This is a genomic window from Candidatus Edwardsbacteria bacterium RifOxyA12_full_54_48 (assembly GCA_001777915.1).
GTDB lineage: Bacteria > Edwardsbacteria > AC1 > AC1 > EtOH8 > UBA2226.
Genome location: MFFN01000004.1, coordinates 285,303 through 746,675 on the forward strand (window position 1 = coordinate 285,303; position 461,373 = coordinate 746,675).

Consider the following 461,373-nt stretch of genomic DNA (forward strand, 5'->3'; position numbering starts at 1 on the left):
ATTATATCGTTCAAGTTTATAATCCGCCCTTCCCTGCAACCTATACGAATTAGATCCGCTGTGCGGCAGGTATGGCTGGTCCCATTCCTTCCAGCCGTACATCCGGCCGTGGGCCAGCCGGTCCTGTTTTTCCAATTCCCACATCTGCTGGCCGCTGACATCCGATCCCCCGGCGGCGTAAAGGCTGTCGTAGTGCCTGATGGTATCGGCCCAGTCGCCCACCCAGCCGTAACTTCCGCCGCTGCCGGGGACGGTATCCCACACGGAGTGGCTGTAGTACAGGGTATCGGCCCAGATATAATCCTGGGAATGATCGGGCACGTAGATTTTTTCCGGCATATTAAAGGCTATTATGCCTTTGCGGTCTGCAACCTCGGCATTGAACGAAAAACGCAGGTCATTAACCTTGGGAATGGCCGAATTCCAAAAGCCCTCGAATTTGTTATATCCGCTGTTGGTTGATCCTTGGATCATATCCGAAGTCCATTTTATCCCTTTATCGGCCGACGATTCCGACCGTTCGGTAATGATATCAACCGCGCCCGACATGCTTTGCCCGATGGAAACGGGGAACCCCGCCCCGGTGATCTCGATCCCGGCAATGGCCCGGGAGGGGAGGTGCTCGCTGAATACCCCGAAATGCCGGTCGCTGACATCGAAGCCATCCACGAAATACGCTAGCTCGTCATGGTCACCGCCCCGCAGGTGCATCTGCCCGGCATGGATCACCGTACCTGGAGTTTGCCTGATAATATAGCCCAGCCCGGGCTCAGGCATGTTTATTGTTCGTCCGGCCGCTATGGCAAGCTGGCCCGTTCCGTCGGATTCGTTCTCTTCTGCCTGTTTTTTTTGACTGGCCGGCCAAAGCTTCAAAAAAAGTATCGCACCTTTTTCCGGGTAATACAGCACCTCCTTGACCACCGCCGGACTGGATCCTTTCTTCTCCGCCCGGAGGGTATAACTGCCAGCCCCCAGGCTGTCCATAACAAAATAACCGTTGATGTCCGTCCTGGACTCAACGGTCGTTCCATCTATGGTGATCCTGGCCTTTTCCAGTTTCTGCCCGGTTGCGCCGTCGATCACCAAGCCCTCGAGTTTGTTGGCCTTTTCTCCGGCCAGGGAAAGGGCCGCAGACCATAACAGGATGGCAGAGCAGATGATCCTGCGCATATTCGCCTCGCATATAGGGTTGTTTGACGAAGGGCTTCTTTTAAATGTAGTATAACAAAAGACTCTGGATATGTAAATATAAATCTATCTTGTTTTCCCATCCAGCCACTTGCAACCATTGTAAAGCTCCCGGCGGTCCTTGGACCGGTGCCGGCCCTTGGTCACTATCAGGGTGTCCTCAATGCCGTGGGACATAAATTCCCAATGCATTTTTTTGTTGGCCTCCAGGTTCCAGTCCTTCTCCCGGGATATCAGATAAAAATAATGTCCTTTTAACGATTCCCACTTGGCCAGCCCCATGGCCCCGTCATGGGCGCAGATGCAGACCGCCCCTTTGAATTTGTCGGGATGCAGGAAGACCTCCATCATGGCCTGCACCGCCTGCCCGGAAAAGCCGCAGATGAAGACCTTGGTAGTATCCACCGGATAATCGGCAATAAGCTTTTTATAAGTGACCATGATATCGGCATCGTTCTGCCAGGCACTGCGGTGATTTTTTGTTTTGGCCGAGGTGCCGATCACCCAGCCCAGCCTGTCGGCGATGGCCCGGTTGGAATCCAGATCCTTTTGGGTGGCGCCGGTGCAGGAAGTGATGATCAGGGCCGGGGCGGGCTTTTTTATGTCCTGGGGAGCATAGAATAAATCCTGCTGGGCAAACAATGTAGCTCCATTAAACAACAAAATTATGACACACAACTTTTGCCAGTTATTTCGCAATAATATTTTAACCACCCTCATCCCCTCCTTGATCAAGTAGAAGATCCGCCGTAGCGGAGAGGGGATTAAGGGGTGGTCAATGCCAGAGGCATATAACCACGATAGCTGTGCTATTCTCTTTGAAGCCGTCATCGTTTCAACAGACTTTTGATGTTCCTGCCGTATTTTGCCGGATAAGTTTTGATCAGCAGAACTTCCTGGCATTTATTGAAGGCGGCAAATTCTTTCAGAGCCGTACCCAGGACCGGAAAGAATTCTTCAAGATCGTCAATTTTCTTTTCGATATGCAGTGAATTGACGATCAATAATTTATTCTTACGGTCGGCCTTGGGGTCCAGCCGGCCAACCAGCTCGCCGTTCCACAATATCGGCAGGCTGAAATATCCGTATTTCCGTTTGGCGGCCGGGACATAGCATTCCAGGGTATATTCGAAATCGAATATCTCTCTGGTGCGGTTCCTCAGGATGATCAGGTTGTCGAAGGGCGATAGCAGATGGACCTGGTGCTTGGCGCATTCTGATGTGTCGTCGATCCCGGCCAGGTCTTCCTTCAGAATATAATACTTCTTGGGCAGGCCCTCGATGGATATCTGGACTATCTCTCCGCTTTCCTCCAACTCCTTAAGCCATTTGCTCAGCCGGCCGGTGACATGCATGTATTTGTCTATGTCGCCCTCGCTGGCCGGGCCCATGGAGCCCAGGGCCCGTTTGATGAAAAAGTGCTTCTCCTCCCGCTCGCCGGGCAGGGAGATATCCAGGCCCGGGGGCAGCACCCGTTCGGTCAGGTCGTAGATACGCTGGAAATTCCTTCTCTCGCTGACCATCAATTCGCCGCGTAAAAAGAGTACCTCCAGGGCCATCTTCTCCGGCTTCCAGTCCCACCAGACCCCTTTCCGTTTGTTGCGGCCCTCGAAATCGCCGCCGGAAAGCGGGCCCTCTTCGGCCACCCGTTTCTTCACCCGGTCTATGATGTGTTTCTTTCCTTTTATCCAGGATGAAATGTACTTGCTGCGCCGGCCCTGCATGTGAGAAATATAGTAGCGATAGTCTTTGATCGGCAAATAACTGGCGGCATGGGCCCAGTATTCGAATATCTTCCGATCGTCTTTTTGCAATTGATGCAAGTGCTGCTGGCGGTATCCGCTGACCCTGGCATTGAGAGCCAAATGATGCGCCCTCTCGATGATATTGATGGTGTCTATCTGAACATAACCAAGATGGTCGATGGCCTGATATGTGCCTTCCTTGCCCTGCAGGGATGCGGGATCGTCCAGCAATTGCTTGTGCAGGTTGAGAGCTTTGGCCTGATGTAATGATATTTTAGGCATCTATATTATAACCATTCCCCGTCTTGGTATTTTTATCACTGCTTTTTATAATTTGACCTCCCCTGTCCCCTCTCCGCCACGGCGGATCTTCTACTTGATCAAGCAGGGGATTTAAGGGTGGTCATTCGATAAACATTATAACAAAAGGCCGACCCCGTTGGGGATCGGCCTTTTTATACCGTCTGCGGCCTCCTGCCTGGTTGTTAAACTTGACCTCTCCCTGTCTAACGACATCCCTCTCCTGATTAATCAGGAGAGGGATTAAGAGTGAGGCCTATTCCTGCTTGATCTCCTCTATGATGTAGGTCTCCACCACGTCGCCCACCTTGATGTCGTTGAACTGGTCCAGCCCCAGGCCGCACTCGAAGCCGGTCTGCACCTCGCGGACGTCGTCCTTGAAGCGTTTGAGCGAGGCGAATTTTCCGTTGTACACCTCCACGTTGTCCCTTATAAGACGGACCTTGTGGGAGCGGGCGATGGTCCCGGACAGTACCTGGCAGCCGGCGATGGTGCCCACCCCGGATATCTTGTAGGTCTCCCGCACCTCCACCCGGCCCTGCACCACCTCCTTGAACACCGGGGCCAGCATCCCCTTCTGGGCCTTCTGCAGGTCCTCCAGGGCATCGTAGATGATGTTGTACATGCGGATCTCCACCCCCTCGTTCTCAGCCAGCTCCCGGGCCCGCTCCTCGGGCCGAACATGGAAGCCGATGATGATGGCATTGGAGGCCTGGGCCAGCCGGACATCGGACTCGTTGATGGCGCCCACCCCCTTGTGGATGACCACCAGTTTGACCTTCTCGTTGGACATTTTGAACACCGAATCGCCGATGGCCTCGATGGAGCCGGCCATGTCGCCCTTGATCACCAGCTTCAGCTCCTGGATGGCGCCCTCCTGGATCTGGTCGTAGATGCCCTCCAGGGTGATCTTCTTGGCCGGACGGAACTCATGTTCCCGCTTCAGCTGCTGGCGGCGGTTGGCCATCTCCCTGGCGTCCGATTCAATCTGGTAAACCTGGAATGAATCGCCGGCCATGGGGGCCCCCTCAAAGCCCTGCACCAGCACCGCACTGGACGGCCCGGCTTTAAGGATCTGCTTGCCGTGCTCGTCATACATGGCCCTCACCCGGCCGCTGTACAATCCAGCTACAAAGGACTGGCCCTTCTCCAGGGTGCCCTGCTGAACCAGAACCGTGGCCAGGATCCCCTTGCCCTTGTCCAGCCGGGACTCTATCACCGTGCCCTTGGCCGGGCAGTCGGGGTTGGCTTGCAGTTCCAGCAGGTCGGCCTGCAACAGCACCATCTCCAGCAGTTTTTCCACGTTGAGGCCGGTCTTGGCCGAAACCTCCACGGCGATGGTCTTGCCTCCCCAGTCCTCCACCAATAAACCGACCTTGGAGAGATCCTGCTTGACCCGGTTGGAGTCTGCCCCGGGCAGGTCTATTTTGTTGATGGCCACTATGATCGGCACCTTGGCCGCCTGGGCATGGTCTATGGCCTCCCTGGTCTGGGGCATCAGCCCCTCGGTGGCGGCCACCACCAAAATTACGATATCGGTCACCTGGGCCCCCCTGGCCCGCATGGCGGTAAAGGCCTCGTGGCCCGGGGTGTCCAGAAAAGTTATCGAACCGTTGCTTATTTTCACCTCATAAGCCCCGATATGCTGGGTGATGCTGCCGTGCTCCCCTCCGGCCACATCGGTCTTGCGGATGGTGTCCAGCAGGGTGGTCTTGCCGTGATCCACGTGGCCCATCACCGTCACCACCGGAGGCCGCGGCTTCAGGTTTTCCGGGGAAAGCTTTTCCTCCTCCTTCTCCTCCGGCTGGTTGAATTCATCCTGCTCCTCCAGCGCATAGCCGAATTCATCGGCGATGGTGGCCAGGGTATCCAGGTCCAGACGCTGGTTGATGGTGACCATCAAGCCCAGCCCCAAGGCCTTGGCGATCACCTCTCCCGGCTTGGCCCCTATGGCCTGGGCCAGATCGGCCACCGAAGAATACTCCGGCATTTTAACGACCTTTTCGTCAACCGCCTCTGCCGACAGATCCCCCCGCTCCTTGTCTTTATAGGACCTGCGGGCTTTGCCCCTTTCGATGGCGGCCATGGTCTGCCTGACCGTTGCGGCAATGGCCACATGGTCAACCGGCAGCTTTTTATCCTTATGTTTTTTCCGCTTGCGTTTTCTTTTCCGTTTTCCCAGCGCGTCCTCTTCCGCCAGCGGCTTGGGATAGGGGGTGGTCATCTCCTTGGGATAATCTATGGGAGTGGGCACGATCTTGGTGATCACCGGTTTGTGCACCACCGGCCTGGGTGGTACCGGCCTTCTTATCACCGGCTTAGCGCCCGAAACCGCCGCAACCCTTGATACGATAACCGGGGGAGCTTCCTCCACCGCCACCTTGGCCTCGGCTTTGACCGTGGCTTCTTTTTTCTCCTGGATCTTCTTCTTCTGCTGTTGTTCCTGCTTGACCGCTTGCTTCTCCTCCTCGAACTTCAGCTTGACAGACTCCAGCATATCATTGGTGACCAGGCTCATCCGGCTCTTGATATTGAAATTAAGCTCATTGAGCATGGACAGCAGGGCATCGGCCGATATCTTCAGATCCTTGGCCGCCTCAAAAACCTTCACCTCCTTGGCCGGTTTGGCGGCCTCGGCTTTCTTTTTGGCAACGGGCTTCTTCTGGGCCACTTCCGCTTTCTTGGCCACTTCTGTCTTTTTGACCACTTCTGTCTTCTTGACCGCTTCTTTCACCCCGGCTGCCTTGGCTGTCTTCTTGGCGGGCTTGGTGGTTTTCTTAGTCTCTGCCATAATATCTCCTATTCCTGCCGTTCCGATGGTTCTCCGGCCTGGTGCTGCTCATCGTCATTGTCAGATCCTTTTTCTCCGTCGCTGCCGGATTCTTCGGCCGGATTCTCCTCGGCTTTGGCCGGGGTTCCCTCGGCGCCGGGCTCTGCCGGGGTCGATTCTTCCCCGCCGGCAGGCTGGTCGGGAGCCGGCCTATCGGCCGGCTTGGCCGGGGAGTTCTTCTCGTCAAAATGCATCAACTGGGCATCCTTGGCCTCCTTGGCGGCGGACAGCACCTTCTCGGCCGTCTTGGCGCCTATGCCATCGATGCTGGTCAGGCCCTCCTCGCCCGATTCTATCACCTTTTCCACCGTATCCAGCCCGGCATCCTTGAGCTTGGCTTTGATCTTGTCGGAGATGATCAGTTCCTCCATCGGTATCTGCACCTGGGCCAGGGCCTCGAACCTCTCCTGGTACTGGCTGTCGGTCATCACATCTATCCGCCAGCCGGTAAGCTTGGCCGCCAGGCGGACATTCTGCCCCCTCTTGCCGATGGCCAGCGAATACTGGTCGTCGGGGCAGATCACTATCACCCGCCTCTCCTCGGGCTCGGGGAAGGCCTCCAGCCCCTTGGCCGGAGAAAGAGCCCGGGCCACGAACAGCGCCGGATCCGAAGACCAGGATACGATATCTATCTTCTCGCCCGACAGCTCCCGGACCACCGTCTGGACCCTGGCGCCCTTGAGCCCCACAAAAGCCCCCACCGCGTCCACCTTGGCTTCATTGGAGTGCACCGCAACTTTGGCCCGATCGCCCGCCTCGCGGGCAACAGCCTTTATCTCCACCAGGCCCTCTTTTGTCTCCGGCACCTCCTGCATGAACAGGCGCTTGACAAAATCGGGATGGCTGCGCGACAATATCACCTGCGGCCCTTTGATGGTCTTGGCCACATCCAGGACCACCGCCCTGACGGTGCGCCCCTGCTGATATCTCTCCGAACGGATCTGCTCGGAATACGGCAGAACGGCCTCGGTGCGGTCCAGGCTGACCAGGATGTCGTCCCGGCTGATCTGCTGGACCGTCCCGGTGACGATGTCCCCCACCTTGCCGGAGAAATCCTTGAACACCTGCTCCCGCTCGGCCTCCCGCACCTTCTGGAAAAGTATCTGCTTGGTGGCCTGGATGGCCATCCGCCCGAACTCTTCGAACGGCAGGATCACCTCCACCTCATCGCCCGGCTGGGGGTCGTCGATATATTCCGCGGCATCGGCGGCGGAGATCTCCAGGACCGGATTGAGGACCTCCTCGGCCACCAGCTTCTTGGCAAAGATGCCTATCTCTCCGGTATCGTCCTCCAGCTCTACGAAGATGTTCTCCGATGTGCCGAACCGCTTTTTGCAGGCCTGCAGCAGGCCCATCTTAAGGGTTTCGATGACAAATTCCTTGCTCAGGTTTTTGCGCCTGGCGATCTCGCTCAGGGCTTCAATTACGTCTAGGTTGGACACGCTTTACTCCTTGTATGTATGTGATCCTGGTGTTATTTTTCTTACCCCCTCCCGCAGCCCACTTCGCCGAAGTATGCTATAACAGACGCCTATCTTCGGTTACGAAGGCTGAATCGGCAAGGGTTTGGGGTCAGGTCTTTTTCAATTCCACTTCCAGCCGGGCTTTTTTTATCTGGGCCAGCGGCAGCCAGACCGATGCCTGATCCTTCAGGACGATCTTGACCATTCCGTTCTGGACATCACCGATGTGCCCGATGAAGGTGTTCTGGCCGTTCAGGGGCTGGCTGATGACCACCTTGACCGGCCGGCCGGCATAGCGAAGGAAATCCTCCGCCCTCTTCAGCGGCCGGTCCAGGCCGGGGGAGGATACCTCCAGATTATAGGGCTGCGGGATGGGATCGCTGGCATCCAGCTCGGCCGAGATCCGGCGCGACAGTCCGCTGCAATCCTCCATGGAGACCCCCTGCCCGGGGCGGTCTATGAACACTCTTAGAAAATCCCCGCCGGCCTTGTATTCCACGTCCACCAGCTCCAGCCCCATCTCGCCGGCCAGGGGCCGGGCCAGTTCCTTTATTTTGGCGATGATCTCTTCGGCGGTAGGGTTAAGTTCCATTCGGTGCTCTGCTTTTAAGATTAGAAACTCGAGTGCCGGCCATTCTCGCACTTCATTGCATTCAGCATAAACTCCAGCGGGAAGCCCGTCCGGGTTGTCAGTTTTCGCGCTTGTGCGCTGAAGCGCTATGGCGCGCAAGCACGAACCTGATAAAAAATCTCTGCGCCTCCATGATTGAGTTTCCGGCTGGTTTTTCGGATAGCAAAAGAGAGCGGGCTTTGTACCCGCTCTCCTAAAAATCAAGTCTGGAGGTATTATAGCCTAAAAGGAGATATAATGCAAGGATTTTTTTGCCCGCTCCCAGTCCTCCACCGGGCCTTTGATAACCTTGAAAAGGGTATGGGTCTGGATATTTTTATCGCTAAGTATTGAAATATGCCTCTGGACATCCCGCTTCTTCAGTTTCTTCAACAGATGGCGGAGTTCGTATTCCACCTGGCCCGCAGCCACCTTTATTTTTGGCGCTTTCTTTTTCGAGGATATTTTTTTGCCGTCGAAGCTGTATCCTCTGGCCGCCGATTCTTCATGAACCCCGAGCAGATAAGCACCGATGGCCGCCAACGGGTCCTTTTGTCCCTTGAACCTCTGCAGCTGGGGATGGCTCCTGTAGCCCTTGGTCCCTCCCTGGAGGACCTTCTGGGCCAGCAATCCCTCGCGCCACACGGCTAAAAGACCCTGGCGGTCCAAATATTTTGGATGTAATGACCAGAGGCGCATTGGGCTATTTCGATTTGTTTATCATCTCGGCCGCGATCCGTCCCGATTGGTAGATGGTGGGCAGGCCCGAGCCGGGGTGGGTTCCTCCGCCCACCAGGTAGCAGTTGCCGAATTCCTCGAATTTGTTATGGGGGCGGAAGGACAGCATCTGGCTGATCTTGTGGCTCAGGTTGAAGGTGGCCCCGTTGTATATCCCGTACTCCTGCTCCCAGTCAGCCGGGGTGATGATCTTCTCGACCTCGATGTGCTGGTCCAGATCCTTAAGCTCGGTCTTCTGCTTGATTATCCCGATAACCCGGTCCCTGAAGGCCTTGCGCTCCTTCTGCCAGTCAATGCCAGAGGTCTGGTTGGTCACCGGCACCAGCACGTAGATGGCAGATTTGCCTTTCGGCGCCAGGGTGGGATCGGTGATGCTGGCATTCTGGATATAGACCGATGGGTCTTTTGACAGCATCTTGCGACGGGCGATGTCCTCCACATTGTCCCGGTAATCTTCGGCGAAGATCACATTGTGGTGCGGGATGTCGTACAGCTTGTCCAGGCCCAGGTAGAGCATGAAGGTGGAACAGGAGTATTCCATCTTTCTGAGCTTTTGATCGGTGTATTTCCTGCGGTCCTGAGGTGCTATAAGATGGCTCATGGCCCAGGCGAAATCGGGGTTGATGATCACCGCATCGCCCCGCACCTCCTGTCCGTTCTCCAGAAGTATTCCCACGGCCTTCCTGTTCTCTATAATGATCCGCCTGACCGGAGTGCTTAGGTGGATCTTGCCCCCGTCTTCGATAACGACCTTGGCCATGGCCTGGGATATCCGGGTCAGCCCTCCGATGGGGTGATAGATGCCGAAGCGGTGCTCGATGATGGAAAGAATGGTAAAGGTGGCCGGGCACTGCCAGGGCGACATGCCCAGGTACTTGGCCTGGAAGGTCATGGCTATCCGCAGGTGCTCGTGCTTGAAGTATGCCGCCAGCCGGTGGTAGACCGAAGCAAAGGGGTCCAGCCGGGGAATGGCCTTTATAAAACGGGGCCTTAAGTATGAGAGCAGGCTGCCATAAGGCACCTTGAGGCAGGGATAGACCCGATCGAACTTCTTGCCCTCCTCCTTTTTGAACCTTAGATAATTCCGCCCGTCCCCGGGGAATCTTTTTTCGATCTCCTGGGCCATCTTATCCTGGTCACCGGATGGGAAAAAATCATCCTTGCCGTCAAATCGCAGGCGGTACAATGGCTCCAGCGGCTTCAGTTCCAGATGATCCTCCATCTTTCGGCCGGTCTCCTTGAAGATCTCGTCCAGCACTTCCAGCAGCATCAAAAAGGTTGGCCCGGTGTCGAAAGTGAATTCGCCCAACTTGATGGGGGCGTTGCGCCCGCCCACCACCTCCTTCTTTTCGTATATCTCCACCTGGTGTCCGCTGTGGGCCAGCAGCATCCCGGCGATCAGCCCGCCCGGCCCGGCCCCGATGATGATGACTTTCTTCTTAGACATAAATTTTATCAATTGTTATTAAAATATCGGGTTCAACCTATTTTTTACGTCCAAATTTCTTGGTACTTTGGTGCCTTTGTGGCAAGAATTCATATCAGGTTCTTCTCGGCAAAGCTGTAATGCCCCAGCCTTCCCACTATGATATGATCCAGCAGCCGGATATCCATGGTCTTGGCCACGCTGATGATGGAGTCGGTCAGGGCCTTGTCCTCCGGCGACGGCTGGCAATGCCCGCTGGGGTGGTTGTGCATCAGGATCAGTCCGGCGGCATGGCAGTCCAAAGCTTCCTTGATGATCCGTCGGGGATAGACCGCGGCCTTGTCCACCGTCCCCTGGTTTATGATGCTGTGTTTCAGCACTTCGTTCTTGGTGTTGAGGTAGATGCACAAAAAAACTTCATTCGGCTGGCCAGCCAATTTGGACTTGGCAAAATTAAGCACCGTCTGGGGAGATGAGAGCACGTCCCTTGATGACATCTCGTTGGTCATATAATACTCGGTCAGCGCCTTGTTCAATTTTATCAGGATGCCGGATCCCGGGCTCAACCCCTTGACCCGGCCCAGTTCCTCGGAGGAAGCATCCAGCACTCCGGAAAGCCCGTTGAATCTCTTTATCAGTTCCTTGGCCAGGGGTTTGATGTCACGCCGGGGCAGGGCATAGGTCAGCAACAGCTCCAGCAGTTCATAGTCGTGCAGGCTGTCCCCTCCGGTTTTTAGGAACCTGTCTTTCAATCGTTGCCGGTGTCCGGCATTAAGCTCCCTGTTATCCATTTCCCACCTGCTAAATTTTCATGACCAGATTGTTGTTGGAAATACTCTCCGATGATGGAAATCGGCTTGCATATTTGCCGGGTTTGTTATACAATACTTTTGAACCATCTTTTCCGAGGAGGTCTATGGAAAACTATACCATTCTGGTGGTCGAGGATGAGGCCAACATGGCCCGGCTGCTGGAATTTCAACTGCGGAAGGCCGGCTATCAGGTGATCCAGGCCCGCGACGGCCAGGACGGCCTTCAGGTGGCCCGGGAGAAACAGGTGGATCTGATCCTGACCGACATCATGATGCCCATGATGGACGGCTACGAACTGTGCCGGGCCGTCAAGAAAAGCCCCGATCTGAAGCACCTCCCGGTGCTGATGCTCTCGGCCAAGATAGACCGGGCCAGCATCATCCATGGTTATGCGGTGGGCGCCGCCCGTTATCTGACCAAGCCCCTCAAGCGGGAGGAGCTCTACAAGGGCATCGACCTGCGGCTGAAATACGCCTCCAAGGCCCGGTCCATGCTGGCCCGCAAAGCCAAGGAGTGGTCCGGCAAACTGTCGGTGGTCAATATATTCAAACTGCTGGAATTGTTCTCCGTCGGAGGCTGGACCGGCCGCATAGAAATAATCAATATCGAAGGACAGCACGGCTGCCTGCACCTGAACCAGGGGGCCATCGAGCACTGCAGCCTGGAGGGGCAGATCAATATGTTCAACATATTCGTGGTGCTGTCGTGGGAGCAGGGCTCCTTTGAGGCCACCCGCTATTGATCCCCTCCCGGGGCGCCGCTGTCCGCTCTGGGTGAAGTTACCTTGCCAGGGCTTTCTGTCTTAAGCCCTCGGGAAATTTTTCTATGGCACACCTCAATGCCGTCCGCGGCATTTCCTTTTTATTCTCGATCACGTAGTCAAAGACCTCGCGTTGGTGATTATCCCCGGCCACCTTCAGCATCCAGCCGTAGCCCTTCTGCACCAGATCCTCTTTATCCGACAAAAGGATGTCAGCCGTCTTGAAGGCCTCTTTAAGGAAAAACCCCCGGCGCAAACCGTAGATCAGGGCCACGCCCGAGGCCCGGCGCATCCACCACTTGGGCGATCCGGCCCACTTTAGGACCCGGGGGGCATACTCCGGATGATGATATAGAAAACATCCCAAGGCATGGGTACAGAGATCGTCCACCCCGCCCCAGTCCGGGGCGAATTTTTTTAGCCATTTTTCGAACCGGGAGAAATCGCCGGGCTGGTATCTCTTTCTTGATCGGTAAGCCCAGTCGAAGGCAATGGTCCGCTCCTCGCTGAGGCCGGATCCCAGCAGGTGGCCGCATAGTTTGAAAATATCGTCCCTGGGCCGGTCCTTGATGGCGGCATAATATTTTTGGGAGATCTTTCGGACCGCCGGGGTCCTGACCCCGTAAAGTTTTATCCCCTCCTTGAAAAAGACCTGGATCGCCCGGCGGTATCCTTCATCGCTGCCGGCTTTCAGGTCCTTTCGTATCTCTATTACCAGCCTTTTCAATTCGCATCCCCCGCACCGATCACCCGGCGGATCATTTTACCATCGCTATTGTACAGATCGGTGGACACCAGATTGGTGCCCGGGTCAAGGTAATTCACCCTGCGGGAATAGCCCTTCCGGGCGGCGAATTCCGGCCGGTAAAAGTGCTCCACCCGGCTGGTGCTGCCGCCGGAGTATGGCAGGTTGTAATAGTTGATTATCTTGTAGCAGCCGGTCCTGCGGCTGTAGGGTTCGGTAAGGAATATCCGGGTCTCCTTGATCTTTTTCTTCAAATCGAAGAGATCGTTTATGTAGAGACATTTGTCCCCGTGCGTCGGGTCGCCCCGATAGGAGATGCTGATGGTCCTTCCGCCGTAGATGTTGTTCCGGTCTATGACCCTGATCCGGTTGTTGGGCAGGCGGCTTCCGGCCAGCATCAGGAAGGATATGAAAACCAGCCCCAGCAAAAAATGCAGGTAAAAGAAAGGCTGGCGTTTTTTATTTTTAATGATCCTCATTTTTCCACCGATAAATGTCCAGGTCTATCGTTCCGGCCAGGCTGAACTCCACCCCCTCGCTCTCCAGCATGACCCGCTGTTCCTCGTAGCCCTGGCTTGGTTTCAGGGATATCTGTCCCTTGCCGTTTATCACCCGGTGCCAGGGAAGTTTTTCCTTGCCCGAGCTGGAATGCAATATCCAGATGACGGCCCGGGCACCCCTGGGATTGCCGGCCAGGGCCGCGATCTGCCCATAAGACGCCACCTTGCCGTGCGGGATGCGTTTGATGACGGAGATTATGTTGGAGGAGAAGGTCATGCTCTTTGGCTGTCCTAAGCTAGTTTATCTAAAGCCTCTTTCACCGCACCAGGATGCCTGACCATAATATATTTCCATTGTCCGTAACTGCCATCCCGGTTGACCGCCGCCACCCATCTTTGGGCAGCGGCTTTTTTTTCATTTTCGTGCTCGTCGAAGCCTTTTGTTTCCAGAATGAGAAAATAAGGTGTTTGACTGTCTGGCGCACTTTTCAGGTGGATAATAAAGTCGGGCACATAATCGTGGGGTTGCCCATTATAGGTATATGGTATAGAATATCCAAGGCCAGCATTCTTAACAAATGAATCAACCATAGGATGGGTGTCTATATAGTAAGCGGCTGATTGTTCCCAGCGCAAGGTGTCGGCGACCACATAATTCAGATGGCTTTTTGTTACTTCTCTTACATCCTTAGATGACCAGTAATCCACCTCATGGGTTGACCCCGGTCCCCGATGCTGCTCATAACGCGGGATTTCCAAGGTCTCTCCTGTATCATCAACCGGTTTGATGGCTTTGCCAATGTTATCTATCGCCCAACCATAGTAAGGAGAGAGAAATAAATCAACCTTTTCAGACGGCGGCAGTGCTTTTACATGGTTGTCTATATAGCTGCGGACAAAACCAAGCAACTGTGGGAAAAGGATATGGGTTGGTAAATCGTTTTTTGATGTTCTATTTCGCAAATCGCGCACCAAGTCCTTGGTTAATTCAAAAGCCAGCTCCTGCAATCTGTGGCCTTGACGAAAATGCTCAAGTGTTAACATATCGGCTCGGCCGGGGCCTAATAGCGATGGCCGGCCTTGATTGCTGGGCAATGCGGCTTTTAATTCAACTTCCGGTGGGATTTTGGCTGGGTCTAGAGTGACTGGTGTAACCTGATCCCAGTCAATTTTTATTTTATTGCTGACAGCCTGCGTATACCCTTCCACCCTGGGAAACGAAATAGCGAAATATTCCTTTTCCGGAATGGCATGAACATGGTGTTTTATTTTAGGCGGGGGAGGTGTTCCACCGGGATTGGCCTTATAGGGAATAACCTCAAAAGGCACGCCCAGCACCTGGGCCAATTCTTCGGGGTAGCGGCCGTTATCATCCAGATCGCTATAGTTGCTGCGGCGCAGACCCCGGCCCACCACCTGCTCGCACAACAATTGTGACATGAAGGGCCTAATGCCGATGATATGGGTGACCGTGGTGCAATCCCATCCTTCGGTCAGCATGCCGACGCTGACGATGCAACGTATATCCCGGCCCGGCGGGGTTAATGGGCGTTTTAATTTCTTGGCCAGTTCCTCAAAGCCTGGCGGGTATATCGGATTGCCCTGCAGATCAAGCGGCCAATATTTCTTGCCAATAGTATCCAGGGTGCGTCTCAGCCACTGCATTTCATCCGATTTGCCATTGTCGCCGTCCGTTTCATCAACCACTTTTGAATCTATCCGGATAGTGTTAACGGTTTTTTCTGAGTTGCGAAGGCTGGCTATGTTTAGCGAAGGGATCCCTGACGGGCAAGTATCCTGGGCGATCCACTCATAAATGACTTTGGCTATTTTGGTATTTTTGCAGACTATTATAAACACCGGCGGCCGGTCATCATCCTGGTTCTTCTCCCATTGTTTGCGCAGGTTTTCCCACTCACCGGACAGCATGATAATGGGAGCATTGGCATATTTTAGGATGGCCTCAGGTTTTGGGGCTGCCTTGGAAGCCCCTTTTTCAGCCGGTGTCAGCTGACCGGTCACCCATTTCCAAAGGTTAAAATATTTGGGCCTCTCTTCTCCTGAAGTGTCGCGCAGAGGGAATTGGGGGATTTTTACCAGGCCGGACTCTATGGCATCGGTAAGGGGGAAGTCGCTCACCACCCAGGGAAAAGGTTTGTTGGTATCCTGGCCCACCCGGCTTAGGAAATACGGGGTAGCCGAGAGGTCAATGCAGAAATTTATGCCCCGGTGTTTATGGATGCGATCCAAGCCGTTGATCCAAATGGTGGCCTCCTGAAAGAATTCCTCGGCCTCTTCGTCCTCTCCAAACAGGTCGGTTTCTAGATCATCTTTTAAGTCGGGCCTGATGCGATAGGCGTGGTGAGCCTCATCGTTGAATACCAGGATATTCTCCTTTTTGCCGACATCTCGGCCCAATACTCGTTGCAGCCACGAAGCATCGCTTTCCAGATACCGGGTGGATTCCACTTTTGCCTTGATAAGATTGCCCTGCTTGTCCGTCTCCTCTCTTATCACCCTCAACAAACCCGCGGATACCTGTTTTTTGTAATCTTCCAGGGAAAGATAGCGCTTGCCCCGGGCCGTGGTCGACTTGTCGGAGATGTGGACTGTCTCGGTATCGGTTTGCTGAACGCCGGAACGTATGACCTTGGCTCCATTGTTAAGCGAGGTCGTTTCCTTGACCTCAAAGTCATGCCAATTCTTTACCAGCACCTTGCCTTTAAGCAGTTGCGGCATCAGATGGGGGGGCACCAAATCGCGGGTACGATAAACGCTGGCTTCTCCAACATTGGGGTCAAGCTCGGCTAAACGGTAGCGTATTGTCACAGTAGGGCACATTACCAGAGCCACGTCCGAGTATTGGGAATTAGAACGGTCGCTGGCCTTATTCAAAATGCTCCAGGCGATCAGCATGCCCATCACGGTAGTTTTGCCGGTGCCGGTGGCCATCTTGGTGGCATAACGCTGAAAGGCCTTGATCCCCTCAGCGATTTGAGACTCGTTGGGATGATCCTGGGGGATATCCAGACCCTGCCGCAGGTCGGCCCGGGCCTCGCGCAGGAATATTACCGTCTCGGCCGCCTCCAGCTGGGCATAGAATAAACGCCACTTGCGCCCGTCCCGCCGCCACCATTCCATCAACTCGCGGGATATCTTGGTGGCTCCGGGGTATCCCTGCTCCCGCCATTTTTTTACCCGTAGGCGGATGTCGTTGACCAATACCATTTCATAGCCGGGCGAATAATCGCGAGAAGGCGCCAACACCCCTTCCAGTTCCCATTTGACGTCGGTGTCACTGGGGGGATAGACAATGGAAGGACGCCGGCCGGACTTGCGCTGGGCCATCTCGCCTTCCTTGATGAACCAGAATTCCTTGGGTTCCTCAAAGGGCGAATTGAGAATTGGTTCAGAAACTTCGAAATTATTCATTGCATATCCAGTAAAATAATTGCATTATCTACCAATTTGGTTTCAGACCTATTCCATTGGTTATCAAGATACTGTTTTGGGTTGGCTATCTCAGTGAGTATGTCCCAAGCAAATTGGTGTACTTCAATGAATTTGTTTCTTGATTCTCCGGTGTTTCCGTAAAGCTTATTCAGCGTGTTTGTTCCATCTATTGGCAGGCATGCTTTTGGGAAAATGAAATGCAGGCATTTCGAATTGGAAATTAATTTACTATTAGTTTCCATCAATATTAAAGAGTTATAAAGTTCTTTTAAGTATGGAATAATATCCTTATTTTGTGACCATGAAAACAATTCAAGTGCCTTCTCTGTCTCGGTGAATAAATCCCTATTTTGTTGGATATTTTTCTTAAAGTCAGAGTAATCTTTCATTTTAGCCCCACGGCTATTCATATCCCAAGAAACAAGAGTGGCGTATAACATCTCCACACAAGGGTCAGAACCTATAAAGTCTAAAACCGACGGTTTCTGTTGCCGCAACTGTATTACACGATGATAGAAATGTAAACTTGGTCCGCCACGGTAATTAGTATTAATGCCGGAGATACGGGTTGTAATAATATTTCTAACCCGTTCTATTTTATTCTGTCGTTTTTTTATCATGTCATTATATAACCTATTCCATCTTCTTGGTCACGATCAACTCATTCCCCCTGTCGTCGATAACCTTCACCGCAATGGTCTTATGCTCGCCCAAACTGAACGGCGCGCTGACAGTTCCGGCCAGATGGTCCCACACCCCCTCGTCGTAGGCCCCGCGCAAAGCCTTTTTAAGGCTCTCCCAGGCTCCGGTACGGGGGAAGAAGGCCTGGGTTACATGGAAACAAAGCCCATTGTAATCGGAATCCAAGAACCAGGCTGGCACCTCGTCGCCCTTGATGTGATCGTTGTTCATGGTGGCCGGGTCAAAAGTATCCAATCCCAGAAGTTCCACCTGATAGCTGTCGTCCTTGCTTTTATTTACCTTGATGTCCGGCAGGCCGCAGACCGAGAATATCTGGCTGGTGCGCATGTTCTTCAGCAGATCACCCATCATGATGTCCGGGGTCATCTGGACGTAGGTGGCCGGGATGCCCACAGTCTGCTCGCAATTATCCACCAACTGGCGGGCATTGGGTTGGATGGCAAAGCCGATGACGTACAAATGGACATAGCCTCCCTTGGCGTGGGCCTCGCGGGCCGCCTCGTAGACTAATTTCTCGCTGACCGCGCCGTTCTCCGGGCCAAAGACAAAGGCCACGGCCTTGTCGTTCTCCACCGCCTCGGCCGAAAGGGAAAGGGATTTGATAGGAGGCCGGATATTCTTAAAGGCCAGGGTCCTGTTACCAGGCAGTTGGATCACCGGGCTGAGGCGCAGCACTTCCAGCATCCGTTCGATAAATTTATTGCGCTCCTCGGGGCTGGTGCCGGAATCTTCAACCCCGTCGCCTTCCCAATCCACCGGGGTGGGAATAGTGGCCTCAAAGCTGAACGGCCCGGCCACCCTGATGATCTTGTTTTCTTCCTCTTTTTCCGGCCGGTCCACCAGCACCTCTTCCTTGGGAGGCTGGTTGTTGGCGATAGACTCAAGTGTAATATGCGGCACAATGCCGCCCACTTCCTCGCCTTTGCGGTTTTGCCTGCGCAGATACTCAAACCCTCCGGCCGGCCCTCGTTTTGGGTCTTTTAGTTTGAAATATGGGAATGTGGCCGTAAGCAGACGCTGTTTGGCCAGGGCCAAGGGCACGCGCGAAACATCGCAGGTGATCCACCGCCGGCCCCATTGCTCGGCCACATAGGCCGTGGTGCCGCTGCCGCAGGTGGGGTCAAGTACGAGATCGCCGGGTGACGTAGTCATAAGCATACAACGCTCAATAACCTTAGTATTAGTCTGAACAACATAAAATTTTTCGCCCGATAAACCAGCCATTGCTGTATCTGTCCAAACAGCATCTATAGGATCCCCAGGCGATTCATCTACATATAATTTATACATAAGAGAATTACCGACAGCCACCAATCTGTTTAACTGTGCAGCTCTATCTAAACCTTCTGGAGAAACGGACCAATGTCTATTTTTACCAGGGTAGTAATCTACACCATCAAATTTATATGAACCAGAGCGAGTATTACTATAATCTTGCGAGTTGCATGGAACAAGTCTAAATCTTCTCGTACCTTCTGGTATTATATTATCATCCGTAATTTCATCGTTAGTTAAACGTCTATATTGGCCGTTTACTAAGTCGATAAAACAGTAATCCCTGTTAAAATTTTTATTGCCTTTTTTACTAATGAAATATTTATAATATTTAAGCGCCGTATCATCTTTTGAATACCATAGAATAAAATCAAATGTTTGCTCAAGCCTTTTTGTCGCAGCACCTCCTGATTTTTGAAAAGCAATAAGTGCTTGGAAATTCTCTAAACCAAATATTTCATCCATCAATTCCCTTACATGATGCACATTTTCGTCGCTTATCTGCACGAAAATGCTGCCAGTATCTTTTAGCAGTTCACGCGAAAGCAGCAATCGGTCGCGCATATAGGTAAGATAGCTGTGCAGGCCCAGTTCCCAGGTATCCCGATAGGCCTTTACCATCTCGGGCTCGCGGGTCATGTTGTCGTCATCGTTGTGCTTCACGTCCCGCCGCCGCACGAACGGCTGGAAATTGCTGCCGAACTTCACCCCGTAGGGCGGATCCATGTAGATCATCTGCACCTGGCCGCCCAGGTTCTCGTAATGCAGCAGCGAGTTCATGCACACCAGCGAGTCGCCCAGCATCACCCGGTTGGTCCACTTATCCTGGTATTCATAGGCCTTCAACAATTGGTCGGTAATACTATGGTGAGGGTCGCCGATCATCTCATAGATATCTAATTGGGCTGCATCCTTACGATGGCTTTTCAAGGTTTCAATAATGGTCTTAGTTGAGAGCCGTTCGTGCACGAACAGGGGAAGGGTGGGCACCTCGAACGACAAGCGCTCGGCCTTGCCCGCCCAATTAAGGAACGGCTGGCTGAGCGTTTTCAGCTCCTGTGCGGCCTGCTTGGCTTTTTTTAGGTCATCGGATTCCAAAATTTGGGTGATGAGGGCTTCACCCTGCTCCCGGGCCGGGTTCTGGCCGTCCCAAACAAGTTCCGGGGCGAGCGAGGAATCGTATTTATAAACTTTAGGCGGCTTTTTCTTTTTGAACTGGGCCTGGGTGCCGGCATCCGGCCGCAGTGGCACGGTGGCCTCGGGGTGGTCGTAGTCCTTGGTCTGTTTGTTGGCCCCGGCGGTGATTGTCTTTGCCAAACGCGCAGTTACCATGGCTTCTGCTTTCGTGTTATCATCGCTGCCGATGATGCGGTCGATAATTGCTTTTTTCTCGCGGCCGCTATCGTCCAACCCCAGGTCTGTGCTTATCTTCTTCAGTTCATCACGGGTAAGTTTGGAAAGGATTTCGGCAATCCCGGCTTTCTTGGCCAGCTCGTTGGCAATAAAATCCTTGGTCGCGCCGGTCAGACCGGAAATATTGTATTCCCGGGCCAGATCCAGCAGGCGAGCGCGGGAGATGAGATTCAGTATTTCAACGGAAGAACGCATCAATTATTTCCTTTCGGTTGGTTCAACAGTTCCAGAAGCTCGGGGACGTAGTTTTTTGCGTTTTTAATAACTTTTGTTTTCCAGCCTTTAGAGAAATCATTATATAAAGCGATAAAGCTGCCCACCAAATCAGGGACGGTTTTTACGAAGTCAATTAATGATTGCAGAATTCGTATGTCTTTTTCACGTTTCTCGGCACTTCTCTCTTTAAGCACCAGCATCTTTTGCAATATAAAGGCTTCAATTTTGGGAAGGACTATGGTTTTGCCTTTATAAGTTAAATTAATGGTGTTGGCCTGCAATAGGTTCATAAAATCAAGACCTTGGGCGTTGATCGAGATATCCGAAAAACGATTGCTTTTAGGCCGTCCCGCACCCGCCTGATGGGTTAAAAATTCTATTTCCAATTCAGCTTTGGCATATTTTTCGCCATAACCCGACCGGGCGCCGATATATTGATATCCCATCTCCAACAGCATTTTGCTTAAGTCTATTTTAGGCGATACCCGCAAGGGTTTTGGCAGCAAAACATCAACGTCGTTTGTCCTTAAAGCCATTAATTCTTTACCGTCAAAGTATACGTTTTTATAAAAATAGACGCACCAACTGCCGACGATAATGATCCGTTCCAATACTCCGTTATCATGAAGCAGTTGTAAAAAATTTTCAAGGTCTTGTAATTGACTTGAGGGCGAGGATTCGCTTGATGTCTCGGATGTCATTTCTCACCGATTTTAAATTTATAATATATTCCCGGCATTTTGCCAGTTTTTGCCGCAGTTCTTTGACTTTGTCCGAATCGTATGGCCCTAGGTATTTGAATATTATCCGGTCCTTATCCCGGTAGGCCAAATAGGCATAAGCAGCATTACTCCTTTTTTTTACGGCAATGCTGCCCTTGGGGCACTGGTTAATATACTCTATGTATTTTTTTTCAAGTACCCGTAACCGCGCCAGTTCCTCTTTAAGCATGTTGCTTAAAATGTAATAAGCCATATAATATGCCTAACAAATGTTTGTTTTCATTATATAATGTTAGGCAAGAAATGTCAACATTTAATTTTTCCCCGTTGCCTAACATTATAATACACATTTGATAATGTGTTAGGCATATTCAATACGTAACTCGTTGATTATTAAGTATATATAAAATATTTAAAATAACAATAATGAATTTAAATAACACTTGACAAACAGTTAAATATTTATTATATTTAATGCAGACCTATAGCTCAACTGGATAGAGCGTTCCCCTGCTAAGGGAAGGGTTGCGGGTTCAAATCCCGCTAGGTAGATGGTTTATAAAGGAATCATCTACAAGGCGAGGACACCCAAGTCAAAGCGGCGGCCAGTAATGGCCGCCGCTTCTGTTTTCCCTTTACGCCTTCTTCTCGTTCTTGTCAATTATCTGGGTAAAGTACTTCATGAACTCTATCGGTAACGGGAAGATGATGGTGGAATTCTTCTCCACCGCGATCTCGGTCAGGGTCTGCAGGTAGCGCAGCTGGACGGTCACAGGCTCCTGGGCCATCACCGAGGCCGCATCCCGCAGTTTGGACGAGGCCTGGAACTCGCCGTCGGCGTGGATCACCTTGGCCCGGCGTTCGCGCTCGGCCTCGGCCTGCTTGGCCATGGCCCGGCGCATGCCCTCCGGCAGGTCCACATCCTTGACCTCCACCGCCTGCACCTTGATGCCCCAGGGATCGGTGCGTTCGTCGATCACCTTCTGCAGGGTCTGGTTGATCTTCTCCCGGTTGGAGAGCAGTTCGTCCAGTTCGTGCTCGCCCAGGATGGAACGCAGGGTGGTCTGGCCCATCTGGCTGGTGGCATACATGTAATCCTCCACCGCGATGATGGCCTTGTCGGGCTGGAACACCTGGAAGTACATCACGGCGTTGACCTTCACCGAGACGTTGTCCTTGGTGATCACCTCCTGGGCCGGCACGTCCAGGGCGATGGTGCGCAGGGTCACCTTGACCATCTTTTCGAACATGGGGATCAGGATGATCAGCCCCGGGCCCCGGGTGCCCACATAGCGGCCCAGCCGGAATACCACGCCCCGCTCGTACTCCCGCAGGATCTTGATGGTATTGACCAGGATGAACAGCACGAAGATAATTAGAACAATGTAACCTGTCATGGTTTTTCTCCTTTATGAATGTTGATTATTTAAGCGTTTAGCGTAAAGCGCTTAGCGTTAAGGTTCTTTTTGTCTCAAGCCAACTATCATTTTCCAGAGCATTCTGCCGATTTCCTGCGATAGGGAATATAAGCTTGTAAAATCATTTTCCTTTAAATAGCCAATATCTTTCGAAAGCATCAATTGCGTCTGCAGTTCTGCCAATGAACCATTTGCCGTATATAAAAATTGAATATATTCCTTGCGATTTTTGCGTGCATAGCCCTCGGCAATATTTGAGGGAATTGAGACCGAACACCTCCTGATCTGGGAGGTCAGACCGAAATTTTCCTGGCTGGGAAACGCCTTGGTTATTTTATATATCTCAATACACAATTTATATGATTTTTGCCAAACGATAAGGTCGGCAAAACTTTTAGTGCTATACATGCATTTCTCCGTTCCCTATCCGCTTTACGCTTTCCGCTACTCGCTCTTTATGACTTTCAGCCTCATTCCCTTCACTTCCACCACCCTGACCTTGGCTCCCTCGGGTATCTCAGCATCCGACCAGGCGTTCCAATGGGTGCCCTCCACGAATACGCTGCCGCCGTCCTTGTTGACAACCGTCCGGGCGTCGCCCTCCCGTCCCAGCAGGCCCTTGTCGCCGGAGACCGGCCTGGTCCTCAATGTCTTTATGGACAGCCAGACCCCGATGATGAAGAAGGCCGCGGTCACCAGCACCACCGGAATGATCACCTGCAACGAGACTCTCATGGCCGGGTCCGGCGTCTGAAAAAGCATCACCGATCCTAAAAACATGGCAACTATACCTCCTATGCTAAGTATTCCGTGCGAGGCTATCTTTACATCTAAGATGAACAACACAATGGCCAGAATTATCAGCAGCATCCCGGCATAATTGACCGGCAGGGTCTGGAACGAGAAGAAGGCCAGAATCAGCGATATGGCTCCCACCACCCCGGGAAAGATGGCCCCAGGATTGGAGAACTCAAAATACAGCCCCAGCAGTCCGGCCATGAACAGAATGTAGGCGATATTGGGATTGGAGATAATGGACAGGATCCTGTCCCGCCAGTTCATCTCCACCTGGACCTTTTCCGCCCCCTTGGTATGCAACACCACCGTATCCTGGCCCATCACCACCTGCCTGCCTTCCAGAAAAACCAGCAGGGCTTCGGTATCGTCGGCGATCAGGTCTATCACTTTCCGCTTGAGCGCTTCGGTCTCGGATAAGGAAACGCTGCTACGCACCGCAGAATCGGCCCAGGCGATGTTGCGCCCCCGCTTCTCGGCGATGGATCGGATGTAGGCCGCGGCGTCGTTGGTCACCTTGCCGGACATGGTGCTGTCCATCTGCCCGGTGCCGACGGATACCGGATGGGCCGCCCCGATGCTGCTGCCCGGCGACATGGCCGCCACGTGTGAGGCCATCGTGATGAACGCCCCGGCCGAGGCCGCCCGCGATCCCTGCGGGGCCACGAACACCACCACCGGAACCTTGGAGGCCATGATGGCCTTGATCACCTGGCGCATGGACTGATCCAGCCCGCCGGGTGTGTCCATCTCTATGATCAGGCATTCCGCCTTCTGATCCCGGGCCTTTTCTATTGACTGGACCATAAAGCGGGCCGAGGCCGGACTGATGGCGTCCTCCACCCGGATGATCATCACCTGGGAGGCCGTTGATAGTGAAACCAGCCCCGATAAAATGATGCTCGTGAAAAGTAAAACCTTTTTCATTCTTATACCTGCTGTAAAATATCCGTCTGAATCCAATTAAATCAGCGTGATCTGCGTTCCATTAAACCTAGTACTGGAAATGCTTGATCTTCTCGCCCTTCTGGCCGATGTCGGTCATGCTTTCGATTCCGATCTCCAGATGTATCTTGCTGAATCTTTTGGTCACCTCCCGGTCGCTCTTCTCGGTCTTGATCCCGTGGGGCACCATGGGAATGTCCGACACCATCAGCAGGGCGCCCCGGGCGATCTGGTTGGCGTGGCCCACGATGAACAGGGTGGCGGTCTCCATGTCTATGCCGATGGCGGTCAGCTTCCGCAAATACCTCTTGAATTCGGCGTCCCATTCCCACACCCGGCGGTTGGTGGTGTAGATCACCCCGGTGCGGTAGTCCAGCTTCCGCTGTTTGAGCTTGTCGGAGACGAATTTGTGCAGTTTGAAAGACGGCAGGGCCGGCACCTCATGCGGCAGGTAATCGTTGCTGGTCCCCTCGCCCCGGATGGCCCCGATGGGCAGGATGAAATGCCCCAGCTCGGTGGTCTTTTTAAGCCCGCCGCACTTGCCCAGGAACAGCACCCCTTTGGGATGGCGGGCCACCAGCAGGTCCATCACCGTGGCGATGTTGGGGCTGCCCATGCCGAAATTCACTATCGACAGCCCGGCCGGGTTGGTGGCGGCCTGCATGGGGCGCCCCAGCCCCTTAATCTCGCAGTTGAACCGCTCGGCGAAGCTCTGAATGTAATCGTCGAAATTGGTGAGCAGGATATAGTCGCCGAATTCGTTCAGCTCCATACCGGTGTAGCGGGGCAGCCAGTTCTTGGCAATGTCCAGTTTTGTTTTCATAAATTCACGCCTTTCGTTGTAAATATATTACTGTAAAACATATCCAATATCAAGTGTAAAGTTACAAATAAAATCAGTCCTGGCCAACAGAAAGCCCCATATCATAACTGATACGGGGCCTTGACGGTCCGGAAGGCTCTATTTGGTTATTCCCCGGGCCGAGCTTTCGATGAACTCCACGATGTGCCTGATCTCCGGGGACATCGGCAGGCTTTCTTTGATGCGGCTCAGGGCCTGGGTGGTGTTCAGGTTGGAGCGGAAGATAAGGCGGTAGGCTTTCTCTATCAGGTCCCGTTGCTCCTGGCTGAAGCCGCGGCGGGCCAGGCCGACCGAGTTAAGCCCGTACATGCCCAAGGGATTGCCGAAGGCCTTGGTGTAGGGCAGCACGTCCTTCTGGACGGCGGAGGAACCCCCGATCATGCAGTAGCATCCCACCCGGGAGAACTGGTGCACGGGGGTCAGTCCGCCGATAATGGCGTAATCCTCCACCGTCACATGGCCGGCCAGGGTGGCGGAGTTGGCCAGGATGACATTTTTTCCCACCGTGCATTCGTGGGCGATATGGCAGTAGGCCATCAGGAAACAGTTGTCGCCCACCAGGGTGACATCCCCCTCGTCGGTGGAGAGATTGATGGTGGCATATTCGCGGATCACGGTATTCCTGCCTATTTTGACCGTGGTCCGGCCCCCCTTGAACTTGAGGTCCTGGGGGTCGCCTCCCAAAGAGGCCCCGTGCCACACCCGGCAGCCTTCTCCCAGCTCGGTCCAGCGGTGGATGGCCACCGAGGAGCCGACCTGGCAGTTGTCGCCGATGACGCACTCCGGTCCGATGATGCTGTAGGGACCGATCTCCACATCGTTGCCTAACTTGGCTGACGGGTCTATGATTGCAGTGGGATGGATTTTGATGGACATGTTCTAAATGATTTAAAGGTTGGAAATGATTATAATCTTCAAACCGAAATGACAGGGAACCGCCGGAAATCCGCCCGGCTTTTCTTGTAAACCAAGGGGCATTTTTGGCCGCGATGCTGTTAGCTGCCGTGCGCCAATCACACTGTTTCCGCTTCTTCCGCTAACCGCTTCCATAGTGATTCAACCTCTAATATTTTTGCCCACTGTTCCAAATAACCCAGGTTTAATTTACCATACTGCACTTCATAAACCCGCAGGGCGTCGGTAAATTGTTTTTCACTTCCACCGGAAAGTTTAGACCATCTCAATTTGGCTAAAATTGTATCCTCCGGGGTTGAAACTTGCATTTTTACGCCCATAAACTCTTCGCTGATCTTGCGTAAAAAACGCGACCGGTCAAAAGGTTCGTCGGTCAATATCCAAAAATCAACTTTATCTCCGGTGGTTACATCAATTAAATTAAACATGCCCTGCCTGGCAATCGCCTCGAGAATGCTCTTTTCATCCAAATAAAAATCGGGCGGCGGGAAAGCTTCGGACAATTTCTTTGCGGCTGATCTTTGAATGGCAATGACCAGATCTATGTCATGGGTCAAGCGCGGTTCGCCTTGCAAGCTTGATACAACAGAGCCTGTTATCATATATTGGATCCCAGCTTGATCCAGCGATTTAATGACCCTCTTTAATAATTCCTGTTGTGACATTTATCCAGACGCTCCAAAAGTATTTTTTTTAATTCCTTGTCGCCCAGATTTGGAAATCTCTTGCGTAATCCATGAATAAAAAGTTGCCCGGCAAATTCAGACAGCTCAAATGCCTTTAGCAGCCTTTTTTCGGGCGACATGTTCCGGAGCGCCTGAATGTATATCTTATGATTTGGACGGTTTTTAATATTCATCGTGATTTGTTATTGAACGTGTTATATACATGAGCATGGCAGTTGTCGCCGATGACGCATTCCGGCCCGATGATGCTGTAGGGGCCGATCTTGGCTGACGGGTCTATGATTGCAGTGGGATGGATTTTGATGGACATGTCCCAAATGATATAAAAGTTGTAATTATTGTAACGGGTGAAAAGGTAAAAGATAAAATAATTATATGTCAGGTTTGTTTGTGGCTCAGCTTACATATCGATAATAAATTTGCGGCAGGCCTGACACATATTTGCCCCAACTTTGGGTCTTCCGAACCCTGCAAATTCGCCCAATTTAATGCTGCCTATGGCCCAAAGCCCAAGCAACAAACTTTTTTCTTCCGGCAGCCATTTCAACTTATATCTGTCTCCATATATATAACCCCTGACCATTTCTGCCGTGCAATAAGGGCATTTCATTTCGATCTAGTCCCTCAAATAATCATTTAAAAGAAGCACAATATTAAGTGTTCGCTGTGGGAAGTATCTTGTTTGGCATGTTAGCAAATATGGCTTTAAAAGGTTTTATTTGTTTGAACGTTTCAAACGTCGCTACCTGTCGACGATCGCCGCGGTCATTTCGGCCTCGCACACCACCTGGCCGTCCACCATGGCCTGGCCCTCCATCTTGCAGATCCCCCGCTTGAACGACACCATTTTAAGCTCGAACCTCAGCTGGTCGCCCGGCACCACCGGCTTGCGGAAGCGCACCTTGTCGATGGCGGCGAAGTACAGCAGTTTCTGGTGGTAGTTCTCCACCGAATGCAGGATCATGAACGCCCCGGTCTGGGCCAGGGCCTCGACGATCAACACTCCCGGGAATACTGGCCGGTCGGGGAAATGGCCGGGGAAGAACGGCTCGTTGATGGTGACGTTCTTGATCCCCACCACCCGTTTGCCCTCCTCCAGGTCTATGATCCGATCCACCATCAGGAAGGGATAGCGGTGCGGCAGCATCCCGGCGATGGCGTTGATGTCGAACACCGGGCCCTTTTTCTGGCGCTCCATCTCGTCGTAGACCTTCTTGATCTCCCGGACCAGTTTGACGTTGGAGCGGTGCCCGGACTTGATGGAGATCACATGCCCCTTGATGGGCATGCCCAGCAGGGTCAGATCGCCCAACAGGTCCAGTATCTTGTGCCGCACGAATTCGTCGGGGTAGCGCAGCGGCTCCTTGTTCTCTATGCCCTGCTCGCCGATCACCACCGCCGAATCCAGGCTGCCGCCCTTGATCAGCCCCTGGGACCTGAGCATCTCCACGTCCCGGGCCAGGCAGAAGGTCCGGGCGTCGGCCAGCTCCTTGTCGAACACTTCCCCGTCGATGGCGAAGGAGGCGTACTGGCTGCGTAGCAGGTGGTGGTCGAAATCTATGGTGAAGCTTATCCGGAAATCCTTGGCCGGATTGGCCACCAGCTGGACCTCATCGTCGGCGATGGACACCATCCGGGGCAGTTCGAAATATTTTCGGGGGGCGTCCTGCTCCACCGTCCCGGCCTTTTTAAGGATGTCCAGGAAGGGACGGGAGGAACCGTCCCCGATGGGCGGCTCATTGTTGTCCATCTCCACCCGGAGGTTGTCTATCTCCAGCGAGGCCACCGCCGCCAGGACATGCTCCACGGTGTGGACCTTGACCAGTTGGCCGTCCACGTCCCGCCCCAGGGTGGTGCCCCGGGCGGTCTCCACCACGTAGTCGATCAGGGCCGGGATCTCCGGAGCCTGGGGCAGGTCGCTTCGGATGAACTTGATCCCGCTGTCCGCCGGGGCCGGCTTGAAGGTTATCTTGGTGACGTTCCCGGTATGGACCCCCACCCCGGAAAAACTGACCTCGCCCACTATGGTCTTCTGCAGTTTGGCCATGGTATATTTCCTTATAACGATAAAAATGCTATGGTGTTATCGGGTAATGATACCTTAAAAAAAAAATATTGTCAAATGGTTTTAGGGAAGCTATGGGACGCTGATCAACGCTGATTTAAATGATCTTATCATCGCGGGCAAACTTTCGCCAATGCCTGCGAAGCGATCCAGGACCCATTGACCACTCCGCCATAGGCGGATCCGCCCATTTGGATTTACTTACGGTGACGGAAAAGAGCACAAAGAGATTTTTCATTACCGTACTTGCCCAGCCTTCATCTTCTTTAATTTCGAGGAGAAAAAGAGGGGTGTCTGTGGATTTGTGTTGAATGCAGACTTGACAAACCGGGCCCAGGATATTATAATGAATGCGAATAATTCGCATTATAAGACCGATGAAAAACCGAACCAGAACCAGCAAGGCCCAGCGCAGCATCCTGGATATCCTGGAACGGGCCAAGGGGAAGCACCTGCGGGCCGAGGAGATCTGGCAGACCCTGCGGTCGCAGGGCCGCAACATCCACCTCTCTACCGTCTACCGCTCCCTGCAGGCCCTGACCGCCTCGGGGCTGGTCAAGCGCAATTACCTGCAGGAGAACCACGCCCATTACGAACTGGCCGGCACCCCGGGCATCCATCTGGTCTGCAGCCAATGCGGGCAGGTCCAGGAGATCGGAACGGCAAAGGAGGACAACATCCTGGGGGCCTTGGAAAAGGAGCTGAAGGACAAGTTCATGGTGATCGACTGGCAGATGCAGCTTACCGGGCGCTGCGCCAAATGCCTCGACAAGGTCCGGAACGGAGCCGCCCATGGTCGTTGATAATAAAATTACCTCAAATAAATCCTGCGGATATTGCTGCACCAAGCTGGTGAAGCTGGGCGTGGCCTTCGGCCAGAACAGAATACTGGAGGATGTCAACCTGCACGTCCACTGCGGCCAGTTCACCGCCGTGATCGGCCCCAACGGGGCCGGCAAGACCACCCTGCTCAAGGCCATCCTGGGCGAGGTGCCGCACACCGGCCACCTGCATTTCATCGATTCTGCCGGACAGCGCCCCGACCGGCCGCTGGTGGGTTATGTTCCCCAGAAGCTGGAATTCGATGCCACCGCCCCGGTCAGCGTCAGGGACCTTTTTGCCGGGGCCGCCGGCCGCCGGCCGGTATGGCTGGGCATCGGGCACAGCCAGTCATCCCGGGCCAAAGAGGCTCTGGACACGGTCCAGGCCGGGCATCTGCTGGACCGCAAGCTGGGACAGCTCTCCGGCGGGGAACTGCAGCGGGTGCTGCTGGCCATGGCCATCACCCCGGTGCCCAACCTGCTGCTGCTGGACGAGCCGGTTTCGGGGGTGGACCTGTCCGGCATCGAGCTGTTCTACCAGATGGTCTCCCAACTGCGGCGGGACTATCACCTGTCCATCATCCTGGTATCCCACGACCTGGCCACAGTGGCCCAGTTCGCCGACCGGATAGTCTTTTTGAACCGGACCGTCATCGCCGACGGCACGCCCCGGGAGGTCCTTTCCAACCGGGCGGTCCGCCAGGCCTTTGCCCTGCCTCCGGAAATGGCCCTGAGCTTTCCCGAGATAGGCCCGGAGCATACGAACGGCCGGGGATGCATCAGCTGCAACCTGGAGAAAAGCCCATGAACCTGTGGTACTGGTTGACCGGCCTGCTGCCATTCGACTGGCTGAGCTTCGCCTTCATGAAGCAGGCCCTGCTGGCGGTGATCCTGGTATCGTACCTGTTCGGCCTGCTGGGCTCCCAGGTCATCAACCAGCAGATGGCCTTCTTCTCCGACGCCATCGGCCATGCCGCCCTGACCGGCATCGCCCTGGGCGCCATCATGGGCCTGGCCGACCCCACCTGGGCCATGGTGATCTTCTCCGGCCTGCTGGCTTTGGCCATCTCCTGGCTGAGGCGCTTCAGCCTGACCTCGACCGATACCGTCATCGGACTGTTCATGGCCTTTGCCGTGGCCCTGGGGATAGTGATCCTGTCGCGGGGCGGCGGGTTCGCCAGGTACTCCGGCTACCTGGTGGGCGACATCCTAAGCATCACCCCGGCTGAGATAAGGAACCTGCTGGTATTGATACTGGCGGTGACGGTCCTCTGGGTCCTATATTTCAACCAGCTGATGCTGATCAGCCTGAACCCCTCGCTGGCCCGCAGCCGGGGCATAAAGGTATGGCTGATAGAGGCCATGTTCTCTCTGGTGGTGGCGGTGGTGGTCACCGTCTCCATCAAGTGGGTGGGCCTGCTGGTGATAAACTCTATGCTGATACTGCCGGCCGCCGCCGCCCGCAACATCTCGGGCAACACCCGGCAATATGTCTGGTGGTCCATCGCCATCAGCCTGGCCTCGGGGATATCGGGGTTGATCGCCTCCTATTACCTGTCCACCGCCACCGGGGCCACCATCGTGCTGATATCCATGGGGATCTTTGTGATCACCCTGGGGCTAAAAAAACTGATCCGCTAAACATAAATTTAACAATCAAACGGAGACGCCGAATGCGAAGGATTGTTCTGTTTTCATTAACTCTTGTTTTTTCGATCCTCATGTCCGCCGCTTTGCTGGCCCAAATCAGGACCTGCGCCACCTGTGGCAAGACCATCACCAAGGATTTTCTGGAATACAACGGCCAGCCCTACTGCTCCCAGAAATGCTTCGAGGCGGCCCTGCCCAAATGCTCGGTCTGCGGCAAGTCGGTGGGCGAAGGGACCAAGCAGGGAGAATTTCTCAGGGTCAACGGCAAGATATTCTGCTCGGAGAGATGTTTTGAGCGATCCCTGCCCAGATGCGCCGCCTGCGGCAGACCCGCCAAAAAACAGCTTCGCTCTGCCGATGATGCCTCGAAAGTGTACTGCTCGCAGGAGTGCTATCAGACCAGCCTACCCAAGTGCGAGTTGTGCCAAAAACCATTGAACAACTGGAAGGCGATCAACAGCCATATTTATTGCAATGACTGCGCCACCCTGCCCCAATGCCTCAATTGCCGGCTGCCTGGGGCCGAAATAAAATTGGCCGACGGTAGATATCTTTGTAAAAAATGCCAGCCGGAGGCAATCGTCTCTTTTGAGAAAGGGCAAAAATATTTTAACCAGGTCCGGCAGGATATCAAAAAATATTTGATTCTATCAACCGATCATAGGATAACTTTCCAACTGGTGGATGCGCAGGAACTGGGCAGGATCACCGGAGTAGCGGTTTTTTCCGAACAGGGCCTGTACAGTCACAAATGGAAGACCTATCAGACAGCCAAAACCAAGGTGCCGGGCAGTGATACCTTCGTGATCTACATTCTTTCCCATCTGACCCTCAAGTACTTCTACAATATAGCCGCCCACGAACTGGCCCACGACATTCACGACGCCTATTATCCCAACGCCAAGGGCAAGGAGCTGGAGGAAGGCTTTGCCGAATACATCTCCTCGCTGATGAACGCTTACTGGGGCAACGACAGCTTGAATCTTGAGAAGCTGCAGAACCAGGAGAAGATCTACGCCCAGGGATATCAGAGATTTTTAAAGATAGCCGAGAAGAACGGCCTGACCGATGTTCTGGCCTACCTGGAGAAACTGAACCAAGCGCCCCAACCCAAAACGACCAGGAAAAAACCCAGTGAAACAAAACCTTAAGATATCTCTGCCGGTCTTGATATTCGGCATGGTTTCATTGACCCTTACTTCGGGTTGCAACCCTGAGCCGCCCAAGACCCGGCGGTTGCCGCATGACTATTCAAGATACAAGCTGTCCAAATACGATTCGCTGGAATATTTCAATATCTCCCCCGACGGCAACCGGTTCATGGCCCTGTATAAGATCAAGGACCAGTGGTTCGCCCAGGTCAACGAAAGGGTCTTTGAGGATTTTCAGGGAACCTTGCTGGACAGCTTTTCCAGCAAGCCTAAATACAGTCTCAGCCCCGAGGGCTCCAGGGTGGGGCTGGTCTATCAAAAGGAGAATCCCTATCTCTTCCGGGTGGCCAGTGGTGATCCCGGCCGGGCAAATATACCGCCGGCGGACACTTTGCCCCGCTGGTTCGTCCAGATAAACCAGAATGTCTACGGCGGATTTGACGGCGACCATATGCCGGTGGTAAAATATTCGCCGGACGGCTCGGTGTTCGGCTTCGTTTACAAGAACCGCGGCTGGTATTACATCCGGCTGAACGACGAGATCTTCGGTCCTTACCAGAAGGCCGATCTGGGCATCACCAGCGACGGGCGGATCACCATCGCCCGTATTGACAAAGGCTACGCCTACCTGGAGGAGATAGAAAAAACCCCCAATCCCAAACAAAGATGATATTATGCTGCTTACCTTGACGGAATTGAAGAACGGCGAGGCCGCCCGGATCGAATCCATCTCCGGCGGACACGGTCTCCAGGCCAGGCTGGAGAGGCTGGGGCTTCGCCCCGGACTTAGGGTGACCAAGGTCTCCGACTTCGGCCCGGTGGTGGTATCCTCATCCAACGGGCAGGTGGCCATCGGCAAGGGCCTGGCCCGGCACGTGAACGTGAAGGTCGATGATTTCAAGGTCCTGCTGTTCGGCAACCCCAATGTGGGAAAGAGCGTGGTCTTCTCCCGGCTGACCGGCCTGGGGACAGTCTCATCCAATTACGCCGGGACCACGGTGGAGTTCTCCAAGGGGGCCATCTGGGCCGAGGGCAAAAGAATGGAGCTGATCGACGTGCCGGGGGCCTACACCCTGGAGGCCACCTGCAGCGCCGAGGAGGTGGCCAGCGATTTCTGCACCCGGGACCAGGCCGACCTGATAATCAATGTGGTGGACGCCACCAATCTGGAACGCAACCTGTATCTGACCCTCCAGCTGCTGGAGAAGAAGATCCCATTGATCGTGGTGCTCAACAAGTGGGATATCGCCCGCCACAAGGGCATCAACATCAACTGCCAGGAGCTGGCCCAACGTCTGGGGGTCAGGGTCATCCCGGTGGTGGCGGTGACCGGCGAAGGCTTGAAGCAGGTGATGTCGGCGGTGGCCGGAGCAGGACGGGGGGAGGTAAGACCTTCGGAATTCAAACCCATCGACCACCAGGAGCGCTGGCATATCATCGGGCACATCAGCCAGGAGGTGCAGCGGATAACCCACAAGCATCCCAGCCTGCTGGAGAAACTGGAGGACGCCAGCGTCCGGCCGCTCTCCGGGGTGCTGATCGCCCTGGGGCTGATGGTGCTCTCCTTTACGGTCATCAGATTGCTGGGAGAGGGGCTGATAAAATATCTGCTGGATCCCTTCTTTATAAACATTTACGGCCCGCTGGTGCAAAAGCTGGTGGCCTTTATTCCCTGGCCGGTGATCCGCCAGCTGCTGGCCGGACAGACCCCGGAGTTCATGCAATCCTTCGGGGCGCTGACCACCGGGGTCTACATCCCCCTGGCCATAGTTCTGCCCTACATCGTCTCCTTCTATCTGGTGCTGGGAGTGCTGGAGGACATCGGCTACCTGCCCCGCCTGGCGGTGCTGCTGGACCGGACCATGCACCGCCTGGGCCTGCACGGCTACGCCGCCCTGCCGCTGGTGCTAAGCTGCGGCTGCAAGGTGCCGGGGGTGCTGGCTTTAAGAGTGCTGGAATCGCGGCGGGAGAAGATCCTGGCCTTGACCCTGTTATTGATGGCCGCCCCCTGCCTGCCGCAGTCGGCCATGATGGTCTCCCTGCTGTCGGGCTTCGGGATCGGGTATGTGCTCCTGGCCTTCGGGGTGCTGATCGCAGTGGCGGTGATCAACAGCCTGTTCTTGAACCGCATTTTGAAGGGCCAATCCCCCGAGATCATCATGGAGATCCCCTCCTACCAGATGCCCCACGCCGGAACCCTTCTCCGGAAGACCTGGCTGAGGATCAAGAGCTTTTTGCTGGAGGCCACTCCGCTGATAGTGCTGGGGGTGCTGGCGGTGAATATTCTGGAGATGCTGGGGGCGATAAGATTGCTGGGCCGCCTGGCCAGACCCCTGGTGGTGAACGTTCTGGGTCTGCCCCGGGAGGCGGTCAGCGTCATCCTGTTCGGATTTTTGCGCAAGGACATCTCCATCGCCCTGCTGGCGCCTCTTAACCTTTCGCCCAAGCAGGCGGTGATCGCCTCGGTGTTCCTGGTGCTGTACCTGCCTTGCATAGCCACATTCTTCGTGGCTTTCAGGGAGATCGGTTGGAGGGGGATCGCCCGGGTGCTGGCATTGACCCTGAGCTGGGCCCTGGTGGTGGGGTTTTTGATGAATCTGATCTGGGTGTAAAATTAACGACCTCACTTTCCCCTCCCTAATGGCCTACTTCGCCGCAGTGAGCCTTGACCCAAAAAAGTATGCTGCGGCTACCAAGGCTGAACTTCCGGAAAGAACCTGCACTGAGATAGGCACGTTGTTGTAACAAACGAAGTGGGGAGGTGAGAGATCCGTCCAAAACAAAAAAAGCCGTGGCTCTTAAGCCACGGCTTTTTGCATGCCTGAACTAGATGTTTTCGGCGAAGAATATCTCCGACATCTCCTTCAGCAGTTTCTTCTTGATGTTCACCTTATCACGGGCCCTCAGCTTGCTGGTGCTCCGGCCGAAGATGTAATCGTCTATGTTGAAATCCCGCAACAGCATCTTGGTGTGAAAGATGTTCTCGTGGTAGACATTTGTGTCTATCAGCTGGTAGTCCTTGTTGACCTCCTTGTAGAGGTAATTCTGGATGGAATTTATCTTGTGGTCTATGAAATATTTCCGTCCGCTGAGGTCCCTGGTGAATCCCCGCACCCGGTAATCGATCACGGCGATATCTGAATAAAATGCGTCCAGCAGGTAATTCAGCGCCTTCAGCGGCGAGATCACCCCGCAGGTGGAGACGTCGATGTCGGCCCGGAAGGTGCTGATGCCGTTGTAGGGGTGGCTCTCAGGGTAGGTATGGACGGTGATGTGGCTCTTGTCCAAGTGGCCCGCCACCGCTTCCGACTGGATATTCTCGGCCGGGGCATCGGGAAAATCGGGGTGGTCCAGCTGCATGTGCTGTTCCGAGATCAGCATGGTGACGCTGGCGCCCTGCGGATCGTAGTCCTGCTGGGCGATGTTCAGCACCTTGGCCCCGATGATGGAGGCCACCTCCTTGAGGATCTTGGTCAGCCGGGCGGCGTTGTATTCCTCGTCGATGTACTTGATGTAGTCCTCGCTGTATTTGAGCCCCTTGGCATGGCAGATATCGTACATGTTGAAACTGAGGGTCTTGGTCAGGTTGTTGAACCCGTAAAGCTTCAGTTTTTTGATGGGCTTGACCTCGATCCTGGCATTCTTGGCCCGGAAGATATTTCTTTCCTTGTATTTTACCATCTCTTTGACCCCTGATAAAAGAATGAATTAATAAACGGGTCTATTATAGAACTAATCTGCCTTAATATCAATAGATAAAATCAAATAACGGGATTTATTTCGCCAGCGCTAAAATAAAAAGCCCCGCCGATTCATCTGTCATTCAACTGGAAACAGAGGATTGGTATTCACAAATTGACCACCTACCACCCCACGGCCAGCCCCAATTCCAGCGGAGTCTCCATCACCATCCGGTCGAAGGTCATCAAAAACCCGTAATCCAGGGTTATCCCAAAGCGGCGGGTCACCGGAACCTTTATCCCCAGGCTGGCCTGGCCGAACGGCCGGTAAGTTGTCTCTCCGGTTCCGGGCATGGGGGTTAACACCGTCAATTCGGAAAAAGGTGTTAAATATGAATCAGTATCTCCAAACCCTGTGTAAAATTTTCCGACATGCGAGGCCATCACACCCAGTCCCAATTTTAGGTTGGTGCCCATGATGGCTCGCGGTCTGATCAGCTTAATGTACAGACTCACCGGAACCTGCCAAGAGGCCTGGCCGGTCCAGATCAAGGTTTGTCCGCCTACCCCAGTAATCTCCGCGCTTCCAGCAGGCTGCTTGCTAAATGTCTGGTAGGAGCCGGTGCCGCCAAATGCCAGCCAGTCCTTGGTACGGTATTCCAGTCCGCCACCGGCCTGCCAGCCGCTCTCCCATAGCGAGAAGGGTTTGTCGTCAAACCCGTTCTCCGCCCAGTCAGGGCTGGCATTGTCCACCCAGCCAAAATTTATATTGGTGCTCCACTGGGCCGCCGCCGGCAAGGCAGCCAATAAAATGACCAGTGAAAATGTTTTTTTCATCGCCTTCTTTTCAAACTTCATACTTTCAACCCTTAACTTCTATCTTCCCCACCGGCGCCACGTAGACCACGAACTCGTCCTTGCCGTCCAGTTGGCACAGTTTGTCGAACAATTTCTGGTTATAGGCCCCGATGGCGCATGTCCCGCAGCCGATGGACTCGCAGGCCAGATACAGGTTCTGGCAGAGGTGCCCCGAGTCCTGCAGGATGATCTTCTTGGCCTCCAACGAATAGCGCCATTCCGTCTTGTACGGCACCGCGCTCCAGATGAAGGTCACCGCGCTCCAGATGAAGGTCACCGCGCAGTTGCCCACGTATGTCTGTCCCAGGGACGCCTTGGTCAGTTTCCTGGGCATCGACGGTACGGTGAAAAGTTTCACCAGCTTGTGATCCACCGGCTGGTAGCGGTACATTCCCTTTTTCAAACCTTTGACATTGTTGACGGCCAGGTATGTCTCAAACGGGTGCATGCATCCGCCGGAGGGAACTGTGCGAAGGCCGACCTTGCCGTTGGCCATCAGCTTTTTTATCCCCTGGGTGGCCCATAAAAGATAGGACAGCTCCTCCAAGGTCAGCGGATCGTCGGTGTACTTGCGGCGGCTCTGGCGGTCGCCTATGCAGTCGAAGATGTCTGATTTCTTTAAAACGGATTTGTCCGGCTTGGGCAGTTCTATGACCTCGGCATCCTTGGGGCATTCCTTCTGCAGCGACCCGCGCTCCAGCCCCTTGGTCTGGTCCGAGATCACCTTCTCCAGCTTTATGAACCCGGCCTTCATGGTCTCGCGGAACTTCAGGGTCTGCTTTTTGGCTTTGACGGTGTTCATTTCCAGCTTGGCCATCATGTTCCCAATCTCCGCCAGCCCTTTCTCGATCTCCTCCAGGGCCTTGGCCTCCTTTTGGGGGCTCATCTCCCCGACGTCCTTGGCCTGCTCCCTGATGAAATCCTCCCAGCCGGCCGGCAGGTTCTTGAAGAACTCTTGCTGCAGCTGGTCCCCGGTCTTGTTCAGGACCTTGAGGAAGGCCTCCTTGAGTCCCTTCTCGCTTTCCATGATGTCGCCCACCAGCATCTTGCGCTCGATATCATTGAGGGCGATGATTTTTTTGATGATGTCGGACATGCTTTACTCCTTCTTACCGATTTTCACATTATCCAGTGCTGGTTTCCACTGGGTCTGGCTCCAGGCCAAAGGGCGAATCTTACGATCCGCCCTTTTTATATTCTCAGATATCTATCTGACCTCGCTGCCGGGTTCAGTCTTCCGTTGCGGGTTAAGTATCACCACCCCGTCCTGGTCCTGGGCCGCCAACAGCATGCCGTGTGACTCCAGCCCCCGGATCTTGGCCGGCTTCAGGTTGGCCACTATCACCACCTGTTGTCCCACCAGCGATTCCGGGGTGTACCATTGGGCGATGCCGGCCAGCACCTGCCGGGTCTCCTGGCCCAGTTTGACCTGCAGTCGCAGCAGCTTGTCGGCGTTGGGCACCTTCTCGGCCGAGATGATCTCGGCGGTGCGCAGTTTTATCTTTTTGAATTGATCGATATCTATTAGCTCTTCGACCGGCTGGACGCTGGGTGCTGTCCACTGTCCGCTTTCAACGGTTGCCTGCTTTTTTCCCTGTTCCACTTTTTTATCCTTCTTGTCGTTATTTTTTTCTATCCTGGGAAACAACGGTTCGCCAGCCGATATCTTCTGGCCGGGCTTTGCCAGTCCCCACTTCTGGGTATTGGCCAAAGTAATGTCCTTTTCTTCGACGCCCAGCTTGGCCAGCAGCTCCCGGCACTTGCCGGGCATCACCGGAAACAACAGGATGCTGGCAATCCGCAGGGCCTCGGCCGCGTTATACAGCACGGTATCAATGCGTTCCTGGTTGCCCTCCTTGAACAGCTTCCAGGGGGCGTTGGATTCAACGTAGCGGTTGGTATGCTTGACCATCTCTAAAACCGAGACCAGGGCCTGGTTAAGGTCGAACTGTTCGACCTGTGATTTTACTTTTTCGCCCAGTCCCACGGCGGTGGATTTAAGCTCATCGTCTGAACCTTCCTTCTTTCCGGCCTGGGGTATCGCCCCCTGACAGTATGATTCCACCATCTTGAACACCCGGCTGGCCAGGTTGCCGTAATCGTTGGCCAGATCGGAATTGATCCTCTGTTCCATCCGGGCATAGCTGAAATCCCCGTCGCCGGTGGTGGAGATCTCGGACAGCAGAAAATAGCGGGTGGGATCGGTGCCGTAGCGGGCGGCGATGGCCTCGGGGTCTATCACGTTGCCCAGCGACTTGGACATCTTCTGGCCGTCGGCCGTGATATATCCATGGACCAGCAATTTATGGGGCAGGGCCACCTGGGCCGACAGCAGCATGGCCGGCCAGTATACCGCGTGAAAACGGATGATCCCCTTGCCGACCACATGGATCCGTTCCGGACAGTCGGTCCAGTATTTTTGGAACAATTCCCCATCATCGGCATAGTCCAACGCGTTGATATAGTTGGCCAGGGCGTCGAACCAGACATAGACCACCTGGGCGGGGTCGCCGGGAACCGGAATCCCCCAACCCTTGGCCCTTTCTTTGGAACGGGAGACCGAAAAATCCTCCAGTCCGCCTCTGACAAAGGACAGCACCTCGTTCTTGCGGGTCTTGGGAACAATCAGATATTGGTCTGATTCTATTATCTTCTCCAGCTGCTGCTGGTACCTGGAGAGCCGGAAGAAATAATTTTCCTCCTCGATGCGCTCCGGGGCGGTTTCGTGCTCCGGGCACTTGCCGTCGGTCAGTTCGTCCGGGGTGTAGTACTGTTCGCAGCCCACGCAGTACAGTCCCTGGTAGCGCTTTTTATATATATCTCCGCTGGCCAGACAGGCCTGCCATAATTTCTCCACCCCTTTTTTGTGCCGTTCCTCGGAGCTGGTGCGGATGAAATCGTCGTTCGACAGGTTGAGATAGTTTTTAAGCTCGGCAAAATATTTGGCGTTCCGGGCCACCAGCTCGGCGGTGCCTATCCCCTCGCTCTCGGCGGTCTGGACGTTCTTCAGGCTGTTCTCATCCGAGCCGGTCAGAAAACGGACCTGTCGCCCGAAAAGTCTCTGATAGCGGGCGATGGCATCGGTCTGAACTATTTCCAGGGCGAAGCCGATATGAGGCTTGGCATTGACGAACGGAATGGCGGTGGTTATATAAAAGCGTTTCATTTCTGTTTGATCTCCGAAAAGGCGAACCCGGCGTGGCCCTCCTCGAACTTGACGTATATCCTCTGCTTGAAGATGTCCACCTTGTAGACGGTGCCGTCGCCCTGCGGGGTGCCCACCACCGAGCCCACCTTGGGCAGATGGCTGTAGGATTCCTCGTAGAAGGCGTCCTCGTACATCAGGCAGCACATCAGGCGGCCGCACAGGCCCAGCATCTTGCTGGAGGTCATCGACATGTTCTGCTCCTTGGCCATCTTCAGGGTGACCGGCTCGAAGTTGTTCAGCCAGGCCACACAGCACAGCTGGCGGCCGCACTGGCCGTAGCCGCCCACCCGCCGGGCCTCGTCCCGAACCCCTATCTGGCGCATCTCGATCCGGCCCTTGAACATGGTGGCCAGGTCCCGCACCAGACTCCGGAAGTCCACCCGCTTCTCGGCGGTGAAGTAGAAGATCAGTTTGCTGCCGTCGAAGCGCGACTCCACGTCCACCAGACTCATATGCAGCTCGTGCTTGGCCACCAGGTTCTGGCAGGCCAGATAGGCCTCCTCTTCGCGCTTGTGGTTGGTCTGCAGTTTGGCCAGATCCTCTTCGGTGGCCTTGCGCAGTATCTCCCCGGAGCGTTTCATCTTGTCGCGGAACTGAACGTTGTTGCGGATCACCGTTCCGATCTCCTCGGAGCTGTCGTAAGTGACCACCACCAATTCCTGGGGCATCAGGCTCAGCTCCTGGGGATTGTTATAGTATGTTCCCCGGGCCTGTTTAAAATGAACCTCAATCAGAGGTGCTGGCATCTTCCTCTCCTTGCGTTGTATTGCAGGCTGACAGCAGGCACAGCCTGGGGTTTACGTTCCGCTCCAGCGCGATCCTGGCCTTTTCAATGGCCCGGACCATCTCCGAAAGCTTCTGCTGGCCTGTTTTTTTTCCGAGGTCCGACAGCTCGGCCTGCCGGTCGGCGTTCAGTATCCTTCCCGTTACTTTTAGATGCACCAGGTCGGCGACCACCGCCGACAGCATCTCCAGGATCCTGGCCGGGCGCCCCCGGTCCCGGGCTATCTGGTCTATGGCCTCCACCATCTCCCATTGCCGGCCGTCCACCGCCGCCTTCAGCAGCTTGACGGCCAGGTCTCTTTCGGACAGCAGGTCCTGATCGGTCATCTGCAGGGCCCTTCCCAGGCTGTTGCCGGCCAGCTCGGCCAGCAGGCCGGCGGCCATGGGGTCCTGTCCGTGATCCTTTATCAGGGATTTGATCACCGCCTCCCGGGGCAGGGGTTCGAACCGCACCTTCTGGCAGCGCGACAGAATGGTTGGCAGCAGGGCATTGGGCCGGTCGGTGGTCAGGATGAAATTGGTGGTGGGCGATGGTTCCTCCAGGATCTTCAAAAAAGCGTTGGCCGCCTCGGTGGTCATGGCCTCGACCCCGGTTATCAGCACCGCTTTGCGTTTCCCCTCGTAGGGCAAAAACCCCAGCCTCTCCTGCAGCTCGCGGATGTCGTCGATGGAGATGGCGATCGGCCGGCTGCCGAAATCGAAAGTCTGGAAAGGGCGGGCCTCCTTATCCTTGAGCATCTCGGCGATCTCCTCGGTCAGTTTCCGCTTGTCGCTGTCCGACGAGGGATGGGGCCGGGGGAACAGGTAATGGAAATCGGGGTGGATATAGGCCGCGGTCTTATGGCAGGAGTTGCACTGCCGGCAGGGCTGGTCGCTCTCGGACCGGCAGTTGAGGGCCAGGATCAGTTCCATGGCGGCCAGCTCCTTGCCCACCCCGTCCGGCCCGTAGAACAGATAGCTCTGGGCCAGCCGGTCCTCGGCCCAGGCCTGCCGCAATATTTTCTTGGCCACGCTCTGGCCGATGAGATTTTCAAAAAGCATTAATCGTCGATTACCCAAGTTTTTGTCTCGGAGCTATATGTTGCAAGCATCCACGCAGGTATTGAAAAGGTTAGAGAGTATTCTTTATTATTATCATTTTTGTGATATTGATACTTACGATCTAAAAAAATTCCCATTTTAGTGTTCAGGTCTTTTCCGGTAACATTTTCAAGATCATCAATCATATTTGGATAAAAGCCCTTTCCCTCTTTATAATGATCCAATGCTTCAATAATAACTTTCGCCTTTTTCATGCTTGCTTCTGTTTTTCTATTGATAGCAAAACCGCTGATAAAACCAATTACAACAAGTGACCCAATAATACAGAAGCCGTTATAAAAAAATATTTTTCTTTTGTTGAAGTTCGAAAATAATATAAAACCAAGTCCTATGAAGCATAAAACTATTTGTGTTAAACCCAATACTGCGGCAAAAATGAAACCATTTGATAGTTCGATATTTATATAAACTACAATTAAAATGGCAAATAAATATAATGGTATGTATTTGAAAAAATTCATTTTTGAAATAAATAAATTGGATTTTTATAACTATTCTTTACAAACTATTGGCCTCATCCAATGTTACCCTGTCATCCCTGATCCATAAACTGTTATCGGCGTCTATTCCAGTTCCTTGACCTGCTTGTTGCGGATGGTCATCAGTTTGGACTTGGGCATCGCCCCTTGCCGGCCGAAAGCGTACTGCCCCGAGGCTCCCTCGCTGGAGTTCTCGGCCAGGTCCAGGGCCTTCTGCAGGTCCTCCCGGGTCGAGGCCCCCTTCTGCAGGGCGGCCAGCATCACCCTGGCCCCGTCGTAAGCCTGGGCCGACAGCTTGGACGGCGCCTTGCCGTAAGCTTTCTTGTAGCTCTCCTCGAACCTGGCCGCGGCCAGGGCCAGGTTGGATCCGGAGGACAGAGTGGCAAAGATAGCCCCTTCCACGTAGGTCCCGCCCTTGGAGGTGACCTTGGGATCGCCCCAGCCATCGGAGCCCAGCAGCTGCACCTTAAGCTGATTATAGACCAACTGCGGCGCGATCATGATTATATCATTGGGCATGGCCGGTATGAACACCGCCTGCACCTTGCCGGCCTTCAGGGTCTCGGCCTGGGCCTTGAAGTCGGTGGTGCCCGGTTCGTAGCAAACCGAGACCGCCACCCTGACCCCCAGGTTCCTGGCCTGTTGAACGAAAGCCTCGGCCACCGCCGCCCAGCCAGGATCGTTGGGATACAGCACCCCCAGCGTTTTCATGCCCAGCTTATTCACCGCGCAATCGGCCAGGGCCGCCCCCTGCCAGCTGATGCTCTGGCTCAGCTGGAATATATACGGCCCCAGGGTGGAGATCCTCTCCTCCGAGGCGGTGGGCGACAGGAACGGCACGGCCTTGAGATTGGCCACCCCGGCCGCCGCGCTGGTGGGCCCGGACAGCACCTCGCCGATGATCCCGATCACCTGGCTGGTGTCGCTAAGCCGGATGGTGGCCTTGATGGCGTCAATGATGTCTCCCTTGGTGTCCTCGGTGAGCAGCTTGACCTTGTTGGTGGTGGTTTTGTTGTATTCGGTGAAGGCCAGGCTCACCCCTTCTTTGACCGCGGTGCCGTATTCGCCGTACCGTCCGCTTAAGGGGACTATCAGGCCCACCTTGCGCCCCACATCGCCCACCGGCATCATCGGCTTGTTGTCCTTGAGAGATGCCAGCACCGGCTTGGCCAGCCCGGCCTCCTGGCTGGCGGGGTATTTTTTTACGATCTCCTGCAGCAGCTTGATGGCCTCGCTGTTATTCCTGGCATCCAGTTCCTTCTGGGCCAGCTTCAGCCCCAGAGCCGGTGCCATCTCGGATTCGGGATATTTGCGGAACAGTATCCGCAGCTGCCCATCGGTAAGCCTCTCCTCTATCATGGCGGAAAGCGGCAGCAGCAGTGCCTCGCGCTCGTCACCGGTCCTGGCGGCCTCCAGCCCCTCGATATACTGCTGTCCGGCCTTCAGGTGGTCCTGGCTGGTGAAATAGCAGTCGCCCAGCAGTTTCTTGGTCAGGGGATATTCCTTGGATTGGGGATATTTCTCCGCCAGCATCCAGCCGTTCTTCAGGGCCAGGTCCAGCTCGTTAAGGTCGTAGCGGCTCTTGGCCGAAAGGTATATGGCCTCGGGGACATAATTGGAGCCGGGATATTTGGCCAGCATCTCCTGGGCGGCCGCAATGGTCTCCTTGGGTTTGTGCTCCTGGTAAAGATTGCGGGCCTTTTTTATGAAGGCCTCGGCTCCGGCGTCCTGATCGTTGACCTGGGCAGTTTTGACATCATCCTTTTTGGCCGGAGTTTTTTTGTCCACCGCCGGCTGCAGGGTGGCGCAGGATACGGCAAAGGCAGCCAGCATCAATAAGTAAAGGCTCTTCATTTTATCTCCGTAAAAACAAATATTAGGTTATTACACTGAATGATCTGTAGAAATCCGAAGGCGCAAATTCATAACCTCGATCTTTCCAGTCGACCTGGAAAGATCGAGGAAGCGGGGTTTGGGGTGCAGTTGCGGTCTAGTGCAAGGCCGAAAGCGGCAGCGTAGGCCATACTCATGGAAAAATAATTATAGGTTGATACAGCGATTATTTAGAGTTAATGTTTTATGTCAGCCCTGCACCCCAAGAGCTCTTTTGACCTCTCCCTGCCTAACGGCTTCCCTCCCCGCTGCGGGGAGGGAGTGAGGGTGAGGTCTGTCGAAACAGAAAAGTAAGCCGCCGCTTTGTATGGTAATTAACAAAAGGGTTATTACCAGCAATTGTAAGTATAACAGCCCTTTATTTTTATGTCAACATCAAAAGACCGCTGCAAATTCTACCTTTTCCTGCCGATGGCCCAATGCACCGGCATCATCATCCATCTGCCGTCAGTCATTATTTCCATTGACTCCATGGCCTCCCTGGGATATCCCAGTTTATGCAACAAATCCCACTCCTGCCGGAACAATTCAGGGTTCTGATCGAATGTTGTCTTATCGCCTAACGATCCCGCGGTTGTTTTAAACCCGGCTTTGGTAAAGATGTTCTCCAGCTTCCTGCCCCTGGCGGGATCGGCCCCCTTATCCGTCAGGTCATTGACCAGGAATTCTTTGATGTTCGGTCGGGCTTCGGGATGATCCTGACGTGAAGAATAATCAGGTTCGGCCAAAGCAGCCAATGCCCCTCCTTTTTTTAGCACCCGTCGGCATTCGGTGGTTACCTTTTCAGGACAGCCTGCCCACAGCCAAAAATAATGGGTGACTATCAGGTCAACTGATTCATCGCCCAGGGGAAGTTTTTCGGCATTGCCAGACAGCCAGAGCAGCCTTTTATTTGATGTTCGCTCCCCGGCAAACATCAGGGCCGGTTCATCATTATCCAACCCGAAGACATCCGAATCGGTGCGTTCCACCAGTTCATTGGCGATCGCCCCGGTGCCGCAGCCGATCTCCAGAATGTTCTTACACCGGACGATCTCAAGCCGGCGGTAAAGATGGGATCTTAAGGCCCGGGTCCATTCCGCCTGCCGGGCGTAGCGCTGGTGCCACCAGGCCAGATCTTGGGGGTTTAAATTTCTTGACAAACCAATATCCATATAATATCATGTTTTAGTAATAGCAGGACTCTGAACCTTACCGCCAGGCTGACTTGATTTTTTAACCGGTGAAGCGATCCCGGCCTGTCACCCTGAGTTGGCCCTTTGCCTCACTGGCTGAATGGGCGACAGATCGTCATCCTTCAACTTGCCGGATAAACCGAATATCTCGGGATGACATTGAAAGAAGACCCGATTGACGAATATCCCACGATCGTATTATACCAAAAAACGGGCGAACAATAAACCGAAAGAGCGATTTATCATGAAGATCAAAATAACGATATTTCTGCTGGCCATTATTCTGGCTGCCGGGCTGGCCCAGGCCCAGGATTACGGCTTCACCCTTCCGCGCAATACCTCCTGGCTGGTGATAACCCCCGCCGGCCAGGCCGACCTTTATTACGAGCTGACCTTCGTCTGCGATCCCGGCGCCCACCCCATCGACATCGTGGACATCGGGATGCCCAACGGCAGCTATCAGCTGGGCGGGGCCATGGCCCGCATCGGACAGGCAGAGCTGGAGGACATCCGGGTCTCGGAATACGTCAAGCCTTACGGAGTGGAGGTCCACCTGGGCCCCAGGACCATCCGGCCGGGCGACTCCGCCACGCTGTTCTTCAACATCCATCTGGAAAAACTGCTGTATCGGGACTCACAGGACCCGGATTACGTCTCCTTTGAATTCTCCCCCACCTGGTACGGCTCCAAATATGTCAGCGGCTCCACCCGGTTGGAATGCAATTTTTCTTTCCCGCCCGGCATGAGCCCGGATGAGCCCCGCTATCACCAAAAACAGTTCACCGAAGCCTGGCTGGACACCGTTGAGAACGCCGTGATCTACCGCTGGGTGCTGGATGGCGCCGATCCCGACCGGCAGTACGCCTTCGGGGCCTCGTTCCCGGCCAAGTATGTGCCCAAGGAGGCCATCGAACAGCCGACCCCCTTCTGGCAGAAGATGATCGGCGGCATTGCTGGATTCATCTTCGGAATCTTCAAATTCTTCTTCAGCACCATCGTCTTCTGGATATTCGGAATAGCGATATTCTTCGGTATCCGCCAGCAGAAAACCCGCCGTATGAAATATCTGCCGCCGGAGGTTTCCATCGAGGGGGTGGGCATCAAGCGGGGGCTGACCGCTCCCGAGGCCGGCATCATCCTGGAGATGCCCCTGGACAAGGTGCTGAGCATGGTGCTGTTCGGATTGATCAAAAAAGAAGCGGTGGAGGTCACCGACCGCGAACCCAAATTAAGAATAAAAATCCTGAAACCGGAACTGGCCGCCCTGCCCTATGAAAAGAGCTTTTTGGAGGCCTTGGATAAATACGGCCTGCCGGACGAGAAAAAATTGCGGGAGGTGGCCGTCAAGCTGATAAAGGGTGCCAACGACAAGATGAAGGGCTTCTCCCGCAAGGACACCGCCGCCTATTACCGCGGCATCATCAACCAGGCGTGGAAGCAGGTGCAGGACGCCCAGACCCCGGAACTGAAGAGCCAGCCCCTGGAGGATCAGTTCGACTGGATGATGATGGACGGCGATTACCAGAACCGGATGACCCAGCACTACGGCACCGGCGATGTCTTTTTGCCGCGCTGGTGGGGCCGGTCGGGCTACGGCACTCGCACCGGAGGCGGAGGGACCACGACCTCCGGCGGGCCGGGAGTGCAGATGCCCAAACTGCCCGGAGCGGACTTTGCCAACAAGGTGACCACCGGCGCCGAAAGCATGGCCGCCGGCCTGGTAGGCAAACTGGACAGCTTCACCGGAGGCGTGACCAACAAGACCAACCCCGTCCCGGTCTCCTCCGGCGGACGAAGTTCCGGAGGCGGGGGCTGCGCCTGTGCCTGCGCCTGTGCCGGATGCGCCTGCGCCTGCGCCGGCGGGGGGAGATAGAAAAAGAGCGGCTTGTCACCCTGAAGAAGGCACCTTGCCTGACAAGCTGAACGGGTGAACATTGTCATCCTACGCCCAGCCACGTATAGAAGGATTCTCAGGATGACAAAAAAATAATGCGCGAATCGAAAAACCTGGGGGCCCCTTGGCGGTTAAAATAATTTGAATGACATTTATGAAAAGACCCAACAAACCCATCGTCGTGGTCAGCAAGTGCCTGACCTTTGCCGCCTGCCGTTACAACGGCCTGATGGTGGGCTCCGAAACGGTCGAAGCCCTCAAGAAGCACCTGGACTTCATCCCGGTCTGCCCCGAGGTGGAGATCGGACTGGGCATTCCCCGCCAGCCCATTCGGGTGATCGATGGCAAGGGCGAAACCCGGCTGGTCCAGCCGTCCAGCGGCCTGGATGTCACCAAAAAGATGCTGGACTTCAGCCGAGAATATTTGACAAACCTGAAAGAGGTTGACGGCTTCCTGCTTAAGAGCCGCTCGCCCTCCTGCGGGATCAAGGACGTCAAATTCTACGCCGGGCCGGGACATCCGGCCCCGCTGGGCAAGGCCCAGGGCTTCTTCGGCAAGGCGGTGCTGGACAGATTTCCCGAAGCCGCCGTCGAAGACGAGGCCCGGCTGGAAAATTTTTCCATCCGGGAGCATTTCTTCACCAAGCTGTTCGCCCTGGCCGATCTTCGGCGGACTGCCGCCTCGGGCGAGATGAAGGAGCTGGTGGGTTTCCATTCCCGCAATAAATATCTGCTGATGGCATACAGCCAGGCCAAACTGAAGGTGCTGGGCCGCATAGTGGCCAATCATGACCACGAAAGCTTTTCGGAATTGGTGGAAAATTACCGGGCTGAATTCTCGGCCGCTTTATCGCACGCCCCCAAGCACACCTCGCACATCAACGCTTTGATGCACACCCTGGGTTATTTTTCGGACAAGATATCTTCGGGAGAAAAACAATATTTTTTGGAAAGCCTGCAAAGCTACCGCAACGGAAAGCTGCCATTGAGCGTGCCCCAGAGCCTGATCCGGTCGTGGATAGTACGATTCAACGAGGAATATCTCAAAGAGCAGACCTTTTTCCGGCCCTTCCCCGAGGACCTGGTGGAGATAACCGATTCCGGCAAGGGAAGAAAATATTAGCGGTTCTTTCGTTATCTTTGGGGTCCGGGGGAATTTGACGAAATCGCTGCAAGAACAAACAAACAGCAAATAGATTATTTAAAAAAGCTATTACAGATTCTGATCCTCACATGTTAGTTCCAAATTCCCCCGGCACTTCTTTGGTTCTTTCTTGGTGACAAGAAAGAACAGAAAACGTTCTCCTCTGCTACAGGTCAAGCCCCTTTCATAATGCAACAACAAACAATAATTCTAAAATTAATAATTGGTAGATTATCATGCATCAAACCCAGCCGCCGCAAAAACAGAATAACCTGTACATTGTCTACTGGGCCATGGCCGCCGAGCCGGTGATCCTGGCCCTGATCGCGGTATTACTGAAGTCCCGCAATGCCGTGGAAAATTTTCTCTCCCCGGCCTCGGAGGAACCGGTAATGGTGGCTTTCATTGCAATATCCATGATCTTCGTCTGGCTCAGCTTCAGGTTTGCCTCCGGCCGGAACCTGCTGCCCCAAGCCCTGACCGCCCAAGCCAACCCTCAGGGGTTTCGCCTGGTGGCTTTGGGTCTGGCCATTGCCCCGGGGATCTTGGGGTTCGTCCATTACCTGTTCTTCGGAAAACTGCTGGCCCTGCTGATCCTGAACGGTGGAGCGGTGGCCCTGACCATAAAGCACATCACCCAATTCAACGAAGGGAATTCTTAGGCCTCTCCCGTCCCCTCCTTGATCAAGGAGGGGATTTAGGGGTGGTTAAAACCATTATGCTCATCAACCTCAAAATAATCCCCAATGCCAAGCAGGCCAAGATCGTCCCCGAGAACGACGGCTACAAGGTGTATATTCCCGCCCCGGCGGTGGATGGCAAGGCCAACGCCTGCCTGATAAAATTTTTGGCCGAACATTTCAAGGTGCGCAAGAGCGCCGTTAGCCTGGTGCGCGGGGAGACCAGCCGCCACAAGGTGGTGGAGATAACGGGACTATGAATAATGAAAATATATTAAAAGCATCCCGCTGGCTGTGGGTAGTGTTTTTTCTGCTCGATCTTTTGGCGATACTGGCGCTGTCGTTTCTCATTACCTTGAAAATATTGTCTCTGACCGTCTTGGGATCGGTGCTTTTGTTGTTTTCCGCTTTCGTCCTGGCCATGTTGTTCCGCCAGATCATTGTTCCTTCCTGGCTGGAAAAAAACGGAGACATGATCATCGTTCGCTGGAACAACTGGAAGTTTTCGGGCAGGCTCCTCTCGGCCGGCTTTCAGGGAAAACACAAACTGCTGCTGGAGGTCAGCGATGCCGATCTGATGCTGACCCCGGTCGGACCAATGATGGGCCTGGCCGGTCTGGCCCTGAAGCCACTATTGGGTCTGTTTCTTCCGGATTTCCTGGCCCAGAGCTATTACTTTAAAAAAGAATCCCTGCTGAAAAAGGTACGCTCCGGCGAAAACCGTTATAAGCTTGTTTTCCCAACATTCCTGCTGGGAAAAAGAAAGGTGAAGAAATGGCTTGTCTGAAAGATCTCTTTTCCCGGGAAAAACCGCTTCATCCCGGCCTGTTCCAATACCGGGGACAGGAGGGCGATAAAAGCTTCCGGCTGCACCTGCGCATCGAGCCGGATAGCAGGGGCGTATTGGTTATCAACGCCTCCCGGATATTGCATTTGAACCAGACCGCCGCCGAGATGGCCAAGCATATCATCGAAGGCGATGAGACGACGGTAGCGGTCAAACAGATGCTCAAAAGATACCACGGGGTCAAAGCCGAGCGGCTGGAGCAGGATTATGATTCGCTGAAGGAAAAGATATTCACCCTGGCCCGGACCGATGACATCTGCCCGGTGACCTATATGGACATCAACCGCATCGAACCCTTCGAGACCCCGGTCTCGGCGCCCTACCGGATGGACCTGGCCCTGACTTACAAGTGCAACAACGCCTGCGGCCACTGCTACCTGCCCAAGGACCGCCAGCCGGCCGAGTTAAACACCGGCCAGTGGAAGCAGGTCATAAAGAAGATCTGGGAGATCGGCATCCCCCATGTCTGCTTCACCGGCGGCGAGGCCACGCTAAGGCCCGATCTGACGGACCTGATCGCCTACGCCGAGGAGACCGGCCTGGTCACCGGTTTATTGACCAACGGCCGCAATCTGAAGAACAATGATCTGGTTAACAGGATGGTGGAATCAGGGCTGGACCATTTCCAGATAACGCTGGAATCGCACGATGCCAAGGTCCACGACCAGATGGTGGGCGCCAAGGGGGCCTGGAAGGAGACGGTTCAGGGAATAAAGAACGCCGTGGCCACCCCGGTCTACACCATCACCAACACCACCCTGACCAGGCTTAACGCCGATAATATCGAAGCCACCCTGGAGTTCATCAAATCGCTGGGGGTGGCGGCCATGGCCTGCAACGGGCTGATCTACGCCGGGCAGGGCGCCACCTGCGGCATAGGATTCAAGGAAGAGGAGCTGAAACCATTGATGGAGCGCATCCGCCAAAAGGCGCAGGAGCTGGAATTGCGGCTCATCTGGTACACCCCCACCCAGTATTGCCAGCTGGACCCGGTCAACCTGGAGCTGGGGGTCAAGACCTGCACCGCCGCCAAATACAACATGTGCCTGGAGCCGGACGGCTCGGTGATCCCCTGCCAGAGCTATTTCGCCGCTTTGGGGAATATTCTGGCCGACCCCTGGGAAAAGATATGGAACGCCAAACCGGCGGTGGACCTGCGCAATAAGGCTTATCTGCAGGAGAAGTGTAAGGACTGCGATAAACTGCCGCTGTGCGGCGGCGGCTGCCCCATTTACAACCAACAGCAGGAAGTGTTGTGTTTGGACAGCAAATCAAACGGATAAAATTAATCATCTTTTAAGAGATAAAATGAGAAAAGCTATAAAAGCCGTTATTTATATTTCCTTTCTAGTTTCCATTATTTCTTGTTCAAACAAATGGAAAACTGTTTATACCACAGAGTTTGATTGGAAACAATGATGGGGGAAAAGATAAAATAACACTTGAAATCCCTAAAGGATGGAATGATGCAGGTGATTTCCATAAAGTATGTATAAAAATAAGTGGACATCCTGAATTTGCCTTTGAAAACATGGACGGATGGATAAAAAACGAAAAGGAATTTATTTTAAAAGAAGGAATTAAAAATATTATTGATAATAATTATTTCCTTCTATACCCTATCACTAAAAATGAAAATGCTTTATTATTGATCGGCTACGGTTATGCCAGCAATCCTTCACGATTGAATGTAATAGTCCTAAACAATGATTACCCTGAAGTAATTTTTTCTGAAGATATGGTGATTAGAAAATATATGGATTTAAACTGTGATTCCATCCCTGATTTTGTATTATTACCATGGCTTAGTGAAACTTATGGTCCAGACTTTCGATTTAAATCGTATGTCCCATATCTGGTTTATACAATGATTAGACAAAGTGGCCAATGGAAAATGATTTATGACGAGAAATTGTCCATTCAATATACAAACGATAATTCATATGGCTGGGCAGGACGAAACTTTTCTGATAGCCTGGTTGTATTTAAACCTAAAAACGAAAATAAACCTCGCGTAATGAAATTGAAAGAAGCCGAAAAGCTATATAAGATGGAGAAATAAAATGAAACTCAAAAACAGCTCCCTTTACTACTGGTTGGCCAATATCCTGTGCCTGATCAGCGCCGCATACTTCTTTTGGAAGGTCCTGCCGTGTATAACCACCGCCAAGGAGATCGTCTTCGCCACGGTTTGCATATTGACCATGGTAGCCAGTTGCATATGCTTTGTGCTGTATGTGGATGCCAAGAGGAATGAAAAAGAAAAAATCGGTTAGTATTGTCATTCCGGACTTGATCCGGGATCCAGGAAGATTTTTAACCCAACCTCTCCCCTACCCCTCTCCTAATGCTTTAGGAGAGGGAAGGGTGAGGTCCAAATTCACCACCGTTCTCTTGGTTCAGCAGCCGAGCTGATGCGACTGACCTCTCCCTGCCTGACGGCTTCCCTCCCCGCAACGGGGAGGGAGTGTGGGTGGGGTCCGCCTGCAGCAATTTTGCCTTGCCAAACCCAAGCCGATTATTTTGCCCGCCAAAATGATCGGCCGGGGCGGGGGGCGCTTCGCGGCTGAGGACATCGGACAAACTGACACCAGTAAAATAAAAGATACTGGCATTACATATTCAAATTGATCAGCATTAGCTGGAACGCCCCCGGAACTTCTCTTTGTTACTTTCTCTTGGTTACAAGAGAAAGTAAGATCTGGTACCAAAGCTGCCCTTTCCCCACTTTCTCTTTGAAGAGAAAGTGGCAAAGAGAACCTGTCTCTGCACCTCTGCCCGGATGCCCCAGGCCGAAGGCCTGAATTTGACAAACTCGCTGCGCTCGAACACTGCCAAATTCTTTACGGCCTCCTTGAGTTCAGCGGCAGAGCTGATGCGACAAACGACAGTTTAAAGAATAAAAAGCTTCCATATTTTCTTTGTGCTCTTTGTGCCCTTTGTGGTTCAATTAGCCTGGATTGCTTCGTCTGTTTAGTTTTATTGCTTCCCTCGCAATGACGATTTGTATCAAAACAATCGCTTTAGGAGAAACCAAAATGAAAACTTATTTCGCTTTTCTTTTGTCGTTTTTCCTGCTGCCATTGACCGCCTCCCACGCCCAGCAGATATTTGAAACCGATACCTTCACCGTGGGCCAAAAGAAGCTGGTCATTCACTTCATCGGCCACGGCACTATAATGATGGACTACGACGGCCTGATCATCCATGTGGACCCGGTAGGCCGCTATGCCGATTATACCAAACTGGCCAAAGCCGACATCATCCTGGTCACCCACCAGCATCAGGATCATTTGGACAAGGAGGCCATCGCCAGGATCCTATCGGATAAAACGCGCATTATTTTAAACCGGGCTTCTTACGACATCTTGGGCTTCGGTAAAACTATGGCTAATGGCGACACCCTCATAATAGAAGACATTAAGATAACCGCCGTTCCAGCCTATAACACCACCAAGGGGCGGGACAAGTTTCACCCCAAGGGCAGGGATAACGGCTATGTTCTTGATTTTGGTGGGAAAAAGATCTATATAGCCGGCGATACCGAGGACATCCCTGAAATGAAACATCTGAAGAATATAGACATCGCCTTCCTGCCCATGAACCAGCCCTACACCATGACCGCCAAACAGCTGGTAAAGGCAATTAAGATGATAAATCCGCTGATCGTCTATCCCTACCACTACGGGGACAGCGATCTCTCGCCACTGCCCAAACTGCTGAAAGGCGCCAAGGCGACGAAGCTCCGCATCCGCCGGATGAACTGAGACTTATTCTTAATGTACAAACCCGCAGGTCCCCTCCTTGATCAAGGAGGGGTACCGGGGTGGTTTGATTCTGATCATATTAATGGCTATAAAAATATTTTAAATTATTTAAAAATAACACTTGACAAACCACCGGCATTGTGATACACTGCTCAATAGTAAAACAACCCAAGCGTCCGGAAAACCAATTCCCCGTGTCAGTTGTTAATTGACCAGGGGACTTTTTTTCGGGCAAAAAACACAAAATCCAAGGAGAAACATGAGTTTCACGGACAAGACCCTATCCTGCAAAGAGTGCGGGAAACCATTCACTTTCACTGCCGGCGAGCAGGAATTCTATCAACAGAAGGGCTTCCAGAATGAGCCCCAGCGCTGCCCCGACTGCCGCTCAGCCAAAAAGAGCGAAAGACGCGGACCCCGCCAGATGTTCAAAGTGACCTGCGCCGACTGCGGCCAGGACACCGAAGTTCCCTTCAAGCCCACAGGCGATCGTCCCGTCTATTGTTCGGACTGCTTTGCCAAGAACCGCGCCTAAGCTTCTAACATTGTCATTCTAAATTTGCCAGATATAGATGATAGGACAAAACCTCCCGGGAAACCGGGAGGTTTCTTTTTGCCCAAAACGGCGGCCCGGGTCAAAAAGCCCGCCCCCTGGCTGAAACAGGCCACAATATCTGATCGGGGCCGCCGGGCGGTCCCATACTTTGCCTCTTGCTAAAATATCTGCTCTAGGGTAAAATAACACCTGAGATATGACTAGAAACCGAAAGAAAAAAAGGTCCAATCTATGGATCGTGCCGGCGGCGGTGCTGGTCCTTCTGGCGGCCTTCGGGCTGCGCCATTTTGCCGGCCGGCCCCCAAAGCCGGCCCTGCCGGATATTTCCCGGAGCCAGCCCTCCCATCCCGCCCCCCGGGATATTCGGAGCCTGCAGGAAACCCTGGCGGACCAGGGCTTTGCCGTCCGGGCCCTGAGCCCGGGCGACGACAGCTCCCGGAATTTCCTGATCTACATCCCGCCGGGATATCCCCTGGTTCAGGCCAATTTAATTATAAACCGCCTGGCCCGGGCCGAAAATTACACCCCGGCCAGATCGCTGGAGAACAGAAAGAAGCAGCGGCTGGACCTGGCCTTTCTTTCCAGGGATTCCCTGGCCCTCAATATAACCGTTCTCAAGAAAAAAGCTCCGGCCGAAAAAGTCTCCAACCTGCCAAAGGTCGCCCTGGTCCTGTATTTTTGGCCTCCGGAGATATCCTCCCTTTCCGGGCAATTCGATAAGATAGCCGCCATCAAAACTTTGATCGTAAAGGACAATTGCCGGCCAAAGAATCGGGAGATCATTGGCACAGCAATCTTGGAGCCGAAGGGCTACCCCGGGAACGATCCCGGACCCAACACCATTTTGGTGGACGATCCCACGGGAAAAATAAAAAATAAGCTGGACGCTGCCGCCAATGCGGCCGATGAGCCGGTTGGCCTGTACCTCTGGCAGGGATCCCGGGCCGTGGAGGACGGCAGGATCACGGATCTGATCACCTCCTATTGCAGCCGCAATCAGCTCATCCTTCTCGAGCCCTATCCCACGGCCCAGTCCCTGGTAAAAAGATCCGCTGGAGCCAATTCCTGCTCTTATTTAAAACCGGATCTGATAATTGACCCCCAGACATCCGCCAATAGCTGCCTATCCCAGCTGAAAAACCAGCTGGCCAAAACAAAATCCCGGTCGCTTATCCTGATCCCGGCCACCGAGAACTCCCTAAAAGCCCTCAATAAGGTCCTCACCACGGAAACCGCCGCCCATTACGAGTTTGTGGCCGTTTCCGGGATATTGCAATGAAAATTATTTTCGTGCCCTGGCTGTGGCTTTTCTTGCTGTGGCCGACAAGCATAACGGCAGCGGATGCCCAGCCCAAAAGGTGGGAGATCATAGCCGTCGGAGATATCATGCTGGGGCGGGGGGTATCAAAAACGGTTGAGAGGCACGGCCCCGGATACCCATTGGCAAAGGTTCTGCTGGTCACCGACTCCTGTCAGGTGCTGTGCGGTAATCTGGAATCCGTCATGAGTACAGCGGAGTTTAAAAGCCAAAGCCCCTATCGCTTTAAAGCCGATCCGGTTGCGGCTGCCAATATTTTGAAGCAGAACGGCTTCGGCTTTTTATCGGTGGCCAACAACCATGCCTATGACTGCGGGCCAAGCGGCCTGGAGGAATCGCTGGGAATTTTGGACTCCCTAATGATCCCCTATAGCGGAATACTTAAGATACCTGAAAACCCCAGTGGCGACAGCAGCACTGATTCATCGGCGGTGAAAACAACCTGCCGGCCGGCTTATCTGAAAATAGGAGATATTAGGATATGTTTTCTGGCCTTCTGTCAGCCCTACTTGCTGAATCCAAATTACGAGAACAATCTTATCGCCCCGGCTGATTCGGCAACGATTTGTAATTCAATACAGGCAGTCAAAGATTCCTGCCAGGTGATCATCACCTCCTTCCATTGGGGTTTTGAGTATCATCAGCAGCCATCCAAAGCCCAGAAGTATTTGGGCCGGCTGGCCATCAGGGCCGGAGCCGGAATAGTATTGGGGCACCATCCTCATGTTCTGCAGGGGGTTGAGCTTTATAGGGGAGGTGTGATCGCTTATAGCCTGGGAAATTTTATATTTGACCAAAGGGATTCCTTGGCCAATCAGAGCGCTGTCCTGCATATGATAATGAAAGGCTCCAGGGTTGACTCTTTATGGTTGGAGCCAATTGAAATAACGGCCAAAAGGCCGACAATCTCGAATAAAGCCAAACTCAATCAATTCAAGGGGTTGATCGATGAATTGGATCTGAAATTAAAAACCATGTCTCGAATAATAGAGGATAGGCTCTACCTTTTCTGATATTAACTTAAAGGCATTTTAAAGGCTGGAAATATTTTTCCAGCCTTTTTCTTTTGATTGGTCAATATTTAGGTTCCACTGTCAAAAATATATGACTGTTATCAAAGCATTTGCGCCGCTGCATTTCTTTTATATCCTATTGTCATTCTTTCTATTATAAATATATCATCAACTTGGCATGACAAGTGCGTGTATATAATACCTGAACGCAAACAAACAAAATAAATAAACTAAAAAAAATCCAAGGAGAACTAAAATGAAAAAAGTAACCATCTTCGCAGCCCTGTGCGGAATCATCTTCGCCGGGGTCGCCACCACCTGCAACGCCGCCCCCAACTGGGGAAGATTTTTGCCCAGGCCGATAGTCATTCCGGTTGACTCTTCTTCAAGCAGTAATGTCATAATTGCCGCCATCGATTTACGGAAATATCTTCCCCGGCCCATTGTCAACCCAACCGATTCTATCGGATTTTCCGCCCCCATCGAGCTGACCTCCTCAAATCAGAACGGGATCAACATCTGCAAAAAGACGATAACGGGGCCTTCGGTTCCTCCGACGCCCATCGACAGAAAGAAATTAACCAATCATCAGAACGAGATAATCATCTCCGCTGCTCCGGTCGCCAAGGATCCGCCGCCGCACCCCTGGATCAGAAAGACCCTGACTGCTTGAAGCTCTTTACCGCCAAACATAAAAAGCCGCAGCTAAGCTGCGGCTTTTTTATATTTCCCTTGACAAAACAACTTCTGATACTTATATTTATCAAAGAACTTTTAGATAAATTGTAAACTCATAAGGATCACTATGCGCTTGGATAAATTCACCGTTAAGTCCCAGGAGGCCCTGGAGGCCGCCGCCGGACTAGCCGGGCAAAAGAACCATCAGGAGATAACCCCGGAGCACCTGCTTTTATCATTGCTGGTCCAGGATGACGGGGTGGTGGTCCCCATAATTCAAAAGCTGGGGGCCAGGCCGGAAATGATCCGGGACCGGCTGACACAGGATATCGACGCCATACCGAAGGTCTATGGAGGAACCGGGCAGGCCTATATGTCGCCCGGGCTCAACCGGGTGCTGCAGGAGGCCATGATTGAGGCCGACCGGATGAAGGACGACTACGTTTCGGCCGAGCACCTGCTTTTGGCTATCTCCGAGGGATCCGGGAAAGCAGCCCAGACCCTAAAAAGTGCCGGCATCACCAGGGATGCGGTGCTGAAGGCCCTGGTGGACATCCGGGGCAATCAAAGAATAACCGACCAGAACCCCGAGGGAAAATACCAGGCCCTGGCCCGCTACAGCCGCGACCTGACCGATCTGGCCCGCAAAGGAAAGCTGGACCCGGTGATCGGCCGGGACGACGAGATCCGCCGAGTGATCCAGGTGCTGTCCCGCCGCACCAAGAACAACCCGGTGCTGATCGGAGAGCCCGGGGTCGGTAAGACCGCCATCGTGGAGGGTCTGGCTCAGCGGATTAATTCCGGCGATGTGCCGGAGACCCTCAAGAACAAAAAGGTGGTGGCCCTGGACATGGGGTCCCTGATCGCCGGGGCCAAGTTCCGGGGCGAGTTCGAGGAGCGCCTGAAGGCGGTGCTCAAGGAGATCGAGACCGCCGCCGGGGAGATCATACTTTTCATAGACGAATTGCACACCCTGGTGGGGGCCGGCAAGGCCGAGGGCGCCATGGACGCCTCCAACATGCTGAAGCCCGCTTTGGCCAGGGGCGAACTGCGGATGGTGGGCGCCACCACCCTGGATGAATACCGCAAGAACATCGAGAAGGACCCGGCCCTGGAGCGCCGGCTGGCGCCCATCGTGGTCCAGGAGCCGTCGGTGGAGGACACCATCGCCATCCTGAGGGGCCTGAAGGAGCGCTACGAATTGCATCACAGGGTGCGGATCAAGGACAGCGCCCTGGTGGCGGCAGCGGTGCTGTCGCAGCGCTACATCTCCGACCGCTTCCTGCCGGACAAGGCGGTGGACCTGATCGACGAGGCCTCCTCACGCCTCCGGATCGAGATCGACAGCATGCCCACCGAGATAGATGAAGTGGAGCGCCGCATCATGCAGCTGGAGATCGAGCGGACCGCCCTGAAAAAAGAGAAGGATCACGCCTCCCAGGAGCGCCTGGCCAAACTGGATGCCGAGCTGGCCGAGTTGAAGGAAAAATCCTCGGCCATGAAGGCCCACTGGCAGAACGAGAAGGCCGCCATCAAAAAGATCGGCGACATCAAGCAGCGCATCGAGGACGCCAAACTGCAGGAACAGCAGGCCGAAAAGCAGGGCGACCTCAACAAGGTGGCCGAACTGCGCTACGGCACCATCACCTCATTGCAGAAGGACCTGGAGCAGGAGAATAAGCAGCTGGCCGAGGTGCAGAAGGACATCAAGATGCTGAAGGAAGAGGTGGACGAAGAGGACATCGCCGAGGTGGTGGCAAAATGGACCGGGATCCCGGTGGCCCGGATGCTGGAGGGCGAGACCGCTAAGTTAGTGAAGATGGAGGATAGACTTAAGCTGCGGGTGGTGGGGCAGGACGATGCGCTGGTGGCGGTATCCAACGCGGTCCGCCGGGCCCGGGCAGGATTGTCGGACCCCAACCGCCCCATTGGGTCCTTTATCTTCCTGGGACCCACCGGGGTGGGCAAGACCGAGCTGGCCAGGGCTTTGGCCGAGTTTCTGTTCGACGACGAGCGGGCCATGATCCGGCTGGATATGTCGGAATACATGGAGAAGCATACCGTGGCCCGGCTGATAGGGGCCCCTCCGGGGTATGTGGGCTACGACGAGGGCGGCCAGCTGACCGAGGCCGTGCGCCGACGCTCCTACTCGGTGATCCTGTTCGATGAGATCGAGAAGGCCCACCATGACGTCTTCAATGTTCTGCTGCAGATACTGGACGACGGCCGGCTGACCGACGGCCAGGGCCGGACGGTGGACTTTAAGAACACGGTGATCATCATGACCTCCAACATCGGTTCCCAGTTCATCGGCGAGCTGGATGACGAGGCCCAGATCAGGACAAAGGTGCTGGAGGCCCTGCGGACCAACTTCCGTCCGGAATTTTTGAACCGGGTGGACGAGACCGTGATATTTCACCAGTTGGACAAGGAGCAGATCACGGCTATCGTGGACATTCAGCTGAAGCACCTGCACAAAAGGCTGGCCGACCGGAAGATAAGGCTGGAGGTGACGGAGAAGGCCAAGGGGCTGCTGGCCGACGAGGGCTTTGACCCGGCCTTCGGGGCCCGGCCGCTGAAGCGTACCATCCAGCGGCTGTTGCAGGATCCGCTGTCAATGAGGATTTTGGAGGGAGAATTTAAGGAGGGGGACAAAATAAGCGTTGACGCCAAAAAGGGTGAAATAGCTTTTGTTAAGAATTGATATTTTCCCTAACGGCTGAGTTCAGGCGCGTTGCCCGCCTGAACTCAGTTTGGGACTACGAAAGATCGTCGCGGCGAACACCGTCGCCCGCAACGACTGGTTCGGCAATTAACATTTGCCCTTTTTACCGCCCTTTTTCGGACCAGCGGGTTTATTTGTTCCTTTCCCCTTTCCTCCGCCGTGCCCATCCTTCGGTCCTTGGCCCTTTGGGCCTTTTCCATCTTTATTTGGCATAGGTATCACCCCCCTTTTTTGTGTTATTGCGGTTTACTACCGCAGCCCAACATGCATTGGGCTGAATTTATGCTGTTTTGTTATTTTGGCATTGTACATAATTCAATCTATGGTGTCAAGAATAATAAAATGACACATATCTTTAACCAGTTCATAAAAACACCGGATCTTTTGACCCGGGGTTTTCATCATGCCGTCATCAATGCAGTTTGGGGCCGAAGGAAGTGCTGCTGTAATGCTTGCCCCACTCCCTCTTGACGCTGGCCATGATGATCAGATTACCGTCGGCCATGCCTTCAACCTGCGAGATCACCGTGCCCACACTGATCTTCCAATCCGGGGCGTTGCGGAAAAGCCGCAGGTCGATGTCCATGCCGTAGTCGAACCGGGTGGTGGAATAGGTGGAGTCCTCCGGGATGCCCGGCATCAAAATATAATACGGCGGAGCAGGCAGAATAATATAATACGGTATAATGGTGGTCACCGTGGTGCTGCCGAAGGCCAAGCGGCCGAACGGCACCAGCGATACATAGTAATTCAGGGGAATGTCGGCCACCAAACCCATCGGCAGGCTACCCTCCATGGTGCTGACCGAGAAATCCTCGTCCTCAATGAAATTTTCCATCTCGAAATCGGTCCCTGTGAAGTCGAACCCTATGAACGCGGCCACGGTGGTCTTCTTGTCCACAATCTCCCCGGCGATGTCCCTCTTTTCCCCTTTTTTAATATCCAGCACCATGGTAGCGCCCATGGCCATGGCCGAGGCGGGGTAGTCCTCGTCCAGGTTGGTCATGGGATCCTTCAGGGGAATGTTCAGCCCCAGAAACATGAAATGGGACATCAGCCCGAAACCATCGGCAAAGCCGCGGGACATCTCGAAGTTGAAACCCTTGCCGGTGGGCGACTCGTCCATTTGGGAATCCTCCGGCAGGCCCAGCTTCATATAGATCCCGGTGAAGGTGAATTGGCTGGTCCCCTTGAAAAAATCCAGGCAGGATATCGGAGGAGGCGTGGGCTTGAGGCTTATCCCTCCTTCATCCTGGGCTTTGGCCGATGCCGCCAGCAGCAGCGATCCCGCCAGCATCAGTAGCGCTGTTCTTTTCATTTATTCTCCTTTTTATTCATCTGATTGTTTTCCACGTTAAGGGCGAATTTGGTCACCACCTGATTGACCGCTTTCCGGGTGGCGATGCCGATGGTGGTCTCGTCAAATCCGGCCGTTCCGAACTCGAAGGTCAGGGCCACTCCCCTGGTCTGGGTGCTGCTGGTGCCGATGCCGGTCTCCCCGGAGATGATGCCGGCGGTCTCGGTATCCACCAGCCGGGCGTCTATCACCACCCTGGTGGTGATGGTCTTGGTGCCGCCCACCCCCACGAAGGCGCTGGTCTTGCGGATGCCGAACTCGCTGACCTCGCCCACCACCACCGTTCTGGCCCCCAGCATCTTGCCCACCTGGGCGGCGGTCTGGGAGGTCACCGCTCCGGTCTGACCCAGCTTCTGCTCGGCAAATATCTTCTCCAGGGCCTGATCGTTGCGCTCCACCACGATGAAACGCCCGGAATTTACCAGGGCGGTGATCAGCATGTTGGACACCCCCCGCCCGATGCGGGGATCGTCGAACTCCGACTGGTTGCGCAGATCGATCACCGCCACCGTGGTTTTTTTGCCGCTATAGGGCGGCAGTTCCAGCCGGAGGTCGGCGGTGGTCTCCGGCGGGGGCGCCGTGGTGGTAGCGGCACAGCCCATAAAAAAAGAAGCCATTACAGCCAGAAGGACTCCTGACCTATACATATAGCTCCCCAAGTAAATATTCAGTTATTTTAGACTTGAGGTATTCTAATTCAAATTAGTCTCAGTGTCAACAAGTATTATCGTTCTTATCGCTGTTAAATTATGGTTGACTTTACCTGGGTCGCTCTGATAGTATTCAAAAAAATGCCTTGCCTTTCGAATTTTACATGGGGAGCTGATCAATGAAAAACAAGAATGTCCTGATAGTCCTGGGCAGTCCCAGAAAGAACGGAAACAGCACAGCCCTGGCCAAACGGGCCGCCGAGGGTGCCAAATCCTCCGGGGCCCTATGTGAGACCATCTGCCTGCATGAGATGCACATCAAGCCCTGCAATGCCTGCGACCACTGCCTGACCCGGCCCGGGCATGTCTGCATCCTCAAGGATGACATGCAGAAGCTTTATCCCAAGCTGGTCAAGGCCGACGCCATAGTCATGGCCGGGCCGGTGTACTGGTTCACAGTATCGGCCCAGATCAAGCTGTTCATGGACCGCTGGTATGCCCTGATCGGCAAACAAGGCCACGCCCTGAAGGGCAAGAGAATCGGCATAATATTGACCTACGGCGACGTGGATCCCTTCGCCTCCGGTGCGGTGAACGCCATCCGGGCCTACCAGGACGCCTTCCGCTTCATCGGCGCCCCGATCGCAGGCATGGTCTATGGAACGGGAAACAAGCCCGGGGAGATCAAGAAGGATAAAAAGCTGATGCAGCAGGCCTTTGAGCTGGGCAAAAAGCTTGGAAAATAATGCTTTTTAATAAAAGAAGCCCGGCGTTGCCGGGCTTCTTTTATTTGTCACACTGAAACTGACAGCCTGCTTTGCAAGTTGAATGTGTGACCCGTCATTCTTCAACCTGCGCTGCGCTGGTGTTATCCCAGGATGACAAGAAATAATGATATTACTTCTCAAAGAACGGATTCTTCAGGAATGGCGGCTGGCTGCCCACCTCGGACGGCCCGCTGGCCTCTATCTGGTCCAGCAAAATATCCGGGGTTATCACCGCAAAGGACTCGCTTTGGATCCCGCTGCCGATCCGGCTGTTGTAGACCATAGGCTTCTCTCCCGTCCGGTAGATGTCGCGTAGGGTCCGCCGGGAGACATCCCTCAGCACCAGATTCCTCACCAGGGTCAACTGCCTGGTCCTGAGATCATACCGGTAAGCCTCCAGGGCCTTAAGGGCGGCATCCAGATATCCCAGGGAATATTTTTTGGGCTCCAGCCTCTTGATGATTATCCCGTAATCATTGCCCTTTTCCCGGCACAGCTTTTCCATGGTCTTCAGCAGCTTCTTCTGCGACAGCCCCTTTGAAGACGAAAGGAACAGGTTGCCCGGCATCAGCTGTCCCCCGCGCAGGTGGCCGTTGCTGCCGTACAGTTTTTCTATTGGCGAGCGGGACATGTAAAAGGTCTTCAGGATCCCGTCCTCGATCAGGGCGATCCTTCTCCCCGGCACCCCCTCGTCGTCCACCGCATAATGCCCGGCCAGTGAATCTTTTTCATATACTGCCGCCGAGGGATCGTCCATCAGGGTGATGTGCGGAGCGGTGATCCTTTTATTGAGCCATTTTTTCAGGTCGCTGGAGGTGTTGTCGGCATATTCATAGTCCGAGACCGGATCGCGCTCGGCCTGCATCAAGGGCACCACCGCCTGCACAATGAATTCGGCTGCTGCCTGCCCCTCCAGCAGCACCGGCCCGAAGTAGTCCTCCATGGGTTGGGCTTCGAGTTGTTCGCAAAATTTCTCTATCTCTATCCTGGCTTTTTTAAGAATGGCCTTCAGATCCTGGTCCGAAGAATAATCCACCGAAAAACCGTCCTTAAGCATCAATCCGTTGTCGGTCAATCCGGACATTTCCACATTGATGGACCCGTTGGACCCAAAGGTCCGATTGGCCGTTCCCTCGCTGTTGACAAAATAATGTTTCCTGAACTGCACCAGCGCTTCGGCCTGCGATCTGTCTATCCGGGGATATTCCCGGAACAGCCGGGAGACATCCTTTAAAATATCCTTTATTTTATCCCATTCCAGTTTTTCGTCGGGAGGCTGCTGAAAATAGCGATACGGTTTCTCCCGGGACAGGTCATCCAACGGTTCCTTGCGTTTCTTGGTCTTCATCAGCATCTTTTTGCGGGAGTACTGCTCGATGGCCCGCTTGAAGGCCACATCGCTCTGCCACCACAGTGACTTGCGCAGGCCCCAGTAATCTGCCTCCGCCGGGACGTTGGACTGGTATCCCCCGGACCGGTGGCGCCAGCGCCCTTCCGGGGTGTTGTCCAGCGAATAGTCCCCTATCCTCAGGTCCACCTCGCCCCGGGAAAAACTGGAAGAGCCCTCGCCCACCAGTTTCCCGAAAATGGCCGCAGCCTGGTGGGTCTTATATAATTCTATGGTATAGGATATGAAGTAGGGATGGTTGGCCGGACCGCCCGGCATGGTGGCCGGATCGCTCGGCGCCCGGTGGGCGGCATTCGGGTCCTCCCGGAACTTGTCGGAACCGGTGCCCGGCTGGGATAAAAGTCCAAAACTTTCGGAATAGGGGATCCTCAGGTTCTCCGGGATCTTTAAGCCGTCATAATTCCTCTGCAGTTCGTCCTCCATGGCCTTCAGCACCGGATCATCCGGAAAAGCCGCCAGGGGCTGGGCGGAAACATTAAAAGCAAAGAGAACCGACAGTGTCAGCAAAAATAAGAATATTTTATTTTTCATTTTTGTGGCCTCCTTTCCGCAGCTCCATGGGCTGGGGCAGAATGGGCGGCTTGTCCTGCTCCATCATCCGTTTCTCCACCTCCATCTCCCTTATCAGGATGCTGGGCGAGACGCAGGACACCGGCAGGTAGCCGGACTCGGCCCCGCAGAAACCGCTGAAGACGTCATAATCGTCGGCGGTGGCGGTGATCTTGGAGAATACCGTCAGCGGCGTGCCGGAGATGTCTATCCCCCGCACCAGTTCTTCGCGCCCGTCGGGATATATCTTGAAGACCATCACCGGCAGAACCTTGAACGACTGCGGCATGTAGGTGCTGGTCATGGTGAAGCCGCCGGAGATGTCGGTGAACATCAGGCCGTAGGGTTTCTTCTGTCTTTTGACCTCGGCGATCAGCAGTTTCTTCAGGGCGGCAAAGGACATGGTCTGCTGCGAGGTGATGATGGTGTTGCCCATCCGCGACACCGGAGCCTGCCCGATATCCCCCCGTCCGTGTCCGTTGGAATATTTGAACCCGGCGATGGGCGAGCGGCTCATCAGAAAATTCTTCAGCACCCCGTTTTCTATTATGCTTATCCGCTGGGAGGCCACCCCCTCGTCATCATAGGGATAGTCGCCCATCAGGTTGAGACCCCTGAAGGAGGAAAGGGAGGGGTCGTCGAACACCGAGATGAAAGCCGGCAATACTTTCTCCCCCACCTTCTTCTTGAAGGTCTGGCCCTCGGTGACGTCCTTCTGCCGGTGGCCCTCCACCCGGTGCCCCAGTATCTCATGGAAGAAGACCGCCGAGGCCCGGTTGCACATGATGGCCGGGCCGACATGGGGCTCGGCCAGCGGAGCCTGGCGCAGGGCGGCCAGCTCTTTGATCATCCTTCGGGCGGTTGAATTAAGAATCGAATCGTCGGGAAGTTCCTCCGGCGACCTGGCGTCGAAGGCTTCGTAGCGGTAAAGCTCCATGCCGTCCTCGGCCACGGTGGAGATGTACAGATGCAGGCGGCAGCGCACCCGGCCGTGCGAGATCTTCGTTCCCTCGCTGTTGACTATATAATTGTTCTCGGCGGCCGCGGCAAAGGCCACTTCGGATTTGTAGATGTCGGGATGTCCGTCAAACTCCTTGGATATCCCGGACACTTTTTGCTTCCAAAAACTTTTGTCAAGCTCCAACCGGGCCGGAGCCGACAGGCTGACCACCACCGGGGCCGGCGAGAAATCGTCGGACTGGTCCTCCTCCTCCACCTTGACCGCCAGGTTGGCCTTGACCGCGTCAAATCCCTTCTGGGCCTGCTTGAAGGTCCTGTCGGTGTACCACCATAGCACCGACTCCAGGGCCGCCTGGTCGTCCTCGGCCGGCAGGTCGAACTTGCCGCTGCCCCAGTAGCCCCAGCCCTCGCGGATATTGTGGGTGTTGTCCAATTTCATGGAGCCCACCCGGACATCCACCATCCCGGCCCGCTCCTTGAGGTACCGCTCCTCGGTCACCGCCCCGAACGAACCGTTGACAGCGTATTTCTCCTCCTCCGCCACCCGGTAGCCGATGAAATAGGGCTGGTCGCCCGGGGCTTTTTTTAGGATGGGCAGGTTTACCTCGATCTGGTGCGACAGGGCGTCAATCACCGCCGAGGGCCTGTCCGATGCATATGTCGCGCCAAAATAAAATGAGAGAAGAAAAATGGATGCAACTATTTTCCTCATAAATTATGTCTTTCTTATTGTATTGCTGGTACTTTAATTATTTGATCAAACCCTGTGCTCTTTTCAAAACAAGATCACATTTATCAATAACCCCTTGATTTGAAAAACGTAGCCCTTTTATTCCGTATTGATTTATTATAAAATTCCGCAATTTATCACAATTCTTTTGGTCTCCAATATCTATTTAAGCATAATATTGCTTATGATTCAACCAAAATATTTTTGACGGGCATATGCCCGTCCCATAAAGAGACCCCCGCTTACTGCGGGGGTCTCTCCCTTTAAAAAAACCAGGCTATTCCTGAACCACCGGGCTCATTAAACTGGCTTTGATCTTGGCGGCCAGGTTCTGCATCTCGGTCCCGATGTTGACCGCACCCAAAAGGTCTCCGGACTTAAACGCCTCGGTGGCTTTGGCCAGAGATGCTTCCATCCCTTTGACTTCGTCCTTGGCTGACGCGATGACCGCCTGGTCCGCGCTGCGGGCCGAAGCAATGGCGGCCTTGGTCTCGGTGATCAGTTTCGGCAGGCTGGCGGCCATGCCCTCCCATATCCTGGGCAGTTCGGCCTTGCGGGATTCGACGGCAACGGCCAGGTCCTTGACCTTGAGGGGCAGATCCCTGGCTCCGGCCAGGGCGGCCTTGTAATCGCCCTTCTCGAACTGGTCCCTGGCGTCGCTCAGGGCTGCTTCCACAGAAGCCAGCTGGTCCGGCACATATTTCTGGGCCTCAACACTGACGGCCTTTAGTGCCCCCTCGGCGGTTTTGATGGCCACCTGGGCCGGGGTCTTGCTAAGACTGCAGGCTGCGAACAACAAAGCGACACAGCAGAGGACGGGAAGGATCTTCTTCATGGTCTTTTCCTTTGTTATTGGTTTATGGTGATGGTTGTTTGCCGGAATAAACAGTCTATACCCGCCGGAACAGTAAATCAAGAGATATTTTAAAAATTATTTCCCTTGTCGCAGTCCTGGACTATTCTTAGAAGATATGGGGCTGAGTTGGAAAGTATGTATTGTGTTTTTGCGTTGGTCTGGTAAAAGCACAAAAGCCCCGCGTCAACGAGGCTTTTATGTTTTCTACTTGTGAAACTTCTTTATGAACTCCTCCACCTCGGGAACCCCGCCCTGGTATATCAGATACCCGTTATACGGCTCGCGCGGGGTGGTCTCGTCGCTGACCGGCGCCAGCATCATCCTGTTGACCTCCTCCCGATCCTGGGTCTGCCCCAGCACCCAGCCCAGTTTGATGTAGGCGGCTTCGGGAAGCATGTTCTCCAGAGGCACCACTCCCTTGGCCATCAGGTCGCGTCCGGTGTCGTAGACGAACATGTGGACGTAGCCCCACAGGGTCTGCACCGTCATGAAGATGTGAACCCCCTTGGCCACCGCCCGTTCGATGGCCGGGTACAGCGGCTTGTTGACGTGCCCCAGGCCGGTGCCGATGATGATGATCCCCTTGTAGCCGGCATCCACCATCGAGTCTATCATGTCCGGCTGCATGTTGGTGTAATAGTAGATCATTCCTATCTTCTCTTCGAAGTAGGGCTTGATGGTGACCTGGCGGTCCTTGCGCCGGGGATGGTAATCCGGCTTGATGGGCCTGACCCCCTGGCGGGTGACGGTGGCCAGCGGAGTGTCCCCGATGGTGCGGAAGGTGGAACGGTAGGAGGAGTGCATCTTGCGCACCCGGGTGCCCCGGTGCAGAAAGCCGTATTCATCGGAGGTGGGGCCGAACATGCAGACCATCACCTCGGCGATGTCCCCGTGGCCGGCGGCGGTGGTGGCGTGCATCAGGTTCAGGGCGGCGTCGGAGCTGGGGCGGTCGGAGGACCGCTGGGAGCCCACCAGCACGATGGGCACCGGCGGGTTCTGGACCATGAAGGTCAGGGCGGCCGCGGTGTAGTGCAGGGTGTCGGTGCCGTGGCCGATCACGATGCCGTCGATGCCGTTCTCGATCTCCTTGCCTATGGCCACCGCCAGGGTCTTGTACTGCTCCGGCCCCATGTTCTCGGAGAAGACCGCGAACAGCTTATCGGTGGTCAGGTTGCAGATGTCGGCCAGCTCCGGCACCGCGCCGTACAGCTCGCCCGGGGTGAAGGCCGGGATCACCGCGCCGGTGCGGTAATCCAGCCGGCTGGCGATGGTGCCGCCGGTGCCCAGCAGTTTGACCCGGGGCAGACCGGGGGTGATGGGAAATTCCTTCTCCGGGATCTTGTAGTTGGCTTTCTTGTAGCCGGTCTCGGTCATCCCGGTGATGGTGGCGATGTCGATGCCGATATTGTAGCCGGTGGCAATCTTCAGCACGATGTGCTGGTCGTCGTCGTTCTCCGACCTCGGCAACACCGTGCCCTTGAAATCGCCCCGGCTGGTAACCACCTCGGCCTGTCCCCACACCCGGACGTTGAATTTCTTGAGGACCTCCAGCCCGGCGCCCTTGTAACCTTGGAATATGTCTTCGGTCATAGTTTGCCTTTTTTAAATGGAACACGGATCAGGCTGATTGAGCAGATCCGCGCTGATTATTCTTTTGGGTGTATATTTTGCGCTTGAATTGGGGCTTCTTGCCAAAATTCATCAATAAACCAACATTAATGCCTGTGGCCTTCAAGTAATTGACAAGTTGCAGCTCATGCTCAACCGCTATTGTTTCCGCAGCCTTTAGTTCAATGATTATCTTGTCATCAACAATTATGTCGGCAAAATACTCACCAACTCTTTCATTTTTAAAGTAAACGTTTATCGGCACTTGCTTCTTGCATTTTAAACCCAAATTGGTAAAGCATCTATAATCTCCGCGTAAATCTGCCTGATCCGTATTATCCGTGTTCCATTTTTTATCAGATGCTTTTCATTAATTCCGGTAGTCCCACATTCCCCACCGCCATCTTTCTCAGCTGTCCCATGACCCAATGCTTTTCAGCCTCAGGCAGTTTCGAGGTCTTTATGTTTTTGTACTTGTCTTTCAGGAACGGGATCTTTGAAACTATCTCCTCCTTGGAGAACTGCTTGAAATCCAGGTTCACCAGCACCGAGCCAAAATCCATCTTGGGATACTGGTAGACCACCGGCAGCATGGTTTTAACTATCTCGGCATCCAGCTTGCTGGCGGTCACGTATTTGTACAGATCATAGATACGGTCGTATGAGAAATCCGGAGACCTTTGATAATGCCCCTCGATATATTTTAAATAATGCCCGAACAGGGCTCCCGTCCTTTTGGGGTCCTGGCCCAGTTCTTTTATTATTCTTTCGATGACCGGGTACAGGTTGTGGGTGAACAGATAGTGATGGGAATCCTCCGGCACCCCCCAGGTTTTCAGCTGGCGGTATCTTTCGATGATATCGGTGGGCAGGTCCTGGCCCAGTTTTTTGATATGGCTGTCCTCCAGCGGGATGGGCTTGGAGTCGGTGTCCGGATACATCCGGTCGGCGCCGGGCAGCACCCGCTCGAAGATGGTGGTGCCGTCAGGCAGAGATTTGCGGGTCTCGTTGGGAACCCCGGAGAAGGCCATTAAGCATCGTTCTTCGATGGTCTCCAGCGCCGTCTTGATGTCTTCCCCCGGCCCCCAGAAGACCAGCTGGGCGTCATCGGGCGAGGACTTCAGCAGGCTGCGGACCTGGTCCCAGTCGTTATCGGCCAGCATCGGATCCAGGTCCTCGGAACAGGCCATGTTGGGCCGTTCCAGACAGGCGATAACTTTGAGCCGGTCGGCGATCTCGCTGGCAAAGCATTTTCCCGGCTGGGTGAAGTGGGAAAGGATGCCGCCGAAGCCCGGCAGGTTGACCGCCATCACCTGGCTGCCGTTGTTTGACAGTTCCTTAAAGCGCCTGCTCTCCAGCTTGCTGATGATGGGTTTCAGCGGTTCGGACCTTGTCTTCCATTCTTTCTGCTGTTTCACTTGGTCCTTGAGCAGGTCGCGGATCTTCAGCAGGGCCCACTGGCGGAAGCACTCGTTATGGGTCAGTTCCGGGATCAGCTTGGTGCGCGAGACGCCCTTGATCTCCACCCGGGTTCCGCCCTTGCAGGAGACGTTGACATCCTCCCGGCCCGCCCCGATCCCGGTTCGCACCATCCCGGTGCTGCGGTTCAGAAAGCGGATGTAGTCGCAGGCCTCCATCACCTCGTCCGGGTTCTTCATGTCGGGATAGGTGACGGTCTCGATCAGCGGCATGCCCAAACGGTCGGTGCGGTAGACCCTCAGGTGGCCGATATCCGACACTTCGCGGCAGGAATCCTCCTCCAGGGAAAGCTGTATCAGGCGCACCTTCTTGTGCTTCAGGGGGATCTCCCCCTCCACCCCGATGATGGCGGTGCGCTGGAACCCGGTGGGGATGCTGCCGTCCAGGTACTGCTTGCGGGTGATGTGCACCTCGCCCACGATGTTCAGCTTGGACAGCAGGGCGATGCGGATGGCGATGTCCAGGGCCTCCCGGTTCAGGGGGAAGGGCGGGGTGTCGTCCACCTCGTAGGTGCAGGCGGTCCGGCTGTTGATGTGATAGACGATGTTCTTGCGGGTCTTGAACTCCATCAGGGCGGTGCCGTCGTACTCCCCCAGCTCCGATAGGGTGGGCCGCATGTGGCGGATCAGCTCGGCGTGGTATTCCTCCGGCTTCTGGAATATTCCGGCCGGACAGCGGCAGAACAATTTTTGTTCGGTCAGCAGCTGCTGGTGCACCTCCAACCCGGACATGAACCCGATAGCCTCATAGGTCTGCTGGGTGGCCTGCTGGCGCGGCAGGTAACCCACTGACTGTTTGGTCTGGCCGTAATTTGCCCTGGGATCGAATCGGTTGTTCATATTAAAAAATTTAAGATTTTGAGTGCATAAACAGTTAAGAATATTACAAAATCGCCTATAAGTCAATAAAAAATGCTGCCGCCCAATTTCGAGCGGCAGCATTAAATCAAGGTCAGGTCCGGCTTTACTTAGCAATCGCTGGAGCCGCGGGCTTCTTTTTTAAATTAAGAAAAACTATCAGCCCGGCTATCAGGGCCAGCACTATCAGCAGAACGATTATATTGTGGGCGATCATGGAGACGATGATGGTGGCGGCCGACAGCACCAATGCGATGGGAAAGGCTGCCAGGCCGATCACGAACCGGCTGGCCGAGCCCAGGAATGGCAGAACATCAAGAATGGTGTGCAGCGGGCCGGTCAGCATCAGCAGCCCGATCCACATCATCAGGAATCCGATGATGCGGCCGAGCCATCCGGCCGCCTTGTATTCGCCCTTCAGAATGGCGATGGCCTCGTCCCTGGCCCCCAGAAAAGCCCGGTAGAATTTTTTCTCACCTTTATAAAAATACGGATCAAGCATCCCTCCGGACAGCTTGCCGAATACCGTGGCCCTCCGGCCGGATGACAGGGCATAAAACGACAGCCGGGTATCGCCGATCTGCGGATCGGCCAAAGAACCCTGCCCCTGGAACAGATATTCTTCGGTGGCGCTGTATCCTTTGGTCTTTTCCAACAGGATCTTTCCGCCTCCCAGGTCCAAGGGCTCGGTCGGCGGCAGGTTCAGGCGCCCCATATCCAATTCATAAACCCCGGCCCGGGCCTGTCTGGCCGTGAAGGTCCGGGAGGAAATTTCCGGCGGGGGGTTGGCATGGCCCTCCGGCTGCTTGAAATCCCCCGAGTTCTCCGGGTTTTCGGTCCATCCCTTTTCGTAGCTGTAGGTCTTGGTGGTGGTCTCGCTGCCTCCGGTGTTCTTCTGGGTCTTGGTGCTTACCCGTTCCCTCCAGGCGAACATCTCGGCCCGGCGGGTCAGGATCAGATAATTTCCCGGGGTGATGAAATCGGGATCGCCCACCAGATCGACGGTCTCCAGCGGCCCGGTGACCGATGCCAGCTGTCCCTGGGCCTTCTGATCTATCGACGATGGCGATGCAATGACGGCCTTCTGCGCCAGCTTGGCGAAATCGGTCCGGCCCTCTGTTTTCCACAGCACTATAAAGGAGATGATGAACAGGGCCAGCCCCACCAGCACCCCGACAAACGAGTTCAGGATCCTCTTGCCCCAGCCGGTGGTGGTAACTTCGGTCAATTGATCGGTCATTTTTTCCTCCTATACGTATAATGGGATATGGATACCCGGGCGATCCGTCTGAAGTTATTATCCGATAGCTTGATGGAGATGTCAAGCGGTTTTATGCCCTGGCCAAAAGTTGTGTTATCTTTTTCTATATTTTTCTCTTGCAATCATAAATCTGTATGGTAAAATGTTGAATTGTATTAGGAGGCTGACTTTATGCATTTTAAACGTTCCTCTCAGGTGGCCGAGGTGATAAAACGCGAGATGTCCGACATCATCTCCAACCACATCAAGGACCCCCGCCTGGGGTTCATCACCGTTACCGGGGTAGACCTCACCGATGACCTGCGCTATGCCAAGGTGTTCGTCAGCATCTTCGGGGAGGAGGACAAGCGGCAGGAATCCCTGAAAGGCCTGGAAAGCGCCAAGGGCTTCATCCGCCGGGAGATGGGCAGCCGTCTGCGCCTGCGCTATTGCCCCGATCTCTCCTTCAGGCTGGACGAGTCCATAGCCTACGGCGACAAGATAGACCGCCTGCTTAACCAGATCTCCCCGAAAGAGAAGCCCGATGACAGCCAGTGAGATCGCCCAGGCCCTGGAAAAGCACCGCCGGATAATGGTCACCAGCCATGTCAACCCTGACGGAGACAGCATCTCCAGCCAGCTGGCCCTGGCCTCGGTGCTTAAAACCCTGGGCAAGCGGGTGAGCATAATAAACCAGGACCCGGTGCCGGAGAGGTACCGTTTCCTGCCCGGCTGGGAGTCGATCTCCAGCCAGATGGGGGCCCCCGACGTCACCGCGGTCTGCGTGGTTGACTGCGCCAACCCCCAGCGCCTGGGCCAGGCGGCCGAGCTGATCACCCCGGCCACCATGGAGCTGATCGTGATAGACCATCACGTCTCCAACGACGGCTTCGGGCATATCCAATACATAGACCCCGAAGCATCCTCCACCTGCGAGCTGGTCTACCGCATCTCCCAGAAACTGGGAGTCAAGTTGACCGCCGAACAGGCCACTATCCTGCTATCGGGAATTATGACCGACTCCGGCGGCTTCCGCTATTCCAATACCTCTCCGGCCACCCTGCGAAGCGCCGCCCTGCTGATGGAGTCCGGGGCCGAGCTGGCCTGGATATCGGAACAGCTTTATTTCCAGCAGCCACTGAGACACCTTAAGGTGCTGGGGCAGCTGTTCTCCGACCTGAAGACCGCCGCCAACGGCAAGGTTTCCTGGGTGGCCCTGACCCAGGAGATAGCCCGAAGGCACGGATTTGACATCAACGACAGCGAGGAATTCGTCAGCCATGTGCTTTCGGTCAAAGGGGCCGAAGTGGGCCTGCTGTTCAAGGAGCAGGGCAACGGGATCGTGCGGGTCTCCTTCCGCTCCAAGGGCCGGGTGGACGTAAATAGGCTGGCAGCCATCTTCGGGGGCGGCGGACACCTCCAGGCCGCCGGGGCCAGGGTCAGGGGGTCGATTGACGAAGTGACCAGAAAGGTGGTCCAGACGGTGGAGAGGGAGCTTTGACATGGAGTTCAAATATAAATGCGACTGCGGCGGCCGGGATTTTCTGATGGTCTCCGAAAAAAGCTATAACGCCCGGGTGGACGCCGAGGGCACCCTGGTCTGCCTGCCCCAGACCGAGCATATTGTTTCCATCACCTGCACCGGGTGCAGCAAGGCCTATAAACAGGAAGATTTCAAGCAGATAGAATATTAACACCTGCTCCCTCTCCAAAAGCTTTTGGAGAGGGGCGGGGTGAGGTCAAAAGGAAGATAGCATGAAAACCTACGGTCTGATCTACAACCGGAACCGGCCCGGGGCCGAGCGCATTGTGCGGGAGCTGGCAGCCTGGCTCAAGGACCACGGCATAGCGGCCCTGGCCGAAAAGGGTTTTGATATCAGCCAGGCCGAGATGGCCGATGAGGCCCAGGTGGCCGCCCGCTGCGATATGATGCTGGTGCTGGGCGGCGACGGCACCCTGCTGAGGGCGGTAAGGCTGATGGGTGACGCCCAGAAGCCGGTGCTGGGCATCAACCTGGGGTCGCTGGGATTTTTGACCGAGATCTCACAGGACAATATCCAGCAGAGCATGGAACAGGTGATCCGGGGCCAGTATCAGATAGAGGAGCGGGCCATCATCAAGGCCCGATGCGGCGATGCGGATTTTTTTGCCCTGAACGACTTCGACATCCGGGTGCCCACCCGCCTGGTGGAGCTGTCGGTATCCATCGGCGATGAACTGGTCAGCCGCTATTTTGCCGACGGCATGCTGATCGCCACCCCCACCGGCTCCACCGCCTACTCCCTGTCGGCCGGGGGGCCGATAGTGGAGCCCGACATGGATGCTTTCGTGCTTACCCCCATCTGCCCCCATACCCTGAGCCTGCGGCCCATGATAGTCTCCATGAAGAAGACCATCACGGTGGTGGTCCACGGCAAGAACGAGGAGGCGGTGCTGGTGGCCGACGGCCAGACCGTGGCCCGTTTGAAGGACGACCAAAAACTGACCATCACCAAGGCTGAAAGAAAAGCGCTTTTAGCAAGACCCGCGGCTTCTTCGTTCTACAATATCCTGAGGACCAAGTTAAAGTGGGGCGCCCGGGGCGAGAATTCCTGAAATTGGCGCTTCTTGACTGTTATCCGGGGCAAGTTATTATCCCCTCCTTGAACAAGGAGGGGACCACATAAATAGTTATAAGGATAAACGCGATGAAAAAACTTATTAGCCTGGCTTTATTGGTAGTCGTGGCAACGGTTATTGTCCAGGGCTGCGGAAAAAAGAGCGACCCGGTGGCCCCGCCGCCGACCCCCCCCACTCCGCCGACGGTGATCGCCGTATATCCGCCGGCCAGCAGCACGGATAATTTCAGGAACAGCCTGATATATCTGACCTTCAGCGCCGACATGAAGCAGACCGAGACCCAGAACGCCCTGGCCATAACCGGCATGACCGGCCAGAAGACCTGGTGGAACCGGATACTGATATTCCGGCCGGATTCGCTTTATACCCCCGGTGATACCATTCTGATAACGGTGTCCACCATCGCCCAGAACACCGCCGGCACCGCCCTGGCCGCGGTCTACACTTCTTCATTTATCTGCGGGGCCAACGCTGACAGCCTTCGTCCCACGGTGGTCTCCACCAATCCGGCCGGCGGCCAGACCGGGGTCAGCGCCACAGCCAGCATTTCGGCGACCCTTTCCGAGAGGCTGGCCCCCTGGTCGGTCTCGGCTTTTTCCCTGACCGCCGTTACCGGCATCTTGGGCAATGCCGCCCTGCAGAGCGACTCCATAATAAACTTTTCCCCCTCTTCGCTTCTTTGCTATGACATGACCTTCACCGCCATACTCGACACCAGCGTCACCGACCTGTGCGGAAACCATCTATCGCCCCAGTATTCCTGGACCTTCCGAACCATCGCCGACACCGTCAAGCCCAAGGTTTTGTCGCTTGACCCGGCCAATAACGATACTTTGACCTCGGTGAATAAGCCAATAATCGTCAGATTCTCCGAGGTGATGGATACCGCCTCGGCCCGGGCCGCCTTTTCCATCACTCCTTCCGTTTCCGGAAATTTCACCTGGAGCGGGGATTCCATCATGACCTTCGCCCCGGCCGAGACCCTGGCCTTTCGCCGCCAATTCCAGGTGGCCATCGGCTCCGCCGCCCAGGACCTGGCCGGAAATCCCCTGGCCTCGGCCTGGAATTCCAGCTTCACCACCGTCCGGGGGATCTACGTCTGCTGTAACACCTCCAATGAGATATATATGTTCCAGCAGAACGACCTAAAGCCCGAGGGCTATCTGACGTTTTATTCCAAGGCCAGCCAGATAAGAATTTCCTCCGATGACAGCATGGCCTATGTCCTTACGCAAAGCGGGTTGGAATTCATCCAGCTCAAGAACCACAACAATCATTTTGCCACCGTCACCCTGCCGGCCACCTGTTACGGGCTGGCCCTGTCCCCCAACGGCAGCCGCCTGGCGGTGACCGACACCCTTAACAAATGGCTGTATCTGATCGACGCTGTCACGGCCCAAAAGACGGATTCGGTCCAGACCGGGGCCGCCTTCCCCAAGGGGGTCTGGTTCAACCAGGGCAGCAGCCAGATCTGCGTCCTGTGCTGGGGACAGGTGGAGATATTCAGCGTCAGCAATCTGCACACCGCCCCCTCCACTGTCGTCATTCCCAACAACGGCGAGGAGGCCGTCAGGGGGATCTCCGGCGATACGCTTTATGTCTCTTCCGGCACCGGGTTCACCGCCATCAAGATATCCGACAACTCCGTGCCCTTCCAGATAACCGGCATCAGCAACCATCCCTTCGGACTGGCGGTCTCGCCGGATCAGGCTCATGTGGCCCTGGCCTGTTATGAGGAGCATGCGGTGAAGATATACACCACTTCCGGAGCCTACGTCACCACCGTTTCGGTCGGCACCGGGCCCAAGGGCCTGGCCTACAGCCCGGACGGGAAATATCTGTATGTCTCCAACTCCGGCAGCAGCTCTATTTCGGTCATCAGCCGGAACGACAATACCTACACCGCCCAGACACCAAAGACCGTTGGCAGCGGGCCGTGGGGGATCGCAGTCACGCCGTAAGATAAAATTCAATGACAAGGAGACCTATGTCCAAGAAGATTCTTCTGGGCATGATCATTCTTTTTGCCGCCCTTTCAGCCCGGGCCAATGACAGCCTTAATGTGCGATCTGTCGGTAGTTGGCCGTTCTACCGCTGCTTGAGCGTAGCGCTGGATACTACCACCGCTCAGAAACTAGCCATTATGGGCACCGGCGGGGGGCTTTTTATTGCCGACATAACCGATCCTTTGCGCCCAAACAAAATCGGCGAAATAAACCTGAACGGCTCCTATAGCTACATAATCAAAACCAGGGATCATTATGCGTATTGCCTTTCAGATAGTTTAGGTCTTTTAATTGTAGACTATTCCAATCCATACTCACCCGTACTGGCCGGACATTGTGCCTATAAAGAAGGAAAGAATCAAGCATTGGCCATCAGCGGAAACTATGCTTTCATTTGCATAAACTATTATGGCATAAAAATAATAGACATCACGGACCCAACCAAACCAGTTGATAAAAATTATTACCCCTGCAACGATTTTAATATAGATATTCTAATAAAAGACTCTTTAGCCTATTTTGCGACATATGAGTTCAAAGTATTGAATATCAGCGATCCTGAAAACCCCGTTCAAATCTGGAATGATGATACACAATCCGGGCAGTTTGCGATATCCGATACTTTTTTGTATCTCGGTAGTGGAAGTATATATACATACAACATTTCTGAACCAGCTAATCCGGTTAAGGGCGGATCGGGAGGTACGGCCTACTTCGGTTTTTCGATATATGACACTCTGATCTTCGGCGGAGGAACTGGATTCAATGAAGGATTTTACATAAACAGCCTTTCCGATCCCAACAGCCCCGTAACAATAGGGCAATGTTCAACCAATTATTTCAGAGGGTTAGCCGCTTATAACGGCTATGCCTATGTGGCTGACGACAGCAAAGGCTTGAAGGTTGTTGATATCAGCGATCCCGCACACCCCGTGATAGTCGGTCATTGCCCCACACCAAGAAACGAAGATAACGGCATACTTTACCAAAATAATTATATTTACCTTCCGGCAATGGAAGGTGGCTTAAGGATGATAGATGTCTCCGATCCTTCCTCGCCGATCGAAACCGGCTGCTCATTTTACCCCAACAGAGAGAATCAAGCCCTTGCTGTGGTTGTCAGAGATACCATCGCCTATGTATCAGACCGATCGAACGGGCTGAGGGTGATAAATATTACCGACAAAGCCAATCCTGCCGAGATCTGTTCTCTTTCCTTAAAAGGATATACTTATGCAATGGCTGACAAGGATACACTTCTGTTTATAGCCTTATGGCCGGAGTTTTTTAGCGGGGATTCTTCCAGCATCAGGGTGATAAATATTGCCGATCCGAAAAATCCCAGCGACATAGGTCATGTTTGCTTGCCGCGTGATGCCATGGATATTACGATAAAAGATAATAGTATGTTCGTTTCAACATTTAATACCACCCTGTCAACCATTGATATATCCGATCCTGCCAATCCGGTGATAACCTACAGTAACGACACATTGGGGTTGGGTTGGAACCAATCTTTAAAAGACACTATTTTATATTTGGCTAATGATAATAAAGGGTTAAGCATAATCAACGTTGCCGATCCCATAAACCCCGTAAAGATCTCCTCAGTTCCTCCTTTTAGCCGCACTACCGGAGTATTCGTTGATTCCGGCTTTGCTTACATGGTGGATGATACCCTGGGGCTTAAAGTGGTCAATATCACAGATCCTTCAAATCCTATTGTTACCGGCTATTACCTTTTCGATTACGATCCAATTTATGCTGTTATTTTTTTCCCCTATGTTGATGTGACAGCCAAAAATAATAATATATTCATCACCCACCCGGCCAATATTCTCCAAGCTTTGGAATACTACGGCCCGGAGGCCGGTGTTTCTTCAGATAATATTGATAACGAAAAGAGACCCCTTATCTTCCTGCTAAAAGACGCCTACCCCAATCCGGCCCGGAGCAGGGCGACCATCAGCTATCAACTGCCGGCCAAATCTACGGTCAGCCTGAATGTATATAATGTAGCCGGACAGCTGGTCCAATCAACAGATATGGGCGCCCAGCAGCCGGGATATTATAATATTCCCTTTAAGACCGACAAACTTTCCTCCGGGGTATATTTTTATAAGCTGACGGCCGGAAGCAACAGCCGGACCAGGAAACTGGTGATTTTAAAATAAGGATAAGCTATGTTTAAAAAGATATATCTACTTTTGCTCCTTGGATTGGCCGTCTCTTCTGTCGCACATGCCGCCGACAGTCTTAACGTACGGACCGTTGGCAGCTGGCCGTTTGGCTATACATACTCTGCGGCCACCTGCAGTATAGGCGGCCACCATATTGCAATAGTCGATAACGACGGCGGCATTATGACTGTTAACATTGACACCCCAACTAATCCATACTGGCTGGGCGAAGCAAGGATAACTGGCCAAAGAACAACCGACCTATTGGGCCATCACCGAAAGGCAAGAATATATGGAAATCACGCTTTTCTAGCTTTAGCCGAACTTGGTCTATGTATTATTGATATCAGCGATCCTGCAAACCCAAACATCTGCAATCAAATGTCGACGCCGGGTTATATCGTTGATATCGCTGTGCGTGGAAGCTACGCATATGCAGCCGACGATTCCTTTGGCCTTCGTGTCGTGGACGTATCTGATCCTTTCAACCCCGATACAGTAGCATTGGTGCCATCAACGGAAGGGTGCTATAGCCTGGCCATAAATGACACCTTGCTATATATAATCAAACAAAACTGGCCAGATTTCATTCCAACAGTCCTGTCCTTTAATATTACCACGCCCAATAATCCAATATTTATTGATAGCCTGCAGTATTTATGCGGTGGTTCTTTGGCAATCAAAGACACCTTGCTCCTCACTGGCGCGATGGATGTTTTGAATATAAGCAACCCAGCAGATATTTTTCTTATTACTTCCTTTATGCTTTCCGGCAACGGAGAAATAGCCATTCACGATACCCTAGCCTTTTGCCCCAATGTGGGCGGATTTGCTGGTTTATATATTACTTCCTTTTCCGATCCGGCCAACCCCTACATTATTACTTCTTATGATACTCCTGGTTATACTCGTGATATTTATTCTGATAACAATCTATTATACGTGTCGGACGACATAGGTGGGCTAAGGGTCATTGATATATCTTCACCTAACACTCCCATTGAAATAGGCGCTTTTAATTCGCCATCACCCGTATATGGCAATAACGTTATGTTGGCAAAGGATGACATACTTTACTACCCTACCGGTGATTTATATTCACTGGATGTTTCCGATCCCGCGGAGCCACACACCACCAAATGGGGAAAAGCTTTGGGTAATGCCCACGCCGTCGCTTTAAAAGATTCAATTATATTAACCATTGATGATGCATATGGATTTAAAGCAATGCAGGATGTTGGAAACAAATATTTATCGGTTGTTGACTCACTCCCCATGTCCAGTAGTAATTGTTGGGATATTTATTGTATGGATACCTTAGCTTTGGTTGCTTCTTCAGAAAGCCTTTTCGTAATCAATGTATCAGACGCTGGAAACATTCATATAATTGGCCAGTGTGGCATACCGAACGCAACCTCTTATGCTGCGGCAGTTACCGCAACCAGCCAATATGCCTATGTGGCTGCAGGCACCTCAGGTTTTTATATTGTGGATCTCTCAAATTTAACAAACCCAGAGATAGTTGACACTATCAATATTGGTATGGTCTGGGACCTAACCATCGATAAAGATATTTTATGCTTGGCTAACGATTTAAATGGATTATTGCTGATGAATATAGACATACCCGACAGCCCCAAGGTGTTAAGCGTCTTTGATACATCAGGAAAAGCTATGGCTATTACCGTGGATTCACTTTTTGCATATTTGGCCGATGACTCGGCCGGATTGAGGATCATTGACATCAGCGAACCTACCAATCCGTTTGAAACAGGTTACTATGCAATGGAAACCGTCTCCTTTCCTTTAAACAATAGGGCTGTTGGCGTGGCAGTTGGAAATGGTAATATCTTCGTATCGCACTATGCCGCTGGTTTAAAAGTTTACCAATACTATGGCCCGGACGCAGGGATCTCAACCGATGATCATGACAAAGACATAAACAGGCCCCTCACCTTCCTGCTGAAAGACGCCTACCCCAACCCTGTTCGGAGCAAGGCCACCATCAGCTATCAACTGCCAGCCAAGGCCGAGGTCAAATTGAACCTTTACAATATAACCGGACAGCTGGTCCGATCAACAGATCTGGGCACACAGCCGCCGGGATATTACAATGTGCCTTTGAAGACTGACAAATTATCTTCGGGCGTTTATTTTTACAAGCTGACGGCCGGAAATGACAGCCAGACCAGGAAACTGGTGATTTTAAAATAAGGATACGCTATGTTTAAAAAGATATATCTATCTTTCCTACTGGTCGCATCCTTTTCGGGCCTGGCCTATGCCTCGGCCGACAGCTTAAGGATGCGGACCGTCAGTTCATGGCCGTACAGCATTAACGCCGCAACTGCGGCGGCGACCATCAATGGTCATGATTACCTGCTGGCCGGCATGGGCGGCGGCATATTCATTTTCAACATCGATTCTCTGGACGCACCATATAAGGTATCCGAGGCCGCCACGCAAGCCAGTTATATAAAAGACATCGCCGTAGCCGGAGATTATGCATACCTGGCAGCGTCAGATTGCGGTTTATGGATTTTGGATATCAGCGACCCATTAAATCCCTACGTGACCGGCAATGTCGATCTTCCTGGTTATGCGGTTCAGGTCAGAATAAATAACAACCACGCTTTTGTCGCTTCCTGTTTTTCCGGCGTCCGAATCGCAAACATATCCGATCCCTACAATCCTTACGAAGCTGGCTATCTTGACAATGGTGACTATTTTTACGGCTTAGATGTCAACGATACCCTGCTTTACACCGCAGGAATGACAAACGGATTAAAGATTTACAACATATCTTCTCCTGCCATGCCAGTTGAAATAGGATACAATGACAGCACCAGCGATCTTCGCTGTGTTTATTATAAAGGGGGCTATCTTTATGGCGGCAATACTGCGGAAACGGTAATATTTGATGTGTCTGACCCGACAAATCCGGTTATTACCGGCACTGGCGGCTATGGCGCTTATAGAATGGCCATCTTGGACACTATTATTTATGGGACTATCAATAGTTACTTTTATTCCACGATCAACATCAGTGATCCTTCCTCCCCAGTTCTGGTTGAAACCAATCCCACCGATTGGTTCGCTACATTTGTAACAATATTTAAGAACCGATTGATTGTCACCACCGAAAAATATTTTTCCCTTCAGGATATCACCGATCCAGTAAACCCCGTAGAAACCTATCGCTTTGACTGCCCTGTTATCTACGGTACAGGCGCAGTCAAAGACAGCTTTGCTTACATGCCTTCGGATTACATTCATATCATCAAAACAACAGAAACCCAGTACCTCCAAGAAGTGAGTTCTGTTAAAAGTATTGCCAGCGGTTTTTCCAGTATTTGTATAAAAGATTCCTTAGCATACTTGCCTGATTTCATTTATGGCTTGCAGGTGATCAACATAGCCGATCCCTATAATCCTATCGTTCTGGATTCGGTATATTGCGCGGGTTTTTGCAATTATGTAGCGATAACGGATTCTTTTGCTCTTTTAACACAATATAACAATATTAAGGTGATCAATGTCTCCGACCCTTCCAACATATTTGTTGTTGACTCGTTTATAACAAACGACATAGCCTATAACATATGTATTGACGGTTCGCTGGCCTATCTGGCAAATAGCGGTTATGGGTTGCGCATTTACGATATTACCAATCTTCCCGCCATAACAGAGATAGGTTATTATGACACCCCCGGGACGGCTCTTTATGTGGCTGTCCAGAATGGAATGGCTTATGTGGCCGACGGAGACAGCGGTATGCGCATAATAAACGTCTCCGAATCAACAACCCCTGTCGAGCTGGGACACTTTGTGATACCGAACCCGGAAGATATGTTCTACGGCGCCAACTCGCTGGCCGTCAAAGACAGCCTGGTCTATATCTCCTATGATACCTTGGGGGTCAGGGTCGTCAACGTTTCAGATCCCGCCAATCCTACGGAATCAGGCTATTATAAAAAGATCCCCTGGAGTTCTTATAACTTTGGATGCAGCGCCAACGGTCTGACTTTGGCCGACAATAAGGTTTACGTCTCTTACTACCAATACGGCCTGCAGGTGTTCGAATACACCAGCCCCAGCGGGGTGACAAACAATAAGAACGAGAGCAGGATATCTTCATTTCTGTTGAAAGAAGCCTACCCCAACCCAGCCAGAGGAAAGGCCACCATCAGCTATCAACTGCCGGCCAAATCTACGGTCAGCCTGAATGTATATAATGTGGCAGGACGGTTGGTCCAATCAGTGAATATGGGAACCCAACTGCCGGGATATTACAATATTCCATTGAAGACCGACAAACTTTCCTCCGGGGTATATTTTTATAAGCTGACCGCCGGAAGCAACAGCCAGACCAAGAAACTGGTGATTTTAAAATAATTACTTAAGGGAGCTTATGTCCAAGAAGCAAATTCTGGGCATATTCTTGCTGCTGTCAGGTCTTTCGGCCCATGCCACTGACAGTCTTAACGTAAGGACTGTTGGCAGCTGGCCGTATGGTTTGAGCCGTGCGATCGCGGTAGATTCCATGGACGGCCACAGATACGCCTTTACCGGTTTCGGCGGCGGGATATTCATTTTTGACGTGGATACTCCGTCAATGCCGGTCAAGATCGGCGAAGTCGCCACAGACGGATATATGATCCATCAAATTGTAATAAACAACGGCCATGCCTATCTGGCCTGTTATGATAAAGGCCTGTGGATAGCGGATATCAGCGACCCACACAAACCTACCATCACCGGCAACTGTCCGCTTCCGGGGTTGGCGGTGGATCTGGCGATATCTGGCGGCTTTGCCTACGTGGCCGGTGATACGACAGGGCTTTTTGTTGTCGACATTTCCGACCCCGTTGCGCCGGCATTGGCTGGTAGTTATAATGATGGCGGCTGCGTATGGGGCATACGGGTCAGGGATACCATTGCCTATGTGGCCGACGGTGACAGCGGACTATCCCTGCTGAACATAAAAACACCTGGGATCATCAGTGAAATAGGCCGTTATAATGCCGTATATGCCTCTTATGTTAGCCTAGCCGGTCGCTATGCCTATATTTCTAGTGTGCCTTGGAATTATGGCAGCACTGATGTTATTACGGTCGTGGATATCGGCAATCCAGCCAACCCATTGTTTGCCGGATCGGGCGGGGAGGCCGCCACCCGGGTTGAAATTTATGATTCATTGGCATTCAGCGGAGCATATAATAATTATCAGATATTTATCAATACCATTTCAGATTCCACGCACCCTCAGCTTAAGCAGAATTACACTTCCAGCGAATGGGGCAATGCCTGGCATTTTGCTTATTCGCCGGGTTACATTTATGTAGCAGATGAACGCAGGGGCATGGTAATATACGATATTTCTAATCCTGCAAACATATTAGAGATCGGCCAATACCAAGTGCCAAATTTCATTACCCTTGCTGTGGCTGATAGTCATGCGTACCTGCCTTCCTACGGATTAAGGGTACTTGACGTGAGTGTTCCAACCAGTATTACCGAGCAAGGTGTCTGTTTTTTAGATACCAGCAATCACTTCGGGGCCTTGTGGGATGTTGATGTCAGGGATTCATTGGCCTACGGCCTGCCGGGTGATTCCACTATGCTTACATTCAACGTGAAAAACCCATATACGCCCCAAATAGTTCATACCCTTACGTTACCAGTTAAGTATGTATATTATTTTACCATATGTGATACGTTCGCCTATATTTCAAGCGATACCGGTTTAATATTTGTAAATATTGCCGATCCGGAAAGTCCGTTTGTAATAGGGCAATACCACGGTATTGCTGATCCTGTGAATATGACCGTCCGGAATGGCGTTGCCTTTGTGGCTGATTATTACGCCGGCCTAAAAATAATTGATGTCAGCGACCCGGCAGCACCGCATGAGATCGGACATTGCGATATAACGGGGGATGTGATTGATGTCGCAATAGAAGATACTTTCGCCTACATTACCGCCATGAATAACGGTTTGCGGATAGTGAACATCGCTGACCCAAGCAATCCGTTTGAGGTCGGTAATTTCCAGATGTCTGCCGATTCGTGGATAGGCGCATACGGTGTAGAAATAAAAAATAATTTAGCCTACGTAGCCTGGGATACCTTTGGGGTTAGGGTTATTGATGTCGCTGATCCAAACAATCCGATAGAGATAGGTTATCATGATAATAACTCAAGCCCGTATTACACTTTGGCCTGGGATATAAAATTGTACGATGGTTATGTGTATGTGGTTTATGAAAACTGGGGTCTTCAAGTCTATGAATACTACGGCCCGGAGGCCGGTGTTTCTTCAGATAATATTGATAACGAAAAGAGATCCCTTGTCTTTCTACTAAAAGACGCCTACCCCAACCCAGCCAGAAAAAAGGCCACCATCAGCTATCAACTGCCGGCCAAATCTACGGTCAGCCTGAATGTATATAATGTAGCCGGACAGCTGGTCCGATCAATGGATATGGGCGCCCAGCAGCCGGGATATTTCAATATTCCATTGAAGACTGACAAATTATCTTCGGGCGTTTATTTTTACAAGCTGACCGCCGGAAGCAACAGCCAGACCAAGAAATTTATCGTTTTAAAATAACCTTTTAGTTATGCTTAAAAAACTCACCGTAAAAGATTACGCCCTGATAGATTCCCTGGAGGTGGAGTTCTCCCCGGGCCTCAATATCCTCACCGGGGAGACCGGGGCGGGAAAATCCATCCTGATCGGCGCCCTGGGCCTGGTGCTGGGCGAACGGGCCGACAGCGACAGCGTCCGCAGTGGCGCCAAGGCCGCCATGGTGGAGGCCGAATTCCACCTGACGGATCTTGGCGCCGTAAAGACGATCTTCGGCGAATTGGACATCGACTGGTCCGACGAACTGCTGATCCGCCGCGAGGTGTCCCCGGCCGGCAAGAGCCGGGCCTTTGTCAACGACAGCCCGGTCACCCTGGCCAATCTTAAAAGGATCGGTGACGCCGTGCTGGACATGCACGGCCAGCACGAGCACCAATCCCTGCTCTACGAGGAGCGGCATCTGGATTATCTGGACGGCTTTGCCAAGACCCGGCCGGAACGAACAGCCGCCGGAGAACTTTTTCACCAATACCAGAAGATCAGATCAGAACTGGAGGCCTTGCGGAACAAGGAGCAATTGACCAGGGAAAAGCTGGACCTGTATAATTTCCAGATAAAGGAGATCGGATCGGCCTCGCTGGCCGAAGGCGAAGAGGAAGGGCTGGAAAGCGAAAAGACCATTCTGGAGAATTCCGAAAAGCTTTTTTCGCTGGCCTCGGCCGGCTATCAGCTTTTATACCAGCAGGACGGCTCCATCACCGAGCAGTTCAGCGCTTTGGAGCGGTCGGTGGAGGAGATCGCCGGGATCGATCCCCGCCTGGAATCTACTTTGAAGGCCGTAACTTCGGTGAACGACCAGATCGAGGAGGTCGCCCGGGACCTGAGAAAATACCGGGACGGCATCTCTTTCGATCCCCAGCGGTTGGAGGAGATCCGCAACCGGCTGGACCTGATCAGGACCCTCAAGAAAAAATACTCCGGCCGGGAGAATTCCATAACCGCCGTTTTGGCCCATTACGAAAAGATCAAGGCCGAAGTGGATTCGGTGGAGCACGGCGAGGAGAATATCAAAAAACTGGAGGTCCAATTGGAAGCCCAGCGCCGGGACCTGGAAAAGGCCTGTCTGGCATTGTCTGAGAAACGCCAAGCGGCGGCCAGGAAGATGGCCAGGGATGTGGTGGCCCAGCTGAAGGACCTGGGAATGGAAAAGGCCGCCTTCAAGGTTGATGTGGCCCAGGTCGAAGAGGCCGAAGGCATTGTCCACCACAATAAAAAGCAGCTTAAAGCCGACGCAACGGGCATCGATTCCGTACGGTTTTTGATATCCCCCAACCCCGGCGAGGAATTAAAGCCCCTGGCCAAGATCGCCTCCGGCGGCGAGATCTCCCGGGTGATGCTGGCCATCAAGACCATCTTATCGGAGGCCGACGCCGTCCCGGTGCTGGTATTCGACGAGATCGATGCCGGGATCGGTGGCCGGATCGCCGAGGCGGTGGGAGTAAAGCTCAAGGAGATTTCCTCGGCCCGGCAGGTGCTGTGCATCACCCACCTGCCGCAGATAGCCTCTCTGGCCAAGAGCCACTTCCTGGTCAGCAAGGATGAGCAGAAGGGCCGCACCATCACCTCGGTGAATGTCTTAAGCGAAAAGGAGAGGATCGAGGAGATCGCCCGAATGCTGGGCGGCAGCAAGATCACCGAGACCACCCTGAAGCATGCCAGGGAGATGATCGAGAAACAGTAATTGCACCAATTAGGGAGATCGGATGAAAGTCGTCGCCTTCAACGGCAGCCCCAGGCCCAACGGCAACACCGCCGCCCTGATCCGCTACGTCTTCGAAGAGCTGGAAAAGGAAGGCATCGTCACCAAACTGGTCCAGCTGGGCGGCCAGAACATCCACGGATGCCGGGCCTGCTATAGATGCGTTCAGAACAGGGATAAGAAGTGCGCCTACGATGACGACATGCTCAATAGCTGCATCGGGGAGATGCTGGCGGCCGACGGGATCATCATCGGATCGCCCACCTACTACTCCAACGTCAGCTCCGAGACCAAGGCCCTGATCGACCGGGCCGGTCTGGTGAGCGGGGTCAACGGGCACCTGCTGAAAAGAAAGGCCGGGGCCGCGGTGGTGGCGGTGCGCCGGGCCGGGGCCACCAACACCTTCGACGCCATCAACAAGTTCTTCCTGATCAGCGAGATGATCGTCCCCGGCTCCTCATACTGGAACCTGGGCATCGGCCGGGAGCCGGGCGCGGTCAAAGAGGACCAGGAGGGCCTGGACACCATGCGGGTGCTGGGACAGAACCTGGCCTGGCTATTGAAGAAGATAAACTCATAAGGCTAGACAGCAGCAAGATCACCGAGACCACCCTTAAGCATGCTAACGAGATGTTGGATAAAATTTTATATTATTGTTTTATGAAAGAATTGAAGATAAGAAAAATCACTTTGACCGGAAACGTGACCCACAACCTGTGCTTTCTTTCCCGGGATTTTGACCTGTCATTCTATGTAAAATTTGGCTTCTTCACTGGAGAGGCGGGGTTGCTCTTTAGGACGGCAGATCAGAACCATGGTCATGCGCTGAAAATCACTAAGGACCGTATAACCTTTATCGCGAATTTTTCGCCCAGCGGCACTTCGGAATACAAAGAACAGACGATAAAAAACAATCTTCAAGAGAACCAGCGCTACAATATCCGGGTGCTTTTCGTCGGGTCCGAACTGAAAATATCCGTGGATAACAGGATACTGTTCAGCAGTTCAGTTTCGTCAAGCACCATAGGAAATATATCTATATTCGGCAACATTGTCGGAAAAGTAAATATTTACCAGATATCTATTTCCTCGCTCGACAAGCAGGCGGATATGGGAGATGCTGCATTCGTCGACAAATTTAACGATATCAACAACTGGGAGATAATCAGCGGCCACTGGCAGACCAATTCCGGATGCCTCCGGGGAACGGCCGAAAAAAATAACATTTATGCGCGGCTAAAGGAAAATATCCCCCAGTTCGGCGGCGTCTCTTTTTATTTGAAAAACGAAAATGATCTGCGGATGAACTACGGCTCCGGCATTCTGCTGCGATTTTCCCCCGAAACCCAAAAAGGCGTTGCCGTCCATTGCTTCCCCAGCCACGGCTATATCAGCCTTTATCCCGACTTTGATCTTTCAATCTATAATGCAAAGACCGAGATCTGTTATCCCGGTCTGGAATTGAAACATCATATGCTTTTAAAACCAAACTGCTGGCATTATCTTCAGATTAAATTCACCAAAACCCAGTTCTGGACTTACTTTGACGATGTTCTGATCCACCAAAGCAATAATATCCCATATCATGATGGCCAGCTTTTGTTGTGCGTCGGCGAACGCAACACTGCGCAGTTCAGCGATTTCCGGCTTTATCGATCGGAAGAGACAATATGAACCTCCCCAACCTGCTTTCCCTTTCCCGAATCGCCCTGATGCCGGCGGTACTGTTCTGCCTCAAGGAAGAAAAAACCATCCCCCTGCTGATACTGATGCTCCTGGCGGTGGCCACTGATTACTTCGACGGATATCTGGCCCGGAAGCTGGGCCAGATATCCTCCCCGGGGAAGATCCTGGACCCCCTAGCCGACAAGATCTGCCTGGACTCGATGGTCTTGGCCCTTTCCCTGTGGCGGGGCTTCCCCTGGTGGGCCACCGGACTGGTGATACTGCGCGATTTCCTGATCCTGGCCGGCGGGTTTTTGATGATCAACAAAACCAAGGAAATCCCGGTCTCAAACTGGCCGGGGAAATTTGCGGTCACCTTTCTTTCGGCCGCCATATTTCTTTATGTGCTCAACTGGCAGCCCTGGGGCCGGTATCTTCTGTATGCTTCGCTCTTGCTGATCCTGGTATCGGGGATCATATATCTAAGAAAAATTCTCGGGCAGTCAAAGAGGACCCCACCCCTGCCCCTCCCCTAACGCATTAGGAGAGGGAACTGGCACTGCGAGAAAATTTGGGGAAATGACGGTGGTGTATAGATCCTTCGGCTTGTAAGGTAAACTTGCCTGGCTCAGGATGACAATAATGGACAAATGGTATCTTTTTGTATTGGTGGTAAAAGAAACCCATGGATTCCCGGTCGTGCCGGGAATGACAAGGCGATAAATAATATTCTGTGTCAATCTGTGTAATCTGTGGATATAAATAACCAGCATTTCAAAAGGAATAAAATATGCCAAGCAAAGTATATTTCACCAGTTTCCGGGAGACCCCGGAGCAGAACATCTATCAAAAACTGGACCGGCTGATGGACCGGCTGCCGGTCTCCTCGGCCTTCCAGAAAGGCGACCTGGTGGCGGTCAAGGTGCATTTCGGCGAGCGGGGTAACACCGCCTTCATCCCCTCCTATTTCGTCCGCCGGGTGGTTGACAGGATCAAGGAGTCCGGCGGCAAACCCTTCGTCACCGACGCCAATACCCTGTATGTCGGCTCCCGCTCCAACTCGGTGGACCACCTGGAGACCGCAGCCATGCACGGCTTCACCCGCGACACCCTGGGCTGCCCGGTGCTGATCGCCGACGGCCTGCGGGGCGGGGCCTATGTCGAGGTGGATATCGACGGCCGGCACTTTAAGAAGGTCAAGCTGGCCCACGACCTGGTCAGGGCCGACTCCATCGTCTGCGTCACCCATTTCAAGGGGCACGAACTGGCCGGCTTCGGCGGCTCCATCAAGAACCTGGGAATGGGCGGCGGGGCCCGGGGCGGCAAGCTGGCCATGCACTCAGACATCGCCCCGCAGATCAAGGCCGAAAAATGCATCGCCTGCGGCAAATGCGCCGCCAACTGCCCGGCCGACGCCATTGCTATCGGCAAATATGCCGTGATAGATCCCAAAAAATGCATCGGCTGCGGATCCTGCATCGTGGTCTGCCCCACCCAGGCAGTCCGCAACGGCTGGGACAGCGGGGCCCAGAAGATGCAGGAGAAGATGGTGGAGCACCTGGCGGGCTTTGTGAAGCACAAGAAGGACCGGATCGCCTATCTGAATTTCATCATGAACGTCTCCCCGGCCTGCGATTGCTACGGCCACGCCGACCACCCCATCGTGCCGGACCTGGGCATTGCCGCCTCGCTGGACCCGGTGGCGGTGGACGCCGCCAGCAACGCCCTGGTGATGGCCTCGGCCGGGTACAAGGACTCGGAACTGAAGAACGCCCTGGAGCCGGGCAGCGACAAATTCCGCGATATCTATCCCGAGGTGGATTGGAATGTCCAGTTGGATCATGCCGAAAAGATGGGGTTGGGCAGCAAGAAGTATGAACTGGTTTTGATCTAATTGTTTTGAATACAAAAATATTAAAAACCTCTGGTATTTATATCCGCCCGCCCAAGCCCGAGGAGATGGATTACATCATAAAGCTCTGGGCCGATCCCCTAAGCATGGCCGAGGTGGGCGGGCCCGTTCACCTAACAGAAGAGCAGGCCACCAAATGGTTCTCCCGGATGGTCTCTCCCGGAAGCAAAACAGACCGGTATTTTCTTATATTCAACCAGAGCGACCAGCCGGTAGGCGAGATCAGCTTTCACCGCTACGACCTTTCTACCGGCACTGCCGAATTCAATATAAAGGTCGAACATTGCCACCGCGGCCAGGGCTATGCCGGCAAGGCCGTTCCCCTGCTGTTGCGATATTTCTTCTTCGATTTCGGGGGAAAGGTGATGTGCGACCCGGTGGCTTTGGATAACCAGCCTGGCCAGAAGGCTTTGATCAAGCTCGGCTTCAAAAAGGATGCATCGCGGCAGGATGTCTGTCTTTTAAAAATGACCAAAGAAGATTTTTTGGATATCTACGGAAATATATCGCCTTAAAGGGATCTATATTGCCTTTATAATATTTCCGGCATCAGATTGTTACCAGCAGTAAATACTTTATTCTAGCCAACCGGTTTTGCTTTTTTAAAATAAACGGCAAAACACATCACCTTCACAAAGCCGCCAGCATTATTCACGGAATTTTAAACGCTAAATATATAAAAGTTGTTTGATGTCCCTTAAAAAATACCGGCCGGCAGAATCCTGGCTGGCCGTTCCCGGCCCGCCGCCGAAATTTTACCCCTTAGACCTGCGTCAACGCCAGGCGGCGGTGCTGACCATCGCCGGAAGATGGGACCTGGCCGAAAAGCTGTTGCGGCGCAATCTGGACCAGGCCCAGGAATCCGGCGACATGGCCGCGATCGCCGGGAGCCAAAGGGACCTGGGGGCCATCCTGTTTAAAAAAGGGGAGTATAACCAGGCCAAGGAACTGTACCTGCAATCACAGCAGACGGCCGAGAAGCTCAACGACCTGGACCTGCTGAGCGCGGCCCTCAACAATATCGGAACGCTCTATTTCAACCAGGGGGATTACTCCGGGGCCGCCGAATGCTTCGAAAAGAGGCGGACCATCACCATACGGACCGGAGACCGGCAGGGGCTGGGCGAGGCCCTCAACAACCTGGGCACCCTCCACGCCGACCGGGGGAACTACGACCAGGCCATGGATTGCTACCGCCAAAAACTGGAGATAGCCCAAGGCCTGGGCGACCGGCAGGGCGAGGGCCTGGCCTGGGGCAACGTGGCCATGATCCATTACTATCAGGGGAAAATGGACCTGGTGATAGAGAACCTGAAAAAGCAGTGGGACATGGCGGCGGCGATCGGCGACAAACAGACACTGGCGCTGTCCTCCGGCAATCTGGGACTGGTCTATATGGACCTGGGGGATTACGAACGGGCCATGGAGTACAACAATAAGAAACTGGCCCTGAGCCGGGCCCTGGGCGATAAATCAGGGGTCAACTCCGCAATTTCCAACATCGGGGTGCTGTACTATTACCTGGGCCGCTATGATGAAGCGCTGGATTGCATGCGGCAGGAGATGGAAGGGGCCCGGGAACTGGGGGACAAGCTGAGCCTGGCCCTGGCGGTCTTCAACCTGGCCAACATCTACAGGGACACCGGACGCTATGACGAGGCGGCCGGATGCTACCGGGAGGCCATGGCCGCGGTGAAGGAGATGGACGTAAAATACTACCTTTGCGACATTCTGCTCAATAAATCGGAACTGGATCTCCTGACCGGGGATCATGTCTCAGCAGGCCAGGCCAACGAAAGAGCGGTGCTGCTGTCGCGGGAGATAAACCGGACGGACGTGACTTTCTGGGGGGAACTGATGGATGCCAGGCTGGCGGGACGGTCGGACCCCGGCCGGGCTGCGGAGATGCTGGGAGCCCTGCTGAAAAGATACGGTCAGGATCCTGAGCAGGCCAGGCTGCATTACGAGATCTTCTGTCTGACCGGCGGGGAAAGGCACCGGGCGGCGGCGTTGGAGACATATGAAAAGCTTTACGGCAAGACCCCCAAGGCGGATTACCGGGACAAGATGGCCATTCTTAAACAAAATAACTGAGGCTCCTATGGGGCAGGATATCAAAATTAGAGACATGGTGGAAACCGATTGCCAATTGATCTCAGCCGGCTTTGCCGCCCAGGGCTGGGATAATAAGCTAAGCGAAATATATGCCGGATATTTCCGAGAACAGAAGGAAGGGGAAAGGGAAGTAATATTGGCAGAGCTCAATGGTGAATTTGCCGGATATTTAACCATCGTCTGGGAAACCAAACATGACGCTTTCCGTAATAAAGGCATACCCGAGATAAAAGACCTGAACGTGCTGAAAAAGCACCAGCGTCAGGGGATCGCTTCAAAGCTGATGGATGAGGCGGAAAAAAGAATATCAAAAAGATCGAAATACTCCGGTCTGGGAGTCGGGCTTTACAATGATTACGGGAAAGCCCAGATCATGTATGTAAAACGGGGTTATATCCCGGACGGAAGAGGAATATGCTATAATGACCGGGAGGTTGTGCCGGGTCAGAATGTAAAATTGGACGATGATCTGTGCCTGATGCTGATAAAGGAATTAACTTCGCAAACATAAAACCAATAATCGCAAAGGATCAAAACATGAATAAATATCTATTGCTAACGCTGGCCGGCCTATTGTTCGTCGGTCCCGCCCTGGCCCAGCCCGGTTTCGACGAGGCCCAAGCGCTCTGGGCCGACCGGGGAAACCAGTCCTCGCTGGAGAAGGCCATCGCCCTCTACGAAAAGGCCTATCAGGCTGAGCCTTCATACCAGCTGGCCGAGAGGCTGGCATACGCCTACTACTTTCTGGCCGACGCCTTCCTGGAGGGCGATGCCAAGGCCGATAATTATTACCAGGGCCACGAATGGGGCCTGACATCGCTCAAATACAACGGCGAGTTCAAAAAACTGACCGAGGTGGACAAAAGATCCATGGGCGACGCCGTCTCGGTGCTGGGCAGGGAGTATGCCGGGGGGGTCTTCTGGACCGCCACCTGCATCGGGAAATGGGGAAAGATGAAGGGGATATTCAAGACCGTCAAGTCATCCAAGCAGGCCCGCAAGATGGTGGAACATCTTTACGCCCTGGACAAGACCTACTATTACGGCGGCCCGGCCCGCTGGCTGGGGGCCTATTTCGCTTTGGCTCCCGGCATGTTCGGCGGGGACATGAAGAGATCGAAGCAGATGTACGACGAGGCCATGCAGATGGCGCCGGATTATTTCGCCACCAGCGTGCTGATGGCCGAAAATTACGCCAGCAAGATCAAGGACCGCCAGCTGTACGACCGGCTGCTGGACAAGGTCCTCTCCAGCCCGGCCGGCATCATCCCGGAGATCGTCCCGGAGCAGACGGTGGAGCATAAGAAAGCCCAAAAACTCAAGGAAGAAAAATTCTGATGGACGAAAAAGAGATATCATCCTGGGCGGAGGCCTCCGGGATCTCGGTGAAACAGGCCAGGGAATACCTGAAGAAGCTCGAGCCACTGGATAAAAAAGAAGACGATATCCTGCGGGAGGTTTTTTCCGGAGTGACCCGGCCGGTATTGGAACTCAGCGCCGGACGGGGCGAATTCACCCGCCAATTGCTGGAGAAATACATCAAACCGGATGGCAAGCTTTACACCACCGAAAGACTGCCGGAGGTGGCCGAAAAACTGACCGCCGACATCAAGGATAAAAGGCTGGAAGTGCTGGTCAGCGATTCCTCCACCCTTCCCTTGCCCGACGGTTCGGCCGGATTGGTGATCTCCCGGGCCGCCCTGCACGATTTCGTCAGCGACGACGGCGATGTGGTCAGGGCCCTTAAGGACTGCGTTCGGGTGCTGGCTCCGGGCGGGACCTTCGTCATTTACGACAAGATCAAGGACGGCTACAAGGACGTTGAAACGGGATCGGCCGAAGGGCGGATGGAAAAAATGAACGTCGAGCTGGCGGCATTGGAGGGCAAGATGTGTTGGGGCTTGCATTATCTAAAGGATTACGTCAGCCTGATGGAGGAGATGGGATTTGCCGACATAAAAACATCTATCCTGGTAATGCCCGACCAGCCGGGATACGTCAGATACATGACCGGCAACCTGCATGAGCGAAGGCCGGCCTATGTCAAACGTTGGGGCGAAAAGGTCAATGCCATTCTGGACAGCCTGGCGGCCGATTTTCAGAAGACCCCGCCCAGGGCACTTCCCATGGCCTTTATCTGGGGCAAGAAAAAATAACCCAAGGGGAGATCGTGTCCGAAATAAAAATATCCCGTCCCTCCAAGAATGAACTTGATAAGCTGGGGATCGGCGAATGGTCCTCCTGGGAATGCGATCCCTCGGAGTTCGACTGGCAGTATCCCGACCGGGAGACGGCCTATGTCTTCAAGGGCAGGGTGGTGGTTTTCACGGATGACGGGGGAAAGGTTGAGATCGGGCCGGGCGACCTGGTGATTTTTCCCAAGGGGCTCAAGTGTCATTGGCGGGTGTTGGAACGGATCGAGAAGGTCTATAAAATGGGCTAATACCGCTGGCGGTTAATCCCAATCCCCTCCTTGATCAAGGAGGGGATCAAGGGGTGGTCTACGGATGATAAAATATAACCCCTAAAGTGTTCTGTTATTTAAAAACTCCAAACCGACAGGAATATTATGTCTAAACTAAAAGTGGGCGTCATCGGCGTGGGCAGCCTGGGCCAGCACCATGCCCGGGTCTATTCCGAGATCAAGGATGTCGAGCTGGTCGGCGTGGCCGACAGCGATCCCCAAAGGGCCGGGGAGATCGCATCCAAGAACAAGACCAGGGCTTTTTCCGATTACCGGGAATTGTTAAAGCAGACCCAGGCGGTCAGCGTGGTGGTGCCCACCAGTTTGCATTACCAAGTAGCAAAAGAAGTGATCTCGGCCGGCAACCACCTGCTGCTGGAAAAACCCATCACTTCAAAGATCGCCGAAGCGGAGGAATTGGTGGCCCTGGCGGAGAAAAAGTCGGTAAAATTACAGGTGGGCCATATAGAAAGGTTCAATCCGGCCATCCGGGCCGCCTCGGAGCACATCCATGATCCCAAGTTCATAGAATGCACCCGGATCGCGCCATTCGTCTCCCGGGGCACCGACGTTCCGGTGGTGCTGGACCTGATGATCCACGACATCGACATCATCCTTTCCTTCGTCCGCTCCCCGCTGAATAACATCTCGGCCATCGGCTTCAACCTGGTCAGCGAAAAGGAGGATATCGCCAACGCCCGGCTGGAGTTCGCCAACGGCTGCGTGGCCAACGTCACCGCCTCCCGGATATCGATCAAGAAAGAACGGAAGATCCGCTTTTTTCAGCGCAACGCCTACATAAACGTCGACTATATGAAGCCGGAGGTCAAGATCTACAAACTGAAAGGAGAGCCCAAGGGCGTGCTGGATCTGGCCAAGTTGGTGGATTACCGGGAGCTGAAGCTTGACAAGGTCGAGCCCCTCAGGGCCGAACTATCCGCCTTCGTCGATTGTGTGACCGGCAACTCGGTTCCGTTGGTGACCGGACTGGACGGACTGATGGCCCTGAAGGTGGCGGGAGATATTTTGAAAACGATCGAAAAACATAAATTGCAGCTTTCATAATAACCGGAGGCACATTTAAATGGAATATAGATATTTTGACCAATCCGGCCCGGTCAATACTGAAGAGACCTTGCGGCTGGCCCTGTCCCGGGCCCGGGATCTGAATATCAAGAATATCCTGGTGGCCACCACCTCCGGGGCGACGGCCATCCGGACGGCGGAGATTTTCCCCGATTTTAATCTGGTGGCGGTGACCCACTCCACGGGTTTTTCCTTCAAGGACGCCCAGGAGCTTACCGACGGGAATAAGCAGATCCTGGAGAAAAAGGGCGTGAAGATACTAACCTGCCAGCATGCCCTGGGCGGGGTCAACCGGGCGGTGCGCCGGAAGATGAACAGCTACCAGCTGGACGAGATCATCGCCTACACCCTGCGGACCATGGGGCAGGGCTTCAAGGTCTGTCTGGAGATGGCGTTGATGGCGGCCGACGCCGGGCTGGTCTCGGTCCAGCAGGAGGCCGTCGCCGTGGGAGGAACCGGCAGCGGGGCCGACACCGCCGTGGTGCTGACCCCAGCCAACGCCCAGGATTTTTTCGACCTCAAGGTACACGAGGTGATCTGCAAACCGCGCAATTTCCCAGGGTAAGGGATGCGCCCCGGCCGGTTAAAATCGCCCGATTTTTGGAGCCGCCTCCTGACCGAAGGGTGGCGGCCCTGCTTCTGGATCATCCTGCTGGGAGCGGCGGTTTATTTCAGGACTGTTTTCTTCGGGTTTGCTTATTTTGACGACGACCATCTGATCCTGGAAAATTTTCACCATCTGGCGAATCTTAAGAACATTTTTCTGGCCTTCAAGACCGACATGGCCTGGCAATCCCCGGGAACCTATTACCGCCCCCTGGTCACCCTGACCTTCATCAGCGACGCCCTGTGGAGCGGCCGGAACCCCTGGGGCTACCATTTGTCCAATATCATTTTTCACCTGGCGGCCTCCTGCCTGTTGTTCTTCCTGTTCAGGACCCTTAAGCATCCCCGGGGGCTTTCCCTGGCCTTCTGCCTGATCTTCGCCGTGCACCCGGTGCTGAACCATGCGGTGGCCTTCATCCCGGGCCGATACGACTCGGTGCTGGCGGTCTTTTCCCTGGCCGCGTTTATAACCTTCATCAGATATCTGGAGAGGCCCTCCTGGCCCCTCCTGCTGGGCCACCTCCTATCCTTCACCGCCGCCCTGTTCACCAAGGAGACCGCTGTGATCCTGCCGGCGGCCGGACTACTCTACTTTTTGCTGTTCCACCGCCGGGAATTCCGCAAGCTCCTGGCGCCGGCACTGATCTGGCTGACGGGTCTCTCCCTTTTTCTGTTCCTGCGGTGGCAGGCGGTGGGACCGATCACCGTAAAATATAACACTTTTGCGGAAAACCTGGCCGGCCTGGCGAGCTATCTGGGCAAGATCCTTTTACCTTTCGATCTTTCGGTGATGCCCATTCCGGAAAACACCTCTCTTTGGCCGGGAATGGTAGCGTTGACCGGCCTGCTGGGCCTCCTCATTCTGGGAGGACTGAACCGAAAACGGTATTTTATGTTCGGGCTGGGCTGGTTCCTGCTGTTTCTGGCGCCCACCGCCGCCAGGACCCTGGGATTCGCCTATCTGCTGGAGCAACGGCTCTATCTGCCCATGGCGGGGTTTTTTATCATGCTGATGGAGTCCCGCATCATCTTCAATATCGCGAAAAGAAAATTTGCCCCGTTATTTCTGGCTTTTATATTGGCTTTGCTTTCGGCGGTCTCCATCGGGCACATGATTGTATACCGGAACGACATTTCTTTTTGGGGCAACGCCGTAAAATATTCTCCCGATTCCTTCTTCGCTCACAACGTGCTGGGGCAGAGATACGCCGCCCGGGACAGATGGCCGGAGGCGGAGGCGGAGGTGGCCCGGGCGGCGGACCTGGATCCCGGCAACGCCGCCATACTCCACGATCTGGGGCTGATCCTATACCAGCAGAATAAATTCCCCCAGGCCCAGGCCGCCTTCCAGAAGGCTGTTGCCGCCGACAGCCTGGGAGCCGATGCCGTAATCTACTTGGGTCTGGCCAAGAGCCTGATCAAGCAGGATCTGTTTCCTCCGGCCCGGAAAACGTTGCAGCAAGCTTTTGCTCTTGACCCGGATAAGACTGAAGCCAACGAGCTTCTGTCCTTCCTGTTCCTGAACCTAGGCGACCGGGACAGCTCCCTTTATTATTATCACCGGGCGGTCCGGCTGGGCCTGCCTTATAATCCCGAGGTTGTCCGCCTGATCACCGGGAAAGATCCGGCAAAACCTGAACCGCAATAATTTAACAGCCTTATCATCATGTTTCTAAAATCATCCTTTATCCCGGCAAAACGGCAACTGCTGCTTCTGTCCGTCGGAGCCCTGGCGCTATCCGCCTGGCAGATAGCCCAGACCCTGTTTAAGATATTTCCCGGAGCCCTGCCCCCGGCCGGACTGCCCGTCTATCTGATAGCCGGCCTGGCAGGTTTTGCAGTACTGGTGGCCCTGCCCGGACATTTTATCAGGACAATAAGATCGGCCGGCCAGGGAAAGGATCTGGCATTCAACTGGGGTGAATTGGCCGATGTTCAGAGCGCCATCCTGGCCCCGGTTTTCAAATTCCTGTTGATAATCTTCTGGTCTTTTCTGCCCGTGGAAATGTACCTGGTTCTGCTGGCCAAAGATCACGGAGGTTTGTCACCGTTGGCAATGATCGTTCTTTTGATCCTCAGCTTCATATATTTTCCCATGGCCCTGCTGATGACGGCCGTCACCGGCAAGCTGATGCCCTCACTGCTGCCTTCCAATGTCATCGAGCCGATATTCAAGACCCTCAAACAATACATCCTGTTTTTGTTTTTATTCTGGATCGTTTTTCTGCTGCCGCTTTTTGGTTTGCTCCTCTGGCCCGTCCCTTTTATCGGACCGTTGGCAGCCTGCTTTATTCTTTTATATCTCTGGAGCTGCGGCATGCGCTTGCTGGGACGCTTTTACCGTAAAGAAAAAGAAAGACTGAACTGGCTGTGAGGATAGACAATTATTCCTTTGGGCAAATAACGGTCGATGGCAAAAATTATGTCGCAGACCTTATCATCTATCCCGACCGGGTGGACGACAAATGGTGGCGCAAAGAGGGACACCGGCTGCAAATGGAGGACCTGGACGAGGTCTTTGGCCAGAAACCGGAGATATTGATAGTGGGCCTGGGCCAGCCGGGCTTGATGAAGGTGGACGGCAAAGTGGAGGAGTATTGCCGGAAGAACGGGATCTTATTGGTCGCCCTGTCTACTTCGCAGACCATCGAAAGATTCAATGAGTTGGCAAATAAAAAGCCGCTGACCATAGCGGCTCTGCATCTTACCTGTTAGTTAAGCATTCGTGATTGGCGCCTAAAAATTTAAATCACTGTATTCTTCTTCCGTCAGGTGCCCGTATTGCAGCATTTTTTGGGCGATCCATTTCCGGCGGGTGTTCATCCGCTTGCTGTCGGTGAACGGTCCGTATTTTCTGGGATTGACGATGATCGAAGCCAGTCTGATAGCCAGCTCGGGATCAAGCTCCGAGGCCGAACAGTCAAAATAAATCAAGGACGCCGACTGGCAGCCGAAGATGCCGTCGCCCCACTCGATATAGTTCAGGTACAGCTCGAAGATCCGGGCCTTGCTGAGCTGGTCGTCCATCCGCCGGGCCAGCACCGCTTCGGAGATCTTCCGGGTCAGGCTCTTGGAGGTCGACAGGTATAGGTTCTTGGCCAGCTGCATGGTGATGGTGGAGCCACCCCTGGCCCAGCGTTTCTTCTTCCAGTCGGTCTTGATGGCCTCCTTCAGCTCGCCGTAGTCTATTCCCTGGTGGGAGAAGAAGGCCGCATCCTCGGCCACCAGCACCGCCTTTTTAAGATAGGGCGATATGGCATTGTACGGGAGGTACGACTGGCTGATCCGGTACGGTTTTTTCCTGGCCCGGGCCTCTTTGACCCTTTGCTCCATCAAGGCCGTCCTGGCGGGATTCTTCTTTGCCAGGTTGTCAATGGCCGGCAGGTGCATCAGGTCCAGAACAATGGACCCGGCGAAATAAAAGATCGTCGCTGCAGTCAATATGATGATGAATTTTATTTTGGGATTTTTCTTTTTGCTCATAGCCCAAGTATTATCCGCAATAACAACCAACTTGTCAAGGCATTGAAGAATGAAACGGTCCATTTCCAACAATCCGCTGACGCTTCTGGTCTCGGTCCAGGTGATCATGGCCGGGACCTTTCTGATGACCAAACTGGGCCTGCGGGAATTCTCCCCGCTGGCCCTGGGGGTGCTGCGTTTCGGCCTGACCGCCCTGGTCTTTGCCGCCTTGCTGGGCATGAAAAGAATGTATTTCACGCCTGATCGCCGGGACCGCTGGACCTTCCTCTGGCTGGCCATTTTCTCGGTGCCCTTCAACCAGGGCCTTTTCCTTTACGGCATGAAATACACCCTGGCCGCCCACGGCGCCCTGCTTTACGCCGCCACCCCGATAATGGTGCTGTGCCTGTCATGCATCTGGCTTAAGGAGCGGCCGTCGGCATTGAAGATAACCGGCATCGCCCTGGGGTTCGCCGGGGTTCTGCTGGTATTGTTCGAAAAGGGGATCGACCTCTCCGGCCAGACCCTCAAGGGCGACATCCTGATATTTTTTGCCGTCCTGACCTGGTCGGTCTATACCATACTGAGCAAGAAGATGCTGCAGAGATACCAGCCCCTGCAGGTCACCGGATATTCGCTGATGTTCGGGGCGATGCTTTTTCTCCCCATCGGTCTTCTGCCGATACTCCGGCAGGACTACGCGGCGGTCACCTGGTCCGGCCTGTCATCGATCCTTTATCTGGCCCTGCTGACCTCGGTTGTAGGTTACCTGACCTGGAACTGGGCCCTGTCCAAGATCGAGGCCAGCAAGGTGGCGGTGGTGTCCAACCTCCAGCCTGTTTTTGCGGCTTTGCTGGCCTGGATATTTTTGGGGGAGAAGATAACTGTTAATTTTATCATAGGTGCAGCAGTCGTGGCTATAGGTGTTATTCTGACTGAAAAAGGATAGAACAAAAGGCCTCTGTTTTAGAGATCTTTTTAATTTTCATTTGTATTTATTTATTGCCAGAACTACATTATTTAGTTTACGGTTAAAAATATCTCGTACTCTGAAATTAAATACATTATTGCCTTTTGTTAGTTGTTTTACAAATTCCGTTTTGCATTCAGACCAGGGCCCGTTATTACAACTTATTTCATATTTCTTGAAAAACGGGCAAGAATTAGATAGCACAAACGAAAGTTTTTTATTATGATACTTCAATTTATAACTGATTTTATTCATATTTGGATAAAGGTGATCCATGCCCCGATGTTGCTTAAAATATCCTCTCTGTTTATCCTGAAACAGTAAATGCGGTTGCTCGCTTATTTCTTCTGTTTCTCCCAGAGTATCCCAATTATTAAAGTAATTCTGATTATTATATATCCATATAACTTTAAAGTATTCTAACCAGTTCATCAGGGATCCCGCTTTTCTGCCATTAACATATGGCTCCATCTGTTGCGTTTTCCCTTTCAAAACATATTCACGTATTTCAGAGGCATTTAAAACCTCTTTCCCCGCCATCCAATAACAATTGTTCTGGGGATCCAATAATATCCATTTATTAAGATCGTTGCTCCATATTTCTGTCACCCAGTGTCCCTTTCCCGTTCCATAACTATAATTATTTTTTAAAATGACTACTACCCTGGCCGGATAACCATGTGTCTGCAAAACAGAGGCCAGAAGAATTGAAAATTCTTGACAGGTAAACCCTTTTTTATTATCGGCTTCCTTAAGTATTGTAAGGGGGTTTGAATTGCTGGGTTTATTAACCGCATCGTGGACAAAACGTTTATTTACCCAGGCAAGACATTCTTTGAAGAAATCAAATTCCTTGTTGGATTTGAATTTTGGAAGTTTGTTTTTTAAACGAATTAAATCTTTTTTATCACAATATTTCGCCCATTGCCAAGGTTCGATATTCTGGCTTTGAAATTTAACAATCTCTACAGAACTGGCATTATTACAAACACGCTTGTATATTTGCTGAAAAGAACTAAGTTCTTTTAATCTTTTTCCTTTATATTTCAACTTAGATAAATCATTCAATTTATCTAAGTCGGTATAGCCCAATTTGGCAGCTTTGTTAAATATGAGTAGCCCTTCTTCAATATCTTTGTTTATAATTGCCATATAAGCAGCTGCAGCTAATGTCCAATTTTGCCTTCCTTTATCTTTGAGTAACTTATAAATATTAGAAGCATTTAGAAATTTGAGTTTAGCGTTATTATAATCGCTATGCCCGGCAAATATCCTGCCTTCTTTTATCAAGCTATCTGCATTATTGTTGCTCATTGATTCCTCTTTCGTTTTTATTTACCAATATTATCACAAACGATGTGCTATAAAATCAAGTAAATTATTTAATATAAACAAAGAACCCTCCATTGATAATGGAGGGTTCTGGGCAATTTTATATCACAACCCAGCGCTCTTCAGCACCAGCTCCAAACCCTCCACATCCTCCTGGTCGAAGGAATCCAGCTCCCCGCTGTCCAGGTCCAGCACATAAAGACACTCCCCGTTATTCTCCAGCACGGGCATCACCACCTCGGAAAGATTGTTGGGGTCGCAGACGATATGGTCGCCTCCCAGGGCGTGGACATCGGCCACCACCTGGGCCTTTCCTTTCTTCCAGGCCCGGCCGCAGACCCCGTGCAGTCCGATGGGCGAGCAGGCCGGCTTGGGCTGGCGGCACACCAGCAGCATTTCCTTCTTGTCATCGGTGATCTTATAGAAGCCCACCCAGGCCAGACCCTCATCCTTCATCCCCCGCCAAAGAACATCAGTGACCGCTTCCATTTTCTGTTCCGCCGACGCCAAGTCCTTTGCCGCCAACCCGGCGGCCGCGGACATTTTTTCATAGTTTCGGCTGCGATTCATTTGATTTCCTCCGATTTCCGGTTCATGGTCAGGAGCCGGGATAAGCCCGCTGGTTCATTTGTCCCTTTGGGGGGGTGTCTATCAGTTTTATGCCCCTGCCCCCTATCGGCTAAATTTTTCCATTGGTTGAATAACAAGGGTCCTGGGCATCAATGGTAAACAGGGCCATGCCATGGTCTGACCGGTTTAAAGACAGAGGAGAGCGGGCTGGTCCCCGCTCTCCTCTGAACTATCAAGCCTTTGATATTATATTGAAAAATAGTTTGAAATGCAAATAATATTTTTCAAATATTATGTTGTAATTCGTTGACAACAATAATTGTTTTAGATATAATTCTAAAAATTTATTATTAACTTTATAAAAAGGGGGCTCTTGTGAAACGTTCTTTGTTTTCCTTTGCCGTTATGGCCATGCTTACGCTCCAGGCGTTCGCCGGTGGCGTAAAATACAAACCGGAAGCGTTCGCGGATCCGGCCAATGTAGCCAAAAAAAATCTTGCCCTAAGCCTTAAGAAACTGAAAAAACTTAACATAAAAAAGTTGGTCATCCTGGAGTGCTACGGCGAGTTCGTGGTCTCCAAAGAGGTCACCAATCACCAGCTGGGCTTGATAAAAAGCAGCAGAATTGATATCAACAAGGATTATTATACCAACACCACCAATCGGGTATATGATGACCTGGTCGCAATGTTTGAAAAAAACGGCATAGCCATCGTGTCCAAAGACCAGGTCCATGCCAACCAAACCTACCTGGACTGGAACCTAAAAGAAGAGAAAGAGGGCCGGGGCGCTTCGTCCGGGTTGTTCCAACCCACCAAGGTAAACGAGACCCAGAAGATATCAACCACCGGCCTGGGGATCTTCCCTGGGGTCATTGGCATGTTCAAGGTGGTTTCCACCGTGGCCCAGATGACAGCGGAAATGGGCGCTGATGGATTCCTGCAGGTATGGTACAAGGTCGACATTGGCAAGAAATTTGCGCCGGTGCTGACCGCGTTCGAGATCAAATTGAGCACCGATCTTCGTTCCCAGGAGGTCGGCTTCAAGGGCAACAAGTCGCTGCGCTACGATTTCTATACCCAGTGGGAGCCTATCGTGAAGCTGAAAGAGGCTATCATAAGCGAGGCAGATATCAGGGGGGCAGAAAAGGGCACTATCGATCTAACTAAATACGACGCCGAACTAATGGGAATGCTGGGAGCGGTTGAGAACGGCATCGGCTTCGCGATACATGAATTATTGCCGGAGAACACCCCCGTCATCCATCAAACCACACCGACAGAAGAACAAGGCAGCGAAGTCCCACAGGATCAATAACAATTGTTCCTTTGTAAAAAGCCCTCCCGGAAACGGGAGGGCTTTTTACCGTTGACAAACAAACCTATTTTTTTCAGAATTGTTTATTTCAAAATTCCTGCCCCGCAAATAGGCCTCCATAATATAACCGATGCCGATAAACACCGGCAGGGTGAACAGCGTCCTCAGCATGGAAAACTTTAAACCCAGAAACCCGATTTCGAAGGTCAGCATCGGTATCTTTAAGGTGGAAAAAGCCCCCAGATAGATGAAGATATTCTTGATGCTGCAACCCTTCTTCCACAACAGGTAGGCCACCGGAAAGGCGCCGTATAAAGGCCCTACCTGCAGCATGGCCAATAGGATGATCCAGACTGTACCCCTGATGCCCGAGCCGGGCCCGATCTGCCGTTCAATGTTCTCATTTGGCACCCATACCTCTATCAGCCCGATCAGGATGAACATCAATGGCAAAAAGGTGATCATCTCAGAGAAGAAGGCCCAAAAGTTCTTTCCCGCGCCCAGGCCCAACGACCAGCCGGTAAAGCGGGATATCAGCAGGGCTGCACCGAACAGGACTACCAGCAGGTATTCGCCCAGACCTATTTTTTGGATCAATTTTCTCACATGAATATCCTTATCAACAGACCGACCAGCAACGCTCCGGCCAGGCTTAAGGCATTGCGCATCAAAGCTACTTTCCGTCCGAAATATTTTATCTCCAGCGGCAGGGTGAGAATGCCCACCATCATCAGGGTGGTGATGAATACCGCCGTTACCGCATAACCCACCCCGCTCTTCAGCAGCAGGGCGGCCAGCGGGAAGGCCACAAAGCCGGGAATGAGCGCTATCGAACCTACCGCCGCGGCAATGGCGTAACCGGCCAACCCGGAATTGGCCCCCAGCCATTTAACCAAAGTCTCCTTGGGGACCAGATAGAGCACGATGCTGACCAGGATTAGAACGTTCAATAGCATCGGCAGTATGCCCAGGAACATTTTGTAGCCTTTTTTAAGGCCGGACAATGTTTTGCTCCGGTCGGCCAAAAGGGAAGCCATCAAAGCCAGGGCGGTTATAATTAGAAGTATCAGCATGAATTACCGTTGTGTTGAAATAATAATATCATTCGGCTATAACCCGGCTTTCCAATTTTACATTTATAGCCGGATCCAAACTGTTCAGCACCGAGCAATATTTTTCCTTTACCAAAAGCAAAACACCATCCAGAACCTCCTGGGAAACATTGCCCTGTACCTCGAAAGTCAGGGTAATGCTTTTAAACTTTTTGGGGTGTTCCACGGCCCGCACCCCGTCGGCCAGCACCCGTAATTTCTTGATCTGGAGTCTTTTCTTCTGCAATATCTCCACAACGTGGTTGCTCATGCAGCTGGCTGCAGCGATAAGAAGAATCTGGGTGGCGGAAAATCCGGCCGGAGTGTTTTCCCTTCGGGATTCAATAATAACCGAGTGACCAGAATCATCGCTGGCTACGTTCTGCAAATTTCCCACCCATTCAATAATTATAGGCATTATGATCTCCCGAACTAAGATTAAAATCGTTCAGAACAGCCAGCCATACCCTAAAAATAGAACCTGGCCCAAAACTCTGCCTTGCCTTCATACTGCTTGCTGCCATATTCTGTGTTTTCCCCTCCGGCAAAAACAACTGGCCAAAACACGAATTCCAGATTTGTTATCGGTTTATAGCTGAACGGCAGACCGGCAGAATAACTTTGGTCGTCAAGATTATAAAGCAACTGAACGGCGGGCGTAAAATACAACATATTAAATGGCTCCTGCCACGACACCTTGAGATACAGGTACTCCCGCATCAGGTTCGGATCGCCAAAATATGTTTTACCGGTGTTCAGGGCGCTGGAGACGGCAATATTATTGCCCGAACTCACAGCCTTGGCCATAAATTCCTGGTACTGTTCAAATTCAGCTTTGCTCAAGCCGGCTTCATTTTGGTAATATTCGCCAATAGTGGTGATGTTCCAGCTGTTCAGCCATCTGAATCCAAATAGATAAGATGAACCGTCAATGTTTTCTGCCCGGAGGGTGTCGTTTAGGATATAATCTCTTGGCTGGTTGATGAAACGGCTGAACTCTCCGTGGATCTCCAGGCTGGGAGTAACATTCCGGGAAAGATCAAACCCGTATTTTTTAGGATTCACCCGGCTGTAATATCCCATCAGATCTATATCCGTGTTCCACAATAGCAAATAGATCTTTCCGGCGATATCGGTGTTTTCCGCTTCCGCTACTTTGCCGTTGATGGTGTTCGCTGAAGGCGACAGGATAAGATCACTTGATATATTATTAAGCACCTTTCCGGTAAAACTTTTGGTATATTGGTAATTCATGGATAAGAGGCCCGATTGAGCCTGATCGGGGTTTTCCGGATCCTTTTTGGGGTTGACAAAACCCACCGGATTGAAGGCGTAGCCTTTGCCCCAATTGTACATCTTTTGCCCCAGCTGCAGAAAAGAATTGTCCGATATGCTTACATTTCCATATAATTCATACAGTTCAAAGTCCGCCTGACTGGAGCCATAATAAATCGAATAGGTCTTTAAATGAACCCCGACATCTCCGGTTTGGTAGTCCCCGTTCAAATAAAAGTCGGCCCGGTACGAGGTCAGGACATCGGACAACGGCCGGTTGTAATACTGCAGGGCATACAGCGCCGAACTGTTTCGGCTTTTTATCAGGGAATACCTGGCGTCAAGATTGCCGCTTAACTCCAGGGTCTCTTTTTGAGTCTCCGCCGGAGGTATCTCAAAAGCAGTATCTTCGGCCCGGGCAACCGCACCGAAGAGTAAAAAGCAGAATAACCCCGTCAAAGCCCTCATTTTCTTAGTCCCTCAAGCCGGGACATATAGTTTATGGTAAACACCTCTTCCTTGAAGATCCTCGGTTTCACCTGAGAATAGATCATGGTTGATAGATAGCCCTTGTACAGCGGGCTGTATGTTTCTATGACCGACGGCCGCACCACCCCCTGGCCGAAGTCCTTCAGTTCCTTAAACTCCAGGGTTTTTATCAGCATCCCGCTGGCGGAATAGCACTCCACTTTTTTCAATATCTCGTCCTTGGCGGCCCACATCTTGAGCTTGTCATAGGCCACGGTTTTGTTCTTGGCTTTTAGCGTCAGGATGTATTCCGATTCCGATTCCTCCGTCTTTTCGACATCGTATTCCGCGTTGTAATCAACCTGCATGATATCGGCGTTGTTGAACACCCCTCCGGTAATGGATTGCAGGCTGGTAATGCGGATCGGCTTGCCCACATTGGGTATATACAGCCACATGTTGTCACCCAGCCGCAGGGTGGTCCGGCCCTTTTCGCTGGCCGGGGAAAGGTACAGCATGGCCACTTTGTCCTTTCCTTTTTTTGCGGTATAAAAAACAAACTCCTTTTTCCGTCCGTTGGGCTCGGCGTTGATCAGCTTCCGGTACGACTCGTAGCTTTCCGGCATCAGCTTTTCATCGATCCTTTTCAGCAGCTGGTTACCGTCTTGGGCCAGGGCCGGTCCTATAACGGAGGCCAACAACAGCGGCAACAATAATAGCATTCTTTTCATCGTAGTTCCTTTCTGGTTATACATGTCTTAACGCTTCCACCGGCTCCATTTTTGACGCCTTGAGCGCCGGTTGCAAGCTGGCCAAGGCAGAAATGACGACCACTATGATCAAGGATAAAATTATTTCCGCCGTGGGTATCTGCGGGGACAGGGAAAGCTTCATCATCCCGAAAACGAAGTTCAACTTCGCCGCCGCCACGATCATCAGAAGCCCCGTTCCAAAAATGATCCCGGCCAGGGCGCTGAAAAAGCCAAGCAGGAGACCTTCGGTCAGGAATAGTGCCAAAATCTTAGAAGGCGGCGTCCCGATGGAAGCGATGGTGCCGATCTCTCCGATCCGCTCATAAACGGACATCATCATGACATTGAGGATGCTTATCAAAACGATGGACACCAGCACCAACCTGACCACCATGATCAGCAGGGTCACTATTTTTACAATGCTGGAAAAGGGCGATAACTCCTCCCAGGAATGAACCTCAAATGCCGGTTTGCCCGAGTTCCCCCCAGGGATTTCGGCCAGTTCGCCCTTGAGCCGTGAATATACCTTTTTTAGCTTGTCAAAATCATTCAGCTTTACGGCGATTTCGGTGATCTCCCCGTTCTCGATCCTTAAAAGGGAAACCGCATCATCAATGTGAATGTATCCGTCCTTGCCCTGCGGACCGAGTATATTTTCCGAAATACCGGAGATTTTAAAGGTTACTCCGTTTACCGAACCGTCCTTGTTGGTGGCCACCAATACGGCATCGTCCCCGATTTTAAGGTTCATTCCGGTGGCAATATTGGCGGGAATGACAATCGATCCCGGCTGGACAAAGGTTTTCGGGTCTGAATTGCCCTCTTTTATCCTTTCCGTCAGGGCCGGGCAGGTGCTGCTTTCTTTCTCGGGATAAACTGCGGTCAGGCGCATACTGGTGGTCTGGGCAAAGTTGCTGACCATCGCCCCGAATCTGATCCTTTCCGAATAGGCCTTCACTTCGGGATTGGCGTCCAGCAGCGATCTTATTTTGTTCAATCCCTGTTCTGGTATGGCAATGTCCAGTGGCAGGTTATCCATCGAGCCGACATACCCTTTCTTGTGGATCTGGATGTCGCCCAGGTTGGAATTGGTAATAGTGCCTATGACCTCATCTTTGAACGAGGCCCCAATCCCTCCGAAGATTATTACCAAAGCCACGCCCACCGCTATCAGCGAGGACGTCAATAGCGTCCGGCGGGTGTACCTTAAAAGGTTGCGCCAGGAGATCTTGATTATGTTCTTCATTTTGCGCCCCCCCCGTAGGTTTCGTTGGCCTGGACTTTGGTTATCAAGCCGTCCTCCATGGTATAGATAATTTCGGCCTCGCCCACGATTTTCTGGTCATGGGTGGCAAAGATAAAGGAGGTATTGAACTCTTTCTTCATCTCGTGCATCAGCCCGATCACCTTATAGGCGGTATCATGATCCAGGTTTGCCGTGGGTTCGTCCGCTAAAACCAGTTTTGGGTCCATGACCAAAGCTCTGGCTATAGCCACCCGTTGTTTCTGTCCCCCGGAAAGCTGGGAGGGGTATTTGTTCCGCTGGTCTGACATCCCGACCCGCTCCAGCATGTCCTCAATTCTTTGTTTTCGCTTGTTCAAGGGAACATCCTGGACCATTATCAGTGGATATTCCACGTTTTCATAGACCGTCAGCACCGGTATCAGGTTGAAGTTCTGGAAAATAAATCCGATGTTGTCGCCCCGGAATTTAGCCGAAGTTTTCCGGTCCATCCGGTTGACCTCCACCCCAGCCACGGTAACGGTTCCCTCTGTCGGCTTGTCCAAACAGCCGATCAGATTCAGCAGGGTGGTCTTGCCGCTGCCGGACGGCCCCACAAAGGAGATGAACTTGCCCTTTTCTACCGTAAGATTTATCCCCTTAAGGGCCTGTATCGTGACATCTCCGGCCAGGTAATCCTTCCTGACATTTGCCATGGAAAGTAAACTCATTTTCATTGTCCTTCCTTTAAACTTATCTGAAATATTCAATGTCTTCGGGTTCATCCTTCATCGAACATCCTCAGCAATTGTTCCAGGCTCTTTTTGCGTTCAGCGATCAGTGATCTCCAGGTCTTTAGAGATTTTTGCCCGGCGGCGGTTATGCGATAGCAGCGTCTCGCCGGTCCTTTGTTTTGTGTATCCCAGGCAGATTGGACCAGTTTATTTGATTCCAGTTTTCTTAGCGTACGATAAACGGCGGCTGGATCGGCCGGTCCATTAAACAGTCCCATCTCATCGATTCTCTGCATCAGTTCATAACCATAACCAGGCTTTACCTTAAGCAACAAAAGCAGGCTGGGCACAACGAACCGGGGGATCCGGCGGCTATGGCAGTCGCAACCAACCGGTGCGTGAAGACGTTCAGTATCAGAACTACGGGGGCTCATTTTCCTCCTTGCATATATGTGTTAGACATATATATGATACAAAAGGTTTAGGCAAAAGTCAAGGGGGTTTAGATTACACCGGGGCATCTCCATAGAAATGTCGACCCGGCAAGCAAAAAGCCGCCGCTGTTTGTGAACAGCAAGACGGCTTCATAATTACCCATAGCATCGCCTTTGGAAAGGGTTTGCCCCGGTCAGCCAGTGCTCAAAGCCAAGGGAGCATAATCAGAAGTTCGGCACTGCTCAGCCTGATGCGTAATTATTGTCGTCATTCCGCCAAAATCCTGCTCTCCAATTTTACGGCTATTGCCTGGTCCAGGCTGTTCAGAACAGAGCAATACTTATCCTTGACCATCGCCACCATATCATCGAATACTCTCTGTTCGACATTTCCCTGAACTTCAAAAGCAAGAGCAATGGAGGTGAACTTTCTGGGGTGTTCCTCCGACCTGATCCCATCGGCCAGCACCCGCAATTTCTTGATCGACAGCCGTTTTTTTTGGAGGATCCCCACCAGGTGATTGCTCATGCAGCTGGCGGCGGCTATCAGAAGCAGCTGGGTGGCCGAGAAACCGGCCGGAATGTTTTCCCTGCGGGACGCTACAATCACCGAGTGGCCGGAGTCATCGCTGGCCACGTTCCGCAGATCGCCCACCCATTCAATGGTAAGCGGCATTATAATACCCTTTACTTAAGGTTATAGTTGGCTCAGAACAGCCAGCCGTATAGCATTCCGGTAAGTGTGGCCATAATCACAACCAAAACGATATACACCGCCGCCTTTTTTGTTCCTATCACCGTGCGGATCACCAGCATGCTGGGCAGCGATAAGGCCGGCCCGGCCAACAGCAGGGCCAGGGCCGGGCCCTTGCCCATGCCGGCGCCCAACAGGCCCTGGAGAATGGGCACCTCGGTCAGGGTGGCGAAATACATAAAAGCGCCGACAATGGAGGCAAAGAAGTTGGCTCCCAGCGAATTCCCGCCCACCATTTTGGCCACCCAGGCCGATGGAATGATCCCTTCATAACCCGGCCGGCCCAGGAAGAACCCCGAAGCCAGCACTCCAAATAGAAGAAGGGGAAATATCTGCTTGGCATAGCCCCAGGCCGACTCGAACCAGGTTCCGGCCTCGCCCTTGTCGGTAGCGGTGATGACCGAAAGCCCGATGACCGCGGCGCCGAAGGGGATCAGCGGCTCATGGGAGAAGATGAACGAAAGCGCCGCCACTATCGTCCCGGTAATTGCAATTTTCCACCAGGCTATTTCAAACCACTTCCACAGCACCCAGCCGAAGGCGATGGCCGAAATGCCCGTCAATATCCACTTGGTCGAGTACATGAACTGCCAGAATTGCCCGGCCCCCTGGGGCTGTCCCCAGTTGCTGAAGATAAGGATGACCACCATCAGTCCAAAATAGACCACATTCTGCCACAATCTTCGTTTGGCTTCCGGGACCGGCATTACGGCCAGGTCCTGGGCCCGCTTGGCTTCGTCTTTGCGAAAGATGAAATGCATCAGCAGGCCTATCACCACGCTGAAGACCACCGCCCCCACCGCCCGGGCCAGGCCCATCTCTGGGCCCAGCACCTTGGCCGTTAAAATGATGGCCAGCACGTTGATGGCCGGGCCGGAATATAAAAAGGCCGTGGCCGGGCCCAGGCCCGCCCCGGTGTTGTAGATGCCGGCGAACAGCGGCAGCACGGTGCAGGAACAGACCGCCAGGATGGTGCCGGAAACCGACGCTACGGCGTAGGCCAGCGCCTGGTTGGCCTTGTGCCCCAGGTAGCGCAGCACCGATTCCTGGCTGACGAAAACTGAGATGGCCCCGGCAATGTAGAAGGCCGGGATCAGGCACAACAGCACGTGCTCCCGGGCATACCATTTGGTCAGCTGCAGCCCCTCGACTATGGCATTATCGAACCGGGGCCAGCCCACCGGCAGATAGAAGAAGGCCAGAAAGCCCCCCACCATCAATAACAGGTATTTGTATTCTTTTTTCCAATCCATGATCTATATTCCTTGTTTTTTATCTGGCTGTAAATATCATGTATACCCCGCCCAGGATCACCAATATTCCGCAGATGATCTTGACGATGGCCGTGCCCTTGGATTTTTCAGTCCAACTAAGATAATGCTGGATGACCTCGGTGAAGGTCCCGGCCAGCACCAGCACCGAGCAGTGCCCAACGCCGTAGGCCAGCAGCAATCCCGCACCATATAATGGATTGGTGGAAGCGGTACGGAAGGTGACCGCCAGCATCGGCGCCATGTAGGCGAAGGTGCAGGGGCCCAGGGCTATTCCGAAGATCAGGCCCAGGACAAAGGACGCCAGCAGGCCCTTGCGCTTATAGCCGGAGGCGTTGGCCCCGGCCCAGGGCATGGGGATCAGCCCGATCAGGTGCAGCCCCACCAGAAAGAAGATGACGGCCACGAAATAATTTCCCCAGCGTCCGACATCGCCCATCATCCGGCCCAGAGCCGCGGTGATGGCGCCGATGGCACCGATGGTGACCAGAATTCCGACCCCGAACAACAAGGAGATCAGGAAGGCCCGTTTGGTGGAGATACGCCCTTGCTCGTCCACGAAGCCCACGATCAGGGGGATCGATGCCAGGTGGCAGGGGCTGAGGATGATACTGAGGATGCCCCACAAGAAGGAGGCCAAAAGGGCGATGGCCGGGGCTCCCTCCACCGCCTGGGACAGTTTTATGAAAACAGTTTCCATCATTGTTTGAACTCGAAACCCAGTTCCTTCCACTTGGCCAAAATGTCTTCCCGGGAATAGAACCCCTCATGCCGGAACAACTCCTTTCCCTCGGGACTGTAGAATATCTGGGTGGGGATCACCCGGATCTTGTACTTGCTTCCCTCGTCCGCGTTCTTCCAAACATCTATGAACACTACCTCCAGTTTGCCGGCGAAATCTTTTTTCAATTTGTCCAGGATGGGCGCCATCATTTTGCAGGGGATGCATTTATCTGCGCCAAGATCAACCAGTTTGGGAAGTTTTTGATTTTTAGCCTTGGCGCTATCCATTTTGACGGTCGGAATATTGACAACCACCGGATCGGCCTTGGCCTGCTTTTTTACGGTTACGGTATCTTTGGCCGAAGATGCCGGTTTTGCCCCCATGGCCCATAAAAAGCTGGTCAGAAAGAAAAATGCCGTAAGGACAAGAACTATTCTATGGGTTTTTTTCATTGTATCCTCCATTTTTTAGATCAGCGGGAATCCGTGTGGATCCGCGTCCCATTAAGTTATCAGTTTTTTGATCTGCTCCGGTGACAGCAGATGACCGGTGGACTTGACCACGCCGTCTATGGCCAGGGCCGGCGTCATCATCACCCCAAAGGTCATGATATCCTTGATCTCCGAAACCTTGACAATCTCCGCTTCTATGCCCAGCTCTTTGACCGCCTTCTCAACGTTGGCGGTCAGGGTCTTGCACTTGGGGCATCCGGTGCCCAGTATTTGGATCTTCATTTATTTTCCCCTTGTATTATGGTTTTATTTACAATCACAGCCGCACCCCGACGGCTTAACCTTGGGATCATTTTCGCCAAAATAACTGATGGCCCCGGAAGGACAAAGCTTCTGGCAGCCGTGGCAGCCATCCACGCATCCTTGGGGATGAACCACCACCATCATACCGCCCTTGTCCTCGAACACCCCGTGGGAACATTTGCCCAGACAGACGCCGCAGACGGTGCATTTTTCGTAATTGATTATCGGATACCAGTTTTTAGACATTTAGAACACCTCTTTTAGTTTAACTGAAAAGACGGTTTTGCTCTTTCAGGGTGTTTTTTATAGTCTCCTCGGCGCAGCTTAAAAAACCCAGAATGCAGGGGACCTTTAGGTGATAGAAAACCTGGGTGCCCTTCTTTTCCACCGCCACCAACCCGGCATTCTTCAAGACCGAGAGGTGCTTGGAAACGGTGGTGATGTCGTCGCCCACCATGGCGGTAAGTTCACAAACACAATGCGACTTTATCGACAGCTTATCCACCATAAACAACCTGGTGGGGTGAGCCAGAGCCTTGATAATGGCGGCCCTGGCCTGGTATTTGGCTTTCTCTTTTTGGGTCATGATCATCCTCTATATTTGGCTATTTGGTATTATAGCCAAATATAAGATATTTGCCAAGAGACTGCTGTAATTATTATTGCCTTATTCTTTATGCGCTCCTCCGTTGGCCGGGGAGCAGATCATGTCCGCACACCCGGTGCATTCGAACTGAATGGTGGTGTGCAGAATTCCGAACTCGTGTTCCAACAGTTCCTGTATATCCGCCAGCAGCGAATCGCTCTGGCTGGTCATCTGGTCGTCTATCTGCACATGGGCGCTTAGGGCGTGGATCCCCGAGGACAGGCTCCAAACATGCAGATGATGCAGGGCTTTGACCCCTTTGATCCCGGCCAGGACCTTTTCGATCTCCGCGCTCTCGATCCCCGCCGGGGCCGCCTCCAGCAGGATGTCCACCGATTCCTTCACCAGGCCGTAAGCCCCTTTCAGGATCATGGCTCCTATCAGGACGCTCAATATCGGGTCTATCAACAGCCAGCCGGTGAAGCGGATGATAAGGCCGCCGATGATCACCGCCACCGAGGACAGCAGGTCGCCCACCACATGCAGAAATGCCCCCCGCACATTGAGGTTCTCTTTGCTGGAGGCCCGCAGGATGAAGAACCCGGCTACATTGACGGCCAACCCGGCCAGGGCCACAATGATCATGATGCCGCTCTTGATCTCTGCCGGCGAACCGAAACGCTGCCAGGCCTCGTAGAAGATGTACCCCGACAGGACTATCAGGGTCACCCCGTTCAACAGGGCCGCCAGTATCTCCAAACGGTAGAAGCCGTAGGTCTTTTTGGCATTGGCCGGAGTGGCGGCAAAGCGGATGGCCAGCAGGGAAAGGCCCAGCGCCAGCACGTCGGTCAGCATGTGCCCGGCGTCGGAGACCAGGGCCAGAGAACCCGACAGCCAGCCGCCGGCGAACTCCACCAGCATCAGCAACGCGGTCAGGACCAGGGTCCACTTCAGCCCCTTTAGACCGTCAGCCCGGTGATCGTGATTATGCGCCATTTCTGGCCGAGGTTGGCTTGACGGCCTCAATTGAGGCCGAAACCACACAATCCGTTATTTTACTGCCGGGCGCCCAACTGCGAATAACCGTCCGGCTTTCCTCCTTTGGTGCAATCTTTACGCTTTCAAACCCGGCATTCATAAGCATGGTTTCCAGATCGGAAATAAGTGCCGCCCCTGCCATGCACCCGGCAAAAAGCGAAGGGTCCTGCCGTAGTTCTTCTGGAATGTCGGCAAAGGCCACCACGTCTGAAACGGCCAGCCGGCCGCCTTTCTTCAAAGCGCGGTAGGCTTCCCGGAACACCCTGTTCTTGTCCAGCGATAGATTGATCACGCAGTTGGAAATTATTACGTCTGCGGTTTCGTCCGCCACCGGCAGGTTCTCGATTTCGCCCAGACGGAATTCAACATTTTTATAGCCGCCCTTTTCGGCGTTGGCCCTTGATTTTGAAATCATCTCCAGGGTCATGTCCACTCCTATTACCCGGCCAGTGTCGCCAACCTGCCTGGCGGCCAGAAAGGCATCAAACCCTCCACCGCTGCCCAGATCGAGAACAATTTCCCCCGGCTTTAAAGCGGCGATGGCTTGCGGATTGCCGCAACCCAAGCCCAGGTTTGCCCCTTCGGGAACCGTGTTTATCTCCTGGATCGAATAGCCCACCGCCTGCGACAGGGCCCCGGCAGTAAAATCGTTCGGTGCCCCGCAACACCCGGTAGCGGTGCACCCGCACCCGGGAGTTTTCGCACCGGCCGCTTTGGCGTATGTCTCCCTGACAGCGGTGCGGATCCTCTCTTTATCCTTTAATTCACCCATGGCCAGCCTTTCTTAAATGTATCTGATTGTCCGTTACTTAAACCAACCTAACAAGGTCATTTGCGCCGTAGCCGGCAGGTGCAGGAGCCCGACAGTTTCTTGCTGTCGTCCACCTTAAGCGGCAGGCCGTCGTGCTCCCAGTCCAGGATCCCGCCGTTGAGGTTGGCCACGTTTTCCCAGCCTTTGGACGCCAGCAATTTGACCGCCTCCCTGCTGCGCAGACCAACTGAATCGGCCACGATGACCGGGCGGTCGCGGGGGATCTCCGGCAGCCGGGATTCCAGTTCGTCGGCAGGAATATAGCGAACCCCTGGCACATCGAACTTTTTGTAATCCGATTCGATGCTGTCCCTCAGGTCAATGAAAAGCCCGCCATTTACCGCCATCTCTAGAGCCTCACTTCCCGAAAGGTGTGTCATGCCTGATATTAACAGGCCTTTATTGCCGAAACATGCATTTCTGCTATAATTACCGGCAGCCATATTGCACTTTCTATGATATTATTTCGTGTTGTTTAGTGTGTTTCGTGCCTGCGCGTTGAAGTGCGGATTTTACGCCGAGGAAAGAGGTGGCACGCAAGCGTGGGCAAAATATCTTTGCCTGAACCACAGGGCCACGTTCACCAGCCCGATCAACACCGGCACCTCCACCAGGGGACCGATCACCGCGGCGAAGGCCGCCCCGGAGTCGATCCCGAACACCGCCACCGCCACCGCGATGGCCAGCTCGAAGTTGTTGCTGGCGGCGGTGAATGACAGGGTGGCGGTCTTGGCGTAGCCGGCTCCGGCCCTTTTGCCCATCCAGAAGCTGACCAGGAACATCACCACGAAATAGATCAGCAGGGGAATGGCGATCCGCACTACGTCCAGCGGGATCTTGACGATATATTCGCCCTTGAGGCTGAACATCACCACGATGGTGAACAGCAGGGCGATCAGGGTGAGGGGGCTGATCTTGGGGATAAACTTGGCGTGATACCAATCCCTGCTTTTCAGCCTGATCAGCGTGAAGCGGGTGATGATGCCGGCCAGAAATGGTATGCCCAGATAGATGAAGACGCTTTTGGCGATCTGCCCGATGGTGATGTTGACCGCGCTGCCCTGCAGGCCGAACAGCGGCGGCAGCTTGGTGATGAAGATCCAGGCGTAGACCGAGAAGAACAGCACCTGGAATACGCTGTTGAAGGCCACCAGCCCGGCGGCGTATTCGGTGTCGCCCCCGGCCAGGTCGTTCCATACTAGCACCATGGCGATGCAGCGGGCCAGCCCGATCATGATCAGCCCCACCATGTATTCGGGGTAGGCCGGCAGGAAGATTATGGCCAGAAAGAACATCAGTATCGGGCCCACCACCCAGTTCTGCAGCAGAGACAGCCCCAGCACCTTCCAGTTCTTGAAGACGTCGCCCAGCTCCTCGTATTTGACCTTGGCCAGAGGCGGGTACATCATCAGTATCAGCCCGATGGCGATGGGAATGTTGGTGGTGCCCACGCTGAATTTTTTATTGAATGAGTGGACGGCATCCGGCGACAGCCAGCCCAGAAATACCCCCACAGCCATGGCGGCGAAGATCCAGACGGTCAGGTAGCGGTCGATGAAACCAAGCCTTCGCAAGACCGATGCGTTCATATGCTGTCCCTTTTTAGTTTTATCAATGTTCGGTTGAACAGACCGAAAGGGCCACAATATGCGTCCGGTCCTTTTTAACCGTGGCATCGGCATCCAGGGTTTTGAGCGCCGGCAGCAGCTTTTTGGCCCCCGCTTCGGAACTGAGCCGATAGTGCACCCACTTGCCCTGGCGGCGGTCCTCGATCAGTCCGGCTTCCTTGAGGATCGACAGGTGCCGGGAGATCCGCGACTGCCCCATCTTGAGGGCCTCCATCAACTGACAGACGCACAGCTCGCCGTTCTCCAGCAGTTTGACGATCCGCAGGCGGGTGGGGTCCCCCAGGGCCTTGAAGGTTTTTACGGTCTGTCTCATATCTTCCTTAATTTCCCCTCTCCGCAACGGGGAGGGTAAGGGGAGGGGTTATCATATCAATATATCTTGATATGAATATATAACAAAGAACCCGTTTTGTCAATACATTTGTATAAATTTGTATTGAAGCCGGGCAGATTAAGTGATATATTTAAACATAACTTCCGTATCCGTGCTAACCGCAAGAAAGAGGGTAAAATATATGCCCCAGATCGTCCTGCTGCGCCACGGCGAGAGCGCCTGGAACAAGGAGAACCGTTTCACCGGCTGGACCGACGTCGACCTTTCCCCCCAGGGCATCGCTGAGGCCCAGGCCGCCGGGCAGATCCTCAGAAAAGAGGGATATTCTTTCGACCTGGCCTACACCTCGGTGCTCAAGCGGGCCGTCCGCACCCTGTGGATCGCGCTGGACGAGCTGGACCTGATGTGGATCCCGGTGGTCAATTCCTGGCGTCTCAACGAGCGCCACTACGGCGCCCTGCAGGGCCTCAACAAGGCCGAGACCGCGGCCAAGTACGGCCAGGAACAGGTCAAGATCTGGCGCCGCAGCTATGATGTCCCGCCGCCGCCGCTGGAGATGACCGACCGGCGTTATCCGGGGAAGGATCCCCGCTACGCCGGCCTGGCCCAGAACGAACTGCCGCTGAGCGAATGCCTCAAGGATACCGTCGAGCGCTTTCTGCCCTGCTGGCACGGCACCATCGTGCCGGCGGTCCGGGCGGGGAGGAGGTTGATCATCGCGGCCCATGGCAACAGCCTGCGGGCCCTGGTCAAATATCTGGACAACGTTTCCGAAAACGACATAGTCGAACTGAACATTCCCACCGGCATTCCGCTGGTCTACCACCTGGACGAAAGCCTGAAGCCGGTCAAGAGCTTCTATCTGGGAGACCCCGAGGCGGTGAAAAAGGCCATGGAATCTGTCCGGAACCAGGGCCGGGCCAAATGAAGGCCGGAACTATTCTCCGGCAGATGAACCTTGAATTCAAATATTATAGGCGGTAAAAATGAAGTTTTCCAAGTGGTACCTGTGGCTGACCCTGCTGCTGGCCGCCGCCTCGTTCTCCTTCTACCTGGCCCAAGTGATGATATTTCACAGGACACAGGACACCTTCTTCTACATGCTGCAGGACCTGGCCTTCGTGCCCATCCAGGTATTGCTGGTGACGCTTATCTTGAACGACCTGATGGCCCGCCGGGAGAAAAAGGCCCTGCTCAATAAGATGAACATGGTGATCGGAGCCTTCTTCGGCGAGACGGGCGCCGAGCTGATGGCCCATCTGTCGAAGTTCGACCGGAATGCCGCCGGGTTGAGATCGCTGCTGAAGATCGAGGCCGGCTGGAACGAAAATCATTTCAAGCAGGCCCGGCAGAAACTTCTGGCGCAGGACCATATGATCGACCACCGTTCGGGCGATCTGGAGCTCTTGAACGAGTTCCTGTCGGCCCAGCGGTCTTTTTTGCTGAGCCTGCTGGAGAACCAGAACCTGCTGGAGCACCAGAGTTTCACCGACCTGCTGTGGGCGGTGTCGCACCTGACCGAGGAGCTCAAGCTGAGAAGTAATTTGGCGGAACTGCCGGAAAGCGATCTGGCCCACCTGGCGGGCGACATCAAGCGGGCCTACGTCCTGCTGCTGGCCGAATGGCTGGAATACGCCAGACACCTGAGGACCGCCTATCCTTACATATACTCCCTGGTGATCCGCTCCAATCCGCTGGACCCGCAAGCCTCGGTGATAGTGAAATAAACCAGAACCCCTGAATAAGATCTGCATGATCCGCGAAGATCCGCGTCCAATTGAATCTTGAACAATTATGCGAACAACCCTGCTTTCCTGGAACGTCAACGGCCTGCGGGCCGTCTTCAAAAAGGGCTTTGCCCCATGGGTGGCAAGGGCCCGGCCCGATATTCTCTGCCTGCAGGAGACCAAGGCCAGGCCGGAGCAGGTGGTGAAAGAGCTGGAGAATATCCCGGGATATGACATTCACTTTGCCTCGGCCCAAAAACCCGGCTACAGCGGGGTGGCCCTGTTCTCCAAAGAAAAGCCGCTGTCCGTCAAGCAGACCTTCGGGGTGGCCAGATTCGACGACGAGGGACGGGTCCTGCAGGCCGATTTCGGAAAATTCATCCTGTTCAACATTTATTTTCCCAATGGGAAAGCATCCCCGGAAAGACTTAAATACAAGATGGATTTCTACCAAGCCTTTTTGATCGAGATGAAAAAATTGCTGAAGAAGGACAAGAAGATAATCATCTGCGGGGACGTCAACACCGCGCACAAGGAGATAGACCTGGCCAGGCCCAGGGAGAACTCCAGGGTCTCCGGCTTCCTGCCCCAGGAGCGGGAATGGATCGACCGATTTTTGAAGCTGGGGTTCATCGACACCCTGCGAAGGTTCGATCCCTCGCCCGGCCGCTACACCTGGTGGGATGTGATCTCCCGGGCGCGGGACAGGAACGTCGGCTGGAGGATCGATTATTTTTACGCCAGTGAGAATTTAAAGAAGAATATCAAGAAGGCCTATATCCTGCCCGAGGTGATGGGCTCGGACCACTGCCCCATCGGCCTGGAAATGGAGATATGAAAAACATTTACAAAGCCCTGCTGGCGGAACAGCAAGCGGACGGCACCATCCCCCACCACCCCTACCACAAATGGCGGGGGGCCAACTGGGTGCTGCTGCAGCTGGCCGAACTGGGCTATCCGCCGGGGGGACGGGAATTGATCCCCCTGAGAAACCAGGTCTATGAGTGGCTGTTGTCGGAACGTCACCTGAAAAGCGTCAAAACAATAGCGGATAAACCCCGGCGCTGCGGCTCCCAGGAGGGCAACGCCATCTTCTCCACCCTGACCCTGGGAATATCGGATCAGCGGGTGGAGCAGCTGATATCCAACCTTGTCAAATGGCAGTGGCCCGATGGCGGATGGAACTGCGACAAAAAACCCTCGGCCCACACCTCGTCCTTCCATGAGACCCTGCCGCCCTTTCGGGCCCTGGCCCTGCATGCCAGGATCACCGCCTGCAAGACCTCCCGCCGGGCCGCGGAAAAGGCCGCCGAGCTTTTCCTGTCCCGGAAACTTTTCCTGCGCAAAAAGGACGACACGGTGATGGATCCCGGATTCACCAGGCTGGCCTACCCGGCTTACTGGCACTACAACATCCTGGCCGGACTAAAGGCCATGGCCGAGGCCGGCCTCATTAATGACCCCCGCTGCCGCCCGGCCCTGGACCTGCTGGAGTCGAAGCGGCTGCCGGACGGCGGCTGGCCGGCCGAGGTCAAGTTTTACCGGTTTTCCGAAGAGACGGCTAACGGGACCACCCCCGTCAACTGGGGCGGAACCAGCAGGATCAAAAGCAATCCCTATGTCACCGCCGATGCCCTTTTTGTGCTGAGATCGGCCGGCCGGGTATGAAACGGTTCTCGATTCACTTTATTAGAGGATAATTTCATGGAAGACCAGGAGAAATCACCGGAACAGCTTATCAACGAGCTGCACGCCCTGCGCATCCGCCTGTCCGAGGCCGAGGTCCAGGACCTGGAGCACGGCCGGACCCGGCAGAAATTGCGGGCCTTGGAGCAGCTGGTGGACACCATGTCCCTGGGGGTGACCATCTCGGACATCGAGGGCCGGATACTATACTCCAACCCGGCCGAGGCCCAGATGCACGGCTACCAGGTCAATGAGCTGATCGGCCGGGAGGTGCGGATATTCGCCCCCAACGGCATCTGGAACCCCATGACCCGGGAGCAGGCCCGCAAGATCAAGCGCCTGAGCCGCGAGGGCCTCAACATCCGCCAGGACGGTTCGGTCTTCCCGGTGCATCTGGTATCGGACGTGGTCAAGAATGCCGCCGGCGAGCCGGTGGCCATCATAACCACCAGCGAGGAGACCACCGGCCGGAAGCAGGCCCAGGCCCTGCAGTCGGCCCTGTACAAGATATCCCAGAAGGCCGCCGCCGCCCCCAGCCTGGAACAGCTGTTCTCCGACCTGCACAGCATCCTGGGCGGCCTGATCTACGCCCGCAACTTCCTGGTGGCCCTGTACGACCAGGACAGCCAGATCCTGGAGTTCCCCTATCATATCGACGAGTTCAGCGCCACCCCGCCCCCCGCCAGGCTGGGCAAGGGGCTGTTCGAGTACGTCATCAAGAGCGGCCAGGTGCTGTTCGCCACCTCCGAGACCCTGGCCGAGAAGATGCGGGCCGGGGAGATGGACGAGATGAACGCCCCCTTCGTCAACTGGCTGGGCATCCCCCTGAAGAAGGGGGACCGGACCGTCGGCATCATGGTCATCAAGAGCTACACCGAGGAGATCTCGTTCAGCGAGGCCGAGAAGGACCTGCTGATCTTCGTGGCCCAGCAGATAGTGGGCGCCCTGGAGCGCCTGAAAAAATAATTCTCCCGCCGATTGCCTGTGTTATAATCAATCGTTTCATTATATCGGATATTTATGGAAAGCCGCATCAAGGACCGGTTCAACCGGGACATCCTGGCCGAGGCCATGGAGCGCTATGCCGTGCCGGAAGGAAAGATCCGGGAACTGGGCGGGTTCGAAAGCTTCATCTATTCGTTCGAACGCGATTCCAGGGGATATATCCTGCGCCTCAGCCACAGCCTGCGCCGCAGCGAAGAGCTGATCCGGGGCGAGGCCGACTGGATCAACTACCTGGCCGGGAACGGGGTGCCGGTGGCCGGGGCGATAATGTCGGAGAACGGCCGACTGGTGGAGCCGATCGATGACGGCCAGGGCAGGCATTTTTTGGCCACCGCCTTTGTGAAAATAGACGGCCGCCCGGTCCATGAGGCCGGCTGGTGCCCCCAGCTTTACCGGGCCTACGGCCGTCTGCTGGGAAGGATGCACGCGTTGACCAAGGACTATCAGCCGAAAGACCCCTTGGCCAAGCGGCCCCAATGGGAGGATTCCGCCAACACCGAATGCGTAAAGCACCTGCCGGAGCCGGAGGCCCTGGTCCGGAAAAGATACCGGGAGATCATGGACCGGGTGTCGGCCCTGCCCCGGGACCGGGACTCCTTCGGGCTGATCCATTATGATGCCCACAGCAGCAATATGTTGGTGGACCAAAACGGAAACCTTTGCCTGTTCGATTTCGACGACAGCCTGTATTCCTGGTTCGTCTGCGACATCGCCATCGTGCTGTTCTACATGACCGCTGGCAAGGAGCCGGACAGCGCGTCGGTCGAAGAATTCCTGACCCACTTTCTGGCCGGCTACGCCCAAGAGAACCAGCTGGACCCCAAGTGGCTGAAGGAGATCCCGCATTTCCTGAAGATCCGGGAGATAGACCTCTACGCCGTGATCCACCGCAGTTTCGACGTCAACAACATCACCAACCCCTGGGTGGCCGGGTTCATGAAGGGCCGGAAAGAGAAGATCGAGCGGGAGGTGCCCTTCCTGGATCTCGATTTTGAGACCCTGGCCGGCCGGCTGACCTAAGATCAACCTCTCCCTGCCTGACGGCATCCCTCCCCTCGAGGGGAGGGAAATAGGGTGGGGTTACGTTACAAAACAAACAACCATTCACCAATACAGAGGCATTATGCTGGATATCAAATTCATCCGGGAGAACATCGAACTGGTAAAGGAGGGCCTGGCCAAGAAGGGCGAGAAGGCCGACCTGGGCCCCTTCCTGGAGCTGGACGCCAAACGCCGGGCCATGGTCCAGGAGGTGGAGGTCTTAAAAGCCCAGCGCAACACGGTCTCCGAGGAGATCGCCAGGCTGAAGAAGGAAAAATCTCCCGAAGCCGATAAGAAGGTTCTGGAGATGCGCCAGGTGGGCGATAAGATAAAGCTTTTGGATGACGAGCTGCGGATGGTTGAAGAGAAGCTGACCGAGACTACCCTGTCCCTGCCCAATCTGCCGGACCCCACCGTCCCGCTGGGCCAAAGCGAGAAGGACAACGTGGTGGAAAAGACGGTGGGCGACGAGAAGAAATTCGGCTTCGCCCCCCAGCCCCACTGGGAGCTGGGCGAGAAGCTGGATATCATAGATTTTGAGCGGGGGGTCAAGATGTCCGGCACCCGCTTCTATCTGCTCAAAGGGGCCGGCGCCCGCCTGCAGAGGGCCCTGATCGCCCTGATGCTGGACGTTCACACCCAAAAGCACGGCTACCGCGAGATCCTTCCGCCCTACATAGTGAACCACCACTGCCTGATCGGCACCGGCCAGCTGCCCAAGTTCGCCGACAACCTGTATCACGACGCCGAGGAGGATTTCTGGCTGATCCCCACCGCCGAGGTGCCGGTAACCAACATGTACCGGGGCGAAATTTTGGACGGAAGCAAGCTTCCTTTATATCACGTGGCCTACACCCCCTGCTTCCGGCGGGAGAAGATGTCGGCCGGCAAGGATGTTAGGGGCATCAAGCGCGGGCACCAGTTCGACAAGGTGGAGCTGGTCAAGTTCTCCCTGCCGGAGCATTCCAATGACGAACTGCAGAAGCTGCTGGCCGACGCCTGCGCCATTCCGGAGATGCTGGGCCTGCGCTACCGCGTGGTCCAGTTGTGCACCGCCGACCTGACCTTCTCCTCGGTTAAGACCTACGACGTGGAGGTGTGGGCCCCGGGCTGCAACGAGTGGCTGGAGGTTTCATCCTGCTCCAACTTCGGGGATTTCCAGGCCCGCCGGGCCAACATCAAGTTCCGCCGGGAACCCAAGGCCAAGCCGGAGTTTGTGCATACCCTGAACGGCTCTGGCCTGGCCCTGCCCAGGACCATGATAGCGGTGATGGAGAATTACCAGAACGCAGACGGGAGCATTACCGTGCCGGAGGTTTTACGGCCGTTCATGGGAATGGATGTGATAAAATAAGCATTGAAATATAAAATCAAAAATACGAGGGAACAAATGAAAAAGAATATCGGTTTCTATTTATCTCTTTTTATTATGGTAATTATTGCCGTTGTCTCCTGCAGCAGCCATTATATTATTCCCGTATCAAAAATGCAGCCCAGGATGCAATATACCGGCTTTTCAGTGGCGCGACCGCCGGATACCGGTTGGATTTTATCGATAAAAGAACAGGGTTATCACAATGCTTTGTTCAGAAAATATCTTGCAAAATACCCGGGAGACATGAGACACACTGCTTATGTCAGCGTTGAATTGCACAAAATGCGGCGACCGGCCGCAAACCTTGAGGAATTTGTAAATATTGACAAAGGAACGCACCGGTTCTCAGATACACTGCGATTTAAATTAGTTAACTTTACCCAAGCCCCGGACACATTACAGGGGCAATGGTGCGTATATTGGACCGAGGAAGTTCTAGACCGCAATCCTGCCATTAACCCAAACCTACCTTTGAAAATACGTAATTATGGTTTTACTTGTTTACACCCGACATTCAAGGAAATGGTGATCCGTGCAATGATTTCCGAAAGGGCCTCTGAAAATGAGTTTGATTCTTCAACTTTTGAAGAAGGCAAAATAATACTTAAAAGCATAGTTATTGAATCCGCGGCCGGCGTGCCTGTTAAATAATTACAAAAGCATTACCGTGCCGGAGATTTTACGATCGTTCATGGGGATGGATGTGATTCAGTGAAGATCTTTATACATTTTACACACATAGTGATGGTCGAAACAATGCCTAAGAAATATTATTAACCATTATTAAATAAAAGCCATAATAATGAAAAAAGAATTGCATGGTTTTTACCAAGCCTTTAGCGAGGCAATATCTAATGGTATGCGCTCCAAGCTAGATTTCATTATATTGGAATATGATAAAAACGTTGAAGTCCATTGTTTGTTTCTTTTATTTATAAAAAGTTATCGCCATTTTAATAGCATCAAAATATTATGTAAAAATAATATATTTCAAGACTCTTTTGTACTTTTACGTTGCCTGTTTGAATCTGTACTTTGCTGCGTATTGTTTGCAAAGAACAATAAACATATTGAACGTTGGGTTAAATATCAACAATTCATTTACTTTAAAGAGTTTCTCAAAGACAAAACATTTATAAAACAGCATCCTGCAGATGAAATAGCTTATATGCAAAAAGAGTATGATGCATTAAAGCCATTATTTACAAACAGAGATAAGAACAGCGGTAAAATCTACGTAGACCGTCAATGGTACCAGGGTGGCTTACGCGCTGCTGCGATAGAGGCCGATTTGCTTGAAAATTATGAGTTTTGTTATAGAATTGGTAGTGATTTTGTTCACAATTCATCAAAAGTTGGTCAATTCTATATTGACTTACGTAAAAAAGAAGAAACAATAAAAATGATAGTTGGCACTAAACCTTCAAAAGGTATTGACCCAATAATAATATTTACTTCTATTCACCTTATGTTGTGTGCCGTTGACGCTGTAAGTAAGAATATTGAAATAATGAATGAATCAACAATAGCTTTTTGGGATAAACGGCTTAGCAAAAAAATGGGATTATACAAAAATGAGTTTCTGCAATAAAAGATCTATCAATAATTGCATTCTTCCTATTGCTCTTAATCTGCTATAGCAAGGACACACCGATAACTAACTGCTTGTATAAAACCACCGTTTCAAGTGACGGCTGCTGATACTTCACAAAAAATACCAACCTGGTTTTGTTTAATTCTACACTTTATGTACAATAGCATCCTCATCCGCCCATACCAGCCCGCCGACCCCATTCCGGAGATCACCGCCCTCCTGCACCGGGCCTACGCCAAGCTGGCCGGGCAGGGCGTCCGCTTTTGGGCCTCCCGCCAGGACGACTCCGTCACCGAGAAGCGGCTAAAAACGGGAACCTCCTTCCTGGCTGTCAAGGACAGTGCCCTGGTGGGCACCATCTCGGTCTACGGCCCGGACAAGAATTCCCCGGCCGAGTTCTACCGCCGGGATGACGTCAACTTTTTCGGGCAGTTCGGGGTGGACCCGGCCCTGCAGGGCACCGGCCTGGGCAAAAGGCTGTATCTGACGGTGGAGGACCATTGCAAAAAGAACCAGGTAAAATTCCTGGCCCTGGACACCTGCGAGAACGCGGCGGACCTGATAGCGATGTACCAGCGCTGGGGCTTTAAGCAGGTGGACCGGGTCAAATGGGAGGTGGTGGACTTCCGCAGCATCATCATGGCCAAGGAATTGACCGCCCCCTCTCTCCCCCTTCCGTGAGGAGGGGGAAGAACGCACCCCTTCCCTTGCGGGGAAGGGGCAGGGGTTAGGTCGGTGCCCCCGCGGAGCAAGTAACCCATGCCGGCCACCGATCCCCGGCAGCATTCTGCCGAGCACATATTGACCTCTGTCTTCGGGCGTCTTTTTAACGGCAAACTGCTGGACACCCGGTTCAAGGGCACCAAGGTCCGCTGTGATTTCAGCGTCCAGAGCGGCCTGCCCCTGGAGCAGATCATCGCTCAGGCCGAGGCCAAGGCCAATGGGATCATCTCTCAGAACCTTGATGTCACCTTTGAACAGATGACCGCCGCCGAGGCCGCCGCCTACTGCTCCCTGCACCGCCTGCCGGAGGGCGCCCAGGATGTCCGGCTGGTGCGCATCGGCCAAGACGTGATCACCCCCTGCAGCGGCCCGCACGTGGGGAACACCTCGGAGATCGGCCGCCTGCGCATCCGCACCTGGAACTGGGCCGAGCCCGGCCTAGTGAGGCTGACCTTCGTGGTGGAGTGAAACATCCGTAAGGGCGGGTTGCTCGTCCGATGGGGCCGTCAACGATGGCGTGGTCGGGCGACCCCTCCCCGGCAGATAACCGTAAGGGCAATTCACGCGTACGACGAAGTTTTAAACGTAGTCGGATGAATTGCCCCAACAGTAAGGGCGGGTTTAAAACCCGCCCCCTATCGAGAGATGATCCTATGACCAAATCCAACTGCCCCCACTGCGGGGCCGCTTTCACCGGGCTGATCTGCGATTTCTGCGGGGCCCTGGTGGGCATGACCGACACCGTGGAGCGGCAGCGCCAGGCCCTGGATGAGCTGCACCGGCTGATCGTCAACAGCCCCTGGGAAAAACAGCTGCTGCTGATCAAGAACGGCTACCTGCCGGACGACGCCAACCTGCTGATGGACGCCGGGCTCAAGTGCATCTCCCTGATCAACGACGCCGAGGTCCGCTCCGGCCGCAGCGATGCCGCCCAGGGAAGGCTGGAGGCGGTGATCACCAAGCTGCAGCTGCGGCCCCGGGACCAGGAGATATCAAAAGCCCTGCAGCTGTTCCGGGAGCGGCTGGACAAAAGCGCCCGGTCCAAGGCCCGGGATACCCGGCTGGGCCTGGGCCTGTTCGCCGTGATCTTCGCCGCCATCATCGTCCTGGTGATGTATTTTTCCCGCCGGTAGGCATGCCATCACACCGGCCACATAACGTTCTACACCGCCATGGTCTCCGGCGGTTATGGATCGGCGGCGGCCGGGGGCGTTTTTATCCCGCCCAGGTGCATCTGGCCACCATGGATGTCCGTTTCCGCCAGGGCCAGTGGGCCGGGGCCGAGGAGGTCTGCCGCCAGGGGATCTCCGCCTGCCGGGAGCTGGGCGACGAATATCACCGGGGGCTCTTTCTCAATCAGCTGGGCAACATCCTCTCCTACCGAGGGGTGCGGCAGGAGGCCCTGGACACCATGAAGGAGGCCCAGCTGGTGCTCTCCAGATGGCCGGACGATATCATCATGATCTCGGTCCTTTACAACATGGGTTATGCCTGCGAACACTTCGGAGACCTGGACGGGGCCCTGGAGAACTACCGGGCCGGCCAGGAGCTGGCCCGCCGGGCAGGCGACCTCCGGTCGGAGAACCGGGCCAACGGCAATATCGGCATCATCTACGCCATGCGGGGGGACTACCGGACGGCCCTGGATTATTTCCACCGCCTGCTGGAATCATCCGCCGGGCTGGACGACCTGGCCGGGGTGGCCTTGGCCCACGGCAACCTGGGCCTGGCATTCCTGTACTCCGGCGATCCGGAGCAGGCCGAGGTCCACCTCCAGCAGAAGCAGGAACTATCCCGCAAGATGGGCGACCGGCTGGGGCTCTGCCAGTCCTTCGGCAGCCTGGGAGACCTGCTGGCGGCCCGGGGCGACTATCCGGGCGCCCTGAAAAGCTATGCCCTGGCCCGTGAACACAGCCTGGCCATGAACAGCCTTAACATGACCGTCACCGCCGACGAGAAGTCGGGCGAGATCCTGGCGCTGATGGGGAACCACCTCGAGGCGGAATCCATCCTTATGGGCGCTGTGGAGCTGGCGGATAAGATGGGGTCGCGCCTCTCCCTGCCCTCTCTCTGGCAGAAGATAGGCGATTGCCGCCTGGCGCTGGGGCGGCCGGGATCGGCCGAAATAGCCTTCCATAATTCCATCGCCATCGGCCGGGAGAAAAGCCAGGAGCCGTTCTATATGGGAGCCCACCGGGGCCTGGCCGCCCTGGAGCTGGGACGGGGAAAGCTTGACTCCGCCCGGGAGCACTGTAAAAGATTTCTGGAGCTGGCCCAAAAATACCAAGATCAGGAATACGTCCTGGACTGCCGGATACTGGAAGCGCGCATCATGGCGGCCGATGCTCCCGGCCCGGCCGTTGAGGAATTGCTGAAAATAATCGACCAGCCCCTGCCGCCGCCCCGCCGGGCCGATGTCCTTTACTGGATATGGAAATTACGCCAAGGACCCCGGGACAGGCTTGACGCCCTGGAGGCCCTCAAACAGGCCTCTTTGCTGGCCCCCACCGCCGAAAACCGGGAGCGGATTGACGAACTGGACGGCCCTGGGCCGTCTTAGATCCCATAATCAATTAACTTTTTAGGGAGAGACCATGTTAAAACATCAAAAATACCTCCTGGCCGCCATCCTGTTCGTCGGCCTGGCCACCCTGGCCGGCTGCATCCCCGGCGACGGGCACAACACCGTTCAGAGGCCGGCCGGTTTCTTCTGGGGCATCTGGCACGGCTGGGTGGCCCCCATCTCGCTGATCATGAGTATCTTCAAGAAGAACATCCGGCTTTATGAGGTCTTCAACAACGGCTGGCTGTACGATTTCGGGTTCTACATCGCGGTTATCAGCGGCTTCGGCGGTCTGTCGCTGTTCCGCCGCAAAAAGACGACCTGCAAATAAACCACGGTTAAAGCCCTTTCTGTCCGGGCAGACCCCACCCACACTCCCTCCCCGCTGCGGGGAGAGCCTGCACTGAGGAAATCAACTTGCGTTACGTTTGAAGTGGGACCGGCCGCGTTCAGCGGGGCTCGAATGGCAAGCAGGGACATGGCCGGCCATGTCCCTGCAATAACAACCTCACCCCTACCCCTCTCCTAAAGCATTAGGAGAGGGATGCCATCAGGCAGGGTGAGGTCAAAAGAACCCCACCGTCCCCTCCTTGATCAAGGAGGGACTATTAAAAGAACCCCTTCCCTCACGGGGAAGGGGCAGGGGTTAGGTCAAAGAGGCATGGATACCCATGCCTCTTTTTCTTTATCCCAGATAGGGATTGAAATAATCTATCTTCGTTTTCGGCAATTCCTTTTTGAACAATTTGATCAGCTCCGCGATGCCCCTGGCCCGGCCCCCGGGCCGGGGGATGGTCCGGATGTACCACCAGGGATCGATGGACAGATTCCTCATCTGGACCATGTCCACCCTATGCTGGGCAAACAATCTTAAAAGCCCCTCGGCCTCCCGCTCCCTATCGGTGTATCCCGGAAGTACCAGCAGGTTGATGCTGACGAACAGCCCGTGGTCCTTGGCGGTCTTGATGCTCCTCAGCACGTCGGAATATCCATAATTGACCGGCCGATAGTAGGCATCATAGCATTTTTTGCTGGAGGAATTCAGGCTGATCCGCACCGAGTCCAGCCCGGCCGCCGCCAGGGTCTTGATCCTCTGCGGGCTGTAGCCGTTGGTGTTCAGGTTGATGGTGCCGCGATCGGTCTGCCTCCGGATCAGTTTGACGGCCTTCCCGATGGTCTCGGCCTGCAACAGCGGCTCCCCCTCGCAGCCCTGGCCGAAGCTGGCGATGGGCGACGGGGCATTCTGCAGATGGGGAATGGCGATGGCTGATATCTCTTCCGGTGTCGGCACGAATGATAGCCGGTCCTGCGAGGCGCAGCAGCCCTCTTTTCCGGCCGGCTGCCAGGACAGGCAACCCAGGCACCGGGCGTTGCAGGACGGCGAGGTGGGCAGGGGCAGCTCCCAGCGGCGGTAAAAGGTGTTCTTTCCGGCAAAGCAGTGATACTCCAAGGCGCAGCGGGCCAGCTGTTTTAACAGCCGGTTGTCCGGCTCCAGTTTCAAACGCTGCTCGACTAATTTGATCAGCTTCTTGTCCTGCTCCGGGCTGTGCAGTTCGGGATCGGCCTTGGGATTCTTGGCCACCAGCCTGGCCGCCCCGCAGATCTTCCCTTTATGCCAGGCCACCGCGGTGTAGGACCACAGCGGCAGCAGCGGATCGGACGACCGCTCCAGATAGGCCGGCATCAATGTCCGGGTGTAGCCGGCCGGCATGAAGGCCGCCACCGGGTAGACCTTTTTGTTGCCCAGCTTCTCCAGATAGACCTGATTGCCGTCGAACTCGGAAACGATGATCCCCTTTTTGATCACGAACAGCTCGCTGCCCTCCGGCAGGGGGATCATCTCCCCGGCCGGGATGGGGACAAGGTCCCCGCCCGACAGGCCCAGGGCCTGGTGTTGGGGGGAATCGAAGATCCGGCCACTGGTATCGGCGTAAAGAAGATTTGGCATGCTGTGATTATACGGAATATCCTAGGGTTTGTCAAACCAATTGAACTCAAAGACCAAAACAATATAAGTAGAAATAATTATAATATACTTATTGACATTAGGTAAATTTTATTGTATACTGCAAGAAATTATCGTAACACTATATATAGGGAGGAACAATGAAAAAAGTTTTAGGGGTCCTTTTGGTATTGTTGTGCTCATCTCTTGTATCCCAAGCCGCAAGCCTTTGGCGCTGGACAGCCGACGAAAACATTACCAACTCACCACTTACATCCGATTGGGGATCCCAAATATTGCCATACTGGTTTAGTTATAGCAACAGTCAGCATATGATAGCCGCACCCAGCGCTACCGAATTTCCAATACATGTTGTATGGGGTAAAAAACCTTTAGACGATTCGGATTATTATCGTTTATACCATAAGAGCAAAACACTATCCGGCTGGTCTGATGAAACGCTACTAACACCGGCACCGCTACATCTCCACAACCAATTCCCATCCTTTTCTGTTGCAACAAACTCCACGGGAAATTTTGTTTGTGTTGTATGGATAGAGGAATCTAGAAATATAAATGGGAACATTTTAGGACAAGTATATACTAAAACATCTAACGATTACGGTCAAAGCTGGTCTGGCCCAGTTCAAATAACAATATTTGAGGTAAACCATTTTTGTTATATGCCAGATGTAGCCATTGGAAATGACGGAAATATTTTTTTCACTTGGCACCAAGGTTGGCTTTGGACTAATTATAAGATTGGTTTTGCGCATTATCAATATAACGCCGAATTAGACCAGTTAACCCAGATAAAATATTATGATCAGATAGATCCCACATCCGATATTCACGGCGGAATAATTCCAAGCATAGCAGTAGATCCAAACGGATATTATGTTCATATAACCTGGCTACAGGAGCTGTCCTCTAATTCCTCCTTAAGAATATTATATAGGAATTATAACATTCAATCAGAAAGCTTAGGTTCTATTTCAGAAATTATATCCCAGCCAGGTCTGCAAACGGAACAAATGGATCCGCCAAGCATATCATGTTCCCAAAACGGAACACCCTATGTGCACATAATGTGGAGTTATGATGCAACCAATTCGGGTTCTTTCGCAAGAGATATATATTACAAACGCTCAACAGATAATGGATCTACATGGAGCAATCAAACCTTACTTTCCAGCAATTCATCGGACAATATTGTCAGCGGGTGTCCTACAATATCAGTCAGTGGCGCTAATAGCAACATTATCGATTTATTTTATAATGAACACGATAAAACAAATATAGATCCAAATTATAATAAACTCTATTGGCGACGTTCAACAAATGCCGGTCTTTCGTGGGGCAACATAACGCTTGTTCCAACAAGTAGTTATTACAATAATTCGGGCAGTGTTTCCACTGGACATAATAACACAGCAAACTTTATTATACAAAGTACCAGAGATAATAATTTAGAACTGTATTATAAAAAATATTATTTAAATAATACCCCCGATTATTCTGATAGAGGGATTAACCAGAATCCCGCCGTTACAAATATTAAATCAAAAATATCGATTTCGCCAAACCCCGTTAAATCATTAACAAATATAACTTTATACACGAATAATGGTGAAACTCCTTTTGAAAATATTCAAATATATAACATACAGGGAAGGCTGGTACGCAACCTGAAAATCAATAATTTAAATAATATTATTTGGGATGGTACTGATAATAACAGTAAAAAACTGCCATCTGGTGTATATATTTTACGTGCCTCCAATAATGGAATAGAAGTTAGTGCAAGAGTTATGCTTGTTAAATAGAAATCCAAAGGCAATAAACGCCCTAGCCATTATGGCTGGGGCGTTTGACTTTAATGAATATTGTTCTTGATTTACATATATACTATGATCAACCATACCACCTTATAAATGGAGAGTGCCATGAAAGTAAATCGTTTGTTATTTATCCTGGTCACTGCCGCCCTGACTGGCTCCCTGGCCCTGGCCGCCACCGCCCCGGGCAAAAGGGCCCCGGCATCCAAGATCATGTCGCAGAAGACCCTCAACGCCAACGCCTGGACCATCTACACCACCAACTACGGGCCGATGGTCAATCCCGGGACCGGCAGCGGGGGGTTCTGGCGCAACCCGGCCCACGGCTACATTTACGGCGCCGGATTGTGGGTGGGCGCCCAGAATTCAACCGGCACCAAGATAGTGGCCGTGGGTTACAACCCCAATAGCGGCGCTTCCGAATTAGGTCCGGTCAGTCTGGATGACAGTTATGAAAATTATCTGACCGACCAGTTCGCCCGGGTATATCTCTCCACCGATCCCACCGACTACAACGACTGGCCGGTGCTGGACGGCGGCAAGAAAGTGATCCGGTCAGTTCAGGACAGCTACTGCAAATACAGCGACGAGAATCCCCAGTTCACTACCAGCGGGGACAGCGTTCTTCATGTGGTGGTGGAGCAGTTCTCCTACGCCTGGAATTACGCCGATAATAACGATATTATCTTTTTCTATTTCAAGGTAAAAAACAAATCTTCCCAGATATTGAACAACGCCTATCTAGGCCCCTGCGCCGACTGCGATATCGGTGATGAATCTGACGGCTCCCCTAACGACCGGACCCTGTTCGACTACACCCGCAACCTGGCCATGCAGTTCCAGACCGAGCCCGAACCGGGCTGGGACAAGGTGGGGGTGGTGGGCTTCCGCTATTTCGAGAGCCCGGTCAACAATACCGGAGATACGGTGAATGTGATTGATAACCAGTTCTCTCATGCCATCGCCCCCGGTGATCCCTTGGGGATGACCGCCTTCAAGATATTCACCCTGGCCCAGGATCCCAAGACCGATGAGGAGCGCTACCTGGAGATGTCCGGCGTCAATTATTGGGATCTTGTCAATGATGCCTACGACGAATGGGGTGCTGTTATGCCGGATGACAAGCGGTTCCTGATGTCCAGCGGACCGTTCGTGTTAAAGCCCGATTCGGTGGTCACCACCTGCATCGGCATCATCGGGGCCCTGGACACCACGGCCCTAAAAGTAGCCTCGGATGTGGCCCAGACCATTTACGACAACGGCTTCGTCATGGCCGATGCTCCGGCCTCCCCCTCCTTCGCCTTGACCGCCACCGCCGGGGATGGCCAAGTCTATTTAAGCTGGAACAAGGCCCTGGAGAACACCCCCGATCCCTATTGGGCCATGCTGGCGGATGCCAAGATATGGAACCATTACTTCCCCGGCACCTGGAGCAAATTGCCGTCCGCCAGCCAGCTGCTGGTGGATTCCTTCGAGATCAAGACCGGCGTTTCCACCTCCGCCAAGATCGCCCGGGGCGAAGCCAATCCCGGAACGGATACCCTGAATGCTTATTACAACCAAAAAGAACTTTATGAGCCGTATGATCTTCAGGGCTACCTGCTCTACCGGGCCGACGACCTGTCCGGGCTGAACGATCCGGTCCAAAGGGTCCCGGTGGGCACCCTCGATTACGGCAGCAGCGGGGCTTTCGGTTATTTTTACGACAAGGCCGACGGGTACCAGATCGTTCTGGATATCGACCAATATGCCTACGTCACGCCAGACACCACCTATTACCTGCCGATCTACGACACCCTCGGCACCGACCGGGGGCTGGTCTACGGCCTGGTGGACGACGGGCTGACCAACGGCCACTGCTATTATTACGGCATCTCGGCCTACGACTACCAGCCCAACGTTTATTTCACCCGCAAATGCCCCACCACCATGTCCAGCGATCCGGCGCTTTACGCCCAGGCGGTGACCCCGGCCGCCCAATCCCCCAGCTATGTTCCGCCCAATATCGCCATCCGGGTGGACGGCGGTTCGGACCTTCGTTACGGCGGAGCATTGGATTATTTCCAGAACCTGTTGGCGGCCGATCCCAAGGCCGTGCCCGACGACAGTTTCAAACTGCACTGGGGCGAGATGGGCAGGTATTCCAGCGGGGGATACAATTATCCGGTTTATCAGGGGCGGCTCTACAGTTCCGGTGATTCTCTGATGGATTCGCTGACCCTGGTGCCCTCCTATAGCTTTTCTGGCGCAGACCCCACACCCAGCTTCAACGGGACGCCCTACGACCAGCTGCCGTTCGGCGGCATAGTCTTCCAGCCATTCCTGCATTATCTGCTAACCCAAGCGGTGGTGGACACGGTGTCGGTCACCGGGGTCTACCCGGCCGACAGCATCTTCGCCCAGGCCTACGGTTCCCTCAACTCCCTGTTCACTGCCTCTGGCACCGCCTGGCAATGGCGGGGTTCGGACTACGAGATCCGCTGGCGGGACAGCAGCGGAACGGTGGGCACCAATCCGGCCGGCAGCATTTTGTGCGCCACGGTGTGGGACATCACCAACAACGTGGAGGTGCCGTTGGAGGACGGGGTGACCAAGGTCAATATGACGAAATCCTCCTGGTGCTTCAATCCGGCGTCCACCGCCGGACGGGCCTACCTGGACAGCGTCAACGCCACAGCGCGGCTGGGGATGTACATCGGCGGCGTGGTGCTGTTCTTCAACCGGGCCAACGGCGCCACCCTGCGCAACATCTCCACCCTGTGGAATTTAAGGCCCCACACCGGCGACGTCTGGACGGTAAAATGTTCCGGCCCCACCACTCCCAGCAGCGGGGCCCTGGCCACTTTCATCATGACCCCGGAGGTCTCGGGCGTGGCCGGCCGGCCGGGGATCGAGGCCCTGAATGTCTTACTGGCCCAGAATGCCCCCAACCCCTTCGGGCATTCCGGCACCAGCATCAGCTATCAGGTCGGCGGCACCGGCTCCTGCCCGGTCAGCCTGAAGATCTACAACATCACCGGACAGCTGGTAAAAACTTTGGTGAGCGAAAACAAGACGCCGGGCCGTTACAATGCAACCTGGAACGGACGATCGGACAAGGGACAAAAGGTATCGGCCGGAATTTACATCTATCGCCTGCAGGCGGGAGAGAAAACTTTGACCAAAAAAATGGTGCTGGTAAAATAAACTTAAACCCTCTCCTAATGCTTTAGGAGAGGGCGGGGTGAGGTCAGCCCCGACCGTCGTCGGGGCTGTTATGTTTATTCTTGACAAGGGCCATCCCGGGATATATCATAGAGCAATAACAATATTTATTTCCCAAACCAATCGGGAGATGCCATGAAGGTTTTTCGCCTGGCCCTGCTTTGCTCGGCGGCAATCATTGCCGCCTTCGGCCCGCTTTATGCCCTCCCCTCGGGCAAAGTCCCGCCCCAACCCAAAACCATGTCAAGCCGGGTGCTCAATGCCAACGCCTGGACCATCCACACCTCCAACTACGGGCCGTTTGTAAACCCCGGGACCGGAAGCGGAGGGTTTTGGCGCAACCCGGCCCACGGCTACATCTACGGCGCCGGGCTGTGGATCGGCGCAATAAAAAATTCACGGGATACCATATTATCTAATGGTTTCAATTTTGGTGCTTCTGAGTTCAGCCCGGTAAGCCTGGACGACAGCTATGAAAACTACCTGAGCGACCCCGGGGCCAGGGTTTATCTTTCCACCGACCCGGTCGATCACAATGACTGGCCGGTTCTGGATGAAGACGGGAAGAAAGTGATCCGGTCCGTTCAGGACAGCTACTGCAAATACAGCGACGAGAACCCGCAGTTCACCACCAGCGGGGACAGCATTCTTCATGTGGTGGTGGAGCAGTTCTCTTATGCTTGGGACTACGCTGATAATAATAACGTTGTTTATTTTTATTTTAAAGTGAGGAATGTCGGCAAAAAAATTCTGAATAATGTATACCTGGGACCGGCCGTTGACTGCGACATCGGCGACGAATCCGGCACCAATGCCAACGACCGGACCATCTTCGATTACACCCGCAACCTGGTCATCTCGTTCCAGAAAGAGCCGGAGCCGGGCTGGGACCAGGTTGGGGTGGTGGGCTTCCGCTATTTCGAGAGCCCCCTTAACAATACCGGCGATACGGTGAATGTGATCGACAACCAGTATCCCCACAAGATCGCCCCCGGTGATCCGCTGGGGTTGACCGCCTTTAAATTAGTCACCCTGGACACTGATCCCGCCGTCGACGAGGAGCGCTACCTGATGATGCAGGGCATTAATTACGCGAACCTGGTCAAAGACGCCTATGACGAGCAGGGGGCCTTTGCTCCTGATGACAAGCGTTTCCTGATGTCTAGCGGGCCTTTCATTTTAAAACCCGACTCGGTGGTCACCACCTGCATCGGCATCATCGGGGCCCTGGACACTGCCGCCCTAAAAGTAGCATCGGATGTGGCCCAAGCCATTTACGACAACGGCTTTGTTTTGGCCCAAGCCCCGGCCGCCCTGGGGTTGACCGTCACCCCCGGCGACGGGAAGGCTTACCTGAGCTGGGACAAGACCGCCGAGACCACTCCCGATCCGCTGTGGGCCCAGCTGCCGGACAGCTCGGCCTGGCACAGTTACTTCAGGGGCACCTGGCAGTACCTGCCGGATTCGGCCAAACTGCTGGTCGATTCCTTCCAGATAAAGACCGGGACGGCAACCTATGCCAAGATCGCCCGGGGCGATCCCAATCCCGTCGGCGGCACCGACACCAGCTTTGCCTTTTACCGCCAGAAGGACCTTTATCAACCCTATGACTTCCAGGGATACCTGATCTACCGGGCAAATAATATTGCAGACCTGAATGATCCTGATAAAAGATGCCCGGTGGGAACCTTTTACCGCAGCAGTCTGGGGGCCGGAGGATATTTTTACGACAAGAACGACGGCATCCAGATCGTGCTGGACACCCGCCAGGCCTCCTACTTCACCATCGACACCACCTACTACCTGCCGGTCTACGATACTCTCGGCACCGACCGGGGGTTGATCTACGGCCTGGTGGATGAGGGTTTGGCCAACGGCCGCACCTATTACTACGGCGTCTCGGCCTACGATTACCAGCCCTACGTCTGCTTCACCCGCAAATGCCGGACCAGCTCCCAGGGCGATCCCCGGGACAATGCCCGGGCGGTGGTCCCTTGGAAGGATCCCATCGGCTACCTGCCTCCCAATATCGCTGTCCGGGTGGACGGCGGCTCCGACAGCCGCTGCGGCGGCACGCTGGATTACCTGGATGGCCTCCGGGTGATATCGCCCGATGCGGTCCGGCGCGACAGCTTCAAGCTGCGCTGGGGGGCCATGGCCAAATATTTCAGCGGAGGAGTGAATTATCCGGTCTACCGGGGCGATCTTTACAGCTCCGGCGGATGGCTGGTGGATTCTTTACGCCTGGTCCCATCCTTTGAAATCTATGGCAGCGAGCCTACCGCCAGCTTTATCGGGACCCCCCAGGACCAGCTGCCCTTCGGGGGGCTGGCCTTCCAGCCGTTTCTGCATTATCTGTACACCGGAGCAGTGGTGGACACGGTGTCGGTCACCGGGGTCTATCCGGCCGACAGCATCTTCGCCCAGGCCTACGGGCCCTTTAACACCCTGTTCACCGCCTCGGCCAACGCCTGGCAGTGGCGGGGCTCGGATTTCGAGATCCGGTGGCGGGACAGCGTGGGGACGGTGGGCACCAACCCCTCCGGCAGCATTTTGTGCGCCACGGTGTGGGACATCACCAACAACGTGGAGGTGCCCCTGGAGGCCGGAGTGGCCAAGGCCAGCATGACCATGTCATCCTGGTGCTTCAACCCGGCGGCCAACGCCGGCCTGGCTTACCTGGACAGCGTCAACGCCACCGCCCGGCTGGGGATGTTCATCGGCGGCGTGGTGCTGTTCTTCAACCGGGCCAACGGCGGGACTTTGCGCAACATCTCCACCCTGTGGAGCCTGCGTCCCCACACCGGCGATATCTGGACCGTTCACTGTTCCGGGCCCACCACTCCGTCCGAAGGAGCCGTGGCCACCTTCATCCTGACCCCGGCGGTGCCCGACGACGGCCTGGCCCATCTGCTGCAGAACTTCCCCAACCCATTCGGAACCTCCGGCACCAAAATTCATTACCAGGTCAGCGGTTCCGGCGCCGAGGTGAACCTCAAGGTCTACAACATAACCGGGCAGCTGGTTAAGGCCCTGGTCAGCGGATATAGGGCCCCGGGATATTACCAGGCCGTCTGGAACGGCCGGTCCGAGAACGGCCACAGAGTCTCAGCCGGCATATATATCTACCGCCTGGAGACGGCGGGAAAGGCCGTCTCCAGAAGAATGATACTGATAAAATAACCCAGACCCATATACAAAATTTATTGCGAGTCGTCCATGAAAAGATCCATTCTTGCCCTCACGCTCTTGGCTCTGCTGCCCGCCGCCCAGGCATCCCTGGCCGCCCTGCCGGCCGGAAAACCACTGCCGGCCGGAAAATCGCTGTCCGCCCGGGTGCTCGACGCCAACGCCTGGGAGATCTGGACCTCCAACTACGGCCCCTTTGTCAATCCCACCATCGGGCCAGGAGGCTTCTGGCCCAAGGGCTCCGGACACAGTTATATCTTCGGCGCCGGCCTGTGGGTGGGGGCCATCGATGCCAGCAACAGCAAGGTCGTGTCGGTGGGATACAACACCAGCAGCGGAGGCCACGAATTCGGGCCGGAGCCCTGGGAATCCTATCTGACCGACCCCCGGGCCAGGGTCTACCTGTCCACCGACCTGCTCGACCTGGCCGAATGGCCGCTGGTGGCCGACGGCAAAAAAGTGATCCGCTCGGTCCAGGACAGCTATTGCCGGTACAGCGATCTCAACCCCGCCTTCACCAGCCTGGGCGACAAGCAGCTTAAAGTGCAGGTCGAGCAGTTCTCCTATTCCTGGAATTACGCCGACAACAACGATATCGTCTTCTTCTACTTCAAGGTCAGGAACCGGAGCGGCACCACCCTCCGGAATGTCTATCTCGGACCGGCGGTGGATTCCGATATCGGCTATGATCCCTGGGATGACCTGGTGGCCTTCGATTACCTCCGCAACCTGGCCATGCAGTTCCAGAACCTGCCCCAGCCGGGCTGGGACCAGACCGGGGTGGTGGGTTTCCGCTTTTTGGAAAGCCCCGTCAACAACACCGGGAGCACCGTCAGCGTCATCGACAACCAGTTCTCCCATTACATCCCCTCCGGCGATCCTTTGGGGATGACGGCCTTTAAAACATTCACCTCGGAGCATGAGCCGACCACGGACGATGAGCGCTACCTGGAGCTTTGCGGCATCAACTTCTGGGACATGACGGGCGACGCCTACGACGAGCTGACCGATTACTACGGCGACAAGCGCTTCCTGATGTCCAGCGGGCCCTTCAACCTGGGGCCCGATGCCGTCTGCGCCACCTGCCTCGGGATCATCGCCGCTTCGGACACCCTGGCGGTAAAGATCGCTTCGGACGTGGCCCAGATGATATATGATAACGACTTTGCCCTGGCCAACACTCCAGCCGCCCCCGTCCTGACGGTCGCCCCGGGCGACAAACACGTGATCATCGGCTGGGACCGCCGGGCCGAGACCACTCCCGACCCCTACTGGCAGGGCATGCCCGACAGCATGGGCTGGTATGCCTACTTCCCCGGCACCTGGGAGTGGCTGATGCCCTCCAGCCGGCTGCTGGTGGATTCGTTCAAGGTCAGGCTCAGCGACACCAGTTCGCTTAAAATGCCCCGGGGCGGGGCCAATCCAGGGACCGACACCCTGATGGCCCGCTACAACCAGAGAAGCCTGTATGTCCGGTACGATTTTCAGGGCTATCTGGTCTATCGGGCCCGCCGCCTGGACGACCTGGCCTATCCCGGCCAGCGGGAGCCGGTGGGCACATTCTACACCGACCCGGACACCGGCTTGATCGACAGCACCCTGAGCTACGGAGGGGGCGCCGGTTATTGCTACGACAAGGTGGACGGAATCAAGATCGTCATCGACCTGGTCCCCAACATCACTTATCTGCCCTGGACTTCTTATACCAGCCCCAGGCTGGACACCCTGGGTACCGACCGCGGCCTGGTCTACAGCCTGCGGGATGAAAATGTGATCAACGGCTTCGGCTGGTACTACGGGGTGGCGGCCTATGATTATCAGCCCAACGTCTACTTCACCCGCAAATGCCCCACCACTCTCAGCAGCAGCCCTGTCGAGAACGCCGTCTATGCAGTGGCCCGGAAGCCCTTGGCCGACTACCGGGCCCCGGCGGTCAGCTATACCGTCACCGGCGGCTCGGACATCAGGACCGGAGGAACGGTCGATTACGAGTACACCTTGACCCTGGTGCCCAAGAAGGTCAACAACGATACCTTTCGGCTGGTATGGGGTCCGGTCACCAAGGCCGGCATCGCCGGGATAAACTACCCGGTATATCATGCCGAGCTGTACGACCGGCGCCTGGACAACCTGGGGGTCCCGGCCGACAGCATACTGCAGTCCATAAACTTCCGGCCAGCCTATGGTGTTCTGGGCAGCGATCCGGCGGCCACCTTTCACGGAAACCTGGGAGACCAGATCCCCTTCGGTGGGGTGGTGTTCAACGCCAGCTACAAATTCGACCCGGCGCTGGCTAAGGTGGACACGGTATCGGTCACCGGCACCTATCCGGCCGACAGCATCTGGTGCCAGGTCCAGGGCAGCTCTTTGTTCACCGCCACTGCCAATGCTTGGCAATGGCGGGGAGCGGACTATGAGATCAGATGGAAGGATACCACGGTGGCCGCCAGGGCCTGCCTGACCGCTTCGGTTTGGGACCTGACCAACAACTGGGAGGTGCCCCTGGAATCCGGCATGACCAAGGCCAGCATGACCCAGTCCTCCTGGTGTTTCAACGCCACCGCCAACATCTGCACCACTTATGTTGACAGCGCCATGAGCACCGCCTATCACAGCCTCTACCTGGCCGGGATCTCTTTATTCTTCAACCGCCGCAACGGGGGCACCCTGAGAAGGATGGTTTGGAGCCAGCGGCCGCACACCGGCGATGTCTGGACGGTACACTGCCCCGGGCCCGGCAACCCGGTTCAGGGCGGAACGGTGACCTTCATCACCACCCAGGCCTCCCAGAAAGCGGTCCTTTCGGCCAGCCTGCTGGACAGCATCAAGGTGGTGCCCAACCCCTACTTGGTGCGGGCCGGCTGGGATGTCAGCGGCAATTATCCCAAGCTCCATTTCGTCAACCTGCCGGCCAGGTGCACCATCCGGATCTACAACCTGGCCGGTGACCTGATCCGGGTGCTCAACCACCAGTCCACCTTTAATGACAACAACGGCACCGAGCGCTGGGATATCCTTTCCACTTACGATGAACGTCCCGCCAGCGGGGTGTTCATTTACCAGATTGATGCGCCGGGCATCGGCACCAAGCTGGGCAAATTCGCGGTGATCAAGTAGCGCTCCGAAAAAGCCCCGCTTCAACGGCGGGGCTTTTCATTTGCATTCGGTCGGCAAAAATGGTATCCTTACTCTCGTTCAAAGATCAAAGGATTTTTAATTTATGTCAGTATTCGAGGTCCTGAAAGAGCGGGGCTTCATCCAGCAGATGACCCATGAGGATGAGATCCGCCAGCTCCTGGAGAAGGAGAAGGTCACCTTCTACATAGGTTTCGACCCCACCGCCGACAGCCTGACCGTCGGTCATTTTTTACAGTTGATGGTGATGAGCCATATGCAACGGCACGGCCATAAGCCCATTGCCCTGCTGGGGGGCGGCACCACCATGGTGGGCGACCCCTCCGGCAAGAGCGACATGCGGAAAATGCTGGGCAAGGAGGACATCGCCCGCAACGCCGAGTGTTTCAAAAAACAAATGGAGAAATTCATTGATTTCTCCGGCGGCAAGGCCATCATGGCCAACAACGCCGACTGGTTGCTGGGCCTGAATTATGTGGACTTTTTAAGGGAGATCGGATCCCACTTCTCGGTCAACCGGATGCTGCAGGCCGAGTGTTTCAAGGCACGATTGGAGCGGGGCCTGACATTCATGGAGTTCAATTACATGGTGATGCAGGGCTATGATTTCCTGGAGCTGTACCGCAGACATCACTGCACCCTACAGCTGGGCGGGGACGACCAGTGGTCCAACATCATCGCCGGGGTGGAGCTGGTGCGCAAGATCGAGGCCCGGCCGGTCTTTGGAATGACCTTTACTTTGCTGACCACCAGCGACGGCAAAAAGATGGGCAAGACCGAAAAGGGCGCCGTCTGGCTGGATCCCCAAAAGACCCCGCCCTACGATTTTTACCAGTACTGGCGCAACGTGGCCGACAGCGAGGTGAAAAGGTGCCTGGCCCTGCTGACCTTTCTGCCCATGGACCAGGTCAACCGCCTGGGGGATCTGAGGGACCAGGAGATCAACCAAGCCAAAAAGATACTGGCTTACGAACTGACCAAGATGGTGCACGGAGAGGACGAAGCCCAAAAAGCCCAAAAGGCCGCCGAAACATTGTTCGAGGGCGGGGCCGATCTGCAGGATGTCCCCACCTCGCCCATAGGCCGGGACCTTCTGGGCAAAAGCATCATCGAGGTTCTTTTCGCCTGTCAGATCATACCCACCAAGAGCGAGGGCCGCCGGCTCATCGCCCAGGGCGGACTGTATGTGAACTCCGCCAAGGTCGAGAGCATCGACCTGAAGGTCACCGGCGAATTGTTCCAGGATGGGATGATGATGGTCCGAAAAGGAAAGAAAGGATATCATAAGGTGGTGCTCAAATGAACCAGACCAAGGCCCGGTTGAACAAATATCTCTCCATGTGCGGCGCGGCCTCCCGCCGCAAGGCCGACGAGATGATATCCCGCGGACAGGTGCGGGTCAACGACAAAGTGGCCGACCAGCTGGGCACGGTGATAGACATCTACAACGATATCGTCACCGTCGGCGGAAAAACCTTGCGCCTGCCGCAGCGGGTCGGTTACTTCATCTTCAACAAACCGGCCGGCTGCCTCTGCTCCAGGGGCGACCCCGAGGGAAGAAAGACCATTTACGACCTGCTCCCCCCTAACCTGAGAAAACTGAAATACGTGGGACGGCTGGACAAGGACACCGAGGGGCTGTTGCTGCTGACCGACGACGGGGACATGATAGAGTACCTCACCCACCCCCGCAACGAGATCCCCCGGACCTATCAGGCCCTGGTCCGGTGGATCCTGCGGGACAGCGATGTTGAGCCTTTAAGAAAAGGGGTTGATTACCTGGGGGAATCCTACCATCCGGCCCAGGTTAAGATCCTGTCTATCGACCGGCCCAAGAACAACACCCTGCTGGAGATCACCATCAAGGAGGGGAAGAAGCGCGAGGTGCGGATGATGCTTCGGGCCCTCAACCTTCATGTGGACCATCTGAAGAGGGTTGCCTTCGGGCCGCTGAGGCTGGACAATACTCCGGTCGGCCAGCACCGGCCCTGCAAGCCCAACGAATTGGAACGGCTCAGGAAGATCTCCAAGATAAAAGCCCCGCTGTAAGGCGGGGCTTTTGCTTTTTTAAGATCGAGCCGGAGATCTACCGGGCCGGCTGGGCCGCTGCCAGGGGCGTTATCTCGAAATGGTCGCCGCTGAAATCCTGGCAGTTGACGGGAACCTTGATGCCTTCTTTTCTGGCCTCCTCGGCGAATTCGCGGTAGGCCTGGCCGCCATCCCCGGCATGCATCGGGAATACCGCCCGGGGCCGCAGTTTCTCCATGGCGTAGAATGCCCCCATCCGCACCGCCACCACATCGCCGAAGTTACAGCCGGTCACCGGCATGAACATTATGTCGATGGGACGGCCCAGCCCGGCCATAAAATCGATCTCCTCCTTGTATGGTCCGGAAAAATCCCTCTTGCGGTTGGCATGGTCGCCCGGATGGCAGATGGTGACCCCGTCGACCGTCACCAAAAATCCCTGTCCGCTGTCATTGGATTCGATGGTGGTGATCTCGGCCCCGCCGATGCTCCGGCTCTCACGGGAGGCCAACTGGGTGAATCCCTCCTTGTCCCGGGGCGCGAATCCCATCACGTAGGTAATGTCGCTCAGGTCCTTTCTCCAGTCGAATATGGCCGGCATGTAGTGGTCGCCATGAACATGGGAGGCGAAAACAATCACTTTGACCCCTTTTAGTTCTTCCGGCAAAATGGAGCCGTTGGCCAGACCCGGGCTGTCGGGCAGGCGGCCGTTTTTGAAATAGTCGAACACCAGCAGATGACCGCTGGTCCTGACGGCCCATCCGCTGTGCCCCAGGTACCAAACCGCTGCCTGGCCGTTTTTCAGCGGCTTGGACATCGGAGCGATCAGGCCCTCTTTCACCGCCTGCTTGCTTCCCTTGGCCCCTTTTGTCTTTAGCAGCGTTGCGCAGGCGGTCTGGCCGTATTGAATGGCATAATCGAGCGCCGTCTTGCCATCTTTGTCCTTGGCGTTGACCGCCACCCCCTTCTCCATCAGCAGGCCGGCAACATCGCCGTAGCCTTTGATGACAGCGTAATGGAGCAGGTTCCGCCGCTCGTTCCCATACTGCCCGTCAACGCGCGCACCTGACCCGATGAGCTCGGCGGCCAGGGCCAGATTCCCGCAGTTGACGGCCATGAACAACGGGGTCTGGCCAGCGGCGGTGACAGCATTGACATCGGCCCCTCGTGCGATCAGTGCCCGGGCGCCGGCGGTGTTTCCCTGGAGGCAGGCATTGTGGAGCGGGGTCCGGTCGCCGTCGGTCTTCTGGTCGACCGGTACGCCGTGGTCCGCCAGAAAGTCGATCAGATCCTTGCCGGCTTCCCAGGCTGCCGTGTGCATCAGGGTCCAGCTGGCGGGAAATTGGTTCCGCGGGTTCATCTTGGTTGTTGCTCCAAGTCGGATCAGTAATTTGACCGCCTCGGGCTGCCGCCGCTCCATAGCCAGCGAAACCACCGTATTCCCCACCCGGCTTAAGGAGTCGTTGACATCCGCTCCCTGGGAGACCAGAAATTCGACCATAGGCAGTCGTCCCAGGGCTGCAGCGTAATACAAAGGTGTTTCATTGTCGCTTTCCCTGGCATTAAGATCGGCTTTTTGGGACAACAGAAACTTGGCCACCTCTAGGTGGCCGTTCCCGGCGGCAAAATGAAGCGGCGTCAATTGGTAACTGGTATCGCGTTCAGTTACGGAAGCACCCTTTTTCATCAAATATTTGACGATATCCAACTTCCCCTCAAAGCAGGCTGTATGAAGGGGCAGGCGGCCTCGGGCATTGGGAACCTTTATGGCGGTTTTATCTTTTTCCACGATCTTCTTCACCGCCGTCAGGTCGCCGGCCTGTATTGCGGCATGAATATCGGTTTCAAGCGCCATCGTTGTCGCTATAGTTTGTATCAGCAGCAGCCAGAGCAGGGAAAAAATAGCTTTTTTCATTTCCGATCTCCTAATGGTTTAAATGATGTATGGGATGAGTTCTCAAATCCCCCGGACAATCGCTCTGCGCCCTTCCGCTAGCTTTTGGTGGTGACCGAGACCCCTTCGCAAAGCAGTGGCGGGACCCGGGCCCCTTCAAAAGACGGATAAAGCGTATCCCCCACCTCCAGCACGTTGGCCAGCGTTTCGTAGATGTTGCCGGCCGCCATGGCATTCTTGACCCGGCCCACTATCTGGCCGTTCTCCACGTAAAGGCCGGGGCTGATGCCGATGGAGTAGTCCCCGTTGGGAATGTTGCCGCTGTGGGCGCCCATCGCCCCTTCGATGATGATGCCGCGGTCCATCTGGGAGATAAGTTTTGCCAGGGACGCGGTCCCCGGCTTTATAAATAGGTGCCCCAGGAACGGTCCGGGCCTGGTGGTCACAGGGTCACCCCCCCAGATGTCGCCCCGGTAACCGTGGCCGGTTGGGGTGGCGCCGGTTTTTTCCGCATACTTGAGGTCGTAGAAAAAGTCCTTCAGCACCCCCTGTTCGATCAGGGAAAGTTTCTTGCAGGGCACTCCTTCGTCGTCCCAAGACCGGGCGCCGGGGTAGGCATCGTTGAGCGGATCATCGAAGATGCTCAGCTTCGGGCTGAATATTTTCTGCTCCAGCTTCCCGGCAATAGGCGAGATTTTTTCGTAAAGACTGCGGCCGCTTAAGCCGCTGGCGATGCGCCACAACAGGGTGATCATGCTGTCCGGCATGAACAGCACCTTCATCCGGCCGCCCCTCGGTTGAACGGTCTTTTGCCCCTTCCCGAACAGGTCCGTCATCTCGGCTATCAGGGAATCCGGCATTTTCCCAATTGACCGGCTCCTGACCTCCCGGCTTATCCCGCTGCCCGAACCGGGGAAGATTATGGAACTGTATGAGCCGGCCGTGGAATTCCGCTGGCCCAGATCGGCGCCCTTGCTGTTCAGTATCCGCAGGTAATCCACGCTGACATAAGCGCCGGCCATTATCTCTCCGGCGGCTTTGGCCTTAAGGATCTCGCAGACCCGTTTGGCCTCGTCCACCAGTTGTTCATTGGTCAGCTTGGCGGCCGCTGGATCACACGTGCCCAGGTCCTTGCCTTCCTTGGTATCCGGCAGGTCGTAATGCGCTTCCACCCCTCCCCGGAGCGAGTCCAGGGCGTTGTCCAGCAGACCCTGCCGGTCGTTAAGGTTGCGGGTATAGGCAAACCCCAGTTTGCCGTCCTTGATGATCCGCAGCGAGACCCCCGACAGGAAGCTGGTCCTTATGTCGTACAGCTTGGCATCCTGAAATGACACCGACCTTGCGGTCTGCTCGGCGGAAAACACCTCGGCCTGATCGGCAGCCCTGCCGGCCATTTCCAAAAGCTTTTCCATCAGATGCCCCCCACTATCAGGTTATCGATTATTATATGAGGCCCCCCGTTGCAGGAACGGATGTTGCTCTGCCCCTTGCCGCAGCCGCCGATCTTGGAAAGCTCCAGATCGCTGCCCACGGCGCTGATATCCATCAGCGTCTGATACAGGTTGCCGGAGATGTTTATGTCCCGGACCATCCGGCCGATCTTGCCCTGCCTGACCTCGTAACCGTAGTTGGCTCCGAAGGTGAAGTTCTCGCCGGATGTCTGGCCGCCCTTGGCGTCCAAAAGGTAAAGCCCGTCCCCCATTTCCTGGAGCAGTTCCTCGAACCCTTTCCCCCCGGGCTGGATGTAGATGGTGCCCATCCGGACTATCGGCGCATACCGGTAATCCTCGGCCACGCAATGGCCGCTCACGGGTTCCCCGAACTCGGCCGCGGTCCTCCGCGAATGAAGCCGGCCGGCCAGCACCCCGTTCTTGATCAGCTGGACCGGGCGCACCGCCACCCCCTCGTCATCGTATTTATAGAACCCGAGCTGTCCGGGACGGGTGGCGTCGTCGATGATGTTGAGCGTCCTGTTCCCCAGCTCGGCCCCCAGTGTCATTCTTTCCCTCATGGCCGGCAGTGTTTCCACGATGTCGGCCTCCGAGAAATGGCCGAAGGCTTCGTGGGCAAAGACCCCGGCCAGGCTGGGATTTAGGATACAGCTGTAGGATCCGCTTTTCACCGGCTCGGCCGACAGCAGGTCCAGAACCAATTTGGTCTTTTCTTCAAAATGTCTTTCCTGCCCCCTGATGGCGCCGAAGCCGTCGCTGCCTCCTATCCCCACCCTGATGTTCTGGGTCAGGCTGCCCTCCCGGGCGGTGATCAGGCCCCGTATGCTGGTGGTCACCAGGTCTTCCTGGATCCGGCTCCCCTCGCTGTTCAGGTAGAACTTTTTCCGGTAGACCTCGCTGTAGGCAATGCTGGTGTTCACCACCTTGGGCTGGGCCAGCGGGATGTTGTTGTACCTTCGCATCAACTCCAGCTTTTCCGCCATCGGGATCTGCCGGGGGTCTTCCCCCAGCTTTGGGGAAAAAACATCCCGGACCGCTTCGGCTTTGGCCATCCGGACCGGTTTTGCCATGTTCCGGCAGAACAATGCTGCGTTCTCCGCCGCCGTTCTGACCGCGGCTTCGGCCTCCTCCGGCCGGGTGAAGGCCACCGAGGCCATGCCGCCATGGTCCAGGGCCCGGACCACATATCCGTCGCCGGAATTGGCCGACAGGGTGGTCAGCTCCTTTCCGCTGAAGCCGATGGCGGTCTCCTTCACCTCTTCGTAGCGGATGTCAACATAGTCAGCCTTGGCTCCGGCCAGCATCTTCTCCAATTTATCGAACATCGTATCTCCAGTTTAAATGATTAATGATAAAATATTCCTGGCGCTTTGAAAATTAGAAATACAGCAGGTATCTGGCTTTAATGGCTCCAATGATATACCTCTGGGTCATTTCGCCGTCGGGATTTGAACCGTAATCAAGTGAATTGTAATCGTTCAAAGCCACGTACAGCCAACTTTTTGGGGAGAAGTTCCAGGAATATAAAAGCCCAAAACGATCCGAATAAAGACGGGTCTTTTCGAAATTGCTTTCCGGGGTGGTGCCTACCATCTCGTTGAATACCGAAAGCGTCATTTTGGCGGTTATCCGGTAATCCATCCTGGGGCGGAATATAGGAGTCATGGCTACGATCTCTTTGCCGGGATCCCATTCGACCCATAACATAGAAGTCAGGGTGGTGCTTAAGGGCGAGATGATGGAATAACTGAATGTCAGCCAGTTCGACCCCTGGTATGCCAGGTAGTTCCTGGCGTAATTGTAACTGTAATTGTAATCGCAGCCCCCGTTGATGTTGTTCCCCATCAAAAAGCCCCAGAAATTGAAACTCATGTCGCGGCTGATATAGTTTATGCATTCTTCCCTGCCAACAAAGGGATTGTAGATCAATTCGTAATTTCTTCCATAATTCAACTCAAGATTTGCCCCCCAGTTATTCCTCCAGTTTGGATTGATGGAAAAATAACCGGCGGTGGACCATTCGGGACAGCCCGGCTCCCGCACCCGGGCGATGCCCGGCGCGATGTAAAGATTACGCAGCGATGCTTGCCGGAACGTCCAAAAAGGTCCTCCGATGAACAACGCCCTCTGTCTGCCGGTCCAGGGGACGTAGCCGATACCCTCTACGGAGAATGAGTCATCCACCGCCTCATATGCCGACATGATCAAGAACTTGTCGATGAATCCGCGGAAGCCGGTGCTTACCGCCATCCCCTTTTTACCCGACTCGTCGCTGTAGGCACCCTGCAGGATCAACTGGTTTGGTCCTTTGCGCAAAGAGGCATCCAGCCCTGCGGCGTAGTTGTATTCGTCCGCATTGGCAGACATGCCGCTAAACAGCAATCCTATATCAGAGTTGTTTAATACCCTTCTGGTCGCCCTCAAAACTCCGAATTTCCTTTCCGGCTCTGTCAGCGGCAGACCCCGATAGGAATAATCATATTTCTCGGTATACGCCGCCAGAGCCCCAATATTCCAGCCTTCGGTTTTGTGGGTCACCTTCAATCCTCCGATGATCGGCACCGCACCGCCGTCGATGGACTTCCCCACCCGGCGGGAATAAAAAATATTGAGCGGCTGAAAGAAACCGCTGCCCTGGAATTCCGAAAAGCGGAATATCTCCCGCCCCTCCACAAAGAACGGCCGTTGCTCCTGCAGATAGGTGGGATAGCGGGAAAGGTTGACCGAGGACGGGTCCGATTCTATCTGGGCAAAATCGGGGTAGGCCGTGGCATTGATGCTGGTCTGCGGGGTCAGGTCCCATTTGGCGGTCAGGCTGCCGTTTACCTTCCTGGCAGTTGTTCTTCCCTTAAAATCCTCATAGCGTAAAAACCCTTCGGGATACAGCTCGAAATAATATCCCGAAGACCGGGGGTTGATGTTCTGGGCCACCCCCCATCGAGACACCAGATCGTCGTCCTTTTGGGTAACCTCGGTCCAGTAATCATCCTCGCGATTGGTGGCGATGTGCCGGGCGAACTGAACGCCCCAATTCATCAAGCCCTTTTTATAGCGCAATGTCTTGAAGGGGATCTTCATCTCCACCTCCATCCGGTCGGGATACATCTTAACCGAGTTGTACCAGACCCCCTCCCAGGAAAGGTCCTGGCTGCGTCCGTCGTCCATGATCAGCCCGTCCCAGAAAAGGCCGCTGCCGAAAACCAAAAAGAAATACCCGCCGGTCCGGCTGCCGAAAGGATCTATCTTGATGGTCACATAGTCCTCATCCTTGGTGAAGCAGGCCACCGGGGGATTTTTGTCTGCATGGCAGCGAAAGGCCACATATAGATTTTCGGCATCCTGAAGCAGGTAGACCACCGTCCGCTCGGTCGGAGCGGTCTTTTCATATGGGGTATGCTGGATGAAATTGATTGCTGAATCGCCCGATAGCCAAAGATCCTCAATTATGCCATCGATTTTCGGCTCAATATCCGTTTGGGTAATATTGACGCTTTTTTGTGGTCTGTTTTCTTCCTCTTGGGCCCGAGCGGCCATGGATGATATTACTAGGAAGAAAAACAGTAAAAAAACATGCTTTTTCATGATTGCTCCATAATGTAATATTATTGAATATACGCAAACTACTTAAAATTAAGCTATAATGTTTCAATAAAGAAGGGTCAATAACTGCTTGTTTACATGATATTTAACAACATTACACCTTTTAAATATTATTTTTTCTTTTCCAGAAATATTTTCATGGAATCAAAGTTAAAAGTTAGACGATATGGCCGAAAAAACCCATGGGAAATGATCCCCCCTATCAGAAACCCAAACCGGCTCTCAAAACCTGGCGGAAGCGCTCCGAACAAACCGCGAACATCCCTTTCCTCGATATTTCCCAAAGTCAGCCGATCCACCGTAAAGGGGCGTACCTGTACTTCTCCTCCGCCCCCCATGCCCTCTTTGGCTTCGCCCAGCTTGATACCGGCCGTTTTAATGGTGGCCTCGGTAGCAGTGAAACCCCCTCCGGCCAGTCCGGTGTCGATGAAAAAAAGCTGGGGTTGGCCGCTGTTGACTGTCCCCCAAGCCACCATTATATGGTCTCCGGCCATCCAAAAAGGCAGGCCTCCGCTAATAGACACTGCCGTGGCTTCTCCGGAGTTGCGACGGGCTAGGACCAGTTTTCCTCCCGGATAATCCAAGGTAAAATTGAAATGGTATAGGAAACATGTACCCACTACCCCCCGAACAGGTTGTTGAAACATCTGGGCTGCCCGTTTGGGGGCCTGGCTAATGTTAATGGGAACATTGCGAACGATAAATGATCCAGCTTTGACGCTATCCAGTATCCCATGATAGGTAGCAGCGGTTTTCCCACCTGCAAACGTAGCGGTCTGCGTACCCAGGAATTTTATTCCAAGGTCTTTCGCTAATTCTTCATCTATGCTCAGTTCCCAGCCGCCGGTGTCGATCAGGAACATCGTCTCTCTGCCGTTGACCGTGAGCATAATCAAAGGCAGGGGATCAGTCTGGACGAACGGCAGTTCGGTCACTATGGCCGCACTTTCGATGAGGTACGGCGTTCTATCTTTGAATGCCTGCAGTTTGTCGGCTTTGGCCATCTGGCCGGCCTCGGCGAATAGCGACCCGGCTTCGGCGAAGCGGTCCTGGCGGTAATAGGTTTCCGATAGCAGGCCGATGGTCTTGACACGAACAGAACTGTCTGTCAGGGCTTTCTTTAAATGCGTCTCTGCCTTGCTGAAACGGTTGCCGTAAAGGGCAATCTGTCCTAGCATTAGGTTGGCATAGACATTGTTCGAATCCTTTTTCAGTATCCGGTTATAATATGCCTCAGCTTCAGGGAATAACCCTTGATAAAATAAATTATCCGCTTTTCCCATTGCATCTTCGGCTTTTCCGTTGTTAGCCAAACCAAGTATGGCTATCATAAATACGATGATTGTATATTTCATGCTAACCTCACTTGTTTGAGTTTAAAATTGACGGGATCCTCCTATACAGCCAGTGCTCGCTATTTCCGCAGACACCGCACAGTGTCTCCGACGGAACGGATCAGGGTGAACCCGTCGACCCTGCCGTCCAGGCCGGTGGTGAAGCTGACCGAGCTGCCAGTCTGTTCGATCACGAAGCTCCGGTCAGAGGCTGGTACCAGACGCATCTTGGGGCCGTTCTCGCGCTGGAAGAATAGTTGCCCCCCGTCAGCGGAGATGACCCGGATGCCATACTTTCCGGGATACGAGTCAAGCATGGCGGAGGATGGTTTGAGGTTTCGCGCTTCTGCCCGCTTGACCGCTGCCAGGTTGTCGTATTCAAAGCGTTCGGCGGATGATGGTGCAGTCCGGGCCAGGGTGTCTAGGGCCATCAGATAAGCGACCTCTAAAGCGCTGTCGGCCGGCACTGGGACATGAGGCTGAACCCCGGTTCCCTCCCAGTTCTTTTTGGATATTGGATTGATGGCCCGGCCGATCGACACTTTGAGAACGAAATGATCGTTAAGTATCTTGAAGTCGACCGGATGAGCGCCACCGCCGGTGGTCTGGCCGACGATGGTGGCCCGCTTCAGCTCCCGCAGGTTGTTGGAGAACTCCTCGGCTCCCGAGAAAGTATAATCACTGGTCAGAATGTAGACCGGCACTTTGGCCAAACGAGGCCCTGGAACCCAGGGCAGTATCCAATACTGCTGGGTAAGATTGGTGGGCCGGGTGTATAAGTCGTTCAGGTGGGCCTCACCCTCGAACAGGTAGGTGCTTATCAGCTGGATCATCTCGGGGTGGCCCCCGCCGTTTCGGCGCAGATCGAAGATGACCGCCTGGGCATTGGCCATAAAATTCATGGCCGACACCGCAGCCGCACCGGCTCCCGGCAGCTGGGGATTATCGAACATCCTGAAATCTATGTATCCAACGTTCCCCGGCATAAGTTCGACCTTTCGAAATCCGAAATTATCGCGCTGATGGGACCGAATGACCTCCGGGAGGCTTTCACCATCCATGGTGTCGCAACGCATTTGGGCAATACGCTGCGGTCCGTATATCACCGCCAGATGGCGGTCCTTGGTTACCGACCGCAGATCGTTGGTGAGTCGCGCGGCGAAATCCTCCGGGTTGGATAATCGATCGTAAGTGCCGGCATTAAGGTTCTTCCGCAGCAGTGCCGACATGGCCTTGGCCTTGTCGGGAAATACATAGTTATTCGCCAGCAGTTTGGAAACCGAGTCGACCACCGATTTTCTGATGGCCTTGTCAATAGCTGTCTGTGTTGCCGGCAGGGCCGGGGCCAGCACCGGGAATATTAAAGCGATCAAAATGGGGAAAAATATTTTTCGCATCATGTTTGTTGCTCCTTCGATTGTGATTATTTTAGGGTGAGGGTCAATACGATCGTTGACCGCTGATAGTCGCCACTATGGTCGTTTCCGGAATATTTGAAGCCCAGGCTGCGGTACAGCCGATTAGCCGAGTCCAATCTGGGATTTGTCCGGACCAGCAATATTTTTGCCTTTAGGGCCGTAGATTCTTTGATCGCGGCCAAGACCAGTTTTTTGCCCACCATTCTTCCCCGGAATTCCGGGGCTACCGCCAATTTGGCCAGCTCGTATTTACCTTTTCCTTTATTTATAAGGGCCACGGTGCCAATTGCTTTTCCGCCAATGACGGCAAACAATATTTTTCCTCCGGGCTTGATGATATTGGCCTCTGGGTGCAACAACATCCTTTCATCAGCCGGCTCAACGGTGAAGTATTCCTCCAACCATTGCTTGTTCAACTGGTAAAATGGTTCTTTAAATTTTTTTTTGAATTCAACGATATCGACCTCCTTATACTGGCGGCTTTTTATTTTATTCGCCACCCGTTGATACATGCTTTTATCTTCCAAGGCATCCTCTATCTGGCCGATCATTTGCAGAAAATTACAATCCAGTTCGCCCAGCAATTCAGAGGTGCTTGTTTCAATGACCTTCCACAACGGTTTTATAGATGGCATCAGGGCCCGGCCTTTTTCGGTTAAGGATATCAGTCTTTTCCTCTTGTCCTTTGGGTCGCTTTTCGAATCAACCAGTCCCGACCCGGCCATCTCGGCCGCCAGCTGGTTTACCGCCGGATAGGTGATCCCAACCGCTTTGGCCAGTTCGGTGACCGACATGGCCTTCTGTTGCGAGAGCTGGAAGAATATCAGGAACCATTTGGGTTCGAAGTCAAACCCCTGTTCCTTATATATCCGTCCCACATCTTGCATCAGGCTTTCACTCAGCCTTTTTATTCGGCTGGCAGTCGCCAGCTCCCCCAGTTTTCTGATAAGCTCGGTCATATTCCCCTCAATAAAAAGTAACATAATGTGTAAGTGCTTACATAAATATATATAAAAAAATTGCTTTTGTCAAGAGAAAAATTAAAATCTTTTATATGCCGGATTACCAAAATCCAAGTATCGTTTAAGATATTGCCTGTATTCCTCTATCGAGAACCAGCCTGCCCTTCCATTCTCGGCCCTGCCCTTTTCCAGATGAAATTGCTGGGCCGGCATAAAGCTGTAACCTATAAGATAGAGCCGCCCCCCCCCTACCATCACGGCAAACATCCATCACCACCGAAACATGGCCCACCCCGCCGGTTTGATTTTGCACCAGCATGTCCCCTGGCCGCAAATCTTTCTCCTCAACCGATCGGCAACCCTTTTTCAACGAATAGGAATTTGCGTTGTCCATGGTCCATTTTAGAAATCCCTTATATGGCTGGCCGCTATCCCGGTAATAACGGCGCTTTCCGTTATAATCAAAAAGATAGAGCTGTTCCAGCCTTCCGGTCTGTTTAAAATACTCCGCCCGGAACCTGAAGCACCAGTCTGCGCACTGCTCCAGGTCCCGGCTGAACAGCATTGGCATATCAACCACTGCCAGAACGCTGTAACGAGGCGAAATGACCGGCTTCCCGTCGCACCCCAATATAACATTATCATCTTTTATCGGAAGCCTCTGGATCCAGCCAGAATACGAGCTGTCGGCATATTCCACCCGCGCATATCCGGAGGGAATTGGTATATCTTTTAGGACCCTTGCTTGGCAGATAGCGGGCACTATAAGCAACGCCCCCATTTTTATCGCGTATTTTAAACTTTTCATATATCGATCATTGTTATAAATCAAGAGCGAAGACCTTGCGGTCTTCGCCCGTTTTGTGGCTTATTCAATTACTTTACCCTGTAAACCCAACCGTATTTATCCTCTTTCTCTCCATATTGTATTCCGGTCATGGTATCGAAGATTTTTTTTGCCCACGGCCCTGTCTCTTGTGAGATGACATATTCCTTGTCTTTATAATTGATCCTGCCCACCGGGCTTATCACCGCCGCGGTGCCGGCGCCAAAAGCCTCGGTGACTTTTTTACTATTGATGCCATCCATCAGCTCATCGATCGGGATCTGCCTTTCCTCGGGAACGATCCCCAGGTCTTCAGCTATCTGAAGCACCGATTTGCGGGTGATGCCCTGCAGGATGCTTCCGGAGAGTTTTGGAGTTACCAGCTTGTTGTCGATTACGAAAAAAATATTCATGGCCCCCACTTCTTCGATATATTTGTGCTCCACAGCGTCCAGCCACAGTACCTGGCTGCAACCCTTGTCCTTGGCAATTTTGGAAGCCAGCAGGGTGCCGGCATAATTCCCGCCGGTCTTGGCCTCGCCGGTACCCCCCTGGGCTGCCCTGGTGTAGCTGTCGCTGACCCACAGCCCCACCGGGTTGAAACCCTCCTGAAAATATGGCCCCACCGGAGAAAGGATGATGAAGAAAAGATACCGGTCGGCGGGCTTCACCCCCAAAGCGGCCTCGGTGCCGATGACAGCCGGGCGGATATATAAAGAGGCCCCCACGGCCTTGGGGATCCACCGTTCCTCAAGCCTGAGCAGCTCGCCTTCGGCCTGCAGAAAAATCTCCTCTGGGATTTCCGGCATGCACATTCTTTTAAGGGAGTGGTTAATGCGCCGGGCGTTTTCCTGTGGTCGAAACAATAGAATCTCATCCTTGGGGGACTTATAGGCCTTTTGTCCTTCGAAAACCTCCTGGCTATAGTGAAGAACATTGGCGGCGGGATCAAGCAGCAAGGGCTGATAGGGTTTTATCTCGGCATTGTGCCAGCCCTTATCAACAGTATGTTCCATGGTGAACATGTAATCGGTGAAATTTCTTCCGAAAACCAGTTTTAGAGGATCTTGAAATAAGGGTTTCAGCTTATCTACCGATAACAGCGTCTTTTTGATATCCATCGCCCGCTCCCGTTTAATTAATGCATTAGGTACATATCATAGATTACCAGATGATGAAAAAAATTTCAAGTAAATAATTTGGTGATATCTTTAAAAACAATGCTATTGTTTTGCAACGAACTCAATGCCGCCAAAGACCACCGCTGCATGGATCAGCAGGTGCTTCTCTGCACTTTTGAAATTCTCTGTTTTATATGTGTATTGCCCGAAGGCCACCACATTGCCGTCCGGCAGGTGGGCCCCGCCAAAGGCCGAACTGGCGACGATCTTGGTGGGAATGGCGGGATCGATCTTAATTACCGACCCGCCGAAGATGGTGTTGATATCCACCCTAACATTCTGATCCTTAAGCTCTATGCCAGAAAGATCGATCTCTCCCTTGCCAAAGACCACATCATACTTATCCGCGGCCGTGATAACTTCGATGGCCTTTTCCTCGAATACCGCCGATTTTTTGCTTTTGCTCCAAAAGGAGATCCCGGTCAGCATCTGAATGCCCAGATAGATCAGGGACAGGGCAAATATGGTCCTGAAGATGGGTATCTTTATCCCGAACACCACATTGATTATCACGCCCAAACCTATCAGGATAAGAACCACCCCCCAAAAGACGCCGGTAAAAATAAACCCCATTCTCATAACCTCCTCCTTATATTTAATAGATTATTTTTTTGATGCACGGCAACCCTACCGGAATTGTAAATCTCTTGCTGAAAAAAGTCAACGATAAAATATTTGGGGAATATCACCGTAAGCTGGGCAAATTTGCAACTGTTTTATAACTATTAAAAAATAGTATTTGACGGGATTTGGGTTTGGGGCTGTTTCACGTGAAACAATAACTCCCCTGCGGCCTCGACCGCAGGGGAGTTAAACGGCAATGATTTGTGTTGTCTGGGGAATGTTTCACGTGAAACATTCCGTATTGGGGGGCCGGTTTATCTCTGCTCCGGGTTTTGCTCCCTTATGGCATACGCCAACTGTTGTCGGTTAATGCACCCCATCTCCACCAAGCACTCGCCGATCTTTTTTGAAGAATCGTTGATTTGTTTATATCTGGCCCGGATTATGTGTTCCACCGAGATGAATCCATGGGTCATCATTATTTCACCCAGCAGTTTTTTGTTCCTTTTCATGGCTGCGTCCTTTTAAAAATTATAATTAATCCCAGCATATGCCAGGAGTTTTTTATAATTATAAAGCTCATCATTGGATGAATTATTGACATAATTAATCCCCGCCCCCAAATCTATGCCGTTGGGGCCATCTGACAACGGAGCGGTGTAGTCTATTCCCAAAACAGTCTCTCGGTCCAGCCGGACGGTCCCCAAACTTTGTCTGGTTAATATGCTGGCATTGTCCGCTGCCGGAAGGCTATAGGCATCAAGCTTGTCATAGCTTCTGCTGATATAATTGGCCCATAAGGCCATCTTCCCGGCGGGTTCAAGTATTAAAGTTACTTTTGCCCCCACCTGGCCGCCGGAATAATCAAAATATTCGTTCACCTCGCTCAGTAAAGTGTCGGGCATATAATAAGGATCGGCGGTGGTCACCTGGTTTGTTAAATACGAGCATTCCAGGGAAAGGCCGATATTTGATCCAAGCCCCTGGCTTACCCGGCAACCCGGAGACAGGTTTGTAATATTCACTGGAACCTGGCTGTCGGCAGGCAAGGGAGAGAAATCGTACTTTTTATATCCTGCTAAAATTGTCAAACCGCTCCGGGTAGGAAGAAATATATTTATGGATAGGTTTGCTATTGATTGATCAAAGTCATATTTTGGTAAATTCTTATATTGATATCTCCCCAGGGCCCCGTCCGCTTTTAACAGCACCGGTTGAGCAATATATATTTTTGTCTCGCCGATAACTTTAAAATTATTGGTATCATAAGCCGAGCGGTCCGCAGCATTGAATTGAAAGCTATAAGCGCCACCCAAACCAACGAAACCATCTTTTCCCAAATTCCGCCACAGGATCATTTTCAGCAAATGGTCGTTTTGATTGATGCCCAAATAACTGAGGTAGGCGCTGTAGCTGCCGGAATAATCAGCTCCCAAAATCATCCCGGCCAATTTTAAGTCAATGTCGGTGTTAAGATCCAACCGGGCGGTTCCGACCACGCTGCCTCCGCCGTAGGAATCGTTATAGGCATTGCTGTCGTATTCGCCGCTCACCCCGATGCTTCCTTTGATCTGGGCAAATAAGGTTCCTGATAAAACTATTGTGATTATCCCGGTAATATAGAATTTTAAATTCCTCATGGTTGGTCTTCCTTAAAGATGATGTCACAAAGCAAGAGAAGCGCAGGTAAATAAGGTCCTGCGCTTCATTATTAAGTGCCTATCTATCGGCCCCGCCCGGTGGTTGTGCTGCCGCCCTTCTTGCCATTGGCTCCGCCTTTGGGCGTCATATCATCATCCTTTCCGTCCTTTTTACGGGTACGGGTTCTGGTCTGCTCCTTGGTCTGGGTGGAATCGGATATACCATCTCCATCCTCGTCCCGATATCTGGTCTGGGTCATTTCGCCCTGGCCCTTGTCGCCTTCCTCGGTGCGAGTGCGGATCTTCTGGTCCTGGCCTTTATTCTGGGTGCGGACCTTGTTTTGTTCCTTTACCTTAGCAGAGTCGCTCTCCGTCAATTTCTTCTCTTCCCTGGTTCTGGTCTGGGCCATCTCGCCTTGTCCATTTTGGCCCTCTTCAGTTCGAACCCTCAATTGGGTCTCCTCGCCCTGATTTTTAGTTTTGATCTCATTTTTCATTTTCAGACTGTCGCCCTCTTCAGCCAGGGCCACTGTGGTCAAGGCTAGAGAAAAAATTAAGACCGGCAGCAAAAGCATGATGAATTTCTTCATTTTATGAACCTCCTTATAAATTGCGGTTTGATGGCCAGTTTCTGTTTTGTCATATTACATTAGAGTTGCCCATTATTAATAAGGTTCCCAAACATAATTATAACATTAATATTGATATTAGACAATCAATATGATATCATGGCTTAGGTGTAGTTAATATGTTTTTTGAGTATCTCTAACTAATTGTATCGCATTGTATTATAAATATTATTAGTTTATGAACAAAACATTCGATATCATAATCATTGGCGGGGGCCATGCCGGCATAGAGGCATCGGTAGTTTGTACCGGCATGGGGCTGAATACTGCTCTATTCAGCATCACCCTGGACCGTATCGGCTGGATGTCATGCAATCCGTCAATCGGCGGATTGGCTAAAAGCCATCTGGTAAAAGAGATCGATGCTCTGGGCGGAGCCATGGGCCGGTTGGCCGATTTGTCGGGGATACAGTTCCGAATGCTGAACAAAGGCAAAGGGCCTGCGGTCTGGTCTCTCAGGGCTCAATGTGACCGCCCGCTTTATTCGGCCGAAGCCAAGCATCTTCTGGAGAACCTGCCTAATTTAGAGCTGCGGCAGGCCTTGGTTGATGACATTATATTAGAGGAGCGGTCCGGCAAAAAGTGTGCGACCGGCGTGAGGACCGAAAGCGGCCAGGAGTTTTTTGCCCAGGCCGTGATCGTGGCCACCGGCACTTTTCTTAACGGTCTGATCCATATCGGAGACCGGTCCTTTCCGGCCGGCCGGGCCGGGGAATTCCCGGCCCGAAAATTATCAGATTCTCTAAAATTATCCGGGCTGAAGATGGGCCGGCTGAAGACCGGAACCCCGGCCCGGGTTAATTCTCAAAGCGTAGACTTTTCTGCAATGTCCGAACAGCCCGGCGACCCCGACCCGCTCCCCTTCTCCCGGCAGACCAGGATTTACGAGGTCATCAATCAGCGCACCGATCAGAAAAGAAGGGTCTGGCCGGCGCTGCTTCAGATTCCCTGCTACCTTACCTACACCAACCCCGTAACCCACCAGATCATCCGAGACAATCTTTCCCGCTCGGCCCTTTATTCCGGCCGGATAACAGGCATCGGCCCCAGATATTGCCCCTCTATCGAGGACAAGGTGGTTCGCTTCTCCGAGCGACAGGGACATCAGGTTTTTATCGAGCCCGAGGGCCTCAATACCAATGAGCTGTATCTTAACGGCATCTCTTCCTCCCTGCCCGAGGAAGTTCAGGAGAAGATGATCCGCTCCATAAAAGGCCTGGAGAATGCTAAAATAACCAGGTCGGGCTACGCCATAGAATATGATTTTGTTTTTCCCACCCAGTTGTTTCCCACCCTTGAGGCCAAACTGGTATCCGGGCTGTACCTCGCCGGGCAGATCAACGGCACTTCGGGATATGAGGAGGCCGCGGCCCAGGGGCTGATGGCCGGGATCAATGCTGCTCAAAAGATTTTAGGGAACGATCCCTTCATTCTGCGAAGAGACCAGGCCTATATCGGAGTTTTGATAGATGACCTGGTCACCAAGGGAACCGAGGAGCCATACCGGATGTTCACCTCCCGGGCCGAATACCGGCTGTTGCTGCGTCAGGACAACGCCGAGCAAAGGCTTCTGGCTTATGGTTATGGCCTGGGTCTTATCGCCGAGGATAGGTGGGTCGATTTCCAAAGGACCCAAGGCAGAGTGGAGTCTGAAATCCAGCGTCTTCGTCTGGAAAAAGCCCTGCCGCCGGATGCCAATGGTATTCTTGAGAGACTGGGAACCTCGCCCATCAGCCAGCCAGCCAGCCTGGCCGAATTATTGAAACGTCCCGAGGTGACTTACGATGATCTACTGCCCTTGGACCAGTACCGCCCGGATTACGACCGGACGGTTTTTGAAAAGGTGGAGTTGGAGCTTAAATACGGCGGATATGCCAAACGCCAGCAGGATGAGGCCCTGAGGATGAGGGGGCTGGAAAATATGGTGCTGTCGAACGACTTCGATTACGATCTGGTTTATGGCCTTTCCTCCGAAGCCCGCCAGAAACTGCAGAAACTTAAACCCCTCAGCCTGGGCCAGGCCTCGAGAATATCGGGCGTGTCCCCGGCAGATATTAGTATGCTGCTGATTCACCTGAAGAAGGCAAAACCTGCTGCCCATTAATTTCAACTTGATATCTGGGGCATTTTCTTGTAATATGGTTGTGTTCGTTTTCAGTTATAATTTGGAGGAGATGGTCATGAAAAAAATAATTATGTCGGCACTGGTCCTGATTTCTTTCTGCCTGTCCTGGGGGCAGGCCATTAAATTCGAATTCTCCAACATCCAGTTCCGCACCGGACGGGCCAGCATAGACCCCAAAACCTATCCGGCCCTTGATTCCCTGGCGGAATTTTTAAAGAACTCCGGAGCCAAGATAGAAGTTGCCGGACATACCGACAATGTTGGGGGATCCAGAGCCAATCAGCGGTTGTCCCAGCAACGGGCCGAAGCAGCCAGGCGTTACCTGATCTCCCGGCATCGTATTCCGGCATCGCAACTGGTTGCCAAGGGCTACGGGGACCTTTTTTCCCTGGTTCCCAACCTGACCGCCGAATACCGGGCTCGGAACCGCCGGGTGGAGATCACCATACTTTCCAAGATCAGGACCGCCCGGCTTTCATACATCCAGGGCAATGTCTTCACGCGCAAACAAGGCATCAGCAGCTGGCAACCGGCGGTGCTGGACCAGGTGCTTACCATACAGGACGAGGTGGTGACCGATTCGCTGGGCCGGGCCGAGATCACCTTTGACAACGGCACCAGGATCAAGGTGCTTCCCAGATCGGATGTTGTGATCACCAAGCAGTCCTGGAGCGAAAAGGAGGGGGCCGGAGATACCGAGCTAAAGCTTTTGACCGGGCGCACCCTTTCTAGAGTGTCCAAACTCCGGAACAGCCGGGAGCGCTTTTTGGTGACCACCCCCACCGCAGTGGCCGGCAGCCGTGGCGCGGAATTCATCGTGGAACAAAAGCCCGACCGGACCGCCCTGCTCTCGGTCTGGGAAAGCAATGTATCCTGGCAGTGGCCGGCAGCCGGCTCCATGGAGAGGGAGGTCCCTTCGGGCAAGGGGTGCCTTTGCCGTTACGGACAGCAGCCGGAACCCCCGGTGGACCTGCCGGCTCCGCCGTTCCCAAAATCCCCGGCGGCCAATGATACTTTCTTTTATAATCCGGACCGGACCCGTTCCATCACTTATCATTGGAGCAAGCCGGCTGATATTAAGGCCCACCTCCTGGTCTGGCAAGATGCTGATCAGAACGAGGTACTGGTTGACGCAGTTGTGTCCAACGACAGCTTTAAAATGGCTCCTCCAAAGGCCGACAAGATCTACTGGTCATTGACGGCGGTAGATTCTGTAGGATTTGAGGGACAACCCTGGCCCAGCCGGGTGTTATATCTATCCCGGAAGCTGGATAATCCGCAACTGGAGATAATAAACCCGCGGCCCGATCAGAAAATTCCATCTGCTGCCACACTAGTCGCCGGCCTGAGCGAATATAAAGCAGTAGTTACCATCAACGGGCAGACATTATCAACCCAAAATGACGGCGGGTTTTCTCAACCCCTAAAACTGACCCCGGGAATAAATAACATAATAGTTACTTCTACCGATCGGGCCGGCAATACCGCCTCGATGTCTTTCAGTGTGGTCTCTTCGCCTCTCAAGCGTTATGAGCTGCAGCCCTTTGGTGCCGGCATCAAGCTGCTGGGGGGGGATCTTGACGACAGTGAGATCGGATTCCTGGCTGGCCTGAAGGTGGGATACAATCTGTCCGAAAAGATCGGGATAGGCGTCCTGAGCGGGTATGGGCAGGCTGGAGCCAAAAATGTCGGAGCTCCTTCCCAGGAGTACCTTACGGCCATTATGGCTGCCGGAGCCTGGGGGAAATATACCTTTGCCCCGGAAGCCGCAGTCACTCCTTATTTGACAGCCGAGGCCGGAGCCATCCTGTGGAAGAACCAGTATAACGATGCCACAATTTATGAATCGAACAGCCCGTTCGTCGTCATCGGGCCGGGAGTGAGGTTCAATCTGAACCCCGGCATCGGACTGCAGGTCGAAGGGAAGGGCGGATTCATGGCCAACAATGATCCCAACTCCGGACCGCTGGATGCCAACAACCTGTTCCTCGTAGGATCGTTCGCTGTCTGCTTTGGCTTTTAAATAACCGTTGGTCTCAAAAATGATAAAAGGGCCTTCCTGCAGGAAGGCCCTTTTTCAGTAATGATGCATCAAACATTGGGGTCGGCAATTATCTTCTTCCGGCACCTTATCCATCCGGCCAGCAGCCCCAGGAAGAAAAGCAGCAGGGCCAGAACGGCAGAGAGCAACCCCAGCAGATATTTATCCCGGGGACTGGTTTGTCCGGGGTTATTATCATAGCCCCTTTCCTTGACGGTCACATATATCAAGGCCTGGGTGCTGTCCAGCTGAGCAGAGCTCCTCAGCTGGCTCTCCAGCGATTCTATCTGCTGGGTCAGCAGCTTGACGATCTCCGGTTCCGGCTTTTCGGAGGAGATCGCCCTCTCCAGATATTTTTTGAATATGCCCAGCTTCTGCCGCAGGCTCTCCGAATCGTAATAATTCTGATACTCGCTATAGCTTTTGGACTGGACATCGCCCAGTTCGGCGAAAGATCCCATAAGGGCCAGGGCCTTCTCCTTGGCGACCTGAAGGTTGATGTTTATGGAGCGTTTCTTGGTCTGATTATTGGTGTATTCGTTGAAGTTCTTGACCATGGGGTTGAATTCGGCATTGATCCGGTCGATCTTTTGGGTAACGCCTTTCATGCTCCCGACCTCTATGACCAGGTTGCCGTTTCCGGCCCCGCCGGCCGATCCGATCCTGGCGGCGACACTTTCGGCACCAGCCATTCCCCACATCAGCAAAGCAAACCAGCACAAAATATTTCGTGCCATTCATCTCTCCTTAAAATATTAACGTTGCGGTCACAAAGCATCGTATATACCAGTATAATGCCGGTGATATTCCCGGTCAAGAGAATATTTATCAGGTTTCGGCCAGCACCACCCCGCCGATCAGGATCATCCCCCCGATGACCAGTCCGGCGGTCAAATTTTCCCCCAACAGGAAGATGCCAGACAACACGGTCACCAGTGGTATCAAGTATACCACCGCTCCCAGCCGGGCGGCCTCGGTATGTTTTAAGGCCCAGGACCAGACCAGGAACCCGAAGATGGTGCACACCAAGGTCAGAAAAGCCAGCGCCCACCAGGCCGGAGCCGGCAACTGGGCCAGGTTGCCCGGAATGAAAAAAACCAGCGGCAGGCTGCCCCACAATATGGCCGACATGGTTATCAGGCTGGGATCCTCCCGGCTCATCATGGGCTTTCCCACGATGGTGTAAATTGCCCAGGATATCGGCGCACCCAGCGTGATCAGCACCCCCCACAGGTAGTTGAAGTTGATGGGGTCACTGGTCCCCCAGCGCACCACCGCAAACAGGCCGGCGAAGGAGACGATTATCCCCAGCAGTTTTCTGGCGGTGATCTTTTCCCTCAAAGCCAGCCTGGAGGCGATCAGGGTGAAGATGGGGGAGAGGCCGACCATCAGGCTGGCGGTTCCGGCTGCAATTCTGGTCTCGCCGAAGTTGAGGGCCAGATTATATCCCAGGACGCCGGTAATTCCGTACAGCAAGATGCCCCGCCACTCTTTGCCCCAGGCCACCAGCATTTTTTTGGGGCCATAGAAGACCAGCATCACAGCCAGGACGATCGCCGCCGCCGGAACATACCGCAGAGCGGTAAGCCCCATGGCTGAAAACTTCTGAACCTCCAGCAGATATTTGATGGCCACAAAAGCAATCCCCCAAGAGAGAACCACCAGCAGCATCAAGAAAAGCAGCAATATTTTTTTCATATATTTCCCGGATTATTTTCCCAATTCGGCGGTGAGGGTCCCCGCCAGTATCATGCCCGCCCCCAGCCATCCCGCCATCGGCAGCCTCTCGCCGAAAAGCACAAAGGCAAAACCCGCCGCAAACAGGGGCTCCATGGTATAGATGATGGCGGCCCTGGTGGCGGTGGTCCTTCTCTGCCAGTAGAACTGGATGACCAGCGCCCCGGCGGTGGCCAGCAGGCTGGTGACGGCCAGGTCCAGCAGTAGGCTTTGTGACCAATGCCAATGCGGTTTTTCCAAGATGCCGACGAACATGGCCGAAAGAACAATGGTGGTTATTATTTGGACCATTATCATGTCCAGGGGAGGATGTTTTTGGGTGAATTTCTGCACCAGCACCACCTCCACTGCGAAGCTGACTGCGCAGAGGGCGGTCAGCAGGTCTCCCTTGTTGAAACCTCCGGCCTCGGGACGGGAGAGGAAGTACAGCCCCGCGGCGGCCATGATCACCCCCAGTATCTGCCAGCCGTCACTTTTGGTCTTCAACATGACGACCGAGAGCGATGGCACCAGCACCACGCACATTCCGGTGATAAAGGCCGATCGGGTGGCGGTGGTGTGAACCAATCCCACGGTCTGAAAGGCAAATCCGGCGAACAAAAAAACCCCTATCAGCATTCCGTCGCGCCAGCCCTCCCGGGAAAGTTTTTTCAATCCCTTATAACAGAAAGGCAGCAACACCAACCCGGCCAGCAGGAATCGCACCCCCAAAAAGATCAGGGGAGAGGCATACAGCATGGCGTCCTTGACCGCCACAAAGGTGACGCCCCAAAAAAAGGTGGCCAGCAACAGCCACATATCGGCTTTAAAATGTCTGTTCGGCATAGGCAGATATTATATCATAAAAGCCGGGAGTTTTAATATGCTCCGGCCCCGGTGAAGGAAAGAGTATTTATATCGCCAGGCTTCGTTCTCTTTCGGAACTATTTTTATTTCCCATCATTCCCTCGATGCCGTTCAATATCTGCCGGATCTCGCTCCGGGTGGGTGGATAGTAGCGGTCGGCGGAACCAAGGGTGGGGTCCCGGTATAATTTGATCAGCTTGCCGCGGCTCTCCCGGGCGATGATGGTTGACAGCTTCTCGCCCGGCATGAATTTGGCCTGATCCTGATTCCGGAAGGAGGGATTTATCATCAGCAGGGAGAGGGCCTGTTTGCGGTACAGGGAGGCCGCCCGGATGGTCTCCCGGTAGGCCGGCTCATCGAAGATGTCGGGGCAATGGGCGGTCAGGGGCTCGGGATAGCCGTCGCTGAGCAGGATGACCAGGTTGGTGGAGCCGGGCTTGCGGAATTTCTCCAGCCGGACCATGGCCAGGGCTTTTAGCAGGCCGTCGGCCAGCGGGCTCTCCCCCTGGACCTTGAGGCCCATCAGCCCCTTGGTGATCACCCGGTAGTTGTGGGTAGGATGGTTGAGTATCTTGGCCTGCATGCCCTGCAGGGAGATCAGGCCGATGCGGTCCTGATGCAGCTTGAAGTAGCCGGTCAGGGAATCCAGTATCTCGGCGAAGATCTTGATGAAGGGGAAGGTGGATCGGCTGACGTCCACCAGCAGCACCAGGGTCATGCTCTGGCGCTCCAGCTTCTCCCAGCCCACAAAATCGCCGGGGCCGATGCTGAATTCCTTCCGGGACAGCGAATATTTGCCGCCTATCAAGGAGCCGACCACCGTCTGCAGCGGGGCCAGGGTGTTCTCGCCGGCCCGAAAGCGGACGGCCTTGATGTTGCGTCCGGACCGGTCGCTGATGACCGACCGGCGTTTCTTGCTGCCGCGGACAGTCCTGGACTTTAAGCGGCTTATTTTGTTGAGGAATTTGAAGAAGGCTTTTTTTAGCTGGCTGAAGGTGCCGGGCGGCTCCTGGAACAAAACCGGGGCCGCCTGGTCCTGAGCCTGGGGGCGGAGAAGGATGACCGGTCTTTTCTTTTTCCTGAAAGTTAGTATCTTTTTGGAGAGATCCAGAAATTTTTCAGCTAGGGATTGCCGTTTTTTTTTACCCCTGGCTGGTCGGAGGGAACGGCAACCTGGATCTTCTGCTTGGCAGTTGTTTTTTGGATCGGCTCTTTGTCCCTGGGCAGATTTTTATTGAAATTATCCATTATTTCATCGGTGGTTGGCGGCTCCAGCAGTCCGCCGTCCCGGGTGCGGTGGACCAGGGTCAGCTCGGAGGCCAGAAGGATATCGCCGGAAAAAACTTCGCTGCGCCCGTTGAGGGCGGCCAGGGTCATGGCGGTCTTGATTATCACGATATCGGGCCGCTGGCCGTCCACTTTCAGGGCGGCGCAGGAGACGGCCACCGAATCTATCAGCGACGGATCGATGGTCACCCGGGGCAGCAGCTCCCGGGCGGAGAGGATCTGCTTTCCAGTCTCCGCCTCCTGTCCGGCGAACTTTTTGTGGAAGGCCTCCCGGTCATTCTCGAACAGCAGGTTGCTCTGCACCACCTGGGAGCGGATGGCGGGATCCTTGATGGTCTCGATCTTCACGCACAGCGGGAAGCGGTCCAGGATCTGGGGACGGAGATCGCCCTCTTCGGGATTCATGGTGCCCACCAGGACAAAATCGGCCGGATGGGAGACCGAGATGCCCTCGCGCTCGATGGTGTTCCAGTGGGTGGAGGCGGCATCCAGGATGTCGTCCACCAGATGGTCCGGCAGCAGGTTGACCTCGTCCACGTAGAGGATGTTGCCGTTGGCCTGGCCCAGGATGCCCGGCAGGATCACCTTCTGGCCGGTCTTCAAGAGCTTTTCGATGTCGATGCTTCCGATCAGCCGGTCCTCGGTGCAGCTTAGGGGAAGGTTGATTATCCTCATCTTCCGGGTGACAGCCTGATGGTCCGGCCTTTGGCGGCACAGCGAGCAGAGATCCTGGGGTTTTGCCGGATGGCAGTTGAAAATGCAGCCGTCGACCGCCTGGCCCTCCGGCAGGATGGACTCCACCGAATGGACGATGGTGCTTTTTCCCGTGCCCTTGGGCCCGCTGATCAGCAGCCCGCCTATCCGGGGATTGACGATGTTGGCCAGATAGGCATATTTCAGCTTATCCTGGCCCAGAATGGCGGAAAAAAGAAAACGTCTGTTTTGAGAGATATTCATATTTTCAAACCTTATAATCAACCACCACCCGCTGATGGCGGACCTTTCCCAAAAAGCCCACGGCCTTAAGGTGCTCGGGATGCTTTTGATAGATATCCAGCCCGGCCTGGTCGTCGAATTCCGAATATAGCGCCAGGTCGTAGGCCGCTTCGGAGGGGTTGATGTTATGCCCGATCTCCAAAAAGCGCACAGTGTCGATCTTGTCCTTGAGCCCAGCCAGCATCTGGGTGGCCAGCTTTAGATTTTCGTCCTTGCCCCGGCCGTCGGCATGATCCTTGAAGGTCCACATTACGATATGTTTTATCATTTTATTATCTCTTGATTTCAGAATAAGAATACAACTTGACGGTGCTAAAATCAAGATAATTTATTGATAATTTATCGATAAAGTTTGGTATAATGAATAGGGTTATATTTCAGGTCATTCTGAAAACGGCGTCTTGCCTTGCCCTTGAAGAATCCGAGATCCTTCCTTAGAAAAGTATCGGGTCTATTTCAGGATGACGGAGAATAGTGATATTCATCCTTGAAACCGACCCTTAATAATAACCGGAGAATAATTATTAATAATCCTGAATTTCAAAAGATGGGCCGGGCCGTCCAGGCTTTGGGCGTGACGCTGAGCCAGGAGCAGATAGAGAAGTTGTTCCAGTTTCAGGTCCTGGTAAAGGAATGGAATGCCAAAGTAAATTTGATCTCGCGGCGGGACATTGACAACCTGCTGGCCAATCATCTTCTGGACTCGCTGACCGCCCTGCCGGCATTGTCGGCGAAGGCCTCGGCCGAAGTGATGGACCTGGGCCCGGGCGGCGGCTTCCCCGGGATCCCGCTGAAGATCTGCCTGCCGGAGATAAAACTGACCTGCCTGGAGGCCACCCAGAAAAAGGCCCGCTTCTTGGAGCTGGCCGCCAATGAGCTGGGGTTGTCAGACGTGCTGGTTATAGCCCAGCATTCCCAGGCGGTCCAAAAGGATATAACTCTTTTGAATCGGTATGATTTCGTCACCGCCCGGGCGGTGGCGGAACTAAAGGAGCTGGTGAAGATATCCTTTCCGTTCCTGAAGGTGGGGGGAAAACTGCTGGCCTACAAATCCAGCAAGGCCGGCCAGGAGATCGAGGCAGCCGGGGAAATCATAAATAAACTGGGGGGAACCCTGGAGGGTAAATTGCGCCAGGAGCCGGGAGCGGGCGACAAGGACCGAAAAATAATTATAATAAGGAAAGAATAAATAAACCCCAGTTGTAAACATAAGCGTTCTTATGAAAAAAACATTTTTAATATTATTACTATTAGCATCCCTTGTTTCATCTCTGTTGGCGCAGGATAAGGTCACCGGGATTGCCACCGATATCCCCATATTGATGCACCGATCAACTTCAAATCCCGGCGCGTTTCCTCTGCCTTGGCGACGGAGCATCGTTATGTACGAATACGTTGATAAAAATATCAGTTGGTCTTTTGGGTGGGGCAGAGGCCTTGAAACCGAGTTTGGCTGGCAAGAACATTACTCATCGCCCGAGTATTTATTTACCATAAGATGGAAAACACCCTTCAGGGGTGCCCTGCGAAACGGAACTTTTATTGAATTCCATAATCGCACATTAAACGAAAGCAATTCCAACAAACTTACTATAGGTTATTTATTCAATAAAAACCAAAATCTTTCTTTTACTCCAACGATATCCCTGGGTGGGCGTGTGGCTATAACCCCGGCAATTGAGGCCGGATGGACGCCGTTTAGTCATCTGGCTGTTTCTTTGGGAACCGGATACGCTTTTGCTAATAACTCTCAAAAACTATGGGAATCAAGCTTAGGTTTAAAACTGCGAATCTGGAAAGGAATTTTTCACCAATGGAAAATCAGCAGCACCTACGAGTCTCAAACATATTATGAGGAAAGTACTGACAGAAACTGGACTAATTGCACTATCTCTATTAAACAATACCAATATCTGGGCATAATGTTCTGATGAAATACACCCACTTGGTCCTTTTCGACATAGACGGCACCCTGGTGCATTGCGGGCCCACCCCCAAAAGGGTCTTCAAGCAGGGCCTGATCGATACCTTCGGCACCGCCGGACCGATAGACGGCTGGATATTCGACGGCAAGACCGATCCCATGATCGTCCGGGAATTGATGGCCGAGGCTGGTGTGTCCTGCACTGATGAATTGGTGAAAAAGGCCCTTGATATTTATGCCCAAGGAATAAAGAGAGAGCTTCCCGGAGAGGCAAACAAAAAGATCTATCCCGGAGTCATCAATTTATTGGAGGGGCTGGCCAAGCAGCCGGTTCTGTTGGGACTGCTGACCGGCAACATACAAAAGGGGGCCCGGGCGAAGCTGGGATCGCTGGACCTGTGGCGGTATTTCTCCTTCGGGGCCTTTGCCGACGATTCCTCGGTCCGCAAAGAACTGGCCGATATTGCGGTGCAGAGAGCTTATGAAATGACCGGACAGCAATTCTCCGGGAAGCAGATCGTCATTATCGGCGACACCGAACACGATATAAGATGCGGCCGGCACTTGGGAGCCAAGGCCATTGGGGTGGGCACTGCCCGAAGCACGGCCAAAGAACTGCTGGCCCACGGAGCGGATCACGCCTTTGATGATCTTTCGGACCATGAACGGGTTCTTCGGGCAATTTTGGAATAATTACTGGCAAGCATAAAGCCCCGGCTTTTGCCGGGGCTTTATTGATAGATGCAGATTATGACTGCAACCCGATCATAATAGAGAATACGGAATGTTTGATGTCGTCATTATATTCTTTAAATATTTTACGAAGCCCCATTGTGTACCTAACATCTAAAGATATTTTTAAGGGTGTTTTTATTTCAGTACCCAAAACAAGTCCCAAATCAGGGCTGTTAACATCCTGGCTGAAATCAAAATCTTCGATTTTGGCGTTAGCCAATAAACTTACCGCTGGCCCTAAATACGGGCTGATCCTGAATTTTTGGGACAATGGTATTTTTATTAAAACAGGGATTTCAAAATAATTATATCTGCAACCAATATTATATTTCCACCCTTTTTGGGAAAACAATACTTCGGGTTGGATGCTGAAAGAGACAAAATCAAAATCACAAAAAGCTCCGCCGATAAAGCCAAACCTGGAATCGGGCCTATCGCATTCGATGCCGTAAATATTAGATATATTCATTCCGCCCTTCAGCCCGAAGGAGGTCGTTTGTGCCAAACACAAACCAGAGAACGATGTAAGTATCAAAATTACCAAGAGGCGTCTTTTCATGGTTAACTCCTGGTTACGGGTTGTTAAAAGCCCCGGCGCTAAGCCGGGGCTTTAGTGTTCCCTGTTTTAGAAAAGGGCGTAACCAACCATCAAAGATATCGTCGAATTTTTAACATCTGGGTTATAGGTCACGCCCAAAAACTCGAACTCTTTTGCCGTTGTCATAAGGCCTAAATTATACCGGGCATCAACCGTAAGTTTAATCGGGGTTTTCACATCCACTCCAAAAACCAATCCGAGGTCACTGCTCATCACCGCATCTTTTACGTCAACGCCTTCCACATCGGCGCTCATAAGCATCCCAAAGGACGGCCCGGCATATATACTGGGAACCACGATCTTGCCCAGGGGAAATTTAATAAGCACCGGGATCTCAACGTAATTAAGATTCTGGTCTATAGAAAGGCCTAAAATCTCATAGGTGGCCCCCTTTTGTGAAAAAAGCACCTCGGGCTGGATATTAACGAACATCAGATCAATGGTGGCATAGGCTCCGCCCACCAACCCGGTCTTCATGCTGTTGGTTCCGGCATCCGCCCCGGTGAACTTGGCCATGTTCACCCCGCCCTTGATCCCCAAGGATAGCCCCTGGGCGGAACAGTATTGGGGAAGGCCGAAAACCAGGGCCGTGATCAGAGCCAACAGGACAATGGTTGTCTTTCTCATGATCTTTCCTTTCTTATTATTAGATGCTGGGCTTTCGCTGGGATATATGCTATAATAATTGCGGTCATAAGTCAATACTTTATTTGAGGTTTAACGATTTTTTGAAGCCTTGCGGCTTTTCGGTTTTCCTTGACAAAGGCCGGCAGGCTATATTATCATATCAGTTTGCCAGCCAACTTATCGGCATCCCCAATCAGGCTATTTTAGGAGCGTTTCAATGTCGCGCATCATCGCCCTGGTCAACCAAAAAGGAGGCGTGGGAAAGACCACCTCGTCCATCAACCTGGCGGCCTCGCTGGCCGTGCTGGAGAAGCCCACTCTGTTGGTGGACATCGACCCCCAGGCCAACGCCACCAGCGGGCTGGGCATAGACAAAAGCACGGTGGAAAGCGGCATCTACGACGTGCTGTTGAACGAGGTGCCCATCAATGACATAATTGTCCGGACCCAGCTGGACAAGCTGCATCTGGCGCCGTCCCAGATAGACCTGGCCGGGGCCGAGGTGGAGATGGTGGGAATGGAGGGCCGGGAGAATCTCTTGAAGCCCCACCTGGAAGCCTTGCGCGACAGGTACAAATACATCCTGATAGACTGCCCGCCCTCGCTGGGCCTGCTGACCATCAACGCCCTGACCGCGGCCGATTCGGTGCTGATACCCATTCAGGCCGAATACTACGCCCTGGAGGGCCTGGGCCAGCTGCTGAACACCATCGACCTGGTGAAGAACAGCCTCAATCCGGAATTGGACATCGAGGGCATCCTGCTGACCATGTTCGATTCCCGCCTCAACCTGGCCCAGCAGGTGGCCGGGGAGATAAAAAAGCACTTTCCGGAAAAGGTCTACGAGAACTTCATCGCCCGCAGCGTCCGGATAGCCGAGGCTCCGTCCCACGGCAAGCCGATCATATTATATGACGTCAACTCCAACGGCGCCCAGAGCTACCTAGCCCTGGCCAAAGAGGTGGCCGCCCGGAGGGGCGCGAAATGATCATTTTACAGAGGAAACCCCGATGAATAAAAGACCCTTTTCCGGCCTTCGTTCAATAGCCGCAATGATGGCCCTGGCGGTCATCATCCCGGGATGCGCCACATTGACCCAGATGGCTGGGGCGCTGTCCAACCTGCAGCGCCTGAAGTTCAAGGTGGCCGGGGTGGCCGACTTCACGGTGTCGGGCATCGCCATCGCCGGCAAGCAGAAGATCGGTGATTTCACCCTGCTGGACGGGATCAACCTGATGGCGGCCTACCGCAGCAGGAAACTGCCGGCCGGGTTCACCCTCAACATCGAGGCGATCAATCCCAACGACGGCACCGGGGGCTCGCCCCAGACCAGCTCCACCCTGACCAGCTTCGAATGGCGCCTGCTGATAGACGACAAGCCCACCGTCTCCGGCAATATTGCGAGGCCCATCGAGATCCCCGGCACCGGACAGTCGGCGGCCATCCCGCTGCAGATAAGCCTGAACCTGGTGGAGTTCTTCGGGGAGAAGGGATACAACGACCTGCTGAACCTGGCCCTGGCCTTGGGCGGGGCCCAAAGCGACATCAGCCGTCTGGCCATAGACGCCCAGCCCCGGGTCAGCACCCCGCTGGGCGAGATCACCTATCCCGGGCGGATCACCATAGTATCCCAGGAATACAGATAAAGGAGCATCAATGAACGTAAAGGGAACCGCACTGGCGGTGCTGCCGATCTTCATCGAAAGCAAATTCGGCAAAGAAGGACTTAACAAATGGCTGGAATCGCTGAACACCGAGGCGGTGGCCTTGTACCAGGAGGCCAACACCATCAAGCTCAACCAGTGGTACCCTTTAAAGGAAAGCTACCTGGAGCCCACTGCGGCCCTGTGCGAGCTTTTTTATGACAACGATCCCAAAGGAGCCTGGGAGGTGGGCCGGTTCAGCGCCGACTATGCCCTTAAAGGCGTATACAAAGCCTTCGTCAAAATGACCTCGGTCAGCTTCTTCATCAAACGGGCCAGCCTGCTGATGACCACCTACTACCAGCCCAGCACCATGGAGCTCAAATCGTCCACCTACAGCCAGGCGGTCCTGCACATGACCGAATTTCCCGAGGCCCACCACCTGATAGAATCGCGCATCGGCGGCTGGATCCAACGCTCCCTGGAGATCCACGGCTGCAAGGAGGTGGCGGTGGAGACTACCAAATCCCTGGCCGACGACGATCCCCACACCGAATTCATTTTAAGCTGGAAATAATCCCGACACATCAGAATATTGGAGACCCCATGACCGCACAGAAAAGAGGCCTGGGAAAGGGCCTGTCGGCCCTGATCCCGGCCAAGAAGACAGCCGCACCGGTGACCCCGCATCCCGAGGGCATCGAGCGCTTTTTAAAGCTGTCCGAGATCAAGCCCAACCGCTTCCAACCCCGCCGCTCTTTCCGGGAGGCCGAGCTGGCCGAACTGATGGACTCCATCAGGGAGAAGGGGATCATCGAGCCGGTGATCGTCCGCCGCAGCGGCTCCGGATACGAGCTGATCGCCGGGGAGCGGCGCCTTAGGGCCTGCCAGAAGCTGGGCCAGGAGAAGATCCCGGCCATCATCCGCCAGGCCGGCGACCAGGAGGCCCTGGAGATAGCGCTGATAGAGAACATCCAGCGGGAGAACCTCAATCCCATCGAGGAGTCCCGGGGCTACGAGCGGCTGGCCAGGGAGTTCAGCCTGACCCAGGAGGCTTTGGCCAGGAAGGTGGGCAAGGAAAGATCCACCGTGGCCAACAGCCTGCGGTTGCTGGCCCTGCCGGAAGAGATCCAAAAAATGCTGGAGGACGATAAGTTGACCGCCGGGCACGCCCGGGCCCTGCTGACGGTCAGCGACAGGCGAAAACAGCTGTCCCTGGCCCAGACCATAATCTCAAAGGGCCTGTCGGTCAGGGAGGCCGAAGTTCTGGCTAAGGGGGAGCCGGTCAAATCGTCCCTCACTTCTCCCAAAACACCCCGGCAATTGGACCAGCACCTGACCAACATCCAGAACGAGATCCAGCGGGCCTTGGGCACCAGGGTGCGGATAGTGTCCCAGGGAAAGAACAAGGGAAAGATCGAGGTGGAGTATTATTCGGCCGATGATTTCGAGAGGATCCTGCAGAAGCTCAGTATCAAGCTATAACATTTTGGCACGGCAAGGGACCGTGCTATATTTTTATCCAAAAGGAGCCCCAATGGAAACAAAACTGGTTGCCATCAAAAAGCCCGAGGATATCAATTTCATCCTGGGCCAGTCGCATTTTATCAAAACAGTGGAGGATCTCTACGAGATACTGGTCTCCTCTGTGCCGGGAATAAAATTCGGGCTGGCCTTCTGCGAGGCCTCCGGCGCCTGCCTGATCAGACATGAGGGAACGGACGATGAGATGGTCAGGCTGGCTAGCGAAAACGCCAAGGCGATCGGGGCCGGCCACAGCTTCATCATCTTTTTAAGGGACGCCTATCCCATCAACGTGCTCAATGCCGTAAAAAACTGCCCCGAGGTCTGCCGCATATTCTGCGCCACCGCCAATCCCTGCCAGGTGATCATCGCCGAAAGCGAACAGGGGCGGGGGATTATGGGGGTGATAGACGGCTCTGCTCCAAAAGGGGTGGAAGATGAGGCGGGAATCAAGTGGAGAAAAGAGCTTCTGCGCCAGATCGGGTATAAGCGATAGTCAAATAAGTTGAAATTCATGGAGCAAAAAGATGAATACTTTATTTAAATTTGTGTTTTGGGCTGGCGCGACATCTTGGCTTTTAGTTTCATCCGTCAACGCCCAGCCGCCGGCAACCGGCCGCCCGGCACCGGTATTAGAGAACACCCCGGCTCAGACAACGATAGCGGTGCTGGTGTTCTTTTACGACAAGGGATTTTCCACCAAGGACGAATTAAGAAGCGCTTTGGATCGGCGCGGCCGGCAATTCTCCCAGCGGGCTCTCAAGCGCCGGGCTAAAGTGGGCCGGCAGGAGATGACCTTTGAAGACCTTCCGGTAAACGCCGATTACGTTCATCGGATCGCGGCCCTGGGCGCAAGGCACCGTCAGTCGCTAAACTGGTTCAACGCCGCCAGCTTCGAGATGACCGAATCCCAAGTTAGGCTCTGCCAAAACCTGAGTTTTGTAAAAACCATCGGCCTGCTTCCGGCCGGCAGTAAAAGGATCCTGCCGGAACTTGAAGATACCGACCGGAAGCCGCCGGAGACCCAAAATCCCAAGGCCCATCTGCTGAACTACGGCCCGTCATTCACCCAGGACAGCCTGATCAACGCCGTGATCTGCCACGACTCCGGATATTCCGGGGCCGGTGTGCTGGTGGCCATGCTCGACAACGGGTTCCGCAAGGGCCACCAGGCTTTTGATTCGATACGGGTTGGCGGCCGTTTGGTGGACGAATGGGACTTCTGCACCAACCTGCCCTTGGTCGACAGCGCATCCCACGGCACCGGCACCTGGTCGGAGGCCGGCGGCTACGTTCCCGGAAAACTGATCGGCCCGGCATATAAAGCCTTGTGGGCCATCTATCACACCGAGGACAATTATCAGGAGATGCCGGTCGAGGAGGACCACTGGGCTGCCGCCCTGCAGAGGGCCGATTCCATCGGCGCAGAGGTGGTCTCCAGTTCGCTGGGTTACCGGGATTTCGATTCGTCCCAATATTCGTATTCATACCAAGACCTGGACGGCAACACCGCCATCAGCACACTGGCCGCCAGGCATGCGGCGGCGCTGGGCATCATCGTCTGCAACGCCATGGCCAACTCCGGCCCGTCTCTGGGGAGCCTGGCCGCCCCAGCCGATGCCGATTCCATCCTCTCGGTGGGAGCTGTCAATTCATCGGGGATCATCGCTAGTTTTAGTTCTCGCGGCCCGACCTATGATGCCCGACCCAAACCAGAGGTCTGTGCGCAAGGAGTTAGTGACTATTGGGCAAACTGGAGTGATATTGATTCATTCAGTTATGCTTCCGGCACCTCCTGCGCCACGCCGCTGGTGGCCGGGGCCTGTGCCCTGATCCTTGAGGCCCACCCGGACTGGACGCCGATGCAGGTGCGGGAGGCCCTGATGATGACCGCCAGCCGGAGTACCAACCCCGACAGCACCACTTACGGCTGGGGAATTATCGACACCTGGGCGGCCATGCATTATTCGCCCAGCGGGGCAGCCGAGGAAAAACCGGGGCCATCAGTCGGGCCGGGACTGGCGCTTTCCTGCCGGCCGAATCCGATGCGGTCGGGTGCTGTCATAAGTTTTGCCATGCCCGGATCGGGCAGCGCAATGCTGGCGGTCTATGACATAACCGGCCGGCTGGTTTATCAAACAGCGACAATCTATGCTGCACCCGGAACAAATCATTTCTCCTGGAACGGTCATGACCGCTCTGGCCGCTTATTGGGTAACGGGGTTTATTTCTGCCGGGTGAACGGCGGGGGCCGGGCAGGAACAATAAAGATCACCATCATCCGCTGAACTTGCTAAGAGGATCAATTTTGCATATCAAAGATTTTAAAAAGGCCGCCCTGATCTACCGGGGCCGGGAGATATCCTACGCCGAGACCATCTCCCTGGTGAACCGCTTTGCTTCCTGCTATCGGTTAAATGAGGGAGACCGGACGGCGGTCTTCGCCGAGAACCGGCCGGAATGGATCTACGCCTATTTGTCGGTGTGGCGTAACGGCGGGATCTCGGTGCCCATCGATTACCTGGCTCCGGCCGACGAGGTGTCCTATATCCTGAACGATTGCCGGCCTTCGGTGGTCTTTTGCTCGCATAAGACCAAAGAGGTGTTGACCGAAGCGGTTAACTCCCTGAAAGGAGACTACCGCCCGGAGATCCTGATATTCGAGGAGCTTTCCCTGCCGGAGAATGCGCCGGACAAAATAGTCGCCGAACCGGACAAGCATGAGACCGCCACCATCATCTACACCTCCGGCACCACCGGCAGCCCCAAGGGGGTGATGCTGACCCACGACAATATTATGGCCAATATCGAGGACGTGGTGGACCACACCAAAATATTCACCGCCGATGACCGGCTGCTGGCCATTCTGCCCTTCCACCACATCTTCCCGCTGATGGGGACCATCATGGCCACCCTGTATTGCGGGGCCACCCTGGTGATCCTGGAGAAGATATCCTCCGAGGAGATCCTGGGCGCCCTGAAGCAATACGGCATCACCATCATCATCGGGGTTCCCCGGCTGTACCGGCTGTTCCACAAGGGGATGATCGACAAGATCAATGCCAGCCCGGCCGCCAAAGTATTGCTGAAAATCTCCCGGGCCCTGAAGCAGCCGGCCCTGGGCCGCCTGATCTTCAAAAAAGCCCAGCAGGCCTTCGGGGGGCACATCAAATACTTCATCTCCGGCGGGGCCAAGCTGGACGAAAGGGTGGGCGGTGACCTTTACGCCATGGGTTTCGAGGTGCTGGAGGGCTTCGGCATGACCGAGGCCGCCCCGATGATAACCTTCACCAAGCCCGGTCAGGTGAGGATCGGCTCGCCCGGCACCCCCACCAGCCAGACCGAGGTCAGGATCGAAGACGGTGAAATACTGGCCCGGGGCCGCAATATAATGAAGGGCTATTACAACAAGCCGGAGGACACCGCCGCCATCTTGAAGGACGGCTGGCTGCATACCGGCGACCAGGGCTACCTGGACAAAAAGAACCGGCTGTTCATCACCGGGCGCAAGAAGGAGATCATCGTCCTGTCCAGCGGGAAGAACATCAACCCCGAGGAGATCGAGAACCGCATCCTGTCGCTCTCCCCGCTGATCAAGGAGATAGGGGTCTATCCCCGGGAGGAGAAGCTGGGGGCGGTGATCCACCCCGACTTCCTGGCGGTCAAGAAACAGCAGGTGGTCAACTTGCGGGAGACCATCAAGTGGCTGGTGCTGGACAAGTTCAACCTGACGGTGCCCGGCTACAAGAAGATCCATCATTTCACCCTGGTCAACGACGAGCTGCCCAAGACCCGGCTGGGGAAATTAAAAAGATTCCTGCTGCCCCAGATGGACGCCAGAACCGCCGAGACCCATCGCCTGAGGCCCGACCCCGACACCCAGGAGTACCGGGCATTGAAGACCTACCTGGAGAAGGCCCTGGACCAGAAGGTCTATCCCGATCAGCACCTGGAGTACGACCTGGGGCTGGATTCTTTAGGCAAGATAGAGCTGGACCTGTTCCTGGAAAAGAACTACGGGATCAAACTGGAGGACCAGGAGTCGGTGGCCCACCACACGGTGGAGGCCCTGAGCCTCTTGATGGCCGAACAGAAAAAGACCGGCCCGGCTGAGACATCGGATTGGCACAGCACCCTGCAGGAGAAGGCTGAGTTTACCATGCCCCAAAGCCGGTTCATGCAGTGCACTATGAAATTGGCAACCGCGCCTCTATTTAAACTATACTTCCACCTGCAAGGACAAGGGCAACAGAACCTGCCGCCTGGGCCGTTCATACTGGCTCCAAACCACCAGAGCTTTCTTGACGGGATATTCCTGTCCATTCTGCTGCCCAATCGGATTTTAAAGGACACCTTTTTCCTGGCCGCCGGAAAACATATTAAAACACCTATCAATCGTTTCTACGCCAACCACAGCAACCTGCTGGTGATGGACATCAACCGAGATCTAAAGAGCACCCTGCAGCAGGCGGCGGCGGCCATCCGGCAGGGGAAAAATTTGGCCATCTTCCCCGAGGGAGCCCGCAGCCGGGACGGCCATCTTTCGGAGTTCAAAAAGACCTTCGCCATCCTGAGCCGGGAACTGCAGGTGCCGGTGGTGCCGGTGGCCATCTCCGGGGCCTATGCCTCGGTCCCCATCGGACGCAAACTTCCCAAGCCCGGCAAGGTGTCGTTAAAATTCCTCCCGGCCATTTATCCCGGACAGATGGACTACGACCAGATCACCAGCCAGACCAGACAGGCCATTGCGGAGAATATTTAACTTTAACTAATATTTACAATCAAACTTATGTCGCTTTCTAACATAAATACCGCCATCTATCACAATATCGCTTTGATATTGTTCATACTATATGGTCTATATATATTATTTGATACACTAATGATAACATTATTTAAATACCATTTTTATAGACTTGGCCTTAAATTACTGACCTTTTCTGAGGTTGTAAATTATAATTTTGCCGAGATTGAAAAAAACAATAAATATGAAACCCAAGATGGTAAATTTATGCTAATATCAAGCGATAAGTGTATTTTTCGAACAAAATATCTTTTTAAACCTTTAGAATGGAACCCTTTTAATAATGGTGTTCCCACAACCGGCTTTATACACATAAAAGATGGCATTTTTACCACAGAAATTCGGTTAAGTCTTGGCATAACGATATTTATTGTCGTTTGGATAATAGGTTTCACCTCAGGGGTTATTTGGGAGGTTATTTTATCATTCTTAAAGGGAGAAAATATATATGAATCTATTGTTTTTCTGGCTGTATTGATCATCGTGATTCTTTTATTTTTAGAATTTAAAAAAATTATGTTAAATAAATCATTAGCCATATATGAACAAATTAAAATTCATATTTCATAGTATATCTTTTGTCCTTTTTAATTTTTAATATTAACCTATGCCCCTCTACAATCAAACCATAGAACAATCCCTGGCCGAGCTGGGCTCCGATCACTACTCCGGCCTTTCGGAGCAGCAGGTCGCCGAACGCTTGGCCAAGTATGGTCCCAACAAGCTGGCCGAGGGCAAGCGGGCCGGACCGCTGAAGATATTTTTCGACCAGTTCAAGAATATCATGGTGCTGGTCCTGCTGATCGCGGCGGTGATCTCCGGGCTGACCCACGACCTGACCGATTCCTTCGTCATTCTGGCCATCGCCCTGATCAATGCCGTCATCGGCTTCCTCCAGGAATACCGGGCCGACCAGGCCATGGCCGCCCTGAAAAAACTTTCCCAGCCGCTGGCCAAGGTGGTAAGGGCCGGGAAGGTGCTGGAGATCCCCTCGGAAAACCTGGTGCCGGGGGACATCATATTGATCGAGGCCGGATCCCGGATCCCGGCCGACGCCCGGATACTGGAGGCCGCTTCGCTCAAGATAGAGGAATCCTCCCTTACCGGCGAGTCCCTGCCGGTGGAGAAATCTTCTCTCCCCATTGAAAGCGAAGTTCCCCTGGCCGACCGGAACAACATGGCCTTTTTGGGCACCATCTGCGTCTACGGCCGGGGAAGGGCGGTGGTGGCCTCCACCGGGATGAACACCGAATTGGGCAGGATAGCCCAGTCCATCCAGACCCTCCGGCAGGGCCAGACCCCGCTGCAGAAAAGGCTGGCCGGGCTGGCCCGGATCCTGGCCCTGGCCACGGTGATCCTGTGCGCCGTGATATTTCTGGCCGGATGGCTGCACGGCATTCCGGTCTCGGTGATGCTGCTGACCGCCATCTCGCTGGCGGTGGCGGCCATCCCGGAGAGCCTGCCGGCGGTGATCACCATCGTCCTGTCATTCGGCGTTCAGAAGATGGTCAAAAAGAACGCCCTGGTAAAAAAACTGCCGGCGGTGGAGACCCTGGGCTCGGTCTCGGTGATCTGCTCGGACAAGACCGGCACCCTGACCCAGAACCAGATGACGGTCAAAAAGGTATTCTGCAACGGCGTGCTTTATGATGTCCGGGGAGGCGGCTACCAGCCCATGGGAGAGATCCTGTCCCAGGACGGGAAAAAAGCCGACGACCCCCTGTTCCAGAAATTACTGAACGCCTCCTGCCTGTGCAACGATGCCACCCTGTTCCAGGAGAAGGCCGACGGCTCCGATGCCTGGAAAATAGCCGGGGATCCCACCGAGGGGGCCCTGCTGACCTTAGCCGCCAAGGCCGGGCTGTGGCGCGATTCTTTGGAGAAGGACCTGCCCCGGGTGGGCGAACTGCCATTCGATTCCGAACGCAAGATGATGACCACCATCCACCGGATGGGCGATGGAAAGTACATCTGCTATGTCAAGGGCGCTCTGGATAATCTGGAGCATAAGTGTCCGGATTTTCCCGCCCAGGCTTTGGAGATCAACCGATCCCTGGCCGAAGGCGGGCACCGGGTGCTGGCCCTGGCCTATAAGATCATCGAAGCCCTGCCGGAGAAGCTGGAGATAGATCAGATCGAGAGGGGCCTGATCTTTCTGGGGCTGGCGGCCATGATCGACCCGCCCCGGGAGGAGGTCCGGGCCGCGGTGGAGCAGTGCCGCAGCGCCGGCATCCGGCCGGTGATGATCACCGGCGACCATCCGGCCACCGCCCTGGCCATCGCCCGGGAGCTGGGCATTTACTCGCCCGGCGATCTGCATCTGACCGGAATGGAGCTCAAGGCCCTGAGCGTGGAGGAGCTGGCGGAAAAGATAGAGAGAATATCCCTCTTCGCCCGGGTCTCGCCGGAGGACAAGATCAAGATAGTCCAGGCCCTGCAAAGCAAGGGGCGCATCGTGGCCATGACCGGCGACGGGGTCAACGACGCTCCGGCCTTAAGGGGGGCCGATATCGGCATCGCCATGGGCATCACCGGGAGCGACGTCTCCAAGGAAGCCTCGGACGTGGTGTTGCTGGACGACAACTTCGCCACCATCGTGGCGGCGGTGGCCGAGGGCCGGAAAATATATGACAACATCCGCAAGTTCGTGCGCTATATGCTGGGCACCAACCTGGGCGAGGTGCTGACCATGTTCGGCGGCATCATGCTGAACCTGCCCCTGCCCCTGCTGCCGATCCAGATATTGTGGATCAACCTGGTGACCGATTCCCTGCCGGCCCTGGCCCTGAGCAACGAGCCGCCTGAGGCCGACATCATGAAGCGGGCACCCCGCCCCCCGGCCGAGAGTCTTTTCGCCCGGGGCTTGTGGGCCCAGGTGCTTTTCTCGGGGCTGCTGATGGCGGCCGGCTGCCTGCTGATGTTCCATTGGGCCATCGGCCGGCACATCGAGATGGGTCAGACCAGGGAAACCGCTGAAATTATGGCCCGGACCATGGTCTTCATGACCATGTCGTTCTACCAGCTGTTCAACGCCCTGGCCATCCGCTCCGACAAAAGATCGTTCTTTGCCCTGGCCCCCTCCGGAAACTGGTACCTCTACGGCGCAGTGCTGATCACCGCCCTGCTGCAGTTGGGCGCGGTCTATCTGCCGGTCCTGCAGCCGGTCTTCAAGACCGCCCCGGTCGGCGGGCTGGACCTGCTGGCCTGCATAGTCGTTTCTTCGTCCATCCTGGTCGCGGTGGAGCTGGAGAAACTTATCCGCCAAAATATTTTTCGCAGAGCCTCTTGACAAAACCATAATTCGGGCATAGAATGAAAACCGTAAGGAGGACAGTCTATGCCCGGCTGTATCTTTATGCACACCTGCCTGTTTCCGGAAAACAGACCGGACCATGACCCCCGCTGTTATATGGCCCCGGGGATTATAGTAGATAAAGCCGCCTTCCAACAGGCGGCTTTATGCGTTCATCCCAAAAGGCCGCGGAGAGTTCCGGTATGATATCCCTACCGAAAAAAGCCAAAGAAGACAAGGGCCGCCTCAGGCTGGCCGAGCCCTCCATGGAGCTCGAGGAGGCTTTCCTGGAACTGGCGGCCGATTACCGGGCGGCCGGGGAGCAGCGCTATACCGACCTGTACGAGGTCCATGGCATGGCCTTTGACCGTTACATCAAGGGCCTGCAGCGGGAATGCCTGGAGCGGGACCTGTCGGACGGACGGGTGCCCTGCAGCACCTTTTGGATGCTGTCGGACCAAGGGACCATCTGCGGAATCAGCCGGCTGCGGCATTACCTGACACCGGAGATGGAGATGGAGGGGGGCCACATCCTGCTGGAGGTGCCGCCATCGCTGCGCCGCCGGGGGCACGGATCGATCCTTTTGGAAATGACCCTGGAACGGGCGGTGGAGCTGAAGATCACCAAAGCCCTGCTTACCTGCGACTGGGACAACTTCGGGGCCATCCGGGTCATCAAGAACAACGGAGGGATGCTGGAGAACACCATACTGTCAACCGGTGCCGGAAAAAAAGTGATGCGTTTCTGGATCGATCTGACATAACCCTCTCTTTAGATACGCCCCTTGTCTTCCCGACAGCCAAAAGGCTTTCGGTTTTTTTATTTTAAAAAACGTTTTTTATCATTGTATTCAACCTGAAAATGATATAAAATAAATATTTAACGGCCGGGTCTTTCACCTCTTTTTTTGGGAGGGACCGATGCGGGTCTGCTTGGTCTATTTTTCACAGACCGGTAACACCCAAAAGATAGCCCAGGCCATCCAGGAACAGATGGCCGAAGCGGCCGGAGATTGCGCCATGCTGCGCCTGGAGGAGGCCGACCCGGCCATCTTCTCCAATTACGATCTGGTCGGATGCGGGTTGCCGGCTTTCTATTTCAGGGAGCCCATTAACGTAAATCATTTCTTTAATGATATGCCCGGTCAGGGCACCGCCGGCCGGCCAAAACCATTCTTCTTTTTTGTCACCCACGGCGGCACCCCCGGCGATGTGTATTCCCGGATCGACCGGCTGGCCGCCTCCCGGGGCCTGGAGACCTTGGGATTTTTCCAATGCCTGGGGGTCGACACCTATCCGCCGTTTGCCGACAGAAAGCCCTTGACCGCCCAGGGACATCCCGATCAAAAGGATCTATTTCAGGCCAGGACCTTTGCCAAAGATATCATTCATAGAGCCGGAGTTTATCTTGATCGGGGCGAATTGAAAAGGCCCAAGATCCCCGGGAATTGGATATCCCGGACCGTGGCCGGCCTATTCAGCGAACGTAAAATTCGCCTGCGGATGAGGCAGCATCTGCTTCCGGCAAAAAAGATCCGTCAAAACAAATGCACCCTCTGCGGCCTGTGCTTAGAGAGCTGTCCCCAGGGCATCATCAGCCTGAATCCTTATCCGGTCATCGACCAATCAAACTGCATCGCCTGCTACCACTGCCAGCGGATCTGCCCGGCCGGCGCCATAGAATGCGACTGGCGGATCTTTAAGCTGATGACCGGCGAATATTTCCGGCCGGGCAAAAAAGGCACCTCCCTCGATTAGATACATTACATTTAGGAGCAGATAATGTCCCGCAAAAAAACATCCCTAGAAAAAAACGTCCCGGACCAGGCCGGGGAGAATTCCACGTTAAAGCTGATCGAACGCTTGACCGCGGCTCCCGGGCCATCGGGCTACGAGACCCGGGCCGCCTTGGCCGCCGGTGAGGAGCTGGCCCCCTTCGCCACCAAGGTCAAGGTGGACAAGATGGGCAGCGTGGTGGCCTTCAAAAAGGGGCTGTCCCGGGACGGCAAAAAGATCCTGCTGGCGGCCCATCTGGACGAGATCGGCCTGCTGATCACCGGCATCGAGCCGGGGGGATTCCTGCGCTTCACCCAGGTGGGCGGACTCGACGCCCGGGTGCTGCTGGGACAGGAGGTGCTGCTGCATCCGGTCGGCCGGTACGGCCCGGACACCCGGATCGCCCTGCCGGGCATCATCGGAGCCAAGCCGCCGCATTTCCAGACCCCGGAGGAATCGAGCCAGGTGATCCCCCTGGAGGACCTGTATATCGACCTGGGGCTGGACGAGGCGGCAGCCAAAGCCAGGGTCTCCATCGGCGATCTGGCCACCCCGAGAATGCCCCTTACCAATCTCAAGAACGACCGGGCGGCCGGAAAGGCCATGGACAACCGGGCCTGCATCGCCATCATGGTCCAGGCCCTGGAGATACTCAGCAAATGCCATCATAGCTGGGATGTTTATGCGGTGGCCACCGTCCAGGAGGAGGTGTCCGGCCTGGGGGCGCTGACCTCGGCTTTCGAGATCCATCCCGACATCGGAATAGCCATAGACGTCACCCACGGCGACATGCCGGGGGTGCCCGACAGCGACACCTTCGCCATCGGCAAGGGGCCCACCATCACCGTCGGGCCCAACATCCACCCGGCCATCGCCGACAAATTGAAGAAGGTGGCCAAGCGCGAGGAGATCCCCTTTCAGATAGAGCCCTGCGCCGGACTAACCGGGACCGATGCGGTGGATATTCAGATATCCCAAGAGGGCATCCCCACCGGCCTGCTGGGCCTGCCCCTGCGCTACATGCACACCCCGGTGGAGACCCTGGCGGCAGTGGACGTGGAGCGCTCGGCCAGATTGCTGGCCCGCTTCATCCAAGACCTGGACGATATAAACTTGGAATGGAAAGACGACTAAAAGACCTGAACAAAAAATAAAACAGTTAGGCTTAAAACTAAATGCTTACTCAAGGTATTGATATAATTTTAGAAAACGAAAAGGAAGGTTGGTTTCCACTCGCTCCCAGCAGCGGCCTTCGTGGAAAAGTTATCCGCACTATACCGGTTGATCCACCACAAGTGCCATTTTACTTGATACAACTTAATTCCCCTCTAGAAATTCAAGAACCCGCAAAAGACACACCATCTGGTCTTCGCCTTCAACTTTACAGCCATCTTGTTGTGCGCTCACGTTGGGTGGGGATACCGCTTGGCTCAAAACCGTCGATATCGGCACAGGTATTTCTTGTTCCCATTAATGCAACTTTGCCATCAACACCTTTAGAACTTAAGGATCATAATCCAGATATTTGGGCCTCATGCTCAATCGCGTCCCAATGAGAGGAGAGGCTCAAAGAAATCAGAATAATAATTTTAATACGGAACAAAAAATGATAGACCTTAAACTGATAGCAGAGATCACCAACGCTTTCGGGGTCAGCGGCTGCGAAGGCGAGATCCGCAACATCGTCCGCCAGCACATCACCAAGAACGTGGATGACATCCGGGTGGACGCCCTGGGAAACCTGATAGCCTACAAAAAAGCCAAGGGGGCAAAATCAGTCCCAAAGAGAACCAAGGTGATGCTGGCCGCCCACATGGACGAGGTGGGATTGATGGTCACATCCATCGATAAATCGGGTTTTCTGCAGTTCGACAAGGTGGGGGGGATTGACAATCGGGTGCTGCTGGCCAAGAAGGTGCTGGTGGGAAAGGACCAGATCCCCGGGGTGATCGGCTCCAAGGCTATCCATCTCATTGCTCGTAAAGGAGAACTTAAAAAAGTTTCTCCTTACAGCGATCTCTCCATAGACATCGGGGCCAGCAGCCAAGAGGACGCCCAGAAGTTCGTCTCCCCGGGCGATTATGTGATGTTCAACACCAGGTTCGAGGACTGGGGAAGGACCCTCAAGGCCAAGGCCTTTGACGATCGGATCGGCTGTTACCTGATAATCGAACTGCTGAAAGGTAAATACCCCTTTGACATCTACGCCGCCTTTACCACCCAGGAGGAGGTCGGCTTGCGGGGCGGCCGGGTGGCGGCCTATAAGGACGAGCCGGACATGGCCTTCATCCTGGAGGGCACCGGGGCCGGGGACATGCCCCAGCCCAAGGAGCGGGACGAAAGCCTGGTGCCGGGACTGGGCCTGGGGCCGGTGATCACAATCATGGACCGCTCGGTGTTCTGCGACCAGGGCTTGGTGAAACTGCTGACCGACACCGCCCGGGCCAATCGGATCCCCCATCAGATCAAACGGCCCGGAATAGGCGGCACCGATGCCGGACGGATCCACCTGAGCAAGGGCGGCGTCCCCTCGGTGGTGCTGGCCATCCCCTCGCGCTACATCCACTCGCCGGTGTGCCTGTCCAGCAAAAAGGACATCCAGAACGCCCTGCGGCTGATGCAGCTGGCCCTGAAGAGGGTCAAATAAAAAAAGAGAGCCGGGGGCTCCCATTAAAGATCGTCGTTTATTGAATATCGGCGGCTGTTCATACCGCCGCAGCTATCTGCTCCAGAAGTTTTAGGGTGTCGAAAGGCTTGGAGACCACGTCTATCACGTTGAACTTTCCGGCCCGGGCCCGCAGCTCGGGGCTGCCGAAGGCGGTGATGATGATCACCGGAAGCTCCGGCCAGCGGTGACGGACCTCGCACAGCACCTCGATGCCGTCCATGCCGGGCAGCATGTAGTCCAGCAGCAGCAGGTCGGCCGCTTTTTTGCCCATCTGCTCCAAGCCGCCCGGGCCGTCGTAGGCCACCATGGCCTCGTACCCCTCGGACTCCAGCAGGGTGGTCATCATCTCCCCCACTGCCGGCTCGTCGTCGATGATCATTATTTTCTTGTTCATCCGCTCTCCAGAAATGATACTGTCGGGGCTGCCGCCCCTTAACTGACCAATCAGTATATAACAATTTTTTTTACAAAGTCAAGCTTTTTCTGATCCGGCCAATACCCGCCGGGAACTTCTGCCGGATGATGTTGCGCCCCAAGCCCAGGATTTTATCATTGACAGAGGGGACAAAAAGCCATAATATTAACCGTTGCCCCTCGGTTTAACAGCTATTTATAAAAAAAAGACAACCCTTTATAAGGAAATATTTAATGAAAGACATCATCAAAAGACTCACCGAGACCTACGGCCCGTCCGGCAGCGAAAGGCAGATCCGGGAGCAGATCAAAAAAGAGATCCGGGGGCTGGCCGACCAGGTCAGCACCGATGTGCTGGGCAACCTGATAGCGATCAAGAAGGGCAAGGGCTCCCGGGTGATGGTGGCGGCCCATATGGACGAGATCGGGTTCATCGTTACCCATATAGACAAGAACGGCTTCCTGCGCTTCTCCAACATCGGCGGGATCTACCCCTATAATATCATCGCCCAGCGGGTGATATTCGAGAACGGCCTTATCGGCACCATCAACGAGGAGCGTTCGGAGAAACCGGCCGATCCCCGGCGGCTGGACCGGATGTATATCGACATCGGCGTCAAGGATCATAAACAGGCCTCTGCCAGGGTATCGGTGGGCGACGTGGCCGGGTTTCACCGGAGCTGCGAATTCCTGGGCGACCGGGTCGTCGCCAAATCAATGGATGACCGGATCGGCTGCGCCATCATGATCGAGGCCATGAAACAGCTTAAGAAAAGCCCCAACCAGATATATTTCGTTTTCACCACCCAGGAGGAGGTGGGGCTGCGGGGGGCCACCACCGCCGCTTTCGGGGTGGCCCCGGACCTGGGGATAGCGGTGGATATCACCGGAGCCTTCGATACTCCCGAGGAGAAGCCCAAGCTGCCTTCGGTGCTGGGAAAGGGGACCGCCATCAAGATCAAGGATGCCGGGATGCTGGCCCATCCGGGGGTGAAAAAACTGCTGGTGGATACCGCCCGGGCCGGCCGGATCCCCTACCAGTTTGACATCCTGGAGGGCGGGACCACCGACGGATCGGTGATCAACAAGACCAAGTCCGGCATTCCCACCGGGGTGCTGTCAGTACCCACCAGGTATGCCCACTCGGCCTCGGAGATGGTGGATATGATTGACGTTAAAGCCACGGTGGACCTGCTGGTCAAAGTGCTCTCATCGAACCTCAGGGCCAAGGGATTCTAATCCCAAATTTTTTAATTCCAAGGTTGATATTGTATAAAAATGAAGAAACGGGAACGGTACATATCGTTGATCATTGCGCCGCATCATAAGGCCCAGCCCTGGCAGATGGATATCTCTTACACTAATCTGAAGCGCATCGCTGTTCTGCTGTCGGTGTTGTTGCTGGTGGCGGTATTTTTCGTCTTCAATTACGGCCATATTTTCTGGCGAGCCAGCCAGTACGAGATCATGAAAAAAAGGACCCGGGAGGTGGAGGAAAAATTCAGCGAGATCCAGGCCCTGAAAAGTGAGCTCTCCTCCCTAAAAAGGACCGAAGCAAAGTTACAGCACATGCTGGGCATCTCCCAGCAGCCGGTCCTGCTTTCCCTGGACGACATTACCCGGAATACCTCTTTAAATGCCTCGGTTTCCGGAGACCCGGCTCTTTTGAGCAACTCCGAAGATACGTTATCGGTGAGCCTCGAACGTTCGACCCCCAGCATCATGCCGGTCAAGGGATGGGTCTCTGCAAAAATGGGAGACCATCATAACGGGGTTGATATCGCCGCCCGGGAGGGCGCTCCGGTGGTGTCGGCGGCCGACGGCATAGTCACCTTTGCCGGGTGGGATAATTATTTCGGAAACAAGGTGGAGGTATCCCACGGCCAGAAATTCAGCACCATGTACGGACACAACGCCAAACTTTTCGTCAAAGAAAAACAGGCCGTCAAGCAGGGGCAGGTGATCGCGCTGGTGGGCTCCACCGGACAAAGCTCCGGCCCCCACCTGCATTACGAGGTCCGGATCAACGGCAAACCGGTCGACCCATCCTATCACTGGATAAATCATTGACCGAAACTATAAAATTTCTCTTGACAATTTGGGACTAACCTGATATATTTACCAAGCTGACAAATAAATACGTATCCCCTTTATGAAATCGCGGACTTTATTTCCGTGGTTTCTTTTTGTTTTTATAGCCATCCTGTGGAAAACCTTGTGGATAACTTACCCCCAACGGTGTTTCGTATTAAGTCCTTGTTAAATCAAAAATTAGCCACAATTCTGGTTGTGTGGATAAACAATAAATAATCATTTAGATATTTATGTTAATTGTTCTATTGCAATGCATTATGCTGATTGACCACCTGTGGATAAATATGTTAAGAACCCGTAAATAGCGTTACCAGTAGTATATTAACTAGCAACCCTCAACAACCATTAAAAACACTGACTTTCTGATTGTGGATATCCTATGAATCAACAAATACAAGCGCTGTGGGCCCAGTCCCAGGACAGGATCAAGGAACGGATAGGTTCCCAGAGTTTTGACACCTGGATAAAGCCGCTGACAGCCATGACGGTGGGCGATGACAGCCTGACCCTAAAGGTTCCCAACCACTTTTTTGTGGAATGGCTGGGGCAGCACTACCTTAATATGATGAAAGAGGTGGTTTCGGATATCTTTCATAAGCCCCTCTCCATAGTCCTGGTCCCTCCGGTGGGGGAAACTCAGGCCGCCGCCCGCCAGAAACCGGATAGAACCGAATTTGTCCCGGCCCATCCGACCAGCGATAGCGGCCTCCGGGAGAGATATATCTTCGACACCTTCGTCATAGGAAAAAGCAACGAGTTCGCCTACGCCACCGCTTTCGCCACCGCCCAGGATCCCGGAAAACTGTACAACCCGCTGTTCATCTATGGCGGGGTGGGGCTGGGAAAGACCCATCTGATGCAGGCTATCGGCCATTTTACCAAGAGCAAGAGACCAAAGGCCCGGGTGCTGTACATACCGGCCGAGAATCTGATGAACGAGCTGGTCTATGCCATTCAGAACCGCAAGATGCTGGAGTTCAAAAATCGTTATCGTTCGCTGGATATCCTACTGCTGGACGATGTCCAATTCCTGTCAGAAAAATCCGGCCTGCAGGAGGAGATCTTTCATACTTTCAATTCGCTGTACGACGCCCGCAAACAGATCGTCCTGACCTCCGATCGGCCGCCCAAGGATATATCCCACCTGGAGGAGCGCCTGGTATCACGCTTTCAAAGCGGACTGGTGGCCGATATTCAGGCTCCGGACCTGGAGACCAGGGCGGCTATCTTAAAGAAAAAAGCCGAGTTGGACGGCCTCTCCATTCCCAACGACGTCATCTATTTCATTGCCTCCTCGGTCAAATCAAACATCCGTGAGCTGGAGGGTTCATTGATAAGGGTAGTGGCCTTTTCCTCGGTGTCGGACCAGGAGCTGACGGTGGATTTCGCCCGCGAGGTCCTTAAGAACATCATCTCCCAGAAATCACGGCTGATATCCATCGAACTTATTCAGAAAATAGTGGCTAACTACTATTCCATACCCGAAGAGGCCCTCAAATCAAAAAGGAGGATCAAAAAACTGGTGCTGCCCAGGCAGCTGGCCATGTATCTGAGCCGGGAACTGACCGCCGCCTCCCTCAACGACATCGGCAACCGCTTCGGCGGAAAGGACCACACCACGGTGCTGCATGCCATATCAAAGATAAAGAAAATGATAGCCTCGGACGATGAGATAACCTCTCAGGCCGATAGGATAACTGAGTTGATCAATGGTGGATAGAACCTTGATCTCTGCATTTAGCCCCTGCTTAATGTTGATCACTGTTGACAACAGCGGCGGATATCAACAGCCGATCAAAAACATATCCCCATGATATACATTCTTTATTATTTTAAACAGCATGGCTTTATGCCAATCCCACAACAATATCAAGAAATACTATTGACTTTTATTATAATTTAGATATATCATATATTAGTTATTAAGTATAAATTTAAAACCAGAAATTTGGAGCCGGGATCAAATGAAATTTTCCGTTAACCAGGAGAAACTTTTCACCTGCCTGCAGAGCCTGATCGGGGTGGTGCCAACCAAGAGCACTTTTCCGGTCCTTACCAATATCCTGATAGAGGCCAATAATAATAAGCTGAAATTATCTGCCACCGATCTCGAGATAGCGGCCGTAACCCAGATTGATGCCCAGACCGCTGGTAATGGTTCCATCACCGTGCCGGCCAAACAGTTCTTCGAGATAATAAAGCAACTGCCGCCATTGAATATAGATCTGGATGTCAACGGCAATAAAGTGTCCATTAAATGTGACCGCAGCCGATTCAATATCATTGGTCTCCCCAAGGAGGACTTTCCCAAGATACCGGAGATCAGCAAGGAGAAGAGCGTCAAACTCAGCAGCGGTATTCTGCAGAACATCATCAAAAAGACCTTGTTTGCTGTATCCACCGACAGCTCCCGTCCGGACCTGTGCGGGGTTTTCCTTCAGATGAGCGGCGATAAGCTGAAAGTGGTCACTACCGACGCCCACCGGTTGGCCATGCTGGAGACCATGATCCCGCCCATCTCACAGAACAGCGAACTGCTGCTGTCACCCAAAGGTTTGAACATTGTCAACCGGATGCTTCCAGGCTCGGATACCGAGATCACGTTGCGGTTCGACGACAGCTATTCCCAGTTTAGTTTTGATGACACCCAGGTCTATGCCCGGCACATCGAGGGACCCTACCGTGATTACGAGAAGGCCATTCCCAAGAACAATAAAAAGACCCTGACCGTCAACGTGGACCTGCTGACCGCGGCGGTGCGCCGAGTGGCCATACTGTCCGACACCTTCACCCACCAGATCAGGCTTTCATTAAAGGCCGACAGCATCGAGCTCTCCAGCCAGACGGTGGATATCGGAGAGGCCCGGGAGACCATTGCCGCAGTATTCAAGGGTGAGGAGATGGAGATAGGATACAACGCCAGCTATCTGCTGGACATCATCAAGAACGTGGACTCCGAGGAGATGGTCTGCTCCCTGAATACCTCGTTGTCGGCCGCCCTGATCAATCCGGCCAAGCAGGCCGAGGACTACAACCTGATGTATCTATTGATGCCCATCCGCCTTCCGGAATAGAGGAAAAAGCACCCCAAAAAGGAAGTAAGCATTCTGGCCGGTCTGCACCGGGATTATGACCGATATCAAGCACGGCATAGGGCAGCCGGGCCGGAAGCCGGACAAGTTGCTTCCTTTTTTCAATCCTAAAAAAAATCAATGACAGGTGAAAATTGGCCGCTGAGCAGAATATCAAACCACAGGAGACCAGCCTCTACGAGGTGGTGGATCTGCTGTGGAGACGAAAGACCCTGATCCTGGTCTGCCTGGCCGGGATATTGCTGCCCATCATCATCGCCAATTTCACCCTGCCGCCGGTCTATGAGAGCCAGACCACCATCATCTTCGAGCAAAGCCGGGAGCCTATCGCCGCCTTCGACGTCTCCGACGCTTTCAGCCGTAAGAGCTACATCGTCAATCAGATCGAGGAGATCAAGGCTCGGACCCTGGCCGAGGAGGTGGCTCATAAACTGGCTCCCGAGACCGCCGCCGAGATACTCAAAGACCAGGGCCGGGGCCTGTCCCAGGAGGGGAGACGCCAACTGCTGTCCCAGCGTATAAAGAAAGGCATCTCGGCCGAGCCCATCAGGGACTCCGATGTGATCCTGATAAAATTCCAGGGGCCCACTCCGGCCAGCGCCGCCCGGACGGTCAATCTGGTGGCCGAGACGGTCAAGGAGCGCAGCTCCCAGGTCAAGAGGGAGCAGGCCTCCTCCACCAGAAAATTCATCGAGGTCCAGCTGCCGGCGGTGGAGGCCGGGCTCTACAAGGCCGAGGACGCCATCAAGGGCTTCAAGGCCCGCAACCAGGTGGTATCGCTGTCCGACGAGGCCCGGGAGGTGCTGGCCCGGATGACCGAGATTGACAAGATGTACGCCGGCACCGTCACCCAGAAGATGGCCCTGGAGAAGAAACTGGAGGCCATCTACACCAAACTGGAATACAAGCCTGATTTCTCCGAGGGCAGCAGCAAAATGACCTCCGGCGCGGTGGCCGATTCGCTGCGAAAGAGCCTGTTGGATCTGCAGATCGAGGCCACCCAGCTTTCCATCAAGGGCTACCATCCGGAACACCCCCAGATATACAAACTGAACCGGCAGATCGAGGCCACCAAGAACAAGCTGGTGGAGGAGCTGGCCAACATCAGCCGGGGGGGCCAGGCCAAGCCCATGCCGGAGATGTCCGACTTGCTGGCCCAGATACCGCCCCTCCAAATAGAACTGATCTCCCTGGAGGCCCGGGAGCTGGCCATCCGGGATTTCAACACCGGCTACGAAAGCGATCTCTCCAAGCTGCCCTACAAGGAGCTGGAGCTGACCCGCCTGCTGCGGGCCAAGGATGTCAACGAGAACATCTATAAGATGCTGCTGGAGAAGTACGAGGAGGCCAAGATCACCGAGGCCGGAAAGATCGGCAACGTCCGGGTGATCGACCCGGCCAAGGAGCCGCTTTCGCCCATCAAGCCCCGCAAGGCACTGAATCTCCTGATCGGGCTGGTGGTGGGGCTGGTGCTGGGGGTGGGCCTGTCATTCTTCCTGGACTCCATGGACAATTCGGTCAAGACCGCCGAGGAGATCGAGACCAATTTCGGGATACCGGTGCTGGGGCTGATTCCCAGTATCCAGTCCGAGGGCCCCCGCAAGAAGAAGCGCAACGGCCGGGACGAGATCTCCAAGATCGCCTCCACCCTGGTGACCAAATACACCCCCCGCTCGCCCATCTCCGAGGCCTACCGGGCCATTCGGACCAACATCCAATTCTCCAAGATCGACGCTCCGCTGCGCTCCATAGTGGTGACCTCGGCCGCGCCCTCGGAGGGCAAGTCCACCACCGTGGCCAACCTGGCCTTCACCACCGCCCTGGCCGGGGCCAAGACCCTGCTGATAGACGCCGACCTGCGGCGCCCGGTGGTCCACTCGCTGTTCGGGCTGGAGCGGGAGCCGGGCATGACCAACATCCTGGCCGAGCGGCTGGCCCCGGAGAAGGTGATCAAGCCCTCCGGGGTGGAGAACCTGGACATTCTGACCTGCGGGGCCATCCCCCCCAACCCCTCGGAGCTTTTGGGCTCCCAGAGGATGAAGGAGCTGGTCCAGCAGTTGAAGGCCAAGTACGACCTGGTGCTGTTCGACAGCCCGCCGGTGATCACCGTCACCGACACCGCTGTGCTGTCCAACCAGGTGGAGGGGGTGGTGCTGGTGGTGCTCTCCCACGGCACCGATCGCCGGGCCCTGGCCAGGGCCAAGAGCCTGCTGAGCAACGTCAACGCCAATATCCTGGGATCGATCCTCAATAAGATCGACCTGACCGGGATCGGCTCCAGCTACGATTACTACTATCACTACCATTATTACTACTACAGCGATGATGGCCAGAACGTCAAGCGCAAGGGAAGATTCTGGGACATCCTGCGTCCCGGGGGCCGGCGGGGATAGAGGTGCTTGGGCGGACCACACCCCACCCTCCCCTAAAGCATTAGGAGAGGGAATAATTTAGCCTTGCGGCTCTGCGGTAAAAACTTTTCAACAATCATTCAATAACATAATATAGCCAGAAATGTCTGACATTAAAACAGCGGTAGTGGGCTGCGGCCAGTGGGGCATCAACCAGGTCCGGACCTATGCCAATCTGCCCGGGGCTTATTTGGCCTGGCTGGTGGACGCCAGCCCCAAAAATCTTCAGCGGGCAAAAAGCTTCTCCCCGACCGCCAAAACGTCCGGGGACCTTAAAGCGGCCCTGGAAGACAAGGATCTCGATGCGGTGGTGATCGCCACCAATTCCGAATCGCACCACGCCCTGGCCAAAATGTCTTTGGAGGCCGGCAAGCACGTGATGGTGGAGAAGCCCCTGGCCCTGAATGTCAAGGACGCCGAGGAGCTGGTGAAGATCGCCAAGGACAAAGATCTGATATTGATGACCGGCCACCTGCTGCTGTACCATCCGGCGGTCAGGTATTTGAAGGAGCTGGTGAAATCCGGCGAGCTGGGGCAGATACTGTACCTGTACTCCACCCGGGTCAACTTGGGCGCCATCCGCAAGAACGAGAACGCCCTGTGGAGCCTGGCCCCCCACGACATCTCGGTGATGCTCTATTTGATGGACCAGAACCCGGACCAGGCCCTGGCCAACGGAAAATGCTTCCTGCAGAAGGGCATCGAGGACGTGGTGTTCTTCTCGCTGGATTTCCCCGGCGGGCAGGTGGCCCAGGCCCAGGTGAGCTGGCTGGACCCCCACAAGATCCGCAAGTTCACGGTGGTGGGCAGCAAGAAGATGGTGACCTTCGACGACATGGAGGCCACCGAGAAGATCCGGATCTACGACAAGGGGGTCAACCAGGAGAAGCGCTACGGCAGCTATGACGAGGTGCTGACCCTAAGGGACGGGGATATCCACATCCCGTATTTCAAGATGCAGGAACCGCTGAAGATAGAGGCCAATCATTTCATCGAATGCGTCAGGGAACACAAGCAGCCCATAAGCGACGGGCAGAACGGGCTGGAGGTGGTGAAGATCCTGGCGGCGGTGAGCCTTTCGCTGAAAGAGGAACGAGCGGTCAAAATATAGATAAAAGAACGCCCGGGGTCAAGATAATTAATAGAACAAATTTTTAGCCGGTCTTGCGACCGGTTTTTTAATTGCCCGGGATGACTCACCCCCCAGCCCCTTCTCTCTGAAGATAGAAGAAGAAAGGGGATTGCTTCGTTTGTAAATCTTCGTAGTTTTCTCGCAATGACGCGGGAACCGGCTGAAACGGGGTTGGGTCTGAGGCCCGCCCCTTCGATATTTCTAATTAGGGACAGTACGCCGTCAGGTCTTTGCAATATAAACCAGATTACTTCGTCTGAAAATTAAGGTTGCTTTCTCGTAATGACACTATGCCAAAGGTTAAAAAATCTTTGTGCCTTGGTGCTTTGGTGGTTGAAACCCCCGTCTGTTATTGCCTAAAATTTAAGCACAATTAATGCTTGCTTTAAACCGGAGGTTGTTATAAAATAAGATGTTAAAACATCTTTGCCAAATCACTTAGACAATATAATAAACTATAATGCCTTTTCAGGGAGGGATGCCATGCCTGCGCCCAAGAAGAAAAAAACCGTCCACGGGGCCGTCTCGCGCCGAATGGCCCTGATGCCCACCGCCAAGAGCGAGCTCTCCAGCCTCAAGATGAAGCTGAAGGTGCTCCAAAGGGTCAACGAGATCGCCGCCAGCACCTTCGATGTCCAGCCGCTGTTGGACCGGGCCATGGACCTGGTGACAGAGATCGCGCCCTCCGAGGCCGGGTCCTTATTACTGCTGTCCTCCGACCGCACAACTTTGAAATTCTCCATCGTCAAGGGGTCGGCCTCCGCCAAGCTGGAGGGCCTGGAGATCCCCGTCGGGCAGGGTATCGCCGGCTGGGTGGCCAAGACCGGCATCCCGCTGACCGTCAACGATGTGGCCTCCGAGCCCAAGTGGAAGAAGGAGATCGCCGATAATGTGGATTTCCCCACCCGCAGCATCCTGTGCGTGCCGTTGAAATCCCGGGCCGAGGTGATCGGGGTGGTGGAGCTGATCAACAAGCTGAGGGACGAGGACTATAACGACGACGACCTGGAGATCATCGAGCTGCTGGGAGCCCATCTTTCCACCCTGATAGAGAACAGCCGGCTGTATTCCGAGGCCCGGGAGAAGGTGGAGCGCATCTCCGCCATGGCCGAAACGTCAGCCCTGATCTCCTCCTCGCTGGATGTCAAAAGGGTGCTGGAGACGGTGATGAATGTGGCCAAGGACGTCATCGACGCCGAGGCCTCGTCCATATTTTTATACGACGAGGAGAAGCACGAGTTCTTCTTCGAGATCGCCACCGGCGATGCCGGCGATGCGGTCAAGCAGATCCGGGTGCCCTGGGGCAAGGGGATGGTGGGCTGGGCGGCCGAGCACATGCAGACCCTGTTGGTGCCGGACGTCACCAAGGACCCCCGCTTCTATTCCAAGGTGGACGAGAAGTCAAAATTCCAGACCCGCAACGCCATCACCGTGCCCCTGAAGCCCAAGAACAAGCTGATCGGGGTGGCCCAGGTGCTCAACAAGAAGGGCGGGCTGTTCTCCCGGGAGGACGTGGAACTGTTCGAGACCCTGGCCCGCCAGGCGGCGGTGGCCATCGAGAACGCCAGCCTGTACACCGACCTCCAGGAGCTGTTTTTGAATTCCATCCGCACCGTGGTCAGCCTGATAGACGCCAAGGACGACTATACCGCCGGCCATTCCTCCCGGGTCACCCAGTACGCCCTGATGATCGCCGACCAATTGGGATATGACACCGAGAACCGCAAAAGGCTGGAACTGGCGGCCCTGCTGCACGACGTGGGCAAGATCGGGATGCCGGATGCCATCCTTAAAAAACCCTCCGGCCTGACCGCCGAGGAATTCGCCATCGTCAAGGACCATCCCAACAAGGGGGCCGAGGCCCTGGAGCCCATCAAGCAGATGAAAGCCATCATCCCCGGGGTGCGCTACCACCACGAGAAGCTGGACGGCAAGGGGTATCCGGCCGGCCTGTCCGGCGACCAGGTGCCGATGGACGCCCAGATCATCTGCGTGGGCGACTCCTACGATGCCATGAACTCCGATCGCCCCTACCGGAAAGGGCTGGGGATGGAGGAATCGGTCCGAAGATTGCGCCAGGACAGCGGAACCCAGTTCAATCCCAAACTGGTGGAAGCATTCGTATCGGCTTTAGAGAATGAGGAGAAGAAATGAGCAATGTCATAAGGAGCAAAAAGACCACCGGGGCCCTGGTGGGCATCGCCGTGGTGGCCGCGGTGCTGGCTATATCATATCTATTTCCCAGCCTGTTCCAGGGCATGGAGAACAAGACCTACGACCTTCGTTATCGACTGCGGGTAGGGCAGATGGGAGAGCAGGACATAGATGATGTCATTATAGTGGACATCGACGACCAGTCCCTGGCCAAGCTGGGGCGTTTCTACAACTGGCCACGACTGTACCACGCCAAGGTGGCCGACTACCTGGCCCAAGGCGGGGCTTCGGCAGTGGCTTTCGACATCTTCTTTGTGGAGAGTGACAGCCTGATGCCGGATGTTGTCCAGCTGTTTGAGGATGCCAAGACAGAGAATATATCATCACAACTGAAGGACCTGAAGATACCGCTAACCCCCGCCCAGCTCACCTCGACCATAGATGCGGTGCTTTACTCTTGGGGATACGACCTTGATTTTGCCGCCGCCACCAGGTCCAGCGGCAACGTCTACTTTCCCTTCTACCTTACCACTGGCGAACCGGACGACAGCTCCGACCTTGGCACGCGTAAATATTCCTACCTTCTTCCGGCAGATGCCACCGAAAAATTCAAATATCTTAACATTGCCGGGGACCTGTACCAGGTGGCCAGCATCTTCCCGCCGGTGCCGGTCCTGCTGGAATCGGCCCGGGGAACAGGGTATTACAACATTGAATTGGATGAAGACGGGACGGCCCGAAGGATCCCGTTATTTATGGCCCTCAACGACCACAGTTATCCATCCATGGACTTCCAAATAGTGCTGGATAAAATGGGGGTGGGCAAGGACCAAGTTGCCGTCGAACTGGGAAAGTTTATAAAATGCGGAGACAAACTAAAGATCCCCATTGACAATGAAGGCCGGATGCTGATCAGCTATTTCGGGCAATTCAAGAAATTCCGGTATATTTCTTATTCCGACGTGTTGATGGAACTGGTGCCGGCCGAGTATTTCAAAGACAAGATAGTGATCGTCGGGGCCACCGCCGCCGGCCTGATGGACCTGCGGGTGGTGCCGTTCTCCAACCAGTTTCCCGGGCCGGAGATCCATGCCAATATCATGGAGACATTGCTTACCGGAAAGTTCGTGACAGTGGTCTCCTGGCATATACAACTGGCCCTGCTGATAGCGATCGGCCTGCTGACGGTATTCGTTTCCCTAAGGTTCAAGCCGGTCAATTCCGGTCTGATCCTGACCGGGCTGGTGGTGGCTTATTTTGTGGCCGCAACGGCGCTGTTCGACAAATCATTGATCTGGGTGGAGATGGTGCGCCCGCTGGCGGTGGTGCTGTTCACCAACATGGCCATCCTGGGGTATCGCTATCTGACCGAGGAGAAACAGAAGGTCTGGATCAAGAACATGTTCCAGGGCTACATGTCCAAGGATCTGGTGGACAAGATAATGGCCAACCCCGAGATGCTGCTGATGGGCGGCGACAAGAAGGAGGTCACGGTCTTCTTCTCCGACATCAAGGGCTTTTCTAGCTTCTCTGAGAAACTGGGGACCCCGGAACGCCTGATCGCCCTGATCAACGAGTACCTGGGGGCCATGTCCGATGTGGTGCTGGAATACGGCGGCTACATCAGCAAGTACGAGGGCGACGCCATCATGGCCTTCTGGGGCGCCCCCACCGACGACCCCAAGCACGCCGAGACATGCATCAAATGCGTCTGGGCCATGAACCAGCGTCTGCAGATACTCAATGCCGACCTGGCCAAGAGGAACATGCCCAATCTTTTCACCCGGTTCGGGATGAACACCGGCATGGTGACGGTGGGCAACGTGGGTTCGGAAAAGAAGAAGAGCTACACCGCCATGGGAGACTCCATCAACCTGGGCTCGCGGCTGGAGGGGGCCAACAAGGAATATGGCACGGCCATCATGATGTCGGAGTTCACCTACGCCAAGGTCAAGGGCCTGTACCCGGTGCGGGAGCTGGACATGCTGCGGGTGGTGGGCAAGGAACAGCCGGTGCGGGTGTACGAACTGCTGGGTCTGTCCCAGGCCGACGTCAGCGAAAAGAAAAAGAAGGCGGTGGAGATCTACCTGAAGGGCCTGGAGCTTTATCGGGGCAAGCAGTGGGACCAGGCTGAGGCCGTGTTCCGGCAGGCCCTGGAAGTGGATCCCGAAGACGGACCCAGCCAGGCCTACATCGGCCGCTGCGAGGATTTCAAGGTGCTGCCGCCGCCGGAGAACTGGGACGGCGTGTTCGTGATGAAGACCAAGTAGAGAATCTGATCGATCCCCTCCTTGATCAAGGAGGGGATAAAGGGGTGGTCTAAAAAGCTATGGGGTATTGCGTATGGCGCAATTGCACAATAAACCAGAATATCAACAAAGAAGAAAATTTCTGCGTAATAACTCAACCCGGGCCGAGATAATACTCTGGCGATTTTTAAAGAAAAAACAATTGAACGGTTTGAAGTTCCGGCGCCAGCACAGCATCGGCGGGTTTATTGTTGACTTTTATTGCCCCGAAAAAAGGCTGGCCATAGAGCTGGACGGCGACGTTCACGAAGAGAAAAAACAAGCGACCTATGATAAAGCCCGGCAGAAGACCATAGAGGCCCTGGGAATAAAAGTGTTAAGATTTACCAATGAAGACGTTATACAAAACGTAGAGGATGTGCTTAAGGCCATATCGGCTGAAGCCTGTTGACCACCCCCTACCCCCTCCTTGAATAAGGAGGGGATGATAAAAGGCAGTTATATTGTGAGAGCGATATGAAAAAAGTAATTTTTGGTACCTGTTTGCTTTTGCTTCATGGTGTTTTGCTAAATGCCCAACAAACCGATACCACTTTGGTAAAAACGGACACATTGCCAAAGTATGGAGTTTTAAAAGTGATGGTTTTGGATTCTGATACCAAAGAGCCGTTGCCTGATATAAAAATATATATCAAAGGGAAACGAGATACTGTAATAACAGATTCAAATGGTAAATGTATTTATAAAAACATTTTATACGGAAAATATAAAGTGAGTGCCGAGGAAAAGGGGGGAGGTTATGAACCATTTACAACAAAATATATTGATATAAGAAAAACCGAGACAGGAATATGGATTAGATTGGTGGCTAAACCAATACCAGGTTTGGGTCACGGCGACATGATGTGGCCATTATCAACCTATCCCAATGTTCATATTTACACGCCAGAGGATATAAAACGATACCCCAGTAAGCCATAAAATGTCTTTAGAAATAAACAGCATTAAAAAATCCCCTCCTTGATCAAGGAGGGGACAAAGGGGTGGTCTGAATATCAATCTGACAAATAAATGACGACGGAAAAAAGCCAGGCTTACGACGTACTGAAAATACCCGATTTCAGGAAATTCCTGTTCGGCCGCTTCTTCCTCACCATCTCCATCCAGATGACCGCGGTCATCGTGGGCTGGCAGATCTACCAGATAACCAAGGACCCCATGGCCCTGGGCCTGCTGGGCCTGGCCGAGGCCCTGTCGTTCTTCGCAGTGGCCATGTTCGCCGGGCATGTGGCCGACATCGTGGACCGCAGGAAGATCCTGATCGTCACCAATTTCCTGCTGCTGCTGGGAGGGGCGGCCCTGCTGCTGCTCAGCCTGAAACAGTCGCACATATTGCGGGACAAGGGGGTCTTCCCCATCTACGCCGTGATGTTCTTCCTGGGGGCGGTGCGGGGCTTCGTCTATCCGGCCAATGTGGCCATCGCCGCCCAGATAGTGCCCCGCGCCATGTATCCCCGCTCCTCGGCCTGGACCAGCCTGGTGTGGCAGATAGCGGCGGTGTCCGGCCCGGCCGCGGGAGGGCTGATCTACGGATTCTTCGGGGTCAGCGCCGCCTATATCACGGCCATAACCTCTGCCTTGATAAGCCTCACCGCCTTTTTGAACATCCGGAGCTATCCCATCACCGGCCCCCGGACCAAGGAGCCGATACTGAAGAGCCTGTCCACCGGGATCCGGTTCGTGTTCAAGCACCAGCTGCTGCTTTCGGCCATGTCGCTGGACATGTTTGCGGTGCTGTTCGGCGGGGCGCTGGCCATCCTGCCGATGTTCGCGGCCGACGTGCTTAACACCGGGCCCAGGGGACTGGGTTTCTTAAGGGCCGCCCCGGCGGTGGGCGCCATGGTGATGTCGTTATGGCTGGCCCACCATCCGCCGGTGAAGAGCGCCGGTAAAAAACTGCTGTGGGTGGTGGCGGGCTTCGGGCTGTGCATGGCCGGATTTGCCCTGTCCCGGAATTTCTACCTGGCCTTTTTTATGCTGGCCCTGTCCGGACTGTTCGACAACATCAGCGTGGTGATCCGCTCCACTATTGTCCAGCTGTACACCCCGGACAATATGCGGGGGCGGGTGGCCTCGGTCAACAGCGTGTTCATCGGCTCCTCCAACGAGATCGGGGCCTTCGAGTCCGGAGTGGCGGCCAAACTGATGGGCCTGGTGCCGTCCCTGCTGTTTAACAGCGGGATGACCCTGGCGGTGGCCGCCGCGGTGGCCCGGCTGGCGCCCAAGCTGAGGAGGCTGGATCTGAGGGAACACATGCAGCAGACAGAATAACTCTGCCACAGAGGCACAGAGACACGGAGGTGGGGGCGCGTAACGCCTGAAAGGAGATTAAGCCATATGAAAATAATATTCAACTTTTGTTTTATCGTTTCTGTGTTAGTTATCTTCGCTGTTAGTACCGATGCTGGCGATATGGGAAAGATTACAGGTATTATTATTGATGCTGAGACAAAGGAGCTTATACCTGGCGCTATGATTCAAAATTTAGGCACTACAAATTGGACATCGACGGATAGTAGTGGAAACTTTGTAATAGACAACATCCCTTTTGAAATCTGCTCCTTGCAGATATCAATGCCAGGTTTTTTACCAAAGAAAAAGATTTTACCCAAAGATACAGTAAAAGTAGATAACGAAGGCTTTTATAAAATAAAATTGCAGTTCGACCCTAAACTTGCAACACCACCTTGGGGTTTTCCCGATAAACCAATGATAGTTCCAGATCAAACGCAAACAATTCGCACCTGGAACGAAAAAGAGATAAAAAGGATGCCCGGGAATTAATAGTAAGCATTACAACTAACCTTATTGTGAAGTACCCTTGTAGCCTGATAGAAAATTGTCACACTGAGAGGACTCTTCGCCCGACAGTCTGAAGTGTGGGAATAAATAAGATATTAAAATTAGTCACCCGTTCGGCTTGACTAGCAAGAGGGCTGTCTCAGGGTGACAATACTAAATATATTAGGAGCAGATACAATAAATGCCTAACCAACCATACCAGGTAAGACTGGAGATCTTCGAAGGACCACTGGACCTGCTGCTGTACCTCATCCGGCAGGAGGAGCTGGACATCTACGACATCCCCATCGCCCGGATCACCCAGCAGTACCTGGAATACATCGAGATCATGAAGGCCCTGGATATCGACCTGGCCGGCGAGTTTCTGGTGATGGCCGCCACCCTGCTGAAGATCAAATCCAAGCTCCTGCTGCCGCATCACGTGGAGATCGAGGGCGAGATGGAGGATCCCCGCCAGGACCTGGTGCGCCAGCTGCTGGAATACAAGAAATTCAAGGAGGCCGCCTCCCGGCTGGAGGACCGCGAAGAGGTGCAGCGGCTGATGTTCCCCCGGCCCAAGGGGGCAATAGAGAAGCAGGAGGAGGTTGCCGCCGAGCCGCCGGTGCCGGAGGTGGGGCTGTACGAACTGCTGTCGGCCTTCCGCCAGGTGGTGGAGCGGATAGACAAGGTCCGGCTGTACGAGATAGTGGGCGAGGATATCACCATAGAAGAAAGGATCGATTTCATTCTCCGGGAGGTCCAGGGGAGATCACAAATAAAATTCACAGATCTTTTTGTCAACGAACGACGCAAACTGGTGATCGTGGTCACCTTCTTCGCCCTGCTGGAGCTGATCCGGCTGGGCCGGGTGAAGGTGGCGCAGGATTCCCTGTTCGGCGATATAATCATCCGAAAGGCCGGAGAACAGATATCGCTTATTTCCGAAAATAAATAATATCTGAATGAGAAAAGCACTCCCAATCTTATATTTGTTTTTGGCTCTGGCGTTGACGGCGTTGAATACCCACGGTCAAAGCATTGATGACCAGGAGGACGCCCTTAAAGAAGTAAAACGCAAACTGTCAGAGGCCAGGGCCAGAGCCTCGGAACTGAAGGGGCAGGAGAAGGGCATTCTGGGCCAGCTGGAACGCACCTCGGAGCAGGTCCGCCTGACCCGGCAGGTATTGTCCGCCCTGCGGCAGAAGGAAGCCCGACTGAACAAGGACCTGAAGAGCCTGGGGGAGCAGCTGCTGAGCACCGAATCACAGCTGGCCAAACAGGAGGCCCTGATGGCCGTCCGCTTAAGGGAGATGTATAAAAAAGGCGGGCTCTTCCAGTGGGAGGTTCTGGTGTCGGAGCGGTCCTTTGCCGATATGGCCAAAAGGTATAAGTACATGAGCCTGATCACCGAACAGGACCGGAGTCTCTATAACAACATCGACAGTAAAAAGCGCCTGATCGTTCGGGACAAACAGGACCGGGAGAGCAAGCTGATGACCCTGGCCCAGGTCAAGGGCGAGACCGAGCGGGAGGCGTCCAACCTGAGCGATGATGAGGCCCAGCAGAAGAAACTGTTGAGCCGGGTGCAGCGGGAGAAATCATCCAAGGAGGCGCTGGTCAGGGAGCTCCAGGAGTCGGCCAGGAAATTGCAAAGGATAATCGACCAGCTGGAGAAGGAACGCAAGGCAGAGCTGGCCCGCAGCCGCAACTCCCACGTGCCGGCGGCTCCCAGCTATCTGGAGAGGAACCAGGGCTCGCTGAACTGGCCGGCGGACGGAAAGCTGTACTCCAGCTTCGGCCTGAAGAAACACGAGAAATACAACACCTATATCCAGAACAACGGGATAGACATCCTTTCGGCCGCCGGGGCCCCGGTGCGGTCGGTGGCCGCCGGCAAGGTGGTCTACGCCGAAAGATTCATCGGCTACGGAAACGTGGTGCTGATTGACCACCAGTCGGGCTTCTACACCCTTTACGGAAACCTGAGCGACATCTTGGTGGCCACCGGCTCCCGGGTGGAGATATTCCAGCAGATCGGGACTGTGGGCGGCTCGGTGGACGGGCCCATCCTGCATTTCGAGGTCCGCCAGGGCGGCAAGCCGGTGGATCCCCTGAAATGGCTGAACAAGAAACGATGATAAAATGACGGATAAACCTGAAGAAACAAAATACCAGGACGATCCCGACCTGGCAGCCCTGCTGGAAGGCTATCACAAGGCAGCGGTCCCCAGGGAGAAGTTCGCCGCTGGCATCAGCCTGTTCGACCTGGCCGATGCCAAGGGATACAAGGAACAGTCGGCGATGATGCTGGACGAGCTGGAGAAGAACGCCTATACCGATGAGCAGCGGAACATCATCCTGATCAAACGGGGAGAGAACCTGCTGAGGCAGAGCCGCTTCGAGGAGGCGGTGGTTTACCTGGAGAAAGCCATAGTGAACCTGTCCGGTAATCCAGGTTCGCTGGACCTGTTCCATGCCTATCGCAATCTGGCCTGGATATATTTCCGGCAGGGCTACCTGGAGCGGGCCCGCAGCTTCACCGACGGGGCCGGCCTGGTGCTGGAGATGAGGGCCGGCAAGACCGACCGGGAGACCGCCAGCGCCCGGGCCTCGCTGTACCACATTCTGGGTCTGATCGACAGCACCGTCGGCGAGCACGACCGGGCCATCGGATACTACGACAAAGAGATCGGACTGCTGGAGGAACTGGGGGAGGAGTCGCGCACCGGCTCGGTGTACAACAACCTCAGCGGCATCTATAAGGCCAGGGGGATGTTCGCCCGGGCCCTGGAGTACCAGCTCAAGTCCTTCAATATGGCCGAGCGATCCGGGGAACTGCTGTCGATGGCCATCTCCTGCAACAACCTGGGCGAGATCTATTATGCCCTGGGGAGATACCAACCGGCCCGGGAATTTTATGACCGGTACCTGGTGATCAACAAGAAAATCAACAACCTGGTGGGCGATGCCTTCGGCCATGCCGGCCTGGGCCGGATCTGCCAGAGCGCCGGGGACCACCAGCAGGCCGAAAAGGAATTCACCAAGGCCCTGAAGGTGGCCGGAGAGGTCAAGGGCCGGGGCAAGGAGGCCAGCATCCTGGCCGAGATGGCCGAGCTATACCTGGCCTGGGGCCAGCCGGAAAAGGCCGCCCCGTGCCTGGATAAGGCCATCCAGATATCGCTGGAGATCGAGAGGTTCAACACCCACCGCCACCAGGTGCTCAACGCCAAGATCATCATCAGCCGGGCCCTGGCGCAGGGGGCGGACCGCGCCCTGCTGGCCAAGGCCCGGGACCTGCTGGCCGACGTTCTGTCCCGGACCATGATCGTCGAGGACGAGGAGGCGGTCTCGGCCATCGAGCTGGAGATAGACGCCTGGCATAACTTGGCGAAAACGGATCATCACCTGGGCGATACGGCCCGGGCTCGGGAGAACATCGCCAAGGCGATCGAAAAGATAGATTCCATCACCGGACAGCTGGAGCCGGAGCTGAAGGAAAGTTTTCTGGCGAGAAAAGAGATTGACGAAATCTACGAACTAAAAAAGCAATTGGATAACGGCTGAAAGGCTGTAATTAAAAACCCCCCGCCAAAGGCGGGGGGTTTTGTGTTCCAAGACAAGAAACCTGGAAAATATCTTCGCGTCATTTCGTGGGCAATGGTCGTCTATCTCCTTCCGGCCAGAACCATCTTACGGGTATAGGGGATCAGTCCTCCGGCGTCGATGATGGCCTGGCGGGCTTTTGGCAAAGGCACGATGTCAAAGCTCTTGCCGCTGGTCTGGTTGATTACCTTGCCATTCTCTATTGCCAACTCATCGCCCTCGTTGGCCTCGATGTTGGGACAGATCACCATGTACAATCCGACGTTGATGGAGTTCTGCAGGAATATCCGGGAGAAATTCTTGGCGATCACCTTCAGGCCCCAGCCCACCAGGCAGGAGGCGGCCTGTTCCCGGGAGGAGCCGCAGCCGAAGTTCTTGTCGGCTACGATGAAGCTGCCGGGCTCGATCTGCTTGGATTTAAGCTTCTGGTTGAACGCGGCGTCGTCCACAAAGGCGAACTGGGGGGTCTCGGTGGGGAGAACCGTGGCCATGAAACGGCCGGGATAGATGATATCGGTGGAGATATCGGCGCCCAGTTTCAATACTACTTTACCCATCTTTATTTCCTCCCTTTCTTGGTGACACCCCGAGCCTGTCGAGGGGCAATTTTCTTGGCTTTTTCCCCGGCCTTCTTGACCACAACTTTCTTTTTAGTTGTTTTAATAGGTTTAACCTTCTTGGCTTTCGGTGCCGGGCTGACCGTGCGGGGATCGGTGATCTCGCCAGTTATGGCCGAGGCCGCGGCGGTGGCCGCCGAGCTTAAGTAGACCTCGGCATTAGGATTGCCCATCCGCCCCTTGAAATTCCTATTGGTGGTGGCCAGGGCCTTGTCGCCGTCGGCCAGGGCTCCCTGGTGCACGCCCAGGCAGGGGCCGCAGCCGGAGTTCATCACCACCGCGCCGGCCTTCATGAATATCTCCACGTAACCCTTCTTCAAGGCCTGCTGATAGATACGGGTGGAGGCCGGGAACACCAGCATCCGGACGCTGCGGGCCACTTTCTTGCCCTTTAATATTCCGGCGGCAATGGCCAGGTCGTCCAGGCGGCCGTTGGTGCAGGAGCCGATCACGATCTGCTGGACCTTGATGCCGCGGGCGGCGCCCACCGGCTTGACGTTATCCACGGTGTGGGGGAAGGCGATCTGGGGCTCCAGTTTGGAAGCGTCGATCTCCACCACCTGTTCGTAAACCGCGTCGGCATCCGGGCCGAACAGCTCGGGGATGTTCTTGACCCCGGCTTCTGTCTTCAGGTAGCGCACGGTCTCGTTATCCGGCGGGACGATGCCGCCGGTGGCGCCGGCCTCCACCGTCATGTTGCACAGCACCAGACGGCCGGAGGTGGACATCTTCCTGATGGTCTCGCCGTGGAACTCGATCACCTTGAAGTTGGCACCCTCGGCGGAAAGCTTGCCGATCAGGTGCAATATGATATCCTTGGGTTCGACGTACTTGGGCAGGGTCCCGTTGACCACCACCTTGATGGTCCCCGGCACCTCCACGTTCAGGATCTTGCCCAGGGCCCAGACCGCGGCCATCTCGGTGGCCCCGATGCCGAAGGAGAAGGCGCCCAGGGCCCCGTGGCTGGTGGTGTGGCTGTCGGTGCCGACCACCACCGATCCCGGCAGGACGTAGCCGTTCTCGGGCAGTATCTGATGGCAGATGCCGCCCTCATCGCCCCGGATGTCGTGGAATTTGGTGATGCCCTGTTTGGCCACGAACTCGCGGATCTTCTTCTGGTTCCCGGCGGTCTTGGAGCTCTCGGCCGGCACCCGGTGGTCAAAGATGATGGCGATCTTTGACGGATCCCAGACCCTGGCCTCGATCCCGGTGTCCTGGTAGATCTCGTTGAATTGGTTGATCACCAGTGCGCCGTTCTCGTGGGACATGGCCAGGCTGACCTTGGGCTCGACCACGTCGTTCACTTTGACGGCTGCCTGGCCGGTGGCCCTGGCCAGGATCTTTTGGACCATTGTCATTCCCATACTGTAACTCCTAACATGTTAATAAACATTTGGTTTATTATTACTTTTGTTGCTTGGGCGGGAAATATGTCTGAAATTCATAGACATTAATATTTATGGTATTCTTATTATCAGAGCCAAGTTGAATCTTTATGTTCTCCCCTGACCTATTCTTTTGACTAGCACGCGTAAGATACTTTTCTATTGTTGTTGAATATTTATGCGTTATCTGTATGAAACGTTTTTCGCCCTTTTGTGCTTTATTGTAAATTTGAATTACATCCCGTGGTTTTAAAAAGCCATATTTATCATCCATATCATATAATTCATCTAATTTACATTCTTGAAAAGCTTTATAACTTTCGTCATTTAATAAAACCATTTTCTTTTTATAAATTTTGGTAACTGGTAATTTCGTGTGTTTTTCGGGAAATATTTTAATCCGTGAGTATTCATCACTATAAAATTCTTCTCCGCCACCAATAATTCTAAAAGTTTTAATATAGCCAGCGAAAGGATCATCATTTTTGTTGTAATCAACATATATATGTGCGCATTTATGGCTTATATCACCAATACTATCCACAAGTAAAATATCTGAATATTTTATTAAGCCATCAATTGTAATATAACCTTTGTTACAATTGGGAATAAAATTCCATGTATCAAGAGTCAATTCATGTTTTTCTGACTCGATACGTCTTTTTTCGGGATCAAGTTCAATCACATGGTAGTTGGTTGTCAAATCAAATAATTTAGTAAAATCGAATTCTTTTTTATCATAATCAATATATGCATAATATTCATGACAATGGCATAAAATACCAAGTGGATGATGCTCAAATGCGATATATTCTTTCCAGCGTGGATATTTATCAAAATCCGTATAATCGTCTTTATACGGATACTTTATATCTTTTAAGTCTCTAACAAGTATTGGTGTGTTAAAATGATAATTATCCCCGAGTATTTTATATAATTTATTTTTTGTAATTACTCCGGCGCGTAGTTCTGTTACTCTTGATCTTCTTTTACTAACCAATGAAATACCAAAAAATGTAAAAAGAAGCCTATCGTTTTTGGGTAAATATAACATGTCTTCTAGTTCGGCCTTACCCCATAGATAAAATTCCATCACTCCTTTTTTACGTAGTTCTTCCCTGAAAATATCATAGGATTCTTTAGAGAAATTTGCAGATGCAGCTAATATGTATCCATAAGGTGGGGTTTTAATATCGGCTTCAGCAACAATTGCTTGTACCCGTTTAGGTCCAATCTCTTTTTCTCTTTTCCCTTGTATCATCCATAGATTACCTTCCATAGGATGAATTTCAGAAACTTCGTCGTCCTCAGCAGTGTTTTCGCGTGAAGGAGTTTCTGTTTTTTCGTACGCACGAATATCAAAACCTTCATCGCTTCCACTTCTGCCGGTAGCTTCTATGCTTTGCCAGTCCTTATAGTCATAAATTAATTCTCTAACTAGATCCTCAAAGCGATGGGGATCTAAATCTTCAAAATGAATAGGACCATATGTCCTTGTAATGTGCGGCTTATGCATAACATCATTATTTATGAAGTGCGAAACATGTCTTCATGCAATTTGTCACTTTCGGCAATAATCGTTTTAATAATTTCATATTCTTTTTTTGTTTCGTACTCGACATGTAGCATCCTTAAGGGAATACTATCAAATAAACTACCATAGGTAGTTTGTAGTCGAATGGCATATTCAAAACCACCATTATAAAGGCTTACAATGCCAAAAACATTGTTTGCTTGATTTACATTGCCACAAAGTAATAAATGAGAATTTTCGGTAAGTTTTAACCCAGATGAAAGATTCTCATAAATGCTATGGCCACTAAACTTCGGGATTATAGAAACATAACTAAATTGAGAGGCATTGCTTCCAAATCTGACATATTCCCTAAAATCATTAAATGTTGCATGCAGAGCTGTTTCTTGTGAAAAATGCATAGCCAAACAATTTAAAATCATTTTACCAATAATCCTAAAATGCTCATCTAAAGAAAATGGTAGGGATTGATGGCTGGTGACGTATGAGATTGTTGTTTTGCTGTTAGCTAAATCTGTCGGTGTGGGCGTTGTGGTCTTGCAGCTTTCTTTTAAATCAAACAATAAAGGTTTATCGCTTTCATTATTAATGCCCGCAAATAATTTGCCTTTAAACATTGCTAAAATGGGATGATTTGGTTCTATGCGATCATCCATTATAAATATTATATTTTCATTAGGGGTCGTACTACACAAAGCTTTAAAATCATTAAGAATAGCTTCCAGATTACCGCGATCTCTTTCATTAGCCGCAAAAGCCGCCTCATTTTCATTTATATATTTAAATTGAGGCGCAAGACAAGGATAACCACCTTGTTCTATATATCCAAGCCCTAAGGTAGTCGACCCACGCATTATTAAATGCAATCTTGTTTGATAGACACCACTTCTACCCGAAGGACCTCTAAACTGTTTAGGAATAGCCATGATTGAATCATAAATAAAACGCCGTTCCAAAAAACTAAAATATTGGTTGCACTCATCACAAACAAATCCGACAGGTAAACGGTTAAGACCACCAATATTACGCAATACAATATGATCACGACATGTAAAACTTGTTGGTGCGTCTTCTTTAAGACAATAAATGCACTTATTCATTTATTACTTTTTAACCTTAATTGTGCGCCGAGTGTGTTTGTGTGTTTTAATAACTTCCGTTTTTTGGTTTCGCTCGTTGTAGTGAGCAACTATATATAGCTCTGCCTCTGCCTGGAATTTGCTAAACAATACTGGTAAAATATCAAGTAAACGGTATGACAGCGTTAATAAATAGAGCGTCACAAGTAGTGTTAATGTGGTTAGCAAGTAAAGAAGCCAACCAAAGGTGGATAGGGAAATAAAATATATAGTAATTGTTATTAAAGCCCGAAAAATGAAATGATAATTTGCCATCAGTTCATTTTTCTGTTCGGTTAAGCCCTTTTCAATATTATTATAATTTTCCGGCGTTAGTTTATTTTTTAAATGATTGTAAACTTCAATAAGCATTGTTTCCGTTAATTCAATGGGGATAACTTTTTTTGATATAGCACTTATCTCGTTTATTTTATTGGCAACGGTTTCTTTTTTTACCTTATAGTCAATTATGGATTTAGTCCATTTTACCGTCTTTGAATATGTTATTAGGTAAAAGGTTGTAAGAGAAATAATATGAGTGATGCCATATGCCGCAATAAAAATACTCAAAGGTATAAAAAAATTACCCTTAACAAAATAATCCAATATGCTCTTATAGTCATAGTAATCAAACCAATAATATTGCTCATAAATCTTTTCATATATGAATGAAGCAATACTTATATTAAAAAGCAAATTAAATATTCTACGCACAGGACGATAGATAGAATTGCCTTTTATATAATCTGCAGCAATAAAAAATAAATCATTCATAAAAGTCTGTTTTATAATGTTAAAAAGTTGTTTTCTTCTTCATAGTCTTGATATCCCCTGCCGCCGGTGGGCAGATCTCCCGCGCCGGGGTCAGCACCTGCTCAAAGTAAAACTTGATGGCGCTCATGGCCTGGTTCCTATAGCTCCCGGACACGCCCTTCTCGACGCTTAGGTATTCCAGGTAAGCCTGGATCTCCGCCGGGCCCAGTTCCTGGGGCGGCCGGTGCCTGGTATGGGCCAGCAGCAAATTAAAATGAGACACATAGACCCGGATGGTGGCCTCGCTGTAATTGCGCTGGCGGAGCTGTTCCAGGTACTCCGGCGGCAGGGCCGGGCTTTGGGACGATGAACGCCTTCTTTTCAGCCCGTCCGTCCGGGGCCCGTCAGCGCTCCGTTTGGCCCGCCGGCCGGGCTGGGGCGCGTCGCTTACCTCGGCCAGGCCGTCCAGCTTGGCCTGCAGGTAGGCCAGCCAGTTCTCCCGCCAGGGCATCAGGCCCTCATGGGAGCCGGCTCGCCAGTGCAGGCTGGGCAGCCTTGTTTTGATCTCGGCCGCTGGGATCTCGTCAGCGATGTCCAGCCTGACCCATTTCCGGCCCAGATGGGTAACGGGTTCGCAGTAGATGGTCATCCGGTTCACCGCTGGCTCTGGTTGGGTCCCGGGGATGTCGTGAGTTCCGTCATTAATTAAATTGCCGCTTTGTCCTTCATGGCCTTGATCTCTTCCGCCGTATAGCCCAGCTGGGTCAGGATCTCCTGCTGGTGCTGTCCCAGGGTCGGCGGCGGGGCGTCGATCGAGGCCGGGGTGGCCGAGAACTTGGCCGACAGGTTGAACAGCTTCAGCTCGCCCAGGTCCGGGTCCTTGATGCTCTCGATGGTCTGGCGGTACTTCACTTGCTCGGCGTTGAGGGCCTTCTCCAGGCTGAAGATGTCGCCGGTGGGAATGCCCTTGGCGTTCAGCGCCTCCACCCAGTAGTCGGTGGTCTGCTGTTTGAGCTTGGCCTCCAGCAGGGGTGTCAACTCTTTTCGGTTCTTCTTGCGGGTGTCCCGCTCCTGGAACCTGGGATCGGTCAACAGCTCCGGTACGCCCAGCACGGTGGCCAGGTCCTCCCACTGCTTCTGCTGGTTGGCGGCGATGTTGACGAAGCCGTCCTTGGTCACGAAAGTTCCCGAGGGCGCGGCGGTGAAATTGTCGTTGCCCATGGCCACCGGCTGCTGCCCGCCGATCAATAAATTGGCCGCCACCCAGCCCATCAGGGGCATGATGGAGTCCAATAATGCGATGTCGATGAACTGGCCCTGGCCGGTCTTCTCCCTATAATACAAAGCGGCCATGATGGCGAAGGCGGCATTGAGGCCGCCCACCGTGTCGCACACCGGGAAGCCGGCCCGCAAGGGATGCAGGCGCTCGTCGCCGTTGACGTCCATCACCCCGGACAGGCCCTGGATGATCTGGTCATAGGCCGGCTTGAAGGCGTCGGGCCCGGCCTGGCCGAACCCGGAGATGGCGCAGTAAATGATCTTGGGGTTGATCTTCCTGATCTCGGCGTATGAGAAGCCCAGCCGGTCCATCACCCCGGGGCGGAAATTTTCCACCAGAACGTCGGCGGTCTTCAGCAGCTTGCGGAAGATCTCCTTGGCCTCCTCGGCCTTCAAATTTAAGGTGATGGATTTCTTGTTGGCGTTCTGGGCCAGAAAGCTAGTTCCCATTAGTTTCTGGTTCAACGCCGGGACCGCCCCCAGCTTGCGGGCCAGGTCGCCGCCCTCGGGGTTCTCGATCTTGATCACCTCGGCGCCCAACAGGGCCAGGTGCATGGTGGAGAAGGGGCCGGACAGGACATTGGTCATGTCCAGCACCCGGACATTATTCATCATTTTTTTCGGCCTCGGCTTTATAAGTGAACCGGACTTGAGCACGGCGCCCGGCAGTTCGCGGTTAAAGAATACGGAAACCTCCTGGGCCACATCCAGCAGCCGGAACAGATCGATATCGGTCCGAAGCTCGGCCCGCTGCAGGGAATGGACCAGATCCTCGGTGGGCACGTTGCCGGCCGCCACCTTGGTGAAGGGACAGCCACCCAGTCCGCCGAAGGCCGTCTCGATGTACTTCACCCCGGCGTTCAGGGCGGCATAGCAGTTGGCCATTCCCAGCCCATAAGTATTGTGGAAATGGCAGGCCAGTTCCACCTTGGGGTCCATCTTTCTGATGGCGGAGAACAGCCGCTCCACCTGCTGGGGATTGGCGTGGCCGGCGGTGTCGGCCAGGCTGATGTTCCTGATCCCGGCTTCCAGGTATTTTTTGACCATGGCCAGCACCTTGTCCTCGGGGATGGGGCCGTCGAAGCCGCAGCCGAAGGCCGACTGGACCGAGGCCTGGACCTTTTTGCCGGCGTCCCGGGCCTTTTTGGCCATTGACAGGATCTGGTCCATGGCCTTGTCCGGGCTCATCCCGGTGTTCTTCTGGCTGTGGGTCTCGGAGGCCGAGACTCCCATGCAGAACATCTCCACCCCGCAGGCCAAGCCGCGCTCGAAACCCTTTTCGTTCAGCACCAGTCCGGACAGGATGGTCTTGGGGTTCGGCTTGCCGTTTTTGGTATAGTGCTCGAACAGGGAGTCGGTGTCGGCCATCTGGGGCACCTTCACCTGATGGACGAAGGAGCCCACCTGGATGATATCCAGGCCGGACTCCATCAGGGCGTCGATCCATTTGATCTTGACGTCCATGGGCACCAACTGTTTCTCGATCTGCAGGCCGTCCCTAAGGCCCACCTCGTGAATGAAAATCTCAGACATAATTATATGTTATATGATTTACGGTTGAAAACACAGAGGGATGTCATTCCTGCGCCGCGCCCCGACAAAGTCGAGGCTCCGATTTTATCGGGGCCGTGGGAAAGCAGGAATCCATGGTATCTCTCTGGATTCCCGCCTGCGCGGGAATGACAATTAAAACACGTTTCGAAAGATCACAATTTATCGGCGATGGCCTGGGCCATTTCCAGGGTCTTGGTGTCGCCGCCCATGTCGTAGGTCCGGGCCCGGCCCTCGGCGATCACCGCGGCCACCGCGGCCTCTATCCTGTCGGCCTTTTCGGTCTCGCCCAGCCAGGTCAGCATCATCTTGGCGGCCAGAATGGTGGCGATGGGATTGGTCTTATACATCCCGGCGTATTTGGGGGCCGAGCCGTGGGTGGGCTCGAACACCGCCAGCTTCTGCCCGATGTTCCCGGAGCAGCCGAAGCCCAGTCCGCCCACCATCTGGGCGCACAGGTCGGAAATGATGTCGCCGAAAAGATTGGTGGCCACCAGCACCGAATAATTCATGGGATTCTTCAGCAGCCACATGCAGATGGCGTCCACGTTGGCGTCGTCGCATTGGATGCCGGGATAGTCTTTGGCCACCTCCTTGCCGATCTCCAGGAACAGCCCCTCGGTGGCCCGCACCACGTTGGCCTTGTGGACGATGGTCACCTTCTTCTTGCCGTACTTCTTGGCGTACTCGAAGGCCGCCCGCACTATCCGCTCCGAACCCTTTTTGGTGTTGATCTTGCAGGTGATGGCGTACTGCTCCAGCGGCACGTCCTTGAAGGCGGCGAAGGGTTTGGAGGCCTTGGCCAGGGCGTCTTTGATCTCCTGCGGCACCGGGTTGAACTCCACTCCGGAATACAGCCCCTCGGTGTTCTCCCGGAACACGGCCAGGTCGATGTCGGTCTTGTAATTGAGCGGGTTGCCGGGATAGGCCTTGCATGGGCGGAGGCAGGTGTAGAGGTCGAACAGCTGGCGCATCCGGACGATGGGGGAGCGGTAGACCATGCCTTTGCCCTGAAGCTCGGGAATGAGTTCCTTCTCGGCGGCCTTGACCGGCTTGGAGGTGATGGCTCCGAACATGGCGGCGTCAACTTTGCCCAAAAGATCTATGGTCCGCTGGGGGAAAGCTTCGCCCTCCTTGCACCAGAACTCCCAGCCGATATCCCCGTGGGTGTATTCGGCGTCGAACTTGACCGCATCCAGCACTATTTTGGCGGCTTCCATCACCTCGATGCCGATGCCGTCGCCCGGCAGCCAGGCTATCTTGTACTTGGCCATTGAATGACTCCTTGTCGATATTGTTAAATTTATTTAATAATCTTCGAACAGATTATCATTTTACCTTAATTAAAACCGCCCTGTCAAGCAGAACTGGTTCCCGGAAAAGGCGACCCGTTTCCAGGATAAACTTCGCCGCATCACTCCTTTTTTATTTTTCGGCGGTCCACCTTTTTCATCTTTTTGTGATCCTGGCTTACCATGCTGTCCTGGTTGGCCCACCGGGTGATGTGCTTGAGCAGGATCGGAACATATTCATTGGCGGCGGCGGCGGAAAGCCGGTAGTTGACCCACAGGGCGTCCCGCTTGTCCTCCACCAACCCGGCTCCCTTGAGCAGATGCAGGTGGCGGGAAACGCTGGGCTGGGAGATGCCCAGGACCGCGGTCAACTCATTGACACTCATGGGCTTCTCCTGAAGCATCTTGATTATCCTTATCCGGTTCCGGTCCCCCAGGGCTTTGAACACTTTGACCAGGTTTTGCATCGGCCGTCCTTCAATATGCTTATATAGCTATATGGCTATATAGATGATATCAAAATATCGCCCGGTTGTCAAATGTTTTTTTGTTTTACCTTATTTCTTTCTTTTCTCCGCTTTCTCTTTGAAGAGAAAGCTACAAAGAGAACTGTCGCTGCACCGCTGTCCGGAAGCCCCCAAACCAGCCGCCTAAATGTCTTGACCACGAAGTAGGGCTACAGCAGGCAAAACATTCTTAACGGCGGCTTTTGCCAGGCGGCAGCGCTGATGCGACCCGGACCTCTCCCTGCCTGCCGGCCTCCCTCCCCTCGAGGGGAGGGAAGGGGTGGGGTTGGGGCCCCGCCTTCAGTGGAGCGGCTATGCTTCAGCTTCGATAAAGCAATCATTGTGTCATTTGCATCATGCTTGTTCTGGTTCAATGAGTGTCGGGGCGTAGGCCTTACTAACCGCGGAGCTGGGCGGTGAAGACTTCTTTGGTTACTTTCTTATGACTAAGAAAGTAATACTGGAGATAGTGCAGACCTTATCTCGGATAAAACTTAATTTCTGTTCGGGAAACGAAATAGGTCCCCGACAGTCTTAAACAAAAGGCCTAATAGGGTATCGCCAGGTGCAAATAAACCCGGATGGTCGCTTGCGAAAACACCATAAATTATGATATGATAACCCCTAGGTTACTCGAAGATCAACCCACCAAACAGCGGCCATGAAAGAACATATGAAAGATCCCATTATCGGGCTTACCGCCCTGCGCAGCCCCGATCAGACCAGCCATCACCATATCCTGACCGGGCCCTACGTCCGGGCCGTCACCGGGGCCGGAGGGTATCCCATAGTGGTGCCGGCCATCATCGACCGCTGCGACCAGGCCCTGGATATGATGGACGGGCTGCTGCTGATCGGAGGGGGCGATATTGAGGCCAAGCATCTGGGGGCCGAGAATCACCCCAAAGCCAAGTTCTTCAATCCGCTGCGGGACGATTTTGAGCTGGCCCTGATCAGACGGGCCGCTCATAGGAAAATGCCGATGCTGGGCATCTGCCGGGGCATGCAGATAATGAACGTGGCTCTGGGAGGCGGGCTGTACCAGGACATCGCCGACGAGCAGGGCTCCTCCTTCGATCATTACCGGGAGGACCTGCCCAATCAGGCGGTCCATTCGGTCAGCATCGCCCCGGATTCCTGCCTGGCCTCCATCCTGGGCTCCACCTCTGTCTCGGTGAACAGCGTCCACCACCAGGCGGTCAGGGATCCGGCTCCGGGCCTTAAGGCCGCAGCCTGGGCCCCGGACGGGGTGATCGAGGGGTTTGAATCATCCGGAAACGGCGGGTTCATGCTGGGGGTGCAGTGGCATCCCGAACGGATCGCCGAGACCATGCCGGAGCACAGGAGGCTGTTCGAAAGGTTCGTCAAGGCGGCCGAAGGGTATCGAGAAAAAAACGGATAAACCGTATGACTGATTTCAATCCCGGTTCTTTCTGCGGGCTCTATTGCGGGGCCTGCGAGATAGTGGCGGCCTATAAAAAGGCCCTGGCGACAGGCATTCCGGCCAAATGGGAGGACCTGCCGGCCCCCCTGAGGGATAATATACCGCCGGCCCCTCTGGAATGCCGGGGCTGCAAGACGGATTCGCTGTACGAGGGCTGCCGGAAATGCGGAATTCGGGCCTGCGCTTCAGGAAAAAAGATTGAGGCCTGCATACTCTGCTCCGACTATCCCTGTCCGTTGGTAAAGGAAAGGCTCCAAATGGTGGAGCGGATAAAGGAAGTCCTGCCGCACTGCGCCGTGATGTTCAAAAATCTCGATTCGCTTAAAGTAAAGGGTCTGGTATTCTGGCTGGAGGAGCAGAAAAACAAATGGAGCTGTCCCGATTGCGGAGAGCCCTTTACCTGGTACCAGGAAAAATGCGAAAAGTGCGGGCGGGAGTTGGTGACTATAAAGGACCATAGTAATTATTGATAACAATGATTCGCGTACTGATTATTATATTAAACTAATAACGGCCATGGAAAAGTCTAACCAAATTGGATCGGACAAACCTTGGTATCACGGCTCACCCCAAAAATTGACCAGGCTTAAAGCCGGAAGCACGATAACCCAACAATTCGAAATTGCCCGAATATTTTCCCATAAACCGGCGGTGGTGGTTGGCAACGGAGCAAAATGGAAACATACCGGCCCTTTTATAAAAGGTTTTGTCTATCGTCTATTGGGATTGGTATGTAAGAACGACATCGTGGCGGTTCCCAATTCAACTATGTCCAAAGGAGATGAATGGAACACCCGGCGGGAATTTAGATTGGAGCTGGTTGCTGAAACGATTGTCAATCCAGCAGAATTACTAACAAAACATGAATTAAAAGAAATGGTCAAGCGCGGCGAAGTTGACAAAACCGTTATAGAAACAATTTTTAAAAAGCAACAATATAATAACCCTTAGCGTTCTTCGCGCCTTGGCGGCAAAATAATTTTTCAGGAGTATAAATAATTGTCCCAAGATCACATCCGAAATTTCTGCATAATAGCCCATATAGACCACGGGAAATCCACCCTGGCCGACCGCCTGCTGGAGACCACCGGGTCCATCATGAAGAAGGACATGCAGGAGCAGGTGCTGGACAGCATGGACCTGGAGCGGGAACGGGGCATCACCATCAAGATGCACCCGGTCAAGATGAACTACCGCTCCCAGAGCGGGCAGGAATACATCTTCAACCTGATAGACACCCCGGGCCACGTGGATTTCGGCTACGAGGTCTCCCGCTCCCTGGCGGCCTGCGAGGGCGCCATCCTGGTGGTGGACGCCACCCAGGGGGTGGAGGCCCAGACCGTGGCCAACCTCTACCAGGCGGTCAACCACAACCTGACCATCATCCCGGTGATCAACAAGATAGACCTGCCATCGGCCGAGGTGGAGCGCTGCAGGCAGCAGATCGTCGAACTGATCGGATGCGACGAAGAGGATGTATTGTTGGTCAGCGCCAAGACCGGCCTGGGCATAGATCGGCTGCTGGAGGTGATCATCGAAAAGATCCCGGCCCCCTCGGGCAAAACCGAGGGGCCGCCCCGGGCCATGATCTTCGACTGCATCTTCGACGTCTACCGCGGGGCGGTGCCGTATATCCGGATGGTGGAGGGCAGCCTGAAAAAAGGCATGAAGATAAAACTGTTCTCCAACGAAAAGATCTTCGAGGTCACCGAGGTGGGGACCCTCAAGCTGGGCATGTATCCCAAGGATATATTGCTGACCGGCGAGGTGGGCTATGTGGTGGCCGGCATCCGGACCGTCTCCGACGCCCGGGTGGGCGACACCATTACCGACGCCGAGCATCCGGCCCAAGAGGCCCTGCCGGGCTACAAGCAGGTCAAGCCCATGGTCTACGCCGGGCTGTATCCCACCGAGAACCAGCAGTACCCCGAACTGCGGGAGGCCCTGGACAAGCTGGTGCTCAATGATTCGGCCCTGTCCTACATCCCCGAGACTTCCGGAGCTTTGGGCTTCGGATTCCGCTGCGGATTTTTGGGCATGCTGCACATGGAGATCGTCCAGGAGCGGCTGGAGCGGGAATACAATCTTTCCCTGATCAACACCGTGCCCAACGTGGAGTATAAGGTCTACAAGACCGACGGCCAGGTTCTGCAGGTGGATAACCCGGCCGAGATGCCATCCGAGGTCAGCATCGAGAAGGTGGAGGAGCCCTACGTGGCGGCCGAGATCGTGGTGCCGGCCGAGTTCATCGGCAACATCATGAAGCTGGGGCAGGACCGGCGGGGCATCTACAAAAAACTGGAGTATCTGGATCCCACCCGGGGGATACTGTTCTACGAGTTCCCCCTGGCCGAGATCATCTTTGATTTCTACGACAAGCTGAAGAGCCTTTCCAAGGGCTACGCCTCGCTGGACTACGAGATGCTGGAATACCGGGAATCGGAGCTGGTCAAGCTGGACATCCTGATCAACGGCGACCCGCTGGACGCCCTGTCCTCCATCGTCCACAAGCAGCACTCCTTCGAATGGGGCAAGGCTCTGGTGGGGAAGCTGCGCAAGCTGATCCCCCGCCAGCAGTACGAGATCGCCATCCAGGCGGCCATCGGCAGCCGGATCATCGCCCGGGAGTCGGTCAAGGCCTACCGCAAGAACGTCACCGCCAAGTGCTACGGCGGGGACATCACCCGCAAACGGAAGCTGCTGGAGAAGCAGAAGGAGGGCAAGAAGCGGATGAAGCAGGTGGGCAACGTGGAGATCCCCCAGGAGGCATTCCTGGCGGTGCTGAAGGTTGGAGACTGAGACGAGCGAGGAGGACTTTTTAAACCACTAAGACACCAAGACACCAATGTCATTCTGAGATTGACGCCGTGCGTTGCAAGCCGAAGGATCTTTCCAATCCGACGACAAGTTCGAAAAGGAATTGTCCGATTTGTATGGAGTGGTGAAATGCGAAAGCTTCTATTAATAAACATATTTGTTCTATTGACCCTGGGGTGTGCAGCGGTTCCCGTGCAGGCGCAAGATAAGGTCAATTATCATGCGCTTCCCAGCGAATTTAAAGAAATTTATTTTCGAACAGTTTGTCGGGATGTATCTGTCTATGTAAATTTCTATGAATGGCAGGGCGAATCTCTTGATCAGGTGCATACCATTGCGTTATTGCCTACTGGTTATGTCTATGAACACGAAATGGATAGTACAAATTTCCCTGATAAAGAATGGATCGATCGTTTTACTGAAAGTGTCAAAGCTAAATTGATCAAAGGATATACCAGTAAGTATATTGATAGTTCAGTGTTTGATACTACGTCAAATTGGTTTAAAAGCGTTGATTCTTACAGTAAACATCTTCAGCAGGTTCTAATATATTCCAGCTTAAAAGCCGAAAACAAAATATTTAATCGGAAGTTACTTGATTCTTTAAATAAATTATGGTACCACCCGGAGCTATTTATCATTTCACCTTCGGCAATAGATGATTATATAGATACTTCTGAATTCTATCGTGACAATAGTATCAAAAAGAAATATGCCCGGTGGGGAGGCAAAGCTCATTACGATTCCATATACGATAATATAACAAGAATCGTACAAAGCGAGTTTACGGGAATTGGATTTTATAAAGTAATGCCGCCGGCAACGGCAAAAAATAAATGCGATTCCATCTATAATACACTTGATGACCATGGGCATGATTTATGGGATACGTGGTTTTACCCAAACACAAGTCGGGATGGATTATTTTATCCCTACAAAAAGACGAATTATTCCACTAAAAATGAAAGAACCAAAAAACAACTATCAGATGCTGTCTTCCAATGTTTAGGAACGGATGCATATGTTGTTATTGATATTTCCTACGGTAGTTCAACAACGTCTTATATTGAAAAACGAAAATTTGAAATATCAAATCAAATATTTCTTCAAATATCTATGTTCGGACCTGAGTTTAATGTGCTTTGGTCGGCTGATTTTCCGATCAGCATGCAAATAAGACGGACGTATAGTATGCCAAACAAGAAAGAGCACAAGTATATATATCCCTATGAAATTATTGATTACAATATGGCCCGTGAAAATGTAAGGCGGACGTTAGCGGTGCTAAAGGCAAACAAAATATCAGAATAAAATAATAAACTCCGGCACAGATGTATTTATAAAAAGGATTAGAAATTGGAATGAAAAACAATTCATTTAATAAACTCTGGCACGACTGGCTGTGGCCGCTGCTGTTTGCCGTGATCGTGGTCAAGTTCATCATCAACCCCTTTCTGCTGGAGGCCTACGAGGTGCCCACCGGCTCCATGGAGAAGACCATTCTGCCGGGCGACCGGCTGTTCGCCGAGAAATTCACCTACGGCATCCATATTCCCTTTACCGACAAGACCGTGCTTTCCATGACCTCGCCCCGGCCGGGACAGATGGTGATCTTCCGCAGCCCCTACGACGGCCTGACCCTGGTCAAGCGCTGCATCGGCCTGCCGGGAGATACCATAGAAGTGAAGAATAAAAATCTTTACGTGAACGGCCATAAGTTGGAACAGAAATTCATCCAGCATACCGACCCCGAGCAATATCCCTTTCCGCAGTCCGTCATCAACCCCAAAACCATCCAGAACGACTGGGAGAGCGGGCGCAACGCCGAGCGCTACTGGGTGCGCGACAACTTCGGCCCGGTGGTGGTCCCCCCGGATTGCTACTTCATGATGGGCGACAACCGGGACGAATCGTTCGACTCCCGCTACTGGGGGCCGCTGCCCAAAAGGAACATCCGGGGCCGGGTGATGTTCATCTACTGGTCCTGGGACAAACAATCGGATACCCCGCTTATGAAATTCTGGCAGCGGTTCAGAATAACGCGGATAGGCAAGATACTGACCTAAAGTAAATATAAAATAAAATATCAAAAAGCAAAAATGCTGAAAGCTCACGATAACCGCAAAAAATCCTGGTACCGGGACTGGACGGAATCCATCATCTGGGCGGCGGTGATGGCCCTGATCATCCGCAGCCTGCTGATCCAGGCCTTCAAGATCCCCTCCGGCTCGATGGAGGACACCCTGCTGGTGGGGGATTTTCTGATGGTCAACAAGTTCATCTACGGCACCAAGATCCCCTTCACCGACCGGGCGGTCCTGCCGGGGATCCGGCCGCCGGTGCCCGGCGATATCGTGGTGTTCAAATACCCGCTGGACGGGCGCGATTTCATCAAGCGCTGCGTGGCGGTGGAGGGCGACACCGTGGAGGTGATCGGCCGGGACCTGTATATCAACGGGAAGCGGCCCGACGAGCCCTATGCCGTCCACAAGTCCCGGGAAGCCAGCCTGAACAGGGACGCGGTCAAGAGCATCTGGAAGCCGGATTACCAGAGGGCCTGGGAGGAAAGAAAGTTCGTCCAGCTGGGCTGGATGCGGGACAACTTCGGGCCGGTGGTGATCCCGCCGGGGAACATCTTCGCCATGGGCGACAACCGGGACAACTCGCTGGATTCCCGCTTCTGGGGGCCGCTGCCCAAGGATCTGCTTAGGGGCCGGGCGCTGTTCATCTACTGGTCCTGGGATTCGGAGAACGGCGAGCCGTTCTGGATGTTCTGGAAGAATATCCGTTTCCAGCGGTTGGGTGATCTGATAAAGTAGCTACCGCTAAAAAGATCTCTTGCCCACTAAACACACGAAAATAAAACCGGAATCTAATTATTTCCATAGCCAAGAAAATAATACTCTCTGCTGTTTAAAAAGGAACTGGCGTTTTAGTGGTAATCATTATTTGTGGCCGAGTTTAAAAGAAAGGTTATCATGCCAGATGATATCGTGGTTAAGCAGGCGGTTAGCCAAAGTGATATAGATGATTTCATAAAACTGCCCTGGGCCGTCTATCGCAACGATCCCTGCTGGGTGCCGCCCCTGATCGCCGAACAGCGCAAGATGCTGGATGTCGGAAAGAACGCCTTCTTCGAACATGCCCGGGCCGCCTATTTTCTGACCCAAAAGGACGGCAAGAACATCGGGCGCATCTCCGCCCATATCGACGACAACAGCAACCGGTTTCATAATGAAAAATGCGGCTTTTTCGGATTCTTTGAATGCCGGGATGACCAGAATGCCGCCGCGGCTCTTTTTGCCGCCGCCGGGAGATGGCTTAAAGATCAGGGCATAGATACCATCCGGGGCCCGTTCAACTTCACCACCAACGATACCGCCGGCCTGCTGATAGACGCCTTCGACTCTCCGCCGGTGATAGAGATGACCTACAACCCGTCATATTATCCCAAATTGATCGAGGGCTGCGGGCTGGAAAAGGCCATGGACATGTATGCCTACTTCTTCGACGTGGAGAAGATGGACGGCCGGCGGGTGAGGATGCTGGCCCAGAGGGTGGAGCGCCACGGCATCACCTTCCGGAGCATCGACAAAAAAAAGTTCGTCCAGGAGGTGAAGATATTCAAGGAGGTTTACAACCAGGCCTGGAGCCATAACTGGGGCTTTGTTCCCCTGACCGAACATGAGATAGACCATTATGCCGAAAATTTCAAGGACATAGTGGATGCCGATTTCGTGATCTTCGCCTTCGACGGGCAAAAGCCGGTGGGCTCGCTGTGGGCCCTGCCGGATTACAATTACGTCATCAAAAAGCTGAACGGGAAAATGGGGCCGCTGGAGATGGCCAAATTCCTGTGGCACAAAAGAAAGATCACCCATGCCAGGGTGATGACCGCCGGGGTGGTCGGTGACTACCAGCATCGGGGCATCGAGGCCGGGCTGATCAGCCGGGTGTTCGAGAACGGTCTTAAAAAGGGCTATCGGACAGGGGAGCTGTCCTGGGTGCTGGAGAACAATACTATGATGAACCGGCTGGCCGAGGCGGTGGGGGCCAGGGTTTACAAGACCTACCGGGTGTATGAGAAAAAGATCGTTTGATTGTTCCCTGTTCGGAATTTAAATTTGTAGGGGAGGGTTTGAACCCCTCTCCTACAAATAAACCAAAAGGTTATATACAAAGGCCGCCCTAATTTTGGGCGGCCTCTTTTTGATCATTCTTTGCCGGCAAAAAATGCGGATTCCATAATTCGGTGATGAAAATGGCCAGCGCGGCCAGGCCGAACCCGGCGATGACGTCTATCACATAGTGCAGTCTTAAGAATACCGTGGCCAGTATCAGCAGAATCCCCACCGGCAGCAGGAAGGCGAACAGTTTTTTATGATGGACATGGGCGTAATACAACACGATCAATGTTATGCCGGTGTGCCCGGAGGGGAAACAATCCCTTTTGTTGAACTCGTTGGCGGTCAAAAAATCCAGGATCTGGTTGCCCCAGAACAGGCCCTTGACCGGGCCGGCCTGCTGGCCGGTCAGGGTGAAGCGCGGCCCGACGGCCGGCACCAGCAGATATCCCACGTAGGAGATGAAGAAACCCAGGGTCAAAGCCAAAAAGAGATGCTCCAGCTCGTGATGTTTCTGGTCGAAGTGCAAAAAGACCGCCAGGACCACCGGCAGAAAATAGTAGCTGGAATAGGCCAGGGCCAGCACGTCCACCATCCAGGGGACGGTGAAACGCTCCAGCCAGACGGTGGGATGGACCCCGAACAGGACATAGTCTATCTTGATCAGGTAGCTGTCCAGATCGGGCCGGATATAATGGGTGATGAAGCCTAGGCTCTGGAAGATGGGCAGGATCCCGGCGTAGGGCGCCAGGTGGCGCATGGTTTTGGTCAGCTTGTTGGGCCAGCGGGTGTTGAAGAATATCACCAGGGCGTAGGCCGCCAGGGTCAGCCCGTAGATATAAAAGATCTGCGGCCAGCCGTCGAGTTTGCGCAGGAAGATCACCGTCAGTAGGGAAAGCCCCAGGATGAACCACAGGTAGAGCCATTCCACCTTCTTCAATCGGATGTTTTTCATATTGGTAATTTTAGCATAGATGTAAAATAAGTTCAATAATTGAAAACCCCTCCCCTAGCGTTCAGCTTTCGTAAGCCGTAGCCTGCTTTTTTGGATCAAGGCTCATTACGGCGAAGTAGGCCATTAGGAGAGGGATAAAGGGTGGGGTCCTTTACTCCTTCACTGCTTTGCCCCAGGATTCCTTCAGCGGCACCGTCCGGTTCAGCACCAGCTTGCCTTCCCTGGAATCCGGGTCCACGCAGAAATAGGCCAGCCGTTCCAGCTGGATGGCCTGGCCGGGCTTGACCTGGGCCAGGGCCGGTTCGCATTTGCAATCGGATATCACTTTAAGCGAATCGGGATTTAGGTTGGCGATAAAATCCTGCCCTTCGGGGGCATCGTCGGGATTCTCCTTGGTGAACAACCGGTCATACAGCCGGGCCTCGGCCGTGATGGCATGCTTGGCCGACACCCAGTGCAATGTGGCCTTGACCTTGCGGCCGTCCGGGGCGTCGCCGCCCTTGGTGGCCGGGTCATAGGTGCAGCGCAGTTCGGTGATGTTGCCTGAAGCATCCTTGATGGCCTCGGTGCAGGTGATGAAATAGGCCCAGCGCAGGCGCACCTCGCGGCCCGGCGACAAACGGTAGAATTTCTTGTGCGGCTCCTCCATGAAGTCGTCCCGCTCCAGGTACAGTTCCCGGGAGAAGGGGACCTTTCGGGTGCCGGCGGTGGGGTCCTCGGGGTTGTTGACCGCCTCCAGCTCCTCGCTTTGGCCTTCCGGGTAATTGGTGATGACCACCTTGACCGGATTGAGTATCCCCATATAACGTGGCGCTCTTTTATTAAGGTCTTCCCGAACGTAATGCTCCAGCAGGGCATAATCCACCAGGCTGTCGCGCTTGGCCACCCCAATGCGCTCGCAGAAATTTTTGATGGCCAGCGGCGAGAAGCCACGGCGGCGCATCCCGGCCAGGGTGGAGAGCCGGGGATCGTCGTAGCCGTTCACCTTGCCGTCTTTTACCATATCGATGAACTTTCGCTTGCTCATCACGGTATAGGTCATATTGAGCCGGGCGAACTCCATCTGCCGGGGGTGATAGATGCCCAGCTGGTCCAAAAACCAGTCGTACAGCGGCCGGTGATCCTCGTATTCCAGCGAACACAGCGAATGGGTGATGCCCTCGATGGAATCCTCCAGGCCGTGGGCCCAGTCGTACATGGGGTAAAGGCACCACTTGTCTCCCTGGCGGTGGTGAGGGGTGTGCAGAATGCGGTACATCACAGGGTCGCGCAGGTTCAAATTCGGGTGGGTCATGTCTATCTTGGCCCTTAAGGTCTTGGAGCCGTCGGGGAACTCCCCGGCCCTCATCCGGCGGAACAGGTCCAGGTTCTCGTCAACCGAGCGGTCCCGGTGGGGGCTGTTCCTGCCCGGCTCGGTCAGGGTTCCCCGGGTCCGGCTGACCTCCTCGGCCGCCAGGTCGCAGACGTAGGCTTTGCCTTTTTTGATCAGCTCCTCGGCCCACTGATACATCTGCTCGAAATAATCCGAGGCGAAGAACAGCCGGCCGCCGAAATCGGCCCCCAGCCATTTGACGTCCTCTATTATGGCGTCCACGAACTCCTGCTCCTCCCTGGCGGGATTGGTGTCGTCGAAGCGCAGGTTGAACAGCCCGCCAAACTCTTTGGCGATGCCGTAGTCAATCCAGATGGCCTTGGCGTGGCCGATGTGGAGGTAGGCGTTGGGCTCCGGGGGAAAGCGGGTGTGGACCGATCTGAAGCGGCCGCTCTTTAGATCCTCGGCCACGGCCTCGCGGATGAAATTGGTGGCGGCCGCGCCTTCGATGGGGGTCTTGGTGTTTTCGGTGTTGTTCATAATCAACTCTTCTTTTAAACCACTAAGACACGAAGACACAAAAGGAACAATGATTTTTGTGTTCAGGGGGCATCTTGGCGGTTCCTGTTAGCCGTTTTGTCTGTTGTTTTAAAAAGATACGCTTAAAGCCAGTTTAAATCTTCGCGGGGACAAATAAGCCTGGTCATAGGGCACACGATTGGGATTGAAGGGATCGGAAATATAGTCACTCCAAGCCTGAACGTATGTCAAATATTTCTCGTTCTGATCTATCTGCCCGTCGCGGTTAAGATCACGCCATTTGCTGTAGTATGGATTTGGAATATTTACCGGAACGCCATTCTCGTCAATAGTATATGAAATGCTGTCCGGAATTGGTGATGAAGAAAAATCTTGAACGGATATTATATTACCATCATCATTTACTAAGCCGGTGACCGAATAAAGGCCGCTGACATTCTTTCGGTTGAATAAGTTCAGTATTTCCAGATCCAACGATAAGTTGATTTTATTGAAGTTCATTTTTTTGGATATCAACAGGTCGGTATACCAATAAGAAGGAAGCAGAGAGTCATTCAAATTGCCAATAGTAATTCCTTTCAGGTCTGTCTTAGTGTAAGGAAACCCGGTTCCTAAATTATTGGTCAGCCCAATCGTGATATTTGCCAAGGGGTGGAAGTTAGCTACCTTTGGCCCGAAATTATCGCTCGAATAAAAATTGGTTACAATATTAAATTTGCCGGATTGGTTGCAATTCATAACAATATTATTGCTGTCGTTACCTTTAATGGCTGACAGGGCCTTGCTATAGCTATAATTTAATTGCCCTAAAAAGTAATCTGTTTTATAATCTGTATTCAGTTCAAAACCCTTCACGGTTCCATAGTCGCCGTAATAATAGTCTGTATAAGTAAGCCCTGTGATTGAGTCCATTTTTGAACGTGATTGAAGAATATTATTAATATTTTTATAATAAAAGATAGCGGTTATAGATGTATTATTACCAATTTGCTGCTTAATGCCTGTTTCGTAAGCCGTGGTCGTTTGGTAATCAATCAAATTGCTTACAGAGTATAAAAAGCTCGTGCAAACCTCTTGATAAAAATCCTCCCAAGAGGGTAATTTTTTATAATGGTTATATCCAAAAGTTACCAGCGTGGATGGTGTCAAGGAATAACCAGTATTGGCTCTAAAACTGGTACCATTTTTTTCCTTTTCATAGGTTATTGTTGAGTCTAGGAGCCAATTATAATATTGCTGGTTAAAAGAATCCCCTAAATCCACATGATCAAATCGCAAGCCGACCATTAAGGAAATATTTTTATATATAAAAGCATCTTGAATATAAAATGTCCGGGTTTGTGGTTCAAAATCATAATATTCCTTGAAGGGAACCGGATCCCAGGGAAGAGTATTATTTTTCTTATAAACACGATATTTCTTTAGCTCACTACCCCCGGAAAGTTTGTTGTGTTCATTGATTTGTGAGGAAACGTCAAGTTTTCCCGAGGTATAATCCGAAAACGTTTTTTCCCACGTTCTGGCCAGCCCGTAAGTGTTAAATATACCGGTAACCCCATAAGGGTTATCAACGTTTCCGGAATTGTATGCCTGACCCTCGTAAGCATCATACATGCTGTCGCCGTCGGCATCGGCATCGGAAAGAAAGGCATAATCTTCCCACCAGCTTCTATTTTTCTCTGCTATGGTATCACGTATTCCTAATTGGGTCTGGCTGTGATGCTTGCTTAGCTTGAGAGTGTAGTTGATCTTGTTGGCGATGTTGTGTGTCCATGTCGCGCCCAGCAAGTGGGATTTTTGTAGTTTTGAATAATACCCGTCCAGATTATATTTGAAGGAGGCTGTATATTGGGCTTGTTGATCCCTGGTGGCTATGCCCAAGAGGCTCAATTTTGCGTCAAGTGGCTGTATCTTGTAGCTTGCTTTTCCCGTGATGCGGTATTTATTATAATCGCTGTGCGGCAGATATTCTGCATCGCTTTCCTTCCAGCCACGCAACCAACCGTTGGCGATTCGTTCTGCCTTTTCTGCCTGCCATGCTCCATCAGAGGAATCTGCCCAATCGCCTTTCCAGTCGGTCAGGCCCATGGTATCGTCGTTGGTGGCCACATATTCGGCATGGCTGTATTGAAGGGTGTCCGCCCAAAGATAATCCTTACTGGGATCAGGGATATAAAATTTCTCCGGCATAAAACAGGGCCGAATATCGTCGCCGTTATCGGTCTCGGCCGAAAGTAAGTATGATATATTCCTATAGAACGGCAGAGCTCCGCCAAGCGCCGTTTCAAATTTATTACCATTACGGCTTGGCTCTGTGGACCATTTGCCGAAAATGTTGAATTTTCCCGTATAGTCCTTGGTTTTGAAATTAACCAAACCGCCCATTGCGTCTCCGGTTTCGGCACCCCAGCCGCCAGTAGTTACGGATAATTCTTCAATAGCCGCCAAATTGATAGGGATAGCGATCTCTCCGGTGTATTGTTCGGTTACATTGAAACCGTCTATGAAATAGGCTATCTCATCGGAACGGCTTCCCCGGAAATAAAGCGAGCCATTTCCGTTCACCACTCCGTTGGTAGCCGATAATACTGTGATGATATTGGCATTGGGCGTGGTGGCTATCTCCCCGGAATAAACAACTCTAGTGCCAGGCGCAGATGGTTTATAATTGGAGGTTACTCCATAAACGCCGCCACCTACGGGTCTTACTATAATAGTGTCGGCCGCCAATGTGTCATTGGCCGGGACGGCAATCGTAATTTCAGTACTATCTGTTTTCAATGTATCCGGAACGGGAATGGTTTCCTGGGCGCCGGCCAAAAGAGGTAAAGAAAGGATCGTGTAAAACAGGACAAACGAAAAATACCGTTTCATATTGATCCTTTTTAGCTTGGTTTAGATAATAATTTTATTCCCGATGTAATTCTTCCGATAGTCTCCTCTTTTCCCAGCACCTCCGCCAGGTCAATGGCCCCGCCGGGCGAGCTTTCCTTGCCGGATAGGGCGGTGCGTATGGGCCACAGCATCTGCCCGGTCTTCAGCCCCTTTTGTTCTATCAATTTAAAAAGCGTATCATGTATGGCCTGGTGCTCCCAGCTTCCCAACTTCTCCAGTTCGGACAGGGCCAATTTCAGCGACTCCAGCGAAACGGCCGGGTCGGTCTTCATCTTCTTGTTCACGTAAAGCGAAACATCGTATTCCGGCAGGGTGTCTATAAAATCCACAATGGCCGGTATGTCGCTCAATACTTCAGTTCTCAATTGAACCAGCTTGCTGAGTTTAAGAAGATCGATATCCGTTCTTTTAATGGCCTTCTGGTAGTAGGGCATTGCCATCTGGTTGAACTGCTCGGGGGCCAGCTTGCGGATATACTCGGCGTTCATCCACTTCAGCTTGTCGGGATCGAAGATGGCCGGAGAATTATTCAGCCCGGAGACCGAGAATATCTGCTTTAACTCATCCAGCGAGAAGATCTCCCGGTCATCCTTGGGATTCCAGCCCAGCAGGGCAATATAATTGACAATGGCCTCCTTGAGATATCCCTGGTGGTAAAAATCCTCGAAGGAGGCGTCGCCCTCCCGCTTGGAGAGCTTTTTGCCGGCGGCCTTCATGATCAGCGGCAGATGGATGTAGGCCGGGATCTCCCAGCCCATGGCCTGGTAGATCAGATTGTATTTCGGCGCTGAAGAAAGATATTCGCTGCCCCGGATGACGTGGGATATCTGCATCAGGTGGTCGTCCACCACGTTGGCGAAATTGTAGGTGGGCAGGCCATCCGATTTGAGCAGGATGCCGTCCTCCAGGGTGTCGTTCTCCACCGTCACCGAACCGTAGACCATATCCTGGAAGGTGGTCGTTCCTCCGCGGGGGATCCTCTGCCGCACCACACAGGGTTCGCCGCTGGCAGCCCGCTTTTGGGCCTCGGCCGGAGCGATCTCCCGGCAGGGGTCCTGATATTTGAAGACGGTCTCCTTGCCCCCGGCTTCTTTGCGCAAAGACTCCAATTTTTCCTTGCTGCAGAAGCAGTAGTAGGCCCCGCCCCGGGAGATCAACTTTTCGGCCCATTCCTTGTAGATGCCCTTGCGCTGGCTCTGGACATACGGTCCGAATGGTCCGCCGATATCCGGCCCCTCGTCATGTTCCAGGCCCACCAGGTTCAGGGTATTATAGATCACTTCGACCGACCCCTCCACCAGGCGCTCCTGGTCGGTGTCCTCGATCCGCAGGATGAACTGGCCGTTCCTGGCGCGGGCGATCAGGTAGGCATACAGGGCGGTCCGTAAATTGCCGATATGCATGTAGCCGGTGGGGCTGGGGGCGAAGCGGGTCCTTACTGGTATTGGCATAAAGTGGAATGAACTCTTTCTGAAATTTTGGTTTATAACTTATCAAACCGAACGATCAATGGCGGTCATTTTGTTTTTGTCATTCCTGCGGAAGCAGGAATCCACGTTTTTCAGGATTCCCGCCGGAGTTAACTTTTGGATGCCTGCCTGCGCAGGCATGACGGGAGGCGGGTATGACAATATAATAGAAATGCGCTTATATAGAGAAGGGGACCAGATCGGTTGGGTTATCTATTCCGCGATATCAGGTAATAAACATTGGCGATCACCGCCAGGTCGGCCACAAAGCCGATGGCGTCCTTCCAGAAGAACCGGGCGTTGCGCGGGATCATCACGGTATCGCCGGGCTTCAGGGCCGGAATGGCAACCTGCTTGGTGCTGTTAAGGTATTTGTCGATATTTATCTTCTGGTTGAGCCGTTTGGCTCCATCGTGGCTCGACAGCCTGACCCGGGAGAGGGCGGCATACTGGGTGGGGCCGCCGGCCCGGGACATAAGGTCCAGCACCGTCGAGCCGTCCGGCACCCGGTACATGCCGGGACTGTTGACCTCGCCCCAGACGTGCACCTCTATCAGCAGGCGCTGGCCGGCGTCCATGTAGAACTCCTCCTTTTTGAAGGAGGGGGCATCCTGGGCCATGATAAAGGATGAGCCCGGGATCGTAACCACCAGAGAAAGTATCGCTAGTTTGACCATCAGTTTCATATTTAACACCCCGCTTGAGTTTCAAATATATTTCACCGCAAAGAACCGATGCAGCCGTTATCGGATCCCTGCGGTGAATCGAAATGACCGATATCTGTATTGTTAGCCCTTGATCTTCTTCAGGCGGTCCTTGGCCTTGGCCAGGTAATCCTTGGCCTTGGCGTGTCCGGGATCGGATTTTAAAAGCTGCTGGAAGGTCTTGACTGCCTGGTCGTATTCCTCGTTCATATACTGCTTGACGCCGGTCTTGTAAAGATCGGTGATCTGGTCGGCCGAAAGTTTGGCCGAGGCGGCCGGCTTGGGCGCTGCGGCTTTGGGTTTTTCGACGGCCGCTGGCTGGAGGGCTGTTTTCCTGGTGACGGCCGGTTTGGCCGGCGGCGCGGCCGGGGCGGAGACCGCCGGGGGCTGGTATGTCCGGCGGGCGGTGGTATTATAAGCCACCGGGGCGGCAGCGATGGGCTGCAGGGCCAGTTCGTTTACGGCATCCTTGCGGTCCCTGGCGGCCACCTCTATGCTTTGCGAGCGGTACCCCTCGGCAGAGATGGACAGGCTGTACTTCCCCGGGGGCGCCTGGGTATTGTACTCCCCGGTCCGGGGATCGGAGCTGAATTCCGGCAGGTCCTTGCCCACGAAACTGAAGCTGGCCGCCACGGGCTGGCCGGTGGCGGCATCGACCACCGTGCCCTTGATGGTGCCCAGTTTGCGCTTGAGGGTCAGGTCCCATTTTTCCTTCTTGCCCGGCTCCACCTTGATCTTTCTCTCCAGCCAGCGGTAGCCGTTGGCGTAGATGTGGATCTTATAATCGCCCGGCGGCAGCTCGGTCAGGTATTTGCCGATATCATCGCTGACGGACCCCGGGAGCCCGGCCCCGGGGAAGGTGATCATGCCCTTCATGGGCACCCCGGTGTCACGGTCCTTGATCATCCCGGCGATGGCCCCGGTGATCACCCCGGAGATGGCCCGGCCGGCGCTGGCCGGAAAGTCCAGCCCCAGATTGATCTGCCAGGGGGCCGAGGCCCTGGTCAGGCCGATGTCGGCCGACAGGGATATGCCCAGGATGTCCAGCGGGACATAATGGATGCCGGGGGTGAACCGGGCCTCGGTGCGGTCATAGCCCCGGCCCGAAAGCACCAGGGAATCCGGCAGGGAATCCTTGGCCGAGCCCATCCGCAGTTCGGACGAGACCTCGGCAAAGGCGGAAAACTTCTGGCTGAAGCCGTATTCGTATCCCGCCCCGGCCGGGACCTGGGGCCGCTGGTCGCCCCGGGTCAGAAAGCCCAGGTTGGCATACAGGGTGGACTGCCTGAGGTTTATATCGCCCAATATCTTGGCCCCAAAATCCAGCTGGCCGGTCTGGGACGGTCCGTCGTCATATTTATCCTTGTCCACGGGAACCGAGATGATGGGCATTATTCCCAGATCCACCATTTGGTCGGCCAGGGCCAGGCTGTACTTGCCGGAGATGGTGATGTCGCCGGGACAGCCCAGGGTGTTGTCCAGGCCCTCGCCGCCCGGGCTGGTGATGGTCCACTGCTCGCCGTGGGCCACTCCGCTCAGCAGCAGCGACATGTTTGGCAGGGGGGCAAAGCTCAAAAGCTGGTAGCTCCAGATGTCGTTGTAGGAGTTTTCGGCCCCGGCCAGATAGGAGACCCTCTGCTGGCCGTAGCTGGAGAATGAATTCACCGTGCGATAGCCGAACATCGAGCCGGTCTTGGCCGATTGCAGATGCACCAGCCCCGGCCCGCCGATGATCGGGAACCGGGCGGCCCAGGAGAGCGCTGCCGTGAGGGCCAGCACCACGGTCAGGCGGAATAATAATTTCATAAAAAGGAACTATCCTCTAATTTTCTTCAAGCGTTCCTGGCTCTTTTTCAGATAATCCCGGGCCTTGGTATTCCCGGGGTCGGACGCCAGCAGCTTCTTGAAGGTGGCCACGGCCTTGTCGTATTCTTCGCTCATGTACTGCTTGACCCCGGTCTTATAAAGGGAGGCCACCTCCTCGGGGTTTAAGCCGGGCGCCTTGGGAGCCGGCTTTCTTTCCGGTTTGGGCTTTGCCACCACAGCCACCGGCGGCTTGGCCGGTTTCTGAACCACCGCCGGCTGGACCGGCTTGGGCTTGGGAATGGGCTGCAGGACGATATTCTGAACGGATTCTTGCTTGTCGGTCAGGCTGATGCTGGCCTGAAAAGGCTGATAGCCGTCGGCGGCCACGCGTAGGTCGTATTTCTTGGGGGCGGCCAGGGTCAAGCTGAAACCGCCGGTAGCCTGGTCGTTGTGGTATCTGTCTCCGTTCCCGTTCAGGGTGATCACGGCCGGCACCGGCCGGCCGGTGCCGGCATCGGCCACCTGGCCCTTGATGATGCCCTCCCGGGGGCTGAGGGTCAGGTCCCAGGACTGCGATTCGCCGGATTTGACCTCCAGCTTCCGGTCAACCGTCCGGAAACCGTTGGCCATCACCTTGATATTATAGGTGCCGGGATTAAGTTTTAACTGATAGCTTCCGTTGGGCTGGCTGACCACCGCCGGCATATCGGTGCCGGGGAAGCTGATCATGCCCCTGATCGGCTGGTTGGTCTGGCGGTGTTTTATCAGGCCGGCGATGGTCCCGGGCATGATGATGGATCTGATAAGTCCGGCGGCGGCCGGAAAATCCAGCCCCAGAACCAACTGCCAGGAAGGAGTGGCCCTGGTCAGCCCGATGTCGGCGGCCAGGTTTACTCCCAATAAGGGAAGCGGCACAAAACGAAGCCCCGGGGTTATCCGGGCTTCGGTGCGATCGAAGCCCCGCCCGGAAAGTATCAAGGAATCCGGCAGGGAATCTTTCTTGGAGCCGATCCGCAGTTCGGCCGAGGTTTCCATGAAGGCCGAGAAGCGGTTGTTTATTTCATAATTGACACCCAGCCCGGCCGGCACCTGGGGGCGCTGGTCGCCGCGGGTCAAGAAACCCACGTTCACCAGGATGCTCATTTTATCCCGGGCCATATCTGTCAGCAGCTTGCCGCCGAAATCCACCTGGCCGGTCTGAGACGGGGAATCCTGAAATTTCTCTTTATCCATCGGAATGGTGACCATCGGCATAAAGGCCAGATCAACCATGCCGTCATAAAGCTGGAGGCCGTATTTGGCGGCTATGGTAAAATCGCCGGGGCAGCCCAGGGTATTGTCCAGGCTGTCTCCGCCCGGGCTTTTTATGCTCCATTGCTCGGCATGGGCCAGGCCCACCACCATAAACGCCAGGTTATCCATCGGCGAATAGTTCACCAGGTTGTAGCTCCACAGGTCGTTATATGAATTATCGTCGCCCGGCAGATACGATACTTTCTGACCGCCGTAATTGGTGATGGTATTGAAGCTTCTGAAGCCAAAGCCCTGTCCGGCCTTGGCCGACTGCAGATGGATCAGGCCCGGGCCGCCCAGCAGGGGGAAACGGGCGGCCTGCGCGGCGGGCAGCGTCAGAAACAGGGATATTGTGATCAATAGATATTTTTTCATGGTCCGTCTCCAAAATAGGGGTTGAGGGGCAAATGCCCCTTTGGGTTGTATGGAAAAATTACATAAAATACTACAACCCGAGTATCATAGATTAGCACATTTAGGCAATAAATGTCAATATTGTTGACAAAATAAATTGCTTTATAATAAGAACTTGCGTTTTTTCAGGATGGTCATTAATTTCTTGATTTTAATCCGAAGTTCCAGTATCATTAAACTCTATGGACCGCCACTTTATAGATGTGATGAAATCGAACCACACCATAGCCGCCATAGCCACCGGCCCGGGGCCGGCCGCCCTGGCCATGATCAGGATCTCCGGCTCGGATTCGGCCCGGATCGGCGACGCCATTTTCACCGGGAGCCTGAAACCATCGGCGATGGAAAGCCATTTACTGCATTACGGCCACATCGTCGATGCCGGTGGAGCCCGGCTTGACGAGGCCATGCTGGTGGTTTTAAGGCCGCCGCATTCCTTCACCGCCGAGCAGATGGTGGAGATCACCTGCCACGGGGGTGGGGCGGCGGCCGGAGCGGTCCTGGAGGCGGCCCTGGCGGCCGGCGCCCGGCCGGCCCGGCCGGGGGAGTTCTCGTTGCGGGCCTTTCTCAACGGACGGATAGACCTGGCCCAGGCCGAGGCGGTGTGCGACATCATCAATGCCCGGACCGGCACCGCCGCCCGGGCCGCGCTGGAAAGGCTCTCCGGGGGTCTCTCCCGCAAGATCGCCGCCGTCAGGGAGAGCCTGCTGGATGCGGCCGCCTTGGTGGAGTCCCTGATAGACTTTCCCGAGGAGGATATTCCTCCGGCCGAATCCGGCAAATTGATAAATGATATCGACCGGGCAAGGGAGCAGATCGCCAGGGTCCTGGCCGGCAGCAAAGCCGCCATGGTATTAAAGGACGGGGCCCGGGTGGTCATCGCCGGCCGGCCCAACGTCGGCAAATCCAGCCTGTTCAACATGCTGCTTAAAGAAGAGAAGGCCATCGTCACCGAAACCCCCGGAACGACCAGAGATGTGCTGGAGGGCTGGATAGACATCGGGGGCATCCCCGTCCGCCTGTTCGATACCGCCGGCCTCAGGGATACGCTCGATGAGATCGAGTCCCATGGCATGGAACGGGCCCGGGGCAAGCTGGAGCAGGCCGACCTGGTGCTGTTGGTGCTGGACGGGACCGGGCCGATGGACCAGGAGGATGAAAAGCTTTTATCCCAAACCGAAAAATATGCCCGTTTGATCCTGGTGAACAAATGCGACCTGTCGCAATCTCTGGTGAACGGCACTGGCGGATCGTGGCTGAAGATATCGGCCGTCACCGAAGAAGGTTTGCCGGAACTGGAGTCTTCCATTGTGGCCCGGCTTACCGACGGACAGGGCATCGAGCCCGGGGCCGCCTCGGCCGCCAATGCCCGGCAGGCGCAGCTGATGGGGGAATGCCTGAAGCACCTGGAAGTCGCCAGAAATGGCCTACAGCAGAAGCTGTCTTACGATCTTTTGGCCAGCGATCTCAAGGCCGCCATCGATGCTTTGGGCCAGATAACCGGCCAGACCATAGGCGATGATATTCTGGACAGGATCTTCGAAAAATTCTGCATAGGCAAGTGACAATAGTTATTCGTTAATGGTTGATAGGGATATTTTTGCGAAATAAAAAGCAACATAATTAAAGGAGGAAAGCAATGAAACGCCTGGCACGTTCACTGATCTTAGCCATCATGGCCGCTCCCTCACTGTTGCTGGCCGAGCCATGGCAGGCCACCCTGGACGCCAACCTGCTGGCCACCCAGAACGCCTACAGCAACAGCTGGACCGGCGGGGAGGCCGGGGCCCTGTCCTGGGCCACCAACTGGAATTTTGTGGGGCAGAGACAGTTCAACGCCAGATGGCACAGCAAGAACACCATCAAGCTGGCCTTCGGACAGACCCACAGCCAGGAGCAGGAGAGCAAGCGCTGGATGAAGCCGGTCAAATCCACCGACCTGATCGATTTCGAATCTATGTGGCGGATGACCCTGGGGCTGTTCGTTGACCCCTTCGCCGCGGTCCGGCTGGAGTCGCAGTTCCTGGACGCCAGCCAGCCCGATAATATCCGTTACGGCAACCCCCTGAAATTCACCGAGAGTTTGGGCGCGGCCAAATCCCTCTTCAAGGAGAAGGACCGCGAACTGACCTTCCGGCTGGGCGCGGCCCTCCACCAGGAGGCCAACCGGGGGGTGATCATTGATCTGGCCGGAACCAAACAGGATTTTTCCAGCAACAACGGCGGCGCCGAGTTCGTGGCCGACTACAAGACCCCGGTGGGTTCCGACAAGATATCCTTTGCCAGCAAGATGACGGTCTACAAGGCGGTGTTCAGTTCCCAGAAGGATGAATTGGCCGGGCTGCCCGGCCAGGATTACTGGAAACAGCCGGACGTCGGCTGGGAGAACACCCTGGTGGCCAATATCAGCAAATACCTGATGGTCAACCTTTACCTGCAGATGCTGTACGACAAGGAGGTGGACCTGCGGACCCGGTTCAAGCAGACCCTGTCGCTGGGATTGACCTATTCCATCAAATAATTTTTTAAAAGGATAAAGACCATGTTCAAAGAATTCAAAGAATTCGCCCTGCGGGGCAACGTGCTGGACCTGGCGGTGGCGGTGATCATCGGCGGGGCCTTCGGCAAGATCGTGTCCTCCATGGTCAACGACATCATCATGCCCCCCATCGGGCGGCTGATGGGCAAGATGGATTTCAGCCAGCTGGTGATACCGTTGGCCAGGCCGCAGGGCATGGAATTCACCAAGATCACCCTAAAATCCGCCACCGAAGCCAATATTGCGGTCATCAAGATCGGCCTGTTCATCAACAATGTGATCGATTTTGCCATCGTGGCCTTGGTGATATTCCTGGTGATCCGGCTGGTCAACAAGCTCAAGAAGCAGCCGGTCCCGGTTCCGGCCCAGCCCACCACCAAGGAGTGCCCGTTCTGCTTCTCGGCCATAGCCCTCAAGGCGGTGCGCTGCCCCAACTGCACCTCGGAGATCAAGCTTCCGGCGTAGAACGATGGTATCATTGAATATACCGAAGCATAAACCGCTTTAGGAGATTATGCCTTTTACCGCCGCCCATCCCGCCATGATCCTGCCCATCAAGGCCAGATGGCCGAAATATTTCAGCCTGACCGCTTTGGTGGTGGGCAGCATGGCCCCGGATTTCGAGTTCTTCATCCGCTTCTATCCGCTGCGGGGGCCGGGCCATACCCTGCTGGGATCGCTGTATTTCAACCTGCCGCTGGTATTCCTGACGGCGCTGTTGTTCCATTATGTGGTGAAAAAACCCCTGATATATTGCCTGCCGGGATCCCTGGGCAGCCGTTTTTATGCGATGGCCGGGGACAGATGGTCCATCGCCACCCCCAGGAATTTTCTGGTCTTCACCTATTCAGCCCTAGCCGGCATGCTGACCCATTTCTTTCTGGACGCCTTCACCCACCCTTTGCAGATGTTCAGGGATCTGGCGCCGGTTTTGATGAGCCACCTTTTCACCATTCGTTTTTACGGTGCGGAATATAAAGTGCCGGCCCATAATGCCATTCATCTGGCGGTGACGGCCATCGGCCTGGGGGTGATCCTTTATTACATCATGAAATTGAAACCGGCCGCGGCCGGAGAGAAAAGAAGGATCGGACAGCTTTTCAAGTGGGCCTATTGGGGCTTTGGCCTGGCCCTGGCGGTAGCCATCACGGTCCTGCGCACCATTCAGATCAGGGGCCGCCCGGGGATCGGGTTTTTCGAGCACTACGGGGTCACCTTCCTGAGCGGTTTGATACTGGGATTCCTGGCGGTATCCCTGGTTTACAGGGCTTTCCGGGAATTTCGATAGCCCGGATCAGGGGCCACGGCCTGAAGCGAAAGCAAGCCAAATTTCGGCTTGCTTTTTGCGCTTTAAATATGATAGCCTATGATGTCTGGAACTGTTTCATGATAAAGGAGCCCCATGGATGATAACAAGGTCAAGGAATTGCTGGGTGAGCTGGAGGCTTCTCTGGTAAACTCGCCCCACCTGGCGGTGATGATACTTGACAAGGACATGCAGATCGTCTGGCATAACAAGCGTTTCGGGGATGAATTCGGAGAGTCCGGAGAGGTCGTCGGGAAGAGGTGTTTTGACATCACCGCCGCCGGAAAGCCCCATGCCGGATGTCCTTTGAAGGTCTCCCAGAAGGAGGGCAGGAACACCAAGGGGTATTTTGACATGGGTGACAAATTATTCTTCTTTCTGACCATTCCGCTAAAGGATGGCTATGCTGCCAAGGTGCATACCTATCTTCCCAAGGATGGGCAGGGGAAGATAGAGGAGATCTGACCATGAACCCGGTTCTGGCGTCTATCTTGAGAATTGCTCTGGTATTGGTCTTTTTCCTGTGTTTGGGGTTGGTGCTTTTTTACCTATACCAGGACAAAATGATCTTTTATCCCCAGAAGATCAGCCAGGCCGAGGTCGAAGGCATAAGCAAGAACTTCAAAAATGTTGAAGAAATAAGCCTGAAGGCAAAAGACGGGGTGGTTCTCAAAGGATGGTTTGTTAAAGACAGTACTGACGGCAGATCAAAAATACTGTTCTATTTCGGCGGCAACGCCGAGGAGGTTTCGTATCTGATAGAAAAAGCCCCGGAGTTCAAGGGCTGGTCTCTGGTTCTTTTAAACTACCGGGGATACGGCCAGAGCGGGGGCAAGGTGAGCGAAAGATCGCTTTATAGCGATGCGCTAGAGATATATGATCATTTTATCAACCGGAAGGATATAAAAGACCCCAAGATCGCGGTCATGGGCCGGAGCATCGGCACCGGTGTGGCCACCTATCTGGCCAGCAAAAGAAAGGCCGATGCCGTGGTTTTGGTATCTCCATACACCAGCCTTAAAGATGTGGCAAAGGCGCATTATCCGTTTTTGCCAGTGGGATTGATACTAAAATATAAGTTCGATTCTATAAAGCGGGCTCCGGAGATCAAAGCATCGGGGCTGATCTTGGTGGCCACGGAGGACAGGACCATCCCGCCCCGGCAATCATACCAGCTGGCAGAAAAATGGGGCGGGAAGGTTAAGATAAAGGAATTTGCCGGGGCAGACCACAACTCGCTCAGCGGAGACAGCGGGTATTGGGCGGCCATAACAGCGTTCTTGGACGGAATATAACTTTTATATAAGACAAGAATGAGAACCAAGCCAAACATAATAATCCGTCTGGCTAGGAAAACCAACCTTAACGACTGGCTATTCATGCGCCGGGCGTTGTGGCCCGATTGTCCGCCCAAAAAACACCGGGAGGAGATGGCCCAGATCCTGGCCGACGGGAAGGACCAGCCGGCCTGGGTGGCCGAATCCCTTTCCGGGGAAATCATCGGCTTTCTGGAGGTCTCGGTCCGCAACTACGCCGACGGGGTCGGCCGGCAGGATGTCGGCTATCTCGAGGGCTGGTATGTAAAACCCAAGTACCGCAAGCAGGGGGTGGGCCGGGCGCTGGTCAAAACCGCCGAGGAATGGGCTGTCCGCAGTGGTTTTTCGCATATGGGTTCTGATACCTGGGTCGGAAATAGGGGCAGCTACAGAGCCCACCGGGCCATGGGTTACCAGGATGTCGGCCGGGACGTGCATTTTGTTAAAAAATTAAATATCAAAAATAAAAGATAAAATCTTTTATTAAGGAGGACCCATGTTCGAAGGAAAGAAGGTCCGTTTAAGGGCCTATCGAAAAGAGGATATCCCGCAGGCCCTGGAATACATCAACGATCCCGAAGTGAAAAAGAACCTGGTGATAGGGATTCCCTTCCCCCTGAAACTGGAGGACGAGGAGAAGTTCTTCAATGACATGAGCGCGTTCAAGGATGCGTATTCGTTTGCCATAGAGACCTTGGACGGCTCGAAATACATCGGCGGCTGCGGGACAAACAAGGTCGATTGGAAGAACCGCTACGCCATGGTGGGCATATTCATCGGCGACGAGCAATACCGGGGCAAGGGGTACGGCAGCGATGCCATGAGGGTTTTATTGCGCTTCATCTTCGACGAGATGAACCTGGACAAGGTCAAGCTGGAGGTGTTCTCCTTCAACCAGCGGGCTATCAAAAGCTATGTTAAATGCGGCTTCCGCCAGGAAGGGGTGCTGCGGCAGGAGATATTCCGGGAGGGGAAATACCACGATGTGATCATGATGGGCATCCTGCGGTCGGAATGGGAGAAGCTGAACAGTTAGTTTGGTGGATGGATTGATAATAGACATTAGGAACATTACGGCCAAAGATCTGCCAACGGTCGGCAACAAGGCGGCCAACCTGGCCCGGCTGATGTCTTCGGGATTCAGCGTTCCCGACGGGTTTTGCCTAAGCGCCGAGGCTTATTGGCAGGCCCTGGTTCAGGGACATAGAGGCAAAGAGCTGGGGGATCTTTTAAGGAACATCGATCCGGGCCATGCGGAGAGGGTCCGGGACATTGCCCATGCCATATCCGAATTGTTTGACAAGGTATCCATCCCCGATGAAATGGCCGGGAAGATCAAAAATAAATACCGGTCTGGTTTCACCGATAACGATCTGGCCGCGGTGCGCTCGTCGGCCACCGCCGAGGACCTGCCCGGCCTCTCCTTTGCCGGACAATATGACAGCTTCCTCAACCTCAGGGGAGCCGACGATATCTTGCCGGCAATAAAAAAAGTCTGGGCTTCCCTGTGGTCGGAGAGGGCCATTGTCTACCGGGAAAAGAACGGCATCAGACAGGACGATCTCGCGATGGCGGTGATCATCCAGCGGATGGTGCCGGCGGATGTCTCGGGCGTGGCGTTCACCGCCCATCCCGTCTCGGGCGACCGGGGATCCATTCTTATCAATGCCGTCCGCGGCCTGGGGGAAGAACTGGTGTCGGGGAAGACCAAACCCGATCAATACCAGATCATAAAGGGTTCTTTCCAGATCGAAAAGGACCTGTCTGGTAACGAGCCACTGTTGTCGGACGGCAGGATAAAGGAATTGACAGGCATTGCCCTGAAGATAGAAAAGCTGTTCGGCTGTCCCCAGGATATCGAATGGGCTTTTAATAAAGATAAATTTTATATCCTGCAATCGCGGAATATCACGGCAGCAGAAAACAACCAACCGCCCTTCCCGGTCATCTGGGGAAATACCGCCACCCGGGAGATCCTGAAAAACACGCCGGTCTACTGGTCCAACTGGAACACCCGGGAGAACATGCCCTATCCGTTGAAGCCGCTCAGCTGGTCGTTCTTCAACGATTTTCTGGTCCCGGCCATCAACCGGGCCATCTGGGGAGTGGCCCCGGGATCACCGATCTATCATTACAGCCACATCATCGACCTGGTGAACGGGCGCACCTATTGGAACATGAACCTGCTCTACGGACATCCGTTATTTCGCAGGATCATGCGGCCCATCATGGGGCGGATAGACCATGAGGCCACGGTCTTTTTCGAAAAGGCCTACCATAACGGGGATCTGCGGCCGGCGGCACTGCCGATAAACCCTTGGCAGAAGATGATCGTCGCAGCCACCGCCCTGAAGTGCTATCTGGGATTTCCCTGGTTCATGAGCCTGAAGCAGATCTACCGGCAATGCGACGAATACTGGGTTTTGGCCGACCAGTATGATGCCACCCCCCTGGAGGGGAAATCCAGCCGGGACCTGCTGGAGGAGGCCCGGCTGTTCGGGTTCGTCACCGCCCGGTATGCCTTTCCCCTGCTGTTCATCGCCAGCAAGGCGGTCATGGCGTTTGATGTCATCAAGCGATTGACCGGCGAGTGGCCCGGCTTCAGATACGAGGATCTGATGCTCGGCATCAAGGGGAACAAGACCACCGAGGCGGCCCTGGAGCTTTTCAAGCTTTCGCGGATGCCGGAAACCGTCAGGGGAATATTCGAACGATCGGATGTTTCCCGGTGTGAAGAGTTTGAAACCGCCTTGGCAAAATATCCGGAGGGCCAGGACTATCTTGCCAGGGTCAACAAATTTCTTGATGCCTACGGCCACCGGGGGATGAAGGACCTGGACATGGGCTATCCCAGCTGGGGCGAGGATCGCAGTTATGTTTACCAGATGATAAAGAGCTATCTGCAATTCGGCCCGGGCGATATCGATCCGATAAAGCAATTCGAGCAGTCGGTGGCCAGGCGCCGGCAACTGATAAAAACCGCCAAAGAACGCCTGTCTAAAAATCCAGGGGACAGAATATTACCCGTCCGGCGCTGGCTGTTTCAGAAGATGGCGGATGTCATCCACGACTGCCTGCCCCTGCGGGAGAACGAGAAATTCTACGGCATCCGGTGCTTTCCCGGCAGCCGCCGGATAGTGTTGGAGATAGGCCGCCGCTATTGTGAAAAAGGTTTACTGGATGACCGGCAGGACATCTTCTATCTGACGGTGGGGGAGATAATGGATATCGAGAGCGGGAGATTTCCCGAAACCGGAAATATCAAGCAGTTCCTTCAAAAAAGAAAGGACGATTGGCAAAGCCAGGTGGATTCCGATCCGCCGTTCATCCTCCGCAGCGACGGTCGGCAGTGGCGGAACACCAACCAGAAGCCTCAGGAAGGAAATGTCCTGCGCGGGGTGGGGGCCTCTTCCGGCCGGGCCACCGGCCGGGCCCGGATCATCCGGGACCCTTCGCAGGCCCGCCTTTTCAACAAGGGCGAGATCCTGGTGGCGCCCTATACCGAGCCGGGCTGGGCCCCGCTGTTCCTTATGGCCAAAGCCCTGGTGATGGAGGTGGGCGGGGCGCTGTGCCACGGGGCCATCGTGGCCCGGGAATACGGCATTCCGGCGGTGGTGGGTGTGAACCGGGCCACCTCGGAGATAAAGGACGGGGACCAGATCACGGTGGACGGGAGCAGCGGGGAAGTGATAATAAATAAATGAAAAGTTAAAAATAAAACATAAAAAACAAGGATTCGCCATGCCAAAGAAAAACTATGGACTGACATTATTGGGTAAAAAGGTCACCAGGCCCGGCGGCAAGTTGGAGGCCTTTCCCAACAAGTATCCCAAAAGGGACTACCAGGTGGTGCTGGAATCGGCCGAGTTCACCGCGGTCTGCCCCATCACCGGGCAGCCGGATTTCGGGACCATCACCATCAACTACGTGCCGGACAGGCTGATCATCGAATCCAAATCCTTAAAACTTTACCTGTGGTCCTTCCGCAACCAGGGCATCTTTCACGAGGAGGCGGTCAATAAAATATTGGATGATATCGTCAAGATCGCCAAGCCCCGCCGCTGCAAGGTGACCGGGTTCTTCAATGCCCGGGGGGGTATTGCTATTAACGTAAGCGCCAGCTATAATTGCGAGGAGAAGTAATCATTTTGGCTGAGAACTGACCGTCACCCTGAGAAGTCAATATTGGTTGGCAAGCCGAATGGGTGACTTGGTCATCCCTCAACCGGTGTTGCTTCGTTGTGTCCTCGGGATGACAGCATGGATCGTTTAGTTTGCATGGCAATGCGGTCCTCTCGCGATGACCGGACCACTGTCACCCCGAGAAGGCAATCTTGGTTGACAAACTGAATGGGTGACATGGCCATCCCTCAACCGGCATTGTTTCGTTGTGCCCTCGGGATGACAATAAATTAGAAGATAGCAATCATATCAACCATAAGGAGACAGCATGTATTACGTGTCCGCCGTCCAGCATTTTTCCGCGGCCCACAGCTTGCGGGGCTACCAGGGCAAGTGCGAGAACCTGCACGGCCACAACTACAAGGTGGAGGTGGAGCTTAAAGGGCTGGAGCTGACCAAGAACGGCATGGTGGTGGATTTCACCGATCTGCGGGCGGCCCTGGACAAGGTCCTGGCCCGGATGGACCACAAACATCTCAACGAGATCAAGCCGTTCGACAGGATCAACCCCACCGCCGAGAACATTGCCAAGCTGGTCTACGAGGAGATGCTGCTGAAATTCAGCGCCAAAAAGATCAAGGTCAGCCAGGTGGTGGTGTGGGAAAGCGAAGGATGCAAGGCCACCTATGGGCCTAAATAAAAAAGCCGTGATCCTGCTGTCCGGCGGGCTGGATTCGGCCACCGTCCTGTTCTGGGCCATAAAGAAAGGCTATCATCCGCAGGCCCTGATATTCGACTACGGCCAGCGGCACAGCCGCGAGGTGGCATCGGCCAGGGCGTTGTGCAAAAAGACCGGCGTGCCCTTTCGGGTCATTTCCATAAAACTGCCCTGGCAGGGCAGCAGCCTGCTGGATAAAAAAACCACACTGCCCAGGGCCGGAAGCGTGAAGAATATCGGATTAAAGATCCCCTCCACCTATGTGCCGGGACGCAACACCCTGTTCCTCAGCTACGGGCTTTCATTTGCTGAAGCTACTGGGGCCGGAGCGGTGATGATCGGGGCCAACGCCCTGGATTATTCGGGCTACCCCGACTGCCGGCCGGATTTTATTGAGGCCATGTCAAAGGTCTTTAAACTGGGCACCAAGGCCGGACGGCAGGGAAGACCGATAAAGATAGTTGCACCGCTTCTTAAACTGACCAAATCCCAAATAATAAAATTGGGAATCAATCTAGGCGTGCCGTATGAGCTGACCTGGTCCTGCTACCGGGGCGGCAAGAGGCCCTGCGGGACCTGCGATTCCTGCCTTTTGAGGAACAAGGGGTTCGATGAGGCGGGGGTCGAAGATCCGGCGCTAAACTAACCGCGGAGACGCGAAGAACGCAAAGATTTATTTTAGAGCCGTCTGGCGGCCAATTGGTTTATCAAACAATAAAAGAGAACCCTTTTAAAAAGTGTAACATGCATTATTTCTTCACTATTTTAATAATAACCATTTTCCAAGTATCTGCGCTTGCTCAGGATTCCATCCTGATCAAGCTTCAGCAGAATATGGATCGGCAGGAGGCGGAGCAGAAGGAACTGGTCTACAGCTATAACACCATCAGTTACGTTCATAAACTGGACAAGCACGGAGTCGTCAAAAAGACCGATACTACCAAGACCTGGCATAAATTCAAGGGCGATTCCCTGCAGGAATATACCCTGCTGTATTCATCCAATAAAAAAGAAGAAAAGAGCGAGGGGATGAAAAGGCGCAGCGAAAAGGTCAAACTGCCAAAGTTAAACGACCCGGCCTACAATTTCCGGGTGGACCCAACATCGGGGAAGGTTGCCTTCAACCCCAAAAAGCCCAAGAAAGGCGATGTGGCCGGTGAATTGCTGTACGATCCTCAGGACCTGACCTGTAAACAGATAAATGCCACCATGCCCAAATTGAAGTGGCCGGTTAAAGAGCTCGAAATGGAGATGAGGTTCATCCAGATCAAAGAATTCCTGTTCCCTTCGGAATTCCGGGTGCAGGTCGGCTGGAATGCGCTGATCAACCGGGGAAGGATAAGGGTGGTGAGTCAAAATTCGGATTTCAAGATATACCAGTAATGGAATTCTTCGCAAGTTTGGTCAATTCAATTGTCATTCCGGGCTTGACCCGGAATCCAGCCGATCTTTGCCTTTCTGGTTTTCTGCCGGAGCCTATGCCGAATGCAATGTAGTGCCGGAATGATATTCTTTAATCACACAAAATAGGTTAAGAATGATTGGTCGCACTGGAGCAGCTGGATTAAATTACCGTTAGCCGTTCTTTTCTCAATCGGGAGAAAAGAACCAAAAGACCTCGCGGGGTGCGCTGCCACACCCCGCACCCCGGCTATCCGCCTACCTTTCCACTACGACGGACAAGCCGGCGGATCAGGATTCCGATCATATAGCCAACGATTATTGAAGCATCCTTGTGGTCAGTAGTTATCATTTTTAAGATCCAATGAAACCCACCGCCAAAATAACCGAAATATTCCATTCCCTGCAGGGCGAGGGCATCTATCTGGGCGACCCCACCACCTTCGTGCGCCTGGCCGGCTGCAACCTGGATTGTTCTTACTGTGATACGCCGCAGGCCAAGGACGACGGCAAAGCCACCGAGATGAATGTCTCGGAGGTCTTGGCTAAAATAAGCGCCGTCACCCAGCCGGGTCAGTTCGTCTCCTTCACCGGCGGGGAACCGCTGCTGCAGTCGGGATCCCTTTCCGCCATAATTCCCGTTCTAAAAGAGAAAAAGTTTATAACCTATCTGGAGACCAACGGCACTCTGCCCCGGGAATTAGCACCCCTTATCTCCGGGATCGAGGTGATCTCCATGGACATCAAGCCGCCCTCGGCCTGCGGGGAAGACCTTTGGGATGTTCAGAGGGAATTTTTGACTATCGCCAAAGAGAAGGCCTTTGTCAAAATGGTGGTCTGCGACAATACGGTTCCAGGCGAAGTCGAGCGGGCCGCCAAGATGATAGCCGATATTGACAAAAAGATCATTTTTATCCTCCAGCCGGCCGAAGGCAGGTCCGCCCCGGACATACAGGCGGTGCGCAGATACCAGGGCCTGGCCGGTCAGTTTTTAACCCAGGTCAGCATAATCCGACAGATGCACAAGATCTGGCAGATAAGATGAGACTTCTATAAAAATGTTCTTTACCACGCTTGCGCGCCACCTCTTTCGTCGGCGTAAACTCCGCGCTACAGCGTGCAGGCACGGAAACACTGAATTTTGGAATAATAATTCCGGAGAAGATCGTTTTTAAGGCTCTTTCTTTGGTATTTTCATTAGTTCCGTGTTTCAGTGGTTGGTTTCGTAAAAGGTCTCAAAATAATTTAAGAAGAATTTTCACCCCTAACGGAACGCTTAAAAAGGGCTTGACTTTTTGCCGTCTTTGTGAAATAATTCACAAATTATGGCCTTACATTAAAGGGCCCTTTTGTCATTGGCCCTCTTTTTGTTAAGCCCGTTCAGCACAATGCTAAAAACAATATAAACCGGATCATATCATATGTCGCAAAACAAGAACTATTCACTTGCCAGATCCAAGGTGCCGGAGCTGCTGGCGCGCCTGATAAAGAAGGGCGACGAGGTCTGGGGGCCGATGGCCGGCGAGAACGGAGACGATTTTTTTGGCCGGCTGACTTCCGAGAAGGAACTGGCCGGGGATTACGTCAACGGCTATCTGGGCGCCAAGCGGTTCGTGTTTCCCCAGATCGAGGAGATGTTCCGCTATAAAAAGAACAAATCCGGACTGGAATTGTCCGAGCCGGAAGCCATGCCGCGGGCGGTGATCTGGGGCATACGCTCCTGCGACATGTCGGCGGTCAACTATTTCGACAGCTTCTTCGGCCAGGGCGCCAAATCCGGCCCGGACTGGAAATCGGGCGATCCCCTGCCGGATCCGCTTTATGAGGCCCGCCGGAACCGGGCGGTGTTCATCACCATCGGCTGCAATGTGGCCGGGCCCAAGTGTTTCTGCGTCTGTACCGACAGCGGCCCGTTCCTGGCCCAGGGCTTTGACATTCAGCTTACCGACCTGGGCGACCGCTACTTTGCCGAGGTGGGCAGCCCCAAGGGCGAGGAGTTCATCAAGGAATTCAAGGAATATTTCACCCCGGCCCAGGACGGCGACCAGCATGCCCGGCGCAACCTGGAGAACCAGGCCGAAAAGACCTTCCAGCAGCCCATCAGCTTCTTTGCCAAGGCCATGCGCCGGATGGACCAGGGGCATCTCAAGCCGGAGTTCTGGCAGAAGGTGGCCGATTACTGCATCGGCTGCGGGGGCTGCATCTACGTCTGCCCCATGTGCTCCTGCTTCGACGTGGACGACCGGGTGGAGTCAGAAAACGAAGGGATGCGGTATCGCAGCTGGGACACCTGCGATTTCGCCGGGTTCACCCGCGAGGTTTCGGGCCACAATCCCCGGGCCACCCGGGCCGACCGGAGAAAACGCTGGTTCTACCACAAGGTGTCCATGGACTACCTGGAGAAGAACCCGGTGATCGGATGCGTGGGCTGCGGCCGCTGCGTGATCGCCTGCCCCGGCGGGGTGGATATGCCGACGGTGATCCGCTGGATGAGAAAAACGGAATAGATCGCCCCACGAAACACACTAAACTGCACGAAAATTTATCTTGCATCATGAAACCCGGAATAATATATAAAGAGGAAAGTTATCAGATCGTAGGTGCTTGTTTTGAGGTATATAAAACCATGGGGAACGGATTTTTGGAACCGGTTTATCAAGAGTGCTTGGAGATAGAATTTACTCGACAAAAAATCCCATTTGTAGTCCAAAAGGAACTTTTATTAAGTTATCGCAACCAGGTGCTGAAGCAAAAATATAAACCTTATTTCATCTGTTACGATAAAATCGTTGTTGAAATCAAAGCTGTGGATAAAATTGCTGATGAACACCGAGCGCAAATATTGAATTACCTGAATGCCACAGGTTATAAACTTGGTTTGCTGATAAATTTCGGGCATTACCCCAAGATTGAAAACGAGAGATTCGTGTTATAACCAATTTCCACTTAACCAGAAAAATTTCGGGTTTTTCGTGTGTTTCGTGGGCAAAAATAAAGCAAGAGTATTATGAATCCCAATATCTACCTACCGTACATTTCGGAGATCACCGACATCAAGCAGGAGACGCCGGACACCCGCACCTATGATGTCAAAATAAAGAAGAAGGACGAGGCCAGGCTGTTCGTCTCCCGGCCGGGGCAGTTCGTGGAGGCCTCGGTGTTCGGGGCCGGAGAGGCGCCCTTCGGGCTGACCACCTCACCCCACGAGCCGGGGGTGATGACCTTCACGGTGCGGGCCTGCGGCAGGGTCACCAATGCCCTGGCCGAATTGAAGAAGGGCGACGAGATCGGCATCAAGGGGCCGCTGGGCAACAGCTTTCTGGACAAGATAGACTCCAGGGGCAAGGACGTGCTGGTGATCGGGGGCGGCATAGGCCTTCCGCCGCTGCGCTCCATGATAGATCATATATTCAACCACCGCTTGGATTATCGCGATTTTACCATACTCTACGGAGCCCGGACCCCGGCCGACCGGGTCTATAAATATCAGCTAAGCGACTGGGAAAAGAAGACCGACCTGAAGCTGATCCAGACGGTGGACGTGGCCGACAAGGAATGGACCGGAAACGTGGGAGTGGTCACCACCCTGTTCCCCAAATTGAAATTGGATATCCCCAACACCGTGGTCTACACCTGCGGGCCGCCCATCATGATCAAGTTCGTGATCATCGAACTTTTAAAGCTGGGCCTGCCGGAGAAACAGATCGTCTCCACCCTGGAGCGCTACATGAAGTGCGGGGTGGGCAAGTGCGGCCACTGCTGCATCGGGAACAAGTATGTCTGCACCGAGGGGCCGGTGTTCGACTACACCGAGATCAAGGGGCTGGCCGAGGAGGCATTTTAACGATCGGGATCACGATGGGCAATACAATAGCGATACGATAGAGATGCAATGGTGATCTCAACGTATAACCATGGTATAATTTATCGAGGCAGCCATGCCGGACCTGTTTGAATATCTTGGTTCTTTGAATAGCGACTCGCTGATGGTCGGGGTGGGAAATGTTCTGCGGGGCGACGACGGGTTCGGCCCGGAGCTGGTCAAGAACCTTTCCGGTAAGACAGAGATCAATCTGCTGGACGGAGGGGAGACCCCGGAGGACCTTCTGGATCAGATCGTCCAAACGGCCCCGGCCAGATTGGTGATAGCCGATGCGGTGGCTCTGGGCGGGATGCCGGGCGATGCGGCTTTACTGGAATCGGACCAGCTGGGCAAGCGGATAGCGGTCTCCACCCACAACCTGTCGCTGCTGATGTTCATCAAGTATTTGAAGGAAAAACTGCCGGAGTTGGACATCAAGATACTGGGGGTTCAGCCCAGGAATATCGATTTCGGCAAGGGATTGAGCACCGAGGTCAGAAAGACCATAGATAATCTGGCGGGGATAATTGCGGGACGTTAGGATATTTTCACGCCAAGACACAGAGGCACTAAGGTTAATAAGAATTTCTTGGTCATCCTGAAGGCGGCATCAAGTTTTACAATTGAAGGATGAATTATCGTCACCCGTTCGGCCTGTCGGGCGGACAGATTTCTCAGGGTGACAAAGAGATTCTTCGGCTTGTTGGGCAGGGAGTCGGACTCAGAATGACGATCAAAAATATAAACCCATACTATTATAGAAGATTATGTTAGGTTCCATACTTATCGTAATGCTGATACTGCCCTTTCTAGGGGCGTTGATAACCCAGTGGCTGCCGGAAAAGAAGCAGGATATCTTTGCCGCGGTGGTGGCCTCGCTGGTGACCATCCTTTCCCTGCTGGTGGTGCTGCTGGCCTACGGCCAAAGATTCTCCCTGCCGCTGATCAACTGGCCATGGCTGCCGGATGTTCCCGGGATCATGGGAGTTTTCATGGATCCGCTGTCCATGGTGCTGCTGCTGGTGACCACCATCATCGGGTTGCTGGTCACCTTCTACTCCCGGGACTACCTGTCGCCGGAGAACAAGTTCCACCCGGTCAAGGACGGCAAGCGGCGCTTCTACCTGTGGCACCTGCTGTTCCTGGGGGCCATGGTCGGGGTCTCGGTGTCGGCCAATTTTCTTCAGCTGTTCATCTTTTGGGAGCTGACCACCATCTGCTCCTGGGCCCTGATCTCCTATTACCACAACAAGGAATCGCTGGACGCCGGATTCGAGGCCCTGATCAAGACCTTCTTCGGCGGGATCTTCTTCCTGATCGCCCTGATCGTGCTGTTCGTCAACACCGGCAGTTTCGGCTTCGACGCCATCAATCTGCTGACCCCCCAGATGAAGACGGTGATCTTCATCCTGTTCCTGATAGCGGCCTGGGCCAAGTCCAGCCAGATAGTATTCTTCGCCTGGCTGCCCAACGCCATGGCGGCCCCCACCCCTGTTTCCTGCTACCTGCACGCCGCGGCCATGGTCAAGGCCGGGGTCTATCTGATGGCTCGGGTGACCATCTCCACCGTGGGCTTCTCCTACGGGCTGGGCCTGCTGGTGGCGGTGTTCGCGGTGATGACCATGCTGGCCTCGTTGTTCCTGTTCTTCTTCCAGACCGACATCAAGAAATTCCTGGCCTATTCCACCATCGCCCACCTGGGGTACATCTTCCTGGGCCTCGGCCTGGGGGTGATGGGCTCGCACTACGGCTATCAGGGGGCCATCCTGCACATCATCTGCCACGCGCCGGCCAAGGCCCTGCTGTTCATCTGCGTGGGGGCCATCGCCTACGCCACCGGCACCCGCAACATGGACGAGCTGGGCGGCCTGACCAAGGCCATGCCCCTGACCTCCATCGCCTTCATCATCGGGACCCTGGGGGTCACCGGGATCGCCCCGCTGTCCTGCTACTGGTCCAAGCTCTTTTTGATGGAGGGCGTCATCGAGATCGGCGGCAAGACGGCGGTGTTTCTGATCATCCCCTTCGTGGCCGAGATCATCATCGCCTTCGCCTGGTATTTCTTCGTGGCCCACAAGGTGTTCTTCGGAGAACCTTCGGTCAAGGTGAACGAGGCTATAAATATTCCCATGAACTCCAAGGTCATCCTGATCGTGCTGATGATCCTGACCGTGATCGCCCCGCTGGTGGGCCTGCCGCTTATCAAGCTGATAAGGTAGACCCCTCCCTAACCCTCCCCCAATGGGAGAGGGGAAAGGATCAAAAGGATAAAGGAATTCAAAAAAGCAATATATTGAAGCGATAAAAGAACGTAAGTTATGAATCTTCAAACCGTCATTCTGTTCTCCATGGCGACGCTGTTCCTGGGCGCTGCCGTAACCCTGCTGATGCCGTATTCCCGGCGGACCATCGGCTGGATATCGTTATTCTTCCAGACCGTGGCCTCGCTGGGTTTTCTCTACACGGCCCTGCAGGTGCTGGCCAGCGGGACCTTCAACTTAGACAAGCCGGTGTTCCAGGTGGCCGGCCTGGGGGCTTCGTTCCTGCTGAAGGTGGACGTGCTGTCGGCCATCTTCCTGCTGGTGATCACCGTGGTCTCCTGGGCCGCCGGGCTGTACTCCATAGAATACATGAAGCATTACAAGGAATCGCTGGCCCGCTACTATCCGCTGCTGCTGCTGTTCCTGCTGGGCATGTACGGGGTGGTGGTGGTGCGCGACCTGTTCTTCTTCATCGTCTTTTGGGAATTCATGACCCTGACCTCATATGCCCTGGTGGTCTACGAATGGGGCAACAAGACCAACGTCAACGCCGGGTTCAAGTACTTTCTGATGACCCATATCGGAACCGCCGGGATCATCATCGCCGCCAACACCCTCTACCACTACAGCCAGTCCTTCGACTTCAACGCCCTGGGCCCGGTGATGGGCCTGCTGATGAGCGACAACCCGGTCCTGCTGCATACCCTGCTGCTGCTGTTCTTCGTCGGCTTCGCCACCAAGGCCGGCATCTTCCCCTTCGGCGACTGGCTGCCCGACGCCCACCCGGCGGCGCCCTCCCCGATATCGGCCATTTTGTCCGGGGTGATGATCAAGATGGGCATCTACGGGATACTCCGCATCTTTCTGGGGATGCTGCCGGTCTCGCACTTCTCCTACACTTGGGGCATCATCATGGTCTGCTTCGGCACGGTGTCGCTGTTCATTGGCACCCTGACCGCCCTGTTCCAGAAGGACGCCAAGCGGCTGTTGGCCTTTTCCTCCATCGGGCAGGTTGGCTATATCCTGCTGGCGGTCGGTGCCGGCCTGGCCCTGCTGCCCATCAGCCCGGCCATGGCCACCATCGCACTGATGGCTGGGATATATCACATCATCAACCATGCCTCCATAAAGACCATGCTCTTTTTGTCGGCCGGCTCATTGCAGTATAAGACCGGGCATCGCGACCTGGACCGGCTGGGCGGCCTGGGCAAATACATGCCGCATACCGCGGCGGCCGCCCTGGTGGCCGGCCTGGCCGTGGCCGGCATACCGCCGCTGAACGGCTTCGCCTCCAAGTGGTTCATCTACCAGGCCACCCTGAACAGCGGCTTTGCCGTGCCGCTTATCTTGGTATGCGGCCTGGTGGCCCTGTTCACCAGCCTGATAACGCTGTCCATGATGGTCAAATACCTGGGGATGAGCTTTTTGGGCCAGCGCCTGCCGGAGAATGCCCAGGTAGGGTCGGACGTCCCGGGGACGATGAGAAGCGCCCAGTATCTGCTGATGGCGGTGATGTTCCTGGAGGGGCTGCTGGTGGTGCCCATCGCCAGGGTGATCTACCGGGCGGTGTCCGGTTTCCAGACGCCCTCATACTGGCCGCAGTTCTCCTCGCTTATCAACACCAGCCAGTGGGGCCTGGCCCTCAACTTCGGCGAAGGGCTGGTGGGCTTCTACAAACCGCTGTTCGTGCTGCTGGCTCTGGCCGTCCTGACGATGATCGCTTGGGTGATCTGGAAATCGGGCGGCGCCAAGCAGACGGTATCCAACCTGTGGTATTCCGGCGAGGTGCAGAGCCCGGAGGCGGTGCGCTATTATTCGGGCAGCTATTTCAAGACATTCAAGCAGCATTTCAACATCCGGTTCGGCAAGTACAGCCAGGAGGGGGTCTATCCCCATTGGAAACTGCCCAAGATCCACAAATCGTTCAAGCTCAAGCACCTTTTGGATGTGGACGATTGGTTGTATCGACCGCTGGTCTACGTCGGACACAAGGTGCTGGAAGTATTCGCCGGGACCCACAGCGGCTTCCCGCAGTGGTATCTGCTGTGGATGGTGGTGGGGGCGGCGGTGGCGCTGTTCATCATGTTCATGGTGGGATGACCATTATTCAGCGAGGATATAGGTCCTGTTTTAAAAGTTTAAGAAGTTGAAAAGGTTTAAATGTTTAAAGCGTTCAATATGAATAAAATAGCTGCAACGATTCTTTTGTTTGGCCTCTGCGGAGCGGCCCAGGCCCAGTTTCAGAGCGACGACGAGGTGGTGGCCGCGGCCCTGAATCAAAAAAAGTTCAGCCAAAATCTTGGCAGGCACCATATCTCCCTGGGGCTATTGGGATATTTCAAATCCACCAGCGGTGATTTTGAGTTGCCGGGATTCGACCTAAGCCAGGGAACAGGCCAATTCCTAAACTACAGATACTCGTTCGATAAAAACATTGATTTGGCGGTGGATGTCCGGGCCTGGGGTAGCGAAAAAGAAGTGTCCGGGATTAGCGGGGAAATTGTTGCTGGGGGTGTGGGGGTTGGTTTAAGGTTAAACTCAAGTAATATTGGAGAAAGAATATTTCCCTATATTCAAGTAAATGCTTATTCAACAACCGAAGAATGGAAATTAGGCCCATTTTCAGGGAGGAATGAAGATCCCGAGATAGGCTTTGGAGTAAATGGAGGCTTTGAAATAAAGCTTGGAAAACTAATTTCCATACCACTCGAGGCAAACTATCTTTACGGGAAACCGCTGGACGATGTCTCCGGTTACGGTTTTACCACCGGCGTCAGTTTTAACTGGGGGGATGTTAACTAAGCTGGCAGATATCTGGCTCGGTTTAAAATGTTAAAGAAGTTGAAAAGGTTCACAAGTTGCAGTTGTTTTTAGTATGACCGTAAAACGGTTTGAAGAGTTGAAGGTATGGCAGCAAGCTAAAGAACTGGCCAATTTGGTTTATGATTTTACCAACAATTCGAACTTTGGCAGGGATAGAATACTCGCCGATCAGACCAGACGAGCTGCGGTCTCAATTATGGCCAACATTGCAGAGGGATTTGAGAGGGGAAGCAACAAGGAGTTCATACAGTTTTTATTTATTGCCAAAGGGTCCTGCGGCGAATTGCGCAGCCACCTGATATTTGCCAACGAAAGAAAATATATCCACCAAGATAATTTTGTGCGTGCTGTTGAAATGGCTGCCGGCATTTCCACTATGTTATTCAAATTCATTACATATTTACAAAAGGTCAATGTTAAATCAAAGAGAAGCCAAACCTCTTTAACCAATTCAACAAAGTAACTTCTTCAATTTAAGAGAGATATGACCAAACAGGATATTCTCAGCTTACTGAAAGCTAAACTGGGCGCCGGGTTCATCGGATCCACCGAGCCGATCCACGATCAGCTGTGGGTGGAGGTCAAGCCGGAGGCGGTGGTTCAGGCGGTGGAGATACTTCACCGCCAGACGGTCGCCAGGTACCTGGTCAGCGTCGGCTCCGACGAACGGGACATCAAGAAACGCTTTGCGGTCTACCACCTGTTCACCTTCGACAAGGACCACTTCTTCGTCACCTTAGACGTGACGGCCGATCCCCATACGCCCCAAGTGCCCTCCATCACCAACGTCATCACCGGGGCCAACTGGTCGGAGCGCGAGATCCGGGACCTGCTGGGGGTACAGTTCCCCGGCCATCCCGATCCCCGAAGGCTGATACTGGCCGACGACTGGCCGGCCGAGGTCTACCCCCTGCGCAAGGAGTTCGATTACAGCCAGAAGCCGGAGTCCCATCCCGAGCAGGCCTACAAGTTCAAGGACAATCCTCCGGGGACCACGGTGGTGGCCATGGGGCCCTATTTCCCGGTGTTCGAGGAGGCCACCTATTTTAGGCTCTATGTGGAAGGCGAGAAGGTGGTGGACGTCGACTACCGCGGGTTCTACGCCCACCGAGGTATCGAAAAACTGGGCGACCAGACCCTGACCTACAACCAGATTCCGTTCATGGCCGAGCGGATCTGCGGCATCTGCGGCTTCGTGCACAACGTCTCCTTCTGCAAGCTGGTGGAGCATGCCGCCGACATCAAGGTGCCGCGGCGGGCCGACTACATCCGGACCATCATGCTGGAGCTGGAGCGCATCCATTCCCACGCCCTGTGGCTGGGGGTGGCCGGGCACATCATCGGCTTCGATACCGTGCTGATGCAGACCTGGCGGATGCGGGAGCCCATCATGTGGCTGTGCGAGAAGATCACCGGGAACCGCAAGACCTACGGCATGAACCTGATCGGCGGGGTGCGGCGCGACATTCCCCGGGCCCTGGTGCCCGAGATCCGCACCAAGATCAACAACATGGAGAAGGAATGGCTGGCGGTGCTGGATGCGGTCAAGGACGACACCACCCTGCGGATGCGCTTGGAGAAGGTGGGGATCCTCAACAAGGAGGGCTGCCACGAGTGGGCGGCGGTGGGCCCGGTGGCCCGGGCGGCCGACCTGGACATGGATGCCCGCAAGGACCATCCTTACTGCGCCTATGATGCCATTGATTTCAAGGTGATCACCGCCGACAGCAACGACGTCTGGGGCCGGACGGTGGTCCGGATCCTGGAGACCCTGGAGTCGTTCAAGATAGTCAAGCAATCGCTGAATGCTTTAATGGAACTGCCGGAGGGCGACATCATCACCGAGATCCGGGAGGAGATCCCGGCCGGACGCATCGCCATTTCGGCGGTGGAGGCCCCCCGGGGCGAGGATGTCCACTTTCTGCTGACCGGCGGCAACAACCGGCCGGTGCGCTGGAGGGTGCGCTGCCCCACCTACCCCAACCTGCCGACCATCCCGGACATGGTCCGGGGCGAGCAGGTGGCCGACGTGCCGATCATCGTGGGCTCCATCGATCCCTGCTTCTCCTGCACCGAGCGGATGGAGGTGGTGGACGTCAATTCCGGGGATATCAGGATCTACGGCCAGGAGGAACTGTCGAAGTGGACGACCAAGCGCAAGTCTTGATGGAAAGGCCCGGCAGGGAGTAGGGCTGACGATTGAGGAGCGACAATAAAGCAAGGCGATGATGGAAACGATGGAGAAGCAATGCAGGGAGGCGGGCAACGATAAACGTTAGATCGTTGCTGGCCTCAAAAAGCAGACTTCTCCAACATCGTGAGGCCTTTTGAATGACACCTCGGACAAAGAGGCATATGAAAATAGAAATTTCACTAAAAAATAAGTAAATAGCGTTATGCAGTCATTAGTAAAAATGATCACAATGGTGGCGCTGCTGCTGTTCATCTCCCCGCTGCTGGAAGGCATCCTGCGCAAGTTCAAGGCCCTGGTGCATTCCCGGATCGGGCCGCCTCTGCTGCAGCCTTATTGGGACACCCTCAAGCTGCTGGGCAAGGACAATGTCCGTTCGGTCCATTCCATGCTGGGGCCCCTGCCGGCCTACCTGAGCCTGGCCGCCGTCCTGCTGGCCGGACTGCTGGTGCCGGTGGGCGGGACTTCGGCCTTTGCCGGCGGCGACATGATCCTGTTCCTTTACATGATCGGCTTCGCCTCGGTCTGCGTGATGCTGGCCGGGATGGACTCCGGCTCGCCCTACGCCTTTCTGGGCATCGCCCGGGAGATGATGACCTCCCTGACCGTGGAGCCGGTGCTGTTCATCGCCCTGATCACGGCGGCCTTGAAGACCCACAGCTTCCGCTTCTCGGACATGGCCTTCTACCAGCAGTCCTCCGGCACCTCGCTCTCCATGATCATCTCCGGCATCGCCCTGTTGTTGGGCATCCAGGCCCAGCTGTCAAAACTGCCGTTCGACATCCCCGAGGCCGAGGGCGAGCTGATGGGCGGGCCGTTCATCGAGATCTCCGGGCCGACCTTCGCCCTGTACCGCTGGGGCTTTATCATCAAGCAGCTGATATTCTCCCTGATCCTGGTGCAGATATTCTTCCCCTGGACCTTCGGCCTCTCCGGCCCGTGGGCGGTGCTGGCGCAGGCGGCCAAGATATTGGTGGTGGTCTTGCTGGTCGGGCTGGTGGACGTGGTCAATCCCCGTCTGCGGATAGACCAGGCCATCGTCTATTATTTCGGCGTGGTGCTGACGGCTTTGGTGGGACTGGTGTTCGCTTTAGTAGGAGCGTAATAAGAGTTTTAAGTTTACGGTTTGGTAGTTTACAGTAATCATAAGAAATGTTTACATGGCTACGTTTAAGAAGTTTGAAGATATCACTGCTTGGCAGAAAGCAAGGGAATTGACCAGATTGGTTTATGAAATTACCAAGAATGGAAATTTTTCCAAGGATTTTGGTTTACGAGATCAAATAAGAAGAGCCTCTGTTTCAATTATGTCAAATATTGCGGAGGGGTTTGACCGTGGCGGCAGGAAAGAGTTTATTCAGTATTTATCGATAGCTAAAGGATCTGTGGGCGAGGTCAAGAGTCAGCTATATACAGCACTGGATCAAAAGTATATTGCGGAAAATGTATTTAACGAAGCCTATCCGCTGGCAGAAGAAATAAATCGTTTGATTTTTAGCCTAATTAAATACCTTGGCAATACTGATATTAAGGGTTTAAAGTATAAAGCTATCCAATAGTTCAGGTAACAGTAAACTGTAAACATACAAATTGTAAACAGTAGTATGATCTTATCAAAACTAAAAGAAGCCCTCATCTGCTTCAAGAACCTGCGGGTCACCTTTCCCTATCCGCTGAAGCGGAATTTCGAGGCCCTTCCGGTGGAGGGTTTTAGGGGCAAGCTGACCATCGATGTGGCCAAGTGCATCGGCTGCGCCGGCTGCGCCAACGTCTGCCCCTCGCGGCTGATAGTGGTCACCGACAAGAAAGCCATCCGCAAGCTGGATTTCTACCTGGAGCGCTGCACCTACTGCGGGCGCTGCGCCGACGTCTGCCCGGAGAAGGCCATCACCATGACCCAGGAGTTCGAGACCGCCACCAACGACGTTCACAACGACATGCATATCTCGGCCGAGGTGTACATGGGGACCTGCCAGCGCTGCGGCCGGTGCTTCGAGACCCAGACCATCATCGACAAGATGATGACCGTGGGGTTCCGCAATCAAATCACAGAATAAACCACCAAGACACCAAGAAGTATTCAGGTTAATAAGGTATAAAAAAGTTTTGTGCCTTTGTGCCTTGGTGGTAGAAAGCAAAGAAGAGAGTATGGGTGATCTGATCACAACCTTAATGGCCTGCCACTTCATCGCCTCGGTGGGGGCGGCCGAGATCCGGAACTTGAAGACCGCCACCCTGTTCCTGCTGGTGCAGTCGCTGCTGCTGTCGTTCATCATCGTGGCCTTCGCCGAGAAGAGCCAGAACTACACCCTGTACTGGTGGGCGGCCCTGACCTTCATCACCAAGGTGGTGATCATTCCGGCCCTGCTGTGGTGGCACATCAAGCGCACCGAGTTCATCGAGGTAAAGCCGCTGGTGAGTTTTGTGGTGTCGTTCATAATCCTGTCCGTATTCCTGATCGTCTTCTACCAGATGATCCGCACCTATGTGGGCTTTGTCGCCCCGACGGTGGAGGCCACCATCGAACCGGCCCGCTCATCGCTGGCCCTGGCTTTCACCATCTTCGTGCTGGGATTGTACGTGCTGGTGGTCCACCGCGATGCGGTCAAGATAATCATCGGTCTGCACCTGATAGAGAACGGCGTCCACCTGGCCCTGGTGACCCTGGTGCCCAAGCTTCCGGTGACCACCATCCTGGGGATAGTCTCCAACGTGGTGGTGGCCGCGGTGATGCTGCTGTTCCTCACCGAAAATATCTACAAGGCCTTCGGCAGCTCCGACACCATGAAGCTGTCCAGCCTGAAACGATAGAGAAGGAGCAAAAAATGGTCAACAAGGATGTTTTGAAAAAGCTGAACTTCTTCAGCGAGTTTTCCGATTCCGAGCTGGGAAAGCTGGCTCCGTTGTTCAGCCAGAGGATCTACAAAGCCGAACAGACCATGATCCCCGAGCGCGCCGAGAACACCGAGATGATGGTCCTGGTGGAGGGCAAGGTGGCGGTGGAGGTGGCCACCAGTCTTTCCGAAAGCGCCGACCGGCTGGTGCTGACCATGGAGCTCAGCCCGGGCCGCATAATCGAATGGTCCAACGCCTTCGACCTGGCCCAGAGCGGCGGCACCGCCTCGGCCCGGGCGGTCAGCGACGTCACCGTGCTGGTGGCCGAGGGGCAGAAGGTTTGTCAACTTTGCACCAAAGAACCGCAGTTGGGCATCAAAATGCTTCAGCTGATTCTGCAGGTGTTGACCTCGCGATTAAAAGATACCAGGATGCAGCTGGTCAGCATGGCCGCCCAGTGCCAGTAAACGGGACGTGGGCGTCGCATAAACATGTCACCCTGAGAAAGGCATCGGGCCTTGCCGGTTGAATGGGTGACGATATCATCCCTCAGCCAGCAGGGCGGGGAGCAATCTCGGGATGACAACTAAATTCTTAAAGTTCGAAAAACAATAAGCATCAAAGCAGTAAAGTAGAGTAAATATATGGTTGTAACCATCAATCCCATGGCGGTGTCGATACTGCCATTTCTGGTCTTCATGGTCCCCCTGGTTTTCGGCGGCCTGATATTCGCCCTGGGACGGCTGGGAAAGATCTTCCGGCACGGCCTGGCCCTGACCGGGATAAGCCTGACCCTGCTGATCGCCGTAATGATGACCGTCCGGGTCCTGAACGGGGAGGTGCTCACCTGGTGGGGCAACAATTTCTACGTGGACGGACTGTCCACCCTGATGGAGCTGGCGGCCAGCGTGATGGGGGTGATAGTGGTGGTCTACTCCATGAAATATTTCGGGGCCAAGACCGAGATAGAGGAGGCCCATCCCTACACCAGCATGACCACCTATTACGGGCAGATCCTTTTATTCCTGGGGCTGATGAACTGGACCTGCGCCACCAACAACATCATCATGCTGTATGTCTCCCTGGAGTTCACCACCCTGGCCACCGTTTTTCTGGTTACTTTCCACTGGAACAAACCGGCCCTGGAAGCGGGGTATAAGTATCTGTTATTGGTGACAGTGGGCGTGGTGTTCGCCCTGCTGGGTTCGGTCCTTTTATATTCGGCGGCCACCCCGTTCCTGCCGGCTTCCCGGGTGTTGCTGCTGACCGAGCTGGGCACCATCGCCACCAAGATACCCAGCAACATCGTCTTGTTGGCCGCCGCCTTCATGGTGGTGGGCTTCGGGACCAAGGCCGGGCTGGTGCCCTTCCATGCCTGGCTGCCCGACGCCCACGCCGAGGCCCCGGCCCCGGTGTCGGCCCTGCTTTCCGGCATTGTCATCAAGGTGGGGGCCTACGCTTTGGCCAGGACCATCTCGGTGTTCGCTCCGCATTACGGCACCATTCCGCTGTTCATCGCCATCCTCTGCTCCATCTCCATGATCGTGGGCATGATGATGGCCATGGTCCAGGACGACCTCAAAAGGATGCTGGCCTATTCTTCGGTGGCCCAGATCGCCTATGTCATCGAGGGCCTGGGCATGGGCACCTACCTGGGAATCTACGGCGGGCTGATGCATCTGGTCAACCATACCATCGTAAAGGGGCTGCTGTTCCTGGCGGTGGGGGCCATCATCTATGCCGCGGGAAAACGCAAGATATCCGAGCTGGCCAGGGTAAAATTCCGGATGCCCCTGACCGCCTTTGCCTTCTTCGTGGGGGTGTTCGCCATCTCGGGCATGCCGCCTTTCAACGGATTCGTCTCCAAGTTCACCCTGTTCCTGGCATTGGGCCAGGCCAAGCTGATGTGGGCGGCCATCATCGGCATCATCACCAGCCTGTTCACCCTGGTCTGCTTCTTCCGGGCCGGCTATAAGATATTCTGGTCCGAAAAGGAAGTTCACGCAGTCGGAGCCGAGGCCGTCACCGCCGCCGAGGTCCCGGCGGCCATGTGGGTGGGAATGGTCCTGCTGGCCATCGCGGCCATCGTGCTGGGGGTGTTTCCCCAGATCATGCATCCCCTGCTGGACAGCGCCACCAAGTGCATTTTAAGGATTTTGATCGGTGGATAGGATCCACCGAAAGTCTATAAGCTACGATCAATAAAATTTAAATTTCTTAACATATAAATAGGCGCTAAAATGAAAAGAGTCTTTACTGCTGTAATGGTCTCCCTGGCTGCTGCAGTACTGGCAGTCATCTCGGGCTGCGAGGGCGGCGGGGAACAGGTCCGGATAGGGGTGGCCGCGCCGCTGACCGGCGAGCAGGCCAAGGCCGGCCAGGATGTGCTGCACGGTGTTCAGCTGGCGGTCTCCGAATGGAACGCCAAAGGCGGGGTGCTGGGCAAAAGGATAGTGATCATCGCCGGCGACGACCGGGCCGACGAGAAGGAAGCATATATTGTGGCCGAGAAGCTGGCCAATCAGGGGGTCTGCGGGATCGTCGGGCACTACAACAGCCATTGCTCCATCGCCGGCAGCCGGATCTACAATCAAAGGATGCTTCCCCAGATCTCCCCGGCCTCCACCAACCCCAAATTCACCGAGCAGGGATTTGCCAATGTATTCCGTAGCTGCGGGCGTGACGACCAACAGGGGCAGGTGGCGGCCGATTTCGCGGTCAAGACGCTGAACATCACAAAAGTGGCCGTATTCAACGACGGAACAACTTATGGACGCGGCCTGGCCGAAGAATTCAAAAAATCCATTGCCGCTCTGCAGCCACCGGCCGGCGCCAGAGGCAAGAATGTCATGCCGGCAGTGGAGATCGTGGCCGAGGCCGAGCTGCAGCCGGTCAGGGAGGGCCAGGCCCCGGGCTATGACGCAGTGCTGGATCCGCTGATCAGCATCCAGCCGGACCTGGTATACTTCGGCGGCAGCTATCCCGAGGGGGCGGTGCTGGTGAGGAAGATGAAGGAGCGCAAACTTAAAAGCGCCTTTATGGCCGGCGACGCCATTGCCAATTCAGTCTATTTAAAGGCCGGGGGCATTGCCACCGAGGGCAGCTATTTCACCTTCGGTCCGGCGGTGGAGGATATGCCGGAGGCCGGCCGGTTCTACGGTTCGTTCAAGGCCCGCTACGGCGAGATCGGGCCGTATTCGGTCTACTCCTACGATGCCGCCATGGTGCTGCTGCAGGCAATTGAGAAGGCCGGGATCACCGCCGGGGATTCGCTGGTCAGCGTGCTGCATTCCCAGAAGTTCTCCGGGGCCATGGGGGAGATAGATTTCAACCAGAAGGGCGACATCAAGGCCGCACCCTACGTCGTCTGGAGGGTCAAGGGCGGGGAGTTCGTTCCGGTGAAAGTGGAAGCAGCGTTAGAATAAGCCCAAAATCACAAAGATGCCAGGGGTTAAGGGTTTTGTGTCTTGGTGTCTTGGTGGTAGAATGAAATTCATTGGATTAAAGATATGTTTCTAAAAAAACTTTGCGCCAAGGCGTTCACCAAATCGCTGTGGATCTACCACATCAACACCGGGTCCTGCAACGGCTGCGACATCGAGATCGTTGACGTCATCACCCCCTACTATGACGCCGAGCGGTTCGGGATCAAGCTGGCCGGATCGCCCCGCCACGCCGACATCATGCTGGTCTCCGGGCCGGTCACCCGGCAGGCCCTGCCGTCCCTCAAGCGGGCCTATGACGCCATTCCCGATCCCAAGCTGGTGATCGTGGTGGGCTCCTGCGGCTGCGGCGGCAACCTGTGGTTCGACACCTACAACGTCACCGGCGGGGTGGACAAGGTGATCCCGGTCAACTTCTACATCCCGGGCTGCCCGCCCCGGCCCGAGGCCATTCTTTACGGAGTGGCGGTGGCCCTGGGGCTGGCGCCCAAGAAGGTCCAGGCCGAAGCTTCAGTGGAAGGGCCGATCCGGGAGGGAATGTGGAAATGACAATGACAATGACAATTCAGAATTACAAATTACGAATTAATAAAACAAGATTTACCAGCTTAAATGGGGTGCTATTAATTTGTAATTTGGCATTAGTGATTTTGTCCGCCGGCTGCGGCAAGCTGTCCCAGGGACGATACGGCCAGGCGGTCAAGATCGCGGTGCTGCCGGCCTACTCCACCGCCGCCATGAGCGCCAGGTACCTGCCGCTGCTGAACAGGCTTTCCCGGGAGACCGGCTTTGACGTACAATACATCTCGGCCGAGAACATACCCGGTTTTGGGGCCGCCATAGAGAATTCCCAGGCCCAGCTGGCGATCTGCGATGCTTTGACCTTCCTGACCCTGCAGAAGACCAAGAACGCCATGGCCCTGGCCATCGGCCGGGATCAGAACGGCTCCACCGAGACCGGCGGAGTGATAATCACTTCTTTTGCGGCCTATGCCAAGGGGATCAACGATGTCTCCAAACTGAAGGGCCGGGCGATCTGCTGTGCCTCCAAGCAGTCTGCCGAGGGCTATCTCTCCCAGGTAAAATACCTTTTTGACCAGGGGGTCGACCCGGAGCGCGACCTGAGGGTGGTTGCCGTCGGACAGCTGGACCGGGTGCTGGCCGCCCTGGAGAAGGGCGATTTCGCAGCCGGCTTCATACCCCAATCCCAATGGAATGACAGCCTGTCCAAATGTTTCAGGATCCTGGCAGCCGGCCAGCCGGTGCCCAACTGGGTGCTGGCCTCACTCCAGGGCGGCCATACCGAGATGGACGACAAGGTAAAAGACGCCATTCTGGCCCTGGACCCCGCCAAACCGGAGGACCAGAAAATACTGGCCGGCCTGGGGATTTTCCGTTTCGCCGATGCCGGCAGTGTCGATCTTCGGGCCTTTTCCGATATGGCCGACCAGATGAAGATACCATACTGATCTGATCCCTGCCAGCCGCCGCCGGGCATATTGACGACAACTTAACAGACTCTGCCCATTCAACGGCGGCGGAGCGAAGGGATCGATGTTAAAAGCAAGAAAAAACCAAGCAAGAGTTGGATCGATGAAACATAATTTCAGCATATGTCCGCATTGCGGCTGCGGCTGCGGCCTTTACCTGGTGGAACAGGACGGGATGATAGGCGGGGTAAGCGCCAGCCAGAATCATTATTTGGGGCAGGGTCAGTTGTGCGCCAGGGGATGGACCAGTTATCAGCTGCTGACCGCCGATGGAAGGGTCAGACAACCGATGACCAGGAACGGCCAGGAGCTGGCGGCGGCTTCCTGGGACAAGGCCCTGGAGACGGCGGCCAAAAAACTGAAAGCGGTCAGGGAAAAACATGGCCAGAACAGCATCGGGATAATAGCCTCCTCACGGCTGACCAATCGGGAAGCCTGCGCCGTTAAGGACTTTGCCCTGGGAGTTTTGGAGACCCAGAATTACGACAGCGCGGCGCGGCTGAGCGCCGTGCCCCTGAAGTTTCCCAATCAGGCGAATACCCAGAGCCTCGAGCAAGCCGATCTGATAGTGGTGATCGGGTCCAATCTGTTGGAGGATAATCCGATCCTGGGTCAGCGGGTCCTTTCCCGCTGCAAGCCGGAAGAGGACCGGCCCTATGTTTCTCCCGATCTGGCCCATGTGATTCCCGGGCCTTCGGCCAGGCTGGCGGTGCTGGACAGCCAGAAGAACCCGCTGGCCAAACATGCCGGGCTGTTCCTGTGGTCCCGGCCGGGCCGGGAGGGCCATGTGCTGACCGCACTATTAAAGCAGCTGGTGGAAAAACATAATATCCAATCAGCCGATCCGGAATTCCGCAAATTGAAGGAAACCCTGGCCAAACTTTCGCCGGGGCAGCTGCTGGACGGCTCGGGCGTCAACCATACCGACCTGGAAACCCTGGCCAAGGATCTTTCCTCGGCCAAGTCGCCGGTCCTGCTGTTCGGAAAAAATCTGCTGCACCAGCCGGAGGCCTTTGAGGCCTGGACCGCCCTGACGGACATAGCTCTGCTGCTGCAAGACAGGCTATCGGTGCTTCCGGTGATGAACGGAGCCAACGACCACGGCGCCGGACGGATCCTTAATTCGCCGGACGGCCTGAGCTACATGGAGATCATCGAAGCGGCCGGTAAAAAGCGCCTCAAGGGGCTGATCCTGATAGGAGAGGATCCCCTGAAGACGCTGCCGGGAAGGGAATCGGTGGACAAGGCTCTCGCCCAGCTGGAGACCCTGATTGTGATAGACTCCTATCCCAACGACTGCTCAGAAAAGGCCGAGGTGGTCCTCCCCTGGCAGCTGTCGCTGGAAAAGGAAGGAAGCTTTAATAATCTGGATGGCAAAGAACAGTCATTCAAGGCCGCCAGTGTTCCCGACAAGGACAGCCGGGCTTTGGGGGACATTATGGAATATCTGGCAAAAACCATGGGCGGCAAGTTGAATATAAACGAAAAATTGCCGGAGCCCGAAGCGGTGAAACTGGACCCCTTCAAGGTGATCGAGATAGAAGGCGCGGTCCTGCCGTTCAACCTGGAGCTGGGCAGCGTCTACCCGCATCTCTACGGCGACGAGGGGCAGACCATGGGCAGCTACCACCTGGCCCGGGAGTTCACCGGAGGTTATATCGAACTGCACCCCGAGGACATCGCCGACCTGGGCCTGCGTTCCGGGTGGAAGGCCAGGGTGGTCTCCGATGCCGGTTCGATGGTGGCGGTCATCAGGGCCAATCACCATATCTACAAGAAGACGGCCTTCATGCCGATACATTTCGGCGGCAATGCCCTGGCCCCGTTCCAGTACGATGCCAAACTTAAGACCCCGGTATTCAAGGGGATTTCGGTCAAGATAGAGAAGATATAAAATCAAGAGCACGACCTCGCCATTGATGGCGGGGTCTTTTATTTTAACCAACCAGGACATATGACGACAAACAGCCCGGAAGAGATGATCAAACTGCTGAACCTGAAGCCGCTGGAGATCGAGGGCGGATATTTTAGGGAGACCTACCGCTCCGAAGAAATTCTGAGCAAAGAGGTTTTACCGTCTTGGTACCAATCCGACCGCTGCATTAGTACAGCCATTTATTACTTGCTGACCCCGGAAAATTATTCGGCCCTTCATAAAGTCAACAGCGATGAGATATTTCATTTCTACCTGGGCGACCCGGTGCAGATGCTGCTGCTTTATCCCGACGGGACCGGCCGGGAGGTAACTCTGGGCCAGGATATTAAAAGCGGACAGGCGGTTCAGTTGGTGGTTCCCCGCGGGGTATGGCAGGGAGCTTCCCTGCAGCAAGGCGGCAGGTTTGCCCTGCTGGGCACCACCGTCTCCCCGGGATTTGAATATCAGGATTATATCCAGGGTCAACGCCAATCACTATCGCCCGATTATTCAAAGTATGCCAGACGGATAGCGGAATTGACCCGGTGAAATGTTATATAATCCGCGTATTTGTGACATAATCTTAAAAAGGTGCTATATGGAAAGGAATGATGAAACAATTAGACAATATCCAGCTTGACGCCCTAAAAGAGGTGTCGAACATCGGCTCGGGACATGCCGCCACCGCCCTGTCGGAGCTTACCGGGCAGAAAGTCACCATCAATATCCCGGTGATCAGCATAGATCCCCTTTCGGCGGTATTTAAAAAGTGCGCTGATTCCGGGCAGAAGATCCTGGGGATCCGGATAGACCTCTCCGGGGACATCGTGGGCCGGACCCTGCTGTTCTTCAGCCAGGACGATGCCCTTAAATTCTGCGACTGCCTGATGAGACGTCCCGTCGGCACGGTCAAGACCCTTTCGGAGCTGGACCGTTCGGGTTTACGGGAGGTCTCCAACATACTGACCTGCGCCTATATGAATGCCCTGGGGGAGATGCTCAATTTCATGGTGGTCCCCACCACTCCGTCCCTGATCATCGGCCCCCCGGAGGAGATGATGGCCGGCTTTGCCGAGCAGGCCGGAGGGGCCGATGAATTGGCGGTGATAATAGAGAACGATTTCCGTTTTCAGGGCAATGACACCATACTGCAGGGATATTTCCTGCTGTTGCCGGACGACAGCTCCCTGCAGGCCATGTTCAAGGCCATGAATATAAAATAGGTATTTGGGCATTCTTTAAACGGGGCGGCAGCCCCGTTTTTTATTTCCCTATTGACAAATAAAATAAAAGGTGTATAATACAGGAAACCATAAACACCAAACAAGTTTCCATAGTATTATGAAAGCAAGAGCCGATAAATTAAAAGCACGCATCATCGACAGCACCAGCCGGCTGTTCTTCGAGCGGGGTTTCTCCAGGGTCAGCATGGACCAGATCGCCTCCGGCCTGGGCATCAGCAAAAAGACCCTCTACCAACATTTTCCCAGCAAACAGGCCCTGTTGTACCAAGTGGTCAGCAGTATGATGAATGAGAACGGAAAGATCATCGAGGACATCGTCAACGACCGGGGAATGGATTTCCACCGGAAGCTGTCCCGGCTGATGAACCATCTCAGCGGGGTGGTCGGCCGGATGGCCCGGCCCTTCGGAGAGGACCTGCGCCGCAACGCACCGGAGATGTGGGATGAGATCGACCGGTTCCGGAAGGAAAAGATACTGCTCAATTTCAGGAAACTTCTGGAGTTGGGAATCCGGCAGGGGGTGTTCCGGAAGGATGTCGACCCCCAGCTGATGACGCTGATGTTCGCCACCCTGATGCAGAACATGATAGATCCAAAATTATTCAGCCAGATTCCCTTTACGGCGTCCCAGGTATTCGAAACCATCGTGGAGGTGGTATTCCGGGGGATATTGACCGAACCGGTCAGGAAAGATTTCATAAAAAAAGTTAAAGAGGTAAGTAAATGAAAAGGTATCTGACAATGATCGCCATCCTGCCGCTGCTGCTTGCTTCCTGCGGGACCAATGGCAGCAGCCAGGAAAGGATACAGGCTTCCGGGACCATCGAGGCCCTTCAGGTGAATGTCTCGGCCAAGGCGGGCGGCCAGATAAAAGGCCTTTGGGGGAGGGAGGGGGATGATGTTCGCCTTGGCGATACCCTGATGGTAACGGACCATGTGATGCTGGATCTGCAATTGCGCCAGTCTCTGGCCGGGCGGGAACTGGCCCGGATCCAATACGAGAACGACCGCAAAGACGACCAACGCACCAGCGAGCTGTTTCAGAAGGGCAGCGTCACCCAGAAACAGCGCGATGATGTCAATGCCAGGTTTCGGGCCTCCGGAGCCAGACTGGAGCAGGCCAGGGCCTCAGCCGATATGATCAGGAAAAACATCTCCGATTGTTATGTTACGGCTCCGCTGGGCGGAACCATCACCAATTCAACCTATGAGATCGGCGAGACCGCCGGGCCCGGCTCCATCCTGTTCACCATATCCAAAATGGATACCGTCGAGCTGGTGGTATATGTGAACGAAAAAGAGCTGGGATATGTAAAGCTGGGGCAGGGCGCCGAGATCCGAATAGATACCTTCAAAGATAAGACCTTTTCCGGAAAGGTGGTATACATCTCCCCCCAGGCCGAATTCACCCCCAAAAACATTCAGACCAAGCAGGACCGGGTCAAGCAGGTCTTCGGCGTCAAGCTGAAGATCCCCAATCCCGAGCAGCAGCTTAAGCCGGGGATCCCGGCCGATGCGGCAATATTCATCAAGGGGCAGTAGCAAAAACCTATGACCAAGCCTTTGGTCGAAATATCCGGCCTCAGAAAATCATTTGGCCCGCATCAGGTGCTGAAGGGAATAGACCTTGATATTCTGCCGGGCGAGATGCTGGCCATGGTGGGGCCGGACGGGGCCGGCAAGACCACCCTGATCAGGGCCATCTGCGGCCTGCTGCCTTTTCAATCCGGCAGGATAAGCGTATTGGGCCATGATGTTCCGGCACAAATGGGCCTGATCAAGCCCCATATCGGGTATCTTTCCCAGCGGTTCAGCCTGTACGGCGATCTGACGGTGGACGAGAATATCGAGTTCTTTGCCGAGATCCACGGGGTGCGTGACTACCGGGCCCGGCGGGAGGAATTGCTTGATTTTACCAGGATGAAGCCCTTCCGCAGCCGCCTGGCCGAAAGACTGTCGGGCGGGATGAAGCAGAAGCTGGCCCTGGCCTGCACCCTGGTCCACACCCCCCAAGTCATATTTCTGGACGAGCCCACCACCGGAGTGGATCCGGTCTCCCGCCGGGATTTTTGGAAGATCCTGTCCCGCCTGCTGACCGACGGCCTGACCATCTTCCTGACCACCCCCTACATGGACGAGGCCGAGAGGTGCAGCCGGGTGGCCATGCTGGATAAAGGCAACATCCTGGCCCTGGACAGCCCCCAGAACATCAAACTGCTGATGGGGGGCAAGGTGATGGAGTTGGTCTGTCAGGATATAAAAAGGGCGGCCCAGATGATATCGGAAGAATTGAGCCCGGTAAATGTCCAGACCTTTGGCGACCGGCTTAATGTGATGATGCCCGACCAGGGAAAACAGTGGCCGGGTTTGATCGAGAAGCTTGCGGCAGCAGGGATGAAATGCGATAAATGGCAGGAGGTGTCCCCCTCGCTGGAGAATGTGTTCATAAAACTGATGAAGCCAAAATAAAGGTGAAAAGATGCGCCATTTTATCATAATAACCCTGTTATTCTTCTGGTTTGGCCCTGGTCGGGCCCAGGGAAAAGAACCGATGTCCCTGGAATCCTGCCTCCAAACCGGTTTGGAAAACAACAAGGGTCTGGATGCCGCCCAGGCCAGCGCCCAGGGGAGCCGGGCGGCGGCCGACCAGTCGGCCACGGCCCTTCTGCCCAGCCTGAAACTGTCGGCCGGCTACAGCCGGCTAAGCGATGTTCCCCCGTTTGAGATGACCATCCCCGGCTTTCCGGCGCCCCGGACCATAACCATCGCCGAGCCGGTGCTGGACAACAGCAATATCAAGCTGACCCTGCAGCAGCCACTGTTCACCGGAGGGCGGGTGACCGGCAGCCTAAAAATAAACCGTAAAAATTACCAGGCGGATTCCAGCGATTATCTGGCCCAGCGCTGCCAGGCGGCCCTGAATATAAAGATCCTATATTGGAGACTCTACCAGGCGCAGCAGGTGAAGGAATTGGCCGAAGAGAACCTTCGCATCTTGGGCAATCATCTCAATGACGTCGGCAACCTGCTGGGCCAGGGCCTGGCCACCGAGAATGACCGGCTGAAGGTAAAACTGCAGATGTCCAATGCCCGGCTGATGCTGATAGATGCCGAAAACAACCGGAGGGCCATAGGGATACATCTCAACAGTTTCATCGGCCGTCCGCTGGATAAGCAGATAGACCCCACCTCCATTCCCGACACTTCTGAGGTTGCCGTGTTAAGCCCGCCGGAATTGATCCAGATAGCCCTGGCCGAAAGACAGGATATTGCGGGCCAGAAATACCGCCGGGACGCCACTGCGGCGGGAAGGATGGCCGCCAAATCCGGCTGGTATCCCCAGGTGTTTGCGGTGGGGAATTACACTTATGCCCGGCCCAATCCCCGGATATTTCCGGCCCGGGACCAGTTCGATGCCACCTGGGACGCCGGGGTGATGCTGTCGATGGATCTCTGGAACTGGCAGGCCGCCAAGCACCAGGTGCGTCAGGCGGGCTCTCTGCTCCGTCAGGCCGAGGACCGGCTGGTTTTGTTGGAGGATGCTGTCAGGGTTGAGGTCAATCTGGCGGTGCTGGATGTCCAACAGGCCGGAGAGAAGACCGCCGTCTCCCGGAGCGGGCTGGATCAAGCCCAGGAGAACTATCGCAACGTCAAGAACCTGTTCCTGGAGGGCATGGCCACCAATTCCGATCTGCTGGACGCCGAAGGACTTTTGCTTCAGGCCAAGGTGGGCCACGCCGGGGCCTTGGTGGAATGCCAGATCGCCAAGGATAAGTTAAAAAATGCCCTGGGAGAGTATTGATATAATGACGGCCCCATCGATAATAGCGGACAAGCTGAGCAAGCGTTTCGGCGGCTTTGTGGCGGTCGATAGCGTCAGCTTTGAGGTGAGGGAGGGGGGGATCTTCGGATTTCTGGGGGCCAACGGAGCCGGCAAGTCCACCACCATCAAAATGCTGTGCGGTCTTTTGTCCTCCAGCTCCGGCACCGCCCGGGTGGGCGGATATGACATCAACCGCCAGGCCGATCTGGTCAAAAAGAACATCGGCTACATGTCCCAAAAATTTTCGCTTTACGATGATCTGACCGTAGCGGAGAATATCAATTTCTTCGGCGGGGTCTACGGACTGGATGGTCAAAATCTGAAAAACAGGAGGCAATGGGCTCTGGAGATGGCGGGGTTGTCGGAACGCCAGCGTTCGCTGACCCGGGAGCTGGCCGGGGGGCTGAAACAGCGGCTGGCTTTGGGCTGCGCCATCCTTCATAAGCCCAGGATATTGTTCCTGGATGAACCCACCGGCGGGGTGGACCCGGTCTCCCGGAGAAGCTTCTGGGACCTGATAAATGAACTGTCATCAGGCGGCACCACCATCTTCGTCACCACCCACTACCTGGACGAGGCCGAATACTGCAACCAGATCACTCTGATGCATGCCGGCCGGATCGTAGCCGGCGGAAGCCCCAATCAACTGAAAAAAGAATGGATCAAAAACCCCATCCTGGAATTCAGGTCCGACGATGTGGTCAAGGCCATGGGCATGATCCAGGGCCTGCCCTGGGCCTTGGAGACCACCATCTTCGGCAACTCGCTTCATGTCAGCGTAAAGGAGGTCCAGTCCGGCAAAAGGGAGATAATCAAAGCCGTGGGAGCTGGCAATATAAAGCCTGAAAATATAAGGGAGGTAAGCCCCACCCTGGAGGATGTCTTCATCACCCTGATAGAAAAAAAGACACCGACCGAAAATCCGGAAGGAAAATGAACAATGCCTTTGATCAGCTCCGGCACAAAAGCAGACAGGGTGGCTTCGGTCATTAAAAAGGAACTGCGCCAGATAATGCGGGACAAGCGGAGCCTGGGCATACTGTTCTTCATCCCGCTGTTCATGCTGGTGATGTTCGGCTATGCCCTGAATTTTGACGTTAAACACACCTCCCTGGCGGTGGTGGACCTGGACCTCAGCCGGGAAAGCCGGCATTTGATCAGCGAATTCTCTCACAGCGAATATTTTACGGTGAAACATTTGCCATCGGCGGTAAAAGAGCTGGACCATCTCCTGGGCAGCGAAAAAGTACGGGCGGCCATCGTGATCCCCCGGGGATATGCGGCCGACCTGGCCCAGGGCCGGAGCCCGACGGTGCAGGTGATATTGGACGGGGTGAATGCCAATGCCGCCAACACCATTCAGGGATACCTTAATGCTTTTTTCCTGAATTATTCATATCAGCTTACCATCAAGGTCGCCCGGCGGCTGGGGGTGGCCGCCATTAACCAACCGATAGATTACCGGCCCAGGATATGGTTCAATCCAGAATTGAAGAGCGCAAAATTTCTGATTCCCGGGCTGATCGGCTTTATCCTGATGGTGGTGGGGGTCATCTCCACCTCGCTGTCAATAGTCAAGGAAAAGGAAAGGGGCACCATGGAGCAAATATTGGTCTCCCCGATAAACCCCCTGGAATTGATAATGGGCAAAACGATACCCTACATTGCCATTTCGCTGCTGTCGACGGCAATCATTTTGGTGGTGGGTTATGTTTTATTTGATGTCTACGTCATGGGCAGCCTGTTATTGCTGTTTCTGACCACTTTTATCTTTCTGCTGGGCGCTTTGGGCATGGGACTGCTGATATCGTCAATATCCGAAACCCAACAGCTGGCTTTTTTGGTGGCGGTGATATCCACCATCCTGCCGTCCTTCCTGCTGTCGGGGTTCGTCTTTTCCATCCGAAACATGCCGGAGGCAATACAACTGATAACCTATGCCGTGCCCACCAGGTATTATCTGGTGGCTCTGAGGGGGATAATCCTAAAAGGGGCCGGGTTCGGTGCGATCTGGGACCAGCTGCTGTTCCTTATGGGATTTGCCACGGTTATGCTTTTGGTGAGCGCCATCAGGATCAAAAGGTCGGGGCTGTGATGATAAATATTGGATGTCGATAGAACTCGACCGCAACAAAGACATGAAAATAATCCTTCATATAATCAAAAAAGAGTTTCTGCAGTTTATGCGGGATCCCAAGATGGTGGCCATCAACATCATTGCTCCGGCCATACAACTGCTGGTCTTCACCTATGCGGCCACTCTGGATGTCCGGGAGGTGAGCATGATTGTCTGCGACCATGACAATTCCTATTATAGCCGCCAGCTGTTGAGCGGCTTCACCAATTCCGGCTATTTTCGCACCGTGGAAAGCACCACCAGAAGCGCTGATATAGATATCGCCCTTATCGAGACCAGAGCTTCGGTCGGGATTGTGATCCCGGCCGGGTTCGGAAACGATCTGCTGGCTGGCAAGCAGCCTCAGATCCAGGCCCTGGCTGACGGTTCGGATGCCAATTCTTCCGGCATCGGCCTGGCCTATGCCAGCCAGATCATCAACCGCTATATCGGCCTGCAGTTGGCCGGATCATCGGGCCCCCGAAAAACGGCCCGGCTTTCGGTTAACCCCGAGATCCGGATATGGTACAACCCAGAACTCAGCAGCCGGAATTTTATGGTGCCTGGCGTTCTGGGGCTGCTGCTGATGATAATGACCATGATGCTGACCTCCCTGGCCATAGTCAAGGAACGGGAGAACGGCACCATGGACCAGCTGCTGGTAACCCCCATTAAATCGTATCAGCTGATCATCGGCAAACTGACCCCATTCTTCTGTATCGGGGTCATCGACATCCTGTTGGTGATGCTGGTGGCCACCCAGTGGTTCGGGGTCCCTGTCCGGGGCAGCCATCCGCTGTTGTTCTCCCTGTGCCTGCTGTTCATCATGACCACATTGGGGCTGGGTCTGTTCATATCCACCGTGTCCTCCAACCAGCAGCAGGCCATGATGACCGCCATCTTCTTCGTGATGATGCCGATGATCTATCTTTCGGGCTTCGTGTTTCCCATAGAGAACATGCCCCGGGTGATCCAGGCCCTTACTTATCTGCTGCCGTTGCGGTACTTCTACACCATCATCCGGGGAATATTCTTAAGGGGATCGGGGTTGGCCGAACTGTGGCCCCATGCCCTGGCCCTGTTGATTTTTGGGGTCGGCATCCTGTCGCTCAGCGTCACGCGGTTCAGAAGAAAGCTGGAATGACAGGTTCCATCAGGATCAACAATAAAAAGGCCTCCCTAAGGGGAGGCCTTTTTGTCCATCACCATCTGGCGGTAGGACTCAAGTAGTTGGTTATGGGGATCCAGCTCCAGGGCCCGGTCCAGATGTTTCAGGGCTTCTCCGTACAGCCTCATCTCCACCAGGCAGACCGCCAGGTCGTTCAGGATGCCGGCGTCGCATTCATCCAGGGCCGCGGCCTGCTCCAATATCTGCCGGCCGCTCTTGTGATCGCCGGACATGAAGACCGCCCACCCCAGCAGGTGCATGGTCTGGGGGTGGGCGGGCCGGAGGTCCAGGGATTTCTTCAGCTGGGCGATGGCATCCTCGAAGCGATCCATATAGCTGCAGAGCGAGCCCAGCTGCTGGTAATAGTTGGCCTCGTTGGGATTGAGCCCGATGGCAGCCAGCAGATGGCTCTCGGCTTCGGCGGTATCCCTCTCCAGGATCAAAAGCTCGGCCAGGCCCCAATGGGCCAGTTCCCTGGCCAGATCGCCCCCTTCTTTCAATTCCGGAAGGGCCAGTACCGCCCGGTAGGCTTTGATGGCCTCCTTGCGCTTGCCCTGCCGGGAGAACCGATCGGCCCGGGCGAAAAGCCGGGCGCTGTTATTTGCCGGGCCGGGCATGATGCTGGTTCTGGCCGGATATCTTCTTCAACTCATCCAACAGTTCCTGGCGGGTGCAGAGATCCTTGGCCACCAGGACATTTATCAGGGCCTGGATGGAAAGGGCATTGGCGGCCACCCCCTGCTGAAGGCTGATGGCATGGCCGGTCTTGGCTTCCTTGGCTCCGAAGATATTCTTTAAAAAATTCATTTTTTCCTTCGCTCCTCCCAGGCCCGGCGCTCCTTTTCGGTGGCCCGTCCGGTCTCTATCAGATCCCGGAATTCCTTCTCCGAAAGCGGGGCCCGGCGCTCACCGCTTCTCTTCAGGGCTTTTTTTTTGGCGGCAACTTTGGGCATTCTTATCTCTCCAAAAATGGTTGTAGGGTTTAGGGCAGTTCTTTTATCCGGTCCTGGGCCAGTCCGGCCTCGGGGCTGCGCGGAAATTTGTTTATCAGGGTTTGCCAGCTTTTCCGGGCCTCCATGGCCCGTCCCAGCTCCTTGTAACAGAGGCCGGACTTGTAATAGGCCGCCGCCGCCTTGTCCTGGTTGGGATACTGGGCCAGGACCTTTTCGAACTCGGCCAGGGCCTCCTGGTATTTCTTCTGGGCGTAATATCCTTCACCGATCCAATATTGGGAGTTGTCGGCCAGACTGCTGGAGGGATAAAGCTTCAAAAATTCCCGGAACCCGGCGATGGCCAGGTCGTAATTCCCCCGGGTGATGTCCAGATAGGCGGTGTCATACAACTGCTTGGGATCGGGCTTGGAGCCGTTATCTTTAGGCTTATCCGGCGGGGCCGGCGGGGTGATCCCCCTGCTGTCCGGTTGGGAGGAGCCCAGCGGCAGGGCTTGGACCATGGTCCGCGACCGCTGGTCCTCGTATTGCTGGTCCATGCTCATCATCCGTTCGTTCAGCGATCCCCAGCGGGTGCGCATCTCGGCGTTCAGCTGATAGGTGATGTCGGTCTGGGCCCGGAGCAGGCTGTCCATCAGGGTCATCTGGGCCTCCATCTTCTTCTGGCTGGTCTCCAGGTAATCCAGCTGGTCGCGCATCCGGACGTATTCCCTCTTGACCCCGCAACCGGCCAGCAGGGGGAGGCAGAGAATTAACAGGGTTGTTTTCTTCATGTTACTTCTTTTCGACCACGAATTCCACCCGGCGGTTCTTGGCCCAGCTGATCTCGTTGTGCCCCAGGTCAGCCGGCTTCTCCTTGCCGAAGCTGACGGTGGCCAGGCGGGAGCGCTCCACCCCCAGGTTCACCAGATAATCCCTGACGGCCACCGAACGCTTCTCCCCCAGCGCTAGGTTGTATTCGGTGGTGCCCCGTTCGTCGCAATGGCCCTCCAGCCTGACCGCCACCTGGGGATAGCTGCGGAGCAGTTTGGCGGTCTCGGTGAGCCGGGAGACGGAGGCCTCCTCTATGGAGTATGAATCGAAGCCGAAGTAAACGGTGGAGAAATCGATCTTCACCTCGGGTTTTTTCTCCTCAGCCGGCGGGGTGACCGGCTGCTCAGCGGTCAGCTCGGGCTTGACGATCTCCTCCTGCTTGGTGGCCTGTTTTTTGGCGCAGCCGGCCAGGATCAAAGAGATCAGCAGTACCCCGCTGATAATATTGATGGTTCTTTTCATGATTACCTCCTTGTATTTATATTAACAGGGTCCCGTTTGTTCAGGGGGTTGGCGGGAAGGGGCTCCAGGCCGGCATCAATGCCCCGCTAAGGTTGGTGACGGCCTTCTGGCCGGAGCCATCCCAGTGCATCAGCCACAGCTGGCTGCTGCCGGTGCGGCTGGAGGAGAAGGCCAGGTGCAGGCCGTCGGGCGACCAGGAGGGGTCCTCGTTATCCCCCTCGTAGGTCAGCTGGGTGTAGCCGTCGCCGGTGACATTCATGGCGCAGATCTGGAACAGCCCGTTGATGCGGGAGACGAAGGCGATCTTGTCGCCCTTGGGCGACCACACCGGGGAGGTATTGTAATTTCCCTGATAGGTCAGCCGCCGGATGTTGGAGCCGTCGGCATCCATCAGGTATATCTGCGGGCTGCCCGGCCGGTCTGAGGTGAACACCAGTTCCCGGCCGTTGGGGGACCAGCCCGGCGAACAGTCGATAGCCCAGCTGTTGGTCAGCCGCTGCAGCGACCGGCTGTCCAGGGTATAAAGATATATCTCGGCATTGCCGTCCCGGGAGAGGGTCAGGGCCATTTTTTTCCCGTCGGGAGACCAGGCCGGGGAGGTGTTCAGCCCCTCGACCTGGGAGATGGCCTGAAGCTTCCAGGCCCTCATGTCCAGCGAGTAGATCTCGGTCCGGTTGCGCTGAAAGGATATGAAGGCCAGCCGGCTTCCGTCCGGGGACCAATCGGGCGAGAGGTTGATGGTGCTCAGGGCGGTCAGTTTCTGCAGGTTGTGGCCGTCGTAGTCCAGCACGGCCAGCTCCTTGTTCTGGCCGTGCTTCTGGCAGAAGGCTATCCTGGTGGAGGCCACGCCGTTCTCCCCGGTCAGGGTTTTTATTATTTCATCGCAGATCCGGTGGGCCTGGCCCCGGGAATGATCAACAACAATCTGCTTGGTGAAGATATCGCGCCCCACGCCCAGGTCATAGATCCGGATCTTCAGATGTTCCTGTTTCTTTTCAGTGCGGAGTTCCGGGATCAGCAGCATCTTGGCGCCCAGCAGCTGCCACGATCCGGCCAGCACCTGGCCCTTTTTAAAACCGTACCCGGGATCGCTGTCCGGGGGCTCTATCAGCTGGAAGTACAGCGAGAAGGCCAGGTCGTCCGACAGCACATCGATGATCTCTTTAACTTTGGCGACAGTCTCCCGGGGGATCTTGCCCTGGGCCTGGATGGGGGACACCACCAACTCGATGGGCCTTCTTTCCGAGGTGGAAAGCTTCAAATAGACGTCGGTCTGGGCGACCGCACAAGAAGTCGTGCCAGAAAGTAGTAAAATTATATAAATGGTTATCAGATTTGCCTTGCGCATCATTTTACATACTCGAATTCAAAATGCACGCCCAACACCGACAGATTCATCTCCTGGGGGAAGGGCGGGAAGTTCTTGGCCTGGTAGACCGCCCGGATGGCAGCCTGGTCGAACAGGGCGTCGCCGGAGGATTTCTCCAGGCTGGCCTCCAGCAGGTTTCCCTGGCGGTCGATCTTGAAATAGATGGTGGCCCGGATCTCCGGCTGGCCGCCCTGGTAGGGATTGCGCCAATGCTGGCTGATCTTGGTCAATATCATGCCCAGGTAATATGACCCCTCCGGGGAAACCCCTTCGGCGGCCAGCACCTTCATGCCTTTGGGAAGGTTCGGCACCACCGGGCCGCTGGCCGATTTTTGTTTTTTATCCGGGGTCTTGGCTTTGGGCTGCGGCTTGGCCTTTGACACAGCTGGCTCTTTTTTGACCGAGGGCTTGGCCTCCGGAACCGGGGCGCTCTCCATGTCCTGGCCCTGGTTTCCCGAGACTTGGGGCAGGGCCACCAGGTTCACCTTATAGACTGCCGGGTAAGCCGGTTTGGAGAAAAGCCTCAGCCCCCTGGCAAAAAAAAGCACTGTCAAAAACAACAGGAGATGAAAGGACAGCGATATGGAGAATTCCCGTTTCATTTGCTGGCTTTGGGTTCGGTTACCAGCCCCAGATTGTCGACCTTCAGCTCCTTCAACTGCCCGATGATCTCCACCACCAGGCCGTAGGGCACCGATTTGTCGGCCTTGAGGTAGACCGGCCGGCCGGCATTGCGGGCCAGCAACCCCTTGACCACCTGGGAGAAGGCTTTGCCGGACACCGGCTGGTCATTGATCAATATCTTGCTGCCGGATGTCAGGACGATGGTCAATCCTTCTTCGATCTGCGGCTTGGAGGAGTCGGCCTTGGGCAAAGCCACATCCACCCCGGAGCGCATCATGGGGGCGGTGATCATGAAGATGATCAACAGGGCCATGCAGACATCCACCAGGTTGGTGATGTTGATGGAATCCATGGGCGGGATATGGAAGCGCTCCCGTCGCATGGGTTATTTCCCTCCGAACACCGAATGGACCCGCAGATCGCCCAGGAATTCCGAGGACAGATTCTCCATCTGGCCGGCCATGTGGCGGATGCGGCTGTTGAAAGCGTTGAAGGCGATGGAGGCCGGGATGGCCACCACCAGCCCGGCGATGGTGGTCACCAGGGCCTCGGCGATGCCGGGGGCCACCACCTGAATGCTGGTGGACCCGAAATTTTTTATGTCCACGAAAGCCACCATGATCCCCCAGACCGTGCCCAGGAGCCCGATCAGCGGAGCAACGTTGGCGATGGTGGCCAGAGTGATCAGCCGCCGGCTGATGGCCTCCACCTGATCGCCGATGGCCCGGTCCATGGCGGCCTGGATGTTGGGCAGCACCTCCAGGGGAAAGGACAGCTTCTGCCCGCCGGACAGGCGCTGGGCCTCGGCCAGCCCCTCGGCCAGGATCAAAAACAGGGGTGAAGCGGGGTGGGATGAGGCAAAGGCGTCATCAAAGGTCTTGCGCTGTTTGAACTTCTCCATGAATTTTCTATTGGCCTGGGCGATATTGTTCAGGGAGCGCCGTTTATAGATTATCACCGTCCAGGAAAAAACGGAGACCAGCAGCAGGCCGATCATGATGATGCCGGTGAAGATGTCGTAGCCGAAGATCATCCCCAAAGTACTGCCGCGCTGAAAAATCTGAAACATAGTGGTTCCTAATTATTATAAAAATATTCAATCCGGCAGTTTGAAACGCGGTTCTTTCCATTGGGCCAGATATCTGGCGTAGGTTTCCTGCAGGGCGGGATCGGGAGGCTGTATCTCCATCCGGCGGACCTGGTCCTCGAAATGCTTGCCGATCAGCCCCATGGGCAGGGTGATGATCCCGAAGAGGAACAGCTGCCCCATGGCGGTGGCGAAGGAGAGGCCCCCCATCACCAGATAGGCCAGGACCGCCAGCAGCAGCAGCGACATGGCGATGTAATATATGGCCAGCTGCATGCTGAGGTTGATGAACTCCCTGACCAGCTGCAGGTCGCGGCTGCTGCGGATGATGCCCCTGGTCTGCTGGGTCAAACCCCGGCTCTTGGCGATGTTGTAAAGATGCATCAGGGCGGCAATTATTATGGCAGACCAGGCCGGGATCCGGTAATATTCCATGGTCACCTCCAAGATCAGATGGTCGGTTTTATTCCGGCCAGGATATCCAATGCTTCAAGATATTTATCACTGGTCTTTGCGATGACCTCTTGGGGCAGCTCCGGGCCCGGCGCCTGCTTGTTCCAGGCCAGGGTGCTCAGATAGTCCCTGACGAACTGCTTGTCGAAACTGGGCTGCGATCTTCCGGCCTGATACCCGGCCCTGGGCCAGAAACGCGAGGAATCGGGGGTCAGCACCTCGTCTATCAGGATCAGCTCCCCTTCAAAGTCCCCCATCTCGAACTTGGTGTCGGCGATGATGATGCCCTTCTCCTCGCCGATCTTCCGGGCGGCGCCGTAGATCTCCAGGGACAGCTTTTTGACCAGGCCGGCCTTTTCTCTTCCCAGGATCTCAGACATCTTTTCAAAGGGGATGTTCTGGTCATGGCTGCCGATCTCGGCCTTGGTGGAGGGGGTGAATATGGGGCTCTCCAGCCGACTGGATTCCACCAGCCCTTCGGGAAGTTCTATTCCGCAGACCATGCCGCTCTTCTGGTAATCCTTCAGCCCCGAACCGGTCAGGTATCCCCGGACGATGCATTCCACCGGCAGGGGCTGGGCCTTTTTGACCAGCATGGAGCGGCCCTCCAGCTCCTCCTTGTATTTATGACATTCGGCGGGAAAATCGGTCACGTCGACACTTATAAGATGGTTGGGCATGAGGGATGACATTTTTTGAAACCAGAATTTTGAGATCTGGGTCAGCACGTAGCCCTTGCAGGGGATGGCGTCGGGCAGGACCACGTCGAAGGCCGAGATGCGGTCGGTGGCCACTATCAGCAGATTTTCTCCCAGATCGTAGATGTCGCGCACCTTGCCCTGGGAGATCTTTTTAAGTTCCGGGAAATCGGTCTGGGTGATGGTCTTCATGAAGGCGGATGCTCTCTTTTTATTTAAGGTGAAGGTTTGAATACTATTGTCCGGCAGGGTGTTTTCCAGATCTCGGGCACTTATTTCAGAAGCAGCATTGCTTTTGCCGCCAGTTCGTCATCGCCGATCTCCCGGGCGGCGGCCAAGGCCAAGTTGGCCGTTTCCCGGGCCTGAGCGGCCGCGCCTTTTTTAAGGTACATTTCGGCCAGGCCCAGATAATCCGTTGCCAGGTCGTTTTGGAATCCGTGCTCCAGGTCTACGGCAATGGCCTGCTTGAAATATTTCTCCGAATTTTCATAATCGCCCAATTGGGCAAAAACGTTGCCCAGCCCGCTGCAGGCGCCCTCGATGCTTTCGGGGTCGTCCGCTTGGCTGGAGACAGACAGCTGGCGCTCGAAGCACTGGCGGGCCTCGGGATATTTTCCCGACTCGGACAGCACCAATCCCATGTTTCCCAAGGCCTGCTGGATCCCCATGGCATAGCCAAGTTTTTGCGACAACTCCAATTTTTCCCGGTAACAATCCAGGGCCAGGTCGTACTCTCCGCGACGGTTGTGGATGTTGCCGATATTTCCCACCGCCACGCTGATGTTGGCCAGATCGCCGAACTTGTAGGCCAAGGCAAGCTGCTTTCGGTAATACTCCAGGGCCAGGTCGTAGTTTTCCAGAAAGAAGTGGGCGTTCCCTGTGCTTCCCAGCAGGATGGTCGAAAAAGTATTGTCGTTCTGCCGCTGGGAGATCTCCATGCAGCGGTCGAGGCATTTTAGAGCCTGCTCATGTTTGCCGTTGATCATGTGGATCTGGCTCAGATTCCCCAGTCCGCTCATCTGATGTTTGGTGTCGTCGATCTTTTCTGACCGGGCTATCAGGTCGGTAAAACATTCTTCCGCTTTGGGAATATCGCCCGAAAAACGGTAAGCCAAACCGACCTCGTTCAAAGCCTGATTGATCCCGCATTGATCTCCCAATTCGGTGTAGGTATCCATAGCTCGGTTAAGGGGCGCAAGAAAATCGTTGTTCCTGCCCATATACCGGAGCAGCCGGATCCGTTTTATTTCGGAATCGGCTTCCTGTTTCTTGGCTCCGGCTTTCCGGGCGAAGTCGTAATTGTCATCCAGCGTCGCCAGCGATTCCTGCCAATCGCCTGCCAGGTCCAATACCTCCGCCTTGTGCAGGTGAACGGTATAGGCATAATAGCTTTCACCGGCCTGCAGCCAGAGGTTCTTTATTTTGTATTGTGGGGCGGCCATTTCGGCTTGAATGCGTTGGCGAGATTTCTAATTGTATCTCAGCTCCGCTTCGGCGGATTTTTTCTCCACCTCCCGGCGCATCCCGGCCCGCATATCCTCCAGTTTCCGGGCGATGTCGGGGTATTTGATGGACAGTATCTGGGCCGCCAGGATGGCGGCATTTTTGGCCCCGTCGATGGCCACGGTGGCCACCGGGATGCCGGAGGGCATCTGGACCGTGGCATACAGGGCGTCCACCCCGGCCAGGGCGCCGGACTTCAGCGGGACGCCGATCACCGGCAGTGTGGTGTGGGCGGCCGCCGCACCGGCCAGGTGGGCGGCCAGCCCGGCCCCGGCGATGATGCACTCAAAACCATTGCCGCGGGCGCTTTTGGTAAACTCGGCCACTTTATCGGGAACCCGGTGGGCGGAGAGGATCATCACCTGGGGCTTTATTCCGAATTCCTTCAGGGTCTCGATGGCTTTTTCCATCACCGGGAGATCGCTGTCGGAGCCCATCAGTACCGCCACCTTGATATCGGGCATATTGCTCCTTTGTTGTTGCGGTTAATTTATGGCAATAGTTCAAGGCCTGATAGATCAGACCCTAGACGATAGATATTATCTTGTATTTGATGGTGCCGGCCGGCACCTGTATCTCCGCCACCTCTCCCACCTTTTTTCCCAGCAGGCCCTTGCCGATGGGGCTCTCCACCGAGATCTTGCCCTGGTCGAAATCTCCCTCATGCTGCCCCACCAGGATGTAGGTCTCCTGCGAGCCGTCGCCCAGGTCCTTGACCTTGACGGTCTTGCCGAAGACCACCACCCCCTTGGCCAGCTTGCTCTGGTCGATCACCTCGGCATTGGTCAGGTCGGTCTGCAGCTGGCGGATCTTCCGTTCGATCATGCCCTGCTTTTCCTTGGCGGCATGGTATTCGGAATTCTCCGAAAGGTCGCCCAAGCTTCGGGCATGGGCCAGGGCCGCCGAGACATTGGGCCGGTCCACCGACACCAGTTTTTCCAGCTCGGTCTTCATTTTGGCCAGGCCCTCTTTGGTGGTCACCACTCTGGACATAAGTATGCTTCCGTAGGTTTTTAGGATTTTGGTTAAATCATTACCCCTATAACTCATACCCCCCTGAGGATGATTTTCAGGGGGATGTTTGAGAACAGAGGGACAGAATCATTATATATTTTAAGGGGGAGGTTGTCAAGCTTATAAAGGAGCTTTCGGCCCCATCACCTCTCGGGGTAACTGCCGAAAAGCCGGCCCCATGGCGTATTCTTCAGCCATCGGCGGTAGAGCCTGCTGTCCAGCAGCGGCCAGCGCAGGTAGTCATGATAGATCTCCGAGGCCAGGATGAACAGATGAACCAGCGGGGTGCGGAAAAAGATGTTCTGCATGCCCTTTAAGGGGCCGAACCAGATCATATCGCCACCCACCCGGCGCACCAGGTTCTTGCCCACCCTGAAATTCCAGTTCTCCCCGGAGATGTCGTCGCCCACCAGCTCCATCTCCTCCAGCCGGCCGCAGCCCAAACCCTGCTCATGGGCCAGCCGGATATATTCTATCCTCATGGGGTCGAAGCCCATCATTTTGGCCGATACGGCGTCGATGGCCACCTGGTCGGCCGAGGCCAGCATATAATCCTTGATCACCGGGTGCATGGTGCGGGGGCCCGGCCCGTTGCCGGCGGTGGTCCCATCCATTACCGCGAAAAGGCCGGGGTGGATCTCCTGCTGGATGGCCAGCAGGTCCACCAGCACCTGGTGGATCCAGGAATGGGCGTAGTGCCGCCGGGTGTTAAGCAGCCCGCCGAAGGCGTTCTTTATGGCCCCGGTGGTGGTGGTGTAGATGTGGCATTTCATGGTCGGCAGATGGACGATGTTCCTGCCGGAGAAATAGTCCGGGACCAGTATCCCTTCGGGAAATATCTTGTCCAGAACCAGCATCCTGGTCCGGGGCGCATAGGGCACCCATTTCATATCCTCATCCCTGAAATTGTACAGCACCGGGACGGAGTGTTTTCTCAGGATGGGCAGATAGCGGTTGAGGTCCTCGCCCTTGAAGGCGTCGGTGACCACGGTCTTGTTCTGCACGCAGCAGATATCCTTATACCCGGCATCCCGCAGGGTCTTGACGACCCCCTCCAGCTGCCAGGGGGTGGTGTTGGCCGCCGGGAAGGGGTAATGCCAGGAGATATTGTCCTTGATGATGGTGGCGTTTTGGGGGTCCAGGCTTTCCCGGAAACCGGCCAGTTCCATCAGCCGGGCGATATCCTGCAAAATGTTCTCCGGAGTGACCTTCAATACTGCTACTTTGGATCGCACCATTTTTCTCTCAGTTTCCTTCCGATTGGGTGAGCGGCGGATTGTTTTTGCTTAACGTGTCCAGGCCTTCAGTTTCCTCGGTCACCTGGCTGCCGCTGTGCATCAGGCCGACCATCATTATCAAACTGGAGACCAGGATCACGAAGAACAGCACCCCCTCCCCGAACCTTTTCAGCACGAACTGCTGGGGGATGCTGTAATACAGAATGATGGTGATCAGCCCGCGGGGGGCGATGAACAGCTCGGGAAACAGGCTGACCCGGGCGATGTACTTAAGGTGAAAATAACGGACGGTGAAGATCATGACCATGATCAGGCTGCCCAGCAGGATGATCTCCAGGTTGAGCAGATAGGCCAGGTGGATGGAGTAGCCGAAAAGCACGAAGAAGAAGGTCCGGATGACGAAGGCCGACTCCGAGGTGATCAGCTTGAGCTGCCGGAGTTCGTAATTAAGCTTATAGGGATTGAGATACCGCTTGATGGGGCCCCGGACGATCAGATTGACGTTGCTGAGGGTCAGGCCGAACACCAGTATCAGCAGCAGGGACGAAAGGCGGAACAGCTCTCCCAGGGAATACACCAGGAACAGAATGGAGAGCAGCAGGAAGAACTTATTGTGCCCGGCGATCTTGTCTATGAACAGCAGCAGCAGCAGCGAGCAGACCGCCGATATCAGCGTGATGACCGTCAGGTTGCCGGCGAAGGAAAACAGGGAGGAGGCCGACCACAGGCTTTTCTGGATGGCGAAGTTGAAGATCATTATGCCGACAATGTCCGAGAAGGTGGCCTCGTAAACCATGAACTCTTTTTTATCGGGGCTCAGGTTACAGACCGAGGGGATCACAATGGCGCTGCTGATGACGGCCAGGGGGACCGCGTTGACGAAGCAGCTCTGGAAGGGGGCGTTCAGCACCAACTTGATCACCAGGGCTATCAACAGGGAGGAGGCCAGGAAAACCAGCACCGCCGAAATCAGTGATTTTTTTATCACCGGCAGCTTGGCCCGGGTGAGGCTCAGCTCCAGGGTGGCCTCCAGCACGATCAGTATCACTCCGATGATGCCGAACAGCTCCAGGTACATCCGGGAGTTGAGAAAGGCTATGTTCAGGTGGCTGCCGACAAAGCGCAGGACTATCCCCACCGTCAGCAGCAGCAGCACCGAGGGAATGCGCGACCTTCGGGCCAGGATGTCGAACAGGTACGACAGTATCACCAGAAGGCTCAGGGAGATGATCACCGAATATGAAAGCAATCCCGGATGATCCATAGGTTAAACCAGATAATGATGTTAGGTGTGTTGTTCAAGGGGAATTATCTTATATATCCGGGCCGAAGTCAATCCAAATTGAACCAGGATATTTTACAGAACCAGCCATGACAGCAATATCATAGCGATGAATACGGTGAATATCGCCCCGTAGGAGATGGAGAGGAGGTTCAGCTTGATAAAGGTGGGCCAGAAACCCTGCCGGTAGAACCTTTTCAGGCTTAGGTACAGGTACAGGGGAATGGTCATGATCAGCAGACTCAGCCACTGGCTGAGCACCGGGATGTGGAGAAAACGGGTGGCGGTGATAACCAGAATGGTCAGAAAAACGAAGGCGTGGAAATGGATGGAGAATATCAGGTGCTGCATATAATAGCGGCCGGAACGGATATAGAGCATTTTCAGCAGCAGGGCAAACAGCGGCATCAGCAGGAACATGCCCTGGGCGAATCGCTCTATCAGTGTTTCCACAAACAGTTCGGGATTGTCGGTGCCGCGGCGATAGCCCTTCTCGACCATCTGTGTGAAACGGTGGTCGAAGCTTAAAGTATCCTCCAGGGCGGCGGCAGTGTCCGGCCCGGCCAATGGCTGAGGGGCGGTCTCCACAGCTTTGATTTCGCTCCTTGCCTCGGGCTCATCCTGCAGCCCTTCCAGATGGGAGCGCCTGCTGGTCATGGCCAGCAGCAAAAACAGCACGAAACTGATGATCACATAGGTCCTCAGGGGCGGTACGTAACGCATTCTTTTTCCGGCCACGTAATCGGCGGTCAGGAAGCCGGGCCTGATGATCAGCGGCACCAGGGTGTGGACAAAGCGCGAGTCGATCCGCAGTTCGTCCCACAGGAACTCGTGCAGCAGCTCCCTGAAGGGGACGTTGATGTCGGTGTTCTTCTGTCCGCAGTCATGGCAGTATTTGCCGTGCAACAATGCCCCGCAGTTGAGGCAGTTCTCCGGCAGGGCCTGACGGATGGCCGCCCGGCGGGGAACGAAGAACCCGGTGGCCCCCTGGTAGTTCAGATATTCCTCGCCCAATTGCAGCTCCAGGCCCTTTTCCTCGATCCGGCACAGCAGGTAGAAGGCGGGGATCCACAGCAGGGAGAACAGCGCCAGGAAGGGGGAATTGAGCATCAATGCAACCACCAGGGGGAGGGCCATCTTGCCCAGGGCCTGGGGATGGCGGATCCTTTGGTAGATCCCGCGGGCGGAGGCCCGGCGGTCCTTTAGGGCGATGCTCTCCGGCCCGGCGTCGATCATTCCCCTGATCCAGATGACGGCGGCGGGAAGGCCGATGATGGCGGCGGCGGCCAGGGAGAACCAGCGGTCCCATAAAAATTCGGCCGGGATGAATTTGAAGGCCGGGAAGGCCTTGTACAGCAGATAGCTGAAGAAATGCAGCACCAAAGCCGCCACCGACAGGACCCGGAAAATTACGGACCGCAGGTCGGTCCGGCTTTCCTGGGCCAGGGCCCGAATGAACCCGGCGACGCTGCGGTATCCGAAGAACAGATACAGCCCGGCGGACAGGAACATTGTTATGACGATCAACCACGACATATATGATCCATAAATTATTGTTTTGCCAGATCCTCGGCCTTGGAGAAATGCATCTGGAAGATCTTCCACCGACCGTCAATTTTCTCCAGGACCCCTGTCCAGCGGACCTTCTCCCAGTTGGCCGGCCTGCCTTTATAGGTGTTGAAATCATCCAGCAGGCAGGCAAACCAGGCGGTCTGCAGGGATGGCGACAGGCTTATTCTCAGGTCGAACAGTTCATACCTTATGGCCTTGAAATCTTCCTGCAGGAAAAAACTCTCGGTCATCTCTTTGAACCGGGAGATGCCCCTGATGGTGCTTTTGGAATCGGTCTGAAAGAAGAACAGTTCGTCGCTGGCTATCACGGAGGAATAAAGCTGGTCCAGGTTCTTGTTGTTCACCGCCCAGCCGATGCTGTCCCGTATGACCTGGTCAATTATTTTTATCTCGGGATGGGGATTGTCGATGTTATTGTAGGTGTAGGGCATGGCGTTATTCCTTTCGATTATCAATCCAGAACCGCAGAATGTTTTTGCCGGTGGATTCCTCTAAAACGACGTTCTCGAGGATCCCGCCGTTTTTCTCGATCACTTTACGGGAATGAATATTCTCCTCATTGCAGGTCACCAGGACGCGATCAATATCATGTTTGGCGGCTTCTATCAATGTTTGTCTTAATATTTCCGTGGCATATCCATTCCGGCGGTGTTCGGGCGACACATCAAAGCCAATATGCCCCCCGATGTTTAAAAAATACTCGTTGAGGTTAAGCCTGAGCCTACTGTTGCCTACAAGAATATCATCATCATTCAAGAACCAAAAGGATTTTTGCAGAACCTTTCCCGGCGGCAGGTTCTCCGTGTCCTCGAAGCGGTTGAGCACGGTAATATATTCCCGAAAGGTCTGGCCTTCTTTTATCTGATGCCGGTCCTCGTTGTGCCGGCGGTAGGTTGCGGAGAATGCCAGGAAAGTATCTTCTTGGACATCGTTCAATCTTATATGATGAAGCATAAGGTATATTCTTTTAGAGATTTTTGATCACCGGCAGGTATTCCAATTTGGGGTTTGAGATGGCCTTCAATATATTTTCTTTGACCGGCGAGCCCTCGGATTGCAAACGATTCAGCATTTTTCTGATAGTGAGCCGCTTGGAATCCTTTGCCCCGGAGCAGGAGAAGGTCTTTATTCGGCCGAATCTTTGAACGGAATATTTTACGATCTCCTCCTTCCACACATAGGCTAGGGGGCGGATGATATGCAGCTTGCCCTTGAGGATCGACTGCTTGGGCAGGATGGCGGCCAGTTTGCCGGAATACAGGATGTTCAGCAGGGCCGTCTCCACCACATCATCCGCATTGTGTCCCAAAGCGATCTTGTTGCAGCCCTGCTCCTCGGCCAGGTCGAACAGCGATCTCCTGCGGGCCAGGGAACATTTGAAGCAGTCGTTATAAATATCATCGCTGAGCAGGGAGGAAGAGGCAACAAAGGGGACCTCCAGCCCGGCGCAGATCTTATCCAGTTTTTTTACCGGGGCGATGGGCTTTCCCTGGAACTCTCCCGGCACGTGCCCGGCGATGAGGGATATTCCCAGGCTGCGGCCCAGTTTTTTATGCTGCCGGGACAGGATGTCCAGCATCACCAGGCTGTCGCTGCCCCCGGAAAGGCCTATCAGTATCCGGTCGCCCCGCTCTATCTGGCAAAAATCCTTTTCGGCCCGGATGGCCCGGGAATAGACCCTGCCCCAATTGTCAGGCTTGACCGGGGTCGGCCTTATATTCCGATCGTTCATTGAAAAAGTATATTTTACCGGCCGGGGAATGTCAAGGAAATAGTGCGAGCAATGCCGGCAAGTGAACATCATTAATTCATTAAAGGCAGTTTAACGGCGCCATGGATTCCTGCCGGAAGCCTGCCCTGAGTAAGGCAAGCAAGCCCTGCTGGCTCAGGGTTTATCCCTCACTTGATGCGGGGCAGGAATGACAGGAAAAAGATCAATAACCTCCGAGTATAAAAATCATTGACCTGGCGGAGGGATTAAAGTAAAATGGTGTCAATGATTTTATGATGATCCGATGCTGATAATCTTAAAAATATTACTGATATTTGCCCTGATAGTATTCCTGCTGTGGCGCAAATGGCCCTTGGGCCCGGTGATGCTCCTGGCTTCGCTATCCCTGGGCCTTTTATTCACCGTATCGCCGGGAGATATGGGGCGGAGCGCCCTGCGGGCGGCCCTGGATTTTGAGACCACCATATACCTGGTCATCGTACTCTACCTGATAGCCATTCTGGAGAACCTGCTGCGGACCGGCGGCCTGCTGGCCAGGATGGTCGGCGCTTTAAAGGTGCTGTTCCGCGACCACCGGCTGGTGGCCTCCTTCATGCCGGCCTTCATCGGATTCCTGCCCTCGGCCGGGGGGGCCATGTTCTCCGCCCCGCTGGTGAGGGAGGCCACTCAGCATATGGAGCTGTCGCCCGGCCGGAAGACCTTCATCAACTACTGGTACCGCCATATCTGGGAGACGGTGTTCCCGCTGTACCCCGGCCTGATCCTGGCGGCGGTGCTGGCCGGCCGTCCGGTGGCCGACCTGATATACAAGCAATGGCCCTATGCCGCCGGCGCCATCGTCATCGGCTGGCTGGTGGGCTGGCGCGGGGTGAAAAGGGACCGGTGGGATCAGGCGGCCGATTATAAAAAGGCCTGGAGGGATGTCCTGCTGACCATGGCCCCGGTGCTGTTCGTGATAGTATCGGTGCTGGCCTTCAAGTTCGATCTGGCGCTGATGACCGCCCTGGCGGTGCTGGGCCTGGCCCTGGGGTTGAGATACCAAATGAGAAAGATCCCCGGCCTGCTGTGGGAATCATTCAAGCCGATGACCCTGCTGCTGATCGTCGGGGTGATGGTCTTCAAGGGAATGCTGGAGACCAGCGGGGCCATAGCGGCCCTGCCGGGGATACTGTTGGGCGGCGGGGTGCCCACGGTGGTCATAATATCCCTCCTGCCGTTCCTGGTGGGCCTGTTGACCGGGATCAGCCAGGGCTATGTGGCGGTGGCCTTCCCGCTGCTGCTGGGGATCTTCGGGTCTCCCACGGGATCGCTCAACTGGTATGTCCTGGCCTTTGTGGCCGGGCTGGGCGGGGTGCTGATCTCCCCCAGCCATCTGTGCCTGGCTTTGACCCGGGAGTATTTTAAGGCCAACTGGGGCCAGGTATACCGCTATCTGCTGCCGGCCTCGGGCGGAATAGTTCTATTGGGATTCCTGTTGTATTATTTGTGGCGGTAAAGAAAGTGCATTCGACGATCAAGTTTTTATTCGATTTCCTTGGTGATAGATTTTTACAATAATTATTTTTCAATCTATACAAATAAGTTTAGGAGAACAAATGAGAAAATATATTATGGTGTTATTAATAATGCTCAATTCTTCATTGTTTGGAATAGAGTATTACACGCCGTGGTCATACAATTTAAAAGTTATACATAATGCCAATGGGGATTACATAATGCCCCAATGGTCACCTAACGGTAATTATATCGCTTTTTTTGATACTGATACGTTATTTGTATATGAGTTTAATAGTTCTAAGTATCTTATAAAGAAACCGATGTTCATTGAAAACCGGCAAATGCTGTGGGATAAAAATAGTTCGAAAGTAATATTTAACACAGACAAAGAAGTGTATATTTTAGATATAAAAACTAAACTTATAAATAAAATCAAACATATGCCTCAAGGCAAAAATGACTGGATCGATTTATGGTATTGTTATGACGATGGCAGATTGTTAATTAACTACAACAAAACGAGAAAAAAGGATACAGTTTTAGTATACAGTTTAAAGAAGAATAGATTTGTTGATGATAAGATCAAATATCCTTCAATATCTGGTTCTTGTAAGATATCCCCAGATGGAAAACTCGCTTTAAAAGTTAATTGTGATAAGATAATTTGTTATGATTTCGAGGCCCAAAAGGATAGAATTATTTATAATATAAATATTGGTTCAGTGTTTTGGAGAAGTGATTCTAAGTCTTTCTTTACAATATCAAGGACAGGAGACTCTGTTTCCATTGGTAACATAGACGGAAGTGAATTAAAACAAACCGCACTGTTCCCATATGAACGTGCTGTTTTATTCAAAGATTCCCCATTCGAAAGATATTTTATTAAATGTAATAATATTTATTCTTTTATTGATGAGGGACCATATCAAGGATGGGGTGGTGTAAGTGTAGTTGATGAATATAATTCTCATACATTTGATATGGTGTGGGTAGGTTATTATGCAGAGTGGTCACCTTGCGGTAAATACATTGCTGTTTCAACGCCCAATGTTGTTGGTATAATAAATTGGAATGAATTTGTGAAAAAATACAGGATAGAATGAAATCTACCGAGGCCATTGCCTGCAGTTCCTTCTTGCATTTAACCTTCACCTTGTCCATTCTCTCCAACTGCCCGGTCTTGGCGTCGTAAACCTTGCCCATCAGCTCCAACCGGTGCTGCTTGAACTCCAGGTTGCCTTTCTGATAAGGTGATATTTACTTTCTTGTGACCAAGAAAGTAACAAAGAAGTCTTTCCTGCCCAGTTGCGCGGTGGGCAAGGCGTTTGCTCCGGCATTCACTGAACCAGAACCGACCATAAGCCAATAACCCACTGAATGCTTTTTCGGAGCTGCAGCAATGCCGCTCCACTGCCTGTCCGCCGAAGCAGAGCGTAGGAGGGATGGCGGGGACCAGAAAGCCCAGAAATTTGTGGAGGCACTTAAGAATTTGGCAGTGTTCGAGCACAGCGAGTTTGTCAAATTTAGGCCGACGCCATAGGGCTGCCAAGCAGAGGTTTAGCGACGAGCTTTTGACCTCACCCTTCCCTCTCCTAATGCTTTAGGAGAGGGGTAGGGGAGAGGTGCGGGATAAAAAAGGAAAAGAACAATATCGTTACTGGGTATCCGGTCCTTACTTTCTCTTGTAACACCTCTCCTTTTAACCCTCCCCGTTGCGGGGAGGGTAGGGTGGGGTTGGAAGTCCTGGGGGCGCACCAGCTAATGCCTGTCAAAATAAATACGAATAAGAATATTCTTCATTATCTTTATCGCTCTGTCCTTGCCCGATGACGCCGACCGCCCCCCGCCATTAGCGCGGGGTAAATATTGGCGGACAAGCCATAACCCGGCCGATCATTTTGGCAGGCAAAATGTTCGCTTTAAATGATAAAAGAACACCCAAGCCATAAAACATATGGAATGCAAATTATCAACCGCCTTTCGGCGGTTTTTTTATTTTAAGGGAACCGAAAAGGAGGCAATGTTATCTAAATCTGCATAACCTCTTAAAAGCAAGACAATTATAATTGATCAGAGGGAAATATGTTAAAAAGATCATGGCTGTTATTTCTTCTTCTGCCGGCCCTGGCTATGGCCCAGGGTCAGGGAGTTACCTGGGATGCCCAGGTGCGGGTGGACGATGCCTTAGGCACAGGCCCTCATCAGGCCATCCATCCCTACACCATCATTGATGACAGCCTGCGGGTCTATACGGTCTGGGAGGACGACCGGGATGGCAACGGAAGGCACGCCATCTATTTCGCCAGATCGGCGGATCTGGCGGCCAGCTATTCCCGGCCCAACCTGGTGGTCTGCAGCGACAGTCTCTACGACAATATTTACCCATGGATGGTCAAGGGAAGCTCGGGAACCATATACCTGGTATGGCAGGTTAAATACCCGGACACCAGATGGCGGGTCTATCTTTCCAAGTCCACCGATGGCGGCAATACTTTCAGCCAGCCGGATACCATTGCCGGACCCTTGATTGAAAACAATAAAAATGATGCAAACAACTTCGGGCCGCTGCCCAGGATCGCTGTTGACCCCGGTGACAGCATCCTCTACCTGGTCTGGACCGAGTCCACCGGTGCCCTGGCCACCAAAGTCCGATGTTCCCGATCCTTAAGCCGTGACGTTAATTTTACCGGGATGGTCCGGGTGAACGTGGATTCGCTGAAGGCCGCCAAGCACCCGGCCATCGTCTGCGATGCCGGGGGCAAAGTGTTGGTGGCCTACGAGCAAAGCGACGGGGGCAACACCAACGACCCCCAGTGCGACATTTTTTTCAACCAGTCGAATGATTACGGGCTGTCCTTTGGAGCGGCCGACCTGATGATCAACGACAATGGCGATGTCAGCAGGATGCAGAATCCCACCATCGACCGCATCAACAGCAAGACCATGGTGATCTGGGAAGATACCAGAATGCCGCCGGCGGCCAACAATCAAAGCCCCCAGTTATTCTTCAGCCAAAAATCTGACACGGCGTCGAACTTTATTCCCAATATCAGGGTGAGCGACTCCCTTACGGGGAATTATAACTTCAGGCCCAGGATGGCGATGGATAAAGTCACGGGGAACATGATAGTGGTTTGGAACTCCAACAGAACGACGGATACCACGCATTTTGAAATGAGGCTTTGCGCCTATAATGACAGCCTCAACAAGTTCAATCCTTCCGTATCGATGTTCAATACCTACACCGGCAACAGCGGGGCCAACTTCGGCAACATCTTCTACCCCCCGGCGGTGGCCATCACCAACATCGACTCGGTGGCCAATTATTTCCTGGTTTGGCGCGACCTGTCCGAAGACACCTTGGGTAACATTTACTCTGTCCACGGCCTGGTGGTTACCAGCCGGGTGGACCTGGACATCTTTCCCGATGCCCTGGACGCCCACGGCGACAGTCTGGACTTCGGCATCCTGCCGGCCGGCCCGGCCTGGGTCTCCCGCGGCTTCCGCCTGGCCAACACCGGCAGCGGGATCAACCCCGACTCCCTGGACGGACCCAGCACCGCGGTGATCGACAGCCTGACGGCCAACGGCATCACTTTGCACAACGTCGACAATCCCTCGCTGACCCTTACCGCCGGGTTCATCGAATATCCGGAGGTCTTCCCCGACCTGAGCATCGGCCAGACCCTGGACGTCAGCGTCACCCTGTACGTGCCGGAGGGCACGCCGGCCGGGCGCTATGTGGGCTACGCCAAACTGCGGGCGGTGGGCAACGACCTGACGGTGGACAGCGATTCCATCCGGATAGTGGTGCAGGGCCCGACCGCCCCCGCCGACCTGGAGAACCTGAAGGTCTTTCCCAACCCGTTCAAATACTGGCTGGGTCACCGGACCGTCAGCTTCGAGGGGCTGACCCCGGCGGCCACCCTGAAGATCTACGACATCAAGGGCCGTCTGCTGGCCACCATCGAAGAAAGCAACGGCGACGGCCTGGCCACCTGGGCCCCGGAAGCTGCCAGCGGCGTCTACCTATGGTCGGTCACCAACCCCCTGGGGCAGAAGAAGACCGGCAAGATCGCAATCCTGAGATGAGGGAGAAAACAAGATGAAAAAAATATTTATCATACTATTGCTGGCGGCCGGCGCGGCCGTTTCACCGGCCCTGACCCCCGGCGACAGATCGGGCGTCTTTCTGACCCTGCCCCAGGGAGCCCGGCCCACCGCCATGGGCGAGGCCTTCTGCGCCGTCACCGGCGATATCTACAGCTCCTACTGGAACCCGGCCGGATTGGCCGACCTGGGCAGGATGACCTTCAGCGCTTCGATGGCCCCCACCTATCTGGACATGTACTACGGATATCTGGCCGGGGCCATGACCTCCGGCCAGAATGCCTTTTCCCTGGCAGTGAGCCATTTCAACTACGGCGACATGATCGGCCTGGACGAACACGCCCGGAACCAGACGGTCTTCAACGGCAGCGACCTGGGAATGATCGCCGGCTATGCCCGCAAATTTCCCGGCAAAAAGCTGCAGGCCGGGGTGAATGTCAAAATACTGCACGAGGCCATCGAGCAGGAATCGGCCAGCTCGGTGATGTTCGATATCGGAGCGATAAAAAAATTCCAAAGGATCACCCTGGGTTCGTCCCTGAGGAATATCGGCCCGGGGCTTAATTTTCATGATCAAAGCGGCGGGCTGCCGCTTACCTTATCGCTGGGCGCCACCTATTATTTCTACGATACTCCGCTGGTTCCGGCGGTCTCCATTGATCTCCCATTGGACGATACTCCGGTTCTCTCGCTGGGAGCCGAGTATTCCCCCTGGCAGTATCTGGCGCTCCGGGCCGGCCTGAAGACCGAGCGCGACCAGGGTTTCCTGTCCTGGATGCGGTTCGGATTCGGCACCTCCATCAGAGGGATCTCGGTGGACTACGCCATGATCCCGGGGAAGGACCTGGGCTCCACCCACATGTTTTCCATCGGGTACCGGAAATAGAATAGAAATTCCCTCCATATTATTGGTTGAAGGTGTGTTTACGTCGAGTGGTGTGAAGACCAACCTCCAGTTAAAAGCCGTTGCCAGAAATTCTGGGGCGGCTTTTTTATTTTTGAAATTGACAGCCGGGCCGGATTGTATTACAATCAAATCCGGAATAAGCTAAGATTAACGATAGGCCAAACGGGCCGCAAAATACACTGCACGATGTTCATTGACCGGCACCATTCTAAGCAATATCGGGTAAAGGGGGAATATCATGAGCTATTACATGAGCAAAGTGATACAGGCATCTTTCGACAAGGCGCTACGCAGGGTGACCTTCAACCTCCAAAAAGAGGGATTCAGCATTGTGACCCAGCTGGACATGCAGGAGACCTTCAAAACCAAGCTGAACATGGATTTCCGCAGGTATCTGATACTGGGGATCTGCAATGCGCCTTTTACCTACAAGGTCCTTCAAAAGGAGGCCAAGATCGGGTTGCTGCTGCCCTGTAATGTGGTGGTGGATGAGGTCTCCCCCGAGAGGATCGAAGTGTCGATAGTGGATCCGGTGGCCGGGGTCAGGGCCATAGACAGCCCCTCGCTTTTAGGGGAGGCTTCGCAGATAAGGGATAAGCTCAAGGTGGTGCTGGCTGCGATATAGCCCGGAACGACTTTAATATTCCACCAACCTGCATCAAGATAAAGCTTGACATTTTCTTTTTTTGATGTATAATAGGACTAAATAAGTCTTATTAATAAAATTATGCTGATCACCAAACGAAATGAATATGCCCTGCAGGCCATGATCCTGCTGGCCCGGCAGAGGGAGGGGCAGCCGCTGGCGGCCTCGGCCCTGGCCCAAAAACTGAAGACCACCCCGGCCTTCATGTCCAAGATCGCCCAGCAGCTGGCCAAGGCCGGCCTGCTCAGCACCAAAAGGGGAAAAGCCGGGGGTCTTTTCCTGGGCCGTGCGGCGGATAAGATAGTGGCCAAGGAGATCTTTGCGGCGGTGGACGGAGCCCTGTCGGTCAGTGCCTGCATGAGCCAGGGGCGCTGCAGGCACCACGTCTGCCCGATATATCCGGCCCTTACCAGACTGCAGAAGGACCTGGATGATAAATTGAACTTGGCCAAACTGTCAACCTTTGTGTGAACCTTAACCAGGGGCGATCGGCCGATCGCCCCTACGAAATGGAAAATAATGAAACGCAAGATCGTCCAAATAGACCAGGATAAATGCAACGGCTGCGGAGAATGCATTCCCAACTGCGCGGAGGGCGCGCTGCAGATAGTGGACGGCAAGGCCCGGCTGGTCAGCGACAAATACTGCGACGGGCTGGGAGCCTGCCTGGGGCATTGCCCCCAGGATGCCATAAAGATAATCGAGCGCGAGGCCGAGGGATATGATGAAAATATTGTAGGGGTGATTCGTGAATCGCCCCTACGGGATAAAATAAACAATTCCCCGGCCTGCGCCTGCCCCGGATCGCAGATCCGACAGCAAAAGCCGTCCCCGGCAACTTCAAACGACACAACTGTAAACTCTCAGCTGGCCCACTGGCCCATCCAACTGCACCTGGTGCCGGTCAACGCCCCATTCTTTCAAAATGCCGACCTGCTGATCGCCGCCTCCTGCCTGCCTTTCTCCTACGGGGATTTCCACCGGGTGATGCTGGCCGGCAAGTCTCTGATCATAGCCTGTCCCAAGCTGGACCGTACCGAGCCCTATCTGGAAAAGCTGACCGGGATCTTCCGGCAGAACGATATCCGGTCGATCACCGTGGCCATCATGGAGGTGCCCTGCTGCCAGGGCCTGCTGCGGCTGGTGCGTCAGGCTTTGAAGGATTCCGGCAAACGGATGTCCATCACGGTGGAGACCATCACGGTCAAAGGGGAGAGGCTGTGATAGACCTTACCACATTGAATGAACTGACCTACGGCCTGTATATCATCACCTCGGTGGACCAGGGCCGCTGCAACGGATTCACCGCCGATGCGGTGTTCCAGGCCGGCGCCAACCCGCCGACTATAGGGGTTTGCATCAAAAAGGACAACCTGACCCACGATTTCATCTCCAAGAACCAGGTGTTTGCCGTATCCATCCTGGCAGACACCGCTCCGGCGGAACTGATCCGCCACTGGGGGCTAAGATCCGGGCGCCAGGAGGACAAATGTGTCGATACCGAATACAAGACCGGGGCCACCGGATGCCATCTGATCACCAAGGATACCCTGGGTGCCATCGAGTGCAAGGTCATAAACGCTTTTGACGCCGTAAGCCACACCATCTTCCTGGGGGAAGTGGTCTCGGCGGAGACCTTCTCCGGCGGAGAACCCCTGACCTACGCCCAATACCGGAAGAACATCAAACCGGCCTTAAAACAAACCGATAGCAAAGGAGGAGCCATGAAAAAATACCGCTGCGTGGTCTGCGATTACATCTACGACCCGGCCGCCGGCGACCCCGATTCCGGCATTGCCCCGGGCACCCCGTTCGAAAAGATACCCGATACTTGGGTCTGCCCCATCTGCCAGGTGGACAAAAGCAACTTTGAACCGTTGGACTAAAACCACCCCTTACGTCCCCTCCTTGTTCAAGGAGGGGATCGAGGGGCGGTCAAAAGGAGTGCCCATGGTAACCATCGAAACCTTGGACTTCAACACCGCGGAGAAGGCCCGCAAGGGCGTGTTCAGCCAGCCCCAGGCGCTGGTCAACTATCTCCACCTGAAGCAGGGCCAGGAAGTGCCAAAGCATCTGGCCAACGCCGACATGGTCTACCTGATAGTACTGCAGGGCGAAGGAGTTTTCAACTTTGAGGAAAAAGACCACGTCATGAAACACGGCCAGCTGGCCGCAGTGACGCGGGGAACGCCGATGCACATCACCAACCAGAGACCGGAAGACCTTGGTTTTTTGGTGATAAAGACCCCCAACCCCGAAATTGAATAATCCTTTGCCCACTAAAAACACGAAACATTTATGAAAGAAGAAGATAATGAAATTGGGCATCATCATCTACTCCCAGGACGCTGAAACGGTCTGGAACGCCTTCCGGCTGGGAGTCTACTCGCTGGGACAGGGCGACCAGGCCAGCGTCTTTCTGCTGGCCAAGGGGGTGGACTGCCAGTCATTGGACAGCGACCAGCTCAAGGTCACCGAACAGATGCAGGCATTCCACGACCAGGGCGGCAGGATCCTGGCCTGCGGCACCTGCCTGAAAATGCGCCACCAGGAAGGCACGGAGATGTGTCCGCTTTCATCCATGAAGGACCTGTATGAAATGATAAAGACCTCGGACAAAGTGGTAAGCTTTTAAACAACCAATAAAGGAGATTTTCATGACCATGTTCTGTCATCAATGCCAGGAGACGGCCGGGAACAAGGGCTGCGCCGGGGCCAGGGGCGTCTGCGGCAAGCCCGACCAGGTGGCGGTATTACAGGATCTGCTGATCCACACCCTGAAGGGCATCTCATATCTCAATGTACAGGCCAAGGAGACAGGGAAATGCGATCCCCAAGCCTCGGAGTTCGTGATGGAGCAGCTGTTCGCCACCATCACCAACGTCAATTTCGATCCGGAATATTTCGTCAGGCAGATAGACCGGGCCAGGGAGTTCCGCGATCAGCTAAAAAACGCCGCCCCCAAGGATCCCTCCGGCAAATTACCCGATGCCGCCGTCTGGACCGCCCAGAGCGGCCTGAACGAATACCTGCTCAAGGGCGCCGAGGTGGGCATTCTGGCCACGGCCAACGAGGATGTGCGTTCCCTGCGGTCGCTCATATTGTTCGGGCTAAAGGGACTGGCGGCCTACGCCCATCATGCCTACGTGCTGGATGCCAAGGACAACGATATACTGTTGTTCATGCAGCAGGCCCTGGCCGCCACGCTGGACGACAGCCTTTCGGCCGACGAGCTGACCGGCCTGGTGCTGAAGTGCGGAGAGTACGGGGTCAAGGCCATGGCATTATTGGATAAGGCCAATACCGGAAAGTACGGGCACCCGGAGATCACCAGCGTCAAGCTGGACGTGGGCATCAACCCGGGCATCCTGATCAGCGGGCACGACCTATTGGACCTGGAGGAATTGCTGGAGCAGACCAAGGGCCAGGGGGTGGACGTTTACACCCACGGCGAGATGCTGCCGGCCAACGCCTATCCAGCCTTCAAGAAATACGCCAATTTCCACGGCAATTACGGCGGATCCTGGTGGCACCAGAACGAGGAGTTCGAGAAGTTCAACGGCCCGGTGCTGATGACCACCAACTGCCTGGTCCCGCCCAAGGACAGCTACAAGGACCGGGTTTTCACCACCGGGGTGGTGGGCTTTCCGGGAATGAAGCACATCGCCGACCGCCAGCCGGGAAAGCAAAAGGATTTCTCGGCCGTCATCGCCATGGCACAGAAGTCCAAGGCGCCGGAGAAACTGGAAGACGGCAATTTGACCATCGGCTTCGCCCACAACCAGGTGCTGGCCCTGGCCCCCAAGGTGATCGAGGCCGTCAAAAGCGGCGCCATCAAGCGTTTTGTGGTGATGGCCGGATGCGACGGAAGGCACAAGTCCCGGGAATATTTCACCGACATAGCCAAAACCCTGCCCCAGGACGCGGTCATTCTCACGGCCGGTTGCGCCAAGTACCGCTATAACAAGCTGAATCTGGGCGACATCGGCGGGATCCCAAGGGTCTTAGACGCCGGGCAGTGCAACGACAGCTACTCCCTGGTGCTGATCGCTCTGGCATTAAAGGATGCCTTCGGGTTGAAGGACGTCAATGAACTGCCGGTCAGTTATGACATCGCCTGGTACGAGCAGAAGGCGGTGCTGGTGCTGCTGGTCCTGCTGCATCTGGGGGTGAAGAACATCCACCTGGGGCCGACCCTGCCGGCCTTCGTGTCTCCCAATGTGCTCAAGGTGCTGGTGGAGAAATTCAATGTCCAGCCGACGGCGGGCGCGGAGGAGGATGTGAAGAAGATGATGGCGGGGACCTGACCTAACCCCTACCCCTTCCCCATGGGGGAAGGGGAATATATTCGGAGAGGGAGAATTAGAAAACGAAGAAGCCGTGGCGTTATGCCACGGCTGCTTCTGGTTGCACCTTGCTATTGTGTCTACATTGTCTATAGATTTTCGTTTTCCAATATCCTTTTGAGATTCTCGCCCTCTTCTTTCATGTGCTTTTCCACGGAAGCTATTCCGCTTGCCAGCTTGTTTTTTGCAAAGGTTTTAACCAGCCGTCCAACCCTAAAAGACCCCATTGCGGTGAAAATGCATCCATCTCGCTTCGGCTCAATGATAAATGAATTCTTGGGGTAGTATATTCTGAGCAGCCAAAAGGCAGGTACATATTCAATTGTTTTGTTGGGAATTACCTTTGTAACGCAAAAGGTCAAGGTATGCAATTCTCCCTTAATATATTCTTTGGCGCGAAGGATAGAGCCTTCTTTCCAAGGCTCACCCTTGATCCAGCAAAAAGCGACATGGTCTTGAGGATGCCAGACCTGGTAGCTTTTATCGTCAGTAATGCCCGTCAGGAAATTAAAAACTGCCTCGGGGGCGGCTTTGATTTCAATTGAATCTTTTAGAATGATGTCTTCCAATATCCTCATGTATTTGATCTCCTATATCGGCAATAAGGTCATCAATGTGTATTAGTAATAATAGATAGTACAACGTTATTTGTCAAGATAAATAGAGAATATTGCATTAAAAAAGCCGTGGCGTTATGCCACGGCTTTATGATTGCTGGGTACAAAATGGAGATGTTTGAAATATAGAAGTACCGAAAAACCTTACGAGAGGGTTGCCGGTCGGATGAAAGCTAATTTATAATCCGGCAGTAGCATCCTTGAAAACCTGGAGCGGTTTCAGATCAACCCTGGGGAATATCAGACTCCGGAATGCATTCAGGGCCATGTGCACAAATGGATTCCGCACGCGGAACCAGTGATATTCATGTATTCCCTTACCGCCTATACGTTGTTTAAGAGGATACGAGGTCTGCCCCAAGTTAAGCCGCCGGCATCCCTTTCGGATCGCATGTCCCACGATTGCATATACAAGAATGAAATAGGTGTCATAATCGTCACGCATTGAATAGTCCATACCAATCAGCAGAAAGGTCATCTCTCCGCCATGCTCGGTCACAAGCGCCGCTCCAAAAACACTACCGTTCTTTTCAAGAGAAATGACATCCAGGGCATCACCCCATCTTTGGAAAAGCTCATTGAAGAACCCGCCGTTGAGCACTTCCAGTTTCATTTGGGCCCTGTTCATGACCTGGAGGTACAATTCGTGAAATAGCGAAGGTGAAAACAGCGACGCCTTATCAATCTTCAGAAGCGGCATGCCTTCGCGTGCGGTAGCACTGACCTGCCAAGGATCCGTGATGGCGTATTTCCGTAGGGTCGCATTGATTTGCCGGCGGTACCCGTGCCGGAAAGAGTTCAGGTACGCATCGAAACCCTTCCATGAAATATCGAGGATAACATACGGTATACTGTGCGCACGGAAATATCCGTGGTTTCCGAGTCGGTCAGGGCCACTGTCCCCTTTGTAAAACTCCTTGAAACAAAGGTATCCCGTTTTATCTTCTTTGGCGATATTTTCCATGCAACCTGCAACGGCATCGAATACAATGGCCGAATCATCCTGGGATCGAACGACGATGTTTTTCTGACCAAGCGAAACGGGTATGCCACAAAAAAGCACTCGAATCTTTAGAAACTGCGGATATATTTTCTGTACAGCCGTAATGGCGCGCCGCAAAAAACCACCGGTGAATATATCAAGAGAGACTATTAACGACGACAGTGCCGCAGTGCCTATTATAACATTCCCGCGGTATACCGTGACATAGCGGAAGGTTCCGTTTTCTACGCGGGCATCCTCAACACAGGCGAGAAAGCTGTGCCGATGGAAACTGTCGACGCAGGACAATATGGAATCCCAATCGTTGGCATCAATGTCATGAATGGAACGCGCAACTTTGGTCCTGACGGCTTTCCCGGTATCCGCAATGGCAGAGGTATTAGGCATGATCATTTTTCCACCCGCATATCAGGAGCTTTTGCTGCGGAAATTAATCCGTGATGGTGGTGCGCGGCAAGCATCTGGAAGAAGATGCGCCACGCCCCGGCCCAGATCCGCAGATAACTTGGAGACCAGACCGGCGGAGCGCGACGATGTATGATCCGTTGAGCGCGCGGCAAGTCCAGGATCGCCTTGGCGTATGTCCAAAGCAGGGCCCGGTAGTATTTCTTCAGCGGCATGCGCGTGGGTAAAAGAACGTGCGACAGGTCCCAAACTGCATGGTTGCGACGGTGTACCTCCGCTTGGGCGCCATATTTCTTCCATTCACTAGTGCCGGGTAGCGGGGTGAATGGCGAAATATTCAGAAAGTATAGTCCATTGTCATCAATGAATTTCCGCAGGCGATCCCAGTCAGCGGGAGTGTAATCGGGTTGTGTGATAAACGAAGCGTAAGTGTCCACCCTGCACCGCTGTAGCACGGCTATGGCCTGCCGGTTTTGATCAACCGTGCTTCGTTTCTCCAAGGCAGTAAGTTCATTATCGGTAGATGCTTCGAGCCCAACCAGCACTGCCGTCAACCCGATGCCCGCCCATCGTCTTACAATATCCTCGTTTTCCGCTATGAAATCGGCCCTTCCGAAAACGAGATAGTTTTTACGGATGCTGCGTCTATCAATGAGATCGGCGATTCTTTCGAGGCGCTTCCTGTCAAACAGGAACAGGTCGTCCACTATATAAACGTCTGGGGCCTCAATCTGCGCCAGTTCATCCACAATTGATTCAGGGGACCGGAGGTACACCTTTCCCCCGGTCACCGTCCGGTTGAAACAGAACCCGCATTCGTACGGGCACCCCCATGCGGTCTTGATAATTGCTAGCGGCCGGTGGAAGACGTAATAGTACCGGTTCCGGAGGTGCGCGACCAGATCCCGCCGCGGCAGGGGCAGCGTGTCGGGGTGCGGCATATACTCCCGCGGTGCGGTCAGTCTCATCCCGCTCCGCCCGTCGGGCAAGGCCAGGCCCGCGACCGTATCGAGCGGCCGGCCAGCCTCTAGGGCACGTACGACCTCCCCCGCAACAGATGTGCCGTCACACATGACAACGCAGTCAATCGAGGGATCGCTGAAATCACCGGGACACCGCGAAGCGTGAACGCCGCCGACAAGCGTCGTGCAGGCGGTATTCCATGCCTTCACACTACGGCAGATCCGTTTTACCTCGTCCACGCCATTGATGTACGATCCCGTGCCGACCACGGCAGGCCGGAAAGAACGCAGCCGCTTTTCCAGGCCTTTCTCCATGATGCCATCGAAGATCATTACTTCATGGCCCTTAAGCCCGGCCGCAACATACTCGAGCTCAAGCGGTTCGCACCGCATAATGTGCTTCAGCCCTATAGTGCGCGACGGAACCGGAGGCCGGACCAGAAGTATTTTCATTGTCGTATGTCCTTTCCTTAAACGATGCCGGGGCAGATTCTCTTTTTAATATGCCTCCGGTAATGCAAGTTCGTCCCAATGACGAAAATTCTTGTGAATATATCAAGCGATGCGTTGTTGTGGACCGTGCGGTGGAATATCGCGGGCAGGCTGAACAGCCTTTGGTAAAGCCGCCAATATTCAGCCTGCAGGCGGGCAGCGCTGAACGCACGCGGCTGGAAAACAACCTGGCCGCCGGAGTAGCACGAAAAGTCATCGCTCGTGATCCGTCCTTCGCTCTTGAGACGCGAGCGGATTTCCGTTCCCGGTACGGGTGTAAGTATGTGAATACGTGGGACAGATATCCTGTTTTTCATTATAAAATCGTAGGTTCGCTCGAAAACAGTTTCGTCATCTCCGTCGAACCCTATAATCATTTCCGTGGACACGTCAATGCCGTTTTTTCGTATTAGGTCTATGGCATTTGCATACCTGTCCGGATGGTTGCGTTCTTTTCCTATCTCTTTCAGGCTTTCAGCATTGACAGATTCCACGCCGAAAGATAGTATTCTACATCCGCTTTTGCGGGCCAGAGCGAGAAGGCGTGGGTGATCAGCGATTGTCAGACTGCACTGACTCATCCAGATAATATTCTCCCCGGCGAGAGCCGTGCATAGCTCTTCAAAATAAACCGGATCAGCGCCGATATTGTCGTCAATGAAAGCGATCCTGCGCCGCCCTGTACAGGTCGCCGCACGCACATCGCGAATGACCATTTCCACGGGTCTTTTCCGGTATTTACCAGAATAAAAAGCTGAGACCGAACAGAATGTACATGAGAACGGACAACCTCGGGTGGCCTGGACCGGCATCCATGTTCCTATGTGGCGGCCTTTGAAAAGATCGTACCGAGGCACGGGCAGATCGTTGAGATCGGGCGGAGCCTCATTCACATACACCGGCAACAACGCGTTTTGCGCGGCATCGTCCACGATGCGAGGCCAAGCCGCATCGGCCTCGCCTATAACCAGTGAATCAGCATGAGCGAGGGTTAATTCTTTCTGCCCTAGGCTGGCTGCAATGCCGCCGATAATCACCCGCCCACCGCGCTTTCTGAATTCGTCAGCGATTTGCCACGCGCGTACGATACCCGATCCCATTCCGGTCAAGCCGACGAGATCCCATTTTTCGTCGTACGGTATGTCTTCTATGGTTTCGAACACAAGACGCACCTCGTGCTCGGGAGGAGTAAGCGCCGCAAGCAGTGGTAGGGTAAGGCACGGCAAGTGCAGCCACCGCTGGCGCACTGGCTTGCCGTTTCGGTCAAGGGCTGTTGGAGCAACAAGAAGGATTTTCATTGAATATATCTTCCGTTTACATTTTGTGTATGAGGGACAACACCGCGATCACGAACGGCAGGGCGAATGATAGTCCGTCTATCGCGTCAAGCATGCCGCCCTGGCCGCCAAGAAGTCTGCCGGAATCTACGACGCCTGCAGCACGCTTAACGGCTGATTCGGCAACATCCCCCACCTGGCCCGCAATTCCGGTGGCCACCGCACAAAGGCATATACCACCGACGGAAATATTTTTTAGAAAAAGAATCCCCGCAACGATGAATATTCCAGCCGCAGCAATGGCGCCTATAGCTGCCGCATCGAGCGATTTACGCTCGTTGACCCACTTCGGCAGCATATACAACTTTCTTCCGCTGTATCTGCCCCATAAGAAAGCGAAGATGTCTCCGGTCCATACAGCGGCGATCGTTATGATAACCAGTTCCCGGCCCTGTGGCAGGGCGCGCATCGTGCTTAGCGAAAGAATAAACACCATGGGCATCAGGCAAGCCAGCACGAAAATATGATCTCGGCGTACTGCTATGCAGGCGGCAACATATGCTGCCCCGATAACCGCAGCCCATCCGGCATATATGCCGCTCTCCCGCGCGGCGTAAACGGTACATGCCACGCTTGCTGCCGCCAACCCCGCATACGGCAGGCCCCGACCTGCCCAGCGGACATTCCACATGTCAAGGGACTCCCTGCATGCAAGAACCGCCACGGCGCAGCAGACAACGACAAGCACTGCAAAGGTCGCAAACCCCACAAACATAATCCCGACGGTCCATCCGGCGACCACGACCACTGCCCGTGGAACGTGTGCCCTCCCCGGTGCGGTCACGGGACTACCACCGTGAGAGTTGCGGGACAATGGTGCAGGGTCACTTTTCCGCCGGGAAGCAATTCCCCGTCAATCTGCACCATCCCTGTAGTGTCGAGTACAGCGCTCGTCCATCCTTGTACCCGCCGAATCCCGGCGGCGTATTCTCCGCCCGTCAAGAGTGTTTTGGCATATGACAAGGGAGTTTTGTACACAACAGCCCAGGTGTCGAACGCACCTGGTGTTCGCTCCGGGAAAATGCGCCGTCCAAACGCAAGCGAAGGACACATATAGAGGCCCGCGCTGAACAGTGCTTCCGACGCTGCGCACAATACTACCCCATCTGCGGCAAGAGATATGCCGGCGGTCAGTGATACTGCCGCCTTTGAAAGACGGTGCATTGATCGTAACCTTTCGCCATGCCGCCACTTTTCGCGGGAGTCAATAATAGACGGTTCAAACCCCGCACTTACCGAGATGAGCGCGGTGTCTTTTTGCGGATGGTCTGTACGGACCACCGCCAGTTTTCTTGTTTTACCTCCTCGTAATGCCTGCGCCGTCGCATCTGTGGACGTGAGCCCGATGGAGTGCGCCAGGGCATTGCCTGTGCCTATGGGAAGCAGCGCAAGTGGTATATCCGTTCTGCCAACTGAAAGCAGGGCGCTGGCTGCCATGTTTGCCGTTCCATCTCCGCCTGCCGCCACTATTACCTTCTCTCTACCGATCCGAACGATTTTCTTAATAGATTCCTCAGAGGAACCGACGTCTGCCACACGTGACCTTCTTGCGATGTCCGGATGTGAGCGAAGAAAATATCCGCATTGGTCGGTGGTCCGGCCGCCGCCCGCCTTGGCATTGCAGAGGAACAATAAATCAGCCGCCATCAGTTCCTCCAGCTGTGAAGGGGCTATATTCACGCCTTATTGTGTCGGGTTGGTCGCCGTGGGGACTGACCCGGTGCAGCAGGTCCTTCCAGGCGCAGTGGACGAGCATAACGGGAAATATGATGATACCAATGGCCGCTCCCGTGTACGCCCCCAGAGGATCGGCTGCAGCCATTCCCAAAGCCGACCGCATCCAGCGGCGGCGGAAGTCCCTGCCGTAGAAAAACAGAACGCTGATAAAAGCGAGCGGAAACACGCGACGCGCAAGTTTTCTGCACGACGTAGCCCTGAGATGCAGAACCGGGTCTGTACTGAAACGCAGAGTATGGTATCCCGAAAGATAATTTTCAAAAAACCTGAAGAGCGACGGGCCGCCAATCTGGGCCAGCTTTTCGTGCGCCGTACCAATGCACGCTCGGAGATCCGCTTCCGAAATGTCCGCATACCGGAACACCGGCCTGCTTACACCGCTGTCCTGGTAGGGAAATTCGGTTGTAAGCCGTCCTGCTTCTTTCATTCTGTGCCACAGAGGTGTCCCGGGCGGAGCCTGAAGGGGAAGAATCTGGCAGACGGTGGGGTCGAGAGCAGTAAAACACTCAAGCTCCTCGGCAAGCCGATTACGGTTCTGTCCATCCCATCCCGCCACGATCGAACAAAGCGTGGAAATTCCCGCCCGGTGGAGTTCTGTGACGAGTTCGGCGGGGTCACGGCCGTCACGTTTTCCGGGTGTATCCCTGTCAAGAGTTGCGCGGTTGAATGATTCTATGCCGATAAAAACAAGTCCTATTCCGCATTGGATAAGTTCTTTAGTTGTAAAACGCGACAGGGACCGTATAGAAGTGAATACCGTTAGAAGCAGCGGCCGGGTGGCGAGTTCGCTGTCACTGCTCATATATCCTGCAAACTCGAGTACTCTTTCTCTATCGGCGAGAAAATCCTCGTCGTAAATTATCGAACTCCGTACGTTTTTATGACGAACGGCTTTCTCTTTAATAAGCTGATAAAGTTCACGGGCAGACACCATGGTGATTTTCTCATGCCCGTATTGTGATGATGTGGCACAGAACGCGCACCCGTTCCTACAGCCGAGTGCCGAAAGGAAACAGATCTGCCGTTCGAGTGCGATGCCGCTCCTGAAAAGACCGATCTTCGTGGGTATAAAATCCTGCCGCAGGGGGCCCTTTTTTGTGGCAATACCCCAGTTTTGTTCAAGGTAGTTCCGCATAAACGTAAGGCCCTCACCACGACAGATACCATCGGCCAGTTTTGCGAACTCATGGACCTCGTGCGTGTCTTCACAGAATATAGCGGTACCGTACCCCCCAAGTATGATTTGTACGCAGGGTGTTTCGGCCCGCAGCCACGTGACCATTTCGAGGACCTTTTTCGCCGAGAGTACAGTGAACGTCAAGGCGACGATATCGTAGGCGCCCCGCCTTACTTCATCAGTGAAACGTTTCCACGTCGGGTTCTCTAAAACAACAGAATTGACGGGCAGGTTCTGCGCGAGAAAGTGGAGAGGGTACCAGCTCTGCATCTGGCGCAGAGAGAATATTCCCTGTCCAAGCGTGTTCCGATAATAGAAAAAATCCATAGTGTCATCTTCGGGCCGTGCTTTGGGGTTTGGGATATACGGGGAAACGAAAAGCACCCGGGGGATTTTCATTTGTGAGTCCATCAACAGATCTTCTTTCCGTATACGCGGTAGGTCTTACTGATATAACCACCGAGCTGACGTGCCGCTCTATTCATGGTTAAGTTGTCTTCCACTACCCACGACATCTCGGCAGCGGGCATGCCTGCCGCAACTATGTTTCTTGAGATGCGTGAGTAAAGGAGACTGCCGAAGCCGAGGTGGGCGTATTTTCGGCTTATCCCCGCGGTAATAACACGCGCGGTCCGTATATTTTTCTGTCCCGAGAGAAATGTGAAAATACCAAATGGAAATAACCTCCCACTCCGGATCTTAATGAATATCTCGTTGAAATTCGGCAGTGCGAGGAGAAAACCAGCCGGTTCGCCCTTGTATTCAACGATAAGAACAAGGTCGGGTCTAATTATGTTTTTCATATCGTAGGCCATATATCGGAACTCCTCCCATGTCGCAGGTGTAAAACCCCAGTGGCCTGTCATGGCATCGTTATATAGCTCGTGGATGATTTTCAATTCATGTTCAAACCTGTCGGCACGTGCAGTACGAATTGTCACCTGGTATCGCTTTTCAATCCTGGCAGAGATGTCGTCGTGCTTCGAGTTCCATTTAAATTTATCTTTATCAATAAAATAAGAATAGAAATCTTTCTGTTTAACGAATCCTGCATCTTCAAACCGACGCCCGTACCAAGATGGATTATAGGTCATCATGAAAAACGGCGGCGTATCGAACCCGTCCACAAGGCAGCCGGTTGTGTAATGCATGTCGGGATTTACTGGACCGGTAATGGACGTGCATCCGCGCACGACAAGACTCTGCTCCGCGGCGCGCAGAAGAATATCGAATACCTTCGCATCGTCCTCTGCCTCAAAAAAACCGAAGAACCCCGTACTGCCCCCATGGAACCGGTTATGTTCATTGTTCTTAATGGCCGCGACTCTTCCCGCAGGTTTGCCGCCGCGAAGGGCGATGAACCAGTCAATTGAATTCTCCCTAAAAAAAGGGTTGTTCTTTACGTCGAAGAACTTACGCATATCGCTCACCAGGGGCGGAACCCAGTTTGGGTCACCATCATAGATGTGCCAGGGGACTTTTATAAAGTGTCCTTGGGCCTGTCTGCCGTCAACTTTAATGATGGAGTATTCAGATTGCATTTTTCTCCTTGGCAAGATTGGGTATGAAAGTCATTCAGTAGCGAGGAATGCATTAATGTCAATGACGTAATATAAAACTGGTAAAAAAAGATTTGAAAAATATTATGTGCACAAGTACCAGCAGTTGCAAGGGAACCAATGTAAAATAATTAGTTAACAAGCAGAAAATAGTATATTACATCTAATTTATTATTTTATTACAATAATCTAAAGAAGTCAAACTAAAAGCCGTGGCGTAATGCCACGGCTTCTGACCTAACCCACTTCGACGTTGCTCAGTGCAGGCCTACCCACTTTCGCATGTTTCAATATACTGTTTGCTCAGTGCAGGCTCTTCCCCATAAGGGAAGGTTCCCCCCCCCAAATAATTTTTTATACTCCCCGTACCCTTCCTTCTCCAGGTCCTCCACCGGGATGAATCTCAGCGAAGCCGAGTTAATGCAGTAACGCAGGCCTGTCGGTTGCGGGCCGTCATCGAAGACATGGCCCAGGTGGGAGTCTCCGGCCTGGCTGCGCACTTCGGTCCTTATCCGGCCGAAACTGGTGTCCTTCTTTTCCACCACCAGTCTTGTCTCCAGGGGCCTGGTGAAGCTGGGCCAGCCGCAGTCGGAATCGAACTTGTCCTTGGAACTGAACAGGGGCTGGCCGGTGGTGATGTCAACATAAATGCCGTCACGCTTCTCGTCCCAGTATTTGTTGGCAAAGGGCGGCTCGGTGGCGCTCTTCCGGGTCACCTGGTATTGCAGGGAAGTCAAACGCTTTTTAAGTTCCGAATCCCCGGCTTTGGTGTGTTTCATTTAAGAAACCTGATAAAAATTATTGTTGACGACGTACACTAATGTAACACATTTTTAAAATAAATCAAGAGGCTGGTGAAAATATCATTGAATATTGCTTTATCCGGTGGTATCATGATGTGCAAATCATCAAAAAGGAGTAAGTCGTGTTAAAGAAAATCCTTTTAACGGGGCTTGCGGTGGGAGTTGTTGCGATCATCGTCATGGCTGTGCTCTTCTTTTTGAGCATGAAGGGCCCGGACCTGGCAAAATACCAATATTTAAAGGAACCGCAGATCTCCCCAAAGCCCAGCCAGAAGATGCTGGTGGTGGAGACCAGGGGGGATCCCAATATCGTGGGAGCCAAGGCCTTTGCCCTGCTTTTCAAGGTTTATTTTAAAACGGTAAAAGGCGGCAAAATACAGACCCCCCGGGCCCGCTGGCCCCAGGACCTGGGCACCAGCCTGGACGAATGGATAGGGCAATATGCCCTGCCGGTCCCGGAGCCCACGGATAAACTGCCCGATATCAGCATCGAGCCGGGATTCAAAATATCTCTGGCCGAATGGGAATACGGCATGGTGGCCGAGATCCTGCATATCGGCCCTTATTCAAAGGAAACCCCGACCGTCGAAAAGTTAAAAAAATACGTCCATGACAACGGCTATTACATAACCGGCCTGCACGAGGAGGAATATTTGAAAGGGCCGGGAATGTTCGGTCCGGGAGATCCGGGAAAATACCAGACCATCATCAGATACCGGGTGGAGAAAACGGCGGTTGGTGATACCAATTACTCCGGCAATTGAATAGGTTAATACTACCGGTTGTCATGCCATTCCCGCATCAAGTGCGGGATAAATTCCGAATGGCATCCAGGCCTGGATTCCCGCCGGAGTTTACACTGAATGTAGTGAAGTGCGGGAATGACACATTGCGCTATTTACCAGTCGAAATAATAATTTTTAAAACCAAATAAGAATAAAATATAACCTATGCCAGTTATTCAGATATTCGGGACCGTCAAATGCCGGGACACCCGGGCCGCCCAGAGATTCTTCAAGGAGCGCCGGCTAAAGTTTCAGTTCATCGACCTCAACCAGAAGGCTCTCAGCCGGGGGGAGCTGAACAGCGTCAAGAATGCGGTGGGTCTGGAGAACCTGCTGGATGCCGAGGGAAAGGAATACCAAAGACAGAATCTCAAATATCAGAAATACGATATAGAACAGGTCCTGCTGGAAAATCCCGGACTGTTCAGAACCCCCATCGTCCGCTGCGGGCCCAAGGCCACGGTCGGTTATCAGCCGGAGGTTTGGCAAAATTGGCTGGAGGCCGGAACATAGCCTGAAAGAAAAATTCAGCCCCGTTTTAACGGGGCTTTTTCAATTTATCTAATCTGGTTTCAAACCATAAAAATAACGAATAACCAAGGCCTATTTAATTCTTGACTTGCCATAAAAAAGGGTATATATTGATAAACGGTTTGAAATAGTTTCTAATGAATAATGCGATTTTCATGAAAAAGAACCTTATTTTTATTGCCACCATAGCCTTGCTGACTGGGCAGATTGCCCTGGCCCAAAAGACTTCGCCGGTCTACTTCACCAAGGACCTTTCCGGCCAGGGAGTGCTCAAGGTCTACCGGATGATCAAGGACCAGGTGAAGGGCAAGGTGGCGGTCAAGGTGCATTTCGGAGAGGAGGGTAATAAAAATTACCTCAAGCCCGAACTGTCAAAACCCTTGGTGGAACTTTTAAAGGCCACTTATGTGGAGACCAACGTGCTGTATTCCGGACCGCGCCAGAAAACAGAATCGCATCTTAAACTGGCCAAGGCCCATGGCTTCGGCTTTGCGCCGATAGACATCCTGGACTCCGAGGGCGAAAAGGCCTATGCCTGCAGCACCGCCTGCTACACCCGGGTGCTGGCCGGCAGCCACATGGACCGTTACAGCACCTTCATCATCTTCAGCCATTTCAAGGGGCACGGACTGGCCGGGTTCGGGGGGGCCATCAAGAACGTGGCCATGGGGCTGGCCTCCCGGATGGGCAAGCGGGCCATGCACGCCGACTACGTGCCCGATTATGATACCTCCAAGTGCATTCGCTGCGGGGCCTGCGTCAAGCAGTGTCCGGCCGGGGCCATCTCCATCAATCCCCTCAAGATAGACACCAGAAAGTGCATCGGATGCGGCCAGTGTCTCAAAGACTGTCCGGTGGAGGCTTTTGAGGCCAGCAAGGACCGGATAAGCTCCGAACTCTTCAATAAAAGATTGGTGGAATACGCCAAGGTGCTGGCCGACAGCAACCATTTCGTCTACATCAATGTGCTGGCCAACCTCTCGCCGGACTGCGACTGTTCGGGGAGAGCCCGAAAGCCGTTCACCGGGGATATCGGGATCCTGTCCTCCACCGACCTGGTGGCCATCGAGCAGGCCAGCCTGGACCTGGTGAATAAGGCCCACAATTGCCAGGACGCCTTCCTCAAGGAGAGCGGCCGGAGCGGCAACATCCAGATAGAATACGCTGAGAAACTGGGGATGGGCAGCCGGAAGTACCGCTTGGTGAACCTCGATGGCAGATAGGCCGGATGAAGAGGCTTTTTAACATAATAGACGGGCTGCCCAAGCCCTGGGTGATCGTTGCCAGTTTTTTAATGGTGGTTCTATTGGGGCTGGTAGATCACTGGACCGGCCCTCTGTGGGCCTTCTCCGCCTTCGACTGGTTTCCGGTGGCTCTGGCCGCCTGGTTCATAGGACTGGGCTGGGGGCTGGCAGTGGCCCTGACCGGAGCGGCGGTGTGGCTTATCGCCGACATCACCGGCGTAAGCAATTACAGTCACCCAATGATGCCATTGTGGAACACGGCCGCCCGGCTGACCGCCTTTCTGGTAATGGCCTACGCACTCTCGGCCCTTCGCCGGACCCTGGGGTCCGAGCGGCACCTGGCCCGCAACGACTTCCTGACCGATGCCGCCAACAGCCGCTGTTTCTCCGAGGCGGCCGAAAGGGCCATTGAGCAGGCCAAGAGGGACGGGACCAGGATAGCCCTGGCCTATATCGATCTGGATAATTTCAAGGGCATCAATGACACCTTTGGGCACAGCGTGGGCGATCAACTGCTAAAACTGGTGGCGGAGATAATCAAAAAGAATTTGCGGGATGGCGATCTGGTAGCCAGGCTGGGCGGCGATGAGTTTGGGGTGCTGCTGCCGATGGCCACCGAGGATTCGGTTCTGGCTGTCATGGAAAGGATGAGGGAACATTTCATGGCGGAGGTTAAAACTAGGAAATGGCCGGTAAGCTTCAGCATGGGGCTGGTGCTGTTTAAAAAACTGCCCGATAATGTTGATGAGATGATCAAACAAGCCGACAACCTGATGTATACGGTCAAGGGCAGCGGAAAGAACGGTATAAAATTCATAGTGTATCAATGATAGTGAAAGGAAGACGGCAATGAACAATCAGATCTTATTTTTTGCCTCACTTTTGCTGATGGTCTCCAATGCGGCCTGGGCCAAGCCGAACGACAGGGCCCCGGCCGATATCGAAGATCTCTTTAAGGGATATTTCCGGGAGAACATGGAGCTGTCTCCGGAGACCGCCAGCTCGCTGGGGCTGACACCGGCGATGGGCTATCCGGTCAACAACGACAAACTGGACGACGACTCCGAGGAGGTCCTGGAGAGGGCCTATGCCATGAACCGGAAATACCGCCAGTGGCTTAAAAGTTACGACCTTAAAAAGCTCACCCCTTCCCAGAGGATGGACGCCGAACTGCTGGCCTGGCAGCTGGACCGGATCCTGGACGGCTACAAATACCGCTATCACAATTACGTGGTCACCCCCATGCAGGGGGTCCACGCCACCCTGGTCACCGTGATGACCGAATACCACAATATCTCCAACCGCCAGGATGCCCTGGATTATCTGGCCCGCCTGGAAAAGATCGAAAAGAGGCTGGACCAATCGGCCGCCCGGATGCAATTGCAGTTCAAGAAAGGCATCCATCCCACGACCGGCATATTCCAGCATATCGGGCAGATGATGTCAGAATTCGTCGCCGCGCCGCCGGACAGCAATCTTTACTACACCTCCCTGAGCAACCGCATTGGACCTTTGAACGACATCCCCGGGGCCGAGAGGACCCAGATGCTGGATAAGGCCAAAAAGACAGTGACCGAAAGCATCTACCCCGCTTACCGGCGATACCTCTCGCAGCTGCAGGAATTGGGGGCCAAGGCCGGGCAGAACCCGGGAGCGTGGAAATTACCGGACGGCGATAAATATTACCGATACTGCCTGCGCAAACACACCAGCACCAAACTGTCCCCGGACCAGATCCACCAACTGGGGTTAAAGGAGGTGGCCCGGATCCAGGCCGAGGTCAATATCCTGCTGGACTCGCTGGGCATTCCGGCGGCCCGGAACTTCAGCGATCGCTTGAACCAATACCGGCAAACCCTCAATTCACCGGAGAACCGGGATAAATTCACCTATCCCGCCACCCCCAACGGCAAAAGACAGGTGATCAAGGATTACCAGGCCATCATCGATGACACCTGGGAAAGGCTGCCGGCATTGTTCGCCCTGATACCCAGGACAAAGGTCTCCGCCCAGCCGGTGCCGCAGTTCAAGGAGGCCTCCGGCGCCACCTATTACGAGCCCGGCTCACTGGACGGCCGGCGCCAGGGCACTTTCTATGTCAATCAGGGCTGGCTGCCCTTGAAGCCCAATATGGCCACCCTGGCCTACCACGAGGCCATCCCCGGTCATCATTTCCAGATCGCTTTGCAGCAGGAGATGCCGGACAACCGGATATTCAAGGCCCTGTTCTTCATTCCGGGCTTCGGCGAGGGCTGGGCGCTGTATTCCGAGCGGCTGGCCAAGGAGCAGGGCTGGCTGCCCGACGCCTATTCCCGCCTGGGCTACCTCAACTCCGAACTTTTCCGGGCGGTGCGGCTGGTGCTGGATACCGGCATCCACCAGAAAAGATGGACCCTGGAGCAGGCCGCCGGATACATGAAGGACAACCTGGGCTGGGCCGGTTACGGCGAACTGGGGCGCTACAGCGTCTGGCCGGGCCAGGCCTGCTCCTACAAGGTGGGCGAGCTGAAGATCGTCGAACTGCGGGAGAGGACCAAAGCCAAACTGGGAGGCAAATTCGACATCAAGGAATTCCACCGGATGGTGCTGCAACAGGGCAGCATCCCGCTGGAGATGCTGGAGAAACTGACCGACGATTTCATACAGCGCAGCAGCTGATGAAAACCGGGCGGGCTAATTATTTAAGTGGAATTATCCAGGCGGTTTTGCTATGATATCAGGATGATTGTTAATCTTAGCGCCTTGAGTCTGAGGGGAATGAACATTTACCCGATAAAGCGCCGGCGGTTGTTTATAGGTCTGGCCCTGATCCTGGTCGGCCTCTGGGGATGCACCAACAGCAAGCCGGTCAGGCCGGAGAATGCTTCGGTGATCTATGCCAGCATCGCCAACATATATTTTACCGAACCCTCCCAGGAGATAAGTTTTGCCCTGAGGTATCTGGGGGGCTACGGTTCGCTGGCCTGGCATGTATCCAGCAAGCCGGACTGGGTGGAGCTGTTTCCCGACAGCGGATACCTGACCGGCGAGTTCCAGTATGTGACCGCCAGGCTGAACGGAGCGGTGGTGGCCTATCTGGCCAAGGGCACGTACAGCGGCCTGCTCACCATTTACTCCAGCGAGGGGTCCAAGGACATCCCTGTCACTTTCGTCTACAGCAAATAATAAGCAAGGATATCATGGACCAGAAGATCATTACCCTGCCGGAATTGTCGGCCATCCGCCAAAGGGTCAAAAAGGAACATAAGAAAGTGGTCTTCACCAACGGGGTGTTCGACCTGCTGCACCGGGGGCATGTGGAGTATCTGCAGAAGGCCAGGCAGCTGGGGGACATGCTTATCATCGGTCTGAATTCCGATGCCTCGGTGCACGCCATCAAAGGGCCCCAGCGTCCTCTGGTGAGCCAAGAGGACCGGGCAACGGTGCTGGCGGCCCTGGCCTGCGTGGATCATATCGTCTATTTCGATGAGGACACCCCGGCCGAGCTGATCGAGGCCATCCTGCCGGACATCCTGGTGAAAGGGGCCGATTATTCGATCGAGCAGATAGTAGGCGCCGAGGCGGTGCTGAAGAACGGCGGGCAGGTGATACCCATCGAGCTGACGCCGGGGAGGTCCACCTCCGAACTGATCAGAAAGATCGCGGAGAGTTACGGCAGGGAGTGAAGTTTAACCAGTATTTAACCTAAAATAAAAACACAGGTTTCTAATTCATAAAAACCCGTGTCGGCCAACGGTAAAAAATATCACCGGCGATCCATCCGCCTTCCGGAATACGATTATGGCCAGGAGGGGGCGTATTATGTGACAATCTGCGCCCAGGATCGCAAATGTATTTTCGGGCAAATAAAAAACGGCCGGATGCAATTGAACGAATGGGGATCGATGGTACATTCGTTCTGGGAAAGATTGCCGGAACATTATTGCGGGTTGGTCTTGGATTCCTTTGTCATAATGCCCAATCACGTTCATTTTATAATTATCATTGCCAACGATGTTGTTCCGCGGGGTAGGGGCGAGGTCACCTCGCCCCTAGGGGACGGTGATAATAATTTAGTAATGGGCGAGGTGACCTCGCCCCTACGGGATTCGGCAAAACATACATTAGGACAGGTATTGGCATTTTATAAATATCAAACGACAAAGGCAATTAATCTGGCAAATAGCACGCCAGGGCGTAAAATATGGCAACGAAATTATTTTGAACATATCATCCGCAATGAAAGATCTTATAATGAGATCAGAAAATATATCATAGAAAATCCCAGATATTGGGCCGCAGACGATGAAAATCCCGAACGAAAATCATAAAAGGAGATAAAATAAATGGAATGCTGGCATTGCGAACGGCCGGCCAATGCGGTCTGCAGTTTCTGCGGGCGCTCGGTCTGCAAGGAACACGCCAAGACCCTGCCCATCGTCCTGACCATGTACCGCGACAAGCAGGACAAACTGAAGGGCCTGGCGGTATCGGACTCGGTATATTGCGGGGTGTGCCATCCCAAGGACGAGCCGGTGGACCTGGACGATATCGGGTAAGGCTCCGGAACGCAGATTACACAGATGGGACAGATCTGCGCAGATCTTGTTTTTCGGGTTCTGGTCCTTTAAAACATATTTTATGCTATGACGGATAATCCGGTCTTAAAAATAATCGAAAAGGCCTTCGGGGACAATTCCCTGCGGCAGAAGCTGCTGTCGGACATGCCGGAAACCCTGAAGAAGCTGGGGGTAAATCTGTCGCCCGAGCAAATGCAGGAGCTGCTCCGGGCGCTGGACGAGAGCGGGGAGGCTTTCGCTTCCGGGCTGGACCAGAGACTCTCCCAGAGCGGGGTCTCGCTTAATCCGCATTCATTGCTGCAACAGAGCAAAAAGAAGGCTGGCCAGAAAAAGGATACATTGGATCTGTCTGCGGTGCGCAATTCTTTCGGAGATGCGGAGGTGGTAAAAGGGAAAAAAGCCCCAGAAGCTCGGGTGAGAGAAGATCATCAAGATATACCGGAGGGCGATGTGTCATACGATCAGGATGAGCCGGATTATGAGGTGGAGCGGGATTGAGGTTGCCTAAATGTATAACAGAGGCCCCAAAAGTATTAAATAAATTTGTAACGGTGCTGATGTAAAACGAATATTAATCTTTTATATCATAACGTTTTATCTTATTATGATAAATGGAACAATTTTTGCTGTTTGATTAAGTGTCCCCTCTGGATCTGTGAAGGAAAAAATAAACCTTGGGAGGTAATTGATATGAAAACGTCCAAAGCTATTTTACTGCTGTTTGGGGTCATTCTTATTTCCGGCCTGGCCCAGGCACAGTACTACCAGAAGAGCGCGCTGACCACCGGTATCGGGCCGAAAAATTTCGCCTATAACAGCGACAGCGGCAAGGTGTATGTCTCCAACACCGGGGAGTCCACCATCGGGATCATAAGAAACTATTCCTACCAGCCCTGCACCCTGGGCTACAGCCCCGGGCAGATGACCTACAATGCGTTGAGCAGAAAAATGTTCGTGGCCACCGGAGTGGGCTATGTCTACATCCTCGATGCCGATGCTGACACGGTGGAAACATACCTGACGCCGGGGATGGGCCCGGTGAATCTGGCATACAACAGCGCGGTCAACAAGCTCTACGCCAACTCCTCGGCCTACGGGCTGTATATCTACAACGGCAGCACCTATTCCCAGCTGAATTATTTCACCGGATTCGAGGGCCGGCTGTACTCCTACCCCGGGACCCAGACCTACGTGGCCCACGGCTTTGACAGCCTGATCGGGGTTATCGACGGGGCCGGAGACGGCATAAACGATACCATAGTTTTGGGCGGCGTCACCTCGTACAGCGAGATGGTGGGCAGCCCCGAGATGCAGAAGCTGTATGTCACCCTGCCGGGCCGCAACCAGGTGGGGATCATCAATGCCGCCACCAACAGCCTGATCACCACGGTCAGCGTGGGGGCAGGACCCTCGGCCCTGGCCTACTGCCCGGAGTACAAGAAAACCTACGTGGCCTGTCCGGGGGACATCAACATCTGGGTGATAGACAGCATGAATGTGGCCAGTTCTTTTTCACTGGGGGATTCGATCACCGCCGTCTACTACAACCAGGCCAGCAGGCAGGTATGCTTTACCGACCAGAACAATTCCATGCTAAGGGTGTGGGATCCCGTCGGGGACTACCTTGTCAAGACCATCAACCTGCCGGTCATCAACCCGGCCGGGGTGTTCGCCGATCCGGCCAGCGGGGATATCTATGTGTCGCTCACCGGGCTGGGCGGGCCCGGGGCGGTGGCGGTAATGGGCTACGATACGCTGGCTCCCGCCGGGGCCGTCATCTACAACACCCCGGACATCATCAACACCGACACCCTGACGGTGTTCTGGAGCCCGGGGGCCGATCCCGGAGGCTCCGGCATTGTGGCCTACGATGTCTACTTTCAGCCCGACTCCACCGAACCATCCATGAACACTTATTTCCCGCCGGACACCTCGGCGCTCCTGATGCTGAGCAGCGACTCCACCATGTACCACCTGATGGTGGTGGCCCGGGACAGCGCCGGCAATCCGATCAACGTCGATTATCTCTGGCAGGACAGCGTCTATGTCGATTTCAGCTATGTCCTTCCGGTGGACAGCATTCCCCCGGCCGCCCCGCTGACCCCCCTGATCTACGGGACAAACCCCGGCTTCTGGCTGAGCTCCGTCTACACCACCGCCCAGCTAAGCTGGGACAACCCCGAGCCCGGCATCACCAAGGCCTTCTTCAAGCTGGGCTCCCCTCCGGGCTTCGAATTAGACCACCACGATTCCATGTACTCCTCCGGAGGAATGGCCGACACCTTCTATCTTCCGGTGGACACCCTCAACGGCGACTATCAGCTGTATATCTGGCTGGCCGACAGCTCTGGCAACTCCGGTTACAACAACCCGGCCGCGGTGGGCGTCAGGCGCGACCTGGACCCGCCCCTCAACACCATGGTCAAGCCGTTCCCCGGCGACACGGCCTACAGCACCAGCTTTCCGGTCAGCTGGACCGGGGGGATGGACGCGTTGTCGGGCATCGCCTCCTACCGGCTGAACTACCGGGTGGACACCAGCGGCAGTTGGTACACGGTGATAGATTATCATCCCGATACTTTGGTGGTCTTCTCCGGGGCGGTCCCGGGCCACCGCTATTATTTCGAGGCGGCGGCCTACGATTCGGCCTACAACCTGGAGACGATATTCAATGTCTCCGAGGCTTCGGTATTCGTGGCCCTCACCGCCGCCGACACCACCCGGCCGCAGATCATCTCCACCACCCCCGCCCAGGGCGACAGCCTGGTGTCCCTGGGTAACCAGATCTATATAAACTTTTCCGAGCCGGTGGATACTCTATCGTTAAGGTTTCACTGCACCCCCGACCCCGGCGGCTGGAACCTTTACTGGGGCTTCAGCCGGGATTACCTGATGCTGATCCATAATAATTTATTGCCCGGGACGGTCTACACCATCACGGTGGACTCGCTGGCTGACAGCTCGGGGAATCTTCTGGCCGCCGGCCCGGTGCCCAATCCCTGGTCTTTTGCCACCAAGCCCAGCATCACCCTGAGCACCGCCTGGCAGGGCGGGGCCTACCGCCTGTTCTCGGTCCCGCTGCTGGCAACCGACAGCTCGGCCCTTGGGATGCTGGGCGACGATCTGGGGGCCTACGGATCCACCGGCTGGCGCCTGATAGGATATAAGACCGAAGTGGATTCTTTCATCGAAAGGCCTTTTATAACCAACGGGCGGGGCTACTGGCTGGCATCGGTCAACAGCGCCTCCCTGGACGTGGCTGGGGCGGTCCACGATTCCTTTGCCTCGGCGAAGATCCCGATGTTTCCCGGCTGGAACCTGATCGGAACGCCTTTCAACGCCCCGGTGGCGGTGGCCTCCCTCCAGGTGGTTGATACCATCTGGAGGCCATACAGCGATCCTTCTTCTTGGGACCTGGTCAGCCCCCGGATGTGGCATTACACCGACAATACCCCGGACCTTGTCAACAACGGCGCCTGGGACAGTTTGTCTCCGGCCGACACCGCCGCCCGGATGAACCCCTGGAAGGGCTATGCCCTGTATGCCGCGACCGGATGCTCGCTTTACATTCAAACCCTGGCCACCAAGGGAGGCCTGCCGAAGACGGCCCATAACGACTACCGGATTGACTGGCAGTTGGAGGTTAGCGCCGCCAGCGGCCGGGCCTCCGATGGGGGCCTCCGGCTGGGGGTGTCATCCCAGGCCAGGGAGGGCTACGACCGGCTGGACTCCGAGAAGCCGCCCTTGGTAAGCAACCAGGTCAAGATCTATATTCCCCATGATGACTGGGACCGCGGGCCCTGCCGGCAGTACCAGTACGACTTCCGCCCGCCGGCCGATCATATCGAATGGCCGCTGACGGCCCAGACCTCCGATAAAGAGGGTGCCTTGTCGTTCAAATTAAGCGGGGCGCTTCCGTCGGGCCATAAACTTTACCTGGCGGACCGCTCGGCCGGCATCGGCCTGGAGATCGTCCCCGGCCAGCCGGTGGGTTTCAGCGGCACCGTGCAGTACTCCGTCATCTTTACGGATCGTAAACTTTCCCAGCTGAATATCAAGCCGCTGCATCTGCTGATGAACCGGGCGGCCCCCAACCCCTTCCGGAATCAAATGAACCTATCCTACCAGATCCCCCGGGCCGGGCCGGTGAGCATCACCATCTACAACATCTCCGGACAGCGGGTCCGGACCCTGGTGGACCAGGATATGAGCCCGGGCTACTATTCGGCCGGGTGGGATGGCCGGGACGACGCCGGCAGCAGCATCTCCTCCGGGGTCTATTTCGTCCGCCTGGCCTCCGATGGGAAGGCCTTGACCCAGAAGATACTTAAGATCAAATAGAAGGAAAACGGCTGGATGAAAAAAAGATATTATTCATACATCGCAATACTTTCGGCCCTGTTCGTCCTGTGGCCGCTGAAATTATCCCAGGGGGAGTACCGGCCCACCGAAGCCAGGATAAATTTTTTAAAGGGCCCGGTCAACATTCAACGGGTGGCCACCGAAGCCTGGAGGCCGGCTTTTATCAAGATGTCCCTTTACACCGGCGACAAGGTCAGATGCCAGGAACTGGCCGAGACCGAGATCATCCTGAACGACGGCAGCATCCTCAAGCTTAGGGACAACAGCCTGATGGAGATCGAGCTGATGGAGCGGGACAAAAAGGACCGGGCCGCCCGGACCGCCCTGAAGGTCTACCAGGGCAAGCTCCTGGGGTCGATCAAGAAACTGGCCGGCAAGAGCTCCAAGTTCACGGTGTCGACGCCGACGGCGGTGGCCGGGATCCGGGGGACGGTGTTCGGGGTGTTCGTGGAGGGGGATTCCACCGAGCTGAACGTGCTGAAGGGTGAGGTGGCCATCCAGGGCGACTCCGGGGGCGAGGTGCTGGTGAAGGACAAGATGATGATCACGGTGGCCAAGGGGGACTCGGCCCACAACCCGGTGGTGATGACGGCGGCCAAGCTGGCGTTCATGACCATGTGGGCCGGAGCGGCCATCAAGATAGGATCGATGGGGAGTGCGGCGGCGGTGGTGGCCACCACTGCAGTCATAATCATCGCCGGCGGCGGGGATGACGAGCCGGCCCCGGAGCCGGGCGCCCAGACCATCCCCGCCCCGCCGGGATGGCCCAATCCGTAATAAAGCCATCAAAATAAAATCAAAGGAATAAATAATGCTGGGAGGGAACATGAAGAAATTAGGTTTGATAACAATAACGCTGCTGTTGGCCGCAATGCCTGGCTGGGCCGTCAGGTACGGGGTCAAAAAGCAGATCTACACCGGGGCCAGCATGGCCTATCCGACCTACCTGGTCTACAGCAGCGTAAGCGACAGGATGTATTCGGGCAATGCCGGGCCGGGCAACTTTTTGGCCATGGACTGCGCCGGGGACTCATCCTTGGGGCCGGTGGCGGGGGCCGTGAGCCCTTACCCCCCGGCCTACGATTCGGTGAACAACCGGTTCTACTACAAGGGCGGCAACGAAACCTTTTACGCGGTCGAGTGTGCCACCAACACCGTGGATACCTCCCTGGGTGGCTGGCAGGGCGGAACCTGGACCGCCTGCAATCCCGACAACAACAAGATCTACGTCAACGATGACTGGAACGGGCAGACCCACGCATACAGCGCAGTCGATTATTCCTTCAACGGGGCGTTGACTAACTACTGCGGGTTTGTCCATTACTATTCGCCGACCAACAGCGTTTACGTTCCCAATGCCAACCCTCTGGGGACCAAGGATTCGCTGGGGGTCTTCAGCGGAGCCACCAACGCCCTGACCGCCGAGATATACATCCCGGGGATGATGTCAAACTTCAACAAGGCCATGGCCTCCAATCCGACGGCCAGTCGTCTTTACCTGTCCCTGCCCAATACCGACCAGATGGCCATCGTCAACACCTCGGACAATACCCTGGCCAACATCCTGACGGTGGGAGACAACCCCTCCGATTTCGCCCTGTGTCCGATCAATAAACGCATGTTCTTCGCCTGCAACGGCTCCAGCCAGTACTCCCTGCAGTTCATGGACAGCATGGACGTGCTGGACTCGGTGCTGGTGGGCGATTCGGCCAGCGCGGTGGTCTACAATCCGTCCGATTCCCTGATCTACGTCGGGTGCAACACCGGCGGGTACGTCAAGCTGGTGGACCCGAGGCTGGCGACCCCCGTGGTGATGGACAGCGTATATGTGGGATTCAACCCGCAATTCCGGGACATGGCGGTGGATGGAGGCGGCGACGTCTACTGCGCCATGTACAATTCCGACGACATCTACGTCATCGGCAAGATACCGCTGCGGATCTGGCAGTGCGTCAACTCCTTCTTTTGGGGAGAATACTTTACCTGGGACTACTCCGATGACGGCGGCTTCAGCTGGACCGGCAATTCCATGATGTACACGCCCAATGCCGCCACCGACAGCCTGATATACATCCCCAGCGGTTACACGGTGGACGTGGATGCCGCGGTGACGGCCGACCAGCTGGTTATAACCGGCGGCCTGAACATCAATGCCGATTTCACCATCCTCGAGGGCCCGGGAACCGATGTCCAGGTCGACGGCTTCCTGCAAAGGCAGGGGGGGGGCTTTACCGTCATGCCCGGGGCCAGTCTGGTCTTCGGGCCCGGCAGCCAGTACAACCACCAGATGGATGGGGATACCATTCCGACCGCCAGCTGGGACAGCACTTCCGTGGTCAACATCACCGGGGTGATGACCACCATTCCGGCCGGGCTGGACCAGGCCTTCGGCAACCTGACCTGGGACTGCTTCCAGCAGGCCGGGGATCACATCCTGCCGGGCGGGGCTTCCTTCTCGGTGCGGGACCTCTCGGTCAACTCCACCGGCCCCGGCACACTGTGCCTAACCAGCGCCGCCAAGCCGGAGCTGACCGTCAACAACCTGCAGATCGGCATGGCCAATGCGGTGCTGGGCTCGGGCGGCAACCGCAAGCTGCATGTCAAGGGTGGCTTGTCAGTCATAGACCCCGGCTGGCTGTACCTGACAGACTCCCTGAACCCCGGCATCGACACCCTGTTCCTGTACGGTAATTACTTCCACACCATGGCCGGGATCGGCGGGGGCGGACCGGACTCCACCGCCATCGTTTTCTGCGGGGCCGACACCCAGCATTATGAAGGTCAGTTCGAGACCCTTACCGGGTATATCGACTATCAGGTCCGGCCGGGTTCGATTTTGGATGTATCGCAATACGCGGCGGTGGGCATCGGCAGCCTGGGAAACTTTACCTTGATGCCGGGGGCCACCCTGGTGATCCGGGATGACGCCGGCATCTGGGCCACCGGAGGCGGCGGAGCCGTCCAGGTGGCCGGCTCCCGCAACTTCAGCAAGCAGGCCAACTACTGTTTCTACGACGGGCCCGGGGGCTATGTCTACTGCGGCGACGGCCTGCCGGACACGGTCAACTGCCTGACCATCAACAACACCGTCGGCAGCGGCTGGTACCAGGAGTACTACAGCACCACCGTTATGGACACCTTCGCCCTGCTGGAAGGCTTCGTCGACGCCAACTACGACATCACCCTCAACGGTCCGGTGGTCCAGGGCACCGGGTACATCAACGGTTCCACCTCGGTGACGATCAGGGTGGGGGGCGGCGGCCCGGACTGCGTGCTGCCGGTGGCGGCGGGCTCCACGCTGCGGGGCCTGGTGCTGGACCGCCCCGGCCGGACCCTGACCCTGACCGGAAACCTTATGATATTCGACTCGCTGGCCCTGCTGGGCGGCACCCTGCAGACCGGCAGCTATGGGCTGATGTTCGAGCCCAATGCCAACATCGCCCGGAACGCAGGGAGCGAGCTGCTGGGCCTTTTCCCGCCGAGCTTTGCCGGCATGGTCAACCTGGGCTACGGCGGGGGAACAGTCACCGCCGGCCTGGAGATGCCGGCCAGTTCCATGGCCATCATGTCTCTGTCGCTCAACGTGGCCACCGACACCCTGGTGGTGGACCGCGATACATTGAACGTATGGAACAACCTGTTTCTCTCGGGCGGCCTCCGGTTCAACGGGAATAGTTTCTCGTCTTACGGCCTAATAGACACGATGGGACCGGCCGGTGAGCTGATCCTCACCGATACCAGCCAGGCCAGCTTCTTCGGGTCCATGGACCCCCTTTACCTGCCGGGCATCACCGGGGGGCGTCTTACGCTTGACAACAGCACCGGCGGGAGCGTGATGCGGCGAAACATCACCTGCACCGGGATGCTGAACCTGAGCCTTGGAAATATGGTGGTGGGGGCCAATACGCTGACCTTGGGCGACAGCCTGACCGGTTCCGGCCTTCTGGTCACCGACAGCACATCATCCCTGGTATTCCAGGGGAATGCCGTCACCCAGACAATGCCGTCCACGGTCAACAATTTAAGCAAACTTAGATGGGATCGCGCAGGTTTCCTGACCATCATGTCACCCCTGGTCCTGCATGACACCCTGTATCTGGTGCAGGGCGTGGTGGACAATTCCGCCAACCTAAGCCTGCGCACCGGCTCCACCATCGTCCGCAATTCCGGGAGCCTGTTGATGCCTCCGGTGCTGCAGAGCGACATCAACCTGGTCTATGGGCCGCACGGAGGCGGGACCCTGGCCGCCGGCAACGAGCTGCCGGGCGGGGCCTCCGATCTTTATCATTTGGCCGTCGGCTTAAACTCCCAGCCCAACGACACCATACTCCTGTCTTCCGACGCCCAGGTCAACGGACGATTGAGTATTTATGAAGGGGCCCTCAATATAGGCGGCAACGCCCTGACGCTGCTGGATAGCATCGATCTGTTCGCCGGCAGCCTGTCGGCCGACAGCACATCGACCCTGATGGTCCTCAACAATCCCTATATGTTCCGGCTGCCGCCGAACATAAAAAACCTGGACAGCCTGGTGCTGGCCAGCTTTCCGGGGCTGGAGCTGGCCGACACGGTCCGTATCCGCTCCGGCTACCGGCAGACCACCGGCAGGATCGCCACCGGACAATTGGCCTACGGCCCGGCCGCCGCTTTGATCTATGACAATCTCGGGGCCGACACCACCTCCAATTTCGAGTTCCCGGTCATCGGCGGACCCCGTGACCTGACAGTTGCCGCCGTGGCGCTTCAGCTACATGCCGACAGGACGATCAAAGGGAGCCTGAACCTGGACGGCGTTCTGAACACCGGCGCCAACACCATCACCCTAGACACCCTGGGGAATTTGTGGCTGTTATCCGGTTACGTGGACGGCAAGCTGTCCAAACTCATCCCCGTTTCGGCTGACACCACCATCTACTACGAGCTGGGCACCGCCTCCGGGGGGTACAGCGAAGCCGGCATCCAGGTGTTCAACAACACCGTGCCGGCCTTCGTCACCACCGGGATCAAGGGAGCGGGACACCCGCTGGTCAACGATTCCAGCGCCTGCCTCAGGAAGACCTGGTCCTTCTCCGGGGCCGGACTGGCGGCCGACGCCAGCCTGATCACCCTGAACTACCTGCCGTCGGATTTCAACAGCGGATTCTCCGAGGCGGCCGACGAATCCACCATGGTGGCCGGGCGCTACGACAACGGGGCCACCCCGGGCTGGCAGTTCCCGAACATCGCCGTCCGCAACATCTACGGCAATGCCGACGGCGGATCGATAGTCCTAAGCCAGGCCGGCAATTTCACCGACAATCCAGAGTTCACCCTGGGGCGCGATACAATGTCGATCTTCAACCCGGCGGCCGATACCACCCTGCCCTACATCGCGTCTAACCTGCCGCTGGACTGGGCATCGACGGTGGGTCTCTCGGACAGCGTGCGGATCACCTTCTCCGAGCCGGTCCGGAAATCCGGGGTCAGCTACAGCTTCGTGCCGGCTCCCGGCCTGGTGGATACGGCCTGGAGCGCGGACTCCACCACAATAGTATTCAATCACAGTCCGTTTTCCGAATTAACCTCCTACACCGTCAGGGTGCTGGGGGTGCAGGATACGGCCGGCAACTCTCTGACCGGGCGGGATAGCATCGGGTTCATGACCGCAGCGGCGTCGGACACCATCGGGCCGTACCTCAGCTTCGTCCAGCCCTTCAACGGTCAGACCGGGGTGATGCTGGACCAGCCGATCATGATCGGCTTCTCCGAGCCGGTGGACAGTTTTTCCCTGCGCTTCACCTGCACCCCCAACCCCGGCGGCTGGGTGCAGAACTGGGATTCGACCGGATATAATGTCTTCCTGATGCACAACAACTTCCTTCCGGGCGCCAGTTATTCCTTCCGGGTGGATTCGGTCAGCGACATCAACAGCAACCAATTGCGGACCGACACCACTACCGTGCCCAACCCCTGGACCTTCACCGCCCAGCCCTACGAGACCCTCAGCGTGGCCTGGACCGGAGGGGCCTACAAACTGTTCTCGGTCCCGGTCAAGCCGGGGACCAATGCCGCCCTGACCAATCTGAGCGACGATCTGGGAGCCTACAGCGACAGCACCTGGCTGATGTTCGGATATGATGCCGCCGCAAATTCGTTCCCGGCCCGTCCGGACATCTACAACGGCTACGGCTACTGGCTGGCCTCGGCCAACAACGCCACCATCGATATCCAGGGCCTGCAGCAGGACAATTACTCAAACGTCGGACTGCAGCCCGGCTGGAACCTGATCGGCTGTCCGTTCGAGGACCCGGTGCTGGTCCAGTCCATCGAGGTCATCGACACCCTGCAGCAGATGCGGACCTACAACGATACCACCAATAATATGTTCCTGAACGACAGCCTGGTCCGGCAGAGGATGTGGAGCTATTCCGACCACAGTTACGATTTCGTCAACAACGGGGCCTGGGACAGCCTGTCGGCCTTCGACAGCGCCAGCCACCTGCAGCCCTGGCAGGGCTATGCGGTGTATGCTTTGCAGCCCTGCTCGCTGTTCATGATGCCGGCCTTCAAATCATCCGCCAAGGGGGTCCGCCTGGTGGCCTCCCCCAAGGTCGAGGTAAGCTGGCAGGCGGAATTCTCGGCAAGCAGCGGCCAGGCCGCCGACCGGGGCATCAGGATCGGGATCTCGCCCCAGGCTAAGGCCGGCTACGACCGGCTGGACGCCGAAAAACCGCCGCTGGTCAGCAGCGACGTTATGGCCTACATCCCGCATGACGACTGGAACCAGGGTCCCTGCCGGTCATACCAATACGACTTCCGCCCCGGTTCCGACCACGTCGAATGGCCGCTGACGGTCAGGACCTCCTCGGACGACCGGCCGGCGGAGCTGGCCTACAACCTGTCCCAAACAATTCCCGATGGTTACCAGCTTTACCTGGTGGACCGCAGGACCGGCAAGGCCACGGTGATAAGCGGAAGCGGAAAGATGGGATTCTCCGGCAGCCGGGAGTTCGCCGTCATCTACACCAACCGGAGCCTGGGCGGTCTGGACCTGAAACCCCTGAGCTTTGACCTCAACCAGACCTATCCCAACCCCTTCGCCCAGAGCATCACCGTCAACTACCAGCTGGTGGCCGCCGGGCAGGTCAGCCTGAAGGTCTACAATGTGGCCGGACAGCTGGTCAGGACCCTGACCGAGGGAACCGCCCTGCCGGGCTATTACAGCCAGACCTGGAACGGCCGGGACAACGGCGGCCGGAAGATAGCTTCGGGCGTCTATATCATGCGCCTGGCGTCGGGCGGCCAGGAGCGGACCCGTAAATTAGTGAAGATCAAATAAGGAGATATAAAATGAAAAAGATCGTCTCGATTTTAACCGCGGCCATAATGCTGATGGCCCTCCAGCCGGCCCGGGCCGAATTCAAGCCGTCCCAGGCCAGGATCACCTTCATCAAGGGAAAGGTGGAGGTGCAGCGCCAGGGCAGCCAGACACCGGTCCCGGCCATGATGAAGATGACGGTATATCCCGGGGACATGATCTCCACCGATGACGGGTCCGAGGCCGAATTGAAGCTGTCGGACGGCAGCATCCTCAAGCTGAAGGACCAGGGACGGCTGGAGATCGAGAGAATGGAGAGGCAGAAGAAGCCCCTGACCACCATAAATTCCTTCCGGCTGGCAGCCGGCAAGATCCTGGGCTCCATCCGCAAGCTGTCCTCCCAGGAATCAAAGTTCACGGTGACCACACCGACGGCGGTGGCCGGCATCCGGGGGACGGTGTTCGGGGTGTTCGTGGAGGGGGACTCCACCGAGCTGAACGTGCTGAAGGGTGAGGTGGCCATCCAAGGCGACGCCGGGGGCGAGGTGCTGGTGAAGGACAAGATGATGCTCACGGTGGCCAAGGGGGACTCGGCCCACAACCCGGTGGTGATGACGGCGGCCAAGCTGGCGTTCATGACCATGTGGGCCGGAGCGGCCCTCAAGATAGGGTCGATGGGCAGCGCGGCGGCCACGGCCTGGTACGCCACCACGCCGGCCATCATCGGAGGTGCGGCGGCGGTGGTGGCCACCTCGGCGGTGGTGATCATCGCCAGCCAGAACGACGAGACCCCGGCCCCGGAGCCGGGCGCCCAGACCATCCCCGCCCCGCCGGGCTGGCCGCAATAAACCAACCTAACAGAACCCCGTGGGCTGTGTCCGCCTGTCTTAACAGGTCAGATGATCCGGACAGGTTTGCGGGGTTTCATTTTAAGACTGGCAAACAAAGGTCTTTTCTGTCATATAAAGAGGAAAAAGGGTTTTATGAAGTGGGTGGTTTTGTTTCTTTTTGGGGGCTTGGGGCTGGCTTCCCTGACCGCCGGCCTGGTGTGGGGGGCCAAGAGGGCGGCCCTTTTCCGAACCGGATTGATCGCTCAGGGCAGGGTGGTGGCGATGCACCAGGGCGAGGTGGTCGACGACGAGGAAAGCCCCCGTCCATCCTATTATCCGATGGTGGAGTTCCGGACCCCGGATGGCCGGAGTTTCCAATTCAAGGGCAGCACCGGCAGTTCCAGCCCGGAGTTCACGATCGGGGCCGAGGTGGAGGTCAGATACAATCCCCAAAAACCCCAACAGGCCCAGTTGGCCAAGTTCTCCCATTTTTGGCTGGGGCCGCTGCTGCTGACCATCGGGGGACTATTGGCCCTGTTCCTGGCCTCGGGGGTGTTCTACATCTTCGGCGACATCGAGGGCGGGAAGAGCCCGGCCGGCCGGAGCATCAGAGCCCGGATGCTGGAGGCCAGCGGCAAGGCGGTCAGGATCGAGGGCCGGATCACCGGGGTCCGGGAAAGGGGCCGGGGCCGCTACGTATTCATCTGCCGGGGGGCCAGGCCGGGGTCAGATCGGGAGGAGGACTTCGAGTCGGAGGAGTTCGGGGTGAAGCCGGAGGGCGAACTGATCGGCCGGAGCGTGATTATCCTCATCAATCCCGACAAGAAGGATGAATACAGCGTCGAGCTGGGGCCGCTGCTCAAGGAGGTTGTGGAGAACCAATCCAGGTGACCAAGCGGTGATTCGATCGGAATCGATCAGTAATTTCTAAAAAATTCAAAATGAAAATAATATTGCCCCCGGCATTTTTCATAGCCCTTCTGGCAGGGGTTTTAACGGCGGCTTTTCCGGGGTGCGCCCCCACCGTGTCCATAAAATACGACATCCACCGCAACCTGCCGATCATAGCGGACAACAGCCGCCCCGGGAAAACCTTTCAGGCCGGGGTGTTCCACGATTTCAGCAGCCGGGACACGGTCGAGATAGACTACTTCTACACCAGTCAGGTCAATCAGACCTTTTCGGCCTGGAACCAGTCTAACAGCCTATTGTACCTGTCCTATTCGCCCGTCGGGTCTTTTTCGGTCACAGGGATGATGGACGATGTGGGACCCGCCGCCGAACTGGTCTTCCGGCCAAAGATGGACGATCCCTGTCTGGCCCTGAGCGCCGCGGGATGGAAGAGTGATAAAGCTCTGTACTTCCGGGGCACGGCCGCGGGATCGCACCGCCCCTTCAGAAAGGATACTTCTGAAGTTGATGACGGCTTAAGCGGCCTCGGATTCTTCGGAAACCTGAGCTGGGCCCAGTATCCGGTCAGCATAGAATTCGACCAGACCTATTACGATACTTTGGGAACCGAGTATTCCTGGCGGCTGGCCGGCGAGGAGAAAGGTTCGGCCCTCATTGCCGGGGCCGGCCTGGAGGCGGACCTGGGCTGGATCAAGGCCCAGCTGGGGATATCCCATTCATTCGCCATGAAGGAGCGGGGGGTGCGGGTGGACCTGGGCAGCCAGCCGGCCTACCTGACGGATGTCCGTCCGGCTCCGGTGACAAGGTTTCTGGCCGGGGTGATAGTGGGATTTTGAAATATTTGCCAATAGGATTATGTCGTAAACCGGGGCGATCCGATATCGCCCCGGTCTTATTTATCCTTGATTTTAAAGGGGGTAAAGAGTTATAATAAATGTTCAAATCAACATGGATTCCCGATTCCTCGGGAATGACAATCGACATTTTTATATATGATCCGCGAAAATCCGTGGCCAATTAATTTAAGCAACAATAATTGCGAGGGAATTCAAGTGTCCAGACCCGACAATGCCTTTGAAAAGATAGTCTCCCTGTCCAAGCGGCGGGGGTTCATATTCCAGTCCTCCGAGGTCTACGGGGGCCTGGGCTCCACCTGGGATTACGGCCCGCTGGGGGTGGAGCTGAAGAACAACGTCAAAAAAGCCTGGTGGAGGAGCGTGGTCTATTCCCGGGAGGATATGGAGGGGCTGGACGCGGCCATCATCATGAACCGCCTGGTGTGGCAGTATTCCGGCCACGAAAAGACCTTTGTGGATCCGCTGGTGGACTGCAAGAAATGCCGTAAAAGATTTCGGGCAGATCATATAAAAGGAGACAAGTGTCCCGAGTGCGGGGGAGAGCTGACCGAGCCCCGCAATTTCAACGGAATGTTCCAGACCCATGTGGGTCCGGTGCAGGACGAGTCCGGCCTGGCCTACCTTCGCCCCGAGACCGCCCAGGGGATCTTCACCAATTTCCTCAACGTGCTGCAGTCCATGCGGCGCAAACTGCCCTTCGGCATTGCCCAAGTTGGCAAGTCGTTCCGCAATGAGATCACCCCGGGCAATTTCACCTTTCGCACCCGGGAGTTCGAACAGATGGAGATCGAATACTTCTGCAAGCCGCCCCAGTACCTCCAGCCCGGCGAGAAGGACGACCAGCAGCTGCACCAGGAATGGGTGGAGGCCCGCTACAACTGGTACATCGATCTGGGCATGAGCCCGGAGCGCCTTAAAAAACGCCCCCAGGCCCAGGAGGAGCTGGCCCATTACGCCAAGGCCTGCGTGGACCTGGAATACCTTTTCCCCGGTTCGCTGGGCTGGAGCGAGCTGGAGGGGGTGGCCAACCGCCAGGATTACGACCTGACGGCCCACAGCAACAATGTAAACGAGGCCGACCTGGTCCGTCTGAAACTGGCCAAGAACGAGCATTCCACCGAAAAGATGGAATATTTCGACGAGGCCTATGCCGATCCCGCCACCGGCAAAAAGGGCGCCAAGTACATCCCCTATGTCATCGAGCCCTCGGCCGGGGCCGACCGGGCCACTTTGGCCTTTTTGTGCGAGGCCTATCAAGAAGAACAGCTCAGCCAGCCATCCGAGGAATCCGTGAACCCTCTCAAGGAAGCGGCGGCCGCGGCCCTAAAAAGCATCGGCAAGAAGGTGGCCGAGGCCCAGAAAAAGCCGGGCTCCGACGGCCCGACCCTGGAGCAGCTGCAGGCCATAGAAAAAGCCCTGCAAACCGCCATCGAAAAACTTCCCGGCTCGCTACTGGAGACAGACGCCGCCTGCAGCCTGCCGGGGGCCGACCGGATCGAACTGCTCAAAAAGGTCCGCCAGCTGAACGGGAAGCTGTGCGACGAGCATACCAGGACCGTCCTAAAACTGCACCCCGAGCTGGCCCCCATCAAGGTGGCGGTCCTTCCCCTGAAGAAGAACGAGCCAGCCATCGTGGAGACCGCCAAAAGCATCAGGTCCCTGCTTCAGCCGGCCCTGCGGACGGTCTATGACGACACCGCCGGGATAGGCAAACTGTACCGCCGGCAGGACGAGATCGGCACTCCGTTCTGCGTCACGGTGGACTTTCAGACCCTGCAGGACAGGACGGTCACCCTAAGGGACCGGGACACCATGGGGCAGGAAAGATATAAGATCGAAGAATTGTCGGTAGTGATAGGAAAAAGGATGTCGGAATGGAAAGCCTGACATATAATTGAAGGCATAATAAAGCAATACTCAAAGGGCGGCCGGCATGCCGCCCTTTCTTTTTCAAGGCCTTGGCCCGCAAATTCTAAGGGAATTTATTGTTGACATTATCCATTAAGTTATGATATGATATTTTGTTAAGTATGTTTTAAAAGGAGAATATAATGGCCGAAGCTCAAGGGGCTTTCGAAAAGAACCTGGCCGCCGGGGAGGTCCTCTTTAAGGAGGGGGACAAAGGCGAGGAGATGTATCTGATAAAATCCGGCAAGGTGGAGATATCCAACAACGCCGGGGGGGTCAAAAAGGTCTTGGCCGAGTTGTCCGAGGGCTCATTCCTGGGCGAGATGGCCATCGTGGATGATGCCCCGCGCTCGGCTGCGGCCATAGCCCTAAGCGAGGTCTCACTGCTGATACTGGACCGGGCGGCCTTCAAGGCCCAGCTGCAGGAGAACCCCATGGTGGAATACCTGATCTCCAGCCTGGTCAAGCGCCTGCGGGAGACCAACGAACAGGTGAAGATACTGCTGCAGAAGGACGATGTCTGCCGGGTGGCGGCCTCGCTGCTGGCCATGGGCCGGGAGAAGGGCGCTCCGGACGGATCGGGAGTTTTCATCAAGGGCAGTTACACCCCGGAGGGACTGGCCAAGCAGGTGGGGGTCAGCATCCCCAAGGCCAAGGATATCCTGGAGAAGATGCAGGCCTCGTCGCTGATAGCCTTCTCTCCCGAGGGGATCAAGATCCCCTCCATGCCGGACCTGGAGGAATACTGGCGCTACGCCACCCTCAAGGAGAAGTTCAAGGAGATCTAGTACCGGCCACAGAGATTTTTTATATTGTAGGGGCGAAAGGTCTTTCGCCCGGACCTCATTACCAGGCAATACAGTCATTCCCGTGCCGACGGGAATCCATGGGACCAGCCCCTTTTTAACCACCAAGACACCAAGGCACAGAGATTTTTGTCACCCTGAGTTTTCCTTCTGTCTGGCAGGATGAGTGCCTTCGCCGTAGCTGCGGCACTCGAGGTAGCCAATTATAAAAGCGAAGGCGAAATGGGTGACGATAACGCCATTTCAACCACAGAGGGCACAAAGAAAACATTATCGTAGGGCGGATCGCGATCCGCCCAGGTTCTCCGCCTGCCAAGGCAGGTCATTCCGGTGCAGACGGGAATCCAGGGCCAACATTTTTATAATTTCAATAATCAGATAGAGCGAAGATGCGATTTCCCAAGGGCAGGTCAAGCCTCCAGAACGCCAAACTTGAATTCGTCCACCTGGACAACATTTTGGCCGACAATAAAAAAGAGCGGGCCAGCAAGATCTCCGGATACCTGGAGATCATCTATCCCGACATGGTCCAGCTGCTGTATCTCAAGAAGGGCGAGCCGGTGAACGCCGGGCATTTCTCCCGCACCGAACGCAAGCAGATCTCCATCTCCGAGGTGATAGATAAGGCCAAAAAATCCACCACCGGCACGGTCTCCATCTACGAGACGCCGGAGGAGCTGGTGGACATGATGCTGGCCGTCTTCAGCGTCAAGCCGGTTTTCAAGAACCTGGACCTGTCCAATGTGGAACCGGAAAAGTTGTTCGAGAAGCTGACCTCGGTCAAGTTCGACGGCTTTATGGAGATCCGGCGGGGGGTGGATATCTCCTACGTCCGATTCAAGGAGGGGGCGCCGGTCTCCGGCTATTTCACCTGGAAGGTGGAGGGCATTACCCCCGACCTGCTGAAGGCGGCCCTCAAGGCTGCGGCCACCGCCCCCGGGGCGGTGATCGTGGACGCCTATGACAAACTGCCGGTGCTGGCCGAGCATGCCAGCCCCGCCCAGATAGAGCTGTTCGTCAAGGCCATGAACAAGCTGATGGCCGAAATGCGCAACATCGCCGGCCCCACCCTGGTCAGCAAGACCATCGCCTCCTCGAAGGAAGCGGCCTCGGTGCACTATCCCTTCCTCAAGGACTTCGATTCCGGAGACGAGATCAAGGGCGAGGGCAAGATCGTGACCACCTCCGAGGAGCTGGGCAAGGGATTTGCCGAATGGATGGATAATTTCGTCGACTCCTTCCGGATAGTGCTGGGCAAGCGCCTGGACGGGATAGTGCAGAACGCCCTGAAGGATTTCCGCTTCGCCCTCAAGGCCTCCAGCTTCGGACGGTACTCCAAGCTCAAGGATCTGCTCTAAACCAACGTTCAAAGAGTGATTCAGATGCCGGGAATATTATATTTAGTGGCCACGCCCATCGGCAACCTGGAGGACATCACCCTGAGGGCGCTGAAGGTCCTCCAGGAGGTTCAGTTGATCGCCGCCGAGGATACCCGGCACACCGGCCTGCTGCTGAAACACTACGGGATAAGCACCCCGTTAAGTTCTTTCTACTCTTACAACCAGAAGGGAAAAGCCCCGGAGCTGATCCGCCGGATGCAGGAAGGGGCCAATATGGCCCTGGTGTCCGACGCCGGGACCCCCGGCATCTCCGATCCGGCGGTGGCCCTGGTGGCCCAGGCGGTGGCGGCCGGCATCAAGGTGGTCCCCATCCCCGGGCCGACCGCCCTGATCTCCGCCCTGATCGCCTCCGGCCTGGACACCAGCCAGTTCGTCTTCACCGGATTCCTTCCGGTCAAGCCGGGCCGCCGGGCTAAGGTCCTGGGGCAGCTGGAGCGGGAATCCCGGACCATCGTGATCTACGAATCCCCCCACCGCATCAGCCGCACTTTGCAGGAACTGGCTGATGTTTTTAAATCCCGCCCGGCGGCGGTCTGCCGGGAGATCACCAAAATGTTCGAGGAATTCGAACGGGGCCCGCTGCCCGAGCTGGCGGAAAAGTATCGAACCAAGAAGCCCAAGGGCGAATTTGTAATCGTTATTGCCGGAAAGGAATAGATGTTTCCCAATTGGCTGAAGACCGGATTTGTCAACCTGTTCAATCCGGTGATAAATTTCTTCATCTGGACCAGGGTCAAGCCCAACTGGCTGACCACCGCCGGATTTCTGTTCGGCCTGGGCTCCGGCCTGCTGTTCGCCACCGGCCATTTCTTCTGGGGCGGCCTGGTGGCCCTGCTGTCGGCCATCTGCGACGCCATCGACGGCTCGCTGGCCCGCCGCTCGGGCCGCAGCACCAAGTTCGGCATGTTCTACGACTCGGTGCTGGACCGCTACTCGGAGCTGGCCATGTTCATCGGGCTGTCCTATTACTATGCCGGCAGCGAGATGTGGCGGCTGGTCATCCTGACCGACCTGGCGCTGGCCGGCTCGTTGATGGTCAGCTACGCCCGGGCCAGGGCCGAGGGGCTGGGCGAGGACTGCAAGGTGGGCATCATGGAGCGGCCGGAACGGATAGCGGTGATCATCACCGCCTCGGTGTTCACCGGGATCTTCGACCAGCACTGGATATTCGAGATCGCCCTGTGGGTGCTGGCGGTATTCACCAACGTCACCGCGCTGCAGAGGATCCTGCATATCCGCCAGAAGACCAAGGGGCAGGGGATTCCCTGAATAAGAGACAAGAAAACACCATCAGAAAAATAAAAATTCAGTTTTTAGGAAGGGACCACATGGCAAAGAAGATCATCAAAAAGACCGTCCAGCCGGCCGCCAAAAGTTCCGGCCAGCGCAAAGTCCGGGTGGCCATCATCGGGGTGGGCAACTGCGCCTCCTCCTTCGTCCAGGGCGTTCATTATTACCGCAACGCCAAGCCGGGCGACAAGGTCCCCGGCCTGATGCACGTCAACCTGGGCGGCTATCACATCTCGGACATCGAGTTCTCGGCCGCCATCGACATCGACAAGAACAAGGTGGGCAAGGACCTGGCCACCGCCATCTACACCAAGCCCAACAACACCTTCAAGTTCTGCCAGGTGCCCAAGAGCGGGATCACCGTCCAGCGCGGCATGCTGCACGACGGTCTGGGCAAGTATCTGTCCCAGATCATCCAGAAGGCCCCGGGCTCCACGGTGGACATCGTCAAGCTGCTGCAGGACACCAAGACCGACGTGGTGGTCAGCTACCTGCCGGTGGGCTCGGAGATGGCCACCAAATGGTATGTGGAGCAGATACTGGAGGCCAAGTGCGCCTTTGTCAACTGCATTCCGGTGTTCATCGCCCGCGAGCAGTACTGGTCCAACCGCTTCAAGAAGGCCGGGGTGCCCTGCATCGGAGACGACATCAAGTCGCAGGTGGGGGCCACCATCACCCACCGGGTGCTGACCCGCCTGTTCATGGACCGGGGGGTCAAACTGCAGAAGACCTACCAGCTGAACTTCGGCGGCAACACCGACTTTCTGAACATGCTGGAGCGGGAGCGGCTGGAGTCCAAGAAGATCTCCAAGACCAACGCCGTCACCTCCATGCTGGACTACAAGATGGATCCCGACGACATCCATGTCGGCCCGTCGGATTACGTGCCCTGGCTGCTGGACCGGAAATTCTGCCACATCAAGATGGAGGGCCAGACCTTCGGCGACGTGCCCCTGAACCTGGACATGAAGCTGGAAGTATGGGATTCCCCCAATTCGGCCGGGGTGGTGATCGATGCGGTGCGCTGCGCCAAGCTGGCCCTGGACCACAAGCTCTCCGGGACCATGCTGGAGCCCTCCAGCTACTTCATGAAATCGCCCATGGTCCAGGTGCCGGACGACCAGGCCAAGAGGAACGTGGAAGAGTTCATCAAGAAACTGGGGCGGAAATAAACTTGCTTTGAACGAGGGTTACTACGAGTGTGTGCTCGTAGTAACCCTAACAATGAGAGTGAGGGATCTGTAATGGAAATTAAAATCGGCGCAGATGAGCTTATTCTTTGGCTAAGGAAAACCAATAACGCCGTAGGCAGAAACAATAAAGATTTAGGCAAAGAAATACGACAACAAATTGAAAGCCTTGGCGGTATTTTAATCAACGAAGATGTTGATGTACATTGGTCCAATGAAGGTCATAATATTGGAGATACGAATTTACCGAAAACAGCAGCACAGTACACAATAGATACAAGTAAATTGTGCAAACTATATGAATGGCTAACCACCTTATAACGATTAAGTAATTTATTTGGCAATCCAATGTATCCAATAGTCGAAAAAATGCTCGTAAAAAATAAAGAGGTGCTGTTTAATAAAAAAAGGAAGTATCATGAATACAAAAACCATCTTTTTATGCTTCTCATTTTTTACCTATTCGTTACTTTTTGCACAAAGTAATATGGATATATTGGGACCAAAACCCAAACCAATAGAAAATGATACTTCTACCGGGCCACATTATGATAGTGATAAGCAGAGGCCATCACAAAAGAATAAAAGTTTAACAATTGTTACTCCCAAGTTGTATTGTAATTCAGAAATAATTGAAAAGGAAAAAATAAAACAGATAATAAATATTGTAAAAAAAGACATATATCAAGTTTATCCAGAATTAAATAAAAAATTAGCTGGTAAAAGCGATCTTGAAAAAGAAGCTTACTTAGAAACAGAGGATGGAAAAAATTATGTTACAGATTTAAAAGAACGAAGATCTGATATTATTAATTCTTCATTTCTATTTAAATTAGAATCTTCACTCCCCGATTATGACCCCAGTATTAATGCTTTTGAAATATCTATCAAAGATTATCTATCAATTGATGATAGTTATACAAGTATTCAAAGCAGCAAAAGCAACAAAATATTCTATACAAACACAATAAATGCTATTTGGTGTAACGGGCTGCCTATAAAAATAAAATCGTTTCGTGGGGTATACTACTCCGTATTACGGATTAATCCTGGCTCTAAAGCAACAGCACTTATGTTGGAAAGAAACAAACATAACATTCATATTTATTTTGGGTTTAGATTAAGCGGGAAACTTAAGAAACTGCCGTATACTTCACTTCATAATGATGATATAGTGTGGGAAAGCTATGCTATGGCTAAAGATATGGTTATATTGTTGGTAGATTCAAAAACGGACAAAGTAGTATTTTCCAGAATGTATCATACAAAATAAGTATGTCTATAAAAACAAACTGTTTGGAAGCAAGAAAAAGAAAGTCAATTCCGATTATTAGAAAAGGCCTTTTCATAAGCTTTGAGGGCATCGAGGGCTGCGGGAAAAGCACCCAGGCCAAACTATTGGAGAGCTGGCTCAAGGCCCAGGGCTTTAAGGTAGTACTGACCAGGGAACCCGGCGGCCCTTCCATTTCCGAGAAGATAAGAAAGATCCTGCTGGACAGCCGCAACCAGGGGATGTCCGACCTCACCGAGCTGCTGCTGCTGCAGGCCTCCCGGGTCCAGCACCTGGCCCAGGTGATAGTGCCGGCCCTGAAGGCCGGGAAGGTGGTGATCTGCGACCGTTTTGCCGACTCCTCCACCGCCTACCAGGGCTACGGCCGGGGCCTGGACCTGAAGATGGTGGGTGAGCTCAACGATTTTGCGGTGGACGGCCACTGGCCCCAGCTGACGCTGGTGCTGGACCTGCCGGTGGAGAAGGGTTTCTTAAGGGCCCAAGGCCGGCGCCGCAGCTTGGACCGGATGGAGACCCAGGCCGTAAAATTTCACAAAAGGGTCAGACAGGGTTTTAAGGCCATAGCCAAAGCAGATCCAGGGCGGGTCAAACTTTTGGATGGCAGCCAGCCGCCGGAGGTGATCCACGCCGCGGTGCGGCAGCTGGCGCTGAGCGCCATGAAAAAAAGATAACGTAACTATTCAGCGTTGTGAAAAGACGAAGTGGTTTTTTAACCACCGATAACACACAGATGAACACCGAGAAAGGTAAAAGGGTTGATCTTCTATTTGAAGATTTGACCTATAAGATCATTGGTGCGGCAATTGAAGTGCACAAAATCTTGGGCCCAGGATATTTGGAATCCGTTTATGAAGATGCTTTGTGTTACGAGTTGGAAGCTTTAGATATTCGTTTTCAGCGACAAGTGGATTTGGATGTCAAGTACAAGAACGTCGTTTTCAAGAGAAAATTCAGGGCTGATCTGTTGGTGGAAGAGAAAGTTCTGGTTGAAAACAAAGCTATAACAACTCTAACCGCCAGCGATGAAGCGCAGTTGTTCAATTATTTAAAAACGACGGGACTGCGGGTAGGATTGCTCTTCAACTTTGGCAGTTCCAAGCTGCAAAAAATAAGGAGGATAGTGTGATCTATCGGTGTCAATCGGTGCGCCATCCGTGGTCAAATGGCTAGATAGTTACAAGATAGTGAAAGAATATTTATTATGGAAGACGGTATTCAGAAAGGCAGGTTCATCATGATCACCAGGCGTAAATTCGCTTTGATAGTGTCAGCAGTCGTGCTGTTCAGCGTGCTGGCCGGAGGGACGATAGGTCTGTTCGCTCAAAGCCGAAGCTTTGATCAGATCAATTTCCAGCTTCGGATATTCTCCACCGCCTTCAAGCAGGTGCTGGACCGCTACGTCACCGCCCCCGACCCGCAGAAGCTGATCTACGGCGCCATCAAGGGCATGATGGAGACCCTGGACCCCCACTCGGTATTCATGGATGCCAAAACGTTCCGGGACCTAAAATCCAGCACCCAGGGCTCCTTCGGCGGCATCGGCATCCAGATCGGGGTGCGGGACGAGGTGCTGACGGTGATCGCCCCCATGGCCGGGACCCCGGCCTCGCGGATGGGCATCCAGGCCGGCGACCGGATCGTCAAGATAGAGGGCAAACCCACCAAGGGCATCACCAGCGACGAGGCGGTGGGCAAGCTGCGGGGAGAACCCGGCAGCAACGTCACCATCACCATCGAGCGCGAGGGGGTAAGCGAGCTGATGGATTACACCATCACCCGGGCCCTGATAGAGATCGAAAGCATTCCCTACTACGGATTCATCGCCGACAAGATCGGCTACGTCTGGCTGGCCAACTTCTCACAGAAATCAGGTCCCGACCTTTCCAAAGCCCTGCAGGACCTGGAGAAGCAGGGGATGAAGCAGCTGATCCTGGACCTGCGCAGCAACCCCGGCGGATTGCTTAACGAGGCGGTGGAGGTCTCCAGCAATTTCCTGGATAACGGCTCCCTGGTGGTATTCACCAGGGGTCGCCTCAAGGAATCGGACCAGGATTACAAGGCCTCGGGCCAGGTGCTGTTCGGGCCCAAAAAGGGATCGATGGTGGTGCTGGTGAACCAAGGGTCAGCCTCGGCCTCGGAGATCGTGGCCGGCGCGGTGCAGGATTGGGACCGGGCCCTGGTGCTGGGACAGACCAGCTTCGGCAAGGGTTCGGTGCAGAATGTCATGCCCTTGGGCGATTCCATCGCCATCAAACTGACCACCGCCAAGTACTACACCCCCTCCGGGCGCTGCATCCACCGGGACAACAGCGCCTGGCAGTCGGGCGACCTGGACAGCCTGGTGGAGGATTCCACCGCGTCCCAGGAGGTCTATGCCACCCTGGGAGGCCTCAAACGCAAGGTCTACGGCGGCGGCGGCATCACCCCGGATATCAAGGTGGACCTGCCGCGCCTCAACCGCTTCCAGATGGACCTGGAGCGCAAGACGGTCTTCTTCAAGTTCGCCATCAAATACACGGTGGGCCACAGCAACCTGCCGAAGGATCTTATAGTGGACGAATCCATGGTCGACGAATTCACCAAACTGCTCAAGGAGGACAAGATAGAATACACTCCCGAGGAGTTCAAGGAGAGCAGGGATTACGTCAAGCAGGGCATCAAGCGGGAATTGCTCTCCAAGCTTTACGGCGACAAGGCCCGCACCGCCTACCTGCTGCAGAACGACGCCCAGGCCCAGAAGGCGGTGGAGCTGCTGCAGAAGAACAAGGACCTCACCAAACTGCTCAAAGAAGGGCAGAACGGAAAGTAACTTTCGAAAATAGTTATTGGTCTTTAGTTAATAGGGGTTTACCTTTGCCACCAAGCATGCACTGAGCGATGCCGAAATGACACTAAGATATTTAATCTGTTTATTGTCATTCCGAGATGATTGTCAACCCAACAGATTTGGTGATCCTTCGGCTTGGCGGGATCAGAAAATTTTTTCGAACGACCACCCCTAAATCCCCTCCTTGATCAAGGAGGGGACAGGGGAGGTCAAAACGACTCGGAACATGGTTATACCGATTATAAAAACAAATATTATTTGAGGACTTATGATGAATAAAGGAAATCTTATCGCCATGTCTCTTATGACGGCGGTCCTGATCCTGGCCGGATGCGGCCAGAAGCGGGAGGCGGTCATCATGGCCGGCTCCACCGCCTTCCAGCCCTTCGCCGAGAAGCTGGCCGACCAGTTCATGGTCCAAAATCCCGGGATCAACGTCACCGTCCAGGGCGGCGGCTCGGCGGTGGGCATCCAGTCGGCCCTGGCCGGCACCGCCCAGATAGGGATGGCCGACCTGGTGCAGCTGCCCGAGGAGGCCAAGGATCTCACCGCCACCGAGGTGGCCCGGGACGGCATCGCCATCGTGATCAACCCCGGCAACAGGATCGAGGGGCTGACCATCAAGCAGGTGCGGGAGATCTTCAATGGGGTCATCGCCAACTGGAAACAGGTGGGCGGAGATGATCGTCCGATCACGGTGGTATCCCGCGAGGCCGGATCGGGAACCAGGACCTCCTTCGAACAGATAGTGGGCGATATATCGCTGATAAAAGAAGCCCTGATCCAGGACTCCAACGGCACCATCCGGGAGACTGTGGCCAACGACGCCAATGCGGTGGGTTACCTGTCGCATGGTCTGATAAACGAGAAGATCAAGCCGGTCAGACTGGACGGCGTGGAGTGCACCACCGAGCAGATCATCAGCGGAAAGTTCAAGCTGGTCCGTCCGGTGTTCCTGCTGACCCAGGGACAGCCCCAGGGAGCGGTCAAGCAGGTGATAGACTACATGCTTTCGGCGGAGGGCCAGGAGACCATCAAGAGCAGCGGCCTGATCCCTGTCAAATAGATTGATTTTATCCAGCCAATGAAATTCTTAGGCGAGAAGGGCGTTCGGAGAGTGCTGGCGGGGATAGCTTTTTCGGCTATCTCGGCCCTGCTCCTTATCGCCCTTTTTATCATCAAGGAGGGCCTGCCGTTCATCATCAGCTACGGCCCCCTAAAATTCCTGTTTTCCTCCGACTGGCAGCCCCAGGCCGGAAGGTTCGGGATCTGGCCCATGATCGTGGCCTCGGTGTGGGTGACCCTGGGGGCCATGCTGCTGGGGGCCCCGTTGGGGGTGGCCTGCGCCGTCTTTTTGACGGAATTCGTTCCCCGCCGGGTGATGGGGGTGATCAAGCCCACCATCGAGCTGCTGGCCGGCATTCCCTCGGTGGTCTACGGGTTCATGGGGGTGATGGTGCTGGCCCCGCTGATCCGCTCCCAGCTGGGCGGGCCGGGGCTGTCGGTGCTGGCCGGGGCCATCATCCTGGGCGTGATGATCCTGCCCACCATCATCAGCATCTCCATCGATTCCATCCAGTCGGTGCCCAATTCTTACCGGGAGGGCTCCTTGGCTTTGGGCGCCACCCATTGGCAGACCACCTATATGGTGACGGTGCCGGCCGCCAAATCCGGCATCATCGCGGCCATCATCCTGGGCATGGGCCGGGCCATCGGCGAGACCATGGCGGTGATCATGGTGGCCGGCAACGCGGTCAAGATCCCCATATCGGCCCTGGACTCGGTCCGGACCCTGACCGCCAACATCGCCCTGGAGATGGGATACGCCACCGGGCAGCACCGCCAGGCCCTGTTCGCCACCGGGGTGGTGCTGCTGGTGATAATCATGATCCTGAACTCCCTGGCCGGAATGGCCATCAGGAAGAAGGCGGGTAAAAGATGAGAGTGCCGCCCAAATATACCCAGATGGCAGCCAAGCTGGTGATGGGCCTGGCCACCCTGGCCACCCTGGCCATCCTGGTGTTCATCATCCTGTTCGTGCTGGAGAAGGGCCTTCCGGTGGTGGGATTCAAATTCCTGCTGACCAGCCCCCAGGACATGGGAAAGGCCGGGGGCATCTTCCCGGTGGTGGTCGGGACCATCCTTTTGACCCTGGTGGCCATAGCCATCGCCACGCCATTGGGGGTGGGCACCGCCATCTACCTGACCGAATACACCAGGGAGAGCCGGGCCACCAAGATCATCCGTTTCGGGGCCGACTGCCTGGCCGGGATCCCCTCCATCATCTTCGGCCTTTTCGGCTTCATCTTCTTCGTCACCATACTACAAATGGGGTGGTCCATCCTGTCCGGCGGACTGACCCTGGCCTTCATGATCCTGCCCACCATCATCCGGACCTCGGAGGAGGCCATCAAATCGGTGCCCAATTCCTTCCGGGAGGTGTCGTTCTCTCTGGGGGCCACCCGCTGGGAGACCGTCCAGAAAGTGGTGCTGCCCAGCGCCCTGCCGGGCATCGTCACCGGGGTGATGCTGGGGGTGGGACGCTCCATCGGCGAGACCGCCGCGGTGATCTTCACCGCCGGCTCCTCTCTCCGGATGCCGTCCTCGCTGATGGACTCGGTCCGCACCATGTCGGTGCATTTCTACATCCTGGCCCGGGAGGGCATCTCCACCGAGAACGCCTACGGCACCGCGGCCATCCTGGTGATCACCATTCTGCTGATAAACCTGACGGCCTACGGACTGATGAACCGCTTCGTGGCCAGGAACAACTGATAGCATGATGAGCAACGAAATAAAAATATCGGCCCAGGACCTCAAGGCCTTCTACGGGCCGGAGCAGCTGCTGATGTCCCTCAACATGGACATCCAGGCCAACCAGATACTGGGCATCATCGGGCCTTCCGGCTCAGGCAAGACCACCTTCCTGCGCAGCCTGAACCGGCTCAACGACCTGGTGCACGGCTTCCGGATCGAGGGCCGCATCCTGCTGGACGGGCAGGACATCTATCACCCCAACTCCGACGTGGTGGCCCTGCGCAAACGGGTGGGAATGCTGTTCGCCCTGCCGGTGCCCCTGCCCAAGAGCATCTACGAGAATGTGGTCTACGGACCCAGGCTGTCGGGCGCAGGAGACCGGAAAAAACTCGATCAGCTGGTGGAGGCCAGCCTGAAGTCGGCCTTCATCTGGGACGAGGTCAAGGACCGTCTGAATTCACCGGCCATGCGCCTGTCCGGAGGACAGCAGCAGCGGCTGTGCCTGGCCAGGATCCTGGCCCAGGAGCCGGAGGTGATCCTGCTGGACGAACCTTGCTCCGGGCTGGACCCCATCTCCACCGCCAAGATCGAGGAGGCCCTGACTATCCTCAAGCAGAAGTACACCGTCATCCTGGTCACCAACAACACCAAGCAGGCGGCCCGGGTGGCCGACCAGACCGCCTTCTTCCTGATGGGCTCGCTTATCGAATACGGACCGACCAAAGATCTGTTCACCGTGCCAAATGACAAAAGGACCAGCGATTACATCACCGGACGTTTCGGGTAAAGAGGTACCTGCCCACTAAACACACGAAAGGTTATTAACCGGTCAAAACAAGATATAAGAACAATCCATTCGGCATGATACAGATCGAAAGATCCACCTATTTCCGCTTTTAACGAAATCAAATGAACAACAAGATAGAAATAAATCGGCTCAACCTTTATTACGGCAAATTCCAGGCCCTTAAGGCGGTGGACATGCCGATAAGGGAGAATTCCATCACCGCCCTGATCGGGCCTTCGGGTTGCGGCAAATCCACCCTGCTGCGCTGCCTCAACCGGATGAACGACCTGATCGCCGGGGTCAGGATAGACGGACGGGTGCTGCTGGACGGCAGGAATATCTACCGTCACGGCCTGAACGTGCCGGAGCTGAGAAAAAGGGTGGGCATGGTGTTCCAGCGGCCCAATCCCTTTCCCCATTCGGTGTTCGACAACGTGGCCTACGGGCTGAAGGTGGCCGGGATCAGTGATAAGAACCGCATTTCCGAAACAGTGGAGCGCAGCCTCAAAGGGGCCTGGCTGTGGGAGAATTTAAAGGATAGATTGGACCGTCCGGCCCTGGAACTGCCGTTGGACCAGCAGCAGCGTTTATGCATCGCCCGTTTGCTGGCGGTGGAGCCGGAGGTCATTCTGATGGACGAGCCTTGCTCGGCCCTGGATCCCATCGCCACCATGAAGGTGGAGGAGCTGATGCTGGATCTGTGCAAACGTTACACCATCGCCATCGTCACCCACAACATGCAGCAGGCGGCCCGGGTATCGGAATATTCCGGCTACATGCTGCTGGGCGATATGGTGGAGTTCGACCTGACCGCCAATATCTTCACCAACCCCAGGGACGCCCGCACCCAGGATTACATCACCGGCCGCTACGGGTGATGGTTTTGGAACACGGATCGAGTCAGGTAGGTTCTCTCACCAAGCCACCAAGGATTTATCAATTTACTTAGGCACACTTTGAGAACCCAGGCATTTGCGTCATTCTGGGCTTGCTTTGAAGCTATCCACGTCGAAGAATCTGTCGATGGATCACTGAAGGTATATCACACAAAGCCACTAAGACACGACGTTATTACTTAATAGAGCATTGTCACCACTTCGAAAATTTTATTTTTGCCAACCTCAGTGCAGGCTCTGGGGTCTCTTCCCGCTTGGCAGGTTGAAGGGGTGGCAAAAGGCTATGCTCACACATTCAGCCAGTCAGGCAAGGTGGCCTTCTCTGTGTGACAGTTTTATTTTTAAGCGTTCAAATTTTAATTTATCACACAAAGCCGCCGAGCCACGAAGCCCACTGGTTTGCCAGAGATGGATTCGGTTGATGGCTACAAGTTAATTTATAGATTAATTCAGCTTGGTGTCTTGGTGGCAAATAACATAGAAGGCTGATAATATCAAAAATCCTTAAAAAAAACGGGGAGCGCCAATGGAAAGACATTTTGATACCGAGTTGACCCAGCTGAAACAGCAGCTGCTGAAGATGGGGGCCCTGGCCGAGGCCATGATAGACGCCGCGGTCACCGCCCTGGTGGAAAGGAACGCTGATCAGTTGAAGCAGATATATGAGAATGAGAAGCAGGTCAATAACCTTCAGGTGAGCATAGACGAGGACTGCTTGCGATTGACCGCCCTCTACCAGCCCACCGCCGGAGACCTGCGCTTCCTGCTGGGAGCCTCCAAGATCAACACCGAACTGGAGCGGCTGGGCGACCAGGCCATCAACATCTGCGAGGTGGTCAATAAGCTGCTGCAGGAGCCTCAGCTCAAGCCGCTGATAGACATCCCCAAGATGGTGTCCATCGCCACCGACATGGTCCGGGACAGCCTGAACGCCTTCGTGGAGCGCAATGTCGACAAGGCCCGGGCGGTGCTGCTGCAGGACGACCAGCTGGACGACCTGAAGGACAAGATAGTGGCCGAGCTGACCGAGTTCATGACCAAGGATTCCGGCTCGGTCAGCCGGGCCATTCAGCTGATCCTGGTGGCCCGCAGTCTGGAACGGATAGGCGACCATGCCACCAACATCGCCGAGGACGTCATCTTCGTGGTGCAGGGCAGGGATATCCGGCATCATGCGCAAGATATGTGATCATCGATCCCAATGGCCAAGACCATCATAATTGACGGCTACAATCTGGCTTTCGCCTCCGGCAAGATAAGGCCGGTTCTGCTCAAGGAAAAGAAAGAAGGGCGGGCCTTGTTGCTGGACATTTTGGCTGGGTATAAGAAGGCATTGGGGTATGACATTACCGTCATCTTCGACGGGGCGGAAGGGAAGGAGCACAAGGGAGACAGGGTCAGGGGCATAAGGGTTTTTTACTCCAAGCCGCCCCAGAACGCCGACCGGGTGATCAAGGACAAAGCCTCAATTATGAAGAAGACCAAAACGTTGACCGTGGTCACCTCCGACCGGGAGCTGGCCCATCATGTCAAGGGGCGGCAGGTGGAGGTGATCGGCTCCGGGGCATTCTTGGAAAAGATGGAGCGGGAGATGACCCTGCGGGGCGCGGATAAGGAGAGGCCCGGGAAGATAGATGTGAAAGAGTGGATGGAATATTTTGGGATAAAAGGGAAGGAATGAAGATAAATCGATCGACCGGTCGGCGCATCTTTTCAATACCGGGTCCTACTGAATTTTAAGACACATTGCCAAGGGGGATCAATGCTGGCTCCGTTATTCATCCTTAAAAACACCAAAGGCAAGGGCTGCGGGCTTTTCGCCAAACGGGACATTCCCAAGGGAACGGTGGTGTTCTATGAGTGTTCGCAATGCACCGTCATCCCCAAAGCCAAATTCGACAAGCTGACCAAGACCCAAAAGGAAAAGCTGTTGTTCCACGCCTACACCCGCCAGGACGGCTCGGTGGTCAATCCCTGCGGCGATTCCATTTACATGAACCATTCCTGTGATCCCAATATCCTGGATACCGGAAAGGGTTTTGATGTGGTGGTCCGGGACATCAAAAAAGGCCAGGAGGCCACCTGCGATTACCGGGTCTTTTATGATAAGGATTGGGGCTTTGAATGTCATTGTGGCAGCAAAAACTGCTGCGGGACATTCACCTGTCGCCGGCCGCTGGCCTCCGGGGTCAAGGCCTTTTGGGAAAAAATGACGGCCCCGGCGTTGAAACGGATATCGAAAGTACCCCAGCCGCTCAAAGAGCAATTTCTGAAGGAGTATCCGGCCAAGGCCCGGTATTTCAAATAGCCATTGACCGGCCAAAGAACTGATTTTATGCTTGACTTTGCCATGGGTTTAAGTTACATTTATTGCAAAGAGTTATCTGCCGGGATGCTCATAAGGCCCCGGCGGATGATTTTATGAATGGTTTTTAATAATCCTGTTATAGGAGTTCTGGGATGAAGCTAAAGGTCCTGGGAGCATCGGGATCAAAACTGCCCGGTTTCGGTCTGACCAGCTTCCTGCTGGACAAAAACATCCTGATCGACACCGGGGCGGCCGCCTCCATGCTGGACTTTGACGAACAGCTGAGGCTGGATGCGGTCCTGCTGTCGCACATCCACATCGACCACAGCCTGGGGCTTTTACTGATGGCCGACAACCTAGTGGGCAGCCTCAACAAATCCATCCAGATCATGAGCATCCCGGAGGTGCTGGACGGCCTGCGGGAGCATTTGTTCAACAACCAGGTATGGCCGGATTTCACCTCCATTCCCAACAGCAAGGATGCCATCTTCAAGCTGAAGCCCATGGCCGAGGGCAAGCCGGTGAAGCTGGGCAAGTACACCATCCGGGCCATCCGGGTCAGCCACTCGGTGCCGACGGTGGGCTTCATCATCAGCGACGGCAAGAGCTCCCTGCTGTACACCGCCGACACCCGGGCCACCGAAAAGATCTGGAAGGAGGCCAAGAAGATCCGGGGCCTTAAGGGGGTGCTGATAGAAACCTCTTTTCCCAACCGGCTTCACGGGCTGGCCGACCTGTCGGGCCATCTTACGCCGCACGCCCTGCTGCAGGAGATAAACAAATCGGGGCTGAAGGTGCCGTTCTACGTCTTTCATATCAAGGCCATGTTCGTGGAGGAGGTGCAGAAGGAGATCGCCAGACTTAAAAATTCCCAGATCCGGCTGGCCATGGAAGGCGCCACCTATAATTTTTAGGATCCGACAATATCGCGTTCAGCAAGCCGGAACAATAGACGATGTTTTATTTTCCGGCTTTGCCTTTATAGTTTTCAAAGGGGTTGTAAAGTGAAAAAATTATTGATCATTTTGCTGGCCTTTTCGGCCGGCTGCGCCAAGCGCCAGGTGCTCAATCCGGAGCAGGCGCAGCAGACGGTGATGGACCAGGTGATGCAGGCCGCCATGCTGGAGCAGGACGGCCAGAATAAACCGGCCATCGAACTTTACAAGAATGCCCTCCGGCTGGACAAGAGGTCGTCCCTGTTGAACCTGCTGATATCCCAGAATTACTACGAGCTGGGCAACGACACCCTGGCGGTGCTCTATGCCCGGCGGGCCGTCAAATTGGAGCCGGACAATCCCGACAACCGCCTGATGCTGGGCAACGCCTACCTGATGGCCCGGGAGCTGGAGCTTTCATTGGAGCAGTATAAGGCGGCGGTCAAACTGAAGCCGGGCGACCCGGACATCTCCATTACCACCGCCGGGATTTACGAGGCCCTGGGCCGCCGTGATTCGGCCATCACCGTCATGGAAAGCATCGCCCGGCGGACCGGCGACCCGGACATCATCATGCAGCTGGGTTCCATGCTTATGCGCCACAAGCAGAGCGGACCGGCCAAAGAAATCTACCGGCAGGTGATAGGCCGGGATTCCTCCAACATCAGGGCCTGGATATCGCTGGCCGCCGTCTACGAGGTGGGCCAGCAGCCGGATTCGGCCCTGCATTTCTACGGCACCGCCGCCCGGCTGGATCCCGAAAACCTGAGCATCCAGAAGCATATCTTCAACCTGCTGCTGTCGGTAAACCAGTACCCGTGGGCGGCCCGCCAGGCCATGATCATTCTGGAAAGGGAGCCGGGGAACGCCGGTCTTCGTTTGCAGCTGGCCCGGCTGTTCTACCACCAGCAGGCCTTCCAGCCTGCCCAGGAGCAATTTCTGGCTGTCCTGGAGAGCGACAGCAATAACACCGAGGCTCTTTACACCGTGGCCCGGATAAGCTTTCAGCAGAAGGATTACCCCCGGGCGCTGCAGTATTTTCGGAGGACCACCGGCTTGCTGCCCAAAATGGCCGAAGGCTGGGTCTCTTTGGGCAATTGCTTCTTGGCCCTGGACCAGCCGGATTCCGCGGCAGCTGCATTTGAGAAGGCCCGGCGTTTGGGAGTAAAACAGGATATTGACCGTTTGATCGGCGCCGGATATTCCCTGTCCGAAAAGTACCGGGAGGCCATACCATTCTTTCAGAATCAGTACCGAAAGAAACCCAAGGATCCCGATCTGATGTTCGGTCTGGCGGTGGCCTACGAGCGCAGCGGGGACTTTGATAACGCGGTAACAATGTTCAAAAAACTGCTCGAGCTAGATCCAAAGAGTGCTATCGTGCTGAACTATCTGGGCTATATGTATGCCGACAAGGGCGTCAACCTGGAGGAAGCCAAAGATCTGGTAGCCAGGGCCCTGGAGGCCGAGCCGGATAATGCCTTTTATATTGACAGCATGGGCTGGGTGTTTTATAAAACAGGCCGATTTGAAGAAGCCCGCCAGAGCCTGGAGAAAGCGGTCAGCCTTTTGCCAACGGACGCCACTTTAAGGGATCACCTGGGCGATGTTTACCTATCTCTCAATTTAAAACAGCAGGCCGTCGAGCAGTGGCAAAAGTCACTGGAACTCGATCCCGGCAAGGAAATGATACAGGAAAAGATAGATGCGGCAAGATAAAAACAGATCAAGTTCTAATCATCGGATCATAACTCTGGCGGTCCTCTGTTTCATGATGGTCGGGTGCGCCCATGTCAAACGGGCTGAAAAAGGAGACCTGGAAGATCTTTGGAACAAAGCCTGGTCGTCATTCAAGACGGATGACCAGCCTTTCTCGGCCCAGGGAAAGATAACCTACGATTCGCCCAAGCTGACCCAGTCCCTGAACTTCGTCTGGCGCCAGGATGGCAGCCGGCATATCCGGATAGATATCTCCGGATTTTTTGGCATCAGCCTGGCCTCGGCCTGCATATCAGACGATAAGGCCTGGCTGAATGTTCCCCTGAAGTCCCTGTACGTCAGTGGCTCCATATCGGACGTCGATTCGATGGCCGAAAAAGCGGCCGGGATCGGCATCGAAGGACTTTTGGAGGTCTTGCAGGGCCGCCCGCCGCTGGAGGCCGGCCGATATTCCATAGCCCAGGATGCGGAGAAATTCTATCTATTTGTCTTTACCAAAAAGGACACCACCGTAACCTACCGGCTGGATCGGCATAATGCCAGGATCGTCGGCTATCAATTGGATATCACGGGAAAGCCGGAATACAGCATCGGCTATAACGACTGGAAGCCCTTCAACAACAGCTTCCGGCCGCAGGCGGTGGAAATATTTTCTTACCGGGACCAGACCGGGCTTACTGTTAAATTCTCCTCCGTGAGCCCAGAGCGGTCATTTGCCAAAGACGTTTGGGAACAGCCGGCGCCCCGAAGGGGTTTTGGCGATGAGTGAGGAGGCAAATAAACACGGCTGGAAAACGGTCGGGACCAAACAGGCCTATCAAAACCCGTGGATAGCGGTCCGCGAGGACCGGATAATCTATCCCAACGGGCAGCCCGGCATCTACGGGGTGGTGGAGAAGGGGCCGGGAGTGGCGGTCATCGCCCTGGACAACCAAAAGAACCTCTGCCTGGTAAGGCAATACCGTTATCCCCTGGACGATGTCTTCCTGGAACTGCCGGCCGGGGCCATCCATCAGGGCGAGACCGAGATCGAGTCCGTCAGAAGGGAATTATTCGAGGAGACGGGCATCCGGGCCGGGCGTTTAGAGAGGCTGGGAAATTTCTATACCGCCCTGGGCCACGAGACGGCCGAGATCATCGCCTATCTGGCCGATCAACTGGAACCGGACCGGCACTCGCTGGCCAACCAGCAGCATGACGAGTCCATACTGGAGATAGTACGGCTGCCCGTTGGCCGGGTAAAACAGATGATGGCCCGGGACGAGATAAAATGCGGGATCTCTTTGGCGGCGTTAAGCCTGCTGTTCGTTAAATATCCGGGGCTGTGATCGTGCCCGCCGGAGCCATCATATTCTACAGCGATCAGGTGATGCCGGAGAACGAAAGGCTGGACAGGCGGTTCCTTGAGCTGATCAACAAAGACCGGCCGAAGCTGGCTTACATCCCTTCGGCTTCGGACGGCACCCGGAGATATTATCGCGAGAAGTGCCAGTATTATAAAAGGTACGGCATAGAGGATCTTTTATATTTCGACCTGAACAGGGAATACGATCCGGCTAAGACCGAAGAACTGCTGGCCTGTGATGCCATTCATCTATCCGGCGGTGATCCGTTCCAGTTTTTGGGATCTATCAGAAAACGAAAATTTGGGCCGGTGCTGAAAGAATATCTGAATAAAGGCGGCATACTGCTGGGCATCAGCGCCGGGGCCATAGTGCTGACCCCCAGCATCAACATCTCGCATGTCTTTTATAGATCCCGGACCGACCAGCATCAGGCGGTGAGCCTGGTGGATTTTCACTTTTTGCCGCACTGGAACTTGCGGCAAGACCAAGTGGATGCCGTTAAAAAGTTCTCCATAGATAACCAAGCCATGGTCTATGCCTGCCAGGACGGGGACGGGATGGTGGTCCACGACGGCAATATAGAATTGGTGGGAAATGTGGTGAGGATAGAGAAGGGAAAGGCTTTTGTAAATAATGAATGATTCTGAGATCAAACAATATTGGGAAGAAAATGCCGAGGCTTGGACGGCTCTTTCCCGGGCCGGGTATGACGTATACCGTGATCATGTTAACGCTCCAGCTTTCTTGAAGATGTTGCCCTTGGTCAAAGGCCAGAAGGGGATGGATATCGGATGTGGTGAAGGACATAACACAAGGCTAGTGGCCCAGCAGGGTGCAATCTTAACAGGAATAGATATATCGGAAGCTTTTATAAAGCAAGCTATAAGCAAGGAGACGGAGCACCCTTTGGGAATAAAGTACCAGGTTTCCTCGGGACAGAAAATGGATTTCACTGAAGGAAGCTTCGATTTCTGCATGGCCACAATGAGTTTAATGGACATGGCTGATCCGATAAAGGCCATAGGTGAAGCATATCGGGTTCTTAAACCAGGCGGGTTTTTCCAATTTTCGATATCGCATCCCTGTTTTGCCACCCCGAAATGGAAATGGCTAAGGGACGAGTCCGGCCGGAAATCAGCTTTAGCCTGCGGTGATTATTTCCTTCAACCCAAGGATAGTATCGAAAAATGGATATTTGGAGCGGCTCCGGATGAAGAAAAGAAAAAATACCCACTTTTCAAGACCCCTCGTTTTACATTGATCTTGAGCAATTGGATCAACTTCTTGATAAAGGCCGGATTTACAATAGAAGAACTTTGCGAACCGTATCCCGATGAAGAAACCGCCAATAAGTGTCCGGATGTGGCCGATGCCTCCATTGTGGCATATTTTTTAATCATACGTTGCAGGAAACCATGAATTGTATAATCATCTATTCCACCTTTCCTTCCCGGGAGCTGGCCGAAAGAACGGCCCGCACCCTGCTGGAGGAACAATTAGTGGCCGGGGCCAATATGGTTCAGGCCGAATCCCTGTTCCGCTGGCAGGGGAAGATCGAGCAGCGGGCCGAATGGGCGGTGTTCTTTCAGGCCGAGCGGAATTTTTACAAACGGATAGAATCACGCATCAAACAACTGCATTCCGACCAGACCCCCCAGATCGTGATGTGGAAGATGAAGGACGGATACGTTCCGTTTCTCAACTGGGTGATCGACCAGACCAGCCGCCCGGTGCTGAAAAGGGAGCGGAGGGATAAGGGCAAAGAGTTCCGGAAGAAGAAGTCCGAGCTGTTGAAGGGAAGAAAAAAAGATGGAACGGCAAGCTGAACCTGCCATTTTCAGCGAAGAGCAGCGGTTTGGCCAAGTCTGGCTGTGGATCATCATACTCGGAATGGATGTTTTTTTCTTCACATTGTTTTTTGCGCAGTTTTTAGGTCCGGTACGGCCTCAAACCAGCGGACCTGCCGACTGGTTCGGTTTGATCCTGGTCTCCCTGCTGTGCCTTGGCATAACCGGGCTATTTGTTTACCTAAAGTTGATCACCCGGGTCACCAGCCAGGGCCTCTCCATCCAATTCTTGCCACTCCATAGGAAACCTGCAGTAATATCATTTTCGGATATCAGTGAATGTTCAATTCGCACCTACCGGCCGATAATGGAATACGGCGGGTGGGGGATCAAGCGGGGGATCGGAGGGCTGGCCTACAATGTTTCAGGAAACCAGGGGTTGCAATTGGTTCTTACCGATGGCAGAAAAATATTGATCGGGACCCAGAAGCCGGAACAATTTATTAACGCAATGAGCTCAGCCGGGAAAATCAAAAGGATACAAGATGGAGTGTAATAAGATAAATAACCTAAAAAGCTGCAACTGCAGCTACCAGCCGTGCTCCCGCAAGGGGGTCTGCTGCGAATGTATAGCCTATCACCGGGCCATGGACCAGCTGCCGGCCTGTTATTTCTCGGAAAAAATTGAAAGAAGCTGCGACCGATCAATAGAAGCCTTCATCAAGGATCAGAAACGTTGAGAATAGACCAAAGCTGGTATGTCAAGCCGCCGGGTATAGCCGAGCATACCTCCTGTGGCGGGGTGGTGGTCAGAAAGGTTGGAGATCGGATCCTGGTGGCGCTGGTCACCGAGCCGGGATTTAAGGAATACATCCTTCCCAAGGGCCATGTTGAATCCGGGGAGAATCTGGAGCAGGCCGCCCGGCGGGAGATAGCCGAAGAAGCGGGCTTCACGGAGTTAAAGCTGGTTAAAAGCCTGGGATCGATCGGACGCTTGGATTTCCGGAAACGCTCCTGGGGCACCATGCACTACTTTCTATTCACCACCAGTCAGGAGGAGACCAGCCCCAGCGATCCGGAACACCAGTACATCGTGAAATGGTTTCCGATAGATGCCCTGCCCGAAATGTTCTGGCCGGAGCAGGGAGCGCTGATAGAAGATAATACCGATATGATCAGAAAGATTTTTGAATAATATGCTGGGTACAGTCGTCAACACCGGAGCCATAATTGCAGGAAGCGTCCTGGGGCTCTTGCTGCATCGGAAACTATCGGCCCGATATTCCGAGATAGTAATGAAAGCCATCGGCCTGTTCACCATCGTCATCGGGCTGGATCTGGCCTTTAAGAGCAACCGGATGCTGCCGGTACTTATATCACTGGTTTTGGGAGGACTGCTAGGCGAATTATTGAAGCTGGACGAAAAACTGGAATCGTTGGGTCGAAAACTCAGGGAAAGATATTCCCGGGATGCCGGTTCGTCTTTCGTGCCGGGATTTGTGGCCAGCGCGCTGCTGTTCTGCGTCGGACCCCTGGCCATAGTGGGCAGCCTGGAGAGCGGACTTAGGGCGGACCATACCGTGCTATTCACCAAATCGCTGATGGATGGCATTGCTTCGGTTGCTCTGGCCTCGGCCATGGGCCTGGGTGTGATATTCTCGGCCGGGACGGTCCTGGTATATCAGGGATTGCTGACAGTGACAGCCATAATATTCAAGGGACTGTTGCCAATGCCCTATGTCAACCTGATGTCGGCGGTGGGTGGGATACTGCTGCTGGGGGTGGCCCTCAACCTGATACTTGACATAAAATTGAAAGTGGCCAACCTGCTTCCGGCCATTTTTATTTCGCCGTTGGTCTTGAAGATCGCTTTGATGATAGTCACGATAAAATAACCATGGAAAAAGACAGCAGGATAAATACCGAAAATCTCCGCGCCATCGCCCTGGATGAGGGGATGGCCGTCTTCGGCGTGGCCGAGCTTGACCCCATCAGACAAACATTTCACCCCGATATCGTCCGGGCCGCCGAAGGGCTAAAATACGGAATATCAATAGGCTTCCGTCTTTCCGATCCCACCCTAGACGATATTGCCGACCGGCCCACCCTGTTGTATAAGCACCACTACAAGGTGGCCAACTATACGTTGGACAGGGCCGGGGCCAGGCTGGAAGCCTGCATCCAATCCAACGGTTATAAAGCCCTGCCCATTCCGGCCTCGCAGACCATAGACTGGGAGAAGCACCTGGGCCACCTGTCCCACAAGGCCGTGGCGGTTCAGGCCGGCTTGGGATGGATAGGAAAGTCGGCCCTGTTCATCCATTCCGAACACCGGGCCCGGCTTCGGCTGGTAACCGTTCTGACCGACATGCCGCTGGAGGCGGGAAGCCCCGTCAAAAGATCCTGCGGCAGTTGCCAGCTTTGCATCAAGGCCTGCCCGGCCGGGGCCATATCGGACCAGGGCTACGACAAGCCCAAGTGCATCGCCCAGCTGAGGGAGTTCTCGCACCTGCCGGGCATCGGGCAGTATATCTGCGGAGTGTGCGTCAAGGTATGCCGGGGATAGAACTTTTCCCACGAAATACACGAAAAGGGATAAAAATAAATGGATATAAACAGCGATGAATTCAAGGACCGATCAGGCGGATTAAAAGCCTTCGGGGTGGTGCTGATAATTTTAGGGGCCTTTAACCTGCTGATGATCCCGTTGGCTGTGCTGGGCAGTGTAATGGGCCGGTCCGCCGGCGCCGGGCAGTCGGCCGGATATTGGGCCTTCTCTCTGGCCGTCAATCTGCTGACCTACCTGTTCCTGGGAGGGACCTTTCTGTGGACCGGGATCGATTCCATCCGGCTTAAACGCTGGGTGCGGCCGGTGCTTCTCTCCATCGGCTGGGTGTGGTTGCTGCTGGGCTTGATGGTCACGGCCCTGATATTTTTCCTATTGCCCAGGATGATGGGATATTTCATGCCGCCTGATGTGTCGGCCCCATCAAGCATCATCAATATCGTGATCGCGGTATCCGGAACAGTGTCATTTATTTTCATGGTCCTGCTGCCCGGGCTGTTGGTATGGTTCTATTCCCAAAATGCAGTAAAGCGGACCATAGAGGCAAAGGATCCCGGTCCGGCCTGGACCGATGCCTGTCCTCCCCCGGTGCTGGCAATAAGCCTGTTCTATGGGGTAAGCGCTGTATTGACGCTACCTGCTTCATTTATGGGTGTTACCTATGCCTTTGGTCACTTGATTACCGGGGTGCCTGCAATTCTTATTATGTTAGCTGCTGCAGTTATAGCAGGTTATATATGTTACGGTTTTTATAAACTAGATATTCGAGCTTGGTGGGTATCGATTGCGACAACGTTGTTTTGGTCTGCCGCCTTCCTCTTTACTCTTTCAGAGGAAGATATGGTTCGAATGTTTTCATTTACCGGCAATGATCAAAACATTAAATTTGGTCAAAGTTGGATGCAATTTGTCTGGAACTATCAGATCCCGGTTATGATAATTTCTGCTATAACCTTTATTGCGTATCTTCTATATATCAAAAAATATTTCAAGCGGACCTGAATTGCTATGGCAATAGTCAGGAGCGTTAAGCCGGTCAAGTTCTTCCTGGGCCTGATCTACTCCCAGGAGGTGAGCCTGTGGGATCTGGAGCGGGAACTGCAGAAACGCTTCGGCACCATCGACCGCAAAAGCCCGGTGCTGGATTTCAGCGGCTCCACCGATTATTATTCCCCGGAGATGGGCCCAAAACTTTTCCGGGCCTGGTGGAGCCTGCACCAGCTGGGAGATCCCGGAAAACTGCCGGAGCTTAAGCTGCTATCGAACCAACTGGAGGATGAATACCTTAAGGCCAGTGAAGGCACCGGCCGGATAGTCAACATCGATCCCGGATATGTAAACGAGGCCCGGGTGATACTGGCCTCCTGCAAGGATTTTTCCCACCGGGTCTACCTGGGCCAGGGAATATACGGGGATGTCACCCTCATCTACCGGGGCGACGGATTCAAGCCGCTGGAATGGACCTACCCCGACTACCAATGCCCCGAGGCTTTTAGATATTTCCAAGCATTGAAGGACGATTACCGAAAACAGATCAAGGAGGCGAAATGACCGAGGAGAAAAGCAAGGTGATTTTAGAATGGACCGTCTTCCCGCTGGCGGAATCAAAAACCAAGGCCCTGATAGCCATTTTGACCCCGCCGCTGGCGATGCTGGTCATCTATCTTTTGATGCAGTCCTGGCTGTGGGCCGGGCTGGGTTTTTTGCTGCTGTTCTCCTCGGAGTTCCCGTTCTTTCTTAAATCCCGGTATACCTTCGACCAGCAGGGGGTAAGCATGAAGCGTGGCGGGGTGACCATCACCCGCAAGTGGGAGCAGATCAACAGTTATTATCCCGACAAGAACGGGGTGCTGCTGTCGCCCTTTGCCAAACAGACCTGGCTGGAGAATTTCCGGGGCATCTATCTTCAATACGGAAAACACCGGGACCAGATAATGGCGGTGCTTAGGGACAAGGTGAAAGTGGCGAAAATAGCCCAAAAAGAAACCATCAAAAATGATTCGGAGCCAAAATGAAAAAGATCCATTCATTCACAGCCGTCCTGCTCCTTGTCTTTGCCGGCGTTTGCCAGGCATGGCAGCAGAGGGTGGAATATAATATCGAAGCCCGGCTGGATACGGCAGAGCACAGGATATATGCCACCCAGCACCTGCGGTATTTCAACAATTCGCCGGATACTTTGACCGCTGTTTGGTTCCACCTGTATCCCAATGCCTACCGGGACAACTCCTCCTTCTTCGCCCGGGAGGCCGAGCAGCAGCAGGATTACCGGTCCCGGCACTCCTCCCCGGAGGATAAGGGATGGATCAAGATAAATTCCCTGCTGGTGTCCGACAGCACCGCAGTATTCAAATACGGCCCAGAATATGGTGTCCCATTTATCCGGGGCGGCCGAGCGGATGAAATGGCGATATTCGGTGATTACGGAGGCACCCACCCGGCTGTTAATAAAAAATTCAAAGAACCAAAATATAAGCTGGATTCCACCTCGGCCAGCCTGGAACTGCCAATTCCCTTGGCTCCCGGTGATTCAGTAGATTTCTATTTCGATTTTACTGTCAAGGTGCCGAAATTCTTCTCCCGGATGGGGCATGAGGGAACTCATTACGAGATCTCCCAATGGTATCCCAAGATCGCCGTTTATGATGCCAAGGGCTGGCACGCCGACGGCTACCACTACATCGGGGAATTCTACGGGGATTACGGATCTTTCCAAGTCGGTTTGGAGACCCCGAAAGACCTCAAAATAGGCGCCACCGGATCGCAGGTGCTTGAATACGACGACCAGGGACAGCCGTTAGACGATATAGCGGGATATCACCTGTTCGCCGCCGACAATGTCCATGATTTTGCCTGGTGCGCCGATCCGGAATACATCGAAACCACCGAGCAGCACGGGGATATCGGCATCACGGTTCTGGTCCGCCCTAAAGATAAAGAACGCTGGAAAAATGTGATGCAGTATGCCAAGGACGCCCTGGATCATTATGGAAGGTGGTACGGCCAATACCCCTACCCCGCCCTGACGGTCTGCGACGGCGACATGGCGGCCGGGGGCGGCATGGAGTATCCCAATCTGGTGATCGTTTCCACCGGCGAGGACCAATACACCCGGACCCTGGAGATGGTGGTGATGCACGAGATCGGCCACCAGTGGTTCTACGGCATCCTGGGCAACAACGAGATGGACCAGGCCTGGCTGGACGAGGGTATCAACTCCTTTTCGGAGCAGAGATATTTTGAGGAGAAATACGGGCCGGCCGGCAACTACCTGGCCAAGGAATCATTAAGAAAATTGCTGCCCGAGGCCAGCAACCGGAACGTGGGCCGGATGATTCCCTACCTTTATTCTGCCAATAGAATGGACCAGCCGGTCGATGCCAGGGCCTGCATCTCCGGGGAGATGGGGCAGTATGCCGCCAGCGCCTACATGAAGCCGGCGGCCATGATGTGGTGGCTAAAAGGATATCTGGGGAATTCTACTTTCGACCGGGTGATGCAGGGTTATTACCGCGACAACCAGTTCCGACATGTCGGTACTGAAAAATTCTATGAAGCAGTGGAAAAATATTCACAAAAAGACGTCAAGCCATATTTTGCCCCCTGGTTAAAAACCACCGGAATGAGCGATTACTCGGTGGCTTCGGTGCGTCAGATAAAGGAACAAAGAAATACCTACAGTATCACCCTGGCCAGAAAGGGGAATCTGGCCATCCCGGCGGCATTTTCAGCCGAGGATGCCATCAATAAAAAATACGACGTTTTATGGAGCGGCAGGGGAAGGGATACAACCTTTCTTCTGCAGACCGACGGAAAGCTGGTCTCCGCAGTGATCGATCCCGACAATGTTTTACTGGAGACCAATCGCTGGAATAACTGCCGGCCCCGCAGATACAGGGTAACCCTGGGTCCCCGCCTGCCGTCCTTCGAATCGTACAACATGTTCTGGCTGCCGGTTCCCTGGTACGATAATGTCAACGGTTTTAGGTTGGGAACCATGCTGCACGGGGCCTACCTGGCCGACGGCGATCCCATGGTGGGACATCATCAGTGGACCTTCTCGCCCTTCTACGGCTTCAAGTCCAAAGAGATCAGCTTCAGCTTCGATTACCAGACCCCGGTGGGCTTGCGCCCCCGACCGCCCCGGGCATATCTTACCGCCGGCTCGGCCTTCGACATCAACTACGCCGGGATCGGGCTCAAACGGACCTGGGGGCCGCGGCTGATGCTGGATCCCACCGAGAGCTTCGACCTGAAGCTGGATTATACCCGCTACAAGGATTACCGCTTCTGGGACCCCCGGGATGTCGATACCGCAGCGGTGGTCAGCCTGATGGCCCAGCGGGGTTATGGCCTGACCCGGCATTGGGGCCGGTCATCGTTCCTCAGCCGGATAACGATAGGATACATACAGCGGCCGGAATCGGATATCAATAATTATCTCAAATTCGAACTGGAGGAGAAGCTCAACGTCAGGATCAATAAACATATCAACCCCAGATTCCGGCTGACTGTCGGTTACATCCAGGGGCCGGCCCCGGCTCAGGAGCAGTTCTTTCTGGCCGGGAGTTTCAAGACCACCGGCCTGGACAACATGCTGGCCTCCGGAAAGGACTGGTTCTCCACCCAGGAGCATTACCACGTGGACGGCGGGGCCAATCTGCCGGGATATTACGGCACCCATATCCGGGGCCGGAATATGTGGGCGGTCAACCTGACCCTGCCGGTTATGAAAAGCCCGCTGTCACTTTTCGCCGGGGCCGGGCAGGTGTCCAACGATTGGTTGGAGTTCACCGCCGGAAGCATCCGGGCCGATGCCGGGCTGTCATTGGCCCTGGGGCCCATGCGGCTGATGTTCCCGCTGTGGATAAATAAACCCGAAGAGGGCAAGAAACAGTTCGATTGGCGGTGGACCATCGGCTTCGGCGGCAGCGGGGAAGGGATGGGGATAAAGTTTTAAATATTCGGTCTCCTCGATACTAGCCTTTGGCTAACTCGGTAACCGAAAAATACGATTGTCCGATTTTGGTCATTAAGCACAGATTGAGTTATGTCTATGATGGGTTACATGTACATACTTAAGTGCAATGATGGCACCTATTATACCGGCAGTACAGTGAACCTCAAAAAAAGACTGAACGAACACCAAAGTGGTGTGGGGGCGAACTACACAAAAAAACGGTTGCCGGTTGATTTGGTTTATTATGAAGAATATCCCAGAATAGATCAGGCATTCTATCGGGAAAAGCAGATACAAAACTGGAGTCGAAAAAAGAAAAAATCATTAATAATGGGCGAGTTTTCAGAGTTACCAAAGCTGGCCAAGAAAATTTTTAGAAAAAGCTAATAAAAAACCGCCAGGGTTAATATTTGTTATTTTTTCAGCGCACTTAATATTGTTAAGCCTGGTCGTCGAGTGCCGGACAGAATCAGGCGCTATAAAGCACCTCCACTCTGAACCGGCGTATCGAGACGACAGGAAGGTAATGCATTATTTTATCAGGCAATAAAAAGGCATGAAATATCTGACCCTGGCCCTGGTCCAGATGCGTTGCCAGAAGGCGGCCATAGAAGACAATATAAAAGAGATGCGCCGATATCTTGACCAGGCCAAAGGTGCCAAGGCCGACATCGTCTGCTTTCCCGAGATGAACATCACCGGATATATCGACCCCCGGCAGCATCCGGAGGCGGTCATCTCCCGGGACCATCCCGCCATCAAAGAAATCAACGGGTTAAGCCGGGAATACCATACTACCATCATCGCCGGGTTCGTGGAGCAAAATAACGCAGACAAACCATTCATCACCCAATTTGTTGCGGAAGGCGGATCGATCAAGGGATACTACCGCAAGAAGACCGTCAAGGAGGATGAGATAAAACGGTTCAGTCCGGGAGAGGAACAGCCGATATTTGCCATTAAAGGCCTGACCTACGGTTTGTCAATCTGTGCCGATCTCGATGATGGAAACATTTTTAAAGAGCTGGCCCGCCAGGGGGCCAAAATGGTCATAGAGTGCGCCGCCCCAGGCCTTTACGGAGACCAGAAAACCAGGAACTGGCAGGAGGGTTACGATTGGTGGAGGGGAGAATGCTTCGGCAAGCTGGGCAAATATGCCGCCGACAACGGCATCCATATTGCGGTGGCCACCCAGGCCGGCCGGACGACGGACGAGGATTTCCCGGGAGGGGGCTATTTGTTTTCCCCTGATGGCAGGTGCTTGGCTCAGTCGGCCGGCTGGAAAGAGGGGATGCTGACGGCAAAAATCCCATCAGGATGATGTTTTATTTCTGAATATAAAAGCCCCGCCGTTGGCGGGGCTTTTTGTTTGTATCGCGTTTATAATTTGCGTTCGATGAAGTACTGGGCCTTCAGCTTCTTCATCCAGGCTTCGTAGAGCTCCTGCATCTTTTTGGATTTCAAATACTCCACCAACTGGTCCTTCACCGATTCCAGGGTGGGGGTCTTGGCCGGGTAGCGCTTTTCCAGCTTGACGATATGGAAACCGGTGGGGGTCTCGATCACATCGCTGACCTCGCCCTCCTTCAGGATGGCCAGCTCGTCCTTGATCTCGGCCGGAAAGCCCTCCACCGGAATGCCCATCAGTTTGCCGTCGGTGTTCTTGGCCTCGGGATCGTCGGAGTAGGTCTTGGCCAGCTTGTTGAAATTTTCCTTGCCCACGATCACCCTCTCGTGCAGGGCGGTGACGGTCCTTTTGGCCCGGGCAATATCGGCCGTCGAGGGGGCCACCATGATCAGGATGTGGGCGGCGTGAACCTGGTCGCCCTTCTTCTCCAGCAGTTTGATGATGTGAAATCCGAACTGGGTGACGATCACGCCGGACACCTGCCCCGGCTTGAGGGCGAAGGCCGCCTGCTCGAACTCCGGCACCATCTGGTTGCGCCCGAACCAGCCCAGATCGCCGCCCTTGACGGCGGAACCTTCATCGTCCGAATATTTTTTGGCCACCTCGGCGAATGGTTTTTTCAGCTTGAGCTGGTTCAACACCTGTTGGACCTTGGCCTGGGCATCGGTCTTGGATTTCTGGCCCGGCTTGGGAGTTATCAATATATGCGACAGATCGACCTTCTCCGGCTCGCCGGGGATGGAATCCTTGTGGCTGGCAAAGAAAGCCTCCAGCTCCTTGGTGGTCGGCGGGGTGACCTGGGAGCGAAGGTTCCGGTCGATCAATCGCTGAACGATCAGCATGTTCTTGACGTCGCTGCGGTGTTTGGCCTTGAGCTGGGCCACCGTGGTGCCCTCGATCTTGAGCTGGGCGCTGAACTGTTCCTCGGTGGGGAACTGGGACCTCATCTCGGCGATCCGCTGGTCCAGTATCTCGTCTATCTCGGTGTCTTTTACAAAAATGGATTCCTTTTTGGCCTGGGCCAGCATCACGTAGTTCTCTATCTTCTGCTCCAGGGCCATCTTTTGCAGTGAATCCAGCGGGGTGGGATCCTGGGGAACCTGCATCCGGTAAAGCTGGACCTGGCGGTCCACCTCGCTCTTGAGGATCGGCTGGTCGCCCACCCTCCCGATGACGGCATCCAGGGTGTCGCCGGCCCGGGCAATGCCGCCCAACAACAGCAATAGAGCCAGCAGGGTCTTGGAAATCTTCATTATTACCTCTCGTAAATATTAGGCGTGATTTGATCTGGGGATCATTTTATCAATTCCGGATGGCTCTCCACCTTGGAGGCCAGCCTCAGGCTGTCGCTGATATTGTCGAACCGTGTCTTCTGGCGGAGCATGGTCAGCCCGTAGACCAGATCCTCCCGGATGTCCTCGAACTTGACACTCTGGGAGGGGCGGCGGTCGGTGACCTTCATGATATGGTAGCCGTCCGACAGCTTGATGGGTTCTGATATTCCGCCCTTCTTTAGAGAGAAGACCTTTTCCTCGAAATCGATCGGGATCTGGCCGCTGCCGCGCCGCAGGTATATCCCCAGGTCTCCGCCCTTGTCCTTGGTGGTGGGATCCAGTGATTTTTCCCGGGCCAGCTTGGCAAAATCCTCGCCATTGTCCAGGGAGGCCTTGACCATCTGGGCCTGGTCTTCCGTGGCGGTGAGGATCTGGCTGAGTTTTACCTCCGCCTGGTACTCCTCCTGGTGGGCCTCGAAATATTCCTTGGCCTCGGTGTCGCTGACCTTCAGCTTCTCCACGATCTCCTTCTGGATGAACTGATTGGCTAGGATCTCCTTCTGCAGGTCGCGGATCTGCTTAGCTATCTTGGGCTCCTTGTCCAGCCCCTTCTTCTGGGCTTCCTGGTAGAACAGCTCGGTGTTCACCCAGCGGCGGACGAACTCCTCCTTCTGGGCCGGAGTGACGTTGGTCATCCCCTCGGGCAGGATATCATTGAAATCCTGCTGAACCAGCACCGCCTGGTTGACCCGGGCAATGGCCGGCTGATCGGATGATTTCTTCCCGCAGCCGAATACGGCCAGCCCCAGGACGGCCAGGGATATCAGGATTCTCTTCATGCTATTTCTCCTCCACGGCGGTTGAAGCCTCGGCCTTGGCCAGAAGGGCCTGGTCGATCTCGACCGGATATTTGGCCTTGAGGGAGGTCAGCAGGTCGCCCAGTATGGCCTCCTCCTGGGACTGCCGCAGCTTGAACTCTATCTCCCGCTGGGACTCCTCGAAGGTCCGCTGTTTGGCCGGGGTCTTCTCGGTGACCTTGATGACGGCGAAATTATTGCGATAGGCAAAGGGGCGGCTGGGCTGGTTGAGGGCCAGGCCGAAGGCCATCCGGGAAAGCTCCGGAAGTTCGGCGTCGTTGCTCTCCACCCACCGCAGGGCTCCGCCGGAGGCCTTGGAGGGATCCACCGAACGCTCCCTGGCCAGCTGGGAGAAATCGGCCCCCTTGGACAGCAGGCTGTAGATCTCCTGGGCCTGGGCCATCTCCGGCACGGCGATGATGTAAACCAGGGCCTTGGCCGGCTGGTAGAACTCCTTTTTATTTTTCTGATAATACTGCTTGGCCTGATCGGGGCCCAGCAGCACCTTGCCGGAGACGTCCTCCCGATAGTAAGCCTCGGCCAGCATATTGTCCCTGGTCCGGCTGAGCTGGTCTTTGACCTTGGGGTTCTGCTCGATGCCCTTGGATTTGGCCCGGGCCAGCAGCAGGTCGCTGACGATCAGCCCCTCCACCTGTTCCTTCAGGCGGTCGGCCTGGTTCAGGTCCAGGGCCCCGCGCATATAGCGGTTCACGTTATCATACAGGGTCTGCACCGTCCAGGAGCCGCCGTTGTAGGTGATGACGGTCTTCTTGAGTTCCTCGGGGGAGGCCTGGGGCAGGGCCGGCAGGGGCTGGCCGGGGGCCTGCTTGGCGGCCAGGGCCTGGATGATATCGCCCTTGATCTTTATATTGGCGCCATCCCGAAGCTTGGTGATGTATTTATTGGCCAGCTCCCTGGGCCGGGTGGAGGAGATCTGCTGTTTGATGCGGTCCTTCATTTCTTCGAAAGGCTGAAGCGGCACCTCCCGCAGGGAATCCAGCCGGATGATGTGGAAGCCGAAGGCGGTCTTTATGGGCTTGCTGGTCTGGCCCGGCTTCATGGAAAAGGCCGCCGCCTGAAATTCCTCGACCATCTTGCCCCAGCCGAACCATCCCAGGTCGCCGCCACGCTGAGCGGAGCCTCGGTCGACCGATTTGCTGCCGGCCAGCTGGGCGAAATCTCCGCCGCCTTTAAGGGCCTGGGCGACCTCTTTGGCCTCCTCTTCGGTCTTCACCAGGATATGGCTGGCCTTGGCTTCCTTGCCCAGCCGTTCATAAAATTTCTTGACATCCGAATCGGAGGGCTGGGCCCTTTTGAGGATCTCGTCCCTGTAAAGCTCCTGCAGCAGGATGTTCTTCTTGAGCTCTTCCAGGTCCTGGACCAGTTTGGGATCCTTGTCCATTCCCCGGGCCACCGCCTCATTGACCATCAATTTCTGGTCCACCATCCGGTTAAGCAGTTCCTGCTTGCCGGCCAAAACAGCGGCCGAATCGCCGGGGATCATAGGCGGCTTGTAGGCATCCTGGAACTCGCCCAGGGTTATTTTGCTGCCGCCGACACTGGCGATGGTCTTATTGCGGCTGCTGCACGAGGTTAGCGCTATGGTCAAGCTTAAGATCAGGGCGGTAGAAAGCCATCGTTTCATTTTTCTTAAACTCCTTAACAATTAGATTGGATTATAAACGGTTATTAAATGCAAAACATCAGTTTATCATAGTTAAGCGCTGTTTGCAATATGAATTTTTAAAATATTACGACTCCGTGACGGCCGCAGAAATCTATTGAGAAACCGGGGCCGATTCTGTTATAATAAAAGCCCGTCAACTGTTAAACTTAATAAATGAGGTGACCTTTGCGCTGGAGTAAAGCTTTCATACCCACCATCAAGGAGGACCAGGCCGAGGCCGAGATGCAGAGCCATCAGCTGATGCTGAGATCCGGAATGATCCGCCAACTGACCGCCGGGGTCTACGAATATCTGCCCCTGGGGTGGCGGGTGTTCCTGAAGGTGATGCAGATAGTCCGGGAGGAGATGAACCGGGCCGGGGCCCAGGAGCTTTTTCTGCCGGCCCTGGCGCCGGCCGAGATCTGGCAGGAGAGCGGGCGGTGGGAGGATTTCGGGGACGAGATGTTCCGGGTCAAGGACCGTAAAAAAAGGGACTATGCCCTGTGCCCCACCCACGAGGAGATCATCACCGACCTGGCCCGGGCCAAGCTTCGTTCCTACCGGGACCTGCCCCAGAACTGGTACCAGATGCAGGTCAAGTTCCGCGACGAGCCCCGGCCCCGCTCCGGGGTGCTCCGGGTGCGGCACTTCATAATGAAGGACGCCTACAGCATGGACCGGGACCAGGCCGGGCTGGACATCTCCTACCAGGCCATGTACGACGCCTACCACCGTATATTCTCCCGCTGCGGCATCAAATTCTTCGTGGTGGGGGCCTCCTCGGGGCTGATGGGGGGCAGCGGCTCCCAGGAGTTCATGGTGGCCTCGCCCTCCGGCGAGGATTCCTGCGCGGTCTGCCCGGCCTGCGGATACGCCGCCAACCTGGAAGTGGCCCAATCCCAGGTCGCCAGCCCGGCCTATCCCGCTGCGGCACTGGCCGAGGTGCCCACCCCGGAGAAGCGGACAGTGGAGGAGGTCTGCGGGTTCCTGAAAATTCCCGCCTCGCAGCTGGTCAAGAGCCTGCTATATATGGCGGACGGCCAGCCAGTGTTCGCCCTGGTCCGGGGCGACGATGAATTGAACGAGTCCAAGCTCCAGACGGCCCTGGGGTCTGGCAACTTCCGTCCGGCCACCCCGGAGGAGGTGCTTAAAACAACCCAGGCCAATGTGGGTTTCATCTCCCCGGTGGGGATCGACGGCATAAAAGTGCTGGCCGACCTGGCTCTGCAGGGCGCCCAGGGCATGGTCTCCGGCGCCAATAAGGACCACCATCACCTGAGCGGCATCGACCTGGCCCGCGACGTCAAGGTGGAGAGATATGCCGATCTCCGGATGGTCAGGGCCGAGGAGCCCTGCATAAAATGCGGCCAGCCGCTGATCGTCACCCAGGCCATCGAGCTGGGGCACGTCTTCAAGCTGGGCACCAAGTATTCCCAGGCATTAAAGGCCAATTTCGTGGACGAGGACGGCAGCGAAAAACCGCTGGTGATGGGCTCCTACGGCATCGGGATCGAGCGGGTGGCGGCCTGCATCATCGAGCAGAGCCACGACCAGTCGGGCATCATCTGGCCGCTGGCGGTGGCGCCCTATCAGGTGATCATCAGCCAGCTGGGCGGGCCGGGCACCGAATCGGCCAAGGTTTCGGAATCCCTGTATAATGAACTGCAGGACGCCCGGTTCGAGGTCCTGCTGGACGACCGCGAGGAGCGGCCGGGCTTCAAGTTCAAGGACGCCGACCTGACCGGAATTCCCATCCGCATCAACGTGGGCGAGAAGAGCCTGCGGGAGGGGCTGGTGGAGATCAAACAGCGCCGGGACGGGCAGGTGTTCAAAGTGCGCCCCGAGGAGGTGCGCCGCAAGATCCAGGAGCTGACCTCGGTGGAGATGTGGCCGCTGAAGCAGCAGTAGGTGTTCATTTAATTTATTCATATTCACCAATTTTTTTTGGTAAGTTGGATATTCCGACAGAGGGCGCTATAAAACATATTAGAAAAGGCTGGGACTATGCCCCGGCCTTTTTTCTTTCCTGCCGGGGTAATTGCATTTCCCGGCAACGCTGTGGTAATATATGTCCATGGAGTTTTCACCCCATCTCATCGAAGCAATAAAAAAGGCCCGGAGCTGTCTGGTCCTGACCGGGGCCGGGGTCTCGGCCGAGAGCGGCCTGCAGACCTTCCGGGGCATGCAGGGTTTATGGGATGATTTCGATCCCATGAAACTGGCCACCCCGGAGGCCTTCGCCTGCGAGCCGAAAAAGGTCTGGGAATGGTACCAGTGGCGCCGGGAGAAACTGCCGCTGGTCCAGCCCAACCCTGCTCATAAGGCCATCGCGGAGATGGAAAGATATTTCGACGATTTTCTGCTGGTCACCCAGAACATAGACGGCCTGCATCAACGGGCCGGCAGCACCAAGATGGTGGAGCTGCACGGAAATCTCAACCGCAACAAGTGCTCCCGCTGCGGCCTGATGATAGAGACCCTGCCGGCCTCCGACGAGATCCCGCCCCGCTGTCAGTGCGGCGGGCGCATTCGTCCGGACGTGGTCTGGTTCGGCGAGATGCTGCCGGAGGCGGTCCTCAGGCAAGCCTGGCGGGCGGCCGAGAATGCCGACCTGTTCCTTTCGATGGGCACCTCCTCGGTGGTCCAGCCGGCGGCCTCCCTGGGACTGGTGGCCAAAAATAACGGGGCGGTCTTGATCGAGGTGAACCTGGAGAAAACTGAACTGAGCGGCATTTTCGACCAGGTCTTTTTGGGGAAGGGCGGCCAGGTAATGCCTTCGATCCTGGAGGAGATCATAAAGGCCAAGGCCGGCGGGAACTGAATGATTGGCAATGGTTTTGCAACGCTCAAGGGCTGGCTGTCGGCCTAAGTATTGTATTGACAGGGCCGGCTTTTTGTAATAATATGAAGATAAGATTTTCAGGGCCCGGGTCCATCACTGATGACGGGGGTGGCCGATATGAATCGGAAAGTCTTGAAAAATTCTTGGAGCAGCGGCAGGCATCAGCGCCTGATCTTTACGATGTCCGGCCTGATGCTTTTTATGTTTGCTGGATGCGCCACCACCTCTTTTTGGCAAAAATGGGATCAAACGGAACAGAAAAGATATTTCGGCCTTACTTTCATCGAGGGCGATTCCATCCCGGCCAGGTACCGCAGCATCCCGGATCAGGAATCGCGGGACGCTTGGTATAAGCTGTATTGGGCGGTAAAAGATCCGGAGGGATGGTTGCTGCCCCAGCACCAGGCCAGGCTGGACAAGGCCTGGAACGAATACGGCGGCAAAATGTTCTTTCGGGATGACCGCAGCCGCATCCTGGTAAGGTACGGCCCGCCGGAAAGCCAGGCCGGCAACCAGCCCTTCAGGCATGCCCTGGGCTCGGAGCGGCTGGCCGGAGGGGAATACATAAAGGAAAGAACCTGGATGATCTGGGAATATCCCTCCCAGGGCCGCTATTACGATTTTCTGCTGAACCACAGCCGCTTTGAACTTATTGCCGCCACCTTCAGCGACAAGATGCATCCGGTGGCCTATTTTTCGGCCGACTCTGGCGGAAGGCGAACCGGGACATCCCCCAGGGCGGAGAGACCGCTGGATTGCGGTCATGGCCGGTTCAGGTCGGCCGACGGCAGCAAGGTCCGCTGGGAGATATATTGGCGGATCCCGGCGGCAGAGTACAAACAGCATGGTCAGGATAAAAGATATTCAGGTATATTCCAGCTGTATGGCAATGACAAATTGATCTCCAGCGACACGGTGGATTATGCCATTAAATATACCGGGGAGGAGCTGCTGCTGCCCCGGGCCTACGGCCAGAGAAATTTAGATCTGATACCAGGGCGGTACAAAATGAAAATAGAGTTGATCCCCCAGCCCGGCGACACGGTTTATACCGGCGAGATGGAGGCCGAGCTGGTGGGATACCGTTCCGGGGTCCGGGAGGCCAGCGATGTCGAGATGGCTGTTCTGCAGGACAGCAGCTATGTCTCCTCCGATTTCCGCAAAGGGAAATTCCGCAGAATAATGCCGGCGGTCTCGGAAAAAATTAACCGGGGCCAGCCCTTCTACGTTTATTACGAGATTTACAGCCTGAGCATCAATTCATCAGGCGAACATCAGGCGGCCGTGGGACACGGGATATTTTTAAGCGATACCACCGGGGTGCTTAAAGAATGCATCGTCGATACCAGGGACCTGTTCTACCAGGATAAAGGTGATCAGTTGGATGCCTGCCACAAGGTGCATCCCATGGGCCTGGAGCCGGGAGAATACATACTGGTGATCGACGTCAAGGACCTGATCTCGGGAAGGATCAGCAAGATAACCCATCCCTTCCAGATAACTGGCGCTCCCGGTGACCGGATCATGGCGGATAAAAAAAATACCACCCTGCCGGTGTATGCCCCTCCCAAATCTCCGCTGAGGTATTGATAAGATGAAATATCGCAGCCCCTTATATTTCATGGCCTTTGCCTTGGCATTGATGGGCGGATGCGCCACTCTGAATTATCAAAAAGTACCCAAACCGGAGCGTAAAAGATATTTTGAGCTGGCGGCCGTCTCCTCCCAAAAAGCGGCCGATGAATATGCCGCCCTGGCCGATTCAACCGACCGGGAGATGTTCTGGCGGAAATTCTGGAAGGAGAAGGACCCCACCCCCACCACCCAGGGCAATGAAAGATACGACGAACATTTGCGCCGGGTGGCCTACGCCGACACCTTCTTCCCCCAGCTCATCACCTTTTGGGACGACCGGGGGAGGACATATATCAGATACGGCGAGCCGGACTACCGGGAAGTGAATCCCATGGGGGATGCCTTGTACGGCCATGATCCCTTTGATGTTAGCATTGATGCAGACATTGAAAAAGGATCGCGCCGAAAGATTTCCGGCACCTACGGCTGGGAGAAGTGGACCTATAGCCAGCTGGCCCAGACCTTCTCCTTTCTCCAAAGGGACGTGGGATATTTTTTGGTCAGGGACCTGGATGCCGCCAAAAGCGGTATCGCTGCGGCCACCATAATGTCTATGCAGGCCATTGATGCCCCGATGCCGACCCTGTCCGATACCATGGCCTCCGATTTATACCGGCATGACTACGGACAGCCGCTGAATTTTCCCTTCGACCTAGCCAGGTTCGCCGCCCGGGGAAAAGCCGAGGTGTGGATAAGCTACAGCATCCCCCTGGGGAAGATAGATTATGATACGGCAGACGGCCGGGGTCTCTTGAACAGAAGCATCGTGATATTTGATGAAAAGATGGCGGAGGTCGGCTGGGAAGAAAGCGTGCTTGCCCCCCAAGGGCCGGGAGGCGCAGTAAAAGGGGACGAGCTCCAGGCAGTGGATCTGGTCAAATTCAGCCTAAACCCGGGCGGGTACACCATGGCCATCAGTTTGATGGACCTTAATTCCGGGAAGACCGGGATATACAAATATAAGTTCTCGGTGATCGATTATAAAACCGGGGCCGAGGAGACCAGCGATCTGCTGCTGTGCAGCGATATCCGGCAGGACAGCAGCCAAGGGAGATTCAGCAAAGGGGGATACCGGCTGATACCCCAGCCCGGGAAGTCCTTTAAAAAGGACCGGGATATATATTTCTATTGCGAGTTATATAATATAAAATACTCTCCGGCCGAACCCCGGATGTTGCGGGTCAGACACCTGATATTTCCCAAAAAGGGAAACAAGGTCATGGCATCCCAGCCGGTATTGATCCGGGCCGGCAGCGAAACGCTGGCGCTGACCAGCGGCATAGCAACCGGGGACCTGCCGGCAGGGGATTATATCCTGGTGGTCGAGATCTGGGATCAAGATAACGGAAAAGTAAAAAATGTGGCGACCTCCTTCCGGATCCATAAGTAATGATTGGACGAAATCCCTTCTTGACAAGGATGTTGCCATAGTTGTATATTAATACCGGTAAACCGATAACTATAACAATCAGCTACAGGAGCGAACATGGCCAGGAGCAAGAATAAACAGAAAAAGAAAAGTCTGGATTTCAAGAGAAAACGAACCCGCCGTATCCAGAGGAAAAAAGCCATCACGGCGGTAGCCGGCGGAATCAACAAGGCGTCAGCCAAAAAGTAAATCCGGCCGGCGCCGTCAGCAGCCCCATAAAATACAGCGGCTGGCTTCGATAAGCCGGCCGCCGGAATTTCCAACGTTTTTTAGGAGACAGGACATGGCCATTGCCGAGATCACCCTCGTGCCGGTGGGCACCGGGAGTCCCAGCGTTTCCAGTTTTGTGGTGGACACCATCAAGCTGGCAAAAAGCACCGGGCTGAAGCTGGAGATAACCTCCATGGGCACCAATATCGAGGGCCCGCTGGAAGATATTCTGGCCGTGGCCCAGGCCATGCATCAGCGCTGCCTTTCCACCGGGGCCGAACGGGTGTTCACCTCCATCAAGATCGACGACCGCAGGGACAAGCCGGTCACCATCGAAGGAAAGCGGGCCCGGGTGGTGGAGGGGCTCAAGAAAAAATAATTCCCGACGCAGCTGTTTCACTTAGGGTAATGAAAATGGAACATATCTATCTTGATCACAACGCCACCACGCCGGTGCGGCCCGAGGTCCTGCAGGCCATGCTTCCCTTTTACGGCCCCGAGTACGGGAACCCCTCCAGCATCCATTGGCTGGGCCGCGAGGCCCGCCAGTCCATCGAGAAATCCCGGGAACAGGTGGCGGCGGCCCTGGCCTGCGATCCCTCGGAGGTGGTCTTCACCGGCTCCGGGACCGAGTCCGACAACCAGGCCATCAAGGGGGCGGTCTTTGCCAACCGGGACCGGGGCGACCACATCATCACCACCAGGATCGAGCATCATGCGGTGCTCCACAGCTTTGAGTACCTGCAAAAACATTTCAACATCCGGACCACCTTTCTGGGGGTGGACCGATACGGCCTGGTGGATCCCGAAGAACTGCGACGGACGATAAACCAGAAGACCATACTGGTCTCGGTGATGCAGGCCAACAACGAGGTCGGCACCATCCAGCCCCTGCCGGAGCTGGCCGATATCTGCCGGGAGAACAAGGCGTTGTTTCACAGCGATGCCGTCCAGGCCTTCGGCAAACTGGAGACGGATGTGAAAACCCTGGGGGTGGATCTGCTGTCGGTATCGGCCCACAAAATATACGGCCCCAAGGGGACCGGGGCGCTGTATGTCAAAAAGGGAACCCGCCTGCATCCCCTGATCCACGGGGGCGGGCACGAGAGGAACCGCCGGGCCGGCACCGAGAACGCCGCCGGGATCGTAGGGCTGGGGGCGGCCTCCGAGCTGGCGGCCGGCGAAAGGCTGGCCCAATGGGACCGCCTGACCGCCCTGCGGGAAAGATTGTGGCGGGGCATCGAGCGGAACATCCCCCATGTCCGGCGGAACGGGCATCCGGAAAAATCGCTGCCCGGCACCCTGAATGTCTCATTCGAATACGTCGAGGGGGAGGGCATCCTGCTGTCGCTGGACATGAAGGGGATCGCGGCCTCCTCCGGCTCGGCCTGCACCTCCGGCAGCCTGGAGCCGTCCCATGTGCTGGCGGCCATGGGCGTGCCCACCGAGATCGCCCAGGGGTCATTGCGTTTTTCCCTGGGAAGGGACAACACCGAACAACAGATGGATTACGCCGTGGAGGTGCTGGCCCAGGCGGTGGCCCGCTTGCGGGAGATGTCGCCCATCGCCCCCCGGGCATCCTGCGGCATCGAGGGCAAATCCAGCTGAGCTGTTTGACCCAAAGATTTTTAACAGGCCATCATCAATATCAGATGAGGTAAGTTATGAAATCCCGCAAGAACAATTTCACCAAGGAGGTCATTTCATCCCTGGGCCAGGACAACGGAGAGACCGCGGAAATATTGAAACAGGTGGAGGCGGTGCGCCGGGAGAAGGCCGACAGCCTGTACAGCGATCTGATATTCACCCTGGTCCACCTTCACTTCAGCGAGAACCAGGCCAAACAGCACTGGGAGAAGGTGCTGCAGCACAAGCAGGAGATGAGCCGGAAGCTGGGCCGCAATGTGGGGGTCAGGGTGGCCCTGCTGGATTATTTCATCAACCTCCAGCAGCAGATCCAGAATCCCAAGATCATCGAGATTGACCTGTTCGAGAAGACCCTGCTGTCGGCGGTGACCGACGGCCTGACCGGGCTCTACAATCACCGTTTTTTCCAGGACCGTCTGGACGAGGAGGTGGAGAGGGCCCGGCGCTACGGGATGTCCTTCTCCCTGCTGATGATCGATGTGGACGATTTCAAGATCTACAACGACACCAACGGGCATATCGCCGGAGATGTGCTGCTGGTTGAGATCTCCAAGATCCTGCTGCGGGCGGTGCGCAAGGTGGATGCCACCTCCCGCTACGGGGGCGAAGAATTCACCATCATCCTGCCCTCCACCAAAAAGAAGGGGGCCCTGACCATCGCCGGGCGGATCTGCCAGAAGATAGCCGCTGGACGTTTTCCCAATCAGAAGGTGATGCCGGGCGGCAAAATCACGGTCAGCGCTGGGGTGGCCTCGTTCCCCGATGACGGGGCCAGCAAGATCGAGCTGCTGGATTGCGCCGACAAACTGTTGTATAGGGCCAAGGCCATGGGAAAGAACCAGGCTTTTGGGATCTGCGTGGAGGAGTGAAGTTGATAAAAAGGCCGGCGAACATCGATAATTATGTCATAGAATGGCGCAGACATTTCCATAAAAATCCCGAGCTCTCCTTCGGAGAATTTCAAACCTCCCGGGCGGTGGCGGCCGAATTGAAAAAGCTGGGAATGGCCGTCAAAACCAGGGTGGGCGGCACCGGGGTGGTGGGCCTGCTGCGGGGCGGCCGCAAAGGGAGGACCCTGGCATTGAGGGCCGACATGGACGCCCTGCCGGTCAAGGAGGAGAACAAAACATCCTATATTTCTAAAAATCCCGGGGTAATGCATGCCTGCGGGCACGACGGACACATGGCCATGCTGCTGGGTGCGGCAAAAATGTTGTCCTCCCAAAGAAACCAGATCAGGGGCCAGGTGAAATTCCTTTTCCAGCCGGGGGAGGAAACGCCCCCCGGCGGCGCCCTGGGAATGATTAGGGACGGGGCCATGGAGGGTCCAAAAGTGGATGCCGTCTTCGCCCTGCATCTTGATTCATCCCTTCCCACAGGTAAGGTGGGGCTCTGCAGGGGGCCGATGATGGCGGCCTCTGACAACTTCGAGATAACCATCGCCGGAAAGGGCGGCCATGCCGCCCGGCCCCATGACTGCCTGGACCCGGTGACCGCTGCGGCCCAGATAATCATGGGCCTGCAGACCATAGTCAGCCGAAAGGTCGATCCGGTACATCCGGCGGTGGTGACCGTGGGTAAGATCCGGGCCGGCAGCAAGCACAATATAATCCCCCAGGAAGCCATCTTGATCGGCACCGCCCGCACCATCGATCCCTATTCCACCAAAATGATGCCCCTCTGGATCAGACAGTTGGCCGAAGGGATCGCCCGGGCCAACGGCCTGAAAGCCAGGGTTGGTTATGAGAGGGGCTATCCGGTGCTGTTCAACGATCCGGACATGGTCGATTTCTGTGAAAAGGCGATAGCTTCGCGGTACGGCAAAAAGGCGCCGGTCCGCATCACCCAGCCCATGATGGGCGGCGAGGACATGGCTTATTTTTTACAAAAGGTGCCGGGGGCCTTTTTGAGGCTGGGCAGCCGCCAAGGCCGGGAGACCGCCTTCCCCTGGCACCACCCCAAATTCAGCATCGACGAAAAAAGCCTTTCCCTGGGGGCCGGGATCCTGACGGAAATAGCATTAAATTTTCTATCCCAATAGCGAGGAGCAATCAGATGTCAGGCAGAATCAATAATCTTTATTTCTGGGTAACGGTAGGTTATCTTTTTTTATCCTGCGCCAAGCCGGTGGAGATCATAATTCCGGATGATCCGGTATATCCCACAGCGGGTACCGCCACCGTAGATAACAAGGCTGTGGCAAATTACACCGGGAGCGGATTTCTCTTTTCAACCGCCCAGGTGATATTCTATCCCAACACCAGCGAGGTCTTTCCGGACATTTCGGCAAGAGTATCTGCGGCCCCCGCATATATGCCGCAATTTTGGTCGATAGACGGCAGTTCGGCCTTCAAATTGCTGGATAGTTCTCCGGACTCATCAACCGCCTTTGCCTTTTTCGACTCTTTGGCGGCCATTGGGGATACCTCGGGGTTTGGCTCCCCGATATCCGGCCTGGCGGCATACCGGACCGTTGCGGTCAGGGCACACCAGAACAAATATGCCAAGATCCTGATCACCAAAATAACGGTCGACAGCAGCAACAGCATTATCGAGACGACCTTCAAATGGGTCTACCAGCCCGACGGCAGCCTGATCTTCCCGTCACCCTGAATGATGCAATTGATAGGCCTATGAATCACCCTTCAAGAACAACCATCCTGCTGCTGGCCTGGGCCTTGATCTGGTCCGGTGCAGCGGCCTTCCGGGCGGAATGGCGCCAGTACCGGAGCTTCGGCGGCGCTACCTTCGAGGGCGACATCAGGACCATCATCTCCGATACCCGCTTTGTCTACGCCTTTTCCTCCGTCTCCGGGGCCAGATACGACAAGCTGTTCGACCAGTGGGATTTTTCGTTCATCGGGCATCTGCCGCCCGGCAGCTACCAGTTTGCGGCCTTGGACCATTACTTCAACGACCTCTATTTTGTCTATGCCGACAAAATGATCCCCTACCGCCTGATATCCGACATGCAGAACCCCGCCATCTATCTTCCCGAAGCCATCATCCGGGTGGCCTTCGACGGCCGGGGCATCTGGGTCCAGACCTCCGGAGGGTATTACCTGTGCGACCGCTGGTCCGGAAAGTGCAATAAGAATGCGTCCGTCCCCCAGCAGCTGGAATGGTTCGGCCGGGTTGATGCTGAATCGCTCAGAAGCAACAGCCGGCTGTATTTTTTGGCCCAGCCGATCTGGGACAGCTGGGCCGGCCGGCACTATCTGACCGCCTATGCCACGGAGTTTGCCGGCAACTATGCCTGGGCGGCCTATTCCGGATTGGGGCTGTGGAAGTATGACCTGATAACCAAGGAAAAGACCCAGTTGACCAGCGGGTTTTTGGCCAGCACCGGGGTTGCCGGACTGTACGCCAGCGGCGGCACCGTGGGCATGACCGGTCCGGGCGGGGTGACGCTGGTGGACGCCGGACGCGACCACTGGCAGCAGCTGAACAAGCTGTTCAACCTGGACCTGACTGGCTACAGCCTGAACTGTCTAGCCTTTGACGATAAGAAAATATTCATCGGGACCGACCGGGGGATTATTGTCCTCAAGAGGGGGGACGATTTCGCCTCCACCCTGACCCGTTATGACGGGCTGCCCGACGATGCGGTCACGGCCCTGCTGCTGCAATCCGACACCCTTTGGATCGGCACCAGGTATGGCCCGGCGGTCTACCTGATTAAAGCCGGGAGAAAGGCCGAAAGTTGGGAGGGGCAGGAGGACAGGACAATTCACCAGATGGCCGCCGATCAGAGATTCCTTTACCTGGCCACCAGCCGGGGGGGCCTGATGTTGGACCGGACGGACAGCCTTAAGATATTCCGTTACGATGCCAGCTCCCCGCCGGAGCTGGATGAAGAAATCCTGGGGGTGGCCGTCGACGGGGCTTGGGTCTGGTGGCTGGCCCCGGACCTGCTGATGCGTTATGACCGGAAAAACTTCGTCTGGGAAAAATATCCCCGGGCGGGCAATTATAACGCCGGCCGGGCACTATGCCTGGCGGTGGATGACAGGAACCTTTGGATCGGCACCGATGCCGGGTTGGTGCGACTCAATAAAGATAAAAACCTGTGGACGGTGTACCGCAAGGAGGATGGATTGCTGAATGATTATGTGACCAGTCTGGCCTCGGTGGACGGAGCATTGTGGATCGGGGGAGAGACCGGCCTGACAAAATTTTTCTGGAAATAATCCGCCGGACAAAATAATAAAATGCCTTGGGTCATCAAGAGGCGACGAAACAACGCGGTGCAATATTCAGGCTGCTTAGGGCCGGGCCCAAACCAGCCGGGATTGAAAACAGAATCTTTTGTCTGGTAGGAGATTTACTTTAAAGTGTGACATTTAATAAAATATGTGCCATAATGTCGCAAATTTATTAAATCTATAAATAACAATACCTTAACATATCTAATCCTTTCGACAATAAGAGCCAGTGAGACATAATGTCTCATTGGCTTTTGTGTTTTAATATAAAGGCAACATATATAAATTATAACATATTGTGATGCATCGTCTTGATTAAATAGAAAAAGAATTGCTTCTTGGCATGAATATTGGAAACCTTAATAAATGACAGTCATTTTAAAGTCATTCAAGAAACAGCTAATTTGAAAGCAGATGAAACTCAGTCTCCGGTGGTTCCCACGGGAATCGTTCCAGATGTTTGATCACTTAGCGGTACCAAAGGCCCATCCAGCTTCCATGACAAAGGTGGCATAAAATGGAGCAGAATATTTATCCCGTGATATTTGTCCCCGGGATCATGGAGACGGAGTTGTCCGGCCCCTGCCCGTTGGACCACCGGGCGGCCTGCCATCCGACCTTCGACAAGATGACGGCCGATCTTGATACCGTGAAGCTGGACGACCATGGCGATTACCACCGCCCGCCGAACCGGCGGATATGCCGGAATGAGGTGTTCTCTTTGGTTTACGGCGAGATGATTGCCGCGCTGCGGGAGAGCCTGCCGCTGGATCAGGAAGAATGCGCCAGGGTCTATGTCTTTCCCTACGACTGGAGGCGCTCCATCAGCCATAACGCCGCCCGGCTGGCGGATTTCGTGGAGCGGATCATCCGCAGCAGCCAGGCCCATCCCCCGTACCGCCGGCGGGGGATCAAGCCGGACAAGGTGAATATCGTCGGCCACAGCGTGGGGGGATGTCTGGCCAAGCATTACGCCACGGCGCTGTTGGGCGAGGGCCGGGTAAATCGGATGGTGATGCTGGCTTCCCCGCTACGGGGCTCATTGTGCGCCTTGAAGCACCTGATAACGGGCGAAACCTGGTTCTTCGACTGGTTGAACGGCAAAAGTCAGCGGCGCTATGCCCGGACCCTTCCCGGGATATACCATCTGCTGCCCTATGACGGCTTTGCCAATCCAGAGGAGAAGCTGATGTGGCCCAGCCCGGCGGCAGAGAGAAGGGGCCAGCCGGTCAATATCTTCGATCCCTCCGGCTGGCAGGACAATGTGGCCGCCCAGGTCGGGCCGGAGGTGTTGGCCAGCCACCTGGACAATGCCTACAATTACTACCGCAACGCCCGGGATTTCTCCCCGGAGTTCCGAAAGAACGTCCTGATGGTTTACGGCAAGGGGGAGCGGACCCTGCGTGAGGTCAATATCGGCAGCCGCCAGCCGGTGGAGTACAACTTTCCCCGGGAGGATGGTTGCGGCGCCATCGGCGACGGCACGGTGCCGGCGGTCAGCACCTACAGCCAGGGCATCTACCAAGCCTGTGTCACCAAGAAAAAGATGGGTGACTGGGAGCTGGACCTGGGTCGGGTGGCCGGTTTCCATGCCTCTTTCTGCGCCTACGACCTGGTCCAGGACCTGGTGATATCCTTCCTGACCGGAAGGGTTATCAGGACGGTGCGGAGGGAATTCAAGCTGACCGAGATAGAACAACTGCCCAAGTTCACTCCGGACCAGGTGGACAAGCTGGACCGGGAGCCCATCTGCCGGTTCTGATACCGGATGGCGGGCTGTCCCTGTGCCGGCAGAGGAGTTAAGCGCTGCATCCTGCCCGTGCTGGGGGCCATTCCCCCCAATCGGGCGGACTCCGCAGTCGGGGCTGGTCGAGCCTGATGATCGACCGGAGAACCCGGTTGATAAAAACCAACATATAAACGAAAGGAAAAAGCATGAACGGCAATCCCGAAGAGGAAAAAACCAAGGACGCCCCGGCGGCGGCCAGGATCGTCAAGGGACCGGGGCTTTTTGAGACCACCCGGGGGAATGCCTCCGAGGCCTATCTCATCCTGCGCAGCAAGGGCAAGACCGTCCCATATGCCTGGGTGAAGTCAGCGCAGGAATCCAGAAAAAAAAGGCAGGACGAGCTGGGGATCAAACTGAAAGAGAAAAGCCTGGACGCCTTCCCCATATTGCGGCAATGGGAGAGTGCGCTGGAGAAGGAACGGTTTTATTACGGGCTTCGGGCCCTGTTCGATCTGGAGCAGAACGGGGAGACCAAGCTGTAGACAGGCAACAGGGGACAGGGATCAGGACGGCAAGCATCAATGAATATAATGGAGGCTCCACCATGGCATCTTCAGGCAATCAAGCGCAAAAGTACAAATGCCCCTGCGGCAAGAGTTATTACACCGTCCACAGCTACTACGATCAGGCCGGCTTGTTTGACGAGCATTGGGAGATGAACTGCTGCCGATGCAAACAGCGCTACCAGCTCAGTTCGCTCCTCAAGGAGAGCGGCCGGGGCCTCAACGAGGCCTATCTCTGGGCCCCAATAAACATCTTCAGCGAGCTGGCCATCGTGGAGGACCAGTTGCACCGGGCCCAGGGCGATATGCTGGCCCTGGCCCGGGAGCTGTATCTGGATCGCTGGCTTGGGCACTTCTCCGGGGTTAAGGCCAGAAAAGATATCTGGCGGCGCCTGACCGACGGCGGGAAACGGGAGCCCAGCTACCGGCTGTTCGTTCGTTCGGCGCCCCGGGACAATCTGGAGGACTATCTGCAGAGATACTTCCACTATTTCAACGTGGACCATATCCTGGAGAAGCTGGGGGTGCGGGACATCCGGCTGGATGAGATGAAAGGCCGGATCGCCGAACTGCAGACCGGCCGGGAAAGGGCCCAGGGCCTGCTGAGGATGGAAGGTTTTGCTGGACGGAGCGAATACCGGTGGGGATCATCAATAAAAACCGATAGGCGTGTATAGTAGGGTCGGGATTCAGCCCCGACCCCGGCTATCATGTCATCCCGGTTCCGCAGCAAGTGCGGGATAAATTCCGACAGGGATGACGGGATTTAACTACCAAGACACTAAGACGCCAAGAATTTTTACTTAATACCGGACTAAGGTGTCATTCCTGCCCATCCCTCACTCCCTCACCGCTGCGGGGAGAGCCTGCACTGAGGACGGCAGTTATTTTTGCCGACCGAAGTGGAGGCCGATAGGCAGTGAGGGGTCAGGATAGGCGGGGAACCGGGGGCCGTCCCACATCTCTGACGCGGATATAACCACAGGAGACAGGGAAATGTATAGCATCGAGGTAAGCGAAAGGGAAAAAATGTTGGGCTACGCCCTGAGCCCCGTTCCGAATCCCGCCGGTAAACTGCCGGGGGAGCCGGAGCAGGTCCTGGCGGTGGCCTATACACTGGACGAAGAGAACCTGATCGTCAAAAAGCTGTATCCCATGGGGGGTTGCCGGTATTGGCATTTGAAAAAGGCCAGCGATGACTGGAGAACGGTGAGCAATGTGGAGCCCGACCCGGGAAAGGCCATCGAGCGGGCCAGGCTAGGATGACCGCCTCCTCACTCCATCCAATTTGCCTGCCGGCACCAGTTGCTTGAGACCATCGGACAGGGGATGATTTTTTTATGCCGGGATGAAGGCCTTGGCCGGGCCTGCGGCCAGATCAAAGGCCGGAAGCGCAAGGCTAAAAAATCTCCCGGGGGTTCAGCGGCAAAACAGTTTTCATTTGACAAGCCATATCCAAAGCGGTATATTAATACTTGTAAAAGTATTTTTAAACCGCTTTTTTAACGCCTCGGCTCAGGGGAAACCGATGTTCAACCAACCCAGTATTAAGTTCAAAGATTAAAGAATAAAAGCCTTTGTGTATTTTGTGCACCTTTCGACTTGGCTCCGGGAATTCTTTGTGGTTAAAAGGTACCTGAGATTGCTTCGGCTGTGAATCTTTGGTGCCATCCCCGCAATGACACGGAAGGCAGGCAGAAAGCCGGTAAATAATGAAAGCCTTTGTGTCTTTGTGCTTAAAAGATTCTAAGGCTTGGCGGGTAGGCTGCCGGGCTCAGAATGACGAAAGCAATGACATAGGGCCGGAAATATCAGTGAAAATCCGTATTCCATTAAGCCTGGATTCCCGACTTCTCGGGAATGACACCTGGTGCAGGTTAAAAGAGTAAAAGTCTTTGTGCCTTAGTGTCTTGGTGGTTAATTCCGGTTTAAAATTAAAAATAAAGGAGCAGCCATGATAGACCGCATGAACGAAGCCGTGATCAAGGCCCTGCTGGAGGCCATGCCGGGCGAGATCTCGGTGATCGACCACAACGACGAGGTGATCGGCTGGAACAAGCATGACACCCGGCTGTTCCATAGGCCCATGGACAGCATGGGCATCAACTTCCGCAGCTGCCACCCCAAAAGCAGCCTGGCCAAGGTGGAGCAGATCGTGGAGGAGATGAAAAGCGGGAAGCGAGACAGCGCCAGGTTCTGGATAGACCTGCCGCTGGGACCCAACCAGGAGAAGCACAAGGTGCTGATAGAATTCTTCGCCCTGCGTGACCAGGATAAAAAATACCTGGGCTGCCTGGAGCACACCATGGATGTCCAGTACATCCGGGAGCTGGAGGGCGAGAAGCGGCTGCTGTCGTAAAAGTTCATAAAGCTTAAAGTTTAAAGAATAGAAGCCTCTGCGTCTCTGCGGTGAAATGACCCTGGATTCCTGCCTTCGCCGGAATGACACGCAGGACAGGTTAAAAGTGAAAAAGTCTTTGTGTCTTTTATGCGCTTTGTGGCAAAACCAGTTTAATGTTCAAAGCTTGTCACACTGAGAAGGCATTCGTGCCCTGCAAGTTGAATGTGTGAAGGGGAATTCGGGAAACATAATATTGTCGCCCGTTCAACTTGGCAAGAGTAAAGAATTCTCAGGGTGACAACAACCACTCTGCGTTTCGTGGCTAAAAGACACCTGAGATTGCTTCGCTTGTGAATCTTCGGCGCCATGCTCGCAATGACAAGAAAGGCAGGTACAAAGCCGGAAAAGAATAAAAGCCTTTGTACGCTTTGTGGTTAAAAGGGACCCTGGATTCCAGCTGGAGTTTATGCTGAATGCAATGAAGTGCTGGAATGACAAACGCATCAGCGTAAAGCTATAAAGTCTCTCTGTGACCCAGTGTCTCTGTGGCAAAACCTCAGCCCAGAAGTTAAATAAACCGCTCCGGAAAGGGGCGGCCTTTTTTGTTGATTATTTCTCTTTTATCCGACCCCTTTTTATGTTACTATTTCTACCGGAAAGCCGAAGCCTTAAATTTTAAATCACCAGCCTATAAAAATGAACTCCGCCCATAACATATTGACCCCGGTCCAGCAGGACGCCCTCAAGGAGATATTCAACATCGGCTCCGGCAACGCTGCCACCACCCTGTCCGAGGCCATTCATCAGCCAGTGCTGGTATCGGTGCCCCAGATCAAGGTCAGCACCGTGGAGGAGGCCCTGTCCTCGCTGGTCAAGCCCGACCTGCCGGTGGTCTGCCTGGTCAACATCTTCGTGGGCGACCTCTCCGGCTGCACCCTGTGGCTGATGCCGGGCGATAGCGCTTTGGCCTTCGCCCAGGAGTGCTGGCACAAGATGCCCCGGGCCAAGAACGAGGCCGAGTTCCATTTCGGGCACATCCATCTGGAGATCTCCTCGGTGCTGACCGAGTCCTACCTGAACACCCTGGGCGACATGCTGGAGCTGACCGCCATCCCCTCGCCCCCCCTGATGCTGTCCGGGCCCATGCAGAAGGTGATGGGGAGGATACTGGGAGAGTACGCCCGTTTCGGCGAGATCCTGGCCTACGTCCAGAACCGGTTCCGTTTCCCCGGCGAGGCCGGGACGGCCAGCGGCTATTTCATGATGCTGCCGGATGCCGCCTCGCTCAAGCGGATCATGACTGCCATGAAGCTGGAGGGGTCATAGGCCCCGGGAGGGACCAGGTTCCTTTTATCTTGCAGGGAACCGGGTTAATATTGTAAAATCGTTTGTCAAAGAAACGCCACCCGCTTAAGCTTCAATGATAATCAAGAGAGATCGATGACCTATCAGCAAGCCGTAGAATATCTGATGTCCTTTGTGGACCGGGAAAAAATTCCGGGCCAGAAATACCATGAGGAGCAGTATGACCTGCAGGGCTTCCGGCAGTTTTTGACCGAGCTGGGCAGCCCCCAGAATTCCTTCAAATCCATCCTGGTGGCCGGGACCAAGGGCAAGGGCTCCACCGCGGCCATGATAGAATCGGTGCTGCGCCAGCAGAGGCTGAAGACCGGGCTGTACACCTCGCCCCACCTGATCAGCTTCTGCGAACGGATAAAAAGAGACGGCAAGAATATTCTGGAGCGGGATTTCGCCCAGCGTCTGGAATGGCTGAAGCCCTTTCTGGAGAAGTCCCGGGCCGAAGGCCGGCCGCGTACGGTGTTCGAGATCCTGACCGCCATGGCCTTTTTGTATTTCCAGGAGGTGGGGGTGGAATGGGCGGTATTGGAGGTGGGGGTGGGCGGCCGGCTGGACTGCACCAATGTGGTCAATCCCCGGGCGGCGGTTATCACCAACCTCAGCCTGGACCATACCGAGATCCTGGGGGAAACCATCGCCCGGATCGCCGCCGAGAAGGCCGGCATCATCCGGCAGGACGCCCTGGTCATCACCTCTCCCCAGCCGGCCGAGGCCATCAAGGTGATTCTGAAGAAATGCCAGGATTCGCTGGCCCGGCTGTTCCAGGTGGGCCGGGATGTGGGCTTCCGGATAACCGACCAGACGCCGCACAGCGTGACCATCGACCTGGCCGGGACCTTCGGCTCCATGACCAACCTGGAGGTGGGCCTGCCGGGCGATTTTCAGGCCGAGAATGCCGCCGCGGCCTTCGCCGCGCTGCGCAGCCTGCAGTACCGCAACCTGATCCTGAGCGACAACGTCATCCGGGAGGGGTTCCGCTCGGTCAACTGGCCGGGCAGAATGCAGCAGGTATCGCAGGAGCCGGCGATCATCATCGATGGGGCCCACAACGGCCACTCCGCCAAGTGCCTGATGGACGCCCTGGAGAAGACCTATCCCGGGGCCGGGAGGGTGGCGGTGCTGGGCATCTCTGCCAACAAGGACATAGCCGGGATAGTGGACAGCCTGGCGCCGGGTTGCCGGGCGTTGGTGATCACCAAGGCCCGGCACTCCCGGGCGGCATCTCCCGAGATCATCAGGGAACAAGCGGCCCGGCACGGGGTGGCGGCCATAGTCACCGAGAACCTGGGCGAAGCCCTGGAGAAGGCCAAACAGCTGGTGGCCGTCAGTGATCTGATAGTCATCACCGGGTCGCTGTTTTTGGCCGGAGAGGCGTTGGAGATGTTCGGGGAGAAGGCGTAGGGGCCGATAGAACGCAGATCAGACGGATTTAGACGGATTCACACGGATACAAACAGGGGTATTCTCGCACTGGTCTATTAGGCAACCTATGCCCAGTCATCGCGAGACGGCTTTTTATTTCAGCCGAAGCGATCTCAGCTGGGACCTCTGCAAAACTAACCGCCGAAGCACGGAAATTTTAAAAACACGGAATGATATCCATCAGATATTCATTCCTTTGGTGATTCCCTTCCGAAAATCAGTGTTTCCGTGCCTGCACGCTGTAGCGCGGAGTTTACACCGATGCAAGAGGTGGCGCGCAAGCTTGGTAAAAGGTACGTTTAGCCCCTAAATGAAATAATCACTGGAGGAGTTAATGGACAGACAACAGGCTAAGGAGCTTTTGGAGCAGACCATACCCAACAAGAACCTGCAGAAGCACATGCTGGCGGCCGAGGCCTGCATGAAAGGACTGGCGGAGCATTTCGGCGAGGATCAGGATAAGTGGGCCCTGGCCGGTTTGCTGCACGACCTGGATTACGACCGGACCGCCAACGATTTCCCCAACCACGGGCTGGTCACCGCCCAGATGCTGGAGGGCCAGGACATCTCCGAGGACATCATCTACGCCATCAAGGCCCATCCCGGGCATGTGGAGGCCAAATCGAAGATGGACTTTGCCCTGTATGCGGTGGACCCGCTGACCGGCCTGATCGTGGCCGCGGCCCTGATGCATCCCACCAAAAAACTGGCCAATGTGGACGTACCGTTTATCATGAAACGCTACAAGGAAAAGCGCTTTGCGGCCGGGGCCAACCGGGATCAGATCCAGACCTGCGATAGGTTGGGATTATCGTTGGAGGATTTCATTGGCAAGTGCCTGACGGCCATGCAGGGGATAGCTCCAGAGCTTGGGCTTTAATAGGTTTAAACTGTTGAAAATGTTTTAAAAAGGTTCACGAAGGGGATAAAATGCTAAAATCATATAAAGATAAAACACCAAAAATCGATAAGTCGGCCTTTGTGGCCGAGACCGCTGTCATCATCGGCGATGTGGAGATCGGGGAAAGAGCCAGCATCTGGTACGGGGTGGCCATCCGGGCCGACATCAACCATGTCCGGATCGGCCAGGAGACCAACATCCAGGAGAACACCGTCATCCATGTCGATCTGAATGATAGGGGGCTGGGCGACTGCGCCACCATAATTGGCGACCGGGTCACCGTGGGACACGGGGCCATATTGCACGGCTGCAAGATCGGCGACGACTGCCTGATCGGCATGGGGGCCATCGTGCTCTCCGGGGCCAGCGTCGGGGCCGGGTCGGTGGTGGCGGCCGGGGCTTTGGTCAAGGAAGGCCAGCAGATCCCGCCCCGCTCCATGGTGATGGGCATGCCGGCCGAGGTCAAGCGGCAGCTGCCGGAGGAGGCAATAGAAAAGATACGCGCCAGCGCCCAGCACTACGTGGATCTGGCCAAGGAATATAAAAAATAGAATTTATGTTTATTATGAAAAGATATTTGCTTTTATTTATACTGATTCTATCAGTCTCGCCCATTGTGAATGCCCTGGATTTGAAAGGCACATTTTGGACGGATGAAAGCAATGCATATTTTTTCTTTCAAGATACAACAGTGCTTTTTGAGCATGGGGGGCGTGCTGATAAATTCAAATATTTAATAAAAAATGATAGCCTATACCTTTTTAAAAACTACTGGATTGATAAGGACAGTATTAAGCATATTCAATCGTATGGTTTGATATGTGGAATAAAATCAAAGGATTCCTTGTCATTACGGCCATACTTGCCCGTAGATAATGAATGGGAAAAAGATATCATTGATCCAGTATTAACTGATACAATGAAAACATCAAGGTTTTACAACGTAGAAAAATATTATGATCCATCCTTGCTTGTCTTTGATAAATTATATTTCATGTTGAATGAATATGACTATAAAGTGGAAATCATAATAGATAAGAACAGAAACTATTATTACCATGGAAAAGGCGATATTAAAAATAAGGGGTATTACCAAGGCATAATTAGCGATTCGCTTTTTAAAGTACTGGGGAATTTGCTTGAGAAAAGTTGTTTAAGACTAATTACATTAGAGCCTGTTTGTTATGATATTGACACCACAGGAAAAGTATCAAATATTATATTTGTTAAAGATGGTCCCGATTATACATTAAATTTATATGTAGATAAGGAAATAATCAATCTTCAAGGCAATAGTTTGCCATACGTGGCTAAAAATCTTTTTAATTTTCTTTCCAAGTCTAATCGTGATGTTAAATTGTTAAAATCAAAGAGTGCAAAAAAAGCTTTTGGCCAATAAAACTATCTACATATTTATAACTTTTAGTTTTCGTGTGTTTTGTGGGAAGATTTCTCTGCGTAGAAGATAATATTAAGGAGGCTCTATCGTGAGGCTCAATTATTACTGGCGGGAGGCCCTGGCCGGCCTGAAGCGGGCCAAGCTGATGACCTTTTTGTCGGTATCCAGCATCACCTCGGCCCTGTTCATCCTGGGCTCGTTCCTGCTGGTGACCCTGAATTTCCAGAGGGCCATCGACCAGGTGAAAGGCAAGTTCGAGATCCAGGCATTTTTAAGGGACAATGTGGCCAACAGCCAGGCCCTGGTGATAGGCAGCCGCATCCGGGACATCCCCGGGATACAGGAGACGGAATACATCTCCAAGCAGGAGGCCCTAAAGCAGTTCCGGCAGGAGCTGGCCGACAAGGCCGACCTGCTGAATGCCATCGAGACCAACCCCCTGCCCCAGTCTTTCAAGGTCAAGCTCAAGGCGGAGCACCGCAATCCCGAATCCATCACCCAGATCGCCGAAAAGATCAAACAATTAAGCGGGGTGGAGGAGGTGGAATACGGCAAGGCCTGGCTGGGCCGGCTGTACCGGATGGTGCGCCTGCTGATCGTGATAGACTTCTCCCTGATGGTGATCGTCAGCCTGGCGGCGGTGATGGTGGTCTTCAACACCATCCAGCTGACATTGTATGCCAGGCGGCAGGCCATAGAGATCATGAAGCTGGTGGGGGCCGACGGGGCCCACATCCGCCGGCCGTTCCTCCTGGAGGGGATGCTGCAGGGGCTGGCCGGCAGCCTGGCCGGTCTGGCCCTGCTGTACCTGGCCTATCGCCTGCTGTCTTCATACTTTGATATGTTCGGATTCTTCACCGGCCAGCAGCTGCTGGGCTTGCTGGCCTTCGGGGTCTGCCTGGGCGGGCTGGGCAGTTTGATAGCCGTTCAAAAGTTCCTGTTCCGGACCGTACAGCCGGGAAACAGCTGAGAAATTTGCTCTTTACTTTTGGGAAAGATGATTGTATAATTAACCCTGTCTTGAGGGAAACTGCCCAGGTTTGTCCGTCTATAGATGCCAGCTTGATATATGACGGGAAACACGCGAAAATAAATTTTTGATTTTTCGTGTTTTTAGCGGGAGAGAAAAACAAGGGGTGTCCTTCTGAAGCAAGGCAAGTGGCATTTCTCAGGATGACGAAGCAATAATATTAGTTGGGGCGTCCTTCGGAAGTAAGGCAAGTAGTACAGCTCAGGATGACGAAGCAATTCTCTGGAGTAGGGCGATTAGCTCAGTTTTGGTTAGAGCGCATGCTTGACATGCATGAGGTCACAGGTTCAAGTCCTGTATCGCCCACCATTCCGGATTTTCACCAAGTTTGTCAGTGTAAGTCATTGCAATATCAACGCCTTTAACAGGTTCAAGGACATGAGATAGCTCTCTCACAAGGAGGGCTATCTTTTTTAGTGCCTCAAACACTGGAAACAGCGTAAATAGGGGCTTGCGGCCGATTACCAATGGGTTCAAGGATAACATAAAAGCAGCGTAGCGTTTCTCCTCTGAATCTCCTGTCATGAAGCGTCCCTTAGCCAGTTCCGCAAAGCTAAACACCTTGTCAGCCTCCTTTAGGTAGTCCTCGATCTTCTTTTCAGCCGTTACCATAAGATCGGATAGCCGCTCCTGTTCTTTTCTTAATTCAGCCTGCTTGCGGTCATAAGCCTCTTGGTTGATTGCCTGGCCCAATAGGAGGTCGAGTAGTTTTTCCGACTTGGCCTTGCTGATCTCCAGCGCCCGCTGCCTAGACTGCAATAATTCAATGGTATAGTCCTCTGACCGTTGGACATCATCCCTTAAGGTATCCATAGCCCATTGGTGGAACTGGGGCGGGATCTCAAGCTCTCCAAGGATACGGGCAATCTCTGCGTCAATCATTCCTTCCCCTAATTGGGGCTCATGACAATGCCGGTCCTTGCCCCTGGCGCATATATAATAGGTCCAGCTATGGACGTTTCCATTATTTTGCTTTTTGGTCTTCCGGTAACCGCTCATAAGGGATCCACACCGCCCACACCTAAACACTCCTCGGTATGTGAAGTCATGGCTATGCTTCCGGGGCTTCTGGTCACCGCTTAAAATGGCCTGGGCCTGGTCAAACTCTTCCTTGGTAATCATCGGTTCATGCTGCCCCTTGTTCAGCTTGGGATTCCCATCAATCATATATTGAAAGTAGCCATAATAGAAGGGATTCTGAAATAGTTTGTAGAAGTTACTGCGGCAGTATTTTCCACCATTCCTATTGGTCAAACCATCTTCAATCGCCATCTCATATACCTGTTGAAGGGAATAACGGCGTTCTAAAAGACGTTGCCAGCATTTCTTCAGGATAGTGAATCTTTCGGGGTCTTTGACCACAGTGCTGATGGTGTCGTCACTGGTTCTAAGGTTCAAATACCCAACCGGGACACGGCCAGGGCACCATCCCAGACGGATTTTAGTATTCATGCCGACCTTAACTGATGACGATAAATCCCTTTTATACTGGTCTGCCATACCGAATTCGACGTAAAGCAAAATTACATTCTCGTTATAGTTATAAGTGCGTTCCAGCGTCTGTATCCGCTGAATAGCTCCACTTTCTAACCTGGAGAGTATGGCGGCGGTATCAATAGAATTACGGGATAATCTGTCTGTTTTCCAGACTATAATACCATTTGCCTCGCCCTGGTCGATCATGTTCAGCATTTGCTTGAAAACAGGCCTCCCGACCTTTTTAGCAGTATGTCTTTCCTCCAACGGCTCCCCGACAACGGTTAATCCTTCCCTTAGGATCAGTTTTTGCAGTTCCGCTCTCTGGGATTCAATAGAGAGTAGCTGCTTGTTCTTTTCGTCCGTGCTTTTGCGGCAGTAGACGACGTACCGAAGCTGTTTTTCCATGGTCGTTCTCCTTATTTGTGGTGATTATAGTAAATTTTTGTTAAACAGGCAATGCCTACCTGGGGAAAGCCCAGTAAGGCCAGTAAGCCCAGTATCGGGGAGGCTTACTGGCTTTCCTGGCGTTTGATTAGGCGGCAAATCGCTGCCGGATGTCCTCGATTATCTGTTGTTCCCAAACGATGCCGGAATTACCGTTTGGCATGGTGCAGGACGAGAAACCCATAGACCGGAGCATGCGGGATATCTTGTGGGGTGTGAAATGGTAACGTTCTTGCCGATCCACATTGTATCCGTCTGTAATATCCTTGACAGCTAACATGCCGTGATCAACCCTCTGCTCCAAAAGGATCAATATATTGAATAACTGGGCTTCTGAACTGTTCCGCTGGGACATTTTCCGTTCTGCGTCAAGTTGCCGGGCAAATTGGACGAAATGGTCGCTACCCTCGGGGTGGACCAGCATCAAGATTTGGTGTAATGGTTTTAGGATATCGCCCAGCCGGGATAACCCTGGGATTTTGTCCATATCCGGTAAGCCGGTGTCCAAGTGCTTGGCCCGGAAAGCAACGAGTTTTTCCCTAAGCGGCAGGGCGTCTTTTTCCAGTACGTCATTATTGAATGTACGGCGCGCTTCCCGCAGGCTGAGTGTAATGCACCGGCTTTCCAGGATATCGTCTATCGCTTCGTTGGAACTGACTATGGTGGGGCCAAAGGTCGAAAACGAGGTCATGTCCTCAAACGGGCCACGATCTGGATAAAGCACTCTGGTTATTTGATTCTTTTTTTCAAAGCGGCTTAGGAGCAGATCATCACTCTGTGTCGCCAAAAGTCGCTTCCATAGGTCCCGAACGTCAAAAAACAGCGTGGCTCCTAAGTAGGTGGCAAACCGCATAACGTTTGCTTCCCGTAGTGATTGTTCCTGAATGCCCCGATAGGAAACAAAAGTAATACCTGCCCCCGTTCTTGTTTTACCCCTGGCTGGCAGGGCCGAAAAACAGAGGATTGGGAAGTATTCGCAATGCTCCTGAAAATATGTGAGCATATCCCAGCAGGCCAATACCCCATAGTAATCATCGGACGGCAATTCGGATATCGAGCGGTGATATTCGGCCAATTCTGTATATAATTGATGGCCAAACTCACCGGAGGTCATTTCCGGGCTGTTGTAATGCCGTAGCACTTCTTCGGCCCGAGGCAGCATCCAGCGGATACAATCCTTACGGGGTGGGATAAGGGCCTTTTCATCCTGCTCCACCAGGCGCTGGATTTTAAGCTCACCATCCTGTTTTATCAGGAAGACAACCTCCCCGTTATCGTCGGCCAAATCCACCAGGCCTTCGAATTTGGCACACATTTGAAGTTTCTTACCATCATCGGCATCAACCGCCTTGCCATCGTCCAGGTTTTTCTGGAATTCCTTGACCTTTTTCCTGTAGGCTGTAACCTCGGCCGTCGATAACCCAAACCGTTGCTTAATATCCCGGCTAAGGTATGTTTCAGCCTGCAATTTATCCAATAAGGCTAAATCCCTGAGGACAGGCTCAAGAACTGTTGGTAACTCTATCTTATCCGTATCCTGGGGAATCTGGAAGACGCGGTGCCGAATTATATCCTTGGCCTCTGCCATGAGGGTTTTGAACTCCTCCGGCGAATGTCCTTGAAAATACTCGTTCAGGTCGTTTCCCTCCGGCAAAGTCAGAATTCTCGCTTTACTGCCCAACATGGAACCAATTTTTAAAGCAGCCTGTTGTCCCGGGTTGTCAGCGTCCATAGCCACATATACCGTCTTGCACCTGGAAAAACGGTCAATGTACTCCGGTTTAAAGGACGACGTTCCTAGTACGGCGACGGACGGAAAACCTGCCTGTATCGCTGAAAGGCAGTCGGGAATGCCCTCGGTCAAGACAACGATCTCATGCCGTAAATCATCCTCATTATAAAGATATCGGATTTCGCCCTTGAGGTGTAAGTGTCTGGGTTCAATGTTCCCAAGGGCTCGGCCAGACATATGGACCACCTGACCGCGTTTGACGTTCGGGAATACGATCCGTCCGGCGAAATGGTCCTTATAATCCGCCCGCACTTTCACCAGGACACCGGCTTCAACGCATAATCCCGGTAGCTTATTACAGCCATCAATAAGATATTCGCCAAGAGTTCCGTCTCCATAGCCTACCTGGTGCCGTTTAATGGTATCTTCATTAAACCCGCGAATGTTAATCAAATATTCTTTGGCATCGGAAGATAACTGCTGGTGATGATACCAGGCGGCATGGTTTAAAATGGAGTCAATCTCTTTTTGCTTGGCAATCGCCAGTCGCTCTTCATCGGTAAAGGAGGGGAGGTCCATGCCGATTTCCCCTGCTGTCATCCTCAAGGCCTCCATGAAGCTCATGCCATCTTGTAATTCCAAAAAACGGAAGACATCACCGCCCCGGCCACAACCAAAACATTTAAAGTACTGTCCTTTGGTGTTAACTGACAGGCTGGGGTTAGTATCGGTGTGAAAAGGGCAGAGGCCCTTATTATGACCGTCAAGTTTAACATACCGTCCAATCACCTCTGAGATGTCAATCCTTTCCTTGACCGTATCCACAAAATTCCTAATATCATTCATTCTTTTCATCCTCCTGCGACTTACAAATTAATTGTTGGTATTGTTCCGCTGTCATCGGCCTGTATACAAATTTATATAATGCCAATAACCTGCGTCCGTGTTCCGCCGCCTCCGCCAGTGTAATACGTTCCCCTATCAATTCCTGCCATAAGGTCTGAAACTGAAGGATGTCGGGATTTGACAAAGGCATATTTGCGGCTTGTTCCTGTTGCGATAATTCATTTTGTTTCATCGTAAATAAAAATCCTTTGGGACGGGCCGCAATGAACGACCCGCCCCTTGTCGTTGGTAACTAAGCGGGATATTCGTGGTGCTGAACACCATCAAGGATATCGCCGCCTTTGCCGTGTTTATTGCCGCCGTACTGCTTGAAGAAATAGGCAACCCCGGCCCGGGCACACTGGTCCCGTATCCCCCTAGCCCAGTCGGGATCCATGGGCCGGAAGATCTTGCCGCTCTCGCCGCCGGCAACTACCCAGTGAATCCCTTTTAGATCGAGATCCGGCAACGCCGACAGCAGGGGTTCCGCGCTTATCCACCGTATGGCCGCTGGGACCTGCCGTAGGTCGTCCAATCGGTGCAGGTATTCTGGCGACTCGACGGTAACCCCGGCCCAAATATTCGGGGTCCAGGTTAACCTTGGAGCCATCTCCGCCATCCGCTCGCTGCGTTTGGTCAATACCTGGAATTGGTGTTGTGGAAGACTGTTCATCACAGCGAAAATTTGCTGGATGAATACCTCCGGGACATCCCGATGGAAGAGGTCGGCCATCGAACAGACGAATATGCGGGTTGGACGCCGCAGTCTTGCCGGTTCGCCGAGCGTTGACGGGTGGGTTACCACCACATCGAAGCCAGCCCGGTATTTTTCCGTCTTGGGTGATCGCTGCAGGCGGTGCGTAATCCTTTCCGCATAACATCTGCCGCAACCGTCACTGGCGTGGGAACATCCTGAGATCGGGTTCCAGCTGGCTTCCGACCATGAGATCTTTGTGTTTTCGGACATTTTGTTTCTCCCTTTGTTGTTGAGAAGGTTTTACTTCTCGATATTAATATTGAAAGCATCCCAGAGCGGGCGCTTTTTAAGGTCGCTCCATTGTAAGGCGAGTTGTTCAATAGAAGGTTCAAAGAATGTTCAAAAAAAGTTCAAGATTTATTATTGAACAATAATAAAAAGCAGATACAGCATAAACTTACTTTTTGAACAAAAAAAAGATGGGCTAAAAAAAGCCCACCTTTTGCTGGTTTGCCCATTGAAGACCATATTTAAATAAAAAGGGCACTCCATAATTATGGAATGCCCTGTAACGGTATATCGTCAGCGATTAAATGTTATCGCATTTTAACTGGTAGCCGATTTTATGTTTGGTAAAAACAACCTCGCGGCCAAAGCGATTATCTAATAATTTACTTAATGAATGGATATGGGTATACAGAAGTCTGATTTGCTTGCGGGATAATTTTTCAACACCATCAATTCCTCTTATACAATCTGTAGTATGATTATCAATAATAGTACGATAAAGATCCAAGCTTGAGCAAGTACGACCGTGGTGACGCATTAAATAAGAGCAAAGCCGTTTGAGCTGCTGACCAGTTATAATGATTTCCTTGTCATAATAAATATTGCCATATTCGCCAATAGATAGAGGGTGATAGGGGGGATTGTTAATAATTTCCTGTTCTGGTATATTTAGTTGAACCGCAGATTCCGGTGGTGGCGGGTTATGACGGAATTCATAATCTTTGTTGATATCATCTAACCCCGAATTAAATTTACCAGGCTGGATATTGACGATATATTTTTCAATACCACCGTCCGGAACAAATTCCATGGGCCCATCATCATTGGGGCCTGATATATAACCAGACGGAATAACTTCAGCAATCTCTATGCCATAATCAGATGCCACTCCCGTTATCAGATCCCCTAAAGAAATATGCTCTAAGGACACATCGCTGGCCAATATTTCTAAATTGGAATCAGCCTTGGATAAGATTCGCTTTAGCTCAATCGCCTTTAAAAGCTGATATAGATCATCACGAAAATTATTGTCAACAATAGCGGGGCTCATGGTTAAATTTTCTCCGATAAACTGTGTACATTACGGGGGTAGTAAGCGGTAAATCTCGGATCATGTAAGGCGCTGTAATCCATTGTGTTGGTCGTAACCTGTTGGTTATAAATAAGATAGCACGTAACACTTTCATCTATCAGACCAAAAGTAAGGTGTATGAGGTAAGTCCATGATTTTGACTAGGATACAGGCGTTTATTTACGGGATTTTTCGCTTTCTCTGTGCAGAGGACCCCAGAGGCTCGGAATTGTGTCGAATGTAACTTATTATATACTATAGTCTTAGTAAAACTTTTCAAATTTCCCGTTTTTCCCCCAAGAAATTTCGATATTTTGGTATAGAAATTGGCAAAATCGGTCGGTGAGCGGCGGGGTGGGGTAATTGTCTATTTCCTGGGCCTGGATTTCTTTTTACCAATGCTCGCCATTAACGGTGCGGTTATTTTCTCGTACAGCCCGAATAAGTACTCTATCCGCTGGCGCTCACTATCAAAAGGCTGGGAACGATAACACAGATCTACCGCCCGATCCAATTCGGCATGGGCCTTTACCAATTTGGGCGGCATGGACAAGGGGTCATATAAGTCAGCCAAGGTAGAATCTGGGTATTCCATACGAACGTCCAGTACTGCCTGGGCAGCAACCTCCACGGACTTACGTTGCTTGGGGGATGGGTCCTCCGGCCATGGATAATTATTATAAACCAAGTTGCTTGAATAACGATATCGGGACTCTAATCGCCCGCATACTTGGCGAACCCAGACCATATGCATCATCGATGACAACACACCAAAATGGTACATACCAGCGTTAGGTACGCACGAACAACTATCATGAATAATAGTGGATGCCGGGAAGTATCCAAAGGGAATGTATTTACGGGTCTCGGATGAATGCCGTGGTATTACGATATAACGTCCCTTTGGCTGCCTTATTTCCGCAAAAAGAGATGCCTCCGATGCCTTGCGACGGGTCGGCTCCTTCTTGCTGGCAAGCCTAAAATCACGGACAGCTTCAACCCGTTTCCGTATTCCTGGAATATTCTTAATATCGGCCGGTGATGCATCTACCAACCAAAGACACCAACGGGGTATAGAATACAGGTATTCTTCGGCACACAACAACGGCTTTAGATACTTCTTCGCCTCGGGATTTTCGTTTAAAAACGACTGGCGATCCTTTTCTTCAATTATCAAATGGCCGCCATCCGTTGGTTTATTCCCATACTCACATAACGGCACATTACAAATAGGTCTGCTCCTCGACAATACAGGTATATCACTGCCTTCGATCAAATAGGGGCTGATATTGCGTACAGTTTCAATTGTAACTTTACTGCCTTTGTCCTGGTAATCATAAAGACGCTTATTGGGTATATCATTGGTAGCAAAACCTATAATAACGACATGAACGTGGGCTTTGCCTCTTGCCTCGCTTTCCCACGGAAACGTGCGATGGGCAAAAAGTATTTTTATCTTATAATTAGCAAAAAGAAGCGACCAAAGTGCCCCAACCTGCTCGCCCTGGCTTATGGAACTGGTAGACACAAAACCAACTACTATTTGGGTGCCTTGTATGTATTCGGCAGCTTTACGATACCAACCAGTCACATAATCTAATACACCAGTGCCTTTAGCTTTATCCCAAACTAAATCCATGTCTTCATTTTGATCTTCCGACATTAGATGTTTGCCAATGAATGGCGGATTGCCCAAAACATAACTGCACTTGCCCACCGGCAAGACCTTTTTCCAGTCCAATCGCAGGGCATTATCGCAAACGATGGTTGGGCTCTTCCGCAACGGCAGTCGTACATAATATTCGCCAAAAGCCGCCGATAAAAGATTGTTCATCTGATGGTCCATCAGCCACATGGCAACCTCGGCAATGCGGGACGGCCATTCTTTGATCTCGATACCATAAAAAGCATCCACATCCAGTATAGACAAATGGCCGATATCGTGCACCTGTTGACCGCCGTACATCTCTTTCAGCATGTCAATTTCCAACAATCGTAATTCTCGGTAAGTGATTACCAGGAAATTGCCGCAACCGCAAGCCGGGTCCAGGAACCTTAAACCGGTTAGCTTCTGATGGAACCGCTTTAACTCGGGTTTGTTCTTCTTTATTTTCTCAAACTCGGCCCGCAAGTCGTCAAGGAACAAGGACCGAACCACTTTTAAAATGTCTCTCTCTGAAGTATAATGACCTCCGGTCTGCCTGCGCTCCTTCGGTTCCATAACGGCCTGGAACAGGGAACCAAATACCGCTGGGGATATCTGCGCCCAATCAAAATGGGTCGAGGCCAGCAGAGCATTTCTCATATCCCGGTTGAAATCGGCAAAGCCCAGATGTTCAGAGAAAAGATCGCCATTTACATAGGGAAAGGCGGCCAGAGTCTCGTCCAGGTTTTTCTGTCTCTTCTCTAGTGGCGTATTAAGCACTTCAAACAAACGGGCCAGGTGCAATCCTAAATCTGACCCATCGGCCGCCGTGCGATTTTCCAAATATAGGTGGAAAGCTTCCCGGTCAAATATTCCAGTGTCCTCGGCAAACAGGCAGAATAGCACTCGAACCAGAAAACGCTCCAACTCATGGCCGGAATATCCTCCAGCTTCCAACGCATCATGCAGATTACCAAGTCTGCCTACCGCTTCGATGTTGATCGGGTCCTGGGCCTCAAAGACCTGCTGTTTGTAGCCTGGTATAAAGGCGAAAGAATGGATATTCTTGTGGAAGTCGGCCAATGTAAACTCGGTGGTCTGCACCCGCCATTGGTCGAATAAGGGAAGGTCAAGCTGTCTATCCGGCTCCAGGTCATGCAGGGCAACTCGGGCGAAATCGGAAACAATCACATATCGGGGTATTTCGTTGTGCCGGCCGGACCGGGCTAAATCTTGTATATACTGGAAGGCCTGGGAACCAGCTTTGCTCAGGTCTTTTCCCCGGCTTTTATGCTCCACCAATAAAAGTCCGCTCCAAAAAAGGTCAATATACCCGTATTGGCCTTTTATGTTTTTTACTGGCTCCTCAAAGCTGGCCACCACCCGGCGCTTGATACCAAAAACGGCAAAAAACTCATCCCAGAATGTCTTGGCCTCGGCATCCTCGCGGGTTTCCGTGGCCCAATCGTGGGAAAAGGCTATGGCGTTATGTCTTATTTCGTTCCAGCTTAGAGGCATTAATTATATCTCAATTGTATTATAACAAGAACGCCGTTGTCTTCCGTCATAATCAAGGCAATAATAAATAATATTAAAAGAGACCAGCGCATATTATTGTTAATACGATGGCCCTAAAATACATGTGTTTTAAAAGGAAAGGACTCTCTTTTCATTTTACCAACCACTCTTGCGGAACAAGTTTTTTGCCACCTCTCCATTCTTCCACCATATTCACATTGGGCAACTTCCCCCAAATGGATTCCGGGGCATGATCTAATACAACAATTTGGAAATCTTTATTTGCATCAGAAATCACCTTAGAAAACACTTCAAATGCTTTGCGAACAGCTTCAACATCTTCATCAAGATACTGTGGATCATCATCGACCAAATTTCTTTTGCCTGCTAATTTTTTTGGGAAATATACTTGGCTTGGTTGGTCAAATACTATGAAATTTGGAACGGGGTTTTGTTTTAATCCCTGAAAATATTGATGAAGCCCTAACAGCACGGCAATATGATAAGATAGCCAATTTGAACCACTGCCAATTTCCCACAGGAAATCTTTTCTGTCTACGTTTTGTATGGAAATAGTCAAATCATCAATTGATAACATAATGGGAAGTTCCGGCTTTTCGCAATCTAAGTTTGGTAATAATTTACCAGCATTTAGGTTCACGGCGTTAACCGCACGATTTGTTCTTTCCTTAACATTTCCCACGGAGATTAATTTTTCTAATTTTGTGACTCTCTCCTGAAGGTCAACAATTTCTACAGTTAGATCTTTATCTGTACCAAGACTTTCATATACTTCTAACGCTTGTTCAATATTACCTATGAATCGTGATATCGTCAAAGTGTCGTATTGCCTTTTACGAGCCTCATCTGATGTATTTTCAAGTTGGCGGATTCGAATACGTATACCTTTCAATTTATCGCACACAATGTCCAACTCATTTCGGACCCGCTCATACTCACGATCAAACACAATTGGGATCGTATCAAAATCCCCACTATTAGATTCAATATCTTGTAAAGCATTTTGTAACTTTTGCAATTCTGATGTAGCTTTTTCCATTTGACTCCCACATAAAGGACAGTCATGCTTGGGTGTATTCAATGTCCCCATCCAATTGGATACCTTTAAGCGCTCACGTTGTATCGCCAATGCAGATTTGTACTCACTTACAGTTTCACGAAGGTTAGTCATTTCCAACAATCGTTGGCGAAGACTTGAAACCTCAAAAGCAATAGATTTTTCTTCTTTATTTAGGGCCATCAACTCCGTTATAGCTTCAGTTACTGTTGTTGAAGTTGTTCGTGCTTCCCATTCATGTGATTTTACAATTTCATTTAAAATATCAATTAACTCAGATACTGTGGTGGTAGAAATCACACTTTTTGTTGTCAACCCATATTCTTTTGCTTCAGAGACCCTAGTTTTGATATCTGCAATCCAACGTTCTGATGTTTGACGTAGATTCTTTAATTCACTTTGCTTTTTCCGAAGATCTCTTCTTAACGTAGAGAGTTCATGCTGTTTAGCTAATAAGCCAGCTGTTATTGCCCCAAGAATATAAGGGAAAATGCTTTTCAACTTTTCTCTATGTTCATAGGTATCAGCTTTATAAAATAAAACATCTGGATTGGCAATTATATTCTGTGGCTGAAAAATAAAAGCTCCAAGATCACGGAAACTGGGCCGCCCACTGAAACCAGAGCCTGTTTCTGCAAAATCGAAATTGAGCGCCGTCAAGCCTGACAACGAATCAAGAGTATGCTTGACAACATCGCTCGTTGTGTTTTTTTCTTTGATATATTTAGGTATAAGAATGTTCTTACCTTCCAATATGTACATATCACTCGTCGATTTCTGAATGCCTGGTTCCCTCCTGGCAAATAGCTTTTGATCAGTTTCGGTTTCCACAAGCAAACCGAACCAGCCACATGCATCTCTAATCGTGTTCACCGGAATAGTACATTTTTCAGAACCCAAGCAATAGTCTATGATAGGTATAATCGCTGATTTGCCAGTTCTGGAGGCCCCGGTTATTACATTAATACTGCCGCTTTGAAACGGTAATATTCTAGGATCGTGGGAGAAATCCTTAGGCCATAGAATTATACTTTTAATCTGTAATTTCATACTATAATCCAATCTTAAGGGTTAGGCCTATTTCATGATTTGTTAGTGGGGCACACCAAGTGCCTAATTTTTCAGCCAGTGTGATCAATATTTTTATAGATTCTGAGAGCCCCGCTTTAGGGGGTGTTATTGATAAAGGGATGACAGTGGCTTTATCAACGTTGATGATTAGTAGATTTGATGCTACGGCAAGCATCAATGAATTGAGCGTAAGATCTTTAGTGCAATTGATTTTTGAGTTCAGCGAAACAAGCAGATCATTTTTTGAAACTGCAGACGGTGAAAACTTATCCGTAAATGCCCTCAAACCAGAAGAGCCTCTTGTCGCAACCATTATTTTAGCTGTTTCATCATGAAAAAGTAACGGAAGCACAATGAAAAGTAGCGGCAAATCGGGGTGTTTTCTATTTGATTCGCTACTTTCAAAACCAGCAACAAAACGCCATAAGAGTAGAGCCCCTAACGCTGGATTTTGGACATTATTAACTTCTTTATTTAGTGCTCGTATCATTCTCGCTCGGATCTATCATGTCATTTTTTAGTAGTTGTAAATAATCAGGATGCCATCCAACTTTTTCGATATCCGCAAGTGCATTGTAGCTGCCAGGTATAAAATGAGAAGGTGTTTCCATTGCTTGTAAATGTGCGCGATGTAATGAACACTCAGAATAGAGAATCTGGCCTTTTGCAGATGGTGATGCATTATTCTGGTTAAGAAATGTTTTAGTCCGTAGGTTCTTCCAGGTTCTAATCAAATTATCTTCAAATTCATTAAAGCTTTCTTCAAAAACCAATCCCTTTTCACTCCATTCCGTTCTAGCACTTGAAGCTTTTAAAAAATCTATAATTGCTCTTATTTTTTGATCGTCAGGTGATTCAATAAATTCAAGTTGACGAACGTATTTCTTCAACCTCTCTGCATTAATTTCTGTAGGATCCGGATCCCGAGCAAAGCTGCTGAGAATCGATTTGGAGCTACGTTTACCAATAAAACTTACCAATGTAGTTCTGAATTCAGAAACCTTAATAATTGCAGCTTCGTTATTTTCTATCGCACGATCAATTTTATCTTTAACCCACCCCAAAGCATATTTATTTAAATCTTCAATTATCTCATCCGGGCAAAGCAATTTTGAAAATATATCACGCAAATCACTTTGTGGACTACCACTACCTGTTTCAAGTTCAAAGGAGCATATTATCTTACTGATAAGATCTTTGTCATCGTTAAATATATGTTCTACAAAAGCACTGATTCCCAGAGCTACTGAACTACGTTTTTCAAATGCAGGTGCCTTGCCCCACAATTCCGTTTGGGCGCTTATTAGAGCTTCTTTAGCTTGAGCAATAGTTTTTGCGTTGCTGAATGATTCAGCAATTGGCCCTGTAACCTTTTTTGACACATAAATCTTAAAAAGGGTATTATCGGGATCGAGTTCGCCTTTTTCAACAGCAGTTAACCAATTATGAAATGTTTTCCAAAAATCTATAGAACGATCCGATACTGGGTTCCCATTTGAAGTACTTTTCGATTGAACAGCAAGTTTCCCCTCGCCAGGTGTTTCAACGCCAATATCCTCAAATACTTCAAGGCTCACAATTGATTCTTTTCTGCTCTGAAGTAATAAAGACACGAATAGTGTTTGTTGAAGCGAATACCCCAAGAACGATCCGGGTACGTGAGGAGTGCGCTTCTGATGTGCATCAGTACTTGATTCTTTCATTTTATCTAAAAGAAACTTAACTATACCATATATTTATATACCCAATTGTATAATAACTTAAATGTCATATTTTGTCAACAGCAAATATGCATATCAAATATTATTAATAATATTTATGCAATATATAACTATTAAAGCTAATAGTTTAGAAATGATACTCAAATATAAATTCCGAAGAAGATATAAATATAGTGTTACGATTAAAAAGCATGGCAGGGCAGTTTGCATAACGCCGGTTATGTAAACCCTCTGGGCGTAGCACTGGGGTAAGGCAAGGGACAAGGGACCATAATGCGCATTATGGGTCAGGCGGCGGAATAGCGACAGGTGGAACGATCGACCTGGAGCTGGCCTGGAGCCGCCGTCTTTCCCGGTGGCTATACGGTGCCATGCCGAAACCCAGCGCCGCTACCCTGCAAGCGATTCAAGGATATCTGCCGGCCTGGAGTAATAAAGCAAAGGCCCAGGATCGGCTTTAGCCAACCATGTGCCTGAGCGGAGCCCGATGTAGATTAAGTAGCGGAATGAAGAAGGTCGAAGGCTTTTGATTTTATCAACACCCTGCCAATACTAATATTCCTCTTTGATTTGATAAACATTACCAATTAAAGGATTATTTATTTCACTTTTTATAGCATAGTATTGATATGTATCTAATGTATCGAACACTATCTTCGCCTTCTCGATTACACCATCGTACATCTCATTTTCTTGCCCATCTAAAACCACAAGGCATTTATCGCCTATCTGAGCAAAGTATGCTATGTGTATGCTATCTGGACTAAAAGTAAGTGTTGCTTCCCCAATGGCATCACACATCTTCTCCTCTGTGCCATCAACAACTACACATTGTTTATCACCTAGTAATGCCACATAACCAACCCGCTCGCTGTTCGGGCTAAAACAAAGATGGCCGATGCCATCATACGGTTTCCCTTCTACTCCATCCACAACTACACGCTGTTTGTTGCCCGATTTAGCCAAATACGCTATGTGTTGGCTATCTAAACTAAAAACAGGGCATCCTTCACCAATGCCATCGTATTTTTTCTCTTCTTTTTCATCTACAACTACAAACACTTTTTTATCGTATTGCGCCACGTATGCAATGTGCCTGCTATCAGGGCTAAAAACAGATTGCCCCAACCCGATGCCATCAAAATGTCTCCCCTCCTTACTATCGATAACATAAAAGTATTTATCACCCATTCTAGACCCATAAGCCAAATGCTTACTATCAGGGCTAAAAACAATACTTCCTTCTAATATTTGATCATACTTCTCCCCCTCTTTACCATCTACAACAACGAAACGATCAACTCCCAATCTTGCCATATAAGCTATTTTCTTGCTATCCGAACTAAATATCGGTCGAATACCATAGTGAGTAAAATCATAGATTTTATCTTCTTTTCCATCCGCCACAGCAAACTGTTTATCACCCATCCTCGCACCATAAGCCAAGCGCTTACTATCAGGGCTAAAACTTAAACTGTCCTCTGAAATGCGATCATACTCTCTCTCCTCAAATCCATCAATGACCATAAACTCTTTTATACCCGTCCTAGCCACATAAACGATGCGATTGCTATCTGGACTGAAACAAAGATTATCAATGTGATCATACTGTTTGCCTTCCACCCCATCTGCTACCACAACATACTTCTTACCCATTTGTGCCAAGTAAGCAAACCGACGACTATCTGAACTAAATGATATTTCAAAGATACAATCATATTGTTTCTCCTCTATTCCATCCACAATGACAAACGACTTCTTAACTGATCCTGCTATATATGCAAATCGCTTACTATCATTGCTGAAGATAGGTGTGCAAACACCACGATATTGCTTTCCTTCTTTTCCATCAATAACTGCAATGAGTTGCTTACCTGATTGTGCAACATACGCCACACGTTCGCTATCAGGGCTGAAAATGGGATATTTAAACAGTGTATCATACCGTTTGTCTTCTTTCCCGTCGATAATTACACTCTGTTCGTTATTGTATTTATTGACATAGGCTATTCGCCTGCCGTTTGGGCTTACTGTGAATAAGTCTTCCATCCATGTATGATATTTTAATTGTCTATCCTCCGCTCTATAGAAGTGGGTATGGTGCCACACAGAAAAATCGATTCGAGCAATAAATGACTTTGCTATTTTTTTTCTGCTTTTATTATCATTATTCATCTCGGCACATGAAGGATACGATGTTTTAGCCGAATTCTCTATCGTTGTTCTTATATCAGATTTTGAGTTACTTTCATCAATATCATTTAATAGTTCCCCATCCTCAGAATAAATTTCATTAAATGAATAGTTACACTGAGGACACAGGGGCGAGACTTCAGGAACTCCCCGGTAAGAACATCTAGGGCACACTTTTACTTCATCATAAGCACTTGTAGGATAGTTTGGCTTACAACTTCTTTCACCAGAATATTCACCTGTCTTTTGATAATTTACGCCGACAGAAGTTGAATCTATGTTATCCTTGGACTTAAAAATCATATAGAGGACAGCACCAATGATAAAAATAACCCATTCCATAGTATTTCTCCACGTAATAATAATATAATAAGGGTAGCAATATTCTTACCAATAGTCAAGATATAATATTAACACTATAGGTTGGTTTTTATCCCCCTTGTCAAAATGGTAATATTCATAAAAAGGGGGAATATGGACATATACCAACAAATAGGCAAACAGATCAAAGTCATCCGTAAAAAGACCGGATACACCCAGGAAAGACTGGCGGAAAGCGCCGGATTGAGCCTGAATTACATCCATATGATAGAATCCGGCAAACGTGCGCCTACGGTGGACACGCTTAATAAGATCGCTGGTTGCCTGAAGGTCAAGCTCAGGGACCTTTTCTCAACGGACCTCCCGGCACCGATCCTAAAGAAGCAAAAGACCATAGAACTTACATCAGAAGAATACAAACAATTGCTGACAACCATCAAAACACTTAAGAAAAAGACCCGCAAAAACCTGTGAAATTATCACGGGTTTTTTAGTGCCTCAGCGTTCATTCCCCCTACACCGCCACCCGGCCGGATTAACTACTTATTCTCTTCCTCTGAATAATACCCGCTTGATCCGATAACCATATTATCCAGCACCCGAATCCCCAATAACTGGCAAGCCTCTCGCATCGTGCCCCAAAGCTGTCTATCCTCCGGCGATGGGTTGGTCTCTCCGCTAGGGTGGTTATGCACCGTTATAATGCTTGGTGCTCCGCTGGCCACCACTCCCCTTAAAACAAGCCCTGGCATCACCCGGCAGCTATCGGCGCAACCCATGGCAGTCATCTCCTTCTTTACCACCTTGTTCTTAGTGTTGACGTGCAGAACCCAAAATATCTCCCTATCAGCCAAAGCCTCCTTTTGCATGTATTCATATACCGCCTGCGGGCTGCATAACGGCCTTTTAGAGATGGCTTCGGATACTTTGATCAACTCCAATGGGGTCGCTTTGTAACGTTTCATATTTTCCTCCTTTTTGGGCACAAAAAAAGAGCCACTCCGTTATTGGAATGGCTCTTATTCATGCTGTTTATTCTTCATGGCGATCCTTGCAATTGGGACAGTACTTGTCCGGACAGTAGACCTCCGTTTCCCTTCCCATATAGACAATAATCGCTGTGTGGCCGCAAAGTGGACACGCGGCCCTGACCTCTAGCCTTTCGGTAAAAACTTTCTTTCGCCCCGTCTTAAGGGCTATGGCTATAGAATGCATATTCCCTCCTATAAGTTAAAGTAATCGCCTAACCACAGGCAATTGTTGTAATTGATTTGTCCGGGTTCGTGAAGAATGTAATCCACAGCCTTTTGAGCCGCTGATGCCGCACAAATGATAAGCTTCTTATCGCCCTTGAGCCGCTTTAACCAATGGTCGATGTAGGCGGCCTGGTTCCGGATAGTGATGGGGGCTATTCCAGCATAAGCACATAGGAAGGAGGATCCAATCTCCGCTATCAGCTCCTCGTTGCTGTAAGCGGCATTAAACCCTGCCTTGTCATAGCTATTATTCCGGTCTAACCTTTTTTGGTGGCCTGTGGAATGAACGGACTCGTGCCAAAGGGTGCTGTAAAACTCCTCCGGGCTGTCAAACCACTCCCGGGCCGGCATCCCGATCAAGTCTTCTTTCCTATCGTAGTAAGCCCCTCTTGAGCCTATCAATCCCGGTTTATTTGGCATATTGGCAAACACCGTTTCGCAAGCCTCGATGGGATTAATCTCCTTTCCTATTTGGGGAATCTTCTCCGCCGGGATCCCTGTAGTCTGCTCTAAGTTGAAAACACAGTAGTACCTCATCAACGGCACCTCGGTTATCTCCCCGGATTGTGAATTGATGTGTTCCAACAACCGCCAGTAAACGATCCTGAATGCCCTCGATCCCGGCTTAACTTGTCCGCCCAATTCCGTTATCTGGTTAAAGGTCGCATAAAAAGGGCTGACATGTTCCGATAGGGACAGAATAAGTAAATTGATTCCGTGATACTGCCTCTTGCTGATCATGTTCATTGGTAGGCGGGTCTTCCAAGGTTTTTGCCAGGGTATGGTGCCCTTCTCAAATGCCTCCAATATCTGATCCGTTACGATTTGGGCGACATCGGGCTTAAATTCCTTGGTCCTGGTGATCATGGCTTTCTCCTTTGTTTTAGGTTACGACCTGCCGATATGACAGGCCCTAGAACTTTTCATGCCATTGTTTCGGGGTGGCTTCCTTACGGCCCTTGCACTTGTCCTTAGCCTTGAGCTCCTTGGGACATCCGTAGGCCGACACGTTGTACCCGGCATTGATGAACACAGCAAACTTACACCCAATGCAGGTCTGACTTTCCGGCCATTGGTTGATCCTGAGTTTGGTTGACATGAATTTTCTCCTTTTAGTGGTTTAGATTTTGTTACCATTAGTGACTCAGAGCTTCGAGTATGTGCTCCGACCAGCTTACGGCCAGTTCTAAATTACCGGCGTTGTAAGCCTCGTCCTGCGCTCTTTGGCAAGCCTGGATAAAGTCCCATAGCTCGTGTGACATAGGTTCCTCCTTGTTACGGTTAATAAAAAAGGGCCTGCCGATTTGACAGACCCTGGGGGAAACAAAAAAAAGCCCCACCTCGGTTAAGAGATGGGGCTTTCTAAACGTTCTACAGTTCAACCTTAGCAAGAAATTCGGTGGATTTGCAGAAACATATGACATTCGAAAACGAATATGTATTGGCTCAACGGACAGGACTGGGATGATAGTACAAGCAATTATGTTTTGATTGGCTAAAGTAATTCCGTTGAAGAGGAGGAGCCGCCGCTGGTCAACACGAATAACAACGATCTACACCATTCTTCTAAATTTGGTTTGTTTCACAGATCTAGTGGTTGCATCTGGCTTTTGTAATATTTAAAAAATGCCATATTAACATTATCATCTCAAAGAATTTTATTGACAAATCATCCTTGTTATATTATTATATGGACTGGTTATAGTGCTATATTGGTTAAAGTAGCATCAATAATAAATATAGGGGTAAAAATAATGCTGGGAAGAGAACGTTTATTAATATTTGCTATGTTATCCAGTGTGTTAATGCTATTATTTGTCGGTTGTGGTACAAGCGGTGCAGGCCCCGGGACAGATACTGAATCGGGCGATGCCGGTGTTCTAACATTACAGGCGCATCCGATAACAGATAGCACTTCGGTTGAAGGAGAACAAAGGAATAAAATATATGTTTCCTTAACAACCAACCCAATAGCAGCGGGTGCTTCAATTACTTTTACTGCTGCACGAGTAAATGATGTTTTAGTAGATATTTTCCCAAAGTCAATAACAGTAACAACTGATAATAATGGTGTTGCGAAATGTTCTTTTGTGGTTAGTATTCATGGAGAGACAGATTTCACTTGGTCGTCTAAAGAGTATTGGCCTGGTGAGGAATTTACAATAAAAGCTACGAAAGGTAGCGTCTTTACCATAATTAACTGTAAACAATGGAGATTTCTCAGGGTTGAATATGATTATATGGCAAATTGCCAAGTATTGTTTGAATGGATGTCTAATCCGAACGAAGTTGGGTATACACAAAGCCAAAATATATTCTCCGGTTGGAGTATCTATAAATCACAATATCCTGAAAGGAATTGTTATTCGGACTTTAAAAAAGACCTAACCACTTATCTAAAAACAGACCAGATAAATTTAAATGCGAATATATTTGCAACTGAAGATGACCGTAATACGTTTTTAAAAAATAATGCAAATCGTGGTCCTGGGGTAGCTTCACCAGCATCCAATTATACAAGCTATCCATTATATATAGCTGGTGCCCAAGGTGTTGCCTGGACAACAGGATCAGGAAGTCAGATATACGGACAAGCCTCCGTTGATACATGGCCTGGCTGGGCAATGGTATATGTTGGGCGTATAAGGAGCGATATATCATCTCCAACACAACAAGAAAAGGTAATTAAATATGCGGTGGTTCATGAAATGGGCCATCAACTGGGTGGTCTTACGGATTGGACAAGCGTTAATCATAGCGGAACTGTGACTACGGATTGTGTAATGGGATCGTATCCGTTTTCAAACGATGATTTATATGACCCTAAATTTTGTTTAAAATGTGTAAATACAATGAAAATTAGCCTGTTCAATAATTATTAAGTATTAGGAGGAAATAAAATGATTAAGAACCTTGTTTTTCTATTTCTGATTGTATTTCAATCAATTAGCTTTGCCGGTGAGGTGTCTTTTAAAGTACAGGTGGAAAAGGATACGTATTTGTTAAAAGAACCAATATTTATTAGATGGTCTGTAGTTAATAATGGAAAGGAAGTCCTAAGGTATGAGGATGTAGGACCAACTTATGGCAATATGAAATATATTTTAGTTAATGATAGAGGATCAAGTATCCCTTGGAATGGTGTTCATACGGATTACTTGCGCGAAGCATTGTGGCATGGAGCAATACCCGTTGGGGATTCTTTAGTAAATGATTTTTATATGCAAGATAAAAATTTACTTAATGGCACAAGAAACCTGATAGAAGGAAAATATTCTTTTACGGTTATTATTGATGAAAACACATTTATCCATCAACCTCAAATAATATCAAACACCGTCCACTTTGCAGTTATTAAACCGAAAGACACTAAAAGCAGTGGCTATGATGATTATGCGACTATAATGAGTAAAAAATATACGAGAGCAACGGATGAAGTTAATGATTGGGAAATTTTTGTTGTAACCTACCCCCACAGTGTTTATACCCCCAATGCCATACGGCAAATAATTTCCATTTATCGGACTATTCTGAACGATAAAATTTCTGTACATAAGTGGGATCAAACATTATTTAAAGGATACCCAGATAATCTCATAACGGCAGAGTATCTTACCTACATGCTCTACTATTATGAATCTACTATAGATTCTAAAGAGCGAAAAAGATTGATGTCGTTGTTAAATAAAATGATTGAAGAATCCCCCAAATCAAAATCCGGGATTCTGGCAAAGGCTGCCTTGGATCGTAAAAAAAGGACAGGTAAGTTTTGTGGTTTTGGCGCTTGGCCATGGGTGCCGGTACCCCTGAATGAAAGGGTTAATGGTTTTAAATATATTGAAAAATAACATATAAAAAAGCGATGGGGAATAAAATGAAAATAAATATAATATTTTTTAGTTTACAAATGCTATTATTTGTAAACATAGCTGAGATATATGCTCAACAAAGTAAAGCAGCTTTGCATAATGATAAATCGACAGCAACATCGAAAAGCATTGAAAATCTATGCAACACAATTCCATCAATGCCGGAAGAAGGAAAAATACAGGCTGTAATAAATTCTTTTTTTATGGGTATTGTGCTTGGGGACAGTGATAGAGTAGTGGCAGCATGTCGTTTTTCTAAAGAAGATAAATCAAAAAGACAGTCGCTTGTAAAATTTACACAATTGTATAAAAATGTAAAATCCAACGAGGGGAAAGGCAGTCAATATATAGAAAAACCATTGTGGGATTTGATCTGGAAAGTAAATAAAACTATAAATATAAAAAATAATATTCAAGACATACCTGTCCAAATAGGGTTTAAGACGAGCCCTAAAAAACAAATAATGGTAAAAGTAACAAAATCTGGAACCTTGTGGTATATAACCGATTATCAGCAAATTATTAATTTTATTGAAGCAAATAGAAAGATTATAAAATCTATAAACAAGGATTCACGAAATGAAATGCAATAATTTTATATTATATTGTTTGATATTATGTATATCAACTATGTGCTTAGCCGAGCAAACAACTTTGATTTTTGAAACAGCTGTTGATGTTGATAATACTTGGCCAATACCTGATATTTATTCAGATAAAATATGCGATAATCTAATAAAAGATAATATGGGTGGTTTGATTTTATTTAAAATTCCCTGGGGTGTTGCCGCACTTTATAAGCAAAGAACGGATGGGAAGTGGTTGGCTTCGACAATAATCGCAGATAATGGATTCAATAGGCTAGTGTGTGGTGAGAGTTATAATGGTTCGATAAATACATATGGCAGTTATGGAACCGGAAATGGGCAATTTCAATTTCCACAGGGAATTGCTGCGGATGTTAATGGAAATATATTTGTTGCAGATTTTCGGGGAAGTCGTATTGTATGGTTAACCTACGACATTACTACAAATACAATATCATTCAAACAAAATATAACGGGAGGGAATCTTCTAAATCCTAAAGATGTAGACATTGATGATCGAGGCACTCCAACAGATCCTGCTGACGATGCAATATGGGTTACGGACTGGACGGGAAATAAATTGATAAAATATAAGCGTTCTGGCAATATTTTTATATATGATAGGTCTATCAGCGAATTAAATGGTATTGAAATGCGCACACCATCAGGCATAAGTCTGGTATCATTTACGGAAGAGGAACCCAGGCTTTATGTAATCAATGATAATGGTAAAAAGATAAATGGTTGGGAGGCGCCAACGGGTAGTTGTTTGACCTCTGTGGAAACTGATCATTTTGGAAACGTCTGGGCTGTTGATGCAATCGGCAAAATACATAAATTTGGATACTATTTAAATTATTTAACATCAATTGGAAATGCAGGTTCAAATGTGGGACAGTTTTTGGTGCCTAAAGATTTTGCTGTAGCCAGATCCTTAACAAACAATGGTAATTTTTATAAGTCTGGATCTGTTGTGATTTCGGAAAAATGGACAAGTAATACAGGCGGACAAACATGGGTTATTGGAGCTGATATTGTTAACCTAACGGGAACGTATGATGAACATTATCGAATAGTTTCCTGGGATTGTATAGTGACAGATAACGCAGAAATCACAGCTCAAGTGATTAATTATAATACCGGGGCAATAGTAGCTACTCTTATTGATGAAGGATGGCATTTCGCAGGTGCATTGCGCCTGAACTGGTATGAACCTCCCGAAACATATGGCAAGTATTATTTGAGGATGACAATTACATCTTCATATAGCAGCAATGGTGTGCCTACGGTGAATAATAAAGTGATCACGAGTAGTATCATTGAAGTGCCAGTTGGTTATGCAATAAATTTCCATTCTGGTTTTGAGTCGAACTATATTTGGCCAATAGATGCTGAGTATCCTGCTTGTGAAAACGTGGTTGAATATAATAATAATATTACTTCATACGATGCTTCGGGGATCTGGGCTATACCTATGTGGTATATTCCACATAGTGGATTATATTCTTATTTAGTTAAAGGTTATGATCAAAGCAGCTCAACAACAAATGATTATATATATTGGCGTTTATTTAATCGTGACATCAAAATAACAGAGAACTCGGTTTTATATTTTTGGAGAAGGGTAAGAACTTCACCTGGTGGTCAAGGCCGGATTTTTATTGATGCAAAATTAAAAAATGGAAAAGTAATAAGGGATATTTTTAATAATGGCACTTATTTGTGTGATCAGAAGGGGAAGAGAATACATCCTTCTTTTGCGCGACCTGATCCTGTAGATTGGAATTCATGGTGTTTCTATGCGATAAATTTAAGCTCTTTAACGGGAGAATATATTGATTATATTATGATAGGATATGATGATGATAATAATGAAAGTGGCTCTTTTGAAGTGTTTTTTGATGATGTTACAATAGAACAATATTATCCGTATAAAAATCAGTGGTATGCCGAGAGGTTTGGTGGGAATTCCAAAATAGATTTAAGTTTTAATACTGATAATTACGAAGGTGGCGCCGAACTTAAACTTAATGTTCTGGAAACAACAAGTCCGGGCACATGGGTTAACGGACCATTGCTGCGTAATAATATTGATGATGTGCCGGTCGCTCCCAATATGCGCGTAACCTGGGAACAGTATGACAGGAACCATTCATTATTATTTGAATTATTAGTTCAAGGCTCAGACGGACAGGATAGATGGCTGATATACGGGGCTAATGCCAGCAATCATTGGGATACTGACCAGGGCTTTGTTGATATGGGTATCGGGCAAAAGTTACCTGAAGGATCTGGCATGCCGCGCGCCAGTAGGTTAAATGTTTGGGAAAAATTCAGCCGCAATATTAATGACGATTATTTTGCAGAATTTGACGTTTCAGCATCAAGCATTAAAGAGCTTAGGTTAGGCCACTTCTCATATACCGGTTGGAGCGTTGGTGATCACGGCGGAACGGTAAAGAATATAGAGTTTACGGATGTTCCTGTGACTTCTTTTGTTAGCGGTTTCGAAGAAGGGCAATATACGCCCTTTGCCGACACTACTTATGAAAATACCATTGTTCCATATTTTGCAGGTCCTGTAGGCGCGGAAAACGGGGTAAACCCTCATGCGGGTAATAAAATGTATAAAATCCAGGGAACAGATGTTAATTTACCTATTGCTAAAGTTGCGGCCGTATCGGGGGCGATTGACGGTAAGACCTTTTGGAATGTTTATGATCCATATGTAAAAATCGGAAAAGGGTCTTGCCTGTCATTCTGGATGCATGTATATGCATCGCCAACAAATTATGGACAGATATTTGTCGATGCTACTACAAAGAGCGGAAAGCGTTTCAGTCAACTTATCGCACCTTCGAATATTTATCTCTGCGATAACAGCGGCATGAGAATAACCCCATCGGTTCATAAAGCGGCCATGGGCGAATGGGTCAACTATGTGGTCAACCTATCCAACAGTACCGCTTATCCCACGGGGTTGGAAAACGAGATCATCGATCGATTGATGATAGGTTATGACGATGCTGTAAACGACCAGAAGGGTAATTTTGTAGCGTATATTGATGATATCCAAATATTACCCAACTTGCCGGTTTACGATCAATGGTCGGTAGCTCATTTCGGCGGGGATCCCAATGCTACTATCGGCTGGCAGGAACAGACTGGAGGCGGAGCCAAACTTGTTATGGACAATAATGGCGGTTCGGTGGGTTGGGTTAATGGACCATGGGCGATAAAAGAATTATTTTTGCCGGTATCTGTTCTTTTTGACGGTATCGTCAATTGGAGCCAATATGATCCCACTCATGCCTTATTGTTTGCCTTGAAAATATCCGGCGCCGATGGTAAGGAAAGATGGTTATGTTATTCATCCAACGGCCAGAACCACGCCGGGGAAATAAGCAACGACGGGACTTTTGGATATGTCAATATGGAAACGACAGAAGCGTATAATGTTTGGCAGGATTTCAGCAGAAATATTTATACTGACTATAATAACCTTTTTACTGTTGTTCCAAGAAAAGTTGTTGCCATTGGATTAGGCCACTTCTCGTATGCTTCCTGGGATGGTGATTTAGGCGGTGCAGTTAGAGACATTGCTTTCCGCCGCCAGGATCGCAGATGGTATACATTAGTTGATATTCAAAATGAATTGGCATTGGCATACAATAATGCTGAAAAGATTACAGTATCCACGGATGGACTGCTGCATTTAAGCTATTCTGGGGAAGACAGTGTTTATTACACTTCCTCTGGGGACGACGGTCAGACTTGGACGACACCATATGCTATTGAAGGCGGCAGTTTGCCCGTCATTGCCGTTGACAGTAAGAATGCACCGGCTATTTCCTGGATAAAACAATGGGAACCAAACCTGGGTGGTGGTGTATATTTTAGCTATAAAACTGCTTCCGGATGGAGCCCTGCAGATACATTAACCTTTATGGATGCTGTGCCATGGGATTACATCTGTGGGTATTCGCCACCGTCAATGTCCATAACAAATGATACAGTATCTCTGGTTTATGAGAAATCGTATGGTGGTGGTATTCCACCATACATATCAAAGGGCTGGGCTTTGCATCAAATAAGATTTGCCCTAGGCAATGTCAACGCTAAAAAAGATACAGTATTAGACCAATATACTTATACAGTGCCGCCTCCCTGGGCTGTGCCAACATCTGCTTCAATGGCTACGGATTACAAGGGAAATGATCATATCGCCTGGCATAAGCTAGGGAAGATATATTATTCGATGCGGAAAATAGACGGGACATACAGTCCGATAGTAGAAATATCCGGACCGGGTTCGGCGGAAAACCCCTCGATAAATATATCCGGTGTAGCCAATGTGGTCTGGGAAGAAGACGGTGATATATACAAACGAACCGGTTATGACCAGAAATGGGATCCGATCATAAATATCAGCCAGTCTTCATCTGCATCGATGATGCCTTATATATGCGGCAGCGATATTCTATGGACCGAAGATGTCTCGAACGATTATGAGGTATTTAAGACTACATACAGCACGGAAAAGATGACATATGTTGCGCCGGATAATTTGTCGAGTACCGATTATGCATCAATATTCCCCCATGAATTTAAAGTACAGACAGCAATTGGCACAAAAACGTATTGCATTTGGGCGGAAGAGATTGAACCAGCGGTGCTGTGGGGTCTGACTTTTATGGTAGATACAACGGCCTTGGAGCCTGTTTATGCTGTTGACGTCGGACAAGAAACGCCTTCAATATTCAATGTGCAAAGAAATGGCTTCATTATCTATGAATCGCAAGCCAAAACTGACGACAATGCAGTAGAGCCTTATAAGACCGTAGATTATGATTCTACGGAATTGATATATTGTTTTGATAACGTTGATCCCAATAAAAAGCATAAGATATTGCTTAGTTTTTATCATGAAAGCGGTGATGATATTAAGATGAAACCATATGTCAACGATTTGCCGCTGGGTGAGATAAAGGTGAAGTCCGGTGAAGAAGTGATATTGGACAAGCAGTTATCGGAAGCAAGCAATAGGGATGGTCAGATAATAGTGCGTATTGAGAAAAGTAAAGGAACAATGGCTGTTTGCGGAAAGATACTTATTCATGAAGTCATCAAGGGCAATGGAAACGGGAAGGGTGGCGCACAGCTTGCCGAGCTTGGCAACATTGGTCAAACCTTTATATACAAGCTATTTCAGAACGCGCCAAATCCGTTCAACGGCCAGACCAGGATCAGCTACCAGTTGGCAAAACCCGGCAATGTCAGCCTGAAGATCTACAATACGCTGGGGCAATTGGTAAACACCCTAGTTGAGGGCCATCAGCAGCCAGGCATTTATGCCGCGATATGGAATGGTAGGGACAATTCAGGGAGAACAACAGCCAACGGGGTTTACTTCTATCGTTTGGAAGCAGGCGATTTCAAGGCAACAAAGAAAATGGTCATTCTTAAATAGAGTTGGTACCAACCAAACGAGGTGGTTTTTAAAAGACCACCTCGTTTCAATATGTCCCCATAGAATCCACTATTACTGGCTTTACTGGGCTTACTGGCCTTTGCTACAAGGGTACCCCATAGTTTGAAAAATTTACGTTTTGGCAAGATAGGCGGGAGCCGTGCAGTATTATCACTTATTCGGTGGATAAGGTGGTAAAGTCTGCCCCTCCTCTATAAAATAGGTTCTAAATACACGGACTACCGCCCACCATAATGAACATAATTAGAACCCGGCAGCACGGCTGCCGGGTTTTTCATTAAAAAGCCGGTTTTTCTTGTTGCGCAAAAGACTATTTTCATGTAATATTATCGGGCCGTATTTTGCCAGAAGAAATGCCCCGGCAGACCGATGTTTCTTCTGGGTGGACCGGCCCATGGGAAATTCAGGCGGTCTGCGGCCGGCCAATGTCTGGTGTTTTCAATTGACAGAATGATCACGGGAAGGAACGATATGGAGAACGACGGATTTCCCCGGCGCTATAAGATGATCCGGACCCTGGGGCAGGGCGGCTTCGGTCGGGTATTCCTGGCCAGGGACCTGGCGGCCGGCAGGGACGTGGCATTGAAGATGGCCTCCGGGCCATTTTGTCATTTGTTGAGGAACGAGTACATCCGGCTGCACCGGTTCCGGCATCCCGGGCTTCCGGAGGTTTACGACTTTTCGCTTTCCCCCCAAGGGGAAAGCGGGTATCTGTCCCTGGAATACTGCCCCGGGGAGTCCCTTTCCCAGATGCTGGCCCCGGGGGCCATGCCCCCGGCCGACGCCCTGCCCATTCTGGAAAAGCTTTGCCGGATCCTGTCGTACCTTCATCAGCGGGGCCTGGTCCATGGTGATATAAAACCCGATAACGTCATGGTCTCCGGCCTTTCGGTCAAATTGCTGGATCTGGGACAGGCCGGAACCGCCGGGGCCGCCCCGGGCTGCGGCACGCCGGCCTATGCCCCGCCCGAATCGCTGTCGGGACAGGGCGCCATTATCCGGGCGTCAGACGTCTACAGTCTGGGCCTGCTGCTGTTCCAGATGCTGACCGGGGAACTTCCCCGCCCGGAGGTCAGGCTCAACCGGAACGAGCCCCTGGCGGTCCAAATAAAAGAACGCTTTTCGGGGCCGGTGGCTGATCTGCTGGTAAAAATGCTTCGTTACGATCCCATCGAGCGGTACGATTCTGCCGGGTCTCTGCTGGAGGCGGGCTGCCAGGCCGGGATATTTTCCCCGGATCAGGAACTGGTGAGGTTCGCTTACGCATCGTCCCCGGCGGCTTTGCGGGAAGCCTTGGGTCATGATGACCCGGCCAAACCACGTCTGGTGAAGCTGGCCGGCGGGCAGGGAAGCGGCCGGACCGGCCTGTTGAAAGAGATCGATTTTATCAGCCGGCTCAGGGGCCGGGACAGCTATTACCTGGACCTGAAAAGCCTCCCGAAAAACGATATCCCGGATTTTGATTTCGCCGAAGGCGCCCTTCTTCTGATCGACCATATAAAGCCTTTCGATCCCCGGCTGGAAAAACTGTCCGGGACGGGGCGCTGGAGCATAATCTGCGCCGGAGGGGGCCCCGACGATCCTTCAGTCCCATCCACGGCGCGAGAGATTTCAATTGGGCCGGCCACGGAAGATCTTTATCGCCGTATCTTAAAAGGCTGTTTTGAGGATATCAGCCTCTATGACCTGGGTCTGCTGGCATGCCGGATTTGCGAGGAAACCGGCGATGATGTTGGGCGGGCCGAGGAGCTGATCCAATTTTACCTGCGGAGCGGGTGGATCTCAAAAAAGGAGAAGATCCGGCAGGTCAAATGGCCGGAGATCCTGGCCAATCAGGACCTTCCGGAAAACGGTGCCAGGAGGCTGTCCGATTGGTGGCAGGACCTGTCGGCCGACCAGAAAACCCTGGCTGGGGCCGCAGCCCTGGGCCAGCTTCCTGCCGGGCAGCCCCTACCGGACCGGTTAAGATACAGGATCGTAAAACGGGGCGAAAGGTACGCCATAAGCGATGAACAATGTTTAAGGCTGGTGATGGCCGGCTGGGGGCCGGACCAACGCCGGGAACTGATCGGACAGATCGAGCACCAGCCGGACCCCACCAGCGATTTTTTCTGCCGGGAGGCATACCGGACCTGGTTGCCGGATGGCGAACAGCGGATCCGCCTGACCACCCGGCTGTATGCCAAGATCCGGCAGCGGGGCGACATCCATCGCACCCTGTTGTTGGCCCGGGAGCTTTTGGCAACGGAAACAACCGATGGGGCCTTTTACCGGGAACTGGCAGAGCAGATCACCGACCTGTGCTGCCGGATGGGCCGCTGGAGCGAGGCCCTGGAGTCTTGGCAAAAACTGGAAAATTCCCGGGGCCGGGACTGGAAATACTGGAAGCGGCTGTTCTATATCATTTCCAACGGCAAGTTTTATGAGGAGGCGGAGAACAAGATAAAACTTCTGGCCGGGAGGATCGGTGAGCTGGATCCGGAATTGGCCCTTTTAGGCCAGAGTTATCAGGGATATCTCCGGGGGATCAGGGACGGCTCCGATGATTCGGACCGGATCCTGCGGGAATGCCTGAGCAGAGGAAAGGAACTGGGCAGCCCCAGGGCCATGATGGCTGCCGCCGAGCTGCAGGGCATATATCATTATCAGAAAAGCCGCTGGGATCTGGCCATAGAACCCCTGGAGACGGCAATGCAGCTATGGAACCAGGATACCGCTGGTTATGAAAAATCCCGGATCCTGGCTTTTTACGGGAACACCCTGGGGATACTGGGTTCCCCGGAGAAGGCCAGGGACAGACTGGAAGAGGCCGTCTCCCATGCCGCCTCAGCGATCCCGGATCAGGCCCTGGGAAAGATGCACTACAGCTTGGGGTCGGTATATTTTAACCTCCGGGATTGGGACCGGGCCGAGGAGGCATATCGGCAGAGCATGTACCACCTGATGGGCGTCGGCAGCCAGCAGTATTTAACAGAAGCCCTGACCGGCCTGGCAAACATCGCCATGAACAAGGGCGGCTATGCGGCGGCCCACCGGTTCCTTCTGGCGCTTTTGGCCGGAGCCGGCAAAGGGGACCGGGAGCGCGGCCTGACAGCCAGTCTGTCCAACCTGAGCATCGTCGAAAGCCTGTTGGGCCAAAAGGAGCTGGCGGCAATCCATATCGCCAAGGCGCTGGAGATCAGCCGACGACCGGACAGCGTTTGCGGTCCGGCGGCAGTGCTGAAGGTCAGGGCCGGTCTGGAGCTGGAACAGGGTAAGTGGCCCCGGGCCATTGCCACCTATCAAGAAGCAATGGAGAATTATCACCAGCTGGGCATTGCTCCGGATCCCGAGATATTGGCCGACCTGTCCTTTGCCGAGCACCGGAACGGCAATACCAGCCTGGCCCGGGAATACCTGTCCCGGGCGAAAGAAAATCCCCAGAATAACAGCATATTAACCGGTCAGATAAAAATCGTGGAGGGCATTCTGCAAATGGTCGATGATAACACCGGAAAACAGGGTTTGAAAACAGCGATCGAGGCCGGACGGGAGCTTATGGAGAAAGGAGATAGATTCAATGCCGCCAACTGTTGGCTGCGGGCGGCCGAGGAAGCGGTCGAGCGGGGCCGCCCGGAGTTGCTGGAAAAAGTCCTGCCCTGGCTGGTCCGGGCCGAATCTCTATTCATCGAAATGGGAACCCCCGATCACTTGGGCAGGGCCCGGGAGATGATGCTTCGGGCGAACCGCATCTGCTTCGACCGGCCGGACCGGGAAACATTTTCACCAAACCTGCTGAACGGCATCTATCGGCTGGCCGGCCTGCTGGCCACCGAAGTGGGCCAGCGGGATCTGGCTGGCGAATCGCTCAAGCTGGCGCTGGAGATGACCGGCGCGGAACGCGGGGCCCTTTTCCTGCTGGACCAAGACCTGCAGATAACCATGGTCGCTCAGATAGACCTGGATGACCAGACCAGAAAGGACGCCCTGGAATTTTCGGCCACCGCCGTCCGGGCCGCCGCCGGCCAGGGCCGGCTGATCATATCCAATGACGCCTCTTTGGATGAGGCCTTCCGCTCGCGGCTCAGCGTGCAGCGAAACATCATCCGCTCGCTGCTGTGCGTCCCCCTGCATTTTCGGGAAGGGGCGGCCGGGGCCGTCTATCTGGACTCCCGGGTCACCAGCGGCCTGTTCGGGGACAGACAGAGGGAGTTCCTGCTGGCCCTGGCCGGCATCATCGGGGCGGTCCTGGAAAGCGGCCAGCTGATCAGCCGGCTCCGTTTCGATCAAGCGGCGGCCGGATCCCAGGAGAACGACATCTCCGACTTGATCATCGGCCAATCTCCCCCGGTCAGGCAGATGATCCAGCGGATCAAGACCGTTGCCCAGGCGGACATCACCGTCATGCTGGACGGCGAATCAGGATCCGGCAAGGAACTGGCGGCTTTGGCGGTCCACAGATTATCGTTCCGGGGGAAGCGCAAGTTCCTGGCCCTGGATTGCGGCTCGCTTCCGGAGACCCTGTTGGAATCGGAGCTGTTCGGTTATGTTAGGGGTGCCTTCACCGGCGCCGGCAAAGACAAGCCCGGACTGTTCGAATCGGCCGATGGCGGCACGGTATTCTTGGACGAGATCGCCAGCGCCAGCCAGGCGGTTCAGTCCCGCTTGCTGAGGGTGCTGGAGAGTGGGGAGATCAGAAGGGTGGGAGAGTCCGAGAGCCGGACGGTGGACGTCCGGGTGATCTGCGCCACCAATAAAGATCTGGAGACAGAGATCAACGAAGGCCGTTTTAGGGAGGACCTGTACTATCGGCTTAAGGTGATGACCATTCCCATTCCCCCGTTAAGGGAAAGGAGCGGAGACATACTGCTGTTGACCGAATATTTCAAAGAAAAGTATTGCCGCAAATTCGGCAAGATCGGGCTCCGGTTTGATTCCGAGGCCAAGCAGCAGATGATCGGACATGTCTGGCCGGGCAACGTCCGTGAATTGGAGAATACCGTCCAAAGGGCGGTGCTGCTGACGAATAAAAAGGCCATCACCCCCAGGGAACTGGAGATATCCCCGGGTTTGAGCGAAGGCCAGAATAAATATCAGAACGATCGTCGCCCGGATATACTCGAGGCCGTTAAAAATTTTAATGGAAATATCTCTCAAGCGGCCAAAGCATTAGGGGTATCCCGCCGTCATCTGTACCGGCTGATGGAAAAACACAATATTAAAGTGTGACATTGTGTAAAAAGTGAGACCCAGGGACACATATTTTGTTACTTAAGTAAAATGAACAAGTTATAATATATTATAGTCGTTTAATTAAAGCGACTGAGACATAATGTCTCAGTCGCTTTTTGTTTTTTTCTCCCATCTGAACCACCGTGAAATGGTAAAGACCGTAAAATCAATGAGTTGTAATAAATATATATTTTTGGCACGATTAATGAAACTATAAAAGACAGATGCTCAAACAATCAATCAATAAAATCGGAGACAAAATGAAAAAACTGATTTCCTCTTTACTGCTGGCAATTCTGCTGGCTTCCCTGGCTGGAACCACTATCGGCTTTGCCGATGACGATCCGCCCCCCACCCCTAACGTGGTCTACCCGGTGCCTCCGCCTCCTCCGGACGAATTTTAACCAAAGGTGAAAGGCCGATCAATTTACTGCCGGTCAGGTGGAATTGCCGGCCCGGCAGTAAATAAAGCTTGAGGAATAAATATGTACGATAGAATCCACATATACCATTTTCTGCTTAACAACGGCAGGGAATATTATGGAAAGGTGCTGGCCCACGACCGGGACAAGATCGTGATCAGCGCCCTGAGGCTGGCCGAGCAGCCTCGCCGGGTGATCCTGTACCAGAACTCAATGGTAATGGCCGAAAGGATGGATGGACGGGGCTTTTAAGGCCGGCTCAAACCCGGCCCCGGTCGGATCATCAGGGCCAGGCGGTCAGGAGGCGGATAAAACCATTCTGCTGGCGGGGGACCAGAAAGCCATGCGGGAGGTGGAGGCTTTTCTTCTCCAGAACAAGGGTTATGCCGTTCTGACCGCCGACAGCATTAGTCGGGCCGAACAGCTTTTTGGAGAGAACCGGCAAGCGGTCCGGCTGTTGCTCACCGACCTGGTCCTGCCGGACGGCAGCGGCGTCGAATTGCACCGGAAATTGACCGGGATCAAGCCGGAGTTGGTGACCCTGATAGTTTCCGGCAGCCGGCCCGGCCCGGGAGAGATCCCCCGGGAAGCCCAATTCATGAAGAAGCCGTTCGCCCTGGCGGAGCTGCACCAAAGATTGACCCAGGCCCTGGAACGCCCCGATGGTTTCGGCAAAAAGCCGCCGCCGGTCTGCGGGCTGGCTCATCGGTTTCCGGCCGATCAGACCGATCTGTTTGCCCGGGGATTTGAATTTGCCTGTTGTGATTCCCGGGATTGCCCCTACAAGAAGGTACACCAGCGCCGCAAGTACTGCTTCTATCCACGGGCCGGCGGCGACGAGAATTTAAACGAGGAGGTTAACGGATGTTCTTTTCCGAGCAGACCCTGAAAAAAGCCTGGGCCAGGGCCGAAGGAAAGTGTGAATCGACCAAGGTGGTTGATGGGCGTAAAGTGCCCTGCAGTCGCGGCCTGCATTGGGACAAGCACGGCATGCTGCATGAACCGGAGGGCTGGCTTGCCCGCCATCGGGTGCAACTGGCCAACGGTATCATCGACATCGCCGCCAACTGTGAGGTTGTTTGCCGGGAGTGCCACCGGCAGGCAACATTGGAGACCGGCTGAAACCGGGAGACCCCTTACTTTTCTGTAGGCCAGAAAAGTAACAAAAGCCTGTCCTGAGCAGGACCCATGCAAAGCAAACGAAGGAAGCCTTTACCGCCCGGCAGGATGAACAGGCGGTAATTGTCAACCAACAAACCGTTAAGCCTCTAAGTGTGCTCAGGATGACAAGATCTTTTTCTCGCCAAAGCAAAATTGCCGCAGGCGGGGAGCCGGGGGTCTGAACTCATCCCTGCCCTTCTCTTGGCAAGAGAAGGGAAAGAGGGTTGAGTTGGTGTAATTTAATTGCCGAAGGCAAAAGAGTTTTTTACCTTCGACGCTTCCCCGGCCAAGCTTGGGTTTCCTATAGTGTTACTTTCTTGTGACCAAGAAAGTAACCAAAGAAGTCTTGCCCGCCCGACAATTTCCGGCAGGAATGATATCCCCGGACTAAATTCCTTGACCGGGGCGGGGAGCCAGGCTCCGCAATGAATTTTATACGTCCGCTTCAGCCTAAGCAAAATTGTCGCAGGCGGGGAACGGGGGACGGTCCCATACCTCTGAGTCGAATATAACCCATAGGAGACAGGGAGATGTATACCACCGGGATAAGCGAAAGGGAAAAAATGTTGGGCTACGCCCTGTGCCCCGTTCCGAATCCCGCCGGAAAACTGCCGGGGGAGCCGGAGCAGGTCCTGGCGGTGGCCTATAAACTGGACGATGAGAACCTGATCGTCAAAAAGCTGTACCCCATGGGGGGCTGCCGGTATTGGCATTTGAAAAAGGCCAGCGATGACTGGAGAACGGTGAGCAATGTGGAGCCCGACCCGGGAAAGGCCATCGAGCGGGCCAGGATGGGCTGAGGCGCCCTTTGGCCACCGCCAATAATGTGAAAGGGGAATATCGCAGGGGCGGGTTTGTAGCCTGCCCCCGACTGCAATATCCGGCTATCCTGTCATTCCCGACCTGATTGGGAATCCAGTGTACCTGCCCTTACTTTTTTTTGACCTCACCCCTAAAGCTATGGCACTTGAAGAAGCCATAAAATTAGCGAAAGCGGAAGTAATCCACGGTTGTCATTCCTGTCCCGCATCAAGTGCGGGATAAATTCCGACAGGAATCCAGAGCGTTCCTTACTTTACCTTATGCTGTTTTTATGGAGAGTGAATCGCAAAGAAACGGCGTTTTGTCTTCGTTGGTAGTTGATAAAACACTTACGTTGCGCCGTAATATTAAATTATAACGGAGGTGCCCAGCATGGTAAAAATCAAATCATCAACTCAAGCGCTTAAAATCGGGGCAATGTTCATTTTGGCTGTAACACTGATTAGTTGCGGCTCGATGAAAGTGCGAATGGTCGGGCAGTATGACCAGATGATCGATAGGCAGGTGACGGAGCTTCAGGAAAGCACCATGGGGTTCTTCAATAAAATGGAAAGAGGTCTGGGAACGGATGCTGCCAAATATGAAAGCAACAAACAATTTTATTATGATGCAAAAGTCATAGCGCAATGCGCCCGAACAAGAGCGGAAGCCCACGAATACGGCTTGAAATTCAAACCATTGAGCGACAATCTCAAATCGCTTGAAGAACAATATGTCGATCTGGAAACGCTGCATAAAATGAATTTTAACGAACAGGTCCTGGAATCAAGCCGGAAAGCCTTTGAACAATCCTTTACCGCCGTTATTAGATATCTGCTGGCACTAAACGGTGAAAAGGAACAAACAAATAAGGAAGGAGAATAACATGAAGCCGCTGGAAATAAAGGGAATAGCCGGTAAAATAATCGGCATATATAAGTCTGTTTTCGCTAAAAAATGGAAAGAGGTGGGAATGTATGCCGAGAACGAAGCCTTGAAATACGCCAATAATATCGCCCAGATAGATCTTTGGAAAAAATCCGGCCAAGTAACCGAAGAACAGGCTCGAGCGCTAATGAGCCTACATGCCCGTTCCATGAAGATGGTATTGACATCGACTGCGGGAATGAGCCTGGTGCTGGTGGAAAAAGCGGTTAACCAAGCCATAGACGAAATTAAAGGCGTTGTCAATAAAATAATCGGATGGAAATTGTTATAGAAATCATGAATGACAAAAAAGTTTTCAACCAACCATTACGAAAGGAGAGACCCATGATCACCACTTTAGCCCATGACGAATTAATGTCCATGGGCGAACGCTACCGCACCGACTATCTCATAGAACAGGGCGGCTATACCCTGGGGATCGCCACCAAGGAGGGCAAGTCCCTGGTCGCCCTGCTGCCGGCCGATTTTCTGACCGAGGTGCGGGCCGCTTTAGACAGCGTTTCGGCGGCCCTGAAGGACAAGACCGTGGCGGCGGCCGACGCCAAAAGCGCCACCGCCTCCCAGAACGCCGCCTTTGCCGGCGCCAAATTATGGCGCTCCAGGGTCATGCATCGCTGTCGCCGGGCGGCCAGCATGGGAAACCCCATGCCGGAGGAGCTGGTCCACGTCGCCCGGGCCAAAACTGTTCCGGCCGTCATCGGCCAGATGGACAAGATGACCAAGCTGTTGGAGGCCAACAAGGCGATTCTGGCGGCCGACACCGCCGCCCTGATCAAACAGGGTCAGGAACTGACCGTGGCCTTAAAGGCGGCCGACGCCAGCCAGGAGGTGAAACGCTTTAAGGACCTGCCTGATGCGGTCCAGGCCTTTTACAAGAACAAGGGCCTGCTGTACATAGGATTGAAGGTGATCAACGACGCCGGGCGGGAGCTTCATGCCGGTGAGCCGGAAAAGGCGGCCCAGTATAATTTGGGCATCCTGCGGCGCAACCATGGCAAAAAGACCACCGAGACCGGGGCCGAACCGGGCAAGTAGGAAGTATATTATTCCCCTCTCCCAATAAATTGGGAGAGGGGGCTTACAAAAGGCGGTGTTCGACCCACATCTGGAATGATCCGCCGTACATGAGGAATGGTTCGCCCCACACGGGATCTGGACCGCCGCAGAGGTGGAATTGCCCGCTCAGCATAAAAAATGGCCCACCGTAGATAAGGAATGGTTTGCCAAACACGGTGTATGGCTGGCCGGAGATGCGGAATAGGCCGCCGAACATGGGGCAGAAAACACAACACACAAGGATGGAGCGATGATAGACGCCAAAAAACTGCTGGCAGAGATAGAAAAGGAGATGACCCTGGAGGCCAAGAGCGTATTCCTTAGGTACGGTCGGGACGCCGCCCGGGACGGCCGGGAATTCTTGTCCGCCATAGGAACGGACCTAAAGCAATGGTCCGCAAAACTGGATTCCGGGGCTTTGAGCCGGGAGGGCTATATTGCCCTGGTGAACGGGGCCAAGGAGCTGGCCGGGATGCCGGCCCTTAAGCGGAGGGGCATCGGGCGGGTGATGTTAAAAGAGTTCCGGGACCGGATGGCGGAGATGATAATAAACAGGACGATGGGGATGCTGGGGTGAATAGGCTGAATTTTGGCAGGCTAAGAACAAAGATAAAATAAAAGAAAAGGGGCGGGGAGATGAAATACGCAGGCTTGACCGATGATCCGATCAAGAGGAAACAGGCGCACGGGAACCCGGTGGATTGGCGGGTGGAGAAAATGTTCACCTCTGAGGAGGAGGCCCGGAAATGGGAGAAGGGGATACGGGTTTTGGGGTACCAGGCCGGGACCGGGGGATCGGGCTGGAGGTATGGTTATACCTATACCATAACCGAGGGGACGAAGCAGTGAGGGGCGGGCATAAGGCCGGGGCGTAGGACACCTTTTACCACAAAGACACCAAGGCACAAATGGTATATTTCAATTGGCACCACCCTTCGCAGGGCACCTTTTACCACCAATAAGAATGAAGCACCATGACATTGAATATTCGAAATGGATTGCACCGGATCGGCATTATCTTTACCATCGCGTCATTGGCGGGCTATCTCTTTTATTTCATAGCCAAAGGCCCGCGGGATAGGGACTCTATAGCCCTGGCGGCGTGTTTAATTGCCAGCGGTATTTTGACGGTCCTTACCACGAAAGAGCCGTGGAGAAAAAAGCGCGGCCCTGGTCCAGCCGGCGGCCTTGAAGGAATTTAATGAGTAGATGGCGAAGTTCGTTAAGATCGCCAGGGTGGCGTTGAGGAGCAAGCGGGAGTATCTGGAGAAGATAGGGGTGCCGGCCGAAAAAAAAGCGCCAGTCCTGGCGCCATGCTCCGGACCTATGGGGAAGGGGGGAAGGTGAAGTGAGAAGCGGAGAACGGAAATGGGGAATCGTGCATCGTTATTCGGGGAGCGGGGCAGGGGGAATATTTCGTTTGACATTAACTTGTGATTAATAGTATTATAATGAAGATCATGTGGTAAATAGTTTTGCGTATTATGAATCAAGATGGTAGCAAAAAAAGGGGAGACATTAACCTTCGGACGAGCCTTAGGTGTGGTCCCCCATCGTGATTCAACCTGAATAAATATCGCATAACTGGCAAGTCAAGTGGAAAATACAGATATAATCAATCAACAAGAAAAATATCGTCTTTATATTGACGAATCCGGAGATCATGTTTTTCATGATATAGAGACACTTGCCAAGCCGCCGCATAGGTTTTTAGCATTGCTCGGCTGTATATTTTGCCTGAAAAATTATCTGTTATTTCAGGGGAAATTAGAGGAATTGAAACGGACCCATTTTAATCATAACCCGGATGAACCGCTGATATTTCATCGCAAAGAAATGGTAAATTGCCAAGGGCCGTTTTGGAGGCTGAGGGATATCGGTTTTAGAGATAATTTCAATCAGGCGCTGCTGAAAACCATCAGCGAAGCAAAGTTTGGATTGATCTTGGTTGTTATTGACAAACTTTCATATAAGAACAGGTACCCGGATCCATTTCACCCTTACCATATATGCCTTGATTTTATGCTTCAAAGATATGCAGGATTGATGAATCACTACAACCGTCAGGGGGATGTGATGGCTGAAAGCCGGGGAAAAAAAGAGAATGGTTTGCTGGCCAATGCTTATGATCATATTTACACCCACGGAGACATGCACCACGATGCCGGCTTTTATAAAAGGGCTTTGACCAGCCGGGAAATAAAGCTTAAAGGGAAATCCGCCAATATCGCCGGTTTACAATTGGCCGATATTTTGGCATATCCGCTTAAGCAGGCATATCTGGCTGAAAACGGAATATGCGAGGAAGCGGCGGATACCTTTGGCAATCTGCTGGTTGAAGCCGTTTCAGACAAATATAACCGGCATATCTACCATAAATATGTAAACGGTTACGGGAAGGTATTTTTTCCAAAATGAAAAAGACCTTAGGAGCAAAACTCCCAGGCCTTTCTCACGCTAGCCCTGCACGGGCTATCCTCCTCCAAGTAATTGGATTGAGTGCATTATAGCTCCACCCGGCCGGTTTGTCAAGGAAAATTTACAAGTAAATATATTGATCATTAAACATGCCATCAATTACCATAGAAGACCCCATCATAAACTCACCCTTCATGAAGCCCCAGCGGCATTTCCGCTTTGACGATCAGGGCAGTACCAACCAGATCGTAGAGGGCCGGAGGGAGAGTTTTTATTTCATGCCGGTGGCCAGGCCCAGGGGGCAGAACCGGGACCAGCAGATAATAGAAAGCTTTTGGACCGAGAACCGGAAGGAAGAGAACAAGTTCATCAATCATGTTCGGAGCCGGGTGACCCAATGGCGCAACAGCGGACTACAGATGACCTCGGTCACCCCGGTCACCCGGCAATTGCTGGAATACTGGAAGAACAAAGACCGGGAGAAAAGATTATATTTTTGCCAGATCGAAGCGGTGGAGACGGCCATCTATTTAACCGAGGCAGCCAAGAAATTCAACGATGCCGCGCTGGAGAACCAGCTAAGGGAATTCAACATCCAGGGCAACTCCGATCTTAACCGCATAGCCTTTAAGATGGCCACCGGCAGCGGCAAGACGCTGGTAATGGCCATGCTGATGGCCTGGCATGTGCTTAACAAGCTGGCCTATCCCCAGGATAACCGGTTCAGCGACACTTTTCTGATAGTAACGCCGGGGATTACCATTAAAGACCGGTTGCGGGTGCTGCTGCCCAACGACCCGGATAATTTCTACCGGGCTTTGGACATCGTGCCGGCCGAGCTGTTAAGCCGGATGCAGAACGCCAAGATCGTGATCACCAATTTTCACGCATTCAAACAGCGGGAGCGGGGCGCCGCCGGTAAGCTTACCAAATCAATTCTGAATACAGGCAAGAAGGTCAGTGCCTTTATTGAAACCCCGGATCAGATGGTCCGCCGGGTATGCCGGAGCCTGGGCAACAAGGGCAATGTCATCGTCATCAATGATGAGGCCCACCACTGTTACCGGCGCAAGGAACAGGGACTGGAAGAGGTCTTAAAAGGCGAGGAAAAGGCCGAGGCCAAGAAGCGGGAAGAGGAAGCTCGGCTTTGGATCAACGGCCTGGAAGCGGTAAAGCGCAAACTGGGGGTGCGGGCGGTCTATGACCTGTCGGCCACCCCGTTCTTTTTGAAAGGTTCGGGGTTCTCCGAGGGAACGCTGTTTCCCTGGGTGGTCTCGGATTTCTCGCTGATAGACGCCATTGAGTGCGGAATAGTAAAGGTTCCCAGAGTGCCCATCGAGGACAACGCCAACCCCGGACAGATGCCCACCTACCGGAACCTGTGGTATAAGATCCGCGATGACCTGCCCCGGAAAGGCCGGGGGAGCGAGCAGAAAACACCCGATCCCAAAGTTCCGGTCCAATTAGAAGGGGCCTTGCGCAGTCTTTACGAGAATTACCAGAAACATTATCAATCTTGGGAACAGAATACCGAGGCCCGAGCGCGCGGGTTGACCCAGCCGGTTTTCATAGTGGTCTGTAACAATACCAGCGTTTCCAAGATGGTTTACGATTTCATTTCGGGTTACGAAAAGGAGGTAAAGGGCCAAAAGGTTGTAGTGCCGGGCAAGCTCGATCTGTTCAGCAATGTGGTCAACAACGCCTGGACCGACCGGCCCAGCACCATCTTAGTCGACAGCGAGGAGTTGGAATCCGGCGAGGCCATGAGCGCTGAGTTCAAAAAAGTGGCGGCGGTGGAGATAGAGGAATTTAAGCGGGAATATACCCAGCGTTTTGAGGGGCGGTCTGCGGAGAACCTGACCGACGAAGATCTGTTGCGCGAGGTGATGAATACCATCGGCAAGCAGGGCAAGCTGGGCGAGCAGGTAAAATGCGTGGTCTCGGTCTCGATGCTGACCGAGGGCTGGGACGCCAACACCGTCACCCATATCCTGGGGGTGCGGGCCTTTGGCACCCAATTGCTTTGCGAACAGGTGGTGGGCCGGGGATTAAGGCGGATGGGCCGGGGCCTGGTTACCAAAACCATCAATGGCGCTACTTTTGAGACCTACCCGGTGGAATATGCCGAGGTTTACGGGGTGCCGTTCTCGTTCATACCCTGCGCCGGTTCCACCATCCAAATACCGATACCTGTTCAAGCGACCAGGGTGCGGGCCTTGGAGGAACGCAATCACTTGGAGATCACCTTCCCCCGGCTGGCGGGTTACAAATACGACATGCCCACGGAGAAGCTGACGGCCAGTTTCGGGCCGGAGTCAAAAATGGAATTGTCCACCCTGCAAGTACCGACAATTACGGTGGTGGCACCGATAGTGGGTCAAAAGGAAGTGCATAACTTAGACGAGTTGAAAGCCCACCGTATCCAGGAGGTGGAATTCTTATTAGCCAAGCATGTATTGGAGAAATATTACCGGGACGATCAGGGCAATCTTAAGCAATACCTGTTTCCCCAGGTGCTGGGCATTGTGCGGCAGTGGCTGGACGGCTCGGTGGTTCTAAAGGACGATACCTTTATCCAGTTGCTTTTGTTGATAGAGCACGGCAACCTGGCGGCGGACAAGATATACGGGGCCATATCAAAATCCATGTCGGGCCAAAGCACCATCAAGCCGATATTAAAGCCCTACGATACCATTGGCAGCACCAAGCACGTGGATTTTGACACCACCAAGCCGGTGTTTGCCACCAGCCCGGATAAATGCCATATCAGCCATGTGGTGGCCGATACCGAAAGCTGGGAGCAGAAGCTGGCTCATTCGCTGGAGCAGATGGAGCAGGTAAAAGCTTATGTTAAGAACCAAAGCCTGGGGTTCTTTATACCCTACCAGATGAACGGGGAGGAGAAGAATTATATCCCGGATTTTATTGTTAGAATTGACGATGGGCATGGCACGCCCGACTACGCCGATACAACACCCGGCGATGAAAAGAGGCTACGTACGGGCAAGGATGATCTGTTGAACCTGATAGTGGAGGTGACCGGGGAGAAGCGGGCCGATAAGGAAATAAAGGTGGCCACGGCGCGGGATCTGTGGGTTCCGGCGGTGAATAATCACGGGGGGTTTGGGAGATGGAAGTTTTTGGAGATCAGGGATCCGTGGAATGCGAAGAATGAGATTTTTAAACAATTCAACTAGTAGATAATCATCATGCCAATTATTGACAGATTCAAAGGCCCCGAAGGGCGAAAACGCCTTATAAAGTCGTTGTGTTCTCAACAAATTATTAAAGATAATATTAAAATAGCTTCGCAATTTTGCCAGTCTGTAATCTTACACGAATATTCAGCAGGAAGTATTTTGATTAAACAAGAGGATGTTGATAATGAATTACATTTTATTATTTCCGGGCGTGTAGCTATTCGTGTTAATCATCGAGACATTGCTTATAGGTGCACAAATACACATGTAGGCGAAATGGCTTTGATTGATACTGGAGCAACAAGGAGTGCTTCCGTTATCGCAGTTGAGAACACTTTAACAGCTAAAATCTCAGAACACGAGTTTACAAAAATTGCAAATAAATATCCCTCAATTTGGCGTTATTTAGCAATTGAATTGGGAGCAAGGCTGCGTCAGAGAAATCAATTTGTGAGAAAACCTAATAGCAAACCAAGAATGTTTTTTGGATCCTCAAAAGAATCTATTCCATTGGTGAAGGAAATTATTCACAATTTAGACACAGACAAAGTAGAACCAATCCCCTGGACTAAAGATATATTCTGGCCTTCACATTCTACACTTGAGGATCTTGAAAGGCAGTTGCCAACCTTTGATTTTGCCGTTTTCATTTTTGGTCCGGAGGATAGCATTATCAGTAGAGGGAAAAAGAAAGAAGGGCCACGTGATAACGTTGTTTTAGAGTACGGAATGTTTGTCGGTGCAATAGGTAGAGATAGGACCTATTTTATTAAGCCCAGAAATGTAGAGATAAAAACACCTTCGGATATCTTTGGGCTTAAACCATTAGTATATGAACACAATAGATCTTTTACGAAAATTGATGTTAAACCCGTAGCCGCTGTCCTTATGAAATGTATAACAAGATACAGTGTTAGATGAAGGAGATAGTCATGGGCCTTGCAAATGACATCAGAGCTGAAGTTAAACAAACATTTTCAAAACAGTGGGAAAAAAGAGATGGCAACAAAGTGCCAGATACAGACGATATCGCACTCGGCAATGCGGCTGTTGTTTTAAAAGGAACTATCTTATATGCAGATCTTGTAGAGTCGACATTAATGGTAAATTCTCAGCAACAGCATTTTGCAGCAGAAATCTATAAAACATTCTTATTAACTGCATGTAAAATAATAAGAGATCAAGGTGGGACAATCACCGCATTTGATGGTGATAGGGTAATGGCGGTATACCTTGGAGATAATAAAAATTCAGCAGCAGCAAAAAGTGCATTAAAAATAAATTGGGCAGTCGATAAAATAATCAATACAGAACTTGTGGCCCAATATCCTAACAGCGATTATAGAGTAAAACAAGCAGTCGGTATAGATACTAGCGATTTATGGGTAGCAAGAACAGGTATTAGGGGCTCGAATGATCTTGTATGGGTCGGGCGAGCAGCGAATTATGCAGCGAAGCTATGTTCCTTGCGAACAGGCTCTTCTGTGTCCTGGATAACAAAAGATGTTTTCGACGTTTTAAATAAAGAAGTGAAATATGGGCCAAATGAACAACCTATGTGGCAACAATCTTACTGGTCTGCATACAATTGCTATGTGTTTTCGTCAAGTTGGAATTGGTCAATTGATTAAATATCGGAGGATGGAATGTATTATATAAAATCTCCTATTGGCAGGTTGTTAAATCCCGATGATACTTTTAACTATCAGAGTGATGATGTATTGAAAGTATTGTATGATTCGCATTACAATCCGTTTAATGATGAAACTACACCAACCAGTCTTAGACTATTATCAAATGCAATTAGTTTAGATGAAAAACGAACTAGTGACTTGTGCGAATATTTAAATAAATCCAATCTTATCGATTTAGTCAGAGTTGGAGTTAATAAATACTATAAAATAAACGCTTTAGGTATTCGATATGTTGAGTCTGGCGGAGGTGTATTATGAGTGTTGATGCATGGCTGGATCAAGCCGAGCATGATTATTGTTTAGCGAAATTAGCACAGGAAAAAGGATATAATGAATGGGCAGTATTCTGTGCATCTCAAGCTTTGGAAAAAGTAATTAAAGCTACAATACTAACGTTAGTTCCCGGTATTTCTAACAAGGAACTGTATGAACACAATTTGCACTATCTTCTGGCTAAATTGCCGATTAAGTTTAAGACAGATAAAATTGAAGAAGATTGCAAAGAAATTGATGATATAGCCAAATATTCAAGGTACCCGACAAAAAATCATAATGGCAAACCACCAAAAGAAATGTGTACAATTGAAATATCTCAGAATGTATTAGAGAAAGCTGACAAATTATTATGTTTTTACAGAAAAATATATAAAATAAGCGATGGGTTGTTTGATAATATAGAACCCCCATTATATCAATAGCACTTTAAAAGGTATAATTATGCCCAGAGGCCGCCCCCCTCAAAATGTTAAAAAGCATGCTAAACCCATAAAACAGCAAGCCTCAAAGCTCGGTCATAAGCCCCGACCCCTCCCTAATCCTCCCCGCCGCGGAGAGGGAACAGGGCGTGGTGCGGTCTATTCCAGCCGCCACCAAGATAAAAAGGCCAATATACAATTCAAAAAAACAATTAGTGTAAACATGAAGCATATGCTTGATGGAATAAGATACTATTATTCAATACCTGTAATAAATGATGGTTCAAAATATGAAAAAAAACAAGTAAAGTCTGTCATCGTTAACAAATTTAAAAAATTGATTACTAAGATGCAAGCTGATCCTGCAATTGCTCTATTTATGCGGGGGAATAAATGCGACAGGAGGTTTATCCAAAATGATTTGGATAAATATTATATTGTTGGAGAAAAAGCAAAATTCTTTTTGAAAAATGATGTAGATAGAATAACAAAGAAATATCTAAAAACAAAGGATTTGGGAAAAGAATCTATAATTGATGAAATTATTCAATTAATAAAAGTGTGTAATGGAATAATTGTAAATAAACCCAAAGACCACCCCACAAAAGGAGTATTAGGCGGTGATTTTATTAAATACATTAGAAAAATAAAGGATATAGAGGAACTTGGCAACTGGTTATTGTTTTTTTATGCATGGATACACAATAATGGCAAACCTGCCGAAATTAAAAAAGTATCACCGTGTATTTCGGTTACTATTGGTGGCAATATGTACGAAACAGCCAGCAAATTCGCGTTAAATAGAAATGATGAGGGAATGGTAGTTGTTGGTTTTATAAATACTGATGAAATACATACATTTATAAAAGCGCAAGCGATAAAAGAAACATTAAAAAAGCATGGTGTAACCTGGTATGATGACATTAACAATGAGATAATATTACTTAATGGTTTATATCCTCACAACATATTCGGATTCTATCATTTGAAGAAAAAAACAAAAATTGTTGATTTTTATATTAACCCTTGGATTGTTGATATGTTAGAAAAGGGTGTCAGCTTGGATCCAAAAATAGGTATATTAATCAATCAGAGTGGTTTTATTGATAAGGTAATTAGACTGGGATATAGTAAATATTCGTATTATATATGTGGTCAGAAAAAGATTTATGTTGGTGATGTTAATGATGGATATTTAAGCTCAAATGTATTTGAGGCGTTTACATTCACATGAACCATCTTAAGAAAATAATTGGAGTTTTAATAATTTGTTGGAATATGTTACTGTTTACAAGATGATTAATGGCAAATTTAATGTTTCAAAAGAATAGAGGAAATATGCCCAGAGGACGCCCCCCAAAAAACGCTAAAAAGGCTGCTTTAAAGCCCGCCAAGCAGTCTTCAAAACCCGGCCGCAAGCCCCGACCCCTCCCTAACCCTCCCCGCAGCGGAGAGGGAACCGGGCGTGGTACGGTCTATTCCATTCGCCACCAGGACAAGCGGGCTAACATACCCACCGAGGAACTGCGGGACTTTATGGTGGCCGAGGAGAAAAAGCCGGCCGTTATTCTATACCCGCGCGATACCTCGCTGGACCCGCAGTTGGTCTGGAAGGGCAAGGATGAGCAGGACAGCAAGGACATGACCGTTCCTGCGGTGCCGGTTTACATTCAGGAGAAGATACACCCGCAAGCGCTCATAGAGAATCTAAAAGCAGAATCCAAAAGGCAGAAAAACGAAGAAGTCCCCGATTTATTTGGCGATTTTAACGGCCTGCCCAAGGAGTTTTCAGATAGAGTGGACTTTTACAACCACTTTGCCAACTGGCAGAACCGGATGATCCTGGGCGATTCGCTGTTGGTGATGAACAGCCTGGCCGAAAAAGAGGGGCTTAAGGGCAAGGTGCAGATGGTCTACATTGACCCGCCCTATGGTATAAAGTTCGGCTCCAACTGGCAGGTAAGCACCCGCAAGAGGGATGTAAAGGACAGCAAGGCCGAGGACGCCACCCGCCAGCCCGAACAGGTAAAGGCCTTCCGCGATACCTGGGAGTTGGGAATACATTCTTATTTGTCTTATATGCGCGACCGGCTGACCGTGGCCCGGGAACTGCTGACTGAGACCGGCTCGGTGTTTGTGCAGATCGGGGATGAGAATGTTCATTTGGTAAGAGCAGTTATGGATGAGGTATTTGGGAGCGATAATTTCCTTGTGGAAATATCGTTTAAAAAAGGTATAGGTGCTTCAGAAATATTTGTGCCTAGTGTATTTGATTATCTTTTAGTCTATGCAAAAAACCAAGAAGTTGTTAAATACCGGCAATTATTTACTCCGTCAACTCTAGATGATGATGATTTTAATTTCTCCTGGGTAGAGTCACCGGTAGAAGGTGAAAGACGTTTGAATACTAAAGATTTCAATTCTCAAGGTAAACTTATAAATCAATCAATAAGATTCCAAGCATCAACTTTAGTTTCTAAGGGCGAATCTAAGGATAGTTCGGTGGGGTTTGATTATAAAGGCTCTGTTTTCATGCCTGCCTCTGGTTCACATTGGAAAACAACAAAAGATGGGTTAAAGCGTTTGGCCAATACAAATCGGTTACTATCTTCAGGTATTACCCTAACATTTAAGCGTTATTTTACTGATTACCCTTATACCCGACCGACAAATGTTTGGCTTGATACAGTTCAAAGCACTTTTGCGTCAGATAAAATATATGTTGTTCAGACTACTACAAAAGTTATAGAGCGTTGCATGCTTATGGTAACCGACCCCGGCGACCTCGTCCTTGACCCCACTTGCGGCAGCGGCACCACCGCCTATGTTGCCGAGCAATGGGGCCGCCGGTGGATAACATTAGATACCAGCCGCGTGGCCCTTACCCTGGCCCGCACCCGGCTTATGGCCGCCAAGTACCCATACTTCCATTTGGCCGATTCGCCGGAGGGCATGCTTAAAGAGGCCGAAATGCTAGGTACCCTGGCTTCCGCCAAGTTTGACCTCTCCCCGGCCCTCTCCCGCAAGGAGAGGGTGCCGGATATCCGGCGCGGATTCGTTTACAAACGGGTGCCGCATGTTACCCTAAAATCCATTGCCAATAACCAGGAGATTGATACCATCTACGCCAAGTGGCAGGAGAAGATGCAACCCAAACGCGCGGAGCTGAACAAGGCCGCCAAAGAAAAGTGGGAAGAATGGGAGATCCCGCGCGATTTGCCAGAGGCTAAAGCAGAGGTTCAAAAATTACTTAAAGAATGGTGGGAGCTTCGCCTGGTCCGGCAGAAGGAGATAGACGATTCCATTTCCCGCCATGCCGATACCGAATTGTTATTTGACCAGCCCTACGAGGACAACAAACGGGTGCGGATAACCGGGCCGTTTACAGTGGAAAGCCTTTCGCCCCACCGGATGCTGTCCCCGGAGATCCAGCGCACCGCCACCGAGGCCGCCGCGGAACGCGATTCTTCGTCCATCGGCTTTGAGCGGATGATACTTGAGAACCTTAAAACCGCCGGGGTGCAGAATACCGTCAAGAACGAGCGGATGAAATTCGACCGGCTGGATGTCATTTCCAGCCCTTACCTGCATGCCACGGGCGAGTATTCAGACAAGGAAGGTAAGTCACACCGGGTAGCGGTATTCATCGGGCCGGAGCACGGCACAGTAGGGCCGAACCATATCAAGGACGCCGCCAAGGAAGCGGTAAAGGGCCTGGGTCACGAGGTGTTGATAGTCTGCGGCTTTGCCTTTGACCCGCATGTCAACGAAGAGGCCAAACGCTACGGCAACCTTACCGTTCTGGTCACCCGGATGAACACCGACCTGACCATGGGCAGTGAAATGCTAAAAAAGACCGGGGGCGGCAACCTGTTCATGGTGTTTGGCGAGCCGGACATTCAACCGGTGGACCGCAAGACCGGCAAGATATTGCCAAACAAGGATGGCAAGATAGTTTTGGAGATCAAAGGGGTGGATGTCTATGACCCAACCACCGGCGAGGTGCGCGGCCACACCAACGACGATATCGCCTGCTGGTTCGTGGACACCAATTACAATGGGGAAAGCTTCTTTGTCCGTCAGGCCTACTTTACCGGGGCCGGGGATCCGTACGACAGGCTTAAAAAGGCCTTAAGGGCGGAGATAAACGAAAGCGCCTGGTCAACCCTGTATTCCACCAAAAGCCGCCCGTTTGACAAGCCGGAGACCGGGAAGATAGCGGTCAAGGTGATTAATCATTATGGGGACGAGGTGCTGAAGGTGTACGAGGTGGAATAAAAAAAGATTATGTCTAACAAAGAAAAATTGAACACTGTCTTATCGGGCGTTTCCGGCGAATACTTTGTGGCCGCCGAACTGTCTAAACGAGGATACATAGCTTCAATTACCTTAAGGAACACAAAAGGGGTTGACATCCTTTGCTCAAATGCCGAAGCCACGAAGACGGTTGGCATACAGGTTAAAACCAGCAGCGGGGCTAAAAGGAGTTGGATATTGAACCAAAAAGCGGAAAAATATTTCGCCGACAATTTATTTTATATTTTTGTTAATCTTTATAAGAATAAAAAACATCCGGATTATTTTATTGTGCCCAGTAAGGTAGTGTCCAAATATTGTAAAAAAGGTCATTCAAACTGGTTAAGAACACCCGGGAAGAGAGGGCAAAAACATAATGATACGCCTATGAGAAAATTTCATGATCCAGAGGAGGAATATTTAAACCGGTGGGAATTGTTAAATTTATAATTTTGGTATACGTTTCATTAAAAGGCCCTGCTTTCCTGCCGGAAAAAAGATAAAAAGCTTTTTCACAAATAAAATCGCCTCCCAACAGGTTTTGTCTACCTTTAAATACGGGAGGCGTAATATTATCAATGTTGTCAGTGTTTTGTTAATTACCGTTTGGCGTTATCCCTCTTTCAGTTTGCGATTATCGACGATATTCCAATGACAGCTTGATGGGCGGTTGAAAAAGTGATTTTAATTTATCCAGGAATGCCAGGTCAGAATCGGTCATTTTCTCTTTTGGTGTTGGTGCGGGAAGATCCAGTTTAAGCTGCCATTGAGTATTGAACCTACTTCTGTGCCTGCCGGTTTCCACCTCCTTTCGTTTGCATTTCTCTTTTGCTCTGTGGTTTACTGATGGTTTGTCGTTGGGGAAACAAAATTGCTTTATATGCACAATATATGCCTGTTGTATAAATTAATTTAACATAGACATATTGTGTGCAAATGAAAATGGCGATCTATATGTTGAAATGGTATATTTATTATTACGTTAGGTTAAATGCAGTTATTTAATGCTTGTGCAATATTTGCTTTAATAATGCAACACTGAATAGAAGAGGGAAAATGAATTTAGGATTTATTGCTTCACCCCAAAAAGGAATGTTCGAATATTTGACCATTTTAATGTCGTCTATCATAGCAATCGTTTCGCTGCTTGTAACACACTTCAATAACAAAAGGAATCTGAAGTTCCTAGAGGAAAAAGATAAACATGAGACGGAACAGAAAAGAATAATAGACGAAATGGAGATCAGCAAGGACAAGCGCTATCAGCAGAGGGCGTATAACCGTTTGTCGAGTGGTTTGTTAAAGCTGTATAACAGCTACATCAAACACCGATGTTTATATGCCGGCAACCAACGGCTGGATGTGGTGGAGATCAATGATACCTTTATTGAAGACATCGCTGCCTTCAAAACCGTTTACAATAAAGAAGTAGATATCATACCAGAATATGCCATCAGTTTGTTCGAATTAGTAGACACATTGAACAGATTCGTTTTGCTGAAAGATATTTTAGAAAAAGAACAGGATCTTGTTCAAAATAACGGTCATAAAAAACTTAAGGCCAAGCGGGCTGTGATGGACTCACTGTCGGCACTTCTTGATAAGGAATTTGTGGACATTCTCGACCAGATTTCAGATAAGGCGGATATATCTGAACCGTATAAAAGGTATCTTAAAGACAACAGCCCGGAAAGTTATGTAGCCAATAGCCTCAAAATTCAGCAAGAAATGATAAAAAGGATGGAGGATTCTTTTAGGAAGCAGACAAACAGCGATGTAGGGTAGTGTTCACTTGCCGGACTTACTTAAAGGTAAAAGCTAAAAACAAAATTTCTTTGTGCCCTCTGTGCATCTGCGGTTAACGCCCAAAACATGTAATAAACATTTCAGGAATAACATGGGCAACTTCTTCCATCTCATCCTCCTGGTGGGCGCGGCCACCGGCCAGGGCCAGCGATAACGTGGTAGGACAGATACACCGATACATGGGCTACGTGCAGGAAGAACTGGTGGAAGCAGGGCAGACGGTACAGGGCATAATCATAGCCTTGGAAGACGACCAGCGCATTAGCCGGGCGTTGTCGTTGGTGCCAAGCATAGTATTCTACCGTTACCAGGTGAGCGTTAAACTGATAAAGACCTGATTTGCTGGTTTTCTGACAGCTTGTCTTGTTTTGAATGCCAGTGGCATTAATGAGTCTGTCTCCCGACCATTTATTTACGAAGTATTTAACCAATTTCCAGCCCTAAGCCCATGTTCTGACGAAATGCTGCTGAAATAAATACTGGGAAAAACAAGCGAACAGGGAGCATGCAAAACCTCGGATGTTTAGATAAAGGCTATGGTGCTTGATGACCGGTAAAATCAAAGGTCCGGTTTCTGATTGTCCCCTGCGGTGTCAAGATAATCGGAGTTAAAGGGAACGTTATTTTCCTTCAGGTATGTTTTAATATTGTGAATAACAGTCCACCATAAAGCCGGTATTTAGAGATACCGGCTTTATGGTTTTGATATTTTTCATTGACATCCTTAGCCCAATGGTGCTAAAATGAAAACAGTGAAATTAACAACAAAGGACGAAATGCCCTATCTTTTAATCGCAATAATATGCAATTTAAAAATAAGCAGGCTGATCAAAGGCACTCCTGCCGATAAGCATTGGTTCTAACCGGTGCGTTTCCCGATATAGGGAAACGCACTTTTTAATTATAGCCGGAGAGACGATAAGCCATGAGAGAGACCCTTCAAGCCATCTATCAGATCCAAAAGCTGGACGACCTGATCAGAGACAACCAGGGCCGGTTGGACCAGATACCCAAGGATATAGCGGATATCCAGGAACGGCTCAAAGAATCGCGCTCCCGGCTGGACGAGGTGAACCGGCAGCAGGAAGATCTGGCCAGGCAAAAAAAGGCCCTGGAACAGGAGGTGGAACAGACCTCGTCCAATATCAAAAAACACCAGACCCAGCTGCTATCGGTAAAGACCAACAAGGAATATACCACCATGCTTCATGAGATTGAAGGAGAGAAAAAGAAGACCTCCGATATCGAGGAACAGATACTGACCATCATGGAGAGCCTGGAAAAGCTGGGCCTGCAGGAAACGGAGGAAAAGAATATCTTTAAGCTGGCCGAAGCCCAGAGTCAGGGAAAACAGCAGGAAATGGGCAAAGAAGCAGCCGGGTTGTCAGCGAGGGTGGAAGAGTTGAGGAAAAACAAGCAGGAGGCCCTGGCCGGTCTGCCCAAGGATATTCTGGCGATGTACGATAAGATCGGCAAAGCCCGCAACGGAACAGCGGTGGTGGCGGTAAAAAGCACCACCTGCGGAGGGTGTTTCGGAAATCTGCCGACCCAGCTGCTCAATCGTATCCGGGATATGGACAAGATAATAACCTGCGAGAACTGCGGCCGGATCCTGATCTGGCAGGACCCCAAACAACAATAATAATATTATTGAGGTGCGGTTATGACCAAGGACAAGGACCAGATATATTCCAAGCTCTCAACGGTACTGCGAAAGGTGGCATCCGGCCATCCTATGGAGGACATCTCCGAGTCCATGGGGTGCTCCAAGGACACCCTCAAGGAGGCTTTGGTGGCCCTGGCCGACAAGATCGAAACCGATTTCGGTTTTTCCAAGGTGACGCTGGCCATCGACGGCGCGGCCCGGGGCAATCCCGGCGAGGCCGGGGCCGGGGCGGCCCTGGTGGACAGCCACGGGAATGTTCTGGCCGAGCGCAGCCAATATCTGGGCAAGGCCACCAATAACGAAGCCGAATATCAGGCCCTGATCTTCGGGCTGAAGCTGGCCATCGAGCGGGGATTTTCCAAGCTGTCCATTCAGACCGACAGCGAACTGCTGGCCAACCAGATAAACGGCAGCTACCGCATCAAGGAGCCGCGGCTAAAGAAGCTGTTCGTCCAAGCCCAGGAGCTGCTTTCCCAGATGGAGAAGTGGGAAATCCAGGCGATCCCCCGGGCCCAGAACCGCCTGGCCGACCGGCTGGCCAACCTGGCCATTGACAATCAGACCATTCCGGAATTATAATAAAGTCTATCTAGGACAGGACCGGGTGATCGCCCCGCTTTGGCGGGGAGGAAAGTCCGAGCTCCAGAGGGCAGGCAGCCCCGGGAATACCGGGGGATCCGCCGGTAATACGGCGGGTACGGAAAGCGCCACAGAAAATATACCGCCCCGCCTCTGGCGGGGTAAGGGTGAAAAGGCGAGGTAAGAGCTCACCGCCTGGCAAGACAACTTCCAGGGCATGGCAAACCCCTGTCGGAGCAAGACCAAATAGATTCCGCCGCTCCGCTGAAAAAGCGGTATAAGGACGGCCCGTTCGGAAGGCGGAAGGGTAGGTTGCTTGATCCCGGCCGTATGGCCGGGACCAGAGAGATGATCGCCATCCCGTTATGCGGGATACAGAACTCGGCTTACAGGTCCTGTCCCTTTTTAAGTAAAAACAAAGTAGGTATATGGAAAGAAAATGGATATTCCCCGAGGGCGGGGACGAACAATTGGTCAAGGAGCTGGCGGTCTCGTTGGAGGTGACTCCCCTGGTGGCCCGGCTGTTGCTGGTCCGGGGGATAAAAAACGCCGATGAGGCCCGGCTGTTCCTGGATCCCCAGATGAGCGATTGCCATGACCCATTCACCATGAAGGGCATGGACGTTATTGTTGACCGCCTGGAAAGGGCCCTCCGGGAAAAAGAGAGGATCATGATCTACGGCGATTACGATGTCGACGGCATCACCGGGACGGCATTGTTATGGCGCTCCCTGTCATATCTGGGGGGCGATGTCAACTGGTATCTTCCCAGCCGGGCCAAGGAGGGGTACGGCATTTCTTCCAGCGGCGTTGAGGAAGCCCAGAGGCGCGGGGTCAAACTGATCGTCTCGGTGGACTGCGGCATTACCGCCCATCAGGAGGTCGAACTGGCCCGGTCGCTGGGCATAGAATGCATAATAACCGATCATCACGAGCCCAAGGAAAGCCTGCCCGATGCAGTGGCGGTGCTGGATCCCAAACGTCCGGATTGCAGCTATCAGTTCAAGGAGCTGGCCGGGGTGGGGGTGGCCTATAAGATGCTGCAGGGCCTTTACCGGCACTTGGGCCTGGACGAAGCCCAGCTGCAGGAGAACCTGGACCTGGTGGCTTTGGGCACCCTGGCTGACATAGTTCCGCTGACCGGCGAGAACCGGGTGCTGGCAAAATACGGGCTGGAGAAGATCCGCAGCAGCAGCAAACCCGGGATCAGGGCCCTGCTGGAGGTGACCGGCCTTACCGGGAAGCCGCTGGATTCCGGTCAGATCGTTTTCATGCTGGCTCCCCGGATCAATGCGGCGGGCAGGATCGGCGAGGCCGATTCGGCCCTGAGATTGCTGATCACCGAGAACCAGGATGAGGCCTTTGCCATCGCCCGGACTCTGGATCAGGAGAACCGCAAGCGCAAGGAGATAGACGATCGGATCCTGGCCGATGCGGTCAGTATGGTGAAACAACGGGTGGATCTGGATCAGGTGATGGTGATAGTGTTGGAATCCGAAAACTGGCATCAGGGGGTCATTGGCATCGTAGCCTCCCGGCTGGTGGAGCAGTTCTACCGCCCCACCATCCTGATCGCAGTGGACGGCGAGAAGGGCAAGGGCTCGGCCCGCTCCATCGCCGCTTTCCATCTGCACGAGGCGTTGAAGGGATGTCAGGAGCACCTGCTGGGTTTCGGCGGGCATAAGTATGCCGCCGGGATGTCCATAGAGACGGCCAAGATCCCGGAGTTCCGCCAGAAGATGAACCAGATCGCCAAACAGACGCTGACCAGCGATGACCTGATGCCCACCCAGGCACTGGACGTTCTGGTGGACCTGGACGAGGTGGATTCCAACACCGCCAGGAGCTTTGCCAAATTCGCCCCCTTCGGGCCGGGCAACCGCCATCCGGTGCTGGCCTCCCAGCAGCTGCGGGTGGTGGGGAGCCCGTACATCGTTGGCAAGAACCACCTTAAGTTCAAGGTCAAGCAGAAACAGCGGGTATTCGATGCCATCGGGTTCTCCTTCGGCGATTTATTGGACGAGGTGGAGGATCCGGATGCCACGCTGGATATGGCCTTTGTGCTGGAGGAGAACGAATGGCAGGGACAGAAGAAACTGCAGTTGCGCCTGAAGGATATCAAGGTCCGCTGACGCATTTATATTGCCCGCCTCCCCGCTGAAAATATATAATCATCAAGAATATTCCCGAATTTAAATGAGCATTATCTATAATCATTCGGTTCTTCCCAACGGCATAACCCTGGTGAGCGAGAAGATTCCCCACGTGCGCTCAGTGGCCGTAGGGCTGTGGATAGCCAAGGGATCGCGGGATGAGCGGTCAAGCGAGAACGGCCTGTCCCACCTGATAGAACACCTGCTGTTCAAGGGAACCCAGACCCGCAACGCCCGGGATATAGCCATCTTCCTGGAATCCATCGGCGGCCATCTGGACGCCTTCACCTCCAAGGAAGAGACCTGTTTCTATGCCCGGGTCCTGGACGAGCACCTTCCCCAGGCGGTGGACATCCTGTCCGACATTATCTCCCATCCTCGTTTTGACCCCCAGGATCTGGAGAAGGAGCGGAAGGTCATCCTGGAGGAGATCAAAACGGTCGAGGATACCCCCGACGAGATGGTCCACGAGCTTTTTTCCCAGGCCCTGTTCGACGGTCACCCGCTAAGCTATCCCATCCTGGGCAGCCGGGAGAATTGCCAGTCTTTTAAAATGGCGGACATACAGGCCTTTCGCCGCAAGAACTATCTTCCGGGAAATATGGTGCTGGCGGTGGCCGGGCGGGTGGAACACCAGGCCCTGGAGCAGCTGGCCCGGAGATATCTGGGCCAATACCAAATCTCTGCCGCCGTCAAGACAAACGTCGATGCCGATATAAAGGCCCCGGGGTTGTTGCTGAAAAGGAAAAAAACCTCCCAGGTGCACATCTGCCTGGGGATGCCGGCCCTGGCCTTCAACGATCCCGGCCGCTACGCCCTGCTGGTGCTGAGCACCATCTTCGGGGGAGGGATGAGCTCCCGGCTGTTCCAGAAGATCAGGGAGGAGGAGGGCCTGGCCTATTCCATCTATTCCTTTGCCGACCTGTACCGCGATACCGGGCTGTTCGGGGTCTATCTGGGGGTGGCGGTGGAGCAGACCAGAAAATCTTTGGAAACCACCCTGGCCGAATTCAAACGGCTACTGGTGGAGCCGCCCTCGCCGGAGGAACTGGAGAACGCCAAGTCCCAGCTCAAAGGCAATCTGATGCTGGGACTGGAGAGCACCTCCAACCGGATGATGCGTCTGGCCAAGATGGAGATAAACCGGGAGCCCTACCTGGACCTGGGGCAGACCCTGGCCAAGATCGATGCCGTAACCACCGATGATCTTTTAGCAATTGCCCAAAGGGTGATCCGTCCCGAGAAACTGGCGGCGGCAATATTAGGGCCGGTATCCGCCAGGGATATCTCATTGCCGCAATTGCGGGAGATGCTTCAGGTCGGTTAAGAGAAATTTATAAATTCAAGTTTATAGGATAGCGATAATGAACAAAGAGAAAAAAACTGCCATGAGCCTGTCCCAAAGGGCCCTGGGCATGCAGGCCTCTCCCATCAGGAGGCTGGTGCCGCTGGCCGACGCCGCCAGACAGAGGGGCACCCATATCTATCACCTCAACATCGGGCAGCCGGATATCGCCACCCCTAAGGATATCATGGATGCCATCCGTAACTTCGGGGAGGAGGTGTTGGCCTACGGTCCCTCGCAGGGGCTGCCGGCCCTGAGGCAGGAGATAAAGAAATACCTGGAACGGCAGGATATCATGGTGTCCCCCGATGATGTCCTGGTGACCACCGCCGGCTCAGAGGCCATCATCTTCGCCATGATGGCCATCGGCGATCCCGGCGACGAGATACTGGTTCCCGAGCCGTTCTATACCAACTATAACGGCTTCGCCACCATGGCCGGCATGAAGATCGTGCCGGTGCCAACCGATGTGGAGGAGGGCTTCGCCCTGCCATCCAAGGCCGAGTTCGTCAAGCGGATCACCGATAGAACCAAGGCCATCATGTACTGTTCGCCCAACAATCCCACCGGAGCCCTCTTTTCCAGAAAAGATCTGGAAATGCTGGCTGGCCTGGCCAAAGAGAAAAATCTCTGGCTGCTGGCCGACGAGGTCTACCGGGAGTTCACCTACGATGGCGGATATCACACCAGCATCCTGCATATCCCGGGGGTAGAGGATAGGGCCATTATGATGGATTCCATCTCCAAGCGTTTTTCGGCCTGCGGAGCCCGGGTGGGCTGCGTGGTGTGCCGCAATTCAGATATCATGCAGACCATGCTCAAGTTCGGGCAGGCCAGGCTGTGCCCGCCCACCGTCGAGCAGGTGGGGGCCATCGCCGGATACCAGACCATTGACAAATACCTTAAAAAGATGATCACCGAGTACCAGCGGCGCCGCGATGTGGTCTGCGAGGAGCTGGCTAAGATACCCGGGGCCATCTTCAAAAAGCCGGCCGGAGCCTTTTACATCATGCCCCATCTGCCGATCGACGATTCCGACAAGTTCGCCCAGTGGATGCTGACCGACTTCTCGCACGAGGGCGCCACCACCATGGTGGCTCCGGGCGACGGTTTCTATGCCACACCGGGCCAGGGCAAGCAGGAGGTCCGCCTGGCCTATGTGCTGAACGAGGGGGACCTGCGGAAAGCCTTGAAGATACTAGCCAAGGGTATCGAGGCTTACAATCGCAGGAAATGATTGTGAAAATTTCAACACGGGGCGATCGGAGCATCGCCCCTTTGTGTTTATTCAACAATTTTATTGTCAAATTTATCGGCAATTGATATAATAAAGTTCAATCGAACATAGAAAAACACTTGAAGGCTATGATGAAAGACCTGAAGATAAAAATATCCCTGCTTTCCGATCTGGCTCAGATGCCGGAATATTCCACCGCCCATTCATCCGGGATGGACCTTAAGGCGGCTATCGGGAGACCCATAAAAATAAAACCCGGGCAGATAAGCCTGGTGCCCACCGGCCTGGCCCTAGAGATCCCGCCCGGCTTCGAAGGCCAGGTCAGGCCCCGCAGCGGTCTGGCCATCAAGCACGGCATTTCCATCGTCAATGCCCCGGGCACCATCGACGCCGACTACCGCGGGGAGGTGGGGGTCATTTTGATCAATCTGGAAAAAAAAATATTCACCATTCAACCTGGTGACAGAATAGCTCAGTTGGTGATAGCTCCGGTGGTCAAGGCGAAGCTGGTCAAAGCAAGTTCGCTGAACAATACGGCCAGAGGCCAGGGCGGTTTCGGCCACACCGGGGTGGGGAAACGTAGACAGGATTGACATGATTTCTTGCCATTATGGAAAATGACAGTCTGACAGAACAGATAATAAAATGTGCTTATAAAGTTCACAACACCCTTGGTTTTGGTTTTCTGGAAAAGGTATATGAGAATAGCTTGATGATTGAATTGCCCAATTCAGGGTTAAAAGCTGAACAACAAAAGGCTATTTCCGTTAAATATGGAGGTACTGTGGTTGGAGATTATATTGCGGATTTCATCGTGGAGGGGTCGGTTATTGTAGAGGTGAAATCCGTGAACAACTTGGCAACAGAGCACGAGGTTCAATTAGTTAATTATTTGAAGGCAACCGGGAAAAGAATAGGCTTGTTGGTAAATTTCGGCAAATCTGTCGAGGTAAAAAGAAAATACAGGGATCCCAAGTAATCATCATGTTAATCCTGTCAAAAAAATGACCAAACAATCGGGACATTTTGCCGCGGCCCTTTCGGAGCCCAAGTTCGCCCTGTTCGCCGCAGGGCAGCTGGTCTCCCAGTTCGGCGATTACCTGGCCCAGATGGCCCTGATCGCGGTGATCGGGGCCTACACCACCCGGGCTCCGCTGGCCTATTCCCAGATCACGGTGGCCATCGCCCTGCCGGCCCTGCTGTTCGGCCCCATCGTGGGAGTGGTGGTGGACCGCCGGGCCAAGAGAAAGGTGCTGATAGCGGCCGACGCCAGCCGGGCGGTGATCATCGGGCTGATCCCCCTGCTGATGAAACTGACCGGATCGGTGCTGATTCTTTTCCCGTTGGTGTTCATCTCCTTTCTGATGGGGCTGTTCGCCAGCGCCGCCCGGCTGTCCCTGATCCCCTACCTGGTGCCGCAGAACAAGATCTTCGCCGCCAATGCGGTGATGAACTTCATCAACAAACTGGCAGGGATGGTGGGCTTCGTGGGCGGCGGACTGCTGGTGGTGGGCGGGTTCTGGCGGCATCTCAAGCTGCAGCCCTGGGAGGCCGGGTTCTATCTGGACAGCCTGACCTTCTTCATATCGGTGATCACCATTGCCATGCTCAAGACCGGGGAAAAAGTGATCGAGAGCCAAAAGGAGTCCGAACTGGTCCAGCTCTGGCGAAGGCGGATAAACAACCTGAAGACCGACCTCCAGGAGCTGTGGACCCTGATATTCTCCTCCCCCAAGGTAAAATTCGTGATGCTGTCGCTGCTGCTGGTATCCATCTTCGGCGGGACCCTCTATCCCCTGGTGGTGGTCATCGTCCAGAAGGGCACTGGCTCCGGCACCGGCGGGGTGGGGGTGCTGGGGGGCGTTTTGGCCCTGGGCATGATGTTGGGCTCCTTGTCCATCGGCTTTCTGGGACACCGCTACTCCCGCCGGATGATCATCGTCTCAGGGCTGCTGGGGGTGGGGACCATGGTCAGCCTGTTCGCCCTGTGCCGCCACTACTGGCAGCTGCTGCCGGTGGGTCTGCTGATCGGAATTTTTCTTTCGCCGGTGATGGTGGCCCAGGACACCCTGCTACATGAATCGGCCCCCGACAAGCTGTGGGGGCGTATCTTCTCGGGACGGGACTTTGTCTTGAACGGAGGCTTCATGCTGAGCTCCCTGTTCTTCGGCTTCATGGCCCAGATCATCCTGCCCCGGCTGGGGACCACCAACCATGAACGGGTGACCCTCTTCTGGTGCGGGATATTACTGGCGGCCTTCAGTCTGGTGGCGGCCGGCATTGTGGTCAAGCAGAAAAAAGCCGAATCTTCGAGGGGATGACATCATGGCCACCGTTAAGGATTCCCTGTCCCCTGATTTTATCGCCCAGGTAAAGGGGTTGGACATCAAGGCCCGGCTGGTGGTGGAGGGCTTTTTGACCGGCCTGCACAAAAGCCCCTATCACGGTTTTTCGGTGGAGTTCGCCGAGTACCGCTCCTACATGCCGGGCGACGAGATAAAGCGGATAGATTGGAAGGCCCTGGCCAGGAGCGACCGCTACTACGTCAAGGAATTCGAGGAGGAGACCAATCTAAAAGCCTATTTGCTACTTGACAGCTCGGCCTCGATGGGTTACCATACCAGGGGCGGCGGTTCAAAATACCAGTATGGCTCCTGCCTGGCGGCAGCCTTGAGCCTATTGCTGCTGAACCAGCATGATGCAGCCGGCCTGGCAACCTTCCGGGAGGGCATCAGCAATTTCATGGCCCCCAGTTCCCGTCGCTCCCACTGGCGGCAGATGCTGGAGCTGCTGGACAAGGAGATCCCGGCAGGCAAGACCGATTTCGAAAAAATATTTTACGACCTGGCCGGGCACCTTAAACGGCGGGGGCTGATAATCCTGATCTCCGACCTGTGGGACGGCTCCAATGCCGTGCTTAAGGCCCTGAAGCATTTTCGGCATCTTAAGCATGAGGTGCTGCTGTTCCACCTGCTGGACCATGATGAGTTGGCCCTGCCTTTTTCCGGCAAGCTGGCCTTTGAGGATATGGAGACCGGGGAAAGGGTCCAGCTGGATGCGGCCAGTGCCGCCCCGGAATACCGCCGGGCCGTAACCAGCTGGCGGGAGGGACTGAGCCGGGAGTGCCGGAGGGATTTGATAGACTATATTCCGCTGGACACCAAAACTCCTTTTGACAAGGCCCTATTGTCTTACCTGCATAAAAGGCAGCGTTTGGGATAATCCATACCGTTTTTTGAAAATCCTTTCGCGTCATAGGTTCGCCGAAGTAATGATAACCCTTAATTAAGGAGGGATAAATATGCTTAAGGCAGATCAAACGCTGGATGACAGGCGCTTCGAGGACCGCCGCAAGAATCAGCGGCGCCAATTCCAAAACGATCAGGATGATTATAAAGGCCAGGCCGACCGGCGCAGCCTGGAAAGAAGAAGCACCGAACGGCGTAAAGCGTAAAACCAAAACCAGAGGTCCATCATGCAGGAAAGAAAACTGGTCGCGCGGTACCTTGACGGACGGATAGTAAAAGGCCACACCCTGGACTTTTCGATGAACAAGGATGCCTTCCATCTTTCCTCTAACGGTGTGCCTCCCTCCTCGTCCGAAGTCCGGATCGAGCAGCTTAAGGCGGTGTTCTTTGTCAAGGATTTCATGGGAAATCGCGAGTACGACGAGAGGCGTGATTTTGACGGCAGCTATCCGGTGAATTGTAAAAAGGTGGAGGTCACTTTCTTCGACGGGGAGAAGCTGACCGGCGTTACCGAGATGTACATGCCCAACCGGAAGGGTTTTTTCCTTTTTCCGGCCGACAAGAAGTCCAATACCGAAAAAGTTTTCGTGGTCAACAAAGCGGTCCAGGAGGTCAAATTTTTATAATGCAAAAATGCTTACTTAAAAGGATGATATGAAAAAAACGATTGCCGTTGTCATGTTGGCGCTGGGCGTTTCCCTGGCCCAGGCCAACGGGCCGGTCAAGGAAGGCGGCGATTTCGGACTGGGGCTGATAGCCGGGGAGCCTACCGGTATATCCTGGAAACTGTGGAGCGGAAAAGAAAGGGCCTGGGATGGGGCGGTGGCCTGGTCCTTCATAGATGAAGGCTATCTGCGACTTCATGCCGATTATTTATGGCATGATTTTCAGCTGATAGAGGTGGAGCGGGGGCAACTTCCGGTATATTTCGGGATCGGCGGCACTCTGTGGTCCGGCCAGAGGGCTCATTATGAGAAACACTTCAACCTGGGGGTCAGAGGGGTGGTGGGCCTGGAATATATATTTCCCCAGGCTCCGGTGGATATCTTCCTGGAATTGGCCCCCACCGTAGGGCTGGTTCCCGAAACCGGCTTCGACGTCCAGGGCGGAATAGGTCTCAGATTTTTCTTTTAACAATCGCCGGCAAAGCTGCATCAATATACTTGACATCTAGCAGATTATTTGCTAAACTTATGGGCGATATGCAGGTGCGGGGCATCTGCTTTTGGTTAGCGGTAAAAACATAAATGGGCCTGTGGCGCAGTTTTGGTAGCGTGCCTGACTGGCAGTCAGGAGGTCAGGGGTTCGAGCCCCCTCAGGTCCACCAGATATTAATTAAGATGCTTGCGTAGGCAATTGATTTACGGCTGAATTGCCGAAAAACAATTCGGCGAGCGTCGTAAGAGTTGAGCACAGGCATACGCTTGTGCTTTATTTTTAGGAGAGGTCATGCCTAAATTTTTAAAGGTGTTGATATTTTTTACCGTGCTCATTCTGCTGTATGCAGCGGTGGCGATCAGCATTCCGTATATCCGTTTCTTCCACATCAAGGACAAGATGAAGGAAGCCGCCCAGAATGCCATGACCGAAAACGATGACAGCATTGCCCGAGCCCTGGCCGAAAACGCCATGGATGACAAGATCCCCCTGGTGGGAGACTATTTCTACCAAGTGCAGGATGAGAAGGGAAATAGGGATGTCTACAAACCGGAGACCGAGGAGCAGCAGAGGGAATACCTCGAAGGCGCCCGGGAATATTTCCTGCAGAACATCATAAGGACAGAAGGACAGAACTATACCATCTCCATAGATTATACGGTGGAATTGTATTTTCCATTTTATACCCATAGAATTAGTTTCAGCCATAAGGAATCACAGCCGCTAGTCAGATAAGTATAAATAACAATCTGGGGCGCCAGGTGCTGGTGCTCAACCAGAATTATGAACCGCTGCTGGTCTGTAATGCCAAGCGGGCCTTGGTTCTGTTGTTCCTGGGAAAAGCGGAAGTGGTCGAGAATAGCGATTATTTTGCCGCCAGCATTCGCCGAAGATTCATACTGCCCAGCGTCGTCCGGCTGGGCAGTTTCATCCGCAGACCCCGTCTGGAGGTCAAGCTTTCCAAACAGAATATTTTCAGGAGGGATCGCCACGTCTGCCAGTACTGCGGCACCAGCCAGGGGACGCTTACCATCGATCACCTGGTGCCCAAGAGCCTGGGGGGAGATGACACCTGGGACAATTTGGTGTGCGCCTGCACAGTATGCAACAATAAAAAGGCCAACCGCAGCCTGAAACAATCCAGGATGACCCTGATCAAAAAACCCCGCCGGCCCCATTACTTCTCATTTATTCAGTATTCGATACATAACCCCGACGATAATTGGAAACCCTACCTGTTTTTAGGAAAGGCCTGATGACCAGAAAGATTGCATATATATCGGTTCTCATTTTAACCGGAATCCTTTTTGTATCCGGGGCCTGGGGAGCCAAGACCGCCACCAAGAAGCCGGCCAAAAGGAAGACCTCCAGCGTCTTCTATCTTCCCAAACCCACCGGAGATGTTCAGGAGGACCTGGATAAATTATTAAGCAAAAAACTAAACCGGGTGGGCCGCTGGGGGGTGGCGGTTATGTCGCTGGATGACGGCTCTCTTATCTATCAGCACAATTCCGGATCGCGATTCATTCCGGCATCCAACACCAAGCTGTTCACCACCGCTGCCGCCCTGGAGAAACTGGGCCCGGAATACAGCTACCAGACCGAAATATATGCCTGCGGGCCGATAGATTCGACCGGAGTGCTGAACGGCGACCTGCTCATAAAGGGATCCGGCGATCCCACCATCAACGATATCGCCACCATGGAGGATTGGGCCGACAACATCAAGGCCATGGGAATCACCGAGATATCGGGCGATGTGATTGGAGACAAAGGCGATTTCCTGCCAGAGAAGCTGGTCTCCATCATTCCCCGCTCGGCCAACAAATTGGTCCGCCCCAAGAAACGCCTGGCTTGGAGGCTTTCCGGCCTCTCCTTCAGGGAGAACGTGGTGGTGGTGACCCTCAAGGGAGGGAGGATCGGCCAGCC

At 53.7% G+C, this 461,373-nt stretch carries 424 protein-coding genes, 3 tRNA genes, 1 other RNA gene and 1 pseudogene (2 of these 429 running past the window's edge); 279 read left to right on the top strand and 150 right to left on the bottom strand.

Going from position 1 to position 461,373, the window contains the following annotated elements:
• The 9 genes from A2273_02880 to A2273_02920 form a co-directional block, all read right to left on the bottom strand.
• Positions 1–1,170, bottom strand: partial view of a hypothetical protein gene (locus A2273_02880; GenBank protein OGF07431.1) — the beginning only. It extends 1,872 nt beyond the left edge of the window; 1,170 of the gene's 3,042 nt are visible here — the first part of the coding sequence; it begins with the start codon at positions 1,168–1,170; its stop codon lies off the left edge, out of view.
• 84 nt (positions 1,171–1,254) lie between these two features.
• The gene (locus A2273_02885) at positions 1,255–1,830 is read right to left on the bottom strand and encodes a hypothetical protein (GenBank protein OGF07432.1); all 576 of its coding nucleotides are present in this window, start codon (positions 1,828–1,830) and stop codon (positions 1,255–1,257) included.
• Between the two features lie 185 nt (positions 1,831–2,015).
• The gene (locus A2273_02890) at positions 2,016–3,215 is read right to left on the bottom strand and encodes a hypothetical protein (protein ID OGF07433.1); all 1,200 of its coding nucleotides are present in this window, start codon (positions 3,213–3,215) and stop codon (positions 2,016–2,018) included.
• Positions 3,216–3,489: 274 nt separating this feature from the next.
• Positions 3,490–5,904 carry a hypothetical protein gene (locus A2273_02895; GenBank protein OGF08005.1) on the bottom strand — a complete coding sequence of 805 codons (2,415 nt, stop codon included), beginning with the start codon at positions 5,902–5,904 and terminating at the stop codon, positions 3,490–3,492.
• A 128-nt stretch (positions 5,905–6,032) separates the two neighbouring features.
• Positions 6,033–7,505, bottom strand: a complete 1,473-nt coding sequence (locus A2273_02900; protein ID OGF07434.1) for a transcription termination factor NusA — start codon at positions 7,503–7,505, stop codon at positions 6,033–6,035.
• Between the two features lie 130 nt (positions 7,506–7,635).
• Complete coding sequence (locus A2273_02905; protein ID OGF07435.1) at positions 7,636–8,118, bottom strand: hypothetical protein; 483 nt, start codon at positions 8,116–8,118, stop codon at positions 7,636–7,638.
• A gap of 261 nt (positions 8,119–8,379) precedes the next feature.
• Complete coding sequence (locus A2273_02910; protein ID OGF07436.1) at positions 8,380–8,835, bottom strand: hypothetical protein; 456 nt, start codon at positions 8,833–8,835, stop codon at positions 8,380–8,382.
• A 4-nt stretch (positions 8,836–8,839) separates the two neighbouring features.
• Positions 8,840–10,321 (bottom strand): phytoene desaturase, encoded by a 1,482-nt coding sequence (locus A2273_02915; protein OGF07437.1) that lies wholly within the window; start codon positions 10,319–10,321, stop codon positions 8,840–8,842.
• Positions 10,322–10,410: 89 nt separating this feature from the next.
• The gene (locus A2273_02920) at positions 10,411–11,091 is read right to left on the bottom strand and encodes a hypothetical protein (GenBank protein OGF07438.1); all 681 of its coding nucleotides are present in this window, start codon (positions 11,089–11,091) and stop codon (positions 10,411–10,413) included.
• 125 nt (positions 11,092–11,216) lie between these two features.
• Between A2273_02920 and A2273_02925 the strand changes: the two genes are divergently transcribed.
• A complete protein-coding gene (locus tag A2273_02925) occupies positions 11,217–11,855 on the top strand; it encodes a hypothetical protein (GenBank protein ID OGF07439.1) in 639 nt (212 codons plus the stop codon).
• A 37-nt stretch (positions 11,856–11,892) separates the two neighbouring features.
• Here A2273_02925 and A2273_02930 read toward each other — a convergent pair whose 3' ends face one another.
• The 8 genes from A2273_02930 to A2273_02965 all read right to left on the bottom strand — a co-directional run bounded on the left by A2273_02930 (position 11,893) and on the right by A2273_02965 (position 21,152).
• Complete coding sequence (locus A2273_02930; protein ID OGF07440.1) at positions 11,893–12,600, bottom strand: hypothetical protein; 708 nt, start codon at positions 12,598–12,600, stop codon at positions 11,893–11,895.
• On the bottom strand, positions 12,597–13,097 hold the full coding sequence (locus tag A2273_02935; GenBank protein ID OGF07441.1) for a hypothetical protein: 501 nt from the start codon (positions 13,095–13,097) through the stop codon (positions 12,597–12,599). Before A2273_02935 ends, A2273_02930 begins: the two co-directional genes overlap by 4 nt.
• Positions 13,084–13,395 carry a DNA methyltransferase gene (locus A2273_02940; GenBank protein OGF07442.1) on the bottom strand — a complete coding sequence of 104 codons (312 nt, stop codon included), beginning with the start codon at positions 13,393–13,395 and terminating at the stop codon, positions 13,084–13,086. The genes A2273_02935 and A2273_02940 overlap by 14 nt, the downstream gene beginning before the upstream one ends.
• Positions 13,396–13,409: 14 nt before the next feature.
• Positions 13,410–16,550 (bottom strand): type III restriction endonuclease subunit R, encoded by a 3,141-nt coding sequence (locus tag A2273_02945; GenBank protein ID OGF07443.1) that lies wholly within the window; start codon positions 16,548–16,550, stop codon positions 13,410–13,412.
• Positions 16,547–16,981 carry a hypothetical protein gene (locus tag A2273_02950; GenBank protein OGF07444.1) on the bottom strand — a complete coding sequence of 145 codons (435 nt, stop codon included), beginning with the start codon at positions 16,979–16,981 and terminating at the stop codon, positions 16,547–16,549. Before A2273_02950 ends, A2273_02945 begins: the two co-directional genes overlap by 4 nt.
• 223 nt (positions 16,982–17,204) lie before the next feature.
• Positions 17,205–19,880 (bottom strand): DNA methylase, encoded by a 2,676-nt coding sequence (locus A2273_02955; protein OGF08006.1) that lies wholly within the window; start codon positions 19,878–19,880, stop codon positions 17,205–17,207.
• A 275-nt stretch (positions 19,881–20,155) separates the two neighbouring features.
• Positions 20,156–20,788, bottom strand: a complete 633-nt coding sequence (locus tag A2273_02960) for a hypothetical protein (GenBank protein OGF07445.1) — start codon at positions 20,786–20,788, stop codon at positions 20,156–20,158.
• Positions 20,789–20,822: 34 nt separating this feature from the next.
• A complete protein-coding gene (locus A2273_02965) occupies positions 20,823–21,152 on the bottom strand; it encodes a hypothetical protein (GenBank protein OGF07446.1) in 330 nt (109 codons plus the stop codon).
• Positions 21,153–21,377: 225 nt separating this feature from the next.
• On the opposite strand from A2273_02965, the gene A2273_02970 reads away from it, so the two are divergent.
• Positions 21,378–21,451 (top strand) — tRNA-Ser (locus tag A2273_02970).
• 83 nt (positions 21,452–21,534) lie between these two features.
• Here A2273_02970 and A2273_02975 read toward each other — a convergent pair.
• From A2273_02975 to A2273_03015, 9 genes are all read right to left on the bottom strand, one after another.
• A complete protein-coding gene (locus A2273_02975) occupies positions 21,535–22,296 on the bottom strand; it encodes a hypothetical protein (protein ID OGF07447.1) in 762 nt (253 codons plus the stop codon).
• A gap of 57 nt (positions 22,297–22,353) precedes the next feature.
• Entirely contained in the window at positions 22,354–22,725 is a 372-nt protein-coding gene (locus tag A2273_02980; protein OGF07448.1) for a four helix bundle protein, read from the bottom strand.
• 36 nt (positions 22,726–22,761) lie between these two features.
• Entirely contained in the window at positions 22,762–24,039 is a 1,278-nt protein-coding gene (locus A2273_02985; protein OGF07449.1) for a serine protease, read from the bottom strand.
• 67 nt (positions 24,040–24,106) lie between these two features.
• Positions 24,107–24,880, bottom strand: coding sequence for an AMP nucleosidase (locus A2273_02990; GenBank protein ID OGF07450.1), 774 nt, complete (start codon positions 24,878–24,880; stop codon positions 24,107–24,109).
• Between the two features lie 138 nt (positions 24,881–25,018).
• Complete coding sequence (locus A2273_02995) at positions 25,019–25,795, bottom strand: acyl-[acyl-carrier-protein]--UDP-N-acetylglucosamine O-acyltransferase (protein ID OGF07451.1); 777 nt, start codon at positions 25,793–25,795, stop codon at positions 25,019–25,021.
• Positions 25,796–25,932: 137 nt separating this feature from the next.
• The gene (locus A2273_03000) at positions 25,933–26,499 is read right to left on the bottom strand and encodes a hypothetical protein (GenBank protein OGF07452.1); all 567 of its coding nucleotides are present in this window, start codon (positions 26,497–26,499) and stop codon (positions 25,933–25,935) included.
• A 421-nt stretch (positions 26,500–26,920) separates the two neighbouring features.
• Positions 26,921–27,130, bottom strand: coding sequence for a hypothetical protein (locus tag A2273_03005; GenBank protein ID OGF07453.1), 210 nt, complete (start codon positions 27,128–27,130; stop codon positions 26,921–26,923).
• A gap of 132 nt (positions 27,131–27,262) precedes the next feature.
• Positions 27,263–28,567, bottom strand: coding sequence for a hypothetical protein (locus tag A2273_03010; GenBank protein OGF07454.1), 1,305 nt, complete (start codon positions 28,565–28,567; stop codon positions 27,263–27,265).
• A 115-nt stretch (positions 28,568–28,682) separates the two neighbouring features.
• Positions 28,683–28,988 (bottom strand): hypothetical protein, encoded by a 306-nt coding sequence (locus A2273_03015; protein OGF07455.1) that lies wholly within the window; start codon positions 28,986–28,988, stop codon positions 28,683–28,685.
• On the opposite strand from A2273_03015, the gene A2273_03020 reads away from it, so the two are divergent.
• The 6 genes from A2273_03020 to A2273_03045 all read left to right on the top strand — a co-directional run bounded on the left by A2273_03020 (position 28,963) and on the right by A2273_03045 (position 34,819).
• Positions 28,963–29,388: a hypothetical protein gene (locus A2273_03020; protein OGF07456.1), complete on the top strand. Its 426-nt coding sequence runs from the start codon at positions 28,963–28,965 to the stop codon at positions 29,386–29,388. The genes A2273_03015 and A2273_03020 overlap by 26 nt on opposite strands.
• Complete coding sequence (locus A2273_03025) at positions 29,378–30,214, top strand: ABC transporter ATP-binding protein (GenBank protein OGF07457.1); 837 nt, start codon at positions 29,378–29,380, stop codon at positions 30,212–30,214. The genes A2273_03020 and A2273_03025 overlap by 11 nt, the downstream gene beginning before the upstream one ends.
• The gene (locus A2273_03030; protein OGF07458.1) at positions 30,211–31,047 is read left to right on the top strand and encodes an ABC transporter; all 837 of its coding nucleotides are present in this window, start codon (positions 30,211–30,213) and stop codon (positions 31,045–31,047) included. The genes A2273_03025 and A2273_03030 overlap by 4 nt, the downstream gene beginning before the upstream one ends.
• Positions 31,048–31,079: 32 nt before the next feature.
• A complete protein-coding gene (locus A2273_03035; GenBank protein ID OGF07459.1) occupies positions 31,080–32,207 on the top strand; it encodes a hypothetical protein in 1,128 nt (375 codons plus the stop codon).
• Positions 32,191–32,877 (top strand): hypothetical protein, encoded by a 687-nt coding sequence (locus tag A2273_03040; protein OGF07460.1) that lies wholly within the window; start codon positions 32,191–32,193, stop codon positions 32,875–32,877. Before A2273_03035 ends, A2273_03040 begins: the two co-directional genes overlap by 17 nt.
• Positions 32,878–33,088: 211 nt before the next feature.
• On the top strand, positions 33,089–34,819 hold the full coding sequence (locus A2273_03045) for a ferrous iron transporter B (GenBank protein ID OGF08007.1): 1,731 nt from the start codon (positions 33,089–33,091) through the stop codon (positions 34,817–34,819).
• Between the two features lie 214 nt (positions 34,820–35,033).
• Here A2273_03045 and A2273_03050 read toward each other — a convergent pair whose 3' ends face one another.
• The 9 genes from A2273_03050 to A2273_03090 all read right to left on the bottom strand — a co-directional run bounded on the left by A2273_03050 (position 35,034) and on the right by A2273_03090 (position 45,363).
• Positions 35,034–35,840 carry an S-adenosylmethionine decarboxylase gene (locus tag A2273_03050; protein OGF08008.1) on the bottom strand — a complete coding sequence of 269 codons (807 nt, stop codon included), beginning with the start codon at positions 35,838–35,840 and terminating at the stop codon, positions 35,034–35,036.
• Between the two features lie 230 nt (positions 35,841–36,070).
• On the bottom strand, positions 36,071–36,745 hold the full coding sequence (locus tag A2273_03055; GenBank protein ID OGF07461.1) for a hypothetical protein: 675 nt from the start codon (positions 36,743–36,745) through the stop codon (positions 36,071–36,073).
• A 4-nt stretch (positions 36,746–36,749) separates the two neighbouring features.
• Positions 36,750–37,547, bottom strand: coding sequence for a hypothetical protein (locus A2273_03060; GenBank protein OGF08009.1), 798 nt, complete (start codon positions 37,545–37,547; stop codon positions 36,750–36,752).
• A 405-nt stretch (positions 37,548–37,952) separates the two neighbouring features.
• Positions 37,953–39,911 (bottom strand): hypothetical protein, encoded by a 1,959-nt coding sequence (locus tag A2273_03065; GenBank protein ID OGF07462.1) that lies wholly within the window; start codon positions 39,909–39,911, stop codon positions 37,953–37,955.
• Positions 39,908–40,699, bottom strand: a complete 792-nt coding sequence (locus A2273_03070; protein ID OGF07463.1) for a hypothetical protein — start codon at positions 40,697–40,699, stop codon at positions 39,908–39,910. The genes A2273_03065 and A2273_03070 overlap by 4 nt, the downstream gene beginning before the upstream one ends.
• Positions 40,680–41,777: a DNA polymerase III subunit delta' gene (locus A2273_03075; GenBank protein ID OGF07464.1), complete on the bottom strand. Its 1,098-nt coding sequence runs from the start codon at positions 41,775–41,777 to the stop codon at positions 40,680–40,682. Before A2273_03075 ends, A2273_03070 begins: the two co-directional genes overlap by 20 nt.
• Positions 41,777–42,298 (bottom strand): hypothetical protein, encoded by a 522-nt coding sequence (locus A2273_03080; GenBank protein OGF07465.1) that lies wholly within the window; start codon positions 42,296–42,298, stop codon positions 41,777–41,779. Before A2273_03080 ends, A2273_03075 begins: the two co-directional genes overlap by 1 nt.
• A 102-nt stretch (positions 42,299–42,400) precedes the next feature.
• Positions 42,401–44,170: a hypothetical protein gene (locus A2273_03085; GenBank protein OGF07466.1), complete on the bottom strand. Its 1,770-nt coding sequence runs from the start codon at positions 44,168–44,170 to the stop codon at positions 42,401–42,403.
• Between the two features lie 434 nt (positions 44,171–44,604).
• The gene (locus A2273_03090; protein ID OGF07467.1) at positions 44,605–45,363 is read right to left on the bottom strand and encodes a hypothetical protein; all 759 of its coding nucleotides are present in this window, start codon (positions 45,361–45,363) and stop codon (positions 44,605–44,607) included.
• A gap of 265 nt (positions 45,364–45,628) precedes the next feature.
• On the opposite strand from A2273_03090, the gene A2273_03095 reads away from it, so the two are divergent.
• The 14 genes from A2273_03095 to A2273_03160 all read left to right on the top strand — a co-directional run bounded on the left by A2273_03095 (position 45,629) and on the right by A2273_03160 (position 59,985).
• Positions 45,629–47,257, top strand: a complete 1,629-nt coding sequence (locus tag A2273_03095; protein OGF07468.1) for a hypothetical protein — start codon at positions 45,629–45,631, stop codon at positions 47,255–47,257.
• A 175-nt stretch (positions 47,258–47,432) separates the two neighbouring features.
• Positions 47,433–48,401 (top strand): cytoplasmic protein, encoded by a 969-nt coding sequence (locus A2273_03100; protein ID OGF07469.1) that lies wholly within the window; start codon positions 47,433–47,435, stop codon positions 48,399–48,401.
• A 257-nt stretch (positions 48,402–48,658) separates the two neighbouring features.
• Positions 48,659–49,084, top strand: coding sequence for a hypothetical protein (locus tag A2273_03105; protein OGF07470.1), 426 nt, complete (start codon positions 48,659–48,661; stop codon positions 49,082–49,084).
• 56 nt (positions 49,085–49,140) lie between these two features.
• Complete coding sequence (locus A2273_03110; protein ID OGF07471.1) at positions 49,141–49,362, top strand: YggU family protein; 222 nt, start codon at positions 49,141–49,143, stop codon at positions 49,360–49,362.
• Positions 49,359–49,889: a hypothetical protein gene (locus tag A2273_03115; protein OGF07472.1), complete on the top strand. Its 531-nt coding sequence runs from the start codon at positions 49,359–49,361 to the stop codon at positions 49,887–49,889. Before A2273_03110 ends, A2273_03115 begins: the two co-directional genes overlap by 4 nt.
• A 38-nt stretch (positions 49,890–49,927) precedes the next feature.
• Positions 49,928–51,232: a hypothetical protein gene (locus tag A2273_03120; protein OGF08010.1), complete on the top strand. Its 1,305-nt coding sequence runs from the start codon at positions 49,928–49,930 to the stop codon at positions 51,230–51,232.
• A 119-nt stretch (positions 51,233–51,351) separates the two neighbouring features.
• Entirely contained in the window at positions 51,352–52,011 is a 660-nt protein-coding gene (locus A2273_03125; GenBank protein OGF07473.1) for a hypothetical protein, read from the top strand.
• Between the two features lies 1 nt (position 52,012).
• Positions 52,013–52,225 carry a hypothetical protein gene (locus tag A2273_03130; protein ID OGF07474.1) on the top strand — a complete coding sequence of 71 codons (213 nt, stop codon included), beginning with the start codon at positions 52,013–52,015 and terminating at the stop codon, positions 52,223–52,225.
• A gap of 762 nt (positions 52,226–52,987) precedes the next feature.
• Complete coding sequence (locus tag A2273_03135) at positions 52,988–53,716, top strand: metal-dependent hydrolase (GenBank protein OGF07475.1); 729 nt, start codon at positions 52,988–52,990, stop codon at positions 53,714–53,716.
• A 259-nt stretch (positions 53,717–53,975) separates the two neighbouring features.
• A complete protein-coding gene (locus A2273_03140) occupies positions 53,976–54,251 on the top strand; it encodes a zinc-binding protein (GenBank protein ID OGF07476.1) in 276 nt (91 codons plus the stop codon).
• Positions 54,252–54,468: 217 nt separating this feature from the next.
• A complete protein-coding gene (locus A2273_03145; protein ID OGF07477.1) occupies positions 54,469–55,551 on the top strand; it encodes a hypothetical protein in 1,083 nt (360 codons plus the stop codon).
• On the top strand, positions 55,548–56,603 hold the full coding sequence (locus A2273_03150) for a hypothetical protein (protein ID OGF07478.1): 1,056 nt from the start codon (positions 55,548–55,550) through the stop codon (positions 56,601–56,603). Before A2273_03145 ends, A2273_03150 begins: the two co-directional genes overlap by 4 nt.
• Before the next feature lie 256 nt (positions 56,604–56,859).
• The gene (locus A2273_03155) at positions 56,860–57,276 is read left to right on the top strand and encodes a hypothetical protein (GenBank protein ID OGF07479.1); all 417 of its coding nucleotides are present in this window, start codon (positions 56,860–56,862) and stop codon (positions 57,274–57,276) included.
• A gap of 132 nt (positions 57,277–57,408) precedes the next feature.
• On the top strand, positions 57,409–59,985 hold the full coding sequence (locus A2273_03160; GenBank protein OGF07480.1) for an ATP-dependent chaperone ClpB: 2,577 nt from the start codon (positions 57,409–57,411) through the stop codon (positions 59,983–59,985).
• Between the two features lie 433 nt (positions 59,986–60,418).
• Here the strand turns inward: A2273_03160 and A2273_03165 are convergent, their stop codons facing one another.
• Together A2273_03165 and A2273_03170 are read right to left on the bottom strand one after the other, a co-directional pair.
• On the bottom strand, positions 60,419–61,324 hold the full coding sequence (locus A2273_03165; GenBank protein ID OGF07481.1) for a hypothetical protein: 906 nt from the start codon (positions 61,322–61,324) through the stop codon (positions 60,419–60,421).
• Positions 61,321–61,980 (bottom strand): hypothetical protein, encoded by a 660-nt coding sequence (locus A2273_03170; protein OGF07482.1) that lies wholly within the window; start codon positions 61,978–61,980, stop codon positions 61,321–61,323. The genes A2273_03165 and A2273_03170 overlap by 4 nt, the downstream gene beginning before the upstream one ends.
• 212 nt (positions 61,981–62,192) lie before the next feature.
• Here A2273_03170 and A2273_03175 point away from each other — a divergent pair, with 212 nt between their 5' ends.
• Positions 62,193–62,759 carry a hypothetical protein gene (locus A2273_03175; GenBank protein ID OGF07483.1) on the top strand — a complete coding sequence of 189 codons (567 nt, stop codon included), beginning with the start codon at positions 62,193–62,195 and terminating at the stop codon, positions 62,757–62,759.
• Between the two features lie 151 nt (positions 62,760–62,910).
• On the opposite strand, the gene A2273_03180 is transcribed toward A2273_03175, so the two are convergent.
• The 7 genes from A2273_03180 to A2273_03210 form a co-directional block, all read right to left on the bottom strand.
• Positions 62,911–64,719, bottom strand: a complete 1,809-nt coding sequence (locus A2273_03180; protein OGF07484.1) for a hypothetical protein — start codon at positions 64,717–64,719, stop codon at positions 62,911–62,913.
• Entirely contained in the window at positions 64,709–66,331 is a 1,623-nt protein-coding gene (locus A2273_03185; protein OGF07485.1) for a hypothetical protein, read from the bottom strand. The genes A2273_03180 and A2273_03185 overlap by 11 nt, the downstream gene beginning before the upstream one ends.
• 373 nt (positions 66,332–66,704) lie before the next feature.
• A complete protein-coding gene (locus A2273_03190; protein OGF07486.1) occupies positions 66,705–67,262 on the bottom strand; it encodes a hypothetical protein in 558 nt (185 codons plus the stop codon).
• 225 nt (positions 67,263–67,487) lie between these two features.
• Positions 67,488–68,873 carry a glutamyl-tRNA(Gln) amidotransferase subunit D gene (locus A2273_03195; protein ID OGF07487.1) on the bottom strand — a complete coding sequence of 462 codons (1,386 nt, stop codon included), beginning with the start codon at positions 68,871–68,873 and terminating at the stop codon, positions 67,488–67,490.
• 28 nt (positions 68,874–68,901) lie between these two features.
• Positions 68,902–69,180: a hypothetical protein gene (locus A2273_03200; protein ID OGF07488.1), complete on the bottom strand. Its 279-nt coding sequence runs from the start codon at positions 69,178–69,180 to the stop codon at positions 68,902–68,904.
• Between the two features lie 67 nt (positions 69,181–69,247).
• The gene (locus A2273_03205) at positions 69,248–71,209 is read right to left on the bottom strand and encodes a glutamyl-tRNA(Gln) amidotransferase subunit E (GenBank protein ID OGF07489.1); all 1,962 of its coding nucleotides are present in this window, start codon (positions 71,207–71,209) and stop codon (positions 69,248–69,250) included.
• Positions 71,210–71,333: 124 nt separating this feature from the next.
• Positions 71,334–72,467: a hypothetical protein gene (locus A2273_03210; protein ID OGF07490.1), complete on the bottom strand. Its 1,134-nt coding sequence runs from the start codon at positions 72,465–72,467 to the stop codon at positions 71,334–71,336.
• Between the two features lie 192 nt (positions 72,468–72,659).
• On the opposite strand from A2273_03210, the gene A2273_03215 reads away from it, so the two are divergent.
• From A2273_03215 to A2273_03335, 25 genes are all read left to right on the top strand, one after another.
• Positions 72,660–73,025 (top strand): ribosome-binding factor A, encoded by a 366-nt coding sequence (locus A2273_03215; GenBank protein ID OGF07491.1) that lies wholly within the window; start codon positions 72,660–72,662, stop codon positions 73,023–73,025.
• A complete protein-coding gene (locus A2273_03220; GenBank protein OGF07492.1) occupies positions 73,012–73,968 on the top strand; it encodes a hypothetical protein in 957 nt (318 codons plus the stop codon). Before A2273_03215 ends, A2273_03220 begins: the two co-directional genes overlap by 14 nt.
• A gap of 1 nt (position 73,969) precedes the next feature.
• Positions 73,970–74,161, top strand: coding sequence for a hypothetical protein (locus A2273_03225; protein ID OGF07493.1), 192 nt, complete (start codon positions 73,970–73,972; stop codon positions 74,159–74,161).
• 61 nt (positions 74,162–74,222) lie between these two features.
• Entirely contained in the window at positions 74,223–75,062 is an 840-nt protein-coding gene (locus tag A2273_03230; protein OGF07494.1) for a hypothetical protein, read from the top strand.
• A 92-nt stretch (positions 75,063–75,154) separates the two neighbouring features.
• Complete coding sequence (locus A2273_03235) at positions 75,155–77,047, top strand: hypothetical protein (GenBank protein OGF07495.1); 1,893 nt, start codon at positions 75,155–75,157, stop codon at positions 77,045–77,047.
• A gap of 26 nt (positions 77,048–77,073) precedes the next feature.
• A complete protein-coding gene (locus A2273_03240) occupies positions 77,074–79,266 on the top strand; it encodes a hypothetical protein (protein OGF07496.1) in 2,193 nt (730 codons plus the stop codon).
• 9 nt (positions 79,267–79,275) lie between these two features.
• Complete coding sequence (locus A2273_03245) at positions 79,276–81,486, top strand: hypothetical protein (GenBank protein OGF07497.1); 2,211 nt, start codon at positions 79,276–79,278, stop codon at positions 81,484–81,486.
• 9 nt (positions 81,487–81,495) lie between these two features.
• On the top strand, positions 81,496–83,667 hold the full coding sequence (locus A2273_03250) for a hypothetical protein (protein OGF07498.1): 2,172 nt from the start codon (positions 81,496–81,498) through the stop codon (positions 83,665–83,667).
• Positions 83,668–83,683: 16 nt separating this feature from the next.
• On the top strand, positions 83,684–85,885 hold the full coding sequence (locus A2273_03255) for a hypothetical protein (GenBank protein OGF07499.1): 2,202 nt from the start codon (positions 83,684–83,686) through the stop codon (positions 85,883–85,885).
• A gap of 10 nt (positions 85,886–85,895) precedes the next feature.
• The gene (locus A2273_03260; protein ID OGF07500.1) at positions 85,896–87,602 is read left to right on the top strand and encodes a DNA repair protein RecN; all 1,707 of its coding nucleotides are present in this window, start codon (positions 85,896–85,898) and stop codon (positions 87,600–87,602) included.
• Positions 87,603–87,624: 22 nt separating this feature from the next.
• Positions 87,625–88,200, top strand: coding sequence for an FMN reductase (locus A2273_03265; GenBank protein OGF07501.1), 576 nt, complete (start codon positions 87,625–87,627; stop codon positions 88,198–88,200).
• A 50-nt stretch (positions 88,201–88,250) separates the two neighbouring features.
• Positions 88,251–89,294, top strand: coding sequence for a hypothetical protein (locus A2273_03270; protein ID OGF07502.1), 1,044 nt, complete (start codon positions 88,251–88,253; stop codon positions 89,292–89,294).
• Positions 89,291–89,821, top strand: a complete 531-nt coding sequence (locus tag A2273_03275) for a hypothetical protein (GenBank protein ID OGF07503.1) — start codon at positions 89,291–89,293, stop codon at positions 89,819–89,821. The genes A2273_03270 and A2273_03275 overlap by 4 nt, the downstream gene beginning before the upstream one ends.
• Before the next feature lie 254 nt (positions 89,822–90,075).
• A complete protein-coding gene (locus A2273_03280) occupies positions 90,076–91,179 on the top strand; it encodes a 4Fe-4S ferredoxin (protein OGF07504.1) in 1,104 nt (367 codons plus the stop codon).
• A gap of 5 nt (positions 91,180–91,184) precedes the next feature.
• Positions 91,185–91,712 carry a hypothetical protein gene (locus A2273_03285; protein OGF07505.1) on the top strand — a complete coding sequence of 176 codons (528 nt, stop codon included), beginning with the start codon at positions 91,185–91,187 and terminating at the stop codon, positions 91,710–91,712.
• Positions 91,713–91,887: 175 nt separating this feature from the next.
• Positions 91,888–93,291, top strand: coding sequence for a hypothetical protein (locus A2273_03290; protein ID OGF07506.1), 1,404 nt, complete (start codon positions 91,888–91,890; stop codon positions 93,289–93,291).
• Positions 93,292–93,298: 7 nt separating this feature from the next.
• Complete coding sequence (locus tag A2273_03295) at positions 93,299–93,823, top strand: hypothetical protein (GenBank protein ID OGF07507.1); 525 nt, start codon at positions 93,299–93,301, stop codon at positions 93,821–93,823.
• A 26-nt stretch (positions 93,824–93,849) separates the two neighbouring features.
• The gene (locus tag A2273_03300; protein ID OGF07508.1) at positions 93,850–94,650 is read left to right on the top strand and encodes a hypothetical protein; all 801 of its coding nucleotides are present in this window, start codon (positions 93,850–93,852) and stop codon (positions 94,648–94,650) included.
• Positions 94,650–95,468 carry a hypothetical protein gene (locus tag A2273_03305; protein ID OGF07509.1) on the top strand — a complete coding sequence of 273 codons (819 nt, stop codon included), beginning with the start codon at positions 94,650–94,652 and terminating at the stop codon, positions 95,466–95,468. Before A2273_03300 ends, A2273_03305 begins: the two co-directional genes overlap by 1 nt.
• Before the next feature lie 14 nt (positions 95,469–95,482).
• Positions 95,483–95,755: a hypothetical protein gene (locus tag A2273_03310; protein OGF07510.1), complete on the top strand. Its 273-nt coding sequence runs from the start codon at positions 95,483–95,485 to the stop codon at positions 95,753–95,755.
• Between the two features lie 126 nt (positions 95,756–95,881).
• Entirely contained in the window at positions 95,882–96,841 is a 960-nt protein-coding gene (locus tag A2273_03315; GenBank protein ID OGF07511.1) for a hypothetical protein, read from the top strand.
• Positions 96,842–96,860: 19 nt separating this feature from the next.
• Positions 96,861–97,427, top strand: coding sequence for a hypothetical protein (locus A2273_03320; protein OGF07512.1), 567 nt, complete (start codon positions 96,861–96,863; stop codon positions 97,425–97,427).
• Positions 97,428–97,430: 3 nt separating this feature from the next.
• Positions 97,431–99,116, top strand: a complete 1,686-nt coding sequence (locus A2273_03325) for a hypothetical protein (protein ID OGF07513.1) — start codon at positions 97,431–97,433, stop codon at positions 99,114–99,116.
• Between the two features lie 18 nt (positions 99,117–99,134).
• The gene (locus tag A2273_03330; GenBank protein ID OGF07514.1) at positions 99,135–99,842 is read left to right on the top strand and encodes a hypothetical protein; all 708 of its coding nucleotides are present in this window, start codon (positions 99,135–99,137) and stop codon (positions 99,840–99,842) included.
• On the top strand, positions 99,839–100,183 hold the full coding sequence (locus A2273_03335) for a hypothetical protein (GenBank protein OGF07515.1): 345 nt from the start codon (positions 99,839–99,841) through the stop codon (positions 100,181–100,183). The genes A2273_03330 and A2273_03335 overlap by 4 nt, the downstream gene beginning before the upstream one ends.
• Positions 100,184–100,204: 21 nt before the next feature.
• On the opposite strand, the gene A2273_03340 is transcribed toward A2273_03335, so the two are convergent.
• Positions 100,205–100,951, bottom strand: a complete 747-nt coding sequence (locus tag A2273_03340; GenBank protein OGF07516.1) for a monofunctional biosynthetic peptidoglycan transglycosylase — start codon at positions 100,949–100,951, stop codon at positions 100,205–100,207.
• Positions 100,952–101,000: 49 nt separating this feature from the next.
• Between A2273_03340 and A2273_03345 the strand changes: the two genes are divergently transcribed.
• Complete coding sequence (locus tag A2273_03345) at positions 101,001–101,879, top strand: hypothetical protein (GenBank protein ID OGF07517.1); 879 nt, start codon at positions 101,001–101,003, stop codon at positions 101,877–101,879.
• 36 nt (positions 101,880–101,915) lie between these two features.
• On the opposite strand, the gene A2273_03350 is transcribed toward A2273_03345, so the two are convergent.
• Positions 101,916–103,214, bottom strand: coding sequence for a hypothetical protein (locus A2273_03350; GenBank protein ID OGF07518.1), 1,299 nt, complete (start codon positions 103,212–103,214; stop codon positions 101,916–101,918).
• Between the two features lie 123 nt (positions 103,215–103,337).
• Positions 103,338–103,802, bottom strand: coding sequence for a hypothetical protein (locus A2273_03355; GenBank protein OGF07519.1), 465 nt, complete (start codon positions 103,800–103,802; stop codon positions 103,338–103,340).
• 387 nt (positions 103,803–104,189) lie between these two features.
• On the opposite strand from A2273_03355, the gene A2273_03360 reads away from it, so the two are divergent.
• Positions 104,190–105,119 carry a hypothetical protein gene (locus A2273_03360; GenBank protein OGF07520.1) on the top strand — a complete coding sequence of 310 codons (930 nt, stop codon included), beginning with the start codon at positions 104,190–104,192 and terminating at the stop codon, positions 105,117–105,119.
• 45 nt (positions 105,120–105,164) lie between these two features.
• On the opposite strand, the gene A2273_03365 is transcribed toward A2273_03360, so the two are convergent.
• The 20 genes from A2273_03365 to A2273_03460 form a co-directional block, all read right to left on the bottom strand.
• Positions 105,165–105,716, bottom strand: coding sequence for a hypothetical protein (locus A2273_03365; GenBank protein ID OGF08011.1), 552 nt, complete (start codon positions 105,714–105,716; stop codon positions 105,165–105,167).
• A 5-nt stretch (positions 105,717–105,721) separates the two neighbouring features.
• Positions 105,722–106,192 (bottom strand): hypothetical protein, encoded by a 471-nt coding sequence (locus A2273_03370; protein ID OGF07521.1) that lies wholly within the window; start codon positions 106,190–106,192, stop codon positions 105,722–105,724.
• A 28-nt stretch (positions 106,193–106,220) separates the two neighbouring features.
• Complete coding sequence (locus A2273_03375) at positions 106,221–106,628, bottom strand: hypothetical protein (GenBank protein OGF07522.1); 408 nt, start codon at positions 106,626–106,628, stop codon at positions 106,221–106,223.
• A 50-nt stretch (positions 106,629–106,678) separates the two neighbouring features.
• Complete coding sequence (locus A2273_03380; protein ID OGF07523.1) at positions 106,679–107,953, bottom strand: hypothetical protein; 1,275 nt, start codon at positions 107,951–107,953, stop codon at positions 106,679–106,681.
• Positions 107,950–108,708 carry an outer membrane lipoprotein-sorting protein gene (locus tag A2273_03385; protein ID OGF07524.1) on the bottom strand — a complete coding sequence of 253 codons (759 nt, stop codon included), beginning with the start codon at positions 108,706–108,708 and terminating at the stop codon, positions 107,950–107,952. The genes A2273_03380 and A2273_03385 overlap by 4 nt, the downstream gene beginning before the upstream one ends.
• A complete protein-coding gene (locus A2273_03390; protein ID OGF07525.1) occupies positions 108,701–109,951 on the bottom strand; it encodes an ABC transporter substrate-binding protein in 1,251 nt (416 codons plus the stop codon). Before A2273_03390 ends, A2273_03385 begins: the two co-directional genes overlap by 8 nt.
• Positions 109,948–110,658, bottom strand: coding sequence for an ABC transporter (locus A2273_03395; protein OGF08012.1), 711 nt, complete (start codon positions 110,656–110,658; stop codon positions 109,948–109,950). The genes A2273_03390 and A2273_03395 overlap by 4 nt, the downstream gene beginning before the upstream one ends.
• A gap of 50 nt (positions 110,659–110,708) precedes the next feature.
• Positions 110,709–111,095 (bottom strand): hypothetical protein, encoded by a 387-nt coding sequence (locus A2273_03400; protein OGF07526.1) that lies wholly within the window; start codon positions 111,093–111,095, stop codon positions 110,709–110,711.
• A 268-nt stretch (positions 111,096–111,363) separates the two neighbouring features.
• Positions 111,364–111,771, bottom strand: coding sequence for a hypothetical protein (locus tag A2273_03405; GenBank protein OGF07527.1), 408 nt, complete (start codon positions 111,769–111,771; stop codon positions 111,364–111,366).
• 32 nt (positions 111,772–111,803) lie between these two features.
• Positions 111,804–113,102 (bottom strand): permease, encoded by a 1,299-nt coding sequence (locus A2273_03410; protein OGF07528.1) that lies wholly within the window; start codon positions 113,100–113,102, stop codon positions 111,804–111,806.
• Between the two features lie 19 nt (positions 113,103–113,121).
• Positions 113,122–113,823: a cytochrome C biogenesis protein gene (locus A2273_03415; protein OGF07529.1), complete on the bottom strand. Its 702-nt coding sequence runs from the start codon at positions 113,821–113,823 to the stop codon at positions 113,122–113,124.
• On the bottom strand, positions 113,820–114,131 hold the full coding sequence (locus A2273_03420; protein OGF08013.1) for a thiol reductase thioredoxin: 312 nt from the start codon (positions 114,129–114,131) through the stop codon (positions 113,820–113,822). The genes A2273_03415 and A2273_03420 overlap by 4 nt, the downstream gene beginning before the upstream one ends.
• Positions 114,132–114,347: 216 nt before the next feature.
• A complete protein-coding gene (locus A2273_03425; protein OGF07530.1) occupies positions 114,348–114,578 on the bottom strand; it encodes a redox-active disulfide protein 2 in 231 nt (76 codons plus the stop codon).
• Between the two features lie 24 nt (positions 114,579–114,602).
• On the bottom strand, positions 114,603–114,845 hold the full coding sequence (locus A2273_03430) for a 4Fe-4S ferredoxin (protein ID OGF07531.1): 243 nt from the start codon (positions 114,843–114,845) through the stop codon (positions 114,603–114,605).
• Between the two features lie 19 nt (positions 114,846–114,864).
• Positions 114,865–115,185, bottom strand: coding sequence for a transcriptional regulator (locus A2273_03435; GenBank protein OGF07532.1), 321 nt, complete (start codon positions 115,183–115,185; stop codon positions 114,865–114,867).
• Positions 115,186–115,266: 81 nt separating this feature from the next.
• The gene (locus tag A2273_03440; protein ID OGF07533.1) at positions 115,267–116,181 is read right to left on the bottom strand and encodes a hypothetical protein; all 915 of its coding nucleotides are present in this window, start codon (positions 116,179–116,181) and stop codon (positions 115,267–115,269) included.
• Positions 116,171–116,995: an arsenite S-adenosylmethyltransferase gene (gene arsM, locus A2273_03445; GenBank protein ID OGF07534.1), complete on the bottom strand. Its 825-nt coding sequence runs from the start codon at positions 116,993–116,995 to the stop codon at positions 116,171–116,173. The genes A2273_03440 and arsM overlap by 11 nt, the downstream gene beginning before the upstream one ends.
• 56 nt (positions 116,996–117,051) lie before the next feature.
• Positions 117,052–117,414, bottom strand: a complete 363-nt coding sequence (locus A2273_03450; GenBank protein OGF07535.1) for a hypothetical protein — start codon at positions 117,412–117,414, stop codon at positions 117,052–117,054.
• A gap of 132 nt (positions 117,415–117,546) precedes the next feature.
• The gene (locus tag A2273_03455; protein OGF07536.1) at positions 117,547–118,623 is read right to left on the bottom strand and encodes an arsenical-resistance protein; all 1,077 of its coding nucleotides are present in this window, start codon (positions 118,621–118,623) and stop codon (positions 117,547–117,549) included.
• Between the two features lie 22 nt (positions 118,624–118,645).
• Positions 118,646–118,975, bottom strand: a complete 330-nt coding sequence (locus A2273_03460; protein OGF07537.1) for a hypothetical protein — start codon at positions 118,973–118,975, stop codon at positions 118,646–118,648.
• A 202-nt stretch (positions 118,976–119,177) separates the two neighbouring features.
• Between A2273_03460 and gpmA the strand changes: the two genes are divergently transcribed.
• From gpmA to A2273_03530, 14 genes are all read left to right on the top strand, one after another.
• Positions 119,178–119,924 (top strand): phosphoglyceromutase, encoded by a 747-nt coding sequence (gpmA, locus tag A2273_03465; protein ID OGF07538.1) that lies wholly within the window; start codon positions 119,178–119,180, stop codon positions 119,922–119,924.
• A gap of 58 nt (positions 119,925–119,982) precedes the next feature.
• Positions 119,983–120,723, top strand: a complete 741-nt coding sequence (locus A2273_03470; protein ID OGF07539.1) for a hypothetical protein — start codon at positions 119,983–119,985, stop codon at positions 120,721–120,723.
• Positions 120,724–120,790: 67 nt separating this feature from the next.
• Complete coding sequence (locus A2273_03475) at positions 120,791–121,561, top strand: exodeoxyribonuclease III (protein OGF07540.1); 771 nt, start codon at positions 120,791–120,793, stop codon at positions 121,559–121,561.
• Positions 121,558–122,391, top strand: a complete 834-nt coding sequence (locus A2273_03480; protein ID OGF07541.1) for a hypothetical protein — start codon at positions 121,558–121,560, stop codon at positions 122,389–122,391. The genes A2273_03475 and A2273_03480 overlap by 4 nt, the downstream gene beginning before the upstream one ends.
• 36 nt (positions 122,392–122,427) lie before the next feature.
• Positions 122,428–123,375 carry a hypothetical protein gene (locus A2273_03485; protein ID OGF07542.1) on the top strand — a complete coding sequence of 316 codons (948 nt, stop codon included), beginning with the start codon at positions 122,428–122,430 and terminating at the stop codon, positions 123,373–123,375.
• Between the two features lie 54 nt (positions 123,376–123,429).
• A complete protein-coding gene (locus A2273_03490) occupies positions 123,430–124,434 on the top strand; it encodes a hypothetical protein (GenBank protein ID OGF07543.1) in 1,005 nt (334 codons plus the stop codon).
• Positions 124,435–124,537: 103 nt separating this feature from the next.
• Positions 124,538–125,809: a serine--tRNA ligase gene (locus A2273_03495; GenBank protein ID OGF07544.1), complete on the top strand. Its 1,272-nt coding sequence runs from the start codon at positions 124,538–124,540 to the stop codon at positions 125,807–125,809.
• Positions 125,810–125,845: 36 nt separating this feature from the next.
• On the top strand, positions 125,846–126,481 hold the full coding sequence (locus A2273_03500; GenBank protein ID OGF07545.1) for a hypothetical protein: 636 nt from the start codon (positions 125,846–125,848) through the stop codon (positions 126,479–126,481).
• Positions 126,482–126,632: 151 nt separating this feature from the next.
• A complete protein-coding gene (locus tag A2273_03505) occupies positions 126,633–127,421 on the top strand; it encodes a hypothetical protein (protein OGF07546.1) in 789 nt (262 codons plus the stop codon).
• 156 nt (positions 127,422–127,577) lie between these two features.
• Positions 127,578–128,105 (top strand): hypothetical protein, encoded by a 528-nt coding sequence (locus A2273_03510; protein ID OGF07547.1) that lies wholly within the window; start codon positions 127,578–127,580, stop codon positions 128,103–128,105.
• 78 nt (positions 128,106–128,183) lie between these two features.
• Positions 128,184–128,615 (top strand): hypothetical protein, encoded by a 432-nt coding sequence (locus tag A2273_03515; GenBank protein OGF07548.1) that lies wholly within the window; start codon positions 128,184–128,186, stop codon positions 128,613–128,615.
• Between the two features lie 185 nt (positions 128,616–128,800).
• Positions 128,801–129,280 (top strand): hypothetical protein, encoded by a 480-nt coding sequence (locus tag A2273_03520; GenBank protein OGF07549.1) that lies wholly within the window; start codon positions 128,801–128,803, stop codon positions 129,278–129,280.
• Between the two features lie 95 nt (positions 129,281–129,375).
• Positions 129,376–130,707 (top strand): hypothetical protein, encoded by a 1,332-nt coding sequence (locus A2273_03525; protein OGF07550.1) that lies wholly within the window; start codon positions 129,376–129,378, stop codon positions 130,705–130,707.
• 34 nt (positions 130,708–130,741) lie between these two features.
• Positions 130,742–131,041, top strand: a complete 300-nt coding sequence (locus A2273_03530; protein ID OGF07551.1) for a hypothetical protein — start codon at positions 130,742–130,744, stop codon at positions 131,039–131,041.
• A gap of 354 nt (positions 131,042–131,395) precedes the next feature.
• Here A2273_03530 and A2273_03535 read toward each other — a convergent pair whose 3' ends face one another.
• The gene (locus A2273_03535) at positions 131,396–132,658 is read right to left on the bottom strand and encodes a hypothetical protein (protein OGF07552.1); all 1,263 of its coding nucleotides are present in this window, start codon (positions 132,656–132,658) and stop codon (positions 131,396–131,398) included.
• A 1,943-nt stretch (positions 132,659–134,601) separates the two neighbouring features.
• Between A2273_03535 and A2273_03540 the strand changes: the two genes are divergently transcribed.
• The 5 genes from A2273_03540 (at position 134,602) to A2273_03560 (ending at position 146,070) form a co-directional block, all read left to right on the top strand.
• Positions 134,602–137,679: a hypothetical protein gene (locus A2273_03540; protein OGF07553.1), complete on the top strand. Its 3,078-nt coding sequence runs from the start codon at positions 134,602–134,604 to the stop codon at positions 137,677–137,679.
• A gap of 153 nt (positions 137,680–137,832) precedes the next feature.
• The gene (locus tag A2273_03545) at positions 137,833–140,880 is read left to right on the top strand and encodes a hypothetical protein (protein OGF07554.1); all 3,048 of its coding nucleotides are present in this window, start codon (positions 137,833–137,835) and stop codon (positions 140,878–140,880) included.
• Between the two features lie 36 nt (positions 140,881–140,916).
• Positions 140,917–144,003: a hypothetical protein gene (locus A2273_03550; protein ID OGF07555.1), complete on the top strand. Its 3,087-nt coding sequence runs from the start codon at positions 140,917–140,919 to the stop codon at positions 144,001–144,003.
• A gap of 103 nt (positions 144,004–144,106) precedes the next feature.
• Complete coding sequence (locus A2273_03555; protein OGF07556.1) at positions 144,107–145,324, top strand: tyrosine--tRNA ligase; 1,218 nt, start codon at positions 144,107–144,109, stop codon at positions 145,322–145,324.
• A complete protein-coding gene (locus A2273_03560; GenBank protein ID OGF07557.1) occupies positions 145,321–146,070 on the top strand; it encodes a hypothetical protein in 750 nt (249 codons plus the stop codon). The genes A2273_03555 and A2273_03560 overlap by 4 nt, the downstream gene beginning before the upstream one ends.
• A gap of 37 nt (positions 146,071–146,107) precedes the next feature.
• On the opposite strand, the gene A2273_03565 is transcribed toward A2273_03560, so the two are convergent.
• The 13 genes and pseudogenes from A2273_03565 to A2273_03625 all read right to left on the bottom strand — a co-directional run bounded on the left by A2273_03565 (position 146,108) and on the right by A2273_03625 (position 161,509).
• The gene (locus tag A2273_03565) at positions 146,108–147,964 is read right to left on the bottom strand and encodes a hypothetical protein (GenBank protein ID OGF07558.1); all 1,857 of its coding nucleotides are present in this window, start codon (positions 147,962–147,964) and stop codon (positions 146,108–146,110) included.
• A gap of 77 nt (positions 147,965–148,041) precedes the next feature.
• Positions 148,042–149,355, bottom strand: coding sequence for a hypothetical protein (locus A2273_03570; GenBank protein ID OGF07559.1), 1,314 nt, complete (start codon positions 149,353–149,355; stop codon positions 148,042–148,044).
• Entirely contained in the window at positions 149,355–150,719 is a 1,365-nt protein-coding gene (locus A2273_03575; protein OGF07560.1) for a Zn-dependent protease, read from the bottom strand. Before A2273_03575 ends, A2273_03570 begins: the two co-directional genes overlap by 1 nt.
• A gap of 52 nt (positions 150,720–150,771) precedes the next feature.
• Complete coding sequence (locus A2273_03580; protein OGF07561.1) at positions 150,772–152,976, bottom strand: hypothetical protein; 2,205 nt, start codon at positions 152,974–152,976, stop codon at positions 150,772–150,774.
• A gap of 128 nt (positions 152,977–153,104) precedes the next feature.
• Complete coding sequence (locus A2273_03585) at positions 153,105–154,349, bottom strand: hypothetical protein (protein ID OGF07562.1); 1,245 nt, start codon at positions 154,347–154,349, stop codon at positions 153,105–153,107.
• Between the two features lie 59 nt (positions 154,350–154,408).
• The gene (locus A2273_03590; GenBank protein ID OGF07563.1) at positions 154,409–155,728 is read right to left on the bottom strand and encodes a hypothetical protein; all 1,320 of its coding nucleotides are present in this window, start codon (positions 155,726–155,728) and stop codon (positions 154,409–154,411) included.
• Between the two features lie 23 nt (positions 155,729–155,751).
• Positions 155,752–156,705, bottom strand: coding sequence for a hypothetical protein (locus tag A2273_03595; protein ID OGF07564.1), 954 nt, complete (start codon positions 156,703–156,705; stop codon positions 155,752–155,754).
• An 81-nt stretch (positions 156,706–156,786) separates the two neighbouring features.
• Positions 156,787–157,516: pseudogene (locus A2273_03600) on the bottom strand (hypothetical protein).
• 68 nt (positions 157,517–157,584) lie between these two features.
• Positions 157,585–158,655 (bottom strand): branched chain amino acid aminotransferase, encoded by a 1,071-nt coding sequence (locus tag A2273_03605; protein OGF07565.1) that lies wholly within the window; start codon positions 158,653–158,655, stop codon positions 157,585–157,587.
• Between the two features lie 102 nt (positions 158,656–158,757).
• Positions 158,758–159,288, bottom strand: coding sequence for a hypothetical protein (locus A2273_03610; GenBank protein OGF07566.1), 531 nt, complete (start codon positions 159,286–159,288; stop codon positions 158,758–158,760).
• 305 nt (positions 159,289–159,593) lie between these two features.
• On the bottom strand, positions 159,594–159,791 hold the full coding sequence (locus A2273_03615) for a hypothetical protein (protein ID OGF07567.1): 198 nt from the start codon (positions 159,789–159,791) through the stop codon (positions 159,594–159,596).
• 12 nt (positions 159,792–159,803) lie between these two features.
• A complete protein-coding gene (locus tag A2273_03620; protein OGF07568.1) occupies positions 159,804–160,919 on the bottom strand; it encodes a hypothetical protein in 1,116 nt (371 codons plus the stop codon).
• 83 nt (positions 160,920–161,002) lie between these two features.
• The gene (locus tag A2273_03625) at positions 161,003–161,509 is read right to left on the bottom strand and encodes a hypothetical protein (GenBank protein OGF07569.1); all 507 of its coding nucleotides are present in this window, start codon (positions 161,507–161,509) and stop codon (positions 161,003–161,005) included.
• A gap of 217 nt (positions 161,510–161,726) precedes the next feature.
• Between A2273_03625 and A2273_03630 the strand changes: the two genes are divergently transcribed.
• Together A2273_03630 and A2273_03635 are read left to right on the top strand one after the other, a co-directional pair.
• Positions 161,727–163,652, top strand: a complete 1,926-nt coding sequence (locus A2273_03630; protein OGF07570.1) for a tRNA uridine-5-carboxymethylaminomethyl(34) synthesis enzyme MnmG — start codon at positions 161,727–161,729, stop codon at positions 163,650–163,652.
• Between the two features lie 76 nt (positions 163,653–163,728).
• Positions 163,729–165,696, top strand: a complete 1,968-nt coding sequence (locus tag A2273_03635; protein ID OGF07571.1) for a hypothetical protein — start codon at positions 163,729–163,731, stop codon at positions 165,694–165,696.
• Positions 165,697–165,764: 68 nt separating this feature from the next.
• On the opposite strand, the gene A2273_03640 is transcribed toward A2273_03635, so the two are convergent.
• The 6 genes from A2273_03640 to A2273_03665 form a co-directional block, all read right to left on the bottom strand.
• Entirely contained in the window at positions 165,765–166,436 is a 672-nt protein-coding gene (locus A2273_03640; GenBank protein ID OGF07572.1) for a hypothetical protein, read from the bottom strand.
• Positions 166,437–166,542: 106 nt separating this feature from the next.
• Complete coding sequence (locus A2273_03645) at positions 166,543–167,412, bottom strand: hypothetical protein (protein OGF07573.1); 870 nt, start codon at positions 167,410–167,412, stop codon at positions 166,543–166,545.
• A 12-nt stretch (positions 167,413–167,424) separates the two neighbouring features.
• Positions 167,425–168,276 carry a hypothetical protein gene (locus A2273_03650; GenBank protein OGF07574.1) on the bottom strand — a complete coding sequence of 284 codons (852 nt, stop codon included), beginning with the start codon at positions 168,274–168,276 and terminating at the stop codon, positions 167,425–167,427.
• 67 nt (positions 168,277–168,343) lie between these two features.
• Entirely contained in the window at positions 168,344–169,315 is a 972-nt protein-coding gene (locus A2273_03655; GenBank protein OGF07575.1) for a hypothetical protein, read from the bottom strand.
• A 104-nt stretch (positions 169,316–169,419) separates the two neighbouring features.
• Positions 169,420–170,541 (bottom strand): hypothetical protein, encoded by a 1,122-nt coding sequence (locus A2273_03660; protein OGF07576.1) that lies wholly within the window; start codon positions 170,539–170,541, stop codon positions 169,420–169,422.
• Positions 170,542–170,545: 4 nt separating this feature from the next.
• Entirely contained in the window at positions 170,546–170,848 is a 303-nt protein-coding gene (locus A2273_03665; protein ID OGF07577.1) for a stress responsive protein, read from the bottom strand.
• Positions 170,849–171,127: 279 nt separating this feature from the next.
• On the opposite strand from A2273_03665, the gene A2273_03670 reads away from it, so the two are divergent.
• The 3 genes from A2273_03670 to A2273_03680 all read left to right on the top strand — a co-directional run bounded on the left by A2273_03670 (position 171,128) and on the right by A2273_03680 (position 173,197).
• A complete protein-coding gene (locus A2273_03670; protein OGF07578.1) occupies positions 171,128–171,769 on the top strand; it encodes a 16S rRNA (guanine(527)-N(7))-methyltransferase RsmG in 642 nt (213 codons plus the stop codon).
• Positions 171,770–171,962: 193 nt separating this feature from the next.
• Positions 171,963–172,511 carry a hypothetical protein gene (locus A2273_03675; GenBank protein OGF07579.1) on the top strand — a complete coding sequence of 183 codons (549 nt, stop codon included), beginning with the start codon at positions 171,963–171,965 and terminating at the stop codon, positions 172,509–172,511.
• Positions 172,511–173,197: a hypothetical protein gene (locus A2273_03680; GenBank protein OGF07580.1), complete on the top strand. Its 687-nt coding sequence runs from the start codon at positions 172,511–172,513 to the stop codon at positions 173,195–173,197. The genes A2273_03675 and A2273_03680 overlap by 1 nt, the downstream gene beginning before the upstream one ends.
• 55 nt (positions 173,198–173,252) lie before the next feature.
• Here the strand turns inward: A2273_03680 and A2273_03685 are convergent, their stop codons facing one another.
• Complete coding sequence (locus A2273_03685) at positions 173,253–173,798, bottom strand: hypothetical protein (GenBank protein OGF07581.1); 546 nt, start codon at positions 173,796–173,798, stop codon at positions 173,253–173,255.
• 66 nt (positions 173,799–173,864) lie between these two features.
• Entirely contained in the window at positions 173,865–174,464 is a 600-nt protein-coding gene (locus tag A2273_03690; protein ID OGF07582.1) for a hypothetical protein, read from the bottom strand.
• A 217-nt stretch (positions 174,465–174,681) separates the two neighbouring features.
• Here A2273_03690 and A2273_03695 point away from each other — a divergent pair, with 217 nt between their 5' ends.
• From A2273_03695 to A2273_03755, 13 genes are all read left to right on the top strand, one after another.
• Positions 174,682–175,452, top strand: coding sequence for a hypothetical protein (locus tag A2273_03695; GenBank protein OGF07583.1), 771 nt, complete (start codon positions 174,682–174,684; stop codon positions 175,450–175,452).
• Positions 175,453–175,474: 22 nt separating this feature from the next.
• Complete coding sequence (locus A2273_03700) at positions 175,475–176,110, top strand: hypothetical protein (GenBank protein OGF07584.1); 636 nt, start codon at positions 175,475–175,477, stop codon at positions 176,108–176,110.
• Between the two features lie 10 nt (positions 176,111–176,120).
• Positions 176,121–176,684, top strand: coding sequence for a hypothetical protein (locus A2273_03705; protein OGF07585.1), 564 nt, complete (start codon positions 176,121–176,123; stop codon positions 176,682–176,684).
• Between the two features lie 29 nt (positions 176,685–176,713).
• Entirely contained in the window at positions 176,714–177,592 is an 879-nt protein-coding gene (locus A2273_03710) for a hypothetical protein (protein OGF07586.1), read from the top strand.
• A 52-nt stretch (positions 177,593–177,644) separates the two neighbouring features.
• Positions 177,645–178,127, top strand: a complete 483-nt coding sequence (locus A2273_03715) for a hypothetical protein (protein ID OGF07587.1) — start codon at positions 177,645–177,647, stop codon at positions 178,125–178,127.
• A gap of 169 nt (positions 178,128–178,296) precedes the next feature.
• Positions 178,297–179,919: a hypothetical protein gene (locus A2273_03720; protein ID OGF07588.1), complete on the top strand. Its 1,623-nt coding sequence runs from the start codon at positions 178,297–178,299 to the stop codon at positions 179,917–179,919.
• 20 nt (positions 179,920–179,939) lie between these two features.
• The gene (locus tag A2273_03725) at positions 179,940–182,393 is read left to right on the top strand and encodes a hypothetical protein (GenBank protein ID OGF07589.1); all 2,454 of its coding nucleotides are present in this window, start codon (positions 179,940–179,942) and stop codon (positions 182,391–182,393) included.
• Positions 182,394–182,420: 27 nt separating this feature from the next.
• Positions 182,421–183,005 carry a hypothetical protein gene (locus A2273_03730; GenBank protein OGF07590.1) on the top strand — a complete coding sequence of 195 codons (585 nt, stop codon included), beginning with the start codon at positions 182,421–182,423 and terminating at the stop codon, positions 183,003–183,005.
• 37 nt (positions 183,006–183,042) lie between these two features.
• Positions 183,043–185,724 (top strand): hypothetical protein, encoded by a 2,682-nt coding sequence (locus tag A2273_03735; protein OGF07591.1) that lies wholly within the window; start codon positions 183,043–183,045, stop codon positions 185,722–185,724.
• 206 nt (positions 185,725–185,930) lie between these two features.
• Positions 185,931–186,491, top strand: a complete 561-nt coding sequence (locus A2273_03740; GenBank protein OGF07592.1) for a hypothetical protein — start codon at positions 185,931–185,933, stop codon at positions 186,489–186,491.
• Positions 186,492–186,648: 157 nt separating this feature from the next.
• Positions 186,649–187,485: a hypothetical protein gene (locus A2273_03745; GenBank protein ID OGF07593.1), complete on the top strand. Its 837-nt coding sequence runs from the start codon at positions 186,649–186,651 to the stop codon at positions 187,483–187,485.
• A 93-nt stretch (positions 187,486–187,578) separates the two neighbouring features.
• Positions 187,579–188,637, top strand: a complete 1,059-nt coding sequence (locus A2273_03750; GenBank protein ID OGF08014.1) for a hypothetical protein — start codon at positions 187,579–187,581, stop codon at positions 188,635–188,637.
• A gap of 472 nt (positions 188,638–189,109) precedes the next feature.
• Entirely contained in the window at positions 189,110–190,150 is a 1,041-nt protein-coding gene (locus A2273_03755) for a hypothetical protein (GenBank protein OGF07594.1), read from the top strand.
• A gap of 58 nt (positions 190,151–190,208) precedes the next feature.
• On the opposite strand, the gene A2273_03760 is transcribed toward A2273_03755, so the two are convergent.
• Positions 190,209–190,565, bottom strand: coding sequence for a hypothetical protein (locus A2273_03760; GenBank protein OGF07595.1), 357 nt, complete (start codon positions 190,563–190,565; stop codon positions 190,209–190,211).
• A gap of 254 nt (positions 190,566–190,819) precedes the next feature.
• Between A2273_03760 and A2273_03765 the strand changes: the two genes are divergently transcribed.
• The 15 genes from A2273_03765 to A2273_03835 all read left to right on the top strand — a co-directional run bounded on the left by A2273_03765 (position 190,820) and on the right by A2273_03835 (position 210,122).
• A complete protein-coding gene (locus A2273_03765; protein ID OGF07596.1) occupies positions 190,820–191,824 on the top strand; it encodes an aminopeptidase in 1,005 nt (334 codons plus the stop codon).
• A gap of 39 nt (positions 191,825–191,863) precedes the next feature.
• Positions 191,864–192,655 (top strand): hypothetical protein, encoded by a 792-nt coding sequence (locus tag A2273_03770; protein ID OGF07597.1) that lies wholly within the window; start codon positions 191,864–191,866, stop codon positions 192,653–192,655.
• A gap of 403 nt (positions 192,656–193,058) precedes the next feature.
• Entirely contained in the window at positions 193,059–194,399 is a 1,341-nt protein-coding gene (locus tag A2273_03775) for a hypothetical protein (protein ID OGF07598.1), read from the top strand.
• A gap of 244 nt (positions 194,400–194,643) precedes the next feature.
• Positions 194,644–195,753: a DNA polymerase III subunit beta gene (locus tag A2273_03780; protein ID OGF07599.1), complete on the top strand. Its 1,110-nt coding sequence runs from the start codon at positions 194,644–194,646 to the stop codon at positions 195,751–195,753.
• A 152-nt stretch (positions 195,754–195,905) separates the two neighbouring features.
• Positions 195,906–198,164 (top strand): hypothetical protein, encoded by a 2,259-nt coding sequence (locus A2273_03785; protein ID OGF07600.1) that lies wholly within the window; start codon positions 195,906–195,908, stop codon positions 198,162–198,164.
• Positions 198,165–198,285: 121 nt separating this feature from the next.
• On the top strand, positions 198,286–199,293 hold the full coding sequence (locus A2273_03790) for a hypothetical protein (protein ID OGF07601.1): 1,008 nt from the start codon (positions 198,286–198,288) through the stop codon (positions 199,291–199,293).
• A 1,125-nt stretch (positions 199,294–200,418) separates the two neighbouring features.
• Positions 200,419–201,468 carry a hypothetical protein gene (locus tag A2273_03795; GenBank protein OGF08015.1) on the top strand — a complete coding sequence of 350 codons (1,050 nt, stop codon included), beginning with the start codon at positions 200,419–200,421 and terminating at the stop codon, positions 201,466–201,468.
• On the top strand, positions 201,465–203,738 hold the full coding sequence (locus A2273_03800) for a hypothetical protein (GenBank protein ID OGF07602.1): 2,274 nt from the start codon (positions 201,465–201,467) through the stop codon (positions 203,736–203,738). Before A2273_03795 ends, A2273_03800 begins: the two co-directional genes overlap by 4 nt.
• Positions 203,739–203,811: 73 nt before the next feature.
• Positions 203,812–204,168 carry a hypothetical protein gene (locus A2273_03805; protein ID OGF08016.1) on the top strand — a complete coding sequence of 119 codons (357 nt, stop codon included), beginning with the start codon at positions 203,812–203,814 and terminating at the stop codon, positions 204,166–204,168.
• A gap of 65 nt (positions 204,169–204,233) precedes the next feature.
• Entirely contained in the window at positions 204,234–204,698 is a 465-nt protein-coding gene (locus tag A2273_03810; GenBank protein OGF07603.1) for a hypothetical protein, read from the top strand.
• A gap of 90 nt (positions 204,699–204,788) precedes the next feature.
• A complete protein-coding gene (locus tag A2273_03815) occupies positions 204,789–206,048 on the top strand; it encodes a hypothetical protein (protein ID OGF07604.1) in 1,260 nt (419 codons plus the stop codon).
• Between the two features lie 66 nt (positions 206,049–206,114).
• Positions 206,115–206,561: a hypothetical protein gene (locus tag A2273_03820; GenBank protein OGF07605.1), complete on the top strand. Its 447-nt coding sequence runs from the start codon at positions 206,115–206,117 to the stop codon at positions 206,559–206,561.
• 199 nt (positions 206,562–206,760) lie between these two features.
• Positions 206,761–207,513: a hypothetical protein gene (locus A2273_03825; GenBank protein OGF07606.1), complete on the top strand. Its 753-nt coding sequence runs from the start codon at positions 206,761–206,763 to the stop codon at positions 207,511–207,513.
• A 61-nt stretch (positions 207,514–207,574) separates the two neighbouring features.
• Complete coding sequence (locus A2273_03830) at positions 207,575–208,696, top strand: hypothetical protein (GenBank protein ID OGF07607.1); 1,122 nt, start codon at positions 207,575–207,577, stop codon at positions 208,694–208,696.
• Positions 208,697–208,700: 4 nt separating this feature from the next.
• The gene (locus tag A2273_03835) at positions 208,701–210,122 is read left to right on the top strand and encodes a hypothetical protein (protein ID OGF07608.1); all 1,422 of its coding nucleotides are present in this window, start codon (positions 208,701–208,703) and stop codon (positions 210,120–210,122) included.
• A 101-nt stretch (positions 210,123–210,223) separates the two neighbouring features.
• Here A2273_03835 and A2273_03840 read toward each other — a convergent pair whose 3' ends face one another.
• The 9 genes from A2273_03840 to A2273_03880 form a co-directional block, all read right to left on the bottom strand.
• Positions 210,224–210,718 (bottom strand): hypothetical protein, encoded by a 495-nt coding sequence (locus A2273_03840; GenBank protein OGF07609.1) that lies wholly within the window; start codon positions 210,716–210,718, stop codon positions 210,224–210,226.
• Between the two features lie 2 nt (positions 210,719–210,720).
• Entirely contained in the window at positions 210,721–212,130 is a 1,410-nt protein-coding gene (locus A2273_03845; GenBank protein ID OGF07610.1) for a hypothetical protein, read from the bottom strand.
• 52 nt (positions 212,131–212,182) lie between these two features.
• Complete coding sequence (locus tag A2273_03850) at positions 212,183–213,679, bottom strand: hypothetical protein (protein OGF07611.1); 1,497 nt, start codon at positions 213,677–213,679, stop codon at positions 212,183–212,185.
• A gap of 11 nt (positions 213,680–213,690) precedes the next feature.
• Positions 213,691–214,623 (bottom strand): hypothetical protein, encoded by a 933-nt coding sequence (locus A2273_03855; GenBank protein ID OGF07612.1) that lies wholly within the window; start codon positions 214,621–214,623, stop codon positions 213,691–213,693.
• A 177-nt stretch (positions 214,624–214,800) separates the two neighbouring features.
• Positions 214,801–215,589, bottom strand: coding sequence for a hypothetical protein (locus A2273_03860; protein OGF07613.1), 789 nt, complete (start codon positions 215,587–215,589; stop codon positions 214,801–214,803).
• Between the two features lie 19 nt (positions 215,590–215,608).
• Entirely contained in the window at positions 215,609–216,217 is a 609-nt protein-coding gene (locus A2273_03865) for a hypothetical protein (protein OGF07614.1), read from the bottom strand.
• A 56-nt stretch (positions 216,218–216,273) separates the two neighbouring features.
• A complete protein-coding gene (locus A2273_03870; GenBank protein OGF08017.1) occupies positions 216,274–217,458 on the bottom strand; it encodes a CoA-transferase in 1,185 nt (394 codons plus the stop codon).
• A gap of 1,094 nt (positions 217,459–218,552) precedes the next feature.
• Complete coding sequence (locus tag A2273_03875) at positions 218,553–219,671, bottom strand: 3-isopropylmalate dehydrogenase (GenBank protein OGF07615.1); 1,119 nt, start codon at positions 219,669–219,671, stop codon at positions 218,553–218,555.
• Between the two features lie 140 nt (positions 219,672–219,811).
• Positions 219,812–220,156: a hypothetical protein gene (locus A2273_03880; GenBank protein ID OGF07616.1), complete on the bottom strand. Its 345-nt coding sequence runs from the start codon at positions 220,154–220,156 to the stop codon at positions 219,812–219,814.
• A gap of 712 nt (positions 220,157–220,868) precedes the next feature.
• Between A2273_03880 and A2273_03885 the strand changes: the two genes are divergently transcribed.
• From A2273_03885 to A2273_03920, 8 genes are all read left to right on the top strand, one after another.
• On the top strand, positions 220,869–221,597 hold the full coding sequence (locus tag A2273_03885) for a hypothetical protein (GenBank protein OGF07617.1): 729 nt from the start codon (positions 220,869–220,871) through the stop codon (positions 221,595–221,597).
• Between the two features lie 5 nt (positions 221,598–221,602).
• Positions 221,603–222,109, top strand: a complete 507-nt coding sequence (locus A2273_03890) for a hypothetical protein (GenBank protein ID OGF07618.1) — start codon at positions 221,603–221,605, stop codon at positions 222,107–222,109.
• Between the two features lie 46 nt (positions 222,110–222,155).
• On the top strand, positions 222,156–222,590 hold the full coding sequence (locus tag A2273_03895; GenBank protein ID OGF07619.1) for a hypothetical protein: 435 nt from the start codon (positions 222,156–222,158) through the stop codon (positions 222,588–222,590).
• A gap of 48 nt (positions 222,591–222,638) precedes the next feature.
• Positions 222,639–224,438 (top strand): elongation factor 4, encoded by a 1,800-nt coding sequence (locus A2273_03900; GenBank protein OGF07620.1) that lies wholly within the window; start codon positions 222,639–222,641, stop codon positions 224,436–224,438.
• 147 nt (positions 224,439–224,585) lie between these two features.
• Positions 224,586–225,767: a hypothetical protein gene (locus A2273_03905; protein OGF07621.1), complete on the top strand. Its 1,182-nt coding sequence runs from the start codon at positions 224,586–224,588 to the stop codon at positions 225,765–225,767.
• 50 nt (positions 225,768–225,817) lie between these two features.
• Complete coding sequence (locus A2273_03910) at positions 225,818–226,522, top strand: signal peptidase I (GenBank protein ID OGF07622.1); 705 nt, start codon at positions 225,818–225,820, stop codon at positions 226,520–226,522.
• Positions 226,523–226,555: 33 nt separating this feature from the next.
• Positions 226,556–227,275 carry a signal peptidase I gene (locus A2273_03915; GenBank protein ID OGF07623.1) on the top strand — a complete coding sequence of 240 codons (720 nt, stop codon included), beginning with the start codon at positions 226,556–226,558 and terminating at the stop codon, positions 227,273–227,275.
• 159 nt (positions 227,276–227,434) lie between these two features.
• Complete coding sequence (locus A2273_03920; GenBank protein OGF08018.1) at positions 227,435–228,556, top strand: hypothetical protein; 1,122 nt, start codon at positions 227,435–227,437, stop codon at positions 228,554–228,556.
• Between the two features lie 88 nt (positions 228,557–228,644).
• Here A2273_03920 and A2273_03925 read toward each other — a convergent pair whose 3' ends face one another.
• From A2273_03925 to A2273_03955, 7 genes are all read right to left on the bottom strand, one after another.
• On the bottom strand, positions 228,645–229,571 hold the full coding sequence (locus A2273_03925; GenBank protein ID OGF07624.1) for a hypothetical protein: 927 nt from the start codon (positions 229,569–229,571) through the stop codon (positions 228,645–228,647).
• 115 nt (positions 229,572–229,686) lie between these two features.
• Positions 229,687–231,387, bottom strand: a complete 1,701-nt coding sequence (locus tag A2273_03930) for a glutamine--tRNA ligase (protein OGF07625.1) — start codon at positions 231,385–231,387, stop codon at positions 229,687–229,689.
• A 108-nt stretch (positions 231,388–231,495) separates the two neighbouring features.
• A complete protein-coding gene (locus A2273_03935; GenBank protein OGF07626.1) occupies positions 231,496–234,261 on the bottom strand; it encodes a hypothetical protein in 2,766 nt (921 codons plus the stop codon).
• 11 nt (positions 234,262–234,272) lie between these two features.
• The gene (locus A2273_03940) at positions 234,273–235,733 is read right to left on the bottom strand and encodes a glutamate--tRNA ligase (GenBank protein OGF07627.1); all 1,461 of its coding nucleotides are present in this window, start codon (positions 235,731–235,733) and stop codon (positions 234,273–234,275) included.
• Between the two features lie 227 nt (positions 235,734–235,960).
• Positions 235,961–236,437 (bottom strand): hypothetical protein, encoded by a 477-nt coding sequence (locus A2273_03945; GenBank protein OGF07628.1) that lies wholly within the window; start codon positions 236,435–236,437, stop codon positions 235,961–235,963.
• Between the two features lie 102 nt (positions 236,438–236,539).
• On the bottom strand, positions 236,540–238,261 hold the full coding sequence (locus A2273_03950) for a hypothetical protein (protein OGF07629.1): 1,722 nt from the start codon (positions 238,259–238,261) through the stop codon (positions 236,540–236,542).
• Between the two features lie 9 nt (positions 238,262–238,270).
• Positions 238,271–239,929: a hypothetical protein gene (locus tag A2273_03955; GenBank protein OGF07630.1), complete on the bottom strand. Its 1,659-nt coding sequence runs from the start codon at positions 239,927–239,929 to the stop codon at positions 238,271–238,273.
• Positions 239,930–240,174: 245 nt separating this feature from the next.
• On the opposite strand from A2273_03955, the gene A2273_03960 reads away from it, so the two are divergent.
• From A2273_03960 to A2273_04165, 42 genes are all read left to right on the top strand, one after another.
• Positions 240,175–241,533: a tRNA uridine-5-carboxymethylaminomethyl(34) synthesis GTPase MnmE gene (locus A2273_03960; GenBank protein ID OGF08019.1), complete on the top strand. Its 1,359-nt coding sequence runs from the start codon at positions 240,175–240,177 to the stop codon at positions 241,531–241,533.
• 74 nt (positions 241,534–241,607) lie between these two features.
• Complete coding sequence (locus tag A2273_03965; GenBank protein OGF07631.1) at positions 241,608–242,489, top strand: hypothetical protein; 882 nt, start codon at positions 241,608–241,610, stop codon at positions 242,487–242,489.
• Between the two features lie 21 nt (positions 242,490–242,510).
• Positions 242,511–242,972 (top strand): mechanosensitive ion channel protein MscL, encoded by a 462-nt coding sequence (locus tag A2273_03970; protein ID OGF07632.1) that lies wholly within the window; start codon positions 242,511–242,513, stop codon positions 242,970–242,972.
• 49 nt (positions 242,973–243,021) lie between these two features.
• Positions 243,022–243,795 (top strand): hypothetical protein, encoded by a 774-nt coding sequence (locus A2273_03975; protein ID OGF07633.1) that lies wholly within the window; start codon positions 243,022–243,024, stop codon positions 243,793–243,795.
• Between the two features lie 114 nt (positions 243,796–243,909).
• Positions 243,910–244,278, top strand: coding sequence for a hypothetical protein (locus tag A2273_03980; protein ID OGF07634.1), 369 nt, complete (start codon positions 243,910–243,912; stop codon positions 244,276–244,278).
• Between the two features lie 2 nt (positions 244,279–244,280).
• Complete coding sequence (locus tag A2273_03985; protein OGF07635.1) at positions 244,281–245,108, top strand: hypothetical protein; 828 nt, start codon at positions 244,281–244,283, stop codon at positions 245,106–245,108.
• Positions 245,109–245,126: 18 nt separating this feature from the next.
• Positions 245,127–245,603, top strand: a complete 477-nt coding sequence (locus A2273_03990) for a hypothetical protein (protein ID OGF07636.1) — start codon at positions 245,127–245,129, stop codon at positions 245,601–245,603.
• A 22-nt stretch (positions 245,604–245,625) separates the two neighbouring features.
• Positions 245,626–246,165 (top strand): GNAT family N-acetyltransferase, encoded by a 540-nt coding sequence (locus A2273_03995; protein OGF07637.1) that lies wholly within the window; start codon positions 245,626–245,628, stop codon positions 246,163–246,165.
• 1 nt (position 246,166) lies between these two features.
• Positions 246,167–248,833, top strand: coding sequence for a hypothetical protein (locus tag A2273_04000; GenBank protein ID OGF07638.1), 2,667 nt, complete (start codon positions 246,167–246,169; stop codon positions 248,831–248,833).
• A 37-nt stretch (positions 248,834–248,870) separates the two neighbouring features.
• The gene (locus A2273_04005; GenBank protein OGF07639.1) at positions 248,871–249,272 is read left to right on the top strand and encodes an NADPH-dependent 7-cyano-7-deazaguanine reductase QueF; all 402 of its coding nucleotides are present in this window, start codon (positions 248,871–248,873) and stop codon (positions 249,270–249,272) included.
• Positions 249,273–249,579: 307 nt separating this feature from the next.
• Positions 249,580–249,951: a 6-carboxytetrahydropterin synthase QueD gene (locus tag A2273_04010; GenBank protein OGF07640.1), complete on the top strand. Its 372-nt coding sequence runs from the start codon at positions 249,580–249,582 to the stop codon at positions 249,949–249,951.
• On the top strand, positions 249,938–250,615 hold the full coding sequence (locus A2273_04015; protein ID OGF07641.1) for a 7-cyano-7-deazaguanine synthase QueC: 678 nt from the start codon (positions 249,938–249,940) through the stop codon (positions 250,613–250,615). Before A2273_04010 ends, A2273_04015 begins: the two co-directional genes overlap by 14 nt.
• Positions 250,616–250,713: 98 nt before the next feature.
• Positions 250,714–251,352 carry a hypothetical protein gene (locus tag A2273_04020; GenBank protein ID OGF07642.1) on the top strand — a complete coding sequence of 213 codons (639 nt, stop codon included), beginning with the start codon at positions 250,714–250,716 and terminating at the stop codon, positions 251,350–251,352.
• Between the two features lie 382 nt (positions 251,353–251,734).
• A complete protein-coding gene (locus A2273_04025) occupies positions 251,735–252,415 on the top strand; it encodes a hypothetical protein (GenBank protein OGF07643.1) in 681 nt (226 codons plus the stop codon).
• 376 nt (positions 252,416–252,791) lie between these two features.
• Entirely contained in the window at positions 252,792–253,877 is a 1,086-nt protein-coding gene (locus tag A2273_04030; protein OGF07644.1) for a hypothetical protein, read from the top strand.
• Positions 253,878–253,924: 47 nt separating this feature from the next.
• A complete protein-coding gene (locus A2273_04035) occupies positions 253,925–254,305 on the top strand; it encodes a GTP-binding protein (protein OGF07645.1) in 381 nt (126 codons plus the stop codon).
• 72 nt (positions 254,306–254,377) lie between these two features.
• On the top strand, positions 254,378–255,214 hold the full coding sequence (locus A2273_04040; protein OGF07646.1) for a hypothetical protein: 837 nt from the start codon (positions 254,378–254,380) through the stop codon (positions 255,212–255,214).
• A 94-nt stretch (positions 255,215–255,308) separates the two neighbouring features.
• Positions 255,309–255,773, top strand: coding sequence for a hypothetical protein (locus tag A2273_04045; protein ID OGF07647.1), 465 nt, complete (start codon positions 255,309–255,311; stop codon positions 255,771–255,773).
• A 226-nt stretch (positions 255,774–255,999) separates the two neighbouring features.
• A complete protein-coding gene (locus A2273_04050; GenBank protein ID OGF07648.1) occupies positions 256,000–257,451 on the top strand; it encodes a hypothetical protein in 1,452 nt (483 codons plus the stop codon).
• A gap of 99 nt (positions 257,452–257,550) precedes the next feature.
• Positions 257,551–259,593 carry a hypothetical protein gene (locus tag A2273_04055; GenBank protein ID OGF07649.1) on the top strand — a complete coding sequence of 681 codons (2,043 nt, stop codon included), beginning with the start codon at positions 257,551–257,553 and terminating at the stop codon, positions 259,591–259,593.
• Between the two features lie 60 nt (positions 259,594–259,653).
• Positions 259,654–260,295 carry a hypothetical protein gene (locus A2273_04060; protein ID OGF07650.1) on the top strand — a complete coding sequence of 214 codons (642 nt, stop codon included), beginning with the start codon at positions 259,654–259,656 and terminating at the stop codon, positions 260,293–260,295.
• 73 nt (positions 260,296–260,368) lie between these two features.
• A complete protein-coding gene (locus A2273_04065) occupies positions 260,369–260,779 on the top strand; it encodes a hypothetical protein (protein ID OGF07651.1) in 411 nt (136 codons plus the stop codon).
• Between the two features lie 21 nt (positions 260,780–260,800).
• Positions 260,801–262,483 (top strand): hypothetical protein, encoded by a 1,683-nt coding sequence (locus A2273_04070; protein OGF07652.1) that lies wholly within the window; start codon positions 260,801–260,803, stop codon positions 262,481–262,483.
• A gap of 229 nt (positions 262,484–262,712) precedes the next feature.
• Entirely contained in the window at positions 262,713–263,612 is a 900-nt protein-coding gene (locus A2273_04075; protein ID OGF07653.1) for a hypothetical protein, read from the top strand.
• Positions 263,613–263,667: 55 nt separating this feature from the next.
• Positions 263,668–264,066, top strand: coding sequence for a four helix bundle protein (locus A2273_04080; GenBank protein ID OGF07654.1), 399 nt, complete (start codon positions 263,668–263,670; stop codon positions 264,064–264,066).
• A gap of 45 nt (positions 264,067–264,111) precedes the next feature.
• Positions 264,112–264,564, top strand: coding sequence for a hypothetical protein (locus A2273_04085; GenBank protein ID OGF07655.1), 453 nt, complete (start codon positions 264,112–264,114; stop codon positions 264,562–264,564).
• A gap of 91 nt (positions 264,565–264,655) precedes the next feature.
• The gene (locus tag A2273_04090) at positions 264,656–265,318 is read left to right on the top strand and encodes a hypothetical protein (GenBank protein OGF07656.1); all 663 of its coding nucleotides are present in this window, start codon (positions 264,656–264,658) and stop codon (positions 265,316–265,318) included.
• 14 nt (positions 265,319–265,332) lie between these two features.
• Complete coding sequence (locus A2273_04095; GenBank protein OGF07657.1) at positions 265,333–265,809, top strand: hypothetical protein; 477 nt, start codon at positions 265,333–265,335, stop codon at positions 265,807–265,809.
• A 177-nt stretch (positions 265,810–265,986) separates the two neighbouring features.
• On the top strand, positions 265,987–267,513 hold the full coding sequence (locus A2273_04100; protein ID OGF07658.1) for a hypothetical protein: 1,527 nt from the start codon (positions 265,987–265,989) through the stop codon (positions 267,511–267,513).
• 69 nt (positions 267,514–267,582) lie between these two features.
• On the top strand, positions 267,583–268,767 hold the full coding sequence (locus A2273_04105) for a hypothetical protein (GenBank protein OGF07659.1): 1,185 nt from the start codon (positions 267,583–267,585) through the stop codon (positions 268,765–268,767).
• A gap of 84 nt (positions 268,768–268,851) precedes the next feature.
• Positions 268,852–269,334, top strand: a complete 483-nt coding sequence (locus A2273_04110) for a hydrogenase (protein OGF07660.1) — start codon at positions 268,852–268,854, stop codon at positions 269,332–269,334.
• A gap of 101 nt (positions 269,335–269,435) precedes the next feature.
• A complete protein-coding gene (locus A2273_04115) occupies positions 269,436–270,254 on the top strand; it encodes a hypothetical protein (GenBank protein ID OGF07661.1) in 819 nt (272 codons plus the stop codon).
• A gap of 124 nt (positions 270,255–270,378) precedes the next feature.
• The gene (locus A2273_04120; GenBank protein OGF07662.1) at positions 270,379–272,169 is read left to right on the top strand and encodes a hypothetical protein; all 1,791 of its coding nucleotides are present in this window, start codon (positions 270,379–270,381) and stop codon (positions 272,167–272,169) included.
• A 60-nt stretch (positions 272,170–272,229) separates the two neighbouring features.
• Positions 272,230–272,739 carry a hypothetical protein gene (locus A2273_04125; GenBank protein ID OGF07663.1) on the top strand — a complete coding sequence of 170 codons (510 nt, stop codon included), beginning with the start codon at positions 272,230–272,232 and terminating at the stop codon, positions 272,737–272,739.
• Between the two features lie 62 nt (positions 272,740–272,801).
• The gene (locus A2273_04130) at positions 272,802–273,413 is read left to right on the top strand and encodes a hypothetical protein (protein OGF07664.1); all 612 of its coding nucleotides are present in this window, start codon (positions 272,802–272,804) and stop codon (positions 273,411–273,413) included.
• 118 nt (positions 273,414–273,531) lie between these two features.
• Positions 273,532–274,161: a hypothetical protein gene (locus A2273_04135; GenBank protein ID OGF07665.1), complete on the top strand. Its 630-nt coding sequence runs from the start codon at positions 273,532–273,534 to the stop codon at positions 274,159–274,161.
• Complete coding sequence (locus A2273_04140; GenBank protein ID OGF07666.1) at positions 274,158–274,976, top strand: hypothetical protein; 819 nt, start codon at positions 274,158–274,160, stop codon at positions 274,974–274,976. Before A2273_04135 ends, A2273_04140 begins: the two co-directional genes overlap by 4 nt.
• A gap of 9 nt (positions 274,977–274,985) precedes the next feature.
• On the top strand, positions 274,986–275,903 hold the full coding sequence (locus A2273_04145; protein OGF07667.1) for a multidrug ABC transporter ATP-binding protein: 918 nt from the start codon (positions 274,986–274,988) through the stop codon (positions 275,901–275,903).
• 10 nt (positions 275,904–275,913) lie between these two features.
• On the top strand, positions 275,914–277,236 hold the full coding sequence (locus A2273_04150; GenBank protein OGF07668.1) for a hypothetical protein: 1,323 nt from the start codon (positions 275,914–275,916) through the stop codon (positions 277,234–277,236).
• 4 nt (positions 277,237–277,240) lie between these two features.
• Positions 277,241–278,194, top strand: a complete 954-nt coding sequence (locus A2273_04155; GenBank protein OGF07669.1) for a multidrug ABC transporter ATP-binding protein — start codon at positions 277,241–277,243, stop codon at positions 278,192–278,194.
• Between the two features lie 3 nt (positions 278,195–278,197).
• Positions 278,198–279,352: a hypothetical protein gene (locus A2273_04160; protein OGF07670.1), complete on the top strand. Its 1,155-nt coding sequence runs from the start codon at positions 278,198–278,200 to the stop codon at positions 279,350–279,352.
• 43 nt (positions 279,353–279,395) lie between these two features.
• A complete protein-coding gene (locus A2273_04165) occupies positions 279,396–280,517 on the top strand; it encodes a hypothetical protein (protein OGF08020.1) in 1,122 nt (373 codons plus the stop codon).
• A gap of 35 nt (positions 280,518–280,552) precedes the next feature.
• Here A2273_04165 and A2273_04170 read toward each other — a convergent pair whose 3' ends face one another.
• From A2273_04170 to A2273_04260, 19 genes are all read right to left on the bottom strand, one after another.
• Positions 280,553–281,158 carry a hypothetical protein gene (locus A2273_04170; protein ID OGF07671.1) on the bottom strand — a complete coding sequence of 202 codons (606 nt, stop codon included), beginning with the start codon at positions 281,156–281,158 and terminating at the stop codon, positions 280,553–280,555.
• Positions 281,139–281,348 (bottom strand): hypothetical protein, encoded by a 210-nt coding sequence (locus A2273_04175; protein ID OGF07672.1) that lies wholly within the window; start codon positions 281,346–281,348, stop codon positions 281,139–281,141. The genes A2273_04170 and A2273_04175 overlap by 20 nt, the downstream gene beginning before the upstream one ends.
• Positions 281,349–281,523: 175 nt before the next feature.
• Complete coding sequence (locus A2273_04180) at positions 281,524–282,264, bottom strand: tol-pal system protein YbgF (GenBank protein ID OGF07673.1); 741 nt, start codon at positions 282,262–282,264, stop codon at positions 281,524–281,526.
• Position 282,265: 1 nt separating this feature from the next.
• Positions 282,266–282,766: a peptidoglycan-associated lipoprotein gene (locus A2273_04185; protein ID OGF07674.1), complete on the bottom strand. Its 501-nt coding sequence runs from the start codon at positions 282,764–282,766 to the stop codon at positions 282,266–282,268.
• Between the two features lie 40 nt (positions 282,767–282,806).
• A complete protein-coding gene (locus tag A2273_04190; protein OGF07675.1) occupies positions 282,807–284,027 on the bottom strand; it encodes a Tol-Pal system beta propeller repeat protein TolB in 1,221 nt (406 codons plus the stop codon).
• A gap of 86 nt (positions 284,028–284,113) precedes the next feature.
• The gene (locus A2273_04195; GenBank protein ID OGF07676.1) at positions 284,114–284,737 is read right to left on the bottom strand and encodes a hypothetical protein; all 624 of its coding nucleotides are present in this window, start codon (positions 284,735–284,737) and stop codon (positions 284,114–284,116) included.
• Entirely contained in the window at positions 284,734–285,141 is a 408-nt protein-coding gene (locus A2273_04200; protein OGF07677.1) for a hypothetical protein, read from the bottom strand. Before A2273_04200 ends, A2273_04195 begins: the two co-directional genes overlap by 4 nt.
• 3 nt (positions 285,142–285,144) lie before the next feature.
• The gene (locus A2273_04205; protein ID OGF08021.1) at positions 285,145–285,792 is read right to left on the bottom strand and encodes a hypothetical protein; all 648 of its coding nucleotides are present in this window, start codon (positions 285,790–285,792) and stop codon (positions 285,145–285,147) included.
• A 63-nt stretch (positions 285,793–285,855) separates the two neighbouring features.
• Positions 285,856–286,293: a hypothetical protein gene (locus A2273_04210; GenBank protein ID OGF07678.1), complete on the bottom strand. Its 438-nt coding sequence runs from the start codon at positions 286,291–286,293 to the stop codon at positions 285,856–285,858.
• Between the two features lie 2 nt (positions 286,294–286,295).
• Positions 286,296–287,189 carry a phosphoribosylaminoimidazolesuccinocarboxamide synthase gene (locus A2273_04215; protein OGF07679.1) on the bottom strand — a complete coding sequence of 298 codons (894 nt, stop codon included), beginning with the start codon at positions 287,187–287,189 and terminating at the stop codon, positions 286,296–286,298.
• Between the two features lie 80 nt (positions 287,190–287,269).
• Positions 287,270–288,439 carry a hypothetical protein gene (locus A2273_04220; protein ID OGF07680.1) on the bottom strand — a complete coding sequence of 390 codons (1,170 nt, stop codon included), beginning with the start codon at positions 288,437–288,439 and terminating at the stop codon, positions 287,270–287,272.
• A 27-nt stretch (positions 288,440–288,466) separates the two neighbouring features.
• Positions 288,467–288,964, bottom strand: a complete 498-nt coding sequence (locus A2273_04225) for a 5-(carboxyamino)imidazole ribonucleotide mutase (GenBank protein OGF07681.1) — start codon at positions 288,962–288,964, stop codon at positions 288,467–288,469.
• A gap of 61 nt (positions 288,965–289,025) precedes the next feature.
• On the bottom strand, positions 289,026–289,493 hold the full coding sequence (locus A2273_04230) for a transcription elongation factor GreA (GenBank protein OGF07682.1): 468 nt from the start codon (positions 289,491–289,493) through the stop codon (positions 289,026–289,028).
• A gap of 164 nt (positions 289,494–289,657) precedes the next feature.
• Positions 289,658–290,752 (bottom strand): iron-sulfur cluster-binding protein, encoded by a 1,095-nt coding sequence (locus A2273_04235; protein OGF07683.1) that lies wholly within the window; start codon positions 290,750–290,752, stop codon positions 289,658–289,660.
• 7 nt (positions 290,753–290,759) lie between these two features.
• Positions 290,760–292,001: a hypothetical protein gene (locus A2273_04240; GenBank protein OGF08022.1), complete on the bottom strand. Its 1,242-nt coding sequence runs from the start codon at positions 291,999–292,001 to the stop codon at positions 290,760–290,762.
• Between the two features lie 108 nt (positions 292,002–292,109).
• Positions 292,110–293,546: a hypothetical protein gene (locus A2273_04245; protein ID OGF07684.1), complete on the bottom strand. Its 1,437-nt coding sequence runs from the start codon at positions 293,544–293,546 to the stop codon at positions 292,110–292,112.
• Positions 293,547–293,584: 38 nt separating this feature from the next.
• The gene (locus tag A2273_04250) at positions 293,585–294,037 is read right to left on the bottom strand and encodes a hypothetical protein (GenBank protein ID OGF07685.1); all 453 of its coding nucleotides are present in this window, start codon (positions 294,035–294,037) and stop codon (positions 293,585–293,587) included.
• Positions 294,038–294,041: 4 nt separating this feature from the next.
• Positions 294,042–294,560, bottom strand: coding sequence for a hypothetical protein (locus A2273_04255; GenBank protein ID OGF07686.1), 519 nt, complete (start codon positions 294,558–294,560; stop codon positions 294,042–294,044).
• A 13-nt stretch (positions 294,561–294,573) separates the two neighbouring features.
• Positions 294,574–295,410: a hypothetical protein gene (locus A2273_04260; protein OGF07687.1), complete on the bottom strand. Its 837-nt coding sequence runs from the start codon at positions 295,408–295,410 to the stop codon at positions 294,574–294,576.
• Between the two features lie 211 nt (positions 295,411–295,621).
• Between A2273_04260 and A2273_04265 the strand changes: the two genes are divergently transcribed.
• The 11 genes from A2273_04265 to A2273_04315 all read left to right on the top strand — a co-directional run bounded on the left by A2273_04265 (position 295,622) and on the right by A2273_04315 (position 306,805).
• Complete coding sequence (locus A2273_04265) at positions 295,622–296,833, top strand: hypothetical protein (protein ID OGF07688.1); 1,212 nt, start codon at positions 295,622–295,624, stop codon at positions 296,831–296,833.
• 100 nt (positions 296,834–296,933) lie between these two features.
• Positions 296,934–297,938, top strand: coding sequence for a hypothetical protein (locus A2273_04270; GenBank protein OGF07689.1), 1,005 nt, complete (start codon positions 296,934–296,936; stop codon positions 297,936–297,938).
• A 979-nt stretch (positions 297,939–298,917) separates the two neighbouring features.
• The gene (locus tag A2273_04275; protein OGF07690.1) at positions 298,918–300,927 is read left to right on the top strand and encodes a hypothetical protein; all 2,010 of its coding nucleotides are present in this window, start codon (positions 298,918–298,920) and stop codon (positions 300,925–300,927) included.
• Positions 300,928–300,940: 13 nt separating this feature from the next.
• Entirely contained in the window at positions 300,941–301,831 is an 891-nt protein-coding gene (locus tag A2273_04280; protein OGF07691.1) for a hypothetical protein, read from the top strand.
• 259 nt (positions 301,832–302,090) lie between these two features.
• Positions 302,091–302,477, top strand: a complete 387-nt coding sequence (locus tag A2273_04285) for a hypothetical protein (GenBank protein OGF07692.1) — start codon at positions 302,091–302,093, stop codon at positions 302,475–302,477.
• A gap of 102 nt (positions 302,478–302,579) precedes the next feature.
• The gene (locus A2273_04290; GenBank protein OGF07693.1) at positions 302,580–302,969 is read left to right on the top strand and encodes a hypothetical protein; all 390 of its coding nucleotides are present in this window, start codon (positions 302,580–302,582) and stop codon (positions 302,967–302,969) included.
• 48 nt (positions 302,970–303,017) lie between these two features.
• The gene (locus A2273_04295) at positions 303,018–303,722 is read left to right on the top strand and encodes a 4Fe-4S ferredoxin (protein OGF07694.1); all 705 of its coding nucleotides are present in this window, start codon (positions 303,018–303,020) and stop codon (positions 303,720–303,722) included.
• Positions 303,722–304,384, top strand: coding sequence for a hypothetical protein (locus A2273_04300; GenBank protein ID OGF08023.1), 663 nt, complete (start codon positions 303,722–303,724; stop codon positions 304,382–304,384). Before A2273_04295 ends, A2273_04300 begins: the two co-directional genes overlap by 1 nt.
• Before the next feature lie 64 nt (positions 304,385–304,448).
• On the top strand, positions 304,449–304,766 hold the full coding sequence (locus A2273_04305) for a hypothetical protein (protein ID OGF07695.1): 318 nt from the start codon (positions 304,449–304,451) through the stop codon (positions 304,764–304,766).
• Between the two features lie 52 nt (positions 304,767–304,818).
• Positions 304,819–305,133, top strand: coding sequence for a sulfur reduction protein DsrE (locus A2273_04310; GenBank protein OGF08024.1), 315 nt, complete (start codon positions 304,819–304,821; stop codon positions 305,131–305,133).
• A gap of 22 nt (positions 305,134–305,155) precedes the next feature.
• Entirely contained in the window at positions 305,156–306,805 is a 1,650-nt protein-coding gene (locus A2273_04315) for a hydroxylamine reductase (protein ID OGF07696.1), read from the top strand.
• 128 nt (positions 306,806–306,933) lie between these two features.
• Here A2273_04315 and A2273_04320 read toward each other — a convergent pair whose 3' ends face one another.
• From A2273_04320 to A2273_04360, 9 genes are all read right to left on the bottom strand, one after another.
• Positions 306,934–307,422, bottom strand: coding sequence for a hypothetical protein (locus A2273_04320; GenBank protein ID OGF07697.1), 489 nt, complete (start codon positions 307,420–307,422; stop codon positions 306,934–306,936).
• A 217-nt stretch (positions 307,423–307,639) separates the two neighbouring features.
• Positions 307,640–308,857 (bottom strand): hypothetical protein, encoded by a 1,218-nt coding sequence (locus tag A2273_04325; protein OGF07698.1) that lies wholly within the window; start codon positions 308,855–308,857, stop codon positions 307,640–307,642.
• The gene (locus A2273_04330; GenBank protein ID OGF07699.1) at positions 308,854–310,284 is read right to left on the bottom strand and encodes a hypothetical protein; all 1,431 of its coding nucleotides are present in this window, start codon (positions 310,282–310,284) and stop codon (positions 308,854–308,856) included. The genes A2273_04325 and A2273_04330 overlap by 4 nt, the downstream gene beginning before the upstream one ends.
• 17 nt (positions 310,285–310,301) lie before the next feature.
• A complete protein-coding gene (locus tag A2273_04335) occupies positions 310,302–311,621 on the bottom strand; it encodes a hypothetical protein (GenBank protein OGF07700.1) in 1,320 nt (439 codons plus the stop codon).
• Between the two features lie 16 nt (positions 311,622–311,637).
• Positions 311,638–312,408, bottom strand: coding sequence for a hypothetical protein (locus A2273_04340; protein ID OGF07701.1), 771 nt, complete (start codon positions 312,406–312,408; stop codon positions 311,638–311,640).
• A 32-nt stretch (positions 312,409–312,440) separates the two neighbouring features.
• The gene (locus tag A2273_04345; GenBank protein ID OGF07702.1) at positions 312,441–313,307 is read right to left on the bottom strand and encodes a hypothetical protein; all 867 of its coding nucleotides are present in this window, start codon (positions 313,305–313,307) and stop codon (positions 312,441–312,443) included.
• Complete coding sequence (locus A2273_04350; protein ID OGF07703.1) at positions 313,297–314,985, bottom strand: hypothetical protein; 1,689 nt, start codon at positions 314,983–314,985, stop codon at positions 313,297–313,299. The genes A2273_04345 and A2273_04350 overlap by 11 nt, the downstream gene beginning before the upstream one ends.
• The gene (locus A2273_04355) at positions 314,985–316,115 is read right to left on the bottom strand and encodes a hypothetical protein (GenBank protein ID OGF07704.1); all 1,131 of its coding nucleotides are present in this window, start codon (positions 316,113–316,115) and stop codon (positions 314,985–314,987) included. Before A2273_04355 ends, A2273_04350 begins: the two co-directional genes overlap by 1 nt.
• A 305-nt stretch (positions 316,116–316,420) precedes the next feature.
• Positions 316,421–316,912 (bottom strand): peptide-methionine (R)-S-oxide reductase, encoded by a 492-nt coding sequence (locus A2273_04360; protein OGF07705.1) that lies wholly within the window; start codon positions 316,910–316,912, stop codon positions 316,421–316,423.
• A 242-nt stretch (positions 316,913–317,154) separates the two neighbouring features.
• Between A2273_04360 and A2273_04365 the strand changes: the two genes are divergently transcribed.
• The 53 genes from A2273_04365 to A2273_04625 all read left to right on the top strand — a co-directional run bounded on the left by A2273_04365 (position 317,155) and on the right by A2273_04625 (position 370,407).
• The gene (locus A2273_04365; protein ID OGF08025.1) at positions 317,155–317,700 is read left to right on the top strand and encodes a hypothetical protein; all 546 of its coding nucleotides are present in this window, start codon (positions 317,155–317,157) and stop codon (positions 317,698–317,700) included.
• A 186-nt stretch (positions 317,701–317,886) separates the two neighbouring features.
• Entirely contained in the window at positions 317,887–318,234 is a 348-nt protein-coding gene (locus tag A2273_04370) for an ArsC family transcriptional regulator (protein OGF07706.1), read from the top strand.
• Between the two features lie 173 nt (positions 318,235–318,407).
• Positions 318,408–319,475, top strand: coding sequence for a hypothetical protein (locus tag A2273_04375; GenBank protein OGF07707.1), 1,068 nt, complete (start codon positions 318,408–318,410; stop codon positions 319,473–319,475).
• Positions 319,476–319,480: 5 nt separating this feature from the next.
• Positions 319,481–320,326 (top strand): hypothetical protein, encoded by an 846-nt coding sequence (locus A2273_04380; GenBank protein OGF07708.1) that lies wholly within the window; start codon positions 319,481–319,483, stop codon positions 320,324–320,326.
• Between the two features lie 19 nt (positions 320,327–320,345).
• Positions 320,346–322,154 (top strand): hypothetical protein, encoded by a 1,809-nt coding sequence (locus tag A2273_04385; protein ID OGF07709.1) that lies wholly within the window; start codon positions 320,346–320,348, stop codon positions 322,152–322,154.
• 99 nt (positions 322,155–322,253) lie between these two features.
• Positions 322,254–322,661, top strand: a complete 408-nt coding sequence (locus A2273_04390) for a hypothetical protein (GenBank protein ID OGF07710.1) — start codon at positions 322,254–322,256, stop codon at positions 322,659–322,661.
• A gap of 14 nt (positions 322,662–322,675) precedes the next feature.
• On the top strand, positions 322,676–323,161 hold the full coding sequence (locus A2273_04395) for a hypothetical protein (protein OGF07711.1): 486 nt from the start codon (positions 322,676–322,678) through the stop codon (positions 323,159–323,161).
• A 57-nt stretch (positions 323,162–323,218) separates the two neighbouring features.
• Entirely contained in the window at positions 323,219–323,806 is a 588-nt protein-coding gene (locus A2273_04400; protein OGF07712.1) for a hypothetical protein, read from the top strand.
• 15 nt (positions 323,807–323,821) lie between these two features.
• Positions 323,822–324,034: a hypothetical protein gene (locus A2273_04405; GenBank protein OGF07713.1), complete on the top strand. Its 213-nt coding sequence runs from the start codon at positions 323,822–323,824 to the stop codon at positions 324,032–324,034.
• A gap of 87 nt (positions 324,035–324,121) precedes the next feature.
• Positions 324,122–324,553 carry a hypothetical protein gene (locus A2273_04410; GenBank protein OGF07714.1) on the top strand — a complete coding sequence of 144 codons (432 nt, stop codon included), beginning with the start codon at positions 324,122–324,124 and terminating at the stop codon, positions 324,551–324,553.
• A 192-nt stretch (positions 324,554–324,745) separates the two neighbouring features.
• Positions 324,746–328,396 (top strand): hypothetical protein, encoded by a 3,651-nt coding sequence (locus tag A2273_04415; protein ID OGF07715.1) that lies wholly within the window; start codon positions 324,746–324,748, stop codon positions 328,394–328,396.
• A gap of 15 nt (positions 328,397–328,411) precedes the next feature.
• Positions 328,412–329,194: a hypothetical protein gene (locus A2273_04420; protein OGF07716.1), complete on the top strand. Its 783-nt coding sequence runs from the start codon at positions 328,412–328,414 to the stop codon at positions 329,192–329,194.
• A gap of 34 nt (positions 329,195–329,228) precedes the next feature.
• Positions 329,229–335,735 (top strand): hypothetical protein, encoded by a 6,507-nt coding sequence (locus tag A2273_04425; protein OGF07717.1) that lies wholly within the window; start codon positions 329,229–329,231, stop codon positions 335,733–335,735.
• Between the two features lie 11 nt (positions 335,736–335,746).
• Positions 335,747–336,562 (top strand): hypothetical protein, encoded by an 816-nt coding sequence (locus A2273_04430; protein ID OGF07718.1) that lies wholly within the window; start codon positions 335,747–335,749, stop codon positions 336,560–336,562.
• A gap of 135 nt (positions 336,563–336,697) precedes the next feature.
• Positions 336,698–337,435 (top strand): hypothetical protein, encoded by a 738-nt coding sequence (locus A2273_04435; GenBank protein OGF07719.1) that lies wholly within the window; start codon positions 336,698–336,700, stop codon positions 337,433–337,435.
• Between the two features lie 50 nt (positions 337,436–337,485).
• On the top strand, positions 337,486–338,292 hold the full coding sequence (locus tag A2273_04440) for a hypothetical protein (GenBank protein ID OGF07720.1): 807 nt from the start codon (positions 337,486–337,488) through the stop codon (positions 338,290–338,292).
• 216 nt (positions 338,293–338,508) lie between these two features.
• On the top strand, positions 338,509–340,200 hold the full coding sequence (locus A2273_04445; protein ID OGF07721.1) for a hypothetical protein: 1,692 nt from the start codon (positions 338,509–338,511) through the stop codon (positions 340,198–340,200).
• A gap of 164 nt (positions 340,201–340,364) precedes the next feature.
• The gene (locus A2273_04450; protein ID OGF07722.1) at positions 340,365–341,009 is read left to right on the top strand and encodes a hypothetical protein; all 645 of its coding nucleotides are present in this window, start codon (positions 340,365–340,367) and stop codon (positions 341,007–341,009) included.
• 407 nt (positions 341,010–341,416) lie between these two features.
• Positions 341,417–342,385, top strand: coding sequence for a hypothetical protein (locus A2273_04455; protein ID OGF07723.1), 969 nt, complete (start codon positions 341,417–341,419; stop codon positions 342,383–342,385).
• Positions 342,386–342,409: 24 nt separating this feature from the next.
• Complete coding sequence (locus A2273_04460) at positions 342,410–343,084, top strand: 16S rRNA (cytidine(1402)-2'-O)-methyltransferase (GenBank protein OGF07724.1); 675 nt, start codon at positions 342,410–342,412, stop codon at positions 343,082–343,084.
• Positions 343,085–343,696 (top strand): hypothetical protein, encoded by a 612-nt coding sequence (locus A2273_04465; protein ID OGF07725.1) that lies wholly within the window; start codon positions 343,085–343,087, stop codon positions 343,694–343,696. It begins immediately after the preceding gene.
• 59 nt (positions 343,697–343,755) lie between these two features.
• Positions 343,756–344,889: an inositol-3-phosphate synthase gene (locus A2273_04470; protein ID OGF07726.1), complete on the top strand. Its 1,134-nt coding sequence runs from the start codon at positions 343,756–343,758 to the stop codon at positions 344,887–344,889.
• 72 nt (positions 344,890–344,961) lie between these two features.
• Positions 344,962–345,228 (top strand): hypothetical protein, encoded by a 267-nt coding sequence (locus A2273_04475; GenBank protein OGF07727.1) that lies wholly within the window; start codon positions 344,962–344,964, stop codon positions 345,226–345,228.
• A gap of 97 nt (positions 345,229–345,325) precedes the next feature.
• Positions 345,326–346,180, top strand: a complete 855-nt coding sequence (locus tag A2273_04480; protein ID OGF07728.1) for a hypothetical protein — start codon at positions 345,326–345,328, stop codon at positions 346,178–346,180.
• Between the two features lie 56 nt (positions 346,181–346,236).
• Positions 346,237–346,869, top strand: a complete 633-nt coding sequence (locus tag A2273_04485; protein OGF08026.1) for a dTMP kinase — start codon at positions 346,237–346,239, stop codon at positions 346,867–346,869.
• A gap of 59 nt (positions 346,870–346,928) precedes the next feature.
• On the top strand, positions 346,929–347,324 hold the full coding sequence (locus A2273_04490) for a hypothetical protein (protein OGF07729.1): 396 nt from the start codon (positions 346,929–346,931) through the stop codon (positions 347,322–347,324).
• A gap of 75 nt (positions 347,325–347,399) precedes the next feature.
• Positions 347,400–349,007, top strand: a complete 1,608-nt coding sequence (locus A2273_04495; GenBank protein ID OGF07730.1) for a hypothetical protein — start codon at positions 347,400–347,402, stop codon at positions 349,005–349,007.
• A 286-nt stretch (positions 349,008–349,293) separates the two neighbouring features.
• A complete protein-coding gene (locus A2273_04500) occupies positions 349,294–350,091 on the top strand; it encodes a hypothetical protein (GenBank protein OGF07731.1) in 798 nt (265 codons plus the stop codon).
• 18 nt (positions 350,092–350,109) lie between these two features.
• Complete coding sequence (locus A2273_04505) at positions 350,110–350,967, top strand: phosphate ABC transporter permease subunit PstC (protein OGF07732.1); 858 nt, start codon at positions 350,110–350,112, stop codon at positions 350,965–350,967.
• Positions 350,964–351,800 carry a phosphate ABC transporter, permease protein PstA gene (locus A2273_04510; protein OGF07733.1) on the top strand — a complete coding sequence of 279 codons (837 nt, stop codon included), beginning with the start codon at positions 350,964–350,966 and terminating at the stop codon, positions 351,798–351,800. The genes A2273_04505 and A2273_04510 overlap by 4 nt, the downstream gene beginning before the upstream one ends.
• A 7-nt stretch (positions 351,801–351,807) precedes the next feature.
• Positions 351,808–352,569 carry a phosphate ABC transporter ATP-binding protein gene (locus A2273_04515; protein OGF08027.1) on the top strand — a complete coding sequence of 254 codons (762 nt, stop codon included), beginning with the start codon at positions 351,808–351,810 and terminating at the stop codon, positions 352,567–352,569.
• 122 nt (positions 352,570–352,691) lie between these two features.
• A complete protein-coding gene (locus tag A2273_04520; protein ID OGF07734.1) occupies positions 352,692–353,447 on the top strand; it encodes a phosphate ABC transporter ATP-binding protein in 756 nt (251 codons plus the stop codon).
• A 544-nt stretch (positions 353,448–353,991) separates the two neighbouring features.
• Entirely contained in the window at positions 353,992–354,654 is a 663-nt protein-coding gene (locus tag A2273_04525) for a phosphate transport system regulatory protein PhoU (protein OGF07735.1), read from the top strand.
• Positions 354,655–354,666: 12 nt separating this feature from the next.
• Positions 354,667–355,146: a hypothetical protein gene (locus A2273_04530; protein OGF07736.1), complete on the top strand. Its 480-nt coding sequence runs from the start codon at positions 354,667–354,669 to the stop codon at positions 355,144–355,146.
• An 81-nt stretch (positions 355,147–355,227) separates the two neighbouring features.
• Positions 355,228–355,773, top strand: coding sequence for a hypothetical protein (locus A2273_04535; GenBank protein OGF07737.1), 546 nt, complete (start codon positions 355,228–355,230; stop codon positions 355,771–355,773).
• 152 nt (positions 355,774–355,925) lie between these two features.
• A complete protein-coding gene (locus A2273_04540; protein ID OGF07738.1) occupies positions 355,926–356,687 on the top strand; it encodes a hypothetical protein in 762 nt (253 codons plus the stop codon).
• Positions 356,688–356,777: 90 nt separating this feature from the next.
• Entirely contained in the window at positions 356,778–358,427 is a 1,650-nt protein-coding gene (locus tag A2273_04545; GenBank protein OGF07739.1) for a hypothetical protein, read from the top strand.
• Complete coding sequence (locus A2273_04550) at positions 358,414–359,196, top strand: hypothetical protein (protein ID OGF07740.1); 783 nt, start codon at positions 358,414–358,416, stop codon at positions 359,194–359,196. The genes A2273_04545 and A2273_04550 overlap by 14 nt, the downstream gene beginning before the upstream one ends.
• A complete protein-coding gene (locus A2273_04555) occupies positions 359,189–359,755 on the top strand; it encodes a hypothetical protein (GenBank protein OGF07741.1) in 567 nt (188 codons plus the stop codon). The genes A2273_04550 and A2273_04555 overlap by 8 nt, the downstream gene beginning before the upstream one ends.
• Before the next feature lie 41 nt (positions 359,756–359,796).
• Positions 359,797–360,414 (top strand): hypothetical protein, encoded by a 618-nt coding sequence (locus A2273_04560; GenBank protein OGF08028.1) that lies wholly within the window; start codon positions 359,797–359,799, stop codon positions 360,412–360,414.
• Positions 360,407–361,192, top strand: coding sequence for a methyltransferase (locus tag A2273_04565; protein ID OGF07742.1), 786 nt, complete (start codon positions 360,407–360,409; stop codon positions 361,190–361,192). Before A2273_04560 ends, A2273_04565 begins: the two co-directional genes overlap by 8 nt.
• Entirely contained in the window at positions 361,189–361,599 is a 411-nt protein-coding gene (locus A2273_04570; GenBank protein OGF07743.1) for a hypothetical protein, read from the top strand. The genes A2273_04565 and A2273_04570 overlap by 4 nt, the downstream gene beginning before the upstream one ends.
• Positions 361,583–362,116, top strand: coding sequence for a hypothetical protein (locus A2273_04575; GenBank protein OGF07744.1), 534 nt, complete (start codon positions 361,583–361,585; stop codon positions 362,114–362,116). The genes A2273_04570 and A2273_04575 overlap by 17 nt, the downstream gene beginning before the upstream one ends.
• The gene (locus A2273_04580; protein OGF07745.1) at positions 362,106–362,300 is read left to right on the top strand and encodes a hypothetical protein; all 195 of its coding nucleotides are present in this window, start codon (positions 362,106–362,108) and stop codon (positions 362,298–362,300) included. Before A2273_04575 ends, A2273_04580 begins: the two co-directional genes overlap by 11 nt.
• Positions 362,297–362,755 carry an ADP-ribose pyrophosphatase gene (locus tag A2273_04585; protein ID OGF07746.1) on the top strand — a complete coding sequence of 153 codons (459 nt, stop codon included), beginning with the start codon at positions 362,297–362,299 and terminating at the stop codon, positions 362,753–362,755. Before A2273_04580 ends, A2273_04585 begins: the two co-directional genes overlap by 4 nt.
• 1 nt (position 362,756) lies before the next feature.
• On the top strand, positions 362,757–363,455 hold the full coding sequence (locus tag A2273_04590) for a hypothetical protein (protein OGF07747.1): 699 nt from the start codon (positions 362,757–362,759) through the stop codon (positions 363,453–363,455).
• Between the two features lie 2 nt (positions 363,456–363,457).
• Positions 363,458–364,126, top strand: a complete 669-nt coding sequence (locus A2273_04595; protein OGF07748.1) for a hypothetical protein — start codon at positions 363,458–363,460, stop codon at positions 364,124–364,126.
• Positions 364,127–364,165: 39 nt separating this feature from the next.
• Positions 364,166–365,128 carry a hypothetical protein gene (locus A2273_04600; protein OGF07749.1) on the top strand — a complete coding sequence of 321 codons (963 nt, stop codon included), beginning with the start codon at positions 364,166–364,168 and terminating at the stop codon, positions 365,126–365,128.
• A gap of 6 nt (positions 365,129–365,134) precedes the next feature.
• Complete coding sequence (locus tag A2273_04605; GenBank protein ID OGF07750.1) at positions 365,135–365,677, top strand: hypothetical protein; 543 nt, start codon at positions 365,135–365,137, stop codon at positions 365,675–365,677.
• Positions 365,674–366,141, top strand: a complete 468-nt coding sequence (locus A2273_04610; protein ID OGF07751.1) for a hypothetical protein — start codon at positions 365,674–365,676, stop codon at positions 366,139–366,141. Before A2273_04605 ends, A2273_04610 begins: the two co-directional genes overlap by 4 nt.
• Positions 366,138–369,086 carry a hypothetical protein gene (locus A2273_04615; GenBank protein OGF07752.1) on the top strand — a complete coding sequence of 983 codons (2,949 nt, stop codon included), beginning with the start codon at positions 366,138–366,140 and terminating at the stop codon, positions 369,084–369,086. The genes A2273_04610 and A2273_04615 overlap by 4 nt, the downstream gene beginning before the upstream one ends.
• Positions 369,087–369,182: 96 nt before the next feature.
• On the top strand, positions 369,183–369,473 hold the full coding sequence (locus tag A2273_04620; GenBank protein ID OGF07753.1) for a hypothetical protein: 291 nt from the start codon (positions 369,183–369,185) through the stop codon (positions 369,471–369,473).
• A gap of 169 nt (positions 369,474–369,642) precedes the next feature.
• Positions 369,643–370,407, top strand: coding sequence for a nitrilase (locus tag A2273_04625; protein ID OGF07754.1), 765 nt, complete (start codon positions 369,643–369,645; stop codon positions 370,405–370,407).
• Positions 370,408–370,466: 59 nt separating this feature from the next.
• On the opposite strand, the gene A2273_04630 is transcribed toward A2273_04625, so the two are convergent.
• Genes A2273_04630 through A2273_04640 form a run of 3 tightly spaced genes read right to left on the bottom strand, consistent with a single transcriptional unit; the run spans position 370,467 to position 374,270 of the window.
• Positions 370,467–371,747 carry a hypothetical protein gene (locus tag A2273_04630; protein OGF07755.1) on the bottom strand — a complete coding sequence of 427 codons (1,281 nt, stop codon included), beginning with the start codon at positions 371,745–371,747 and terminating at the stop codon, positions 370,467–370,469.
• 41 nt (positions 371,748–371,788) lie between these two features.
• Complete coding sequence (locus A2273_04635; GenBank protein ID OGF07756.1) at positions 371,789–372,607, bottom strand: hypothetical protein; 819 nt, start codon at positions 372,605–372,607, stop codon at positions 371,789–371,791.
• Between the two features lies 1 nt (position 372,608).
• Complete coding sequence (locus A2273_04640; protein ID OGF07757.1) at positions 372,609–374,270, bottom strand: hypothetical protein; 1,662 nt, start codon at positions 374,268–374,270, stop codon at positions 372,609–372,611.
• Positions 374,271–374,477: 207 nt separating this feature from the next.
• On the opposite strand from A2273_04640, the gene A2273_04645 reads away from it, so the two are divergent.
• From A2273_04645 to A2273_04755, 23 genes are all read left to right on the top strand, one after another.
• Positions 374,478–376,199: a proline--tRNA ligase gene (locus A2273_04645; protein OGF07758.1), complete on the top strand. Its 1,722-nt coding sequence runs from the start codon at positions 374,478–374,480 to the stop codon at positions 376,197–376,199.
• A gap of 160 nt (positions 376,200–376,359) precedes the next feature.
• Positions 376,360–377,112, top strand: a complete 753-nt coding sequence (locus A2273_04650; protein OGF07759.1) for a hypothetical protein — start codon at positions 376,360–376,362, stop codon at positions 377,110–377,112.
• 120 nt (positions 377,113–377,232) lie between these two features.
• On the top strand, positions 377,233–378,723 hold the full coding sequence (locus A2273_04655) for a hypothetical protein (protein ID OGF07760.1): 1,491 nt from the start codon (positions 377,233–377,235) through the stop codon (positions 378,721–378,723).
• Positions 378,724–378,727: 4 nt separating this feature from the next.
• Positions 378,728–380,158, top strand: coding sequence for a hypothetical protein (locus A2273_04660; GenBank protein OGF07761.1), 1,431 nt, complete (start codon positions 378,728–378,730; stop codon positions 380,156–380,158).
• Between the two features lie 322 nt (positions 380,159–380,480).
• Positions 380,481–380,786 carry a hypothetical protein gene (locus A2273_04665; GenBank protein ID OGF07762.1) on the top strand — a complete coding sequence of 102 codons (306 nt, stop codon included), beginning with the start codon at positions 380,481–380,483 and terminating at the stop codon, positions 380,784–380,786.
• Between the two features lie 29 nt (positions 380,787–380,815).
• Positions 380,816–382,015 (top strand): cysteine desulfurase NifS, encoded by a 1,200-nt coding sequence (locus A2273_04670; GenBank protein OGF07763.1) that lies wholly within the window; start codon positions 380,816–380,818, stop codon positions 382,013–382,015.
• A gap of 56 nt (positions 382,016–382,071) precedes the next feature.
• Positions 382,072–382,923: a hypothetical protein gene (locus A2273_04675; protein OGF07764.1), complete on the top strand. Its 852-nt coding sequence runs from the start codon at positions 382,072–382,074 to the stop codon at positions 382,921–382,923.
• Between the two features lie 2 nt (positions 382,924–382,925).
• Entirely contained in the window at positions 382,926–384,095 is a 1,170-nt protein-coding gene (locus tag A2273_04680) for a hypothetical protein (GenBank protein ID OGF07765.1), read from the top strand.
• A gap of 14 nt (positions 384,096–384,109) precedes the next feature.
• Positions 384,110–384,667, top strand: coding sequence for a hypothetical protein (locus A2273_04685; protein OGF07766.1), 558 nt, complete (start codon positions 384,110–384,112; stop codon positions 384,665–384,667).
• Positions 384,668–384,687: 20 nt separating this feature from the next.
• Positions 384,688–386,244, top strand: coding sequence for a hypothetical protein (locus A2273_04690; protein ID OGF07767.1), 1,557 nt, complete (start codon positions 384,688–384,690; stop codon positions 386,242–386,244).
• A 532-nt stretch (positions 386,245–386,776) separates the two neighbouring features.
• Positions 386,777–388,021 carry a hypothetical protein gene (locus A2273_04695; GenBank protein ID OGF07768.1) on the top strand — a complete coding sequence of 415 codons (1,245 nt, stop codon included), beginning with the start codon at positions 386,777–386,779 and terminating at the stop codon, positions 388,019–388,021.
• Positions 388,022–388,194: 173 nt separating this feature from the next.
• On the top strand, positions 388,195–388,530 hold the full coding sequence (locus tag A2273_04700; protein OGF07769.1) for a hypothetical protein: 336 nt from the start codon (positions 388,195–388,197) through the stop codon (positions 388,528–388,530).
• A gap of 62 nt (positions 388,531–388,592) precedes the next feature.
• A complete protein-coding gene (locus tag A2273_04705; protein ID OGF07770.1) occupies positions 388,593–389,228 on the top strand; it encodes a hypothetical protein in 636 nt (211 codons plus the stop codon).
• A 319-nt stretch (positions 389,229–389,547) separates the two neighbouring features.
• The gene (locus tag A2273_04710) at positions 389,548–389,817 is read left to right on the top strand and encodes a hypothetical protein (protein OGF07771.1); all 270 of its coding nucleotides are present in this window, start codon (positions 389,548–389,550) and stop codon (positions 389,815–389,817) included.
• A gap of 82 nt (positions 389,818–389,899) precedes the next feature.
• Positions 389,900–390,115 carry a hypothetical protein gene (locus tag A2273_04715; GenBank protein OGF07772.1) on the top strand — a complete coding sequence of 72 codons (216 nt, stop codon included), beginning with the start codon at positions 389,900–389,902 and terminating at the stop codon, positions 390,113–390,115.
• 390 nt (positions 390,116–390,505) lie between these two features.
• Complete coding sequence (locus A2273_04720; protein ID OGF07773.1) at positions 390,506–390,910, top strand: hypothetical protein; 405 nt, start codon at positions 390,506–390,508, stop codon at positions 390,908–390,910.
• A 678-nt stretch (positions 390,911–391,588) separates the two neighbouring features.
• A complete protein-coding gene (locus A2273_04725) occupies positions 391,589–392,218 on the top strand; it encodes a hypothetical protein (protein ID OGF07774.1) in 630 nt (209 codons plus the stop codon).
• A gap of 114 nt (positions 392,219–392,332) precedes the next feature.
• Positions 392,333–393,652: a hypothetical protein gene (locus tag A2273_04730; GenBank protein OGF07775.1), complete on the top strand. Its 1,320-nt coding sequence runs from the start codon at positions 392,333–392,335 to the stop codon at positions 393,650–393,652.
• A 355-nt stretch (positions 393,653–394,007) separates the two neighbouring features.
• Positions 394,008–394,553 carry a phosphohydrolase gene (locus tag A2273_04735; protein ID OGF07776.1) on the top strand — a complete coding sequence of 182 codons (546 nt, stop codon included), beginning with the start codon at positions 394,008–394,010 and terminating at the stop codon, positions 394,551–394,553.
• A gap of 50 nt (positions 394,554–394,603) precedes the next feature.
• The gene (locus tag A2273_04740) at positions 394,604–395,125 is read left to right on the top strand and encodes a gamma carbonic anhydrase family protein (protein ID OGF07777.1); all 522 of its coding nucleotides are present in this window, start codon (positions 394,604–394,606) and stop codon (positions 395,123–395,125) included.
• Positions 395,126–395,130: 5 nt separating this feature from the next.
• Complete coding sequence (locus A2273_04745) at positions 395,131–395,973, top strand: hypothetical protein (protein OGF07778.1); 843 nt, start codon at positions 395,131–395,133, stop codon at positions 395,971–395,973.
• An 88-nt stretch (positions 395,974–396,061) separates the two neighbouring features.
• Positions 396,062–396,943, top strand: a complete 882-nt coding sequence (locus A2273_04750; GenBank protein ID OGF07779.1) for a hypothetical protein — start codon at positions 396,062–396,064, stop codon at positions 396,941–396,943.
• Positions 396,944–397,233: 290 nt separating this feature from the next.
• Positions 397,234–397,312 (top strand) — tRNA-Val (locus A2273_04755).
• Between the two features lie 1,702 nt (positions 397,313–399,014).
• Here the strand turns inward: A2273_04755 and A2273_04760 are convergent.
• The 8 genes from A2273_04760 to A2273_04795 all read right to left on the bottom strand — a co-directional run bounded on the left by A2273_04760 (position 399,015) and on the right by A2273_04795 (position 412,682).
• Positions 399,015–401,504 (bottom strand): hypothetical protein, encoded by a 2,490-nt coding sequence (locus A2273_04760; GenBank protein ID OGF07780.1) that lies wholly within the window; start codon positions 401,502–401,504, stop codon positions 399,015–399,017.
• Complete coding sequence (locus tag A2273_04765) at positions 401,497–401,736, bottom strand: hypothetical protein (GenBank protein OGF07781.1); 240 nt, start codon at positions 401,734–401,736, stop codon at positions 401,497–401,499. The genes A2273_04760 and A2273_04765 overlap by 8 nt, the downstream gene beginning before the upstream one ends.
• A gap of 60 nt (positions 401,737–401,796) precedes the next feature.
• The gene (locus A2273_04770) at positions 401,797–402,510 is read right to left on the bottom strand and encodes a hypothetical protein (protein ID OGF07782.1); all 714 of its coding nucleotides are present in this window, start codon (positions 402,508–402,510) and stop codon (positions 401,797–401,799) included.
• Positions 402,511–402,829: 319 nt separating this feature from the next.
• The gene (locus A2273_04775) at positions 402,830–403,579 is read right to left on the bottom strand and encodes a hypothetical protein (protein ID OGF07783.1); all 750 of its coding nucleotides are present in this window, start codon (positions 403,577–403,579) and stop codon (positions 402,830–402,832) included.
• A gap of 388 nt (positions 403,580–403,967) precedes the next feature.
• Positions 403,968–406,763 carry a methylase gene (locus A2273_04780; GenBank protein ID OGF07784.1) on the bottom strand — a complete coding sequence of 932 codons (2,796 nt, stop codon included), beginning with the start codon at positions 406,761–406,763 and terminating at the stop codon, positions 403,968–403,970.
• A gap of 151 nt (positions 406,764–406,914) precedes the next feature.
• The gene (locus A2273_04785; GenBank protein OGF07785.1) at positions 406,915–408,891 is read right to left on the bottom strand and encodes a hypothetical protein; all 1,977 of its coding nucleotides are present in this window, start codon (positions 408,889–408,891) and stop codon (positions 406,915–406,917) included.
• 491 nt (positions 408,892–409,382) lie between these two features.
• Entirely contained in the window at positions 409,383–410,555 is a 1,173-nt protein-coding gene (locus tag A2273_04790) for a hypothetical protein (GenBank protein OGF07786.1), read from the bottom strand.
• A gap of 630 nt (positions 410,556–411,185) precedes the next feature.
• Positions 411,186–412,682, bottom strand: coding sequence for a hypothetical protein (locus A2273_04795; GenBank protein OGF07787.1), 1,497 nt, complete (start codon positions 412,680–412,682; stop codon positions 411,186–411,188).
• Positions 412,683–413,300: 618 nt separating this feature from the next.
• On the opposite strand from A2273_04795, the gene A2273_04800 reads away from it, so the two are divergent.
• Positions 413,301–413,621 (top strand): hypothetical protein, encoded by a 321-nt coding sequence (locus A2273_04800; GenBank protein ID OGF07788.1) that lies wholly within the window; start codon positions 413,301–413,303, stop codon positions 413,619–413,621.
• A 65-nt stretch (positions 413,622–413,686) separates the two neighbouring features.
• Here the strand turns inward: A2273_04800 and A2273_04805 are convergent, their stop codons facing one another.
• From A2273_04805 to A2273_04825, 5 genes are all read right to left on the bottom strand, one after another.
• A complete protein-coding gene (locus A2273_04805) occupies positions 413,687–414,112 on the bottom strand; it encodes a hypothetical protein (GenBank protein OGF07789.1) in 426 nt (141 codons plus the stop codon).
• A gap of 67 nt (positions 414,113–414,179) precedes the next feature.
• The gene (locus A2273_04810; GenBank protein ID OGF07790.1) at positions 414,180–414,362 is read right to left on the bottom strand and encodes a hypothetical protein; all 183 of its coding nucleotides are present in this window, start codon (positions 414,360–414,362) and stop codon (positions 414,180–414,182) included.
• 8 nt (positions 414,363–414,370) lie between these two features.
• On the bottom strand, positions 414,371–415,270 hold the full coding sequence (locus tag A2273_04815) for a hypothetical protein (protein ID OGF07791.1): 900 nt from the start codon (positions 415,268–415,270) through the stop codon (positions 414,371–414,373).
• A 46-nt stretch (positions 415,271–415,316) separates the two neighbouring features.
• On the bottom strand, positions 415,317–415,502 hold the full coding sequence (locus tag A2273_04820) for a hypothetical protein (GenBank protein ID OGF07792.1): 186 nt from the start codon (positions 415,500–415,502) through the stop codon (positions 415,317–415,319).
• A gap of 1,274 nt (positions 415,503–416,776) precedes the next feature.
• Positions 416,777–417,070, bottom strand: coding sequence for a hypothetical protein (locus A2273_04825; GenBank protein ID OGF07793.1), 294 nt, complete (start codon positions 417,068–417,070; stop codon positions 416,777–416,779).
• A 233-nt stretch (positions 417,071–417,303) separates the two neighbouring features.
• Here A2273_04825 and A2273_04830 point away from each other — a divergent pair, with 233 nt between their 5' ends.
• The 39 genes from A2273_04830 to A2273_05020 all read left to right on the top strand — a co-directional run.
• On the top strand, positions 417,304–418,251 hold the full coding sequence (locus tag A2273_04830; protein ID OGF07794.1) for a hypothetical protein: 948 nt from the start codon (positions 417,304–417,306) through the stop codon (positions 418,249–418,251).
• Positions 418,252–418,277: 26 nt separating this feature from the next.
• Positions 418,278–418,865 carry a hypothetical protein gene (locus tag A2273_04835; GenBank protein OGF07795.1) on the top strand — a complete coding sequence of 196 codons (588 nt, stop codon included), beginning with the start codon at positions 418,278–418,280 and terminating at the stop codon, positions 418,863–418,865.
• A 1,840-nt stretch (positions 418,866–420,705) separates the two neighbouring features.
• Positions 420,706–424,329 carry a hypothetical protein gene (locus A2273_04840; GenBank protein OGF07796.1) on the top strand — a complete coding sequence of 1,208 codons (3,624 nt, stop codon included), beginning with the start codon at positions 420,706–420,708 and terminating at the stop codon, positions 424,327–424,329.
• A gap of 492 nt (positions 424,330–424,821) precedes the next feature.
• Entirely contained in the window at positions 424,822–429,558 is a 4,737-nt protein-coding gene (locus A2273_04845; GenBank protein ID OGF07797.1) for a hypothetical protein, read from the top strand.
• Positions 429,559–430,046: 488 nt separating this feature from the next.
• A complete protein-coding gene (locus A2273_04850; protein ID OGF07798.1) occupies positions 430,047–430,235 on the top strand; it encodes a hypothetical protein in 189 nt (62 codons plus the stop codon).
• The gene (locus tag A2273_04855; GenBank protein OGF07799.1) at positions 430,219–430,872 is read left to right on the top strand and encodes a hypothetical protein; all 654 of its coding nucleotides are present in this window, start codon (positions 430,219–430,221) and stop codon (positions 430,870–430,872) included. Before A2273_04850 ends, A2273_04855 begins: the two co-directional genes overlap by 17 nt.
• Positions 430,848–431,105, top strand: coding sequence for a hypothetical protein (locus A2273_04860; GenBank protein ID OGF07800.1), 258 nt, complete (start codon positions 430,848–430,850; stop codon positions 431,103–431,105). Before A2273_04855 ends, A2273_04860 begins: the two co-directional genes overlap by 25 nt.
• Positions 431,106–431,674: 569 nt before the next feature.
• Positions 431,675–431,944 carry a hypothetical protein gene (locus A2273_04865; protein OGF07801.1) on the top strand — a complete coding sequence of 90 codons (270 nt, stop codon included), beginning with the start codon at positions 431,675–431,677 and terminating at the stop codon, positions 431,942–431,944.
• Between the two features lie 394 nt (positions 431,945–432,338).
• Positions 432,339–432,830: a hypothetical protein gene (locus A2273_04870; protein ID OGF07802.1), complete on the top strand. Its 492-nt coding sequence runs from the start codon at positions 432,339–432,341 to the stop codon at positions 432,828–432,830.
• A gap of 1 nt (position 432,831) precedes the next feature.
• Entirely contained in the window at positions 432,832–433,164 is a 333-nt protein-coding gene (locus tag A2273_04875; protein OGF07803.1) for a hypothetical protein, read from the top strand.
• Between the two features lie 53 nt (positions 433,165–433,217).
• The gene (locus tag A2273_04880) at positions 433,218–433,928 is read left to right on the top strand and encodes a hypothetical protein (protein OGF07804.1); all 711 of its coding nucleotides are present in this window, start codon (positions 433,218–433,220) and stop codon (positions 433,926–433,928) included.
• 271 nt (positions 433,929–434,199) lie between these two features.
• Positions 434,200–434,526 (top strand): hypothetical protein, encoded by a 327-nt coding sequence (locus A2273_04885; GenBank protein OGF07805.1) that lies wholly within the window; start codon positions 434,200–434,202, stop codon positions 434,524–434,526.
• A 59-nt stretch (positions 434,527–434,585) separates the two neighbouring features.
• Positions 434,586–434,798, top strand: a complete 213-nt coding sequence (locus A2273_04890; protein ID OGF07806.1) for a hypothetical protein — start codon at positions 434,586–434,588, stop codon at positions 434,796–434,798.
• A 125-nt stretch (positions 434,799–434,923) separates the two neighbouring features.
• Entirely contained in the window at positions 434,924–435,151 is a 228-nt protein-coding gene (locus A2273_04895) for a hypothetical protein (protein ID OGF07807.1), read from the top strand.
• 514 nt (positions 435,152–435,665) lie between these two features.
• Positions 435,666–436,367, top strand: coding sequence for a hypothetical protein (locus A2273_04900; GenBank protein OGF07808.1), 702 nt, complete (start codon positions 435,666–435,668; stop codon positions 436,365–436,367).
• Between the two features lie 149 nt (positions 436,368–436,516).
• Entirely contained in the window at positions 436,517–439,564 is a 3,048-nt protein-coding gene (locus A2273_04905; GenBank protein ID OGF07809.1) for a restriction endonuclease subunit R, read from the top strand.
• 12 nt (positions 439,565–439,576) lie between these two features.
• A complete protein-coding gene (locus tag A2273_04910; GenBank protein OGF07810.1) occupies positions 439,577–440,488 on the top strand; it encodes a hypothetical protein in 912 nt (303 codons plus the stop codon).
• Between the two features lie 11 nt (positions 440,489–440,499).
• Positions 440,500–441,198 (top strand): adenylate/guanylate cyclase, encoded by a 699-nt coding sequence (locus tag A2273_04915; GenBank protein OGF08029.1) that lies wholly within the window; start codon positions 440,500–440,502, stop codon positions 441,196–441,198.
• A 317-nt stretch (positions 441,199–441,515) separates the two neighbouring features.
• Positions 441,516–441,959 (top strand): hypothetical protein, encoded by a 444-nt coding sequence (locus A2273_04920; GenBank protein OGF07811.1) that lies wholly within the window; start codon positions 441,516–441,518, stop codon positions 441,957–441,959.
• Between the two features lie 19 nt (positions 441,960–441,978).
• Entirely contained in the window at positions 441,979–443,190 is a 1,212-nt protein-coding gene (locus A2273_04925) for a hypothetical protein (protein OGF07812.1), read from the top strand.
• Between the two features lie 248 nt (positions 443,191–443,438).
• Positions 443,439–446,234 carry a DNA methylase gene (locus A2273_04930; protein OGF08030.1) on the top strand — a complete coding sequence of 932 codons (2,796 nt, stop codon included), beginning with the start codon at positions 443,439–443,441 and terminating at the stop codon, positions 446,232–446,234.
• 9 nt (positions 446,235–446,243) lie between these two features.
• On the top strand, positions 446,244–446,702 hold the full coding sequence (locus A2273_04935; GenBank protein OGF07813.1) for an aspartate ammonia-lyase: 459 nt from the start codon (positions 446,244–446,246) through the stop codon (positions 446,700–446,702).
• Positions 446,703–447,308: 606 nt separating this feature from the next.
• Positions 447,309–448,037, top strand: coding sequence for a hypothetical protein (locus A2273_04940; protein OGF07814.1), 729 nt, complete (start codon positions 447,309–447,311; stop codon positions 448,035–448,037).
• Positions 448,038–448,983: 946 nt separating this feature from the next.
• Positions 448,984–449,700: a hypothetical protein gene (locus A2273_04945; protein OGF07815.1), complete on the top strand. Its 717-nt coding sequence runs from the start codon at positions 448,984–448,986 to the stop codon at positions 449,698–449,700.
• Positions 449,701–449,721: 21 nt separating this feature from the next.
• A complete protein-coding gene (locus A2273_04950; protein OGF07816.1) occupies positions 449,722–450,303 on the top strand; it encodes a hypothetical protein in 582 nt (193 codons plus the stop codon).
• A 13-nt stretch (positions 450,304–450,316) separates the two neighbouring features.
• Positions 450,317–450,708: RNase P RNA component class A (gene rnpB / locus A2273_04955), an RNA gene on the top strand.
• A gap of 23 nt (positions 450,709–450,731) precedes the next feature.
• The gene (locus A2273_04960; protein ID OGF07817.1) at positions 450,732–452,435 is read left to right on the top strand and encodes a single-stranded-DNA-specific exonuclease RecJ; all 1,704 of its coding nucleotides are present in this window, start codon (positions 450,732–450,734) and stop codon (positions 452,433–452,435) included.
• Positions 452,436–452,499: 64 nt separating this feature from the next.
• Positions 452,500–453,783 (top strand): hypothetical protein, encoded by a 1,284-nt coding sequence (locus A2273_04965; protein ID OGF07818.1) that lies wholly within the window; start codon positions 452,500–452,502, stop codon positions 453,781–453,783.
• 61 nt (positions 453,784–453,844) lie between these two features.
• Positions 453,845–455,038, top strand: a complete 1,194-nt coding sequence (locus tag A2273_04970; GenBank protein ID OGF08031.1) for an aspartate aminotransferase — start codon at positions 453,845–453,847, stop codon at positions 455,036–455,038.
• A gap of 131 nt (positions 455,039–455,169) precedes the next feature.
• The gene (locus A2273_04975; GenBank protein ID OGF07819.1) at positions 455,170–455,631 is read left to right on the top strand and encodes a deoxyuridine 5'-triphosphate nucleotidohydrolase; all 462 of its coding nucleotides are present in this window, start codon (positions 455,170–455,172) and stop codon (positions 455,629–455,631) included.
• Between the two features lie 17 nt (positions 455,632–455,648).
• Complete coding sequence (locus A2273_04980; protein ID OGF07820.1) at positions 455,649–456,017, top strand: GxxExxY protein; 369 nt, start codon at positions 455,649–455,651, stop codon at positions 456,015–456,017.
• A 25-nt stretch (positions 456,018–456,042) separates the two neighbouring features.
• The gene (locus tag A2273_04985; protein OGF07821.1) at positions 456,043–457,359 is read left to right on the top strand and encodes a hypothetical protein; all 1,317 of its coding nucleotides are present in this window, start codon (positions 456,043–456,045) and stop codon (positions 457,357–457,359) included.
• Position 457,360: 1 nt separating this feature from the next.
• Positions 457,361–458,260, top strand: a complete 900-nt coding sequence (locus A2273_04990; GenBank protein ID OGF08032.1) for a hypothetical protein — start codon at positions 457,361–457,363, stop codon at positions 458,258–458,260.
• A 253-nt stretch (positions 458,261–458,513) separates the two neighbouring features.
• Positions 458,514–458,912, top strand: a complete 399-nt coding sequence (locus tag A2273_04995; GenBank protein ID OGF07822.1) for a hypothetical protein — start codon at positions 458,514–458,516, stop codon at positions 458,910–458,912.
• A 28-nt stretch (positions 458,913–458,940) separates the two neighbouring features.
• Positions 458,941–459,420, top strand: coding sequence for a hypothetical protein (locus tag A2273_05000; GenBank protein OGF07823.1), 480 nt, complete (start codon positions 458,941–458,943; stop codon positions 459,418–459,420).
• A gap of 115 nt (positions 459,421–459,535) precedes the next feature.
• Positions 459,536–459,613: transfer RNA gene (locus A2273_05005), tRNA-Ala, on the top strand.
• A 122-nt stretch (positions 459,614–459,735) separates the two neighbouring features.
• Positions 459,736–460,179, top strand: a complete 444-nt coding sequence (locus A2273_05010; protein OGF07824.1) for a hypothetical protein — start codon at positions 459,736–459,738, stop codon at positions 460,177–460,179.
• The gene (locus A2273_05015; protein OGF07825.1) at positions 460,176–460,700 is read left to right on the top strand and encodes a hypothetical protein; all 525 of its coding nucleotides are present in this window, start codon (positions 460,176–460,178) and stop codon (positions 460,698–460,700) included. The genes A2273_05010 and A2273_05015 overlap by 4 nt, the downstream gene beginning before the upstream one ends.
• A protein-coding gene (locus tag A2273_05020; GenBank protein OGF07826.1) for a D-alanyl-D-alanine carboxypeptidase/D-alanyl-D-alanine-endopeptidase crosses the window boundary here: on the top strand, positions 460,700–461,373 show its 5' portion. Its footprint extends 898 nt past the window's final position; the window shows 674 of its 1,572 coding nt (coding positions 1–674); the start codon lies at positions 460,700–460,702; its stop codon lies beyond the right edge, outside the window. The genes A2273_05015 and A2273_05020 overlap by 1 nt, the downstream gene beginning before the upstream one ends.

Bases quoted from the DNA above. Each gene is read 5' to 3' on its own strand.
- A2273_02890 (OGF07433.1), bottom strand. From the start codon at position 3,215: ATGCCTAAAATATCATTACATCAGGCCAAAGCTCTCAACCTGCACAAG.
- A2273_02905 (OGF07435.1), bottom strand. From the start codon at position 8,118: ATGGAACTTAACCCTACCGCCGAAGAGATCATCGCCAAAATAAAGGAA.
- A2273_02910 (OGF07436.1), bottom strand. From the start codon at position 8,835: ATGCGCCTCTGGTCATTACATCCAAAATATTTGGACCGCCAGGGTCTT.
- A2273_02915 (OGF07437.1), bottom strand. From the start codon at position 10,321: ATGTCTAAGAAGAAAGTCATCATCATCGGGGCCGGGCCGGGCGGGCTG.
- A2273_02920 (OGF07438.1), bottom strand. From the start codon at position 11,091: ATGGATAACAGGGAGCTTAATGCCGGACACCGGCAACGATTGAAAGAC.
- A2273_02925 (OGF07439.1), top strand. From the start codon at position 11,217: ATGGAAAACTATACCATTCTGGTGGTCGAGGATGAGGCCAACATGGCC.
- A2273_02935 (OGF07441.1), bottom strand. From the start codon at position 13,097: ATGAGGATCATTAAAAATAAAAAACGCCAGCCTTTCTTTTACCTGCAT.
- A2273_02940 (OGF07442.1), bottom strand. From the start codon at position 13,395: ATGACCTTCTCCTCCAACATAATCTCCGTCATCAAACGCATCCCGCAC.
- A2273_02945 (OGF07443.1), bottom strand. From the start codon at position 16,550: ATGAATAATTTCGAAGTTTCTGAACCAATTCTCAATTCGCCCTTTGAG.
- A2273_02950 (OGF07444.1), bottom strand. From the start codon at position 16,981: ATGAATAGCCGTGGGGCTAAAATGAAAGATTACTCTGACTTTAAGAAA.
- A2273_02955 (OGF08006.1), bottom strand. From the start codon at position 19,880: ATGGTAACTGCGCGTTTGGCAAAGACAATCACCGCCGGGGCCAACAAA.
- A2273_02965 (OGF07446.1), bottom strand. From the start codon at position 21,152: ATGGCTTATTACATTTTAAGCAACATGCTTAAAGAGGAACTGGCGCGG.
- A2273_02975 (OGF07447.1), bottom strand. From the start codon at position 22,296: ATGACAGGTTACATTGTTCTAATTATCTTCGTGCTGTTCATCCTGGTC.
- A2273_02980 (OGF07448.1), bottom strand. From the start codon at position 22,725: ATGTATAGCACTAAAAGTTTTGCCGACCTTATCGTTTGGCAAAAATCA.
- A2273_02985 (OGF07449.1), bottom strand. From the start codon at position 24,039: ATGAAAAAGGTTTTACTTTTCACGAGCATCATTTTATCGGGGCTGGTT.
- A2273_02990 (OGF07450.1), bottom strand. From the start codon at position 24,880: ATGAAAACAAAACTGGACATTGCCAAGAACTGGCTGCCCCGCTACACC.
- A2273_02995 (OGF07451.1), bottom strand. From the start codon at position 25,795: ATGTCCATCAAAATCCATCCCACTGCAATCATAGACCCGTCAGCCAAG.
- A2273_03000 (OGF07452.1), bottom strand. From the start codon at position 26,499: ATGTCACAACAGGAATTATTAAAGAGGGTCATTAAATCGCTGGATCAA.
- A2273_03005 (OGF07453.1), bottom strand. From the start codon at position 27,130: ATGAAATGCCCTTATTGCACGGCAGAAATGGTCAGGGGTTATATATAT.
- A2273_03010 (OGF07454.1), bottom strand. From the start codon at position 28,567: ATGGCCAAACTGCAGAAGACCATAGTGGGCGAGGTCAGTTTTTCCGGG.
- A2273_03020 (OGF07456.1), top strand. From the start codon at position 28,963: ATGAAAAACCGAACCAGAACCAGCAAGGCCCAGCGCAGCATCCTGGAT.
- A2273_03025 (OGF07457.1), top strand. From the start codon at position 29,378: ATGGTCGTTGATAATAAAATTACCTCAAATAAATCCTGCGGATATTGC.
- A2273_03030 (OGF07458.1), top strand. From the start codon at position 30,211: ATGAACCTGTGGTACTGGTTGACCGGCCTGCTGCCATTCGACTGGCTG.
- A2273_03035 (OGF07459.1), top strand. From the start codon at position 31,080: ATGCGAAGGATTGTTCTGTTTTCATTAACTCTTGTTTTTTCGATCCTC.
- A2273_03055 (OGF07461.1), bottom strand. From the start codon at position 36,745: ATGAAGTTTGAAAAGAAGGCGATGAAAAAAACATTTTCACTGGTCATT.
- A2273_03060 (OGF08009.1), bottom strand. From the start codon at position 37,547: ATGAACACCGTCAAAGCCAAAAAGCAGACCCTGAAGTTCCGCGAGACC.
- A2273_03065 (OGF07462.1), bottom strand. From the start codon at position 39,911: ATGAAACGCTTTTATATAACCACCGCCATTCCGTTCGTCAATGCCAAG.
- A2273_03070 (OGF07463.1), bottom strand. From the start codon at position 40,699: ATGCCAGCACCTCTGATTGAGGTTCATTTTAAACAGGCCCGGGGAACA.
- A2273_03075 (OGF07464.1), bottom strand. From the start codon at position 41,777: ATGCTTTTTGAAAATCTCATCGGCCAGAGCGTGGCCAAGAAAATATTG.
- A2273_03080 (OGF07465.1), bottom strand. From the start codon at position 42,298: ATGAATTTTTTCAAATACATACCATTATATTTATTTGCCATTTTAATT.
- A2273_03085 (OGF07466.1), bottom strand. From the start codon at position 44,170: ATGAAGAGCCTTTACTTATTGATGCTGGCTGCCTTTGCCGTATCCTGC.
- A2273_03090 (OGF07467.1), bottom strand. From the start codon at position 45,363: ATGGATATTGGTTTGTCAAGAAATTTAAACCCCCAAGATCTGGCCTGG.
- A2273_03095 (OGF07468.1), top strand. From the start codon at position 45,629: ATGAAGATCAAAATAACGATATTTCTGCTGGCCATTATTCTGGCTGCC.
- A2273_03100 (OGF07469.1), top strand. From the start codon at position 47,433: ATGAAAAGACCCAACAAACCCATCGTCGTGGTCAGCAAGTGCCTGACC.
- A2273_03105 (OGF07470.1), top strand. From the start codon at position 48,659: ATGCATCAAACCCAGCCGCCGCAAAAACAGAATAACCTGTACATTGTC.
- A2273_03110 (OGF07471.1), top strand. From the start codon at position 49,141: ATGCTCATCAACCTCAAAATAATCCCCAATGCCAAGCAGGCCAAGATC.
- A2273_03115 (OGF07472.1), top strand. From the start codon at position 49,359: ATGAATAATGAAAATATATTAAAAGCATCCCGCTGGCTGTGGGTAGTG.
- A2273_03130 (OGF07474.1), top strand. From the start codon at position 52,013: ATGAAACTCAAAAACAGCTCCCTTTACTACTGGTTGGCCAATATCCTG.
- A2273_03135 (OGF07475.1), top strand. From the start codon at position 52,988: ATGAAAACTTATTTCGCTTTTCTTTTGTCGTTTTTCCTGCTGCCATTG.
- A2273_03140 (OGF07476.1), top strand. From the start codon at position 53,976: ATGAGTTTCACGGACAAGACCCTATCCTGCAAAGAGTGCGGGAAACCA.
- A2273_03145 (OGF07477.1), top strand. From the start codon at position 54,469: ATGACTAGAAACCGAAAGAAAAAAAGGTCCAATCTATGGATCGTGCCG.
- A2273_03150 (OGF07478.1), top strand. From the start codon at position 55,548: ATGAAAATTATTTTCGTGCCCTGGCTGTGGCTTTTCTTGCTGTGGCCG.
- A2273_03155 (OGF07479.1), top strand. From the start codon at position 56,860: ATGAAAAAAGTAACCATCTTCGCAGCCCTGTGCGGAATCATCTTCGCC.
- A2273_03160 (OGF07480.1), top strand. From the start codon at position 57,409: ATGCGCTTGGATAAATTCACCGTTAAGTCCCAGGAGGCCCTGGAGGCC.
- A2273_03165 (OGF07481.1), bottom strand. From the start codon at position 61,324: ATGAAAAGAACAGCGCTACTGATGCTGGCGGGATCGCTGCTGCTGGCG.
- A2273_03170 (OGF07482.1), bottom strand. From the start codon at position 61,980: ATGGCTTCTTTTTTTATGGGCTGTGCCGCTACCACCACGGCGCCCCCG.
- A2273_03175 (OGF07483.1), top strand. From the start codon at position 62,193: ATGAAAAACAAGAATGTCCTGATAGTCCTGGGCAGTCCCAGAAAGAAC.
- A2273_03180 (OGF07484.1), bottom strand. From the start codon at position 64,719: ATGAAAAATAAAATATTCTTATTTTTGCTGACACTGTCGGTTCTCTTT.
- A2273_03190 (OGF07486.1), bottom strand. From the start codon at position 67,262: ATGAAGAAGATCCTTCCCGTCCTCTGCTGTGTCGCTTTGTTGTTCGCA.
- A2273_03195 (OGF07487.1), bottom strand. From the start codon at position 68,873: ATGACCGAAGACATATTCCAAGGTTACAAGGGCGCCGGGCTGGAGGTC.
- A2273_03205 (OGF07489.1), bottom strand. From the start codon at position 71,209: ATGAACAACCGATTCGATCCCAGGGCAAATTACGGCCAGACCAAACAG.
- A2273_03210 (OGF07490.1), bottom strand. From the start codon at position 72,467: ATGACCGATCAATTGACCGAAGTTACCACCACCGGCTGGGGCAAGAGG.
- A2273_03215 (OGF07491.1), top strand. From the start codon at position 72,660: ATGCATTTTAAACGTTCCTCTCAGGTGGCCGAGGTGATAAAACGCGAG.
- A2273_03220 (OGF07492.1), top strand. From the start codon at position 73,012: ATGACAGCCAGTGAGATCGCCCAGGCCCTGGAAAAGCACCGCCGGATA.
- A2273_03225 (OGF07493.1), top strand. From the start codon at position 73,970: ATGGAGTTCAAATATAAATGCGACTGCGGCGGCCGGGATTTTCTGATG.
- A2273_03230 (OGF07494.1), top strand. From the start codon at position 74,223: ATGAAAACCTACGGTCTGATCTACAACCGGAACCGGCCCGGGGCCGAG.
- A2273_03235 (OGF07495.1), top strand. From the start codon at position 75,155: ATGAAAAAACTTATTAGCCTGGCTTTATTGGTAGTCGTGGCAACGGTT.
- A2273_03240 (OGF07496.1), top strand. From the start codon at position 77,074: ATGTCCAAGAAGATTCTTCTGGGCATGATCATTCTTTTTGCCGCCCTT.
- A2273_03245 (OGF07497.1), top strand. From the start codon at position 79,276: ATGTTTAAAAAGATATATCTACTTTTGCTCCTTGGATTGGCCGTCTCT.
- A2273_03250 (OGF07498.1), top strand. From the start codon at position 81,496: ATGTTTAAAAAGATATATCTATCTTTCCTACTGGTCGCATCCTTTTCG.
- A2273_03255 (OGF07499.1), top strand. From the start codon at position 83,684: ATGTCCAAGAAGCAAATTCTGGGCATATTCTTGCTGCTGTCAGGTCTT.
- A2273_03260 (OGF07500.1), top strand. From the start codon at position 85,896: ATGCTTAAAAAACTCACCGTAAAAGATTACGCCCTGATAGATTCCCTG.
- A2273_03265 (OGF07501.1), top strand. From the start codon at position 87,625: ATGAAAGTCGTCGCCTTCAACGGCAGCCCCAGGCCCAACGGCAACACC.
- A2273_03270 (OGF07502.1), top strand. From the start codon at position 88,251: ATGTTGGATAAAATTTTATATTATTGTTTTATGAAAGAATTGAAGATA.
- A2273_03275 (OGF07503.1), top strand. From the start codon at position 89,291: ATGAACCTCCCCAACCTGCTTTCCCTTTCCCGAATCGCCCTGATGCCG.
- A2273_03280 (OGF07504.1), top strand. From the start codon at position 90,076: ATGCCAAGCAAAGTATATTTCACCAGTTTCCGGGAGACCCCGGAGCAG.
- A2273_03290 (OGF07506.1), top strand. From the start codon at position 91,888: ATGTCCCTTAAAAAATACCGGCCGGCAGAATCCTGGCTGGCCGTTCCC.
- A2273_03295 (OGF07507.1), top strand. From the start codon at position 93,299: ATGGGGCAGGATATCAAAATTAGAGACATGGTGGAAACCGATTGCCAA.
- A2273_03300 (OGF07508.1), top strand. From the start codon at position 93,850: ATGAATAAATATCTATTGCTAACGCTGGCCGGCCTATTGTTCGTCGGT.
- A2273_03305 (OGF07509.1), top strand. From the start codon at position 94,650: ATGGACGAAAAAGAGATATCATCCTGGGCGGAGGCCTCCGGGATCTCG.
- A2273_03315 (OGF07511.1), top strand. From the start codon at position 95,882: ATGTCTAAACTAAAAGTGGGCGTCATCGGCGTGGGCAGCCTGGGCCAG.
- A2273_03320 (OGF07512.1), top strand. From the start codon at position 96,861: ATGGAATATAGATATTTTGACCAATCCGGCCCGGTCAATACTGAAGAG.
- A2273_03325 (OGF07513.1), top strand. From the start codon at position 97,431: ATGCGCCCCGGCCGGTTAAAATCGCCCGATTTTTGGAGCCGCCTCCTG.
- A2273_03330 (OGF07514.1), top strand. From the start codon at position 99,135: ATGTTTCTAAAATCATCCTTTATCCCGGCAAAACGGCAACTGCTGCTT.
- A2273_03340 (OGF07516.1), bottom strand. From the start codon at position 100,951: ATGAGCAAAAAGAAAAATCCCAAAATAAAATTCATCATCATATTGACT.
- A2273_03345 (OGF07517.1), top strand. From the start codon at position 101,001: ATGAAACGGTCCATTTCCAACAATCCGCTGACGCTTCTGGTCTCGGTC.
- A2273_03350 (OGF07518.1), bottom strand. From the start codon at position 103,214: ATGAGCAACAATAATGCAGATAGCTTGATAAAAGAAGGCAGGATATTT.
- A2273_03355 (OGF07519.1), bottom strand. From the start codon at position 103,802: ATGAATCGCAGCCGAAACTATGAAAAAATGTCCGCGGCCGCCGGGTTG.
- A2273_03370 (OGF07521.1), bottom strand. From the start codon at position 106,192: ATGCTGATACTTCTAATTATAACCGCCCTGGCTTTGATGGCTTCCCTT.
- A2273_03375 (OGF07522.1), bottom strand. From the start codon at position 106,628: ATGCCTATAATTATTGAATGGGTGGGAAATTTGCAGAACGTAGCCAGC.
- A2273_03380 (OGF07523.1), bottom strand. From the start codon at position 107,953: ATGAGGGCTTTGACGGGGTTATTCTGCTTTTTACTCTTCGGTGCGGTT.
- A2273_03385 (OGF07524.1), bottom strand. From the start codon at position 108,708: ATGTATAACCAGAAAGGAACTACGATGAAAAGAATGCTATTATTGTTG.
- A2273_03390 (OGF07525.1), bottom strand. From the start codon at position 109,951: ATGAAGAACATAATCAAGATCTCCTGGCGCAACCTTTTAAGGTACACC.
- A2273_03395 (OGF08012.1), bottom strand. From the start codon at position 110,658: ATGAGTTTACTTTCCATGGCAAATGTCAGGAAGGATTACCTGGCCGGA.
- A2273_03400 (OGF07526.1), bottom strand. From the start codon at position 111,095: ATGAGCCCCCGTAGTTCTGATACTGAACGTCTTCACGCACCGGTTGGT.
- A2273_03405 (OGF07527.1), bottom strand. From the start codon at position 111,771: ATGCCGCTTACCATTGAATGGGTGGGCGATCTGCGGAACGTGGCCAGC.
- A2273_03410 (OGF07528.1), bottom strand. From the start codon at position 113,102: ATGGATTGGAAAAAAGAATACAAATACCTGTTATTGATGGTGGGGGGC.
- A2273_03415 (OGF07529.1), bottom strand. From the start codon at position 113,823: ATGATGGAAACTGTTTTCATAAAACTGTCCCAGGCGGTGGAGGGAGCC.
- A2273_03420 (OGF08013.1), bottom strand. From the start codon at position 114,131: ATGGATAGCGCCAAGGCTAAAAATCAAAAACTTCCCAAACTGGTTGAT.
- A2273_03425 (OGF07530.1), bottom strand. From the start codon at position 114,578: ATGAAGATCCAAATACTGGGCACCGGATGCCCCAAGTGCAAGACCCTG.
- A2273_03430 (OGF07531.1), bottom strand. From the start codon at position 114,845: ATGTCTAAAAACTGGTATCCGATAATCAATTACGAAAAATGCACCGTC.
- A2273_03435 (OGF07532.1), bottom strand. From the start codon at position 115,185: ATGACCCAAAAAGAGAAAGCCAAATACCAGGCCAGGGCCGCCATTATC.
- A2273_03440 (OGF07533.1), bottom strand. From the start codon at position 116,181: ATGGCGCATAATCACGATCACCGGGCTGACGGTCTAAAGGGGCTGAAG.
- arsM (OGF07534.1), bottom strand. From the start codon at position 116,995: ATGGGTGAATTAAAGGATAAAGAGAGGATCCGCACCGCTGTCAGGGAG.
- A2273_03450 (OGF07535.1), bottom strand. From the start codon at position 117,414: ATGACACACCTTTCGGGAAGTGAGGCTCTAGAGATGGCGGTAAATGGC.
- A2273_03455 (OGF07536.1), bottom strand. From the start codon at position 118,623: ATGAACGCATCGGTCTTGCGAAGGCTTGGTTTCATCGACCGCTACCTG.
- A2273_03460 (OGF07537.1), bottom strand. From the start codon at position 118,975: ATGAGACAGACCGTAAAAACCTTCAAGGCCCTGGGGGACCCCACCCGC.
- gpmA (OGF07538.1), top strand. From the start codon at position 119,178: ATGCCCCAGATCGTCCTGCTGCGCCACGGCGAGAGCGCCTGGAACAAG.
- A2273_03470 (OGF07539.1), top strand. From the start codon at position 119,983: ATGAAGTTTTCCAAGTGGTACCTGTGGCTGACCCTGCTGCTGGCCGCC.
- A2273_03475 (OGF07540.1), top strand. From the start codon at position 120,791: ATGCGAACAACCCTGCTTTCCTGGAACGTCAACGGCCTGCGGGCCGTC.
- A2273_03480 (OGF07541.1), top strand. From the start codon at position 121,558: ATGAAAAACATTTACAAAGCCCTGCTGGCGGAACAGCAAGCGGACGGC.
- A2273_03485 (OGF07542.1), top strand. From the start codon at position 122,428: ATGGAAGACCAGGAGAAATCACCGGAACAGCTTATCAACGAGCTGCAC.
- A2273_03490 (OGF07543.1), top strand. From the start codon at position 123,430: ATGGAAAGCCGCATCAAGGACCGGTTCAACCGGGACATCCTGGCCGAG.
- A2273_03495 (OGF07544.1), top strand. From the start codon at position 124,538: ATGCTGGATATCAAATTCATCCGGGAGAACATCGAACTGGTAAAGGAG.
- A2273_03500 (OGF07545.1), top strand. From the start codon at position 125,846: ATGAAAAAGAATATCGGTTTCTATTTATCTCTTTTTATTATGGTAATT.
- A2273_03505 (OGF07546.1), top strand. From the start codon at position 126,633: ATGAAAAAAGAATTGCATGGTTTTTACCAAGCCTTTAGCGAGGCAATA.
- A2273_03510 (OGF07547.1), top strand. From the start codon at position 127,578: ATGTACAATAGCATCCTCATCCGCCCATACCAGCCCGCCGACCCCATT.
- A2273_03515 (OGF07548.1), top strand. From the start codon at position 128,184: ATGCCGGCCACCGATCCCCGGCAGCATTCTGCCGAGCACATATTGACC.
- A2273_03520 (OGF07549.1), top strand. From the start codon at position 128,801: ATGACCAAATCCAACTGCCCCCACTGCGGGGCCGCTTTCACCGGGCTG.
- A2273_03530 (OGF07551.1), top strand. From the start codon at position 130,742: ATGTTAAAACATCAAAAATACCTCCTGGCCGCCATCCTGTTCGTCGGC.
- A2273_03535 (OGF07552.1), bottom strand. From the start codon at position 132,658: ATGCCAAATCTTCTTTACGCCGATACCAGTGGCCGGATCTTCGATTCC.
- A2273_03540 (OGF07553.1), top strand. From the start codon at position 134,602: ATGAAAGTAAATCGTTTGTTATTTATCCTGGTCACTGCCGCCCTGACT.
- A2273_03545 (OGF07554.1), top strand. From the start codon at position 137,833: ATGAAGGTTTTTCGCCTGGCCCTGCTTTGCTCGGCGGCAATCATTGCC.
- A2273_03550 (OGF07555.1), top strand. From the start codon at position 140,917: ATGAAAAGATCCATTCTTGCCCTCACGCTCTTGGCTCTGCTGCCCGCC.
- A2273_03555 (OGF07556.1), top strand. From the start codon at position 144,107: ATGTCAGTATTCGAGGTCCTGAAAGAGCGGGGCTTCATCCAGCAGATG.
- A2273_03560 (OGF07557.1), top strand. From the start codon at position 145,321: ATGAACCAGACCAAGGCCCGGTTGAACAAATATCTCTCCATGTGCGGC.
- A2273_03565 (OGF07558.1), bottom strand. From the start codon at position 147,964: ATGAAAAAAGCTATTTTTTCCCTGCTCTGGCTGCTGCTGATACAAACT.
- A2273_03570 (OGF07559.1), bottom strand. From the start codon at position 149,355: ATGGAAAAGCTTTTGGAAATGGCCGGCAGGGCTGCCGATCAGGCCGAG.
- A2273_03575 (OGF07560.1), bottom strand. From the start codon at position 150,719: ATGTTCGATAAATTGGAGAAGATGCTGGCCGGAGCCAAGGCTGACTAT.
- A2273_03580 (OGF07561.1), bottom strand. From the start codon at position 152,976: ATGAAAAAGCATGTTTTTTTACTGTTTTTCTTCCTAGTAATATCATCC.
- A2273_03585 (OGF07562.1), bottom strand. From the start codon at position 154,349: ATGAAATATACAATCATCGTATTTATGATAGCCATACTTGGTTTGGCT.
- A2273_03590 (OGF07563.1), bottom strand. From the start codon at position 155,728: ATGATGCGAAAAATATTTTTCCCCATTTTGATCGCTTTAATATTCCCG.
- A2273_03595 (OGF07564.1), bottom strand. From the start codon at position 156,705: ATGACCGAGCTTATCAGAAAACTGGGGGAGCTGGCGACTGCCAGCCGA.
- A2273_03605 (OGF07565.1), bottom strand. From the start codon at position 158,655: ATGGATATCAAAAAGACGCTGTTATCGGTAGATAAGCTGAAACCCTTA.
- A2273_03610 (OGF07566.1), bottom strand. From the start codon at position 159,288: ATGGGGTTTATTTTTACCGGCGTCTTTTGGGGGGTGGTTCTTATCCTG.
- A2273_03615 (OGF07567.1), bottom strand. From the start codon at position 159,791: ATGAAAAGGAACAAAAAACTGCTGGGTGAAATAATGATGACCCATGGA.
- A2273_03620 (OGF07568.1), bottom strand. From the start codon at position 160,919: ATGAGGAATTTAAAATTCTATATTACCGGGATAATCACAATAGTTTTA.
- A2273_03625 (OGF07569.1), bottom strand. From the start codon at position 161,509: ATGAAGAAATTCATCATGCTTTTGCTGCCGGTCTTAATTTTTTCTCTA.
- A2273_03630 (OGF07570.1), top strand. From the start codon at position 161,727: ATGAACAAAACATTCGATATCATAATCATTGGCGGGGGCCATGCCGGC.
- A2273_03635 (OGF07571.1), top strand. From the start codon at position 163,729: ATGAAAAAAATAATTATGTCGGCACTGGTCCTGATTTCTTTCTGCCTG.
- A2273_03645 (OGF07573.1), bottom strand. From the start codon at position 167,412: ATGAAAAAAATATTGCTGCTTTTCTTGATGCTGCTGGTGGTTCTCTCT.
- A2273_03650 (OGF07574.1), bottom strand. From the start codon at position 168,276: ATGCCGAACAGACATTTTAAAGCCGATATGTGGCTGTTGCTGGCCACC.
- A2273_03660 (OGF07576.1), bottom strand. From the start codon at position 170,541: ATGAATATCTCTCAAAACAGACGTTTTCTTTTTTCCGCCATTCTGGGC.
- A2273_03665 (OGF07577.1), bottom strand. From the start codon at position 170,848: ATGATAAAACATATCGTAATGTGGACCTTCAAGGATCATGCCGACGGC.
- A2273_03670 (OGF07578.1), top strand. From the start codon at position 171,128: ATGGGCCGGGCCGTCCAGGCTTTGGGCGTGACGCTGAGCCAGGAGCAG.
- A2273_03675 (OGF07579.1), top strand. From the start codon at position 171,963: ATGTACGAATACGTTGATAAAAATATCAGTTGGTCTTTTGGGTGGGGC.
- A2273_03680 (OGF07580.1), top strand. From the start codon at position 172,511: ATGAAATACACCCACTTGGTCCTTTTCGACATAGACGGCACCCTGGTG.
- A2273_03685 (OGF07581.1), bottom strand. From the start codon at position 173,798: ATGAAAAGACGCCTCTTGGTAATTTTGATACTTACATCGTTCTCTGGT.
- A2273_03690 (OGF07582.1), bottom strand. From the start codon at position 174,464: ATGAGAAAGACAACCATTGTCCTGTTGGCTCTGATCACGGCCCTGGTT.
- A2273_03695 (OGF07583.1), top strand. From the start codon at position 174,682: ATGTCGCGCATCATCGCCCTGGTCAACCAAAAAGGAGGCGTGGGAAAG.
- A2273_03700 (OGF07584.1), top strand. From the start codon at position 175,475: ATGAATAAAAGACCCTTTTCCGGCCTTCGTTCAATAGCCGCAATGATG.
- A2273_03705 (OGF07585.1), top strand. From the start codon at position 176,121: ATGAACGTAAAGGGAACCGCACTGGCGGTGCTGCCGATCTTCATCGAA.
- A2273_03710 (OGF07586.1), top strand. From the start codon at position 176,714: ATGACCGCACAGAAAAGAGGCCTGGGAAAGGGCCTGTCGGCCCTGATC.
- A2273_03715 (OGF07587.1), top strand. From the start codon at position 177,645: ATGGAAACAAAACTGGTTGCCATCAAAAAGCCCGAGGATATCAATTTC.
- A2273_03730 (OGF07590.1), top strand. From the start codon at position 182,421: ATGTCGCTTTCTAACATAAATACCGCCATCTATCACAATATCGCTTTG.
- A2273_03735 (OGF07591.1), top strand. From the start codon at position 183,043: ATGCCCCTCTACAATCAAACCATAGAACAATCCCTGGCCGAGCTGGGC.
- A2273_03740 (OGF07592.1), top strand. From the start codon at position 185,931: ATGATATCCCTACCGAAAAAAGCCAAAGAAGACAAGGGCCGCCTCAGG.
- A2273_03745 (OGF07593.1), top strand. From the start codon at position 186,649: ATGCGGGTCTGCTTGGTCTATTTTTCACAGACCGGTAACACCCAAAAG.
- A2273_03755 (OGF07594.1), top strand. From the start codon at position 189,110: ATGATAGACCTTAAACTGATAGCAGAGATCACCAACGCTTTCGGGGTC.
- A2273_03760 (OGF07595.1), bottom strand. From the start codon at position 190,565: ATGAACAAGAAAATAATGATCATCGACGACGAGCCGGCAGTGGGGGAG.
- A2273_03765 (OGF07596.1), top strand. From the start codon at position 190,820: ATGAAAGACATCATCAAAAGACTCACCGAGACCTACGGCCCGTCCGGC.
- A2273_03770 (OGF07597.1), top strand. From the start codon at position 191,864: ATGAAGAAACGGGAACGGTACATATCGTTGATCATTGCGCCGCATCAT.
- A2273_03775 (OGF07598.1), top strand. From the start codon at position 193,059: ATGAATCAACAAATACAAGCGCTGTGGGCCCAGTCCCAGGACAGGATC.
- A2273_03780 (OGF07599.1), top strand. From the start codon at position 194,644: ATGAAATTTTCCGTTAACCAGGAGAAACTTTTCACCTGCCTGCAGAGC.
- A2273_03790 (OGF07601.1), top strand. From the start codon at position 198,286: ATGTCTGACATTAAAACAGCGGTAGTGGGCTGCGGCCAGTGGGGCATC.
- A2273_03795 (OGF08015.1), top strand. From the start codon at position 200,419: ATGGCCGAAACGTCAGCCCTGATCTCCTCCTCGCTGGATGTCAAAAGG.
- A2273_03800 (OGF07602.1), top strand. From the start codon at position 201,465: ATGAGCAATGTCATAAGGAGCAAAAAGACCACCGGGGCCCTGGTGGGC.
- A2273_03805 (OGF08016.1), top strand. From the start codon at position 203,812: ATGGCGCAATTGCACAATAAACCAGAATATCAACAAAGAAGAAAATTT.
- A2273_03810 (OGF07603.1), top strand. From the start codon at position 204,234: ATGAAAAAAGTAATTTTTGGTACCTGTTTGCTTTTGCTTCATGGTGTT.
- A2273_03815 (OGF07604.1), top strand. From the start codon at position 204,789: ATGACGACGGAAAAAAGCCAGGCTTACGACGTACTGAAAATACCCGAT.
- A2273_03820 (OGF07605.1), top strand. From the start codon at position 206,115: ATGAAAATAATATTCAACTTTTGTTTTATCGTTTCTGTGTTAGTTATC.
- A2273_03825 (OGF07606.1), top strand. From the start codon at position 206,761: ATGCCTAACCAACCATACCAGGTAAGACTGGAGATCTTCGAAGGACCA.
- A2273_03835 (OGF07608.1), top strand. From the start codon at position 208,701: ATGACGGATAAACCTGAAGAAACAAAATACCAGGACGATCCCGACCTG.
- A2273_03840 (OGF07609.1), bottom strand. From the start codon at position 210,718: ATGGGTAAAGTAGTATTGAAACTGGGCGCCGATATCTCCACCGATATC.
- A2273_03845 (OGF07610.1), bottom strand. From the start codon at position 212,130: ATGGTCCAAAAGATCCTGGCCAGGGCCACCGGCCAGGCAGCCGTCAAA.
- A2273_03850 (OGF07611.1), bottom strand. From the start codon at position 213,679: ATGCATAAGCCGCACATTACAAGGACATATGGTCCTATTCATTTTGAA.
- A2273_03855 (OGF07612.1), bottom strand. From the start codon at position 214,623: ATGGCTATTCCTAAACAGTTTAGAGGTCCTTCGGGTAGAAGTGGTGTC.
- A2273_03860 (OGF07613.1), bottom strand. From the start codon at position 215,589: ATGAATGATTTATTTTTTATTGCTGCAGATTATATAAAAGGCAATTCT.
- A2273_03865 (OGF07614.1), bottom strand. From the start codon at position 216,217: ATGACCATCTACTGCGAACCCGTTACCCATCTGGGCCGGAAATGGGTC.
- A2273_03870 (OGF08017.1), bottom strand. From the start codon at position 217,458: ATGAATAATGTCCGGGTGCTGGACATGACCAATGTCCTGTCCGGCCCC.
- A2273_03875 (OGF07615.1), bottom strand. From the start codon at position 219,671: ATGGCCAAGTACAAGATAGCCTGGCTGCCGGGCGACGGCATCGGCATC.
- A2273_03880 (OGF07616.1), bottom strand. From the start codon at position 220,156: ATGCAAAACCTGGTCAAAGTGTTCAAAGCCCTGGGGGACCGGAACCGG.
- A2273_03885 (OGF07617.1), top strand. From the start codon at position 220,869: ATGAAAGATCCCATTATCGGGCTTACCGCCCTGCGCAGCCCCGATCAG.
- A2273_03890 (OGF07618.1), top strand. From the start codon at position 221,603: ATGACTGATTTCAATCCCGGTTCTTTCTGCGGGCTCTATTGCGGGGCC.
- A2273_03895 (OGF07619.1), top strand. From the start codon at position 222,156: ATGGAAAAGTCTAACCAAATTGGATCGGACAAACCTTGGTATCACGGC.
- A2273_03905 (OGF07621.1), top strand. From the start codon at position 224,586: ATGCGAAAGCTTCTATTAATAAACATATTTGTTCTATTGACCCTGGGG.
- A2273_03910 (OGF07622.1), top strand. From the start codon at position 225,818: ATGAAAAACAATTCATTTAATAAACTCTGGCACGACTGGCTGTGGCCG.
- A2273_03915 (OGF07623.1), top strand. From the start codon at position 226,556: ATGCTGAAAGCTCACGATAACCGCAAAAAATCCTGGTACCGGGACTGG.
- A2273_03920 (OGF08018.1), top strand. From the start codon at position 227,435: ATGCCAGATGATATCGTGGTTAAGCAGGCGGTTAGCCAAAGTGATATA.
- A2273_03930 (OGF07625.1), bottom strand. From the start codon at position 231,387: ATGAACAACACCGAAAACACCAAGACCCCCATCGAAGGCGCGGCCGCC.
- A2273_03935 (OGF07626.1), bottom strand. From the start codon at position 234,261: ATGAAACGGTATTTTTCGTTTGTCCTGTTTTACACGATCCTTTCTTTA.
- A2273_03940 (OGF07627.1), bottom strand. From the start codon at position 235,733: ATGCCAATACCAGTAAGGACCCGCTTCGCCCCCAGCCCCACCGGCTAC.
- A2273_03945 (OGF07628.1), bottom strand. From the start codon at position 236,437: ATGAAACTGATGGTCAAACTAGCGATACTTTCTCTGGTGGTTACGATC.
- A2273_03950 (OGF07629.1), bottom strand. From the start codon at position 238,261: ATGAAATTATTATTCCGCCTGACCGTGGTGCTGGCCCTCACGGCAGCG.
- A2273_03955 (OGF07630.1), bottom strand. From the start codon at position 239,929: ATGAAAAAATATCTATTGATCACAATATCCCTGTTTCTGACGCTGCCC.
- A2273_03960 (OGF08019.1), top strand. From the start codon at position 240,175: ATGAAATCGAACCACACCATAGCCGCCATAGCCACCGGCCCGGGGCCG.
- A2273_03965 (OGF07631.1), top strand. From the start codon at position 241,608: ATGAAACGCCTGGCACGTTCACTGATCTTAGCCATCATGGCCGCTCCC.
- A2273_03970 (OGF07632.1), top strand. From the start codon at position 242,511: ATGTTCAAAGAATTCAAAGAATTCGCCCTGCGGGGCAACGTGCTGGAC.
- A2273_03975 (OGF07633.1), top strand. From the start codon at position 243,022: ATGCCTTTTACCGCCGCCCATCCCGCCATGATCCTGCCCATCAAGGCC.
- A2273_03980 (OGF07634.1), top strand. From the start codon at position 243,910: ATGGATGATAACAAGGTCAAGGAATTGCTGGGTGAGCTGGAGGCTTCT.
- A2273_03985 (OGF07635.1), top strand. From the start codon at position 244,281: ATGAACCCGGTTCTGGCGTCTATCTTGAGAATTGCTCTGGTATTGGTC.
- A2273_03990 (OGF07636.1), top strand. From the start codon at position 245,127: ATGAGAACCAAGCCAAACATAATAATCCGTCTGGCTAGGAAAACCAAC.
- A2273_03995 (OGF07637.1), top strand. From the start codon at position 245,626: ATGTTCGAAGGAAAGAAGGTCCGTTTAAGGGCCTATCGAAAAGAGGAT.
- A2273_04005 (OGF07639.1), top strand. From the start codon at position 248,871: ATGCCAAAGAAAAACTATGGACTGACATTATTGGGTAAAAAGGTCACC.
- A2273_04010 (OGF07640.1), top strand. From the start codon at position 249,580: ATGTATTACGTGTCCGCCGTCCAGCATTTTTCCGCGGCCCACAGCTTG.
- A2273_04015 (OGF07641.1), top strand. From the start codon at position 249,938: ATGGGCCTAAATAAAAAAGCCGTGATCCTGCTGTCCGGCGGGCTGGAT.
- A2273_04020 (OGF07642.1), top strand. From the start codon at position 250,714: ATGCATTATTTCTTCACTATTTTAATAATAACCATTTTCCAAGTATCT.
- A2273_04025 (OGF07643.1), top strand. From the start codon at position 251,735: ATGAAACCCACCGCCAAAATAACCGAAATATTCCATTCCCTGCAGGGC.
- A2273_04030 (OGF07644.1), top strand. From the start codon at position 252,792: ATGTCGCAAAACAAGAACTATTCACTTGCCAGATCCAAGGTGCCGGAG.
- A2273_04035 (OGF07645.1), top strand. From the start codon at position 253,925: ATGAAACCCGGAATAATATATAAAGAGGAAAGTTATCAGATCGTAGGT.
- A2273_04040 (OGF07646.1), top strand. From the start codon at position 254,378: ATGAATCCCAATATCTACCTACCGTACATTTCGGAGATCACCGACATC.
- A2273_04045 (OGF07647.1), top strand. From the start codon at position 255,309: ATGCCGGACCTGTTTGAATATCTTGGTTCTTTGAATAGCGACTCGCTG.
- A2273_04050 (OGF07648.1), top strand. From the start codon at position 256,000: ATGTTAGGTTCCATACTTATCGTAATGCTGATACTGCCCTTTCTAGGG.
- A2273_04055 (OGF07649.1), top strand. From the start codon at position 257,551: ATGAATCTTCAAACCGTCATTCTGTTCTCCATGGCGACGCTGTTCCTG.
- A2273_04060 (OGF07650.1), top strand. From the start codon at position 259,654: ATGTTTAAAGCGTTCAATATGAATAAAATAGCTGCAACGATTCTTTTG.
- A2273_04065 (OGF07651.1), top strand. From the start codon at position 260,369: ATGACCGTAAAACGGTTTGAAGAGTTGAAGGTATGGCAGCAAGCTAAA.
- A2273_04070 (OGF07652.1), top strand. From the start codon at position 260,801: ATGACCAAACAGGATATTCTCAGCTTACTGAAAGCTAAACTGGGCGCC.
- A2273_04075 (OGF07653.1), top strand. From the start codon at position 262,713: ATGCAGTCATTAGTAAAAATGATCACAATGGTGGCGCTGCTGCTGTTC.
- A2273_04080 (OGF07654.1), top strand. From the start codon at position 263,668: ATGGCTACGTTTAAGAAGTTTGAAGATATCACTGCTTGGCAGAAAGCA.
- A2273_04085 (OGF07655.1), top strand. From the start codon at position 264,112: ATGATCTTATCAAAACTAAAAGAAGCCCTCATCTGCTTCAAGAACCTG.
- A2273_04090 (OGF07656.1), top strand. From the start codon at position 264,656: ATGGGTGATCTGATCACAACCTTAATGGCCTGCCACTTCATCGCCTCG.
- A2273_04095 (OGF07657.1), top strand. From the start codon at position 265,333: ATGGTCAACAAGGATGTTTTGAAAAAGCTGAACTTCTTCAGCGAGTTT.
- A2273_04100 (OGF07658.1), top strand. From the start codon at position 265,987: ATGGTTGTAACCATCAATCCCATGGCGGTGTCGATACTGCCATTTCTG.
- A2273_04105 (OGF07659.1), top strand. From the start codon at position 267,583: ATGAAAAGAGTCTTTACTGCTGTAATGGTCTCCCTGGCTGCTGCAGTA.
- A2273_04110 (OGF07660.1), top strand. From the start codon at position 268,852: ATGTTTCTAAAAAAACTTTGCGCCAAGGCGTTCACCAAATCGCTGTGG.
- A2273_04120 (OGF07662.1), top strand. From the start codon at position 270,379: ATGAAACATAATTTCAGCATATGTCCGCATTGCGGCTGCGGCTGCGGC.
- A2273_04125 (OGF07663.1), top strand. From the start codon at position 272,230: ATGACGACAAACAGCCCGGAAGAGATGATCAAACTGCTGAACCTGAAG.
- A2273_04130 (OGF07664.1), top strand. From the start codon at position 272,802: ATGAAACAATTAGACAATATCCAGCTTGACGCCCTAAAAGAGGTGTCG.
- A2273_04135 (OGF07665.1), top strand. From the start codon at position 273,532: ATGAAAGCAAGAGCCGATAAATTAAAAGCACGCATCATCGACAGCACC.
- A2273_04140 (OGF07666.1), top strand. From the start codon at position 274,158: ATGAAAAGGTATCTGACAATGATCGCCATCCTGCCGCTGCTGCTTGCT.
- A2273_04145 (OGF07667.1), top strand. From the start codon at position 274,986: ATGACCAAGCCTTTGGTCGAAATATCCGGCCTCAGAAAATCATTTGGC.
- A2273_04150 (OGF07668.1), top strand. From the start codon at position 275,914: ATGCGCCATTTTATCATAATAACCCTGTTATTCTTCTGGTTTGGCCCT.
- A2273_04155 (OGF07669.1), top strand. From the start codon at position 277,241: ATGACGGCCCCATCGATAATAGCGGACAAGCTGAGCAAGCGTTTCGGC.
- A2273_04160 (OGF07670.1), top strand. From the start codon at position 278,198: ATGCCTTTGATCAGCTCCGGCACAAAAGCAGACAGGGTGGCTTCGGTC.
- A2273_04165 (OGF08020.1), top strand. From the start codon at position 279,396: ATGAAAATAATCCTTCATATAATCAAAAAAGAGTTTCTGCAGTTTATG.
- A2273_04170 (OGF07671.1), bottom strand. From the start codon at position 281,158: ATGCCCGGCCCGGCAAATAACAGCGCCCGGCTTTTCGCCCGGGCCGAT.
- A2273_04175 (OGF07672.1), bottom strand. From the start codon at position 281,348: ATGAATTTTTTAAAGAATATCTTCGGAGCCAAGGAAGCCAAGACCGGC.
- A2273_04180 (OGF07673.1), bottom strand. From the start codon at position 282,264: ATGAAGAAAACAACCCTGTTAATTCTCTGCCTCCCCCTGCTGGCCGGT.
- A2273_04185 (OGF07674.1), bottom strand. From the start codon at position 282,766: ATGAAAAGAACCATCAATATTATCAGCGGGGTACTGCTGATCTCTTTG.
- A2273_04195 (OGF07676.1), bottom strand. From the start codon at position 284,737: ATGAAACGGGAATTCTCCATATCGCTGTCCTTTCATCTCCTGTTGTTT.
- A2273_04200 (OGF07677.1), bottom strand. From the start codon at position 285,141: ATGCGACGGGAGCGCTTCCATATCCCGCCCATGGATTCCATCAACATC.
- A2273_04205 (OGF08021.1), bottom strand. From the start codon at position 285,792: ATGATCTTCGGCTACGACATCTTCACCGGCATCATCATGATCGGCCTG.
- A2273_04215 (OGF07679.1), bottom strand. From the start codon at position 287,189: ATGAAGACCATCACCCAGACCGATTTCCCGGAACTTAAAAAGATCTCC.
- A2273_04220 (OGF07680.1), bottom strand. From the start codon at position 288,439: ATGGCCGCCCCACAATACAAAATAAAGAACCTCTGGCTGCAGGCCGGT.
- A2273_04225 (OGF07681.1), bottom strand. From the start codon at position 288,964: ATGCCCGATATCAAGGTGGCGGTACTGATGGGCTCCGACAGCGATCTC.
- A2273_04230 (OGF07682.1), bottom strand. From the start codon at position 289,493: ATGTCCAGAGTGGTGACCACCAAAGAGGGCCTGGCCAAAATGAAGACC.
- A2273_04235 (OGF07683.1), bottom strand. From the start codon at position 290,752: ATGGTGCGATCCAAAGTAGCAGTATTGAAGGTCACTCCGGAGAACATT.
- A2273_04245 (OGF07684.1), bottom strand. From the start codon at position 293,546: ATGTTCCTGTCCGCCGGGCTGTATCTGTTCTTCGGATACCGCAGCGTC.
- A2273_04250 (OGF07685.1), bottom strand. From the start codon at position 294,037: ATGCCCTACACCTACAATAACATCGACAATCCCCATCCCGAGATAAAA.
- A2273_04255 (OGF07686.1), bottom strand. From the start codon at position 294,560: ATGCTTCATCATATAAGATTGAACGATGTCCAAGAAGATACTTTCCTG.
- A2273_04260 (OGF07687.1), bottom strand. From the start codon at position 295,410: ATGATGTTCACTTGCCGGCATTGCTCGCACTATTTCCTTGACATTCCC.
- A2273_04265 (OGF07688.1), top strand. From the start codon at position 295,622: ATGCTGATAATCTTAAAAATATTACTGATATTTGCCCTGATAGTATTC.
- A2273_04270 (OGF07689.1), top strand. From the start codon at position 296,934: ATGAGAAAATATATTATGGTGTTATTAATAATGCTCAATTCTTCATTG.
- A2273_04275 (OGF07690.1), top strand. From the start codon at position 298,918: ATGTTAAAAAGATCATGGCTGTTATTTCTTCTTCTGCCGGCCCTGGCT.
- A2273_04280 (OGF07691.1), top strand. From the start codon at position 300,941: ATGAAAAAAATATTTATCATACTATTGCTGGCGGCCGGCGCGGCCGTT.
- A2273_04285 (OGF07692.1), top strand. From the start codon at position 302,091: ATGAGCTATTACATGAGCAAAGTGATACAGGCATCTTTCGACAAGGCG.
- A2273_04290 (OGF07693.1), top strand. From the start codon at position 302,580: ATGCTGATCACCAAACGAAATGAATATGCCCTGCAGGCCATGATCCTG.
- A2273_04295 (OGF07694.1), top strand. From the start codon at position 303,018: ATGAAACGCAAGATCGTCCAAATAGACCAGGATAAATGCAACGGCTGC.
- A2273_04305 (OGF07695.1), top strand. From the start codon at position 304,449: ATGGTAACCATCGAAACCTTGGACTTCAACACCGCGGAGAAGGCCCGC.
- A2273_04315 (OGF07696.1), top strand. From the start codon at position 305,156: ATGACCATGTTCTGTCATCAATGCCAGGAGACGGCCGGGAACAAGGGC.
- A2273_04320 (OGF07697.1), bottom strand. From the start codon at position 307,422: ATGAGGATATTGGAAGACATCATTCTAAAAGATTCAATTGAAATCAAA.
- A2273_04325 (OGF07698.1), bottom strand. From the start codon at position 308,857: ATGATCATGCCTAATACCTCTGCCATTGCGGATACCGGGAAAGCCGTC.
- A2273_04330 (OGF07699.1), bottom strand. From the start codon at position 310,284: ATGAAAATACTTCTGGTCCGGCCTCCGGTTCCGTCGCGCACTATAGGG.
- A2273_04335 (OGF07700.1), bottom strand. From the start codon at position 311,621: ATGAAAATCCTTCTTGTTGCTCCAACAGCCCTTGACCGAAACGGCAAG.
- A2273_04345 (OGF07702.1), bottom strand. From the start codon at position 313,307: ATGGCGGCTGATTTATTGTTCCTCTGCAATGCCAAGGCGGGCGGCGGC.
- A2273_04350 (OGF07703.1), bottom strand. From the start codon at position 314,985: ATGGACTCACAAATGAAAATCCCCCGGGTGCTTTTCGTTTCCCCGTAT.
- A2273_04355 (OGF07704.1), bottom strand. From the start codon at position 316,115: ATGCAATCTGAATACTCCATCATTAAAGTTGACGGCAGACAGGCCCAA.
- A2273_04360 (OGF07705.1), bottom strand. From the start codon at position 316,912: ATGAAACACACCAAAGCCGGGGATTCGGAACTTAAAAAGCGTTTGACT.
- A2273_04370 (OGF07706.1), top strand. From the start codon at position 317,887: ATGCCAGTTATTCAGATATTCGGGACCGTCAAATGCCGGGACACCCGG.
- A2273_04375 (OGF07707.1), top strand. From the start codon at position 318,408: ATGAAAAAGAACCTTATTTTTATTGCCACCATAGCCTTGCTGACTGGG.
- A2273_04380 (OGF07708.1), top strand. From the start codon at position 319,481: ATGAAGAGGCTTTTTAACATAATAGACGGGCTGCCCAAGCCCTGGGTG.
- A2273_04385 (OGF07709.1), top strand. From the start codon at position 320,346: ATGAACAATCAGATCTTATTTTTTGCCTCACTTTTGCTGATGGTCTCC.
- A2273_04390 (OGF07710.1), top strand. From the start codon at position 322,254: ATGAACATTTACCCGATAAAGCGCCGGCGGTTGTTTATAGGTCTGGCC.
- A2273_04395 (OGF07711.1), top strand. From the start codon at position 322,676: ATGGACCAGAAGATCATTACCCTGCCGGAATTGTCGGCCATCCGCCAA.
- A2273_04405 (OGF07713.1), top strand. From the start codon at position 323,822: ATGGAATGCTGGCATTGCGAACGGCCGGCCAATGCGGTCTGCAGTTTC.
- A2273_04410 (OGF07714.1), top strand. From the start codon at position 324,122: ATGACGGATAATCCGGTCTTAAAAATAATCGAAAAGGCCTTCGGGGAC.
- A2273_04415 (OGF07715.1), top strand. From the start codon at position 324,746: ATGAAAACGTCCAAAGCTATTTTACTGCTGTTTGGGGTCATTCTTATT.
- A2273_04420 (OGF07716.1), top strand. From the start codon at position 328,412: ATGAAAAAAAGATATTATTCATACATCGCAATACTTTCGGCCCTGTTC.
- A2273_04425 (OGF07717.1), top strand. From the start codon at position 329,229: ATGCTGGGAGGGAACATGAAGAAATTAGGTTTGATAACAATAACGCTG.
- A2273_04430 (OGF07718.1), top strand. From the start codon at position 335,747: ATGAAAAAGATCGTCTCGATTTTAACCGCGGCCATAATGCTGATGGCC.
- A2273_04435 (OGF07719.1), top strand. From the start codon at position 336,698: ATGAAGTGGGTGGTTTTGTTTCTTTTTGGGGGCTTGGGGCTGGCTTCC.
- A2273_04440 (OGF07720.1), top strand. From the start codon at position 337,486: ATGAAAATAATATTGCCCCCGGCATTTTTCATAGCCCTTCTGGCAGGG.
- A2273_04450 (OGF07722.1), top strand. From the start codon at position 340,365: ATGGCCGAAGCTCAAGGGGCTTTCGAAAAGAACCTGGCCGCCGGGGAG.
- A2273_04455 (OGF07723.1), top strand. From the start codon at position 341,417: ATGCGATTTCCCAAGGGCAGGTCAAGCCTCCAGAACGCCAAACTTGAA.
- A2273_04460 (OGF07724.1), top strand. From the start codon at position 342,410: ATGCCGGGAATATTATATTTAGTGGCCACGCCCATCGGCAACCTGGAG.
- A2273_04465 (OGF07725.1), top strand. From the start codon at position 343,085: ATGTTTCCCAATTGGCTGAAGACCGGATTTGTCAACCTGTTCAATCCG.
- A2273_04470 (OGF07726.1), top strand. From the start codon at position 343,756: ATGGCAAAGAAGATCATCAAAAAGACCGTCCAGCCGGCCGCCAAAAGT.
- A2273_04475 (OGF07727.1), top strand. From the start codon at position 344,962: ATGGAAATTAAAATCGGCGCAGATGAGCTTATTCTTTGGCTAAGGAAA.
- A2273_04480 (OGF07728.1), top strand. From the start codon at position 345,326: ATGAATACAAAAACCATCTTTTTATGCTTCTCATTTTTTACCTATTCG.
- A2273_04490 (OGF07729.1), top strand. From the start codon at position 346,929: ATGAACACCGAGAAAGGTAAAAGGGTTGATCTTCTATTTGAAGATTTG.
- A2273_04495 (OGF07730.1), top strand. From the start codon at position 347,400: ATGGAAGACGGTATTCAGAAAGGCAGGTTCATCATGATCACCAGGCGT.
- A2273_04500 (OGF07731.1), top strand. From the start codon at position 349,294: ATGATGAATAAAGGAAATCTTATCGCCATGTCTCTTATGACGGCGGTC.
- A2273_04505 (OGF07732.1), top strand. From the start codon at position 350,110: ATGAAATTCTTAGGCGAGAAGGGCGTTCGGAGAGTGCTGGCGGGGATA.
- A2273_04510 (OGF07733.1), top strand. From the start codon at position 350,964: ATGAGAGTGCCGCCCAAATATACCCAGATGGCAGCCAAGCTGGTGATG.
- A2273_04515 (OGF08027.1), top strand. From the start codon at position 351,808: ATGAGCAACGAAATAAAAATATCGGCCCAGGACCTCAAGGCCTTCTAC.
- A2273_04520 (OGF07734.1), top strand. From the start codon at position 352,692: ATGAACAACAAGATAGAAATAAATCGGCTCAACCTTTATTACGGCAAA.
- A2273_04525 (OGF07735.1), top strand. From the start codon at position 353,992: ATGGAAAGACATTTTGATACCGAGTTGACCCAGCTGAAACAGCAGCTG.
- A2273_04530 (OGF07736.1), top strand. From the start codon at position 354,667: ATGGCCAAGACCATCATAATTGACGGCTACAATCTGGCTTTCGCCTCC.
- A2273_04535 (OGF07737.1), top strand. From the start codon at position 355,228: ATGCTGGCTCCGTTATTCATCCTTAAAAACACCAAAGGCAAGGGCTGC.
- A2273_04540 (OGF07738.1), top strand. From the start codon at position 355,926: ATGAAGCTAAAGGTCCTGGGAGCATCGGGATCAAAACTGCCCGGTTTC.
- A2273_04550 (OGF07740.1), top strand. From the start codon at position 358,414: ATGCGGCAAGATAAAAACAGATCAAGTTCTAATCATCGGATCATAACT.
- A2273_04555 (OGF07741.1), top strand. From the start codon at position 359,189: ATGAGTGAGGAGGCAAATAAACACGGCTGGAAAACGGTCGGGACCAAA.
- A2273_04560 (OGF08028.1), top strand. From the start codon at position 359,797: ATGCCGGAGAACGAAAGGCTGGACAGGCGGTTCCTTGAGCTGATCAAC.
- A2273_04565 (OGF07742.1), top strand. From the start codon at position 360,407: ATGAATGATTCTGAGATCAAACAATATTGGGAAGAAAATGCCGAGGCT.
- A2273_04570 (OGF07743.1), top strand. From the start codon at position 361,189: ATGAATTGTATAATCATCTATTCCACCTTTCCTTCCCGGGAGCTGGCC.
- A2273_04575 (OGF07744.1), top strand. From the start codon at position 361,583: ATGGAACGGCAAGCTGAACCTGCCATTTTCAGCGAAGAGCAGCGGTTT.
- A2273_04580 (OGF07745.1), top strand. From the start codon at position 362,106: ATGGAGTGTAATAAGATAAATAACCTAAAAAGCTGCAACTGCAGCTAC.
- A2273_04590 (OGF07747.1), top strand. From the start codon at position 362,757: ATGCTGGGTACAGTCGTCAACACCGGAGCCATAATTGCAGGAAGCGTC.
- A2273_04595 (OGF07748.1), top strand. From the start codon at position 363,458: ATGGAAAAAGACAGCAGGATAAATACCGAAAATCTCCGCGCCATCGCC.
- A2273_04600 (OGF07749.1), top strand. From the start codon at position 364,166: ATGGATATAAACAGCGATGAATTCAAGGACCGATCAGGCGGATTAAAA.
- A2273_04605 (OGF07750.1), top strand. From the start codon at position 365,135: ATGGCAATAGTCAGGAGCGTTAAGCCGGTCAAGTTCTTCCTGGGCCTG.
- A2273_04610 (OGF07751.1), top strand. From the start codon at position 365,674: ATGACCGAGGAGAAAAGCAAGGTGATTTTAGAATGGACCGTCTTCCCG.
- A2273_04615 (OGF07752.1), top strand. From the start codon at position 366,138: ATGAAAAAGATCCATTCATTCACAGCCGTCCTGCTCCTTGTCTTTGCC.
- A2273_04620 (OGF07753.1), top strand. From the start codon at position 369,183: ATGATGGGTTACATGTACATACTTAAGTGCAATGATGGCACCTATTAT.
- A2273_04625 (OGF07754.1), top strand. From the start codon at position 369,643: ATGAAATATCTGACCCTGGCCCTGGTCCAGATGCGTTGCCAGAAGGCG.
- A2273_04630 (OGF07755.1), bottom strand. From the start codon at position 371,747: ATGAAGATTTCCAAGACCCTGCTGGCTCTATTGCTGTTGTTGGGCGGC.
- A2273_04635 (OGF07756.1), bottom strand. From the start codon at position 372,607: ATGAAGAGAATCCTGATATCCCTGGCCGTCCTGGGGCTGGCCGTATTC.
- A2273_04640 (OGF07757.1), bottom strand. From the start codon at position 374,270: ATGAAACGATGGCTTTCTACCGCCCTGATCTTAAGCTTGACCATAGCG.
- A2273_04650 (OGF07759.1), top strand. From the start codon at position 376,360: ATGTCCATGGAGTTTTCACCCCATCTCATCGAAGCAATAAAAAAGGCC.
- A2273_04655 (OGF07760.1), top strand. From the start codon at position 377,233: ATGACGGGGGTGGCCGATATGAATCGGAAAGTCTTGAAAAATTCTTGG.
- A2273_04660 (OGF07761.1), top strand. From the start codon at position 378,728: ATGAAATATCGCAGCCCCTTATATTTCATGGCCTTTGCCTTGGCATTG.
- A2273_04665 (OGF07762.1), top strand. From the start codon at position 380,481: ATGGCCATTGCCGAGATCACCCTCGTGCCGGTGGGCACCGGGAGTCCC.
- A2273_04670 (OGF07763.1), top strand. From the start codon at position 380,816: ATGAAAATGGAACATATCTATCTTGATCACAACGCCACCACGCCGGTG.
- A2273_04675 (OGF07764.1), top strand. From the start codon at position 382,072: ATGAAATCCCGCAAGAACAATTTCACCAAGGAGGTCATTTCATCCCTG.
- A2273_04685 (OGF07766.1), top strand. From the start codon at position 384,110: ATGTCAGGCAGAATCAATAATCTTTATTTCTGGGTAACGGTAGGTTAT.
- A2273_04690 (OGF07767.1), top strand. From the start codon at position 384,688: ATGAATCACCCTTCAAGAACAACCATCCTGCTGCTGGCCTGGGCCTTG.
- A2273_04695 (OGF07768.1), top strand. From the start codon at position 386,777: ATGGAGCAGAATATTTATCCCGTGATATTTGTCCCCGGGATCATGGAG.
- A2273_04700 (OGF07769.1), top strand. From the start codon at position 388,195: ATGAACGGCAATCCCGAAGAGGAAAAAACCAAGGACGCCCCGGCGGCG.
- A2273_04705 (OGF07770.1), top strand. From the start codon at position 388,593: ATGGCATCTTCAGGCAATCAAGCGCAAAAGTACAAATGCCCCTGCGGC.
- A2273_04710 (OGF07771.1), top strand. From the start codon at position 389,548: ATGTATAGCATCGAGGTAAGCGAAAGGGAAAAAATGTTGGGCTACGCC.
- A2273_04715 (OGF07772.1), top strand. From the start codon at position 389,900: ATGAAGGCCTTGGCCGGGCCTGCGGCCAGATCAAAGGCCGGAAGCGCA.
- A2273_04720 (OGF07773.1), top strand. From the start codon at position 390,506: ATGATAGACCGCATGAACGAAGCCGTGATCAAGGCCCTGCTGGAGGCC.
- A2273_04725 (OGF07774.1), top strand. From the start codon at position 391,589: ATGAACTCCGCCCATAACATATTGACCCCGGTCCAGCAGGACGCCCTC.
- A2273_04730 (OGF07775.1), top strand. From the start codon at position 392,333: ATGACCTATCAGCAAGCCGTAGAATATCTGATGTCCTTTGTGGACCGG.
- A2273_04735 (OGF07776.1), top strand. From the start codon at position 394,008: ATGGACAGACAACAGGCTAAGGAGCTTTTGGAGCAGACCATACCCAAC.
- A2273_04740 (OGF07777.1), top strand. From the start codon at position 394,604: ATGCTAAAATCATATAAAGATAAAACACCAAAAATCGATAAGTCGGCC.
- A2273_04745 (OGF07778.1), top strand. From the start codon at position 395,131: ATGTTTATTATGAAAAGATATTTGCTTTTATTTATACTGATTCTATCA.
- A2273_04760 (OGF07780.1), bottom strand. From the start codon at position 401,504: ATGAATGATATTAGGAATTTTGTGGATACGGTCAAGGAAAGGATTGAC.
- A2273_04765 (OGF07781.1), bottom strand. From the start codon at position 401,736: ATGAAACAAAATGAATTATCGCAACAGGAACAAGCCGCAAATATGCCT.
- A2273_04770 (OGF07782.1), bottom strand. From the start codon at position 402,510: ATGTCCGAAAACACAAAGATCTCATGGTCGGAAGCCAGCTGGAACCCG.
- A2273_04775 (OGF07783.1), bottom strand. From the start codon at position 403,579: ATGAGCCCCGCTATTGTTGACAATAATTTTCGTGATGATCTATATCAG.
- A2273_04780 (OGF07784.1), bottom strand. From the start codon at position 406,763: ATGCCTCTAAGCTGGAACGAAATAAGACATAACGCCATAGCCTTTTCC.
- A2273_04785 (OGF07785.1), bottom strand. From the start codon at position 408,891: ATGAAATTACAGATTAAAAGTATAATTCTATGGCCTAAGGATTTCTCC.
- A2273_04795 (OGF07787.1), bottom strand. From the start codon at position 412,682: ATGGAAGACTTATTCACAGTAAGCCCAAACGGCAGGCGAATAGCCTAT.
- A2273_04800 (OGF07788.1), top strand. From the start codon at position 413,301: ATGGACATATACCAACAAATAGGCAAACAGATCAAAGTCATCCGTAAA.
- A2273_04805 (OGF07789.1), bottom strand. From the start codon at position 414,112: ATGAAACGTTACAAAGCGACCCCATTGGAGTTGATCAAAGTATCCGAA.
- A2273_04810 (OGF07790.1), bottom strand. From the start codon at position 414,362: ATGCATTCTATAGCCATAGCCCTTAAGACGGGGCGAAAGAAAGTTTTT.
- A2273_04815 (OGF07791.1), bottom strand. From the start codon at position 415,270: ATGATCACCAGGACCAAGGAATTTAAGCCCGATGTCGCCCAAATCGTA.
- A2273_04820 (OGF07792.1), bottom strand. From the start codon at position 415,502: ATGTCAACCAAACTCAGGATCAACCAATGGCCGGAAAGTCAGACCTGC.
- A2273_04830 (OGF07794.1), top strand. From the start codon at position 417,304: ATGATTAAGAACCTTGTTTTTCTATTTCTGATTGTATTTCAATCAATT.
- A2273_04835 (OGF07795.1), top strand. From the start codon at position 418,278: ATGAAAATAAATATAATATTTTTTAGTTTACAAATGCTATTATTTGTA.
- A2273_04840 (OGF07796.1), top strand. From the start codon at position 420,706: ATGATAGGATATGATGATGATAATAATGAAAGTGGCTCTTTTGAAGTG.
- A2273_04845 (OGF07797.1), top strand. From the start codon at position 424,822: ATGGAGAACGACGGATTTCCCCGGCGCTATAAGATGATCCGGACCCTG.
- A2273_04850 (OGF07798.1), top strand. From the start codon at position 430,047: ATGTACGATAGAATCCACATATACCATTTTCTGCTTAACAACGGCAGG.
- A2273_04855 (OGF07799.1), top strand. From the start codon at position 430,219: ATGGACGGGGCTTTTAAGGCCGGCTCAAACCCGGCCCCGGTCGGATCA.
- A2273_04860 (OGF07800.1), top strand. From the start codon at position 430,848: ATGTTCTTTTCCGAGCAGACCCTGAAAAAAGCCTGGGCCAGGGCCGAA.
- A2273_04865 (OGF07801.1), top strand. From the start codon at position 431,675: ATGTATACCACCGGGATAAGCGAAAGGGAAAAAATGTTGGGCTACGCC.
- A2273_04870 (OGF07802.1), top strand. From the start codon at position 432,339: ATGGTAAAAATCAAATCATCAACTCAAGCGCTTAAAATCGGGGCAATG.
- A2273_04875 (OGF07803.1), top strand. From the start codon at position 432,832: ATGAAGCCGCTGGAAATAAAGGGAATAGCCGGTAAAATAATCGGCATA.
- A2273_04880 (OGF07804.1), top strand. From the start codon at position 433,218: ATGATCACCACTTTAGCCCATGACGAATTAATGTCCATGGGCGAACGC.
- A2273_04885 (OGF07805.1), top strand. From the start codon at position 434,200: ATGATAGACGCCAAAAAACTGCTGGCAGAGATAGAAAAGGAGATGACC.
- A2273_04890 (OGF07806.1), top strand. From the start codon at position 434,586: ATGAAATACGCAGGCTTGACCGATGATCCGATCAAGAGGAAACAGGCG.
- A2273_04895 (OGF07807.1), top strand. From the start codon at position 434,924: ATGACATTGAATATTCGAAATGGATTGCACCGGATCGGCATTATCTTT.
- A2273_04905 (OGF07809.1), top strand. From the start codon at position 436,517: ATGCCATCAATTACCATAGAAGACCCCATCATAAACTCACCCTTCATG.
- A2273_04910 (OGF07810.1), top strand. From the start codon at position 439,577: ATGCCAATTATTGACAGATTCAAAGGCCCCGAAGGGCGAAAACGCCTT.
- A2273_04915 (OGF08029.1), top strand. From the start codon at position 440,500: ATGGGCCTTGCAAATGACATCAGAGCTGAAGTTAAACAAACATTTTCA.
- A2273_04920 (OGF07811.1), top strand. From the start codon at position 441,516: ATGAGTGTTGATGCATGGCTGGATCAAGCCGAGCATGATTATTGTTTA.
- A2273_04925 (OGF07812.1), top strand. From the start codon at position 441,979: ATGCCCAGAGGCCGCCCCCCTCAAAATGTTAAAAAGCATGCTAAACCC.
- A2273_04935 (OGF07813.1), top strand. From the start codon at position 446,244: ATGTCTAACAAAGAAAAATTGAACACTGTCTTATCGGGCGTTTCCGGC.
- A2273_04940 (OGF07814.1), top strand. From the start codon at position 447,309: ATGAATTTAGGATTTATTGCTTCACCCCAAAAAGGAATGTTCGAATAT.
- A2273_04945 (OGF07815.1), top strand. From the start codon at position 448,984: ATGAGAGAGACCCTTCAAGCCATCTATCAGATCCAAAAGCTGGACGAC.
- A2273_04950 (OGF07816.1), top strand. From the start codon at position 449,722: ATGACCAAGGACAAGGACCAGATATATTCCAAGCTCTCAACGGTACTG.
- A2273_04960 (OGF07817.1), top strand. From the start codon at position 450,732: ATGGAAAGAAAATGGATATTCCCCGAGGGCGGGGACGAACAATTGGTC.
- A2273_04965 (OGF07818.1), top strand. From the start codon at position 452,500: ATGAGCATTATCTATAATCATTCGGTTCTTCCCAACGGCATAACCCTG.
- A2273_04970 (OGF08031.1), top strand. From the start codon at position 453,845: ATGAGCCTGTCCCAAAGGGCCCTGGGCATGCAGGCCTCTCCCATCAGG.
- A2273_04975 (OGF07819.1), top strand. From the start codon at position 455,170: ATGAAAGACCTGAAGATAAAAATATCCCTGCTTTCCGATCTGGCTCAG.
- A2273_04980 (OGF07820.1), top strand. From the start codon at position 455,649: ATGGAAAATGACAGTCTGACAGAACAGATAATAAAATGTGCTTATAAA.
- A2273_04985 (OGF07821.1), top strand. From the start codon at position 456,043: ATGACCAAACAATCGGGACATTTTGCCGCGGCCCTTTCGGAGCCCAAG.
- A2273_04995 (OGF07822.1), top strand. From the start codon at position 458,514: ATGCAGGAAAGAAAACTGGTCGCGCGGTACCTTGACGGACGGATAGTA.
- A2273_05000 (OGF07823.1), top strand. From the start codon at position 458,941: ATGAAAAAAACGATTGCCGTTGTCATGTTGGCGCTGGGCGTTTCCCTG.
- A2273_05010 (OGF07824.1), top strand. From the start codon at position 459,736: ATGCCTAAATTTTTAAAGGTGTTGATATTTTTTACCGTGCTCATTCTG.